This window comes from Buttiauxella sp. A111 (assembly GCF_014189855.1).
GTDB lineage: Bacteria > Pseudomonadota > Gammaproteobacteria > Enterobacterales > Enterobacteriaceae > Buttiauxella > Buttiauxella selenatireducens.
Window position 1 is genome coordinate 346,029 of the sequence record NZ_BJFN01000002.1, and the last position, 355,088, is coordinate 701,116.

A 355,088-nucleotide genomic window follows, 5' to 3' on the forward strand; every position below is an offset into this window, starting at 1 on the left:
ATTTCACGACGCTGGCGGTCAGGTTTTCGTTTCCGTTTGCGGTGATAAGAATATCGTCTTCAATACGAATCCCAATACCACGGTACTCGACAGGAACATCCGCATCAGGCGCGATGTACAAACCGGGTTCAACGGTAATCACCATGCCTGGCTCAAGTACGCGCGAACGATCCGGGCCGTAACCGCCGACGTCATGTACATCTAACCCCAACCAGTGGCTCAGACCGTGCATAAAGAACGGACGGTGAGCATTTTCCGCAATCAGCTTATCGACTTCGCCATGGAGAATGCCGAGCTTCACCAGGCCTGTAACCATAATGCGTACTACTTGCGCGGTGACTTCCTGCATCGACGTGCCAGGGCGATAAAGGTGCAACGCAGTTTCCAGGGATTCGAGCACAATGTTGTAAATCGCCCGCTGTGGCGCGCTAAATTTGCCGCTCACCGGGAAGGTGCGGGTGATATCACCGGCATAGCCTTTGTATTCGCAACCGGCGTCGATCAACACCAAATCACCGGCGCGCATTTGGCTCTCGTTTTCGGTGTAATGCAAAATACAGCCGTTTTCGCCGCTGCCTACGATGGTGTTGTAAGAGGGAAATCTCGCACCATGGCGGTTAAATTCATGAAGGATTTCACCTTCAATCTGATATTCAAACATCCCAGGACGGCATTTTTCCATCGCACGGGTATGTGCCAGTGCGCTGATCTCGCCTGCACGACGCAGCGCGATGATCTCTTCTTCCGATTTAAACAGGCGCTGTTCGTGAACCGTTGGTCGCCAGTCAGTCAGTGTTGCTGGCGCGCTAAGATTCTGGCGCGAACCACGGCGGAGTTTATCAAGAGCGGCAAAAACGAGGGTGTCGGCATAAGCGTATTCACCCTGCGCGTGATACACCACATCCAACCCGTTCAGTAATTGAGGCAGTTGTTCACCGATTTCAGAGAACGCCAGCGCGCGATCTACGCTCAGTTTTTCAGGTGCCGCTTCCTGACCAAGACGGCGGCCGAACCAGATTTCAGCGGTTTTATCGCGCAGACGGTTAAACAAAACGCTGTGATTGTGCGTTTCATCGCTTTTAATCAACACCAGTACCGCTTCTGGCTCGTTAAAACCCGTGAAGTACCAGAAATCGCTGCTCTGGCGATACGGGTATTCGCTGTCTGCACTGCGTGTTACCTCGGGAGCAGCGAAGATGAGCGCGGCGCTTGCCGGAGCCATTTTGGCCAACAACGCCTGGCGGCGCCGGAGAAATTCGTGCTGAGTCATCACACCTCCTGAAGTTTATGATTATTAGTGCAGTGTTGGTTTCTGCACTTCTGGCGCCGTCGGGACAGGGCGAGTAAAGGTGTCATGGCACAGCAGTGCTGCAACACGCACGTACTCGACGATCTCTTCGAGCGACATTTCCAGCTCTTCTTGATCTTCGTCTTCGTCGTAGCCCAACTGCGCGATGTTACGCAAATCGTCGATCGCTTCGCCGGTTTCGCCAGTGACTTTATCAAGCTTAGGTTGGGTCACGCCCAGGCCAAGCAAGAAGTGGTTAACCCAGCCCGCCAGCGCATCTGCACGGTCAAACACCGATACGTCGTCACCATCTGGCAGATAAAGCTGGAACAGAAAACCGTCATCTTCCAGCGCATCGCCAGTTGCGCCGTGCATCTGGCGCAGGGTATCCGCAAGGTTTTGACCAAAGGCCAAGCCTTCGTTTGTCAGGTCATGAAGCAGCGGTTGCCAGCTGGTGTCTTTGTTGCCACCGCACAGCATTCCACTGATTAAGCCGTGCATTTCTGAGGCCGTCAGACCTACACCTTGTTGGAGCAATAATTGGCCGACTAAGTCGTAGTCAGGCATTGTGTTCTGTATAGACATGCGTATTCGCCATCGTTGGCAGGGATAGTTCATGTTATGCTACCACCAGGGACCTCGAGGCACCAGAAAAGGGCTTGTATCTTCATTACGGGGTAGCTATAGTGACGCCCCTTTCGTTACCAGGCACGGTTAACGAAGGCAGGCGAGTTAACAGCAGGAAGGTGGCATGTCTGCACAACCAGTCGATATCCAAATTTTCGGTCGTTCATTGCGCGTGAATTGTCCGCCTGAACAACAGGATGCACTGAATCTTGCGGCCCAGGAGCTTGATCAGCGGTTGCAAGATTTAAAAGTTCGCACTAGAGTCACAAATACTGAGCAGCTAGTTTTCATCGCAGCACTGAACATTTGCTATGAGCTGGCTCAGGAAAAATCGAAAACCCGTGACTACGCAGCCAATATGGAAGAGCGTATTCGGATGTTACAGCAGACCATCGAACAAGCGTTGCTTGAGCAAGGTCGCATAACTGAAAGACAGGGTCCAAATTTTGAATAACACTTCACAGTTACCTATGGTAGAGTGACTTTGAAGACCAAATTTCTCTGAGATGTTTGCATGCGGGCCAGTCCCCTGAGCCGATATTTCATACCACAAGAATGTGGTGCTCCAGATTCTGTGAGCATGCTCGGTCCGTCCGAGAAGCCTGATGATTCTGACGCTGCATTCACCTTGAACCAAGGGTTCAAGGGTTACAGCCTGCGGCGGCATCTCGGAGATTCCCTCTTTCTACCAATCAGTCATCCTTATGACAAAAATTCAGTTAATTCCATCACTTCGCCAAGAAATTCGACACCATATTCGGCAACGTCGCCGGGCGCTCACCCCAACTGAACAACAACACTTTGCTCATCTTGCAGCCGAACGAATGCTGACTTATCAGCCCGTATCCGACGCAAGTACGGTCGCTCTGTTTTTGTCTTTTGATGGCGAACTGGACACCACTCCACTCATTCGTGCGTTGTGGCGAGCCGACAAAACCGTGTATCTACCCGTGCTTCACCCGTTCAGTAAAGGCAATTTGCTGTTTCTACGGTATGCGGAAAACAGCCATTTAGTGATGAATCGTCTAAAAATTCTTGAGCCGAAGCTTGATGTCCGTGACGTGTTGCCACTGGATCAACTGGATGTGCTTATCACGCCGTTAGTGGCGTTCGATGAGCAAGGGCAAAGGTTAGGAATGGGTGGCGGTTTCTACGACAGGACCTTGCAGAATTGGCAGAAGCATGGGATCTGGCCGGTTGGACTTGCACATGATTGCCAGCACGTTCCTGCATTACCCGCTGAAGAGTGGGATATCCCCTTGCCCGCGGTAGTCACACCGTCGCGGCTTTGGGAGTGGTAATCCCCTTCTCCCAAGCCAGGGAGAAGGTTCACATGTCGCACAATGAGTAAAATGTCAGCTCCGACGTAACTGATTTAACTGCTTCGTATGCCAGTATCCTAATAATAAAACGCTCGTCAAAGCCCCCAGCAGTGCGCAGAACATATCTGATTGCGTATCCCACGGGTCACCTTGAGTCCCCAGGAAATCATCCGCACCCTGCCCTAATCCCAGCGCCGTCCACCATTCAATCAGCTCATACATCGCGCTAATCGCCAGCGCGACGCAGCAGACCAGGAAAGCGACCATTTTGCGCCCCTGAACATAGCCCCCACGAATCAGTATTTCCCGCGCGGCGAGTGCCGGAACCAGCCCCTGGAAGTAATGCCCTAGCTTATCGTAAGGGTTGCGGCTCAGGCCAAAAAACTCCTGCACGTCAAAACCAATAGGCACTTTTGCATAGGTATACAAACCGCCAATCATCAAAATAATTGCGTGGAAGAAAATCAACGTATAAAGAAGCGGGGTCAGCGGGTAACGCGAATGGGTAGCTAAAAGCAGTGGGATAATAATGACCACCGGCAGCACTTCCATCAACCAGGTTACCCTGTCGTGGGTATGGCTTCCCGTATAGGCAAGAATCAACAAAAGAATACCTGCGCCGAGCAGAATTAATCGATTGGAAAATTGTATGGTCATGTCATTGGCCGTGTAGCTAAAAACGCTACTATCGGATGGATATGGAGGAAATTCAATGCAGGAAACACACTATCAGAGGACCCCGAATGGGGTCCTCATGCTACAAATTAGTAAAGCAGTCGAGCGCGGATAGTGCCAGGAATCGCCTTCATCGATTTCAGCGCAGCCTCAGCAACATCTTCTTCAGCATCTACATCAATGACCACATAACCCATTTTCGGCGTCGTTTGCAGATACTGTGCGGCGATGTTGATGCCTTGATCGGCAAAAATCTGGTTCAGCGCGGTCAAAATACCTGGGCGGTTTTCGTGAATATGCAATAAACGGCTGGTGCTTCCGCCGTGTAACGGCAGAGAAACCTCAGGGAAGTTCACCGCAGACAAGGTAGAACCGTTGTCGGAATATTTCGCCAGCTTGCCAGCCACTTCCAGGCCGATGTTTTCCTGCGCTTCCTGAGTTGAACCGCCAATGTGCGGAGTCAGGATCACGTTGTCGAACTCGCACAGTGGCGAAGTGAATGGATCGCTGTTGGTTGCAGGCTCGGTTGGGAAGACGTCGATAGCTGCACCTGCCAGATGTTTACGCGCCAGCGAATCACACAGAGCAGGAATATCTACAACCGTACCGCGTGCACAGTTAATCAGTAACGCACCCGGTTTCATCAATGCCAGTTCATTTGCACCAATCATGTTCTTGGTCGATGCGTTTTCAGGCACATGCAAACTCACCACATCGCTCATATTGAGCAAGTCAGAGAGGTGTTGAACCTGGGTTGCGTTGCCCAAAGTCAGTTTGTTCTCGATATCGTAGAAATATACGTGCATCCCCAGCGCTTCAGCCAGAATACCCAACTGAGTTCCGATATGGCCGTAGCCAATAATGCCGAGTTTTTTACCGCGCGCTTCGTAAGAGCCAACCGCCAGCTTATTCCAGACACCACGGTGTGCTTTGGCGTTTGCTTCTGGAACGCCACGCAGCAGTAACAGCAGTTGGCCGATAACCAATTCCGCTACAGAACGCGTGTTCGAGAACGGGGCATTAAACACCGGTACGCCTCGTGTCGCGGCAGCATCCAGATCGACCTGGTTAGTACCAATACAGAAACAGCCCACGGCCACCAGCTTTTCAGCCACTGCCAGAACATCTTCAGTTAAGTTAGTACGGGAACGCAGACCGATGAAATGCGCATCACGGATCGACTCTTTCAGGGCATCGCTGTCCAGCGCGCCTTTATGGTATTCGATGTTGGTATAGCCTGCCGCACGTAGGTTATCCACGGCTTTCTGGTGTACGCCTTCCACCAGCAGGAATTTAATCTTGTCTTTATCCAGTGATACTTTTGCCATTTCCCGACCCTATTTTTAGTACTGATGTTGTGCTGTGTGATAAGACACCCTTCTGCCAAAATATCAAAAATTACGGGCGGGGCAATATAAACGATTGCGCAGTCTGCTAAGCAAAAAGGGAATAAGTGTCGGTGGGCAGCACAAAATACTGAACAGGAGAGAGAACCAGGAACGAATAACAGGCAGTTGGTAATAATGTGACATATGTCACCAAATTTGCCGTTAGATTATTTTGTCTTTTTTTATGTGGTTATGGGGCGCATGAAACGCCCCACTCGATCATTTCACAATGGTTTTCACGCCATCGGCAGTACCAATCAACGCAACATCAGCGCCGCGGTTAGCAAACAGCCCAACGGTCACTACGCCCGGCAAGCCGTTAATCGCATTTTCCAGCGCGATTGGCTCAACGATGCTGAGGCCGTAAACATCGAGAATGATGTTACCGTTATCCGTTACCACACCCTGACGGTATTCAGGGCGACCGCCCAGTTTAACCAGTTCACGGGCGACGCAACTGCGTGCCATTGGGATCACTTCAACGGGTAATGGGAAATTGCCCAGGATACCCACCTGCTTGGACGCATCGGCGATACAAATAAACTTTTCCGCGACAGACGCAATGATCTTTTCGCGGGTGAGTGCTGCACCGCCGCCTTTGATCATTTGCATCTGGCCGTTGATCTCATCGGCACCATCGACATAGATCCCGAGAGTATCGACTTCGTTGAGGTCGAAAACCGTGATACCAAGGCTTTTCAGTTTGGCGGTGGAAGCGTCGGAGCTAGAAACGGCACCTTCAATCTGGTGTTTGATAGTTCCAAGAGCATCAATAAAGTGTGCGGCGGTTGAGCCAGTACCCACACCAACGATAGTGCCTGGTTGCACGTATTGTAATGCTGCCCAGCCGACTGCTTTTTTCAGTTCATCCTGCGTCATGGTTATTTGCCTGTGCTGTGAAAACTGACGCGCATTATAGAGCAAGCAGCCAAAAAATGTCCCACGAATGGCGCAGAACTCGGACGAACTTTGCTGATTTGGTCTGGATCAGCGGCAAATTTATGTCATAGTGCAGCCATAACAAAAATAGGAGTTAGCAAACAACAATGAAACGCCCGGACTATAGAACGCTACAGGCGTTGGATGCCGTGATTCGTGAACGAGGGTTTGAGCGCGCAGCGCAAAAACTCTGTATTACTCAATCCGCAGTCTCGCAACGAATCAAGCAACTGGAAAATATGTTCGGCCAGCCATTGTTAGTGCGCACTGTTCCCCCTCGTCCAACCGAGCAGGGGCAAAAGTTACTGGCATTATTGCGTCAGGTAGAACTGCTTGAAGAAGAGTGGTTAGGCGATGAACAAACCGGTTCTACACCGCTGTTGTTATCGCTTGCAGTCAACGCAGACAGTCTGGCAACCTGGTTGCTGCCAGCATTAGCACCCGTTCTGGCCGACTCTCCTATTCGTCTGAACCTTCAGGTTGAAGATGAAACCCGAACTCAGGAACGTCTACGTCGCGGTGAAGTGGTCGGCGCGGTGTCCATTCAGCCACAGCCATTACCAAGTTGCCTGGTCGATAGACTGGGTGCGTTGGATTATCTTTTTGTCGGTTCGAAAGATTTTGCGGCACGTTATTTCCCCAATGGCGTCACGCGTTCCGCATTGCTGAAAGCACCTGCCGTGGCGTTCGACCATCTCGACGACATGCACCAGGCGTTCTTGCAGCAGAATTTCGATTTGTCGCCGGGTAGCGTTCCGTGCCACATCGTTAACTCATCGGAAGCGTTTGTACAATTAGCGCGTCAGGGCACCACATGTTGCATGATCCCGCATCTGCAAATAGAAAGAGAGCTGAAAAGCGGCGAGTTGATTGACCTGACACCAGGCCTTATGCAGCGCCGTATGTTGTATTGGCACCGCTTTGCACCAGAAAGCCGTATGATGCGTAATGTCACAGACGCGTTGCTGGATTATGGGCACAAAGTGTTGCGACAGGATGCTGAATAAAAAAAGGCCGCTCATTTATAGCGACCTTTTTGTTATGTCGGGTGGATAAACTTTTGCGTTATCCACCCCAGATATCGATGATTTACTGTGCAGCCGGAGCCGCAGCACTTCCCAGTTCAAACACCACATCAACCTGGTCATCAAACTGAATCGTCTGCTGATCGTAGGTATCCTGAGCTGAAACCGGCGGCGCTGCATCGGCTTTCATCATCCGTACCATCGGCGCGGGTTGATAGTTAGATACGTGATAACGCACGCTATACACCGGACCCAACTTGCTGTTAAAGCCTTCGGCTAACAGTTTCGCCTGACGGCTGGCATCGTCGATAGCCGCTTTGCGCGCTTTATCTTTGTATTGCTCAGGGTTTGCTACGCCAAGCGATACAGAACGAATTTCGTTAAGACCCGCTTTAAGCGCGCCATCGAGTAACTCATTCATTTTGTCGAGTTTACGGAGTGTGACATCGACCTGACGCACAGCACGATAACCTTTCAGCTGTGTTTTACCGTCTTTCAGATATTCATATTCTGGTTGGGTGCGCAGGTTGGCAGCGTTGATGTCTTTCTTCTCGACACCACTTTGCTGCAAGAAGGTCAGATACTGTGCAACGCGGTCATCAGCCTGTTTTTTAGCCGATGCTGCATCTTTAGCAGACACATTGACTTCGATAGCGAGCGTGGCAATGTCAGGAACAGCATCCACGCTTGCGGTGCCGGATGTCACGATATGCGGACCATTTGGCAGCTCTCCGGCCCACGCCGAAAAAGAACCTAATCCCACCAAAGCGGCTAATGCCAGGGTTTTCAACTTCACTGTATTTCCTCCATGCTACATTCCACTGTCATTACGCCCGCAAAATACACGGACGTCAGGCAGCAAGCTTAGCGTGTAATGGTAACTTGTCTATCAGATTAAGGCGAATTAACCCATCAGAGAGGAAATATGGCGAACACCATCGTGAGCCAGTTGTAATGCGATAAACCACATCACCAACCCGACAACCCCATTAATAATGCGCTGCGCTTTAGCTGTGCGCAGACGTGGCGCAAGCCAGGCGGCGAGCAGTGCAAGGCCATAGAACCAAAGGATCGACGCACTCACTGTCCCCAATGCAAACCAGCGTTTGGGTTCATCAGCCAATTGCCCGCCAAGACTGCCCAACACCACAAAGGTATCCAGATAAACATGCGGATTGAGCCAGGTAACGGCCAGCACTGTGGCGACAATTTTCCAGCGCCCTTGCTTCAGAACTTCCGCTGACGCCAGTTCCACGCTACTACTCAAAGCGGTACGCAGTGCGCCCCAACCGTACCAAAGCAAAAATGCCACGCCGCCCCAGGTCACAATTGCCAGCAGCCAGGGCGACTGCATCAGCAACGCACTTCCACCAAAGATCCCACCGCAAATCAGCAGTAAGTCACTGATTGCACAAAGCGAGGCAATCATCAGATGGTATTGGCGGCGAATTCCCTGGTTCATGACAAAAGCGTTTTGCGGCCCGAGTGGCAAAATTAATGCCGCACCTAATGTAAGACCTTGAAAAAAATAAGATAACACGATGATTTACTCTTCAATATTTAGCGATTTGAGAAGAGTGTAGTGGGGAAAAATTATTAGAGGAAATGGATAATTTTAATGGTTTATAAGTATTGCTAATAAAACCAGGGCCAGCCGAAACTGGCCCTAAAAAATCACTCTTGCGCAGGCTGTTGTTTAACACGTTTGAAATTCACATCCATCTGCGGATGTGGGATCCCAATATCGTTGGCATCCAGCGCTTTTTTGATACGTTCCAGCACATCCCAATAGACATCCTGCAAATCAGCGCTGTTGCTCCAGGCGCGCACCACAAAGTTAATGGATGACGGCCCCAGTTCATTGAGTCGTACCGTAATTTCGCGGTCTTTCAGTACACGCTCATCGCTGGTGATGATGTCGGTTAAAATCTGCTTAACCTTGTCGATATCCGAATCGTATGCCACGCCGATGATAAATTCATTACGGCGCATCGGTTCGCGGGAGAAGTTAATAATATTACCTGCGATAATTTTACCGTTTGGCACGACAACAATTTTGCCATCCAGGGTACGTAACGTGGTGGAGAAGATCTGCACATTAAGTACCGATCCCGCAATTCCCCCGAGATCAACATATTCCCCGGCACGGAATGGACGGAAGGTGACAAGCAGTACGCCTGCCGCCAGGTTAGAGAGCGAACCTTGCAGCGCCAGGCCGATGGCCAAGCCTGCGGCACCCAGAACGGCAATGACTGACGCCGTTTGTACGCCCACGCGTCCCAATGCGGCAATTAATGTGAAGGCGATAATGCCGTAACGCACCAGAGCAGAAAGGAAATCAGCCACAGTGGCATCAATATTACGCGCTACCATCACACGGTTGATGGCGTTGGACACGATACGAGCCACGATCATCCCGACGATAATAATCGCAATCGCCGCCACAATGTTGACCGCATAGCTCAGCAGTAACGCCTGGTTGCGCACCAACCAGCCTCCGGCATTATTAATACTGTCTACTACGTTGAGATCTTCCATTCACTCTACCTTGTGATTACCAAAATTCCGCGCCAGAAAGGCACATCAGAGACTTTAAAGCGTAAACAAAACAACAGAATATGCCAACTTTGTCACAAAAATGATCATAAGAATGCAAAAACCCGCACAAGGCGGGCTTTACAGTGGAACACAAATTTCGTTAATTTCAGGACGAGAAATTAAATCGAATGCGTGAAGGTACGCGAAATAACATCCTGCTGCTGCTCGCGCGTCAAAGCATTAAAGCGCACCGCGTAACCGGAAACACGAATGGTTAACGTCGGATAATTTTCCGGATGTTCGATGGCATCCATCAGCATTTCACGGTTCATCACGTTCACGTTCAGATGCTGCCCACCCTCGGTTTTCACATCGTGATGGAAATAACCATCCAGCAGACCCACCAGGTTTAATTGGCGCACCGCATCATCTCGCCCCAGTGCCGCTGGCACAATTGAGAAGGTGTAAGAGATGCCATCCTTCGCATAGCTAAACGGAAGTTTAGCCACGGAGGTTAATGACGCAACGGCACCTTTACGATCCCTTCCGTGCATAGGGTTCGCGCCAGGAGCAAATGGCGTTCCGCCACGGCGACCATCTGGTGTATTTCCGGTTTTCTGTCCATACACAACGTTTGAAGTGATCGTCAGGATCGATTGCGTCGGCACCGCGTTGCGATACGTTGGCAGCGCCTGGATCTTCTTCATAAAGCGCTCAACCAGATCGCAGGCAATGGCATCAACACGATCGTCATTATTACCGTATTGCGGGTATTCACCTTCAATCACGAAATCAACCGCCAGGCCGCTATGATCACGCACCGGTTTCACCGTGGCGTACTTAATGGCGGAAAGCGAATCCACTGCGACTGACAAACCGGCAATGCCACACGCCATGGTGCGATAAACATCCCTGTCGTGCAGCGCCATCAGCGACGCTTCGTAGCTATATTTGTCATGCATGTAGTGGATGAGATTAAGCGCGGTCACGTATTGCGTGGCCAGCCAGTCCATAAAGTGATCCAGACTGATCATCACCTTGTCATAGTCCAGCACATCGTCCAGAAGAATCGGCATTTTCGGCCCAACCTGGATTTTTAGCTTTTCATCCATACCGCCGTTGATGCAATACAGCAGGGTTTTTGCCAGGTTGGCACGCGCCCCAAAGAACTGCATCTGTTTACCTATAACCATTGGGCTGACGCAGCAGGCAATGGCGTAGTCATCACTGTCAAAATCACAACGCATCAGGTCGTCGTTTTCGTACTGTAATGACGAGGTTTCAATAGAAACTTTGGCCGCATAGACTTTGAATGGCTTCGGTAACGCCTCGGACCACAAGATAGTCAGATTAGGTTCTGGCGCAGGCCCCATGGTGTAGAGAGTGTTCAAATAACGGTACGCATTTTTGGTGACCAGCGTACGTCCATCAAGCCCCATACCGCCAATAACTTCAGTCGCCCAAATCGGGTCGCCTGAGAACAGTGAGTCAAATTCCGGTGTACGCAGGAAACGCACCATACGGATCTTCATGATGAAATGATCGACTAACTCTTGCGCCTCAAGCTCTGTCAGCAAGCCCGCTTTGAGATCGCGTTCGATATAAATATCGATAAAGGTGGTCGTGCGTCCCAATGACATCGCCCCGCCATTTTGCGATTTCACTGCGGCCAGGTAGGCAAAATAGAGCCACTGTAATGCTTCCTGTGCATTGCTCGCCGGCCGCGAAATATCAAAGCCGTAATTTGCCGCCATCTCCTGAATTTGCAGCAAGGCACGGCGATGTTCCGATAACTCCTCACGCAGGCGGATGACATCCTCAAGCTTTTCACCCCGCTCGAGCTGATTCTGTAGGTCAGCAAACTGCAATTCACGCTCCCGCACTAAATACGCGATGCCATACAGCGCCACGCGGCGATAGTCACCAATAATGCGGCCACGTCCATAACCATCAGGCAAGCCGGTCAATACGCCTGATTTGCGGCAACGCAAAATATCCGGTGAGTAAACATCAAAGACGCCTTGATTATGAGTCTTGCGCAGCGAAGTAAACTGGTATTCGAAATCAGGATCCATTTCACGACCATAAGCTTCAAACGAGCTTTTGATCATGTTGATGCCGCCATACGGATGTAAGGCGCGTTTCAGCGGCTTGTCGGTTTGCAATCCTACGATTTTTTCATGTTCTTTAACGATATAACCGGGGGCATGTGCAGTAATCGTCGTGGCAATATTGGTATCGAAATCGACGGGTGCGTGGGTGGCATTTTCAATGCGAATGCCATCCATCACTTTTTCCCACAGCGCGGTGGTCGCCGGCGTAGCTCCCGCTAAGAATGATTCATCACCTTCATACGGGGTATAGTTCTGCTGAATAAAATCCCGAACATTAATGGTCTTTTTCCATTCGTCACCTGAAAATTGTTGCCAGGCATGGGAATAATTATCGTTGGTAATATCAATATCCACATTCATTACTTCATTCCTTTAAAGCACATTATTAATATATACCCGAAATAATTCGAGTTGCATTGAGGCGGCAAGTGAGTGAATCCCGCTGAGCTTACTCAAGTAAGTGATGCGGGTGAATGAACGCAGCCAACAAAGATGCAACTTGAAGTATGACGGGTATATCAGGCGTATTCAGCAATATGGCACTCTCTACCTAAATGCAGGGCATCAAGCGCTATCATTTTTTCTTCGTTAGTCGGAATTACCGCACAAACGATGGGTGAGAAGTCGCTGGAAATAACTCGCTGCCCTATTCGATTAGATTGGTTATTTCTCTCAATATCCAATTCAATACCAAAAACGCGTAAACGTTCTGCCACCAGGCGACGAATAAGTATTGAGTTCTCACCGATACCACCGGTAAAAATAACGCCATCAAAACGAGTTAACGAAGCGGCATGTGCACCTATGGTTCGGGCTATTCGATGGACAAATGTTCTAATGGCTAATTGCGCACGCACATCTCCGTTATGCCAGGCTTTTTCCAGAGTACGTAAATCTGACGATATTCCTGAAAGCCCCAATAGCCCGGATTCTTTATTGACGACCTGTTCCAGGTCATCCATTGATTGCTCAGTTTGACGGGCAAGCCAGGCCATTGCGCCAAAGTCCACATCACCACAACGCGTGCCCATGATCAGCCCTTCGAGCGGCGTCATCCCCATCGAGGTATCAACGCTTTCGCCATTTTGCACCGCGCAAACCGAAGCCCCATTTCCTAAGTGAGCAATCACCAACCCCGAGTTTTCTGATTCCAGGCCGGGTAACTCGCGCGCTTGCTGAGAAACATAGCGATGCGACGTGCCATGGAACCCATAACGGCGCACACCGTATTCTTCAAAGTAGCGATACGGTAAACCGTACAGATAAGCTTCAGGCTTCAGGGTCTGATGGAAACTGGTATCGAATACCGCGACCTGTGGAATACCCGGGAAGCGAAGCCGCGCTGATTCCACTCCATGTAAATTGGCATAATTGTGTAACGGAGCCAAAGGTGAAACCTGACGAATTTGTTCTATAACCTCGTCGGTAATTAAGACTGACTCACTAAATAAAGATCCGCCGTGGGCAATACGGTGACCAACAAAAGCGACGCTATCGATTAAATTCCGAATCTCCAGTTCAGCCGCTATTGCAGATAACGCTTCTTCATAATTCTGGTGAGCCAGAATAATGGGTTCTCCATCATTGACGGTTATAAATGCCTTCTCAGTATTAATACCTTCACAAATTCCAGATAAAAGTACATCGCAAGTTTCTGCATCTAACACTGAAAATTTAACCGAAGAAGAACCAAAGTTAATCGTCAACACTACTGGGTAATCATTCATTTTTAAATTCCACTCATCCTGAGTATATCCGTCATACTTCAAGCTGCATGTGCGTTGGCTACGTCCATGCAACTCGAATTATTTTTGATATGAATTGTAAATAACTAGAGCAGCTTGTAGACAATATTAAGAATGGTCAGCAAACCAATGACGGTGACGAAAATGTTTTCTGTTTTCCCTTTATATTTTGCCAGTGCAGGTGTTTTGCGAATGGCATACATCGGCAGCAAGCAAAGCAGTGATGCGATAATCGGTGCACCCATCGCTTCAATTAAATCGAGGATGTTCGGGTTCGCGTAAGCAACAACCCAGGTTGAACCCATGATGAAAATCATGCTGATAAGGTTGAGGCGACCACCAGAAACTTTCGTTTTATCACCTTTGTAACCGAACTTGAGGATCAGACCGTTCAGCCCTTCCAGCGTACCGAGGTAGTGGCCAAAGAAGGATTTGAAGATTGCGACTAACGCAATAATCGACGCGCCATACTCGAGCGTGGTTGCGAAGGTCGATTTTGTGCCCGTCATCGATGAGAAGTGGTTCGCGAGGTATGAAAGCACCGGAATATTTTGTGCCTTCGCTTCAGCCATATTCTGTGGTGACAGCGTGAACAGGCAGCTGAAGGCAAAGAACATAACAACGGCAACCATCAGCATACTGGCGCGGGAGATGATTTTGGAGCATTTGTCTTCGGTGTATTCGCGGCCAAACTCACTCTCATACTCTTCACGTTTTGAAACCACGAACGAGGAGACAATCGGTGAGAAGTTAAAGGAGAAGACCATGATGGAAATGCCCAGCCATACGGTCACCAGAATGCCATCGCTTCCGGTAAACGAAATATCGCTGAGGCTGGCTTGATCGATAACCGCAGAGTTCCAGTAAGGGATCAGGGATACGGAAATCAAGACCAGGCAGGCGATAAATGGGAACACCAGATAGCTCATGACCTTGACCATAAGATCTTTGCCAAAGTAGATAACAAAAGCCATCAACAGCAGCAGGAACAACGCCACTACACCACGGTTAAGCGGCATAAGCTGGAGCTGATTTTCCCAGAACGTCATGAACGTATTGGTTATCGTGACGCCGTAAATCCATAACAACGGGCAGATGGCGAAAAAGTACAGGAAGGTAATCACCACACCGCCAGTTTTACCAAAATGCTCCTCTACCGTTTCAGTGATATTTCCAGAGGGATTGCTGCCGGAAAGACACAGACGAGCAAGCGCACGGTGGCAGTAGAATGCTATCGGAAAGGCAAGGAACAACATGATGAGAATTGGAATTAAACCGCCATAACCTGCACGAATAGGGAAAAATAAAACCCCAGCACCGATAGCCGTTCCAAATAAACCTAATGTCCATGTGGTATCAGATTTTCGCCATTGCGATGTAACTTTTTGACCAATAACAGTGGTATCTACATTACTCATGATTAAATTCCTTAAGTAATTTTATATTCTAAATAATTCGAGTTGCAGGACGGCGGCAAAGAAGATGATCCCCAGAAACTGACTAAAGTGAGTTCCTGGGATGAGCGAGAGCAGCCAACGCACATGAAACTTGAAGCATGCGAATATATCAAATATCTGCTGAGCCTGTAATCTGCGAAACGCGAGAAAGGTCGATATTTCCACCAGAGATAAGGCTAACTGTTTTACGCCCTTTAATATAATGGTCTAATTTACCGCTTAATAATGCTGCAGTGGCTAATGCACCCGCACCTTCTGTGACGACTTTATTACGTTGAATTAAGGCAACCATGCTATTACGAATATCATCTTCACTGACTAAAATAATATCAGTGACCAATTTCTTGACAATTTCAAAGGTGATGCGACCAGGACGGGAGACATCACAACCATCAGCTAAAGTACCTGAAGTACGATGTGACGTTAATTCGCCTTTATAGAATGACGCCGCCATGCCATGGACGTTTTCTGCCTGAACACCAATGATATTGATTGTCGGGTTAATGGATTTAATCGCCAACGCAATGCCTGCAATTAATCCGCCACCGCCAATGGGCACAATCACGTTGTCGACGTCGTATAAATCTTCAAGGATTTCCAGGCCAATTGTCCCCTGGCCTGCAATCACTTTTTCATCATCATACGGTGGAATAAAAATGCGCCCTTCCATTTCAACTATTTCGCTCACTTTAGCGATGGTATCGTTGAAGTTATCGCCGTGCATCACAACCTGTGCAGAGTAGTCAGATGTGGCGGCCACTTTAGATTTAGGTGCGCCATTCGGCATTACCACTTTGCCATTAATTCCCAGGATGGCACAGGATAATGAAACACCCTGCGCGTGGTTACCTGCAGAACACGCCACAACACCTTTGCTTTTTTCTTCTTCAGTTAACGAGCTGAGTTTATTAAAAGCACCACGTATTTTAAATGAGCCCGTACGCTGCATGTTTTCAAACTTTAAAAATATTTCGCCTTTGCAGCATTCGCTAAGATAATTAGAACGTGGCATTCCTGTTTTATAGATATAACCAGTCAGTCTTTTTTTTGCTTCAAGTACATCAATAATAGTGACAGGAAGTTCATAGTCGATATGCATGTTGACCTCAACATTTAAAAACAAAAATAGGGGTGGTGACAATATTATTAAATTATCACCTGAAATTATTTATAGAATTCGTTATCAACTACTGAATTAAATTAAGCAACTTCAGTTAATTGATTAAATTGGAATCTGCTACGTAATGAATGTTTTTTTGCAAGCTCAACTAATGTTGCTGCTGATTGATTAATACTATAGTTTTTAGACCACACGGCAGCATAGCGAGCGATGGGTAATTTATCTTCAACGGGGACTTTAATAAATAAGTTGGACCCGAACGGTGAAATCATGTCTCGTGGAATAACAGTCAGAAAATCGGCATTCAATACGAGATTATAAATGGTGACGACTGAATCTGTTTTAACAATGTTTTCGCTTTTAATATTATTTTTTTGTAGCGTGGTGAGAAGCTCACTGTAATATCCCATTTCCGTTTGCGGTAACACCCATTGCTCTTGAGCCAGCTCACTGAGTGTTTTCGTCCCTTGAATCGCCCGTGTTCGGTTTGCCACCAGAATAAATTCCGACTCAAACAGCGGTTCGATATGCAAATCCTGTAGCAGCATTTCATCGCTCAATGTGCCAATGGCAAAATCCAGACGACCATCACGGATAGCAGGTAAGAAAGAGGATAATTGGGCTTCAAACATCGAAACCTGTGCCTGCGGGAAAACCTCTTTAAACTCTTTCATCATCCCTGGCAAAAAAGTAAAACCAATCAAAGAAGGGTAACCGAACGATACGTCGACCACGCTGTTACCTACCATTCGATTCATTTCGCTACACAGGTTTGTCAGTTCACGTGTGATGGATTCTGAGTAAGTCAGTAGCACTTTTCCCGCTTCAGTTAATATTACACCGGTGTTTTTTCTGATGATCAGTTCTAAGCCAAAATAGGCTTCCATATCACTGATAATTTTGCTGACCGCAGGCTGAGTCAGACTAAGTTGTTTTGCAGCAGAACCAAATGAACCACTCCTCACCACTTCCTGAAAGACAAGCAACTGTTGTGTTTTAGGTAATGTATTATTGTCCATGAAGTTCTGCACCTAATTAATGTTCCATGCAGCAGATCATAACGAATTGCACTGTAGATGTTATGTGGCTTGACTCACAAATACTCGACTCACAGTTGCACGCAAAGCAAACAATCAAAAAATACCATTTAAAAACATATAGTTATAAAATCACTATTTGCCTTTAACATGATGAATATCAACCTTGTGTGCCCTAATAAAATTAAGTTATGGAGATAATTTAAACATATAAGCTTAAGTAAAGCGCTGTTTATGCTGTTTTTTACAATAGCAAGAGAAGATTTATCTTAGGCTAATTTCAATATATTAAAATAATCTTGTTATTTTTAAAAATTAATTAATACAAAAATCATAACTGTTTATTTAAATAGTTATGTATAAGATTTGATCGATGAAATAATAAAAATTAACCCACTGAAATATTTCAATGATAATTGTTGAGATAAAAACGATTGCCCTCTCAACATTGCAAAAAAAAGCCCGCACGAGGCGGGCTTGATTCAAGCATTTACTGCTTCAAATTACAGAACGTCGACTGCGTTCAGTTCTTTGAAAGCCTGCTCCAGACGAGTAATCATAGAAGTCTGTGCAGAACGCAGCCATACGCGTGGATCGTAGTATTTCTTGTTCGGCTGGTCTTCACCTTTAGGGTTACCCAACTGGCCTTGCAGATAAGCTTCGTTAGCTTTGTAGTAGTTCAGAATACCTTCCCATGTAGCCCACTGGGTGTCGGTATCGATGTTCATTTTGATAACACCGTAGCTCACGGAATCTTTGATTTCTTGAGCAGTTGAACCGGAACCACCGTGGAACACGAAGTTCAGGGAGTTGTGCGGCAGGTTGTGTTTCTTAGAAACATAGTCCTGAGAATCACGCAGGATAGTTGGGGTCAGAACCACGTTACCTGGTTTGTAAACACCGTGTACGTTACCGAAAGAAGCAGCGATGGTGAAACGCGGGCTGATTGCATTCAGTTTGGTGTAAGCGTAATCAACGTCTTCTGGCTGAGTGTACAAAGCAGAAGCGTCCATATGGCTGTTGTCTACGCCATCTTCTTCGCCGCCGGTGCAACCCAGTTCGATTTCCAGGGTCATGCCGATTTTAGACATACGAGCCAGATATTTAGAGCTGATCTCGATGTTTTCTTCCAGAGACTCTTCAGACAGGTCAATCATGTGAGAAGAGAACAGTGGTTTGCCGGTAGCTGCGAAGTGTTTTTCACCCGCGTCTAACAGGCCATCGATCCACGGCAGCAGTTTCTTAGCGCAGTGGTCAGTGTGCAGGATGACTGGCACGTCGTAATGTTCAGCCATCTGATGAACATGGTGTGCGCCAGAGATAGCACCCAGGATTGCAGCACCCTGAGGAACGTCAGATTTAACGCCTTTACCCGCGATGAATGCAGCGCCACCGTTAGAGAACTGAACGATAACGGGTGCTTTAACTTTTGCAGCGGTTTCCAGCACGGCGTTGATAGAGTCGGTGCCTACACAGTTAACTGCTGGCAGAGCAAAGTTGTTCTCTTTTGCAATCTGGAAAACTTTCTGTACGTCATCACCAGTGATCACACCTGGTTTTACGAAATCAAAAATCTTAGACATGTTTGTTGTCCTGTATCATCGGCCGTTAGAAAAAACGTTTGTGCCACCTAAGACTTCATGGCGGCAAAAATTCAACGGGCAGGATAACCTGCCCGTAATCATTACTTCTTAGCGCGCTCTTCGAGCATTGCTACTGCTGGCAGAACTTTGCCTTCCACGAACTCGAGGAATGCACCACCACCAGTGGAGATGTAGGAAATTTTGTCTGCAATACCGAACAGATCGATAGCTGCCAGAGTGTCACCGCCGCCTGCGATAGAGAACGCTTCGCTGTCTGCGATGGCGTTAGCAACGATTTCAGTCCCTTTACGGAAGTTCGGGAATTCAAACACGCCAACCGGGCCGTTCCACAGAATGGTTTTTGCATTCTTCAGGATTTCAGCCAGTTGCTGTGCAGATGCATCACCGATATCCAGAATCTGCTCGTCCGCTTTCACGTCGTTTACAGATTTCAGGGTTGCCGCTGCGGACTCAGAGAACTCAGTCGCTACGCGAACATCCGCTGGAACTGGGATGTCACAAGTGGTCAGCAGGCGTTTAGCTTCATCAACCAGGTCTGCTTCGTACAGGGATTTACCGACGTTGTGGCCTTGAGCGGCAACGAAGGTGTTCGCGATGCCACCACCAACAATCAGCTGGTCAGCGATTTTAGACAGGGAATCCAGAACGGTCAGTTTGGTAGAAACTTTAGAACCGCCAACGATAGCAACCATTGGACGAGCAGGTTCTTTCAGTGCTTTACCCAGTGCGTCTAACTCTTCAGCCAACAGTGGGCCTGCACAAGCGACGTCTGCAAATTTGCCAATACCGTGAGTAGAAGCCTGAGCACGGTGAGCAGTACCGAAAGCATCCATGACGAACACGTCGCACAGTGCGGCGTATTTTTTAGACAGGGTTTCGTCGTCTTTCTTTTCGCCTTTGTTGAAGCGAACGTTTTCCAGAACAACCAGTTCACCTGCAGAAACTTCTACGCCGTCAAGATAGTCTTTAACCAGACGTACTGGAGCAGACAATTTGTCTTTCAGGTAGTTAACAACTGGCAGCAGAGAGAATTCTTCGTTGTACTCGCCTTCGGTCGGACGACCCAGGTGAGAAGTTACCATCACTTTTGCACCTTGTTTCAGTGCCAGCTCGATGGTTGGCAGGGAAGCACGAATACGCGCATCGCTGGTCACTTTACCATCTTTAACTGGTACGTTCAGATCGGCACGGATGAAAACGCGTTTACCAGCCAGATCCAGATCGGTCATCTTAATTACAGACATGGTGAATCCTCTCAATTGACTCTTAAAGTTTTGCAGACACTTGATGTGCCTTACCTGAAACCACTTGCAGCCATGACTAACGTCGTGTCGAGCATTCGGTTAGCAAAGCCCCATTCGTTATCACACCAGACTAAAGTTTTAATCAGATGTTGCCCACTGACCCGAGTTTGCGTGCCATCAACAATGGCGCTATGCGGATCGTGGTTAAAATCAGTCGAGACCAACGGTAATTCCGTATAGTCAACTATACCATGAAATGAATCACGTGCTGCTTTTTGCAGCAACCTGTTGACTTCATTGGCATTAACGGCATTTTTCACTGTCACGCTTAAATCGATTGCCGTGACATTAATGGTCGGAACACGTACCGCAATCGCCTCAAATCGGTCGTTAAATTGCGGGAATATACGTGTGATACCAGCAGCAAGACGCGTATCTACAGGAATAATGGACTGGCTGGCGGCACGGGTGCGGCGCAAGTCCGGATGATAGGCGTCGATAACCTGTTGATCATGCATGGCAGAATGGATGGTGGTCACCGTACCCCACTCAATGCCGTAAGCATCATCAAGCAATTTGATAATGGGAATAATGCAGTTTGTGGTGCAGGAGGCATTAGAAACGATGCAATGTTCAGCAACCACACTTTCATGATTCACACCGAAAACAACGGTGGCGTCGAGGTCGTTACCGCCTGGATGAGAGAAGAGGACTTTTTTGGCACCGGCAGCCAGATGCGCTTCACCGTCTGCACGGGAACCAAACACACCGGTACAATCCAACACCACGTCCACGTCCAGCTCACGCCACGGTAAATGAGCAATTTCCGGTTCGTGCAAGATACGGATGGTGTCATCACCAACCCATAACTGGTTGCGTTCCTGACGAACGTCCCAGGCGAAACGGCCATGACTGGTGTCATACTTCAACAGATGCGCCATACCCTCAGCATCAGCCAGTTCATTGATTGCTACGACGGTTATTTCCGCACGGCGACCGGATTCGTACAAAGCACGTACCACGTTGCGCCCAATGCGACCGAAGCCATTAATTGCTATGCGTACGGTCATATCTCTCCTGCCAGAATCCCTGTGACTAAGTGGCTGACAGAGTAATCCAGCAATCGTCTGAGGGGAATCCTCGCACTCTCGAAACTGCAATTGTTTGCTTAATTGTCGAACATTTATTCGACTGAAACGCTTCAGCCATGTTAAGCGATACAGGGAATAAATGGAACGTTACCCCATCACAGGCGACCAATCTTCTGACGTACGTCACAAATTTGATGGAATAAATGCAACGAATTAAAAGAGAAGGACGAATAGTAAACAGCAACCGTTTAGCTTAACTCCGTTGCACAGAGCTTAAGTAAAATGTGATGCCTCCTCGATTGAGGATAAAAAAGCGCCGCCCATGGCAAGCGCTTTCCCTTATAAATCTTCACTCAAAACTCGATGCGCGCCCCAAGATTGTAACGACGCCCTTCTACCAGACCATACTCACCCCATGGGCTGATACGTTGCGGATCGGCATCGAACAGGTTGTAGATCCCCGCCAGAAGCTGCGTGTTTTTGTTCAGGCGATAACGCGCGCCGAGATCGATCATCGTCCAGGTATCGTAATCAATATGATCGCCATTATCGCGGTTGCTGCCGCGGTAATTCGCTTTACTCCACAGATCCAGCGCTTCGGTTGCAGACCAGGTTAGCGACAGATTAGCCATATGACGCGGGAAGTCATTGAGTGCATAGCCTTTGTTAACACCGGTTTTCTGCTCGCTGTGGTTATAGGTATAGTTTGCGTTGGCTCTCACCGTTTCGGTAACTTGCCAGTCAGCATTCAGTTCCACACCGTACACATCGGCTTTACCGACGTTGAAATATTGGCTGATGGAGTCGGCTTTGTAGCCGTTCATCTCACACTGATGGCTATCCGTGGTTTCACAGATAGTTTCTTCGGAAATTTTATCTTTGAATTGGGTGTAGAAGACCGTGCCGTCTAAAGCCAGTTTCTCTCCAACCCAATACAGGCCCAGTTCGGAGTTAACACTTTTCTCAGGTTTGAGATCGTCGTTACCCACAGTCAAATAGGGGTACGGCGGTAACGAACCACGCGGCGTCACAAAGTCGGCAGATGTCTCACGCAACTCTGGTTTTTTATAACCCGCAGACACGCCCCCTTTCAGCGCCCAGGCATCCGTGATCGTCCAGTTGCCGTAAAGTTTTGGCGTAATATGCGTACCAAAGTAGTTATCGCGATCTAAACGAGCGGAAGTAGTGAGTGTAAAGTCCCCCATTTGCCAACCGTCTTCAGCAAACAACGCCCAGCCATCGCGGCTGATTTTGGTCACGGGCGTAACGCCTGGCGCTTCTTTGCTTGATACAGCAAACTGATCGTTGAGTTCTTCACGCGTAAAGTTCGCGCCAACGGTTAATTTGTGGTTGTCGAGCGTGAAGGTCGTCTGGCTATTAGCGACATAGTTTTCGGTTTCGATATATTGGGGGGAATTACCCTCCAGTTCGTATTTTGAACGCCCTTTCTCGTAATTGATGTAGTTGTTAGTGGTGATGGTGTCTTCAGCGTACCAGCCGCTGTGACTGAGCGTCACGGCATCCCGATCAAACGTCCACATCCACGGTGCTTCATCACGATTCTTCTTTTGCTTTCCCGTGACAACATTCAGGTCAAATACGTTAGTTTCATTTGCCGCCAGACCCACGGTCATATCTATCGATTTACGGTCGTTTTTACTGAAGTAGTTATCTCGTTCGTCATCACGGCGATTTAGCCAGTCAGCCGCGACACTTACACCCAACACATTTGGCACGATTGGCCCCATGGCAAACAAATTCATCTGGTTGGTATTTCCAAATGAGCTGTCTTCCTGAATGAAGGTATTTGCTGCCAGCGCTCCGGTCCAGTCGTTTACGCCGTAGGGCTTTTTGGTAATAACGTTAACCACACCGCCAATTGCGTCAGAGCCATAGAGCGAAGACATGGGCCCACGGATAACTTCAATACGCTCGATGGCTTCCATAGGCGGTAAAAAATTAACTTCTGCACCAATATCCTGGCCGTACGGGCGCGACTCTCCGGTATTCTGTTTAACGCTGTTGACCATATATGCGGTATAGCTGGAGTCCATGCCGCGCATCATTATATCGCCAGACGACATATCACTTGAACCCGTACCGACATTAACGCCAGGTAAATCCTGAATGGCCTCGGCGACATTACGATTTGGCTTCTCATCAAGCTGTTTACGATCAACTACGGAAATAGTGGCTGGAGCATCTTTCTTTTGCTGAGAAAAACCCGATGCCGTAACCACCATTTGATCTTCAGATTCACTAAGAGGTGCTGTATTTTCTTCAGCCAGCACAGGAAGCATCGTGCCTCCAGCTAGCGCGACTATCCCTGCCAATGCCAAACGCTTATTACTTCTCATTTTCTAATTTCCTGAGATATTTAAAAAAGCCTACCGACCCTGTGAATTTTCATCACAGGGCTTTATTTTTCTTTTAATTAAATTTTAATTAGATTTTGTCGAGTTCTACTTTAATAATGTAATCCGGCTTTTTGCCAATTTCTTTCTCGCCCTGCTTCACGCTGGCATAGAGAATGTGGCCATCTGGTGAAAGAGCCAGACTATTCGGCAATGCTGCTGTCGCAATACTGGCTTTCACTTTGTAGGTTTCACTGTCGACAATACTGATCAATTGGGCATTTCGATGTGTAATATATATTTCATTACGTGCATCGTTATACATCACTGCCAGGGAATTTATGACGTCGATGTGGTGAATGATACTCCCGTCTTTAAGCGAAACGACCAACACATTCGGTAAATCTGGGTCGGTAATAAATGCGCGACCGTGTTTTCTATCCAGCGCGATATTTAAGAAGAAGTGTTTTTTCTGTGGTTCTACTTTTATGCGTGAAACAATTTTATTAGTGTTGGCATCAAGAACGATTAACTCTCCATTACCATTTACGCTATAAAGTCGTCCTTTTCCTTCATCAACCGCTAACCCCGTTGGATATTCACCCACATTTTCAATGTTGCCAATATGCTGTTGCTTTTGCGTATCGATAACCCAAATAATCCCTTTCTCCGTCACACCCGATACATACAATCTCTGGCGTTTTTTATCGAGCACCATTTCACGGGTGTGAACAATTTCTTTGGGATTACGGGTGTCACTCAGTTGTACAGTCTTGATCTCTTTACCGCTGCGCGTATCAATTAGCGTTACTGATCCTTCAAGAGTATTACCGATATAAAGGATATGGTTTTCTTCATCCAACACAGTGGCAAATGCCCGTCGATGGGTGTTGATATTTCCCGTCGTTTTAAGTGTTTCAGGATTTAATTTGTAGACCAGGCCATCGGTTTTATCTTTATCAAAAGAAGGGGCAGACGCTGCGAATAGAACGTTCTGCGAAGCATCATAGGCCAGTTCGTAAACCCCGTGGCCAACAGGTGCGGCGAGTAAATCTTTTTCAGGAAGCGGTGCTGCGTTGGCGCTCAGAGAATTAATTAATAGTGCAGCGGCGAAAGCAATGAAGCCCGATTTCTTATAACCATAGAAAGTATGTCGATTCATTTACTTAGATTCACATTTATTTACGAATGTGAATGATAATGATTTTCAATTGCATTATCAACAATAGATAAAAAAAGGCCAGCAATCAGTGTTTGCTGGCCTTAGTGGTATTACCTTTTACAGAACGGCTTTAGCCTGTTTCACTACGTTTTCAACGGTGAAGCCAAACTCTTCGAACAGTTGTTCAGCAGGTGCTGACTCACCGAAGGTGGTCATGCCTACAACTGCGCCGTTCAGGCCAACGTATTTGTACCAGTAGTCAGCGATGCTGGCTTCGATAGCAACACGGGCAGCAACTGCTTTCGGCAGAACCGCTTCACGGTAAGCCGCATCCTGCTTGTCGAATGCATCAGTAGACGGCATGGAAACCACACGCGCTTTGATGCCTTCAGCAGTCAGTTGATCCCACGCGGCAACAGCCAGTTCAACTTCAGAACCGGTCGCAATCAGGAGAAGCTCTGGCTGACCTGCACAATCTTTCAGGATGTATGCGCCACGAGCGATATCCGCCAGTTGCTGCTCAGTACGATCCTGCTGTGCCAGGTTCTGACGCGAGAAGATCAGAGCGGTTGGGCCGTCATGACGTTCTACTGCGTATTTCCACGCAACCGCAGATTCAACCTGGTCACATGGGCGCCATGTGCTCATGTTTGGTGTAACGCGCAGGGCAGCAAGCTGTTCAACAGGCTGGTGAGTTGGGCCATCTTCGCCCAGACCAATAGAGTCGTGGGTGTAAACCATCACCTGGCGTTGCTTCATCAATGCTGCCATACGCACCGCGTTACGGGCATATTCAACAAACATCAGGAAGGTAGAGGTGTACGGCAGGAAACCACCGTGCAGCGCGATACCGTTAGCAATCGCCGTCATACCGAATTCACGTACACCGTAATGGATGTAGTTACCGGCCAGTTCTTCATTGATGGCTTTAGAACCAGACCAGATAGTCAGGTTAGAAGGCGCAAGGTCAGCGGAGCCGCCGAGGAATTCTGGCAGCAAATGGCCGAATGCTTCGATGGTGTTCTGAGACGCTTTACGGCTGGCGATTTTTGCCGGGTTAGCTTGCAGGTTCTTGATGAACTCTTGCGCTTTCGCAGCGAACTCAGCAGGCATATCGCCTTTCATACGACGGGTAAATTCTGCCGCTTCCTGTGGGAAGGCTTTTGCGTAAGCGGCGAACTTCTCGTTCCATGCCGCTTCTTTAGCCTGGCCTGCTTCACGCGCATCCCACTGAGCATAAATGTCCTGCGGGATTTCGAATGGCGCGTGTTTCCAGCCCAGCGCTTCACGAGTCAGAGCAATCTCTGCATCACCCAGCGGTGCGCCGTGGGAATCGTGTGTACCGGCTTTGTTTGGAGAACCGAAACCGATGATGGTTTTGCACATCAGTAGTGAAGGTTTGTCGGTAACCGCTTTGGCTTCTTCAACTGCGCGTTTGATTGCATCAGCATCGTGGCCGTCAACGCCGCGTACGACATGCCAGCCGTAAGCTTCGAAACGTTTAGCCGTATCGTCTGTGAACCAGCCTTCAACGTGGCCGTCGATAGAGATACCGTTGTCATCATAGAAAGCAACCAGTTTACCCAGACCCAGCGTACCCGCCAGAGAGCAAACTTCATGGGAAATGCCTTCCATCATGCAGCCATCACCCAGGAATGCCCAGGTGAAGTGGTCAACAATATCGTGGCCAGGACGGTTGAACTGTGCCGCCATGGTGCGTTCTGCAATTGCCATACCGACTGCGTTCGCAACACCCTGACCCAGTGGGCCAGTGGTGGTTTCTACACCTGCGGTGTAGCCCACTTCCGGGTGACCCGGAGTTTTGGAATGCAGCTGACGGAAGTTTTTCAGTTCTTCAATCGGCAGGTCATAACCTGTGAGGTGCAACAGGCTGTAAATCAGCATTGAACCATGGCCGTTAGAAAGAACGAAACGGTCGCGGTCAGCCCATGCAGGGTTCTGCGGGTTATGGTTCAGGAAATCGCGCCACAGGACTTCGGCAATGTCGGCCATACCCATAGGGGCACCCGGGTGACCGGATTTGGCTTTTTGTACTGCGTCCATGCTGAGTGCACGAATAGCATTGGCAAGCTCTTTACGAGAGGACATTTTGACTCCAGATCGGATGGTTGAAGGTCAGGCCTTGACTACTATGCGTTATGGGCTACGCCCAAAAAATTGCCATCAATGTACCGCAAGCCGTGTGCCATGTACATGGAGCATCCTTTTGTCCGGTTAAGAAATCTCTGGAACCTGCTCGCAAGTTGCGCAAGTTGCTGCGCGAGTCTGGCTAACTTCTTTATACTAAAGAGACTGGCCCGTTTTCTGTGGCTAAATCATTTCTGAGCAGTTGTCATTTATTAAGGATATTGGCATGAAGATGCGCCCAATTTTACTGAGCCTGAGCGTTGCTGCCCTACTGAGCGGTTGCCAGAATATGGATTCCAATGGCCTGCTGGCTTCCGGTGCGGAAGCATTTCAGGCGTACACACTAAGTGATGCTCAAGTCAAAGCGCTGAGCGATAAATCCTGTGCCGAGCTGGACAGCAAAGCTTCTATCGCCCCAGCCAGCAGCGAGTATGCGCAACGCCTGAACAAAATAGCCTCAGCACTGGGCGACAACATCAACGGCATGCCGGTGAACTACAAGGTTTACGTCACCAAAGATGTGAATGCCTTTGCGATGGCCAACGGCTGTATTCGTGTATACAGCGGCCTGATGGACATGATGAACGATAACGAAGTCGAAGCGGTTATCGGCCACGAAATGGGTCACGTCGCACTGGGTCACGTGAAGAAAGGGATGCAAGTGGCGCTAGGCACTAATGCGGCGCGTGTTGCAGCAGCTTCAGCGGGAGGTGTGGTGGGCAGTTTGTCACAGTCTCAGCTTGGCGATTTAGGTGAAAAACTGGTGAATGCACAGTTCTCCCAGCGCCAGGAGTCTGAAGCCGATGACTACTCGTATGATTTGTTGAAAAAACGTGGGATTAACCCAATTGGTCTGGCAACCAGCTTTGAGAAATTAGCCAAAGAGGAAGGGGGCCGCCAAAGCTCAATGCTCGACGACCACCCGGCTTCTGCTGAACGTGCGCAACATATTCGCGACCGTATGGCAGCAGATGGGCTGAAATAACCATACCCTCACCCCAACCCTCTCCCTCAGGGAGAGGGTGCAAAACAAGGATGCCGTAGCTCGATTACTCGCCTTTTTTAGCAGCCTGAATGTACAGCATTTCCAGCGCTAAAGTTGCACCTGCCAACGCCGTGATTTCAGACTGGTCATAAGCTGGAGCCACTTCCACGACATCCATACCCACGATGTTGAGATCTTTCAAACCACGAACCAGCTTCAGCGCACGGTCAGTTGTCAGGCCGCCAATTACCGGAGTCCCGGTACCTGGTGCGAAAGCAGGATCAATACAGTCGATGTCAAATGTCAGGTAAACCGGCATATCCCCAACAATCTGCTTCACCTGCGCCAGCACGTCGTCAACGGTACGGTCATTCACCTGACCCGCGTCCAGCACGGTAAAACCGTTGTCTTTGTCGAACTCGGTACGAATACCAATCTGCACAGAATGGTTCGGATCGATCAGACCTTCTTTTGGCGCGGTGTAGAACATTGTGCCGTGGTCAAACTCGCAGCCGTTCGCGTAGGTGTCAGTGTGCGCATCAAAATGTACCAGTGCCATTTTGCCAAAGTGCTTAGCGTGAGCACGCAGCAGCGGCAGAGTCACGAAGTGGTCGCCACCGAAGGAGAGCATACGTTTACCGGCAGCCAGCAGTTTTTCTGCATGGGCTTGCAGACGTTCGCTCATATCACGCGCGTCACCAAAAGCGTAAACCAGGTCGCCACAGTCAACAACGTTCAGGCGCTCACGCATGTCGAAGTTCCACGGGAAGCGGTTGCCTTCCCATGCCAGGTTGGTAGAAACCTGGCGAATAGCCGCAGGGCCGTGGCGCCCACCCGCACGACCAGACGTTGCCGCGTCAAAAGGCACGCCTGTAATAACCCAATCAGCATCACTGTCATAGGGCATGAAGTTCAGCGGAAAACGTAAAAAACCGAAGGCATTGGATACCAGAGAATTGTCGTACTGATGGCCTAATGTGCTCATTACCTGACCTCATGTGATGTAGGTGAATAGTTGAATTTATGTCAAAAAAAATCCCTTCCGCGTCGTTAAACCCGACGAGGAAGGGACTGTATTCATTCAGACTGCTTGTTGGCGCGAATTATCGCCGTAATTTCGCTCGGGTTCAATAGTGCGTAATTTATACATTCATTAGCGCCCTCACCTCGACCCTCTCCCCCAGGAGAGGGAGAAAACCATGCTGTCCCCTCTCCCTCGGAAAAGCAATAACGCCGATCAATCCCCTCTCCCTCAGGGAGAGGGCTAGGGTGAGGATGGTTATTCGTCTTCTAAATAAGTATAGCCGTACAAACCCGCTTCAAACTCTTCAAGGAACTGCTGCTGCAAACCTTCATCCAGATCGGTCTGTTTCACCTGATCGCGGAAATGAGTCAGCAGCGTGTTCGGGTCGAGCTGTACATACTGGAGCATATCCGCAACGGTATCGCCTTCATCAGAAAGCTCAACTTCTACGCTACCGTCAGGGAATACAAACACATCAACCGCTTCAGTATCGCCGAACAGGTTGTGCATGTTGCCCAGAATTTCCTGGTAAGCACCCACCATAAAGAAGCCCAGCAGAGGCGGGTTTTCCGCATCGTATTCTGGCATTGGCATGGTGGTCGCAATACCGTCACCGTCGATATAGTGATCGATAGCACCGTCGGAATCACAGGTGATATCCAGCAGCACAGCGCGGCGCTCAGGGATCTGGTTCAGCCCTTCTAACGGCAGTACCGGGAACAGCTGGTCGATACCCCATGCATCCGGCATTGACTGGAATAGCGAGAAGTTGACGTAAATTTTATCCGCCATACGTTCTTGCAGCTCGTCAATAATCGGACGGTGCGCACGGTTGCTTGGATCCAGCAGGCGCTGAATTTCATGGCACATGCTCAGATAAAGTTGCTCTGCCCAGGCACGTTCCTGCAAGGAGAAGTTCCCCGCCGAATAGCCGGTGTGGATATCATGCAGATCGTTCTGGCTATCGTGCAGCCATTCGCGCAGCGAGCGACGGTTATTCGGCTCGTGCATTTCACCCCAGGTTTCCCACATGCTTTGCAGCGCGCGCGATGCATCTTCAGCAGGAGCCGTTGGCGTGGTGTATTCGTTGCGCTCGACACCGATGATGTTAGAAACCAGCACGGTGTGGTGCGCAGTCACCGCACGGCCAGACTCAGTAATCACCGTTGGGTGCGGCAAACCATGCTCTTCACATGCGTCGCCAATCGCCCAGATGATGTTGTTGGCATATTCGTTCAGACCATAGTTGACCGAACAATCGGACTGAGAACGCGTGCCTTCGTAGTCAACACCCAGACCGCCGCCCACATCGAAGCACTCAATGTTGACGCCCATCTTGTGCAGTTCAACGTAGAAGCGCGCTGATTCACGTACGCCAGTGGCGATATCGCGAATATTCGCCATTTGCGAACCGAGGTGGAAGTGCAGTAATTGCAGGCTGTCGATACGACCCGCTTCACGCAACATTTCAACCAGTTGCAGAACCTGAACCGCCGCCAGACCAAATTTGGATTTCTCGCCGCCTGAAGACTGCCATTTACCGGAACCTTGCGACGCCAGACGCGCACGCACACCAAGACGCGGCACCACATTCAGACGCTCGGCTTCTTCCAGCACGATGCGAATTTCTGACATCTTCTCGATGACCAGATAAACCTTGTGGCCCATCTTCTCGCCGATCAACGCCAGGCGGATGTATTCACGGTCTTTATAGCCGTTACACACAATAACTGAACGCGTCATGCCCGCATGCGCTAACACAGCCATCAATTCAGCTTTAGAACCGGCTTCAAGACCTAGCGGTTCGCCAGAATGAATCAACGATTCAATGACGCGGCGGTGCTGGTTCACCTTGATTGGGTAAACGAGGAAGTAGTCACCGTTATAGCCGTAAGATTCACGAGCACGTTTGAACGCGGCATTAATCGAACGCAGGCGATGCTGTAAAATCTGCGGGAAACAGAACAGTGCAGGCAAACGCTGCCCCTGCGCTTCACGGGCTTTTACGAGTTCAGCGAGATCAACACGCGCTTCCGGTACATCTGGGTCCGGGCAAACGGTAATGTGACCGAGTTCGTTGACGTCGTAATAGTTATTGCCCCACCAGGCAATATTGTAAGTACGCAGCATTTTGCTGGCTTCCTGGGAGCTCATGGCAACCTCCTGCATGGAGCGGTGTACATCCTGCTCGCCCACTGACGAACCCGAAACAGAAGAGATTTTGTCAGACATGGCGAACCTCAAATTTATACGAATGTGCAAAACAGTTGACTACTATCGCAGGGGTATCCCGCAATAACAACCCATTAACAGCGCGTAGCGGCAGCATAAGACGCTGACAGACTAACTGTGCGACCGGTTTCTTTTTCATATCATTGTAAACACGTTACCGAACTCCGTTTAACGGGTCGGTGAAACCACGAGAATACTCCTGTCAAAGACAAGAGAGCCCTTGTTCAGTTATCACGGAGATCAATGACCGGCCCGAGAGTCCTGAGAAGCGCCGAGATGGGTATAACATCGGCAGGAATAGATGCACGGAATGCAGGTTGCGAGGAGTAAATGCGCACCAGAACGGTGAGCCAGATTCTGTGAATTACAGCGGTTTTTCAATCCTGACACCTCCACGCATACCAGAAGCATGCGACAAGCCAAAGCTAAGAAATTTGCTCAACCCGGCTGGAAGTGGGCAACACGAAGAAATGTGTGCTTGTTGAATGAGCCGCGCGCGCCGCTTTATACCGACAACGGCTAAAAAATGCAAAACAAAAATCCCCACTTTGCGGCGCTGTCAGTAAAAATTTCCATGCCAGATTATCGACAGAAACTTGCGAGCACAAAAATCACTGGTAATCTGATTAATGGATAACCTAGAATAGACGTCCAGATGTTAATCCATCTATACCGATTAACTGTTAGACTGCCTGAAATTAATCCTGTGGCTAAAACTCCAGATATCAGTACATCGCACTGATACGAGCGCCAGTTAGCAGCAGTCTGCACTAACCTAATTCTCTTAGGGTGAATAAAACATGGCCAAACACCTCTTTACGTCCGAGTCTGTATCAGAAGGACATCCCGATAAAATCGCTGACCAAATTTCTGACGCGGTTCTTGATGCTATCCTCGAGCAGGATCCAAAAGCACGCGTAGCATGCGAAACTTACGTCAAAACAGGCATGGTGCTGGTCGGTGGCGAAATCACCACCAGCGCATGGGTTGATATCGAAGAAATCACCCGCCAGACCGTCCGCGAAATCGGTTATGTGCATTCTGATATGGGCTTTGATGCCAACTCTTGTGCTGTTCTGAGTGCTATCGGCAAACAGTCACCGGACATTAACCAGGGCGTTGACCGTACCGATCCACTGGAACAAGGCGCTGGCGACCAGGGTCTGATGTTTGGTTATGCGACCAACGAAACTGACGTGCTGATGCCTGCACCAATCACTTACGCACACCTTCTGGTTCAACGCCAGGCTGAAGTTCGTAAGAATGGCTCACTGCCGTGGCTGCGCCCGGACGCTAAAAGCCAGATCACTTTCCAGTACGACGACGGTAAAATCGTCGGTATTGACGCAGTGGTTCTGTCTACCCAGCATTCCGAAGACGTTCAGCTTAAAACACTGCAAGAAGCAGTGATGGAAGAGATCATCAAACCGGTTCTGCCAGCAGAATGGTTGAACGCTTCCACCAAATTCCACATCAACCCGACTGGTCGTTTCGTTATCGGCGGCCCAATGGGTGACTGCGGCCTGACCGGTCGTAAAATTATCGTTGATACCTACGGCGGCATGGCTCGTCACGGTGGCGGTGCGTTCTCCGGTAAAGATCCTTCTAAAGTTGACCGTTCTGCAGCGTACGCGGCGCGTTATGTGGCGAAAAACATCGTTGCTGCGGGCCTTGCTGACCGTTGTGAAATCCAGGTTTCCTACGCAATTGGCGTGGCAGAGCCAACGTCAATCATGGTTGAAACCTTCGGTACTGAGAAAATCTCTACCGAACAACTGACCCTGTTGGTACGCGAGTTCTTCGACCTGCGTCCATATGGCCTGATTCAGATGCTGGATCTGCTGCACCCAATCTACAAAGAAACCGCGGCATACGGTCACTTTGGTCGTGAGCATTTCCCTTGGGAAAAAACCGACAAAGCAGAATTGCTGCGTGAAGCTGCCGGTCTGAAATAACCCGCCAACAGCTAAACTATCAAGGCCAGCCTAACGCTGGCCTTTTTTCTGTCGAAAACACTCTTCTCCCTTCTGAAAACATTCTGTCTCCATAATCAAACACCTCAATGAAAGCGGTTACACACCAGTTCACCAATCGTTAATTAAGATGATTCTTTATTGCAACATTGCATTGTCGTGCTAGTTACATAGCATTTCAGAATAGTCCTGAGTATAAATTTTTGGTTTAATTTTACACACATAACCCACTGTTTTATATCAAAAAATATCACATACACTTCTTGACACTTGTGTAACCGATTACACTAACGTGAGTTTAATCACACAAATTCATGCGGCGTTACCCTACCCTAGATACAGATACGAAGAATCACTCAACTGGAGAGCTGTATGCCTAATACAAAAAAACAAGGGCGCTCGAACAAAAGCATGACCTTTTTCGTCTGTTTCCTTGCAGCCCTGGCCGGTTTGTTATTTGGCCTGGATATCGGTGTTATCGCCGGTGCACTACCGTTTATTGCTAAAGATTTCCAGATTACTGCGCACCAGCAAGAATGGGTCGTCAGTTCGATGATGTTTGGTGCGGCTGTTGGCGCTGTTGGTAGCGGCTGGCTCTCTTTCCGCATCGGGCGCAAATACAGCCTGATGATTGGCGCAGTGCTTTTCGTTGCCGGTTCGCTTTGCTCTGCATTCGCGCCGAATACTGAAATCCTGATCCTCTCCCGCGTACTGCTGGGCCTGGCGGTCGGTGTTGCGTCATATACCGCACCGCTTTATCTGTCTGAAATTGCCCCAGAAAAAATTCGCGGCAGCATGATTTCGATGTACCAGTTGATGATTACCATCGGTATTCTCGGCGCTTACCTTTCTGACACCGCCTTCAGCTACAGCGGTTCATGGCGCTGGATGTTGGGGGTTATCACCATTCCTGCTCTGATTTTACTGGTAGGCGTGTTCTTCCTGCCGGACAGCCCGCGCTGGTTCGCTGCGAAACGCCGTTTCCACGATGCCGAGCGCGTACTGATGCGTCTGCGTGATACCAGTGCAGAAGCAAAACGCGAACTGGAAGAAATCCGCGAAAGCCTGAAGGTTAAACAAAGCGGCTGGTCACTGTTTAAAGACAACAGTAACTTCCGTCGTGCGGTGTTCCTCGGCATCCTGCTTCAGGTTATGCAGCAGTTCACCGGTATGAACGTGATTATGTATTACGCACCGAAGATCTTTGAAATCGCAGGCTTTACCAACACCACTCAGCAAATGTGGGGCACCGTCATCGTTGGGCTTATCAACGTACTGGCGACCTTTATTGCTATCGGTCTGGTAGACAGATGGGGTCGTAAACCTACGCTGGTGCTGGGCTTCATGGTGATGGCGGTGGGTATGGGCGTATTGGGCACTATGCTGCACATCGGGATTCATTCTCAGGGTGCGCAATACTTCGCCATCGCGATGCTGTTGATGTTCATCGTAGGTTTTGCAATGAGTGCTGGCCCGCTGATTTGGGTACTGTGTTCTGAAATTCAGCCGCTGAAAGGCCGTGATTTTGGTATCACTTGCTCGACCGCCACCAACTGGATTGCGAACATGATTGTCGGTGCAACATTCCTGACCATGCTTAACACTCTGGGCAATGCGAATACCTTCTGGGTCTATGCGGCGCTAAACCTGTTCTTTATTGTACTGACTCTGTGGTTAATTCCAGAAACCAAACACGTTTCCCTGGAACACATTGAACGTAACTTAATGAAAGGCCGTCGCTTACGCGAGATTGGCGCTCACGAGTAAATCACTCCCGCCCCTATCCACTGCGGATAGGGGCTTGCACCCTGCCCCACCTCGCACTATTCTTGCCCGCTATGAAATCCCCAAGACTCCCCATCGCAATCCAACAGGCCGTTATGCGCTGCCTGCGGGAAAAACTCCAACAGGCCAATCAACACCTGGGACGAAATTATCCCGAACCGAAACTGGTCTATCAGCAGCGTGGCACAGCTGCGGGCACCGCGTGGATGGATAGCTACGAAATTCGTCTAAACCCCGTGCTGCTGATGGAAAATCAGCAAACCTTCATTGATGAAGTTGTCCCGCACGAACTGGCTCATTTGTTGGTCTGGAAACACTTTGGTCGCGTTGCACCACACGGCAAAGAGTGGAAATGGATGATGGAAAGCGTGCTTGGCGTTCCTGCAAGGCGCACACACAAATTTGAAGTGCAATCGGTGCGTAAGAATACCTTCCCTTATCGCTGCCGCTGCCAATTACACCAACTTACGGTCAGGCGACATAACCGTGTTGTACGTGGTGAAGCGGAATACCGCTGTGTTCAATGCGGCGACCTGTTAAAGCCAGACGCTACAACTCCCTGTAATTAAAAATATTAATCTTAAAATTTCCTGATTTAGCTGATTGAATCCCAAAAATGCATCAGGTAGGGTTCAGGCACGTTTTAGTAAGGATTCTGGAAATGTCTCGCAAATATTCTTTGGCTGTTGCAGTTATTGCAGCCCTCTCCTCTTTTTCTGCACTCAGTGCTGGTATCAATAATTTTTCTCAAGCCAAAGCCGCTGGCGCCAAAGTGAATGCCGACGCGCCGGGCGACTTCTATTGTGGATGTAAAATCAGCTGGGAAGGGAAAAAGGGTATTCCCGATCTTGAGTCCTGCGGCTACAAAGTCCGGAAGAATGAAAATCGCGCGACGCGTATCGAGTGGGAGCACGTCGTACCGGCCTGGCAGTTCGGTCATCAGCGCCAGTGTTGGCAAGATGGCGGCCGTAAAAACTGTGCCAAAGACCCGGAATATCGCAAGATGGAAAGCGATATGCACAACCTGCAACCCGCTGTAGGCGAAGTGAATGCTGATCGTAACAACTTCATGTACAGCCAGTGGAACGGTGGTGAGGGGCAATACGGACAGTGTGAAATGAAAGTCGACTTTAAAGATAAGATTGCCGAGCCACCAGCGCGGGCTCGCGGCGCTATCGCCCGCACCTACTTCTACATGCGTGACCAGTATCAGCTCAACCTTTCTCGCCAACAGACCCAGCTATTTGAGGCCTGGAATAAACAATATCCGGTCACGGCCTGGGAGTGCGAACGCGATGAGCGCATCGCTAAAGTTCAGGGCAATCATAACCCTTATGTGCTGCGGGCTTGCCAGGCACAAAACAGCTAACCTACACTAGCGGTCATATTCATTACCGCGCGATGTTTTCTCCCTCTCCCAAAAGAGAGGGCTGGAGTGAGAGTTGTGATAGCTAATTCCCCCTCACCCTAACCCTCTCCCAAAGGAGAGGGGATTAAAACAGTTCGCCTTAGCAACTGGATCCTATAAATCATGCGTATTCCCCGCATTCATCATCCTGAACACCTCACCGTCGGCCAGGACGTCGCACTTTGCGAAGATGCTGCGAACCACGTCGGTCGCGTATTGCGCATGAGCGCAGGCCACGCACTGCAATTATTTGATGGAAGTAATCAGATCTTTGACGCAGAAATCGTTCAGGCAGATAAGAAAAGTGTGCGAGTGAAGGTACTTAGTGCCACCCTCGATAACCGCGAATCTCCACTGCACCTACATCTCGGTCAGGTCATGTCTCGCGGTGAGAAAATGGAGTTCACGATTCAGAAAGCCGTCGAACTCGGCGTGAATGTGATTACCCCTTTGTTTTCTGAACGCTGTGGCGTAAAACTGGATGCCGAGCGTCTGCATAAGAAGCTCACGCAATGGCAGAAAATTGCCGTTGCTGCCTGCGAACAATGCGGCCGCAATATCGTGCCAGAAATTCGCCCGGCAATGGACCTCGAAGCGTGGTGTGCAGAACTTGATAACAGCCTGAAGCTGAACCTCCATCCTCGCGCCAACGCAAGTATCAACACGTTGCCGCAACCTGTTGAACGTGTACGTCTGCTGATTGGCCCTGAAGGCGGTTTAACGGCTGATGAAATTGCGATGACCGCACGCCATCAGTTTACTGATATTCTGTTGGGACCTCGCGTTCTGCGTACTGAGACTACCGCGCTCACCGCCATTACCGCGCTGCAAGTGCGTTTTGGCGACCTGGGCTAAAAACTGGTACAAGGCTTACGCCTTATAGCCAGCTTTAAAGGAGAAAAACAATGATCAAGCTCGGCATCGTGATGGACCCCATCGCAAACATTAACATCAAGAAAGACTCCAGTTTTGCCATGTTGCTTGAAGCACAGCGCCGTGGATACGAACTCCACTATATGGAAATGGCAGATCTGTATTTGATCAACGGTGAAGCGCACGCACGCACACGTCTGGTCAGTGTCGAGCAGAACTACGATAAATGGGTCGAATTTGGTAGTGAGCAAGATATCCAGCTTGCCGATCTCGACGTTATTTTAATGCGTAAAGATCCGCCTTTTGATACCGAATTTATCTACGCGACCTACATTCTTGAGCGCGCAGAAGAACAAGGCACGCTGATCGTTAACAAACCGCAAAGCCTGCGCGACTGTAACGAAAAGCTGTTCACCGCCTGGTTTGCTGATTTGACCCCAGAAACGCTGGTAACCCGCAACAAAGCGCAGCTTAAAGCTTTCTGGCAAAAACACGGCGACATCATTCTCAAGCCGCTGGACGGCATGGGCGGCACATCAATCTTCCGCGTTAAAGAAGGCGATCCTAACATCGGCGTCATTGCTGAAACGCTGACTGAACTCGGTAATCGTTACTGCATGGCGCAAAACTACCTGCCTGCTATTGTCGATGGCGACAAACGTGTTCTGGTCGTCGACGGCGAACCCGTTCCGTATTGCCTGGCGCGTATTCCACAAGGTGGCGAAACCCGTGGCAATCTGGCCGCCGGTGGCCGTGGCGAACCGCGTCCATTGACTGACAGCGATTGGGAAATTGCCCGCCGCGTCGGCCCAACATTGAAAGCCAAAGGGCTCATCTTTGTTGGTCTGGATATTATCGGCGATCGCCTGACCGAGATTAACGTCACCAGCCCAACATGCATTCGCGAAATCGAAGCCGAATTCCCGGTATCGATCACAGGAATGTTGTTCGACGCTATCGAGAAACGTCTGGCTAAATAATTGTGCACGCTCCCTTTAGGGAAAAGACCCATACCTTTGGTATGGGTCAAGTGTCCGGAGTAGTTTAATAGTGATAAACTGACTATTCCTCGCGCGTTTAATGCCGCTTTTTCAACCGGAACCAGAACCTCTGACAATGAATTTACAGCATCACTTTCTAATTGCCATGCCGGCGCTCCAGGATCCTCTGTTTAAGCGAGCAGTCGTTTATATTTGTGAATATAGCGACGAAGGCGCTATGGGGATAATCATCAATAAACCCCTCGAAAACCTTCAGGTTGACGGTGTTCTTGAAAAATTAAAAATCGAACCAGAACCGCGCGACCCATCCATTCGTCTTGATAAACCTGTTTTTATCGGTGGCCCATTAGCGGAAGACCGGGGCTTTATTTTGCACTCGCCACCGAATTGTTTTGCTTCAAGCATCCGTATTTCTGATGAAACGGTGATCACCACTTCCCGTGATGTGCTCGAAACTATCGGCACAGCCAACCAACCTACGGATGTGATCGTGGCACTGGGTTACTCTTCCTGGGAAAAAGGGCAACTGGAACAAGAGATTTTGGACAATGCCTGGTTAACTGCGCCAGCAGATGCGTCGATTATTTTCCACACCCCAATTTCCGAACGCTGGCGTGAAGCCGCGAAATTAATCGGCATTGATATTCATAATATGCCAAGCGAAGCGGGGCACGCATAATGAGCAGTGGGACATTGTTAGCCTTTGATTTCGGTACTAAAAGTATTGGTGTCGCCATCGGGCAGCGTATTACCGGAACGGCGCGCCCTTTAACCGCGCTGAAAGCACAAGATGGCACGCCGGACTGGAATGCTATCGAAAAAATCCTTAAAGAGTGGCAACCCGATGAAGTCATCGTTGGCTTACCCCTGAATATGGATGGCACCGAACAGCCACTTACCGTCCGCGCGCGTAAGTTTGCCAACCGTCTGCATGGGCGTTTTGGCGTAAAAGTTTCTCTGCAAGATGAGCGCCTGAGCACCGTTGAAGCCCGTGCAGGCTTGTTTGAACACGGCGGTTTCCGGGCTTTAAACAAAGGTAGCATTGACTCAGCCTCCGCAGTCATCATTCTTGAAAGCTGGTTTGACTATAACCCTTGATTGTTACCTCTACGGCGGAAGGCGCACTCGCGACTCCGCCGTTGCAAACTGACCTTTCCTAAGAAACATCGCCTCGCTTTGCGCAAAACTCTGCATGCCATACTGCTGGCCGGTTTGAATTAGCCCGGGTAATTGATGCGTTTTCCCCTCGCGGATAAGACTCGCCACAGCAGGGGTATTTACCAATAATTCAAACAACGCCCCCCTTCCACCTTGAGCGTCAGGCTGTAATTTCTGCGCGAGCACAGCTTTTAAGCTACCGGCCAGCTGGCTACGCACCATGCTTTTTTCCTCTGCAGGAAAGACATCCACCAGCCGTTCCACCGCTTGTGCGGCACCGCGAGTATGCAATGTTGCCAGTACCAGATGGCCGGTTTCCGCAGCAGTGAGCGCCAGACGGATAGTTTCGCTATCGCGTAATTCCCCCAGCAAAATCACGTCCGGGTCTTCACGTAATGCGGCACGTAAAGCGGCGGCAAAAGAGCGGCAATGCGTGCCGGGCTCACGCTGCTGAATCAGACAGTGATGAGAGGAATGAACAAACTCAATCGGATCTTCCAGCGTCAGAATATGCCCATCAAGCCGATGGTTGAGATGATCAACCATTGCCGCAAGCGTGGTGGATTTACCGCTGCCCGTCGCACCTGTGACCAGAATCAGGCCATCTGGCGACTGTAGCAATTCGGGTATCAGTGGCGGGACATTTAACGCCTCAAGTTTGGGGCAGTTTGAAGACAATAACCGCAAGGCAAGAGAGTGCCCATGCAACTGGTGAAAAGCGTTAGCCCGCAATCGCACCCCTGATTGTAGGGTCACGGCAAAATCCACCTGCCCGGTTTCTTGCAGTTGCACCTTTTGTGCTTTCGACATCCAGTCTTCCAGCAAAACATCCGGCTCAGGAGCGCCTCCAGGCAGCAGTTCTAGCCGCCCTTGCCTGCGCCAGCGAGCAGGAAGGTGCGCGCACAGGTGTAGATCAGAGACATTATGCTTTACACTAAGGGCCACAATTTCTTCGATATCCATATCACTTTCCAACCTATGAATGAAATAACGCACAATCTGGCACAGGTTCAGCACAAAATCTTAGCGGCAACTAAACGCTGCGGCCGTGCTCCAGAGGAAGTTACTTTGCTTGCAGTAAGCAAAACGAAGCCTGCGAGCGCCCTCGCAGAAGCGATTGCTGCCGGGCAACGCGCTTTCGGTGAAAACTACGTGCAAGAAGGCGTGGATAAAATTCGTTACTTTGCCGAGAACAGCGAAGCCACACTGGAATGGCACTTTATCGGTCCTTTACAGTCGAACAAAAGCCGTCTGGTCGCAGAACATTTTGACTGGTGCCACACCGTCGACAGGCTTCGTATTGCCACCCGTTTAAGCGAACAGCGCCCGGCCGAGCTTCCACCGCTTAACGTGCTGATCCAAATAAACATTAGTGATGAACAAAGCAAATCTGGTATTGCGCTAAGTGAGCTTGATGCGCTGGCGGCTGACGTCGCTGCACTACCGGGTTTGGTGTTACGAGGTTTAATGGCGATCCCTGCCCCTGAACCTGATTACGAGCATCAGTTAGCGGTTTGCCAGAAAATGGCAGCCGCTTTCACATCGCTCAAAAACCGCTATGCAACGGTTGATACGTTGTCTCTGGGCATGACCGATGACATGGACGCCGCGATTGCCGCAGGCAGCACCATGGTGCGCATTGGAACCGCTATTTTCGGCGCGCGGGATTACTCCGCCAGCTAAACCGTAGCCCAATAGATTTCAGGTTGTAGGACGCAAAACTTAGCATCTACAGCCTGAATGATGCAGGGCTTATTATTGAGGAACACCATGCTAACGTTGACTTTCCTGGTCAAAACACTGATTGAACTGTATGTGATGGTGCTGTTAATTCGCATCTGGATGCAGTGGTCGCGTTGTGATTTTTACAATCCTTTTGCCCAATTTATCGTCAAGATTACCCAACCGATTGTCGGGCCATTGCGCCGGATAATCCCTTCGATTGGGCCAATTGATACCTCTTCGTTGCTGGTGGCGTTTATTCTCACCACGCTGAAGTATCCTGTTCTGCTACTGATTCAGGTAGGCGCGCTGTCGCTTGACCCAATGAATCTGCTGGTTGGCCTGTTATCGTTGCTCAAGTCCGCCGGTACGCTGGTGTTCTGGGTCATTATTATTCGTTCGCTGATGAGCTGGATTAGCCAGGGTCGCAGTCCAATTGAATACGTGCTGATGCAATTGACCGAACCGATGATGGCACCAATTCGCCGCGTTATTCCGGCAATGGGCGGCATTGATTTCTCCGCGATGGTCGTGATTTTGATTCTGTATGCACTGAATTACCTTGGCATGGATCTGTTCCCGGGGCTGTGGTATTTGCTGTGAGTGCAGTGAGTCAAACCGCAGACGGGCTGGTTTTACGGCTGTATATTCAGCCTAAAGCCAGCCGGGATAGCATTATTGGGTTGCATGGCGACGAACTAAAAGTCGCCATCACCGCGCCGCCAATTGACGGCAAAGCCAACGCCCATCTGGTAAAATATCTGGCTAAACAGTTCCGCGTCGCCAAAAGCCAGGTTGTGGTTGAGAAAGGCGAGTTGGGCCGTCATAAGCAAGTTAAGATTATCGACCCGCAACAAATCCCGACGGAAGTCGCGGCATTGCTCGAATAATTACCGAATTTCACAGGATTATCTCACTATGCAAAAAGTTGTCCTCGCGACCGGTAACGCCGGTAAAGTGCGTGAACTTGCCGATTTACTGGGCAATTTTGGTCTGGATGTTGTGGCACAAACTGAGTTAGGCGTGGAGTCTGCCGAAGAAACTGGCCTGACGTTTATCGAAAACGCCATTCTGAAAGCCCGTCACGCGGCGCAGATTACGGGTTTGCCTGCCATCGCTGATGATTCTGGTCTGGCTGTCGATGTTTTGGGCGGCGCACCGGGTATTTACTCGGCACGTTACGCAGGCATTGACGCAACGGATCAGCAGAATCTGGAAAAGCTACTGGCTACACTGAAAGATGTGCCGGACGAACAACGCAAAGCGCGGTTCCATTGTGTGCTGGTGTATATGCGTCATGCAGAAGATCCAACACCGCTGGTGTGTCACGGCAGTTGGGAAGGTCGGATTACCCGCGAGGCCGCAGGGGCTGGCGGCTTTGGCTACGACCCGATTTTCTTTGTCCCTACCGAGGGCAAAACTGCGGCTGAACTCACTCGTGATGAAAAACGCGCGATTTCCCACCGTGGGCAAGCACTAAAACTGTTACTGGAAGCAATGAAAAATGGCTAATTTGCCACCACTGAGTCTCTATATTCACATCCCGTGGTGCGTGCAGAAGTGCCCCTACTGTGACTTCAATTCTCATGCACTAAAAGGCGACGTCCCGCACGACGAGTATGTCGCCCACCTGTTGCGCGATCTGGATAACGACGCGCCAATGGCACAAGGACGTGAAATAAAGACCATCTTTATTGGTGGCGGTACGCCTAGCTTGCTTTCAAGCGAGGCGATGCAAACGTTGCTCGATGGCGTGCGTGCGCGTCTGCCGCTGGCAGCAGATGCAGAAATTACCATGGAAGCGAACCCTGGCACCGTTGAGGCCGACCGTTTCGTTGGCTATCAACGTGCTGGCGTGAACCGCATTTCTATCGGTGTGCAGAGTTTTAGCGAGACAAAACTCAAACGCCTGGGCCGTATCCATGATGCGGGTGAAGCGAAACGTGCGGCAAATCTGGCTAGTGGATTAGGGCTGCGTAGTTTCAATCTGGATTTGATGCACGGTTTGCCAGACCAGTCGCTAGAAGAAGCGCTGGATGATTTGCGCCAGGCTATTGAGCTTAATCCCCCGCATCTTTCCTGGTATCAGTTGACGATTGAACCGAACACGCTGTTTAGCTCTCGTCCGCCAAAACTGCCGGACGACGACGCGCTGTGGGATATTTTCGAACAGGGCGACAAACTGCTAACGGCTGCGGGATATCAGCAATATGAAACCTCGGCATACGCAAAACCGGGTTATCAGTGTCAGCACAACCTGAACTACTGGCGTTTTGGCGACTACCTGGGAATTGGCTGTGGCGCACACGGTAAAGTGACGTTCGAAGACGGGCGCATTATGCGTACCGCCAAAACACGCCACCCGCGCGGCTATATGGAAGGCAAATACCTCGATCGCCAGCACGATGTTGAGCAAGCCGATAAACCGTTCGAGTTCTTTATGAACCGTTTCCGCCTGCTGGAAGCCGCACCGCGCAATGAATTTAGTCTGTATACCGGGCTGGACGAAACCGTGATTCGTGCACAGTTAGATGAAGCCATTGCCAAAGATTACCTGATTGAAACTGAGGAATATTGGCAAATTACCGAGCACGGGAAGCTATTTTTGAATTCGCTGCTGGAACTGTTTTTAGCTGAATAAAAATCAACACTATCAAAAATACCCTAAATAATTCGAGTTGCAGAAAGGCGGCAAGAGAGTGAGTCCCCAGGAGCTTACACAAGTAAGTGACTGGGGTGAGGGAGCGCAGCCAACGCATCTGCAGCTTGAAGTATGACGGGTATTAGATATTTTTGACCCTACTGGTCAAAATCAACGCCAACACCGCCAATCCCGCAATCAGCCAATACACCGAATAGTGCCCAAAACTCTCCGCCAGCGCGCCTTGTAACACCCCGGCCAGAATTACGCCTGTCGAAATACTGTTGGTAAACAGCGTGGTCGCGGACCCCGGCCTACCCGGCATTAAATCCTGGAACCATAGCATTCCAATCCCGGCGACAATGCCAATAAACACCGCGTTAAACAGCTGGAGCAACAGCAGCGCCGTGCGACTGTGGAACAGAATCAGCCCGACGTAGAACAACACACCTGCGGCAACGGCAATCACCATCATGCGTCGCTTACCAAAACGCTTCACATAATAGCCCGCAAGGATCATCGCCGGGATTTCAAGCCCCGCCGCCGTCCCCATCAGTAGCCCCGCCAGCGACTCTGGAAGACCTAAATCACTGCTGACCCACAGCGGCATATCAATGATGTACATGGTGTTGCAGGTCCACATCAGCATCGATGCGATAAACAACATACGGACGTTCTTGTCTTTCCAGCCGCTGACCTGCGTCAGCGCAACATCGGCAGGTTGCTCAATCCGCTCAACCGACGGAAGTGCGAAGAAAATTATCCCCAGCGAAATAACAAAAATCCCCGCCGCGATAAGAAACATGGTGGTAAAGCCGTAGTTTAACGCCAGCATAAACGACAATGGCGGGCCAATGACCCAGGCAAGCGACAGTTGTGCACGCATTATCGAGCTGAACATCACGACTTCACGCGCGGAGCTATCAGCATACTCGCGAGCCAGGGCGAAGATTTGCGGCATCGCCGTGTTAGCAATGGAAGCGAACATGACGCCCACGGTGATTAACGTCAGGTAGTGACGGTTAAAAGCAAATAAAATGCAGTTTGCCACGGCCATCGCGCAGCAAATCATAATCAGTTTGCGCCTGTCCCCCCGGCTATCTGAACGCTTCGCCAGCATCAGGCTGACCAGAATCCCGGCTATCGCATTGACGGTATAAAATAACCCGACCCAGAACGGCCGCACTTGCACTTCACGCGTTAAAAACAGGCTCAGCGTGGGCGCCTGAAGTGCCCCTGCAATCCCCATCATAAATGCCACAACCATAAATGCCGTGTACACCGGATTGAGGCGTCGTCCTTTTGTCAGAAACCAGGCCATGCAGAGAGATCCTTTTACTCGAGCGGGTGATAAATGTGCAAGCCGTCCACTATACCGAATAAAAAAGCCAGCGGTAAAAAACCGCTGGCTGGGTGAACATCACCAATTCTCAGTCACACATGAATCAACGAGTTAGTACTTCACGGTTGCGGAAGTAGTGACTTCCCACTGCATTAAGTCCTCGAGCATCCTCAGACGTTGCGACGCTGTCTGGCGAGCCAGCCATCCAGCAGAAACACGTTGTGTTGCGGCAAAATACTGTTGATAAAACTTAACAACCGGTGACCGTTTCATATGTACCTCCTCGCTTTCATCGTTGATGATTATTGGCGTAATATGAGGAAAGTTAAATTGATGAGTTTCTGCCGGGAGTTCCTCTTTTATGTCTACAGGTCGTCTACAGCAACAATTCATTCGCCTCTGGCAAAGCTTCGAAGGCAAGCCGCAAGAAACGACGCTGAATGATTTGGCCGAACTGCTGAATTGCTCCCGCCGCCATATGCGAACGTTGCTCAGCGCGATGCAGGAAAATGGCTGGTTAAACTGGCAAGCCGAAGCCGGGCGCGGCAAGCGATCAAAGCTTGAGTTTCTGTACACTGGCCTTGCGCTTCAGCAACAGCGCGCAGAAGATCTTCTCGAGCAGGACCGAATTGATCAACTGGTGCAAATCGTTGGCGATAAAGCAGCCGTTCGCCAAATGCTGATTTCTCACCTCGGCAGAAGCTTTCGACAAGGACGGCATATTCTGCGCGTTCTCTACTATCGCCCACTGCTAAATCTGTTGCCTGGCTCAGCTTTACGTCGTTCCGAAACCCATATTGCCCGGCAAATTTTCAGCGGGCTTATCCGTATAAATGAGGAAAATGGGGAACTGGAGGCGGATATTGCCCACCACTGGCAACAAATTTCCCCATTACATTGGCGTTTTTATCTTCGCCCCGGCATTCATTTTCACCATGGCCGTGAGTTGGATATGCTGGATGTGACGACATCCTTGCAACGTATCAGCACTTTGCCGCTTTATTCGCATATTAAGGAAATTACCTCGCCTACGGCCTGGACGCTGGATATCACCCTCTCACAACCCGACAAATGGCTACCGTGGTTACTGGGCAGCGTCAATGCGATGATCCTGCCGCGTGAATGGCAGACCTTATCCAACTTTGCTCGTCAGCCCGTCGGTACCGGCCCGTATTCGGTGGTACGCAACAATACCAACCAGCTGAAAATTCAGGCCTACGATGATTACTTCGGTTATCGGGCATTGATTGACGAGGTGAATTTTTGGGTGCTGCCGGAAATTGGTGAAGAGGTCAGTTGTGCGGTGCAATTGTCAGGAATGCCCGACAGCGAGAAAGCCATCGAAAGTCGTCTTGAAGAAGGCTGCTACTATATTTTGTTCGATAGCCGCTCAACACTGGGTAGCAATACAGAAGTGCGCCGATGGTTGAGCCATGTTCTGGCACCGATCCATCTGCTTTTCAGCGCAGGTGCACAAAATCAGCAATATTGGTTCCCAGCTTACGGGCTGCTACCGCGCTGGCACCACACTCGCCCACAGCCAGTACTGGAAAAACCTGCCGGGCTGGAGTCCGTAACGCTGACTTTTTATCGCGATCACGTTGAACATCGGGTGATCAGTAAGGTTATGGAAGAACTGCTGGCCCGCATTGGCATTGAACTTGTGGTGCAAGAAGTCAGTTATGAAGAGTGGCATCAGGGCGATGCTGAAAGTGATATCTGGCTTAATAGCGCGAACTTCACTCTGCCGTTAGAGTTTTCACTCTATTCACATCTTTATGAAGTGCCGTTGATTCAAAAATGCCTCGCCATTGACTGGGAAACAGATACCAGTAAATGGCACAACGGTGAGCTTTCTCTGCCTGAGTGGTGCCAGAGTCGCGTGGAAAATAATGATATCTTGCCGTTAATCCACCACTGGTTGCGCATTGAAGGTCAACGCAGTATGCGTGGCGTGAGAATGAACACGTTGGGATGGTTTGACTTTAAGTCGGCATGGTTTGCACCGCCAGAACCAATACCCCTTTCGTAATATTTACATAATCACTACAATGCACGCGTTCTCAACGGGGTGCTAAGGCGAAAGTCTGGCTGAGATAATACCCGTCGAACCTGATCCGGATAACGCCGGCGAAGGGATTTGAGGCTCATTTCTCAAAGTCCTTTGCCACCCCTAATCCCAAGAGGTGCAAAGTGTTCAAAAAATTATTGCCGTTGCTTGCGCTCATCGCAGCACCTGTTTTTGCCAAACCCCTGCTGACTGTTTATACCTACGACTCTTTTGCTGCCGACTGGGGCCCAGGGCCTGCGGTGAAAAAGGCCTTTGAAGCTGACTGCAATTGCGAGCTGAAATTCGTCGCACTCGAAGACGGTGTGTCGCTGCTCAACCGCATCCGGATGGAAGGTAAAAACAGTAAAGCCGACGTCGTTCTGGGCTTAGATAACAACCTTCTGGAAGCGGCCACGCAGACCAAATTATTTGCACCGAGCAAAACGGACACCAGCGCGTTGAAAATCCCAGGCGGCTGGAGCAACGATACCTTCGTGCCGTTCGATTACGGTTACTTCGCCTTTGTGTACGATAAAAACAAACTGAAAAACCCGCCAAAAAGCCTCAAAGAACTGGTCGAAAGCGACCAAAAGTGGAAAGTGATTTATCAGGACCCACGCACCAGCACGCCAGGCCTGGGCCTGCTGTTATGGATGCAAAAAGTGTATGGTGACAAGTCGCCTGAAGCGTGGCAGAAGCTGGCGAAGAAAACGGTCACCGTGACTAAAGGCTGGAGCGAAGCCTACGGCCTGTTCCTGAAAGGCGAAGGCGATTTGGTGATGAGCTACACCACCTCTCCGGCTTATCACATAATCGAAGAGAAAAAAGATAACTACGCAGCGGCGAATTTTAGCGAAGGCCATTATTTGCAGGTGGAAGTTGCCGGACGTCTGGCTTCAAGCAAACAGCCTGAACTGGCTGAAAAGTTCATGACTTTTATCACATCACCCGGCTTCCAGAATACCGTTGCGACGGGAAACTGGATGTACCCAGTGACCGATGTGAAATTGCCTGAAGGCTTTAATGGCCTGGTCAAACCGCAGAACACCCTGGAATACAGCGCAGAAGACGTCTCTAAACAACGCGCCAACTGGATTAGCGAATGGCAACGCGCCGTCAGCCGCTAATTCCCGGCTGGCTGATTCCAGGGCTTTGTGCCGCCACACTTGTGGTGGTCGTAGCCCTGGCGGCTTTTATAGCGCTGTGGTTTAACGCGCCGCAAACGGATATCCGCGCCCTGGTGCAGGATAGCTATTTGTGGCACGTACTGCGTTTCTCGTTTTGGCAGGCGTTTCTCTCCGCCGCACTTTCCGTGTTCCCGGCTATTTTTCTGGCTCGTGCGCTCTATCGTCGCCGTTTTCCGGGCCGTTTAGCCCTATTACGTCTTTGTGCCATGACGCTGGTTTTACCGGTGTTGGTGGCGGTATTCGGTATTCTGACGGTGTACGGGCGTGAAGGTTGGCTGGCCTCGCTTTGCGCAAAGTTAGGGATAGAGTGGACGTTCTCGCCGTATGGTTTAAAAGGCATTTTACTCGCCCACGTCTTCTTTAACCTGCCGATGGCGACACGTCTGCTGCTTCAGGCGTTAGAAAATATCCCCAGCGAGCAGCGTCAGGTTGCTGCGCAACTCGGTATGCAGGGGTGGAATTTCTTCCGCTTTGTCGAATGGCCGTGGTTGCGACGCCAAATTCTTCCGGCTGCCGCACTCATTTTTATGCTCTGTTTCGCAAGCTTCGCCACTGTGCTTTCGCTGGGAGGTGGACCGCAAGCGACCACTATCGAACTGGCTATCTTCCAGGCGCTGAGCTACGACTACGACCCCGCTCGAGCAGCCTTGCTTGCGATGGTGCAGATGGTCTGCTGTTTGGCTCTGGTGCTATTAAGTCAGCGGCTTAGCAAAGCGATTCCGGTGGGGAATAGCCAGATGCATGGCTGGCGCGACCGCCAGGATAACATTCGACGTAAACTGTGCGACGGGGGACTTATCACCTTCGCGCTGTTGCTGTTATTACCCCCGTTATTGGCAGTGATTATTGATGGCTTTAATAGTGGCTTTAGCGCCGTGTTGTCACAGCCGGTGCTTTGGCAGGCTTTATTGACTTCGTTAAGGATCGCCGTGGGTGCCGGGCTGATTTGTGTGGTTATCACGGTAATGTTGCTGTGGAGCTCGCGAGAATTGCGCCTGCGTAACCGTGCCTTTGCCGGACAAGCGTTGGAACTTAGCGGCATGTTGATTCTGGCCATGCCAGGTATCGTGCTGGCAACCGGCTTTTTCCTGCTGCTCAATAACACCGTGGGTTTACCGCAAACGGCTGATGGCATTGTGATTTTCACCAATGCGTTGATGGCGATCCCCTACGCGCTAAAAGTGCTGGAAAACCCCATGCTGGACGTTGCTGAACGCTATACCAGGCTTTGTCAGTCGCTAAATATTAGTGGCGTAAACCGTCTGCGTTTTATCGAGTTACGCGCGCTCAAACGCCCACTGGCGCAGGCACTGGCGTTTGCTTGTGTGTTATCGATTGGCGATTTCGGTGTCGTGGCTTTGTTTGGCAATGAAGATTTCCGCACGCTGCCGTTTTATCTCTATCAACAAATTGGTTCATATCGTAGCCAGGACGGAGCCGTAACCGCGCTTATCCTGCTGATACTGTGCTTTGCTTTATTCACTTTGATTGAAAAACTTCCGGGACGCCATGCTGATTCTCAATGATATAACCTGGCTCTATCACCATTTGCCGATGCGTTTTTCGATGAAGATTAACTGTGGTGAACGCGTTGCGGTGCTGGGGCCAAGTGGTGCGGGGAAAAGTACGCTGCTCAGTTTGGTTGCGGGTTTTCTCACCCCCGCCAGTGGGCAGATTATACTACATGGCGAAGACCATACGCGTACCGCTCCGGCACAGCGTCCAGTGTCGATGCTGTTCCAGGAAAACAATCTTTTCATGCACCTGACGGTGCGCCAGAACATTGGCCTCGGGTTAAATCCAGGGCTTAAACTCAACGCGGCACAACAAAAGCGGCTCACGACGATTGCCAGCCAGATGGCGATTAGCGATTTACTCGATCGGCTTCCGTCACAACTCTCAGGCGGTCAGCGCCAGCGTGTCGCCCTCGCCCGTTGTCTGGTGCGTGAACAGCCTATTTTGTTGCTTGATGAACCGTTCTCGGCACTCGACCCGGCGCTGCGCCAGGAAATGCTCGCGTTGCTTGATGACCTGTGTCGCCAGCAACAATTGACGCTGTTGATGGTGTCACACAGTATTGAAGATGCGGCACGAATCGCCGAAAGAAGCCTGGTGGTGGTTGATGGCCGTATCGCCTGGGATGGCGACACGGCAACGTTATTGAGCGGAGAAGCCAGTGCATCCGCACTGTTGGGGATCAACCGTTAAGCGTGGCCCGTAAGCACTTTCCACAAAATATCACGATAAATCGGCATTAACGGGTGCATTTGAATGGCGACAAATCCACCTACCGCCAGCGCTGCCATGAGTGGCGCTAACCAGTGTAAACGCGCGCGTGGCAGGTATTTCGTCAGGCGATCGGATGTTGCTTTGCCACTACGCCACCAGCGCCAGCATAACCATGCCGCCAGCCAGATAAACAACGCCACCAGCAGTAAGAGCCACTTAAAGCTGCTGCTCTGCATATCCGCAGGAATATCTATCGCCGCACCCGCCAAAATCCCCGGTAAAAAATAGACCGGCGGCCAGAAAATGCAGCCAATAATGTTCGGAATAATAAATTTAGAAACGGGGAGATCCAGCATGCCCGCCACCATTGGCACCAGTGGTCGCGTCGGGCCCACAAAGCGGCCGACCAGGATAGTAAACATGCTGTGCTGATGTAGTGCATGTTCGGTTTTATCCAGCAACGCTTTGTTCTTTTTCATAAATGACCAGCGATGCAGTGGCCCTTTGAAGCGCCCACCTAGCCAGAATGAAATCCAGTCGCCAAGCAAGCAACCGACAATCCCCGCAGCCCAGGCGTGATAAAAATCGACCTGCCCTCCACCAATTAGCGCACCTAGCCCTGCCATCATCACGGTGCCGGGAAGGATAAGCCCAACCAGTGCCAGTGATTCGAGGAAGGCCACCAGCATCACCGCAAAAAGCGAATACATTACTGATTGAGTAATAAAGTGTTCCAGCAAAGCTTCCATAAAGCGTCCGTCGAGAAACGAGTTGGCGATTCTCCTGAGAGATGGGATAGCCGTCAAGCCATGATTTGTACCACCTAATTATAGTTACCCAAAGTAATTCGAGCTGTATCGCGGCGGCAAGAGAACGAGTCCCGATGAGCTTACTCAAGTAAGTGATTCGGGTGAGTAAACGCAGCCAACAAAGAGACAGCTTGAAGTACGAAGGGTAAAGCTATTCACAGCCTGCACGAAACTCGCTCGGACTGGCACCCGTGCATTTCTTAAAAACGCGCGAAAAATAGAGCTGATCTTCAAAACCGACATTGCGCCCGACGCTGGCAATCGGCATGCGGGTGGTGCTTAACAATAATTTGGCCTGCAGGATGCGCTGGTCTTCACGCCAACTCAAAACACTGACGCCAAGCTGCTGACGGAACAGATGTGACAAGCGTGACGGCGACAGACAGACGTGCTGAGCGACGCTGGCAATATCAAAACGGTGGTCGGCCAGATGGTCACTGATGAACTGACAGGCATCCCGTACACGGTTATCGAGCGGAGGATTGAGCGAAGCACTCAAGACTTCCATGCGTCGCAACAACAACTGTTCTAACAAATTGATTGCCAGTAATTCCGCATAGCGCCCTTCCGCCTGCCCGGCGTCAATAATCTGACCAAACAGCTGAGAAAAACTGTGCTGATGCGCGTCATCCGGGCGGAAAAAACCCGTTTGCGCAAAGATGGGATCCCAGTTTAACCACTCCTGCCAGTAAGCCCGCGGACGGAAGTACACCCACTGGTGATACCACTCTTTGCTGGAAGGCTCCCGACCATAGTGATGCACTTCTCCAGGCGGAAACAGCAGAATGTCACCGGGTCGGCAGACGTAGTTTTTCCCCTGGTTATTGATAACACCTTCACCCCGCACCGTTAAATTCAGGATGTAACCTTTCATTCCTAATGGCCTGTCGATGAAAAAATCCAACGGGCCTTCAGCTTCAATCGGCGTTAATCCTGCGACTAAATGGGCGTTAAAAGAGTACCCAGGCAACAACGGGTCATTTTGCATTTCAGGCATCATCAAGCTCGCTTTTCAAAGGGGATAACAGAAACAATTTGTCCATATCCCTGCAGTTTCACACCCGCACTATGCTGCCTAAACAACAAACAGCCCGATTTATATCATAAAGCCGCAATTTAACTGGTCGCATGCTTTTCATCAGTCGATGACAGGTTTTGCGAAGATAACCAAAGTGTTTATAAAAGTAGCAGAAATGTCCACATCGATTATTTGCGGGGCGTCACACTTCTCAACGGCACAGCACATTTCTCCATAACTACAGCGAATACGACCTGACGGTTTTTCTGCATAAAAACTAATGTCATTTTCATAGATAACCAGGTCAGGGAGTTTAAAAATGTCGATCGCGCTGGGCCTCGATTTTGGTAGTGATTCTGTTCGTGCGCTGGCTGTAGATTGCGAAAATGGAGCAGAACTTGCGACAAGCGTGGAGTGGTATCCCCGCTGGCAGGAAAATCGCTACTGCGACGCTGCTAATAATCAATTTCGCCACCATCCCCGAGACTACATAGAGTCCATGGAACGGGCAGTGAAAACCGTTCTTGCTGAACTGACCGCTGAGCAACGTGCCCGCGTGTGTGGTATTGGCGTTGACAGCACCGGCTCCACCCCTGCCCCCATTGATGCTGAAGGTAATGTGTTGGCTCTGAAGCCAGAATTTACCGACAACCCCAATGCCATGTTTGTACTGTGGAAAGATCATACCGCGGTTGAAGAAGCCGAAGCGATTACCCGCTTATGCCACCAGCCGGGCAACAATGATTACTCCCGCTACATTGGCGGTATTTATTCCAGCGAATGGTTCTGGGCGAAAATTCTTCACGTCACCCGCGCCGACCCAAAAGTGGCGCAAGCTGCGGTGTCGTGGGTTGAGCTGTGCGACTGGGTTCCAGCTCTGCTTTCCGGTACCACACGCCCGCAAGATATTCGCCGTGGCCGCTGTAGCGCCGGGCATAAATCACTGTGGCATGAAAGCTGGGGCGGCCTACCTCCGGCCAGCTTCTTTGATGAGTTAGATCCCGTCATTAACCAAAATCTGGCTTACCCGATGTTCACCGAAACCTGGACTGCGGATATTCCGGTAGGAACGCTTTCTGCCGAATGGTCTGAGCGCCTGGGCCTGCCGCAAAGCGTGGTGATTTCCGGTGGGGCGTTTGATTGCCACATGGGGGCGGTTGGGGCTGGCGCACAACCCAATACGCTGGTGAAAGTCATCGGCACTTCTACCTGCGACATCTTAATCGCTGATAAACCGACCGTTGGCGAGCGTGCGGTGAAAGGGATTTGCGGGCAAGTTGACGGCAGCGTGGTGCCTGATTTCATTGGCCTTGAAGCCGGGCAATCTGCTTTTGGTGATATTTACGCCTGGTTTGGACGCGTACTGGGATGGCCGCTGGAACAACTGGCGCAGCAACACCCTGAACTGCACGAACAGATTAATGCCAGTAAAAAACAACTGCTCCCGGCGCTGACAGAAGCCTGGGCAAAAAATCCAACGCTGGAACATCTGCCCGTCGTGCTCGATTGGTTTAACGGTCGCCGCACGCCGAATGCTAATCAGCGGCTGAAAGGCGTGATTACCGATTTGAATCTGGCAACCGATGCGCCTGCACTGTTCGGTGGCCTGATTGCCGCCACCGCCTTTGGTGCCCGCGCAATTATGGAGTGCTTTACCGAACAAGGTATTCCCGTCACCAACGTCATGGCACTGGGCGGAATTGCGCGTAAATCGCCAGTGATCATGCAGGTGTGCTGTGACGTGCTTAACCGCCCATTGCAAATCGTCGCCTCGGATCAGTGTTGCGCACTGGGTGCGGCCATTTTTGCCGCCGTAGCAGCCGGTGTTCACACCGATATTTCCCAGGCGCAGCTTGCGATGGCGAGCCAAATCGAAAACACCTTGCAACCGACTCCTCAACGCGCTGAGCGCTTTGAACAGCTTTATCAACGCTATCAGCAGTGGGCTGTCAGCGCGGAACAACACTATCTCCCTGTAGCGGCGAACAGCGCCCATTAAGGACATGACGATGAACATTTTTGAACAATATGAAGTGTGGTTTGTAATTGGCAGCCAGCATCTCTACGGTGCGGAAACGTTGCGTCAGGTTAATCAGCACGCCGAGCAGGTCGTCAATGCGCTGAACAAAGATGCCAAACTGCCGTGCAAACTGGTGCTGAAACCGCTGGGTACAACCCCTGACGAAATCACCGCTATTTGCCGTGATGCCAGTTACAGCGATAAATGCGCCGGTTTGGTCGTGTGGCTCCATACTTTCTCGCCTGCAAAAATGTGGATCAATGGCCTGAGCATTCTCACCAAGCCACTGCTGCAATTCCACACCCAGTTCAATGCGCAAATCCCGTGGGGTAGCATTGATATGGACTTTATGAACCTGAACCAGACCGCTCACGGCGGCCGTGAGTTCGGATTCATCGGCGCGCGTATGCGTCAGCAACACACCGTGGTGACAGGCCACTGGCAAGATCCGCAGGCGCATCAACGTATTGGGGCCTGGATGCGCCAGGCGGTATCAAAACAAGATACTCGCCAGCTTAAAGTGGTTCGGTTCGGCGACAACATGCGTGAAGTTGCAGTGACGGACGGCGATAAAGTCGCAGCGCAGATGAAGTTTGGGTTTGCCGTGAACACCTATGCTGTGGGCGACCTGGTTCAAGTGGTCAATGCCGTCAGCGACGGTGATGTGAACGCGCTGATCGACGAATATGAGAGCAGCTACCGCTTGACTGCCGCCGCACAAATTAACGGCGCGAAACGTCAGAATGTGATTGATGCCGCGCGCATTGAACTGGGGATGAAACAGTTCCTTGAACAAGGTGGGTTTAGCGCATTTACCACCACATTTGAGGACCTGCACGGCCTGAAACAACTTCCAGGTCTTGCCGTGCAACGCCTGATGCAGCAAGGCTACGGTTTTGCGGGCGAAGGCGACTGGAAAACTGCCGCACTGCTTCGCATCATGAAAGTGATGTCAACGGGCCTTGAGGGCGGCACCTCCTTTATGGAGGACTACACCTATCACTTCGAAAACGGCAACGATATGGTGCTCGGTTCCCATATGCTGGAAGTTTGCCCGTCGATCGCGACAGCTGAAAAACCAATTCTCGATGTGCAGCATTTGGGGATTGGCGGCAAAGACGATCCCGCACGCCTGATCTTCTCCACCCAAACCGGCCCTGCACTGAATGCCAGCCTTATCGATCTCGGCGATCGTTTCCGTTTGCTGGTGAACTGTGTTGATACCGTCGAAGCCCCACATCAGTTGCCAAAACTACCCGTCGCGAATGCGCTATGGAAAGCGCAGCCTGATCTGCCAACCGCGTCTGAGGCATGGATTCTGGCCGGCGGCGCACACCACACGGTGTTTAGCCAGGCTCTGACACTTGATGATATGCGCCTGTTCAGTGAGTTACACGGCGTTGAGCTGACCGTTATTGATAACGACACTCGCTTGCCTGCGTTTAAAGATTCACTGCGCTGGAACGAGGTTTATTACAGTTTTAAACGCTAGTTATATTTCCCCTCACCCCGGCCCTCTCCCAAAGGAGAGGGGGAAAGCAAAATCTCGCTCGGTCAATCCCCTCTCCCTCAGGGTAAGGAGAAAACCGAGCAATCCCCTCTCCTTCTGGGTAAGGGGAAAACCGGGCAATCCCCTCTCCCTCTGGGTAAGGGTTAGGGTGAGGGTGGACTTACAAGTTAAGGATCAAAAATGCTAGAAGATCTGAAACGTCAGGTGCTGGAAGCGAACCTCGCGCTGCCCAAACATAATCTGGTTACCCTGACCTGGGGCAACGTCAGCGCCGTTGATCGTGAACACGGCGTATTGATCATCAAACCCTCGGGAGTTGATTACAGCATTATGACTGCCGAAGATATGGTGGTTGTGAGTCTTGAAACAGGCGAAGTGGTTGAAGGGGATAAAAAACCGTCATCAGATACTCCCACTCACCGCTTGCTGTATCTTCAATTTCCGCATATTGGCGGCATTGTGCACACCCACTCACGCCATGCGACAATCTGGGCTCAGGCGGGGAAATCCATCCCGGCAACCGGAACCACTCACGCCGATTACTTCTACGGCCCCATTCCTTGCACCCGCAAAATGACCGATGAAGAGATCAATGGTGATTACGAATGGCAAACCGGTGAAGTTATCGTGAAAACCTTTGCTGAGCGTGGGATCGACGCCGCACAAATGCCTGGCGTACTGGTGCATTCACACGGCCCATTCGCCTGGGGAAAAGATCCGGTGGATGCCGTACACAATGCCATTGTGTTGGAAGAAGTCGCTTATATGGGCATATTCTGCCGCCAACTCGCACCTGAATTACCCGATATGCAACAAACGCTGCTGGATAAACATTATTTGCGAAAACATGGCTCAAAGGCTTATTACGGGCAGTGAACACTGTATATAAAAGCAGTAAAAAAGAACGAAGTGGTCTATAATCAGTCCACTTTTGTTTTATGAGAATACAGCGTGACACAAGCTCGTCAGGGGTTTCTTTTAACGCGTCACTGGCGAGATACCCCGCTCGGTACTGAAGTTGAGTTTTGGCTGGCAACGGACGATGGCCCAATGAAGGTGCGTCTGCCACGCCAGGAATCCGTCGCATTCATTCCGCAGTCGCAACAGTCCGAAGCGGCACGCTTGCTCGCGAACGAAAGCCATTATCGGCTTACCCCATTGCCTCTCAAAGATTTCCAGCGCCAACCAGTCTGCGGGCTTTACTGCCGCCAGCATCGCCAGCTTATACGTATTGAAAAGCTGCTGCGTGATGGCGGTGTCAGAGTTTACGAAGCCGATATTCGTCCGCCTGAACGTTTTTTGATGGAGCGCTTTATTACTGCTCCCGTCTGGTTTAGCGGTGAATCGCAAAACAACCTGATAGTTGAAACAAAGCTGAAACCCGCGCCGGATTACCGCCCACCGTTAAAATGGGTGTCGCTGGATATCGAAACCAATCGCCATGGCGAGCTATATTGCATCGGCCTTGAAGGCTGCGGGCAGCGCGTTGTCTACATGCTTGGCCCCGAAAATGGTGACGCCAGCGGACTGGATTTTACGCTGGAATATGTCGCCAGCCGCCCACTCCTTATCGAAAAACTCAATGAGTGGTTCACTCAACACGACCCTGATGTATTAATCGGTTGGAACGTGGTGCAGTTTGACTTACGCGTGCTGCAAAAAATGGCCGATCGTTATCAAGTCCCGCTGCGTCTGGGGCGCGAAAATAATCTGCTGGAGTGGCGTGAGCACGGCTTCAAACAAGGGGTGTTTTTCGCGCAGGCTGCGGGCCGCGTCATCATCGATGGCATCGAAGCTTTGCGATCTGCTTTCTGGAATTTCTCGTCATTTTCCCTGGAAACCGTTTCGCGGGAACTGCTCGGCGAAGGTAAAGCGATCGATAACCCGTGGCAACGGATGGACGAAATTGACCGGCGTTTCGCTGAAGATAAGCCCGCACTGGCGAAATACAATCTGAAAGATTGCGAACTGGTTACGCGGATTTTTCATAAAACTGAGCTAATGCCATTCCTGCTCGAGCGGGCAACAGTCAACGGTTTACCTCTCGACCGGCACGGCGGATCTGTTGCCGCGTTTGGCCACCTTTATATTCCACGCATGCACCGTGCCGGTTATGTAGCCCCCAATCTCGGGGAAGTGCCACCACAGGCCAGCCCCGGCGGTTACGTGATGGATTCACGTCCCGGCCTTTATGACTCGGTATTAGTGCTGGATTATAAAAGCCTTTATCCGTCGATTATCCGCACTTTTCTTATCGACCCCGTCGGCCTGGTAGAGGGTATGGCGCACCCGGAACCTGAACATTCAGTTGACGGTTTTCTTGGTGCACATTTTTCCAGAACCCTAAATTGCCTGCCGGAAATCGTCGGGCAAATCTGGTCTGGTCGTGACGAGGCCAAACGCCACGGTAATAAGCCGTTATCTCAGGCGCTGAAAATCATCATGAACGCCTTTTATGGTGTATTAGGCACCAGCGCATGCCGTTTCTTTGATCCGCGCCTGGCCTCATCAATAACCATGCGTGGGCATCAAATCATGTTGCAAACCAAAGCGCTAATTGAAGCTCAGGGTTATGACGTGATTTACGGTGATACCGATTCGACGTTTGTCTGGCTCAAAAAAGCGCATTCGGAAGAGGATGCTGCACGGATCGGGAAACAGTTAGTCGAGCACGTGAATGCGTGGTGGAAAGCGCATCTGCAAGAGACCCAAATGCTGGACAGCAAGCTTGAGCTCGAGTTTGAATCTCATTTCTGCCGCTTCCTGATGCCGACGATTCGCGGCACCGTTGAAGGCTCGAAAAAGCGCTACGCCGGAATGATTCAGGAAAATGGATCACAGCGCATGGTGTTTAAAGGGCTGGAAACCGTGCGTACGGACTGGACGCCGCTGGCGCAAGCCTTCCAACAAACACTTTATTTGCGCGTGTTTCGCAATGAGCCATACCAGGATTACATCCGTGAAACCATCGCCAGTTTGATGGCGGGTGAGCTGGATGAGCAATTGGTTTACCGTAAACGGCTGCGTCGTCCGTTAAGCGAGTATCAAAAAAATGTCCCACCGCATGTCCGCGCCGCGCGTCTTGCTGATGAGCATAATCAACGACTTGGCCGTTCACCACAGTATCAAAACCGCGGCACCATCAAATATGTGATAACCACCAATGGCCCTGAACCGGTGGATTATCAGGAATCGCCGCTGGACTACGATCATTATCTGACGCGTCAACTCCAGCCGGTGGCCGAAGGAATTTTACCTTTCCTTGAAGATGACTTTGCTACACTGATGACAGGGCAATTGGGGCTATTTTGACGGTGACGAATGCGTCGGCTTCCAGTACCATAGCGCCCTCCTGAAGTACCCTTAAATCTACTTTTTGACAACCGCCCCCCTTTTATGTGCGGTCGTTATGCTATTGCCTGCAAATCTTAGTAACTGATAATAGAGCCGAAATCTTATGCCTTTTACACTTGGTCAACGTTGGATCAGCGATACTGAAAGCGAACTGGGACTGGGAACTGTGGTCGCTTTAGACCCACGGATGGTTACCCTGCTCTACCCTGCCACCGGTGAAAATCGCCTGTATGCCAGAAATGACTCGCCTATCACCCGTGTGATGTTCAACCCAGGCGACACCATTACCAGCCATGAAGGCTGGCAGCTGAAAGTTGATGAAGTTAAAGAAGAAAACGGCTTACTTGCCTACATTGGAACGCGTCTGGACACAGAAGAAGCGGGTACGATGCTGCGCGAAGTTTTCCTCGACAGCAAACTGGTGTTCAGTAAGCCACAAGATCGTCTTTTCGCCGGGCAAATTGACAGGATGGACCGTTTCGCCTTGCGTTATCGTTCCCGCGTTTACCAAAGCGAACAGTATCGTCAGCCATGGAGCGGTCTGCGCGGCATGCGCACCAGCCTGATCCCACACCAGTTGAACATTGCCCACGATGTAGGTCGTCGCCATGCGCCACGCGTATTGTTGGCGGACGAAGTTGGTTTAGGTAAAACCATCGAAGCCGGGATGATCCTGCACCAGCAACTGCTGGCTGGCAGCGCTGAACGCGTGCTGATCGTGGTGCCGGAAACCCTGCAACACCAGTGGCTGGTTGAGATGCTTCGCCGCTTCAACCTGCGTTTTGCTCTGTTTGATGACGAACGTTACGCCGAAGCCCAACACGACAGCGATAATCCATTCGAAACAGAACAATTGGTTATCTGTTCTCTGGATTTTGTGCGCCGCAGCAAGCAACGTCTTGAGCACCTGTGCGAGGCCGAATGGGATTTGCTGGTTGTCGATGAAGCCCACCATTTAGTGTGGAGCGAAAAGGCCCCAAGCCGCGAATATCAGGCAATCGAGCAGCTCGCTGAACATATTCCAGGTATCTTGCTGTTAACCGCAACGCCGGAACAGTTGGGTATGGAAAGCCACTTCGCGCGTCTACGTTTGCTGGACCCAAGTCGCTTCCATGATTTCGAGCAATTTGTCGAAGAGCAGCAGCATTATCGCCCCGTAGCTGATGCCGTTGCATTACTGCTGGCTGGCAATCATCTGACTAACGATCAGCTCAACATGCTGAGTGAACTGATTGGCGAGCAGGATATCGAGCCGCTGCTGCAAACCGCGAACAGCAACCGTGAAGGGAGCGATGCAGCGCGTCAGGAACTGATTTCCATGCTGATGGACCGCCACGGTACCAGCCGTGTGTTGTTCCGTAATACGCGTAATGGCGTGAAAGGCTTCCCGAAACGCGAGCTGCATACCATTCGTTTGCCACTGCCGATGCAGTACCAAACTGCGATTAAAGTGTCGGGCATTATGGCGGCACGTAAATCCGTGGAAGAACGCGCACGCGATATGCTCTATCCAGAGCAGATTTATCAGGAATTTGAAGGCGATAGCGGCACGTGGTGGAACTTCGATCCGCGTGTGGAATGGCTGATGGGCTATCTGACCAGCCACCGCTCTCACAAGGTTCTGGTGATTTGTGCCAAAGCCGCCACCGCACTTCAGCTTGAGCAAGTGCTGCGTGAGCGTGAAGGTATTCGTGCCGCGGTGTTCCATGAAGGCATGTCCATTATTGAACGTGACCGTGCGGCAGCCTGGTTTGCCGAAGAAGACACCGGTGCTCAAGTACTGCTGTGCTCCGAGATTGGTTCCGAAGGCCGTAACTTCCAGTTCGCCAGTAACCTGGTGATGTTCGATCTGCCGTTTAACCCAGATTTGCTGGAACAGCGTATTGGCCGTCTTGACCGTATCGGTCAGGCGCACGATATTCAGATTCATGTGCCTTTCCTCGAGAAAACTGCACAGTCCGTGCTGGTGAAATGGTTCCACGAAGGTCTGGACGCATTCGAGCACACCTGCCCGACCGGTCGCGCGATTTACGACAACGTTTATCCGCAACTGATTGAATATCTGGCTGCACCTGAAAATACGGATGGCTTCGATGCGCTTATCAAGCAGTGCCGTGAACAACACGATGCGCTGAAGCTGCAACTGGAACAGGGTCGTGACCGCTTGCTGGAAATCCACTCCAATGGCGGTGAGAAATCTCAAGCGCTGGCTCAGGCTATTTCTGAGCAGGATAACGACACTAACCTGGTGAGCTTTGCCCTGAACTTGTTCGACATCGTCGGCATAAATCAGGACGATCGCGGTGACAATATGGTTGTGCTGACACCAGGCGATCATATGCTGGTGCCGGACTTCCCTGGTCTGCCGGAAGATGGTTGCACCATTACGTTTGAACGTGATGTGGCGCTGTCTCGCGAAGATGCACAGTTTGTGACCTGGGAACACCCGATCATCCGCAATGGTCTGGACCTGATTCTTTCAGGTGATACCGGTAGCTGTGCGTTGTCACTGTTGAAAAACAAAGCGCTGCCAGTGGGAACACTGTTGCTGGAACTGGTGTATGTCGTTGAGGCGAAAGCGCCGAAACAACTGCAACTTAACCGCTTCCTGCCACCTACGCCAGTTCGTATGTTGGTCGACAAAAACGGCACCAACCTCGCCGCACAGGTCGAGTTTGAAAGCTTCAACCGCCAGTTAAGCACGGTGAATCGCCATACTGGCAGCAAGCTAGTAAACGCGGTGCAGCAGGACGTTCACGCGATTTTGCAATTGGCAGAAGAGAAAGTGGAAGCGGCTGCGCAAGTACTGATTAAAGCGGCTCGCGAAGAAGCAGATGAAAAGTTGAGTGCAGAACTGTCTCGCCTGGAAGCGTTAAAAGCGGTCAACCCAAACATTCGTGATGATGAACTCGAAGCTATCGAGAGCAATCGTCAACAAGTGCTGGAAAGCCTCTCGCAAGCTAACTGGCGACTGGATGCATTGCGTCTGATCGTGGTGACACATCAGTAAAATCCATTCCGCTTTACTCAAATCATTCGAGTTGCAGCAAGGCGGCAAGAGAGAGAATCCCCAGGAGCTTACCAAAAGTAAGTGACTGGGGTGAACGAAAGCAGCCAACGCAGTTGCAGCTTGAAGGATGCAGAGTAAATGTTAATGGAACCCTATAATCCGCCGCTTGAACCCTGGTTGAATATTCTCTACCAGGATCAGCATATTATGGTCGTCAACAAGCCTTCGGGCTTGTTGTCGGTGCCCGGGCGTCTTGATGAGCACAAAGACAGCGTGATGACGCGTATTCAGCGCGATTTTCCGCAGGCTGAATCCGTACATCGTCTGGATATGGCGACCAGTGGCGTGATTGCTGTTGCGCTGACCAAAGCGGCAGAACGCGAGTTAAAGCGTCAATTCCGTGAACGTGAGCCGAAGAAGCAATATGTGGCGCGAGTGTGGGGTCATCCAAAACCGGAAACGGGCCTGGTGGATTTACCGCTGATTTGCGACTGGCCGAACAGGCCAAAGCAGATGGTTTGTCATGAAACCGGCAAAGCGGCACAGACGGAGTATGAAGTGCTGGAGTATGCCGCGGACAATACCGCGCGAGTGCTGCTAAAACCGATTACCGGGCGTTCGCATCAACTGCGCGTGCATATGCTGGCGTTGGGCCATCCGATTCTGGGGGACCGCTTCTATGCCACGCCTGAAGCGCTGGCAATGGCTCCGCGTTTGCAACTCCATGCGGAAATGCTGACCATTACTCACCCTGAGTATGGAACGCCGATGACGTTTCGCGCACCGGCTGACTTCTGATTTTCCCCTCACCCCGGCCCTCTCCCGGAGGGCGAGGGGGAAAATCGAGTGATTCCCTCTCCAGGGAGACGAGGGGGAAAACAGAGTAATTCCCTCTCCTGGGGGAGAGGGTTAGGGTGAGGGGCATTCGTGTTACTTAAATCCTTTGGCAGTCTTAATCAGATCGTACGCTTTCTGAATTTCCTGCGCCTTCTGTTTGGCCATCTCCATCATTTCTGGCGGTAAACCTTTGGCAACCAGTTTGTCAGGATGGTGTTCACTCATTAATTTGCGGTATGCGCGCTTAATGGTCGTTGCATCATCGCTGCTCTTAACACCCAGAACATTACACGCATCTTCAAGCGTTGGCCCACGCTGTTGCTGGAATCCACCTTGCGATTGGCTGTAACCACCGCCGAATTGCTGGCCGCCTTCCATCATGCGTAAGAACTGATCGAACTGCATACGCGAAATGCCGAGCTCTTCAGCAATAACGTACAGGACTTCTCGTTCGTTAGGATGCAGAGAACCGTCAGCAAATGCCGCCTGAATTTGAATTTCAAGAAACATCCGAATAAGGTCAAATCGCCCAAAACATACGCTGCGTAACTGACGCATTTTCTCACGCAGCGGGTAGCCATTTTCTTTACCCACCCGGAACGCATGCTGCGCGGCACTACGTGCATCACCATGTAATTGCATACGATCCATTAATAGTGATGCAATTTGGATATCCGCTTCTGTGACGCGCCCTTTTGACTTCGTCAGGTGACCCATCACTTCAAATGTGGTGCTAAAAAACAATGATTGACGCTGCTGTTGGTTAGAAAACCAGGACTGACGGCGGCTGCGCATCTTGTCGATGGCATGGCCAATCAGCAACCCTATCACTACACCCCAGAAGCCACCGCCCATAATAAGTGCTATTGCGACACCGAGTACTTTTCCCCAATACTGCATATACTCCCCAAATCGTCATGTCGTCGGCTAGAATTTGCTTTATCATACCCGTCATTGATAGCAGTGCCTAACGGCAGACTATTGAACGGGCAGGATTAACACTAGCGCTGTAGTGATGAGTAAGTTAGTCTCTGACCGTTTGCCGACGCTATACCCTATAGCATTCAATATGAAGCAAAGCGGCAAGTGACAAAATATCCCGTCATTTAGTTAACCCAATGACAGGAACCACAAATCTGTTCGGAACAGATTTGAACGCTGCTTAGAGCGGCCCCGAAAGGGTGAGGCTCACGATGAGTCAAATAACTCAGTGCCGCCAACGCCTCTACATCTCGAATGATGATGGGTATAAGCCATTGATGACGGAACAACGAATAACACGTATGAAAAAACGTATTCCCACCTTGCTGGCCACCTTGATTGGCGCAGCGCTGTATAGTCAACAAGGCATGGCGGCTGATCTCGCGTCGCAATGTATGCTTGGCGTCCCAAGTTACAACCGTCCGTTGGTTGAAGGGGACACCAACAACCTGCCTGTCACTATAAATGCCGATCACGCAAAAGGAAATTATCCTGACGATGCGGTGTTTAGTGGCAATGTGGATGTACAGCAAGGCAATAGCCGCCTGCAATCTGACGAAGTTCTGCTGCACCAGAAACAAGTTGAAGGTCAACCTGATCCTATTCGCACCGTCGATGCTGTTGGCAACGTACATTACGACGATAATCAGGTCATTCTTAAAGGGCCAAAAGCCTGGTCAAACCTGAACACCAAAGATACTAACGTCTGGGAAGGCGACTACCAGATGGTTGATCGTCAGGGCCGCGGTACTGCTGACCTGATGAAACAGCGTGGAAATAACCGCTATACCATTCTGGAAAATGGCACCTTTACTTCTTGCTTACCGGGTTCGAATACCTGGAGCGTCGTAGGTAGTGAAGTCATTCAGGACCGTGAAGAAGAAGTCGCGGAAATCTGGAACGCCCGCTTTAAGGTGGGTCCGGTTCCGGTGTTTTACAGCCCTTATTTACAGCTGCCGATCGGTGACAAACGCCGTTCCGGTTTCCTGATCCCAAATGCGAAATACAGTAGCAATAGCGGTCTTGAGTTCACGCTGCCGTATTACTGGAACATCGCACCAAACTTTGATGCCACGATTACTCCGCACTATATGGAAGAGCGTGGCATGCAGTGGCAGAACGAATTCCGTTATCTGACCAAAGCCGGTTCAGGCATCATCGAGTTCGATTACCTGCTTTCAGATAAAGAATATAAAGACGATACGGCCAAAAACCCGGAAGGGGATGAGCGCCGCTGGTTATTCTACTGGAACCACAGTGGGGTGATGGATCAGGTGTGGCGTTTCAACATTGACTACACCAAAGTCAGCGATCCTAATTACTTTAACGATTTTAGTTCGCAATACGGCTCCAGTACCGACGGCTACGCAACACAGAAATTTAGTGCCGGTTATGCTGACACAAACTTCGACGCCACGCTTTCGGCCAAACAGTTCCAGGTCTTTGATTCACAGAGAGGGAATAATTCCTACAGCGCATTGCCGCAGTTGGATATGAATTTCTATCAAAATGATGTAGGACCCTTTGATACGCGTATTTATGGCCAGGCCGTTCATTTTACTAACGTCAATGACAGCCAGCCCGAAGCGACCCGTCTTCATATTGAGCCCGTCATTAGCCTGCCATTATCAAACGGTTGGGCGAGTCTGAATACTGAAGCTAAACTGATGGCGACGCATTACCAGCAGAGCAATCTGGATGCATACAACAATGCGAATCCTAATAATCAGTTGGATGAAACGGTTAACCGTGTTCTGCCGCAGTTCAAAATGGATGGTAAGCTGATTTTTGACCGCGCGATGGACTCAGCCGCAGGTTGGGAACAAACGCTGGAACCGCGCGTACAATATCTGTATGTGCCGTATCGCGATCAGAGCAATATCAATAACTACGACTCCGCTTTGCTGCAATCAGATTACAGTGGCTTATTCCGCGACCGTTCTTATGGTGGTCTTGACCGTATCGCATCAGCCAATCAGTTGACGACTGGTGTGACAACTCGTATTTATGACGAGGCTGCCGTTGAACGTTTTAACGTTTCTGTGGGTCAAATCTACTACTTCACTGAATCGCGGACTGGCGATGACAATATTCAGTGGGAAAAAGATAAGAAAACCGGGTCAATGGTATGGGCTGGTGATACCTATTGGCGTATGACTGACCGTTGGGGTTTACGTGGTGGCGTACAGTACGATGCGCGTCTGAATAACGTTGCAACTGGCAGCGGTGCTGTCGAATATCGTCGTGATATCGACCGTTTGATGCAATTCAACTACCGTTACGCAAGCCCTGAATACATTCGCGCAACGGTACCAGGGATTGATACCAACGCTTCACAGTATAAAGACGGCATCTCGCAAGTTGGGATGACGGCAAGTTGGCCGATCGTTGACCGCTGGTCTGTCGTTGGGGCTTATTACTACGACACTAATGCGCAACAAACTGCTGATTCTATGCTGGCGGTGCAGTACAACTCTTGCTGTTATGCGATTCGTGTGGGTTACGAGCGTAAAATTAATGGCTGGGAAAACAACGAAAGCAAATACGACAACGCAATTAGCTTTAACATCGAGTTACGTGGCCTGAGCTCCAACTACGGCCTGGGCACACAGCAGATGCTGCGTTCGAACATTCTGCCGTATCAAAGCTCGATGTAATTCGCTTTGACTAGAAAACGTAATCCGCTTCGCGGCTAAGTAAAAATGGAAAAAGTATGAAGAATTGGAGAACGCTGCTTCTCGGTATCGTCCTGGTGACGAATACCTCTTTCGCGGCCCCACAAGTGGTCGACAAAGTTGCAGCCGTAGTGAATAACGGTGTAGTACTGGAAAGTGACGTTGATGGCATGATGCAATCAGTGAAGACGGGTGCCCAACAAGCCGGGCAGCAGCTTCCTGACGACAACACGCTGCGCCACCAAATTATTGAACGTCTGATCATGGATCAAATCATCCTGCAGATGGGTCAAAAAATGGGCGTCAAAGTGACCGATGAGCAGGTTGATAAAGCCATTGCTGATATCGCGGCACAAAACAAAATGAGCATGGACCAGATGCGTAGCCGTCTGGCCTATGATGGCGTCAATTACAACACTTACCGTGCCCAGATCCGCAAGGAGATGACGATTTCGGAAGTTCGTAATAACGAAGTACGTCGTCGCGTAACGATTCTGCCGCAAGAAGTCGACGCTCTCGCGCAGCAAGTGGGTAGCCAAAACGACAGCAGCACCGAGCTCAACTTAAGCCACATCCTGATTCCATTGCCAGAAAACCCAACATCGACTCAGGTAGATGATGCGGAAAAGCAAGCGCGTGATATTGCTTCACAAGCACAAAGCGGTGCTGATTTCGGCAAACTGGCTATCACCTACTCTGCTGACCAACAAGCCCTGAAAGGCGGTCAAATGGGTTGGGGACGCATTCAGGAATTACCGTCCATTTTCGCTCAGGCATTAAGCACGGCGAAAAAAGGTGATGTGATCGGGCCGATTCGTTCAGGTGTGGGTTTCCACATTCTGAAAGTGAACGACCTGCGTGGTCAAAGCCAGAGCATTTCTGTGACCGAAGTTCACGCTCGCCATATTTTGCTGAAATCCTCGCCAATTATGAGCGACGATCAAGCGCGTGCTAAGTTGAATGCGATTGCGGCTGATATTAAGAGCGGCAAAACAACCTTCGCTGAGGCGGCAAAATCGTTCTCTGAAGACCCTGGTTCTGCTAACCAGGGTGGCGATTTAGGTTGGGCATCTACCGACATTTATGATCCCGCTTTCCGTGATGCGCTGTCAAAAATGCAAAAAGGTCAGATTAGTGCACCTGTTCACTCTTCATTTGGTTGGCACCTGATTGAACTGATGGACACTCGCAAGGTTGATAAGACCGATGTCGCTCAGAAAGATCGTGCCTATCGTATGCTGTTCAACCGTAAGTTCTCTGAAGAAGCACAAACCTGGATGCAGGAACAGCGTGCATCTGCTTACGTGAAAATTTTAGGTAGCAATGGTTAATTTCCATCGTGTGGTCATCACTCCCGGCGAACCCGCCGGGATTGGCCCCGACCTGGTCATCGCACTGGCAAGCCGCGAATGGCCTGTTGAACTGGTCGTCGTGGCTTCGCCTGAACTTCTCAAGGAACGTGCTGCCCTCCTCGGCCTTCCTCTCAAGCTTCGAACTTACCAACCCGATACCCCTGCAAGCCCGCAACCTGCTGGCACACTTACGGTTGTTCCCATCGAATTACGCGCTCCAGTCGTTCCGGGGCAGTTGGATGTGAGAAACGGTGAGTATGTGGTTGAAACACTGGCTCGAGCTTGTGATGGGTGTATTAACGGTGAATTTGCCGCACTCATCACGGGGCCCGTTCACAAGGGCATAATCAACGATGCGGGTATTCCGTTTATTGGTCATACCGAGTTTTTCGAAGAACGCTCGCACAGTGAAAAAGTCGTGATGATGCTGGCAACCGAAGAGTTACGGGTTGCTTTAGCCACCACGCATCTGCCGCTAAAAGCCATTTCTGATGCGATAACGCCAGATTTATTACGCCAGATAATCACCATCCTGTATCATGACCTGCAAACCAAGTTTGGTATTGCGCAGCCGCATGTGCTGGTTTGTGGCCTCAACCCCCATGCCGGGGAAGGCGGCCACATGGGCACCGAAGAAATTGATACCATCATTCCAGTACTGAATGAAATGCGTGGTCTGGGAATGAAACTTTCTGGCCCGCTACCGGCAGATACGCTGTTTCAACCAAAGTATCTTGATAACGCCGATGCAGTACTGGCGATGTACCACGATCAAGGCTTACCGGTACTGAAATACCAGGGCTTTGGCCGGGCGGTAAATATCACGCTAGGCTTACCTTTTATCCGCACTTCAGTTGACCATGGAACCGCGCTAGAACTCGCCGGTCTGGGGAAAGCTGAGGTCGGCAGTTTTATTACGGCGCTTAATCTCGCCATCAAAATGATTACTAATACTCAATGAATACTCGTGTCCACCAGGGCCATTTAGCCCGTAAACGTTTTGGACAAAACTTCCTTAATGACCAGTTCGTTATCGACAGTATTGTCTCTGCAATTAATCCACAAAAAGGCCAGGCAATGGTTGAAATCGGCCCCGGCCTCGGCGCATTAACCGAGCCTGTGGGTGAACGCCTGGATGAAATGACCGTTATCGAGCTGGACCGCGATCTTGCAGCCCGTCTGCAAACGCATCCTTTCCTGGCACCCAAACTGACAATTTATCAGCAAGATGCCATGACCATGGATTTTGGAGAGCTGTCGCAAAAAATCGGTCAGCCGTTGCGCGTATTTGGCAATCTGCCGTATAACATCTCCACGCCATTGATGTTCCATCTCTTTAGCTATACTGATGCCATTGCTGATATGCACTTTATGCTGCAAAAAGAGGTGGTAAACCGTTTAGTTGCTGGCCCAAACAGTAAAGCGTATGGTCGTTTATCTGTCATGGCGCAGTATTATTGCAATGTCATCCCAGTGCTTGAAGTGCCACCAACGGCTTTCACACCGGCACCAAAAGTGGATTCTGCCGTTGTTCGTCTGGTTCCACATGCAACAATACCGCACCCCGTGAACGAACTGCGTGTTTTAAGCCGCATCACCACGGAAGCCTTTAATAAACGTCGCAAAACGATTCGTAATAGCCTTGGCCATCTCTTTAGCGTTGAAGTGATGACGGAGCTTGGAATCGACCCAACCCTGCGTGCTGAGAACATCTCAGTCGCACAGTATTGCCAACTGGCAAACTATTTGGCTGAGCATCCGCAGCAGCCGAAGGAGAGTTAACGATGTTAAATTCGCCCCGCGTATGCATTCAGGTACAAAGCGTCTATATCGAATCCCAGTCCTCTCCTGAGCACGAGCGTTTCGTCTTTGCTTATACCGTTACCATTCGTAACCTGGGGCGAACACCGGTGCAATTGCTTGGCCGTTATTGGCTTATCACCAATGGCAACGGCCATGAAACTGAAGTTCAGGGCGAAGGCGTGATTGGCGTCCAGCCGCATATTGAACCGGGCAACGAATACAGCTATACAAGCGGTGCTGTTCTTGAAACACCGCTTGGCACCATGCAAGGCCATTACGAAATGGTTGACTCTCAGGGCGACGCTTTCCGCGTTGCTATTCCCGTGTTCCGTCTGGCTATTCCAGCCTTCATTCACTAATACAATGTCTACATACCTGATTGGCGATGTTCACGGCTGTTACGATGAACTGGTCGCCCTACTACAACAGGTTGATTTTAAGCCTGGCGAAGATATTTTATGGCTTACGGGTGATCTCGTCGCTCGTGGGCCAGCTTCACTCGAAGTCCTGCGTTTTGTGCGCGGGCTTGGCGATAGCGTACGTCTCGTGCTCGGCAACCACGACCTGCATCTGCTCGCGGTTTATGCAGGCATCAGCCGCAATAAACCCAAAGATCGCGTATCCCAATTACTTGAAGCGCCCGATGCGGACGAACTGCTTAACTGGTTACGCCGCCAGCCTCTGCTTCAGGTTGATGAAGATAAAAAGATTGTGATGGCTCACGCCGGGGTAACCCCGCAGTGGGATCTCAATACCGCGATGGCCTGTGCGCGTGATGTCGAAGCGGTGTTATCCAGCGACAGCTACCCGTTATTCCTCGACGCGATGTACGGCGATATGCCGAATAACTGGTCGCCTGAACTTTCAGGGTTAGCACGCCTGCGGTTTATTACCAATTCATTGACCCGTATGCGTTATTGCTTCCCGAACGGGCAACTGGATATGTACTGCAAAGATTCGCCAGAAAGCGCTCCCGCTCCGTTGAAACCGTGGTTTGCGATCCCAGGGCCGGTAACCGATGAGTATTCAGTTATCTTCGGGCATTGGGCGTCACTGGAAGGCAAAGGTACACCTGAAGGGATTTACGGGTTAGATACAGGTTGCTGCTGGGGCGGAGACTTAACCTGTCTGCGCTGGGAAGATAAAATGGTTTTCGTTCAGCCATCGAATCGACAGCAAGATGTCGGCGGCGGTGAAACAGCCATTGCTTCATAAAAAAAGCCCGGTGATAAATCAAACCGGGCTTTTTGCTTTTACTTAACGACGTTCCAGCACTTCGAAACAGTAACTGTGTGAGTTACTTTCATCTGCGTCGTGGAATTCACTGAAAGTAGACTGCCACTCATCCGGTTCGTAATCCGGGAAGTGCGTGTCGCCTTCCACTTCTGCGTCGATATGCGTCAGATACAGACGCTGTGCTTTTGGCAGGAACTGTTCGTAAACACGTCCGCCACCAATCACCATAATCTCTTCTGCGTCGCCACAAGCCTTAATGGCATCCTCTACAGACGATACCCACTGAACGCGATCATCGGCACCAGGATTGCTGCTAATGACGATATTCTTGCGTCCAGGCAGCGGTCGGCCGATAGACTCCCAGGTCAAACGCCCCATAACCACAGGTTTATTCAGTGTATTACGTTTAAACCAGGCCAGATCGGCAGGCAAGTCCCAGGGCATGGCGTTTTCCATGCCAATTACACGATCTACCGCTAATGCAGCAATCAGACTGATCATTCTATTAACCCAAGGATGGTGAAAAATTTGCCGCCACTATACGGAAAGCATATTCTTTCGTCGACTGTCCGCACGCCTGTCTGTAAGAATTTTTTTGTTCTGCGACTGTAAACCCGTAACGTATTGCTTCCTGATAGAGCAGGAACAATGAGTTAGCGTAAAAGTGCCAGAAGTAACGTAAAAAATTCTTAACTACGCTTCGCCACCGACTATGAGTCAATGTAATAGCTGCGGTATAGTTCACCTTTATCCCTCTTTGCCGGACAATCCCATGCTGGAAACCACACTTTTTGTCGCCACCATTGCCACTCTGGGGATGCTTTCTCCTGGCCCCGATTTCTTTCTGGTAATTAAAAATGCAGCCCGCTACCCGCGCGCGGCGGCGATGATGACTTCCATTGGGGTCATTAGCGGAGTTGCGACCCATATGGCGTATTGTGTGGCAGGCCTGGCAGTTCTTATCACCACGACGCCCTGGTTATTCGGTTTGCTGAAATACGCCGGTGCCGCGTATCTGATCTGGATTGGCATCCACGCTTTGCTTGCTCGCGGCAGCAGTAAAATGGATGTCAGTAATGTTGAACGCCAGCAAACCACGCTCAAAAAAGCCTTCTTGCAGGGTTATTTATGCAACTTGCTGAATCCAAAGGCGACACTGTTCTTCCTTTCGGTATTCACCCAGGTGTTAAGCGTAAATTCCGGCACCATGGAAAAACTCTGGTACGCAGGAGTGATTCTGGCGTTGTCCGTCGTCTGGTGGCCGCTTTTGGTAGTGCTGATTCAGAGCGAACCGGTTCGCCGCGGCCTGACTAAAGCGCAGAAGATTGTCGATAAGTTGCTGGGTGGGATGCTGATAGCGCTAGGAATTAAAGTGGCTTTAAGCTGATTGTCACTCAATCAGGCAGAAATAAAAAAGCTCCCGATTTGGGAGCTTTTTTTGTTACTCAGGTTTCACAGGTGGCTCATCCGCCAATTTCCCTGAATGAACACCCTCTTCCGTTCCTTGCCAGCCATGGCGCTGAATCACATTGAGATGTGCACGATCTTCGTTAATCACATCAGTAAGCATGGCGCTAGTGCGCTTGAGAACATCAGCACGTGCTGACCAGTCTGGAGCTGGCACCATCTCTTCCACCATTTGCATATTGAACCGACGGAAATGGTCAGCTCGTTCTCGTGCCTCGTAGCTCCCCACGCCCAGCCCTTCGAGCGCTCTGCGCCCAACTTTCAACGCCCCTTCAAATGTCTCACGCTCAGGTTGGTCGATCCCCAACTGGCGCAGCCGAATAAAGTGGTCGAGATCGCGTGCGCGGGCAATCACTTTCAGATGTGGGAAATGCTCCTGCACCAATTCGGCTAACTGCATATTGGCATCAGGATCGTCGATGGCGTTGATCAGCACTTCGGCTTTTGCCGCACCCGCAGATTCCAGTAAATCCACGCGGGTCGCATCGCCATAAAACACCTTGGTACCAAATTTACGCAGCGTTTCGATATGGTCTGGATCGTGATCGAGAACCACCATTTTCACTCCGCTGGTCAGCAGCAAGCGCCCGGCAATTTGACCAAAACGCCCGAAGCCGGCAACAATCACGCGCGGTTGTTCTTCATCGATTTCATCGGCTTCACGCGCCTGTTCTTTGCCAGATTTTTCCAGACGATTGAGCAATACCAGCAGCAGTGGCGTTGCCGCCATAGAGAGTGCGACGGCAAGCGTAAGCGATTTTGCCCAACTGTCGTCCAACACCTCTGCCATTCTCGCTGTACCAAAAATGACGAAGGCAAACTCACTTCCCTGCCCCAGCAGAACGGCAAACCAGCGACGCTGTTTGCGCGGGACGTTAAGGGTTTTTGCCACGGTCCAAAGCGTAATAGTTTTAATCGCCAGGAAACCGAACAGCAGCACGATAATTCTCAGCGGATTATCCAGCAGCGTACCAAAATCTATCGACATCCCCACGCCGATGAAAAACAGCCCCAGCAGCAATCCTTTGAAGGGTTCGATATCGCTTTCCAGCGCATGGCGATACTCAGAACTTGCCAGTAAAACCCCCGCGAGAAACGCGCCCATCGCCATTGAAAGTCCCGCTTCCTCGAGCAATAAACCAAAGCCGAATACCATAAATAACGCCATGGCACTGAAAACTTCCCGCAGGCCAGAACGTGCCACAAACCGCAATAATGGACGCGTAACATAGCGGCCTAATAACACGACTATCGCCAGAGCCCCCACCACTTTAAGAGCAGAAATTGAAAATGCGGCAAAGGTCGTGGTTGTGCCACTGCTGGCGAGTAAGGGGATCATGGCGACCAGCGGAATGGCGGCAATATCCTGAAAGAGCAGTACTGCAAATGCACTGCGCCCCATTTGCGAAACAGTCAGATTGCGTTCGTTCATCGCCTGCATCGCGATGGCGGTGGAGGAAAGTGCCAGCGTCAGGCCGATTAAGACCGCCACTTGCCAGCGTAATCCTAAGAACATGCAGAACAAGCCGAGCAGTAATCCACACGCCACCATTTGCAGCATACCGCCGCCAAATACCGACACACGCAGGGTCCATAAACGTTGCGGGTCCAGCTCCAGACCGATGACGAATAGCATCAACACCACGCCTATCTCCGCAAAGTGCAGAATAGTTTCGGCGTCAGTCACCAGCCGCAAACCCCACGGCCCGATAATACAGCCTGCGATAAGGTAGCCGAGTACCGATCCCAACCCAAGACGCACCGCAATCGGCACAATGATTGCTGCGGAGCCGAGATAAATCAGCGCCTGAATCATGCTGTGGCTATCCATGATTCGCCTCCTTCCAGTCGAGCAAGCGTTGCTTATACATTTCGGCTTGAACCTCGAGGGTGTTTTCGTCGCAAACAAAGGTGTAATGGATGGTGAAATGCGGCAGCCAGTTCATACCGCAATACAACGCGGTGGCTTGTAATGGCTGGCCGAGTACATCAAAGCCAGGATGGTCGCCGAGTTCGAAGTGGTTATCACCGCCACCGGTCGTGACAGCCCACATCACGTTTTTACCGTGTAATGCCGTACCACCGTGACCATACGCCCAGCCGTGAGAAAGCACTTTATCGATCCACAGTTTCATCAATGGCGGCGTGCTGTACCACTGCATCGGATGTTGCCAGATAACCAGATCGGCGCGGCTTAATGCTTCCTGTTCAGCAGCAATATCAATATTGAAATCGGGATATAAAGCATAAAGAGAACGCACTTCCACATCTGGCAAAAGTGAGGCCTGCTCTATCATTTTTCGGTTTGCATGGGAGTGATGCGGGTAAGGGTGTGCATAAATAATCAAAATCATAGGGTAGGTTGTCCGTATGCGTAATCATCACAGTGTAGTCGCTTAACGATATCCAGCCTACATGTGTGATCTACATAACAAAAAAAGGCCCACCGAAGTGAGCCTTATTAAACTGAACAACCCGAAGATTACTTAGTGATCTGCGCGTGCATTTCCTGAACTGAAATGACTTTTTCAGTCGCATCAGAGTTCAGCGCCATCGCGGTGGCAAAGCCGCCGTTCAGCGTGGTGTCGTAATGCACTTTATATTGCAGCGCACTGCGGCGGATGAGTTTGGAATCCTCAATCGCCTGACGACCAGCCGTGGTGTTGATGATGTAGGTATATTCGCCATTCTTGATACGGTCCTGAATGTGCGGACGGCCTTCATGCACCTTGTTCACCAGACGTGGGTTAATACCCGCTTCACCCAGCACAACCGCAGTGCCGTGAGTCGCGTCCAGCTCAAAGCCCTGTTTCAGCAGTTTGGCAGCAAGATCCACAACGCGTTTTTTGTCGCCTTCACGAACCGAGAGCAGCGCGCGGCCTGGTTTACGCATGGTGGACTGGCTACCCAGCATCGCTTTCGAGAAAGCTTCAGCAAAGGTGCGGCCCACGCCCATCACTTCACCGGTAGAGCGCATTTCTGGCCCTAACAGCGGGTCAACGCCCGGGAATTTGTTGAACGGCAGTACCACTTCTTTCACGGAGTAGTAAGGCGGGATGATTTCTTTGGTCATGCCCTGCTGAACCAGCGTTTGCCCAACCATCACGCGCGCGGCCACTTTCGCCAGCGCCATGCCGGTTGCTTTGGAAACAAACGGTACGGTACGCGCAGCACGCGGGTTCACTTCAATCAGGTAGACTTCGTTATCTTTCACCGCAAACTGCACGTTCATCAAACCGCGAACTTGCAGCTCGAAAGCCAGTTTCTGCACCTGTTGGCGCATCACGTCCTGGATTTCCTGGCTCAGTGTATAAGCTGGCAGAGAACATGCAGAGTCACCGGAGTGAACGCCAGCCTGTTCGATATGCTCCATGATGCCGCCAATCAGCACGGTTTCGCCGTCGCAGATGGCATCAACATCCACTTCTACCGCGTCGTCGAGGAAGCGGTCCAGCAACACTGGCGCGTCGTTAGACACGCTAACCGCAGTCTGGAAGTAACGACGTAAATCGACTTCGTCGTAAACGATTTCCATCGCGCGTCCACCCAGTACGTAGGATGGGCGAACCACCAGCGGATAACCAATCTGCGCGGCTTTTTCGACGGCCATTTCGATGGTAGTTACCGTGGCGTTGGCAGGCTGTTTCAGTTTCAGACGGTCAACAGCGTGCTGGAAACGTTCACGGTCTTCAGCACGGTCGATAGCGTCAGGGCTGGTGCCGATAATCGGTACGCCTGCGGCTTCCAGTTCACGCGCCAGTTTCAGCGGGGTCTGGCCGCCGTACTGCACGATAACGCCTTTAGGTTTCTCAACACGCACGATTTCCAGCACATCTTCGAAGGTCACTGGCTCGAAGTACAGACGGTCGGACGTGTCATAGTCGGTAGAAACGGTTTCTGGGTTGCAGTTAACCATGATGGTTTCATAACCATCTTCGCGCAGCGCCAGAGAGGCGTGTACGCAGCAGTAGTCAAACTCGATACCCTGGCCGATACGGTTCGGGCCACCGCCCAGTACCATGATTTTGTCACGGTCGTTGTTCGGGTTCGCTTCGCACTCATCTTCATAAGTGGAGTACATATACGCGGTGTCGGTTGAGAATTCCGCCGCACAAGTATCAACGCGCTTATAAACCGGGTGCAGCTTATATTGCTCACGCAGTTTACGGATTTCTGATTCACGAACGCCCGCCAGTTTAGCCAGACGCGCATCCGCAAAGCCTTTACGCTTGAGCATACGCAGGAAGTCATGGTCCAGGCCGGTGATACCGACTTCTTGCACTTTCTCTTCCAGACGCACCAGCTCTTCAATCTGTACCAGGAACCAGCGGTCAATATTGGTCAGGTTGAATACGCCATCGACTGACAGACCTGCACGGAATGCGTCGGCCACGTACCAGATACGCTCGGCACCGGCATCTTTCAGCTCGCGGCGGATTTTGGTCAGGGCTTCCGGGTCATCCAGATTCACTTTCGGGTCAAAACCGGTCGCGCCCACTTCAAGACCACGCAGTGCTTTTTGCAGTGATTCCTGTTGTGTGCGGCCAATCGCCATCACTTCACCGACAGATTTCATCTGCGTCGTCAGGCGGTCATTGGCACCGACGAATTTTTCGAAGTTAAAGCGTGGAATTTTAGTCACAACGTAGTCAATGGACGGTTCGAACGAAGCTGGCGTTTTGCCGCCAGTGATGTCGTTCATCAGTTCATCAAGGGTGTAACCGACAGCCAGTTTGGCCGCCACTTTAGCAATCGGGAAGCCGGTAGCTTTGGATGCCAGCGCTGAAGAGCGCGACACGCGCGGGTTCATCTCGATAACAATCAGACGGCCCGTTTTCGGGTTAACCGAGAACTGCACGTTAGAGCCACCCGTTTCCACGCCGATTTCACGCAGTACCGCCATCGAGGCGTTACGCATGATTTGGTACTCTTTGTCGGTCAGTGTTTGAGCCGGTGCCACGGTGATGGAGTCACCCGTGTGAATACCCATCGGGTCAAGGTTTTCGATAGAGCAAACGATGATGCAGTTGTCGTTTTTATCACGCACCACTTCCATCTCGTACTCTTTCCAACCGATCAGCGATTCGTCAATCAGCAGCTCTTTGGTTGGGGAAAGATCCAGACCACGCTCGCAGATTTCTTCGAACTCTTCACGGTTGTAAGCGATACCGCCGCCGGTGCCACCCATGGTGAATGAAGGACGGATGATGCACGGATAACCGACATCCGCAGCGACAGCCAGCGCTTCTTCCATGTTGTGAGCGATGCCGGAGCGCGCAGTATCAAGGCCAATTTTTTTCATTGCCACGTCGAAACGACGACGGTCTTCGGCTTTATCAATGGCGTCAGCGGTGGCACCAATCATGGTGACGCCAAACTCAGCCAGCACGCCCTGACGTTCCAGCTCCAACGCACAGTTCAGTGCAGTCTGGCCGCCCATGGTTGGCAGCACAGCATCCGGGCGTTCTTTCTCAATGATTTTGCGTACGACTTCCCAGTGAATCGGCTCGATGTAGGTCGCATCCGCCATTTCTGGGTCGGTCATGATTGTCGCCGGGTTGGAGTTCACCAGAACAACACGGTAACCCTCTTCACGCAGCGCTTTACACGCCTGAGCACCGGAATAGTCGAACTCACACGCCTGGCCGATAACAATTGGGCCTGCGCCGAGGATCAGGATGCTTTTTATATCTGTACGTTTTGGCATTTTCTTAGCTCCTGATTATTTCGCGGACTGACGGTAGTGCTTAATTAATTCGATAAAGTGGTCAAACAGCGGCGCCGCATCGTGCGGACCAGGGCTTGCTTCTGGGTGCCCCTGGAAGCTGAATGCTGCTTTATCTGTGCGATGAATACCTTGCAGAGTGCCATCGAACAATGACTTGTGGGTCACGCGCAGATTCGCTGGCAGCGTGGCTTCGTCTACCGCAAAACCGTGGTTCTGAGCGGTAATCATCACGCAATCACGGTCGAGGTCTTTAACCGGGTGGTTGCCACCGTGATGACCGAACTTCATCTTCACCGTTTTCGCGCCGCTCGCCAGAGCCAGCAACTGGTGGCCCAGACAAATACCGAACACCGGTACGTCGGTTTCGAGGAAAGATTTAATTGCGCTGATGGCGTAATCGCATGGTGCCGGGTCACCAGGACCATTAGACAGGAAGATGCCGTCTGGATTTAACTTCAGCACATCTTCAGCGGATGTTTGTGCCGGAACCACCGTCAGACGGCAGCCGCGGTCAACCAACATACGCAGAATGTTGCGTTTCACGCCGTAATCGTAAGCGACAACATGGAACGGCAAATCTTCTTCTTTAGCCGCTTCAGGCAATTCACCTTCCAGCGTCCAGCTCCCCTGCTGCCAGGCGTAAGATTCCTTCGTGGTCACTTCTTTCGCCAGATCCATACCGTTGAGGCCTGGGAATGCTTTCGCTTTTTCCAGCGCCAGTGCCGCGTCTAAGTTATCTCCGGCGATGATGCAGCCGTTCTGTGCACCTTTCTCGCGCAGAATACGGGTCAACTTACGGGTATCGATATCGGCGATGGCCACAATGTTATGGCGCTTGAGGTAGGAAGAAAGGTCTTCGGTATTGCGGTAGTTGCTGGCAATCAGTGGTAGGTCACGGATAACGAGGCCTTGCGCATGTACCTGGGAGGATTCTTCGTCAGCAGAATTGGTGCCAACATTGCCGATATGAGGATAAGTAAGAGTGACGATTTGGCGGGAATAGGAAGGATCAGTGAGGATTTCTTGATAACCGGTCATAGAAGTGTTGAAAACGACTTCCCCCACTGCCGACCCCGATGCCCCAATGGCCCGACCGTGGAATTGGGTTCCGTCTTCCAGAACCAATATTGCTGACTTAATCAAAACGCCCTCCAGGGAATAAACAGTCAATTTATTTGCATATTAATTCAAAACCATTTCCTGAATCAATGCAAAACAGCCTGTCATTTGGATTTTTGACAAACGGCGGCATTCTAGTGAGAGGCCGGGGAAAAGTCTACCATAAGCGCAACTTTTTATGTGTTTTTTGCCACTCTGAGTGGAAAAAGTGGAATTGACCGATGAAATCAACAACTAACTTATAGCGCGTAAACGGTTGCGGACCTGGATGAATAGGAAACTAACGATTTCGGGAGTGAAAAGTGGACCAAATGGTCAAAATTAATCATGAGATAGCAAAAACAGACAGGATAAACAAACTTAATGAGGGTTAGGAGATGAAAAATATGAAATACACTTATAAAATCACAAAATAAAAAGGGCAATAAAATATTGCCCCATCAATCAACACCTTATGATTGAAATAACCACATCACGATGGGTAATAAGATTTACAAACTATTCAAATCTAGCACGTCACGCATATCATAAAGACCACTTTTCACTGATTTCAGCCATGAAGCAGATCTAACTGCACCATTTGCAAAAGTCATGCGACTTGAAGCTTTATGCGTGATTTCAATGCGCTCGCCGATGTCCGCAAACATCGCCGTATGTTCACCAATAATGTCGCCCGCACGCACTGTTGCAAAACCAATAGTGCCTGGAACGCGCTCGCCTGTGTACCCTTCACGGGAGTAAACCGCACACTCTTTCAAATCTTTGTCCATCGCATGTGCAATGGCTTCACCCATCGCCAACGCGGTGCCTGACGGCGCGTCCACTTTGTGGCGATGATGGGCTTCGATGATCTCGATGTCGGTATAATCCCCCATCACTTTGGCCGCTTTTTCTAACAGCTTGAGCATCACGTTCACACCCACGCTAAAGTTTGCAGCAAAGACAATTGGAACGTCAGCTGAGGCATCCGTAATCGCCTGCTTGCCCGCATCATCAAAACCAGTAGTGCCAATAACCATCCCTTTACCGTGTTGGCGGCAAAAAGCCAGATGATTCAGTGTGCCTTCAGGACGAGTGAAATCGATAAACACATCGAAATCCTCCACGACCGCATCCAGGCTATCGCTGACAATGACACCTGTTTTGGCAACGCCTGCTAATTCACCAGCGTCACTTCCTACTAAGGATGAACCCGGACGCTCAAGCGCAGCCCCCAGTTTGACGCCATCCATCAGTATTGCGGCCTGAATCAATTGTCGCCCCATGCGACCACCCGCACCCGCGATTGCTACACGGACTTGTGACTCATCCATATTCACTCTCTTTTCTTTAATAAACATTCGTGTACCCAAATAACCCGATTGCAGCCTATGCACCAGCGTCTCGAAGTCTGTCGGGTATACTCAGGTTAACTAGCCCAAAGCAGCCCCGCCACTCGAAAACACCGATAATAAGAAATTAATGACAAACTGCTAAAGTTATCAGTAAAACCTATGGTTCACCTGATAATCAAAGGGTTTTAAGTCAGTCATTTTGCAAACCCGCACGACTCCCTTACCACCAGCGTAGGCGGGAGGATTATCCGTTTTGGCGGTTCGTCGTTGCCCTGAATTCGGCTATACAATAACTCCCCCGCTTTGCGTCCAATTTCTTTGGCCGCGACTGAAACCGTCGTCAGCGCAGGCTGTACCAGGGATGCTTCGGTGATGTCGTCGAATCCTATCAGCGCAAAATCCACACCCGGCTGGCGGCCCATTTTCCGTAGCGTCTGCATCACGCCCAGCGCCACAATATCCTGATAACAGACTGCCGCTGTGATTTCCGGATAACGGCTAAACAGCTCTTCAGCCACCCGCGCGCCGTCACTTTGGCTGGCGAGCGATGAAACAACCCATTCGCTTTTCGGTTGGATACGATGCTCCAGCAATTTACTGCTGTAGCCCCCAATACGCTGGGCGCGGCTAATGGAGTTTTCACTGCCGCCGATAAATGCGATATGACGATGGCCCAGACGCAGCAAATGCTGTGTCGCCAGTTGCGTACCCAAAAAGTTGTCAGTGCCGACGAAATCGAAATCAACGTCGTCCATGGGGCGCACCACCATAATCGCCGGGATGTTCCGCCGCTTCAGAGTTTCGAAAAACAGCGGCGGCGTCTCCCTTGCCGCGCACAACACCATTCCACAGGCGTTGTTACGCATCAGAGAATCGACAAACTTTTGCTGGCGCTCACCCGACTCCTCGCTATTAGCGAGAAACAGCAGCAAGTCGTGGCGCTCCATTTCCTGACTCAACCCGGCAGTCATTTCGCCATAAAACGGGTTGGTGATGTCGTGCAGTAATAATCCGACCTGGTTGCTGGTGCGATTACGTAGATTCGCAGCCGTCTGGTTGTAAACATAACCCAGATCGTCCAGGGCTTTGAGTACGCGACTTCGGGTGGCGTCAGATATTCGGCCTCGATTACGCAACACCATCGAAACGGTAGCGGTTGAAACTGCCGCCTGTTTTGCAACCTGGGCAAGGGTAACGGTGCTCATCGACACTCCTCACAATTAAGCATTTCCCAATAGATTAATCGAATAACCAAAAAATTACTCTCTGCCATGTGAAAGCCATCACAGATAACTCGGTTTTTCGCAATCCATTGCTAAAAGTGGTGGGTTAATCGCGTTTACCACACTGTTCAAAATGGGTTAATCGATTAATCTTAATCTATCAGAAACAGGGAGAATATTATGCATTCGGCATCATACGATAAGTATCCCGAAGTCAGGGTTTCAGGGTTTGACCACCAGGCATCGCAGGGCTGGTCAGCTATCAAACACATGCTCGATGAGCAACTCACACGCACCGAAAAAACCGTACTGGTGATTGACTGCTACCCCGGTGTTCAACTTGACGAGCTGCATTCACAGCTCATTACGCAGTTGCATCCTGATCTGGTTATCAACGCAGAATCAGCGCGGTTGAGTGAGCAACATCTGCATGACTTGCTGGCGTATAACCTGACCGATGACCGCGTCTTCGGCGTGCTTTCCTGCCACGAATTAACAGAGTTTTTTTGCCCTGAGAAACTGGCTCACGCGCAGCAGCAAGTTGCTGAAGTCAACAACGGCCTGGTCGTGATTTACGGCCCCGGGGCTGCATTGATTCACCAGGGTGACATGCTGGTCTATGCAGACCTTGCGCGCTGGGAAATCCAGCAGCGTTTTCGTCGGGGTGAATTGGGCAACTGGGGTGTAGATAATTGTGATGAAGATATTCTGCGCCGCTATAAACGTGCCTTTTTCATTGAGTGGCGCGTGTTTGACCGCCATAAAACCCCGCTGCTAAAACGGGCAGATTTCCTGCTCGATACCAACAACCCTGAACAACCCGCCATGGTCAGTGGTGAAGCGCTACGCCACGGCCTGCAACAAACCACGCAACAACCTTTCCGCGTGGTGCCATTCTTCGACCCGGGTGTCTGGGGCGGCCAATGGATGAAAGACAAATTCAATCTCGATCCCTCAAAGCCAAATTACGCATGGTGTTTTGACTGTGTGCCCGAGGAGAACAGCCTGTTACTGCGTTTTGGTGATGTGCGGATCGAGATCCCCTCTCAGGATCTGGTGTTGCTCTACCCTCGCCCGTTGCTTGGTGAGCGCGTTCATGCCCGATTTGGTGCGGAATTCCCGATCCGTTTCGATTTCCTCGATACCATCGGCGGGCAGAATTTAAGTTTCCAGGTTCATCCGATAACGGAGTACATCCAGCAGCATTTCGGGATGCACTACACGCAGGATGAAAGCTACTACCTGCTGGAAGCGGAACCGGGTGCGGAAGTTTACCTCGGAACCAAAACGGGAATCGATCCGCAAGAAATGCTCGACTCACTCGCGGCCGCACAACGCGGAGAAAAGGCGTTTGATGATGAGAAGTTTGTAAACCGTTTCCCGGCCCGTAAACACGATCATTTCCTGATCCCTGCGGGCACCGTTCACTGCTCTGGATCTGGCGCGATGGTGCTGGAAATCAGCGCCACGCCGTACATTTTCACCTTTAAATTATGGGACTGGGGCCGGTTAGGTCTTGATGGTCTGCCGCGTCCAGTACATCTGGAACATGGCGCACAAGTCATTGACTGGCAACGTGATACCCAATGGGTGACCGAGCACCTGGTGAACCATTTCGAGCCGATTGCCGAAGGCGACGGCTGGCGCGAAGAACGTACCGGTCTGCATGAACGGGAGTTTATTGAAACACGTCGCCACTGGTTTACGCAGCCCGTAACGCACCATACCAACGGCGGGGTCAACGTGCTGAACCTGGTAGAAGGTGACGAAGCGCTGGTTGAAAGCCCAAGCGGCGCATTCGAACCGTTTGTCGTGCACTACGCCGAAACCTTCATCATTCCCGCAGCCGTTGGGGAATACCGCATTTCACCGTACGGTCACGGTGCTCATCAACAACTCGCCACCATGAAAGCCTGGGTAAGGGGATAAAAATGATTAATGTGATTCTGGCAACACACGGCTCACTGGCAGAGGCGCTTCTCACCAGTTCGCGCATGGTATACGGCGAATTACCGCATGTTTTCCCCGTCATGCTCACGGAAAACAAAGGCATCAATAGTTTTGCTGATGAGTTTGCCGCTGTTTTGAAAGAGGCAAGTAAAGGAGCCGATGGCGTGTTGGTGCTATGCGATTTGCAAAGCGGTACGCCGTGGAACATCGCCTGTCATCACGCGTTTGACCCACAAACACAGCCGCCAATCGCGGTTCTCGGTGGGGTGAATTTCCCCATGTTGCTGCTGAGTGATGAAATAAAAGATCTGCAAGATGTTGAGCACGCTGCCGCGCAACTGCTGGAGCAAACGCAAGAAACGCTGGTACAGGCTCGTCTGGCTGAAGCTGCGCAATCGGATGATTTCTAAGGAGGCACGATGAGTATTTCATTTGTACGTATCGATGATCGGGTGATCCACGGCCAGTTAGTGACTCGCTGGGCAAAAGAGCTGCCGTGCCAGGGGATCATCGCGATTGACGATGCCGTCGCCGCGGATCCTCTGCTTTCTTCGGTCATGAAAGGTGCGGTTCAGGACATCAAAGTTTGGCTGTTTGATACCGCAACGGCGATTGAAAAACTGCCCAAGATCATCGCCAGCGAAAAGCACTATTTCGTGATTGGCAAATCCCCGGTCACGCTAAAACGCATCGAAGAAGCGGGGATTAGCCTGCAAAACAGCAATAAAAAAATCAACGTTGGCCCGATGAGCGCACGTGCCACCACCACAACCATTGGCCCTAATCAGTCTGTAAACCCGGAAGAGATAGCCGCGTTCGACTACCTCTCAAGCCGCGGGCACCAGATTGAATTTCGTCTGGTTCCCGATGCCAGCTGCTACAGCTGGCAGGACGCTCGCCAAAAACTCAAATAAAGGAGTGCATTATGGCTTTTGAAGCGGCTTTGATCGGCATTCTCTGTTACCTCGGTGCGTTAAGTAGCCCATGGCTGCTGGGGCTTACTGGTGGCTGGTATTTGATTACTCGCCCATTGGTTTCAGGAATGTTGGTAGGATTTATTCTCGGCGATGTTCAAACCGGGATTATCATTGGTGTGGCGGTTCAGGCTGTGTACATCGCGATGGTAACCCCCGGTGGATCTATGCCTGCCGATCTGAACTTTGTGGCTTTCCCGGCAATCGCGCTGGGTATTCTTTCCAATAAAGGCCCGGAAGTCGCCGTGGCGTTAGCCGCCACCATCGGTATTGCAGGGACTGTGTTGTTCAACGCCATGATGGTACTGAACTCGTGGTGGAACCACCGCGCAGACGTTGCACTTGAGAAAGGCGACGAACGCGGTGTGTACCTCAACAGCGCCATCTGGCCACAAGCCACCAATTTTGTGATGCGCTTTGTGCCGACGTTTATTGCCGTCTATTTTGGCGCGCAGTATATCAATGCCTTTATGGACAGCCTGCCGCATATCGTCCTTTCCACGATGAACGTGCTGGGTGGCATTCTGCCAGCGGTCGGGATCGCGATTCTTCTCAAACAAATCATCAAAAATTACAGCATGTTGATTTACTTCCTGGTGGGGTTTATCTGCATCGTTTTCCTGAAATTAAACATGGTGGCGCTGGTGATTGTCGGGGCGCTGCTGGCGTTAATTCACTACAACTACAAACCCGAGCCGCAGGCTGAACGTGTAGCCTCAAGCGCCACTGATGATGAGGATGAATTCTGATGGAAGAACGTAAACTCACTCGCCAGGATTTACGCCGCTGCTGGCGTAGCTGGATGATGTACAACCTCTCGTCCATGAGCTTTGAGCGCCTTGAGTCATTCGGTTTTTGTTTGAGCATGCTGCCGGTGGCGAAAAAACTCTATCCCGATGAGGAACAACGTAAGGAGATGCTCAAGCGCCACGCGTCGTTTTATAACACCGAGCCACAGTTGGGTGCGATCGTGAACGGCATGGTGCTGGGACTGGAAGAAAAGCGCGCCAATGGTGAACCGATTGACGGCGAAACTATCAACACCCTGAAAGTGGGATTGATGGGACCGGTGGCAGGCATTGGTGATTCGATGATCCCCGGCATGTTGATCCCGATTCTACTCAGTATCGGTATGGCGCTTGCGGCAGGCGGGAATATCCTCGGACCGCTGTTTTATTGCGTTGCCTGGCTTGCGATTATTATTCCCGGATCGTGGTTCCTGTTCCTGAAAGGTTACCGCATGGGTTCAACGTCTGTTGAAATGCTGGTGAGCAGCAAATCAACGCGCCTGCGGGAAGCGCTATCGTTACTCGGCGTGTTCGTGATGGGCGGCGTGGCGGCAAGTTATGTGAAGCTGGGGACCGGGCTTGAGTTTGTCACCAAAGATGGCGTGAATATTCATGTGCAGCAGATGCTGGATGGAATTTTCCCGAATTTGTTACCGTTGCTGGTTGTGATTGGCACCTGGTATTTGATGGCTAAACGCGGTGTTTCGCCGGTGAAAGCGATGTTGTTATTGCTGGTGCTGGCCGCGGCGGGTGTGGCAGTTGGGTTGTTTAGTTGATTGTAGTGTTAATTTCCCCCTCACCCCGACCCTCTCCCCCAGGAGAGGGGGAAAACATACTCGATCAGTCCCCTCTCCCTCAGGAGAGGGGGAAAACATACTCGATCAGTCCCCTCTCCCTCAGGAGAGGGGGAAAAACATACTCGATCAGTCCCCTCTCCCTCAGGGAGAGGGTTAGGGTGAGGGTGGTTTTTAAGGATGAAAATTCACCCACTTCTGACTCACCATCCCCGGCTTAGAAATAAACTGAAACCGCGCCGGATCGTCTATAAACTGCTGATATAACGGCTCATCTGTAATACCAAACTCGGTATAACAACGCGGCGACGTCACCTGTAAGCGCCCCGGCATGTAATGGCGATTATGCTGCCAGGCAATATGTTCATCCTGCAACAACGGATACCACGCCAACCCTTTGTAAGCGCGAACCGCCTCGTATTCAAAACCGTATTCTCTGTCGCACCAGGCACCAAACGTCAGCGGTTCATCCGGCGAAGCTGAAATCGTGGCGTGCGCCCAACCCGGCGGCACCAGCACTTTCTCACCAGGGCCTGCGAGAACGGCAAAACAGCGCCCCGGATCGTCAGCAACATATTCCTGCATATAGATGATCGCTTTACCCTGCCAGATTTCATACAGCTCAGGCGGGGACCAACCGCTATGGCTGCTGATGCGGTGAATATGCCCCTGGCTGCGTATGGGCTCATCACCCAAACGCCCGGAGGCGTACGTCACCACGCCAAACAGCAACATTCTTTTTTTGAGTTCTTCCCGATCCTGTAAACGTGCCACATCCATAACAATGGCATAAACATCTTCCGGCCCATCACAGTGCGGATCGCGTAACGAAGCGCGGATGCTTTCAAGTTTGCGGATCTCCGGCAACGGACCAATCACTTCTTCCCCGTAGCTAAAGCCCATTGGCTGGTGATGCACTTGCATATCCAGCCCGAAGTGAAGGCGCGACTCAGCCATTTTGCACCTCTTTTGCCTGGATTTTTCCATCCTGCAAAACCACGCGCGCTGCAAAACCCTGCGCCAGCGAGCCGTAATCGTGGCCCGCAATGCTCGGCCAAACAGCCAGTGCTGAGAGCACTTCGCTGCCGGTATTGATCAGCCGATGCGCGGTATCCCCTGGAATAATATGCACCGAACCCGGTGAAACGTGCTCCAGCCACGCTTTGCGATGCTCGTTTTGCAGCAGCAGCAAGCCACTTCCCCGGATCCCGAAGTACACCTCCCCCTGCTCGCGGCGCTGATGGAAATGCCCGCGAGTCATATGGAATTCGTTGCCCACGCGGCCCGGATGCAGATGCGTCATGCCAACATACAACTCACCTTCCCCTTGCAGGGAATTGAGCATTTCGACTTCATAAATCGGAGTATCGGATGGAATAGCCTGCCAGGCGGCGATATCGTGAAACACGCCGCTCAAATCACCGCTGCGGGTGACTTTTTTAATCACATTTTCAGCCGTGAATTGGCCTGTAAGGAACGCCACGCTCGGTGGTTTATTGAAGGTAATACTCATCGTTTTTCTCCGGCCCAAGGAGAACTGCTGAATCAGCATAGCAAGGTTAATCGATTAACCGAATAGTTGGACCGGAGAAAGTCGATCTGCGTCGCGTTAAATATTACGGGGCCAGCGCCAGCACCTCTGCCACCCATGCCCGGAAACCTGCAACGTCTAAATCCATTGCTACCTGTGCATTGGGCTGTCGTTCTAACCGGCCTTCGAGATCGACAACCGTGGTTCCCGCCGTAAACTCGCCGTGGGTTTCCACCGCCACAAAACATGATTCCATGCGGAAAAGTTCAGGTTTTACCAACCAGGCGATAGCGCAGAGATCATGCATTCTCAGACCCGTAGACATACTTCCGCTGCGATAGTGGCTGAACAGCGCGTGCAGCATTTTCCCGGTTTGATTCAGTTCGGGAAGTGTTGCCAGATATTCTGGGCTAAGCATCGCCTGATTGGTCACATCGAGGCCGCACATCACGATCTCCAACCCGCTTTCAAACACGCGCGCACCCGCTTCAGGGTCGATAGCCATATTGAATTCAGCGTTCGGTGTGAAATTACCGCGGCCCGCCGATCCGCCCATAATCACCAGACGTTTGATCTTCGGTTTGCACTCTGGGTACTGAGTGAGCAACAAAGCGATGTTGGTCAACGGGCCAATCGCCACCAGCGTGACGGGCTCAGCGCTTGCACATAAGCACTCGAAAATGGCCTGAAAAGCAGGTTTATCCAGCACCTTCCGCTGATGTTCAACGAACGCATAACCTTCCATACCGGACTCGCCATGAACATTAGCGGCGTCACGCAGTTTACGCACCAGCGGGGTTGCGGCACCTTGTGCAACCGGAATATTCTTCTGCCAGAAGTGCATTAATTGCAGAGCATTGCGCGTTGTTTTCTCAACGCTGACGTTGCCTGCGACTGTCGTCAGAAGTTTTAAATCCAGCTGAGGGGAAAAAATCGCGGCGGCTATCGCGACGGCATCATCAATGCCAGGGTCGGTATCGAGAATGATTGAAGTTTTGTCCATAAATCGCGCTCTTCTCTTTTAAGCATATTAGGTACATAGGTGGCGATTAGCTTACTATGTAGCTCGCTTCTATTTTTTGGTCTGGTCGAGAAAAACGATGAAAACCCCACAGGCAAGCATTTCAGAATCCGTCACTCAACATCTTGCGCGACGAATTATGCACGGCGATCTCGCGCCGGGGCTTTCACTGCCTGGTGAGAACGAACTGGCCGTCGAATATGAAGTCTCACGCACTTCCGTGCGCAATGCGCTCCAGGTTCTTGCGGCAAAAGGACTTATCTCTATTCAGGCCAAAAAACGCAGCACAGTGAACAGTCGCGAGCAGTGGAGCCTGCTGGATATCGACGTACTGGGCTGGCTGGCTGAAGGCGAACTTGACCTGAAACTGGTTGAGCAACTGATCGTGACGCGTCTGATTTTCGAGCCAAACGTGGCAACGCTTGCGGCACTCAATGCCAACGGTCACGATCTGGCAGCAATGGAAGATGCACTCTTACTGATGCGTAAAGGCCAGCTTGAAGCACAAAAATCCTTGTTTGAAGAAGGCGATATGGCGTTTCACCATGCCTTATTACGCGCCACGCATAACCCCTTTCTTTTAGCACTCGGAAATGCACTTTCCGCAGCCATGGCGCTCTCCTTCCGGCAAACGCTTGAAAAAGACGTACGCCAGACGAAAGCTGCCGTCGATGAACACTACCTGCTGTTTGATGCCATACGCCTTAAACAAATCGATAATGCTCGCCTACAAATGCGCAATATTCTGCTCAATGCCGCCAAAAAACGGATCTGGCAAGATCGGCCGGAAATGTTCGACCACATAATTTGATCCTCAACTGATGTAATTTCGATCTCCCTCACACTTCGTGGCGTTTTTTTGTTCTAGCATTCTTGTATTACAAGATTGCATGGTTTGTATTACTTGAATGAACAACAACTGGATTGCCATCGATTGGGGAACCACTAACTTCCGTGCATTTTTAATGCAGGGTTCGCAGCAGGTATCCCGTATTAGTGAAGCCTGCGGACTACTGTCCGTAGAAAAAAATCAATTTGCCCCAACGCTTCACAACCTGCTGCAAACCTGGCTTGAGCAATATGGCAATTTGCCGATTGTGATGGCGGGTATGGTGGGTTCGCAGCAAGGCTGGCATGAGGTGCCTTATGCGCCACTACCATGCAGCGCGCGTGATTTGTCTTCACGCACACTGGCTTTCACCACTCCGTGGGGAAGCCCGGCATGGGTGATTCCCGGTGCTAACAGCACCAGTCAGTTTGGTCAGCCAGATGTAATGCGTGGTGAAGAAGTACAATTGTTAGGGCTGGCAGCACGCCATCCGGCAGACCAACTGAGCGCTTTGCTGCCCGGCACGCACAGCAAACACGCGCAAATGCACAACGGTGAAATAACGTCATTCTCCACCTTTATGACCGGCGAGATTTTCTCGTTACTTTCGCAGCACTCTATTCTTGGGCGCGGGTTACCGGAACAGCAAGAAGACGAAGAAGCGTTCCTGCTGGGCGTGAAAAACGCAAAACAGGGTGCGCCATTTACCCATTTAATTTTCTCCGCGCGCACGCGCCGCCTGGCTGGAGAAATCCCTGAATCCAGCGTCCACAGTTATCTCTCCGGCTTAACGATTGGCTACGAATTACTGGCGTTGCCTGTTGGGCAGCATACCTGGATCGTGGGCAGCCCGTCGTTAAGCGCTCGCTATCAGCTGGCAGCAAGCTTGCTGGATCTCAATCTATCTCCTGCCAACGGCGATGACTGCTTCATTCATGGCCTGTGGCACCTCTTTACCCTGCTTCAAGGAAACCCGTCATGATCCCGGAAAATTTCATTGCTCAATGGCAAAAAGAGCCATTACCACTGGTCGCCATTTTGCGCGGCATCACCCCTGCCGACGCTGCCGAAGCGGCAGGAATCTTGCTGGAATTCGGCTTCCGTTATCTTGAAGTACCGCTCAATAGCCCCTCGCCGCTGGAATCCATTTCCCTGATGCGCAAAGTCGTGGGTGAACGCGGTTACGTAGGCGCAGGCACGGTGCTGACGGTTGCGCAGGTTGATGCGGTTGCCGAGTGCGGTGGGCAACTGATTATTTCGCCAAACTGCTGCCCTGATGTTATCCGCCACACCAGTAAACTCGGGCTAATCAGCATGCCTGGCATCATGACACCCAGCGAAGCGTTCAGCGCCATTGCCGCCGGTGCCAGCGCTCTGAAACTCTTTCCAGCCGAACATGTCAGCCCTGTGATAACCAAAGCTTTTCGCGCGGTGGTCCCACGCGAAGTGGCGTTGTTACCGGTTGGCGGTATTCAGCCAGATGCCGCGCAAATGCGTAGTTACATGCAGGCAGGTGCCAACGGTTTCGGCCTTGGCGGCGGGCTTTATCAGGCAGGAATGAGCCTGGATTTGCTGCGTGAACGTGCGCAGGCTTATCAACACGCCTGGCGCGCGGTTGCGGAGTAAATCATGAATCAGGCATTCGGTGGGAATATCGAGGTGATTGGCGATTATCGCGCTCAGTTGGGTGAAACGCCGGTGTGGTGCAGCCGTAGCGACTCGCTGCTATGGGTCGATATTCTGCAAAACCGCCTGCTGCGTTACTGGCCAAATCAAGCCGGACGCGTGGATATTCACCCGATGCCTATTTTCACCAGTGCGGTACTGCTGACAACTCAGCCTGAGACATTTCTGGTGGTAAGCCAAAGCGGTATCGCGCTCTATCACTATCAAAACCAGCAATTTAGCAGCCTTTGCGCGTGGCCTGATGATGCCGCCGGAACGCGCCCTAACGAAGCCGCCATAGCACCCGATGGTTCACTGTGGTTTAGCACCATGGACCCGGCGGCGCAAAGCGCGATCGGAGGCTGGTATCGCGTCAGCATTCACGCACTCACGCCCCAACGTTTGCTGGGCGATTTACTCGTCCCCAATACCCTGCAATGGATCGATGGAAACGTCTGGTTTGCCGATTCGCTGCGCCACATGTTTTACCGCGCAACGCTGCAACCAGACGGCTTGCACATCGAACAAGAATACCCGGTATCCGGCATTCCCGACGGCTCAACGCTCACCGCCAAAGGTGAACTCATCAATGCTTGTTGGGGAAGTTCGTGCCTGATGCGCTACCAAATCAACGGCCACCAAATGATTGAGGCCGGGCAGCTGGAACTTCCGGTCAGCCAGCCCAGCAGTTGCACCTTCGGTGGCCCTAATTTGTCCGATCTCTACATCACTTCTGCACGAGATGGACTTGCTCTACCCGTCGCCCAGGATGGCGCGGTTTTAAAAATAACAACAACAGTTGCGGGCAGACCCGCCTGCGAATTCAGGCTCTAAGTCAAAAAATTTTGAGGTGTTACCATGAGCACAATTTCTAACCCTACACATACGAATCGCCAGACGATCCTCGTCTGTTTCCTCGCGGCCCTGGCCGGGCTGCTGTTTGGCCTGGACATGGGCGTCATCGCAGGGGCACTGCCCTTTATTGCGAATGAATTTGGTTTAAGCAGCCACCACCAGGAAATTGTTGTCAGCATCATGATGTTGGGTGCCGCACTCGGCGCCTTATGCAGCGGCCCCATGTCTTCCAGTCTTGGGCGTAAGAAAAGCCTGCTGCTGGGTGCGGTGCTGTTTGTCATTGGCTCCATCGGTTGTGCCGTGGCGCACAGCATGGAGATCCTCGCCGTATCACGTTTTATCCTCGGACTCGCCGTAGGCGTTGCGTCCTTCACCGCCCCGCTGTATCTGTCTGAAATCGCGCCGGAACGTATTCGCGGCAGCATGATTTCGCTTTATCAGTTGATGATTACCATCGGTATTCTTGCCGCATTCCTGTCTGATACCGCACTCAGCGAAGGTGGCCACTGGCGCTGGATGCTCGGCGTTATTACCTTCCCGGCAATCATCCTCTTTATTGGCGTACTGACCCTGCCGGAAAGCCCACGCTGGCTGGCGATGAAAGACAAGCACGAACTGGCCGGAAAGGTGCTGAAACTACTGCGTAACTCCGATAAAGAAGCGCAGGACGAACTCAATCAGATCCGCGAAAGCGTGAAGATGAAGCAGCGCGGTTTGCAGCTTTTCCGCCATAACCCTAACTTCCGCCGCTCCACTTACATGGGCGTGTTGCTCCAGTTTATGCAGCAGTTTACCGGTATGACGGTGATCATGTACTACGCGCCAAAGATCTTCGAGATCGCCGGATTCTCTACCACTAAAGAACAAATGTGGGGCACGGTTATCGCGGGTTTAACCAACGTGCTGGCGACGTTTATTGCCATTGCGTTGGTCGACCGCTGGGGGCGCAAACCTATCCTGAAACTGGGCTTCTCTGGAATGGCCATCTGCATGGGCATCCTGGGATATATGTTCCACAGCGGAATTTCTAACCCAACCGAGCAATACACCGCCGTTATCGTGCTGCTGATTTTCATCACTGGTTTTGCCATGAGCGCAGGCCCGCTTATCTGGGTGCTGTGTTCTGAGATCCAACCGTTGGCAGGTCGTGATTTTGGCGTCACCTGCTCCACGATGGCGAACTGGATTGCCAACATGATCATCGGCGCAACCTTCCTGACGCTTATCGACACCATCGGCAGCCCGAACACCTTCTGGCTGTATGGCGTGCTGAATGTCGTTTGTATTGTGCTGACTATTCTTTTCGTCCCTGAAACCAAAAACATTTCCCTGGAACACATCGAACGCAACTTAATGCGCGGCAAGCCGCTGCGTGACATCGGCCAGCCACAACAAGGCAAGGCCACACAAACAACTGCAACAGAATAAAACAACAACAGGCCTGAGGCATGAACTCAGGCCCCCTCTACCCTGGAGATGAACATGAGTGAATTAATAGAAAGAAAATCAGCGGACTCCACTGCTGAATCAAAGGTCTACAACAAGATTACCCGGCGGCTGATCCCGTTTTTAATCTTGTGTTATTTCTTCGCCTATCTGGACCGCGTTAACGTCGGGTTTGCCAAGCTGCATATGCAGGATGCGCTGAATTTCAGCGATACGGTGTACGGCCTCGGCGCAGGCATTTTCTTCATCGGCTACTTTCTGTTTGAGATGCCAAGCAACTTGCTGATGCAGAAATTTGGCCCACGCTTCTGGATTGCCCGCATCATGGTCACCTGGGCGGTGCTCTCCGCCGGCATGATGTTCGTCACCACGCCCACACAGTTTTACGTGGTGCGCTTTTTGCTCGGTGTAGCAGAAGCCGGGTTCTTCCCAGGGATCGTGTTTTATCTCACGCTGTGGTTCCCGTCATGGCGCTCGGCTCGCACGCTGGGGCTGTTTATCCTGGTGACCCCGCTGTCGACCATTATTGGCAGCCCGCTTTCCGGCCTGATCCTCAAAGTATTTGAAGGTGTCGGTCATCTGCATAACTGGCAATGGCTGTTTTTGGTCGAAGCGATCCCCTCTTTCTTGCTGGCCTTCGTGGTTCTGCGCTATCTCGATAACGACGTGAAATCAGCCAAATGGTTGAGCGATGCTGAGAAGCAGGTCGTCATTAATGATCTCGCCAAAGACGCAGCCAACCGGGCGCTCGCCAATAAAGGCAAAGTGGACAGTAGCCTGAAAGGGATGCTGAAAAATGGCTATGTCTGGCTGCTGGCGCTGGTATTTTTCAGCTTCAACATTGGTTACTACGGCATCAACTTCTGGCTGCCGTCGATTATCAAAACTTCCGGTGTGAGCGACGATTTCCATATCGGCTTGCTGGCTGCCCTACCGTACGTCTTCGGGGCTGCATTTATGGTGTGGAACAGCCGTCACTCTGACCTGAAGCAAGAGCGCCGCTGGCATATCGCGATTCCGGCTCTGATTGGTTGTGTCGGGCTGACGCTGAGCGCGTATTGCAGCGGCTCCACCTTCTGGATGATGGCATGGATTTGCGTGGCGATGTCCGGCACCCTGGCGCTAATCCCAACGTATATCAGCCTCCCCGGCGCGTTGCTATCAGGCACGGCCGCCGCTGCGGGCATCGCTTTTGTTAACTCCATCGGCAACCTTGCCGGATTCTTTGGCCCAACGGTGCTCGGCTGGCTGAAAGATACCACCGGGCGTACAGACATCGGTTTATACATCCTGGCGGGCTTCCTGCTGCTGTGTGTGCCGTTAATCCTGGCGCTGCCCGCACGTCTGGCGAACCCGAAAAAAGTTATCGCTTCACCTGAACAGAACGATGCGCAGTCTGAAACTGCACATCACATTAGTCGTTAACGTGAGAAAGAGATTAAGCATATGAGTGGATGTGGCGGATGTGCCAGTTGTGGCACGCATTTCAACCCAATCCTTGAAGGTGACGACGGCGCGCTAAAACGTGCGCTGTATAAATCCATGGGGCATACCGACGAGCAATTACGCAAACCGGTGATTGCCGTGGTTAACAGTTACACCAATGCAACCGCAGGTCATGCCAACCTGAATGAACTCACGGCAAAAGTGTTGGAAGGTATTGAAGAAGCCGGTGGTGTTGGCATGGTGTTTGGCACCATCGCGCCGTGCGACGGCATTGCAGAAGGGCATCTGGGGATGCGTTATATCCTCGCCGCCCGCGAGGTGATTACCGCGTCCATCGAAGTGATGATGCGCGCCCACCGTTTTGACGGCATGGTGCTGCTCGGTTCGTGCGATAAAATCGTACCCGCAATGCTCATGGCGGCCGCGCGGCTGGATATCCCGGCGATTATGGTCAACGGCGGCCCGATGTATCCAGCTGAATACAAAGGCAAACACTGGGACGGTAACATTGTAACCGAAGCCATTGGCTGGAAAAAACGCGGTGAAATCAGCGAGGAAGAATTCGCTCATATTGAAAACATCGCAGAACCTGGGCCGGGTTCATGCACCATGTACGGCACGGCGAACACCATGTGCTGTATTGGTGAAGTGCTGGGCATGAGCCTGCCGGGCAGCAGTACCTTGCCAGCTGTCTCGCAAGAACGCCGCGATTGCGCCGTAGAAACTGGCCGTCAGGCGGTGGAACTGGTGCTAAATGGCGTGAATGCTCGCCAGATTATTACGGCGGAATCTATTCATAACGCGATGGTTTATCTGCTGGCAACCGGTGGCTCAACCAACGCGATTCTGCATCTCCAGGCGATTTATTACGAAGCCGAACTGGGCCATCTGCCGCTTTCAGCCTTTGACAAACTGAGCCACAAGGTTCCGTTGGTTGCCTCACTTTACCCAGCTTCTGAGCACGACATGATCGACTTCTGGGAAGCAGGTGGCGTGCAGGCAGTGGAGCATGAAATCAGCACACTGATGCATCTGGACGCACTGACTGTCGCGGGTAAAACCAAACGCGAATTGCATGCCGAAGGAAAACGCAGCTGCCGCCCGGAAGTCATCCATACGCTCGCGATTCCAGTGCGTAACGAAGCGGGCGTCGCCGTGCTTCACGGCAATCTTTCTCCGCTGGGTTGTGTGGTGAAACCTGCGGCGGTACCGGAAAACCTGATGGTATTCCGTGGCCCGGCGGTGGTGTTCAACAGTGAGCAAGAATCCGTTGATGCGATTATGTCCGGGGAAATCAAACCGGGCAGCGTGCTGGTGTTGCGTTATGAAGGGCCAAAAGGCGGGCCTGGCATGCCGGAAATGTACAAGCCAATGAAATCCCTGGAAGGCATGGGGCTTTCCGATACCTGCGCGCTGATCACCGATGGGCGTTTTTCTGGATCCAACCGCGGGTTATTTGTCGGCCATATTTCGCCTGAAGCGGTGGATGGCGGTGAACTGGGTCTGGTGGAAGACGGTGACGAAATCTCGATTGATATTCCAACACGTATGCTGACGTTACACGTTTCCGAAGAAATCCTGGCCACACGTCGTGAAAACTGGAAGCCAGTGAACAAAGAAGTACCGCGTGGTTTCCTGCGTTTGTATCGCCGTTGGGCGTTGCCAGCCGCTCAAGGTGCGGTGCTGGCAGACAGGGAGGATGACTAATGGCTAAGCACTTTACCGCGCAGGAAATTGTTGGCGTTAACCCGATTACCGCCATGCCATTTACCACCAGCGGAGAGATTGACGAACACAGTTTTGTGCGTCTGCTGGAACATCTCTCCACCAGTGGCGCGCAAGGCACTACGCTGTTCGGCATCGCCAGTGAGTTTCCAAAGTTGCATGACATGGAACGTGACCGCCTGGCGCAAGTGTTTGTTTCAACGCTGGCGGGCAGCCCGCTTTACCGGGCGATGTCGGTCACCGACCACAGCACCGAGCTTGCCGTGAAACGCGCACGTGACTACGCAAAATTGGGCGTGGACGTGCTAATGCTTCTCCCACCCTTTTTCCTGAGCCCGAGTCCACAGGCAATTCAGGAACATATTTTTGCGGTGTTGGAAGCGGTAGATATTCCGGTCATGGTGCAGTACGCGCCGGGTGAAACCGGTTTGCCGATAACACCCGAGCAAATGGCAGAGATCGCCGCGCGTTACCCGCATGCGGTATTTAAAATCGAGTGTAATCCACCGGTGGATTACACTCGCGAGTTCTTAAGCAAAGCGCCGCAGGCCAGCGTACTCAACGGTTACGCCGGGCTGTATATGCTGCAAATGCTGGCGGCAGGCGGCAAAGGCGTGATGCCTGGCTGTTCATTTACCGAAGCCTACGTGCGTATTTATCGCCACTGGCAAAACGGCGAACAGCAGCAGGCCGAAGCATTGCATCAGGCGCTGCTGCCGTACATCCAGCGCTGGATGACCCATTGTGAATACATCATTCAGGTTGAGAAAACGATTCTCGCGCGGCGTGGGATTATTGCGACCGACTACTGCCGCCGCCCAGGCTGGCAGTTGACCGCCGAAGATAGCCAATTAATCGACCGCTTCCTTTCCGATTTCCTACTCTAAACTTAAGCTGCGGCGAGCCCGCAGCTTTTTGAGGTTTATTATGAGCAATCAAAAATCCGCACGCGTAGTGATTGTGACCGGGACCAGCCAGGGCATCGGCCAGGCTATCGCGCAAACCTTTTTAGATAACGGCGATATTGTTATTGGCTGCGCGTTTTCACCGCTGGAGAAAGCGCCTCGAGCCCAGAAAATGCTGGCTGAAAATCCCGAGCGCTATTTCTATTTTTCCGTCGACGTCACCAAAACCGAGTCGATCAAACAGTTCGTCAGCGACGCGGAAAAACTGTTTGGCCGTATTGATGTGGTGGTGTCCAACGCCGGGAAAAACGTCTTCAAAGGGATCGATTGTGAAGTGAGTGATTGGGCGCACAACTTTGATCTTAACCTGCGCTCCCACTGGTATCTGGCGAAATGCGCCCGCCCGGCGCTTGCCAAAAGCAAAGGCACGATCCTGGTGATCACTTCCAATCACGCGTTTTCCACCATGCCAGGCTGTGCGCCGTATAACATTAGCAAACGCGCCCTGCTTTCACTGGTACAAAGCCTGACTATCGAATGGGGGCCAGAGATTCGTACCGTGGGTATTGCGCCAGGTTTTATTGATACCGACGGTAACCAGGTATGGTTTGATTCTCATGCTGATGGAAAATCGGCGCGTGAAAAAACCATCAAAAAGCACCCGGTTGGGCGTATTGGACAGCCGGAAGAAGTGGGTGATTTGTGCCTGTTTTTAGCCAGCGATAAAGCCGGTTTTATTGCGGGAACCACGATTGTGATGGACGGCGGGCGCAGTGCGATCATGCAGGATGAAGACGACGAATAGCCAAAAAAATGGGGAGCCAAAGCTCCCCATTTGATGGTGTTATATACCCAAAATAATTCGAGTTGCTTGAAGTATGACGGGAATAAGTGCGGTATTACTGGACTTCTTTGATATCCAGTCGCAATTCGCGCGGCACTTCGAAAATAATATTTTCTTCGCGTCCGACGAGCTCACGGGCTTCGCTGCCGCCGAGTTCGCGCAAACGTGCCAGAACGTTTTGCACCAGAATATCTGGCGCGGACGCGCCCGCAGTAACACCCACACAGGTAGCACCTTTAACCCACTCTTCCTGGATATCCGTCGCATCATCAATCAGATACGCCGCTTTCCCCATACGCTGCGCAAGTTCGGCAAGACGGTTGGAGTTAGAAGAGTTTTTCGAGCCAACAACCAGCACGACATCGGCTTCATCTGCCAAAGCTCGCACTGCTTCCTGACGGTTAGTGGTGGCGTAGCAAATGTCGTCTTTACGCGGGCCGATGATTTTCGGGAAGCGTTTACGCAACGCGTCAATCACGTCAGAAGTGTCATCCACAGAGAGCGTGGTCTGGGTCATAAACGAAAGTTTGGCTTCGTTTTTCACATCCAGCTTGCTGACATCTTCCGGTGATTCGACCAGGTACATTCCCCCTTTCGGGTTGCTGTACTGACCCATGGTGCCTTCCACCTCTGGGTGGCCGGCATGGCCAATCAGAATGGACTCTTCACCACGACGGCTGGCGCGAGCCACTTCCATATGCACTTTGGTGACTAATGGGCAGGTCGCATCAAACACGGTTAAATCACGGCCTTTGGCTTCGCTACGCACAGCCTGGGAAACTCCGTGAGCCGAGAAAATCAGGATTGCGCCATCTGGCACTTCACTAATTTGTTCGATGAAAATAGCCCCGCGCTCACGCAGGCTGTCTACCACGTAACGGTTATGCACCACTTCGTGGCGGACATAAATTGGCGCGCCGTAAATGGCCAGCGCGTTTTCAACAATGCTGATAGCGCGGTCTACCCCGGCACAAAAACCCCGAGGGTTAGCCAACAGGATCTGCATTCAACGCCTCCAGTACCGGGTTAACTTCCAGTACTTCGATATCAAAATGAATGGTTTGCCCGGCCAGTGGGTGGTTAAAGTCAACGGTGATGGAATCCCCGTTAACTTCACGCACTACGCCAGGCATCTCGCTGCCATCCATTGCGGTGAACAACATAATTGCACCCGGCACCGGCTCGCCCGCGTCAATAAATTCACGACGCGAGAAATACTGGATCATGTCTGGGCTTGGAATACCAAACGCCGACTCCGGTGCCAAAGAGAATGCTTTCTTATCCCCTGCTTTCAAACCGACAAGCTGGTCTTCCATGCCTGGCGACAGCGTTTCGTCGCCCAGCGTGAAGAGTGCCGGCTTGCCATTATTGCGCGTTGACTCGGCAGTGGAACCATCTTCGAGTTTCAGCGTGAAATGCACCAAAACTCTGCTATTGGCCTGGATAGACTCAGCCATGGATTACCCTTTTTGCTTTGCGGGCTTGTCGGAGGAGACAAAGAACCCCTCCAAAACAATCAGCGCCGCACCGATACAGATTGCCGTATCGGCCAAATTAAACGTTGCGAAGTGCCAATCGCCGACATAAAAATCGATCATGTCGACCACAAAACCGTGCCACAAGCGATCAAACAGGTTGCCAAGTGCACCGCCAATAATTAAAGCATAGGCGATGTTATGCAGCTTCTGCGTTGCTTTGGAACGATACATCAGCACCGCCAGAATCACGCAAATACCAATGGCGATTCCTGCAAAGAACCAGCGCTGCCATCCGCCTTTATCCGCAAGGAAACTAAACGCAGCACCATAGTTACGGGCGTAATGCAGGTTCAGCGACGGGAACAGCGATACTGTGTCCCCCAGCATGAAATGCTGGAGGATCAGGTATTTGCTGCCCAGGTCGACGATAAGAACCACGACCACCAGCCACAGCCAACGCAAACCAGTCGAACAAATCGATTTACTCATCAGGCAAACTTACGCTTTTCGCCGTCACCGGCTACGTTGGTGACACAGCGGCCACAGATTTCTGCGTGTTCCGCTACCTGACCGACGTCAGTGGTGTAATGCCAGCAGCGCGGGCACTTCTCACCATCGGCTTTACGCAGAGCCACTTTCAAACCTTTGAGGATTTCGCTTGGCTGAGCGTCTTCAGTTGCCTGCGCATAATCGGCAACTTCAGCACCAGAGGTCAACAGGACAAATCGTAATTCATCGCCGAGACTGTTGAGCTTCGCGGCCAGGTCGTTGTCGGCATACAGGGTGACTGCTGCTTCCAGAGAACCGCCCACACGCTTGTCAGCACGCGCTTGTTCGATAACTTTGTTCACTTCGCCACGCACGGTTAACAGCGTGTCCCAGTAATCATTGTTCATCGTTTCGCTATCAGCCAAACCGAACAGACCCTCGTACCATTCGCCGGTGAAGACGTATTTCTCACGGTTACCAGGCAGGTAAGCCCAGATTTCGTCAGCGGTGAAGGACATGATCGGTGCCATCCAGCGAACCAGCGCCTCTGCAATGTGGAACAGAGCAGTCTGGCAGCTACGACGTGCAACACTGTCGGACTTCGCGGTGTACTGGCGATCTTTAATGATGTCGAGATAGAACGAGCCCATTTCGATGGAGCAGAAACGCATCAGGCGTTGCACCACTTCGTGGAAATCGTAGTTTTCGTAAGCCGCAAGGATATCGGCCTGCGCTTCTTGCGCACAACCCACTGCCCAGCGATCCAGTTTCACCATCTCTTCTGGTTTCACCATATCGGTTTCTGGATTGAAGCCGTTCAGGTTCGCCAGCAGGAAGCGTGCGGTGTTACGGATACGACGATAAGCGTCAGCAGCGCGTTTCAGGATTTCGTCAGAAACGGCCATTTCGCCGGTGTAATCCGTAGATGCCACCCACAGACGCAGAATATCCGCGCCCAGTTTGTTCATCACATCTTGCGGAGAAACGGTGTTACCGATGGATTTGGACATTTTGCGGCCCTGACCATCAACGGTGAAACCGTGAGTCAGTACCTGGCGGTAAGGCGCTTTGCCTTTCATCGCAGTCGAAATCATCAGTGAAGACATGAACCAGCCGCGGTGCTGATCTGAACCTTCCAGATACATGTCTGCCGCGTGGCCATTGAATTCAGGGCGCACATCAACAACAGAGGAGTGCGTAGAACCGGAGTCGAACCACACGTCCAGGGTGTCTGGCACTTTGGTGTAGTTGTCAGCATCGTCGCCCATGATGTCGCGTGGGTCGAGATCCCACCACGCCTGGATGCCGTCTTGCTCCACGCGTTTAGCGACTTCTTCCATCAGTTCCAACGTGCGCGGGTGCAGCTCTTCAGTGTCTTTGTGAACGAACAGAGACATTGGCACGCCCCAGGTACGCTGACGAGAGATACACCAGTCCGGACGGTTAGCGACCATCGATTCGATACGCGCCTGGCCCCAGTCAGGGATCCACTGCACGCCTTTGATCTCTTTCAGAGACTGCTCGCGCAGGCCTTTCTGATCCATGCTCACAAACCACTGAGGCGTTGCACGGAAGATAATCGGCGTTTTGTGACGCCAGCAATGCGGGTAGCTGTGCAGCAGTTTTTCAACGTGCAGCAGAACGCCTTTATCACGCAGGATGTTGACCACCAGGTCGTTCGCTTTGAAGACCTGAACACCGTCCAGTCCTTCATAAGTGCCTGGCAGATAGCAGCCATCCGGGCCAACCGGGTTAGCCACTTCCAGGCCGTATTTCTGGCCAATGACGTAGTCGTCCGGGCCGTGGCCAGGTGCTGTATGAACTGCACCCGTACCGGCTTCCAGCGTAACGTGCTCACCCAGAATCGCTGGAACGTCGAAATCTAAGAACGGGTGTTTGAAACGCATCAGGTCCAGTTCTGCACCTTTCACGGTGCCCAGAACTTGCCATTCGCCGATACCTGCGCTTTTCATTACGCTTTCGAGCAAATCTTTTGCCACGATCAGCGCCTGGCCATCAACCTGTACCAGCACGTATTCGAATTCTGCATTCAAAGAAACAGCGCGGTTAGCAGGCAGAGTCCACGGAGTGGTGGTCCAGATAACCAGAGATACCGGGCCATTAACTTGCGTTGCGCCAAACTTAGCTTTTACCGCGTCGGCATCAACAGCATGGAAGTTAACAAAGATGGACGGCGAAGTTTTGTCGTAGTACTCAACTTCCGCTTCAGCCAGCGCTGAACGGCAGTCGACGCACCAGTGAACAGGTTTAGCCCCTTTATGCAGGTGGCCATTACCCACGATTTTGCCGAGCGCACGGATGATGTTCGCTTCGGTTTTGAAATCCATCGTCAGGTACGGACGTGACCAGTCGCCCAACACACCCAGACGGATGAAGTCAGCACGTTGACCATCAACTTGTTCTGCCGCGTATTTACGACAGGCTGCACGGAATTCCGCCGCAGACACTTTCTCGCCTGGCTTACCAATAAGCTGCTCAACTTTCAGCTCGATAGGCAGACCGTGGCAGTCCCAACCTGGCACATACGGGGAATCAAAACCGCTCAGTCCTTTGGACTTCACGATAATGTCTTTCAGAATCTTGTTTACTGAGTGACCAATATGAATGTTGCCGTTCGCGTATGGAGGGCCATCATGCAAAATGAAGGATTTTTTGCCTTTCTTTGCATTACGGATGATGCCGTACAGGTCATCATCATTCCAGCGAGCCAGCATGCCCGGTTCACGTTTAGCGAGATCGCCACGCATCGGGAACCCTGTTTCCGGTAAATTCAGGGTAGATTTAAAGTCACTCATTAGATTCTCAGTTCCGTAGTTAGCTTGCTCAGGTATTAGACCCGAAAAATTCGCGGGCGGTTACCACATCTTTGGCGATTTGCGCTTTCAGTTCATCAAGCGAAGCAAACCGTTGTTCATTACGTATTTTTTTACGCAGCACCACATCAATATGGCGCCCATATAAGTCCATTGCAACGTCCAGCAAATGGACTTCTAACTGTTGACGCAAGCCCGCCACCGTTGGGCGTGTACCAATGTTGGCTACACCTGGCAGCAGTGTATCGCCAAGGCCTGCGACTTCTACCGCAAACACCCCTTTTACCGGGGATACCTGACGACGAAGCGGTAAATTCGCCGTTGGGAAACCAATGGTTCTTCCTAGCTCATCGCCGTGGACAACTCGCCCGGAGATGCTAAACGGGTGACCGAGCAAACTCTCGGCCAAAGCTAAGTCGTCTTCGGCCAGAGCCTGACGCACCGCTGTACTGCTAATGCGCACACCACCCTCGCAGAAAGTTTGCGTGCTGGTGACGTCAAAGCCATATTCCAAGCCAGCCTTCTGTAATAACAAGAAATCCCCCTGGCGACCAGCGCCAAAGCGGAAATCATCCCCCACCGCGAGAAATTTTACCCCGAGGCGGTTAACCAACAGATCGCTGACGAAGTTTTGTGCAGTGAACGCCGCAAAGCGACGATCGAACCGTACGCATAGCACGTAGTCCACACCACATTCGGCCAGATAACGAAGCTTTTCGCGCAGTCGTGTCAGGCGCGCCGGAGCTTTATCGCCCGCGAACAATTCAAGCGGTTGCGGTTCAAAGATCATGACCATCACCGGCAGATTGCGCGCACGCCCTTCCGCACACAGCCCTTTTAACAGGGACTTGTGGCCTCGATGAACGCCATCGAAATTACCAATGGTGAGGACACACCCGTGGTGGTTCTGGCGTAAATTATGTATGCCGCGTATCAGCTTCATGGCTGGCTCAAAACAGTGGAAATCGGCGGATTATATCAATTACCGCGGTGAAGGTTAACCGGCGATTGCCCCCTTTGATATAAAGCCGTAAGGATTTCATTATGCTGAGGGGGTGTTTCAGTGCGAAGACGCGCTTTTGAACGAATTTTGTTAGCTAAAGGCTGTATTCGCAAGCCCGATGCTGGTAGAATCCGCGCCATCACAACGTAAGAGGTGTCGTAAGTTTAGCGGCGCTTATTTGCACAAATCCATTGACAAAAGAAGGCTAAGAGGGCATATTCCTCGGCCTTTGAATTGTCTACATAGATCATATTTGGGAGTTGGACCTTGGCTAATATCAAATCAGCTAAGAAACGTGCTGTACAGTCTGAAAAGGCTCGTAAGCACAACGCAAGCCGTCGCTCTATGATGCGTACTTTCATCAAGAAAGTATACGCAGCGATTGAAACTGGCGACAAAGCTGCTGCACAGAAAGCATTTAACGAAATGCAACCAATCGTGGATCGTCAGGCTAGCAAAGGTCTGATCCACAAAAACAAAGCTGCGCGTCATAAGGCTAACCTTGTAGCGCAAATCAACAAACTGGCTTAATCGCCTTTCTGTTGTTAGCTTGAAAAAAACCGGCTTATGCCGGTTTTTTTATATCTAAAATTCAGGCTGCTATACCCTATGCATCAAGAATGACGGGTATCTTTGAACAGCGCAGAATAATCCCGGTTACATACGCGCTGTACTGCCGGATGCTGAATCATTCGCTCCGCAAAGATCGCGTGATACTCTTCCATTACATTCTCAATGCGCCCAATCTCAACAATGTTCTCATCATTGTAGATATCCTGTCCGTACAGCGTCGGTGCGACGAAAATTGCATTGTGTGCGGCACCAAAGGCTTTCATCAGTGCGGCATCATCAAACTCCCCGAGAATTTCAACGTTTAATCCCTGAGTGTTGATCCAGTTGAGGATCTTACGCCCTAGCATCGAGCGGCGGCCAGGGATCAATAAACGTCGGGTTTCAAGGCATGCAGGGAAAGGCAAATCAGGCACCGGATTCTGGCTCCAGAAGCTAATACCACACTCGCCGATTTTCACCGAGAACAGCCCTTCTTGCTGAGTTGAATCAATCGGGCAATCAGAGATGATCATATCCAGCTTGTGCTGGCTTAATTGCTCCAGCAGCATTTCATGGGTCGACTCAAAACAGCGCAGGTGAATTTGTTCATCTTCAACGACCGCCGCATCAAGCACGCCACTGACCAGGCGTTTTGACAACGCATCCGCAATCCCGACGTCAAACAATAGACTGGACTCTTTGCGATAGTTCACGATATCCAGCATTTCCTGGCTTAACGTAAACATGCGATCCGCATAACGGAAAACGAGTTGGCCCAGCTCAGAAGGCTCGAGGCCGCGCCCTTTGCGCTTAAATAGTTTACCTTGCAGACGCTCTTCTAATGCTTTGATCTGGCCGGTGATAGTTTGTGGCGTTAAATATAGCGCTTCAGCGGCACCGACCACGGAACCTTCTTTGCAGACATGCCAGAAGTAGTAGAGGTGATTGTAATTTATGTGTGACATATTCGCTCCCTGATAAATAATCCATTCACTAACGGCCCCAAAAGGAGCCGTTAGTGCGACAATTAATGATGCTGTAACTGCGAGCTGAAACGGCTTCTCAACATGCAGTAACCCACCACCGCCGAAAGCAGTGACCCCAATAAGATACCCAGTTTTGCCCAGGTAACCAGTGCTGGGTCCGCCCCATCAAAGGCCAGTGATGCGATGAAAATCGACATAGTAAAGCCAATCCCACACAGCACGCCCACCGCCATAATTTCTTTGCAGGTGGTGCCTTCCGGCAATGTCGCCAACTTCAGCTTCAGCGCTGCCCAACAGAACAAGCTAATGCCTAGCGGCTTGCCGATGAACAGACCCGCCATAATCCCCATCGGTAACAATGAGGTTAAGCCCGCAAACGTGACACCATCCAAAGAGACGCCCGCATTGGCGAAAGCGAACAAAGGCAGAATCAAGAACGCGACCCAAGGATGAAGCACGTGCTCCAACTCTTTCGCCGGTGAATGCCCCTTCTCTTCTTTAAGCGGGATCAGGAAACCGATGATGACCCCTGCAAGCGTTGCATGGACACCGGATTTCAGCACTGCGGTCCACAACACCACACCGACCAGGATATACAAACCGGTACGGCGAACGTTGCAGATATTCAGCAATGCCAGGACAGCAATGGCACCTGCGGCAACGGCCAACGAAAGCACGGAAAGATCGTTGGTGTAGAACAGAGCAATGATAACAATCGCGCCCAAGTCATCAATAATTGCCAACGCCATCAGGAACACTTTGAGTGCAACCGGTACACGATTTCCCAGTAGTGCCAGAATACCCAGCGCAAAAGCAATATCCGTTGCCGCCGGAATCGCCCATCCCTCACGAGTAACCGGGTCCTGGAAGTTGAACAGCAGATAAATTGCCGCAGGGATCACCATGCCACCCAACGCGGCAATCACCGGGAACGACGCCTGACGCATGCTGGCAAGCGAGCCGCTAACCATTTCGCGTTTTACTTCCAGACCAACCATCAGGAAGAAGATGGCCATCAGCGCATCGTTAACCCATAACAATAGGTTTTTACTGATATCCAGCGCGCCAATGCGTACCTCAACCGGCGTTTCTAAAAACGCGTGATAAAAAGCACTGGTCGCGTCAAGGTTGGCAAATATCATGGCCATTGAGGCAGCAATGATCAGCAAGATGCCGCTTGCGGCCTCGCTATGAAAAAATCGCTGTAATGTTTTGATCATCCCTTCATCTCCCAAACAAGCAGCAAAAACAGTTAAGCCGCTAATAGGTTGTTAGAGTAATGGTTATGACACATCGATAAAAGCAGATTATATTGCATGAATAGATCGGAATAAACGAAACATACTATTCGTCACGCTAATCAAAATCGGAAGCATAAAAAAGCCTGAACCAAAGATATTCGATTCAGGCTTTTAACTGCACAAAGGAGAATGGTGTTTAGCGGGTTAAATCATCAAAGAATTTCTTCACGCCATCAAAGAAGCTCTTTGAACGCGGACTATTCTTCTCACCACTTGGCCCACCAAAACTTTCAGCCAGATCGCGCAGTAACTGCTTCTGCTTTTCGTTCAGACTGACAGGTGTTTCCACCACAACGCGGCATAGCAGGTCACCCTGAGCCCCGCCACGTACGGATTTCACCCCTTTGCCACGCATTCTGAACAATTTGCCCGTTTGCGTTTCGCCTGGAACTTTAAGGTTTACACGACCATCCAGTGTTGGCACTTCAATCTCGCCACCCAGGGCAGCCATTGCAAAGTTAATTGGCACTTCGCAATACAGGTTATTGCCTTCACGCTCAAAGATTGGGTGTTGTTTAACCTGCACCTGAACGTACAAATCACCTGATGGTGCACCGTGTTCACCCGCTTCCCCTTCACCTGCAAGACGAATGCGGTCACCGGTATCAACGCCTGCCGGGATTTTCACCGACAGTGTTTTTGTTTTTTCTACGCGACCATGTCCATGACAAGTATTGCACGGATCTTTAATAATCGAACCGCGACCCTGACAGTGTGGACAGCTTTGCTGCACCGTGAAGAAGCCCTGGCGCATTTGCACCTGACCTTGCCCATGACACGTCGGGCAAGTCTGCGGCTTGGAGCCCGCTTTCGCGCCGCTACCATGGCAAACGCCACACTCTTCAAGCGTTGGGATGCGGATCTCTTTGGTGACGCCACGAACCGCTTCTTCCAGCGTTAAGTCCATGTTGTAGCGTAAATCGGCACCACGGGAAGCACGTTGACGACGGCCACCACCGAAGATGTCGCCGAATACGTCGCCAAAAATATCGCCAAAGTCCTGGCCGCCACCACCAAATCCACCGTGACCGCCACCGCCCATACCGCCTTGCTCAAACGCAGCATGACCATACTGGTCGTAGGCTGCACGTTTTTGCTCGTCGGTAAGGATTTCGTAGGCTTCTTTAATTTCTTTAAACTTCGCCTCAGACTCTTTGTCACCCTGATTACGATCCGGGTGGAACTTCATTGCCAGGCGTTTATAGGCTTTCTTGATTTCACGCTCTTCCGCGTTTTTCGGAACGCCTAAAACCTCGTAATAGTCTCTCTTCGCCATCTTTTTTGTCTGCCCCTAACATGCGTGCACGGGCGTAGAGGAAAACCTCGACGCCCGTGCCAGTTACAAACCGCTCAAAGGGCGATTATTTTTTGTCTTTAACTTCTTCGAACTCAGCATCAACAACATCGTCGTCTTTGCTAGCAGAGTTGCCAGCATCTGTCGCGTTGCCTGCTTGCTGTTCAGCGTGCTGTGCCTGAGCCAGTTCCATCAGTTTCTGAGAAACTTGCGCCAGTGCCTGCATTTTCGCTTCGATGTCAGCTTTGTCTTCGCCTTTCAGAGAAGTTTCCAGCGCGCTCAATGCAGACTCGATTGCAGTTTTGTCATCAGCTGGCAGTTTGTCACCGGCTTCTTCAACTTGCTTACGAGTGCTATGCAGCAAGTGGTCACCCTGGTTACGGGTCTGAACCAGTTCTTCAAACTTACGGTCAGCTTCTGCGTTAGCTTCTGCATCACGCACCATTTTTTGGATTTCTTCTTCGTTCAGACCAGAAGAAGCCTTGATGGTGATTTTCTGCTCTTTACCGCTGTTTTTGTCTTTCGCGGAAACGTGCAGAATGCCGTCAGCATCGATATCGAAGGTCACTTCGATTTGCGGCATGCCGCGTGGTGCTGGGCTGATGCCATCCAGGTTGAACTGACCCAAAGATTTGTTATCAGAAGCACGTTTACGTTCACCCTGAATCACATGGATGGTCACCGCAGACTGGTTATCTTCAGCTGTGGAGAACACCTGGCTGTGTTTAGTCGGGATAGTGGTGTTTTTGTTAATCAGTGAAGTCATCACACCGCCCATGGTTTCGATACCCAGAGACAGCGGGGTAACGTCCAGCAGCAGTACGTCAGTTACATCACCAGCAAGCACACCACCCTGAACAGCAGCACCGATTGCAACAGCTTCGTCCGGGTTCACGTCTTTACGTGGTTCTTTACCGAAGAACTCGGTCACTTTTTTCTGCACCATTGGCATACGAGTCTGACCACCAACCAGGATAACGTCCTGGATATCGGAAACAGACAGGCCAGCATCTTGCAGTGCAACTTTCAGCGGCTCGATAGAACGGTTTACCAGGTCTTCGACCAGGGATTCCAGTTTCGCGCGAGTCACTTTGATGTTCATGTGTTTTGGACCGGTCGCGTCTGCTGTGATGTACGGCAGGTTCACGTCGGTCTGTTGAGCAGAAGACAGCTCAATTTTCGCTTTTTCAGCAGCTTCTTTCAGACGCTGCATAGCCAGTGGATCGTTACGCAGATCGATACCTTGATCTTTCTTGAACTCTTCCACTAAGTAGTTGATCAGACGGCTATCGAAGTCTTCACCACCCAGGTGGGTATCACCATTGGTTGCCAGAACTTCGAAGGTTTTCTCGCCATCAACTTCATCAATTTCGATAATAGAGATATCGAAAGTACCACCACCCAAGTCGTAAACCGCGATAGTACGGTTGCCAACTTCTTTATCCAGACCGTAGGCCAGAGCCGCTGCGGTTGGTTCGTTGATGATACGTTTTACTTCCAGACCTGCGATACGGCCAGCATCTTTAGTTGCCTGACGCTGTGCATCGTTGAAGTATGCAGGAACGGTGATAACAGCTTCAGTTACTGGCTCACCCAGATAATCTTCAGCGGTTTTCTTCATTTTCTTCAGCACTTCAGCAGAGATCTGCGGAGGTGCCATTTTCTGGCCTTTTACATCAATCCATGCGTCGCCGTTATCAGCGCCGATGATTTTGTACGGCATGATAGCTTCATCGCGCTGGACTTCTTCGTCCTGGAAGCGGCGGCCAATCAGGCGTTTGATCGCGAACAGAGTGTTCTGCGGGTTAGTCACTGCCTGACGTTTAGCCGGCTGACCAACCAGAATCTCACCATCCTGGGTGTATGCAATGATAGAAGGAGTGGTGCGGTCACCCTCGGCGTTTTCCAGAACGCGAGCAGTAGTACCATCCATAATCGCTACACAAGAGTTGGTAGTACCCAGGTCGATGCCAATAATTTTACCCATCTAAACGTCTCCACTTAAAATTTGTCGTCATATGGTCGTGAACCTGTTATGCGGGCAAACAAGAGTCTTTCAACTGCCCAAACGTGCTTTTTTTCAGGTCCATCAACTGCGGTTGCATACAAGATGGGGTCACTAAACTCTCCATCAAGGGGCAAGGTAAAAAAAATTTTCATCTTCACACCTGTTTAGATCATGGACTCTGGACCTTCACCTGATTATGATGCCGCGCCCCGCAGCCCTTTCGCGGCTACGAGGCGCTTACATATATCCATTTTCAGACGAATTTTAGAGGAACTATGGGCAACACTAAGTTGGCTAATCCAGCTCCCCTGGGCTTGATGGGCTTCGGTATGACGACCATCCTGCTTAACTTGCATAACACCGGCATCTTCCCTTTTGATGTCAACATTCTTGCAATGGGTATTTTTTACGGTGGTATCGCACAAATTTTTGCTGGCCTGTTGGAATTTAAGAAAGGTAATACTTTCGGCCTGACAGCATTCACTTCTTATGGCTCTTTCTGGCTGACTCTGGTCGCCATTTTGATCATGCCTAAGATGGGCCTTGCAGACGCTGCAAACGCACATTTCATGGGTGCATACCTTGGTCTATGGGGCGTTTTCACCCTGTTCATGTTCTTTGGAACACTGGTTGCTTCCCGCATGCTGCAGTTCGTGTTTGCAAGCCTGACCGTTCTGTTCGCTCTGCTTTCTATCGGACACTTTGCTGATAGCGAAAGCATCATTCACATTGCTGGTTGGGTGGGTCTGGTTTGTGGCGCATCTGCCATTTACCTGGCGATGGGCGAAGTGCTCAACGAGCAGTTTGGCCGCACTGTATTGCCAATTGGTGAAAAACACTGATTCCCGCATAGCTGTGGTGTGAAAACAAAAACGCGGAGCCAGGCTCCGCGTTTTTTTATGAGTGCTGTAGCGGCCTTTGAACCACTTTATCTTCATGCGTTAAATCATTTCGCAGCCAAATCCCCAGCGCCAGGCCAACCATCGACAGTGCCAGCACATACCAGGCGGGAGCCATTGGTGATACTGCCGATAGCATGGTGACGAAGATAGGTGTCAGTCCACCGAAAATCGCATACGACATATTATAAGAGAACGAGATCCCGCTAAATCGCACTTCTGCCGGGAATGCTCTGACCATCACAAACGGCACAGCGCCTACCACTCCGACACTTAAACCGACCAGGCCATATAAAAAGAACAGATACTCAGGATGGCTGGCAGTCAGGTGATAGAACATCCAGCTGCATACCGCCAGTAACAAACTCCCGATAATAAAGGTTTTGCTGGCACCAATACGGTCGATAATCAGCCCCGCCATGATACAACCGATACACAGCATGACAATCGCAATACTGTTCGCCTGAAGCGTCAATGCTGGCGCGATACCCAATTGTTTTTGTAGCCAGGTTGGCGCCATTAATATGACGACCACAATCCCTGCGGACAGCAACCAGGTCAACAGCATCGAAACCACCACGGCTTTTTTATGGTTCACGATGACCGATTTCAACGGCAACTCTTCCGCCAGGGTTTTGCGTTGCTGCATCTCAATAAAGATTGGAGTCTCTTGCAACCAGCGGCGCAGATACATCGCCACCAGTCCAAAAATACCGCCAAGGAAGAAGGGAATACGCCAGCCGCCATCGTGAATGGCCTGCTGCGTCATCGAGGTATTAGTAATGGTCGCGACAACAGAACCCAGCAAGATCCCGGCCGTTAGCCCTGCCGTTAACGTACCGCAGGCGATCCCGATTCGTTTATAAGGGACATGCTCGGCAACAAATACCCAGGCACCCGGCACTTCACCCCCGATTGCCGCTCCCTGAAGCACACGCATCAGAAGCAGTAATACCGGCGCGGCGATACCGAGAGTTTCGTAGGTTGGCAACATCCCAATCGCCAAAGTTGGCAACGCCATCAGCAAAATGCTCAGGGTGAACATTTTTTTACGACCAACCAAATCACCAAAGTGGGCCATGATAATGCCGCCCAAAGGGCGCGCCAGATAACCGGCGGCAAAAATACCGAAGGTTTGTAGCTGGCGAAGCCATTCAGGAATATCCGCAGGGAAAAAGAGAGCCCCTACCACGGTGGCAAAGAAAACAAAGATGATGAAGTCGTAGAATTCGAGTGCGCCACCGAGGGCGGCAAGAGTCAGGGTTTTGTAATCCTGACGATTCAGAGGTCTTGTGCGTTGTGTTGAATGTAATTGTTGTGACATAAGAACCTGCGCATGAAAATGAGTGTGGTTTTTAGTTTCCATTTTGCTGTAAAGCAAAACTTACTATAACGATCCCCACTCGACATGCCAGAGCCACTACATCTTATGTCACAAACAACCTATTTTTAGAGCTTTATTTCACGGATTGCGCTTTTAGGACGAAAAGCTGCTACTACCTTGCTCTCAGTCTCGATATAAGGACCATCCAGAAGCTGTATACAATACGGTACACTTGCGAATATTCCCGGCACGACAACGTTGCCATCAGCATCTTTGACGCCCTCGAGCGTTTCTTGAATCGATTTCGGCTGGCCTGGTAAATTCAGGATCAACGCCTGCTTACGGATAACGCCAACTTGCCGCGAAAGAATCGCTGTCGGCACAAACTGCAGGCTGATCTGGCGCATCTGCTCGCCGAAACCAGGCATCACACGGTCAGCGATGGCAAGTGTCGCATCAGGTGTCACATCACGACGAGCGGGGCCAGTGCCACCCGTGGTTAACACCAAATGACACGCCATCTCATCCACCAACTCACACAGCGCTTGTTCAATAAGCGGCTGTTCATCAGGGATTAAGCGGGTTTCGATTTGAAAAGGAGTCGTTAAGGTTTTTTCCAGCCAGTCAACAAGGGCCGGAATGCCTTTATCTTGATAGACACCGCTTGAAGCGCGGTCAGAGATGGAAACTAAGCCAATGCGTAAGGTATTCATATCATTCCCGGAGAGTCAAAACTTTAACGGAATGATACACGGCGAAGTGCGTTGCAGACAGGGTGAAACACTAAAAAGCGTGGCCGGAATGCTCCGGCCACTCGAATGATTACAGCAGGTCGCCGATCATTTTTTCCAGTTTTTCCTGGTCGATAGCAAACTTACGGATGCCGTCAGCCAGTTTATCAACAGCCATCGGATCCTGGTTGTGGCTCCACAGGAACTCGGATTCTGTCATACGCTCTGGACGTGCTTTAACTTCGCCGGTGTAAGCCAGTTTACGCTCAACCGCACCTTCGCTTTCAGCCAGCTCTTTGAGCAGAGCAGGAGCGATGGTCAGGCGGTCACAACCAGCCAGTTCGATAATCTCACCCAGGTTACGGAAGCTTGCGCCCATAACAACGGTTTCGTAACCGTGTTCTTTGTAGTACTGGTAGATTTCAGAAACAGAAACTACACCTGGATCTTCTGCCGGTGCGTACTCTTTCTTATCAGTATTCGCTTTGTACCAGTCCAGAATACGGCCTACGAATGGAGAAATCAGGAACACGCCTGCTTCTGCACATGCACGAGCCTGAGCGAAGGAGAACAGCAGAGTCAGGTTGCAGTTAATACCTTCTTTTTCCAGCTGCTCAGCAGCACGGATGCCCTGCCAGGTAGAAGCCAGTTTGATCAGGATACGGTCATTGCTGATACCCGCATCGTTGTACATTTTGATCAGGCGTTTTGCTTTAGCGATGCTGGCATCGGTGTCATAGGACAGACGCGCATCAACTTCAGTAGAAATGCGACCCGGGATCAGTTTCAGGATTTCCAGACCAATATTCACCGCCAGCTTGTCAGTTGCATCCACAACTTGCTGTGCATGAGAGCTGCTCTGCTCACGCGCCCAGGCAACCGCATCATCAATCAGTTTGCGGTATTCAGGAATTTGCGCAGCATTCAGAATCAGAGATGGGTTGGTGGTAGCATCTTGCGGTTGATACAGCTTCATTGCCGCAATATCCCCGGTGTCCGCAACAACTGTGGTTAGCTGACGCAGGGAGGTCAATTTATCCGTCATGATAGTGTTTCTCGTTAGGTGGAACTTGTTAGGGGGATGTAACCGGTCTGGCTTGATGATATCACGACGTAATTCAGGTGCAACCGCAGCAACACATTGGCAGGAACAGAACGCTAAACGAGTAAATCCAGTGTATTATTCCCCAGCAATGTAAAGGACTATACGCGGCCACAATGCCTGTAACTCAAGCAAACGAGAGATGTTAATGGCAGATTTTTTTCTTTTTATCAATGAAATACTCTGGGGTTCAATCCTCATCTATTTGTTAGTCGGGACGGGCCTTTGGTTCACCTGGCGATGTGGTTTTGTACAATTTCGCTATCTGACGAAATTACGTAGCCTCATCATGTCGAAAAATGAAGCCGATCCTTCCGGAATTTCCTCATTTCAGGCGCTTTGCACAAGCCTTGCTGCTCGCGTGGGTAGTGGCAACCTTTCGGGTGTCGCGCTGGCCTTAACGCTTGGCGGCCCCGGCGCTATTTTCTGGATGTGGGTGGTTGCCATGCTCGGCATGGCGACATCCTTCGTGGAATGCTCCCTTGCCCAGCTTTATAAAACCCGCGACGATGAAGGCAATTACCGCGGTGGCCCTGCGTGGTATATGGAACGCGGACTGGGAATGCGCTGGATGGGCGTAATGTTTTCCATCTTCCTGATGATTGCCTTTGGGCTCATATTCAATGCGGTGCAAGCTAACTCAATCGCCAACGCGGTGAACGTTGCTTTTGGCATTCCAAAAACCTGGGTTGGCATCGGGCTCGTTGTCTTAACAGCAGGCGTTATTTGGGGAGGAATGCGTGGTACTGCGCGCATCTCACAATGGCTGGTTCCGTTTATGGCGCTTATCTGGGTACTAATGAGCCTGGTCGTCATGGCGATAAACATCGAGCGCTTGCCTGATGTCGTTTCTCTGGTGTTCAAAAGCGCGTTCGGCTGGAAAGAGGCAGCATCAGGCGCTCTGGGGTTCACCATCAGCCAGGCTATCACCACTGGTTTCCAGCGCGGAATGTTCTCTAACGAAGCTGGAATGGGCTCCTCACCTAACGCGGCAGCAGCCGCTTCGGCATGGCCTCCGCACCCCGCCTCACAAGGGTTGGTGCAGATGTTTGGCGTGTTTATCGATACGATAATCATCTGTTCTGCTACCGCGGGAATCATCCTTTTTTCAGGGATTCTGGATACGCCCAACCCGAACATGAATGGCATCGCACTGGTTCAACAAGCACTGAGCAGTGTGGTTGGCTCGTGGGGAGCCGGGTTCATTGCGTTTATCGTTATGCTGTTTGCGTTCACATCAATAATCGCTAACTATGCCTATGCAGAAAACAACTTGATGTTTCTGCAACAAAAAAGCCCATTCGCCACCGTGTTATTCCGCTGCCTTGCGCTGGTGATGGTCATGTTTGGCACCCTTTCGCCATTACCGTTAGTCTGGCAAATGGCTGACGTGGCAATGGCGTTTATGGCGGTCACCAATCTCACGGCGATTTTGCTGCTTTCTCCTGTCGCACGCGAGCTAAGTAATGATTACTTGCGTCAACTGCGGCTCGGCGTGACGCCAGTTTTTGACCCGAACCGTTTTCCGGAAATTAAAAGCCAGCTTGCGCCGGGAATTTGGGATACACCAAAGCCCCCTGAAACGAAGCGTTAATCGCAACCATTGGCGGATACTATCCGTAAATTTGCTACCATGTAGCCAAAATATGTCGAGTGACATCGCGGCGACAAGGAACAGATATGCTCATTCTAATTTCACCTGCAAAAACGTTGGATTATCAAAGCGATCTCCCTACAGATCGTTATACGCAACCCGAACTGCTGGATTATTCGCAGCAGTTGATTGCCGTGGCGCGCAAACTTAGCGCGCCGCAAATTTCGTCACTGATGCACATTAGTGACAAGCTGGCGTCACTGAACGAAACCCGTTTTCACGAATGGCACCCTGATTTCACGCCACAAAATGCGCGTCAGGCCATTCTGGCCTTCAAAGGCGATGTGTATACGGGATTACAAGCTGAAGATTTTAGCGATGCCGATTTCGAATTCGCCCAGCAGCATTTACGCATGCTCTCCGGTTTATATGGCGTATTGCGCCCACTGGATTTGATGCAGCCTTATCGTCTGGAAATGGGCATTAAGCTTGAAAACCCGAAGGGTAAAGATCTGTATCACTTCTGGGGTGACACCATCACCGAAAAACTGAATCAGGCGCTGGCAGCTCAGGGCGATAATATCGTGGTTAACCTGGCATCAGATGAATATTACAAATCGGTAAAACCGAAAAAGCTCAACGCAGAAATTATCAAGCCCGTATTCCTTGATGAGAAGAACGGCAAATTCAAAGTGATTAGCTTCTACGCCAAGAAAGCTCGCGGTTTGATGAGTCGCTATATCATCGAAAATCGACTCACGAAACCTGAACAACTGACCGGCTTTAACACGGACGGATACTTCTTTGATGAAGCCGCGTCGGGTAAAAATGAGTTCGTGTTTAAGCGTCACGAACAATAAAACAAAACGCCAGCGTTATGCTGGCGTTTGATTTAGTGATGTTTGTAGTGGCCATTGTGATTGCCGTTGTCATGATGATCTTTATCATGATGGCCCTTGTCATGGTGATCATTGTCATAGTGATGATCATGCGGGTGCCATCTGTTATCACGCCACTCATAGTGATCATCCCACCAGCCACGGTCTCGCCAGTGGCCACCGTCCCAGTAGTTTCCTCCACGGTCCTGATCGCCAATTTGCAGTTTCACTGCCGGGACAAGGGTAATTTCTGAAGCCTGCACAGCCAGCGGAGCCACCACCAGAATCGATAACGCCAACATCATTGATTTCAACATAAGTCACTCCTTACAACATTCACACCCGCTATGGGTTATTAAGGAGAGCATATGCCGAATAAGTCAGTGTTGTTATTCTCCGCAATCCTAATCTGTAAGCGCCCGCATTTAATGGGAATTCCTCCTTTTTCCCTCCTTTTTTATTGCACAATTTCTCCATGATTCAGGCCCACAGTGAAAAACCTGGCTGCCCTTTTCCCACATTGACTTATTTTGTCAAAAGCGTACTTTTTAGGACATGAAAACATTTTTAATTATTGTCCCGGACGGCGGAATGCTGTTCGAATCCGCTGGGATTGCCGATATCCTGATGCAGGCCAACCGCTTACAGACGGAAGGTCTGTCTGAACCTCGCTATCAGATAAGCCTGGCGACCACTCAGGTTCACCAGGTTATCCACGGTCAGTCCGGGCTAAATTTGTTGGCCGACCATCGCCTGCACGAACTGGATCCTTATGAACCCCGAGACACCATTATGATCACGGGACGAGGATTAAATGAGCAGGAAGGTACGGCGGTAGTCGACTGGCTAAAGCTAGCAGCACCTCACGCCCAGCGTATCGTTTCCATCTGCGGCGGAGCGTTGCTACTGGCGCAGGCAGCACTCCTTAACGGTCGCCGTGCAACAACCCACTGGCGATTGCTCGAAACCATGCAATCCACCTGGCCACTAGTCAAAGTTGAAAGTGGCCCGCTCTATCTTCAGGATGGGCCCATCTGGACTTCCGGCGGCGTAAGCTCAGGCTTTGATCTGACCCTTGCGCTTATCGAAGAAGATTATGGCTTTACGCTTGCTCGCGACGTAGCACAGGATCTGGTGATGTTCCTTCGTCGTCCAGGCGGACAATTGCAATTCAGTCGTTATCATCTCCAGCAAAGCGACGCCTCCACTCCGATAGGCCAATTGCAAAACTGGCTACTTGAGAATCTCTCCGCCGATTTGTCAGTTGAGAAACTGGCTGAGCGGGTAGCGATGAGCCCCCGAAACTTCACTCGTGTTTTCACCAAAGAAACGGGTGTTACCCCAGCGCGCTACGTTGAAGAAGCTCGCCTTGCCGCCGCCCGGCATCGCCTTGAGCAAACTAAAGAAACGCTCGATCAAATTGCGAGCAAAGCCGGATTTGGCAACACCATCACCCTGCGCCGCGCCTTTGAGCGCCAGCTCCATCTCACTCCGGGCGAATACCGCGAACGCTTTCACTGCCGCAAAATGGCGTGAATTGATCCTTTTTTGTCGTTTACGCCATTTTGCCAGAAGCCTACAGTGACTTCAGACATTTCACAGAAGGAGTCAATCATGGTTAAGCTCGGTATTAATGGTTTCGGCAGGATTGGTCGTAGCGTATTACGCGCCGCGCTCGGCAACGCTGACGTTCAGATTGTGGCAATCAACGATCTAACAGACAGTAAAACCCTCGCTCACCTGCTGAAATACGATTCATTGATGGGCACCTTGCCGGTTCCGGTTGAGGTGGCCGACGGGCAATTGCAGGTAGACAGCAAACTTATTCGGGTATTCAGCGAAAGAGATCCGGCAAAGATCCCGTGGCGTGATGCAGGTGTCGATATTGTTATCGAGGCGACTGGTTTCTTTACCAGCCGCGAACAGGCTGCCGTACACATCAATAACGGTGGAGCCAAACGCGTCATCATTTCCGCACCGGGTAAAGATGACGACCTGACGATAGTGATGGGCGTTAACCATCAGCAGTACGATCCCGAACGCCATTTCGTCGTGAGCAACGGGAGCTGTACCACCAACGGCCTTGCTCCTGCCGCACAGGTTTTGCATCAGCAGTTTGGTATTGAACACGGCCTAATGAATACCACTCACGCTTACACCAACAGCCAGGCGCTGCACGATCAGCCGGAAAAGGACCTGCGTGGTGCGCGAGCCGCCGCTCTTTCGATTGTTCCTTATTCTAGCGGCGCGGCGAAAGCGTTAGGTAAAGTCATCCCTGAACTGGACGGACGCCTGACGGGTTACTCATTACGCGTACCCGTACCGGTCGTTTCTATCGTGGATTTAACCGTGACCTTAAAACGTCCGGTCACCGTCGAAGAAGTGAACGCCGCATTCCTGGAAGCTGCAACAAGCGGCCCGCTAAAAGGAATTTTGGGCTACAGCGATGAACCGCTGGTATCGAGTGATTATCAGGGCGATCCGCGATCTTCTATCATCGACGGGCTTTCAACGCTGGTGATTGGGGGCAATCTGGTCAAGATTTTGGCCTGGTACGATAACGAATGGGGCTTCTCTAATCGCCTGGTCGACCTGGCGGAAATGATGGCGAAACGTGGGCTTTAACGCCCTCTTCAGGACCTAATCCCCATTCTTTAAAATCCACGCACCCGCGTGGATTTTTCTTTTGCACACTAAACAGCAACAACGAGACGAATTCGACGTTACCCCTTTGCTTCTGGAGTATATTTGGCGGACTCAAGATCCCGCTTTAGCACTCCAAAAATAAAGAGGCTGCAAATGACAATCTCTGCTCTTGAACGCCAAAAACTCATGCTACGTCGTGGAATACTCGTCGCGCTTAGCGCCACATTTTCATTAGGTTCAACGGCGTATGCCAACGAAACTCCCGCTTCAGGGTATCAGGTTGAAAAAGTGGTGATACTCAGCCGCCACGGCGTACGAGCGCCCACTAAAATGACGCAAACCATCCGTGACGTAACGCCTGATGCCTGGCCGGAATGGCCGGTAAAACTGGGTGACATCACGCCCCGCGGCGAACATCTGATTAGCCTGATGGGTGAATTTTATCGCGAGAAATTTCAACAGCAGGGGATTTTATCGCAGGACAATTGCCCTGCCCCAAACTCGGTTTATGTCTGGGCAGATGTCGATCAGCGCACGCTTAAAACGGGTGAAGCTTTCCTCGCAGGGCTTGCCCCGCAATGTGGTTTAACTATTCACCACCAGCAGGATCTCGACAAGGCCGATCCTTTGTTCCACCCGGTGAAAGCGGGTACTTGTTCAATGGAGAAAGCAAAAATCCAACAGGCCGTTGAAAAACAAGCCAAAACACCTATTGATAACCTGAACCAGCACTATCTTCCTTCCCTGGCCTTGATGAATACGGCTCTCAACTTTTCGAAATCGCCCTGGTGCCAGAAACATAGCGCGGATAAAAACTGCGATTTAGGGCAATCCATGCCGAGTAAACTGTCGATAAACGATAATGGCAACAAAGTTGCCCTCGACGGTGCCGTTGGCCTTTCATCTACGCTGGCTGAAATTTTCCTGCTGGAGTATGCACAAGGGATGCCGCAAGCGGCGTGGGGAAATATTCATTCTGAACAAGAGTGGACTTCGTTACTAAAACTGCATAACGCCCAGTTTAATTTAATGGCGCGCACGCCTTATATCGCCAGACATAACGGAACGCCTTTATTGCAGGCCATCAGCAATGCGCTGGAGCCGAACGCCACCGCAAGCAAACTGCCTGGCAGCTCACCGGATAATAAGATCCTGTTTATTGCCGGGCACGATACCAATATCGCCAATATTTCAGGCATGCTAAACATAAGCTGGACATTGCCAGGGCAGCCAGATAACACCCCACCAGGCGGTGCTCTGGTCTTTGAGCGTTTGGCTGATGAATCAGGGAAACAATATGTTAGCGTGAGTATGGTGTATCAGACGCTCGAGCAGTTGCGCGCTCAAACTCCACTTAGCCTCAAGGAACCTGCGGGAAGTGTGCAGCTAAAAATACCAGGCTGTAGCGACCAGACGGCTGAAGGATATTGCCCATTAACGACCTTCACGCGCGTGGTTAACCAAAGTGTGGAACCAGGGTGTCAGCTGTAATTTGCACAATAAAAATGCCGCCAGCTGTTAAGCAAGCGGCATGACTCTGCGGAATGATTTTATAAAACGTAGAAACCGTTACGCTTTGCTCATCATCAATTTGCGCAGCGCGGCAAAATCCGCTGGCAGATTATGGGAAAGCAGCGGTAAATCAGCACGCTCGGCGAGCTCAGCTGGCAGCGGCAGTGTTTCACCGAGGATCTCTTCCACGCTTTCTTTGAACTTCGCCGGATGCGCAGTCCCGAGGAACAAGCCGTATTCACCCGGTTGGAGCTGATCACGCAGCGCACGATAAGCAATCGCCGCGTGCGGTTCTGAAACGTAGCCCACGGCTTTCAGCTCTTTCATGGTGGCTTTAGTGGTTTCGTCGGTCACGGTCGCATAACCCAGATCGGACAAACGCCAAATCTTACGGCGGAACAGCTCTTCCACACGCGGCCAGTTATTTGGCTGGCTGACATCCATCGCGTTAGAGAGCGTCGCCACCGTGGTTTTAGGTGCCCATTCGCCGTTGGTTAAGAAACGTGGAACGGTATCGTTCGCGTTAGTCGCCGCGATAAAACGTTTGATTGGCAAACCGAGCGATTTCGCCAGCAGGCCAGCCGTTAAATCACCAAAGTTGCCGCTTGGTACGGAAACCACCAGTTGATTGCGCGCTTCTTGAGGGAGTTGTGAAACCGCTTCAAAGTAATAGCAAATTTGTGCCAGCAAACGGCTGATGTTAATGGAGTTAGCCGAGTTTAAACCCAACGCCACCTTCAGTTCTTCATCATCAAATGCTTGTTTCACCAGCGCCTGGCAGGCATCGAAATCACCATCGATAGCCACGGTTTCGATGTTTCCACCCAGCGTACAGAACAGTTTTTCCTGCAATGGACTGATTTTGCCACGCGGGTACAAAATCACCACGCGCACATTTTTCAGACCATAAAACGCATGAGCCACCGCCGCACCGGTGTCGCCAGAGGTCGCCGTCAGAATGGTGACCGGCTTGTCGCCGCTGATGTGCGTCAGCATTTGCGCCATAAAGCGCCCGCCAAAATCTTTGAATGCCAGAGTTGGGCCGTGGAACAGTTCAAGGCAGCCAACATCAGGTTCAACGCTTTTCACCGGAGCCGGGAAAGCAAAAGCAGCACGAACACGTTCTTCAAGAATGTCTTGCGGAATTTCATCACCAATAAAAGCAGACAGAATTTTACTGCTGCGGGTGACAAAATCCATTTTCAACATTTCGTCGATTGCGGTCAGTTCAAATTCCGGTAAATCGTGTGGAAAAAACAGCCCTTGCTGTTTACCCAATCCCTGCACGATTGCCTGGGAAAAATTGACCTGCTCGTTATGATCTTTAAGGTTATACAGTTTCATGCGTTATCCCAGAACTCGTGCGCCCGCCGTGTCCAGACGGCAAATATGTACAAAACCTTCCTGGTTCTGCAAATAATGTTGGCTGAGCCAGTCAGCCACACGTTGTGCGGTATCCGTGTTATCGCACAACGCAAACAGAGTTGGGCCGGAGCCCGAAATACCACTCGCCAGAGCACCAATATCCGCAGCGGCCTGTCGCGCTTCGTTAAAGCGCGGCAGCAGTTTTGCTCGGTACGGCTCGGCAATAACATCACGCATTAGTTTTGCCGCAAGCTGCGGCTGGCGGGTATGACAGGCGTGAATAAAGCCTGCCAGATGGCGGCCGTGGCTAATGCAATCCTGGCGGCGATACTGCGCAGGAAGAATGGCGCGCGCTTCAGCGGTAGAGACCTTAATCCCCGGATACGCCAGCACCCACAGCCATTCATCAAAACCCGGAACAGACTGGCTGATGATGCCATTTTCTTCAATCATCAATTGCATGCCGCCCAGGAAACATGGGGCAACGTTATCATAATGAACGCTGCCCGAAATGCGCCCTTCCAACTCGCCCATCAGGCTGAGCAATCGGGTGTCACTTAGCGGCTTGCCGCAGTATTCATTCATCGCCATTAAACCCGCGACCACAGAACATGCGCTCGACCCCAGACCTGAGCCAATCGGCATACTTTTTTCCAGCGTCATCTTTACCGGAATATTTTTGCCAATTTCCTGACAGAAACGCTCCCAGCACTGATACACAATGTTCTCGCGCGGTTCATCGGGTAATTTGCTGGCAAAGCGCCCTATGTTGTTCAAACTAAATGTGTCTGCCGCTTCAACAGTCACATAATCCCCAAGCAGCGAGCCATCAATAGGCGAAACTGCCGCACCCAGCACATCAAACCCGACACTCATATTGGCACTGGAAGCCGGGGCGTATACTTTAACCATCTTAAACTCCTAACTTCCATGACAAAGTGCGCAATAAGTCGGCGAAAACACCGGCTGCGGTCACATCATTTCCGGCTCCGTAGCCACGAAGAACTAGCGGTAACGGTTGATAGTAGTGGCTGTAGAATGCCAGGGCATTTTCACCGTTTTTAACTTTATACAGTGGGTCATTACCATCTACCGCATCAATTTTAACTTTGCAGCTCCCATCAGCTTCAATCACGCCAACATAGCGCAGCACTTTTCCTTCGTCGCGGGCTTGTGCCACACGAGCGGAGAACTCGTCATCCAGTTGCGGTATGCGTGCCATGAATGATTCAACATCGCCGCTGGAATCAAATGTCTGAGGTAAAACGGGCTCAATGACAATATCAGACAGCTCAAGATTGCTGCCTGTTTCACGAGCCAGAATCAGCAGCTTACGCGCCACATCCATACCGGACAGGTCATCACGCGGATCGGGTTCGGTATAACCCATTTCGCGAGCTACTTTGGTGGCTTCTGACAGGCTCATGCCTTCATCAAGTTTGCCGAAGATGAACGACAGCGAACCAGAAAGAATGCCGGAGAAACGTTGTAATTCATCACCCGCATTCAGCAAGTTCTGTAGGTTTTCGATAACCGGTAAACCTGCGCCAACGTTGGTGTCATAGAGGAATTTACGGCGCGATTTTTCCGCCGCGTTACGCATCTGATGGTAGTAATTCATGCTGGAAGTGTTCGCCTTCTTGTTCGGCGTCACGACGTGGAAACCTTCTCCCAGGAAATCAGCATATTGATCAGCAACCGCCTGGCTTGAGGTGCAGTCGACAATCACAGGGTTCAGCAGGTGATACTCTTTCACTAAACGGATCAGACGCCCAAGATTGAAAGGCTCTTTCGCCGCCGCAAGCTCTTCTTCCCAGTTCTCTAAATTCAGGCCGTGAATGTTTGTCAGCAGCGCTTTGGAGTTCGCCACACCGCACACACGCAAATCGATGTGCTTTTTCTTCAGCCATGCCTGCTGGCGTTTGACCTGCTCCAGCAATGCCGCACCCACGCCGCCTACCCCAATAAGGAACACTTCGATGACCTGGTCGGTATTAAACAGCATCTGGTGCGTAACACGAACGCCAGTCACAGCATCGTCGTTACTGACCACGACAGAGATAGAGCGCTCTGAAGAACCCTGAGCGATCGCCACGATATTAATGTTTGCGCGAGCCAGTGCGGCAAAGAACTTGGCGGAGATGCCACGCAAGGTACGCATGCCGTCACCCACCACGGAGATGATCGCCAGGTGCTCCATGATGGACATCGGCTCCAGAAGACCTTCTTTGAGTTCGAGATAGAACTCATCTTCCATCGCGCGACGAGCACGTGCGCAATCTGCTTGCGGCACGCAGAAGCTGATACTGTATTCAGAAGATGACTGAGTAATCAGCACGACGGAAATCCCAGCACGGGACATCGCGGCGAATACACGTGCCGCCATACCGACCATGCCTTTCATGCCTGGGCCTGAGACGTTAAACATCGCCATGTTATTCAGGTTGGTGATGCCTTTAACCGGCAGGCCATCCTCGTCGCTTTCTCCACCAATTAAGGTGCCTGGCGCTTGAGGGTTTCCGGTGTTTTTAATCAGGCATGGGATTTGGAACTGAGCGATGGGGGTAATAGTGCGTGGGTGAAGGACTTTAGCGCCGAAGTAAGAAAGCTCCATGGCTTCCTGATACGACATCGATTTCAGCAGCCTGGCGTCTGGAACCTGGCGTGGGTCACAGGTATATACGCCGTCAACATCAGTCCAGATCTCACAACAGTCTGCCCGTAAACAGGCGGCTAACACGGCAGCAGAATAATCAGAACCGTTACGTCCTAACACTACCAACTCGCCTTTATCATTTCCGGCAGTGAAACCTGCCATCAGAATCATATGGTCCGCTGGGATACGGCTGGCAGCGATGCGGCGAGTGGACTCAGTAATATCGACAGTAGACTCAAGGTAATGCCCAACGGCGAGAAGCTTCTCTACCGGATCAATCACCGTCACGTTGTGCCCGCGAGCTTTGAGCAATTCAGCCATGATGGCGATGGAGAGCTTTTCACCACGGCAAATGATCGCGGCGTTGATGCTGTCCGGACATTGGCCCAGTAAGCTGATGCCATGCAGAACATGCTTCAGCTGAGCAAACTCCTGGTCAACAGCAGCTTTGAGTTGTTCGAGTGGGAAACCAGACTGTGCATCAGCAAGCCCCTTCAGGAGTTCACCAAAAATACGTTCTGCGTCGCTGATATTCGGTACTGCATCCTGGCCGCCGATGGTTTTTTCAATCATGGCAACGAGGTGGTTGGTAATTTTCGCCGGGGCAGACAGCACGGTTGCGACCTGCCCCTGTTTGGCATTGCTTTCCAGGATATCGGCAACACGAAGAAAACGCTCCGCATTTGCCACTGAAGTACCACCGAATTTCAACACTCGCATTTATTATTACCTTTGAGTTTTTGGTCCAAAAAAAAGCCCGCACTGTTTAGGTGCGGGCTTTTTTCGTTTTTCCTGTATGCGTCAGCCCGCACCGTTACCTGTGGTAATAGTGGTTGTAATAATTGTTGTCATTGGGCTGATGCGAATCATGGATGTTGTGTGCTCGTAATCTGATTTACCTATATTGACTAAAGTATCCGGCAGGTTAAGTCAATTTATTTTTAATTTTAGCGATATGAACAAGGCTACCGCTGAACGCTGATAAAACATCAAAAAACGGGATCATTGCGCTGAAAAAAGCGGGGCAACACACCGCGATTTCACTAGTATCAACTCAGTTTCCAGCATTTTTCTCTGGTAGTTTTTTTTCAATATCATGAAGCAAACGATGCAACATTGCCGTATCGCGCTGTGCCAAAAGCCCAAGACGTTGCTGCAACCAGTCGACCATTTTTTGGTCGTCACTAGCTTCCACACGTTCGAGTAGTGAAGTGATTCTGGCACGCAGTGCACTCAGTTGTTGAGCGTCCACCACATCATGCTCTGGCGCAGCTTGCTGCATCAAAGCTGACAGTTGATAGCAGTAAACCATCACGGCCTGGCCGAGATTGAGCGACGGATAATCGGCCACCATCGGCACACCGGTTAACACATCGGCCAATTCAAGCTCTTCATTGGTTAATCCCGAATCTTCACGACCAAAGACCAATGCGGCCGTTCCCACCCAATTACGTTTTTCTTCGAGTAGCGGAACCAGTTGCTGCGGCGTGGCGTAGTAATGGAATTTGGCGCGGCTACGTGCCGTTGTCGCAATGGTAAAGTCAACGTCATGCAACGCTTGCGCCAGCGTATTGAAATGCTGCGCATTATCCAGCACATCGCCGGAGCCATGCGCGACCCAACGGGCTTCCGGTTGACGGTCAGCTTCACTGTCAACAACGCGCAATTCAGCAAACCCCATGGTCTTCATGGCGCGGGCTGCTGCTCCCACATTTTCAGCTCGGGCTGGAGCGACCAAAATAATTAAAAAACGCATTACAGCTCTCTTTAAAAAAGTATCCAAAAACGGACAATCACAAAATTCAAATGATAATACGCGGCAAAAATTTACATTAAAGTAACATTCATTTATAAAATATGTTCAATGCAAATCATAAACACATTGAATGCATCTTCGTGATTAGACCAGCATCGCGAGGTGATTTAAATCGCATTATCGCATTGTTTTATTTGATTAAAAATAGACAAAATAGCGCTGAACTTTCAGATTTGCGTTGTTTAATAATCAATTCACGTAACTATATTGATTATTAGAAAAATGTGACGCAAGCTCGCAAAACGCTACGATGATTTCATCAAACTGTTAACGTGCTACAATTGAATTTGATATATGTCAACGAAGCGTAGTTTTATCAGATGTCTAAAGCGGTCCTGCCTGTTATGTTGCTGTTAAAATGGTTAGGATAACAACCGTTTTTGACACCGTCGGGTCCAGAGGGAAAAGTACCCACGACCAAGCTAATGATGTTGTTGACGTTGATGGAAAGTGCATCAAGAACGCAATTACGTACTTTAGTCATGTTACGCCAGACATGTTAATTTATGGCATGTATTAGGCAGGTCAGGGACTTTTGTACTTCCTGTTTTGATTTAGTTGGCAATTTTAGGTAGCAAACATGCAGACCCCGCACATTCTTATCGTCGAAGACGAATTAGTAACACGCAATACGTTAAAGAGCATTTTTGAAGCTGAAGGTTACGATGTATTTGAAGCGACAGATGGCGCTGAAATGCATCAGATTCTTTCCGATAATGACATCAATCTGGTCATTATGGATATCAACTTGCCAGGTAAAAATGGCCTGCTGCTGGCACGCGAATTGCGTGAGCAAGCTAATGTGGCGTTGATGTTCTTGACTGGTCGTGACAACGAAGTGGATAAAATCCTTGGTCTTGAAATCGGCGCAGATGACTACATCACTAAGCCATTCAATCCACGGGAATTAACCATCCGTGCGCGTAACCTGTTGTCTCGTACTATGAACCTGGGTGCAATCAGCGAAGAACGTCGTTCCGTTGAAAGCTATAAGTTCAATGGTTGGGAACTGGATATCAACAGCCGTTCTTTGGTTAGCCCAAATGGTGAGCAGTACAAGTTGCCGCGTAGCGAATTCCGCGCCATGCTGCACTTCTGTGAAAACCCAGGGAAGATTCAGTCGCGTGCTGAGTTGCTGAAAAAGATGACAGGCCGTGAGTTGAAACCGCACGACCGTACCGTTGACGTCACGATTCGTCGTATTCGTAAGCACTTCGAGTCGACACCAGATACACCTGAAATCATCGCCACGATCCACGGCGAAGGTTATCGCTTCTGTGGCGATTTACAGGAATAAACCTGTAATCAAACATGATTTGAAAGGGCGGATAACATCCGCCCTTTTCTTTTTATATCTATAAAGCTGTCACTTCCACAACCTGAAACGCTCGGGATCTTCCTGCCTGTCATCGACGGCCTGAGTCTGCACTTTGCTCCCCATGCGATACCAATCAATATTCCGGGTTAGCAGCATAATGGCTGACAACGAAGCGAAAAGGACTCCCGTGCCAAGCAGTAAAGCGCTGTCTTCAGACTGGAGGAGTTGCCAGAGCACCGCATCAAGTATCAGCAGCCCCAGAGTAAACATCACGCTCGCTTTCCAGCTATTCAGAACCGCTTTAAGATAAAAACCGTTAATCCCCGCGCAGACCAAACTCGCCAGTAACCATGCACCGTTAAATCCTGTATGTTCCGAAACCGCGAGCAGTACCAGATAAAACATCACCAGCGACAGCCCGACCAGTAAATACTGCATTGGGTGAACGCGTAAACCGGTCAGAGTTTCCATCAGGAAGAAGCTCATAAACGTCAAACCAATCAGCAGAATAGCGTATTTCACCGCACGGTCCGTCAATTGGTACTGGTCAACGGGATTTGCCACGGTGACGCTGAAAGTCGGCAGTCGGCTAACATCAATCAAACGGGCATCATCAAAACTGGTATTGAGGTTATTGGCAAACCATGTGCTCTGCCAGTTTGCAGTAAAGCCGTTTTCAGAAACGGTACGCTGCTGTGGCAGGAAATCGCCAATAAAATTAGGGTGCGGCCAGTTACTGGTCAGGCTGAACTGGCTGTTGCGCCCAAGCGGCACCAGGGCAAGCTGTTTTGTCCCCATTAAATCCAGCGTGAAACGTAACGTGAGTTTGTCGCTCTGAAGCAGTTCCAGAGGGATTTTCGCATGCAGCCCCTGCTCAACGCCGGGTAAGTGACTTCCAGGTTCGATAGGGTAAGACTGGCCGTTAATATTCAGTTCACCCACCTTGCCAATACCACGTGAGTCTCCAATGGCCAGCACCACATAAGGAGTCCCTAAACGAGTCTCTACACCATCATCACCTTTCAGTTGTTGACGATTGAAACTGGCATTCAGCGTTAAATCTGTACGCCAAATCTGCCCTTCATAAATACCAATATGGCGCGGTTCAACGGCCTGCTTTCCCACAACGCTGAGGTTCTCCGGCAGATAGTAACGAATGAAGCTGCTCTCTTTTTTGATCTCTTTATTATCTTCTATGACCGTCGTCAGCTCCGTTACAGGAATTGCAATCAGTGGGCCAGTCACGGTTTGCGACCCGCTGGTACTCTGGGCCAGCGACTGCTCAACATCATCCCGATAATTGCTGCGTTCATTAATAAGCGAACTCAGCATGCTTAACGGAATCAACAACACAACCATACATCCCAACAGGGTCATCACTTTCCAGAACAACGCAGATTTCAACATAATCCCCTCCATTTTTGATGTGGCGAGGATAGCGAGCGAATGTGGGGGCTAAATGAAGTTGTGTGAAGGGACGGTGAAGAGGTGAAATTATTTTCCTGGTAAGACCAACCTGGCTTGCGCGCCTCCCTCGGGGCGATTTTCCAGAATGATGGTCCCGCGATGCAAACGTGCAACCTCCTGAACAAACGCTAACCCTAAACCACTACTTTTCTGCCCATTACTGCGCGGTAATGAGTAAAAGCGCTCGAATAAACGGCCTTGCGCGTAGTCCGGGATCCCACTTCCAGTATCTGAAACAAGAATAGTGGTCTGCCCAATGCGTTGCTCAACACTCAACACAATCTCACCGCCTGGAGGAGTAAAATCGAGTGCGTTATCCAGCAAATTCCCAATCGATTGTTCAAGTAAGGCCGCATCGCCTTCAACGGATACGCCGGTTGGGATATTTTCATCAATGCTTAACGCAATCTGTTTACCGCGAGCGACCACTTCACGGCTATCGCATAACGTGGAAAAGAGTGCGGGCAGATTGATTGTTTGAGTCGTGATTTCGATTCGGCTTTCTAACTTAGCCTGGCGTAATAAATTATCGACCAATTGCTGCATACGTAGATTTTGCTGAAGAATGTTTGCCGAAAACTTCTCTACCACTGCAGGCGGGGGACCTTCACGTAAAATCTCTGCTGCCCCCCGAATAGCGGCCATAGGGCTTTTCAGTTCGTGGGTCAAAGCATGAACGTACTGCTCGATGCCGTTCTTCCCTTCAAGTTTCACTCGCATACTTTCCAGGGCCATTGCCAGCCTACGTAATTCGCTACTGGCAGGTTTAGGCAGAGGTAAAGGGTGCTCCGTTGTTACAGAGTCGGCATAGCGAACCAGTTTGCCGATAGATCGGTTAATCCACAGCACAAACCCAAAACCAATCAACAAAGCGATACCAAGCAGCGCGACGCCTGCCCACAAAATACGCCGTTCGCTACGGCGTATTACCGGTTCCATTGCACTGTTGGGTTTACCCACGCTCAGCACACCGATAATGTTTTGCTCTTCGCGGACGGGTGCTGCCACATACATCACTGTGCTTTCAGGATTGTTGGCGTTAATTGGCGTACTGCGTGCGCCGTATTTCCCGTGAAGCGTGAGCCACACATCGTTCCAGCGTGAATAATCCTGACCTGTCGCGTTGCCGCTGGAATCAAACAAGACGATGCCTTTAGCATCCGTCAGATAGACATGGTATTCATTTTTAGACTTGGTAATGCCACTGATGTTGGCCCGGAAATTATGCTGATTGAGTCGTGAAAACGCCTGTGCGAGTTGGCCATTATGAGCATTTCCCGCCAACATGTCGGCTTTTGCAAATTCGGCGAGTAACGTAGCGGTATCAATTAACGTGCCTTCCGTTGCGCGCCGGACGCCGGGTTTCACCTCTTGCAAAAAGATCGATAGAACAAACCAGGCTGCAATGGCCACTATCAAAAAATAACCCAGCAACAGACGCATTCCAATGCGCATTAATTCGCTCCAAGGCTGTAACCTAAGCCACGGTGCGTATTGATCGGTGACAGATCGGGGTTGATCGCACGCAGTTTGGCACGCAACGTTTTGATGTGCGTATCAACCGTTCGATCAAAACTTTCCTCGGCTGAACTCCACACCAAATCCATCAGCTGTTGACGGGAAAACACGCGTCCAGGCCACTGCAAAAAAGTCTTCATTAACAAATACTCGTAACGCGTGAGCAGCAGTGGCTGTTGGCACCAGGATATTTGCGCCGCCATTTCATTGAATTCAAACAGCCCAATCCGTTGAACACTTCCCGCCAGGCCTTGCCGTTGTTTTTGCAAACGACGCAGCACGGTTCGTACCCTGGCACAGACTTCACGAGGTGAAAACGGCTTAGCAATGTAATCATCTGCGCCGATCTCCAGGCCAATCAATCTATCGACCTCTTCACTGCGCGCAGTGAGAAACAGCAACGGTAATTCTGGATAATCAGCGAGTAAACGGCGACAAAGCTCGAAGCCATTAATATCTGGCAAGCCAACATCCAGAATAGCCAGATCTGGACGTTCTTCACGTACGGCATCCAACACAGGCAAGCCGCGATCGAAAGCACGTACAGAGAATCCTTCCTGCTGCAACATATAGATCAACGTATCAGCAATACTGGTTTCATCTTCAACTAACCAGATAGTGGCCTGGCTCATCGCGCACTCCCTGCTATTTCCACGGCATAATCGGCACGGCGCTTACCGCATTTTTTGGCGAACCTTCGACTACTTTGTCAGAATAAGCCAGATAGGCCAGCGTGTTACGCTTCGCATCATAAAAGCGCACCACTTGTAGTTTCTTGAAAACCAGAGAAGTACGTTTCTGGAACACGACATCTCCCTGCGCTTTCCCTGATTTGATCTTCTCACTTAATTCCACCGGACCAACTTGCTGGCAGGAAATAGCAGCATCAGAAGTGTCCTCCGCAAGACCCAACCCGCCTTTAATGCCACCGGTTTTAGCACGACTGACATAGCACGTTACGTTCTGTACATCGGGATCATCAAACGCTTCGACAATAATTTTATGGTCTGGGCCAATCATCTTAAAAACGGTATCCACTGAACCGATTTGTTCGGCTCTCGCACCCAACGAGATAATCAGCAATGAACCCAGAACGGCTAAAACTTTATATTTCATATTGTTACCATTGGTTAAGATTACCTTTAGAGACTATTAACTCTTCGTATTAAAAAATCGTTTAATATCACGTTATTAATAAAATTACCGGAATGAGTTACTGATTTTGGCACGTCTTGTTAAAAAAAACTCTGAATGTCAAAACAACAAAAAGTGCTATCATCGCCGGCATTAACGGCACTCACCGTGTCAGGATGAGGATATTATATGGATCAGGCAGGGATCATTCGCGATCTATTAACCTGGCTAGAAGGTCATTTGGATCAGCCTCTGTCACTGGATAATGTGGCGGCGAAAGCAGGTTATTCCAAGTGGCATCTACAACGGATGTTTAAAGAGGTAACCGGTCACGCCATTGGCGCATACATCCGTGCTCGCCGGCTTTCAAAATCTGCTGTGGCGCTGCGCCTGACTGCACGACCTATTCTTGATATAGCTTTGCAGTATCGTTTTGACTCACAGCAAACCTTTACTCGAGCCTTCAAAAAGCAGTTTGCTCAAACGCCTGCATTGTATCGCCGCTCCCCGGACTGGAGCTCGTTTGGTATGCGTCCGCCGCTACGTTTAGACGCATATACGCTACCGCGAGCGCAATTTGTCACGCTGCCAGAAACTCATTTGGTGGGTGTCACACAAAGTTACAGCTGTACGCTTGAGCAAATCTCTGATTTCCGTAATGAAATGCGTATCCAATTCTGGACACAATTCCTCGGCAATGCGCCGACGTTGCCACGGGTGCTGTACGGTTTGCATGAACCACGCCCAAGCATTGAGAAAGATGACGAACAAGAAGTCTTCTATACCACTGCACTGACACCAGAAATGGCGAATGGATTCTTACCAGACTCTCATCCGGTCAGGTTGGAAGGCGGGGATTACGTTCAGTTCGACTACGAAGGGCCAGGCACGGGCTTGCAGGAGTTCATCCTGACAATTTACGGCACCTGCATGCCATCGCTTAATCTGACCCGTCGTAAAGGCCAGGATATTGAACGCTTCTTCCCGCAAGAAGAAGCGCGTGTTCAAGACCGACCAATGCAGATCCGTTGCGAGTATCTGATTCCAGTACGCCGTTAACGCTGTAATTCATCCATTGCAGGGGCGTCGAGATGCGAGATGTCCCCTGCCGTTTCAACCACCCAGCCAGAAGCTAACCACAGGCTTTGCTGGTGATCCACGCGGGAAATCGAACAGTTTCTTAAACGTAAACGACGTTCAGCCCAGGCCGGTAATCCCAGAATCGTACTCATCAGGCAGCCTAGCGCCATACCATGGCTAACCAGTAATGGGCGGCTTCCAAATGGTAAATCCAGGCAAGCATTCAGAGCCGCGTGCATACGCTCACTCATTTCAAGCATGCTTTCGCCTTCAGGGATACGCCCATCGGCAGTACCGTTCACCAGTTGACGACGCCAGCCCTCTTCTTCTTCGCTTAGTGTGTCGATATTGCGACGTTCTAACACGCCCATATCCAGCTCACGTAAACGTGCATCCAGCGTAACGTCTACGCCACATGCCTGAGCGATGATCTCAGCGGTGTGACGGGTGCGCCCCAAGTCACTGGAAATCACGTGCGTAATACCTAACGTTTTGGCTCGCTCGGCCACCTGCTCGGCCTGACGTTCCCCTTTTTCAGTCAGCGCACTGTCTGACTGGCCCTGAATGCGACGTTGCGCATTCCACTGCGTTTCGCCGTGGCGAACAAGGTATACCTGTAACATGCGTTTTTTCCGTTATACTGCGGCAACAATTTCTTGAGAGTTTCACTGATTATGTACTATGTCGTCTGCTCGACAACCAATCCAGCTAAAATTCAGGCAATTCGCCAGGCATTCGACGACATCTATGGTGAGGGATGCTGCCATATTGAACCTGTAGACGTCGATAGTGGTGTGCCAGAACAGCCCTTTGGAAACCATGAAACGCGAACTGGCGCACGATGCCGGGTGATGAATGCCCGTCAGGTTCGTCCTGAAGCTGATTTTTGGGTCGCAGTGGAAGCCGGAATTGATGATGACAGTACATTTAGCTGGGTAGTCATTGAAAACCAGAGCCAGCGCGGTGAAGCGCGATCAGCCACTCTCCCGCTCCCCGCTGTCATTCTTGAAAAAGTACGTGCTGGAGAAGCTTTAGGGCCAGTGATGTCGGCCTACACCGGTATTGATGAAATTGGTCGTAAAGAAGGTGCGATTGGGGTATTTACCGCCGGGAAGTTAACTCGCAGCAGCGTTTACCACCAGGCCGTAATTTTAGCCTTGAGCCCGTTCCATAACGACGTATACGCAAAATAATTCGAGTTGCTTAAAGGCGGCAAACCCGTAAGTTCCCTGGAGCTTACTCAAGTAAGTGACTGGGGTGCGCGGGTGCAGCCAACGCATAAGCAGCTTGAAGTATGACGGGTATTTATCGTTAGATTTTACCGCTCAACAACTCTTGCTCCAGCCATGCGCGTAACGCTGGCGGAGCCGATTTCAGGCTATTTGACCCACGCGTGATCGTCGCAATCCCCGCACCCAACTCATTTTTAAGTTCACGCTGGCTCATCTCTCCACGTAATAACTCTTCAATGATTCGGACCCGAGTCCCGAGGGCAGTACGTTCGTCTGGTGTCAGCAACAACATTAAAAGCGGCATATGCAGCTGTTTATCGAACGATTGCTGTAGCAACTCCACAAAGCGGAGCCACTCCTGATTGCTTTGCTCGGCATGCTCTGCCGAGTATTGAGAGTGCTGAGTCATGTCATGCCACCATACTATTTAACTAGTACAGCAGCATAACATAGACATTCCAAAATCAATACTTACGTTGCCACTCAGCATCCGTCAGCAATGGCGCTGGTTTACCCATGAAGTATTTATAATACGCATCATAAGCCAGTACATTTTTCACATATCCTCGTGTTTCCGAGAACGGAATACTCTCAACAAACGCAACCGCGTCTATGCGTCCAGCGCTATTACCAAGCCAGGTTCTGACTCGCCCAGGCCCTGCGTTATAGGCAGCGGATGAGAAAATTCGATTATTTTCAAATTGCTGAGAAACGTACTGCAAGTAGCTGGTGCCAATGTTGATATTGGTTTCCGGATCTAACAGTTGGTTGGTGCTGGTATAACCCGGAATATTAAACATCTTCACGGTATGCGTGGCGGTTCCCGGCATGATTTGCATTAACCCGCTGGCACCTACTGGCGATTTCACTTTCGGGTTCCAGGCGCTTTCCTGACGAGCAATCGCCATGGCATAACTTTGGGAGATATCTTTGCCGCTCACGTATCGGGAGAAAATATCTTTGTAAGCCAGCGGGAAGCGTTCTTCCAGATGATCCCAAAGTTTTCCGGCGATCGTCGCCTGCACGCTGAGATCCCACCAGTTTTGATCGAATGCGTAACGCGCTAACCCTTCCTGCTCTGGTTTGCTGCGACTCGTGATCAAATTCGCCCATTCGCTACGTGCCGTGTTATCAAGATTCCAGTACATCAGCTCGCGTACCCGTGCCATTTCTGGCCCCTGCACCAGTGCCGGATTTACAGCAACCGCTTTGTCGACACGCAACGGATACTCTTCCCCTAAACGCTGAGCGGCCACCATCGGATAGAATCCGCGTTGCTGCATCAGTGCCTGGAGGATCTCTTTTGCTTCGGTATCACGGCCGCGCTCAAGCAACAAATCCGCCTGCCAGTAACACCATTCGTCCTTTTCTTTGGCCTCCATGGGTAAACGTGCAAGCCAGGTATTCAGGCCGGTACGATCACCATTTCCCAATGCCATACGCACACGCCGTTCCACTAAACTTGTCGACTCCGAACGCATGATAGCGTCGTCGCGCCAGATAGCTTGGTCTGTCGTGACATCATTACCCATTAAACGCCAGGCAACGGTGTCTCTAAGCTCCTGCGCCTGAGCATCATTGAGTTGCTGCGCCTGAACGAGAGACGGGATCATCATGCGCGCATTTTCTACATCATCCCGTGCGACACGCGTAAACGCCACCGCCGCGGCCTGGCGCGTAAAGTCAGTTGCTTCAACGGTACGGGCAAACGAGAGCACGGTATTCGGGTCATTTTGCAGACTGATCAGCGCAGTAGAAATAGTCTGATAGCTCGCCGGCATTTGGCTTGCGAGATTCGTCACCAGTGAAGTGTTGCCTTCTTTCATCGCCAGACGAATACGTTCGAGATAAGCCAACGGATCTTGTGTTCCTGACGAGCGCCAGGCTGAGAACAGACGATCGCAGCTCGAAGGTTGGTTTTTCCCGGTTAACCACAGATCTTTGGCTCCAACCCATGCGGCATCCGCCTGGCCGGTATTCCATTTAGCGTAGTAATAGTTGCACTTGGCTTCGGTGGTACCCGGTTGTTCCGGGCTAAATGCCAGTAGCCCACGCCAGTCTTCACGGCGCGCCAGTTCATTCACAAAACGTGATTTCAGCGTGCGGGCTGGCGGCAGCGTTGGATTCGCTTCAATAAAGCGACTGACGACGAGCGTTGGCTCATTCATTAAGTCATCAGTGATTTGGCGATATTCGAGATAGGGATACAGCGGATAATCTTGCAAGGTGGGCATTATTCGCGCCACCACATCCATTTGCTTGTTATCCCACGCTTGTTTGATTTGTGCATATCGGCTGCGTTGCTCATCGAGCGAGTCCGCGCGAACTGCATGAGTTAATGCCGCAAGGCCTACAACTGCTACCAGCAATTGTCCCACGACTTGTTTGGCTTTCCCCACAAGTTCTCCTCACATGTTCACCGGCAGCATCATGCCGCCATTAATTACTTCATGCTAACCCTGGTATTGCACTTTCGCCACGCCAGAGGGCGTTATTTTGTCTATAAAAGCGTTAAGGCCGTTTCGGGTAACACATCCCACTTCCCCTGCTGGGATTACCTGCTGAAAACGGCTACACTTCGCCACTGATATGTACCATCCTACATCACGAAAAAGAGGCGAAGTCGCACTGTGGCTCAATTCGTTTATACCATGCATCGTGTCGGCAAAGTTGTTCCGCCGAAACGTCATATTCTGAAAAATATCTCGCTCAGTTTCTTCCCTGGCGCCAAGATTGGCGTACTGGGTCTGAACGGTGCCGGTAAATCCACGCTGCTGCGCATTATGGCCGGCATTGATACCGACATCGAAGGCGAAGCCCGCCCACAACCAGGCCTGAAAATCGGCTATCTGGAGCAGGAACCTAAGCTTAATCTTGAGCACACGGTTCGCGAATCGGTTGAAGAAGCGGTATCCGAAGTGGTCAACGCGCTTAAAGGTCTGGATGAAGTGTACGCGAAGTACGCTGAACCAGACGCTGACTTCGATAAGCTAGCCGCACAACAAGGCAAGTTTGAAGAAATCATTCAGGCGCATGACGGCCATAACCTTAACGTTCAGCTCGAACGTGCCGCTGACGCACTGCGTCTGCCAGATTGGGATGCGAAAATCGCTAACCTATCCGGTGGTGAGCGCCGCCGCGTGGCACTGTGCCGCCTGCTGCTCGAAAAACCAGACATGCTGCTGCTCGACGAACCAACGAACCACCTGGATGCGGAATCCGTGGCGTGGCTTGAGCGCTTCCTGCACGACTTCGAAGGGACCGTTGTGGCGATTACCCACGACCGTTACTTCCTTGATAACGTTGCAGGCTGGATTCTGGAACTTGACCGCGGCGAAGGTATTCCGTGGGAAGGTAACTACTCCTCCTGGCTTGAGCAAAAAGACGCACGTCTGGCTCAGGAAGCTTCAACGGAAGCGGCTCGCCGTAAATCCATTGAGAAAGAACTGGAGTGGGTACGTCAAGGTGCTAAAGGGCGTCAGTCTAAAGGCAAGGCGCGTCTGGCTCGATTTGAAGAACTGAACAACACCGAGTACCAGAAACGTAACGAAACCAACGAACTGTTTATTCCACCTGGCGCACGCTTGGGCGATAAAGTCGTTGAAGTGACCAATCTGCGTAAATCCTACGGCGATCGCCTGCTGATTGACGATTTGTCCTTCTCTGTACCGAAAGGCGCGATTGTTGGCATCATCGGTCCGAACGGCGCGGGTAAATCAACGCTGTTCCGTATGATGTCTGGTCAGGAACAGCCTGACAGCGGCAGCATTGAGCTGGGTGAAACCGTTAAACTGGCTTCCGTCGATCAGTTCCGTGATGCGATGGATGGCAGCAAAACCGTGTGGGAAGAAGTTTCCGGCGGCCAGGACATCATGCGTATCGGTAACACCGAAATGCCAAGCCGCGCTTACGTTGGTCGCTTTAACTTTAAAGGTGTTGACCAGGGTAAACGTGTAGGTGAGCTGTCTGGTGGTGAACGTGGCCGTCTGCATCTGGCGAAACTGCTGCAAGTTGGCGGCAACGTGCTGTTGCTCGATGAACCAACCAACGACCTGGATATCGAAACCCTGCGCGCGTTAGAAAACGCCCTGTTGGAATTCCCTGGCTGTGCAATGGTTATCTCGCACGACCGTTGGTTCCTTGACCGCATAGCGACGCACATTCTGGATTACCAGGATGAAGGTAAAATTGAATTCTTTGAAGGCAACTTTACCGAGTACGAAGAGTACAAGAAACGCACCCTGGGTGCGGATGCGCTGGAGCCTAAGCGTATTAAGTACAAACGCGTGACCAAGTAATTGTTGTAACGCCCTCACCCTAACCCTCTCCCCCAGGAGAGGGGACTAGCCGGTTTTTTCCCACTCCCCCGGAGAGGGAATTGCTCGGTTTTCTCCCTCTCCCTCAGGGAGAGGGCCGGGGTGAGGGTGATTTCACGCTCCCCGCTCGCCGATCATGTTCTTCACCAGCTCAACACAGCGTAAGAAACGAGAATCGTAATCAGACTCTTCCACATGCACATAGCTGATATTGTTTTCATTTAGCATCGACACCAACAGATTCTGGAAGGATTTTCGGTCAGTATCGCTGCCAAGACTGCGTAAACCATCAGCCACCCACGGCGTATTATTTTCCAGCAGAATCACCAAATCAAAACGGTATTCGTCAATCAGCGCCTGCACAAACGGGTGTTCACGCCCCTCATACTTTTTGCAAAACGCCTGTGTGGTAACAAAGTCAGTATCGATAAACGCGACTTTATTGGCGTATTTAACTGCAAAATCAACGTACTGAGCATGGCCAATGGCAATCTTGTCGTAGTCGGAATATTGCAGCGCCATCTCGTCACCGCCAAGGTGCGAGAAGACGTAATCACGACCATATTCCCAGGCACTGGTGGTATTAAAAATATTGGCGAGTTTATTCACCATCCACGACTTACCGCTCGATTCCCCTCCCAGAATAGCGACGGTTCTGACAAAGAACGGTTTTACTTCCGTGGGAATATATTCCCAGTAGCGGAAAGGGTTTTCACGAATCTGCCCACCGCTGATATTCATGAACGTCCGTTTCGGATCAATCAGCACCGTTTCAATGCCGAGCTGTTCGATAAATCGCGGTGCATCACTTTCTTCGGAGGTGTAGATACAGTCGGGGTTGATACCTTTGCTTTCCATGAAAGCTTTGATCCCGCGGCTCCAGACATCCCAGCCATGCGGATAAGGCTCCATCCCTTCTTCATTAAACGAATGAATGCGGATATTTTTTTGATACTTGAAGGTCTGTAGCAGCCAGCGCAAGCGGTCACCGGTTGTCGGTTGCTGGGACATCGCGCTGTCTTCAAACAACAAACGATCACGGGTTTCGTCGTAGCCCATGATGATATGGAGTTCGTCTACCTGGCTTGCTGCCCGCTGAATCAAATAGATATGGCCGGTATGCAGCGGATAAAACTTGCCGAACACGACGCCGACTTTTTTCTCACGCCGTGGAAATTCCAGCCCGAGGAAACGATGTAATGCTTCCAGTTTCTGCGCGCTTGGACTTTTAATTTTGGCGTTCAGTAACTGGCTAAGATAGCCCTTGGTCATGCCGCAGGATTCTGCCACCTGTTGCAGCGTAACGCTTTGCTGACGAATTGCGGTCTTCAGGTACTCGAAAGACGACATGCTGCCTCCTGCAAAAATACGGCGTTATGCCGGAAATCATTCAATTATAAGTCGTCAAACACTGATAACGCATCCGCGAGTTTTTTCACACCGAATACCTGCATCCCTTCCGGTAATTTTTTCGGCACATTTGCCTGTGGCACGATGGCACGTTTAAAGCCGTGTTTTGCCGCTTCAGAGATGCGTTCCTGGCCGCTTGGTACCGGGCGAATTTCCCCAGCCAACCCGACTTCACCAAACACCACTAAATCTTGTGGCAATGCACGGTTACGTAGACTGGAAACCATCGCCAGTAACAGGGCAAGGTCAGCACTGGTTTCGGTGACTTTCACACCGCCCACCACATTCACAAACACATCCTGGTCGGCCATTTGCAGACCACCGTGGCGGTGCAACACCGCCAGCAAAATAGCCAGGCGGTTTTGTTCAAGACCCACGGCGACACGACGCGGATTGGACATCATGGATTGATCCACCAGCGCCTGAATCTCTACCAACAATGGGCGCGTACCTTCCCACACGACCATCACTGAGCTACCGGGAGTCACTTCATCACCGCGGCTCAGGAAGATGGCGGAAGGATTGCTGACTTCGCGTAACCCTTGCTCCGTCATGGCAAACACACCCAACTCATTCACTGCACCGAAGCGGTTTTTATGGCTGCGAAGGGTGCGAAAACGGGAGTCGGCGTCACCATCGAGCATCACCGAACAGTCAATACAGTGTTCGAGTACTTTCGGTCCGGCAAGCGAACCATCTTTGGTCACGTGACCGACCATGATAATCGCCACACCACGTGTTTTGGCAAAGCGCGTCAGGTAGGCGGCAGACTCACGCACCTGTGCCACGCTGCCCGGCGACGACTGGACATCGGCCATGTGCATGACCTGGATGGAGTCGATAACCATCAGTTTTGGCGCTTCTTCTTCGGCAATCATGCAGATTTGCTCGATCCCGGTTTCCGAAAGCATATTCAGGTTATTGGTTGGCAGCCCCAGACGATGAGCACGCATCGCCACTTGTTGCAGCGACTCTTCACCAGTGACATACAATGTTTTCATCTGTTCGCTGAGTTTGCACAAGGTTTGCAGCAGTAGCGTAGATTTACCAGCACCAGGGTTACCACCAATCAAAATGGCGCTCCCTGGCACCACACCACCACCCAACACGCGGTCAAACTCTTTAAAACCGGTAGAAAAACGCGGCAATTCTTCGAGGCTTATCTCAGAAAGTTTTTGTACTTTACTGACGCCCGCACTGCCGGCATATCCTGACAAACGCTCGTTACGCGCAACCGTCGGAGAGGCAGCAATTCGCACCTCTGTGATGGTGTTCCATGCATGACAGGCACTGCATTGCCCCTGCCAGCGAGGATAATCTGCACCGCACTCATTGCAGACAAATGCACGTTTTGGGGCTTTCGCCATTAGCGTTCTTCCTGGATAAGGCTACCTGAGAGAATGCAGAATACGCCCATCAAATCAGCATGACGAATGGTGACTTCGGTTTTCTCATTCACTTTAGGTTTAGCGTGGAAAGCAATTCCCAGGCCAGCCGATTTGATCATCGGTAAGTCATTCGCCCCATCGCCAATAGCGACGGTTTGCGCGACAGGAATTTCATATTTATCCGCCAGACGCATGAGCGTTTCAGCTTTGAATTGCGCATCAACAATTTGCCCCGTGACTTCACCCGTCAGCTTGCCATCGCAAATTTCCAGTTCATTGGCGACGACCGCATCCAGATGCAGCTTGTCACGCAAATATTCGGCGAAGAAGGTAAAACCACCGGAAGCAATCGCGACTTTCCAGCCTAATGATTCGAGTTTCAACACCAGCGACGTCAGCCCAGGCATCAACGGCAACGCATCACGAACTTCGCGCAGAATAGTCGCATCCGCGCCTTTTAGCTTTCCTACGCGTTGTTTCAAACTCGCAGCAAAGTCCAACTCGCCACGCATCGCACGCTCAGTGACTTCAGCCACCATTTCGCCGGTGCCCGCAAGTTTTGCGATCTCATCAATACATTCGATTTGGATGGCGGTGGAATCCATGTCCATGACCAGCAGGCCAGGCGTGCGCAAATGTGGAATTTTGCCCAACGGGGCGACATCCAATCCGGCGTCATGCGCAAGTTTAGTTGCGCGCGGCGTTAATGAACCCGCCAGGCGAATAACCTGATAGTCTTCAACGCACCACGCAGTAACGATAACCATCGCAGCGCCCAGCTTACGTTGGTAGCGATTCAGGCACTCTTTATCCAGATTCCGACCATACAGCAGCCAGCCACTGCGGCCAGCACGGTAATCGAGCGGCATAACTTCATCGCCACTTAACGATAGCGGCAAACCAGGCCAGAGAGATACGTCGGTCGGTAAGTCGCACCAGGTCAGACTATTTGGCATCACAACTCCTGAAAAATTTTAATATACCATTCAGGATTCGCATTTCCGGCAGCCGGCAAGAGAGCATAGCCGCGACCCAGGTAATTCGAATGCTGAAGGGTATTGAGAACAAAACAACGCATGAGGCTACCTTGTCTGTGCGGCTTCTGGCAACATTAAACTGCGCAGTAAAACCGGCAATTTTTCTAAGGTGCATTATGGCTCGGGCAAAAATGAAATTTAGACTGCATCGTGCAGTGATTGTGCTTATCTGCCTCGCACTTTTAGTCGCGCTGATGCAGGGCGCATCGTGGTTTAGCCAGGGGCATCAGCAAGCCCGAAACGTACAGCTTGAAGAGCTGGCAAGAACACTGGCGCGCCAGGTGAGCTATAACCTTATTCCGCTGATGAAATCTGAAAACCCCGATGAGAAGAAGATCTCGACGGTGCTGAATTTGTTGACTCAGGACAGCCGCATTCTGGATGCAGGAGTTTACGACAATGGCGGCAGCCTAATTCTACGCGCAGGTGAAGGGATCGGCGTACGCGACCGACTCGCCCTGGACGGTAAAAAAGCGGGCAGTTATTTTAATCATCAAATTGTTCAGCCGATTGAAGATAAAGATGGGCCAGTGGGTTATCTGCGTATCACGCTCGACACCCACACGCTGCCGACTGAAGCTAAGCAAGTGGATAACACCACGAATATTCTGCGCCTGATGATGTTACTGGCGCTGGCAATTGGCATTGTGCTGGCGCGTACTCTTTTGCAGGGCAAACGCACGCGCTGGCAACAATCTCCCTTCCTTCTGACGGCGAATACCGAAGTTAAAGAAGATGAGGAAGAACAGAGCGCCAATAAACCCTAAGTAAGAGCCTAATGGGATAGGCTCTAAGAAAGGACTTCTACTATGTCGACTTTACGTCTGCTTATTTCGGACTCTTACGATCCCTGGTTCAACCTGGCTGTAGAAGAGTGCATTTTCCGCCAGATGCCCGCGACTCAACGCGTACTGTTTTTATGGCGCAATGCGGATACGGTGGTTATTGGCCGGGCGCAAAACCCGTGGAAAGAGTGTAATACCCGACGCATGGAAGAGGATAACGTGCGGCTGGCGCGACGCAGCAGCGGCGGTGGCGCGGTATTCCATGATTTGGGCAATACCTGTTTCACCTTTATGGCGGGAAAACCGGAATACGACAAAAGTGTATCGACCGAAATTGTGGTCAATGCGCTCAATCATCTCGGCATTCGCGCTACGGCTTCCGGGCGCAACGATCTGGAAGTCGCTACCGCTGAAGGGGTGCGCAAGGTCTCTGGCTCGGCCTATAAAGAAACGCTGGATCGGGGTTTCCATCATGGCACTTTGTTGCTTAACGCTGATTTAAGCCGCCTGGCAAACTACCTCAATCCAGATGAGAAAAAGCTTCAGGCCAAAGGCATAACATCGGTGCGTGGTCGAGTGGCAAACCTCAGCGATCTGCTGCCAGGCCTGACCCACGAACAAATTTGTGATGCCGTGCGCGATGCTTTCTTCGCTTATTACGGTGAGCGTGTAGAGGCAGAACACATCTCCCCTGATGCCCTGCCCGATCTCCCCGGCTTTGCTGAAACCTTTGCTCGCCAAAGCAGTTGGGAATGGAACTTCGGTCAGGCTCCGGCATTTAGTCATTTGCTTGATCAACGTTTTACCTGGGGAGGTGTTGAATTGCACTTCGACGTTGAGAAAGGGCATATCACGCGCACGCAAATATTCACAGACAGTCTGAATCCCGCCCCTCTTGAAGCGCTGGCGGTGCGTTTGCAGGGCTGCTTGTATCGCGCGGATAAGCTACAACAGGAGTGCGACGCGCTGTTGGTGGATTTCCCGGTGCAGGAAACGGAGTTGCGGGAATTGTCAGAGTGGATTGCGAAAGCAGTACGGTAATATCAGTGCGATCTGATGCCCTCACCCCTGCCCTCTCCCACTGGGAGAGGGGGAAAACTGCACCGTTTGTCCCCTTTCTCTTGAGAGAGAGGGAAAACCGCACCGTTCTGTCCCCTTTCTCTTGAGAGAGAGGGAAAACCGCACCGTTTTGTCCCCTCTCCCTTGAGGGAGAGGGTTAGGGTGAGGGGGTAAATTACTCTTTGTCGCCCAGTAACACAGATTCAAGAGCAATCTTGATCATGTCGTTAAAGGTTGTCTGGCGCTCTTCTGCAGTCGTCTGCTCGTGAGTACGAATATGGTCAGACACGGTGCAGATGGTCAGTGCTTTAGCACCAAATTCCGCTGCCACGCCGTAGATACCCGCCGCTTCCATTTCCACGCCCAGGATGCCGTACTTTTCCATCACGTCAAACATAGTCGGGTCTGGCGTATAGAACAGGTCAGCAGAGAAGATGTTACCTACGCGAGCGTCAACGCCCAGCGCTTTAGCAGCATCAACCGCGTTACGCACCATGTCGAAGTCAGCAATCGCTGCGAAGTCATGGTCTTTGAAACGCAGACGGTTCACTTTGGAATCGGTGCAAGCACCCATGCCGATAACCACGTCACGCAGTTTCACGTCGGTGCGTACCGCGCCGCAAGAACCCACACGGATGATTTTCTTCACGCCAAAATCAGTGATCAGCTCTTTGGTGTAGATGGAACAGGATGGGATACCCATACCGTGGCCCATTACAGAGATTTTACGGCCTTTGTAAGTCCCGGTGAAACCCAACATGCCACGCACGTTGTTAACTTCACGAACATCTTCGAGGAAAGTTTCTGCGATATGTTTAGCGCGCAGCGGGTCCCCTGGCATCAGTACGACGTCAGCGAAATCACCCATTTCTGCGTTAATATGTGGCGTTGCCATCTTTAATATCCTTGTTTTAAGAGGTTAACGTCTGGGCGGAATGACACGTGCCCAAATGAATAATCTATTGATACCCTAAATAATTCGAGTCGCAGGTAGGCGGCAAGAAAGTGAATCCCCAGGAGCTTACTAAAGTAAGTGACTGGGGTGAGCTTTTGCAGCCAACACCCCTGCGGCTCGAAGTATGACGGGTATCAGAGCATGTTCTTACCGTAATCCATGTCGGAAACACCAAAGTGTTTTGCAACTGTCTGGCCAATATCCGCGAAAGTTTCACGGTGGCCCAGGGAGCCGGCTTTCACTTTCGGGCCATAAACCAATACCGGAATGTGTTCGCGAGTATGGTCAGTCCCTTGCCAGGTTGGGTCACAACCGTGGTCAGCGGTGAGGATCAGAATATCGTCCTCTTTCAACAATTCCATCAGCTCAGGCAAACGGCGGTCAAACAGTTCCAGCGCTGCGGCATAACCTGCAACATCACGACGGTGGCCGTAAGAAGAGTCGAAATCAACGAAGTTGGTGAATACGATAGTGTCGTCGCCCGCTTCTTTCATTTCTGTGATGGTGGCATCGAACAACGCATCCAGACCCGTCGCTTTCACTTTTTTGGTGATACCGACTTCAGCGTAGATATCCGCAATTTTACCAACCGAAACAACATGGCCATTCTTCTCATCAACCAGTTTTTTCAACACGGTTGGTGCTGGTGGTTCAACGGCCAGATCATGACGGTTACCGGTACGCTGGAAGTTACCCGCTTTGTCGCCGATAAACGGACGAGCAATAACACGACCAATGTTGTAGCCGCCTTCGGTCAACTCTTCACGCGCGATTTCGCACAGCTCGTAGAGTTTATCCAGGCCGTAGGTTTCTTCGTGGCAAGCAATCTGGAACACGGAGTCAGCGGAGGTATAGAAAATCGGTTTCCCGGTTTTCATATGCTCTTCACCCAGTTCATCCAGAATCACAGTACCGGAAGAGTGGCAGTTACCGAGGTAGCCCGGCAGGTTTGCGCGCTCAACCAGTTTATTCAGCAGTTCTTGTGGGAAGCTGTTTTGTGTATCAGAGAAGTAACCCCAGTCGAACAGCACAGGAACACCCGCGATTTCCCAGTGCCCTGACGGGGTGTCTTTACCAGATGAAAGCTCATGCGCCCAGCCGTATGCACCGATAACGTCTGCGTTACCGTCCATACCTGCCGGAATTTTACCGGTAGAACCTTCAGCGGCTTTCACCAGCCCAAGGCGAGTCAGGTTTGGCAGATGTAATGGCCCTTTACGGCCCTTGTCTGCTTCGCCTTTTGCGCAAGCTTCTGCGATATGGCCGAAGGTATCAGAGCCTACGTCGCCAAAGCGGTCAGCATCTTCAGTTGCGCCGATACCGAAAGAATCCAGCACCATAATAAATGCACGTTTCATAATTTCTCCTGCGTATTCGGGCCTGAAACGCCCAAGGGCGTTTCAAAAAGTGATCAGATCAGTATGCCAGCATTTAGCTAATACGGCGATACACGACTGGCGTTTCGACGGGCTCTGTACCGTTAACTTTGATTGCCGCTTTTACAGCGCGAGCCGCTTCTTGCCACTGGGCTTCACTTGCTGCGTGAATAACGGCCAGCGGACGGGAAATTTCAACGCTATCGCCCAGGCGCACCATGTCAGTAAAACCGACGCTGTAGTCAAGAGAGTCGGAAGCCTGACGGCGGCCACCGCCCATCGCCACGACTGCCATCCCTAATGCACGGGTGTCCATTTCAGAGATGAAGCCGGGTTTATCAGCATAAACCGCTTTGCTCAGCACCGCGGTTGGCAGGTACTTCGCATAGTTTTCGACGAAATCTGTCGGGCCTTTTTGCGCCGCGACCATACGTCCGAATACTTCTGCCGCTTTACCGTTATCCAGTACCGCTTGCAGTTTGGCGCGCGCTTCGGCGTCATCTTTCGCCAGATTGCCGGAAAGTAACATTTCCACGCACAGCGCCATGGTGACTTCATGCAGACGAGGGTTACGGTATTCGCCGGTCAGGAACTGTACCGCTTCACGAACTTCAACCGCGTTACCTGCGCTGGATGCCAGCACCTGGTTCATGTCAGTCAGCAAGGCGGTGGTTTTCACACCCGCACCGTTCGCCACGCCAACAATGGCCTCGGCGAGTAATTCAGAAAGCTCATAAGTCGGCATAAAGGCGCCACTACCGACTTTCACGTCCATCACCAGCGCATCCAGGCCTTCCGCCAGTTTCTTCGCCAGAATAGAAGCGGTAATCAGCGGGATGGAGTCTACGGTCGCGGTAATGTCACGCGTGGCGTAGAAACGTTTATCCGCTGGTGCGAGCGAGTTTGTCTGGCCGATAATCGCCACGCCGACATTTTTGATGATGTCGCGAAAACGGTTATCGTCCGGGAAAATATCAAATCCAGGGATCGCTTCGAGTTTATCGAGCGTACCGCCAGTATGGCCTAAACCACGGCCAGAAATCATTGGCACATAACCGCCACATGCCGCCACCATTGGGCCAAGCATTAATGAGGTCACATCACCCACGCCGCCCGTTGAGTGTTTATCAACGATTGGGCCATTGAGATTGAGGCTCTTCCAGTCCAGTACGGTTCCAGAATCTCGCATCGCCATGGTCAGAGATACGCGTTCCGGCATAGTCATGTCGTGGAAGAAAATGGTCATTGCCAGCGCGGCAATCTGCCCTTCCGAGATTGTGTTATCCCGAATGCCATTGATAAAGAAACGAATTTCTTCATCACTTAGAGCATGACCATCACGTTTTTTACGAATAATTTCTTGAGCGAGAAACACGGTAACCCCCTGAGTACATCAGGTGAAATGCGGCGGGGGAACCGCCGCAAAGGAAGAGATTAATAGCTGCTGGCGCTTTTACCGTCGCCATGACCCAACGCTTTTAACAGGCTCGCAAGCAGGCTGGATGCACCAAAACGGTAGTGACGGGAATCAGCCCAGTCAGCGCCAAACAGTTCATCAGCAATAGACAGGAACAGCGCAGCATCTTCAGCAGAACGTACGCCACCCGCTGGTTTGAAACCAACAGATTTCTCAACGCCCATATCACGAATCACTTCCATCATGATGCGTGCGCTTTCAGGCGTTGCGTTTACAGGTACTTTACCGGTAGAAGTTTTGATGAAATCAGCACCCGCTTTGATAGAGATTTCAGACGCTTTACGAATAAGCGCTTCTTCTTTCAGCTCGCCAGTTTCAATGATCACTTTCAGCAAAACGTTCGCCGCAGCACACGCTTCTTTACAGGCTTTCACCAGTTCAAAACCAACCTGCTCGTTACCTGCGATCAGCGCGCGGTACGGGAATACCACGTCAACTTCGTCTGCACCGTAAGCGATAGCCGCACGGGTTTCTGCCAATGCAATTTCGATATCATCATTGCCGTGTGGGAAGTTAGTCACGGTAGCAATGCGGATATCAGGTGTGCCTTGGGCGTTCAGAGTTTTACGAGCAATAGGGATGAAACGAGGATAGATACAAATCGCCGCAGTATTACCCACCGCTGTTTTAGCTTGATGGCAAAGTGCTACCACTTTTTCATTCGTGTCATCGTCGTTCAGGGTAGTCAGGTCCATCAATTTCAGGGCACGCAGACTGCTTGCAGTTAAATCGGTCATAACACTCTCCAACAAAAGATATAGAAGTCTCTGGCTTCGAAACTCAACACGTTGGAGCGGACTTGGTTCCTTGAAGAGCAGAGGCAACACTGGTCACCATCACGTTGAGATCCGTCTCACCGCACATCACAGGTGGTAATGTTATAATTATAACATTCACCGCGTTGATAATTTTGTGTCTCGCTTCACAAAAGCCAAAGGAGAAATTACATGCTTTGTACAGTATATGTGATTTAACAACGTTAGATAGAGTAAAAATGCGATTCGGAAATAAAAAATGGCCGGCGAAAGTGCCGGCCATTGATTTCACAGGGATGTTAAAATTTTAACATCGCCTTTTTATAATGACAGGAACACCCCGGCAATAGTTGCACTCATCAGGTTAGATAACGTACCTGCTGCTACCGCCTTCAGACCCAGTTGGGCAATATCATGACGGCGGTTTGGTGCCATGCTTCCAAGGCCACCAATCAGGATAGCGATAGAAGAAAGGTTAGCAAACCCACACAGTGCGAAGGAAATAATTGCTTTGGTGTGATCTGACAGAACTTGCAGGCCCGCTGCTGCAACGGTGGCGTCGTCTTTCAGGTATTCCCCGAAGTTCAGGTAGGCCACAAATTCGTTGATGATCAGTTTCTGACCAATGAAGGAGCCCGCAATGTTAGCTTCATTCCACGGCACACCGATAACCCATGCCAGCGGTGAGAACACCCAGCCCAGAATCAGTTCCATCGAGAGTTGCGGATAGTTGAACCAGCCACCGATGCCAGAAAGCATGCCGTTAAGCAGTGCAATCAATGCCACAAATGCCAGCAACATTGCGCCAACGTTCAGGGCCAATTGCATACCAGAAGCCGCACCTGATGCCGCAGCATCCAGCACGTTCGCCGGGCGATCGGGATCGTTTTTCAGGGATTCCAATTCAGGGGCATCGTTCGGTGTTTCTGTTTCAGGCAGGATAATTTTAGCGAACAGTAAACCGCCGGGTGCTGCCATGAAGGATGCGGCAATCAGGTACTCAAGCGGCACGCCCATTTGTGCGTAACCCGCTAACACGGAGCCGGCAACAGAGGCTAAACCACCACACATGACGGCGAACAACTCTGAGCGGGTCATGGTCGCGATATAAGGACGAACAACCAGCGGAGCCTCAGTCTGGCCAACGAAGATATTTGCTGTAGCAGACAGGGATTCGGTGCGAGAGGTTTTCAGAATCTTACGCAGGCCGCCGCCAAGGATACGAATAACTAACTGCATGATGCCCAGGTAGTAAAGCACAGCAATCAGTGAGGAGAAGAAGACGATAATTGGCAGAACGCGCAGGGCGAAAACGAAGCCGCCGCCGCCAAAGACTTCGAACATTTTGTCCGAAACCAATCCACCGAACAGGAAGGAAATACCCGCATTACCGTAAGCGATAACGTTAGCAACCCCTTCAGACATGGCCAAAAGAACTTTACGACCGACTGGAACATACAGGATGAGAGCCCCGATACCGACCTGGATAAGCCAGGCACCCAGTACGGTGCGCAGATTAATCGCTTTGCGATGACTGGAAAGTAAAACCGCGATCAGCAGCAAAACGATCATGCCGATCAATCCCATGAGTAGTTGCATACAGAGTCCCTGTGTATTGTTTGAAAAATGATGACGAGCAAAAAACTTACAGCGGGCGGGATTATAGCGGTAGAGATGCCTGCACGTGCCATGGCAATCACATATTTCTACAAATTCAGGAAAGCGTTTATCTCAGATAGTGAGGCACGTCACATTCAGCTGCTAACTATTCCAAATTAAACAATTCATTGCAGTTATGAATGAAAGTGTTGGCGATAACATCCGCAGGTTCCGGGCGTAGCGAGCAAAGAGTCTGAAAAACCTCAACGATACGTTCCGGGCGATTTGCTTGCCCTTGCCAGCCATTGAGAGGCATGTCGGGGGCATCAGTTTCCAGCACCAGGGCGTCCAGCGGTAATTGCGCCATCACATCGCGCGTTTTGCTCGCTCGCGGATAGGTTATTGTTCCTCCAACGCCAATCTTGTAACCCAATGCCACAAAACGTTCAGCCTGTTGCAGGCTGCCCGAAAAACCATGCACCACGCCGGTTCGCGGTAAGTCGTAACGTTTTAAATGGGCGGCGAGTTTGTCATGCGTTCGGCGAGAATGGAGAATAACCGGCAGATCATAACGTTTAGCCAGTCTTAGCTGGGCAACCAGCATCGCTTCTTGCTTCTCAAAAAGCGGATTATCCATATAGAGATCAAGACCGATCTCGCCAATAGCCACGAGCTTTTGAGGGCGTTGTTGCAGGTGATGTTCCAGCAGCGCCAGCGACGCCTCCTGGTGTTTGTGAATCGCTATCGGATGCAAACCCAGCGCGGCGTACAGCGGCGGATAATTTTCAGCCAGCGTCAAAACCAAGCCAAAGCGGTCAGCTTCAACCGCTGGAACAATTATTTTTTCGACTCCAGACTGCGCGGCAAGCGACAGACTAATGGTTTCATTCCCGCTAAACGGCGGGAAGTCGAAGTGACAATGAGTATCATAAAAAATCGTTGTCACGCCGTACCTTCGTTATTAAAGGTGGAATCGTTCGCCTCTGGGGTTTCGATCACCGCCTGGGATAACGGCTCATGAGCAACCACTTCAGGCGCAACCACAACTGAACCTGGCACCAGAATGCGGGGAGGATGGCGTTTTATCGGCGGTTGCGTCGTCAGCAGTTTGCCCACGGTCGCGAGGAAATAGCGTCCGCATAAACGGCCTGTTTTATAGTCCGTATTCAGCGCAGGTATTCGGCTTCCTAACGCCATGCTCATCAGCGGTTTCGGTGGATAAATCTCGAAAATGCGCAGTTTGCCCGGCGGCTTTTCAATGAAATTCTGTATCTCTCGATAACTGGTTTCGTGATGATTGACCAGATTGAGCATAGGTTGCAGGCTGCTGTCACCAAGCCAGCGTTCCATACGTTTAAACCATTCAGGTGTGTAATACATTTGCGAGGGCACGGTGCGGATCACCACCAGCGTTTCAGCCCCCAGGCGCACAGCTTCTCGCACCGGAATTGCATCGCTTATTCCCCCGTCCTGGTAACCGATGCCGTCAATCTCTACTCCGCTGCGGTAAAAACCAGGGATGGCGCTTGAGGCTTTGAGGATGTTCAGCCAACTTGTGCTGTTTGGCGAAAAATATCCTGGCGTGTAATCATCGCTACGACAGGCGCACATATAAAACGCTTTGTCGGACTCAAACAATTTTTCAGCCGTCGACATTGAGAGCGGAATTTTTGACGATGTGGTTTCAACGAGCCAGTCGAGATCGATGAGATGTCCGCCGCGCACAAAGCGCAGTGGATCAAAAAATTCACGGGTAGTGGTAAAACGGGTGATCACTCTTCTGGCATAACCCGGCTGGTGACAAACGTAAGCGGAAAGGTTTTGCGCACCCGCAGAGGTGCCTAAGAAAAGGTCAAACGGATTAAAATTAGCGCGCATAAACTCGTCCAGCACACCGGCTGTAAAAATCCCACGCTGCCCGCCACCTTCACAAACAATGGCAAGTTTTCCGGGACGAAACGCTTTTAACGCAAGCGGCGCTATGTTGCCGAGCGTAACGGGTATTCGTTGCCCCACCCTGCTTTCCTTGGTTCTAAATTTTTTCTTTAGTTTAAATATGCGAGAGCCAGTCTAAATGAAAATAGACTGGCTCTCTGGTCTGTTCTCTAAAAGAGTATATACCCTAAATAATTCGAGTTGTGGGTAGGCGGCAAATGAGCTTATCCCCAGGAGCTTACTTGAGTAAGTGACTGGGGTAAGTGAGTGCAGCCAACACCCCCACAACTTGAAGTATGAAGGGTAGAGCTATGGGCGTTTACGACCCATAAACAGACTCACCAGGAACAGAATAATACCTACCACGAAGACAATTTTTGCTGCACCTGCCGCAGTACCCGCGAGAGTACCAAAACCCAGTGCTGCTGCAATCAACGCAATGACCAGAAAAATAATGCCCCAACGAAACATAAGCCTCTCCTTAACCATAGTGAACCCGAATCGCTTCTGGATGGGTGCGAAATACGCACTCATTGGCGATATTTGAGTAACGATGTTGCTGACCTACTCCACAGGCAGAGCCTGTGGAGAAAGTTTCTGTATGCTCGGTTACTTCACTTTCAGGTCGTTTTTGACGCTTTTAACGCCATCAACTGCTTTTGCGACGCTTTCAGCTCGCGCGGACTGTGCGTTAGATTCAACGGTACCCGACAGCTGGACGACACCCTCGGTGGTTTCAACTTTCACATGACGTGAAGGCACGATGTCGTCTGCTAAAAGCTTAGCTTTAATTTCGCTGGTGGTTGCGGTATCGCCTGCATAACCGCTGACGGATTTATCAGCCCCGTCACGTACATGCAGTTTGTCGCTGACGGAAGAAACCCCTTCCACGCCTTTAGCCACTTTTACGGCTTGCTCGGCCTGCGCCTGGCTTTCAACGAATCCACTTAACGTCACGATTTTTTTGTCAGTTTTCACTGAGATATCGGTACTTTTAATATCTTTGTGATCGACAAGGGCCGCTTTCACTTTTGCCGTGATAGCGCTGTCATCCATGAAATTACCGACGTCTTTTACAGAACTATCAATTTTTTCGCCTGCTGTATTGGCTGTAGATTCAGTTTTGTTCAGCATGGTGTCTTCTGCCAGCGCACTACCGCTTGCCAGCACAGAACCCAGAACAACAGCTAACAGAGTTTTAGAAATCTTAGTTGTAGTCATCGTCATCGATTAATTCCTATTGTTTTGCTCACAATTTGAGCGCAAGCCGTAACGTAACGGCTTTCCATTTAAATTAAGCGAATGCTGCCGCCTAAAAATTTTCCGTTCAGTTTTTAATAACGCCATTCGAAATCGGTGCGAACGAACTCGCCAAAAAACTTCACTTACCTGACAGATTCGTCCAACCAATTTGTCACTGGTTTGTTAAATATAGACAACAATCACAGAATTGCATGGTGAGGGTGGCGGAAAAACGGGCAATAGGGGGTGAAATACGGGAAATTAAGAACATTCCGTAAGGGATTAATAAGACGGGAAAAGTAGCAGGACGCGACGGCTGTCGCGCCCTGAGAGACGATTAGTGCTCGCGAGTTTTACGGAAGGTCACTTCCGGGTAACGATCTTGCGTCAGGTTCAGGTTGACCATGGTTGGGGCGATATAAGCGAGGTTGTCGCCGCCATCGAGAGCCAACTGCATTTCGTTTTTCCGTTTGAATTCTTCAAACTTCTTAACGTCGGTACTTTCAACCCAACGCGCCGTCGAAACGTTGACCGATTCGTAAATCGCTTCAACGTTATATTCGCTCTTCAGTCGCGCCACAACCACATCAAACTGCAGCACACCGACCGCACCTACAATCAAATCATTGTTGGCGATTGGACGGAACACCTGCACCGCGCCTTCTTCAGAAAGCTGGACCAAACCTTTGAGCAACTGCTTCTGCTTCAATGGGTCACGCAGACGAATACGACGGAACAGTTCTGGTGCGAAGTTCGGAATACCGGTGAACTTCATCATCTCGCCCTGGGTGAAGGTGTCACCAATCTGGATGGTCCCGTGGTTGTGCAAGCCGATGATGTCGCCTGGATAGGCTTCTTCAACGTGTGAACGGTCACCAGCCATAAAGGTCAGCGCATCAGAAATCACCACGTCTTTACCGGTACGAACCTGGCGCAGCTTCATGCCTTTTTCGTATTTGCCGGAAACTACACGCATAAATGCCACGCGGTCGCGGTGTTTCGGGTCCATGTTGGCCTGAATCTTAAACACAAAACCGGTGAACTTATCTTCCGCCGCTTCCACGACACGCGTATCGGTTTTACGCGGCATTGGTGCTGGTGCCCACTCAACCAGACCATCGAGCATATGGTCAACGCCGAAGTTACCCAATGCAGTACCGAAGAAGACCGGTGTCAGTTCGCCTTCCAGGAACAACTCACGATCAAACTCGTGGGAAGCACCCTGTACTAGTTCCAACTCATCACGCAATTGCGCAGCAAGATCTTCACCCACAGCCGCGTCAAGATCAGGGTTATTTAACCCTTTAACGATGCGTACTTCCTGAATGGTGTGACCTTTACCGGTCTGGTACAGATAAGTTTCGTCTTTATAAAGGTGATAAACACCTTTAAACAACTTGCCGCAGCCGATAGGCCAGGTGATAGGTGAACAAGCAATTTTCAGCTCACGTTCAACTTCATCCATCACTTCCATCGGGTCGCGAATGTCGCGGTCGAGTTTGTTCATAAAGGTGAGGATTGGCGTATCGCGCAGACGGGTAACTTCCATCAGCTTACGAGTACGATCTTCTACACCTTTCGCGGCGTCGATAACCATCAAACAGCAGTCGACAGCGGTCAGAGTACGGTAAGTATCTTCGGAGAAGTCTTCGTGCCCAGGAGTATCAAGCAGGTTTACCAGGCTGTCGCGATACGGGAATTGCATAACGGACGTAGTAATCGAGATACCACGCTGCTTTTCCATTTCCATCCAGTCAGATTTAGCATGCTGGCTGGAGCCACGGCCTTTTACCGTACCTGCGGTTTGAATCGCCTGTCCGAACAACAGCACTTTTTCAGTGATGGTCGTTTTACCGGCATCCGGGTGAGAAATGATCGCAAAAGTGCGGCGTTTCCCCACTTCTTGCAAAAAAGGAGACAAAGTCATAATGAAATCTTCTGTGGATTCCGCACAGGCGTAGCTGAGCGGCAAATGAACGTTACCTGGTGGCTATTTTACTCATCAGGTCAGGTTTAACAATCGGCGTCATCAATTACACAACAATCGCTCCAGTTCACTGAGTGAGGTCACTTCCCAGGTCGGCGTAATGCCTTCCGGCAAGTTTCTTCCGTGGGCGTTCAGCCAGCAGGTGGGAATTCCCGCGTTTATGCCGCCCAGAATATCTGATTCTGCGGTGTCACCCACCATCAAAACGCGCTCACGCGGCGGGTTGCCCATTTCCTCAAACGTAAAATCAAAGATTTTGCGATCGGGTTTTGCGACGCCAACTTGCTCTGAAATCACCAGCAGGTCGAAATAGTCACGCAGGCCGGTACGCTCAAGACGAATTTGCTGCAATGCAGTAAAGCCATTGGTAATAATACCGATTTTTACTTTATCTTTTAGGGCATTAAGCAAAGACACCGCACCCGGTAATGGCACACAAATTTCAGCCATCGCATTCAGAAATGCGGCGTTAAGATCGCCCGCAGGTACTGATAATCTTTCCGACCAACCCTGGAAGCGTTGGTGCTGTAACTGTAATGCGCTTATAACACCATTCTGGTAATCGACCCACAAAGGTTTGTTAATCGCCTGGTAATCCTGGAAATCTTCAGCGGTAAACGTCACGCTATAATCGAGAAACATCCGCTGTAAGCCGCCAAAAGCGTCAAAAGTAAATAACGTTTCGTCAGCATCAAATAAAATCCAGTCCCAGTTCATCAACACACCTTCTATAAAATTTTAAAGCGATAATGCCATGACGATAGCGTCTTCCCTGCCCTCTTTTGTGGGGTAGTAGTTGCGGCGAATGGTCGCTTCGTTAAAGCCCAGGCTCTCATAGAGTGCAATCGCCGCATGGTTCGAAGCGCGGACTTCTAGCCACAGCGTAAACACATCGCGTGCTTCCAGTTCGCTGATTAAATGCTCCAGCAACTGGCGGCCCAAACCTTGCCGTTGGTAGGCTGGGTCAACCGCGATATTAAATAACGTCGCCTCATCCAGCACGACTTGAGTAACCGCAAATGCCGCCATTTTGCCATCGACGTCGAGGCGCAAATTAAGATAGCGATCGCCCTCATTGCTGGCGAAAGTTTTTTCACTCCATGGGAAAGCATGGCTGCGAAGTTCGATGGCGTAAGCCGCCGCTAAGTCATTTGTGGTGAGGGAAGAAATCGTGTTCATATTCGCAAATTTGCTGCCACAGTGCCCTTCTTGCGGCACCATTATGATAAAGCTCGTTTAATTCGGGAGTCGCTAATTGCGCCCCTGGAATGGAGAGCGGTTCACTCACTCCTAGTCGCCAGCTATTACAGCGGATTTCACCAGGCAGCATCGCGGCGCGTTCAGGCGTTAGCTGCATGACCTGCTGTGCATCCAGATTCAGGCTGCGCAAAACATCGTTAACCAACGGATCGCTTAAATCTGGAAGGTCTTCAGCAATCATCAGCAGCTTAACGTTTTCATGCAGTGAGACGGCAATTTCGCCCTTTAATGCGGCCGGACGTCGCAGCTCCCACTGGGTAATGCCCAGCTGTTGTAACAACCAGTCGCGTCGCAAAGGTATTTGGGGCATAGCGAAACCAGGTAGAGAGTGCCAATTGGGGCGCAAATATAGCAAATTCATCGAATGTGCGCCATTAAAGCTCTATAATCCCGGTTCTGATTTCCCTGGAGTAATTTGATGACTGCGTTAACCCCGGCAAGTGAAGTGCTACTGCGCCATAGCGATGATTTTACCGAAAGCCGCGTGCTGTTTGCCGGTGACTTACAAGACGACCTGCCAGCCCGTTTCGAAACGGCTGTAAGTCGCGTCCATACCCAACAATTTCACCACTGGCAGGTATTAAGCGCTCAGATGGGCGAAGATGCACAATACGGCCTGGTGGCTGATGCCAGCACTGTTGGCGACTGCAACACGCTGATTTACTACTGGCCGAAAAACAAGCCAGAAGCTCAGTTCCAGTTGATGAATATTCTTTCGCTGATGCCAGTCGGTAGCGACATTTTTGTGGTGGGTGAAAACCGCAGTGGTGTGCGCAGCGCGGAGCAAATGCTCGCCGAATTCAGCCCGCTAAATAAAATTGATAGCGCACGTCGTTGCGGTTTCTATCATGGCCGCCTGGAAAAACAGCCACAGTTTGATGAACATTCCTGGTGGGATGAGTATCAACACGAAGGTCTGACCGTGAAAACACTGCCAGGCGTCTTTAGCCGTGACGGCCTGGATACCGGTAGTAAATTGCTGCTTTCTACGCTCACGCCGCATACCAAAGGCAAAGTGTTAGATGTCGGTTGCGGTGCTGGCGTGTTGGCGGTTTCACTGGCGAAACACTCTCCAAAAGTCCGCCTGACGTTGTGTGATGTTTCGGCACCCGCCGTCGAAGCCAGCCGTGCAACACTTGCGGCCAATGAGATTGAAGGCGACGTTATCGCCAGCAACGTCTATTCAGAAGTGAATGGTCGTTTTGACATGATTATTTCAAACCCTCCATTCCATGATGGCCTGCAAACCAGCCTTGATGCCGCTCACCAGTTGATTCGTGGTGCTGTTCGTCATCTCAATATGGGGGGTGAATTGCGTATCGTCGCGAACGCCTTCCTGGCCTATCCGGACGTGCTGGACGAAACCTTTGGCAACCACGAAGTGATTGCTCAAACTGGCCGATTCAAAGTTTATCGCTCAGTAGTTATGCGTGGCGCAAAGAAGCGCTAACACACGACTGTGCCGCTTTTTGCAGCGATTAGAAAAGCGGCACCAAATTAACTGTTGACGACGCGCAGAAAACATCTAGAATGCGCCTCCGTGGTTACAATACTTTGGTATTGTGGGTATGCGAAGGTGGCGGAATTGGTAGACGCGCTAGCTTCAGGTGTTAGTGTTCTTACGGACGTGAGGGTTCAAGTCCCTCTCTTCGCACCATTAACCACGCAAGATATCGTTCGCACTGCGCGAAGGTGGCGGAATTGGTAGACGCGCTAGCTTCAGGTGTTAGTGTTCTTACGGACGTGAGGGTTCAAGTCCCTCTCTTCGCACCAATGCGAAGGCGATATCAAAAATCTTTAAGTGCAAGCTTTAAAAACTGTGCGAAGGTGGCGGAATTGGTAGACGCGCTAGCTTCAGGTGTTAGTGTCCTTACGGACGTGAGGGTTCAAGTCCCTCTCTTCGCACCAATTTTTTAGGTACAAATTGCATCCCGGTTGTTTTCAGTTTCCCTCAGCTTTACCCCTTTATTTCATCATTCCCAGATTCATCATCACCAGCGCAAGCCCACTGGCAAACGCAACGCATGATGGCAACAACACAAAATGACGTAACCGTTTATGGTAGAGCATCGCTGTCGTCGCCAATAACCCCAGCACGATAAGCACCCGCCACTGGGTAAAAGAAAGATCCAGGTACAACAATGCGGCGACGATCCCCCCTGGTATCAGCACACCCCACGCGCTTTCTAACTGCCGTTGTAACATCATCGCCATCTCGCACATTGTAAATGATAACCAATATCATATGATATAATTTCTCGTTTGTCAGCGACAGCGTGCTCTTTGTATACATTAGAAATGTTAAGCATTCTTCATCATCGGATGACATAATTTCATTTAGGTGATAGATTGAGCGACGAAATAAAATCTCTGATTAACAACGACATAATTACTTTAAGTAATCACTTTCCCTGTCTTATTTTTATAACATTATTCAACAACATAACGTTGTGTTCGGGTCGAAAGAACTATTTGATATGACAGCAACAAATTGGCGCACATTACTCAAAGGGAAACACCAACTCTCTTTGCGTTTATTTTTATTACTGAACGCGGTTTCTGCGGGATTTAGTATTGTGGTGCCTTCTGCCAACACTCAGCATCTTACGGTGCCGATAATCATGGTGCTGGTGATAAGCCTCTCATGCCTGCTGTGGCAGTTTGTAAACAAAAAAAAGCTGATCAACATTAACGCTGTCTCGTTAATAATTGGGTTACTTTGGGCGTGGCATATCTATATAAAAGTAAGCGCTATGCCGATTAGAGATCTCAATTTTCTAATTATTGCTTTATTGGCGATATTATTTATTGGTTCAATCTCTTTTATTAATAATATACAAGCATTTATTGCTTCATGCCTGCCCGTGACAGCGATGATATTATGGCTCGATCAAGGGGATAACTGGCCACGTGTTTTGTATTCAATTGTTCTCCCAGGTATAGGCATCACCATTCAGAATATCATTCAGCAACGAAATGATAATTTTACACTTCGCTTAATGGACAAGCTGCTCGAAGAGAAAGAAACCCTTAACGATTTGAGTATGTTAGATCCTCTTACCGGTCTGTATAACCGCCGTGGGTTTCAAAACCGTCTTGAAACAGTGCTGGCACTTGGAAGTGGCACACATTTCGTATTATTGCTCGATATCGATCACTTTAAAGCTTACAACGACAATTATGGCCATAGCATGGGCGATCAGGCTTTGACGCATGTTTCCGCAGCCATTCGCGATGCCGTACGCTCGCGTGATATTGTCACCCGCTACGGTGGTGAAGAATTTATGGTATTGCTGACCGATGTGGATACTGAGCAGGCTTTGCAAACCGCCGAACGGATCCGCCAGCGGGTTTATGATTTAAAGATCCCACATTTGTTTAATGAAGATGTTGCCACTCACGTAACGATAAGTATCGGCCTTGCAGTGCTTGAGCAGCAGAACATTGAAGAAGCGTTACGTCAGGCTGATAGTGCTCTTTATCGGGCAAAGCGTCAGGGCCGTAATAGCATTTTTGTCAGCGAGTCGCTGCTCCCCTCCTGAGTCAAAAACGCGCTCCAGTAACACGCGCACAAAATAGCCTTGCTAATGGCTACACCTATAGATAGGATTGGCAATCATTATCATTTGTATTAGTGGTCTTGTTTGTCGATGTCTTTACAGTCTTCACTGTTTTTGAATGAATTTGCATGGCAGTCACCATTTACCAGCTCGCAGCCGACGCTGGCAGAAGAGTTGCGCGCGCATTTCATCACTCATCGACCTTACTTTAACGACTTCATCAAACTCGATGAACCCGCTCCAGCAGCAAGCCAGACGCTGTTTCAATGGGCGCAGCCCGCTGCCTTAACCTCGCTTCTCGCCTGTTACAGTGACCATATTTATCGCAACCAGCCGCAACTTGCCCGCGAGGGAAAACCGCTGAAGTCACTGTGGGCGCAATGGTATCTTGGTCTGTTGGTTCCTCCGCTGGTCATGGCGCTGATAACTCAACCCAGAGCGCTGGATATCGACCCACAACATATTCATGTCGAGTTTCACGAAACAGGTAGAGCCGCCACATTCTGGATAGACGTTCATGAAGATAGAGTGGCAACGACCCTGCCGTTACAACAACGCCTTGATAAACTACTGGTAGAAGGGCTCATGCCTGTCGTTGAGGCGTTGGAAAGCACCGGCGAGATCAATGGCAAGCTCATCTGGAGCAATACGGGATATTTGTTAAATTGGTTTTTTGGCGAGCTTAGAGAATTGCTTGATGAAGCGACAATCGCGCAGTTACGCCACGCCTGCTTCTTTGAAAAACAACTGCAAGATGGGCAGGATAATCCTCTTTACCGCACGGTGATCCCAAACGAAGGTTTATTGGTTCGCCGTACCTGCTGCCAGCGCTATAAGTTGCCAGATGTACAACGTTGCGGAGACTGTACCTGTAAGTAAAACGGCGGGTTTCCCCACCGTTTCATCTCACTCTTTCATCCATTCTCAGGCAGGCTGTTGGCTCTCTTCGCCAGAGGCTTTCTGAGCTTCTTCAGCTTCCTGCTCCAGCAACTGCTTCTCGTACACTTTGAAGAACGGGAAGTAGATAATGGCGGAAACCACTGCCAGCAGAATAACCAGAATTGCCGCACGGAAATCCCAGCCCAGTGCCCATGCCGCACCGATAGGCGCTGGCGCAGTCCACGGTACCACTGAAATCACACGACCAATCAAGTCCATCTTCATCGCGCCCCATGCCAGCACGGCGTTAACCATTGGTGCCAACAAGAAAGGAATGAAGAACACTGGGTTCATAACGATTGGTGTACCGAAAATGACCGGCTCGTTTATGTTAAAACAAGTTGGAACGATACTTAGACGACCAATAGAACGCAGGTGGGCCGATTTACTACGCAGATAGCAAATCACCAGGCCCATGGTTGCCCCCGAACCACCGACAACGATGAAGAAGGTCCAGAACGCTTCCATAAAGATGTGTGGCAGGGGCGCACCTTGTGCCAATGCGCTCTGGTTCATCCCCAGATTGGTCAGCCAGAACATTTGCAGCATACCGGAAACGATCGCCGCCCCGTGGATCCCTGCAAACCACAGCAAGTGGCCAATCAGCACTGCCAGCAGAATGGCAGGCAATGAGTCAGCAGCTGATACCAGAGGTTTAAACACCGACATAATCGCTTGCGGGATCAGCATGTCAAACTGCGACTGAATCAGCAGACTGAGTGGGTAAAGTGTCAGTACCACAACCAGCACCGGAATCAGAAGATCAAAGGAGTTTTTGATCATCGGTGGAACCTGGTCTGGCAGTTTGATCCCGATATTGTGCGCTTTCAGGAACCGCATCATTTCGACGCAGTAAACCGCCACCAGGATCGCAGTAAAGATCCCCGTACCGCCAAGGCTATCAACCGGCAAAGTCCCTTTCGTTTTAGGTGCAGCTACCAGCAAGAAAGCCATCAGCGAAAGCATCGCACACATGAACGGATCAAGACCATGTGACTTCACATAATGTTTGCCGAGGTTATAGGCAATAGCCGCACAAATGTAGATAGACATAATGCCCATCGTCATATCAAACGGCGTCAGAATTTGCCCTTCAAACTGTTTTGCCATATCCAGCCACGCACGAGCAAAACCCCAGGTGGTGGTTGGCGAGAAAGGCGGGTAAGCGAAGACCAGCAGGAACGAGCCGACAATCATGAATGGCATCGCAGAAATAAATCCATCACGAATCGCCATGACGTGGCGTTGTGAAGAAATCCTCCCAGCGACGGGACTCACGTAGTTTTCTACAAAGCGGAAAATCAAATTAAAGGCTGCATGATTCGATGACATAGCGGTGCTCCTGTCAGGCTTTCAATGCGAATGTTGCGGCGGGGAGTTTATTGCCGCGCAACAGTCCGTAATGCATAGAATTGAACCCCGTAGCCGGGACCTTATTAGATATAGCTTTAATGTCTAAAACACTGGCAGGGGCATCAGTGGCACAGCATAAAAAAATATGTTTCATAGGCTGCTCTTATTATTGGGTACAGGTGTGTGACCGTTTCAGTATTCATCGCCTTTTCTTACTCTGCAACCGGTTACTGAAACCGGTTGCAGTGATTGTGAAGAAGATCCAGAAATCACTGAAACTTTGAGTTGTTTAGGTAATTCACATCACAGCATTGTTATTGGCTTAACGTCATCAAGGCACATATAAATCAATGTTCTCTGGTTTACATATAGCACAGCCTTATGCCAAATTATTGCGGCCAAGAATGGGAGAAAAGCATGAGCCTGCAGTCAGTCCGGCAATTCTTTGCCGAAAACGCCCCGGATATCGACATCATCGAATTAAATCAAAGCACAGCAACCGTTGCTCTGGCAGCCGTAGCCCATAATGTTGAACCGGGTCAAATTGCTAAAACATTGTCGTTAAAAGTTAAAGATCAAGTCGTGCTGGTTGTCGCGAAAGGCGATGCTCGTCTGGATAATAAAAAACTCAAAGCCGCTTTGGGGGCAAAAGCCCGCATGCTAAGCAGCGATGAAGTGGTTATCTGGACGGGTCATCCGGTCGGTGGTGTTTGTCCGTTTGGCCTGGAAAATCCGTTAACGGTTTATTGTGATATTTCGCTTAAACAGTACGAAGAAGTGTTGCCCGCTGCGGGAGCCATTCATAGTGCAGTGCGTATTTCCCCTGATCGTCTGGCTGAACTGACCGCCGCACAGTGGGTTGATGTTTGCCAATAATCAGATGACTGAGGGCGAATGCATGGTCCTCAGTCATACCTTATTTTTTCTTCGTTTCCCCTGGTGTTTCTACGGTAAATTCAGCTCCTGCATTCCATGTTCATTGAGCATCCACGCATACATTTCGGCATCCGTTTTCAGCTCCAGTCGATGCAGAGCACTGCTTTTTTGCGCACTGATTGTTTTGTAACTTTTCTCGAGCAGCGTCGCAATTTGGGCCAGTTGCCACCCTTTGCTGAGGAGCCGTAAAACACGGCGTTCTGAAAAAGTTAAGCGTGTATTGGCCACCCTGGTACTGGACGCGTTAACCGCTTTTTCCTGCAAAAGATGCCTGCTGATTCTTTCGATTTGACCACCGCAGTTAAAGACATGCTCGATAATACTGTTCATGGGTTCATGTAAAGAGAGCAATGCGGTGTTAGATGTCAGCAATCGTTCAATGGCAATATTTACCAAATTCGCAGGGAGGGTGAAAACCCACTCCACTTGCCGATACTGATTTTGCAATTGATTGAAAAAATCGCAGGCCCCGAAGATTTCCTGCAAAGTGCTATCCAGCTCAATGACCGCCACGTCGACATGCAGCAAAATTTCTGGCCTGAGATCTAAATAGTTATCCAAAAGAATGAGTGACGATTTCTCGGCACGCTCCTTCATCAGAAACTGAAGGCCTTCTCTCATCAGTGGCCGTTTACTAATGACTAACGCACGGCAAAATGGGTTGCGCAAAAAAATCTTGGCTTTGCTTTCCTGCATATACCTATCCCTTTAAAACGATTACTTACCTAGCAACGTACAACCCAGTACGTGGAGATCTTTTTCGCACTGAAGTCCGAGCTTTTCCATCGCATGTCTTTTATGCGCACTCACGGTTCTGATATTGCGCCCTAATTTCTGCGCCACCTGGCTGACGTTGTAGCCCTGAAATAATTCCCCAATGACCTGAGCTTCACATACTGTCAGTTCGCATGAGATTCTCGCATCCAGAATGTTCTTGATCATCGGGCTGGAAAGCATCGACTTAGTGGAGAATGACTTTATTATTAAGTCAGAGAATGTTGCAGCTGGCTCATATTGAGAAATAATCGCCCGCACCCCCAAAGCAGAAATATAATTCAGTACGCTCAGTTTGTGGTTGCGCGTGTAAGCGACAATTGTCGTACCCGGTTTTACCATCAGGCACCAGTTGATAAATTTTACCTCTTCGGCGAGTAGATTTGAGGATTCGCTGATATTCAATATGACAAACGAGCCTGGCACCTTTAATACATCACCATAGGCCTCATCAATCTTTTTGATATTATTGACTAATTTGTTAATTTTAGGCATGGATTTTAATCGATGGACTATCCCTGCCGCCGTTAACACGCAGGGTACAACGACCATTATCTTGCCGGGTAAATTACTGGCAGTGATTATATTTTCCATATCATCCCTTTGATTAAAATATACCTATTATTGAAAATATGACTGCGCATTCATTCATTAATTAATTATATGAATGTTGCAATACTAAAATAATAGTTAAGTCAGATGAAAACTTAAATTACAAGGAGGGGTTAGTGATGCGCGAGTATTTCAAATAATGATGGTTATTACAAGACACCCACAAGTCAGGAAATAATAATTAGCATTGATAAATAATATTTTAAATATAATTAAACAATTACTCGCCTTCGATTAAGGCACTTTCAATTCACGCATCGGATGAAGACGAAAATCCTTCGGCGTCGTCCCCGTATAACGGCGGAAAAAGCGTGAAAAATAGGTTGCGTCACTAAAGCCAAGAAAATCCGAGATCTGGCTAATTGTCATGCTGGTATACAGCAAACTTCTTTTAGCTTCGAGCAACACGCGTTGATGCAGCACATTCAGGGCGCTACAGCCATAGAACTCATGGCATAGAGAGTTCAGATACACCGTTGACAAGCCCACTTCGCTGGCATAATACGTGACAAGGAGTTGTTGACGATAATGGCTTTCAACCAATTGATTGAATTGATGAATTACCGCACGTTTACGTTCAACACGTGAACTGCCGCCTGGAGTGGGAGTACTCTGACGATTAAGCCAGACTAACAATGCGCTAATCAAAGAATGCAGCATCATATCACGCGCCTCTCCTGCCCCCTCGTACTCACTCTGCAAGGTACTGAACAATGTATTGATTTGCCTGTTCGAGCCTTTTACCGGTACGCATGCCGCTTGTGTGAGCACCTGCAATGGGCGGCCAAACTGTTGTTCAAACTGGGCGATAAGCGGCGCAGAAAACGACAGAGAATACCCCTGAGCTCCCGGGGAGAATTTAAAGCCGTGCACGCACAATGCAGGCACCACCTGAATACAGGCATGTCCCACATGGTGCTTTACGCCTTCAATATCGATCTCCACCTGGCCTTTATGCAAATAGAGTAATTGCACCAAATCCGCATGCTGATGAACTCGAATATGCCATTCATAAAGGCTGCTGCGGCTGTGAATCGATTCACAATGCAGCAAATCTGCCGCAGGCCAATTCCGGTTTTCACCATATAGCTTAAATACCGGAATACTGGGGTTCAGATTCATCACATCCTCTTTCAGAGTACGAAATCCACAGGCTATTGCCAAATAAGTGTAGTTTATTCAACGGACTCGAACGGCAAGCCGACATAGTTTTCAGCAATAGTCGTTAATCCTGCGCGCGAAGTCAGATAGTACTCACGATCCGCTTGCTGCATTTTGCGGTCAAATGCATTCATACCTGCAAAATCATGCAGAAGATTGGTCATAAACCAGCTAAAACGCTCGCCTTTCCACACCCGACGCAATGCCATTGGCGAATAGGTTTCCAGCAAATCGGTTCGCCCTTCCTGGTACACCTTACATAAAATCCGATACAGATAATTCACATCAGAGGCGGCCAGATTTAGCCCCTTTGCACCCGTCGGTGGCACGATGTGCGCAGCATCGCCTACCAGGAAAAGGTTGCCGTACTGCATCGGTTCAACCACAAAACTGCGTAACGGTGCGATACTTTTCTCAAGTGAGTGACCAGTCACTAACTTATCGGCTAACTCTTTTGGTAGCCGCTGTTTAAGCTCGTCCCAGAATCGTTCATCCGACCAGGCTTCAACGCTGTCGCTCAGTGGAACCTGCAAATAGTAGCGGCTTCTGGTTAGTGAGCGCTGACTACACAAAACGAATCCGCGTGAGTGATGGGCATAGATCAATTCATGATTTACCGGTGGTGTGTCGGATAACAAGCCCAGCCAGCCGAACGGATAAACCCGTTCATACTCGCGTGTAATTTCCGACGGAATCGCCTTGCGAGAAACCCCATGGAAACCATCACATCCCGCAATATAGTCACAATCGATGCGGTAAGTTTCGCCCTGTTTTTCAAAGGTGACATACGGTGAATCACTCTTCACATCAAACAATTGCACATTGCTGACCCCGTACATCGTCTGCGCAGAGCTTTTACAGCGCGCGTCCATCAAATCACGCGTCACTTCAGTCTGGCCGTACACCATCACCGTTTTGCCCCCCGTTAACTCTTTGAGCGGAACGGGAATACGGATTCCGTCGACCAAAAACTCGACGCCTTCATGGACTAGCCCTTCGGCATCCATCCTTTCACTTACCTCTGCTTCGCGCAGTAAATCTACCGTACCATTTTCCAGGATCCCCGCACGAATCCGCCCCTGTACGTGCTCAGGCGTTTGTCTTTCTAGCACCACATTGCTAATACCCGCATTGTGCAGTAATTGCCCCAGCAACAAACCCGATGGGCCGGCCCCAATTATCACGACTTGAGTTTTCATAAGGTACGCTCTCTGATAAGACGTTATATAAATGTTATTTTTATGTTTATTAAATGCTCGACAATGCATTTTTATCGTCTGCACAGAGGAAAAGAAGGCCAATATCCGTCTAAAACGTGCACTTTTCGAAAGTCTCACCCAAAGTGTGGACGAGCTCATAATTCCCTGAAAAAGTGTGCGAAATGAGTTATTACGCTAAATGTTGATCTGGCGCGCCTGAGTACAGGGGGCGGCATATGTTAAAAATGGAGGATGTTAAAATTTGAGCGACAGACGTCGCTTTTCATCTTTCATAGGCCAGGCATGTCGACAGAGGTAAACCCGCAACGCGAAGTCACCCGCCTTTGCATTCAGTGTGGGCTTTTTTTGCTACAGCACGGTGCAGAAAGCGCCCTGGTAGAAGAGCTTTCCAGCCGTTTGGGAGTGGCATTGGGGATGGATAGCGTTGAAAGTTCAATTTCAGCGAATGCTATCGTACTGAGCACCATTAAAGATAATCAGTGCCTCACCACAACTCGCAAGAACATCGATCGGGGCATCAATATGCACGTCGTGACGGAGGTGCAACATATCGTGATCCTGGCAGAGCATAAGCTACTGGATCATAAGGGCGTTTTGAAACGCTTTGCGCACATAACTCCCCTGCGCTATCCACGTTGGTTAGTGGTGCTGATGGTGGGTCTTTCCTGCGGCTGTTTCTGTAAGCTCAACCATGGCGGCTGGGATGGCGCAATCGTCGCATTCCTTGCCAGTTCCGTTGCAATGTATGTGCGGCTGCTGCTCACGTCACGCCATTTACATCCACAAATTAACTTCTGCATTGCGGCATTTGTCGCGACCACGATTTCGGGACTGCTCATTGCCAAAGGCCCGTTCGCTTCGACTTCCAATATTGCAATGGCGGCAAGCGTTCTGCTGCTGGTCCCTGGTTTTCCGCTGATAAACGCCGTCGCCGATATGTTTAAAGGACACGTCAACACGGGCCTTGCCAGATGGGCAATGGCGAGTCTGCTGACGCTTGCCACCTGCATTGGCGTAGTGATGGCGATGTCATTGTGGGGATTAACAGGATGGGAATAATCAACTTTTTACTGGCGCTGCTACAAGATATGGCGCTTGCCGCTATTCCCGCCGCAGGTTTTGCCATGGTGTTTAATGTCCCGCAGCGTGCTTTGCCGTATTGTGCGCTGCTGGGTGCGATTGGCCATGGTTCCAGAATGGCGATGATGACTGCGGGTTTAAACATTGAATGGAGCACGTTTATCGCTTCACTCCTGGTGGGCAGCATCGGTATCCAGTGGTCGCGCTGGTATCTTGCGCATCCGAAAGTCTTTACCGTGGCCGCCGTGATTCCGATGTTCCCAGGGATATCTGCCTACACCGCAATGATTTCAGCCGTGAAACTGAGCCACTTCGGTTACACCGAAGATCTTATGATTCAGCTCCTCACCAATTTCCTGAAAGCGTCGTTTATCGTTGGGGCGCTGTCGATTGGCTTATCCATCCCCGGCCTGTGGCTGTACCGTAAACGCCCACGAGTGTGATGTGTTTCAGGGCTTCTGTAACTCGGCAGTGCTTTGCCTGCGCAAACTTGTTTTAATGTCATCAGGCCTGGGCGGTACCAGCGGCCTGATGACTTTAAGGAGCCTTGCGTGGAAACCCACGAAATTTATCTTCCTGAGCGTTTTGATGACGCCAGTTTGAAAGAAAAGATTTTCTTCAGTGCCATTAGTTTGTTCGCTGAATTTGGCCTTAATGGCGCACGCATGGAGCAAATTGCAGAGAAAGCCAACACCACCAAACGCATGGTGGTTTATCACTTTAAAAGCAAAGAGCTGCTTTACGTTCAGGTGCTGGAATATGTCTACACCCAGATTCGCAGCTGTGAGCGCCAACTTAATCTCTCTGATCAGCCGCCAGTCGAAGCGATGGTGGAATTGGTAGAATGGACATTTGATTTCCACGCCACGCATCCAGATTTCATTCGTATTATCTGCATGGAAAACATGCAGCGCGGGCGTTTTGTCAAAGAGTCCACTTACCTGCGCGAGATAAACCGCAGCGCGCTAGAATTACTGGAAGATGTGCTGACCCGCGGGCAGGAAAAACAGCTGTTCAACAAACTCGTCACGGCCAAAGATGTACACCGCCTGATCAGTAGCTTCAGCTTCTACCATGTGGCGAACAGCTACACCTTCTCAAACCTCTTTGAAGAGGGAACAGAGCCGGTTGATAGCACCTCCCATTACCGTGAAATGGCAGTAAAAGTGGTGCTGCGCTACATCGGCCCCTGATAAATCCTCTTTTCGGGAGGTTTTAAGAACTCTCCAGGCTCCGAAGAACCCAGATAAGGCGGTATACTCGACGAAATTCTCCTGCGATGCAGGTTATGTTTACCCAAAATAATTCGAGTTGCTTAAAGGCGGCAAAGCCGTAAATCCCCAGGAGCTTACTTGAGTAAATGACTGGGGTGACAAATCTGTTGGGAACAGATTTGAACGCTGTTTACAGCGGCCCCGGAGGGGTGAGGCCCACGATGGGCCGAATAACGGTGCAGCCAACGCATAAGCAGCTTGAAGTATGACGGGTATAAAAGAGTATAAACAGATGAAAGCAAACAATAAGGTTACATGTGCTCTGGCACTGGCAGCATCCGTTTTTGCCGCTCAGGCGATGGCGGCAAGCTGGCAGGATCAGCTCACCAGTGCAGCGAATGAACTGAGCAAAACCACCACCAGCACTTCTGGAACCACAGGTAACTCCGCGGCATCACTAACCAGCCTGCTCGCCAGTGGGACGAGCGCACTGAGCGCCAACACCATGACCAACGCCGCGGGCATTTTGCAGTACTGCATGAAGAACAAATTGGTATCAGCCACCAATCCAGAAAACGTCAAAAATCAGCTTCTGGATAAACTGGGCCTGGGAAGTGAGACGAAAGAAACTCAGCCACAAGATTACACTCAGGGTTTGATGGGTCTGCTGAATACCGGTAAAGGCCAGCAATTGAATCTGGAAACCATCGGCAACTCGCCGCTGGCAGAAAAAGTGAAAACTCAGGCGTGTGATTTTGTCCTGAAACAGGGCATGAATTACCTGGCTTAATAAATAATCCTGCTCCTGGTTTCAGGAGCAGGATTATAAAACGGGTTATTCGCTCACATTAATTTCCATCACCGCATAAACGCCATCACTGGGAAGTGTCACGGTAACATTTTGCAGATTTATCCCCGCCGCCAAAATAATTTCTCTTAACTCGAAAAGCGTTCGCGGGTAAATCGTCGTCCAGCCAACACAACGCAATGCGAATTCAATTTGTGGGCTGCTTTTCAACATATTCGAAATAATCAACACGCCACCAGGTTTTACCAAACGTAACGCGTGGCGAATAAAATGTACCGCCTCAGACTCTGAGAAGTATTCGAAAATCCCTAATCCATCGACTAATTCAGCGGACTGTTCACCCAGTTCCTGAACGAGCTTGTCACTGACAATCATCCGGTCGAATAAATTCCGCATCAGCAGCTGAAAATGCTGCCCTTCAACCAGCCCATATTGCGTCGCCAACCCACGAGCAAACATCAGCGATTGCCGATCATGATCAATCAGCAATAAGGTAAATTTCTGAGACTTCAATTTTGCACTGTGCAACGTATTGAGTACCGGCACGGCCGCGCCGCAAGCGAGGCTAATCCAGTTTACAGAAACGCGATCGTTGAGATGAAAATCAGCAATGGCGGCCATCACCTTTGCGCGGGAGCGAATGCCCCGTGCATCATTGGCGTGAATGAACCACGATCGACTATTGATATCCATTTCACCGCCGCTTATCAACCTCACCGCCAGTGGATGCTGCACAGCCCACAGTGCAAGCGCGGTGGGAACTAACTGGCTTCGCCATTCTTCCAGTGCGGGCCGGGAACGAAAAGCTTGTTCGGAGAGCCTGTTACGACAACGGATCCGCCGCTTCCCTTGATGATCTAAAAAGATTTCCGGGGCTTCTAAAGAGAGATCATTAGCAAGCTGTTGGTTGATATCATCGATCTGTTCTACTACCTCGTTCTTCAGCGGCCAGTGATCACTTATATCACTGCAAGTGATGTGCTTAATGGCAAGATCCGCAGGCACTGATCCCGGGATCACTGAGAGAAAAGGTTGCCAGGGCATGTAGAACCTCAACAGACATTTTCTTTCAGTGTAGAAAATCCACTGAAATTGACCGTCAGAAGAAAGTTGTAATTTGTCGGCTGAATTACCGCTTGAGAAGCGCCCGCACCGCCATTGCGCAGATAACGCAAACCCGTTTAAGGCTGGATATTATGATGTTGGAAGGGGGTTGCGTGAATTGAGTCCCGTGGAAAACAAAGAGGTTGCCGACGCAACCTCTGAAGAAAACAGACGACTTGATGCGAGTTAGGCGCGCACAACTCGATTAAAAATAGTCAGCATCTTTGAAGCTTTTAGCCTGACGATCTTTATCGGACAACAGGCGTGGCGCATCAATTTCTGGCCATGCGATGCCAATATCCTGGTCTTCCCAAAGAATGCTGCGATCGCTCTGTGGCGCGTAAAAGTTTGTCGTTTTATACAAAAACTCAGCTTCATCGCTGACAGTCATAAAGCCGTGGGCAAAACCTTCTGGGATCCATAACTGGCGTTTGTTCTCAGCACTTAATAGCACGCCCACCCACTGGCCAAACGTTGCAGAATGCTGGCGGATGTCCACGGCAACATCAAATACTTCTCCAACTGCACAGCGAACCAGTTTTGCCTGGGCATTCGGTGCCAATTGATAGTGCAAACCGCGAAGCACGCCCTTGCAAGATTTTGAATGATTATCCTGAACAAAATTAACCGAACGTCCTACGGCTTCTTCAAAAACTTTCTGATTAAAGCTTTCAAAGAAAAAACCGCGGTCATCACCGAAAACTTTTGGTTCAAAAATAAGGACTTCGGGAATTTTAGTTTGAATAATATTCATGACGATCTTTTTGTGAAAGGAGATTGGACACTCATATTAACGCATCTGAGCCGGGCAATCAGCCCCCAGAACGGCGACTCGGCGAGTAAACCGAGTCGCCACGCAGACAAACTAGTCTAAATCAGCACCATTGCTGGCGATCACTTTCTTATACCAGTAGAACGATTTTTTACGCGTACGTGCCAGCGTGCCGTTGCCCTGGTCGTCGCGATCAACGTAGATGAAACCGTAGCGCTTACTCATTTCGCCTGTTGATGCGGAAACCAAATCAATACAGCCCCATGAGGTGTAGCCGATTACCGGAATACCATCTTCGATGGCATCAGCCATGGCTTTGATGTGCTCACGCAGGTAGCTGATGCGATAGTCATCGTTGATTTCACCCTGCGCGTTAACTTCATCCTTCGCACCAAGGCCGTTTTCTACCAGGAAAAGTGGCTTCTGGTAACGGTCGTACATCATGTTCATGGTAATGCGCAGGCCGAGTGGGTCAATGCCCCATCCCCATTCACTCGCTTGAATATAGGGATTTTTCAGCGATTTAACGATGTTTGCCGCATTGCTATTGAGCTCGTTCATATCCCCTGAGGCACAGCGTGAGGCGTAATAGCTGAACGAGACAAAATCGACCGTGTTCTTGAGGATTTCTTCATCGCCTGGCAGCACTTCAAGCTCAAATCCCTTCTCGCGGAACAGACGTTTCGCGTACGACGGGTACGCACCACGCGCCTGCACATCGATAAAGAACAGGTTCTCACGATCTTTTTCTAGCGCAGCCCAAACATCTTCAGGTTTGCAGGAGTACGGATAGAAATTCCCTCCCGCCAGCATGCACCCGACCTGATTGTTTGGGTTCACTTCATGAGCAATTTTGGTCACTAAAGCACTGGCGATCAGCTCATGGTGTGCCGCCTGGTATTTCACTTGTTCTTTGTTATCACCTTCTTCGAATACCAGACCTGCACCAGAGAATGGTGCGTGAAGCAAAATATTGATTTCATTGAAGGTGAGCCAGTATTTCACCAGGCCATCAAAAGCTTCAAAACAGGTACGGGCATAGTGGGTGAAAAACTCCACCATTTTGCGGCTGCGCCACGAACCATATTCCTGCACCAAATGCATCGGGACATCAAAGTGGCACAGCGTCACCAGCGGTTCGATATTATGCTTTTTGCACTCGGCAAAGAGATCACGGTAAAAAGCGATACCTGCCGCGTTTGGCTCTTTCTCATCCCCTTTCGGGAAAATGCGGCTCCAGGCAATTGAAGTACGAAAAACGGTAAAACCCATCTCTGCCATCAGGGCAATATCATCTTTATAGCGATGGTAAAAATCGATGGCCTCGTGGCTTGGGTAAAATTCATCATCACGTAATGAAAAACGTTTTTCTAAACCTAATTTCACAGCGAGGCGATGCTCGCCGTGCGGGATGGTATCTACCGTTGAAAGCCCTTTCCCACCCTCGAGGTATGCGCCTTCAGCCTGGTTTGCAGCGATTGCACCGCCCCATAAAAAGTCATCAGGAAAAATTGATGCTGACATAAAGTCCCTCTTCTTAGTTAGTTAGCGTTTACAGCATGTTGCGGTGCAACAACGGAGTTTGGTTGAATTTGCTCTTTCTCGTCACTCTGCTCAACGGGAATGTCTTCAAAGCCCAGGATTAACGTCAGGAAGAAAGAGAGCACCACGGCCAGAATCATCACACCAAACACCCATGCGATGCTCATTGGATTAGCTGGATCAAAGAATTGCACACTGGTGAACAGGCCCGGAGATGCCATGGAATGGCTCGCCAACCCACCAATTCCTGCGACAGCGCCGCAGACAAAACCACTGATTAATGCCGCAATCAGTGGGCGTTTGAGACGCACAGCAACACCGTAAAGTGCAGGTTCGGAAATGCCCGCCACAATCGCAGATGCCGCTGCAGCGAGTGCCGTCTGGCGCAGTTCAGGATTTTTGGTTTTCCACGCCACGGCCAATGATGAACCACCCAAAGAGAGGTTGGCACCAATTTCAGATGGCATAACCATGCCTTCTTTGCCCGTTTCAGCAATGGTCTGAATAATAGACGGTGTAAATACGCGGTGCATACCGGTCATGACCAGCAGCGGCCACAGAGCGCCCATAATCGCTACTGACAACCAACCCAGATAGCTGTGAATGGTGTAAACCAGTGAAGAAATACCGCTACCAATCCAGATCCCCAGTGGGCCAATCAGCATGATGGCGATAGGGGCAGAGATAAGTACGATAAGCATCGGCTTCAGGAAGTTTTTTGTCACCGCAGGCGTGATGCGGTCAACCCATCTTTCGATGTAAGAGAGCAACCAGGTCATGCACAACGCCGGTATCACGGTATAGGTGTATTTCACCGCCGTGACCGATAATCCCATAAATTCAACCGGTTGGCCTTGTGCCGCTTTTGCCATCAGGTCTACAAAGTTTGGATGCACCAACACACCGGCGATAGCTATCGCCAGCGACATATTGGTTTTGAATTTTACCGCCGCCGACGCGGCAACCATTATCGGCAGGAAGAAGAATGCGCCATCGCCAATCACATTAAGAATGATGAGCGTGGATGAGCCCTTTCCAAATACGCCGGTCATATCAAGGATCATGGCCAGCAATTTCACCATTGAACCGCCGATAATCGCGGGAATCAGCGGCGACATGGTGCCAATCAGCGCATCCAGAATCCCTGCCCCGATTCGTTTCAGAGTGATTTTGTTTTTGCCGTTGGCAGGCGTCGCTGGTTGCATGCCTTCAGGCAGTCGTTTCAGCACTTCAGCATACGCCTGGGAAACCGTGTTACCGATGATCACCTGGCACTGATTTTCGCTACGAACTACGCCCATTACGCCGTTGATAGCTTTGAGCTTCGCGGCATCCACGCGGCTACCGTCATTTAACACAAACCGCAAACGCGTCATGCAATGTGTCACCGCACCCACGTTATCCGCGCCACCAATTGCATCGACTATCGACTGAGATACTGCCGCGTAATTCTTAGCCATGAGTTACCACTCTTCCGTACGTCACTCTATTTTTATGTTTAAATTCATTTAGTTATGAATATTCTTTCCGGTTTCACCGCATCGACGAGTAGGGTCATGAGAAGTAGGTAACCGGTTCCACATTAGATTGACTACGACAAACAAACAGATCAAATACTAATTCCACATATTGTTTGTTTTGTGATGAAGATCGACATAAATGGCTATTGCAGACCCCCTGCAATCCCTTTAAGGCAGTATTTTGTCGTCCGGGAATGTGTAAAATAGGGCCTTCAAAAAAGCCAGGAAGCTCCCATGTCGACAATGCTAGAAGTGGCACAGAAAGCCGGCGTCTCAAAAGCGACCGTTTCACGCGTTTTATCCGGCAAGGGATACGTCAGCGAAGCCACAAAAGACCAGGTCTATAAAGCGATTGAAGAGGCCGGATATCGGCCAAATTTGCTGGCGCGAAATCTGGCGACGAATAAGTCAGAATGCATTGGTTTAGTCGTAACCAACACCCTTTATAACGGCAGTTATTTCAGTGAAATACTTTCGCAGGCCGCGAAGAAATTAGAAGATAATGGCCGCCAGCTTATTCTGGTGGATGGTAAACACAGCGCACAAGAAGAACGCGAAGCTATTCAATTCTTGCTCGATTTGCGCTGCGATGCGGTGATTATTTACCCGCGTTTTTTGACCATTGATGAAATGGACGAAATTATTGACCAGCATAAACAACCGATTATGGTGGTGAACCGAAAATTAAGAAAACACCAAAGCCATTGTATCTGTTGTGACCATAAAGGCTCCAGTTTCCTCGCGACGAAATATCTCATTGAGCGTGGGCATAATGATATTGCATTTATTACCGGCGCACTGGATTCGCCTACGGCTATCGAGCGCCTGGCGGGTTATAAAGATGCATTAAATCAATATCGTATCGGCGTAAACGAAGCATTGATTGTGCAGGGTAAATGGACGCCAGACAGCGGCGTGTCGGCCGTAGAAGCATTGCTTGCTCGTCAACAGAAGGTCAGCGCGATTCTTGCCAGTAATGATGAAATGGCCGTGGGCGCGATGAAAAAATTGAGTGATATGGGGATTTCAGTTCCACATGAAATATCCCTGCTCGGCTTTGATAATATTCCGACAGCACCTTATTTAACCCCCGCGCTATCGAGCATCAAAGATCCGGTCAGCGATATGATTAGCGAAGTGATCAGCCGTTTAATATCTATGTTAGATGGCGGGTATTTATCGCGGGATAATATTTTCACATCAGAATTACTGGAGCGAAATTCGGTTAGCGATGGGCCTTTTAAAGGCTAAATAGAGCGGCGTAATTGCGCCGCTCTATAACAATCACTCCGCGACTTTCACAATCAACTTACCGAAGTTCTTACCGACCAACAAACCACGAAACGCTTCCACGCTGTTTTCCAGGCCATCGACAATGTCTTCGCGGAACTGAATTTTCCCTTCCGCCAGCCACTGACTCATCTGTTTAAAGAACTCAGGATAACGATCGGCGTAATCCTGCGAAATAATAAATCCTTGTACGCGCAGACGTTTTTTCAGGATTGTCCCCATTAATAGCGGCAAACGATCCTGCTCAAAAGCGCTATTCATGCCGTTGTACTGGCTGATAACACCGCATACTGGAATACGCGCTTTAGTATTCAAAAGGGGTAGAACCGCATCAAACACCGCGCCACCGACGTTTTCAAAATAGACATCAATGCCTTTGCTACAGGCCTTTTTCAACTGCTCGGCAAAATCCGGTGCTTTGTGATCAATGCAGGCATCAAATTTTAAAGTCTCGGTTACGTAACGGCACTTCTCCTCGCCACCCGCGATCCCCACGACTTTTGCACCGCGCAATTTTGCCACTTGCCCTACTACCGATCCCACCGCCCCACTGGCTGCTGCAACGACCACCGTTTCGCCCGCTTTCGGCTCACCAATATCGGTCAAACCCATATAACCCGTAAAACCAGGCATCCCGAGTAAACCGAGCGCGTACGAAGGGTGCTGCATATTTGCATCGAGCTTCTGCAAGCCTTCGCCGTTAGAAAGTGCGTAATCCTGCCAGCCGGTATATGCCAGAACCAAATCACCGCTTTTGTAATCTGCGTGTTCAGATTTCTCGACGCGACAAACGGTGCCTGCACCAATGACTTCACCAATAGCCAGTCCTGGCGTATAGGATTCGGCATCATCCATACGCCCGCGCATATAAGGGTCGAGAGATAAATAGAGGGTTCGTAGCAGCAACTGACCTGCGGCAGGCTGCGGGACAGGAGTTTCTTCCAGACGAATGTCTTGATCGGTCGGCATGCCTTGCGGGCGCTTCGCCAGCACAAAGCGGCGGTTAGTTTGGGACGATTGCGTCATAACGCTCTCCATAGATTAGGGTCGGGTAGAAACATTCAATCTGTCCCAGACTAGCTAAAAAAATCCGGCGTGGTTGTAAAAACGTGCGCTTCTGGTTTTTAAATTAGTGCAGCACCGTAACGGCATCTTCCAGTCGCGTCGCTCGGTACTTCACCATCGCAGAGACTTCCGCGCTTTCTTCCACTAACGCCGCATTTTTTTGCGTGATTGCGTCCAGTTCGGCAACCGCACGGGTTAAATCAGACAACCCTTCCGCCTGTTCAGAAGTGGCATGGCTAATTTGCCCGAGCAACTGCGTCACATTGCGCACCTGCTCGACAATATCGTTCATGGTGCGACCGGCCTCGTGAACCTGAATAGTCCCAGATTGCACTTTACTGGCGCTGGCATCGATAAGTTTGCGGATATCATTCGCCGCCGTCGCACTGCGCTGTGCCAGGTTGCGTACTTCACCCGCAACCACCGCAAACCCTTTCCCCTGCTCTCCAGCACGCGCGGCTTCAACTGCGGCATTAAGGGCCAGAATATTGGTCTGGAAGGCAATGTCGTTGATTAGGCTGGTGATGGAACCAATCCGTTGCGTACTGTCGGCAATGTCAGCCATTGTCGTCACCACAGTTTCCATCGCTTTGCCGCCATGGGTTGCGGCCTGGCTCGCAGAGCTGGAAAGCTTATCTGCCGCGGCAGCCGTTTCCGAGTTGTTCTGCACCGATACCGCCATCTGGCTCATGGTGGAGACCGTTTGCTGCACGTTGACGACGGACTGGCGCGTGCGCTCGTTGAGTTCGTCGTTGCCCTGCGCCAGCGTCTCACTGCCACTGCGCACATTTTCAACCTGATGGCTGACATCATGAATCAGCCAGCGGCACATCAGGCCAAGTTGCCCGATAGCGCGCAGCGTCATGCCGATTTCGTCCGTTCGGGCGAGATGCTGCACACGCTGCTGATTTCCTGTCGCCACTTCCAGTGCCTGACGTGCAATATTCTCCATCGGACGCGCAATTTGCCACTCCAGCAATACACAGCCCAATACGCTCGCCAGCGCCCCGATCATCACAGACAGCCCGCTTTGCCCCAGCGCAATAGATGCAGCCAACATGAGTATGAAAACGGTGCTGATTATCATGCGAATACGCCAACGTAGCGGTAACGTCGGCAATTTCCCTAACCCGCTCTTGCCCAATACCAGACCTTTATACAGACGATATTTGCAACGCCCCTCTTTGAGCGATTTGTAGAGCGGCTCTACGGCAGCAATTTCTTCCGGCTGCGCTTTGGTACGGATCGACATATATCCGGTGGTTTTGCCGTTGCGTACCACCGGCACGACATTGGCGCGAACCCAGTAATGATCGCCATTCTTACGCTGATTTTTGACAATACCCGTCCAGGGTTCTCCCTGCTTCAGGGTGTACCACATGTCAGCGAAAGCCGCTTTTGGCATATCGCCATGACGCACCAGATTGTGCGGGCAACCGGTGAGTTCCTGAAGCGAGTAACCGCTCACCTTCACAAACGCGTCGTTCGCATGGGTGATTGTGCTTTTCAAATCAGTCGTGGACATCAATGTCATGTCATCACTGAGCAGGTATTCATGCTGTGTAGCGGCCGTCCGCGCAGTCATAGCAACTTCCTTTTTAAGTTATCCGGTTGTTAATTTTTTTGATTTATTGTTATTTCGGCGCTGCAAAGATTTACTTTAGCGGGTAAACTTGATGACGATCACACTTTTATAATTAAGCCATATTTTTTATAATGGTTTTAAAATTGAAACACATTTTTCAATAATTTCATGAGGTTATTAATGGGATTGTCATAGTGGCGCTGAGTGCTGGAGTTTTAACCTTCAATTTGTCACTCGCTCACTACACTTAGTAAGGGAGACGGTTTCGCTCCCAAAAGGAAAAAGAGGATAATAATGTTAAAAAGGAAAAAGAAAGTCAGACCTATCAAGGTCAGTGACGTTACCATCATCGACGATAGCCGCCTTAAAAAGGCGATTACTGCAGCATCGCTTGGCAATGCGATGGAATGGTTTGATTTCGGTGTGTACGGCTTTGTTGCCTTTGCGCTCGGTAAGGTCTTCTTCCCGGATGCCAGCCCGAGTGTGCAGATGATTGCCGCATTGGGTACTTTCTCTGTCCCCTTCCTGATTCGCCCATTAGGCGGCCTGTTCTTTGGCATGCTGGGTGATAAGTATGGTCGCCAGAAAATCTTATCCATCACAATCATCATTATGTCATTGAGTACCTTCTGTATTGGCCTTATTCCATCGTACGCAAGTATCGGTATTTGGGCGCCAATCCTGTTGTTACTTGCGAAAATGGCGCAAGGATTCTCTGTGGGTGGTGAATACACCGGTGCATCCATCTTCGTGGCGGAATATTCCCCGGACCGCAAACGCGGCTTTATGGGAAGTTGGCTGGACTTCGGCTCCATCGCCGGTTTTGTATGTGGGGCTGGCGTGGTGGTGCTGATAACGGCTATCGTCGGCGAAGATAACTTCCTCGAATGGGGCTGGCGACTGCCCTTCTTCCTCGCTCTGCCATTAGGGATTATCGGTCTGTATCTGCGTCACGCGCTTGAAGAAACCCCCGCGTTTCAACAGCACATTGAACAGCTTGAGCAAGGCGATAAAGAAGGTCTGGCAGAGGGTCCGAAAATCTCCTTTAAAGAGATTGCCACCAAACACTGGCGCAGCCTGCTGACCTGTATCGGTATCGTTATTTCAACCAACGTGACCTACTACATGTTGTTGACGTACATGCCGAGTTATTTGTCGCATAACCTGCATTATTCCGAAGAACATGGCGTACTGATTATCATCGCCATCATGATTGGGATGCTGTTTGTTCAGCCGATGATTGGCTTATTGAGCGACCGTTTTGGCCGTCGTCCGTTTATCGTCTTCGGTAGTTTGGCGCTACTGGTTCTGGCCATCCCTGCTTTTATCCTGATCAACAGTAATGTTCTGGGGCTCATATTTGCCGGGCTGCTCATTCTGGCCGTGATTCTTAACTCTTTCACGGGCGTAATGGCATCGACGCTCCCCGCCATGTTCCCAACGCATATTCGATACAGTGCGCTGGCAAGCGCCTTTAATATCTCAGTGCTGATTGCGGGTGTTACGCCAACAGTCGCGGCCTGGTTAGTCGAAACAACCGATAACCTGATGATGCCAGCCTATTATCTGATGGTGGTTGCGGTGATTGGCCTGGTAACCGGTCTGACAATGAAAGAAACCGCGAATAAACCTCTAAAAGGGGCAACACCTGCGGCATCTGATATTGCTGAAGCGCGTGAAATTGTTCAGGAGCATCACGACAATATCGAGCAGAAAATAGAAGATCTTGATCGTGAGATTGAAGAATTACAGGCGAAACGTACCAACCTGGTACAACAACACCCACGTATTAATGAGTAGCTTCTTTAATCAATAAAAGCGCCGGGCAATGCCCGGCGTTTTCATTTTTAACGTTCTCACCGATGCAAAAATAATATCCAAATGCCAAATGTTTATAAGGAAAGTATTTTTTTGGCTTTATGATTCGGCCTAACTGGCCTAACGTATGCGGGTTCGAGAATAACAACAGAAAAATTATTCATTTTAAGCAGGGTGCCACATGCAAAGAAAAGTACTGCCATTACTGCTGCTGGCGGCTATCTCCGCAAGCAGCTTTGCCGCTACACCACCAAATACATTAATCGTTGCACAGGGCCTGGATGACATCGTCAGCCTTGATCCCGCCGAAGCGAACGAGCTTTCCAGTATTCAAACCGTGCCAAGTCTGTATCAGCGCCTGGTTCAGGCCGACCGTAACGATCCGGCAAAAGTGATTCCGGTGCTGGCTGAAAGCTGGCAGGGCGACGCGGCCAATAAAAAACTGACCATCAAATTGCGCCCGGATGCGAAATTCGCCTCCGGCAACCCGCTGCGCCCGGAAGATGTCATCTTCTCTTATACCCGCGCAGTCACGCTGAATAAGTCACCGGCGTTTATTCTTAACGTACTTGGCTGGCAGCCAGAAAACATCGCCAGCCAGTTGAAGAAAATCGATGACCACACGCTGGAATTACACTGGACTGCGGACGTCAGCCCGGCGGTTGCGCTGAATATTATCTCCACGCCAATCGCTTCTATCGTCGATGAAAAAGCGGTGACCCCGAATGCCAAAGCGGGTGATTTCGGCAATGAATGGCTGAAAATGCACTCTGCGGGCAGCGGTCCGTTCAAAATGCGTGTTTACCAGCCGCACCAGGCGATTGTGCTGGACGCCAACCCAACATCACCGGGTGACGCACCAAAAATTAAAAATATCATTATTAAAAACGTGCCGGATCCAGCAGCACGTCGTTTGCTGATTCAGCAAGGTGACGCAGATATTGCCCGTGGTCTGGGCGCGGATCAAACCAGTGCGCTGGAAGGCAAACCTAGCGTAAAAGTGTTGAGCATTCCTTCTGCCGAACAGAACTACATGGTGTTCAACGTCGGTAACAGCAGCAATCCACTGCTGAAAAACCCAGCCCTTTGGGAAGCGTCCCGTTACCTGGTCGATTACGAAGGCATCACCAAAGACCTGTTGAAAGGCCAGTATTTTATCCACCAGAGCTTCCTGCCTGTCGGTTTCGCTGGCGCGCTGACCAACAACCCATTCAAATTTGATCCGGCTAAAGCAAAAGAAATCCTCGCTAAAGCAGGCATTAAAGACGCGCAATTCACGCTGGACGTCGAGAACAAAGCGCCGTTTATCACCATCGCGCAGTCGATGCAGGCGAGTTTCGCTCAGGGCGGCGTGAAGATTGATCTGCTGCCAGCAGCCGGAAGCCAGGTTTACGCCCGCGTACGTGCGAAACAGCATCAGGCCGCGATCCGTATGTGGCTGCCGGACTATTTCGATGCCCACTCCAACGCCAGCTCTTTTGCGTTTAACGACGGCAAAGGCAGCACGGTTGCCGGTTTAAATAGCTGGGAAATCCCTGAGCTGAACAAACAAACTCTGGCGGCGGTTGCAGAAGCTGACCCGGCTAAACGCCTGGTTCTGTATAAGAAAATACAGGAAGAAGTGCAGCATAACTCGCCGTATGTGTTTGTTGATCAGGGTAAAACCCAAATCGTTGTACGTGAAAACGTGAAGGGTTATCAGCAAGGTTTGAATGCGGATATGGTGTATTACGACGCCGTGACTAAGTAAGGGACGCCCTCGCCCTCACCCTAGCCCTCTCCCCCAGGGAGAGGGGATAATTCGGTTTCCCCCTGGCCATCAGGGGCGGGTTTTCCCCCTTTCCCACGGGGAGCGGGGATCTTCTTTTCCCCCTCTCCCTCAGGGAGAGGGTCGGGGTGAGGGTTGCTTTCTCCAACACAACGCAAAGAGTCCACATGTCAGACATTTCCACCCTTTCAGCCTCGAATCGCCTGCGCCGCCCGTTGCTGACATTCGCGCAAGGGCTATTTACCCTGGCACTGACGCTGCTCGGCTTGTTGCTCATCACATTCGCCCTTTCGGCACTTTCGCCAGTCGACCGCGTGCTGCAAATCGTCGGCGATCACGCAAGCCAGGCCACCTACGATCAAGTTCGCCACCAGTTGGGTTTGGATAGACCCCTTCCCGTACAGTTCTGGCACTATCTGACGAATCTCGCGCAGGGTGATTTAGGCACAGCCAGCGCGACCGGTCAGCCAGTTTTACAGGATTTGCTTTCCGCTTTTCCGGCCACATTAGAACTCGCCACTCTCGCGCTGATTATTGGCAGCGTTCTTGGGGTCATCTTTGGTGTGCTTTGTGCCAGATTCGCAGGCTCGCCGTGGGACCTGGCGGTGCGCACGTTTACCCTGCTCGGCAACTCGGTTCCTATTTTCTGGCTGGGTTTGCTGATGCTGGCGCTGTTTTATGCCCGCCTGCAATGGAGCGCCGGGCCTGGGCGTCTGGACGATATTTATCAGTACAGCGTGGAAGCCAAAACCGGCTTTGTGCTGGTCGATACCTGGCTTTCTGGCGACCGCGATGCATTCCTGAACGCCATCAACCACCTCGCTTTACCCGTGTTGCTGCTGGCCTATTACTCGCTGGCAAGCATTACCCGCTTAACACGCACCGCGTGTTTGAGCGAAATGAACAAAGAATACATTACGCTTGCGCGCGCCAAAGGTGCCGGAGAGATGGCGATTCTGGTGCGCCATGTGCTGCCGAATATTCGCGGCACGTTATTCACCGTCATTGCATTGGCATACACCGGCATGCTGGAAGGTGCGGTGCTGACTGAAACGGTTTTCTCCTGGCCGGGCATCGGGCGCTATCTCACTACCGCGCTGTTCGCCGGAGATACCACCGCGATTATGGGCGGCACACTGCTGATTGGCGTGTCGTTTGTCATTATCAATAATCTGACTGACGTTCTGGTGCGTGTCACCGATCCGAGGGTGCGCTAATGCCGTCTTATCTGTTTTTGCGCCGTACTTTACGATCGCCTGCGGCACTCTGCGGCCTGGTGATTATTACGTTATTGGTGCTGGTTGCCATTTTTGCGCCATTGCTGGCCCCCTTCGACCCGAACTGGCAAGACGCCGCAGCACGTCTGCAAGCGCCGAATGCTCAACACTGGTTGGGCACGGATAGCTATGGCCGCGATATGCTTTCACGCCTGATTTACGGCTCACGCCCGGCTCTCGGCCTGGTGCTGCTGGTTACGCTCATTACGCTGCCTGTTGGGCTGCTTATCGGCATTCTTTCTGGTTATTACGGGGGCTGGCTGGAGCGCGTGCTTATGCGTTTTACCGATGTCGTGATGTCGATGCCACGCCTGATTCTGGCCTTTGCCTTTGTGGCGATGCTTGGCCCAGGCCTGGTTAACGGCGCGCTGGCGCTGGCACTAACCACGTGGCCTGCGTATGCACGCCAGGCACGCAGCGAAATTCAACGCCTGCGCCACAGCGACTATCTCGCTGCCGCCGAAATGATGGGGATTCGTGGGCTGCGCCTGTTGGCAGGCCACATTCTGCCGCTCTGTTTACCTTCAGCCATTGTGCGGTTGGCGCTTGATTTGGCAGGTATTATTCTTGCCGCCGCCGGGCTGGGTTTCCTGGGCCTTGGCGCAAGGCCACCCATGGCGGAATGGGGTTCAATGATCGCCGACGGCATGCAGGTTATTTTCGATCAATGGTGGATCGCCGCAATTCCTGGCACCGCTATTTTGATTAGCAGCCTGGCCTTTAACCTTTTGGGCGATGGATTACGCGACGTGCTGGAGCCGGGTCATGACTGAGAATCGTATTCACGTTCAGGGGTTAAACATTGATTACCCCGGCGCACGCGTAGTAGAAAACCTCTCGTTTACGCTTGGCGTTGAAAGGCTGGCACTGGTGGGCGAATCCGGTTCAGGCAAATCCATGACGGCTCGCTCGCTAATGGGTCTGGTGCGCAAACCAGGCAAGGTCAGTGCCACTCAGCTCAACGTGCTGAATCACGACTTGCTGACGATGCACGACCGCGACTGGCAGCGCCTGCGCGGCAATGACATTTCGATGGTTTTACAAGATCCGCGCTACGCGCTCAACCCGGTGAAAAACGTCGCCCAGCAGATTGATGAAGCGTTGCGGCTGCACCAAAAACTGTCCACGGCACAGCGCCGCGAGCGAATCCGCGAAGTGATTAATGCGGTGGGATTGCAGGAAAACGTGCTGCTGCGTTACCCGGCGGAACTTTCCGGCGGTATGGGGCAGCGCGTGATGATTGCCATCGCCCTGGTCAACAATCCCAAGGTATTGATAGCCGACGAACCCACTTCGGCACTGGATGCCCGTCTGCGCAACCAGATTCTGGAATTGCTGGTCGAACAATGCGAACAACGCCAGATGGCGATGTTACTGATTAGCCACGATCTGCCGCTGGTCGCTCAACACTGCCAGCGTGTGCTGGTGATGTATCAGGGGCAAAAAGTCGATGAAATGGAAGCCAGTCAACTGGCAACAGCCACACATCCTTATACCCGAACACTCTGGACATGCCGGCCAAATGCCGCGACTTACGGCACAATGCTACCGACACTTGACCGTAGCCAGAATCTGCAAGGAGAACACCATGGCGATCGTTGAAGTCAGTAATTTACGCGTGCAATTTACGGCTAAGGGCCAGGTCAAAACTGCGGTTAGTGATGCCAGTTTCTCCGTAAACTCAGGTGAAACATTCAGTTTGATTGGCGCATCAGGATGCGGAAAATCCACCATTCTGCGGGTGCTGGCAGGGTTGCAGCGCGAATGGCAAGGCGACGTCAAACTGCTGGATGATGCAATCAAACCCGGTTCACGTTTTCAGGGCTTCCTGCGACGTAATGTGCAGATGGTGTTTCAGGACCCCTACGCGTCTTTGCATCCCAACCATACCATTTACCGCACGCTGGCCGAGCCGCTGACGATTCACGGGGAAGCGCAAATTGCCGCCCGCGTGGAGGAGGCGCTGCTTCAGGTGGGACTGGCAGCTGACGCCATGAAGCGTTATCCCCACCAGCTTTCCGGCGGGCAGCGCCAGCGTGTCGCCATTGCCCGGGCACTGTTGCTGCGGCCTAAAATCCTGCTGCTTGATGAACCGACTTCGGCGTTGGATATGTCGGTGCAGGCAGAAATTCTCAATCTGTTGAACCGCCTTAAACAGCAGTTTGGCATGACCTATCTGCTGGTCAGCCACGACGCCGATGTGATTGCTCATATGTCAGACCGGGCGGCTTACATGGCCGGCGGGATCATCGAACATGAGTTCGACCGTGCCGCTCTGGTTCGCGGAGAACACCGCATGGATGCCGCATAATCACTCACCGAGCGTAATCAGATCTTCTGCAATCGTGGACATAATGCAGCGGTTACGCCCGGTGTTTTTACCGTAATACATCGCTTTATCGGCACGACCAATCGCCTCGTGCAGCGAATCCTGAGCTCTGACTTTCGTCAAACCCCCTGTCACAGTCACACTGATTTCAACGCCCGCAACCTTAATGGAGTGGGATTCCAGATGCTTGCGCATTCGCTCGGCAGCAAAACCGGCATCCTCATCGTTTTTCGCGATGAGTAACGTAATAAATTCTTCGCCCCCAAAACGATATATGCGTTCGTTATCCCGCGTTGCTGCTCTTAATGCCAGAGCGACCGATCGCAATACATCATCACCCGCATTGTGCCCCCAGGTATCGTTAATCGACTTAAACCTGTCGATATCCATAATCAGCACATACACGCGGCTGTCGCTCAAATTATATTTTGAGCGAATAAGGGGGAATTCACGATATAACAAATGGCGCAACGGCAGGCCGGTTAATGCATCATGTAAATTTCGGTAGGAGAAGAGATATTCTTTATAACGGTCAAGGCTTTCAATCAATATCTGTTGCGTGGAGTGGTAGTGCTGTACTAATTCTTCGGTCACCTTTTTGGACATAATAGACTGCATTAATTCCCGTGCAACATCATGCATTTCCGTATGCTGGCAGTCGATGAGCGCAATCATTTCCCTGTCCAGCGCCTCTCCTTCGAGACGCAGCTTCAGCCATTTGCTAAAACGGCAATGGCAATGGGAATCGGGGTGAACAATCTCTTCATCCGCCTCTCCCCCTAGCAGGTTCAGAGACAGTATTTTTGCGGCCCAATCGTAATGGTCTTTAATGGCGATGTTGAGCTCAGATAAAGAGTAATCAAGATCGTTGATATTTAATGGCACAAGCGCACTCTCAATATTTAAAATTAATTTCTACGACCCATTTTGTAAGCAGCAATAACTACAGACAGAAGTCTACCTTATAGGATAAATAAAACTGAACGGATTAATTTAGTCTTCTTTACATAAAAGCATTAATAGTTCGTTATTAATTTGTTGCGATTATGGTTTCAGCAAAGTCATAAGTGGCATTGATATATCAGCGTATATACCCAAAATAATTCATGTTTCAGGCAGGCGGCAAGTTTGTGAATCCTCAGGAGCTTACTCAAGTAAGTGACTGGGGTGAGCAAACGCAGCCAACGCACATGCAACTTGAAGTATGACGGGTATAAGATGATGTAATGCCCTGGTGCAACATGCACATTTATAGTGCAAACAGGGTGCAGAAAGAGTGCAAATCGCCCTGTTCAGAGCAGCCTGTCCTCAGCATATAAATCCACAAAATATGTTCAATTGTGAGTAAACATTGCTCAACTCGCGTTCCGCCTAAGCGTTTATCCTGATTTTGTTTAGGGGAAGCGAAGTGGCGTATTCCCTGCAATACTTATTTCGTGTATCGCGTGATACGTCATCCCCAGGAGCACATTTTGAACAGGTTACCTACCAGCGCTTCGGCTCTTGCCTGCACAGCGCACGCTCTCAACATCATCGAAAAGAAGTCACTGAGCCATGAGGAGATGAAAGCGTTAAACCGAGAGGTTATCGATAACTTCCAACAGCATGTTAATCCGGGTTTTCTTGAGTATCGCAAATCAGTGACCGCCGGCGGGGATTACGGAGCCGTAGAGTGGCAAGCGAGCAGTTTAAATACGCTTGTCGACACCCAGGGTAAGGAATATTTAGATTGTCTGGGTGGGTTCGGCATTTTTAACGTGGGGCACCGTAATCCAACAGTGGTATCCGCCGTACAGCATCAGCTCGAAAAACAACCCCTGCACAGTCAGGAGCTGCTCGACCCCTTACGATCGATGCTAGCCAAAACCCTTGCGACCCTCACTCCGGGTAAACTCAAGTACAGCTTCTTTAGCAACAGCGGTACAGAATCAGTTGAAGCGGCGATTAAACTCGCCAAAGCCTATCAATCTCCACGCGGGAAATTTACCTTTATCGCCACCAGTGGCGCGTTTCATGGCAAATCTCTCGGGGCATTGTCTGCAACCGCAAAATCGGCTTTCCGTAAACCGTTTATGCCGTTACTTCCGGGCTTTAGACATGTACCGTTTGGCAATATCGACGCGTTACGCACAATGCTAAGTGAGTGCCGTAAAACGGGTGATGATGTCGCAGCCGTGATCCTTGAACCTATCCAGGGCGAAGGCGGCGTAATTATCCCACCGGTCGGGTATTTAACGGCGGTTCGTCAGCTTTGCGATGAATTTGGCGCACTGCTTATTCTCGATGAAGTGCAAACCGGTATGGGACGTACGGGTAAAATGTTCGCCTGCGAACACGAAAACGTACAGCCTGATATTTTATGCCTCGCCAAAGCACTCGGTGGCGGCGTTATGCCGATTGGCGCAACCGTTGCGACAGAAGAAGTTTTCTCTGTGCTGTTTGATAATCCTTTCCTGCACACCACAACTTTTGGTGGCAACCCGTTAGCCTGTGCGGCAGCACTTGCCACAATCCATGTTCTGCTTGAGCAAAACCTTCCTGCTCAAGCGCAACAGAAAGGACAACTGTTGATGGATGGCTTCCAGGCCCTGAAACGTGAGTTCCCGGATCTGGTGGTTGATGCGCGTGGGCAAGGTTTGTTGATTGCCATCGAGTTCAGCGACAACGAAATTGGCTATAACTTTGCCAGTGAAATGTTCCGCCAGCAGGTGCTGGTCGCCGGGACGCTCAACAATGCGAAAACCATTCGTGTCGAGCCACCGCTGACTATCACGATTGAGCAGTGTGAACATGTGTTGGGCTGTGCGAGGAAGGCGCTTAAATCACTTCAGGTCAGCACAGCGAAAACTGAGCTAGCACTATGATCCAATAACTCCTCGGAATCATAATTCCGGGGAGTATTTAGCCCGCTAATGTTTTTACCCTTCTGAACGTTCTATACTTGCCGTCCTTTTCTATCCTTAAAATCTGGTTGCGCCTTCATGATCTACGACTGCTTCCTCTATTACGATGAAGATATGTTGCTCGACATACGCCTCAACGTACTTAATGACTATGTTGATAAATTTGTCATTGTCGAATCGACGCACTCCTTTACTGGCCAGCCAGTGGAGCTGCATTTCGATATCAACAAATTCGCAAAATTTAAGGACAAAATTATCTACGTCGTCTTTGACGAAAAGCCGGTTGCAGACAGTTGGACCAATGAAGCCAGAACGCGAAATGCCATTATGAACGGCCTGACGGCGGCAAAAGACGATGACATCATTATTGTCTCCGACGTCGATGAAATTATTCGCCCGGAAGCCATCGCCGGTTATAAACCTAATTACCTGTGCACCACGCTTTACCAGAATTTCTACAACTACCAGTTTAATTTGCAGGTCTTTAATACTGATGGTTCGCCGCGTCGTTGCACGCTGCCTAAAATGACCAGTTATAAAAATCTGCGCACTTTCTTTATGGGTGAACCAGAAACCTTACGCAACGTGAAACGTTCGGCCATTCGCAAAAGTTGGTTGAAATGGCGTTGGCTGAAATTAAGAACCCATGTTGTTCAGGATGCTGGTTGGCACTTTTCCTGGATAATGACAGCCGAGCGTATCTCAGAAAAAATGTCTACCATTTCGCATACTGAGTACGATACCCCAGAGCTTAATAATCAAGAGCATATTAAGAATGCGATTGAGAACGGGCTGGATATTTGGGCGCGTGAAAGAAACCTTCAGGTTATCGATCTCCAGAGCGGAGATTTCCCGGAGTATCTGAAACGCAACGCCGATAAATTTGCTGAGTTTATTCGCTAGAAAATATGGCGGGTTCACACCCGCCCTATAAATCACCCCGGCAGCAGCCCCACAAAACTTCTCTTCTTACGCGGCTCAGACATCATCCCATCCAGCCTTTCCACACAGGCCAGATAGTGGGGCGTTTGCTTATGCGCTAACACCGCCTCATCATTCTGATAAGCCTCGTAGATGAAAAATCGCGTGGCAACCTCAGGGTCCTGCAACACATCAAAACGCAGATTACCCGGCTCCTTAATTGAGCCTTCGTGATTGGCGCGGAACACATCCATAAATTCATCGACCCGTTCCGGCTTAATGTTAATTTCCACCAGCGTCACGTTCATGATTTACCTCCATGATGTTTCTCATCCAGCCAGAACTGATACGCCTCGCGGACGGAGACATTCTCATGCACGACCTTTTTCACCGCTTTGAGCATGGCGAGCGGCGCGTCAGACTGGAAGATATTGCGCCCCATATCCACGCCAGATGCCCCCTGGTCGATGGCTCTGAAACACATATCCAACGCCTCTTGCTCCGGTAATTTTTTACCGCCGGCGATAACAATCGGCACCGGACAACTGGCGGTAACTTTCTCGAAACCCTCTTCAACAAAGTAGGTCTTCACAAATTGCGCACCAATTTCGGCAGCGATACGGCTCGCCAGTGAGAAATATCGCGCATCACGCGCCATCTCTTTGCCCACACCCGTGACGGCAAGGGTTGGAATGCCATAGCGCGTGCCTTCGTCCACCAGCTTAATGATGTTATTGATCGACTGATGCTCATATTCGCTACCGATATAAATCTGCGCCGCGACCGCACAGGCATTCAGCCGTAGAGCATCTTCCATCGTCACCGCCACACTCTCACGCGACAGCTCGCTGAGGATGGAATTGCCGCCGGATGCGCGCAACACCACCGGTTTATTGGTGGCTGGCGGCACGACGCTGCGCAAAATTCCACGCGTACACATCAACACATCGGTTTCAGGAAATAGCGGCGCGATGGACAAATCAATGCGCTCAAGGCCGGTTGTCGGCCCCTGGAAATAGCCGTGATCAAACGCCAGCATCACGGTACGCCCGGTATCGGGATTAAAAATCCGCGCCAGCCGCGACTGCATGCCCCAATCCAGCGCCCCGCTCCCCTTCAGGTAAAACGCCTTATTCTCCTGCGGGCGGCCAATGCCGTAATCTTTACCGTCTCTGATATCGTCAAGATCTGCCATTTTTCCTCCCTCAGAAATCGTATTTACCGATGTTGTCTTTGGTGAACACTACGCGTTCCGGCAGCAGCACAATGCCATTGCCTTTCGCTTCATACTGATAGCCCTGCACGCTGTTGGGTTCGACTTTCAGGTTGCCGATTTTCGCCACATCGACGTTATCGCCCACGTTAAGATCGCCCTTTTTCAGCAAGGTATTTGCGACGTTGACCGCAATTTCACCCTGCTGCACGACGTCCCACAGACCAAAGGCTTTCACCGTGCCGCGTTCCACATACGGGCGCATTACGTTTGGCGTACTGAAGCCCACAATGGCGACATCAGTCCGTTTCAGGTTTTCAGCAGCTTGTGCTGCGGCAGGTAACGCATTGGCATCAGGGGCGATGATCGCATCCAGATCCGGATACGCTTTTAAGATCCCCTCAGCGGTTTGCAGTGATTTAGTGGCGTCGTTATAGCCGAACTGCGTCGTGACAATTTCCCACTCAGGATGATCCTTCGCAATTTTCGCCTTCGCCTCTTTTACCCACTGATTTTGATCCGTCACGGTTGGGCTTGAGTAGAAGAACGCGACCTTAGCGGCAGGTTTGGTCACCTGTTTCGCGGCCATATCCACCAGCATGCCGCCTAGCTGCTGTGGCGTTCCCTGGTTGATGTAAATACTGCGGCATTCGGGTTTGGTATCGGAATCCCAGGTCAGCACTTTCACCCCACGCTGCATCGCGCGTTTAAGTGCCGGGCACAGGCCGTCAGGGGAAACCGCCGAGACAATAATCGCGTTGTAACCCTGGTTCACGAAGTTGTTGATAAGCTGCACCTGACCGGAAACGCTCGGCTCGGTTGGCCCGTCGTAGGTCACCGGAATACCAAGGTCTTTGCCCGCCTGCATCGCGCCATTACCGCCACTGGTAAAGAAGCCCACGCCAACCAATTTTGGGATAAAGGCAATTCTGTCAGCGGCTTGCGCACTCACCACACCAAAGGCTAAAGCCAACGCACTGAGCTGTAATACGCGTTTTGTTGTCTGCTTCATAATCAATCAAACTCCCGATAGTTTTTTGTGTCCGCGCAAACGACGCCACGCCGTTTGTAGATATTCGCGGTGCAAACTCACCGAACGACCAATGACCACCACAATCAACAGCGCACCGGACAACGCACTCGATACCTGATTAGGCACGCCAGCCATCTGTAAACCTTGTTGCAAATACCCCACTAATAACGCCGCCAATGCGGTACCCAGAATCGAACCGGAACCGCCATAAATATTCGCCCCGCCCAATACTGCCGCCGTTAATGCAGGCATGAGTAAATCGCGCCCGAGATCTGAACGCGCCGAACCGAAATAAGAAACCAGCACGATTGCCGCAATCGCCGAAGCCAGCCCCACCATGCCATACACGCCATACAACGAACCGTTGACCGGCAATGCCGCATAACGCGCGGCGCGTGGGTTTTGTCCAATCAGAAAAATATGGCGACCAAAGCGTGCGCGATGAGCGAGCAGCCAGAACAGAAACGTGATAACGGCAAACATCAGCAGCGGAATCGGCAGGCCGAAAAGCGTCAGATTGGCAAAATTAGTAAACGCGTCAGGGAAGCCGCCGATGCCTTCATAACCTGTCGCACCCGCCATGCCAGAAAGCAGAAGCGCTGCGCCGCCGAACAGATAAAGTGTGCCGAGCGTGATAACCAGCGGGCTAATGCCGGTGTAGTGAATCAGTGCGGCGTTAAACAAACCGCACAACAGGCCAACGGCAAGCGTGAGGATCACGGCGACAGAAATCGGTATTCCCGCCTGCAACATCACACCCAGCGCAATCGCGCACAGGCCAATCGTGGAACCGAGAGAAATATCAATGCCACCGCTGATAATCACCAGCGTCAACGGCAGTGCCACAATCCCAATACAGATGAAATCACTGGTGCTAAACAGCAGCATGTTGATATCCAGCATGCGTGGATTGATTGCCCCAAACAGCAAAATCTCCACGACCAAAATCAGCAGCAATGCCACTTCCCAGTTAAGTTTCAGCTTCATTTACGCCACATCCTTCTTCTTACGGGGAAATTGCCGCACGTTTTTGGCGCCGGGTAAGGGCGGCACAAAACGGCTGTATTTCTGCGCCCGTTGGTGGCGAGTCAGCGCCTGTCGCAAGCGCCCGTCCAACACCAGCACGCCAAGCAAAACCAAGCCGGCGATAAAGTCATTCCACCAGGCGGGGAGTTTGAACAGCACTAATACGGTGTCGATTTGGGTGAGGAAGAATGCGCCGAGGAATGCGCCAATCACGGTTCCTGTCCCGCCAAGCAATGAAATGCCTCCCAGAACGCAGGCGGCGATGGCTTTCATCTCAAGCCCGCTGCCGGTTTGGTTCGGCACGAAGCCAATTTGAGAAGCGAAGATAATCCCGGCGATGGCCGCCAGCATGCCATTGAAGGTGAAGGCCAAAAGCCGGGTGCGGTTTACCGCAACACCAAGTTGGCGGGCGGCGGCAAGGTTATCGCCCGCTGCGTAGAAATCACGCCCGAAAGCGGTTCGCGCCAGCATCCATGCGGCGATCGCCACTAAAACCAGCACCATAAAACCGAGTGGTGAAATACCCAACGCGATGGGTTCAGACAGTGATTTCAGGCTGGCAGGCAGTCCTTCAATCCATTTACCCCCCGTCCACAACAACATCGCGCCGCGATAAAGCCCAAGCGTGCCAAGCGTGGCGACAATCGCCGGAATGCGTAACCACACCACCAACACACCGTTAAAGAAGCCCGCCACTGCGCCAATCAGCAATGCAAACAGCATCGCCACAGGCAAGCCGTAACCACTGTTCAGCGCAACACCCACCGCGATTGCGCACAAGCCGACCGTTGACCCCACAGAAACGTCGATGTTGCGTGTCAGCATCACCATGGTTGCGCCCACAGCCAGCAGGATTAGGATCTGCGCGCTGGTGAAGATCATGCTCAGGGTTTGCAGGCTGAAGTAGCTATGGTTGAGCGCCACCAGCACGGCAAACAGGGCGACGATCGCCAGTAGCGCGCTCAGTTCACGGTTGCGGAGCAATTTCTTCATGCTTTACCTCCGCCAAATGCCATGCTCATCATGCTTTCGACCGTTATCGAGGGTTTGCGTAATTCACCGTTCATTGCGCCCTGATGCATCACCAGCACACGATCCGCAAGCCCACTGAACTCGTCGAGATCAGATGAGATCATCAGCACCGCGACGTTTTGCGCCGCCACACTTTTGATCAGCTGATAAATATCCGCCCGCGCCGCGACATCAACGCCCCGCGTTGGCTCATCGATGATTAGCAGCAACGGATTGGCTTCCAGGCAACGAGCCAACAAGACTTTTTGCTGATTGCCGCCAGAAAGGGTGCGCACGGTTTGCTCGGCATTATTGAGTTTTATCCCCAGCGCACGGTGATAGCGCTCCACCACCGCAGCTTCCCGTTTGCTTTGCTGCCAGACACTCGGTTCGTTAAGCGCGACGGTATTCCAGCGGATCGGCGCATCAAGAAAAAGACCTGAAACTTGCCGGTCTTCCGGTAAATAGATAAGCCCGCGATCAAGACGTGATTTCGTGCGATCGCCGCTAATTTCCCGGTTTTCCAGATAGATGCGACCGCCACGTACAGGCCGCAGGCCATACAGTGTTTCAGCTAACTCCGTGCGCCCGGATCCGACCAGCCCCGCAAGGCCGACGATCTCTCCTGCGTACAGCTCAAAACTGAGATCGATAAAACCTTCTCCGGTGAGCTCTTCCACGCGCAATACCGGAAAATCTTGCGGCTCGGTGCGCCGATTACCCGGTAGTGCCAGCCACAATTTTTGTGTATCACTCAGCGCATGCTTCCGGTCGACGGGCGTCATCGCATTGATCAACTGTTCATTCAACAGCTGAGAGGTTTCGCCTTGTAGTACCACCGCTCCGTCGCGCATCACCGAGATATGGCTGGCGATCTGGCGGATCTCTGGCAGTTTGTGCGAGATAAAAACAATGCCGACGCCCAGATTTTGCAACGCGCGGATCTGGCGGAACAGACGCTCGGTTTCCCCTGGAGTGAGTGAGGCGGTGGGTTCATCAAGGATCAAGATCTTCGCCTCGCGCATTAGACCGCGCAGGATCTCAACCATTTGCTGATCGGCCACTTCTAACGTGCTGGCGGTTGCGCTGAGCGGTATCTGGCACTCAAGTTGGCGCATTTTCTCTTGCAGCCGTTTCTCAATGTCACGTTGGCGTGGCAGACGGAAAAGTATGTTTTCACGCACCGTGAGATTGGGGAATAACATCGGTTCCTGCGGTACCAGATAAATCCCCAGTTCATGCGCCTGCCCCGGTTTGAGCCGCCCAAATGCTTTACCGTGGACCTTCAGTTCACCGCTATCCGCCGTTTCGACACCGGCGAAAATCTTCATCAGTGTCGACTTCCCAGCACCATTTCCCCCCAGCAATGCGTGGACTTGCCCTGCATACAGAGCAAAATCAATACCTTTCAGAACGCTTACGCCTGAGAATTGTTTGCTGATGTGGTGAGCTTCCAGCATTGCGGTGGTGTTGGGCATCTTCACTCCACAATTGAACAAAAGAGAATTTGAATTAATAATGTTCAAAAGCGTAGACGCCGGATGATTTTTACAACAGGGCAGAGATCACAATATTTTTAAATACCCTTCACACTTCAAGCTGCATGTGCGTTGGCTGCGTTCGTTCACCCCAGTCACTTACTTGAGTAAGCTCCAGGGGATTCACAAACTTGCCGCCTTCCTGCAACTTGAATTATTTTGGGTATAGATCAGATAAACCATTTGCATCTGAAAATGATCCTTTTGCCATGTGCCTCACACTTTCCGACCTACATTCCCGAACATATGATCTAAATTTCAATAAGAGTTCATCTATGAGCGATAAACGAGCAGCAGAAGAAGGCAAGTTAGCCGCCTTGCCGATGGCAGAAGAAGAGTTGTTGGCGCGTGTGGCCTGGTCTTATTACCACGACGGGTTAACCCAGAATGACATTGGTGAGCGACTCGGTTTACCGCGTTTAAAGATTTCGCGCCTGCTGGAAAAGGGCCGTCAGTCGGGGGTCATTCGCGTACAGATTAACTCCCGGTTTGAAGGATGCCTGGCGCTGGAAACTCAGTTGCAACAACGGTTTGGCCTGAAAATCGCCCGTGTGCTTCCAGCACACAACACGCCGACGATGAACACCCGTTTAGGCATTGGCGCGGCTCAGTCGTTGATGGGCATTCTGGAACCGGGGCAATTACTGGCCGTGGGTTTTGGTGAAGCGACCATGAACTGCCTGCAACATTTGAGTGGGTTTATCAGCTCACAGCAGATCCGTCTGGTGACGCTTTCTGGCGGTGTCGGGCCCTATATGACAGGCATCGGCCAATTAGATGCCGCGTGTAGTGTCAGCATGATCCCCGCCCCTTTACGGGTTTCATCACCGCAGGTGGCAGAGATTTTGCGCATGGAATCTAGCGTGCGTGATGTGATTCTTGCTGCAACCGCCGCTGATGTCGCGGTGGTGGGTATTGGTGCAATTAATCAAAAGCGCGATGCCACCATTTTGCGTTCCGGTTATATCAGCGAAGGCGAACAACTGATGTACGCCCGCAAAGGTGCGGTGGGCGATATTCTGGGCTATTTCCTGCAAGCGGATGGCGAACTGGTGGAGGGATTGGAAATTCACCGCGAATTACTTGGCGTGACGCTCGATGACCTGGCGCACCTCCCCACTATTCTGAGTGTTGCGGGTGGGACAGATAAAGCGGACGCAATTTATGCCGCACTGCAAGGTCAGCGAATCAATGGCCTGGTGACGGAAGAAGAGACTGCGCGGGCGGTGTTAGCACTGGCTGATTAACCCCGCGCCATAAGCTGCGGGGATCGTTTTCATGAGTTATTTACTTGCACTGGACGCCGGAACGGGCAGCATCCGCGCCGTGATCTTCGATACGTCAGGCCACCAGATTGCCGTCGGTCAGGCCGAATGGAAACACTTGAGTGTGGCCGACGTCCCCGGCTCCATGGAGTTTGATCTCATCACCAACTGGCAGCTTGCCTGCCAGTGCATCCGCGAAGCACTGCAAAAAGCGCATCTTCCCCCTGGCGCTATCAGCGCAGTTTCCTGCTGTTCGATGCGTGAAGGGATCGTGCTTTACGACCGGAATGGCACACCAATCTGGGCGTGTGCCAACGTTGACGCCCGTGCCAGCCGTGAAGTAGCCGAACTCAAAGAGATCCACGATAACCAGTTTGAATCTGAGGTTTACCATGTTTCCGGCCAGACACTTGCATTAAGCGCTATGCCGCGTCTGCTGTGGCTTGCGCATCATCGTCCCGATATTTATCGCCAGGCGGCTACCGTCACGATGATTAGCGACTGGCTGGCGGCCAAACTCAGTGGTGAACTGGCGGTCGATCCTTCCAATGCCGGAACCACTGGCATGCTTGATCTATCGACCCGCGACTGGCAGCCCGCGCTATTAGATATGGCGGGCTTGCGGGCGGATATTCTCTCTCCGGTAAAAGAAACGGGCACCGTGCTCGGCCTCGTCACCCAGGAAGCCTCGCAACAAAGCGGTTTGCTTGCTGGAACACCGGTAGTAATGGGAGGTGGCGATGTGCAGCTCGGCTGCGTCGGGTTGGGTGTGGTTCGGGCAGGGCAAGCGGCGGTATTGGGCGGCACCTTCTGGCAACAGGTCGTGAATCTACCCGCAATCAAAACCGATCCAGACATGAACATCCGCGTGAATCCACACGTTATCGGCAATATGGTGCAGGCAGAATCCATCAGTTTTTTCACCGGTCTGACGATGCGCTGGTTCCGTGATGCATTTTGCGCTGAAGAAAAGCTGATGGCCGAAAGGCTTGGTGTGGATACTTACGCGTTACTCGAGGATATGGCTGCGCGGGTTCCGGCGGGCTCTCACGGCGTGATGCCAATCTTCTCGGACGCCATGCATTTCAAGCAGTGGTATCACGCGGCACCGTCGTTTATTAACCTCTCCATCGACCCAGAAATTTGCAACAAAGCGACGCTGTTTCGAGCGCTTGAAGAAAACGCGGCGATTGTGTCGGCCTGCAATCTTGAACAAATCTCCGGATTTTCAGGTATTCAATTTGAGTCGTTGGTATTTGCCGGTGGCGGCTCAAAAGGCGCGTTGTGGAGCCAGATTTTAAGTGACGTGACAGGCTTACCGGTGCGAGTCCCCGTCGTCAAAGAAGCGACAGCGCTCGGTTGCGCGATTGCTGCGGGCGTCGGGGCGGGGTTGTTTAATAATCTGGCGGATGCGGGCGAGCGACTGGTGCAATGGCAGCGAGAATTTACGCCAAACCTGGCGCATCGCGAGCTGTACGACGAGATGAAGCGCAAGTGGATGAAGGTCTATGCCGATCAACTGACGCTGGTTGATAGTGGTTTGACGACGTCAATGTGGCAGGCACCTGGGTTGGTAGTGCGCCCTCACCCTTAAGGTTTGGCGAGGGCGTTTAAGGCTTAAATCAGAAGTAGTATTTAAATCTTACGCGCCCGCCGTAACGGGTGTTGTCGCTGCCTTCGCTGGAATCGTTATCCGCGTTGACCCACGACACGTAAGTACCGAGATAGATATTAAAGTTCTTCATGCCCATGACGTTCGGGAACAGATAGGAAGAGTGGATAGTGTGGATATCGTAAGTACCCGCATTGGTTATCCAGCAGTCGCTATCACAGTTTTGTACGGCACTCGTCACATCAAACTTATCAATGTCGTTGTGGGCGTAGATATAACCGAGTTCGAAATTCTTCCACAGGGCGTTTACGCCTGCGGTAAAGTCGGTTTCATCGGCAGCATCCAGATACGCGGTATTAAGGTTGGCGACGATGCCATTATCCGGATCGCTTTTCTGACCATTCCACGTCATGGTCAAGCCGTAGCCAGTACGGCTTGATTGATCTACCGTTTGGCCATTTGCATCTACATAACCGTAAGCGTTGTCTACGACCTGCGCTTCCATTGCAGCGGCGACTGAGAAACGTTCTTTTGACCACGCGATAACGGGACGCAGGTAAGCGACGTTTTTGTCGTTAACCAATTCATTGCCGTGATATGACTTGTCCTGATACAACGAAGTACCGTTTTCCAGCAGGGTGTTGAGCTCAAAGTACCAGTTGTCGATATTTTTGCTCAGCATGAAATTGCCGCCCGTATCGCTTCGCCCGCGCCCTTCTTTCATCATGTAGATGTAGCCGTAACCATCGCCGTAGAGATCGTTGGCGGTGTTACCGGAATACTCAACAAAAGTATCCTGATTAAGGGGGAACATATCGTAGGCTTCGAAGCGGCCCACTTTCACCTTCCAGTCGTTCTCATGACCAAAGAAGAAAGCCGCATCATCAAGATTCATATGGCCGGTTAAATCGGCTAGTGGTTGTACGGTGAATCCGGCGAAATTGCCATTTTGCATCCGGCGATATCCATCAAAACCTAACAGAATACGACCATTAATATCCCAACGCTCATTATTCCCATCAGCCCAATTTGTATTGGCACTGCGACGCATAGACGTCAGGCCATTACTGCGACTGGCGGCATCCATGTTAAATTCCACATCACCATATATTTTTAAATCGCCATAGCCGGTTAATGTTAATTTTGGCGACTTATTATCGGTTGCACTATTAACGGATTGCTCACTGACGACCGCAACCGGTGCGGTGGCCTGTGGTGGTATCGGTTTAGATTTAAGCTGTTGAATTTCCGCTTCTGCATTAGAAGCCCGCTGTTCTGCGGCTTGTAAGCGCTGTTCTAATTGATTCAGACGTTGTTCAAGTGCGCTTTGCTGGCTTGATGCTATTGCTCCTGTTGATAACATTGCGCCCACAAAAAGTGCCAGTGTTTTTATTTTTACATACATACTATGTCCTTATAATATTCATTATTAAATAGCCCATACCAATGTATTAAGCAAACACATCAGCAATGGCGTTCAAGCCAGAGTTATTTATAAGAGGTACTCAATAAGAACATAACAATTTTAACTTACTGACACGCAGGCAAATAGCAAATGTATTATCCGCATCACATTCATATTTGTAAAAATAGAAAATACGAACCATATATATTTATATAAAATATATATCCGTGCCGACATATAATATCACCAAGCATTTTTCGGAAATTTATGAATTAAAAAACGTAAATTCATAATTCATCACAACCACCGTTAATGTTGGAGGTGTGACCAAGAAAACGGAAGAACTTTGAATCCCGTCACAATCATTTGATCCCTTTTTTCCCTTAAGCGCCGTAGCCCGCTAAATTACTAACTCATCCGACCACATAATAATAATGAACCTGTAGGAAGAATGTATGAGCTATCCATCGCTGTTTGCCCCGCTAGATCTCGGTTTCACCACACTTAAAAACCGTGTGCTGATGGGTTCGATGCATACCGGACTTGAGGAACACCCGAAGGGTGCCGATCGTTTAGCGGCGTTTTATGCTGAGCGCGCACGCCACGGCGTTGCGCTGATTGTCACTGGCGGTGTAGCGCCTTCGCCTTCAGGTGTTGGCGTGGAAAGCGGCGCGGTACTCAACGATGCAAGGCAGCTTGCCCATCATCAGATTGTCACCGATGCTGTGCACCGCGAAGGTGGGAAAATTGCCCTGCAAATCCTGCATACCGGGCGTTATAGCTACCAGCCAAACCCTGTTGCTCCCTCAGCAATCCAGGCACCGATCAACCGTTTTAAACCCCATGCCCTGAGCCATGAAGAAATCCTGACCTTGATTGAAGATTTCGCCCAATGCGCAAACCTTGCACAGCTTGCCGGGTACGATGGCGTCGAAATTATGGGTTCCGAAGGCTATTTGATTAACCAGTTTTTGGCAGCAAGAACGAACCAGCGCGATGACGAATGGGGCGGCGATTACGCAAGACGCATGCGTTTTGCGATAGAAGTCGTGCGGGCGGTACGTGAAAAAGTGGGGACGAATTTTATTATCATCTATCGCCTGTCGATGCTGGATTTAGTCGATGGTGGTGGCACGCTTGATGAAGCTATACAGCTTGCTAAAGCGATAGAAAAAGCAGGTGCCACATTAATTAACACCGGCATTGGCTGGCATGAGGCGAGAATTCCAACCATCGCCACGCCGGTTCCACGTGGGGCGTTTAGCTGGGTTACACGCAAACTCAAAGGCTCGGTGACTATCCCACTGGTGACCACCAACCGAATTAACGATCCGCAAACCGCTGAGAACATTGTCGCGAATGGCGATGCCGATATGGTGTCAATGGCGCGGCCCTTCCTCGCCGACGCGGAGTTTGTATCCAAAGCCCAACAAGGACGCGAAGATGAAATCAACACCTGCATCGGCTGCAATCAAGCGTGTCTGGATCAGATTTTCCTCGGCAAAGTGACCTCGTGCCTGGTCAATCCACGTGCCTGTCATGAGACTAAAATGCCGATTGTCCCGGCGATGGTGCATAAAAATCTGGCGGTTATCGGGGCGGGTCCTGCGGGCCTGGCCTTTGCCATTAATGCCGCAGCGCGTGGCCACAACGTGACATTATTTGATGCAGCCTCAGAAATCGGCGGCCAATTCAATATTGCCAAGCAGATCCCTGGCAAAGAGGAGTTTTACGAAACGCTGCGCTATTACCGCCGCATGCTGGATTTGACCGGGGTGGACGTTCGTTTGAATCAATACGTCACCGCCTCCATGCTCGAAGCGTTTGACGAGATTATTCTCGCCTGCGGCATCGAACCACGCTTGCCGCTTATTGAGGGCATCGCACACCCTAACGTCTTGAGTTATATCGATGTGTTGCGTGAGAAAGCGCCAGTAGGCAACCGTGTAGCGATTATTGGGGCTGGCGGTATTGGCTTTGATACCGCGATGTATTTAAGCCAGGAAGGGGAATCCACCAGCCAGAATATCGCTGAGTTTTGTGTGGAATGGGGTATCGACACCAGCCTGCAACACGCGGGTGGCCTGCGCCCTGAAGGTGCTCAGTTGCATAAAAGCCCGCGCCAGATTGTGATGCTGCAGCGCAAAACCAGTAAACCTGGTGAAGGGCTTGGCAAAACGACGGGGTGGATACATCGCACGACGCTTTTGGCGCGTGGTGTAAAAATGCTGGCAGGGGTAACTTACGAACGCATTGACGATGAAGGGCTACACATCACGGTAGGTGGAGAGCCGCAAACGCTAAACGTGGATAACGTGATTATTTGTGCCGGACAAGATTCGCGCCGTGAACTGGTTGAGCCATTACAAGAACTGGGGAAAACCGTGCATTTGATTGGCGGTGCGGATGTGGCAATGGAACTGGATGCCCGACGTGCAATCGCACAGGGCACCCAGTTAGCACTGGAAATTTAGCGGTGACGACCGAGTTTTACCGCTTTTAAAACGACGAACTTTTTGTTGGTCGCAACGGTATCGCAGTTACCGAAGATCTTCTTCAGTTTGTGATAGTAGTCCAGATGGCGGTTAGCAACGATGTAAAGCTCACCGCCATTTTGCAGGCAACGACGCGCATGGTGGAACATTTCCCACGCCACCTGGTCAGTCAGCGAATGCTGCTGATGGAACGGCGGGTTGCACAGGATAGTGTTAAAGCGATATGGCTCAACGCCCGACAGCGCGTTGTTAATCATAAACTCACAGCGCTCCAGATTTTCCGGCATGTTGAATTCAACGTTCTTGTGGCTCGACGCCACCGCCATCGGTGATTCATCAACAAAAACAACCTTCGCTTCTGGGTTTTGCTCAAGCAAATGCAGGCCAATCACACCGTTACCACAACCTAAATCGACGATCTCGCCTTCCAGGTTTGTCGGTAAATGCTCAATGAAGAAGCGTGCGCCGATATCCAGACCGGTACGAGAAAAGACGTTCGCGTGGTTGTGAATCGTCCACGGCGTGCCTTCCAGTTTCCAGCTCAGGGTTTCTGCGGACTCTTTCAGTACTGGTGCATTGAAAGTACAGTTGATCAGACGAGCCTTTTTCCAGGCCAGAGTGGTCGTGGTCGGTCCAAGGATCTTTTCAAACAACTCGATGGTTGAGTTGTGAATATCACGCGTTTTCGCACCCGCTATAATGCGAGTTTCCGGTGTGACCACGGCGTGCAGTGCGCGCAACTGTTGTTCCAGCAAGGCCAGCGTTTTAGGGATCTTAATCAGAACGACTGCGGGTGCTTCCGGATATGTTGCGGTGCTATCAAGGAACGTGACGCTGGACTCAGCGATGTTGTTCTCACGTAAATTCTCACGGATAGCCAGTTCGCTCAGATACGAGTCGCTGATGCTATACGGCTTGTGTTCAGCCAGCACGCAAGAAAGCGCCCCGAAGTTATCGTTGAAAATCAGGACCGGGCCACTGATTTCGATTTCGTCCAGTTGCTGCAGTAAGTAGTCATCCGCAGCTTCCCACGCCTGTAGTGGGTTAACGTCATCCGTTTCTGGAAAACGTTTTAGTGTCAGTGAACGGAAACCGTTGTCTAATTGGCTCATCGGCCCTCCTGGATGGTAAAATTTCGGCGTAATCCCCGAATGGGGGCGTGAGTATACCCTTTTTTTTCCTCAAACTGCTCTATAGCTTTCGAAAGACAGCAAGATGCAAGAGAGTGAATCCCCAGGAGCTTACTCTAGTAAGTGACTGGGGTGAGTGAGCGCAGCTACCGCCGCTGCCTTTTGAAAGATGACGAGCAAGAGAGACGAATGAGCAAATTAACTTATCTACAGGGCTACCCGGAGCATTTGCTATCCCAGGTTCGGACTCTGATTGCTGAACAACGTCTGGGGGAAGTGCTGCAAAAACGGTATCCAGATACGCATAGCATCACCACGGATAAAGCGCTGTATGCCTGGACGCAGGACCTTAAAAACCAGTACCTACGCAATGCGCCACCGATCAACAAAGTGGCTTACGACAGCAAAATTCATGTGCTGAATAATGCGTTGGGTTTACACACGGCGGTGTCCCGCGTTCAGGGAAACAAGTTAAAAGCCAAAGCTGAGATTCGTGTGGCAACCGTATTTAAAAATGCGCCAGAAGCCTTTTTGCGCATGATCGTGGTTCACGAACTTGCGCACCTGAAAGAAAAAGATCACAACAAAGCGTTTTACTCGTTGTGCTGCCATATGGAACCGCAATATCACCAACTGGAGTTTGATACGCGGCTGTGGTTGACGCAGATGGCCTTGAACGGGCAAGCATAGTAAACCGGGGAATCCCCCGGAGACGTTATTTTTCCAGCCCTGCAAAGACCGCAGCGATTGCCACAGCGCCTGGGTCTTTCACGCCTTTCAGGTTCTCGCTATTCACATATGACGAGCGCCCGGCATTGGCTTTTTGCATTTGCGCGGTGGCATCTGCTCCCTGTTGCGCGGCTTTCACCGCAGCGCTCAGGTCGATATTTTTTAATGCTTCTAGCGCAGGCTGCAATGCGTCAATTAGCGTGCGATCGCCAGGAGCGGCCCCACCGTAGCGTTTCATTTGTTCCAGACCAAATAACAGCGCATTCGCAAGCGGCTGCTTTTTAGCCACTTTTTGCCCGCTGGCGGTAAAGAAAATAGACATCAGCACGCCGCTTGAACCGCCCATCACCGTCGCCAGGCGTTCCCCGATTAACTCTAACAACGCGGCACTATCATTGAGTGGCAGTTTGCCATCCTCATTGAGCTGCGCGATATCCCTGGCGCCTTGAGCAAACGTGGAGCCGGTATCACCATCCCCCACTTTCGCATCCAGCGAATTCAAAGCTTTTTCTTTCTCGATAAGCGTATGCGTGATGTTTGCAACCAGCGCTTTGACGTCCGGGTTTTCCGACGGTTTCGCCGATGATTCTGTACGTACCACACTGTGTTTTTGCAACGGCATCGCGTGGAGTTTCACCATCGGACACCAGCCTGCCGTTTCCACATCTGCATGCAACGCTTTGATAAAAGTCTCATTGAGCACAATGGCTGAAAGTGAAAACCCTTTCATATCCAGCGCGGTAACCAGCGGTGCCGGGCCAATCAAATAGTCGATTTGATCCTTTAATTCTGAATGCACGAGCTCTTTGGTGAGCAGAGCCATTTCCAGAGGCGAAACGCCACCAAGATTGTTAATCAGCACCGCGAGCCTTGCGTCAGTGCCGGTCTTTTTACGCAAATGTTTCACAAGCGTAGCAATCGTCTTCTGGCTGTTTTGGCTATCCAGCGTGCTGGCTCCGGGTTCGCCGTGAATCCCCAGCCCTAACTCGATATGTCCGCCTTTAATACGCCCTTCTTCCTCATCTTGATCCGGCAGATTGCAGGTTTGCATGGCGACCCCCATGCTGGCAATGCTGTCACAGGCACTTTGCGCGATGTCTCGAACATCACTCAAAGACTTCCCCTGCTCTGCGGCAAAGCCCGCAATTTTGTGTACCAGTACTGTTCCGGCAATCCCGCGGGGCTGTTTGTTATCGGGCAGAGAAATATCGTCACCCACAATAACCATCTCGACTTTCAGGCCATGTTTTTTGGCCTTCTCCGCTGCCAGTCCGAAATTCAGACGATCGCCCGTGTAGTTCTTGACGATAAGCAAGCAGCCTCTGTCACCCGTGACCGCCACAATCGCGTTTAATACTGCGTCCACGCTTGGCGAAGCAAACAGGTCGCCGCAGACAGCTGCGGTTAACATCCCTTTGCCGACAAAGCCTGCGTGAGCCGGTTCATGACCCGAACCACCGCCTGAAATAATCGCAACTTTGCTTTTGTTCCAGTCCTTGCGAACCACCACGCGAATAGCGGGATCGGTATCTAAACGGGTCAAATTGCGAAAACGAGAGCTGATGATGACGCCTTCGATGGCGTCGTTGACCATTTGATTACGGTCATTAAAGAAGAATCTGGACATAGTTTCCCAACAATAAGTAATACATATGCAAAGCATAGCCTTTGCTGCGAGGACTGCCGCAAACCAGGATTTTGGCTGATGACGTTCTGTAGGCAATTGCTATGCTTATGGAAATGTCGCCACAGGGAAATCATCATGACTGCACCGCTCCTGGTTGCCAGAACCACTGAACAAGAACTGCATTTGCTGCCCAGTATGGCAAACCGCCATGGGCTGATAACCGGTGCGACCGGCACAGGCAAAACGGTGACGCTGCAAAAACTGGCTGAGTCGTTTTCAGAGATTGGCGTACCGGTGTTTATGGCGGATGTAAAAGGTGACCTCACCGGCATTGCGCAAGAAGGTGTTGAGTCTGAAAAGCTGCTCTCACGACTGGCAAAAATTGGCGTGACGGACTGGTCACCGCACAATAATCCGGTGGTGTTGTGGGACATTTTTGGTGAAAAAGGTCACCCGGTTCGCGCAACGGTATCTGACCTTGGCCCATTGCTGCTTTCTCGGCTGCTAAACCTTAATGAAGTGCAAGCCGGTGTGCTGCAAATCATTTTCCGCATTGCAGATGACCAGGGGTTATTGCTGCTCGATTTTAAAGATTTGCGCGCCGCGACGCAGTACATCGGTGATAACGCCAAATCGTTCCAGAACCAGTACGGCAATATCAGCAGCGCTTCGATTGGCGCGATTCAACGCGGGCTGTTGCAGCTTGAGCAACAAGGTGCCGAATATTTCTTTGGCGAACCGATGCTGGATATCAAAGACTGGATGCGTACCGACGCTAACGGTAAAGGCGTTATCAATATTCTGTCAGCCGAAAAGCTTTATCAGATGCCGAAGCTGTATGCCGCCAGTTTGCTGTGGATGCTTTCAGAAATCTATGAACAGTTGCCAGAAGCCGGCGATCTGGAAAAGCCCAAATTAGTGTTCTTTTTTGATGAAGCGCATCTGCTGTTTAACGATGCACCGCAAGTTCTGCTGGATAAAATCGAGCAGGTTATTCGCCTGATTCGCTCCAAAGGGGTTGGGGTGTATTTCGTTTCCCAAAACCCGTCGGACATTCCTGACACTATTCTCGGGCAGTTAGGTAATCGTATCCAACATGCGTTACGTGCCTTTACGCCAAAAGACCAGAAAGCGGTGAAAACCGCAGCGCAAACCATGCGGGCAAACCCTAAATTCGACACCGAGAAAGCGATTCAGGAGTTGGGAACCGGCGAAGCGCTCATCTCATTACTGGATGAAAAAGGCAGCCCGACAGTAGTTGAGCGCGCCATGGTGATAGCACCCTGTTCACGTATGGGGCCCGTCACTGACGACGAGCGTAACGGGTTGCTCAATCACTCTGCGCTGTACGGTAAATACGATGAAACGGTCGATCGTGAATCCGCCTATGAGCGCTTACAGCAAGGTGTTCAGGCAGCGGGCGAACAGCAAAATGCACCGCCTGCGAAAGGCGATTCGGTTGCGGTTGATGGCGGTATTCTTGGCGGGCTGAAAGACATTCTGTTTGGTACGACTGGGCCGCGAGGCGGTAAGAAAGATGGTGTAGTACAAACAATGGCGAAGAGTGCTGCACGCCAAGTGACGAATCAAATTATTAGAGGGGTTTTGGGGAGTATTATGGGTGGGCGTAAGCGCTAACTTTTACTCCGCGCCCTCTTTTTAGAGAGGGCCGGGTAAGTAATTCTGACAATACCCAAAATAATTCGAGTTGTGGCAAGGCGGCAAGAGAGCAACAAATCTGTCGGGAACAGATTTGAACAGCGCTTGCGCTGGCCCGAAGGGTGAGCCTCATGGACGAGGCTCATCAATCCCCAGGAGCTTACACAAGTAAGCGACTGGGGTTTGTGAGTGCAGCCAACACAGCCACAGCTCGAAGTATGAAGGGTATTAGCCGGAACGCTTCATCATCAGCCACAGACTAATCAAGAAGAAAGTCGCGCTTGGCAGCAATGCTCCCAAAATCGGCGGGATGCTGTACACCAGACTCAGCGGGCCAAAGATCTGGTCAAGTACATAGAACACAAAACCAAAGCTAATACCGGTGACGACCCTCACCCCCATCGGCACACTACGCAGCGGACCGAAGATGAACGACAGCGCCATCAACATCATGACCGCGACAGAGAGTGGCGCAAAGATTTTGCTCCACATATTGAGCTGGTAACGCCCGGCATCTTGTCCGCTGGCTTTAAGATACTTCACGTAATTATGCAGGCCGCTAATCGACAGCGCATCAGGGTCGAGAGCTACCACGCCCAGTTTGTCTGGGGTTAAGTTAGTTTTCCACTCGCCACTGACAGTCTGTGAACCGGTAATTTGTTTCTGGTCACTGAGATTAGACTCATCAACCTGAGACAATCGCCATACCTTATGCTCCACATCGTATTGCGCTGAGGCAGCATACCGTACGGATTCCAGACGTCGCTCTTTGTTAAAGCTGTAGATGCTAACGCCTGCGAGATCGTTATTACCTTTCACACGTTCGATATAGACAAAGCTGTGGCCATCTTTCGCCCATAAACCTTGCTGGGTCGTCAGCAAAGAACCACCGTACATCTGTTGCGCACGGTAATTACGCGCCATTTGTTCACCTTGCGGTGCAACCCATTCGCCAATCGCCATCGTCAGCAACACCAGCGGAATCGCCGTTTTCATGACTGACAATGCGATTTGCATACGGGTAAAACCGGAGGCTTGCATGACCACCAGCTCACTACGCTGTGCCAACATTCCCAGCCCCAACAGCGCCCCAAGAAGTGCAGCCATAGGGAAGAATATCTGGATGTCTTTTGGGATACTCAGGACGGTATAAACCCCTGCGCCCATCGCCGAATAGCTGCCCTGACCGGCCTTTTTCAACTGGTCGACAAACTTAATAATGCCCGACAACGACACCAGCATGAACAGCGTCATCATGATGGTGGTGAAGATGGTTTTACCGATATAACGGTCGAGAACACCAAACATTTATGCTGCTCCTCGTGTTTTGCTAAAGCGTGCACGTAGCTGACGCATCGGCACCGTATCCCACACATTGAGCACAACTGCGATGGCAAAATAGACCAGGTTAACCAACCACATCCAAATCATTGGGTCGATTTTCCCCTTCGCCGCATTGGATTTCAGGGATGTCTGAAGCAGGAAGAACACTAAATACAACAGCATGGCTGGCAGCATCGAAAGCACACGACCCTGACGCGGGTTCACCACACTCAACGGAACAACCATCAACGCCATGATAAATACGGTCAACACCAGCGTGAGGCGCCAGTGTAATTCTGCGCGGGCGTTCGGTGCATCGCTTGCCCACAAGGTGCGCATGTACATCTGACTGGAATCATCGGGATCAAGCGCTACTGTCTGGTGCCCAACAATCGCCTGATAATCCTGGAAGTCAGTGATACGGAAGTCACGCAGCATCGCAGTACCTTCAAAACGGGTACCGGTATTGAGCGTCACAATCTGAGAGCCATCTGGTCGCTGTGATAAATGGCCGGAATCAGCCACCACAACAGAGGGGCGTGCATTACCTTTCGGGCGCAATTGCGCAAGGAACACATCCTTGAAGCTTGAACCGTTGACGCTCTCGATAAACAGTACTGAGCTGCCATCGGTCGCTTGCTGGAATTGCCCTTGTGCCAGAGCAGCCATACCAGGGTTAGCTTTGGCTTCCGCCAACACTTCATCCTGATGACGTGAAGACCACGGGCCGAGCCACATCACGTTGATAGTAGCAACCGCGCCAGTAAAGAGTGCGAGGATCATTGCAGCTTTGATCAGCACCGCTTTACTCAAGCCACAGGCATGCATTACCGTGATTTCGCTTTCGGTATACAGACGCCCAAACGTCATGAGTAGCCCAAGGAAAAGGCTAAGAGGCAGGATAAGTTGCGCCATTTCAGGCACGCCCAGCCCTAAAAGAGAGAAAACGAGATTTGTCGGAATGTCGCCGTCAACCGCCGCCCCAAGAATCCTGACAAGCTTCTGACAAAAGAAGATCAGCAGCAGGATGAAGAGGATCGCAAGTTGGCTTTTGAACGTCTCCCGAACCAGATATCTTATGATAATCACATTAAATACGCCTGTGAAAACGAGTCTTTTTGCAGGAAAATCGCTTGTTTCATCGCTTATACGTCATTTATTCTCTTGAGTCGTCGAAAACATCGCTAAGATTAATAAGCTCAGCAAGTTTCTGGCACAGGGTGATTTAATTGACGTCGCCGAAACAGTAAAAACATACTCGTAAGATTAACACGAAGTCATCGCAACCGCGGACATGAGTTACGAAAGCTTGCAATTCTAGCTGTAGCCACCGTTGTTGTCTTTAAGATTCAGGAGCGTAGTGCATGGAGTTCAGTGTAAAAAGCGGTAGCCCCGAGAAACAGCGTAGTGCCTGCATCGTTGTGGGAGTCTTTGAACCGCGTCGCCTGTCCCCGGTCGCCGAACAACTCGATAAAATCAGCGATGGCTACATCAGCGCCTTATTGCGCCGTGGTGAGCTTGAGGGAAAACCCGGTCAAACTTTATTGCTTCACCATGTTCCGAACGTGCTTTCAGAGCGCATTCTGCTGATTGGGTGTGGCAAAGAGCGTGAACTGGATGAGCGTCAGTATAAGCAAGTTATCCAGAAAACGATCAATACTCTAAATGATACTGGCTCGATGGAAGCCGTTTGCTTCCTGACCGAACTGCACGTTAAAGGTCGTAACACTTACTGGAAAGTACGCCAGGCAGTGGAAACGGCAAAAGAGTCTTTGTATAGCTTCGATCAGTTAAAGACCAACAAAAGCGAGCCACGTCGTCCGCTGCGTAAAATGGTCTTTAACGTGCCAACCCGTCGCGAACTGACGAGCGGCGAGCGTGCCATTCAGCATGGTCTGGCCATTGCTGCCGGTATTAAAGCGGCAAAAGATCTTGGCAATATGCCACCTAATATCTGTAACGCAGCATACCTGGCCTCTCAGGCGCGTCAGCTTGCAGATTCTTTCAGCAAAAACGTTGTCACTCGCGTTATCGGTGAGCAGCAGATGAAAGAGCTGGGCATGCACTCCTACCTCGCAGTAGGTGATGGTTCCCAGAACGAATCACTGATGTCTGTCATCGAATACAAAGGTAATAACTCACCAGATGTACGTCCAATCGTGCTGGTCGGTAAAGGCCTGACGTTCGACTCCGGCGGTATTTCCATCAAACCTGCCGAAGGCATGGATGAGATGAAATACGACATGTGCGGTGCCGCTTCTGTGTACGGCGTTATGCGCATGGTTGCAGAACTTAACTTGCCGATTAACGTGATTGGCGTGCTGGCGGGCTGTGAGAACATGCCTGGCGGACGTGCTTATCGCCCGGGTGACGTGCTGACCACGATGTCTGGTCAAACTGTAGAAGTGCTCAACACTGACGCAGAAGGCCGTTTGGTATTGTGTGACGTGCTGACCTATGTTGAGCGCTTCGAGCCAGATGTGGTTATCGATGTGGCAACACTGACCGGCGCATGTGTGATTGCTTTGGGTCACCACATCACCGGTTTGATGTCTAACCACAACCCGCTGGCACACGAACTGATCGGCGCATCTGAACAAGCCGGTGACCGTGCGTGGCGTCTGCCAATCGCCGATGAATACCAGGATCAGCTGGACTCCAATTTTGCTGATATGGCAAACATTGGTGGCCGTCCTGGTGGCGCAATTACTGCGGCTTGCTTCCTGTCACGCTTTACCCGCAAGTACAACTGGGCTCACCTGGATATCGCAGGTACGGCCTGGCGTTCAGGTAAAGCCAAAGGTGCGACCGGCCGTCCAGTGGCGTTACTGTCACAATTCCTGTTAAATCGTTCAGGGTTTAACGGCGAAGATTAACGACGAAATCCCCCTCACCCCGGCCCTCTCCCTCAAGGGAGAGGGAGTAAAGAAAGTCCCCTCCCCCTCAAAGGTGAGGGAGCAAAGAAAGTCCCCTCTCCTGGGGGAGAGGGTTAGGGTGAGGGCGTCATTCGGTTTTCTCCTTTGGGAGAAGGCCGGGATGAGGGGAAACTCATGATTCTAAAGATGCGAAACAAATGAAAAACGCGACGTTCTACCTGCTCGACAACGACACACCCTCCGGGGAGTTGAATGCCGTTGAAGCGTTGGTGTGTGAACTGGCGGCAGAAAGCTTTCGCGCAGGGAAACGCCTGCTGATTGCTTGTGTTGATGAACAACAAGCTATCCGTCTGGATGAAGCACTTTGGCAGCGCGACGCACACGCGTTTGTACCGCATAATCTTGCCGGTGAAGGCCCACGTTATGGTGCTCCGGTAGAATTGGCCTGGCCGCAGCGACGTGGTAGTTCACCACGCGATTTACTGATTAGCCTTTTGCCGCAGTTTGCAGATTTTGCCACCGCTTTCCATGAAGTGATAGACTTCGTACCTTACGAAGAATCCCAGAAACAACTGGCCCGTGATCGCTACAAGGCGTATCGCGTTGCTGGTTTCCACTTGACTACGGCGACTCATACCCCGCCGGGAACGACATAGCAGACAATGGAAAAGACATATAACCCGCAAGATATCGAACAGCCGCTTTACGAGCACTGGGAACAGCAGGGCTACTTTAAGCCAAATGGCGACACCAGCCAGGAAAGCTTCTGCATCATGATCCCGCCGCCGAACGTTACCGGCAGCTTGCATATGGGTCACGCCTTCCAGCAGACGATCATGGACACCATGATTCGTTACCAGCGCATGCAGGGTAAAAACACCCTGTGGCAGGCGGGGACTGACCACGCCGGCATCGCGACCCAGATGGTCGTAGAGCGCAAAATTGCCGCCGAAGAAGGTAAAACACGCCACGACTACGGTCGCGATGCGTTTATCGAGAAAATCTGGCAGTGGAAGGCAGAGTCTGGTGGCACCATCACCCGTCAGATGCGTCGTCTTGGCAACTCCGTAGATTGGGAGCGCGAACGCTTCACCATGGACGAAGGTCTGTCCAACGCGGTGAAAGAAGTGTTCGTTCGCCTGTACAAAGAAGACCTGATTTATCGCGGCAAGCGCCTGGTAAACTGGGACCCGAAACTGCGTACCGCTATCTCCGATCTGGAAGTAGAAAACCGCGAGTCCAAAGGTTCTATGTGGCACCTGCGTTATCCGCTGGCTGACGGCGCGAAAACCGCTGACGGCAAAGATTACCTGGTTGTTGCTACCACTCGTCCAGAAACCGTGCTCGGTGACACTGGCGTGGCTGTGAACCCGGAAGATCCACGTTATAAAGATTTGATCGGTAAATTCGTGGTGCTGCCGCTGGTTAACCGTCTCATTCCTATTGTTGGCGACGAACACGCTGACATGGAAAAAGGCACCGGCTGTGTGAAAATCACGCCTGCGCACGACTTTAACGACTACGAAGTGGGTCGTCGTCACCAGCTTCCAATGATCAACATCCTGACCTTCGACGGTGATATCCGTGAAGCTGCAGAAGTGTTTGATACCAACGGTGAAGAATCTACCGTTTACGAAAACGGGATCCCCGCTCAGTTCCAGAAACTGGAACGTTTTGCCGCACGTAAAGCAGTCGTTGCTGCGTTCGAAGAAATGGGTCTTTTGGAAGAGATCAAACCACACGATCTGACAGTTCCTTACGGCGACCGTGGCGGCGTGGTTATCGAACCGATGCTGACTGACCAATGGTACGTGCGCACAGCTCCACTGGCGAAAGTTGCAGTTGAAGCTGTTGAGCAGGGCGACATTCAGTTCGTGCCGAAGCAATACGAAAACATGTACTTCTCCTGGATGCGCGATATTCAGGACTGGTGTATTTCACGTCAGCTTTGGTGGGGTCACCGCATCCCGGCCTGGTACGATGCCAATGGCAACGTCTACGTTGGCCGTAACGAAGCGGAAGTCCGTGCAGAAAATAACCTGGGCGACGACGTTGCGCTGAACCAGGATGAAGACGTTCTGGATACCTGGTTCTCTTCCGGTCTGTGGACGTTCTCCACGTTAGGCTGGCCTGAGAATACCGAAGCGCTGCGCACCTTCCACCCGACCAGCGTGATGGTCAGCGGCTTCGACATCATCTTCTTCTGGATTGCGCGCATGATCATGCTGACCATGCACTTCATCAAAGATGAAGACGGCAAGCCACAGGTTCCGTTTAAAACCGTTTACATGACCGGTCTTATCCGTGATGACGAAGGGCAGAAAATGTCTAAGTCCAAGGGTAACGTTATCGATCCACTGGATATGGTTGACGGTATTTCCCTGGAAGACCTGCTTGAGAAGCGTACCGGTAACATGATGCAGCCGCAGTTGGCTGAGAAAATCCGCAAACGCACCGAGAAGCAATTCCCGAACGGTATCGAGCCGCACGGCACCGATGCATTGCGCTTTACGCTGGCAGCGTTGGCCTCTACGGGTCGCGACATCAACTGGGACATGAAGCGCCTGGAAGGTTATCGCAACTTCTGTAACAAGCTGTGGAACGCCAGCCGTTTCGTGATGATGAATACCGAAGACCAGGATTGCGGCTTTAACGGCGGCGAAATGGTTCTGTCGCTGGCAGACCGCTGGATTCTGGCGGAATTCAACCGCACAGTGAAGGCATACCGTGAAGCGCTGGACACCTATCGCTTTGATATCGCGGCCAATATTCTGTATGAATTCACCTGGAACCAGTTCTGTGACTGGTATCTGGAGCTGACCAAACCGGTCATGAACAGCGGTAGTGAGGCGGAACTGCGCGGCACGCGTAATACGCTGATCAACGTGCTGGAAGGTTTGCTGCGTCTTGCGCATCCAATCATTCCATTCATCACGGAAACCATCTGGCAGCGTGTGAAAACCTTCAAAGGCATCACCGACGATACCATCATGCTGCAACCGTTCCCGGCGTATAACAGCGCTCAGGACGACGAAGCTGCGTTCTCTGATACCGAGTGGCTGAAGCAGGCCATCACCGCAGTGCGTAACATTCGTGCTGAGATGAACATTGCTCCGGGCAAACCGCTGGAAGTGCTGCTGCGTAACGTGAGTGCAGAAGCGGAACGTCGCGTAAACGCGAACCGTACCTTCCTGCAAAACCTGGCACGTCTGGAAAGCATCACCCTGCTGCCGGCTGATGATAAAGGTCCGGTTTCCGTGACCAAAATTATCGACGGCGCAGAACTGCTGATCCCAATGGCAGGCCTGGTCGACAAAGCCGCTGAAATTGAGCGTCTGGCTAAAGAAGTTGCGAAGATCGAAATCGAGATTGGCAAAATCGAAGGCAAGTTGTCCAACGAAGGTTTTGTCGCACGTGCACCCGCTGACGTGGTGGCTAAAGAGCGTGAGCGCATGGTGGCTTTCGCCGATGCAAAAGCGAAACTGATTGAGCAGCAGGCTGTGATTGCCGCGCTGTAATTGGATTTGCTGAAAGTTAAAAGGCCGGGAATTTTCCCGGCTTTTTTTATGGCTACAAGCTAATATTTGGTACCAGGCCACGAGAAAGACGGCTCACAATATCTGTGGCAATTTTATCCTCATGATCCTCCAGATTCAGAGAATCTAAATCACCGTCAACCCAAGTGTTATTGGCCAGATAATGACAATAGCGGATTCGTGCCCAAGGGTAGCCAATGCCGAAAGTACAAACCGTAATCAAAATATTGACAATTAATTGGCCAATGAATCCACTAAGGGTTAGCGTTGAGCGAAAAGCAATTTTTTCACCCAGCACTACAGTATTGACATAATAATTTCTAAGGGTGACAACAAGGTAACTAAAGCAAATCAGTGCACCAACCAGATAAATGACATAACATAAAATAATAGTATTTTGTAAGTTTTTCATTGCCTCGCTAGTCATTACTTTTTCTATATCACCCATCATCGCGACAGAAATTATATTGATGCAATCGGGTAAAAACAGAGCCATTGCTAAAATTAAAAAAGGAATCAAGATAAGCATACTGGCAAAGCAAATCAGAATGCATTTTTTTACGCTCACTTGAGCCGCGAAATTTTGCGTCCCAAAGCTCAAACCATTAAAAAATAAGTTAAGCCACAACCCAACCGTTACACCCTGAACAACACCGACCCCCATAACACCGATGATGAAAGACACTGCCATTGTCATCATTACTTTCGACATATCAAAAGACATCGCCGAAAAACTGATGGAAGAAATAATGCCACAAATAAAAACAAGAGCCGCGAGCATTAATAATGGGCACCCAATCATCACCCACCATGCTTTTAAGCCATTAAATTGAAAATTAAAACGCACGCCATTAAGCGTGGTAGATTGCATTTGGTAGCGAATACTTTGAATAATCAAATATGGTAAAAACAGCAGCAGTAGAGAGATAAGACACAATGCCAGAGAAGAACTCCCGCGAAGTAGCGCTGCTTCTGTTGCGAATATATAAACAAACAGGCACAACCAGCTTACCAATATCGATCTTCCGGTCGCAGTATAAGAAAACCTGGAACCTGACAATTCAGTATTGCTATATAAATAGCGTTTCGATCGAACAAATGCCCATGGCGTAAAGATGCCAAGCGTTACCATCATTAACAATAGATTTACAAACAATATTAAAAAATACCCCTTACCTGTTCCACGAAATATTATTCTTCGTGAATAATTGTTTTCTATACAACCCTGCTGATCAGACATAGATTTCCTTAAGAAATGAATCCATTTACTTTTTGATTATTGATATAACGGTACTTGCCAATGAGTATAGAATCATAATTTACACGCTCTAAATACTCCGAAACGGGAACTACAAAACATTTTAGAAACTTGCTTGTTAAGTTTCGCAGTGGTATTAGAATGAGCTGTCTTTACCCCTTCATCAATGAGTCACGCTATGAATCTTGCTGCTCCGGTTGAAATCGCTCTGCGCCGGATAACCGCCCACGACAATCCGGCTATCGCCCGTGTTATTCGTGAAGTTTCCGCTGAATACGGCTTAACTGCCGACAAAGGCTATACCGTAGCTGATCCTAATTTGGATGAATTGTTCCAGGTTTATAGCCAGCCCGGGCATGCTTTCTGGATTGTAGAACTGGACGGCAAAGTGGTTGGTGGTGGTGGCGTCGCGCCGTTAACTTGCAGCGAGCCGGATATTTGTGAATTGCAGAAAATGTATTTCCTGCCGGTCGTGCGCGGTAAAGGGCTAGCAAAACGCCTGGCAATACAGGCGATGGATTATGCCCGCGAAGAAGGTTTTAAGCGTTGCTATCTGGAAACTACGGCGTTTCTGACAGAAGCTATCGCGCTCTATGAACGTTTAGGCTTTGAACACATCTCTGAGCCGTTGGGTTGCACAGGGCATGTGGATTGTGAAGTGCGGATGATTAAGTCTCTGTAACCTTCTTAAAACGGGTTTGCTGGATCCCAGATCCAGCAAACCCTTCAACTTTTTAGCGAGTCGCTAAACGCTGAATGCGTTTATCACGGCGAATTTTGCGTTCTTCCATCACTGCGACCATCGCCATCAGCACGATGCAGCCAATTGCCGCTGCATCCAGCGCGGCGAAAGTCCCTGCCCAGCCGGTCAGGCCAAAGATTGGCGTACCGTCGGCGATCATTCCCAACCCCAACTTAGCGAAGCTGTCGCCGATCAGATAAGCGAAAGTTCCTTTGATACCATCAGCCGCACCGATGGCTTTTTTCGGAACGAATCCGACCGCCGCCACACCAATCAGCAACTGCGGGCCAAACACCAGGAAGCCCAGCGCGAACAACGATGCCAGGTAAACATACTGATTACTGGCGTGCTGATAAACGCCGAGTGTCGCGATGATTAATGCCAGCGCAACACAGGCGACCAGCGCACGGCGACCGTTCGCCAGATCCGATAACCAGCCCCACAGCAACGTGCCGACCAACGCGCCCACTTCAAACAGGGTAAAGCCCTGAATCGCCACTTCCTTGGAAAGCTTCAGCTCCTGGAAGGCGTATACCGTAGACCACTGATCGATACCGATACGCACCACGTAGAGGAAGATGTTGGAGAAGCACAGCAGCCAGATGACTTTGTTCTTCAGCACGTACTCCACGAAGATTTGCCATTTGGTCATCGACTCGTCTTCAGTCTCTTTATCTTCTTCACTGAGCTCTTCGCTGAACAGCTCTTCCGCTTTGCCCAGGCCGTAGGATTCAGGGGAGTCGCTGCCATATCGCAGACCAATAAAACCAACAATCAGCGCGATAATGGACGGGAAGATAAACATGCCAATGACGTGGCCGTCGAACAGGACGTTCGCACCAAACAGTGCCACACCTGCAGCACCGGCACCGCCCAGGTTATGGGAGATATTCCACAGCCCCAGGTAGGTTCCGCGCTTGCGGCGAGGCGTCCATTTGGTGATGGTGGAGTAACTGCATGAGCCACCCGCGCTCTGGAAAAAGCCGCTCAGGGCGTAGAAAGCGATCATCATAAACAGGCTGACCGAACCCGTCCCCATGCTGGCGCTAAAGCCCAACATACAGATCGCGGAGAGGATCAGCATAAACGGCAGGAACTGCTTAGTGTTTTTGCCATCCGCATAGTAGGAAACCAGGGTTTTACCCACGCCGTAGGTGATGGAGAAGCCCAGGCCGATCATCCCCAGCTGCGTCATGCTCAGCCCGTAGGTAGAGATCATATCGTTCTGCGCGATGTTGAAGTTCTTACGGATCAGATACATGGTCAGGTAGCCGATAAAGACCACCAGGTAAGACTGCATGAACGGTTTGAACCACATCTTGCGCCGCACATCGAGCGGCAGATCCAGGGTCGGCTTGCGCACCTGGTTTAATAAGGCCAGCATGGATTACTCCTGATTTAAAAACCTGCGTGATAGCAGGCATTGTAAAAATCAGCAGCGACTTTGGCCTGAGATGGCTTCCAGGAGAAACCTGGAAAATTTCTTAGTTTTGCGTTATTCCGGGTAAAAAGGTGAGATGTATCACGCTTCGCGACGGGCCTGTGGGGACTGGGCATTAAGGAACGGGAGTAACAGCAGCGCAGAGATCCCCGCTGCGATAGCGATTACCGCGAAGAAACCATTCCAGTGCCAGATGTCGATAACCTGCGCCAACGGCCAGCCGGAGAGAGACGCGCCGAGGTAAGCGAACAGGCCAACAAAGCCGGTAGCGGCCCCCGCCGCCTCTTTGTGTGAGCACTCCGCCGCTGCCATGCCAATCAACATCTGCGGGCCAAACACAAAGAAACCGGTGGTGAAAAAGCAGGTAGCCTGCATCACATAGCTGGCAAAGGGCATCAGCCACAGCGAGCCGACAGAGAGCAATATTCCGGCGGCAAATATCAGGTTCATCGGCCCACGGTTACCGTTGAATAGTTTATCCGAGCCCCAGCCAGCCACCAGTGCGCCGATAAACCCACCCAGCTCAAACATCGTTACCGCCGAGTTGGCCGTGACCAGATCCACACCCAGGGTCTCTGACATGTAGAGGTTCCCCCAGTCGTTGATCGCCGCCCGCACCACGTAGACCAGTACATAGCACAGTGACAGCAGCCAGATATAGGGATTCCCCAGCACGTATTTGTAGAGGATTTCCCGGCGCGTCAGCCCTGCTCCTTCCTGCTGCTGGGCGATTTCCAGCTCGTCGTGCCGCCAGTCGCCTATCGGCGGCAAGCCAACAGTTTGCGGGCGATCGCGCAGACGCCAACAGAGAAATAGCCCAGCTAAAATAGCCAGCGAACCGGCGATCATCATTCCCGCACGCCAACCGTAATGCAGCGCCGCAGCACCAACCACCATCGGGATCAGCGCCCCGCCTACGTTATGCGCGGTATTCCATACCGCCCACCAGCCGCCGCGTTCAGTCCGGGAGTACCATGCCGTCAGCAAACGGGCACACACCGGCGAGCCCCAGCCCTGGAAGAAGGCATTCAACACCCACAGCAAAGCAAATGCCCAAAGGGAAGTGGAGAAACCGAAAAGGATGTTAACAACGCCGGTAGCGATCAACCCTAATCCCATGAAATAACGGGCGTTTGAGCGGTCACTGACGATGCCGGAGAAAAATTTCGACAACCCATAAGTGATGTAAAACAGCGTCGCCAACAGGCCGATATCGGTACGCGCCATTACGCCGCTGGCGAGGATTTCCGGGGCGGCGGCGTTAAAACTTTTACGGGTGAAATAAAACAGCGCATAACCCAGCCAGATGGTGACCAGAATGTGCCGACGCCAGTAGCTATAGCGCGCGTCAATTTCAGCTTTATCGCTGATTGGGCTCGCCGCCGGGGGGACTTTCAGGAAAGTGAACATCGTCAGCCCTTATGCGTATCGCTTTGGCAAACTGACGCTGACGCGCGTGCCATGAGTACAGGAAATAGCGAGGGTTCCGCCGAGCGCCGTCACGCGTTCGCGCATGCCTGCCAGGCCAAAACCTTGCTGCCCCGAATCGGGCGGCAGGCCACTGCCATCATCTTCAATCACCAACATCAGCCGTTCGTCCTGCTGCCAGCCCTGAATCGTTACCGCGCTGGCGCTGGCATGTTTCACAATGTTGTTCAGCCCTTCCTGGCACACGCGAAATAGCGTAACGCGCTGGCTTTCGCTCAGCTGCGGCTCATCGATTTGCCAGTCGAGGTGGCTCACCATCCCACGGCCTTCCAGCTCCATTTCACGCATCAGCGAACGAATCGCCTGCTCCAGAGATAAATCATCCAACTGACGTGGACGCAGCCTTCCCAGCAGGCGGCGTACCGAATCATAAATCCCAAGGGATAACTGTTCGATGTGCGTCCCACCCATTCTCACCCCTTCATTACCCGGAGCCAGGCGTTGCACAATACCCGCCTGGGTACGAATCGCGGTAATGGTCTGGCCGATGTCATCATGTAGTTCGCGCGCCACTTCTCGCCGCACGCTCTCTTCAGTTTCCAGCAGCCGTTCAGCAAGGCGGCGGTTGCGCGCAAGCTCAGTTTGCAGGGATTGGTTAAGCTCGCGCAGGCGCTGGATCCCCGCCCCCAGCAGCAACCCGGTCAGGCTTTGCGCCAGCAGCGAGAGCAGCAGATCCACCGGATGATCGTGCCAGGTTTGGCTGGCGATCAGCGCAATCGCATTCATCAGCGTCGCGATCAACGCGCCCTGCCAGCCGTAGTGCCAGGCCAGGGCAATAATCGGCAACGCCAGGCAGAACGGCGTAAAGCGAGACAACTCGTCAGGTAACCCAAGCTGCAACCACAGGCTGACCACAAACAGCAACAGGTACCAGATAAGGTGGCGGGCGCGCCAGTTTACCGGCTGTGAAACCAGTCCCGGCCCCAGCGGCTGCCAGACGGTGCTGGTGAGATAGTGCCAGATGACGAGGCAGGTTGGAGCCAGGGTTAGCCCGCCGGTCAGCGTTATCAGCAACGCGCTCAGCGTCTCCTGCCCTTGCCCGATCCACGGCAGCGACTGTAACAACGCAGCGGCAATCAACGCCCCGCCCTGACGGAGTAAGGTGCGCCAGTCACGTTGATGGCGGTAGCGGGAAATCAGCGCGACCGGCAGGAGGGTTAGTACGCCGCCAATCATTAACAACGGAAGATGTGCCAGCGCCACTTCCTGCGCCAGCCAGCCAAGCATCAGCCACTCCGCCCCGAGTAATACGGGCCAGTAGCCGCGCGGGCATTGCAGCATCAGCCCTAAGCGCAGGCCGAAGGGAAAGAGCAGAACTGCCAGCTCGGGCCGTTCCACCAGGTGCAGGCTGATGCTCCACAGGCAAAACCACGCAGCAGAGAAGATAAAAAAGCTGGCGACCACGGAGATAAGCCGGGATAAAAAGGGTTGCATCACCATCCGTCAAACAGACGGTGAGCCAGCCCGACGTCGTTACTGACGCCGAGTTTTTCCATCAGATTGGCGCGATGGACGTGAACCGTCTTTGGCGACAGCCCAAGCTCAGTGGCGATTTCTTTGACTGCCATGCCCTGGGCGAGTTTTTCCGCCACCTGACGTTCGCGTTTGGTTAACGGGTCCTGCCGTCCGGCCGCCAGTTTGATGGCGATATCAGACGTCAGATAGCAGCCGCCCGTCGCCACCGTATGAACGGCGGCAATCAGCTCATCCGGGCTACAGCGTTTTGACAGGAATCCGCGCGCACCGGCGTTTAAAGCCTGCTCCACCAGCGCCGGGCTGTCGTGCACCGACAGCATAATGGTCGCCATGCCTTTTGGCAGTTGGGCGAGCAGTTCCAGCCCGGAAATATCTGGCATCGAGATGTCGCAAATACACACCTGTACACCACGCCCAGGCAGTCCGGCCAAGGCTTCGCGCCCGGAACCAAACTCAACCACAATCTGAAAATCCGGCTCCAACCCCAACAGCTGAGCAAAGCCGGAGCGGACGATAAGGTGGTCGTCAATAAGGGCGATGGTTACCATGATATTTTCCAGGAAGGTAAAAAACGCGCTTACCTTAGCGATAAGCGTGTTGCTGTTCAAGCCTTAAGCGATTGTCAGGGGAGACTCGTTGATCTCCGACAGGCGGATGTGCCGCAAAAGCTTTAGCTCTTGCGCTTTAAGCGGCTGGTACGCCGCTGTGAAAACGAAAATCGCTGTCCGGGCTGCTAATTAACGCCGCTTCAACCTCGCCGAAGAAACGCACTCGGGAGCTGATATCCCCACCGGCGATCTTTTCCGCTAAAGCTAAATAGTCCTGATAATGACGGGCTTCTGAACGCAGCAGCGACAAATAGAATTTCTGTAGCTCATCATCCAGATGCGGCGCGAGTGCGGCAAACCGCTCACATGAACGCGCCTCGATATACGCACCACAAATCAATTTATCCACCAACATCACCGGCTCGTGGGTCCGCGTTTCGCTCAGCAGCGCTTTGGCATAGCGGCTGGCGGTGATTTTCACATAGGGAATGTTGCGGGCGAGCATAATCTCGCGCACCTGCCAGAAGTGGTGCAGCTCCTCTTTAATCAACAACACCATGCTATCGATAAGTTGCTGGCCCCAGGCGTTCGCCGTTTTGGGCATCACACTTTTGCTCAGGCTTTTATGCAGTGCGACAAAATCCGGTTCTCTGCCTTCACGGAAGGCGAAATCTTCGTAGGGCTTTAGCCAGTCGAGTAGCGCCTGGGCACTATTTTTATCCGCGACATATTTACGAATCAAAAACATAGCCGTTTGCGCCGCTTTGAGTTCGCACACCAGATGGTCTGTCAGCAACAGTGGCAAATGCTCTGGCTGTCGGGCTTTTTCAATCCAGGCGTCAGGCGTTGGGCAATGCAGGAAATTGAGTACCGGAGAGAGGATTTGTGGGTAATTCATAATTGGTCGTTATTGATCCTTGATATGCAGCGGCATTGCGCCGCTGCATAGAAGAGATTAGTGGCGTACGCCGTCGTCGTCTTCATCGACTAAATCGTCGTCACCTTCATCGTCACCCTCTTCACCGTTCGGGTCTTCGAAGTAAGTGCCCCAACCGTCATAGTCCACACCGAATTTCTCGGCGAGGTTCAGCAGTTGTTCAACCTGCTCGTCCAGCAGTTCGGCTTTCAGCGCACATTCGCTCAGCACGTCACAGCAGATAACCGTGTCGCCTTCTTCCACTTCCAGCTCTTCTGGGTCAGTGACTTCGTAACCCATTTTGAATGCTTCAACAGCGGCTTTTTCAAGAGTTTCGAAATCGTCTGCGGAAAGGTGATGCTCGATAGTGTACAGCGCGTCAGGGTCGCTGCCGTCTTCCAATAATTCTTCAATAATCAAACGCGTCTCTTCGCGCTGCTCTTCCAGCAGTTCTGGATTTGCCATGGCCCTTTCCTCAATTTTGTAGACAGATACTTCTATTTTCACACACGGCTGAGTTTGCCTCCACCTTTCCCGATAAAGATTTTACTTTCGGGGTTGCAAATGAATATATATACATATAAATTGAATTTGTATTCAATTGTCGGCTTATGCCATGAGAGGAAAATATGAGTCATTTCTATCAAAAGCATTTTCTAAAATTATTGGATTTCACCCCTGCACAACTTAAAGAATTGCTCGCCCTGTCTGCAAAACTGAAAAACGACAAGAAAAAAGGCACTGAGATTCAGCATCTTACTGGTAAGAATATTGCGCTCATCTTCGAAAAAGACTCGACTCGTACGAGGTGCTCTTTCGAAGTTGCCGCATTTGACCAGGGTGCGCGAGTGACTTATCTCGGCCCAAGCGGAAGCCAAATTGGGCATAAAGAATCAATTAAGGATACTGCTCGCGTATTAGGCCGGATGTACGATGGCATTCAGTATCGCGGGTTTGGCCAGGAAATCGTTGAAACCCTGGCGCAGTATGCCAGCGTTCCTGTCTGGAACGGGCTGACCAATGAGTTTCACCCGACGCAATTACTGGCGGATTTGCTGACCATGCAAGAACACATGCCAGGCAAAACCTTCCAGCAGATGACGCTGGTTTATGCTGGCGATGCGCGTAATAACATGGGCAATTCGATGTTGGAAGCTGCCGCGTTGACTGGGTTGAATTTGCGCCTTGTAGCGCCGAAGGCCTGTTGGCCGGATGAAAAACTGGTCACAGAATGCCAGGCTCAAGCTGAGCACAACGGTGGGAGCATCACCCTGACAGAAGATATTGCTGCGGGCGTAAAAGGTGCCGATTTCATTTATACCGATGTGTGGGTGTCGATGGGCGAGCCTAAAGAGATTTGGGCGGAGCGTATCAATCTGTTACGGGATTATCAGGTCAATCGTGCAATGTTGGCACTAACCGGCAATCCTGACGTGAAATTCCTCCACTGTCTGCCAGCATTCCACGACGACCAAACGACGCTTGGCAAAAAAATGGCGGAACAATATGGCCTGCACGGTGGCATGGAAGTCACGGACGAGGTGTTTGAATCACCAAACAGCGTGGTTTTTGATCAGGCTGAAAACCGTATGCATACCATTAAAGCGGTGATGGTTGCGACGTTGGTTCAGAGTTGAGATGTTAATTGTCGGGTGACGCTGCGCCACCCGACACCTGAAGGACTACCCCATCAACATCTTCACGACAACCTTACGTACTGGTGCGGGTTTGCCCACCGCGCACAGTGGCTTGTGAACTTCGCCCGGATAGAACACCACGAAATCCCCTTCATTTAAGATGACCGTCTTTTCCTGCACGCCTTCTGGCAGGAAGGCGATGTCTTTCTCCGCCAACCAGTCAGTCTCAGGCGTCCCTGCAGGCAGACAGCTAAACGTCATCCCTTCCTGGCCCCCCATCACAATCTGAATGTCCAGATAGCGCTGGTGGAATTCCGCAGGGCGATCTTCGATAGGCTGTGTTGAATCTTCAGAAACCAGCATAAACAGGCGGTTGCCGTCGATATCATGCTTCCCAAGTGGCGTTTCTGGGGTGATGTGTTGTTTAACGTGCTCAATTGCCAGACGCAGCTCTTCCGGCAGCCAGGATTGCAAAGAGTGGATGTTGCCAATAATCATGATCGATACCTTTTTGAAACGATGTTTTATTATTGTATTTATACGAGCATTCAGCTTCTGCCGCTACGAATTTTTTATGAAAACCTGCGCTGCATCCTAAAAATGGCAGTGGCGTCGAGGCTGCCCGAATCGGATGCCCACAGCTTCAGGGATGAGAAACATCGGCTGTTCTTTTTTATGTGGAATTTATCATTTTTTACTGTTTGCACAGCGAATCGTTAAGAGCCATAACCAGGAAAAACAGCAGATAAAAACCAGATAGAGATCAACAAGCAGAGATATGCTTCATAAAATGAAGTCTGTACAGCATTAATTGCTAACATAATTTCAATGAATAAAAATGCAGGAACGCATAATTTAAATGAATAATTATGAATACATAAAAACCCGCACCAATGAGACAAACTGTTAACAATAACCTCCCATCTTATTATCAACATCGAGGGGTTACGGGTATCATTTTCAAGAATTGGCGCGGGTATTCCTGATGGATTGTGACTATTTCGTTCATACTCTTCCTTCCTGCGATAATTACTTTACATTTCAACAACCCAGGTAAACGATATTTTATTCATTTGACTTAAATAAAAACGATGTTTTGTTTTTCGCATAAAAACCAATAGTGACCAATGTCACGGTTTTATATATTTCCCTGATTACAATAACCTCGATTTCCCACCATATAAGGAAATAGAAAATGGAAAACAATAATAAGTCCATGCCCCACATTCGACGGGTTACACATATTATGATGCTCATCCACCGTAGCTGTTTTGATTTTCATCTTTTCAACTCTAAGTAAACTCCCCCCACGGCATCTGCTTATGCGGATACTCGTGCCTGCTAGTCACTAAACATCTGAAATCTCAGTAGTGTGCTGAAAAGCATGCTGTTATCTGTCATTTCATGTGCAGCGCCTGACTATCCAAATTAGCATTTAAGCCAATCCGGTGAATCAATCACCTGGCATTTATTGGTTCATTTCAGTAATTCAATAATAAGAATTATTGCGGGGAACTATTGCCTTAAAAAAATAATAAGCATCGGGTTCCCTTGAGGGAATATCTGACGGCCATGCTTTACCCAAATTTTACTTACTCAGAATACAAGAGACAAAAATCAAAATGGAAAAATTAAAAATAGCAGTTAGTACCAACACGACAGAATGCTTTAACACCGAGCGCGAAACTGTCGATATAACGAATACTAATTTTACTGATGTGTCAGCTGCCGTTATTTCCGTTAAAGATGCGACATCGGGTATGTTGAATACCATTGAACAAACTGGTTTCGGTATTCCAATCTTTGTCGCGGTTTGCTGCGAAGAAGAGCTGCCAGCAGAAGTGCTGCCTCGCGTAACTGGCGTGTTTGAACTGTGCGATGGAAATGTTGATTTCTACGGCAAACAACTGGAAGCCGCTGCGGTTAAGTATGAGAAAGAAGTTCTGCCACCGTTCTTCGGCAGCCTGGTGGACTATGTGCAGCAGGGTAATGCCGCCTTCGACTGCCCAGGACACCAGGGTGGACAATTCTTCCGCCGTCACCCAGCCGGACGCCAATTCTTTGACTACTTTGGTGAAACGTTATTCCGCTCTGACCTGTGTAACGCTGACGTCTCCATGGGTGATTTGCTGATCCACGAAGGCGCTCCGTGTACAGCTCAGATGCATGCGGCGAAAGTGTTTAACGCGGATAAAACCTACTTCGTATTAAACGGGACTTCATCTTCTAACAAAGTGGTATTGAACGCATTGTTAGCGCCGGGCGACCTGGTGCTATTTGACCGTAATAACCATAAATCCAACCACCACGGTGCATTGATTCAGGCAGGCGCGACTCCTGTCTATCTGGAAACAGCACGTAACCCGTTCGGTTTTATCGGCGGTATCGATGCTCACTGCTTTGAAGAAAAATATCTCCGTGATTTAGTCCGTGAAGTTGCGCCAAATCGTAGCGCTGAAAAGCGTCCGTTCCGTCTGGCAGTTATTCAACTGGGCACCTACGACGGTACAATTTATAACGCGCGTCAGGTTGTCGATAAGATTGGTCATCTGTGCGACTACATCCTGTTTGATTCTGCATGGGTGGGTTACGAGCAATTCATTCCGATGATGAATGACTGTTCACCTCTGTTGCTTGAACTGAATGAAAATGATCCTGGTATTCTGGTGACGCAGTCAGTGCATAAACAGCAGGCGGGCTTCTCTCAGACTTCGCAAATCCATAAAAAAGACAAACACATTAAAGGTCAATCTCGCTATGTAAATCATAAACGTATGAACAACGCGTTTATGATGCATGCCTCCACCAGCCCGTTCTATCCGCTGTTTGCAGCCCTTGACGTTAACGCCAAAATGCATGAAGGCGAAAGCGGTAAGCGCATGTGGATGGACTGCGTAAAAGTGGGGATTGAGACTCGTAAGCTGCTGTTAAAACTCTGCAAACATATCCGTCCGTTCGTGCCGGAAACCATTGATGGTCGTAAGTGGGAAGATTTTGATACTGAAACCATGGCAAACGACCTGCGTTTCTTCAACTTCATTCCAGGTGAACGCTGGCACTCATTTGATAATTACGCAGAGCATCAATACTTCGTTGACCCATGCAAACTGATGCTGACCACTCCGGGTATTAATGTTCAGACCGGTGAATACGACAGCTTCGGCGTGCCTGCGACTATCCTTGCCAACTTCCTGCGTGAGAACGGCATCGTACCGGAGAAATGCGACCTCAACTCCATTCTGTTCCTGATGACACCTGCCGAAGACATGGCGAAGATGCAGCATCTTGTTGCCCAAATTGCTCGTTTTGAACGCCTGATCGAAGAAGATGCTCCGTTATCTGAAGTGCTGCCATCTATCTACAAAACCTACGAAGAACGTTACGAAGGCTACACCATCCGTCAGCTGTGTCAGGAAATGCATGACTTGTACGTCAGCCATAACGTGAAGCAGTTGCAAAAAGAGATGTTCCGTAAAGATCACTTCCCGAAAGTGGTGATGAATCCTCAAGAGGCAAACATTGAGTTTGTACGCGGTAACGTTGAATTAGTGGCGTTATCTCAGGTTGAAGGCCGTATCGCTGCTGAAGGTGCCCTGCCATATCCTCCGGGTGTTTTATGTGTTGTTCCGGGCGAAATCTGGGGCGGTTCTGTGCAGCGTTATTTCCTGGCACTGGAAGAAGGGATCAATCTGTTACCAGGCTTTGCGCCTGAATTACAGGGTGTCTATATCAAGCAGGATGACGATCGTAAAAAACGCGCTTATGGCTATGTTATTAAACAATAAATCTGAAGTCAGCAAACGTCAGGGTTACTGGCAAAAACTGATTTTCCCATAAAAAGAAACAGTGAAGAACCGTGATGTTTTCGGTTCTTCACATCTCAAGTTTTGAAGGAAAAGATTATGAGTAAGTCTAAGGGCAACAACAAAATGGGTGTGGTTCAGCTCACCATTTTGACCGCGGTAAACATGATGGGATCAGGGATCATCATGCTGCCGACCAAATTAGCGGAAGTGGGTACACTTTCCATCGTTTCGTGGTTAGTCACAGCATTGGGCTCTATGGCCCTGGCTTACGCATTTGCTAAATGTGGGATGTTCAGCCGCAAATCAGGCGGTATGGGCGGTTATGCAGAATATGCCTTCGGCAAATCTGGCAACTTTATGGCGAACTACACCTATGGGGTTTCTCTGCTCATAGCGAACGTTGCGATTGCCATTTCCGCAGTGGGTTACGGTACAGAATTGTTGAATGCCACGTTATCGCCAATCGGGATTTGTCTCGCAACAATCGCGGTGTTGTGGATTGCGACAGTCGCAAACTTCGGCGGTGCACGCATTACCGGCCGCATCAGTGGTGTGACGGTATGGGGTGTGATTATTCCTGTTGTGGGCATTTCAATCATTGGTTGGTTCTGGTTCAGCCCAACGATGTATGTTGAGTCATGGAACCCGCATCATCTTCCTGTTTTTGAAGCCATCGGTTCTTCTATCGCCATGACACTGTGGGCATTCTTAGGTTTAGAATCTGCCTGTGCAAACACCGATGTTGTTGAAAACCCAGAGCGTAACGTTCCTATCGCCGTATTAGGCGGGACACTGGGCGCTGCGGTTATCTATATTGTTTCCACTAACGTTATCGCCGGTATCGTTCCAAATATGGATTTGGCGAATTCAACCGCGCCGTTTGGTTTAGCCTTTGCACAGATGTTTACCCCTACAGTGGGTAAAATCATCATGGCATTGATGATCATGTCCTGCGTAGGTTCGCTGTTGGGCTGGCAGTTCACGATTGCTCAGGTATTTAAATCTTCTGCAGATGAAGGTTATTTCCCGAAAGTTTTCTCTAAACTGACCAAAGCCGAAGCGCCAGTAAAAGGGATGATCGTTATCGTTATCATCCAGTCTGTATTGTCTTTGATGACCATCAGCCCATCACTGAACAAGCAGTTCAACGTGTTGGTTAACCTGGCCGTTGTGACCAATATTATCCCTTACATCCTGTCGATGGCGGCGTTGGTCATTATCCAGAAAGTGGCGAAAGTGGATCCAAGCAAAGCCCGTCTGGCCAACATCTTTGCGTTCATTGGCGCAATGTATAGTTTCTACGCACTGTATTCATCCGGTGAAGAAGCGATGATGTATGGTGCCATCGTGACTTTCCTGGGCTGGACGCTGTATGGCCTTATCTCTCCACGTTTCGAACTGCGTGAAAAGAAAGTCTGATTAAGCCAATTCGGGGCATTCGAAATATGAATGCCCCACTGCAACCGATTGCTAATGGCTAAAATAGGTGAATTATTCGCTTGAAGTGTCCTCTTACACGCGTATAATGCGCCACAATTTGCCGGGAGGAAGCATGGTCCAGTGTGTTCAAAAAATTGCCACACCACGTCGTCTAAAAGACGGCGCTAACCTGTTTTTCTTTCCGTTGCTTCAATCAATTCCAAAGGCCCCTCATTGAGGGGCCTTTTTTTTTGCCCGACGCCCGAGAACAGGAGATAACCATGGCTAACCCCCTATATCAAAAACATATCATTTCCATAAACGATCTCAGTCGTGAAGAGCTTGAACTGGTGCTCTCAACTGCGGCAAAACTGAAAGCCCACCCGCAGCCGGAGCTGTTAAAGCACATCGTTGTTGCCAGCTGTTTCTTTGAAGCATCAACGCGCACGCGTCTGTCTTTTGAAACCGCTGTTCATCGCCTGGGTGCGTCAGTGGTCGGGTTCTCAGACAGCAGCAATACCTCACTAGGTAAAAAAGGCGAAACGCTGGCCGATACCATTTCGGTCATCAGCACTTACGTTGACGCCATCGTCATGCGCCACCCGCAAGAAGGGGCGGCACGCCTGGCAACTGAATTCTCGGGCAATGTACCGGTACTGAATGCGGGTGACGGTGCCAACCAGCATCCGACTCAAACGCTGTTGGATATGTTTACCATCCAGGAAACGCAGGGGCGTCTGGAAAACCTGAATATCGCGATGGTTGGTGACCTGAAATATGGCCGCACCGTGCACTCCCTGGCGCAGGCGCTGGCGAAATTTGAAGGCAACCGCTTCTACTTCATCGCACCTAATGCGCTGGCGATGCCGAAGTACATTCTCGATATGCTGGATGAAAAAGGTATTGCCTGGAGCTGCCATGAAGCTATCGACGATGTCGTTGCCGACCTGGATATTCTGTACATGACGCGCGTACAGAAAGAGCGTCTTGACCCGTCGGAATACGCCAACGTGAAGGCGCAGTTTGTTCTGCGTGCTGCCGATCTCGTCGATGCCCGCAAAAATATGAAAGTCCTGCACCCGCTGCCACGCGTTGATGAAATTACCACCGATGTCGACAAAACGTCTCACGCCTGGTATTTCCAGCAAGCAGGCAACGGTATCTATGCTCGCCAGGCACTGCTGGCGTTAGTTTTGAATCCTGAACTGGTTTGAGTAAGAGGAAGATTAAGATGACACACGACAACAAATTACAAGTTGAAGCCATTAAACGCGGCACGGTTATCGATCATATTCCTGCTCAGGTGGGCTTTAAGCTGCTGACCCTGTTCCAGTTAACGGAAACCGAACAGCGCATCACTATCGGCCTGAACTTGCCGTCACGCGAACAAGGTCGTAAAGATCTTATCAAAATCGAAAATACCTTCCTGACCGACGAGCAAGTTAACCAGTTGGCGCTGTATGCACCGCACGCAACCGTAAACCGTATTGATGAATACGAAGTGGTCGGCAAAAGCAAACCAAGCCTGCCTTCACGCATTGATAAAGTGCTGGTCTGCCCAAATACCAACTGCATCAGCCGCAGCGAACCTGTTCATTCTTCATTCGCAGTGAAAAAACGCGACGAAAGTATCAGCCTCAAATGCAAATATTGTGAGAAGGAGTTCGCACATTACGTTGTGCTGGCCGATTAATCATTGCCGGGATAGTTCTCGTCCTTATAATGAACGGGAGCTTTTGTTTGCCTACTCATCACGATTAATAACCTTTAGATTTCGAGTTGCAGGTAGGCGGCAAGGGATCTCATCCCCAGGAGCTTATATTAATAAGTGACTGGGGTGGGAGCACGCAGCCAACACCCCTGCGACTTGAAAGATAATGGTTATTCTAAGGAGAAAGAATGTCTCGTATTATCAGCACTGAAAACGCACCAGCAGCTATCGGCCCATATGTTCAGGGTGTAGATCTCGGCAGCATGATTATCACGTCTGGTCAGATCCCTGTTAACCCGAAGACAGGTAGCGTGCCAGAAGATGTGGCGGCGCAAGCACGTCAGTCTCTGGAAAACGTGCAAGCCATCGTTGAAGCGGCTGGCCTGAAAGTGGGCGATATCGTTAAAACGACGGTTTTCGTTAAAGACCTGAACGACTTCGCAACCGTGAATGCGACTTACGAAGCCTTCTTTACTGAGCACAAAGCGACTTTCCCAGCGCGTTCTTGCGTAGAAGTTGCTCGTCTGCCAAAAGATGTGAAAATTGAAATCGAAGCGATTGCTATCCGCCGCTAACGATTAAGATGTAGTGGCGGGTGAATTAAACCAACCCGCCCTACAAATACCGATTTACTTCACACACGCCCGCAAGAGTTTCTGCAACGGATAAACCGCCGCAATCACGACTTCATCCTGTGTTTGTGCTGCGTCATCGAGCTGTTTTTGAATCGCATGAGATTCGTCCGCACTCAACGTCCCCTGTTTCGCCACCAGATCCGTTAACCGCAGCCCCATGCCCGCGAGTTTATCGACATTCTCAGCCACCGGTTTTAATGCCTTGAGCTGGTAATTCCCGTCGATAAGTTCCAGCACATCTGAGGTGTTACTCTGCCAGCGCGCAAAGGTATGGCGCAGAGAATCCGCGCTGTTACCGTCTTCCGGATCGGCGATGAGCTTATCGACCCAGCGATCCAGCGCCCGCACCTGCATACTTTCTGCACCTAACGCATCCGCAAAACGGTTTAGCGGTTCGAAGTGATGGTAATTTCCCGCCTGGAATTTCAGATGCTGGCGCGTGTAGTACTGCGCCGGTTCAACGGCCTGAGCCAAAATTTGTAGCGGCATAATGTCCGGCGTGCCCGCAAGGCGCGTCAGCTGTTGAGCGGCCGCTGTGTGCTGCTGCAAACCAACAGATACGCTCGACCAGGCGTCTATCGCCTGCAAACGCTGGTACATGTTATCGATGTCTTTCACGTCTTCTGTCGACCATAAGCGTTCTGCCACCGCAAACGTGCGCGGCCACAGTTTGATATCCAGCAATGGCGATATCACGTTTTCAGCCCAAAGAGCCGCTTCGCCGCCGAGAATATTGCTCATCTGTTCAGGCGTTGGCACCACCGGTTGGATGCCATCCGGGATATTATCCAGTTTCTGGCCGGTGGCCGGATAACGCACGTTGCCCACCAGCAAATAACCGCTCAATTTATCGTTATCAAGGGTGAGTACCGGACGCGTTTCCCCCATCCAGGTATCAACGGTAAAGGTCACTTGAGTCGGACTTAACCACTCAATATCACGCACCGCACGACGGGATTTTCCTTTGAAGTCGATGAATCCACGCCACGCAGATTTGCTGCTCACGAGTGTAAAACTGCCTTCTACTGCTTTGCCTTTCAGACGCGGCATACTGAAGAACCAACTCTGCGCGCTATCTGCATCGGTAATATTATCGATGCCATTGAGCCCTTGCGGCAGGATCTCATTGCGGTAGTGGTATGCGGTCGATTGCGGCTGATCAACGTAAAATCCGGTAGAGAGGATGCCTTTATAACCGTTCGCCGCAACCGCCCCTAAAGCGTCCTGCCCTTGCCAGGATTGGATCAGGATATTTTTCGGTAATTCAGGGTGATAGATCTCATCCCACCCCATCATCTGACGATGATGTTTTTCGAGAATTTTTTCCAGCCGCTGGTTGAAGTAAGTCTGCAAGGCGTGGGTGTCAGCCAGATTATGCTGCTTCATAAACGCCTGAATTTGTGGCGATGCAGCCCACTGCGAATCATCAACTTCGTCACCGCCAATGTGCAAATAGCTGTCCGGGAAAATAGCGGTCAGCTCACCAATCAGCGTATCAACAAATTTATAGGCGGCTTCGTTGGTTGGGTTAAGCAGCGGTTTTAACACGCCCCAATGGCGTTCCATTTGATACGGCCCCGGCGCACTCATCAATTCTGGATAAGCCACCGCAATAGCGGAAGCGTGGCCCGGCAAGTCCATTTCTGGCACCACGCGAATCCCCAGTGAAGTGGCATAGCGCACCACTTCTTTCATCTGCGCCTGGGTGTAAAAATCCCCGTCACTGGCCAGTTGCTGCAATTTTGGATACGCGGTGGACGCAAAGCGCCAGCCCTGGTCGTCCGTCAAATGCCAGTGAAAGACGTTCATTTTGGCGGCTGCCATGCCGTCTAACTGACGCAGAATATCTTTGATGGGCATGAAATGACGCGCGGAATCGACTAACAAGCCACGCCACGGGAAACGCGGTTTATCTTTGATGACGACAAACGGAATCGCGGTATTTTCCGGGCCATTCTGAATCAGCTGTAACAGGGTTTCCATGCCGCGCATGGCACCAAAACGCGTGTTTGCCGTGAGCTTCACGCCTTCTGCGGTAACGCTTAATTCGTAGCTTTCATCGCTGTCGAGTTTCGGTAAAGGGGCAACGGCTGTTTTGATTTGGATATCAATGGTGGGTTTGTCTGGATTGGCCTGTGCCGGTTGCAGTTGCCAGCCGGTCTGTTGGGAAATTCGCTGACGCCAGCGCTCTGTGGCATTGGTAAGTTTATCGCCGCTAATTTTGATGGAGATGGCGTTATCAAGAACCAGCGATCCTTCCGCTGCCGGGCGGTCAACTTGCTGCGGCCAGGGCATTAACGGCAGATCGCCTGCCGGTGCCGCCCAAGCCTGGCAAGTTGCCGCAATGCAACCAGCCAGCAAGCTCAAACGTATTGATTTAAACATGAATATTCCTTTAACAGTGACGGGCCAGAAATCAGCAAAACACTCTGGTAACACGTATAGCCAATAGATTTCGAGGTGCAGGAAGGCGGCAAGCGAACGAGTCCCGATGAACTTAGTAAACTAAGTGATTCGGGTGAGTGAGCGCAGCCAACGCATCTGCAACTTGAAAGATGACGGCTATAGAAATATTCATCAAGACTATGGAAGGAAATGGCGAGATGCCGATCACATCTCGCTGATATTAACTATACCCATTAGCATTCGAGTTGCATGGGGATTGGGTAGATTACTGCCAGCCGTAGCGGCGGCTAAAGAAGCCCTTCATACACTGGGTGAGCGTCATATATCCCGCAAGGATTGCAATCAGCCATGGGAAGTAGCTCAGCGGCAGCGCCTGAAGTTGCAGGTAGCTTGCCAGCGGAGTGAACGGCAGGCTAACCCCGACTACCATCACCACCAGCGTCATGATCATTAATGGCCACGCTGCACGACTCTGAATGAACGGAATCCGACGGGTACGAATCATATGCACAATCAATGTTTGCGACAGCAGGCCCACCACAAACCAACCGGTCTGGAACAGGGTTTGCATTTCCGGCACGTTAGCCTTGAACACCCACCACATGACGCAAAATGTCAGAATGTCGAAGATAGAACTGATTGGCCCGAAGAACACCATAAAGCGTCCTAAGTCTGCCGGGTTCCAGCGCTGTGGTTTCTTGATTTGCTCGTCATCGACGTTATCGAACGGAATCGCCACCTGGGAGACATCGTACAGCAGGTTCTGAATCAGTAAGTGCAGAGGCAACATCGGCAGGAACGGCAGGAAGGCGCTGGCCACCAGCACGCTGAACACGTTACCGAAGTTAGAACTGGCGGTCATTTTGATGTATTTCAGCATGTTGGCGAAGGTTCTGCGCCCTTCAATCACGCCCTCTTCCAGCACCATCAGGCTTTTTTCCAGCAGTATGATATCGGCTGCTTCACGAGCAATATCCACCGCGCCATCCACTGAAATGCCAATGTCGGCCGCACGTAATGCCGGTGCGTCGTTGATACCATCACCCATAAAGCCCACCACATGCCCTTCTCCACGCAGCAGGCGCACAATGCGCTCTTTGTGCATAGGTGTCAGGCGGGCAAACAGTGTGGTGCGTAATGCCAGAGCGGCAAGGTCAACATCTGCCATATTCTCGATTTCGCTGCCGATGACAACTTCACCCACATCCAGCCCGACTTCGCGGCACACTTTCGCGGCGACCAGTTCGCTGTCACCGGTCAGGATCTTCACGGTGATACCGCTTTCTTTTAGCGCTTTCAAGGCTGGTGCGGTGGTTTCTTTCGGTGGATCCAGGAACGCGATGTAGCCTTCGAGGATCAGGTCAGATTCATCAACGCGGCCGTAATCCTCACAACGCGCAGGCAGGAATTTGGTGGCAACGGCCACCACACGCAAACCCTGGCGGTTCAGATCGTCGGTCACACGGCGAATGCGCGCCAGCAGGGAATCGCTAAGCGGCACGATTTCATCACCGTAGCGAACTTGCGTACACACATTGAGGATCTCCTGTAACGCGCCTTTGCAGATCAACTGATGCACTTCCGGCTGCTCAGAGACCACCACTGACATGCGGCGGCGTTCAAAGTCGAATGGGATCTCATCCACTTTTTGCCAGCGTGCTGCGGCGTCGCGCGCACTCTCTTCTTCAACGCCTTCCAGTACCGCCACATCCAGCAGGTTTTTCAGCCCGGTCTGGTAATGGCTGTTAAGCCAGGCGGTATGCAAAACATGGTTGCTCACCGCACCGAGAATATCGGTGTGAGATTCCAGAACAATGCGGTCTTGCGTCAGCGTGCCGGTTTTATCGGTGCACAGAATATCCATTGCACCAAAGTTCTGAATCGCGTCAAGGTGCTTGACGATCACTTTCTGTTTAGAGAGTTTTACCGCACCGCGAGCCAGCGTCGAGGTGACGATCATCGGCAGCATTTCCGGCGTCAAACCCACTGCGACAGAGAGCGAGAACAGCGCCGCCTCCCACCAGTCACCTTTAGTGAAGCCGTTAATCAGCAATACGATAGGCGTCATCACCAGCATGAAGCGGATAAGCACCCAGCTCACACGACTGATCCCTTTCTGGAACGCATTCGGCTCGCTTTCTTGTTGAGTGACACGCCCGGCCAGTTGGCCAAACCAGGTGTTGCCACCGGTGGCAATAATCATCGCCAGCGCCGTTCCGCTCACGACGTTGGTGCCCATAAAGCACAACGTGTCGCATTCCAGCGGGTTGTTGTGTGACATATCACGGGCGACCGCGACCTTTTCAACCGGTAACGATTCGCCAGTGAGTGACGCCTGGCTGACGAAAAGATCGCGCGCCTGTAACACACGTAGATCCGCCGGGATCATGTCTCCTGCGGCAAGTTTCACGATATCGCCCGGCACCAGCTTATCGAGCGAGATTTCTACAAACGCATTTTCGCCGTTTTCATTAACCACACGCAGCACGGTCGCGGTGTTGCTGACCATCGCTTTTAAGGTATCCGCCGCTTTGGTGGAGCGCGCTTCCTGAACGAAGTTCAGCAAGGTCGCAATCACTACCATCAGTGCTATCACGCCTGCGGCAAAAAGATCCTCAGTCGAGTAGGAGAAAATGCCAAGAATAGTCAGTAAGAGATTGAAAGGATTCCGGTAGCACAGCCACAGATGAACCCACCAAGGCGACGCTTTCTGCGCCGGGATTTGGTTTGGGCCATGACGTTCGATAGCACTTTCAACTTCCCGCGCATTCAACCCTTCAGGATGGCTCTGGAAATCGCGATACAGTTGTTCGTCAGAAGCTGCGGCATATTTCAGGCAGGATTCGCTCAGAGAAGCGGGTATCTCTTGTGCCTGTGCAACGGTGTTGTCGTCCAGCATCAGGTCGCGTTGGATCAAGCGACGAGGCAGGTGACGGCTAAGTTGTGCAAACAACTGCCGGGTCAGATTTTTTAACAGCATAATAGTCCCTCGGCACCACGATTTGCGGTACCTGGTGACATGCAGGCGCGGCTATTCCTTGCCTTGCAGGCCAATTTTTTCATCAGCAGGGACATCATCGAACAGGATGATAGACCAAAATAATTCGGCTACAGGGTGGGCGAACGCCAGCGATTCCCGATGAACTTACAAGGGTAAGTTTTTCGGGTTAACGCGCACAACCAATACATCTGTAACTTGAAGTATGATGGGTAGAGTCACTGCCTTACGTGTTCCGGTAAGGCAGCCACTTCAAAGAAGAGTGTCTTACCGGATGGTTCCTGTCATTACAGGTTTTGGACTGGGATCAGGTTCCATGTCGCCTCCGGTTAAAGAATATGGGATGCTTTCATTACGCAACTGGGCACAATGAAAGTGCGTATATCTTACTCCTGCCTATCTAAACGTTACGTAAACCAGATTTTGTCCTTTTGTCGTTTGTTGGATGCCGCGAGTTTAATGTATAAATCTCCAGTTGTTGAAAACCGGGAAAACCAGAACAATGCAAAACCGTCTCACCATCAAAGACATCGCGCGTTTAAGCGGTGTGGGTAAATCCACTGTCTCACGAGTTCTGAATAATGAAAGCGGGGTCAGTGCCCGTACACGTGAGCGCGTGGAAGCGGTGATGCAGCAAGAAGGTTTCTCCCCTTCTCGTTCGGCACGCGCCATGCGTGGGCAGAGCGATAAAGTGGTCGCCATTATTGTGACGCGTCTGGACTCGCTATCGGAAAACCTCGCGGTGCAAACCATGCTGCCGTCGCTCTATGAGCAAGGGTACGATCCGATCATGATGGAAAGTCAGTTTTCCCCAAAACTGGTTGAAGAGCATTTGGGTATATTGCAGCGTCGTAACATCGACGGCGTGATTTTGTTTGGTTTCACCGGTATCAACGAGAAAATTTTGCAGACGTGGCAGTCGACGCTTGTTCTGATGGCCAGAGACGCCAAAGGGTTTGCCTCAGTGTGTTATGACGATGAGGGGGCCATCAATATTTTGATGTCACATCTGTATGAACAAGGTCATCGTCAGATAAGCTTCCTCGGTGTTCCCCATAGTGATGTCACTACCGGTTTCCGTCGCCATCAGGCCTATCTTGCATTCTGCGAAACCCACCAGCTGAATCCTAACTTTGTGCTGCCAGGCCTGGCCATGAAGCAGGGCTATGATCATGTTGAGGAAGTGCTGACGCCCGATACCACCGCCCTGGTGTGTGCCACCGATACTCTCGCTTTGGGTGCCAGTAAATACCTGCAAGAACATCAACATACCAGCCTGCAACTGGCGAGCGTCGGCAGCACACCGCTGATGAAATTCCTCCATCCAGAGATTGTCACCGTTGATCCTGGCTACGCTGAAGCGGGCCGTCAGGCCGCAAGGCAATTGATCGGCCAAATCACACAAACGTGCAATCTACGGCAGATCGTTATCCCTGGATCATTGCAGTAATCTCCCCTCGTTTACGGTTTATTGTGATCGTCGCCTTGTTTCGGGAACGTTCCCATTTTCGAAAAAAAGATTAAAAGATAACCTTGCCGGCAGATAACAACACCTCGGGACATCATCATGACCAAAGTGAAACAACAGGATATAGACAAGCTGATTGACCTGGTCGGCGGGCGCGAGAATATCGCAACCGTCAGTCATTGCATTACGCGACTGCGCTTTGTGCTCAACGATCCCGCCATTGCCAGGCCAAAAGAGATCGAAGAGCTGCCGATGGTCAAAGGCTGCTTTACGAATGCCGGGCAGTTCCAGGTGGTGATTGGCCCAGAGGTGGGTGATTACTATCAGGCGTTGATCGCCACCAGTGGTCACAGTCATTCAGACAAAGAACAAGCCAAACTCGCGGCACGCCAGAACATGAAATGGCATGAGCAGTTGATCTCCCATTTCGCGGAGATCTTCTTCCCTCTGTTACCGGCCTTGATAAGCGGCGGCTTGATCTTAGGTTTCCGCAATGTGATCGGCGATTTGCCGATGAGCAACGGGCAGACGCTTGCGCAAATGTACCCGTCGCTGCAATCGATTTATAACTTTTTATGGCTGATTGGCGAGGCGATATTCTTCTATTTGCCGGTCGGTATTTGCTGGTCTGCTGTGCGAAAAGTGGGTGGGACACCTATCCTTGGGATAGTACTTGGCGTCACGCTGGTATCACCGCAGCTGATGAATGCCTATGAATTAGGTAGCAAAATTCCTGAAGTGTGGAACTTTGGCCTGTTTACCATCGAGAAAGTGGGCTACCAGGCGCAGGTGATCCCCGCGTTGCTGGCGGGCCTGGCTTTGGGCTTTATTGAGACGCGTCTGAAACGCATCGTGCCAGATTACCTCTATCTTGTAGTAGTGCCTGTGTGTTCACTGATTCTGGCGGTATTCCTGGCACATGCATTTATCGGCCCGTTTGGCCGCTGGATTGGTGACGGTGTGGCATTTGCGGTTCGCCACTTGATGACCGGCAGTTTTGCCCCGATTGGTGCCGCGCTGTTTGGCTTCCTGTACGCACCGCTTGTGATTACCGGTGTACATCAGACAACGCTCGCCATTGATATGCAGATGATTCAGAGCATGGGCGGAACGCCTGTTTGGCCACTGATCGCGCTGTCGAACATTGCTCAGGCATCCGCAGTCGTCGGCATCATTATTTGTAGCCGTAAACATAACGAGCGTGAGATTTCCGTTCCGGCGGCGATTTCGGCCTACCTCGGCGTGACCGAACCGGCGATGTACGGCATCAACCTGAAATACCGATTCCCAATGCTGTGCGCAATGATCGGCTCAGGTATGGCTGGCTTGCTGTGTGGTTTGAGCGGCGTGATGGCGAATGGGATTGGCGTTGGCGGCTTGCCGGGCATTTTGTCCATTCAGCCGCGTTACTGGGAAGTGTATTCCCTCGCAATTCTGATCGCCGTGATCGTGCCGATTGTATTGACCAGCGTGATGTATAAACGCAGACAACGTCAGGGCACGCTGTTAGTGGTTTAGTTTTTATCGGGGCCGTAAGCGGCCCCTTCGCTTTAGGAAGGCTTTATGAATACAACCTGGTGGCAACATGGCGTCATCTACCAAATCTACCCGAAGAGTTTTCAGGATACGACTGGCAATGGAACCGGTGACTTAATCGGTGTTATTAAGCGCCTTGATTATCTCAAACTGCTGGGCGTTGATGCTATTTGGCTGACGCCGTTTTATGTCTCGCCGCAGATCGATAATGGCTATGACGTGGCAAACTACTGTGCAATCGATCATACCTACGGCACGTTGGATGACTTTGATTTGCTGGTAGCAGGTGCTCATGAACGCGGCATTCGCATCATTCTGGATATGGTGTTTAACCATACTTCCACACAGCATGCCTGGTTCCATGAGTCGCTGAACAAAGAAAGTCCGTACCGCGAATTTTATATCTGGCGTGACGGTACGCCGGACATTTTGCCCAACAACTGGCGCTCTAAATTCGGCGGTAATGCCTGGCGCTGGCACGCAGAGAGCGGCCAGTATTATCTGCACCTGTTTGCGCCGGAGCAGGCGGATCTCAACTGGGAAAACCCGCAGGTGCGCGCCGAGCTGAAAAAGGTCTGCGAATTCTGGGCCGATCGTGGCGTGGATGGTTTACGTCTTGATGTGATCAACCTGATATCGAAAGACCAGGATTTCCCGAACGATATTGAAAGTGGCGACGGGCGGCGTTTTTACACCGACGGGCCACGGGTCCATGAATATCTACAAGAAATGAGCCGCGATGTGTTTGTCCCACGTGGGCTGATGACCGTAGGCGAAATGTCCTCCACCACGCTCGATAACTGCCAGCAATATGCCGCGCTTAATAGCAATGAACTGTCGATGACGTTCAACTTCCATCATCTGAAAGTGGATTATCCTGGCGGGCAAAAATGGACCCTGGCAGCGCCTGATTACGTCGCGCTGAAAGCCATTTTCAGCCACTGGCAGCAGGGCATGCACAACGTCGCATGGAATGCGTTGTTCTGGTGTAACCACGATCAGCCGCGCATTGTGTCGCGCTTTGGTGACGAAGGTGAACTGCGTGTTCCGGCGGCGAAAATGTTGGCGATGGTGCTGCACGGCATGCAAGGTACGCCGTATATCTATCAGGGCGAAGAGCTGGGGATGACCAATCCGCATTTCAAACGCATCATTGATTACCGCGATGTCGAAAGTCATAACATGTACGCCGAGCTACGCGCGCAGGGCCGGGACAGCGATAATCTGTTGGCGATCCTCGCCAGTAAATCGCGCGATAACAGCCGTACGCCGATGCAGTGGGACGAGGGTGAAAACGCAGGATTTACCACCGGCACGCCATGGATCAACCTGAGTGATAACTATCAAACCATCAATGCCAAAGCAGCAGTGAATGACCCTGACTCCGTGTTTTATGCCTATCAGCAACTGATTAAATTGCGTAAGGCTAACCCTATCTTCACCTGGGGTAACTATCAGGACTTACTGCCAGAACATCCGTATTTGTGGTGTTATCGTCGCGAATGGCAAGGGCAAACGCTGATTGTTGCCGCAAACCTTAGCCGTGAGAATCAGTGGTGGATGCCAGAAGCCTTCGAAGGCAACTGGGAAGTGCTGATGAAGAACTACGCTGATGCGGCACCTAACCCTGGCGAGATGAGCTTAAGGCCATTTGAAGCGGTTTATTGGTTGCAGTAATAATCTGCTCCTGGTGAGGTCTGTTCGTTCAGACATACCTCACCAAAATCTTTCATTGATGAGTTATGCCTCGCAAGCTGGCGAGTATTTCTCCGAAAAAACTCCTCCGCATTTTTGCTCATCCCCTTCCTTCCTGCACCGCTCAAATTACTTTGTCCTGAATCAATAAAATCACAAACATCTTTGATGCAAATCACTACATATAGACCTTAAAATGCACTCCGGCCCAATATGTTGTATTTATCGACTACTATAATGATGCAGCCCACAGCATAACTCTGGGGATTAACTGTGGATAAAGTGGGCCGAAATCCGGAAGTCTTTGGCAATACTCACCTATATCTGCTTCCGGGCTGTTACATCCTTTTGTGGATAACCTATTTTAAAAACGGAGAGATCATGACACCGCATGTGATGAAAAGAGACGGGTGCAAAGTGCCTTTCACATCAGAGCGCATTAAAGAAGCTATTCTTCGTGCAGCTAAAGCAGCGGGAGTCGATGACGCAGACTATTGCGCCACCGTCGCAGATATTGTGCGTGCTCAGATGGAAGGCCGCAGTCAGGTTGATATTCGCGAAATCCAGACTGCCGTTGAAAACCAACTGATGGCGGGCGACTACAAGCAACTGGCACGCGCTTACATCGAATATCGCCATGATCGTGATATTGAACGCGAGAAACGTGGCCGCTTAAACCAGGAAATCCGTGGCCTGGTAGAACAAACGAACTCCGCCTTGCTCAACGAAAATGCGAACAAAGACAGCAAGGTTATCCCGACTCAGCGTGACCTGTTAGCTGGGATTGTGGCAAAACACTATGCTTCACAGCATTTGTTGCCACGTGATGTGGTGCTGGCGCACGAGCGTGGCGATATCCACTATCACGATCTGGATTACTCACCGTTCTTCCCAATGTTTAACTGCATGCTTATCGATCTCAAAGGTATGCTGACGCATGGCTTTAAGATGGGTAATGCTGAAATTGAGCCACCCAAGTCCATCTCTACCGCTACGGCGGTAACGGCACAAATCATTGCCCAGGTTGCCAGCCACATTTACGGTGGCACCACCATCAACCGTATTGATGAAGTGCTCGCACCGTTTGTCACCGCAAGCTTCGAAAAACATCGTCAGACGGCTGAAGAATGGCAGATCCCGGATGCCGAAGGTTATGCGCTTTCCCGTACTGAGAAAGAGTGTTACGACGCCTTCCAGTCACTGGAATATGAAGTGAATACGCTGCACACCGCTAATGGCCAAACGCCATTTGTGACCTTCGGTTTTGGTCTGGGAACCAGTTGGGAATCGCGCCTGATTCAGACCTCTATTCTGCGTAATCGCATTGCAGGTCTGGGTAAAAACCGCAAAACGGCCGTGTTCCCGAAACTGGTCTTCGCGATTAAAGATGGCCTGAACCACAAAGCTGGCGATGCGAACTACGACATCAAGCAGCTGGCTCTGGAATGCGCCAGCAAGCGCATGTACCCAGATATCCTGAACTATGACCAGGTTGTGAAAGTGACCGGTTCGTTCAAAACGCCGATGGGCTGCCGTAGTTTCCTCGGCGTGTATGAAGAAAACGGCGAGCAAATTCACGATGGCCGTAACAACATCGGCGTTATCAGCCTTAACTTGCCGCGTATCGCGCTGGAAGCCAAAGGCGACGAAGCGACTTTCTGGACGCTTCTTGATGACCGCCTGGAGCTGGCCTATAAAGCCCTGATGACGCGTATTGCCCGTCTGGAAGGTGTGAAAGCTCGCGTTGCGCCAATCCTGTATATGGAAGGGGCTTGCGGCGTGCGCCTGAAAGCGGACGACGACGTTTCTGAGATCTTCAAAAATGGCCGTGCGTCTATTTCCCTCGGTTATATCGGCATCCACGAAACAGTGAATGCGTTGTTTGGCAATCAGCACGTTTACGACAGCGAAGAGCTGCGCGCGAAAGCGGTGGCGATTGTTGAGCGTCTGCGTCAGGCAACTGACAGCTGGAAAGAAGAAACCGGCTACGGCTTCAGCCTTTACAGCACACCAAGTGAAAACCTGTGCGATCGCTTCTGCCGCCTTGATACCGCTGAATTTGGTGTGGTACCTGGCGTGACCGATAAAGGTTACTACACCAACAGCTTCCACTTAGACGTTGAGAAGAAAGTTAACCCTTACGACAAAATCGACTTTGAAGCCGCGTATCCGCCTGTCGCTAACGGTGGCTTCATCTGCTACGGCGAATATCCTAATATTCAGCACAACCTGAAAGCGTTGGAAGATGTCTGGGATTATAGCTACCAGCACGTTCCGTATTACGGCACCAACACGCCAATTGATGAGTGCTACGAGTGCGGCTTTACCGGTGAGTTTGAATGCACCAGCAAAGGCTTCACCTGCCCGAAATGCGGCAACCACGATGCGGCTCGCGTCTCCGTCACCCGTAGGGTTTGTGGCTACCTCGGCAGCCCGGATGCCCGTCCGTTTAACGCCGGTAAGCAAGAAGAAGTGAAGCGCCGCGTGAAGCATTTGGGTAACGGGCAGATCGGCTAATCCTTCACACGATTTTTCCCCTCACCCTAACCCTCTCCCTCAAGGGAGAGGGGATTGCCCGACACTGTTTTCACCCTCGCTCTCTGGAAGAGGGATTGCCCGGCACTGTTTTCACCTCGCTCTCTGGGAGAGGGATTGCCCGGCACTGTTTTCCCCTCTCCTTCTGGGCGGTACTTTTTCCCCCTTTCCCCGTGGGAGAGGGCCGGGGTGAGGGCACCAGCGTACTCATTAGAGAACCAGAAATGAATTATCATCAATACTACCCCGTCGACATCGTCAACGGACCAGGAACCCGCTGCACCCTGTTCGTTTCAGGCTGCGTGCATGAATGCCCTGGGTGCTACAACAAAAGCACCTGGCGGGTGAATTCAGGTATGGCTTTCACGCAGGAAATGGAAGACAGGATTATTGCCGATCTTAACGACACCCGCATTCGCCGCCAGGGATTATCACTTTCGGGTGGCGATCCGCTTCATCCACAAAATATTGCGGACGTCCTGAAACTCGTGAAGCGGGTACGTGAAGAATGCCCCGGTAAAGATATCTGGATGTGGACCGGTTATAAGCTTGATGAGTTAACTGCAGATCAGCGCGATGTGGTGGATTTGATTAACGTGCTTATCGACGGCAAATTCGTGCAGGATTTGAAAGACCCGTCACTCATCTGGCGCGGCAGCAGTAACCAGGTTGTTCATCATTTGCGATAAAGCCCGAAAGGGCTTTTTTTATCACCCACATTTAAGCCCGTGCGGCAATTTCCCGCAGCTCGCGCGAGTCGAGGATACTCACGGCTTCGTGTGAAGGGGAAATCGCTTCATGTAGCATGGCTTTCGCCACATCCCTTGCCTCAATAGACTTCCATTTTCCCGGCATGAGTTTAAACAGCGGTGCAAACAGCGATTCATTAAAACGCTGTGATTCACGATGCCCAAGCAGCATAGACGGGCGGGCAATGGTCAGGTGCGGCCACTCTTGTGCGATAAGCGCCTCTTCCATTTCCCCTTTCACCCGGTTGTAGAAAAACGGCGATTTACTGTTCGCACCGATAGCGCTGACCACCAGCATATGTTTTGCGCCCAGACGCAAGCCAGTTATCGCGGTATCCACCACCAGCGTGTAATCCGCTAATACAAAAGCCTCTTTGCTGCCGGCTTCTTTCATGGTGGTGCCGAGGCAGCAGAAAACCGTATCAAGCGGCTCGGTTAATTGGGTGAGCACATCGCTCAACTGGGGATCGTATAGATTGGTGACTTTGTTCATCGCAGGCAAGGGACGACGTGTTGCCGCGACGATGTGGTTGACTTGCGGCTCCCCGATCAACATGCGTAACAGATGTCCACCGATGAGGCCCGTAGCCCCTGTGAGTAAAACCTGGCTCATAAGATCTCCTGTCGCTTATTCACCAAGCTTAGTTTCATCTCGCAGCCAATGGAGTTTTTTCCCAAAACCGAGCGTGTTATCGGTCATTTTTATCTCATCAAGGCGAATTTCCCATACAGGAGCTTTCATCACTCTCGCCACCGGGAAGCGTTTGCAGTAACGACTACGCAGCGTTGCGGCTTCCGTTTCGTCGTCAATCAACGTGATTTCGCCACGAAACTGCACGCCACGAATTAATGCGACAGTTTTCGGCTGCCCGTTGACGGTTCCGGCGACATTGGCCTGTTTGCCAATCAGCTCGCCGTGCCGGGTGTGAGTTTCGCTCAACAGATAAAAAGCGATACGTTGTTCATCGAATAAATAAAACGCGTTGGCGCACCATAAATCGCCATTGCTGCCTACGCAGTAGGTCAGTACATGCTGTTTGTTCAGCCAACGACCGATGGCATCGAGAGTTTCCATGTGCAACCTGAAGAGTGATATTCTGCGGAAAACGTTAATTATGCGCCTGACTTATGTCTCCCTGGTATCTCTATTTAGTCCGCACCCTCGATAACCGTTTGTATACCGGCATCACTACCGATGTCGTGCGTCGTTTTGGTCAACACCAGTCTGGAAAAGGGGCGAAAGCGCTACGCGGAAAAGGTGAACTGAAATTGGCGTTTAGTCATCTGGTGGGCGATCGCTCATCAGCTTTGCGCCTGGAATACCGTATAAAACAGCTGACTAAAGCGCAGAAAGAGATGTTAGTGGCAGGGAAATTGTCTTTTGAAGATCTGTTGGCAGACCTTCAAAAGACATAGGGGATCAGAATTCGCGATTGAAATGATCGTGATATTCAACTAAACCCGAAACGCCATTAAGCGCATCATCAGCCAGCGGATGAATCAGGAAGTAAGCTTCGGTATCGGGCCAGGCGCAACGCAAACCATACTGCGCGGCGGGAACAAAACCGAAACGCTCGTACATCGCCGGTTCACCTAAAGTGACCACCGCTGCATAGCCAAATTCGTTGAGTGAATCCAGCCCTTCGTATACCAGTTTTTTTGCCAAACCCTGGCCGCGATAAGCTTCGTCTACCGCGAGTGGCGCCAGGCCAACCCACTGGAGTTCTTCACCCTCTACCGCAACGGGGCTAAAGGCAACATAACCGACCACCTGACCTTCGTCGTCGGTGGCAACAACGCCAAGCGTTAGCAGCCCGTCTTCTCGTAAAGCCTTAACCAAATCAGCTTCACCATTCCCGTTAAAGGAACGGCGAAGTAAGGCATCGATGCCAGGAGCATCAATGGGTATTTCTACACGAATTAACATGGCTCACCTACCGAGTTACTTTCTGGAGCAGGTTGATGTTTCATCCCTGCTTCGACAAAATCAGCCAGTTGCAGCAGCAGCATGCGTAATGGTTTAGGCATTGCATCCAGCTCAATGGCATCCATTAGATTTTTAACATACAGCCCAAGTTCTGTGTCACCTTCAATGACCAGACGACGCTGGAAAAACAAGGTATCTGGATCTTGCTTACGTGCGGCGATCATCAGCAGATCGTTGGCGGTTGCACTGAAGCTGACATCTGCTGGGGCATCTTCACGCACTACCAGTTTATTATCTTGTACCGAAGTAAACCACTTCAGACCGAGGTCGCGCACTTCAATACTCAACCAGCGTCCCTCAAGAAATTCGAGTTCACCCTCTTCCATCGCCTGACGAAACTGCCAGCCAAGCACCTGCTCAAGCACCTGCCGCTTTAGAGCAAAGGGCGTCAATTTAACCGGTGTTCTTAACAGTGACGGGCCACGATGGACCAGGCGTGAGCGCAATTTATCCAGCACGAGCTTTACTCCTTGAGAAATTTAACCGCTATTTTGCCACACCAACCATTCTCTGTAGCGGTGCAAATCAACAATTGCGCGGGTTATAGATACCACTTATCAACCTTATCAATAAGTCATCAATACGCCATTAGCTGCCTTAAATCAAAATTTGTCGTGGTCGGGTTAACTAAAATCCCAGTTCGTTAACAATTTTGCTGCCCCTAACATGGGCGGCATGGGTTACCTCTGAGGTTTCCCGATGATTCAGGATAAATTATGGAGTTGCTTTGCCCAGCCGGAAACTTACCGGCGTTGAAAGCGGCCATCGATAATGGTGCCGACGCGGTTTACATTGGTCTGAAAGATGATACCAACGCCCGCCATTTTGCTGGACTGAATTTCACGGAGAAGAAGCTGCAAGAAGCGGTGAGTTACGTGCATCAACATCGCCGTAAACTGCATATCGCTATCAATACGTTCGCGCACCCTGACGGCTATGTGCGCTGGCAACGAGCAGTGGATATGGCAGCGCAACTCGGAGCCGACGCCCTCATTTTGGCTGATCTCGCTATGCTTGAGTACGCAGCTGAACGCTATCCACATATTGAGCGCCATGTCTCGGTGCAAGCTTCCGCCACCAATGAAGAAGCGATTCGTTTTTATCATCGCCATTTCGATGTGGCTCGTGTCGTTCTGCCGCGCGTGCTATCCATTCATCAGGTAAAACAGTTAGCCCGAGTGACCCCGGTTCCGCTGGAGGTTTTCGCTTTCGGCAGCCTGTGCATCATGGCTGAAGGCCGTTGTTATCTCTCTTCTTACCTGACCGGTGAATCACCGAACACCGTGGGCGCATGCTCACCCGCTCGCTTTGTTCGTTGGCAGCAAACCCCACAAGGTCTGGAGTCACGTCTTAATGATGTACTGATTGACCGCTATCAGGACGGCGAAAATGCCGGTTATCCGACGCTTTGCAAAGGGCGCTATCTTGTCGATGACCAGAAATATCACGCGCTAGAAGAGCCAACCAGTCTGAATACGCTTGAGCTGCTACCTGAATTATTAGCCGCCAATATTGCCTCGGTGAAAATTGAAGGCCGTCAGCGTAGCCCGGCGTATGTCAGCCAGGTCGCCAAAGTGTGGCGGCAGGCAATCGACCTTTGCATGGCCAGTCCGGAAAATTACCGTGCACAGCCGGCATGGATGGAAGCATTAGGGGCGATGGCCGAAGGCACGCAAACCACTCTCGGTGCCTATCACCGTAAATGGCAGTAGGAAATCCCATGAAATATTCGTTAGGGCCGGTGCTGTATTATTGGCCAAAAGAGACGCTGGAAAAATTTTACCAGTCTGCCGTTAAAAGTAGCGCTGAAACTATTTATCTTGGCGAGTCTGTTTGCAGCAAACGTCGTGCCACCAAAACCGGTGACTGGCTGGACATGGCGAAAAGCCTGGCCGACCAGGGTAAGCAAGTGGTGCTTTCCACTTTAGCTCTGGTTCAGGCACCGTCTGAGTTGAACGAACTAAAACGCTACGTCGAGAACGGTGAATTCTTAATTGAAGCCAATGATCTGGGCGCGGTGAACATGGCGGCAGAACGCAAGCTTCCGTTTGTCGCAGGGCATGCGCTTAACTGCTACAACGCGGTGACTCTGCGCTTGTTGCTCAAGCAAGGCATGGTTCGCTGGTGTATGCCGGTTGAGTTGTCGCGAGACTGGCTGGCAAACATGCTTATTCAGTGCGACGAGTTGGGTATCCGCAACAAGTTTGAAGTGGAAGTTCTCAGCTACGGTCATTTACCACTGGCCTATTCCGCTCGTTGCTTTACCGCGCGTTCAGAAGACAAGCCAAAAGATGAATGCGAAACCTGCTGCATTAAATATCCTGTCGGACGCAACATGCTTTCCCAGGAAAATCAGCAAGTGTTTGTGCTTAACGGCATTCAGACCATGAGCGGTTATGTTTACAACCTCGGGAACGAACTGACATCAATGAAAGGTTTGGTCGATATGGTGCGTTTATCCCCGATGGGTATGGAAACATTGCGCGTTCTGGAAGCATTTCGTAAAAATGAAAATGGCAGCGCACCTTTGTCACTGGCCGCGCAGAGCGATTGTAATGGCTACTGGCGTCGCGTCGCTGGTTTAGAGTTAGTCACTCAGAGCTGATAAAAGGCTCACTTTGTTACTTAATTGTTGATGATTTTCGGCAATACTGAGCCTAATTATCAGCAAACGAAGTTACCCACTTCGTCTAACAAAGTGAGCCGTTATGTCTGAATCTGCCCAAGTTCCGTTCTCTTTACTCGATTTAGCCCCTATCCCACAAGGCTCTCAGCCTCGCGACGCGTTTCATCGCTCGCTGGATTTAGCTCGTCTTGCTGAAAAGCGTGGATATCACCGCTACTGGCTGGCTGAACACCACAACATGACCGGGATTGCCAGCGCAGCTACGTCAGTGCTGATTGGCTATCTGGCGGCAAATACCGAAACTTTACGTCTGGGGTCTGGCGGCGTGATGCTGCCGAACCATTCACCTTTAGTCATTGCTGAACAGTTTGGCACCCTGGAAACGCTTTATCCTGGGCGTATTGATTTGGGATTAGGCCGCGCACCGGGAAGTGACCAACGCACGATGATGGCGCTACGACGCCATATGAGCGGAGATATCGACAACTTCCCGCGCGATGTGAATGAACTGGTGTCCTGGTTTGATGCCACCGATCCGAATCCAGCCGTTCGTCCGGTTCCAGGTTACAACACCAGAATCCCTGTCTGGTTGTTAGGCTCAAGCCTTTACAGCGCACAGTTGGCGGCACAACTTGGGCTTCCGTTTGCCTTTGCTTCTCACTTTGCGCCAGATATGTTGTTCCAGGCACTTCAACTTTACCGCGCCCAATTTAAACCCTCTGCGCGCCTTGAAAAGCCGTATGCGATGGTTTGCATTAATATTATCGCGGCCGACAGCAACCGCGACGCCGAGTTTTTGTTTACCTCGATGCAGCAAGCCTTCGTGAAATTACGCCGTGGGGAAACGGGCCAGTTGCCTCCGCCGATTGAAAATATGGATAGCTTCTGGAGCCCGGCGGAACAGTATGGCGTGCAGCAGGCGCTCAGCATGTCGCTGGTCGGTGACAAAGCGAAAGTTCGTCACGGGTTGATTTCATTGCTGCGAGAAACTAAGGCCGATGAAATTATGGTTAACGGCCAGATCTTTGATACAGAAGCCCGACTGCATTCGTTTGATTTAGCAATGGATGTTTATGAGAGTTTAATGGGTTGATGATTTCGCCCCTCGATTGAGGGGCGAAAAATTTAATGATAGACCGGTAACAGATCGAAGCTCGAAAAGATATGAATCACAGCATTCGTCACACCAAAGATCAGTATCAGTACAATCATTTTATTCCCACCCCACACACGATAAATCGGGCTGCCGAACTTCTTACGTGAGGCTTTTGCCAGAAGTGCAGGAACGATTGCCGCCCAGATAGTTGCGGCCAAACCCGCGAAACCTATCGCATAAATAAAACCGTCAGGCCAGATAACGCCCCCCAACATTGGCGGAATAAATGTCACTAATGCCGTTTTCAGGCGCCCAAGCGGTGAATCGTCGAACTTAAATAAGTCAGCGAGATAATCGAATAAACCTAGCGTCACGCCAAGGAATGAGCTGGCAACGGCAAAGTTGGAGAAAACGATCAGCAGCAAATCCAACGCGCGACTGTTTAACACGCCACTCAAGGCACCGACCAGCACATCAATATTTCCGCCTTTATCCGCAATGGCGATAAAGTCGCTGCGTGGAATATTCCCCATGCTGCCAATCAACCAAATGACGTACAGCCCCAGCGCCATCAGCGTTCCCCAGATAAGGCAGCGTTTGATGGTCTGAGGATCTTTGCCGTAATACTTCATCAGACTCGGTACGTTGCCATGATAACCAAACGAGGCAAGGCAAAATGGTAGCGTCATAAATAGGTACGGTAGATAGCTTGGATTTATCGCTTTGCTATCCAGCAACGTTGCGGGTTCGACATGCCACATCAACCCTCCGAACGTCATAAAAAAAGTCAGGATTTTTGCACCGAGCACTATCGTCGTCATACGACTAACTGCGCGCGTGCTGAGCCAAACGATAAAGGCCACCACGAGAGCAAAAATCAGACCGGCAAATCGCGCGGGAAAATCGACAGACATTTTGCCCAAAGTGTGATGAATCACTGAGCCGCTTGCCGAGATGTAGGCGTAAGTCAGGATATACAGGACAAAGGCGATGGAAAGGCCGTTAATCAGATTCCAGCCTTTACCCAGCAGATCTTTGGTCACGGTGTCAAAGCTTGAGCCCACGCGGTAATTTAGGTTGGCTTCCAGAATCATCAAACCCGAGTGCAGCATGCAAAACCAGGTCACAAGCAATGCTGCTAAAGACCAGAAAAACCACGCACCGGACATCACCACCGGCAGGGAAAACATCCCTGCACCAATAATTGTGCCGCCAATAATCATGACCCCGTCGAATATAGAGGGCGATGCCTGAGTGGTCGATAAGGTTGCCATACGAATTCCTGAAACAATGAACAGCTGTCGAAGCGACAGGTTTACTGCGCAACATTGTACCAGTACATGAGTACAATTTGGATAAAAAAAATCCCGGTTGCATTAACCAGGATTTTTATCACTGCCTGCTGATTAACAGCAGGCATAAACTTCTGTCAATTATGCTTCAGTCGTACGACGACGAGCCGGAGCTGAGCCATCTTCACGACGTGGGCCACGGCCGCCTTCACGACGTTCGCCGCTGAAGCTACGTGGTGCGCCAGTACCAGCACCTGGACCATCACGACGTGGACCGCGACCGCCTTCACGACGCTCACCACCGCCGAAACCACGACCAGCACCACCGCCACGACGTTCGCCACCACGGTCAGTACGTGGTTGTGCATCACCCATCAGCTGCATATTCATTGGTTTGTTCAGAATACGAGTACGGGTAAAGTGCTGCAGAACTTCACCTGGCATGCCTTTTGGCAGTTCGATGGTGGAGTGGGTACCAAACAGCTTGATGTTACCGATGTAACGGCTGCTGATGTCGCCTTCGTTAGCGATAGCGCCAACAATGTGACGAACTTCAACACCATCATCACGGCCAACTTCAATGCGGTACAGTTCCATATCGCCAACATCACGACGTTCGCGACGTGGTGCATCGCCATCACGCTGTGGACGATCTGAACGCTCTGGACGATCACCGCGTGGTGCACGGTCGCCACGTGGAGCACGATCTGAACGTTCGAAACGCTCATCACGTTCACGGAATTCACGACGTGGACGCATCGGCGCATCTGGTGGCAGGATCAGAGGACGTTCGCCCTGAGCCATTTTCAGCAGTGCTGCTGCCAGCGTTTCCATATCCAGCTCTTCTTCAGCGGTAGGCTGAATTTTTGCCAGCAGGCCACGGTACAGATCCAGATCGCTGCTTTCCAGTTGCTGCTGAACCTTAGCTGCGAACTTAGCCAGACGACGCTCGCTCAGCAGTTCACGGTTTGGCAGCTCTACTTCAGGAATAGTCAGCTTCATGGTGCGTTCGATGTTACGCAGCAGACGACGCTCACGGTTCTCAACGAACAGCAGCGCACGGCCAGCACGACCCGCACGACCGGTACGACCGATACGGTGAACGTAAGATTCGGAGTCCATTGGGATGTCGTAGTTCACAACCAGACTGATACGCTCAACATCAAGGCCACGGGCCGCAACGTCGGTTGCAATCAGGATGTCCAGACGACCATCTTTCAGACGCTCCAGAGTCTGCTCACGCAGTGCCTGGTTCATGTCACCGTTCAATGCTGCGCTGTTATAGCCGCTTTGTTCCAGTGCTTCAGCCACTTCCAGAGTTGCGTTTTTGGTACGTACGAAAATGATCGCCGCATCAAAATCTTCAGATTCCAGGAAACGAACCAGGGCTTCGTTCTTACGCATACCGTGCACAGTCCAGTAGCTCTGGCTGATGTCCGGACGAGTCGTTACGCTAGATTGAATGCGAACTTCCTGTGGATCTTTCATGAAACGACGAGTAATACGACGAATCGCTTCTGGCATAGTTGCAGAGAACAGAGCGGTCTGATGACCTTCTGGGATCTGAGCCATGATGGTTTCAACGTCTTCGATGAAGCCCATACGCAGCATTTCATCCGCTTCGTCCAGTACCAGACCTTTCAGGTTGGACAGGTTCAGCGTACCGCGTTTTAAGTGGTCAAGCAGGCGGCCTGGGGTACCAACAACAATTTGTGGTCCCTGACGCAGGGCGCGCAGTTGCACGTCATAACGCTGGCCACCGTAAAGGGCCACAACGTTTACGCCGTGCATATGTTTAGAGAAATCCGTCATGGCTTCAGCAACCTGAACCGCCAGTTCGCGGGTCGGTGCCAGCACCAGGATTTGTGGTGCTTTCAGCTCTGGATCAAGGTTATGCAGCAACGGTAAAGAGAACGCTGCAGTTTTGCCGCTACCCGTCTGGGCCATACCCAGCACATCGCGGCCAGCCAGCAGTTGTGGAATACATTCTGCCTGGATTGGAGATGGTTTTTCATAACCCAGATCGTTCAGGGCTTTAAGGATGGAGGCGTTCAGCCCCAGATCGGTAAAAGTAGTTTCGATAGTAGTAGTTTCGATGATATCAGTCATGTAGTACATGTGCCTCGTTGATGGCGGCCAGTCTACGTAACTCATCGTGAAATTGACCTGCAATTTTCATTGAAAAGTGTGAACCGGCTCAAATTTGGTTGATTAACGAACAAAAACGCCCTCACCCGTTAAGGTGATGACTTTAATAAAAAAGTTTATGGGCTGATCGATGTTCGTCAGCTATTGCTGGTCCGATTCTGCCAGGTCATCTTGCTCCTGGCCCAAGAGCGCTAATTCCAACAATGCATAACGATGCTCAACGTAGTTGTGTACGTTGTTAGCGACCGCTAACTTGAACAGTGCCGTGGCGCTGTCCTTTTCCCCCAGACTTAGGTAGTACTTACCTAAATAGAAGTTGGTTTCACTGAGATGCTCAGCGAGCGAGGTGTTATCCGTTGCGTCCGCCTTGAGGCGTTCCATTAACGTAGCTTCGTTAATGTTCCCCAGGTAGAACTCGACAATGTTCCATCCCCATTGCTCTTTATCCGATTTATCGAGGCGCTGTTGTAACGCCACTTTAGCCTGCTTTGCATCTAAATTGCTTTCGGCAAGATAGAGCCACAGACTACGGAAAGGATCGTTGGGATCGTCTTGATAAAACGCCAGCAGATCATCTTGCGCTAAACGATAACGACCACCGTAGTAGAGGGCGATACCGCGATTTAAATGCGCGTAGTTGTAAGTTGGATCAAGCTCAAGTACAGAATCAAACGCTTCATAGGCAGCATCAAAATTGCCTGCCTGCGTTAAATATATGCCTAAGTAATTGAATACTTCAGGCATATCGGGGCGGATTGCCAACGCTTGTGAAAAATCATTTCGCGCCAGAGCCCGCAAGCCGAGGCTATCATACAACACTCCGCGCTCATATAAAAGCTGCGCGCGTTCATCATCGGTTAAAGCCCGGCTGGCAAGTATCTGTTCCATGCGTGCAAGAATGACTTCTTGCTGCAAAGTCGGCTGCAATGGTACCGCCAGGACTTCGCTTTTACGCCAGGCAGAGTTGCTGCATCCTGCAAGCGTGAGAGCTGTCGCAACGAAACACCAGCGCAAAAAAGGCTTCATTTCCCACTCCCGAAGACAACTAATGGATGACGTCCTGTCCACCGGCTCTAAAACGAGACTCCCTGCCCCGTAATAAATAACTCTCCATGTCGCCATGGAGAGTTTAATCGGTATCGCTTACTCAGCTTCTGGTGCAGCTGGTGCTGCGCTTTCGGCTGTTGACTGCTCTGTTGCTTCTTTGATGCTCAGACGTACACGGCCCTGGCGATCAACTTCCAGTACTTTAACTGGAACTTCTTGACCCATTTGCAGGTAGTCAGTCACTTTCTCTACGCGCTTGTCAGCGATTTGAGAAATGTGTACCAGACCTTCTTTGCCGCCGCCAATCGCAACGAATGCACCGAAATCAACGATACGAGTTACTTTACCGTTGTAGATACGGCCAACTTCGATTTCAGCAGTGATCTCTTCGATACGACGAATTGCGAATTTCGCTTTGTCGCCATCGGTCGCAGCGATTTTCACTGTGCCGTCATCTTCGATTTCGATAGTCGTACCGGTTTCTTCGGTCAGCGCACGAATCACAGAACCACCCTTACCGATCACGTCTTTGATCTTGTCTGGGTTGATTTTGATAGTGTGAATACGTGGAGCGAACTCAGAGATGTCGCCACGCGGAGCATTGATAGCTTGTTCCATCACGCCAAGGATATGCAGACGCGCACCTTTAGCCTGGTTCAGAGCCACCTGCATGATTTCGCGGGTGATACCTTCAATTTTGATATCCATCTGCAGTGCAGAGATACCTTCACGGCTACCAGCAACTTTAAAGTCCATGTCACCCAGGTGGTCTTCATCACCCAGAATGTCAGACAGAACGACAAAGTTTTCGCCTTCTTTAACCAGGCCCATCGCAATACCGGCTACAGCGGCTTTGATTGGCACGCCAGCATCCATCAGTGCCAGAGAAGCACCACATACGGAAGCCATGGAAGAAGAACCGTTAGATTCAGTGATTTCAGACACTACACGTACGGTGTATGGGAAGCGGTCTGCATCTGGCATAACAGCCAGTACGCCACGCTTAGCCAGACGACCGTGACCAATCTCACGACGCTTAGGTGAACCAACCATACCGGTTTCGCCTACAGAGTACGGAGGGAAGTTGTAGTGGAACAGGAAGCTGTCGGTACGTTCGCCCATCAACTCATCCAGATTCTGTGCATCACGAGCGGTACCCAGAGTAGCTGTAACCAGCGCCTGAGTTTCACCACGGGTGAACAGTGCAGAACCGTGAGTACGTGGCAGAACGCCAGTACGCACATCCAGACCACGGATCATGTCTTTTTCGCGACCATCGATACGCAGTTCACCCGCCAGGATACGGCTACGAACAACGTTTTTCTCGATAGCGTGCAGAATGTCGCTGACTTCGCCAGCATCAATGGTTTCGTCTTCAGCTGACAAAGCAGCGATAACGTCAGACTTGATGATGTCGACTTGTGCGTAACGCTCTTGCTTGTCAGTGATACGGTAAGCATCACTCAAGCGAGATTCAGCAAGTGCTGCAACACGCGCATTCAGCGCTTCGTTAGCAGCTTCTGGCTGCCAATCCCAACGTGGTTTGCCAGCTTCAGCAACCAGGGAATTGATGTTCTGGATAACAACCTGCTGTTGTTCGTGGCCGAATACTACAGCACCCAGCATCTGGTCTTCGCTCAGCAGTTCAGCTTCGGATTCAACCATCAGCACAGCACCTTCGGTACCGGCAACAACCAGGTCCAGTTTGCTGGTTTTCAGTTCGTCAGCAGTCGGGTTCAGAACATACTGGTCATTGATATAACCAACACGTGCTGCACCAATTGGGCCATTGAATGGAATACCAGACAGGCTCAGAGCTGCAGAAGCACCGATCATTGCAACGATGTCTGGATGAACTTGCGGGTTCACAGAAACGACAGTTGCGATAACCTGTACTTCGTTAACGAAACCTTCCGGGAACAGCGGACGCACTGGACGGTCAATCAGACGCGCGATCAGTGTTTCGCCTTCACTTGGACGGCCTTCACGACGGAAGAAGCTGCCTGGGATACGACCAGCAGCGTAAGTACGCTCCTGATAGTTAACAGTCAGCGGGAAGAAGTCTTGACCTGCTTTCGCTTTTTTCTGACCAACAACGGTCACGAATACAGCAGTGTCATCCATGCTTACCATTACTGCTGCGGTAGCCTGGCGAGCCATCATACCGGTCTCAATAGTGACCGTATGCTGACCGTACTGGAATTTACGGACAATCGGATTTAGCAAAATAATATCCTTAATAATCTTTGGTAGCAGGTGATTGCACGCGCTACGTTTAACCCGATCTAAATCGCATCCTCGCGACTAATGACAACCCTGACCCGCCCCTGCGGATAAAGCCTCTCATTAGCCGCGCGAACCTCTGCAATAAAGATCACACCCTGCAACAATACATTAGTTTCCATAGAATTGCTGCCATATGGTTGAAAAAAGGGGCCTTAAAAGGCCCCTTTTTCTGAAACTCGCAAGACTTAGCGACGCAGACCCAGACGCTCGATCAGGCTGGTGTAACGTGCTACATCTTTACGCTTCAGGTAGTCGAGCAGTTTACGACGCTGAGAAACCATACGCAGCAGACCACGACGGCTGTGGTGATCTTTTTTGTGCTCTGCAAAGTGACCTTGCAGGTGGTTAATCTGTGCAGTCAGCAGTGCAACCTGAACTTCGGTAGAACCGCTGTCGTTAGTACCACGACCAAACTCAGAAACGATTTTAGCTTTAGCTTCAACGCTTAGAGACATTTTCAACTCCAAAATTATAGATAGAAAGTGAGAGTGCCGATCTCTAATTCAGCAACTCCAGTGCACATTCCCACCGCTGTAAAACAATGGTGAGAATGTTAAGCCGCGCCATTTTACCTGTAGCAACCTGTTATCGCAAGGCAACTACAAATGTCAGACGGGATACTCTACGACCAGACGACGAGGCGCTACACGCCCATCATCATCAATTTCAGCCATACCGATAAATTTGCCTTCATCACCTTCGGTGACTCGGACAAGCCCTTCTGCTGGGCTACCAGATACTTGCACCGGTTGCCCATTCTTGAAGTAACCCGCAACAGCAGGTTGCAAATTCACGATTGGGAAATCCGAAGCAGGGCTATCCATTGGCATCAGCAGGGGATCTAACAGCACAGATGGCTCAATACCTTGCTCTTGTGCTTGCTCAAACAACGCATTCAGTTGCTCAAGCGTCACCATGCGTTCGACAGGATACTTACTCACCGCCAGACGGCGCAGGAAAGTCACGTGGGCCCCACATCCGAGCTTCTCACCTAAATCATCGGTGATAGTGCGAATATATGTCCCTTTAGAGCAGTGAATTTCCAGTTCCAGTTCATTCCCTTCATGGCGAATAAACAACAATTCGTAGACAGTGATAGATCGTGCTTCACGCGGCACTTCGATACCCTGGCGCGCATATTCATAAAGCGGTTTGCCTTGATATTTCAGTGCGGAGTACATCGATGGGACTTGCTGAGTTTCGCCACGAAAACTTTCTAACGCAGTTGCCAGTTCTTGCTCGGTAAAGGTGACCGGACGTTCCTGAACCACGGTGCCATCGGCATCAGAGGTATCAGTACGTTGCCCCAGGCGGGCAATAACGCGGTAACGCTTATCGGAGTCCAACAAGTAGCGTGAGAATTTCGTCGCTTCACCGAGGCAAATCGGCAACATTCCCGTTGCAAGCGGGTCAAGCGCTCCGGTATGGCCGGCACGGTTAGCGTTATAAATACGCTTAACCTTCTGCAACGCATCGTTAGAAGATAACCCCTGAGGTTTATCCAACAACAATACTCCGTGGATATCACGACCACGACGACGAGGACGACTCATTAATCCTCCTTGCTGTCATCCGTATCGTTTACACGGCGCTCATCATCGTTTCTGATGACGTTTGAAACCAGATTCGACATGCGCATGCCTTCAACTAACGAGTTATCGTAGAAGAAAGTCAATTCAGGCACGATGCGCAAGCGCATTGCTTTGCCCAGCAAAGAACGAATGTAGCCAGACGCATCTTGCAGAACTTTGATGCCTTCTTTAACAGCCTGTTCGTCTTTATCGTTCAGGAAGGTTACAAATACTTTGGCATAAGCCAGATCGCGTGACACTTCGACACCAGAAACGGTGGTCATCATGCCCAGACGCGGGTCTTTAATTTCGCGCTGCAGGATGATTGCGATTTCTTTCTGCAATTCCTGAGAAACACGCTGTGGGCGACCAAATTCTTTCGCCATAATAAATTCTCCATAAAATCAGGGGGCGCTCGGCCCCCTAAAGATATTAGCTATGTACTCGGCTGATATCAGGCGATAGTACGCTGGATTTCGATGATTTCGAAGACTTCGATAACATCACCAACACGTACATCGTTGTAGTTCTTCACGCCGATACCACATTCCATACCGTTACGAACTTCGTTAGCGTCATCTTTGAAGCGGCGCAGGGATTCCAGCTCGCCTTCATAGATAACCACGTTGTCGCGCAGTACACGGATTGGGTTGTGACGTTTGACCACACCTTCGGTAACCATACAACCTGCGATGGCGCCAAATTTCGGCGATTTGAACACATCGCGAACTTCGGCCAGGCCGAGGATCTGTTGTTTCAGTTCCGGAGACAGCATGCCGCTCATTGCTGCTTTCACTTCGTCGATCAGATGGTAGATGACGGAGTAGTAACGCAGATCCAGGCTTTCTGACTCAATGACGCGACGTGCAGATGCATCAGCACGGACGTTGAAGCCAACAAGGATAGCGTTAGATGCTGCAGCCAGTGTTGCGTCAGTCTCAGTGATACCGCCTACGCCAGAACCGATGATTTTAACTTTAACTTCATCAGTAGACAGTTTCAGCAAGGAATCGCTGATCGCTTCAACAGAACCCTGAACGTCGGCTTTCAGCACGATGTTCACTTCGGACACTTCGCCTTCGGTCATGTTGGCGAACATGTTTTCCAGTTTAGATTTCTGCTGACGAGCCAGTTTAACTTCGCGGAATTTACCCTGACGATACAGAGCAACTTCACGAGCTTTCTTCTCATCACGAACAACTGTTACTTCATCACCCGCTGCCGGAACACCGGACAGACCCAGGATTTCAACAGGAATAGACGGACCTGCTTCTGCAACTTCACGACCCATTTCGTCACGCATTGCACGAACACGGCCATACTCGAAGCCACAAAGAACGATGTCGCCTTTGTTCAGAGAACCTTCACGAACCAGAACAGTTGCTACCGGACCACGACCTTTATCCAGGAAGGATTCGATAACCACACCGCTTGCCATGCCTTTACGCATTGCTTTCAGTTCAAGAACTTCAGCTTGCAGCAGGATTGCGTCCAGCAGTTCGTCAATACCCGTACCCGCTTTAGCAGATACGTGTACGAACTGGCTTTCGCCGCCCCACTCTTCTGGCATGATGCCGTACTGAGACAGTTCTTGCTTAACGCGGTCTGGATCAGCTTCTGGCTTATCAATTTTGTTCACTGCTACAACTACTGGCACCTGCGCCGCTTTTGCGTGCTGGATTGCTTCGATAGTTTGTGGCATCACGCCATCGTCAGCAGCAACAACCAGAACAACGATATCCGTTGCCTGAGCACCACGAGCACGCATAGAAGTAAACGCTGCGTGGCCTGGGGTATCCAGGAAGGTGATCATACCGTTGTCAGTTTCTACGTGGTATGCACCGATGTGCTGGGTAATACCACCCGCTTCGCCGGACGCAACTTTAGTAGAACGAATATAGTCAAGCAGAGAGGTTTTACCGTGGTCAACGTGACCCATGATGGTAACAACCGGCGCACGTGATTCTGCAACTGCATCAGTATCACGATCGCTCATCAGCGCTTCTTCCAGCTCGTTTTCACGACGCAGGATAACTTTGTGGCCCATCTCTTCGGCAACCAGCTGTGCGGTTTCCTGGTCGATGACCTGGTTAATGGTCGCCATAGCACCCAGTTTCATCATCGCTTTGATGACCTGAGAGCCTTTAACAGCCATTTTGTTTGCCAGTTCTGCAACAGTAACGGTTTCGCCGATGACGACGTCACGGTTAACTGCCTGAGCAGGCTTGTTGAAGCCTTGTTGCAGTGAACTTGGTTTACGCTTGCCTTTACCACCACGAACCGCAGCACGAGCTTCTTCACGGTCAGCTTTAGACTCGCCGTGTTTTCCGCCTTTCTTCTGGCGCGGTGCTTTAGTTGTAGCAGTACGAGCACGAGTACGGCCAGCTTCTACTTCGCGGTCGTTTTCGTCTTCAGCCTGGCGCGCATGCTGAGAGGTGGTGACATGGTAATCTGATTTATCGTCTTCCACTTTCTCTTCTTCCGTCCACACACCTGCGTTAGCTTCAGCCATTTTACGGGCCTCTTCAGCTACACGACGGGCGTCTTCTTCTAATTTGCGACGGGCTTCTTCTTCCGCTTTACGCTTCAGCTCTGCAGCTTCAGCTTCGCGACGGGCTTTGTCGGCCTGGGCGCTTTTCGTCATATCGTCTTGATTGCTCACTTTGTCTTTTTCCGCAGCTTCACGTTTCGCTTTATCAGCGGCTTCACGCTTAGCTTTCTCTTCAGCTTCACGTTTAGCTTTTTCTTGCGCCTGACGATTGGCAGCTTCCTGCGCCTCACGTTGGGCTTGCTCTTCCGCTTCACGCTGCGCCTGTTCTTCCGCGGCAAGACGTTCAGTCTCTTGCGGATCACGTTTCACAAAGGTGCGCTTCTTGCGGACTTCGATTTGTACCGATTTACTTTTCCCACCGGTACCTGGAATGTTTAAAGTACTGCGCGTTTTGCGCTGTAATGTCAACTTATCCGGCGCAGAACCATGTTCACGGTTCAGGTGCGCCAGTAAGGTTTGTTTTTCCTGGGCCGAGACAGAATCATCAGCAGCCTTAGGGATCCCTGCATCAGCAAATTGCTGTACCAGGCGGTCCACGGAGGTCTGAATCTCTGCGGCCAGCGCTTTTACGGTTACATCTGTCATGCTGTTCCTTCCTGCTACAGTTTATTACGCTTCGCCGCCAAACCAGCAGATATTGCGAGCAGCCATGATCAATTCACCGGCCTTCTCGTTGGTTAAACCTTCAATATCTGACAGATCGTCGACACCTTGCTCAGCCAGGTCTTCAAGCGAGCTCACACCGCGCGAAGCGAGTTTAAAGGCCAGATTGCGATCCATACCTTCGAGGTTCAGCAGATCCTCTTGAGGTTTGTTATCGCCCAGGCTTTCTTCCTGCGCCAATGCCAGTGTGGTGAGGGCGTTTTTGGCGCGATCACGTAATGCTTCCACTGTATCTTCATCAAGGCCATCTATTTCCAGCAGCTCTTTCATCGGCACGTATGCCAATTCTTCGAGAGTGGAGAAACCTTCTTCTACCAATACAGTGGCGAAATCCTCGTCGATCTCGAGGTATTTGGTAAAGGTATCAATGGCCGCATGTGCTTCAGCCTGATGCTTAGCTTGCAGGTCATCAACAGTCATTACGTTGAGTTCCCAGCCGCTCAGTTGGGCTGCCAGGCGCACGTTCTGACCGTTACGACCGATTGCTTGTGCCAGATTACCTGCCTCTACCGCGATGTCCATTGTATGTTTGTCTTCATCGACAACAATGGAAGCCACGTCAGCCGGTGCCATAGCGTTGATAACGAATTGTGCCGGGTTATCGTCCCACAGCACGATATCAATACGCTCACCACCCAATTCTGTAGATACTGCCTGAACACGCGCACCACGCATGCCAACACAAGCACCTACTGGGTCGATACGCTTATCGTTGGTTTTCACAGCGATTTTCGCGCGAGAACCTGGATCACGAGCAGCGGCTTTGATTTCAATAACTTCTTCGCCAATTTCCGGCACTTCAATGCGGAACAGTTCGATCAGCATTTCAGGCTTGGAACGGCTAACAAACAGTTGAGCACCGCGAGCTTCCGGACGCACAGCATAAAGCACACCGCGGATACGGTCACCCGGGCGGAAGTTTTCACGCGGAAGCATATCTTCACGCAAAATAACCGCTTCGGCGTTGCTTCCGAGATCCAAAGAGATGTTCTCGCGGTTAACTTTCTTCACAACACCGGTGATGATCTCACCTTCGTGTTCGCGGAACTGATCAACAACCATTGCACGTTCAGCTTCACGTACTTTTTGTACGATAACCTGTTTTGCAGTCTGGGTGGTGATACGGTCGAAAGTCACAGATTCGATTTGGTCTTCAACGTATTCGCCAACATTCAGCGCAGGGTCTTCGAATTGTGCTGCATCAAGGGTGATTTCACGCGTTGGTTGGGTAACTTCTTCTACAATGACCCAGCGGCGGAAAGTATCAAAGTCACCACTTTTACGATCGATGCTAACGCGAACATCAATCTCTTGTTCGTATTTTTTCTTAGTCGCTGTTGCCAGTGCACTTTCCAGCGCTTCGAAAATCTTCTCACGCGGCAATGATTTTTCGTTGGAAACTGCTTCAACAACAGCCAAAATTTCTTTGTTCATCCTGGGTTTTCACCTCAATCCAAACTATTAAAAGTGGGGTACCAGGTTCGCTTTCTGGATGTTGCTCAGCGCGAACACTTCATCTTTGCCTTCCACCGTAACCGTGATCATCTCACCTTCTACGGCTTTAATAATACCCTGCCATTTACGACGGTTTTGCACGGCCATGCGCAACACAATGCTCACTTCTTCGCCAGTAAAGCGAACGTAATGCTCTGCTGAGAACATTGGGCGATCAAGGCCTGGTGAGGAAACTTCCAGGTTGTAAGCCACAGTGATAGGGTCTTCGACGTCCAGTACTGCACTTACCTGGTGACTGACATCAGCACAATCATCAACATTGATGCCTGCTTCACTATCAATATAGATGCGCAGCGTGGATTGGCGACCTCGAACAAATTCGACCCCTACCAATTCATAGCCCAGCGCCTCGACCGGTGCTGAAATCATCTCTGTTAATTTTTGCTCTAATGTGGACAAGCCCACCCCCAAGAAATGAAAAAAGGGCATATAGCCCAGTTATTCTGAAGTCAGATAACAAAAAACCCCGATAAATCGAGGCTTTATATAACTGAACCCTGTATACCGCAACAGCGGCCCGGACACCATCCAGGAGAATTTTTTTCTAAATTCTTCGCGAGGCACCAACTGGTGTTCACAGTATATTTGAAAAAGAACTCTCAGGGAAAGTGGTTGCGGGGGCCGGATTTGAACCGACGACCTTCGGGTTATGAGCCCGACGAGCTACCAGGCTGCTCCACCCCGCGTCCGAAAACGTGGCAAATATTACGCCGATATTGCATAAAATGCAAGAAATGCAGATATTTTGGTACCGAGGACGGGACTTGAACCCGTAAGCCCAATCGGGCACTACCACCTCAAGGTAGCGTGTCTACCAATTCCACCACCTCGGCACTCTGGATACGGTAATCAATTCTTACCGCATCAATGCTGACAACTTACTGCGGGATATCGCTGCTCGGCTTGGTAGGTGCCGCTGGCTGTGACTCAGTTTTTGTTGGCTGAGTTAAATTATCCCACACACTTCCTTTATCGGTTTTGTTGGTATTGAGGTTACCCAGTACCAGGCTGATGATAAAGAACAGCGTTGCTAACACAGCGGTCATGCGGGTCATGAAATTACCTGAACCACTTGAACCAAACAGTGTCGCGGAAGCGCCTGCTCCAAAGGAGGCTCCCATATCAGCGCCTTTACCTTGCTGCAGCATGATAAGACCTACAAGGCCTAACGCTACAATAAGGAAAAAAACTAAAAGAGCTTCGTACATAATCAACCTGTTCCTTGCGGTATTACCGCATACCAAAGCTTCAAACCAGTCAAGCGGATACGTTTAAGTTTACCCACTGAAGCGGGTGAGAATACTAACCAAAGCCTTCGATCTGCGCAAGGGCAATTTATTCACATTTCGCTGACTGCGGAAAAAAACAGCAACACACGCACTTTTGCTTAGAAAAAAGGCGACAAACGCCGCCTTTTCACACAATTCACACGCGAATGCTTTATACCGCTTTTACTGCATCAGCAATACGATTTGCATACTCGATAACCAGTGCTTCGTCTTCCCCTTCAACCATTACGCGGATTAAAGGTTCAGTCCCGGATTTACGCAGCAACACGCGACCACGGCTGCCCAGTGCTTCTTCCACTTCTGCAGTGGTTTTCTTCACTGTGTCATGCTCAAGTGGATCGCCGCTACCCGCAGTAAAGCGTACGTTTACCAGAATCTGAGGGAACAATTTCATTCCACTGCACAAATCGTGCAGGCTCATGTGGTTGCGCACCATCGCGGTAAGTACTTGCAAACCTGCAACGATGCCGTCACCAGTAGTCGTTTTATCCAGCAGGATCACGTGCCCTGAATTTTCAGCACCAATTCTCCAGCCTTTTTCCTGCAGTTTTTCCAGAACATAACGGTCACCCACTTTTGCACGCGCAAACGGGATACCTAACTGTTTAAGAGCCAACTCGAGGCCCATATTGCTCATCAGCGTGCCTACTGCACCACCGCGCAATTGACCCTGACGTAATCCTTCACGAGCGATGATGTAGAGGATTTGGTCGCCATCAACTTTATGGCCCAGGTTATCCACCATGATTACACGGTCACCATCACCATCCAGTGCGATACCAATATCCGCTTTTTCAGCCAACACGCGCTCCTGAAGCATACGCACGTCAGTAGCACCGCATTTTTCGTTGATGTTAACGCCGTTTGGCTCACAGCCAACAGGGATAACAGTGGCGCCTAACTCGCGCAGTACATTTGGTGCAATGTGGTAAGTCGCGCCGTTAGCACAATCAACGACAATTTTAAGACCATTAAGGCTTAACTCGTTCGGGAAAGTGCCTTTGCAAAATTCGATATAACGGCCCGCTGCGTCAACGATACGGCTGGCTTTACCCAACTCGGCAGAATCCACGCACGTGATTTCTTTTTCCATTTCAGCTTCAATGGCTTCTTCAACGTCATCAGGCAATTTAGTACCGTCGATAGAGAAGAATTTAATCCCGTTATCATAGAATGGGTTATGCGAAGCGGAGATAACAATCCCTGCTTCTGCACGGAATGCGCGGGTCAGATAAGCAACAGCAGGCGTTGGCATCGGGCCGGTGAATGAGGCGGATAAACCCGCCGCCGCCAGGCCCGCTTCTAACGCAGACTCCAACATATAGCCTGAAATACGGGTGTCTTTACCGATAATAATTTTACGTGAGCCGTGACGAGCTAACACTTTACCAGCAGCCCAGCCAAGTTTAAGGACGAAATCAGGGGTAATTGGGGAATCGCCTACACGACCGCGAATGCCATCTGTGCCAAAATATTTACGGTTACTCATAGCGTTTTTTTTCCTTCGCTGAAAGTGTGGCTTCCACCACGCGCATCGCTTCGACTGACTCTTTCACATCGTGAACTCGAATGATATTAGCCCCCTGCATTGCGGCTATCACTGCACAAGCAAGGCTGCCACTCAGACGCTGATCTGGCCCGACGTTAAGCAGTTGGCCAACCATTGATTTACGCGACATTCCCACCAACAACGGTAAACCAAAGTGATGGAGTTCGGATAGTCGGGCCAAAAGTTGGTAATTGTGTGTAAGATTTTTACCGAAACCGAAGCCCGGGTCGAGCAACAATTTTTCTTTTGCGATACCAGCCGCTTCACAGCGGGCAATTTGGTCGATAAAGAATCGATTCACATCGGCAAAGACATCTTCGTAATGTGGCGCCTGCTGCATATTCTTAGGCTCGCCCTGCATATGCATCAGACAAACCGGCAAACCGGTTTCTGCGGCCGCTTCAAGTGCACCGGGCTCCTGCAACGAACGTATATCATTGATGATATGCGCGCCGACTCGCGCCGATTCACGAATAACGTCCGGTTTGGAGGTATCCACTGAGATCCAGACTTCAAAACGTTGCGCGATAGCCTCAACGACAGGAATGACCCGGGATAACTCCTCATCGACGCTCACTTCAGCCGCTCCAGGACGCGTCGACTCACCACCAATATCAATAATCGTCGCGCCTGCGTTGATCATTAAGTTAGCGTGTTTAACGGCCTCCACTAACGAATTGTGCTGTCCACCGTCGGAAAAGGAGTCTGGCGTGACGTTCAAAATCCCCATGATATGTGGATGTGAAAGATCAAGCGTGCTGCCCTGAGCTGTGAGTTTCATCGAGATTCCCTTGTATTAACTAAGGCTATTTCCAAAATAAAAAACCCTGGGACAAGCCCAGGGTTTAAATAGATTACTGCATTAACATCCGGCAGTTACGACTTATTTGTCGCCCAACTGCTCTGACATTGTATTACCAGGATTCGGCGTACGCGGTTCATCGACCGGACGCGGTGCACGTGGTGTACCATTGTTGTCAGAATTGTTGTTGCCGTTGTTTGAATCTTCCCAACCTGCTGGCGGACGCACATCGCGGCGATTCATCAGATCATCAATCTGTGGCGCATCGATAGTTTCATACTTCATCAATGCGTCTTTCATGGTGTGGAGAATATCCATATTTTCATTCAGTAGCTGGCGAGCACGAGCGTAGTTACGCTCAATCAACAGCTTAACTTCCTGATCGATGATACGCGCAGTTTCATCGGACATATGTTTCGCTTTCGCCACTGAACGACCCAGGAACACTTCACCTTCCTCTTCCGCGTACAGCAACGGACCGAGTTTCTCAGAGAAGCCCCATTGGGTAACCATGTTACGAGCGATGGATGTTGCTACTTTGATGTCGTTAGACGCGCCAGTAGAAACATGTTCAGCACCGTAAATAATCTCTTCAGCAAGACGACCACCGTACAACGTAGAAATCTGACTTTCCAGTTTCTGACGGCTGGCACTGATCGCATCACCTTCCGGCAGGAAGAAAGTCACACCCAACGCACGACCGCGTGGAATGATTGTCACTTTGTGTACCGGATCGTGCTCTGGAACCAGGCGACCAATAATCGCGTGACCTGCTTCATGGTATGCGGTGGATTCTTTTTGCGCTTCTGTCATCACCATGGAGCGGCGTTCCGCACCCATCATGATTTTGTCTTTCGCTTTTTCGAATTCAACCATCGAGACCACACGTTTGTTGCCACGGGCAGCAAACAGAGCAGCTTCGTTAACCAGGTTTGCGAGGTCAGCACCAGAGAAGCCTGGAGTACCACGTGCAATAATTGCGGCATCGATGTCTGGAGACAACGGTACGCGACGCATATGGACTTTCAGAATTTGTTCGCGGCCACGCACATCTGGCAGGCCAACCACAACTTGACGGTCAAAACGGCCCGGACGCAGCAATGCTGGGTCAAGTACGTCAGGACGGTTTGTTGCGGCGATAACGATAATACCTTCGTTACCTTCGAAACCATCCATTTCAACCAGCATCTGGTTCAGCGTTTGTTCACGTTCATCGTGACCACCACCCAGACCTGCACCACGCTGACGGCCAACGGCGTCGATTTCATCAATGAAGATGATGCAAGGTGCCGCTTTCTTAGCTTGTTCAAACATGTCACGAACACGAGATGCACCCACGCCCACGAACATTTCAACGAAGTCAGAACCGGAAATTGTAAAGAATGGTACTTTCGCTTCACCTGCGATGGCTTTCGCCAGCAAGGTTTTACCGGTACCCGGAGGGCCAACCATCAGCACGCCTTTCGGGATTTTACCGCCCAGTTTCTGGAAACGGCTTGGCTCACGAAGGTACTCAACCAGTTCTGCGACCTCTTCTTTTGCTTCATCACAACCTGCGACGTCAGCAAAAGTGGTCTTAATTTGGTCTTCGGTGAGCATACGCGCCTTACTCTTACCGAACGACATGGCACCTTTGCCACCGCCGCCCTGCATTTGACGCATAAAGAAGATCCAGACCCCAATTAGCAATAGCATTGGGAACCAGGAGATGAAAATAGAAGCCAGCAAGCTTGGCTCTTCAGGCGGCTCGCCTACTACTTTCACATTTTTGGTCAGCAGGTTATCAAGCAGTTTAGGATCGTTAACGGGGATGTAAGTCGTGTATCGGTTACTATCTTTCTTGGTAACGTTGATTTCACGTCCGTTAATACGCGCTTCGCGTACCTGGTCCTGATTTACTTCAGACAGGAAAGTGGAGTAATCCACCCTACGGCCATTTGACTCGCTGGGCCCAAAGCTCTGGAACACAGACATCAGCACAACCGCGATGACCAGCCAGAGTATTAGGTTTTTCGCCATGTCACTCAAGGGATTAACCTCATATTACAACTGTGTTAACAAACAGCGTCAGGGTACTATAGTTTTCGCCCTGTCGCTACAATGTACACTTCACGTGAGCGGGCACGAGAAGAGTCCGGTTTACGAACTTTAACTGTCGTAAACAGGGAGCGAATTTCTCGCAGGTATTCATCGAAACCTTCGCCCTGAAACACTTTCACTAAAAAACTACCGCCTGGGGCCAGAACGTCACGGCACATTTCCAGTGCCAGTTCTACTAAATACATAGCCCGAGGAATATCTACTGCCGGTGTCCCGCTCATATTTGGAGCCATATCTGACATGACAACCTGAACTTTACTGTCACCAACACGATCCAACAGAGCTTTCACGACTAGTTCATCACGAAAATCACCCTGAAGGAAATCAACACCAACGATAGGATCCATTGGTAAAAGATCGCAAGCAATGATTCGCCCCTGATTCCCGATTTGAGTCACCACATATTGTGACCAGCCTCCGGGAGCAGCACCAAGATCAACAATCGTCATTCCTGGCTTAAAAAGTTTGTCACTTTGCTGTATTTCATCAAGTTTAAACCAGGCACGGGAACGTAACCCCTTTTTCTGTGCCTGAATTACATATTTATCGCTAAAGTGTTCCTGCAGCCAGCGACTGGAGCTGGCAGAACGCTTTTTACCTGTCATCTCAAATTCCAACTTTGTTCATCGTGAATAGCAGGCTGTAGAGTTCTCAGCACAACCGATTTGGCGATACAGTAGAGATGGCGGTAGAATGAACCGTTTTCAATCCCAAAGTAAGCAAAAAATACGATGAATCTGAGTACTAAACAAAAACAGCACCTGAAAGGTCTTGCTCATCCGCTCAAGCCTGTAGTTATGCTTGGCAATAACGGTTTGACCGAAGGGGTACTGGCCGAGATTGAACAAGCGCTTGAACATCATGAGTTAATCAAGGTGAAAATCGCAACGGAAGACCGCGAAACTAAAACCTTGATTGTAGATGCCATCGTGCGTGAAACCGGCGCCTGTAATGTACAGGTTATCGGTAAAACGCTGGTGCTCTATCGCCCGTCTAAAGAGCGCAAGATTTCTCTGCCAAAATAAGCAGAGAGTGTGCAAAATGCCACGCTCTGTTAGTTGATAAAAGGCCGCGATGCGGCCTTTTTCCTTTCTTTACAATACGCCACGCTATAAAAAAGCGTAGCAGAAATTATAAATATTCCACTTTTACAATTTCGAACTCTACATCGCCACCCGGCGTGCGGATAACCACAACATCATCTTCCTCTTTACCCACAAGACCACGAGCGATTGGTGAGTTCACAGAAATTAGATTCTGTTTAAAATCAGCTTCATCATCGCCAACAATGCGATAAGTCTGCTCTTCGTCGTTATCCAGATTCAAAACCGTCACGCTCGCGCCAAAAATGACACGACCGTTATTTGGCATTTTTGTGATATCGATAACCTGAGCATTGGACAGCTTAGCTTCGATATCCTGGATTCGACCTTCACAAAAACCCTGTTGCTCACGCGCAGCATGATATTCAGCGTTTTCTTTTAAATCGCCATGTTCGCGGGCATCAGCGATCGCGGCAATAATTTGTGGGCGGCGCACAGACTTCAGGAAATCCAGCTCTTCACGTAATCTTTCTGCGCCACGTAGGGTCATCGGAATAGGTTGCATTGTTATACCTCTTCAAAACTTTCCTGTTCAGAACTGCCCTGCGGCACTTCTGAATCCAGAGCCTGGTTTGCATAAATAAGGCAAACCCCTGGCACTAAGCAAAATAAAACTGACCCGGTGCAAAGCACCAGGCCAGGAACGGTTTCCAAATTGACCTGTATTTTACCCTGGAGTTCACTGAGGGTCATCGTTTACTTTGCACCGCGATGCACCGTAGTATGACGGCACGTTTCCAGGTTGTTACCGCGAGATTATGCGATTTTTTAGATTTGTCATTGGATTGACCAGTGCTGTGGTGTTCAGCGTCCAGGCTGCCAACGTAGAAGACTATACCTCCCAATTGCCTGCTGGTGCGAATCTGGCTTTGATGGTGCAAAAAGTAGGTGCGCCCGCTCCCTCGATTGACTATCACAGTCAACAGATGGCGCTGCCTGCTAGTACTCAAAAGGTCATCACGGCTCTGGCGGCACTTCTACAGTTAGGGCCAGATTTCAGGTTTACGACCACCCTTGAAAGCCATGCTCAAGTCAGTAATGGCGTCTTGCAAGGGGACCTTATTGCGCGATTTGGTGGCGATCCAACGTTAAAACGTCAGGATATTCGCAATATGGTGGCTGTTCTGAAAAAATCAGGTGTGCAACAAATTCAGGGCAATGTGCTGGTTGATACGTCGGTTTTCGCCAGCCATGACAAAGCGCCAGGTTGGCCATGGAATGATATGACGCAGTGTTTTAGCGCACCGCCAGCCGCCGCTATTGTCGACCGAAACTGTTTTTCTATTTCACTCTACAGCGCACCAAAAGCGGATGATTTAGCGTTTATTCGTATCGCTTCTTACTATCCGGTAGTGATGTTCAGCCAGGTTCGTACGCTCGCAAAAGGTTCCCCTGATGCACAATATTGCGAACTGGATGTCGTTCCCGGTGATTTAAATCGCTTTACGCTAACCGGCTGTATGACCCAGCGAGCAGACCCTCTCCCACTGGCATTCGCGATACAAGATGGCGCAAGTTACGCGGGTGCGATTTTGAAAGCTGAGCTTAAAGAAGCGGGTATTAGTTATAGCGGAACCCTGTTACGTCAAACACAATCGAATACCCCCGGTACGGTTATCGCCAGTAAGCAATCCGCGCCACTGCACGATTTGTTAAAGATTATGCTCAAGAAATCGGACAACATGATTGCCGATACTGTTTTTCGAACTATCGGCCATAACCGTTTTGGTGTACCGGGAACCTGGCGCTCCGGAGCAGATGCCGTTCGGCAAATCCTTCGGCAGAAAGCAGGCGTTGATTTAGGAAATAGTATCGTGGTCGATGGTTCTGGGTTGTCGCGTCACAATCTCATCTCCCCCGCCACCATGATGCAGGTACTTCAGTACATCGCCCAAAATGACACCGAGCTAAACTTTATCTCAATGTTACCGTTAGCGGGTTATGACGGCTCCTTACAATATCGTGCTGGCCTTCATCAGGCCGGGGTTGATGGTAAAGTTTCTGCGAAAACGGGTTCACTGCAAGGTGTTTATAACCTTGCTGGATTTATTACCACTGCCAGCGGTCAAAGAATGGCCTTTGTGCAATATTTGTCAGGCTATGCTGTCGAGCCTGCCGATCAACGTAACCGTCGTATCCCGTTAGTGCGCTTTGAAAGCCGCCTCTATAAGGATATCTACCAGAATAATTGAGTTATGAAACTACTGATTGTTGAAGACGATTTACTGTTGCGGGAAGGCCTGGTACTGGCAATGAACGCCGAGGGTTACGCGCTTGATTGTGCCACGACCGCTGCCGAAGCAGATGCGCTGATCGAAAGTGGCGAGTACGGCATGATTATTCTCGATCTTGGTCTGCCAGATAAAGATGGCGCCGCACTATTAAGGCAATGGCGGCGTCGCAGTATCAGCACGCCTGTGCTGATACTGACAGCTCGCGATGCACTGGAAGATCGCGTCAATGGTCTGGATTCTGGTGCCGATGACTATTTAGTCAAACCCTTTGCTCTCGCGGAATTGCAAGCCCGTACGCGGGCTCTAATCCGTCGTTATCAAGGACATAGCGATAACCTTATTCAACATGATGATCTGACGCTCAACCTGCAAACTCAGCAGGTACTATTGCAAGATCAACCCGTCGAAATCACCCCAAAAGAGTTCGCCTTACTGACACGTTTGATGATGCGTATCGGGCAGACTGTGCACCGCGAAACGTTGCAACAGGATATCTACAGCTGGCAGGACGATCCTGGTTCAAATACGCTTGAGGTGCACATCCACAACCTGAGACGTAAATTAGGCAAAGACAGGATCAAAACCATTCGTGGCGTGGGTTATCGACTGGATAGCCGTGTATGAACAGTATGCGCCAGCGCCTGATGGTGCTCCTTGCACTTATTCTTTTGTTTTTTCAATTAATTAGCGTTATCTGGTTGTGGCATGAAAGTCGTGAGCAAATCAGTTTCCTGGTCAGCGAAACGCTTTCAGCTAAATCCCGAAATCAACATGTAGAGAAGGAAATCCGCGAAGCGATTGCGTCGTTACTGGTACCTTCTCTGGTGATGATTGGCTTCACGTTGTTCTTCTCATTTTGGGCGATTACCTGGATAACCCGTCCCTTGAACCGCCTGCGCACAAGCCTTGCAAATCGGTCTGCTGACAACCTGTCACCGCTCTCCATGTATTCAGATATGGACGAAATGGTAGCCGTGACCAACTCACTGAACCAACTCCTGGCGCGACTCAACCATACCATTCAGCAAGAACGCTTATTTACCGCAGATGCCGCACATGAACTACGAACGCCCCTTGCTGGCATTCGGCTACACCTCGAGTTGATGGCAAACTCAGGCGTTCAGCAAGCTCCTATGCTGTTAGAACGTATAGACCAGTTGATGCATACCATTGAGCAATTGCTGATGCTCTCGCGTGCCGGACAAGCGCTGGCGAGTGGTCATTACGACACGCTTGACTGGTATCGTGACATCATTTCGCCGCTCAAGATTGAAATGGAAGAAATGGTACTCTTGCGCGAGCAAACCATTATCTGGCCACATGAAGGCCAAAATACCGTTCAGGGTGATGCCGTGCTACTTCGCCTGATGTTGCGTAACCTGATGGAAAACGCATCTCGATATAGTCCGCCTAAAAGTACCATTTCGATATCATTAACCGCCCAGGATAACGGGGCGAAGCTAACGGTTTCAGACCAGGGACCGGGCATCGACGAAAAACATCGCCAGACAATTACCGATCCATTCCGTCGAATGGATGAACGTTATGGTGGAAGTGGACTTGGGCTGAATATTGTCCAACGAATCGTCCAGCTTCATCATGGAAAACTGGCGTTGGATAACGGTATCGATGGTGTTGGTCTGCAAGCAAGCTGCTGGATCCCATCACAGAACCAATAAAAAAAGGCCGGAAATCTCCGGCCTTTTTTATGATAACGTTTTATTTCTGATAAATGATTTCGACACCTTCGTCGTCATCTTCATCCCAGTCGTCATCCCAATCTTCGTCTTCTTCTGCTTCCACCGCGTCGAGTTGTTGTTGATGGTAGTCATCCCACATAAACTCAACTTTCTCAGGTGCCACAGGCTGAAGCTCAGCAACTTTCGGGTTAGCAATGATAAAGTCCATTACATCCCAGCACAGTGCGTTGACGCCTTCGCGATTAACAGCAGAGATCAGATAGTATTTATCTTCCCAGCCCATCGCCGTCGCAATTTCTTTGGCGCGCGCTTCGGCATCTTCTTTGCTCATCAGATCGGCTTTGTTGAATACTAACCAACGTGGCTTGTCAGCAAGTTTCTCGCTGTATTTTTCCAGCTCACCAATGATGATACGGGCATTTTCAACCGGATCTGATTCATCGATTGGCGCGATATCGATGAGGTGCAATAGCACACGGCAACGCTCAAGGTGCTTCAGGAAGCGGATACCGAGGCCAGCGCCTTCAGCAGCGCCTTCAATCAGCCCTGGGATATCAGCAACCACAAAGCTCTTCTCGTTATCCATACGGACTACGCCAAGGCTTGGAATCAAGGTAGTAAACGGATAATCCGCTACTTTTGGTTTTGCCGCTGAAACAGAGCGAATGAACGTAGATTTACCAGCATTAGGTAAACCCAGCATACCCACGTCAGCCAACAGCAACAGCTCAAGCTGGATATCACGCTTCTCACCCGGCGTACCCATGGTCTTTTGACGCGGAGTACGGTTTACAGATGATTTAAAACGGGTGTTACCCAGACCGTGCCAACCGCCCTTAGCCACCATCAGCTTCTGACCATGCTGGGTCATGTCACCCATGGTTTCGCCAGTGCCCTGATCGATAACACGCGTCCCCACAGGAACTTTAACCGTGATGTCTTTACCACGTTTACCGGTACAGTCACGGCTCTGACCATTTTGACCACGTTCAGCGCGGAAAGATTTCTCGAAGCGATAATCGATCAATGTGTTGAGGTTTTCATCCGCCTCAAGCCAGACATCACCGCCATCACCGCCATCACCACCGTCCGGGCCACCTCTGGGAATATATTTTTCACGACGGAAGCTAACGCAGCCGTTACCGCCATCACCTGCTACGACCAGGATCGTTGCTTCATCAACAAACTTCATTTCACTTCTCCGTAAATCATTCGCCCGAACGTTGTACTGGAAGGACAGCTTCGGTTTTGCGCCAACGTCCCCAAAGACGGTGACCAATGGCTGAATACATTGCACCTGCAACCACGACGAACGCGCCGGTATAACCTACGAGGTTAAGTAACGGCATGGCGAAGAAATCGGGCCAGGCTAACGCTAATAAATCTGAAAATAGCAAAGTAAACAGCGGGGTCAGCGTGATAATGGCGCTAACCTGTGCCGCCTGCCACCGTGCCATTGCTTCTGCCAATGCCCCATACCCAACCAGTGTATTCAGGCCGCAGAAAACTAAACATGCCAGTTGCCAATGACTGAGTTGGAAAACTTTATCCAACTGAGCCAGCGGCAAAAGCGCAAGAGTACATAAAGTGTACAGCAAAAAGAGGATCTGTTGCGAGGCCAGGCGGCGTAATAATACCTTCTGCGCCACGCCATAGGTGACCCACACTGTCGCCGCCAGAACACCGAATATCACCCCAAGAGTGTAATCCGTCAGGCGGGTAAAAATTTCTATCAGGCTGGTGTTAAAGAACATCACCAACCCGCAAAGTAACATTATGGCGCCGATGACTTGCGTGCCGCGCATCTTCTCTTTGAGCACAACCACACTTGCCACCATCATTCCCACCGGGGAAAGCTGGCCAATCACCTGAGAAGCCGTTGGACTCAGGTATTGCAACGAAGAACTAAACAGCAAAAAGTTTCCGAACAACCCACCTGTAGCAATGGCGAGCAAAGCCAACCAGCGTGGTTTTCGAAACAGGCGTAAAGGTGGCAATTTTCCGCGTATCGCGAGAATGCTACCGAGCCCCAGGCTTGCCATCAGAAATCGATAAAAGACCACCGTAGGGGGTTCCATTACCGTCAGCACTTGTTTCATTGCTATTGGCAGTGCTCCCCAGCAAATTGCTGTAGTAAGCGCCAACAGAATGCCAATGCCTGCCTGCTGTTTCATTGCGTGATCCCTGCGACTGCATGATTTACCGGTCGCAGAATGTAAAAAGCCCCGCAACGTGTTGCGGGGCTTCTATCCGTTACCGGGACGCGAAAAACTTATTCAGCAACGATGCTGATGAACTTACGGTTTTTCGGACCTTTAACTTCGAACTTAACTTTACCGTCAGTCAAAGCGAACAGAGTATGATCTTTGCCGCAACCTACGTTTGTGCCAGCGTGGAATTTAGTACCACGTTGACGAACGATAATGCTGCCTGCCAGAACTGCTTCACCGCCGAAACGTTTTACGCCCAGACGTTTAGCTTCGGAATCGCGACCGTTACGAGTAGAGCCGCCAGCCTTTTTATGTGCCATTTAATATGCTCCCCTGTATTAAGCGCTGATGCCGGTGATTTTCACATCAGTGAACCACTGACGATGACCCTGCTGCTTACGGTAGTGTTTACGACGACGAAACTTAACAATCTTAATTTTCTCGCCACGACCATGAGCAACAACTTCAGCTTTGATTACGCCGCCATCGACGAAAGGAACGCCGATTTTGATTTCTTCACCATTAGCGATCATCAGAACTTCTGCGAACTCAACTGCTTCGCCAGTTGCGATGTCCAGCTTTTCCAGGCGAATGGTTTGACCTTCGCTGACTCGGTGTTGTTTACCACCACTTTGGAAAACCGCGTACATATAAAACTCCGCTTTCCGCACGCACCCTACGTATGTTTCAGGTGGCGCTATAAATATTCACAATAGGGCGCGAATATTACGCAAAACGAGAGCCTTTGACAAGCCCTGTCATGAAACAGAGTAGAAAAAAAACGCAACATCACACCAGCCGTTTATCTGCCTCGTTTTTTCAGTACAATCTGTACTACATTATTACTCCTCTACCCTCACGTGATTTCGTATAGACATGTGGTAAACAGGACTTTATGCCAGAATTTTGCGATGAATTTAGAAAAAATTAATGAGTTAACCGCGCAAGATATGGCGGGTGTCAATGCGGTCATCCTTGAACAGTTGAATTCAGATGTCCAATTGATCAATCAGTTAGGGTATTACATCGTCAGTGGCGGTGGTAAGCGTATCCGCCCAATGATTGCTGTACTTGCTGCTCGTGCGCTCGGTTATCAGGGCAATGCGCATGTCAATATTGCAGCACTCATCGAGTTTATTCACACGGCGACGTTATTACACGATGACGTGGTAGATGAATCGGATATGCGCCGTGGTAAGGCCACGGCCAACGCAGCGTTCGGCAATGCTGCCAGTGTTCTGGTCGGCGATTTTATTTACACCCGTGCCTTCCAGATGATGACTCAACTCGGTTCACTCAAGGTGCTTGAGGTCATGTCAGAAGCGGTGAACGTCATTGCGGAAGGCGAAGTTCTGCAATTGATGAACTGTAATGACCCGGATATCACCGAAGAAAGCTATATGCGGGTGATCTACAGCAAAACAGCACGTTTGTTTGAAGCTGCCGCTCAATGCTCGGGTATTTTAGCTGATGCCACTGCTGAGCAAGAGAAAGCGCTTCAGGATTATGGCCGCTATCTGGGTACCGCATTCCAGCTCATTGATGACCTGCTGGACTATAGCGCTGACGGGCAAACGCTGGGTAAGAATGTCGGTGATGACCTTAACGAAGGCAAGCCTACTCTCCCGCTCCTGCACGCAATGCGTAACGGCACAGCAGAGCAAGAAAAGATGATTCGTGAAGCCATTGAACATGGTAACGGGCGTCATTTGCTGCAACCGGTTCTGGACGCGATGGCGGCCTGTGGCTCCCTGGAATGGACTCAATTACGAGCAGAGCAGGAAGCTGACAAAGCGATTGCTGCCCTGAATATCCTGCCAGAAAGCGAGCATAAACACGCGTTGATTGCTTTGGCTCATATGGCCGTTCAGCGCGACCGCTAAACTTTTTAGCGCGCCGTTAAAAGGCGCGCTAAGTTTCCAATAAATCACCCCACTCTTTCTCCTACCACATCCCCACCACACTGTTTTCATTGATTTTCATTCACTTTGTGTGGAAATACACAGATTTGATTTTTCACGCAATTATTGGAATCTTTTGAATTATCACTATGCTATAACTTCCTTTGATTAAACCGGTAAATTAAGCGGTTACAGGGAGAGACATGGAAAGTAAAAATTCTGACTGGCACCCAGCAGACATCATCGCAGGGCTACGTAAACGGGGAACATCTCTGGCGGCTGAATCACGAAAAGCGGGGCTAAGCTCATCGACCCTCGCTAACGCGTTGACGCGTCCGTGGCCAAAGGGAGAATTGATTATCGCACAGGCACTGGATATTTCTCCGTGGATGATTTGGCCTTCACGCTATTATGATCCACAAACTAATCAGTTAATTAATCGTGCAAAATTAATGCGTAAGCGATAAAAAAACCGGGCATGCCCGGTTTTCTCTTTTAACAACGAAAATTATTCGCCGCCACTACCTTTCACACGCTCAATCTGCGCACCCAGCGCTTGAAGTTTATCTTCAATACGCTCGTAGCCACGATCAATATGGTAAATACGATCAACTACAGTGGTCCCTTCAGCGATACAGCCAGCCAGCACCAGGCTTGCTGAAGCACGCAGGTCGGTTGCCATCACTTGTGCACCAGACAGTTTTTCAACGCCGTGGCAAATCACTGTGTTACTTTCAATCTCTGCATGTGCACCCATACGAATCAGTTCTGGGACGTGCATGAAGCGGTTTTCAAAAATGGTTTCGGTGATAACACCTGTACCTTCTGCAACCAGGTTCAACAGAGTGAACTGTGCTTGCATATCAGTCGGGAAACCTGGGTGCGGAGCAGTACGCACGGTGACACCTTTAGGGCGCTTGCCGTGCATATCCAGGCTAACCCAATCCTCGCCCACTTCGATATCGCCACCCGCTTCGCGCAGCTTCGCCAGCACAGCATCAAGCGTGTCTGGTTTAGCATTACGGCAAATAATTTTGCCGCCAGAAATCGCCGCAGCAACCAGGAAAGTACCGGTTTCAATGCGGTCAGGCACTACACGGTAAACGCCGCCACCCAGACGCTTAACGCCTTCAATGGTAATGCGATCGCTGCCTGCGCCCGTGATTTTTGCACCCAACGTATTCAGGAAGTTCGCTGTATCAACGATTTCCGGCTCACGGGCTGCGTTTTCAATGACAGTGGTGCCTTCAGCAAGAGTTGCAGCACTCATGATGGTGACAGTGGCGCCTACGCTCACTTTGTCCATCACGATGTGCGCACCTTTCAGGCGCCCCTGAACAGAAGCTTTAACGTAGCCTTCTTCCAGTTTAATTTCGGCGCCCAGCTGCTCAAGACCTGTAATATGCAGGTCCACTGGACGTGCACCAATTGCACAACCGCCCGGCAAAGAAACCTGACCCTGGCCAAAACGCGCAACCAACGGTCCCAGTGCCCAAATAGAAGCACGCATGGTTTTCACCAACTCATACGGCGCACAGAAAATATTAACGTCGCTGGCATCGATCCACACAGAACCATTACGTTCGACCTTGGTACCCAGTTGGCTTAGCAGCTTCATGGTGGTATCAATGTCTTTCAGTTTTGGAACGTTTTGAATCTCAACTGGCTCTTCGGCCAACAGAGCAGCGAAGAGGATCGGCAGGGCAGCATTCTTAGCCCCGGAGATCGTTACTTCACCACTCAGTCGGGTTGGCCCCTGAACACGAAATTTATCCATTACAGCTGCTCTCTTTTAAATTCAAGTCGTTACAACCCGCCGTGGCGAATTGCTCAAAAACCATTAAGTTTACGATCGCGATCCCACTCTTGCGGAGTATAGGTCTTGATGGAAACCGCATGAATGCGGTTATCAGCAATCAGCTCCATCAATGGCGCATAAACTGTCTGTTGCTTCTTCACGCGACTTAACTCGGCGAATAACTCACCCACCGCAATCACCTGAAAATGGCTGCCATCGCCTGAGACGTGGACTTCCTGGAGGGGCAGTGCGTTCATCAGCACTGTCTGAATTTCATGATTTTCCATGGGATATAATTCGTCGGTTAATGAAACAAGCCACACATCTTAGAGGAAAGTGGCGCGAGCTTAAATAAGCAAAAAGCCCCTGATCTTAATAGATCAGGGGCAACGATAGTAACGCTATGAAAACACTAGCCTGCAAATGCAGGGAGGATGTCTTCTGGTAGGTTATAAAGTTTAGTCAGTGTCTGTAAGTTATCACTGGCTCCCTGAAGCTCCACTTCAACGTTTTGACGTCTGGAGAAAGCCACAAGATGAATCAACAACGCTAAGCCGGAGGTATCTACACGAGATAAGCCAGAAAGGTTAAGAGTCTTGATACCTGCCATGATTTGCTGACGTTGGCGCCATAAAGGCCCTACGGTATCGCTGTCCAGCTCACCCGTCAGGTGCAAGGTTGCGGCTTCACGCTGCCAGTTAAGCCCACCCGCCATTACTTTTTCGCTTCCAGTGTAATTGGCATGCGGGAGATAGTTTGCAGTTGCGCCGTCAAACCATCGATACCTTTGGTACGCAGGATATCACTCCACTCATTTTGCTTGGTGGTGATCATACTGACACCTTCAGCAATCATGTCGTACGCTTGCCAATGACCGGTCTGGGTGTTTTTACGCCACTGGAAATCAAGACGTACCGGCGGACGACCGTTTGGATCGATGATGGTTACACGAATTGCAACGATAGTGGCATCACCCAGCGGCTGCTCAGGGGCAATTTGGTAGGACTGCCCGTTATACATGGCAAGAGCCTGGCCATAAGCTTGTTTCAGGTATTCTTCGAATGCTTTGAAATAGGCATCACGTTGTGCAGGTGTCGCATCTTTATAGTAACGCCCCAGAACCAGAGCCCCTGCGTATTTAACCTGTACATAAGGTAACAGCTCCTGGCCAACGACCTCGCGCAGGTAGTCAGGGTTTTGGCGAATTTTAGGTTGCTCATTTTTAAGACGGTCAAAAGTTTTTTGCGCCGCTTCACCCATCAATTTGTAAGGGTTACTTTGATCCGCAGCATTTGCCAGCGGCGCGATGACCAGCATAGCAATCATGATAAGTCGTTTAAACATAACACTTTTCCTCTTAGATTAGTGCGTGGTGCCAGGCTGTGGCGCTGCACTATTATTCTCTGAATCCTGCGATGGGGTATCCCCTGAATTCTGATTATCACCATTTCCGCTCTTATACAGGAATTGGCCAATCAGGTCCTCCAGCACCAGAGCTGATTTCGTATCCTGAATCGTCCCGCCTTCTTTCAGGATAGATGAGCCGAGTTCTGGGTCATCAAAACCGAGGTTTAATGCCAGATACTGCTCACCCAGCAAACCCGAAGTGCGGATAGCCAGTGAACTGGTGTCAGGAATATGGTCATAGCGTTTTTCAATATCCAGGGTAACACGAGGTAAGTACGTTTTCGGATCCAGAGTAATATCGTCAACTCTCCCTATCACCACACCGCCAAGGCGCAACGGAGAACCCGTTTTCAGGCTACCAATGTTATCAAAGGTCGCATAAATCCGGTAAGTTGGCTCGTTGCGCAGCGAGGTAACGTTCGCCACTTTCAGACACAAGAATACGATGGCTGCCAGCGCAATAATTAAAAATGCTCCAACCCCAGTTTCAAATTTCTTAGTTTGCATGAACTTAATTCCCAAACATCAGTGCTGTGAGCACAAAATCCAGACCTAAAACGGCCAATGAAGCGTGCACAACGGTTCGTGTTGTTGCCCGGCTAATCCCTGCGGACGTTGGAATAGCATCGTAGCCATTGAATAACGCAATCCAGGTTACTGTTATCGCAAACACGACACTTTTGATGACACAGTTAACCAAATCAGTACGCCAGTTGACGGCATTTTGCATTGCAGACCAGAAGAAGCCTGAGTCGATGCCCTTCCAGTTCACCCCCACCAGCGCGCCACCCCAAATACCCACTGCGACAAAAATAAGCGTCAGCAATGGCAATGAAATTACACCCGCCCAAAAACGAGGCGAAACGACTCGACGTAAAGGATCAACCGCCATCATTTCCATACTGGAGAGTTGTTCTGTTGCCTTCATCAGGCCGATTTCTGCGGTCAGCGCTGAGCCAGCGCGCCCGGCGAACAGAAGTGCTGCGACGACAGGACCAAGCTCTCGCAGTAAAGACAAGGCGACCAGCATGCCGAGGCTTGATTCCGCACTGTAGGTCGTCAAAACCAGGTAGCCTTGCAGACCAAGCACCATGCCGATAAACAAGCCAGAAACAATAATGATAATCAGCGAGAGCACGCCGACGTTATACAGTTGGCGAATAAGCAACGGTGTGTGTTTGCGGAATTCAGGTTTCCCCACCACCGCATTGAAAAGCATTATCCCAGCCCGGCCAAATGACGCGCAGGTTTTCAATCCCCGCCGTCCGAATGCTGCCAGTGCATTAAAGAACATGAGCAACTTAACTCCCTGTTTCTGATAATAAGTCATTCCGATAATCCATCGCCGGATAGCGGAACGGTACTGGCCCATCGGCAATACCATCGAGGAACTGGCGCACCCGCGGGTCGCAATTTTCACGCAGAGCCGCAGGGGTTCCTTCAGCCACAATGTGCTGATCCGCTGCAATATAGGCGTAATCGGCAATACTCAGCACTTCAGGCACGTCGTGAGAAACCACGATACAAGTCACACCCAGGGCGCTATTCAATTCTGAAATCAGTTTGACCAACACCCCCATTGTAATAGGATCCTGGCCAACAAATGGCTCATCAAACATGATCAAATCGGGTTCGAGAGCGATGGCGCGAGCGAGGGCTGCACGTCGGGCCATGCCGCCAGAGAGTTCGTTCGGCATCAGTTTAGCGGCACCACGTAATCCCACCGCCTCAAGCTTCATCATCACGGTGCTGCGCAGCAACTCTTCCGGCAAGCGGCGATGTTCACGCAGTGGGTAGGCCACATTTTCAAAGACATTCAGGTCAGTAAACAGCGCGCCAGACTGGAACAGCATACTCATGCGTTTACGAACAGTGTATAAACGCGAGCGCGACATGGCCGGTACGTTTTCACCGTCAAACAGGATTTCACCGCTGTCAGGTTGAATTTGACCGCCTATCAACCGCAATAAAGTTGTTTTGCCAATACCTGACGGCCCCATTATGGCGGTAATTTTACCCCGTGGCACGTTCAGGGAAATATTGTCAAAGATGCGCCGACTACCGCGAGTAAAACTCACACCGCGAATTTCGACCAGATTCGTCTGCGTCTGGCTCATCGTATTTCCTTTTATCAAGTTCACGGACGAAGCATTAATTGGAAACTCAGTTCCAACCTAATATCCTTACAGAATATTACCTGTCCATATTAGCGAAAACTGGCATTTGTTTTACTTTTCTGCCACATAAAGTCAGAATTAAGAATCTTGCCCGGCCCTACAGATCTGTATGCTCTGCCGGTACTTTCACAGCACAAGACCGGCGATTATACCTGAATTAAGGATTTTGCATGCTGTTAGCTACAGCTCTGTTAATTATTGGTTTGCTTTTGGTCGTCTATGGTGCCGACCGACTCGTGTTTGCCGCATCAATACTTTGCCGCAGTTTTGGGGTTCCCCCGCTGCTGATCGGCTTGACGGTCGTCAGTATCGGCACTTCGTTACCTGAACTCATCGTTGCCAGTTCTGCGGCCTTTCATGGCCAGTTAGATTTAGCGGTAGGAACGGCATTAGGCTCAAATATCACCAATATTTTGCTCATTCTTGGCTTAGCCGCCCTTTTGCATCCATTTACCGTGAATTCCGATATTCTTAGGCGCGAATTACCCCTAATGTTAGTCGTCAGCGCCATTATTGGCTGGCTACTTTTTGACAACCAGTTAAGCGTTGTTGATGGTGTTATTTTAATTACTGTAGCGGTGGCGTATCTGCTGTTTACGATTAAAATAGCGCGCCTTGCCGGAAATGAAGGTACCGACAAACTGACGCGTGAGCAGTTGTCAGAGCTTCCTCGTGAAGGGAGCCGTCCCGTCGCATTTTTGTGGCTCGCCGTTGCCCTCATTATTATGCCAATGGCCACGCGCATGGTTATCGATAACGCCAGCGTGTTGGCACATTACTTTGGTGTAAGTGAGTTAGTGATTGGCCTGACGATTATTTCGGTTGGCACTAGCCTGCCTGAGCTTGCAACAACCATAGCGGGTGCACGTAAAGGCGAAGATGATATTGCGATTGGCAATATCATTGGCTCGAACATTTTCAATATTGTTCTGGTACTGGGTATTCCTGCGTTAATCGCACCGGGCGAAATCAACCCTCTTGCTTTTGCACGAGACTATTGGGTGATGTTGGTAGTCAGTGCCATTTTCGCCGTACTTTGCTGGCGTAAGTCTCGCTCTATCGGCAAGACGGTCGGTGCTCTGTTAACATGTAGCTTCTTCGTATGGATTGTGGTGCTGTGGTTTGTTGCATCACCGGTCGTTGGGTAAAACGGAACGGAAATTATGTCACAGATAGATTTACAACCGGGTTTTGACTTTCAAGAAGCAGGCAAAGAAGTCCTGAAGATCGAACGTGAAGGCCTGGATCAACTTGAGCAATACATCAACACAGACTTCTCTGCGGCCTGTGAAAAAATGTTTTATTGCAAAGGTAAAGTCGTCGTTATGGGCATGGGCAAGTCCGGCCACATCGGTAAGAAGATGGCAGCGACCTTTGCCAGCACCGGCACACCGTCATTCTTCGTCCATCCAGGTGAAGCAAGCCACGGCGATCTCGGAATGGTAAGCGCACAAGATATTGTTATCGCGATTTCAAACTCCGGTGAGTCAAACGAAATTCTGGCACTGATTCCGGTTCTCAAGCGCTTACAGGTTCCACTCATCTGCATCACCAGCCGCCCGGAAAGCTCCATGGGCAAAGCGGCTGATGTCCATTTGTGTGTCAAAGTACCGCAAGAGGCCTGCCCACTTGGCCTGGCCCCAACCTCAAGCACCACAGCAACTCTGGTGATGGGTGATGCTCTTGCCGTTGCGTTGCTTAAAGCTCGTGGCTTTACCGCAGAAGATTTTGCACTTTCTCACCCAGGCGGCGCATTGGGTCGTAAACTGTTACTACGCGTTAGCGATATCATGCACAGCGGTAATGAGATCCCACATGTCAGTAAAGATGCGTCATTGCGCGATGCATTACTGGAAATTACGCGTAAAAATATGGGGATGACCGTGATTTGTGACTCTTTGATGAAAATCGAAGGGATCTTCACGGATGGCGATTTACGCCGTGTCTTTGATATGGGCGTGGACCTCCACTCCGTGAATATCGCAGATGTCATGACTCCAGGCGGAATTCGAGTTCGTCCGTCACTACTGGCGGTAGATGCTCTCAATCTGATGCAGTCTCGCCACATTACCTCGGTATTGGTTGCAGATGGCGACCAATTACTCGGTGTGGTACATATGCATGACATGCTACGCGCTGGCGTGGTTTAACAAAGGATTAGCCTTAATGAGTAACCATGAAGCGTCACTTGCCACCTGTTATGGCCCGGTAAGCACGCGCGTGATGGAGCGGGCCGCAAACGTGCGCCTGCTTATTTTAGATGTTGACGGTGTGATGTCTGATGGCCTGATTTACATGGGTAATAGCGGCGAAGAGCTGAAAGCATTCAACGTGCGTGACGGCTACGGGATTCGCTGCGCGCTGACTTCTGATATCGAAGTTGCGATTATTACTGGCCGCAAAGCAAAGCTTCTTGAAGACCGGTGTGAAACGCTGGGTATTACCCATCTCTATCAAGGGCAATCTGACAAGCTTGTGGCTTTTGATGACCTATTAGAGAAACTCGCTATCCCAGCGGAGCACGTCGCTTATGTTGGTGATGACTTAATCGACTGGCCAGTTATGGCTAAAGTGGGTTTGAGCGTTGCGGTTTCCGATGCTCATCCTTTGCTTATTCCTCGTGCCGACTATGTGACACGCATTGCTGGCGGGCGTGGGGCGGTTCGCGAAGTGTGTGATCTCCTGTTACTGGCACAAGGAAAGCTTGATGAGGCCAAAGGGCTATCTATATGAGTAATACCAGACGTTGGGTTATCATCCTGCTTTCATTGCTGGTATTGATATTGATTGGCGTAAATCTGGCCGATAAAGATACCGTTGTTCAACCGACGGTAAGCAGCAACGAGCCAACCTATCAAAGTGAACATTCCACGACCCTCGCCTACAGTCCGGAAGGGGCTCTGAATTATCGGTTGGTTGCGGAACACGTTGAATATTTTTCCGACACCGCCATTTCGTGGTTCACCAACCCAGTGATGACGCAGTACGACGAAAACAAAGTTGCAACCTGGTCATTACGAGCAGATCGCGCCAAACTTACTAACGATCGGATGCTGTATTTGTATGGGAATGTGGTGCTGACCGCTCTTACACCAGACTCTCAGCTACGCAAAATTACCACGGACAATGCGCAGGTTAATTTAGTCACTCAGGATGTTGCCTCTGATGACCAGGTAACCTTGTATGGAACCAGCTTTAACTCCACCGGCCTCAAAATGCGTGGAAACTTACGCAGCAAAAATGCCGAGCTGATTGAAAAGGTTAGAACATCCTATGAAATCCCAAATAAACAAACTCAGCCGTAATTTAGTACTAACCAGTACGCTTTTAGCCGCCAGTTTTTCGGCATTTGCGCTGACCGGTGATACCGACCAGCCGATTCACATTGAATCTGACCAACAGTCGCTGGATATGCAAGGTAACGTCGTCACCTTTACTGGCAATGTGATCGTGACACAAGGCAGTATCAAAATTAACGCCGATAAAGTAGTTGTGACTCGTCCTGGCGGTGAAGAAGGCAAGGAAGTCATTGATGGCTATGGTAATCCTGCCACTTTCTATCAGATGCAGGATAGCGGTAAGCCAGTTAAAGGCCACGCGTCTACCATGCACTATGAGCTACAAAATGATTTCGTCGTGCTGACCGGAAATGCATATCTGGAACAATTGGATAGCAATATCAAAGGCGACAAAATTACTTACCTGGTAAAAGAACAGAAGATGCAGGCCTTTAGCGAAAAAGGTAAACGTGTCACGACCGTTCTGGTCCCATCTCAGTTGCAGAAAAAAGACGGCCAGGCTCCGGCACCAGCCCCTGCGCAGAAAAAGAGTAACTAATTCGTTATGGCTACTTTAATTGCAAAAAATCTCGCCAAAGCCTACAAAGGCCGCCGCGTCGTTGAAGATGTCAGCCTGACTGTTAAGTCTGGTGAAATTGTGGGATTACTTGGCCCGAACGGTGCAGGGAAAACCACAACCTTTTACATGGTGGTTGGCATTGTGCCGCGTGATGCAGGCAACATCATTATTGATGATGAAGATATTAGCCTGCTGCCATTACATGCTCGTGCTCGTCGAGGAATCGGCTACTTACCGCAAGAAGCATCGATTTTCCGTCGTTTAAGTGTGTTCGATAACTTGATGGCAGTGCTGCAAATCCGCGACGACTTGTCTGTTGAGCAGCGTGAAGACCGCGCCAATGAGCTGATGGAAGAGTTCCACATCGAACATTTGCGCAATAACCTCGGGCAGTCATTGTCTGGTGGTGAGCGTCGTCGTGTCGAAATTGCCCGCGCACTTGCGGCTAATCCAAAATTTATTCTTCTGGATGAACCTTTTGCTGGTGTTGACCCAATTTCTGTCATCGACATCAAACGAATCATTGAGCACCTGCGCGACAGCGGGCTCGGAGTGCTGATTACTGACCATAACGTACGTGAAACGTTGGCTGTTTGCGAACGTGCCTACATCGTAAGCCAGGGCCATTTAATCGCCCATGGCACTCCAGCTGAGATCCTGGAAGACGAGCACGTTAAGCGCGTGTATCTGGGCGAAGAGTTCAGACTCTGATAGGGTAGGACGCATAACTATTAATACTCCGCATCATTCGGGTTACCCACGCACTGGCAACTCGAAATATGTAGGGTATACACCTGAGGAAGCTCGCTCTGAATATGAAGCAAGGTTTGCAATTAAGGCTTAGCCAACAACTTGCTATGACCCCCCAGTTACAGCAGGCAATTCGTCTGTTGCAACTGTCGACGTTAGAGCTACAGCAAGAACTTCAGCAAGCACTGGAAAGTAACCCACTGCTTGAGCAAACCGATCTGCATGAAGAAATTGATACTCAGGAAGTTCGTGAAGATGAAGCGTTAGACACTCGTGAGGCACTTGAACAAAAAGAGATGCCCGACGAGTTACCACTGGATGCCAGCTGGGATGAAATCTACACCGCGGGCACGCCATCAGGAACCGGAACAGATTACATTGACGATGAACTGCCGGTTTATCAGGGTGAAACGACACAAACGCTGCAAGATTATTTAATGTGGCAGGTCGATCTCACCCCGTTTTCAGACACCGACACAGCGATAGCTACGTCTATTGTCGATGCCGTTGACGAAATGGGTTACCTCACAGTCTCTCTGGAAGAAATTCTGGAAAGCATGGGTGATGACGAAATCACCCTCGACGAAGTGGAAGCGGTACTCAAACGCGTACAACGTTTCGATCCTGTTGGTGTCGCCGCACGCGATCTGCGCGATTGCCTGCTTATACAGCTTTCGCAATTTGCCCGCGAAACACCGTGGCTAACGGAAGCCCGCTTGATTGTCAGCGATCACCTGGATCTGCTCGCTAACCATGACTTCCGCAGCCTGATGCGCGTCACGCGTCTGAAAGAGGAAGTATTGAAAGAGGCAATGTGCCTGATTCAATCTCTTGACCCACGCCCAGGACAATCTATTCAGACCAGCGAACCGGAATATGTCATTCCGGATGTCCTGGTGAAAAAAATACAGGGTCGCTGGACGGTAGAACTGAACGCTGACAGCATTCCACGTTTGAAAATAAATCAGCAGTATGCTGCGATGGGCACCAACGCCCGCAATGACAGCGACTCGCAGTTTATTCGCAGTAACTTACAAGAAGCAAAATGGCTGATTAAAAGTCTGGAAAGCAGGAACGACACGCTGCTGCGCGTCAGCCGCTGCATTGTAGAGCAACAGCAGGGCTTTTTTGAACTTGGCGAAGAACACATGAAACCGATGGTTCTCGCTGATATCGCCCAGGTGGTCGAAATGCATGAATCGACCATTTCCCGTGTGACCACGCAGAAATATCTGCATAGCCCACGCGGCATATTTGAATTGAAGTATTTCTTCTCAAGCCACGTAAATACCGAAGGTGGAGGTGAAGCCTCCTCGACGGCAATTCGTGCATTGGTGAAGAAATTAATTGCTGCGGAAAACCCTGCGAAACCCCTGAGTGATAGCAAGTTAACGACTATGCTATCGGATCAGGGGATCATGGTGGCACGCCGCACCGTTGCGAAGTACCGAGAGTCTTTATCCATACCACCGTCAAATCAGCGTAAGCAATTGGTTTGACTTAACCGATAAGGAAGACACTATGCAGCTCAACATTACAGGACATAACGTCGAAATCACTGACGCACTACGCGATTTTGTGAGTACGAAGTTTGCCAAACTGGAGCAGTACTTCGAAAGAATTAACCAAGTCTATATTGTGTTAAAAGTGGAAAAAGTCACGCATATTGCCGATGCAACGCTACATGTAAATGGTGGTGAAATTCATGCCAGCGCGGAAGGCCAGGATATGTATGCGGCGATTGATGGTTTGATTGATAAACTGGCACGCCAGTTAACCAAACATAAAGATAAACTAAAACAACACTGATAATCCGGGCAACTGTACAAGCATATATCCATTAGCATTCGAGTTGCAGGGGTGTTGGCTGCAGCTTGAAGGATGATGGATATAGACGGCTCGTTGCATAGCGTAACGGGCCGTTAGCATAACAGGGTGCTTAGGTGAACTTATGATGAACAACGATTCTGCTCTACAACTTAGTAATGTCCTGAACAAGGAATGTACCCGTACCAATGTACATTGCCAGAGTAAAAAACGTGCGCTGGAAATCATCAGTGAACTGGCAGCAAAACAACTCGGCCTGCCACCACAAGTGGTGTTTGAGGCAGTGTTGACGCGCGAACGTATGGGGAGTACCGGTATCGGTAATGGTATCGCCATTCCTCATGGAAAACTGGAAGAAGATACCACTCGTGCTGTCGGGGTCTTTATTAAACTGGAAACCCCTATCGCCTTTGATGCTATTGATAATCAGCCGGTTGACCTGATGTTTGCGCTGCTTGTTCCTGCGGATCAAACAAAAACGCATTTGCATACTTTGTCTTTGGTAGCGAAACGTCTGGCTGACAAAACGATTTGCCGACGCCTGCGATCCGCACAGAGTGATGAAGAGCTTTATCAGATCATTACCGAAACAGAACAAGGTAGTGAAAGTGAATAATCTGGCTGCGGTCATGCGAAAGCCACAGCAAGAGAAGTTGGGGGAGTGATGACATGGTGCTGATGATTGTCAGCGGCCGCTCTGGTTCAGGGAAGTCTGTAGCCTTGCGTGCATTAGAAGATATGGGATTCTACTGTGTAGATAACCTGCCAGTGGTACTGTTGCCTGATCTTGCCAAAACTCTCGCAGAGCGCCAAATTTCTGCGGCAGTCAGCATTGATGTGCGTAACATGCCGGAAAACCCAGAAATTTTTGAACAGGCAATGACTAACCTGCCTGATACCTTTTCGCCGCAATTGTTGTTCCTTGATGCCGATCGCAACACGCTGATTCGTCGTTATAGTGACACTCGCCGTCTGCATCCGCTTTCAAGTAAAAATCTGTCGCTAGAAAGTGCGATAGATGAAGAAAGTGATTTGCTGGAGCCATTGAAATCAAGAGCCGACCTGATCATTGATACTTCTGAGATGTCAGTGCATGAGCTCGCGGAAATGTTGCGTACCCGCCTGCTTGGTAAGCGTGAACGCGAACTGACCATGGTCTTCGAATCCTTTGGCTTTAAACACGGCATTCCGATTGATGCGGATTATGTGTTTGACGTGCGCTTTTTGCCGAACCCACACTGGGACCCGAAACTGCGTCCGATGACGGGTTTGGACAGACCTGTGGCTGCGTTCCTCGACCGTCATACCGAAGTGCACAATTTTATCTACCAAACACGTAGCTATCTTGAGCTATGGTTACCCATGCTGGAAACCAACAATCGTAGCTACCTGACGGTGGCGATTGGATGTACCGGCGGTAAACACCGTTCAGTTTATATTGCTGAACAGTTGGCAGATTATTTTCGCTCGCGTGGCAAGAATGTGCAGTCCCGCCACCGTACGCTGGAAAAACGCAAAACATGACCGTAAAACAGACCGTTGAAATAACCAACAAACTGGGCATGCATGCACGCCCAGCAATGAAGCTGTTCGAATTGGTACAAAGCTTTGATGCTGAGGTGATGTTGCGTAACGAAGCCGGTACTGAGGCAGAAGCCAATAGCGTCATTGCACTACTGATGCTGGATTCTGCCAAAGGTGGCCACATTGAAATTGAAGTCACCGGCCCAGAAGAAGAACAAGCATTGAACGCGGTTATCGCTTTGTTTAATGCCGGTTTTGACGAAGACTAAGAACCTATCCCATCAGGCTATTTTATTTGCCATTTTCCCCCTGGGCAGTGCTCAGAATCCTCACGTACTTTATGTACGCTCCGGTTCTTGCGCGCTGTCCGAAGCCAAACTGGCTGCATCAATAACGCCTGATGGAATAGGTTCTAATTCAATTCATTCTGCGCCAGGAATGACTCGCCACCCAGTTGGCGCATCTGGCGCAAAATCCATTGCTGACGTTGGCGTACATACCCGGAAGGCGCATTCGCTTTAAAACGAATGGGATTCGGTAATACTGCCGCTAGTAAGGCAGCCTCAGATGCAGTCAGGCGGCTTGCTGGTTTATGGAAATAACGCTGCGAAGCTTCTTCAACACCAAAAATCCCGTCACCAAATTCAGCAATATTCAGATAAACCGTCAGGATGCGACGTTTCGTCCAAACCACTTCCATACCGAGAGTTAATCCTGCCTCAAGACCTTTGCGCACATAGCTACGTCCGTCCCAAAGAAACAGGTTTTTTGCGGTTTGCTGTGAAAGCGTTGACGCGCCGCGAACACGATTTTCATTACGTTCGTTATGAGCAACGGCTTTCTCAATAGCGGCAATATCAAAACCCCAGTGGTCAGGGAATTTCTGATCTTCCGCAGCGATAACCGCAAGCCCCATCCACGGCGAGATCTCATCCATGCTCACCCAATCCGAATGCGCAACATAACTGAAGTCACCGCTGAACCAGGCACTAAACTGACGCTCGACCATGACCGCTGAAAACGGCACTGGCATAAAGCTAAACAGAATTATTCCCGCCAGCCAAATTCCGACCAGCGCCAGCAAGCAACGTAGCAGCCAGCGCTTGAAGTAACTCAAGAGCGCGATACGCCCTTTCTTCATTCAGTCATATCCACAACACGAGCCACCAGCTTTTCGATACCCAAAGCAGCCTCGTCAATGCGTGTCGCTAACATGTACGCAGGTGTCGTCACCACTTTATGTTCTTCATCGACCACAATATCGTCGACCGGACATGGAACATGTTCGGCACCCATCTCTTCAACTATCTCGGCGGTGTCAATATCAGTACCAATGGTCAAACGCACCGGTACATCAAGAATCTTTGGCAACATCACCGGGGCAATGCAGATGAAACCGAGTGGTTTACCCTGAGCATGGCAATCCCGGGCAAGGCGTCGCAAATCGCCATCAATCTGGCACTCGCTACCAAGACTTGCAAAATTGCACAGGTTTTTAGCCGCTCCGAAACCACCGGGGACTATCAATGCATCGAGTTCGTTAGCATCAGCCTGAGCCAATGGCATTACCGCACCGCGAGTGATTCGTGCCGCTTCGGCCAGTACATTACGATACTCAGTAGACTCATTATTAGTAAGGTGATTGATTACATCTGCTTGAGTTTTATCGGGTGCGAAGCATACAGCTTCAGCACCTGAGCGAGCGATAGCAAGCAAGGTAATGACAGCTTCCTGAATCTCGCTTCCGTCGTAGACCCCGCATCCACTGAGCACAACACCAATCTTCTTCATTTGGCCATTCCTTTTCATCATGCAATTTTTATCATCAGTTATGACAATTTGATCGCTATGCTTCACACATTTTACTGAATCATGTAACAAACTATTTAAGATTTGCTATCTTAATGCCTGAGCAGCACACGAGATTATCGGCTGCGCCATTTGGATAATGACTTATAACTCAACGGCGCAACCTACTTTTTCCCTGGTGTTGGCGCAGAATTCGCGCACCCCGGTTTATCCGGGGTCATTTTTTGGGAGCGTTCGCCACCCAAGCCTTCAGAACATCAACATCGTGTTGCCATTCTTGTTTCAACTCTTCAATCCACTCACCCACATTTTCTGACCACGCAGGTAAATCCGGCGATTGAATTTGCTGAGCGACTTGCTGCAAATGACGTAGCCCGACAGAACCCGCGGCCCCTTTAATTTTATGCCCTTCTTCCACAACCCCTTTTTGGTCGCGGGCGGTCATATTAGAGTCCAGTACACTCAGGTAACCCGGCATCATTTTTTCAAACATCGCCAGTCCATCGGTAATCAGTTTTGGCCCGACGAGGTCCATATACTGCTCAAGCATCGGAATATCGAGCAATGCTTGCTGCTTCTCACTATTAACTTGAGGCACTTGAGACTCCTTCTTAGACTCTGACTGTTGGTTGTCCCAGAATTTTTGGATCATCGCCATTAACGCCGGAACAGAGAGGGGTTTGCTCAGCACATCATCCATGCCAGCATCCAGATACTCTTTTTTATCTTTCAATACGTTAGCAGTCAACGCCACCAGCGGTGGTAAATCTTCACGCGCATAACGCGTGGTCAATTGCCGGGAAATATCCAGGCCGGTCATATCAGGCAACTGGATATCCAGCAGCACCAGGTCATATTCCCCTGGAGTGAATTTTTCCAGCGCTTCTTTACCCGTCATGGCGACATCTACGCTATTGCCGAGTTTCTCAAGTACCGAGCGCGCAACAATGACATTGAGCTCAATATCTTCCACCAGCAAAACGTGCAACGCAGGCAGAGGCATTTCGTCATCGTTAAGAGTGTCTTCGACTTCATCCGCAACGCGAGGAGCCTGAATCGTCAGGGTAAACAGTGAGCCTTCACCTGGCGTACTGCTAACGGTTATATCGCCGCCCATACTCTTAGCCAGACGACGTGAAACCGCCAACCCAATCCCTGTCCCAGTAGCCGGTTTACCACCATGACTGTCTTTCACCTGGTAATACATGGCGAAGATCTTGTCTTGTTCGTCCTGAGGAATACCAATGCCGGAATCCTGAACTTCAAAGCGCAGTATGTTTTCTTCTTCATAACACACGCGCACAGCAACCACGCCGCCTTTAGGGGTGAACTTCACGGCATTACTGATGAGGTTCCACAGGATCTGACGCAAGCGCGTTCCATCTGTCACCACTTTATGCGGCAGTGGCAACGTAGGGTTCATTTCCAGCTTCAGCCCTTTTTGTTGAGCCTGTAAACCCGAGAGATTTTCTAAATCGGCGAGGAAACTGGTGAAATCAATTGGCTGGTTATCAAGCTGAACCTTACGGCGCTCGAGTTTATCCATATCGATGATATCGTTAAAAATATTACCGAGTGTAATAGCCGAGACATGGATAGTTTTGAGGTAGTTGGTTTGTTCAGAATTCAGCTCTGTATCCAGCAGGATACGACTCAATCCGACGATACCATTAAGCGGCGTGCGCAACTCATGGCTGATGGTTGAAATGAAGGTGGTTTTATCCCGGCTGGCGCGCTCAAGCGCATCTTGATACCGCTTACGCTCGGTAATATCACGACCAAATCCCATTAAACCGTGGCGTTTACCTACGCGGTCATAGTACGGAACTTTACGAATTTCAAAGCAGGCTTTGCGGCCATCAGGATAATCCAACCATTGTTCATAGGTCAGAGACACGTTATGACGAAATACTTTTTCGTCGGTTTCAATCACCTTCAGGGCCGCTTCTGGCGAATACACATCTGCTGGCTTCAGGCTGATTAATTGCTTCTCACTTTTTCCCGTCAGCAATTCCATGGCTCTGTTACAGCCTGAAAACTCTTTGTCTTCATTGCGATAAAAAACGAGATCCGGCGAGGCATCAAGGAAAGAGCGGAGAAATGAGGATTGCTGCTCCAGCTGGATTTGCGTCTCCTCACGCTCTTGCATCTCAACCTTAAGCTGCTCAAGCATGGCCTGACGCTCATCCTCAGCTTTAACGCGAACGGCAATTTCCTGATTCAATTGTGCAATGTTGTCTTTGAGCTGCACATTGAGTTTCAGATCCCTTTCGCGCATCTCTTCGAGTTTCTCCACAAGCTTTGACAGCCGTTGGCGCGACTCTTCGAGTTGTTCAACCACCACAGAAAGGAAATAGACGGCCCAGGGAGTAATTAACAGACCAAAAAAGATCGAGCGAACGACATCAATACTTTCGACCTGGCCGCGTAACAGCATTGTCACGGCCATTTGCACGACAATAGCCAGCACCACCAATGCGGAAGCCAGCAACAAAGAGAAGCGCACTAATCCGAGCTTCACCATCAAATCAACGTAATACTGCGCAAGTAACCGGATTTGCTTCATGGAACGTTTCCTTCGCCTTCAATCTGCTAAATATACCGCAAAAAGATCACACGCTCAGGAATTACAACAGAAATGTCGGGTCCCACGGCGTTCCGAGCGCCGAACCCTGAGTACCATGGCTTGTCAGATACTTATCGATCTCCCCCATTCCGGTCCATCGATTTTCGCACCATAATGGTGCCAGCAAGGTGGGACGGCGGGCGTTTGCAGAAATGCGATGGTAGACAATATCGAGTGGCGTATGGCGAATCATCTCGCCGGCGGTCGTCGCGTACTCCTCCAGTTCGATACCCTGCAAGCGTCCAGCCTGCCAACTTTTAGCCATCGTACTACCGCTAACAATATGGAGAGGGTGGAGTTTGATGCCGTCTACACCAGTCTCAACAACTTTTTCCAGCGTTTGCAGGCAATGTTCCTGGCCTTCACCTGGCAGACCAACAATCAGGTGGCTGCATACTTTCAAACCGCGCGCACGGGCACGACGCGTGGTTTCCTGATAACAGGCAAAATCATGCCCACGATTAATCCGATGCAGTGTTTTGTCATGTGCCGTCTGCAAGCCCAGTTCTAACCAAACTTCATAACCTTTGTCATGATATTCACTTAACAAATCGAGCACGCTATCTGGCACGCAATCTGGACGTGTGCCGACACATAAGCCGACAATACTGGCCTGGCTGACGGCTTGCTGATACATCGAACGCAACACCTGCACTTCTGCCCATGTACTGGTGTACGCCTGGAAATAGGCGAGATAGTGCTTAGCTCGGTTAACCAACTGCGCCTGGCGCTCGAGTTGTTCGGCGATGGAATGATGTTGTTGGGTTTCATCAGCAAAAGACGCCACGTTGCAGAAAGTACACCCCCCTCGTCCAATGGTTCCGTCACGGTTTGGGCAGCTAAAACCACCGTGCAGCGTGAGTTTATGGACTTTATGACCATAACGGCGCTGAAGATCACCACCAAACATATTGACTAATTTCTGTAACTGCATAATCTGATGGGCCGCCCTGTAAAAGGGATGTAGCCTGCCATTTTCTGCCCATTTTAGCGATGACCTGGATCAATCGCTCTGGCGCAGCTTTATCTATTGCATATAAATGCAAAATTAATGCAATTTTACGCACCCACCAGATGATTACTTTTCCTTATATTGAGCCTCTATTTTTAAAGAATCTGTGACCCTGTGAAAAACAGTGGCATACAACACGCCGAACCCCATTGATAGCATAAGATCCTGCCAATACCAGCATTGCCAGTATGGTCTGGAATTTTGCAGCCCCTCAGATAGTGAGAGAGATCACATTAACCTGGTGATTATCTTGCCGCTTAAATACGATAAAAATGATAATAAAGTGATTATTTTCATTGTGTTATATGACGTTTAGCACATATTCGTATAAATAAGAATGCCATTTGACCTGTGTGCGCTTTCCCGATAACTTGGAAATCCGCTGGAAGCTTTCTGGATGGGTTCTGTGCCCATCATATTTATGCAGTAATTAAGATTCCCTCAAAAGCAAGTCCTCAACACTTGTGAAATCGGATGCGTTAGACATCAAGAGGGCGACACGCGAGGAATGCGTAGATGCGCAAACCCCGTCGCCATGCCCTTGTTGCGTCTGGACGCAAACGGTTGGTAGGGAGTCACGTAGAGCCTGGGGAGGTTCACTGATATGTTGTACGATAAATCCCTTGAGAAGGATAACTGTGGTTTCGGCCTGATCGCCCACATAGAAGGCGAACCTAGCCACAAGGTAGTGCGTACTGCTATTCACGCACTGGCCCGAATGCAACACCGTGGAGCAATCCTCGCCGATGGTAAAACCGGTGATGGTTGTGGCCTGCTGTTGCAAAAGCCTGACCGTTTCTTCCGAATCGTTGCGGAAGAGCGTGGCTGGCGTTTGGCAAAAAATTATGCCGTCGGCATGATTTTCTTAAATAAAGATGATGCGTTGGCGAATGCAAGCCGCCGCATTGTTGAAGAAGAGTTGCAAAACGAGACCCTGTCGATTGTTGGCTGGCGCGAAGTGCCTACTAATGAAGACGTACTCGGTGAAATCGCCCTCTCCTCAAAACCTCGCATCGAACAAATTTTTGTTAATGCTCCGGCCGGCTGGCGCCCACGTGATATGGAACGTCGCCTGTTTATCGCCCGTCGCCGCATTGAGAAACGCATCCAGGATAAAGACTTCTACGTTTGTAGTCTCTCCAACCTGGTAAACATCTATAAAGGTCTGTGTATGCCGGCAGATTTGCCGCGTTTCTACCTGGACCTGGCGGACTTACGCCTGGAATCTGCAATTTGCCTGTTCCACCAGCGTTTCTCCACCAACACCGTACCACGCTGGCCGCTGGCTCAGCCGTTCCGCTACCTGGCACACAATGGTGAAATCAATACCATCACCGGTAACCGTCAGTGGGCACGCGCACGTACTTATAAATTCCAGACCCCGCTGATCCCGGATCTTCATGATGCAGCGCCGTTCGTCAACGAAACCGGCTCTGACTCCAGTTCAATGGATAACATGCTGGAATTGCTGCTGGCAGGGGGTATGGACATCGTTCGTGCCATGCGTTTGCTGGTACCACCAGCCTGGCAGAACAACCCGAACATGGACCCAGAACTGCGGGCCTTCTTCGACTTTAACTCCATGCACATGGAGCCGTGGGATGGCCCGGCCGGTATCGTAATGTCCGACGGGCGATATGCTGCCTGTAACCTGGACCGTAATGGCCTGCGTCCGGCACGCTACGTCATCACCAAAGATAAGCTGATCACTTGTGCTTCCGAAGTCGGGATCTGGGATTACCAGCCTGATGAAGTGATAGAAAAAGGGCGCGTCGGTCCAGGCGAGTTGATGGTTATCGACACGCGTATTGGCCGTATTCTGCATTCAGCTGAAACCGATGCCGATCTGAAAAGCCGCCACCCGTATAAAGAGTGGATGGAAAATAACGTTCGTCGCCTGGTACCGTTTGAAGATTTGCCAGACGAAGAAGTCGGCACTCGTGAATTGGACGACGATACGCTTTCAAGCTTCCAGAAACAGTTCAACTACAGCGTCGAAGAACTGGATTCTGTGATTCGCGTGTTAGGTGAAAATGGCCAGGAAGCCGTCGGTTCAATGGGGGATGATACCCCGTTTGCCGTACTTTCCAGCCAACCACGCATTATTTACGATTACTTCCGCCAGCAGTTTGCGCAGGTAACAAACCCGCCAATCGATCCGCTGCGCGAAGCGCACGTGATGTCGCTGGCAACCAGCATCGGCCGTGAAATGAACGTCTTCTGTGAAGCAGAAGGCCAGGCGCACCGCCTGAGCTTCAAATCACCGATTCTGCTGTGGTCTGATTTCCAACAGCTTACCTCGCTTGAAGAGCAGCACTACCGTGCCGACACACTGGACATCACATACGATGTTTCCACGCAGTCGTTGCACGAAACAGTGACTGCGCTGTGCGATGAAGCGGAACGCATGGTTCGCAACGGTACTGTTTTATTGGTGCTTTCTGACCGTAACATCGCTAAAAATCGTTTGCCGGTTCCAGCTCCAATGGCGGTTGGCGCGATCCAGACCCGTCTGGTTGAAAAGAACCTGCGTTGCGATGCGAACATTATTGTTGAAACGGCAAGTGCGCGCGACCCGCACCACTTCGCTGTACTGCTCGGTTTTGGCGCCACCGCCATCTACCCATACCTCGCTTACGAATCCCTGGCGAAGTTGGTCGACAACGGTGCGATTGAAAAATCTTACCGTGCAGTGATGCAAAACTACCGCAATGGCATCAACAAAGGGCTCTACAAGATTATGTCCAAAATGGGCATCTCGACTATCGCCTCTTATCGTTGCTCGAAGCTGTTTGAAGCGGTTGGCCTGCATAAAGAAGTGTCTGAACTGTGCTTCCAGGGCGTTGTCAGCCGTATTGGTGGTGCAGGTTTCAACGACTTCCAACAAGACTTGTTGAATCTGTCCAAGCGCGCGTGGTTAGCACGCAAGCCGCTGGATCAAGGCGGGCAGCTGAAATACGTCCACGGTGGCGAATATCACGCTTACAACCCGGATGTGGTGCAGACGCTGCAAAAAGCGGTAAACAGCGGCGAGTACAAAGATTATCAGGAGTACGCGAAGCTGGTTAACGAGCGTCCGGTGGCAACACTGCGCGATATGCTTGCTCTGGATCCGCAAGGTGAAACGGTCAAAATTGAAGATGTAGAGCCTGCTTCTGAGCTTTACAAACGCTTCGATACTGCCGCGATGTCTATCGGTGCATTAAGCCCGGAAGCGCATGAATCACTGGCTGAAGCGATGAACAGCATCGGCGGGAATTCCAACTCTGGTGAAGGTGGCGAAGATCCTGCGCGTTACGGCACCAATAAAGTGTCCCGTATCAAACAGGTGGCTTCTGGTCGCTTTGGTGTGACCCCTGCTTACCTGGTAAACGCTGATGTTATCCAGATTAAAGTCGCTCAGGGTGCTAAGCCTGGCGAAGGCGGTCAGCTACCGGGCGATAAGGTCACGCCATATATCGCGAAACTGCGTTATTCAGTGCCGGGCGTGACCCTGATCTCCCCTCCGCCGCATCACGATATTTACTCTATCGAAGATTTGGCGCAGCTAATTTTCGACCTCAAGCAGGTCAATCCGAAAGCGATGATTTCAGTTAAGCTGGTTTCTGAACCCGGTGTTGGCACCATCGCAACCGGTGTGGCTAAAGCTTATGCCGACCTGATTACTATCGCCGGTTACGACGGTGGTACAGGCGCAAGCCCGCTGTCTTCTGTGAAGTATGCTGGCTGTCCGTGGGAACTGGGTCTGGTGGAAACACAGCAGGCACTGGTGGCTAACGGTCTGCGTCACAAAATCCGTCTGCAAGTTGATGGCGGCCTGAAAACGGGTCTCGACATCATCAAAGCCGCAATTCTTGGCGCGGAAAGCTTTGGTTTCGGTACCGGCCCAATGGTCGCGCTGGGTTGTAAATACCTGCGTATTTGCCACCTGAACAACTGCGCAACCGGTGTTGCAACCCAGGATGAAAAACTGCGCAAGAACCACTATCACGGCCTGCCATTTAAAGTGACTAATTACTTTGAATTCATCGCCCGTGAAACACGTGAGTTGATGGCGCAGCTTGGCGTCAAGCGCCTGGTTGACTTGATTGGCCGGACTGAACTGCTCAAAGAGCTGGACGGTTTCACGGCTAAACAACAAAACCTGGATTTGTCTAATCTGCTGAAAACAGCGGAACCGATGCCGGGCAAAGCGGTGTACTGCACTGAAACTAACCCGCCGTTTGATAAAGGCGACCTGAACGCCCAACTGCTGAACCAGGCGAAGCAGTATGTGGATGACAAACAGAGCAAAACGTTCTGGTTTGATATCCGCAATACCGATCGCTCAGTGGGTGCAACGTTGTCAGGCTACATCGCGCAACATAACGGCGATCAGGGTCTTGCAGCCGATCCGATTAAAGCGCATTTCAGCGGTACTGCTGGACAGAGCTTCGGTGTGTGGAACGCCGGTGGCGTTGAACTGCACCTGACTGGCGATGCGAACGACTATGTTGGTAAAGGTATGGCCGGCGGTTTGATCTCTTTGCGTCCTCCGGTAGGTTCAGCCTTCCGCAGCCACGAAGCGACCATTATTGGTAATACCTGTTTGTACGGTGCAACGGGCGGTAAACTTTACGCTGCTGGCCGTGCGGGCGAGCGTTTCGCAGTGCGTAACTCCGGTGCGATTACCGTTGTTGAAGGCATTGGCGATAACGGTTGTGAATACATGACGGGCGGTATTGTCTGTGTCATCGGTAAAACTGGCGTCAACTTCGGTGCAGGTATGACCGGCGGTTTCGCATACGTACTGGATGAAGACGGTGATTTCCGTAAACGCGTTAACCCTGAGCTGGTAGAACTGCTCAACGTTGATGAGCTGGCCATTCACGAAGAACACCTGCGCGGTATGATTACCGAGCACGTGCAACTGACGGGCTCCCAGCGCGGTGAAGAAATTCTGGCTCACTGGCCAGAGTTTGCGTCGAAATTCACGTTGGTTAAACCGAAGTCCAGTGATGTCAAAGCATTGTTGGGTCACCGTAGTCGTTCCGCAGCTGAGCTGCGGGTGCAGGCGCAGTAAGGGGTCACGATGAGTCAAAACGTATACCAATTTATCGACTTACAGCGCGTTGATCCGCCAAAGAAACCGCTCAAGATCCGTAAAATTGAATTTGTAGAAATTTACGAGCCATTCTCAGAAGGACAGGCCAAAGCACAGGCAGACCGCTGCCTGTCCTGCGGTAACCCATACTGTGAATGGAAATGCCCGGTTCATAACTACATTCCTAACTGGCTGAAGCTTGCCAACGAAGGGCGCATTATCGAAGCGGCTGAATTGTCACACCAGACAAACAGCCTGCCGGAAGTGTGTGGCCGTGTGTGCCCACAAGACCGTTTGTGCGAAGGTTCTTGTACGCTGAATGATGAGTTTGGTGCCGTCACCATCGGTAACATCGAGCGCTATATCAACGATAAAGCGATTGAGATGGGTTGGAAACCAGATTTGACCGGCGTGAAGCAAACCGGAAAACGTGTTGCCATTATCGGCGCAGGCCCGGCGGGGCTTGCGTGTGCCGATGTGCTGGCGCGTAACGGCGTAAAAGCGGTTGTTTATGACCGCCACCCAGAAATCGGTGGCCTTCTGACCTTCGGTATTCCGGCCTTCAAGCTGGAAAAAGAGGTGATGACGAAGCGCCGTGAGATCTTCAGTGGCATGGGTATTGAGTTCAAACTGAACACCGAAGTGGGTCGTGATGTTCAGATTGACGACCTGCTGAAAGAGTTTGATTCCGTATTCCTGGGCGTCGGCACTTATCAGTCGATGCGTGGTGGATTAGAGAATGAAGATGCGACGGGCGTTTATGATGCCCTGCCGTTCCTCATTGCCAACACCAAACAGATTATGGGCTTCACTGACTCACCAGAAGAGCCATATGTGAATCTGGAAGGCAAACGCGTTGTGGTGCTTGGCGGTGGTGATACTGCGATGGACTGCGTACGTACTTCTGTTCGTCAGGGCGCAACGCACGTGATCTGCGCTTACCGTCGTGATGAAGAGAACATGCCAGGCTCTAAGCGCGAAGTGAAAAATGCGCGTGAAGAAGGTGTGGAATTCCAGTTCAACGTTCAGCCGTTAGGCGTAGAAGTTAATGCCAATGGTCGCGTATCGGGCGTGAAAGTTGCTCGTACCGAACTGGGTGCACCAGATGCACATGGCCGTCGTCGTCCAGAAATCGTTGCGGGATCAGAGCACGTGGTGCCTGCCGATGCAGTGATTATGGCGTTTGGTTTCCGCCCACATGCTATGCAATGGCTGGAAAAACACAGCGTTGAACTCGACAGCCAGGGTCGTATTCTGGCACCGGAAGGTAGTGACAATCCGTTCCAGACCAGCAACCCGAAAATCTTTGCTGGCGGTGATGCTGTTCGTGGTTCTGACCTGGTGGTTACGGCAATCGCAGAAGGCCGTAAAGCCGCTGACGGGATCCTGAACTTCCTCGAAGTGTAATGTATGCCGGGCAGCATTCGCATGCCCGGACGACACATGCCCGACCTGCAGTTATACAAAAAGCCCGGTGATGTTCCTATCTCCGGGCTTTTTTATGCTTACTACAGCAATGTTATTTGACCGTCTTTTGCATGATTCGGCTCTTCGTTACACCGGTCTGAATTGCACCGCTAAACGGTTTGCCGTCGATAGCATCATGAGTGCGTAGCGCCTCAGGGTGAATCCAACGCTGTATGCGAGATGGCATATCCAGACCAATCAGCAGGATGACCACAAAGGTCAGGCTGAACGAAAGCGAGGCCAATGCCGTACCTAAATCAAGACGCTGAGCGATGGTTGCTCCAATCACTGGAGCCAATGCACCACCCAGTGCGCCAACGTTATAGGTGAAGCCCAATCCTGCCGCTCGTTGCTCAGTATCGAAATAACCACCAATCAGTTTTGGCAAAATCCCGGAAATTCCCTGCCCCAACATTTGTTGTAAGAAAAGCAGCAGGCCCAGCACCCAAATGTTACCGCCGCCGATAGCGAAGACAGGAATGATCAACAGTTGTGATGCCAGTAAACTACAGACGTAGGCTTTACGCGTGCCTAACCAATCGCCAAGAAAACCACCCACACAACACCCTACTGCCGCACCAAATCCGCTAAAGAACAAGACATGCGCCACTGTTGCAGGGTTGTAGGCCAGTTCAGTTTTCAGGTAAGTTGGTAACAATGCCTGAATTGGCCAGGAATAGAGGAAAGCAAAGAAAACGACGACCATCAACGTTACGCCTGTCGGCCAGCGTTTACCGCTACTTTGAACCATGAAGCTAATGAAAATCGCCGCGCATATTAAACCGAGGACAGCGACAAGCGCCGCATTGCCGAGATTGCCAGCAAAACAGAAGTAAAGAGCTGCCGCGGCTACGATCGTCAAACCTACGTTGATGAGGCGATGTTCGCCACGGTACAAAATGTCCACCATGGTTTTGGTTGGTTTTTTATCAGCAAACTTCTCTTTCCAGTCTTCTGCCTCTGGAATATTTTTACGCAACCACAGTGCGAATATGATCGGTAAAATGCCGATGAAAAACAGCGCTCGCCAGCCCCAGGCAGGGACGACAACGCTATATACCTGTGCCGCAATCACCGCGCCCACAGAGAAGCCAGAAATCAGAAAACCGCTCGCTTTATTACGCAGATGCCTTGGCCAGCTTTCGATGACATAAGTCGCACTCGAGCCGTACTCGCCTGCCATTCCCATACCAATTAACAGCCGTGCAAGAAACATGGTGGTAAAACCAGGTGCGAAACCACACGCCAGCGTACCGAAAGAAAACAGGACGATGCTGGTTATCATGGCGAGTTTACGGCCATAACGGTCGCCCATTGCACCTAAAACCAGACCACCAAACCAACGTGAGATAAATGCTGCGGAAATTAAACTCGCAGCCTGGATCGTCGTCAGCCCAAATTCACTTTGAATTTCAGTCAGTACTAACGCTATCAGGACAAAATCAAAACCATCCAACAAGTAGCCAATCCATGCAGCTGAAAATGCTTTCCATTGCGGCTTAGTCAAATGGCGATACCACGGGATCTGTTGGGCAGTGTTATTCATAAAGCACTCCCGGTACGGGTTCAGCGGAACCCGCCCTTTGGTTAGGTCAGATTAGGTATTCTCAATGCTGGTTTTCAGCATCATGATTCATGTACATCATTCAGAACGCTGTGCGTTCATTCTGAAGTTGCGCGGCAAGCGCTTTAAGCTCAGGCAGATACTGCTCATCAACCGCTGCAAACGGCTTGCGGCATAGGGGTACAGCAACGACATCCATGTAATGCAGTAAGGTTTTGAGACCCCGGAAAACACCGACTTTTATGAGCAAATCAATGACCTTGTTGCACTCACTCTGTAGCTGGCTAGCGCGCTGGAAATTGCCTTCCTGCACAGCCTGTTTAATTGCCAGATACCGCCAACCCATTACGTTGTAAGTGCTGCCAATGCCACCATCAGCACCAGCAAGCAAACCAGATGCGAAGATTTCATCGTAACCGTTGTAGAGCACCAGATCCGGATGAGCACGACGGATCTGCTCCATCTGGTAAAGATCGCCAGAGGTTTGTTTCAATGCACCAACACCAGGCAAATTGATCAATGTATCAATCTGCTCAAGTGAGAGCTTAACGCCGCTCAGTGCCGGAATGTTGTATACCACCATCGGTAAACCGCCTGACGAATCAATCACCGCGCGATAATGATCGCAATGTTCGTCAAAGCTGAATGGGTAGTAAAAAGGGGTCACTGCGGAGACTGCATCAAATCCGTAGCGGTGTGCGGCATTCGCCAGTGTCTGGCTTTCATGTGTGCTGATGCCACCCACGTGAGCAATTAAAGTCACTTTTCCTTTGGCTTCTTCCGCAACGATTTCCAACACCTGCTCACGTTCCTGAGTGCTCTGCAAGAAGGCTTCCCCGGTAGAACCTCCAACATAAAGGCCATCAACACCCTGTTCAATATTAAAACGAACCAGGCGGCGTAAGCTGTTGGTATCCACCTGCTGTTGCTGATTGAAAGGTGTAAGCAGTGCTGGCATCACACCCCGAAGTTTCTGTGTCATAAACGCCTCTTTGTTGTCTGGTTTCTAAAAATAACGATATACCTTTATACCTGTTATACCAGATCAAAAAGTAAACATTACATCTCAAAGGCGTAAGGATGCGATCTTGTTCATATGAAATTATGATGGTTGTTCAGGCGTTACTTAGAAAGTCGGCGTTAGATCTCAGATTAACGCAGGTTACTTTTTAGATGAGCGTTTGCGCGGTGTCGGGTAATAGGATGCAAACACACTCTTCAGGTGAGCCTTTAGTGCCGCGTCAGCAGCATCGGGATCGCGTGCTTTTATCGCGTTGAAAATTTCAATATGTTGCTGATAGCTAACGGTATTATGTGCGTGAAGTGTATCTTGAGAAACCGCAGGGCGTGCGGCAATGAGCCAGTCCAACAATGCAACATGTACTGCCATGAAAATCGGGTTATCAGGTATTTCCGCCAGTTCCCGATGGAATTCGATATCGGATCGAATGAACAGATCATTATCATCAAGAGCCTGGTTATTCATCTCCAGCGCCTGCCCTAAACGCGCGATTTGCTCGTCTGTAGCAAACTCTGCGGCATAACGAACCAGACTGGATTCAAAGAACATGCGCAGTTGTTCAAAGTGAGCAATGCCGCCAGGACGGGATAGGAAATCCTTCGCCACACCAGAAAGCTCGCCAATAATCGTGTCTGCGGAAGGGCGTGAAACACGGGCACGTTCGCCGTTGCTGATTTGCACCAGCCCTTTACGTTTAAGCGCTGCAAGCGCTTCGCGCACCGAAGGACGACCGACATTGAAAAAAGCCATCAGCTCGCGTTCCGAAGGCAATTGCTCACCTTCAGCAAACTCGCGCCGACGAATCATCTGCTCAAGCTCTTCTTCCACCATTTCCGAGAGTTTTTTACGCGCAAGCGGGCGACGGCGCATCGTATGCCCGATAGTGTCAGTTATCTCAGGAGGCTGCTCGTCAAATGTGCTCATCGCGTCAGAATCTGGCCATTAAATGGAAGGAAGATCGCAAATAGTATTGTCGAATCATAACACAGCAAATCTTGGCATACGTAAAGATGCCACCCATGCGTTTATTTAAGCAAGAAAAAGCCAGTCATTAGACTGGCTTCGATTTGCATTTTAATTGCATGAATTCGCGAGCTACTTCACTACACGCAGGGCTGGGCGGCCACCACGTGGAGGAGGATCATCATCCGGGTTGTTATCGTCTTCGTCGTGATCAGGGCGATCACCATCGATCACCTGCATCACCATTTCTGAATCAGATGGCAACTGCTCAATATCGTTATGACTTTCGCCTTCTTCGTCATAACTGGCTTCAGGCTCGAACATGGTGCCTGCACCATTTTCACGGGCGTAGATAGCCAGAACCGCGGCCATAGGAACAAATACCTGACGCGGCACACCACCGAAACGTGCATTAAAGCGCACTTCGTTGTTAGCCAGTTCCAGGTTTCCTACTGCACGCGGTGCAATATTCAGGACAATTTGCCCATCACGTGCATATTCCATCGGGACATGTACGCCAGGCAATGTCACATCCACCACCAGATGCGGAGTCAGCTGGTTATCCAGTAGCCATTCGTAGAAAGCACGAAGAAGATACGGACGACGTGGTGACAATTGTGACATATCCATTAATTAGCCCCGAGTCTGCAGACGCATTTCGCGCTCAGGTTCGGTTAGAGAAGCGAGGAATGAATCACGTTCAAATACGCGAGTCATGTAGCCTTTCATCTCTTTAGAACCTGCGCCTGCCAGTTCAATGCCCATTTGCGGCAAACGCCACAGCAACGGTGCCAGGTAGCAATCTACCAGACTGAACTCATCACTCAGGAAGAAAGGTTTCTGAGTAAATACAGGTGCGATAGCCAGCAATTCTTCACGTAATTGCTTGCGAGCAGCATCAGCTTCTTGAGCAGAACCATTCATCACGATGTGCATCAGTGAGTACCAGTCTTTCTGGATACGATGCATGTACAGGCGACTTTCACCACGAGCAACCGGGTAAACCGGCATTAATGGTGGATGCGGGAAACGCTCATCAAGATATTCCATGATGATGCGGGATTCCCACAGGGTAAGTTCGCGGTCAACCAGGGTCGGTACGCTGTGATTTGGGTTGAGGTCAATCAGATCCTGAGGCAGGTTATCCGTTTCCACATGCTCAATTTCAACGCTAACACCTTTTTCAGCCAGTACGATACGTACCTGATGGCTATAGATGTCAGTAGGACCGGAAAACAGCGTCATCACCGAACGTTTGTTGGCAGCGACAGCCATGAAAACCTCCAAGTTTATTCAGAATAATTACTGCTAATAGCCGCAAGCGGCAACTAACCTGACCGTTTGATACCCAATACGCCGGAAAACCATCAGTCGCCAGAAAACGAGGCGAAAACAAACTGATGCCGACCTTAGGGCAGAAAATTGGTTGATAGTTTACCAGATTTTACGGGTTTTGTGGGGGGCGGATCTAGAATTTGACTGAAAAGTGATTGCTATCATTATGTTAGCAACACTAAATATAATTTTCAGGCATAAAAAAACCCGGTACAAGACCGGGCTTTTCGCAAATTGTATTCTGCATAATGCAGATGACAATTAACGCTTGGAGAACTGAGGACGACGACGTGCTTTACGCAGACCGACTTTCTTACGTTCAACTTCACGAGCATCACGAGTAACGAAGCCAGCTTTACGCAGTTCGCCACGCAGGGACTCGTCGTACTCCATCAGAGCGCGGGTGATACCGTGACGGATCGCACCAGCCTGACCAGAAGTACCACCACCTTTAACAGTGATGTACAGATCGAATTTCTCAACCATATCAACCAGTTCCAGCGGCTGACGAACTACCATGCGGGCAGTTTCACGACCGAAGTACTGTTCCAGAGAACGTTGGTTGATAACGATTTTGCCGCTGCCCGGTTTGATAAACACGCGAGCTGCGGAACTTTTGCGGCGACCAGTGCCGTAGTATTGATTTTCAGCCATTGCCATAATCCCGATTAAATGTCCAGAACTTGCGGTTGCTGTGCCGCGTGGTTGTGCTCGGTGCCCGCGTAAACTTTCAGTTTACGGAACATAGCACGGCCCAGCGGGCCCTTTGGCAGCATGCCTTTAACCGCGATTTCAATCACACGCTCAGGACGGCGGGCAATCATCTCTTCAAAGGTCGCTTGTTTGATACCACCGATGTGGCCGGTGTGATGGTAATAGATCTTGTCAGAACGCTTGTTGCCGGTTACAGCAACTTTTTCTGCGTTCAGAACGATGATGTAATCACCAGTATCAACGTGCGGAGTGTATTCCGCTTTGTGCTTACCGCGCAGACGGCGAGCCAATTCAGTAGCCAGGCGACCTAAGGTCTTACCGTCAGCGTCAACAACGAACCAGTCGCGCTGTACGGTTTCTGGTTTAGCTGTAAAAGTTTTCATTAAAAGCTTACCCAATATATAGTTACACGTAGGTGTTCACCCAAACGTTTAAAATCAGTTCAAGGTTCACACGACAAAGTCCGGCAAACCTACCCCTTCGAATAGCCAATGCCAGCACGACCAAGTTTTGGGAAAAAAACTATGGTTGTAACGTGGGGTCGCAAGATTATAGGGAAGTCGCCCCTAAAGGTCGAACCTTTTTGTAGTTTTTGTCACACTTTGTGGTCACTCTGCATTCAAACTGTGGTTCACGGCATATGCGGCAATCGCAAATACTCTTCACTTTGCATTTCCTGCAGACGAGACAAGCAGCGCTGAAACTCAAAGCGTAATCTTTCACCCTGATAAATCTCAAACAGGGGAACATGCGCTGAAACGACTAGCTTGACGTGACGTTCGTAAAACTCATCCACCAATGCAATGAATCGCCGCGCTTCATTTTCGTTACGGATGTTCATTACCGGTACGTTAAATAGCATCACCGTATGAAATAGGCGCGACAACGCAATGTAGTCGTGTTGGCTACGGGCATCGACACATAAGGTGGTAAAATCTACCGCCAGCGTTTGATTGGCCAGACCAAGAGTCGCTAAAGGACGATGGTTGATTTCCAGTACCGGTTCCCCTTTGCGTACCGTGCCAGCCAGTGCGGTATAGAGTTTATCCATTTGCTGTGCGGTTTGGTCATTAAGCGGAGAAAGCCACAGGTGAGCCTGAGTCAGCGTTCTCAGGCGGTAATCAATGCCTGCGTCGACGTTCATGACTTCACAATGGCGTTTTATCGCATCAATTGCAGGCAAAAAACGTGCACGCTGTAAGCCATTACGATATAGCTCATCAGGTGGAATATTCGAGGTGGCGACAAGAGTAATTCCCCGCGCGAACAGGGCTTGCATCAGCGATCCAAGCAACATCGCATCGGTGATATCTGAAACAAAAAACTCATCAAAACAGAGAATATCAGTCTCCGCTTTAAACTTATCGGCAATCAATTCCAGAGGATCGGTTTGCCCTTGAAGTTGACCCAACTCTTCATGGACTCGCAGCATGAAGCGGTGAAAGTGCAGTCGCAACTTACGCTCGCCAGGCAGACTCTGAAAAAACATGTCCATTAACCAAGTCTTTCCGCGCCCCACTCCGCCCCACATATATAGCCCGCGAACCGGGTCCTGAGCCATCGAGGCGCTACGTTTACCAAACAATTTGCCAAAGAAACCACTGCTTACGGCCACTGCCGGTGTTTGGCTGTTTAACGCCAGCCAGATCGCATCCAGCCTGGCTACGGCCTCACGCTGAACATCATCAGGTTGATAGCTGCCCTCATCCAGGGCGTGTTGGTAGAGCGATGCAGGAGAGAGATTTTGCATGGTATTATGGTATTCCCTTAAAAATCGGATTGCCGTTTACTTAGTACTCAAAAAAGGACGGTTGTCGAAAAAAAGGCCGTTCTACCCTAAGCGATGCTGCGTCAGGATTCCACTTCTCTTAGGTTAACGGTTATAGTGGCTACATTACCCTACGGAAACACAAGACAACGGGAGAAGTTCATGACCTGGGAATATGCGCTAATTGGGTTAGTTGTTGGCATCATCGTTGGTGCAGTTGCTATGCGTTTTGGCAACCGCAAGCTGCGTCAGCAGCAGGCCATGCAGTACGAAATTGAGAAAAACAAAGCAGAACTTGAAGAGTATCGTGAAGAGTTAGTCAGTCATTTTGCCCGTAGCGCAGAGTTGCTGGATAATATGGCTCATGATTATCGCCAGCTTTATCAACATATGGCGAAAAGCTCTAGCAGCCTGTTGCCGGAAATGTCAGCCGAAGCGAACCCGTTCCGCAACCGCCTCGCTGAATCAGAAGCCAGCAACGATCAGGCTCCAGTTCAAATGCCGCGTGACTACTCTGAGGGTGCATCCGGTTTGCTGCGTACCGAGCGCGCAAAACGCGATTAATCACAAATGTAGAATTTTTTTCAGGGGTACAGCTTCCGTGCCCCTAATCTCTCTCCAGCACAGCTATCATTTACTAGTAACTCTTCACTCTATAACAACATTGTTACCCGGCTGATATTTCAATAACATCGGAATGTCATCCGCTTTAGATTTCAGGTTGCAACCAACGCCTATGCGGCTTGAAAGATGACGGGTAAGTCGGGTTTTCCTTTTCCAGGTCACGAGAGCAAGCCATCAATGAAGAAACAAACACTGTTGTTGAGTGCCTTAGCGCTAAGTGTCGGACTAACGTTCGGTGTTGCATCGCAGGTGAATGCGTCGTTACCAGCGCAAATCCCGGGTCAGCCGGCGTTGCCAAGTCTTGCGCCAATGCTGGAAAAAGTATTACCCGCCGTGGTCAGTGTTCAGGTTGAAGGAACGGCCGCAGCCCCAACCCAGAAAGTCCCTGAAGAATTTAAAAAGTTTTTTGGCGATGACATGCCTCCTTCAGAAGCTCAACCGTTTGAAGGCTTGGGTTCCGGGGTCATCATTAACGCTGAGAAAGGCTACGTGCTGACCAATAATCACGTCATCAATCACGCCGAAAAAATCAGCGTGCAGCTAAATGATGGGCGCGAGTTTGATGCCAAATTGATTGGTGGCGATGATCAAAGTGATATTGCGCTGATTCAAATCCAGAATGCGACCGGGCTGACACAAATCGCGGTGGCGGATTCAGACAAACTACGAGTAGGTGATTTTGCAGTTGCCGTAGGTAATCCATTCGGTCTGGGACAAACGGCGACATCCGGTATTGTTTCAGCTCTGGGCCGCAGCGGTCTAAACCTCGAAGGGCTGGAAAACTTTATCCAGACAGACGCCTCCATTAACCGTGGTAACTCCGGCGGCGCATTGCTGAATCTTAATGGCGAGCTCATCGGCATTAACACCGCAATCCTCGCGCCGAGCGGCGGCAGCGTCGGTATCGGTTTTGCTATCCCGAGTAATATGGCGCAAACGCTGGCGAAACAATTGATGGAGTTTGGCGAGATTAAGCGCGGTTTGCTTGGCATTAAAGGCACTGAAATGAGTGCTGATATTGCCAAAGCATTTAATCTGACCACTCAGCGCGGTGCGTTCGTCAGTGAAGTATTGCCTCAATCGGGTTCGGCTAAAGCAGGTGTCAAAGCCGGTGATGTGATTACCAGTCTGAACGGTAAAACCATCGGAAGTTTTGCGGAACTTCGCGCAAAAATCGCCACAACGGAACCTGGAACAGTGGTGAAACTTGGCTTACTGCGTGATGGGAAGCCGTTAGAAGTCAGCGTGACACTTGATAAAAGTACCGCGTCCTCGGCCAATGCGGAACTGATCATGCCAGCGTTGCAAGGTGCAACATTGAGCGACGGTCAGTTAAAAGATGGCACCAAAGGCATCAAGCTGGAAAGCGTTGATAAAGGCACTCCAGCCGCACAAGCCGGATTGCACAAAGATGATTTCATCGTTGGTGTAAACCGCGAGCAAGTCACAAGCATTGCCGAGATGCGTAAGGTGCTGGAAAGCAAACCAGACGTTATTGCACTGCATGTCGTGCGTGGTGAAGAGAGTATCTATCTGTTAGTACGCTAATCTGTTCAGTAATCGGACATCGCGGTACGATGTCCGATTAACTCATGCTATCCTGCACCCGGTTTATTATTGACTAACTCAAATACATGTTTCTGAAGATATTACGCTCGGTGGTGCTTGGCCTGATTGTGGCAGGATTGTTGTTGGCAGTAATGCCTACGCTTCGCCAGAAAATCATCCCCTTAGCTCCCTCGACCTTTGACAGTGCCGATGAAACTCCGCTGAGCTATAACTCGGCGGTGCGCCGTGCTGCACCTGCTGTGGTGAATGTTTATAACCGTAGTGTCGGCAGTAATACCCATAACCAGCTAGAAATTCGAACTCTCGGTTCCGGCGTCATCATGGATGAACGCGGCTACATTATTACCAATAAGCACGTCATTAATGATGCTGAGCAAATTATCGTTGCGCTGCAGGATGGTCGTGTTTTTGAAGCGTTGCTCGTGGGGTCTGATAGCCTGACCGATTTGGCCGTGCTGAAAATTAATGCCACCAGCCTACCGGTTATTCCTATCAATAATAAACGTGTGCCGCATATTGGCGATGTCGTGATGGCGATAGGTAACCCGTATAACCTGGGTCAGACGATTACTCAGGGGATCATCAGTGCCACGGGTCGTATCGGCTTGAGCCCGTCTGGCCGTCAGTCTTTCCTGCAAACGGATGCCTCAATCAACCACGGGAACTCCGGTGGCGCATTGGTCAACTCCTTGGGCGAGCTCATGGGTATCAACACCCTTTCGTTTGATAAAAGTAACGATGGTGAAACACCTGAAGGCATCGGCTTCGCTATTCCCACCCAGCTCTCTACCAAAATCATGGATAAGCTTATCCGTGATGGTCGCGTGATTCGTGGCTACATTGGGATTGGCGGGCGTGAGATAACGCCATTACATGGCCCGGCGACCGGAATTGACCAAATTCAGGGAATCATCGTCAACGAAGTGACGCCTGACGGCCCAGCGGCAAAAGCAGGCCTGGTGGTTAATGACGTGATTATCTCGGTGAACCACAAGCCTGCAATATCTGCTCTGGGCACCATGGATCAGGTCGCGGAGATTCGTCCAGGCTCTGTCATTCCAGTAGAAGTCATGCGTGATGATAAGAAGCTCACGCTGCAAGTGACAATTCAGGAATATCCCGCCACAAACTAATAAACATCAGGCGAAAAAAAACCGGAATATCAATTCCGGTTTTTTTATCTCTTAAACTCAGGGTTTACTTGTTAACAAACTCTTCGCCAAGGGTAATATCTTTCTTCAGGGTATCCAGCATTCCTTCCAACGCCTGGTGCTCAAAAGCACTCAGTTTGCCGTAGGATTTATGCTCTGCGATACCGTTTTTGCCCAGCAGCAATGGCTGAGAGAAGAAACGAGCGTGCTCGCCGTTGCCTTCAACGTACGCGCATTCAACAACATTGCTTTCGCCTTGCAGTGCGCGAACCAATGACAGTCCAAAGCGTGCAGCAGCCTGGCCCATTGACAGGGTTGCAGACCCGCCACCAGCTTTAGCTTCTACAACTTCAGTACCCGCATTCTGGATACGCTTAGTCAGGTCAGCAACTTCTTGCTCAGTAAAGCTTACGCCCGGGATTTGAGACAACAGTGGCAGAATGGTCACACCAGAGTGGCCACCAATCACAGGAACGTCGATCTCAGTCGGCTGTTTACCTTTCAGTTCCGCAACAAAAGTGTTGGAGCGGATGATGTCCAGCGTAGTCACGCCAAACAGTTTGTTTTTGTCGTATACACCTGCTTTTTTCAGCACTTCCGCAGCGATAGCAACGGTGGTATTCACTGGGTTAGTGATAATACCAATACAGGCTTTCGGGCAAGTTTGAGCAATCTGTTGAACCAGATTTTTCACGATTCCCGCGTTGACGTTAAACAGGTCTGAACGATCCATGCCTGGTTTACGTGCCACACCAGCAGAGATCAGCACCACATCCGCACCAACCAGTGCTGGTGTTGCGTCTTCACCGCAGAAACCTTTGATTTTCACATCAGTAGGGATATGACTCAGATCGACTGCAACACCAGGTGTTACCGGTGCAATATCATACAGGGAGAGTTCTGAACCTGAAGGCAGTTGGGTCTTGAGTAGAAGGGCAAGCGCCTGGCCAATACCACCTGCTGCGCCGAGGACTGCAACTTTCATCCTAAACTCCTTATTATGTTAGCAAATAGGTGCCGTAACTCCATGCGGTGGCGACCATAATCCAGAGAAGGGGTAATTACAATCTTCCCGCTTTAGGTTTGCGACGTTGAGCATCCCTGAAACGTTACTGCTGCATTTACTCACTGGGTGGAAACGACGCCTTCGCGCCCGGTCACAACCTGATGTTGTCACATCAACGGCGGTTACATTACCCCTCCCTTAGCAGCAAAACAACATCATTTTGATAACATTTAGTTTACTTACCAACTTATTTTCGAGTCGTGACGAAGGCATGTTTCTCGATAACAAAATTTGATAATATTCGCCCCTTTCATAACATTATTTCAGGCTTTCACCCAGCCAACCATTTGCATAAAAATTCATTTAAATGCATAATAATGTTATCTTCGTTGACCTGAATATGGGTGACATATGCGTATTTCCTCAAAACAAGAAGAATTAGTCAAAGCGTTCAAAGCATTATTGAAAGAAGAGAAATTCAGTTCTCAAGGCGAGATTGTGCATGCCTTGCAAAACGACGGCTTCGAAAACATCAACCAATCTAAAGTCTCTCGTATGCTGACCAAGTTTGGCGCGGTGCGTACACGCAATGCCAAAATGGAGATGGTGTACTGCTTGCCAGCTGAGCTTGGCGTGCCAACGACTTCCAGCCCACTGAAGAATCTGGTTCTGGATATTGATTACAATGATGCTGTGGTTGTTATCCACACAAGCCCTGGTGCGGCACAGTTAATTGCCCGCCTGCTGGATTCTTTAGGTAAAGCTGAAGGTATTTTGGGCACTATTGCTGGGGATGACACCATCTTTACCACCCCTGCTAAAGACTTCACTGTAAAAGAGTTGTATGAAGCAATTCTGGTGCTGTTCGAGCAAGAGCTGTAAGCGTTACGTTACTACCGCGTTCCCGTTGTTATTTAGCGGCGGGAACAATATCTCAAACCAATCACTCCCTCTGCCCTCTCGCTTCCGTAAATCCCATTCAAAATGCACTGCATGCCTATAAAACTCCATTTCATCAGCCGGTTACGCTAAGTAGCGCACAAAAAGTCAAAGTTCAATATCTTGTTGTTTTTACTTATATTTAACAAAAAAACAGCAATAAAAGATTCATTTTAATAACTTTACGAAATATCAGAAGCCTCTATTATTGTAAAGTTTCATAGATAATAATTAGCGTGGTATTAATTTTGTTGGTTATTAGTGTATACTTGATTTTGTGATGAGGGTCACGAAATGAAGACCCCAATAAAAGAATACGACGAGGTAAAAATTATGAACATGAAATCAACTTTAGTTACCGCAAGCCTACTCTCGATGCTGTCATTTGGCGCTTTTGCTGCAACATCAATTAATGCCGACCAGGCGCAAAACCGTCAGGCGATGGGTACCATTTCTGTAAGTCAGGTAGGCAGTGCGCCAATGGATATGCGCCAAATGTTGAATGAAAAAGCTGAACAGAAAGGTGCTTCTTCTTACCGCATCATTGAAGCCCGCACTGGCGACCAATGGCATGCAACAGCTGAGCTGTACAAGTAACAGCCTGGCTGCAAGAAGCAATTATCTAAAACGATGACCCCAAGAACAATAAATGCAGTTAAGCCCTTCCGGTCGTTGATATAAACAATTCAGGAGTAAAGATTATGAAAACCAAATTCACACTCGCAGCACTGAGCCTTTTTTCCGTTATCTCTTTCGGCGCTAACGCAGCCGCACATCAGATAGACAGTGAACAAGCGCAGAATCTGCAATCTATGGGCACCATTTCCGTAAGTCAGGTAGGTAGTGCACCAATGGATATGCGTCAGGAATTATCACAGAAAGCGACTAAAGAAGGTGCCTCAGCTTATCGTATTATCGAGGCGCGTTCTGGCGATACATGGCATGCCACCGCTGAACTGTATAAATAAACCCTCGTCGTCAAACAGGACGACTTTGCCCCCGTTCGCGGGGGCTTTTTTATGCCTTTAAATCGGGGATTATCCACGCACGTTAAAACGCAATTGCCCTTCCAGCTCCTCTTCTGCTTCATCAAAAAGCAAAATCAAAGCCCCATAACGCCGTCTTTGCATTTCTGGCAAATGAACAAATTCAATCTCCGCCGGGAGCGGTAAAATCCCCCCGACAACCACATCCCATAAACTATCGAGATCGTGAACCTGTTTTTTCTCAAGCCTAAATTCCTGGATAAAGTGACGATAGAACTCCGGTTGATCTTCTATCTGACTAAAATCAAAGGTGTATTTTTTCATAGCTTGCCACCTTAACCAGAACGGTCTTATCTTCTGAGCTTCTACAGCCCGCCAATGTGCAGGGTTTTAACTTCCAGAAACTCATCCATGCCCAGAACTGAACCTTCTCGTCCCAGCCCAGACTCTTTCACACCGCCAAACGGCCCAAAGGTTTCGTTCAACTCTCACTATTAACCAGATAACCGGTGTTAAATAACTCACTATCCTGGAGTGCCTGGTTTGCCATAACTCTCTCTCGCTAAAATTTGCGCATCTCATAAGTATAGATACAAAAAAGCCGACGCAAGGCGTCGGCTCGGGTTAGGCATCTATCAGTGCATGCTGGTATTTATGCAACACATGCGCCAGTCGTTTCACCGGTTCGGTGACTTGTAACGGCGCCTCCCAGACCTCCAACTTCTCCTGGTAAATATCTAGCTCATCCAATAACTGCTTAAAGTAGCGCCGTTTTTTATCATCGCTTGATGCCGACGTAAGCTTATCTGCTGTGTTTCTCAACTGGCGATGGAATGCGGAAAGATCATCATTCACTGGTATCGGTGCATCACGCAATCGCTGGTGAGCAATAATCAAAGTCAGTGCCAGGCGGTAGCGATCAATATCTCCCGGAAACGTATTCAGCAGTAAGAAAAGCTGCTGATAAAGAGCGGGTAGATGATTCTCTTTGCGTCGCGCTTTATTGGTTGTCAGTGCAGAAACTGCTGCGGAAACAAACTGGTTCAGCAGTGTGCGGCCCGTGCGTTCTTTGGAGTTATCCCGGATAAGTAGGATAACCATCATCGCCAGGAAACAGCCTACTATTTGTCCCAACGCACTGTCCAAAAACGTGCTGAAATGAAACGTCATCGGGTTATCCAACACAATGACGTTGATGGTTCCGGCAAGGGCCCCCATCGAACCAAGACGTCGCTTCTGTACTTCAATTCCCATAAAGAAGCCCAACAATGCAAGACTAATGCACAGTAACAACATGCTTTGTTGAGTCGAAGGTAGGATCACTAAAAAGTAGAAAGCCCCTAATGGGAGCGCGACTAACATACCGTATAAAAAGTCGAGGGAGACCATGCGAGGATTGGGTAAACGCATCGCCAGCGAAGTTACAACGGCAATCATGACCATCGCGCCACTGCCAGATGTCCATCCTGTCCATAACCAAAACAAGCAACCGAGCATGCAGGAAACCGTCGTCCGCCAGAAGTTAATCATCGCGTGATGCCCTTCCGCTGACTGCACTTTGATAACGACTTCCTGAGTTAAAACATCTTCTTCCACCGAGCTAATACGGGTGTTGCTGATGACTCCGCGTTTGAGCAACAGGTAGCGGCTAATCGCGCCAACCCAGCTGCTTATCGTGGCTGGCGTATTTTTATCGCCTGTATAAGAAATAGCTCTGCGGATCATTTTCACTTGCTTGTGAACGTCAGCCGCGGTTTCTACAGGCATCTCAAACAACATGCGGAACTCTGCAGTCATGTATTCCGGACGTGTGTTTTGAATCAGGAATGTTTCACAAGCCTGGGTGATGAGCGTCAGCGACAGTGTGTTGATCGCTTTCAGGCGGCGGTTAGCACGATCCCAGCGTGAAGACTCAATTTTGAGATTCCCGCGCATCCCTTCCAGAGCGGTAGTACGGCGCACCAGGCCACTCCAGGCTTTATCGACTTCCTCTTTATCGCCATGCGCAATACACAGCTGCATCAGCCGATAATGATCCACCAGCAGGTTATCCAGTTCGCGGTCAATTTCTTGCTTAATGGAGCGAGGGGAAAAAATTAAGTCGGCAAGAATCGCGCACACAATACCAATCACAATCTCACTACAGCGTTCAACAGAAAATTGAGGAGTGACAAGCGGATTGGCCTGAATGGTGATAACAATGATTAACGCGGTGTAGCCAGAAAGCCCCCAGGCATAGGAGTTTTCAACCTTGACCAGTGAAGAAATCCAGGTACAAAAACCAGCCCAAATACAGCACACCAGTAACATCACGACAGGTGCACGAATCATCGTAGTGATTATGAACAGCGCGGCAATACAACCGATAAAAGTCCCGATGATACGCAGCATCCCGCGATAACGAATAGCGCCGGAATAGGGCTCTCCGCCCGCTGCAAACGCTGGGCCGGCAGCTACCAGTGCCGCAGTCAGTACGGCCCAGCGCGGAGTTTCCAGTTGAAAATGGAAGCCCACAAACACCGCCAACACAATGGCGAAAGCCAGTTTGAAGGCAAAGCGCAAATGTAATCGCGAGATAAAATACATATCGACCTACGCTTAGCCGAACTCACGCAAGCGATGCATGAATTTGATGAATACCGAGTCATGGTTAATATCCCGGTCTTTATCGCCGGTGACGACGACCGTAGCCGTAGTCCCTGCGGGGAAGATATTTGCCTGTTGCTCGTCAAGACGGATACGAACCGGCACACGCTGCGCCAGACGTACCCACTCCAGATTGGAATCAACCGTCGCCATACCTTTGGTATCTCTGGTACTGCTGGCATTGGTTACGCCGGCAGAAATACTGTCTACCGTCCCACGCAGTACGCGATTACTGCCAAGCGGTGTGATTTGTACCCGGTAGCCTGGACGAATACCGTCAAGCTTGGTTTCTTCCATGTAGGCCAGAATGTAAAAAGTACCGCGTTTTACCAGCGCAACGGCTGTGGAACCACGGGTAATAAATTCCCCCGTATAAACATTCAGGTTGGTGATCCAACCTTCTGCTGGCGCACGAATAATCGTACGTTGCAGATCCAACTGAGCTAAATCTCGTGTCGCTTCAGCCCTGGATAACTGATGCATGACGGTCTGCAACACATTGTTGGACTGTTCAATTTCTTCACGAGACATGGCCTGCGTGCCTAACGAATTGCGGCGCCCTGCTTCACGACGTTTCTCTCCGGCTAACGCCTGGTAATAAGCAACGTCTGCTTCAGCCTGCTCCAGCGCTTTCTGATAACGGGGCTGATCGATGGTGAATAAAACCTGATCTTTCTTCACCAGTTGATTGTCATGGACCTTCACATCGGTAATTAAACCGGACACATCTGGCGCAATCGCGACAACATCAGCGGTAAAACGAGCATCACGCGTCCAGGGGGATTGGGTATAAAATACCCAGGCACGGAAGATAGCGATGAAAGCCAGCAGCACCAGAATCAGCGTGATGGCAGTGCGGGTCATTTTTGTTGTAAGTGCTTTCACATCAACCTCAAACAAACAGGCGCGAGATCAGATAAAACAGGCAGCAATAAAGCGCTGTATTAAATAATGCCGGGTGCCAGACAAAATCATAAATCCCCGTCGGAATCAGCAGACGGCGAACTACCCAGAACAGCGCCAGCGAAAGAATTAGCTCGAAGAAAATCGGCGGAAAAGAAAGACCGAATATCACGATAACGGGAAATAGACTCATGTTAACCTTGCAGAAAATACAGAAGGCACAAGCCGTGACACAACAAAGAACGCTGTGCTAACAAGTTTTACGGATTGTGTTAGTAATAATATATTAACGTAATTGTTAGCGAGTTATCTATAATCTGTGATCTAAATCACTTTTAAGTCAGAGTTAACAATGGAAAGACTTAAGCGCATGTGGGTTTTTGCCAAAGTTGTCGAACTTGGCTCATTTACCGCCACGGCCAAGCAGCTGGAAATGAGCGTATCGTCCATTAGCCAAACCGTTTCCAAGCTCGAAGACGAGTTGCAAGTTAAGCTTTTAAACCGCAGCACGCGCAGCATTGGGCTAACTGAAGCCGGTAAAATCTACTACCTTGGTTGCCGCAAGATGTTACATGAAGCGCAAGAGGTGCATGAGCAACTCTATGCATTCAACAACACCCCAATCGGGACGCTGCGTATTGGCAGTTCTTCAACTATGGCACAAAATGTCCTCGCGTCCATGACCGCCGATATGCTCAAAGAATATCCTGAGTTAACGGTTAACCTGGTGACCGGTATTCCCGCGCCTGATTTGATTGCGGACGGTCTTGATGTCGTGATTCGTGTGGGCGCTTTGCAGGATTCAAGCCTGTTCTCGACACGGCTAGGATCGATGCCAATGGTCATTTGCGCCGCTAAAAGTTATCTGCAACAAAATGGCACACCAGAAAAACCCGCCGATCTTGCCAGCCACTCATGGCTTGAATACAGCATTCGTCCACATAATGAATTCGAGTTGATCGCACCAGAAGGCCTTACTACGCGAATGATCCCGCAGGGTCGGTTTGTCACCAATGATCCCATGACGTTAAGCCGCTGGCTAAAAGTGGGGGCTGGGATCGCTTATGTGCCATTGATGTGGGTGATCGATGAGATCAACGACGGAACGCTTGAGATCTTACTGCCGAGTTATCAGTCCGACCCGCGTCCGGTATACGCGCTGTATACAGAAAAAGATAAGCTGCCGCTGAAAGTACAAGTTTGTATTAACTATCTGACTGAATATTTCGTGAAGGTTTCGCACCTGTATCAAGGGGTGCGAGATAAGAAAGGACGTACGAGTGAAGACAGCCGGGATTAACCCGGCTGTTATTGTTTTATGCTGTGCCGCCAACCGTCAGGTTGTCGACTTTGAGCGTTGGCTGGCCGACACCAACAGGCAAGCTCTGTCCTTCTTTACCACAGACACCGACACCGTTATCCAACGCCAGGTCGTTACCCACCATCGAAATCTGCTGCATGGTTTCAATACCGGAGCCAATCAGCGTTGCGCCTTTCACCGGTGTGGTCACTTTGCCGTTCTCGATGAGATAAGCTTCGGAAGTTGAGAACACAAACTTGCCGGAGGTGATATCCACCTGCCCACCGCCAAAGTTAGGCGCGTAGATCCCGTACTCAACCGATTCGATAATCTCTTGCGGGGTTGATTTACCCGCCAGCATATAGGTATTGGTCATGCGCGGCATTGGCAGGTGCGCGTAAGATTCACGACGGCCATTACCGGTTGGGGCAACCCCCATCAAGCGAGCATTCAGTTTGTCCTGCATGTAGCCTTTCAACACGCCGTTTTCGATTAACACGTTGTATTGGCCCGGAACACCTTCGTCGTCAATCGCAACAGAGCCACGGCGGTTCGCCATGGTGCCATCATCAACGACAGTACAAAGTTCAGAAGCAACTAACTGACCCATTTGACCACTGAATACGGATGTGCCACGACGGTTAAAATCACCTTCCAGACCGTGTCCCACTGCTTCATGCAGCAGCACGCCAGGCCAACCTGCGCCCAGAACCACCGGGAACATACCGGCAGGTGCCGCGACCGCAGAAAGCGTGACAAGCGCCATACGCACAGCCTCTTTCGCCCATGCATCAGCGCGTACTTCACCCTCAACGGTTTCAAGGAAGTAGTCATAACCGAAACGACCACCGCCGCCACTTGAGCCGCGTTCACGTTTGCCGTTCTCTTCTACCTGAACACTGACAGACAGGCGCACCAGCGGGCGAACATCAGCCGCCAGCGTACCGTCAGTTGCAGCGACCAGAATCAATTCATAAACGCCAGTAAGGCTAGCAGTCACTTCCTGTACGCGAGCATCTGCTGCGCGGGCAACGCTATCGACACGTTTCAGGATGTCGAGTTTCTCTTCACGCGTCATGCTTTGCAGCGGATCGGCACTGGTATAGAGCGCGCTATGCTGCACGGCACCTAATGTTTGTACGCGGCCATTCCCTTTTTCTTGCACAATGCTTCGTGCGGCATGAGCACTTTGTTCCAGTGCCAACAAGCTGACCTGGTCGGCATAAGCAAAACCGGTTTTCTCGCCACTAATCGCGCGCACACCGACACCCTGATCGATGTTGTAAGAACCATCTTTAATGATGCGATCTTCCAGCACCCAGGATTCGTGATAACTGGACTGGAAATAGAGATCCCCGTAGTCGAGTCGGCGCTCGGACAATTGTCCCAAAATGGAAAACAGATCTTGATGGGTTAAGCCATTCGCAGACAGCAACTGCTCACTTACCAGGTTCAGACTCATCGTTTCGTTACTCTTATTTGTCTATCAATTGGAGATATCTATTATATTGAGCTTGCGGCAATTAGCTCCCCGCGTCAAATCACTTAGCGTCCTTGAGCCTTGGCTGGCGAAGCACTTCATTGATTTGCGGTTTATCGACCGATCCGGTGATGTGGTAGCGCAGTAACGAAATTTTGCTCCACAACGGTCCTAATACTTTACTGGCGGCAAACACCGCAGCACCGATTATTGGGTTAACCACGAATGCTGTTGCCACGCCGACGGTAGCAGAAATTTCTGGTGCTATGACTGCTTCTACGTCGAGTTGACGTCGAACCAAATCGACTGAACCTTTCATGCCAATATCAGCTTCAAGCCCGTCCACCAGCGTATCCTCGCTGTGCAGTACACCGTCTTTAATCCAGGCAGTGCTACGGATGGAATCAAAGTAGAAACCTTCACCAAAGGTATCGCTGAAATCAAAACGCAGTTTACGCATCAACGCATCGACACTAACCAATCGTAGCAACTGTCCGGCGTGACCGGTGCCCAGATCGGCAATTTGTCCTTTGCCCAATTTGGTATGAAGGATCCCGTTTAATGAGGCAATATGCGGCTGCCACGGTTTGTCGCGCCAGTGTAAATCATAGTCCGCATCAAACGATGAACCTTGAATTGGCGTCTTGATACCAAAGAAGTTGGTCGCCGCATCAAGTTTGGAGCCGTGCAATTTGCCTTTTAAAGACGTGCGCTCTTCTGCCGGACTGTTCACCCACTGGCCACTGGCAGTCAACCTTGCAAACCCGGAATCGATTAAACCGTTTTCCAGTTCAAGCGTGTTCCCTTTAATGGCGAAATCACCGTCAATACGGCCATATTTTTGCCCCCAAAGCCAACATTCGGAACAGCGCAGCTGCAAATCAGGCCAGTCTCGGAAATCAATCGAATTATCGTCTCCCAACGGCGAAGCACCGGTCGATTTCGCGGTGCTATTTCCCCAGTCAGGGTTGAAATAGAGATATTTGATGGCTGCACGCCACGGCGCATTGTTCTGTATCGTCAACGAGCCATTCACTTCGCGCCCCTGGGCTTCAACGCGCGTGCCATTCGGAATAGCATGGGAAACCAGACTCAGGTTGTTCCATTGCTGACCAGCGAACGTCAGAGAAGGCGTGCGTAATGTTACGTTAGTGGGGAATGAAGCCGAGTTACCTACACTTTCCACAGCTCCATGGCTGAACAAGGCCAACCATTGCGCACCATCCATCGCCGGAAGATCCAGTTCTAAGCCTGAGGTGTCAGGTAATGGTGGAACGGTGTGACTATTGGTCGCCCAAATCGCCCGATCAAGGGTGAGTTTTTTATTCAGCAACCAACGACTGGAAAAATGATTTTTCGCCCCAGCGTTACCCGTCAGATCGAAACTATTAAGATTACCCTTCACCGCGACATTCAACGGCAGCGATTGCCCCGCTGATTTATCGACTGGAGCAGGTAAGTGACTGCTTACATTTTTCAAATCGGCAGCGACTTTGATCTGATAATTAGCCTCTCCGTGATATGGGAGAGATATCGCCACATCACCTTTCCAGGGAACACTACCACTCAACTCTTTGCTGATTGGCTCAGGCACAATTCCCATTTTTGTCGGCTGCCAGTCACCCAATAAGTTGACCCCAATCTGATAGTCTTTCTCACCCATTTTAGTATTGAAATCAATGCCTATGGGTTGATTGAACCAGGTAGCTTTTAGCGGATCGCTTTTCAGTTCGCCATTCACAAAGCTGAATTTACCGCTCAGGTTAGACAACTGGCTCGAGAGTGGCTTTATCAGCAATGTATTGTTGTTGAGCTGAACGTCACCCGAGGCTATCGTCATTTTGCCATTCAGCGGGATATCCAAATGTAAGCGAGCATTCACATCGCCTCCAATCTGGAGTTCATCAAGTGCTGCTGACAGAGAATCTTTGAGTGGTGTGTCTTTGAAGTAGGGGCCAACCGCACTACCAGGACCAGTGATATCAGAATCAACCAACAGTTTTTGTTTCGCGTAATCCGGGATATTCGCCGTCAGTTTACGTCCGGTCACGCCGCCTAGTTTCACTGCATCCGATTTCATCCACAAACCGTTATTGATGAAATCCAGAGTGATATTCAGATTTTCAAGCGCAGGCCAGTCCGGCTGGAAAGCAAATTTAGCCTTGTACAACGGGACGTAAACCTGGAACTGCCCTTCGTTATGCACATAAGGGAATTGATGAGGATTCCCCCCGTAAACCAGGGTTGCGTTATCCGACTCGCCACCTTGAATCGCACCGCTGAGGTAATCAACCAGCTCTTTGCCCATCAGGTTTTCAGGGAAATAACGCCAGGCATCAGCCCCATTATGGGTACTGATTCCGGCCAGTATCCCCAGCCAGGGCTCATCGCCTGTCGGCTGGTAGTAGCGGAAATCACCCGCAGCCCACACAGAACGTGCTTTTACATCCAGGTGTTTGCCATCAAGCTGGAAACCTGCGGCATTTTTCTGCCATTCAAGCGTTGCGACTGCGCGTTCAACTTCCAGCGGGGCACGGAATACGCCCACGTAAGGCATTTTGGCATTAAGAACTTGCGCATTAAGCTGCCCGTGCTCGACGCCGCCCGTAACCGATCCAGAGAAGTGTTCAACGCCGGGTAACATTCTCCATTGTTTCCAGCTCACATCTTTCCAGCGCCCTTGCATACGGGTGTTTTCGGTCTGCTGAAGAGGAATGTCCACTGCCAGAACATCAATGTGCCCTCGCGGTTGTAGCGTGTTCCAAATCTCACCAAAATCAGGCGAAATCTTTTCTGCAATCGGCGACAAACCCGTGAAGCTTTCCAGTTCCATATTGGTTGCACGCACGCGGAGCTCGTCGCTGCGCATGCTCTCTTTGCCCCCCACACTTTGAGGAGCAATCCACGCGAGCGATAACGAGCCTTTAGGCCAGGTTTTACCATCAAGAGTGATATTGGTAGAAGGAATGGCAAGATCCCAACCCGCACTGGAACGATTAACTCGTGCCATTAAATTATCAACCGACAGCTTATGGTCGGTATTTTTCCCAGCCCAGCTTGCACCGCCTTGCTTCAACCAGACGTTGCCACCCGAAATATCGCCAGCTTTGACATCCATCCAGGCTTCGAGGGTGAACTCAGCTGTCTGTAAATCGATATTGTCTTTCATCCAGCGGCCAAGCCAGGGTTTCACGTCAACGTTTTCAGCCTGCAACCAGACTTTGCCAATGTTCAATAAACCATTTTCGTCGCGCAAATCCATTCTGACTTTCGCCAATCCATGCTGGCCAGTAAAGCTCGACAAGCTGACCAGCCCTTCGGCGCGGTGACGGTTTTTGGTATTAAGCCAGGTCAATTGCGGAATGGTGAGTTCGGCGCGCTGGCCGGAGATCGTCAGGAAACTAAGGGAGCTATCGCGCAGATCGAAGTGATCGAACTGACGTAAAAAGAGATCGCTGATTTTACCCGGCTCGAGCTTTCTATCCCCTTTATTTCGACTTAACGGGGTGTTGGTTCGCACCTGTAATTGGTAAAAAGTGAGGTCGCGGAACTGCCAGCGGGCGTGCAAAATGCTCTGCCAGAGATCGAGCGCCAGCGTGACACGCTTGACCCTCAATTCGCCGCCATCTTTCAAGCCAGCTTTGATATCACGGACATCAAGCGTTGGGCCAAAATTTTCCCAGTTTGCCTGGATCTGGCTGGCATCGACAGGCGCGCCCGTCATGGCTTCAATTTTTTCGAGCAGCGCTGGACGCCAGGCATCGAGATGCGGCAAAACCAGCCGCAAACCACTCACCAGCAGTGCGACGATAACGATCAACGTTGCGCCAGTGAGTAGCAGAATGCCGGGCAGTCGCCTCACGAAAATCTCCTTGTTTGCCGCCGGAGCGGAACTCAAATCGGCACTATCTGTGCAGTGAGTTACATCATAACGACGTCGAATTGCTCTTGATTATAGAGCGGCTCGATCTGAACTTTGACTTGTTTACCGACGAAAATTTCCACTTCAGCCAATGAATGGGACTCTTCGCTTTTCAGCGCCTCCCCCACGGCCGGTGAAGCGTAAACCAGGAAGCGATCGGAATCGTAGGCATGATGCACGCGCACAATTTCACGCATAATTTCATAGCACACGGTTTCCACCGTTTTCACGGTACCGCGACCGTGGCATGTTGGACAATCGTTGCAAAGCACATGTTCAACGCTTTCACGCGTACGTTTGCGCGTCATCTCAACCAGTCCGAGCTGTGAAAAACCATTGATGCTGGTTTTCACGCGATCTTTACTCAATGCCTGTTCAAGGGAATGCAGTACACGTCGGCGATGGTCTTCATTACTCATGTCGATGAAATCGATAATGATAATGCCGCCCAGATTACGCAAACGTAACTGGCGAGCGATCGCCTGCGTCGCTTCAATGTTCGTATTGAAAATAGTGTCATCAAGATTGCGGTGGCCAACGAAAGCCCCGGTGTTGATATCCACTGTTGTCATCGCTTCAGTTTGGTCGATAACCAGGTAACCACCTGATTTCAGCTCAACTTTTCGCTCCAGCGCGCGTTGAATTTCATTCTCAACGTCAAACAGATCAAAAATAGGCTGGCGGCCGCTGTAATGCTCGATTTTGCTGTGCATTTCCGGCATGTATTCTGCGGTAAACTCCAGCAGCATGTCGTAAGTAAGACGAGAGTCGACACGAATACGATCAAGAGCGGCATCTGCAAAATCACGCAGCACGCGTTGCGCCAGTGCCAGTTCACCGTAAAGTTGGCAGCGGGTTTTATTACGTTTTTTTCGCTCGCTAACTTTGGTCCAGACACGTTTGAGGTAAGCGGCATCTGAAGCTAAATCGTCCTCGCATACGCCTTCAGCTGCGGTGCGAATAATAAATCCACCTTGCTCATCGCAATAGGCATTAACCACACGTTTCAGGCGTTCACGCTCGGCTTCACTTTCAATGCGCTGGGAAACGCCTACGTGAGAAGCACCAGGCATAAAGACCAAATAACGCGATGGCAGCGTGATATCGGTAGTCAAACGGGCGCCTTTGGTACCCAGCGGATCTTTTACCACCTGAACCATTAAGTCCTGGCCCTGGCGTACCAGCTCGGAAATATCTCGTACGGTGAAGTTTTTCTGCTCTTCGCCCGCCACACATTCGGTATGTGGCATGATGTCAGAAGCGTGAAGAAACGCTGCCTTATCAAGGCCAATATCTACAAATGCCGCCTGCATCCCCGGAAGCACCCGGCTTACACGACCTTTGTAGATATTCCCTACGATCCCGCGACGTGCTTCGCGTTCAATATGAATCTCTTGCAGTATTCCACCGTCAATGTAAGCCACCCGAGTTTCCGATGGGGTCACGTTGACTAACAATTCAGCCGTCATGTTTTCCTCGTCCATCACGCAATGCGTGAAAATTACTCAGCAATTCATAGGTTTCAACTAGCGGTAGACCGACTACAGCATGGTAGCTGCCATTAATCTTCCTGACAAAACAACCACCAAGCCCTTGAATACCGTATGCACCTGCTTTATCCATGGGTTCACCGCTGGCAACGTAACCAGCGATATCCTGTTCTGATAATGCACGAAAAGTCACTTCAGTCGTCACAAGGCAATCCAGCAATGATTCACGATCCGCCAGCGCAACGGCCGTCATGACCTGGTGCTGGTTACCGGATAGCATCCGTAGCATCGCTGCAGCATGCTGTTCGTCTTTAGGTTTTTCCAACACATTGCCATTGTAGATAACAATAGTATCTGCACCCAATACCGGTAAGTCCTGCGCAGCCAAAGCAACGCCGGCCCGCGCTTTATCACGCGCCAAACGCACCACGTACTGTTGAGCACTTTCGTGGCTAAGACGCTGTTCTTCTACATCAGTAATGATGCGTTCAAACGACACACCCAACTGAGTCAGCAATTCCTGACGACGTGGAGAACCCGATGCCAGATACAAAGATGTCATGTTCAATCCTATTGCACAGCAAATTGTTGGCGAATTTTACGCATCAACAAGAATATCCATGGCCACAGTACACCATTGACCACACTGCTCCAGAAAATTTCTGGGCGGAAAGAGACATTGATAACTAAAAATTCAGACCAGAAAACAATGACATCTGTCATCAATGACAAAAGCATGACCACTAAAGCCTGTTGCCAAAGCGCAAGATTACGGAATAACTGGTACTTCAGCGCCACCAGATAAGCAACGATGCTCAAAGATAACGCCCGTACGCCAAGGGTTGAACCGCTGATCAAATCCAGTATGGCACCCACGATAAAACCTGTGCCGACATTTACGCGGTGTGGCAGAGCCAGTATCCAGTAAAGCAGGATCAGTAATACCCAGTCAGGACGATAGACTTTTAAATCGTCAGGCCAGGGCATTACTTGTAACAGCAAGGCGACGAGGAAAGAAAGCCAGATGACCCAACGGCCCTGGCTGCGGTAACTTCCCACTACTGCCCTCCCAGGCTTGCAGGTGCAGGAGAAGCGGTGTTCCCTGCTGGAGCCGGAGTCGTAATACCCGTCGCCGGAGGTGGAACGGGAGCCGGCGGCCCAATAGCATCAGCAGCCGGTAAAACCTGCGGCATCATTTGCATCAGGCGTTCATTCGCAACGCGATGAACTTCCTCAGGCGGCATTGGGGTTTTCCCTTCACGATCCGCACCCCACAACAGCAGCAAATAACGCAGACGTTGTAAGCCAGCAGTCGGACGAGCCTGAATAACGGTGTATGCGCGCTGAGTATCAAGTTTCACGGAAGAAACGACACCCACTGGATAACCTTCCGGGAAACGCCCACCTAAACCAGATGTCACCAACACATCACCGACACGAATGTCAGTATTTGCCGGTAAATGTTCCAGTTGCAGATCGTCGGTACAACCGTTGCCCGCTGCAATAATACGAATATCATTGCGCAGTACCTGAATCGGCAGCGCATGCGTCGCATCACAGATAAGCAATACGCGGCTAGTGAGTTTCGCTACCGCGACAACTTGACCTACGACACCTTTATCACTGATGACCGGTTGGCCTTCATAGACCCCGTTCACACTCCCCTTATCAATAACCACCTGGTCACTGTAAGGATCGTTAACGGTTGAGATAACCTGAGTCACCATTTTTTGCTCGTCTTGACGCAACGGTGAACCGAGTAATTCGCGCAGACGTGCGTTTTCCTGACGATATTGACCCATCATCAGTAGTTCGCTGTTTTTCAGGATCAGTTCCTGACGCAGTGCACGATTTTCGAGTTCTAGCTGGTCGCGTGATGCCAGTGTTTGCGAGACGCTGTCGAGCAATTCACGGGGACCATTTGAGACAAAATAGAAAGGACTGACGGCAGTATCCATATACGTTCGAATCTGACTGAACGTACCCAGACGGCTATCGGCAATAATGACACCAATCGCCACCAGCACCGCCAGAATAAGGCGAAACTGCAACGAGGGGCCACGGCTAAAAATTGGCTTCATAGGCTATGCGTATTCCAGGGCCATCAAGAAAAGGCAGTGATAGTCACTGCCTTTTACGTGTGGCTGATTACTCTTCGCTGAACAAGTCGCCGCCGTGCATGTCGATCATTTCCAGTGCCTTGCCACCACCACGGGCTACGCAAGTCAATGGATCTTCTGCAACTACTACCGGAATGCCTGTTTCTTCCATCAGCAGACGGTCAAGGTTACGCAGCAATGCGCCACCGCCGGTCAGAACCATACCGCGTTCTGAAATATCGGAAGCCAATTCTGGCGGGCACTGTTCCAGCGCAACCATTACCGCACTGACAATACCCGTTAATGGTTCTTGCAGAGCTTCAAGGATTTCATTGGAGTTCAGCGTAAAGCCACGCGGTACACCTTCAGCCAGGTTACGACCACGGACTTCGATTTCACGCACTTCATCGCCTGGGTATGCAGAACCGATTTCGTGCTTGATACGTTCGGCAGTTGCTTCACCAATCAGTGAACCGTAGTTACGACGCACATAATTAATGATGGCTTCATCGAAGCGGTCCCCGCCAATACGGACGGAAGAAGAGTAAACAACGCCGTTCAAAGAGATAACAGCAACTTCGGTAGTACCACCACCGATATCCACAACCATAGAACCGGTTGCTTCAGAAACTGGCAGACCAGCGCCGATAGCCGCAGCCATTGGCTCTTCAATCAGGAACACTTCGCGAGCACCTGCACCTTGCGCAGACTCACGAATCGCACGACGTTCAACCTGAGTTGCGCCAACCGGCACACAAACCAGTACGCGCGGACTTGGACGCATAAAGCTGTTGCTATGAACTTGTTTGATGAAGTGTTGCAGCATTTTTTCGGTCACGAAGAAATCGGCGATAACGCCATCTTTCATTGGACGGATAGCTGCGATGTTGCCGGGGGTACGACCCAGCATCTGTTTAGCATCGTGGCCTACGGCCGCAACGCTTTTAGGTGAACCGGCACGATCCTGGCGAATAGCCACGACAGATGGCTCATTCAGTACGATGCCTTGTCCTTTCACATAAATCAGGGTATTCGCGGTACCCAGGTCAATGGACAGGTCATTGGAAAACATGCCACGAAATTTTTTCAACATACTAAGGGATAATCCTGAAAGCTGGGGCGGAAACAAAATCCGCTTACTTTACCAACCACTCATTGCAGCGACAAGGCGCAAAAATGTTCTGCAATGGTGAAAAATTGTGCAGTTTACTACGACTATGACACTTTCGACACGTTTATCCTCGAACTGCCGAGGAAACAAACAAACGCTGTAGGTTAAACGAACAGTGCAAGGAAGCAAACCGGGTTCATTTCATGCTTCAACAATCTGGTCAGCAGGCGTATTAGCCCCCTTGAGATGCAGCGCGCGTTATTCTACGTGAAATATTTATAAACGGCAGGTTAAACCGAGTATCTTTGCGAATATTTTTTCACGTTGCTGTCTAGTGGTTGAGAGGCCGCAAAAAAATCCCCTTGAGCACCCGCCACGCCTTTCTCCACCAGTGTCTGCCATTCACTTCGAGTTCTGACTCCGACCGCAAAAACTTGCGTCTGAGTCCCGTTACACGCCTCAACCAGACTCTGAACAAATAGCTGATTTTCAGTTCGTTTCTCGATGTTATGCACAAGCCCTGGATGCAACTTTATCAGCTCTACATCCAACTCTTTAATATAAGAGGCGCTGACTACGGTCAAACCCGCCTGGGAGACAGCAACACGAGCCCCCAAAGCTTTAATCAAGCGAATCACAGGCTGCAAACGGCTGATGTGTTGACAAACATCTGCCTCTGCAAGTTCAAAAAGAATGCGTCGTCGAAGCGATTTTTCTGACTGCATCAACGCATCACGCAACCAACGTTGGAACGGAGCACGAATCAGTGACTCTACTGACACCTGAATAGCCAGCGTTTCTTCGGGCCAGAAACTGGCTAACGGTAACAATCGGGCGATGGTCTGTCGGTCATATTGCTCTGATAAACCAAACTGTTTCACCATCGGCAAATATTCCGCCGCCAGCACTTCTTGTTCGCCGTCGAAAATTCGACACATTATTTCACGATGATGCACGTAGCCATCACGCATCACCGCCGGTTTTTGGTAAAAACGCGGGCCACCACGCTGTAGCACTTGCTCAATAAGCGTACGCCATTTCACATTGCCACGCCCTTTTTCCGGCAAACTATCGTCATAAACCGACCAACTGTTCGCCCCTTGCAAAGACGCATTCCGCGTTGCGACCTCCGCATTCTCCATGACCTGCTCTTTGGTTTGCCCACTGCGCCATGCACAAATACCGATATGCATCATGTCATTACGATCGAGCATCCGCGTTGGAGGCAAAGTATCGACGGCTTTCAGTAGCTGGCTGGCAATACTGTCGGCTTCTTTTAATGTGCGATGCGGTAACAAAACCGCGAAATCACTGCGGAAATAACGTGCCAGTAAAGCGCCGGGATATCGCATCACAAATGTCGATAACATATTAATAATGGTAAACAAATATTCTTCTACCGCATTCCTGCCCCATGTTTCATGCAAGGTATCAAAATCCGGTAGGCGGATAATCATCACTACGCCATGGGCACCAACTTGCTCTTGTTCATCAAGCAAAGTCGCCAGTTGGTTATCGAAGAACAGGCGATTATTCAGGCCTGTTTTTGCATCTTGCGCCGCAAAAGCACGAATCAAGGTATCCATTCTGCTGCGTTGATCGCTTGCGTTTTGCAGATCAGAAAGCAATAAATCCAAAGCGCTGCTGGCTTGTGGGGGCCATTCCAGCACCGAACCACGCACTTCAACACCTCTTTCACCATTCAGAATACGTCGTGCCCTGCTTTCCAGTAACTCCTGTCCAACGAGTTGCTTTTTCATCCAGCGGATAGCAAAAAACAGCACGATAAGCATGAAGCCAACCGTGAACGAAAGTGGAACTGTCGTGAAAAGTGAGTTGTAGTAATTTGCCACCGGATCGCGATAGGTGAGCGTGAGGAACATTCCCGGATGCTTCATTAACTCAACGGTCACGGTGCGAAAACTGTAGCTATTTCCAAGTAAACGATAAGTTTGACTCAGTTGCTGCTGGTAAACCGTATTTCCGCCCACTTTGAATGTCACTTCGGTGATATCAATGGGGACCATGACTTCGTTGAGGCGTTTGATCAGAGCTTCTGGGGAATTTGAAACCAAATCGTTATCAATGATGGTGGCAACCGCAACCACACGCTGATGAACTTTAAAATGCATTGCATTAAAGAAGCTTAATGAACAACCGACCAGCGTCACAAAAATAGCGAGGCCAGTCAGCAGCGTCATAAAAGCAGAAAGTTTCGTCGTTAATCGCATCCTTGAGTTAACTCCGTTTGGTGAAGATAGACCAGCCTGACTTGATGCGGCATTACATAGCAAAAGAGCTATTCAGGCAAACACGCTGAACAGATTCTTATCCTTTGTTGCAAAGGATGCGTATATCCATCCGCCGAGATTCAAGTATAGCCTTCATCAACTTTTATCCCATTAACCCAGCCGCAGCAAAATATGCTCTTTGTTTAAGTTTCAATTTTTTGTGACATATTCGCAGGGTTCAGCGTTCTCCGTCATGCTTAGCCTATAAAGTCACGCAGGAGAAAAAGATGAAGAAGATCACTCGCTTTACAGAAGCCGATGTCACGCCAGAATCAGTCTTTATGCTGAAACGCCGCCAGGTACTGAAAGCACTGGGCATCAGTGCGGCTGCTCTCTCGCTTCCTCAAACTGCGTATGCCGATATTCTTTCCTGGTTTAAAGGGAACGACAGGCCGCGTGCGCCATCGGGAAAACCCCTGCAATTTAGCCAACCTGAACAATGGCAGGCGAAACTCGCCATGACGCCAGAAGATAAAGTGACTGGCTACAATAACTTTTACGAATTTGGTCTGGATAAAGCCGACCCTGCGGCCAATGCCGGGAGCTTAAAAACCGATCCGTGGAAAGTCACCATTAGCGGCGAAGTAGCAAAGCCACAAACACTCGACCTCGACGACCTCTATAAGAAATTCCCGCTGGAACAACGTATCTATCGAATGCGTTGTGTAGAAGCCTGGTCAATGGTGGTGCCGTGGATAGGTTTCCCACTCAGTAAACTGCTGGCGCTGGTCGAACCCACCAGCAAGGCGAAATATGTCGCCTTCGAAACGCTTTACGATCCGGAGCAAATGCCTGGCCAGAAAGACCGTTTTATCGGCGGCGGATTGCAGTATCCCTACGTAGAAGGGCTGCGTCTTGATGAAGCGATGCATCCTCTGACGCTCCTTACCGTCGGCGTTTACGGAAAAGCGTTGCCACCTCAAAATGGCGCACCGATACGACTCACAGTGCCATGGAAGTACGGGTTTAAAGGGATAAAGTCGATTGTCAGTATCAAACTGGTTAGCGAGTTGCCGCCCACAACCTGGAATATGGCCGCGCCAAATGAATACGGGTTTTATGCCAACGTAAACCCAAATGTTGACCACCCGCGCTGGTCACAGGCCAGTGAAAGATTCATTGGTTCAGGCGGCGTATTGGATGTAAAACGCCAGCCAACGCTGCTGTTTAATGGTTATGCCGACCAGGTTGGTTCGCTCTATCGCGGCCTGAATCTAAAGGAGAATTTCTAACGTGAGATTAACAGCAAAGCAGGTCACACTGTTGAAAGTGGTGCTGCATCTCGCAGCCTTCTTGCCTTTTGTCTGGTTATTTTATGCAGCAAATCAGGGGCTTTTAAGTGCTGATCCGGCAAAAGATATCCAGCATTTTACCGGCAGGATGGCGCTTAAACTCCTGCTGGCGACACTGTTAGTCACGCCTTTAGCGCGGTACGGGAAGCAGCCGCTGTTAATTCGAACCCGTCGGTTGTTGGGATTATGGTGCTTTGCGTGGGCAACACTCCATTTAGTCAGCTACGCCATGTTGGAGTTGGGAATCAACAATCTGGCAATGCTTGGTCGGGAGTTGGTCACACGTCCATATTTAACTTTAGGAATTATCAGTTGGTTGGTGCTGTTATCATTGGCGGCTACATCGACGCAATCATTACAACGAAAATTGGGTCCACGCTGGCAAAAACTGCATAACTTCGTCTATCTTGTCGCCATCCTTGCCCCGATTCATTATCTATGGTCAGTGAAGGTTATTTCACCGCAACCCTTACTGTATGCTCTGGGTGCATTCATCCTGTTAGCCTTGCGCTACAAGAAATTTCGCCAATGGCGACGTTAACGAAAGATATGTGTTGTTCCCCGCAGAAAAGTGATCAACCTTACCCCGTTAAGGGATATCAGTTGATCATCTTCCCTGATAAGACCAGTATTTAGCTGCCAATTGCTACGAAATCGTTATAATGTGCGACTTTGGTTTTTCTGACAGGCCATTTTCTGGCTCTGAAGGTGACAACCGAGCAACTTAGGTATATTTTGTAAAATACCTACAAATTGCAGGAGATGGCAGCACGATGTCGGCTAATTTTCACATTTTGCTTTTGAACGGCCCGAATCTTAACATGCTGGGTACACGCGAGCCTGAGAAGTACGGCACGCTGACTTTAGCCCAAATTGTTAACTCGCTCGAAGAAGAAGCAAAAACGCTAAATGTCTCGTTCAGCCACCTGCAATCAAATGCGGAATATGAATTGATCGACCGTATTCATCAGGCTAAAGACACTGTTGATTTTATTCTGATTAATCCGGCCGCGTTTACTCATACGAGCGTTGCACTGCGTGATGCCTTATTAGCGGTAGATATTCCGTTTATCGAGATACATCTGAGCAATGTGCATGCGCGTGAACCGTTCCGCCATCATTCATATCTTTCTGATAAAGCTGTTGGTGTCATCTGCGGATTAGGCGCTGACGGCTATTCATATGCACTACAGACTGCGGTAAAACGCTTGTCAAAATCCATCTAAACAAGAGTACGGAACCCACTCATGGATATTCGTAAGATAAAAAAACTGATCGAGCTGGTTGAAGAATCAGGCATTTCTGAACTGGAAATTTCTGAGGGCGAAGAATCTGTACGCATCAGCCGCGCACCGGCAAACACCGGTTTCCCAATGATGCAACAGGCTTATGCCGCTCCAATGTACCAGCCACAGCCGCAGCCCGGTCTGTCTAACGTTGTTGCACCTGCCGCTCCGGCAGAAGCACCAGCGGCTGCTGAAATCAGTGGTCACATCGTGCGTTCCCCAATGGTCGGTACTTTCTACCGCACCCCAAGCCCGGATGCTAAAGCATTTATTGAAGTTGGCCAGAAAGTTAACGTTGGCGACACTCTGTGCATCGTTGAAGCGATGAAAATGATGAACCAGATCGAAGCTGACAAAGCCGGTGTGGTAAAAGCCATCCTGGTTGAAAATGGCCAACCGGTTGAATTTGACGAGCCGCTGGTCGTCATCGAGTAACGAGGCGATTATGCTGGATAAAATTGTCATCGCTAACCGTGGCGAGATTGCTCTGCGTATTCTTCGTGCCTGTAAAGAATTGGGCATCAAGACTGTCGCTGTGCACTCCACTGCGGATCGCGATTTAAAACACGTATTGCTGGCGGATGAAACCGTTTGTATCGGTCCAGCTCCGTCTGTAAAAAGCTATCTGAATATCCCGGCAATCATTTCTGCGGCAGAAATTACTGGTGCAGTTGCGATTCACCCGGGTTATGGCTTCTTGTCTGAAAACGCTAACTTTGCTGAGCAAGTTGAGCGTTCAGGCTTCATCTTCATTGGCCCACGTGCTGAAACTATCCGTCTGATGGGCGATAAAGTCTCTGCTATCAACGCGATGAAGAAAGCTGGCGTACCTTGCGTACCAGGTTCTGACGGCCCGTTAGATGCCGATATGGATAAAAACCGTGCCCATGCTAAACGCATCGGCTACCCGGTAATTATCAAAGCATCTGGTGGCGGCGGCGGTCGCGGTATGCGTGTAGTACGTAGCGATGCCGATCTGGAACAGTCCATTAATATGACCCGTGCGGAAGCAAAAGCTGCTTTCAACAACGACATGGTCTATATGGAAAAGTACCTGGAAAACCCACGCCATATCGAAATCCAGGTATTGGCCGACGGCCAGGGCAAAGCGATTTATCTGGCAGAACGCGACTGCTCCATGCAGCGCCGTCACCAGAAAGTTGTTGAAGAAGCGCCAGCACCGGGCATCACGCCAGAGCTGCGTAAATTCATCGGCGAGCGCTGTGCCAAAGCCTGTGTTGATATCAACTATCGCGGTGCGGGTACTTTCGAGTTCCTGTTCGAAAACGGCGAGTTCTACTTCATCGAGATGAACACCCGTATTCAGGTTGAGCACCCGGTAACAGAAATGATCACCGGCGTTGACCTGATTAAAGAACAGCTGCGTATTGCTGCTGGTCAGCCACTGTCTATCAAGCAAGAAGACGTTCATGTTAACGGCCACGCGGTAGAATGCCGTATCAACGCCGAAGACCCGAACACCTTCCTGCCAAGCCCAGGCAAAATCACGCGCTTCCATGCGCCTGGTGGTTTTGGTGTGCGTTGGGAATCACACATTTACGCCGGCTACACTGTACCGCCGTATTATGATTCCATGATCGGTAAACTGATCTGCTACGGCGAAACCCGCGAAGTCGCGATTTCTCGTATGAAAAATGCGCTGGCTGAGCTGATCATCGATGGCATCAAAACCAACGTTGATTTGCAGACTCGCATCATGAACGATGAAAACTTCCAGCACGGTGGAACTAACATCCACTATCTGGAGAAAAAACTGGGTCTTCAGGACTAAGTTTTCTCACGTTACATCGCTAAAAGGCCGGTTATCCGGCCTTTTTCTTTTTTGATCCTCATCACGCCGCTATGCGTTACAATCGCCGCTTTCCGCTAACTCAAGGGACAATAATGGACGCGCGTTTTGTTCAGGCCAATAAAGAAGCCCGCTGGGCGCTTTGGCTAACCCTTCTTTATCTTGCAGCATGGTTAGTGGCTGCTTACTTACCGGGTAATGATATTGGCCTGACAGGCCTGCCACACTGGTTTGAAATGGCGTGCCTGCTGGTACCTTTGCTGTTCATTTTACTGTGCTGGGCCATGGTGAAATTTATCTTCCGTGATATTCCTCTGGAGGATGATCATGCAGCTTGAAGTGATACTGCCACTGGTCGCTTATCTGGTGGTGGTTTTTGGCATTTCGATGTATGCCATGAAACGTCGTACTACAGGTAATTTCCTCAACGAGTATTTCCTGGGCAGCCGTTCAATGGGTGGATTCGTATTGGCGATGACACTCACTGCGACCTATATCAGCGCAAGTTCGTTTATTGGCGGGCCCGGTGCTGCCTATAAATATGGGCTCGGTTGGGTTCTGCTGGCGATGATTCAGCTACCTGCTGTGTGGCTGTCTTTGGGGATTCTGGGAAAAAAGTTCGCCATACTTGCGCGCCGATATAATGCGGTGACGCTTAATGACATGTTGTACGCCCGTTATCAAAGCCGTCTGCTGGTGTGGATGGCAAGTATTAGCTTGTTAGTCGCTTTTGTTGGTGCAATGACCGTGCAGTTCATCGGTGGAGCGCGCTTGCTGGAGACTGCGGCAGGTATTCCTTACGAAACAGGCTTGTTGATTTTTGGCATCAGTATCGCTCTTTACACCGCTTTTGGTGGCTTCCGCGCCAGCGTGCTTAATGACGCGATGCAAGGAATGGTGATGCTGATTGGTACGATTTTGTTGTTAATTGGCATCGTTCATGCGGCGGGTGGATTGCACAGCGCGGTAGATAAGCTTCAGCACATCGACCCTAAGCTTGTCTCTCCACAGGGTGCGGATAACATCCTTTCGCCGACGTTTATGACCTCGTTCTGGGTGCTGGTCTGTTTCGGGGTGATTGGTTTGCCTCACACCGCAGTGCGCTGCATCTCTTACAAAGACAGCAAAGCCGTGCACCGTGGCATTATCCTCGGCACAATTGTGGTTGCCATTCTGATGTTTGGAATGCATCTCGCCGGGGCGTTAGGCCGCGCAGTGATACCTGATTTGAAAGTACCAGACCTGGTTATCCCAACGTTGATGGTCACGGTGTTACCCCCATTCGCTGCGGGGATCTTCCTTGCTGCACCGATGGCGGCAATTATGTCGACAATTAATGCCCAATTGCTGCAATCCTCCGCTACGATCGTCAAAGATCTTTATCTGAACATGCGCCCGGAACAGATCCACAACGAACGACGCCTGAAAAGAATGTCATCGGTGATCACGCTGATTCTGGGAGCGTTACTGCTGCTCGCCGCCTGGCGTCCACCAGAGATGATCATCTGGCTGAACTTGCTGGCATTTGGCGGACTTGAAGCCGTATTCCTGTGGCCGCTGGTGCTGGGTCTGTATTGGGAACGCGCTAATGCTGCAGGTGCGCTGAGCGCGATGATTGTTGGTGGCGGGTTGTATGCCGTGCTGGCGAGCTTCAATGTCCAGGTACTTGGCTTCCACCCAATTGTGCCATCCTTATTACTAAGTTTGCTGGCGTTCCTTGTGGGCAACCGTTTCGGTCAGCCACTGCCTGTTCCAGCACTCGTTTCAACTACTGATAAATAAAGAGTTTCGCTATGCCATGGATTCAACTGAAAATTAATACCTCTGGCGGCAACGCTGAAGAACTCGGCGATGCGCTGATTGAAAGCGGTGCGGTTTCCGTTACCTTTCAGGACACCCATGACACACCAGTATTCGAGCCATTACCTGGCGAAACCCGTTTATGGGGCGATACCGATGTGATTGGCCTGTATGACGCAGAAACAGACATGAAGGAAGTCGTGGCAATCCTCGAAAATTGCCCACTTCTGAGCGTGGGTTTCCCGCACAAAATCGAACAGTTGGAAGACAAAGACTGGGAACGCGAGTGGATGGATAACTTCCACCCAATGCGTTTTGGTCAACGCCTGTGGATCTGTCCAAGCTGGCGTGATGTTCCCGATGCAACTGCGGTGAACGTGATGCTGGATCCGGGCCTTGCGTTTGGTACCGGAACTCACCCAACCACATCTTTGTGCCTGGAATGGCTTGATGGTCTGGATCTGGAGGGTAAAACGGTAATCGATTTCGGATGTGGCTCAGGTATTCTTGCCATTGCCGCTCTGAAACTGGGTGCGGCCAAAGCGATTGGTATTGATATCGATCCCCAGGCTATTCAGGCCAGCCGTGATAACGCAGAACGCAACGGTGTCTCTGAACGTCTGGAACTGTATTTACCTAAAGACCAGCCAGAAGCCATGAGCGCCGATGTCGTGGTCGCAAACATACTGGCAGGCCCTTTACGTGAGTTAGCACCGTTAATCAGCGTGCTGCCGGTCCAGGGCGGTTTTCTGGGGCTTTCTGGCGTTTTGGCAAGCCAGGCAGAAGGTGTTTGTGAAGCGTATCAGGACAAATTCACCCTCGATCCTGTTGCCGAAAAAGAAGAGTGGTGCCGCATTACCGGTTTCAAACGCTAAAAAGCGCACACCAGTAACGTGGTCCTTTGACCACGTTACTGAATCAGTTTCTTACCCATCTTCATGCCCTTCAGAACAATTCATCGCAGTGATATAACGCAACAAAATGAGATACCGATCGCAGAAAAACACTGATTTTGGTGATTTAACCAGCACTTTATCGCGTGTCTATCGAGTTAATAATCATGAATTACTACTGATTATGGCGAAATTATAAAAGCGCACAAATCAACCAAATTCATGCAATGCATTGAAATTAATGCTTAATTTATTTTTTCCACTGTGCGGGATGAGGATTCATTGATCTACGACAGCTGATTGTTCAAAGTTTGGCCTTTCATCTCAGGCCAAAAATGCGTAATATACGCCGCCTTGCAGGCAAGTATGGTCATTTCTTAACTCATGCGCATTGGACACCACCAGCTCAGAAATCGACTGATTGCAGCACCTATGGCTGGCATCACTGACAGACCATTCAGGACGCTGTGTTACGAGATGGGAGCCGGACTAACTGTTTCCGAGATGATGTCCTCTAACCCTGAAGTTTGGGCGAGTGATAAATCACGTTTACGTATGGTGCACGTGAATGAACCAGGTATTCGCACCGTGCAAATTGCCGGTAGTGATCCTGATGAGATGGCAGAGGCCGCACGCATTAACGTGGCTAATGGCGCCCAGATTATTGATATCAATATGGGATGCCCGGCGAAGAAAGTGAATCGTAAACTCGCAGGTTCCGCTCTGCTGCAATACCCAAGTCTGGTGAAGTCCATCCTGACAACGGTTATTAACGCAGTTGACGTACCTGTTACATTGAAAATTCGCACTGGCTGGGATACGGCGCACCGTAACTGTGAAGAGATTGCCCAACTGGCTGAAGACTGTGGCATTCAGGCTCTGACAATTCATGGACGCACACGCGCCTGTTTATTTCAGGGAGATGCTGAATACGACAGCATTCGGGCAGTTAAGCAGAAAGTTTCCATTCCGGTAATCGCGAATGGTGACATTACTGACCCGCTTAAAGCCAGAGCCGTACTCGACTATACAGGGGCAGATGCTCTGATGATAGGACGTGCAGCTCAGGGAAGACCCTGGATCTTTCGGGAAATCCAGTATTATCTGGACACTGGAGAGCTGCTTCCGCCACTGCCTCTGGCAGAGGTGAAGCGCTTACTTTGCGGACACATTCGCGAACTTCATGACTTTTATGGTCATGCAAAGGGATACCGAATTGCCCGTAAACACGTTTCCTGGTACTTACAGGAACACGCTCCAAATGACCAGTTTCGGCGCACATTCAACGCCATTGAGGATGCAAGCGAACAGCTTGAGGCGTTGGAGGCATACTTCGAAAATCTTGCGTAATTAGAAATAAAGAGCTGACAGAACTATGTTCGAACAACGCGTAAATTCTGACGTACTAACCGTTTCAACCGTTAACTCACAGGATCAGGTTACCCAAAAACCTCTGCGTGACTCCGTGAAACAAGCACTGAAGAACTATTTTGCTCAACTGAATGGTCAAGATGTTAATGATCTGTATGAGCTGGTATTGGCTGAAGTAGAGCAGCCATTGTTGGACATGGTGATGCAATACACCCGTGGCAACCAAACCCGCGCTGCCCTGATGATGGGCATCAACCGTGGCACGCTGCGTAAGAAATTGAAAAAATACGGCATGAACTGATACTAATCAGTTAACTTGTTGTTTAAAAAGGCGCTACTCGGCATGGGGAAGCGCCTTTTTTAACGAATGGACTCCACCATTGACTACACATACTCTTGAACAATAGTGAGCATTAGCAAACCAATTCCATTGATTAGCATCATTGGATTCTGGTTGTAGAGTTGGTGTGCGGACTGCGGGGAAGTGTAAAGTGAGGAGAGTGGAAATGGACGCTCCCACATTGATAGTGAAAGCGCCTGGAGTAGTTAGCAGTTAGCTATCGGTCAACTCACACGAGAGCCCGGAGTTCTTCTTGCATGTATGAAGAAAAGTACTCAGGATTTTTAATAACAACACGGTCACCAGACTGAATTTTATCAGCCCATCCGGCCACTTTTTTCGTGAATCCGGTATCCCATCCATCCTGAATACCGCGTGCAGTAACATCGGCTGCGCTAGCCGGCACACCTAATTCTTTTAAATACTTCAGCATCCCCTTAGCGGTGCTTTCATCCATGGGATGCGGCGTGGATGCAGATGTGTTCATACCGCCAATGAAATCCAATGCTTTATCAATTACTGCTGGCATATTCTTATCCTTAAAATTAACCATGTAATAATCAAGACTATAATATGCCCCGAGATTAATCGTAATATCAAAGAGATCATTATCTTTTTTTCTACCCGTTCAACTTTCGGGGTAGAGTCTTTCTGCTCCATCGGTATAGCGCAGAAGTGGATTTAAAAGAACGACTGAATCTATGTCATAGCCGCTATGCATTGCGGGGTGGGAAAGCGCCTTTTCGAATGTCTGAAAAATAGTTAACTTCATTTTCTCTCCACATTTTTTTGCCCATCAGCACTTTTCTCCACTTTGTTTACACAGCACATGAATTGCAATTATTCCCGACTCCTCGCCAGGCTTATCACGGTGATAAAATCATCACATTCACACCGGACCAGGTTTTTAGATAACTTTGTGGCCATAGCGCACAAGTCATCCCTGGGCGGGGTTTGCGTTAACGAGGTTCCATATGAAAAAGCTCATTGCCGCTGCGTTGCTTTCTACGCTTCTGGCGGGTTGTGCGACCAACTCACCTTGTGTGCCGGTCTATGACGACCAGGGACGTTTGGTGCACACCAATACCTGTATGAAAGGGACAACGCAAGATAACTGGGAAACGGCGGGGGCTATCGCCGGTGGTGCCGCAGCGATTGCCGGATTAACGCTGGGTATTGTGGCCTTAACTAAATAAGCCAAAGCATATTTTTGAAAAGCGCGCCCTGATGATGGCGCGCTTTTTTTTGGATATCTCGAACAGAACCTTTGCATTGTTAAAGTGCAAATCGTCACAACCTCCCTGTTTTTTAGTTTTAATCCCTCAGCCGCCAAATCTTTTTAGCGTGAAACAAATCACTCAGTTCTTTTAGGTTTTGTTTTATTGCAGCACAAGTCGTGATTTCTCTCACACTCCACTCTTCATACTACTCACGCTAATGTTAACCCCTGAAATTACTTCTTTTCACATGATCAAAAACTGAAACTTTTTTGCGCTGAAATGTGGCGTAGGTTTCAGTTTTGCACCGTTACAGGGCGCTGAGAGCCATTTTTACTGTCTACACTCTGCTTACTGCGTCGAGCGGTACACGCAAACCCTCGTTCGCAATCCTGGCACTCCCTTTGCTTTATCCAGACTGGCAGATGCCACAGACAGGACAATTGGTGCCACCCGGACGCCAACACTTATAACGATAATTTCGCCACACAGGATGCATTATGAAAAAGACATTGATCTCCACTCTGGTCGCAGCCGGTGCATTATTCGCGGTTGTTAATCAGGCCCATGCTGGTTCCACGTTTGAAGCGGTAAAAAAGAAAGGCTTTGTGCAGTGCGGAATCAGTGACGGCTTGCCTGGTTTTTCTTATGCCGATGCAAACGGTAAATTTACCGGTATTGATGTGGACGTTTGCCGTGGTGTTGCAGCTGCGGTATTTGGCGATGCGTCGAAAGTGAAATACACCCCACTGACAGCGAAAGAGCGTTTCACTGCTCTGCAATCCGGTGAAGTAGACATTTTATCGCGTAATACCACCTGGACTTCCTCCCGTGATGCGGGCATGGGTATGTCGTTTACTGGTGTCACTTATTACGACGGTATCGGCTTCCTGACCCACAACAAAGCGGATTTGAAAAGCGCGAAGGAACTGGATGGCGCAACGGTTTGTATTCAGGCAGGCACGGACACTGAACTCAACGTTGCTGACTATTTCAAAGCCAATAACATGAAATACACTCCAGTGACTTTCGACCGTTCTGATGAATCAGCTAAAGCATTGGAATCCGGTCGCTGCGATACCCTGGCTTCCGATCAGTCGCAACTCTACGCTCTGCGCATAAAACTGAGCAATCCTGGTGAGTGGATTGTTCTCCCAGAAGTTATTTCAAAAGAACCTTTAGGCCCTGTTGTCCGTCGTGGAGATGAAGACTGGTTCTCCATCGTGCGCTGGACTTTGTTCGCTATGCTGAATGCTGAAGAGATGGGTGTTGATTCTAAAAACGTTGACCAGATGGCCGCTAACCCAACAACGCCAGATATGGCGCACCTGTTAGGTAAAGAAGGTGATTTTGGTAAGGACCTGAAACTCGACAACAAATGGGCATACAACATCGTCAAACAAGTGGGCAACTACGCTGAAATTTTCGAGCACAACGTTGGCTCTGAAAGCCCGCTGAAAATCAAACGTGGACAAAACAACTTGTGGAATAAAGGTGGCATTCAATACGCACCACCGGTTCGCTAAGCGATACGTCAGAAATGGGCACTACAACAGTAGTGCCCAAAAGTTTGAGTTCATGTCACTGAGGTTCGCTTATGTCCCATCGCCGCCCAATCGTAAAAGGTGATATTTCCTTTTCTAACCCAGCGGTTCGTGCCTGGCTGTTTCAGATTATTGCTGTCGTCGCCGTTGTCGGCATCGCTATTTACCTGATACTCAACACCGTCACTAACCTTAACAATCGTGGCATTACCTCAGGTTTTGCATTCCTTGACCGTAGCGCCGGCTTCGGTATCGTTCAGCATCTTATTGATTATGAACAGGGTGATACCTATGGACGTGTGTTCATTGTTGGTCTGCTGAATACCTTATTGGTTTCAGCACTGTGCATACTGTTTGCGTCATTTATTGGCTTTTTCCTCGGGCTGGCTCGGCTTTCCGATAACTGGCTACTGCGCAAGCTGTCTACTTTTTACATTGAGACGTTCCGCAATATTCCACCTTTATTGCAAATCTTCTTTTGGTATTTTGCCGTACTGCGTAACCTTCCAGGCCCTCGCCAGGCGGTCAGTGCATTCGATCTTCTTTTTCTGAGTAATCGCGGGCTTTACATCCCATCGCCACAGATTGGTGAAGGTGCGCTGGCCTTTTTGGCCGCAATTATCCTGGCACTTATCGCATCAGCAGGTCTGTATCGTTACAACAAAATGCATCAGATCAAAACTGGGCAGTTACGTCGTACCTGGCCGTACGCGCTGGGCCTATTGATATTATTGCCGATGCTTGCCCAGTGGATTTTCGGTTCTGCACTGCACTGGGATATTCCAGCGTTGCGCGGCTTTAACTTCCGCGGAGGGATGGTTCTGATTCCTGAGCTGGCGGCATTAACCCTGGCGTTATCGGTTTATACCTCGGCTTTCATTGCTGAAATCATCCGTGCAGGCATTCAGTCCGTGCCTTATGGCCAACACGAAGCGGCACGTTCGTTAGGGATACCGAACCCGGTCACATTGCGTCAGGTCATCATTCCGCAGGCAATGCGCGTGATCATTCCACCGCTCACTAGTCAGTATCTCAATATCGTTAAGAACTCATCGCTGGCAGCCGCTATTGGCTACCCGGATATGGTTTCACTATTTGCAGGTACAGTCCTCAATCAGACAGGACAAGCGATTGAAACTATTGCCATAACGATGTCGGTGTATTTGGTTATAAGCCTGACTATTTCGCTATTGATGAATATCTATAATCGGCGAATTGCCCTGATAGAGCGCTAAGGAATTACGATGGCAAAAGCATTGATGTCACATCACACGCGCCCAGCAGTGGTTCGTTTAGGGACCGTACAGTGGGCTCGTAAAAATCTCTTTTCCAGCTGGTCTAACAGCTTACTGACTATTTTCTGTTTGTGGATGATGTGGGAGCTTATCCCCCCATTGCTAAATTGGACGATATTCCAGGCAAACTGGTTTGGTGAGACCCGTGCAGACTGTACTAAGGAAGGTGCTTGCTGGGTGTTTATCCACGCACGGTTCGGGCAGTTTATGTATGGGTTGTATCCGCATGACCAGCGTTGGCGCATTAATCTCGCACTGCTTGTTGGGCTCGTATCGATAATCCCAATGTTCTGGAATGCCATGCCGCACCGCGGACGATACATTGCTGTGTGGGCTGTCATCTATCCATTGGTTGTTTGGGGCCTATTGTACGGTGGCTTTTTGGGGATGGATCGTGTCGAAACTCGCCAGTGGGGCGGGCTCACATTAACGTTGATCATTGCTTCGGTAGGGATCGCTGGTGCCTTACCTTTGGGGATCTTACTGGCATTAGGTCGACGCTCAACCATGCCAGTCGTCAGAATATTATCCGTGGTATTTATCGAGTTCTGGCGCGGTGTACCGTTAATCACGGTGTTGTTCATGTCATCAGTCATGTTGCCATTGTTTCTTTCGGAAGGAACAAGCATCGATAAACTAATCCGCGCACTCGTCGGGGTGATCCTATTCCAGTCAGCTTATGTCGCTGAAGTGGTCCGCGGGGGCTTACAGGCCTTACCAAAAGGGCAATATGAAGCCGCAGAGTCTCTGGCGCTTGGTTACTGGAAAACACAAGGGCTGGTTATCTTACCCCAGGCACTGAAAATGGTGATCCCAGGCCTGGTCAATACCATCATTGCGCTGTTTAAAGATACCAGCCTGGTGATCATTATCGGCCTGTTTGATCTGTTCAGCAGTGTACAACAAGCCACTGTTGATCCTGCCTGGCTTGGCATGTCGACTGAAGGCTACGTCTTTGCCGCTCTCATCTACTGGATTTTCTGTTTCAGTATGTCGCGCTATAGCCAGCATCTTGAAAAACGTTTTAACACCGGACGAACACCGCATTGAGGATGAATAAATGAGTCAAATTACTATGCGCCCCGCTGATGCGATGATCATGCTGGAGAATGTCAATAAATGGTACGGGCAGTTTCATGTGCTAAAAGATATCAATCTGAAGGTGCAGAAAGGTGAGCGCATTGTATTGTGCGGCCCTTCCGGCTCAGGTAAATCCACAACCATACGTTGTATTAATCATCTGGAAGAACATCAGCAAGGGCGTATTGTCGTTGATGGTACTGAGCTAAACGATGATTTGCGAAATATTGAGAAGGTTCGAACCGAAGTAGGGATGGTATTCCAGCATTTTAATCTTTTCCCGCATCTCACCGTGTTGCAGAACTGTACGCTAGCTCCAATTTGGGTGCGAAAAATGCCCAAGAAAGAGGCTGAAGTGCTGGCAATGCATTATCTGGAAAAAGTACGAATTGCCGAGCATGCGCATAAATTTCCGGGGCAAATATCCGGAGGGCAACAGCAACGCGTGGCGATTGCTCGCTCGTTGTGTATGAAGCCAAAGATCATGCTTTTTGATGAACCCACCTCTGCACTTGATCCAGAGATGGTAAAGGAAGTGCTCGATACGATGATTGGCCTTGCTGAATCAGGGATGACCATGCTGTGTGTGACACATGAAATGGGCTTTGCACGAACGGTAGCAGATAGAGTGATCTTCATGGATCGAGGGGAAATTGTTGAGCAGGCGCCTCCAAATGAGTTTTTTGCTCATCCAAAATCAGAACGTACACGCGCTTTCCTGTCTCAGGTTATTCATTGATATTTAAAGATAAAAGCCACAGAGGTGGCTTTATCTCTTACAATGATACAAAACAAAAAGGCCATCCTTTCGGATGGCCTTTTTGTTTATTTGGAGCCTGGCAGTTCCCTACTCTCGCATGGGGAGACCCCACACTACCATCGGCGCTACGGCGTTTCACTTCTGAGTTCGGCATGGGGTCAGGTGGGACCACCGCGCTACTGCCGCCAGGCAAATTCTTTATCCAGCGCCGAACATTAACCTAAAAACTGGTGCTGATACCCAGAGTCGAACTGGGGACCTCACCCTTACCAAGGGTGCGCTCTACCAACTGAGCCATATCAGCACGCTTTAATTTGGAGCCTGGCAGTTCCCTACTCTCGCATGGGGAGACCCCACACTACCATCGGCGCTACGGCGTTTCACTTCTGAGTTCGGCATGGGGTCAGGTGGGACCACCGCGCTACTGCCGCCAGGCATATTCTGTTTCATTAACCGTCGCAGTGTTATCTGCAACCATTAACGTAAAATCTTGGAATTAAGCTGAAAATTAAAGTGTCTTTCTCATTATCTTAAAACACCTTCGGTGTTGTAAGGTTAAGCCTCACGGATCATTAGTACTGGTTAGCTCAACGTATCGCTACGCTTACACACCCAGCCTATCAACGTCGTAGTCTTCAACGTTCCTTCAGGAGACTCAAGGTCTCAGGGAGAATTCATCTCGGGGCAAGTTTCGCGCTTAGATGCTTTCAGCGCTTATCTTTTCCGCATTTAGCTACCGGGCAATGCCATTGGCATGACAACCCGAACACCAGTGATGCGTCCACTCCGGTCCTCTCGTACTAGGAGCAGCCCCCCTCAATTCTCCAGCGCCCACGGCAGATAGGGACCGAACTGTCTCACGACGTTCTAAACCCAGCTCGCGTACCACTTTAAATGGCGAACAGCCATACCCTTGGGACCTACTTCAGCCCCAGGATGTGATGAGCCGACATCGAGGTGCCAAACACCGCCGTCGATATGAACTCTTGGGCGGTATCAGCCTGTTATCCCCGGAGTACCTTTTATCCGTTGAGCGATGGCCCTTCCATTCAGAACCACCGGATCACTAAGACCTGCTTTCGCACCTGCTCGAGCCGTCACTCTCGCAGTCAAGCTAGCTTATGCCTTTGCACTAACCTCACGATGTCCGACCGTGATTAGCTAACCTTCGTGCTCCTCCGTTACGCTTTAGGAGGAGACCGCCCCAGTCAAACTACCCACCAGACACTGTCCGCAACCCGGATCACGGGTCTACGTTAGAACATCAAACATTAAAGGGTGGTATTTCAAGGTTGGCTCCACGCAGACTGGCGTCCACGCTTCAAAGCCTCCCACCTATCCTACACATCAAGGCTCAATGTTCAGTGTCAAGCTATAGTAAAGGTTCACGGGGTCTTTCCGTCTTGCCGCGGGTACACTGCATCTTCACAGCGATTTCAATTTCACTGAGTCTCGGGTGGAGACAGCCTGGCCATCATTACGCCATTCGTGCAGGTCGGAACTTACCCGACAAGGAATTTCGCTACCTTAGGACCGTTATAGTTACGGCCGCCGTTTACCGGGGCTTCGATCAAGAGCTTCTCCTTACGGATAACCCCATCAATTAACCTTCCGGCACCGGGCAGGCGTCACACCGTATACGTCCACTTTCGTGTTTGCACAGTGCTGTGTTTTTAATAAACAGTTGCAGCCAGCTGGTATCTTCGACTGCCTTCAGCTCCACGAGTAAATCGCTTCACCTACCGACAGCGTGCCTTCTCCCGAAGTTACGGCACCATTTTGCCTAGTTCCTTCACCCGAGTTCTCTCAAGCGCCTTGGTATTCTCTACCTGACCACCTGTGTCGGTTTGGGGTACGATTTGATGTTACCTGATGCTTAGAGGCTTTTCCTGGAAGCAGGGCATTTGTTACTTCAGCACCGTAGTGCCTCGTCATCACACCTCAGCGTTAGATAAGAGTCCGGATTTACCTAAACTCTCCGCCTACATGCTTAAACCGGGACAACCGTCGCCCGGCTAACATAGCCTTCTCCGTCCCCCCTTCGCAGTAACACCGAGTACAGGAATATTAACCTGTTTCCCATCGACTACGCCTTTCGGCCTCGCCTTAGGGGTCGACTCACCCTGCCCCGATTAACGTTGGACAGGAACCCTTGGTCTTCCGGCGAGCGGGCTTTTCACCCGCTTTATCGTTACTTATGTCAGCATTCGCACTTCTGATACCTCCACCAGACCTCACAGTCCAGCTTCAACGGCTTACAGAACGCTCCCCTACCCAACAACGCCTAAGCGTCGCTGCCGCAGCTTCGGTGCATGGTTTAGCCCCGTTACATCTTCCGCGCAGGCCGACTCGACCAGTGAGCTATTACGCTTTCTTTAAATGATGGCTGCTTCTAAGCCAACATCCTGGCTGTCTGTGCCTTCCCACATCGTTTCCCACTTAACCATGACTTTGGGACCTTAGCTGGCGGTCTGGGTTGTTTCCCTCTTCACGACGGACGTTAGCACCCGCCGTGTGTCTCCCGTGATAACATTCTTCGGTATTCGTAGTTTGCATCGGGTTGGTAAGCCGGGATGGCCCCCTAGCCGAAACAGTGCTCTACCCCCGAAGATGAGTTCACGAGGCGCTACCTAAATAGCTTTCGGGGAGAACCAGCTATCTCCCGGTTTGATTGGCCTTTCACCCCCAGCCACAAGTCATCCGCTAATTTTTCAACATTAGTCGGTTCGGTCCTCCAGTTAGTGTTACCCAACCTTCAACCTGCCCATGGCTAGATCACCGGGTTTCGGGTCTATACCCTGCAACTTAACGCCCAGTTAAGACTCGGTTTCCCTGCGGCTCCCCTATACGGTTAACCTTGCTACAGAATATAAGTCGCTGACCCATTATACAAAAGGTACGCAGTCACCCCATAAAAGAGGCTCCCACTGCTTGTACGTACACGGTTTCAGGTTCTGTTTCACTCCCCTCGCCGGGGTTCTTTTCGCCTTTCCCTCACGGTACTGGTTCACTATCGGTCAGTCAGGAGTATTTAGCCTTGGAGGATGGTCCCCCCATATTCAGACAGGATACCACGTGTCCCGCCCTACTCTTCGAGTTCACAGCAAGTGCATTTTTGTGTACGGGAGTATCACCCTGTACCCTGCGACTTTCCAGACGCTTCCACTAATGCACAAACTGATTCAGACTCTGGGCTGCTCCCCGTTCGCTCGCCGCTACTGGGGGAATCTCGGTTGATTTCTTTTCCTCGGGGTACTTAGATGTTTCAGTTCCCCCGGTTCGCTTCGTTAAGCTATGTATTCACTTAACGATAGTGTGACGAATCACACTGGGTTTCCCCATTCGGAAATCGTCGGTTATAACGGTTCATATCACCTTACCGACGCTTATCGCAGATTAGCACGTCCTTCATCGCCTCTGACTGCCAGGGCATCCACCGTGTACGCTTAGTCGCTTAACCTCACAACCCGAAGATGTCTCGT

General features: G+C 50.4%; 315 protein-coding genes, 6 tRNA genes, 3 rRNA genes, 1 other RNA gene, 2 pseudogenes, 1 riboswitch and 1 other annotated feature (1 of these 329 only partly in view). Of the genes and pseudogenes, 148 read left to right on the forward strand and 179 right to left on the reverse strand.

Translation table 11 applies throughout. The annotated features are described in order from the left end of the window. Together pepP and BSPA111_RS07660 are read right to left on the reverse strand one after the other, a co-directional pair. Positions 1–1,270 carry the 5' portion of a Xaa-Pro aminopeptidase gene (gene pepP / locus BSPA111_RS07655; RefSeq protein WP_183270575.1) on the reverse strand. 47 nt of this gene lie to the left of the window's left edge, so 1,270 of the gene's 1,317 nt are visible here — the first part of the coding sequence; its start codon is at positions 1,268–1,270; the stop codon falls past the left edge of the window. 24 nt (positions 1,271–1,294) lie between these two features. Continuing rightward, complete coding sequence (locus BSPA111_RS07660; RefSeq protein WP_183270576.1) at positions 1,295–1,873, reverse strand: YecA family protein; 579 nt, start codon at positions 1,871–1,873, stop codon at positions 1,295–1,297. 166 nt (positions 1,874–2,039) lie between these two features. Between BSPA111_RS07660 and zapA the strand changes: the two genes are divergently transcribed. From zapA to BSPA111_RS07675, 3 genes are all read left to right on the forward strand, one after another. Further along, positions 2,040–2,369 carry a cell division protein ZapA gene (zapA, locus tag BSPA111_RS07665; protein WP_183270577.1) on the forward strand — a complete coding sequence of 110 codons (330 nt, stop codon included), beginning with the start codon at positions 2,040–2,042 and terminating at the stop codon, positions 2,367–2,369. A gap of 41 nt (positions 2,370–2,410) precedes the next feature. Next, a non-coding RNA gene (gene ssrS, locus BSPA111_RS07670) (6S RNA) lies at positions 2,411–2,594 on the forward strand. Between the two features lie 25 nt (positions 2,595–2,619). Next, positions 2,620–3,216 (forward strand): 5-formyltetrahydrofolate cyclo-ligase, encoded by a 597-nt coding sequence (locus BSPA111_RS07675; protein ID WP_183270578.1) that lies wholly within the window; start codon positions 2,620–2,622, stop codon positions 3,214–3,216. Positions 3,217–3,270: 54 nt separating this feature from the next. Here BSPA111_RS07675 and BSPA111_RS07680 read toward each other — a convergent pair whose 3' ends face one another. From BSPA111_RS07680 to rpiA, 3 genes are all read right to left on the reverse strand, one after another. Further along, positions 3,271–3,894, reverse strand: coding sequence for a DUF2238 domain-containing protein (locus tag BSPA111_RS07680; RefSeq protein ID WP_183270579.1), 624 nt, complete (start codon positions 3,892–3,894; stop codon positions 3,271–3,273). A 107-nt stretch (positions 3,895–4,001) separates the two neighbouring features. Continuing rightward, entirely contained in the window at positions 4,002–5,240 is a 1,239-nt protein-coding gene (gene serA, locus BSPA111_RS07685) for a phosphoglycerate dehydrogenase (protein ID WP_183270580.1), read from the reverse strand. Between the two features lie 279 nt (positions 5,241–5,519). Then, positions 5,520–6,179, reverse strand: coding sequence for a ribose-5-phosphate isomerase RpiA (gene rpiA / locus BSPA111_RS07690; RefSeq protein WP_183270581.1), 660 nt, complete (start codon positions 6,177–6,179; stop codon positions 5,520–5,522). Positions 6,180–6,346: 167 nt separating this feature from the next. Between rpiA and argP the strand changes: the two genes are divergently transcribed. Continuing rightward, positions 6,347–7,246: a DNA-binding transcriptional regulator ArgP gene (gene argP / locus BSPA111_RS07695; protein ID WP_183270582.1), complete on the forward strand. Its 900-nt coding sequence runs from the start codon at positions 6,347–6,349 to the stop codon at positions 7,244–7,246. Between the two features lie 82 nt (positions 7,247–7,328). On the opposite strand, the gene BSPA111_RS07700 is transcribed toward argP, so the two are convergent. From BSPA111_RS07700 to tkt, 14 genes are all read right to left on the reverse strand, one after another. Then, complete coding sequence (locus BSPA111_RS07700; RefSeq protein WP_183270583.1) at positions 7,329–8,060, reverse strand: oxidative stress defense protein; 732 nt, start codon at positions 8,058–8,060, stop codon at positions 7,329–7,331. Between the two features lie 108 nt (positions 8,061–8,168). Next, a complete protein-coding gene (gene argO, locus BSPA111_RS07705; protein WP_183270584.1) occupies positions 8,169–8,804 on the reverse strand; it encodes an arginine exporter ArgO in 636 nt (211 codons plus the stop codon). A gap of 134 nt (positions 8,805–8,938) precedes the next feature. Then, entirely contained in the window at positions 8,939–9,802 is an 864-nt protein-coding gene (gene mscS, locus BSPA111_RS07710; RefSeq protein WP_183270585.1) for a small-conductance mechanosensitive channel MscS, read from the reverse strand. A 179-nt stretch (positions 9,803–9,981) separates the two neighbouring features. Continuing rightward, on the reverse strand, positions 9,982–12,276 hold the full coding sequence (gene pflB, locus BSPA111_RS07715; protein ID WP_183270586.1) for a formate C-acetyltransferase: 2,295 nt from the start codon (positions 12,274–12,276) through the stop codon (positions 9,982–9,984). A 158-nt stretch (positions 12,277–12,434) separates the two neighbouring features. Continuing rightward, entirely contained in the window at positions 12,435–13,643 is a 1,209-nt protein-coding gene (gene tdcD, locus BSPA111_RS07720; protein WP_183270587.1) for a propionate kinase, read from the reverse strand. Between the two features lie 104 nt (positions 13,644–13,747). Next, a complete protein-coding gene (gene tdcC / locus BSPA111_RS07725; RefSeq protein ID WP_183270588.1) occupies positions 13,748–15,079 on the reverse strand; it encodes a threonine/serine transporter TdcC in 1,332 nt (443 codons plus the stop codon). A 148-nt stretch (positions 15,080–15,227) separates the two neighbouring features. Beyond that, positions 15,228–16,217 (reverse strand): bifunctional threonine ammonia-lyase/L-serine ammonia-lyase TdcB, encoded by a 990-nt coding sequence (tdcB, locus tag BSPA111_RS07730; protein WP_183270872.1) that lies wholly within the window; start codon positions 16,215–16,217, stop codon positions 15,228–15,230. 101 nt (positions 16,218–16,318) lie between these two features. Beyond that, positions 16,319–17,257: a transcriptional regulator TdcA gene (gene tdcA / locus BSPA111_RS07735; protein WP_183270589.1), complete on the reverse strand. Its 939-nt coding sequence runs from the start codon at positions 17,255–17,257 to the stop codon at positions 16,319–16,321. Positions 17,258–17,778: 521 nt separating this feature from the next. Continuing rightward, positions 17,779–18,858, reverse strand: a complete 1,080-nt coding sequence (fbaA, locus tag BSPA111_RS07740) for a class II fructose-bisphosphate aldolase (protein WP_183270590.1) — start codon at positions 18,856–18,858, stop codon at positions 17,779–17,781. 101 nt (positions 18,859–18,959) lie between these two features. After that, positions 18,960–20,123, reverse strand: coding sequence for a phosphoglycerate kinase (pgk, locus tag BSPA111_RS07745; RefSeq protein WP_183270591.1), 1,164 nt, complete (start codon positions 20,121–20,123; stop codon positions 18,960–18,962). Positions 20,124–20,173: 50 nt separating this feature from the next. Then, a complete protein-coding gene (gene epd / locus BSPA111_RS07750) occupies positions 20,174–21,193 on the reverse strand; it encodes an erythrose-4-phosphate dehydrogenase (RefSeq protein ID WP_183270592.1) in 1,020 nt (339 codons plus the stop codon). 374 nt (positions 21,194–21,567) lie between these two features. Beyond that, on the reverse strand, positions 21,568–23,571 hold the full coding sequence (locus tag BSPA111_RS07755; RefSeq protein WP_183270593.1) for a TonB-dependent receptor domain-containing protein: 2,004 nt from the start codon (positions 23,569–23,571) through the stop codon (positions 21,568–21,570). Between the two features lie 88 nt (positions 23,572–23,659). Then, on the reverse strand, positions 23,660–24,730 hold the full coding sequence (locus BSPA111_RS07760) for a YncE family protein (RefSeq protein WP_183270594.1): 1,071 nt from the start codon (positions 24,728–24,730) through the stop codon (positions 23,660–23,662). Positions 24,731–24,847: 117 nt separating this feature from the next. Continuing rightward, positions 24,848–26,839 carry a transketolase gene (gene tkt, locus BSPA111_RS07765; protein ID WP_183270595.1) on the reverse strand — a complete coding sequence of 664 codons (1,992 nt, stop codon included), beginning with the start codon at positions 26,837–26,839 and terminating at the stop codon, positions 24,848–24,850. Positions 26,840–27,104: 265 nt separating this feature from the next. Between tkt and BSPA111_RS07770 the strand changes: the two genes are divergently transcribed. Then, the gene (locus BSPA111_RS07770; protein WP_183270596.1) at positions 27,105–27,863 is read left to right on the forward strand and encodes a M48 family metallopeptidase; all 759 of its coding nucleotides are present in this window, start codon (positions 27,105–27,107) and stop codon (positions 27,861–27,863) included. Between the two features lie 64 nt (positions 27,864–27,927). Here BSPA111_RS07770 and speB read toward each other — a convergent pair whose 3' ends face one another. The 3 genes from speB to yqgB all read right to left on the reverse strand — a co-directional run bounded on the left by speB (position 27,928) and on the right by yqgB (position 31,258). After that, entirely contained in the window at positions 27,928–28,848 is a 921-nt protein-coding gene (gene speB, locus BSPA111_RS07775; protein WP_064543574.1) for an agmatinase, read from the reverse strand. A 294-nt stretch (positions 28,849–29,142) separates the two neighbouring features. Then, positions 29,143–31,119, reverse strand: a complete 1,977-nt coding sequence (gene speA / locus BSPA111_RS07780; protein WP_183270597.1) for a biosynthetic arginine decarboxylase — start codon at positions 31,117–31,119, stop codon at positions 29,143–29,145. Continuing rightward, a complete protein-coding gene (yqgB, locus tag BSPA111_RS07785; RefSeq protein WP_183270598.1) occupies positions 31,112–31,258 on the reverse strand; it encodes an acid stress response protein YqgB in 147 nt (48 codons plus the stop codon). The genes speA and yqgB overlap by 8 nt, the downstream gene beginning before the upstream one ends. A gap of 661 nt (positions 31,259–31,919) precedes the next feature. On the opposite strand from yqgB, the gene metK reads away from it, so the two are divergent. From metK to ruvX, 8 genes are all read left to right on the forward strand, one after another. Then, a complete protein-coding gene (gene metK / locus BSPA111_RS07790) occupies positions 31,920–33,074 on the forward strand; it encodes a methionine adenosyltransferase (RefSeq protein ID WP_183270599.1) in 1,155 nt (384 codons plus the stop codon). A 390-nt stretch (positions 33,075–33,464) separates the two neighbouring features. After that, entirely contained in the window at positions 33,465–34,859 is a 1,395-nt protein-coding gene (locus BSPA111_RS07795; protein WP_183270600.1) for a sugar porter family MFS transporter, read from the forward strand. Between the two features lie 71 nt (positions 34,860–34,930). Then, entirely contained in the window at positions 34,931–35,446 is a 516-nt protein-coding gene (locus BSPA111_RS07800) for a SprT family zinc-dependent metalloprotease (protein WP_183270601.1), read from the forward strand. A 92-nt stretch (positions 35,447–35,538) separates the two neighbouring features. Next, positions 35,539–36,246 (forward strand): deoxyribonuclease I, encoded by a 708-nt coding sequence (gene endA / locus BSPA111_RS07805; RefSeq protein ID WP_183270602.1) that lies wholly within the window; start codon positions 35,539–35,541, stop codon positions 36,244–36,246. Between the two features lie 162 nt (positions 36,247–36,408). Continuing rightward, the gene (gene rsmE / locus BSPA111_RS07810) at positions 36,409–37,140 is read left to right on the forward strand and encodes a 16S rRNA (uracil(1498)-N(3))-methyltransferase (RefSeq protein WP_183270603.1); all 732 of its coding nucleotides are present in this window, start codon (positions 36,409–36,411) and stop codon (positions 37,138–37,140) included. Positions 37,141–37,190: 50 nt separating this feature from the next. Next, positions 37,191–38,138, forward strand: a complete 948-nt coding sequence (gene gshB, locus BSPA111_RS07815) for a glutathione synthase (protein WP_183270604.1) — start codon at positions 37,191–37,193, stop codon at positions 38,136–38,138. A 136-nt stretch (positions 38,139–38,274) separates the two neighbouring features. After that, positions 38,275–38,838: a YqgE/AlgH family protein gene (locus tag BSPA111_RS07820; protein ID WP_183270605.1), complete on the forward strand. Its 564-nt coding sequence runs from the start codon at positions 38,275–38,277 to the stop codon at positions 38,836–38,838. Next, positions 38,838–39,257 (forward strand): Holliday junction resolvase RuvX, encoded by a 420-nt coding sequence (ruvX, locus tag BSPA111_RS07825; protein WP_183270606.1) that lies wholly within the window; start codon positions 38,838–38,840, stop codon positions 39,255–39,257. Before BSPA111_RS07820 ends, ruvX begins: the two co-directional genes overlap by 1 nt. A gap of 9 nt (positions 39,258–39,266) precedes the next feature. Here ruvX and BSPA111_RS07830 read toward each other — a convergent pair whose 3' ends face one another. Further along, positions 39,267–40,280: a type IV pilus twitching motility protein PilT gene (locus BSPA111_RS07830; RefSeq protein ID WP_183270607.1), complete on the reverse strand. Its 1,014-nt coding sequence runs from the start codon at positions 40,278–40,280 to the stop codon at positions 39,267–39,269. Between the two features lie 15 nt (positions 40,281–40,295). On the opposite strand from BSPA111_RS07830, the gene BSPA111_RS07835 reads away from it, so the two are divergent. The 5 genes from BSPA111_RS07835 to hemW all read left to right on the forward strand — a co-directional run bounded on the left by BSPA111_RS07835 (position 40,296) and on the right by hemW (position 43,680). After that, on the forward strand, positions 40,296–41,000 hold the full coding sequence (locus BSPA111_RS07835; protein WP_183270873.1) for a YggS family pyridoxal phosphate-dependent enzyme: 705 nt from the start codon (positions 40,296–40,298) through the stop codon (positions 40,998–41,000). An 87-nt stretch (positions 41,001–41,087) separates the two neighbouring features. After that, positions 41,088–41,642 carry a YggT family protein gene (locus BSPA111_RS07840; RefSeq protein WP_183270608.1) on the forward strand — a complete coding sequence of 185 codons (555 nt, stop codon included), beginning with the start codon at positions 41,088–41,090 and terminating at the stop codon, positions 41,640–41,642. After that, on the forward strand, positions 41,639–41,929 hold the full coding sequence (yggU, locus tag BSPA111_RS07845; RefSeq protein ID WP_183270609.1) for a DUF167 family protein YggU: 291 nt from the start codon (positions 41,639–41,641) through the stop codon (positions 41,927–41,929). The genes BSPA111_RS07840 and yggU overlap by 4 nt, the downstream gene beginning before the upstream one ends. A gap of 28 nt (positions 41,930–41,957) precedes the next feature. Then, the gene (locus tag BSPA111_RS07850; protein ID WP_183270610.1) at positions 41,958–42,551 is read left to right on the forward strand and encodes an XTP/dITP diphosphatase; all 594 of its coding nucleotides are present in this window, start codon (positions 41,958–41,960) and stop codon (positions 42,549–42,551) included. Next, positions 42,544–43,680 carry a radical SAM family heme chaperone HemW gene (gene hemW, locus BSPA111_RS07855; RefSeq protein ID WP_183270611.1) on the forward strand — a complete coding sequence of 379 codons (1,137 nt, stop codon included), beginning with the start codon at positions 42,544–42,546 and terminating at the stop codon, positions 43,678–43,680. Before BSPA111_RS07850 ends, hemW begins: the two co-directional genes overlap by 8 nt. Before the next feature lie 142 nt (positions 43,681–43,822). Here hemW and BSPA111_RS07860 read toward each other — a convergent pair whose 3' ends face one another. Both BSPA111_RS07860 and sgrT read right to left on the reverse strand, forming a co-directional pair. Then, a complete protein-coding gene (locus tag BSPA111_RS07860; protein ID WP_183270612.1) occupies positions 43,823–45,001 on the reverse strand; it encodes a sugar efflux transporter in 1,179 nt (392 codons plus the stop codon). A 132-nt stretch (positions 45,002–45,133) separates the two neighbouring features. After that, positions 45,134–45,295, reverse strand: coding sequence for a glucose uptake inhibitor SgrT (sgrT, locus tag BSPA111_RS07865; protein ID WP_183270613.1), 162 nt, complete (start codon positions 45,293–45,295; stop codon positions 45,134–45,136). Positions 45,296–45,383: 88 nt separating this feature from the next. Here sgrT and sgrR point away from each other — a divergent pair, with 88 nt between their 5' ends. From sgrR to thiQ, 4 genes are all read left to right on the forward strand, one after another. Continuing rightward, the gene (gene sgrR, locus BSPA111_RS07870; RefSeq protein ID WP_183270614.1) at positions 45,384–47,054 is read left to right on the forward strand and encodes an HTH-type transcriptional regulator SgrR; all 1,671 of its coding nucleotides are present in this window, start codon (positions 45,384–45,386) and stop codon (positions 47,052–47,054) included. Between the two features lie 25 nt (positions 47,055–47,079). Then, positions 47,080–47,179, forward strand: a riboswitch (TPP riboswitch). 36 nt (positions 47,180–47,215) lie between these two features. Beyond that, a complete protein-coding gene (gene thiB, locus BSPA111_RS07875) occupies positions 47,216–48,199 on the forward strand; it encodes a thiamine ABC transporter substrate binding subunit (protein WP_183270615.1) in 984 nt (327 codons plus the stop codon). Continuing rightward, on the forward strand, positions 48,175–49,785 hold the full coding sequence (gene thiP, locus BSPA111_RS07880; protein WP_183270616.1) for a thiamine/thiamine pyrophosphate ABC transporter permease ThiP: 1,611 nt from the start codon (positions 48,175–48,177) through the stop codon (positions 49,783–49,785). Before thiB ends, thiP begins: the two co-directional genes overlap by 25 nt. Continuing rightward, on the forward strand, positions 49,769–50,467 hold the full coding sequence (gene thiQ, locus BSPA111_RS07885) for a thiamine ABC transporter ATP-binding protein ThiQ (RefSeq protein WP_183270617.1): 699 nt from the start codon (positions 49,769–49,771) through the stop codon (positions 50,465–50,467). Before thiP ends, thiQ begins: the two co-directional genes overlap by 17 nt. Here the strand turns inward: thiQ and BSPA111_RS07890 are convergent. Together BSPA111_RS07890 and araC are read right to left on the reverse strand one after the other, a co-directional pair. Beyond that, positions 50,464–51,237, reverse strand: a complete 774-nt coding sequence (locus tag BSPA111_RS07890) for a DedA family protein (protein ID WP_183270618.1) — start codon at positions 51,235–51,237, stop codon at positions 50,464–50,466. The two genes, thiQ and BSPA111_RS07890, sit on opposite strands and share 4 nt — an antisense overlap. A 211-nt stretch (positions 51,238–51,448) precedes the next feature. Further along, positions 51,449–52,294, reverse strand: a complete 846-nt coding sequence (gene araC / locus BSPA111_RS07895; RefSeq protein ID WP_183270874.1) for an arabinose operon transcriptional regulator AraC — start codon at positions 52,292–52,294, stop codon at positions 51,449–51,451. A 340-nt stretch (positions 52,295–52,634) separates the two neighbouring features. Here araC and araB point away from each other — a divergent pair, with 340 nt between their 5' ends. The 6 genes from araB (at position 52,635) to rluA (ending at position 63,007) form a co-directional block, all read left to right on the forward strand. After that, entirely contained in the window at positions 52,635–54,314 is a 1,680-nt protein-coding gene (gene araB / locus BSPA111_RS07900) for a ribulokinase (RefSeq protein WP_183270619.1), read from the forward strand. 10 nt (positions 54,315–54,324) lie between these two features. Further along, positions 54,325–55,827: an L-arabinose isomerase gene (gene araA, locus BSPA111_RS07905; protein WP_183270620.1), complete on the forward strand. Its 1,503-nt coding sequence runs from the start codon at positions 54,325–54,327 to the stop codon at positions 55,825–55,827. Positions 55,828–56,025: 198 nt separating this feature from the next. After that, positions 56,026–56,721 carry an L-ribulose-5-phosphate 4-epimerase gene (araD, locus tag BSPA111_RS07910; protein WP_183270621.1) on the forward strand — a complete coding sequence of 232 codons (696 nt, stop codon included), beginning with the start codon at positions 56,026–56,028 and terminating at the stop codon, positions 56,719–56,721. Positions 56,722–56,796: 75 nt separating this feature from the next. Continuing rightward, on the forward strand, positions 56,797–59,157 hold the full coding sequence (gene polB, locus BSPA111_RS07915) for a DNA polymerase II (protein ID WP_183270622.1): 2,361 nt from the start codon (positions 56,797–56,799) through the stop codon (positions 59,155–59,157). A gap of 145 nt (positions 59,158–59,302) precedes the next feature. Then, positions 59,303–62,209, forward strand: a complete 2,907-nt coding sequence (rapA, locus tag BSPA111_RS07920; RefSeq protein ID WP_183270623.1) for an RNA polymerase-associated protein RapA — start codon at positions 59,303–59,305, stop codon at positions 62,207–62,209. Between the two features lie 138 nt (positions 62,210–62,347). Then, on the forward strand, positions 62,348–63,007 hold the full coding sequence (rluA, locus tag BSPA111_RS07925) for a bifunctional tRNA pseudouridine(32) synthase/23S rRNA pseudouridine(746) synthase RluA (RefSeq protein ID WP_183270624.1): 660 nt from the start codon (positions 62,348–62,350) through the stop codon (positions 63,005–63,007). A 132-nt stretch (positions 63,008–63,139) separates the two neighbouring features. Here rluA and djlA read toward each other — a convergent pair whose 3' ends face one another. Next, positions 63,140–63,946, reverse strand: a complete 807-nt coding sequence (djlA, locus tag BSPA111_RS07930; RefSeq protein WP_183270625.1) for a co-chaperone DjlA — start codon at positions 63,944–63,946, stop codon at positions 63,140–63,142. A gap of 383 nt (positions 63,947–64,329) precedes the next feature. Between djlA and lptD the strand changes: the two genes are divergently transcribed. Genes lptD through apaH form a run of 6 tightly spaced genes read left to right on the forward strand, consistent with a single transcriptional unit; the run spans position 64,330 to position 71,072 of the window. Then, a complete protein-coding gene (gene lptD / locus BSPA111_RS07935) occupies positions 64,330–66,684 on the forward strand; it encodes an LPS assembly protein LptD (protein WP_183270875.1) in 2,355 nt (784 codons plus the stop codon). A gap of 56 nt (positions 66,685–66,740) precedes the next feature. Next, the gene (gene surA, locus BSPA111_RS07940; RefSeq protein WP_183270626.1) at positions 66,741–68,033 is read left to right on the forward strand and encodes a peptidylprolyl isomerase SurA; all 1,293 of its coding nucleotides are present in this window, start codon (positions 66,741–66,743) and stop codon (positions 68,031–68,033) included. After that, the gene (gene pdxA / locus BSPA111_RS07945; RefSeq protein WP_183270627.1) at positions 68,026–69,015 is read left to right on the forward strand and encodes a 4-hydroxythreonine-4-phosphate dehydrogenase PdxA; all 990 of its coding nucleotides are present in this window, start codon (positions 68,026–68,028) and stop codon (positions 69,013–69,015) included. Before surA ends, pdxA begins: the two co-directional genes overlap by 8 nt. Beyond that, positions 69,012–69,836 (forward strand): 16S rRNA (adenine(1518)-N(6)/adenine(1519)-N(6))-dimethyltransferase RsmA, encoded by an 825-nt coding sequence (rsmA, locus tag BSPA111_RS07950; protein WP_183270628.1) that lies wholly within the window; start codon positions 69,012–69,014, stop codon positions 69,834–69,836. The genes pdxA and rsmA overlap by 4 nt, the downstream gene beginning before the upstream one ends. A 2-nt stretch (positions 69,837–69,838) precedes the next feature. Then, positions 69,839–70,216 carry a Co2+/Mg2+ efflux protein ApaG gene (apaG, locus tag BSPA111_RS07955; protein WP_183270629.1) on the forward strand — a complete coding sequence of 126 codons (378 nt, stop codon included), beginning with the start codon at positions 69,839–69,841 and terminating at the stop codon, positions 70,214–70,216. Between the two features lie 4 nt (positions 70,217–70,220). After that, positions 70,221–71,072, forward strand: a complete 852-nt coding sequence (gene apaH, locus BSPA111_RS07960) for a bis(5'-nucleosyl)-tetraphosphatase (symmetrical) ApaH (RefSeq protein WP_183270630.1) — start codon at positions 70,221–70,223, stop codon at positions 71,070–71,072. A 42-nt stretch (positions 71,073–71,114) separates the two neighbouring features. Here the strand turns inward: apaH and folA are convergent, their stop codons facing one another. Next, positions 71,115–71,594 carry a type 3 dihydrofolate reductase gene (gene folA, locus BSPA111_RS07965; protein ID WP_183270631.1) on the reverse strand — a complete coding sequence of 160 codons (480 nt, stop codon included), beginning with the start codon at positions 71,592–71,594 and terminating at the stop codon, positions 71,115–71,117. A gap of 271 nt (positions 71,595–71,865) precedes the next feature. Between folA and BSPA111_RS07970 the strand changes: the two genes are divergently transcribed. Beyond that, positions 71,866–72,480: a LysE family transporter gene (locus tag BSPA111_RS07970; RefSeq protein ID WP_183270632.1), complete on the forward strand. Its 615-nt coding sequence runs from the start codon at positions 71,866–71,868 to the stop codon at positions 72,478–72,480. 54 nt (positions 72,481–72,534) lie between these two features. Here BSPA111_RS07970 and kefC read toward each other — a convergent pair whose 3' ends face one another. From kefC to BSPA111_RS08000, 6 genes are all read right to left on the reverse strand, one after another. Next, complete coding sequence (gene kefC, locus BSPA111_RS07975) at positions 72,535–74,391, reverse strand: glutathione-regulated potassium-efflux system protein KefC (RefSeq protein ID WP_183270633.1); 1,857 nt, start codon at positions 74,389–74,391, stop codon at positions 72,535–72,537. Then, entirely contained in the window at positions 74,384–74,914 is a 531-nt protein-coding gene (gene kefF, locus BSPA111_RS07980; RefSeq protein WP_183270634.1) for a glutathione-regulated potassium-efflux system oxidoreductase KefF, read from the reverse strand. Before kefF ends, kefC begins: the two co-directional genes overlap by 8 nt. 128 nt (positions 74,915–75,042) lie before the next feature. Then, on the reverse strand, positions 75,043–78,267 hold the full coding sequence (gene carB / locus BSPA111_RS07985; RefSeq protein WP_183270635.1) for a carbamoyl-phosphate synthase large subunit: 3,225 nt from the start codon (positions 78,265–78,267) through the stop codon (positions 75,043–75,045). Between the two features lie 15 nt (positions 78,268–78,282). Further along, positions 78,283–79,431, reverse strand: a complete 1,149-nt coding sequence (carA, locus tag BSPA111_RS07990; protein ID WP_183270636.1) for a glutamine-hydrolyzing carbamoyl-phosphate synthase small subunit — start codon at positions 79,429–79,431, stop codon at positions 78,283–78,285. 467 nt (positions 79,432–79,898) lie between these two features. Next, positions 79,899–80,720: a 4-hydroxy-tetrahydrodipicolinate reductase gene (dapB, locus tag BSPA111_RS07995; RefSeq protein WP_183270637.1), complete on the reverse strand. Its 822-nt coding sequence runs from the start codon at positions 80,718–80,720 to the stop codon at positions 79,899–79,901. A gap of 215 nt (positions 80,721–80,935) precedes the next feature. Beyond that, entirely contained in the window at positions 80,936–81,946 is a 1,011-nt protein-coding gene (locus BSPA111_RS08000) for a LacI family DNA-binding transcriptional regulator (protein ID WP_183270638.1), read from the reverse strand. 198 nt (positions 81,947–82,144) lie between these two features. Between BSPA111_RS08000 and BSPA111_RS08005 the strand changes: the two genes are divergently transcribed. Genes BSPA111_RS08005 through BSPA111_RS08025 form a run of 5 tightly spaced genes read left to right on the forward strand, consistent with a single transcriptional unit; the run spans position 82,145 to position 86,452 of the window. Further along, complete coding sequence (locus BSPA111_RS08005) at positions 82,145–83,893, forward strand: class I mannose-6-phosphate isomerase (protein WP_183270639.1); 1,749 nt, start codon at positions 82,145–82,147, stop codon at positions 83,891–83,893. Positions 83,894–83,895: 2 nt separating this feature from the next. Next, entirely contained in the window at positions 83,896–84,324 is a 429-nt protein-coding gene (locus BSPA111_RS08010) for a PTS sugar transporter subunit IIA (RefSeq protein ID WP_183270640.1), read from the forward strand. A 9-nt stretch (positions 84,325–84,333) separates the two neighbouring features. Then, positions 84,334–84,828, forward strand: coding sequence for a PTS sugar transporter subunit IIB (locus tag BSPA111_RS08015; RefSeq protein WP_183270641.1), 495 nt, complete (start codon positions 84,334–84,336; stop codon positions 84,826–84,828). 11 nt (positions 84,829–84,839) lie between these two features. Then, positions 84,840–85,637 carry a PTS sugar transporter subunit IIC gene (locus BSPA111_RS08020; protein WP_183270642.1) on the forward strand — a complete coding sequence of 266 codons (798 nt, stop codon included), beginning with the start codon at positions 84,840–84,842 and terminating at the stop codon, positions 85,635–85,637. Beyond that, complete coding sequence (locus BSPA111_RS08025) at positions 85,637–86,452, forward strand: PTS system mannose/fructose/sorbose family transporter subunit IID (RefSeq protein ID WP_183270643.1); 816 nt, start codon at positions 85,637–85,639, stop codon at positions 86,450–86,452. Before BSPA111_RS08020 ends, BSPA111_RS08025 begins: the two co-directional genes overlap by 1 nt. Positions 86,453–86,644: 192 nt before the next feature. Here BSPA111_RS08025 and BSPA111_RS08030 read toward each other — a convergent pair whose 3' ends face one another. The 3 genes from BSPA111_RS08030 to rihC form a co-directional block, all read right to left on the reverse strand. Beyond that, on the reverse strand, positions 86,645–87,427 hold the full coding sequence (locus BSPA111_RS08030) for a glucose-6-phosphate isomerase family protein (protein WP_183270644.1): 783 nt from the start codon (positions 87,425–87,427) through the stop codon (positions 86,645–86,647). Further along, on the reverse strand, positions 87,420–87,983 hold the full coding sequence (locus BSPA111_RS08035) for a glucose-6-phosphate isomerase family protein (RefSeq protein WP_183270645.1): 564 nt from the start codon (positions 87,981–87,983) through the stop codon (positions 87,420–87,422). Before BSPA111_RS08035 ends, BSPA111_RS08030 begins: the two co-directional genes overlap by 8 nt. Positions 87,984–88,086: 103 nt before the next feature. Beyond that, a complete protein-coding gene (gene rihC, locus BSPA111_RS08040) occupies positions 88,087–89,004 on the reverse strand; it encodes a ribonucleoside hydrolase RihC (RefSeq protein ID WP_183270646.1) in 918 nt (305 codons plus the stop codon). A 97-nt stretch (positions 89,005–89,101) separates the two neighbouring features. On the opposite strand from rihC, the gene BSPA111_RS08045 reads away from it, so the two are divergent. The 9 genes from BSPA111_RS08045 (at position 89,102) to BSPA111_RS08085 (ending at position 98,698) form a co-directional block, all read left to right on the forward strand. Further along, positions 89,102–89,833, forward strand: a complete 732-nt coding sequence (locus tag BSPA111_RS08045; RefSeq protein WP_183270647.1) for a FadR/GntR family transcriptional regulator — start codon at positions 89,102–89,104, stop codon at positions 89,831–89,833. A gap of 97 nt (positions 89,834–89,930) precedes the next feature. Next, positions 89,931–90,833 (forward strand): 2-dehydro-3-deoxygalactonokinase, encoded by a 903-nt coding sequence (locus BSPA111_RS08050; protein WP_183270648.1) that lies wholly within the window; start codon positions 89,931–89,933, stop codon positions 90,831–90,833. Beyond that, complete coding sequence (locus tag BSPA111_RS08055) at positions 90,830–91,477, forward strand: 2-dehydro-3-deoxy-6-phosphogalactonate aldolase (RefSeq protein WP_183270649.1); 648 nt, start codon at positions 90,830–90,832, stop codon at positions 91,475–91,477. Before BSPA111_RS08050 ends, BSPA111_RS08055 begins: the two co-directional genes overlap by 4 nt. Before the next feature lie 3 nt (positions 91,478–91,480). Further along, positions 91,481–92,350 (forward strand): SMP-30/gluconolactonase/LRE family protein, encoded by an 870-nt coding sequence (locus BSPA111_RS08060; RefSeq protein WP_183270650.1) that lies wholly within the window; start codon positions 91,481–91,483, stop codon positions 92,348–92,350. 24 nt (positions 92,351–92,374) lie between these two features. After that, on the forward strand, positions 92,375–93,799 hold the full coding sequence (locus BSPA111_RS08065) for a sugar porter family MFS transporter (RefSeq protein WP_183270651.1): 1,425 nt from the start codon (positions 92,375–92,377) through the stop codon (positions 93,797–93,799). Positions 93,800–93,853: 54 nt separating this feature from the next. Then, entirely contained in the window at positions 93,854–95,242 is a 1,389-nt protein-coding gene (locus tag BSPA111_RS08070; protein WP_183270652.1) for an MFS transporter, read from the forward strand. Positions 95,243–95,263: 21 nt separating this feature from the next. Then, entirely contained in the window at positions 95,264–96,970 is a 1,707-nt protein-coding gene (ilvD, locus tag BSPA111_RS08075; protein WP_183270653.1) for a dihydroxy-acid dehydratase, read from the forward strand. Further along, entirely contained in the window at positions 96,970–97,875 is a 906-nt protein-coding gene (locus BSPA111_RS08080; RefSeq protein WP_183270654.1) for a dihydrodipicolinate synthase family protein, read from the forward strand. Before ilvD ends, BSPA111_RS08080 begins: the two co-directional genes overlap by 1 nt. 40 nt (positions 97,876–97,915) lie before the next feature. After that, positions 97,916–98,698 (forward strand): SDR family NAD(P)-dependent oxidoreductase, encoded by a 783-nt coding sequence (locus BSPA111_RS08085; RefSeq protein WP_183270655.1) that lies wholly within the window; start codon positions 97,916–97,918, stop codon positions 98,696–98,698. A gap of 94 nt (positions 98,699–98,792) precedes the next feature. Here the strand turns inward: BSPA111_RS08085 and ispH are convergent, their stop codons facing one another. From ispH to ribF, 5 genes are read right to left on the reverse strand one after another with little or no spacing between them, the layout of a single operon-like run. Then, complete coding sequence (ispH, locus tag BSPA111_RS08090) at positions 98,793–99,743, reverse strand: 4-hydroxy-3-methylbut-2-enyl diphosphate reductase (protein ID WP_183270656.1); 951 nt, start codon at positions 99,741–99,743, stop codon at positions 98,793–98,795. Next, entirely contained in the window at positions 99,724–100,194 is a 471-nt protein-coding gene (gene fkpB, locus BSPA111_RS08095) for an FKBP-type peptidyl-prolyl cis-trans isomerase (RefSeq protein WP_183270657.1), read from the reverse strand. The genes ispH and fkpB overlap by 20 nt, the downstream gene beginning before the upstream one ends. 3 nt (positions 100,195–100,197) lie before the next feature. Then, complete coding sequence (gene lspA, locus BSPA111_RS08100) at positions 100,198–100,704, reverse strand: signal peptidase II (RefSeq protein WP_183270658.1); 507 nt, start codon at positions 100,702–100,704, stop codon at positions 100,198–100,200. Beyond that, on the reverse strand, positions 100,704–103,520 hold the full coding sequence (gene ileS / locus BSPA111_RS08105) for an isoleucine--tRNA ligase (RefSeq protein ID WP_183270659.1): 2,817 nt from the start codon (positions 103,518–103,520) through the stop codon (positions 100,704–100,706). Before ileS ends, lspA begins: the two co-directional genes overlap by 1 nt. Before the next feature lie 28 nt (positions 103,521–103,548). Further along, positions 103,549–104,481: a bifunctional riboflavin kinase/FAD synthetase gene (gene ribF / locus BSPA111_RS08110; RefSeq protein ID WP_183270660.1), complete on the reverse strand. Its 933-nt coding sequence runs from the start codon at positions 104,479–104,481 to the stop codon at positions 103,549–103,551. 327 nt (positions 104,482–104,808) lie between these two features. On the opposite strand from ribF, the gene rpsT reads away from it, so the two are divergent. Then, complete coding sequence (gene rpsT, locus BSPA111_RS08115; protein ID WP_034459390.1) at positions 104,809–105,072, forward strand: 30S ribosomal protein S20; 264 nt, start codon at positions 104,809–104,811, stop codon at positions 105,070–105,072. A gap of 83 nt (positions 105,073–105,155) precedes the next feature. On the opposite strand, the gene nhaR is transcribed toward rpsT, so the two are convergent. From nhaR to dnaK, 4 genes are all read right to left on the reverse strand, one after another. Then, positions 105,156–106,058, reverse strand: coding sequence for a transcriptional activator NhaR (gene nhaR / locus BSPA111_RS08120; RefSeq protein ID WP_183270661.1), 903 nt, complete (start codon positions 106,056–106,058; stop codon positions 105,156–105,158). A 62-nt stretch (positions 106,059–106,120) separates the two neighbouring features. After that, positions 106,121–107,296, reverse strand: coding sequence for a Na+/H+ antiporter NhaA (gene nhaA, locus BSPA111_RS08125; RefSeq protein ID WP_183270876.1), 1,176 nt, complete (start codon positions 107,294–107,296; stop codon positions 106,121–106,123). 220 nt (positions 107,297–107,516) lie between these two features. After that, positions 107,517–108,656, reverse strand: coding sequence for a molecular chaperone DnaJ (dnaJ, locus tag BSPA111_RS08130; RefSeq protein WP_183270662.1), 1,140 nt, complete (start codon positions 108,654–108,656; stop codon positions 107,517–107,519). An 85-nt stretch (positions 108,657–108,741) separates the two neighbouring features. Next, complete coding sequence (gene dnaK / locus BSPA111_RS08135; RefSeq protein WP_183270663.1) at positions 108,742–110,661, reverse strand: molecular chaperone DnaK; 1,920 nt, start codon at positions 110,659–110,661, stop codon at positions 108,742–108,744. A gap of 296 nt (positions 110,662–110,957) precedes the next feature. On the opposite strand from dnaK, the gene satP reads away from it, so the two are divergent. Beyond that, on the forward strand, positions 110,958–111,524 hold the full coding sequence (gene satP / locus BSPA111_RS08140; protein ID WP_183270664.1) for an acetate uptake transporter: 567 nt from the start codon (positions 110,958–110,960) through the stop codon (positions 111,522–111,524). A gap of 55 nt (positions 111,525–111,579) precedes the next feature. Here the strand turns inward: satP and BSPA111_RS08145 are convergent, their stop codons facing one another. From BSPA111_RS08145 to tal, 3 genes are all read right to left on the reverse strand, one after another. Further along, the gene (locus tag BSPA111_RS08145) at positions 111,580–112,905 is read right to left on the reverse strand and encodes an MFS transporter (protein ID WP_255459250.1); all 1,326 of its coding nucleotides are present in this window, start codon (positions 112,903–112,905) and stop codon (positions 111,580–111,582) included. A gap of 125 nt (positions 112,906–113,030) precedes the next feature. After that, positions 113,031–113,618 carry a molybdopterin adenylyltransferase gene (mog, locus tag BSPA111_RS08150; protein ID WP_183270666.1) on the reverse strand — a complete coding sequence of 196 codons (588 nt, stop codon included), beginning with the start codon at positions 113,616–113,618 and terminating at the stop codon, positions 113,031–113,033. Between the two features lie 109 nt (positions 113,619–113,727). Beyond that, on the reverse strand, positions 113,728–114,681 hold the full coding sequence (gene tal / locus BSPA111_RS08155; protein WP_183270667.1) for a transaldolase: 954 nt from the start codon (positions 114,679–114,681) through the stop codon (positions 113,728–113,730). A gap of 205 nt (positions 114,682–114,886) precedes the next feature. On the opposite strand from tal, the gene BSPA111_RS08160 reads away from it, so the two are divergent. Both BSPA111_RS08160 and yaaA read left to right on the forward strand, forming a co-directional pair. Then, positions 114,887–116,332: a sodium:alanine symporter family protein gene (locus BSPA111_RS08160; RefSeq protein WP_183270668.1), complete on the forward strand. Its 1,446-nt coding sequence runs from the start codon at positions 114,887–114,889 to the stop codon at positions 116,330–116,332. 86 nt (positions 116,333–116,418) lie between these two features. Then, positions 116,419–117,192 (forward strand): peroxide stress protein YaaA, encoded by a 774-nt coding sequence (gene yaaA / locus BSPA111_RS08165; protein ID WP_183270669.1) that lies wholly within the window; start codon positions 116,419–116,421, stop codon positions 117,190–117,192. Positions 117,193–117,224: 32 nt separating this feature from the next. Here yaaA and BSPA111_RS08170 read toward each other — a convergent pair whose 3' ends face one another. Beyond that, entirely contained in the window at positions 117,225–117,527 is a 303-nt protein-coding gene (locus BSPA111_RS08170; RefSeq protein ID WP_183270670.1) for a DUF2502 domain-containing protein, read from the reverse strand. A gap of 238 nt (positions 117,528–117,765) precedes the next feature. Between BSPA111_RS08170 and BSPA111_RS08175 the strand changes: the two genes are divergently transcribed. The 3 genes from BSPA111_RS08175 to BSPA111_RS08185 all read left to right on the forward strand — a co-directional run bounded on the left by BSPA111_RS08175 (position 117,766) and on the right by BSPA111_RS08185 (position 121,347). Further along, on the forward strand, positions 117,766–118,746 hold the full coding sequence (locus BSPA111_RS08175) for a GlxA family transcriptional regulator (protein ID WP_183270671.1): 981 nt from the start codon (positions 117,766–117,768) through the stop codon (positions 118,744–118,746). 78 nt (positions 118,747–118,824) lie between these two features. After that, a complete protein-coding gene (gap, locus tag BSPA111_RS08180) occupies positions 118,825–119,835 on the forward strand; it encodes a type I glyceraldehyde-3-phosphate dehydrogenase (protein WP_183270672.1) in 1,011 nt (336 codons plus the stop codon). A 180-nt stretch (positions 119,836–120,015) separates the two neighbouring features. Continuing rightward, complete coding sequence (locus BSPA111_RS08185; protein WP_373925632.1) at positions 120,016–121,347, forward strand: AppA family phytase/histidine-type acid phosphatase; 1,332 nt, start codon at positions 120,016–120,018, stop codon at positions 121,345–121,347. Between the two features lie 78 nt (positions 121,348–121,425). Here the strand turns inward: BSPA111_RS08185 and thrC are convergent, their stop codons facing one another. The 6 genes and pseudogenes from thrC to yjjY form a co-directional block, all read right to left on the reverse strand. Continuing rightward, a complete protein-coding gene (gene thrC, locus BSPA111_RS08190) occupies positions 121,426–122,712 on the reverse strand; it encodes a threonine synthase (protein ID WP_183270674.1) in 1,287 nt (428 codons plus the stop codon). A 3-nt stretch (positions 122,713–122,715) separates the two neighbouring features. After that, complete coding sequence (gene thrB / locus BSPA111_RS08195) at positions 122,716–123,645, reverse strand: homoserine kinase (protein ID WP_183270675.1); 930 nt, start codon at positions 123,643–123,645, stop codon at positions 122,716–122,718. 1 nt (position 123,646) lies between these two features. Continuing rightward, on the reverse strand, positions 123,647–126,109 hold the full coding sequence (thrA, locus tag BSPA111_RS08200) for a bifunctional aspartate kinase/homoserine dehydrogenase I (protein WP_183270676.1): 2,463 nt from the start codon (positions 126,107–126,109) through the stop codon (positions 123,647–123,649). Between the two features lie 26 nt (positions 126,110–126,135). After that, positions 126,136–126,252 (reverse strand) — a sequence feature (Thr leader region). Then, positions 126,191–126,259 carry a thr operon leader peptide gene (gene thrL, locus BSPA111_RS08205; protein ID WP_072009468.1) on the reverse strand — a complete coding sequence of 23 codons (69 nt, stop codon included), beginning with the start codon at positions 126,257–126,259 and terminating at the stop codon, positions 126,191–126,193. It overlaps the preceding feature by 62 nt. A 184-nt stretch (positions 126,260–126,443) precedes the next feature. Beyond that, complete coding sequence (locus tag BSPA111_RS08210) at positions 126,444–127,145, reverse strand: tRNA/rRNA methyltransferase (RefSeq protein ID WP_183270677.1); 702 nt, start codon at positions 127,143–127,145, stop codon at positions 126,444–126,446. 402 nt (positions 127,146–127,547) lie between these two features. Further along, positions 127,548–127,689: pseudogene (gene yjjY, locus BSPA111_RS08215) on the reverse strand (protein YjjY). Between the two features lie 96 nt (positions 127,690–127,785). Between yjjY and arcA the strand changes: the two are divergent. After that, positions 127,786–128,502 (forward strand): two-component system response regulator ArcA, encoded by a 717-nt coding sequence (gene arcA / locus BSPA111_RS08220; RefSeq protein ID WP_034459438.1) that lies wholly within the window; start codon positions 127,786–127,788, stop codon positions 128,500–128,502. 69 nt (positions 128,503–128,571) lie between these two features. Here the strand turns inward: arcA and creD are convergent, their stop codons facing one another. The 4 genes from creD to creA form a co-directional block, all read right to left on the reverse strand. After that, entirely contained in the window at positions 128,572–129,930 is a 1,359-nt protein-coding gene (creD, locus tag BSPA111_RS08225) for a cell envelope integrity protein CreD (RefSeq protein WP_183270678.1), read from the reverse strand. A gap of 87 nt (positions 129,931–130,017) precedes the next feature. Next, positions 130,018–131,445, reverse strand: a complete 1,428-nt coding sequence (gene creC / locus BSPA111_RS08230) for a two-component system sensor histidine kinase CreC (RefSeq protein ID WP_183270679.1) — start codon at positions 131,443–131,445, stop codon at positions 130,018–130,020. Next, on the reverse strand, positions 131,445–132,140 hold the full coding sequence (gene creB / locus BSPA111_RS08235) for a two-component system response regulator CreB (protein ID WP_183270680.1): 696 nt from the start codon (positions 132,138–132,140) through the stop codon (positions 131,445–131,447). The genes creC and creB overlap by 1 nt, the downstream gene beginning before the upstream one ends. Positions 132,141–132,153: 13 nt before the next feature. After that, positions 132,154–132,624, reverse strand: coding sequence for a protein CreA (gene creA, locus BSPA111_RS08240; RefSeq protein ID WP_183270681.1), 471 nt, complete (start codon positions 132,622–132,624; stop codon positions 132,154–132,156). A 207-nt stretch (positions 132,625–132,831) separates the two neighbouring features. Between creA and robA the strand changes: the two genes are divergently transcribed. Then, on the forward strand, positions 132,832–133,701 hold the full coding sequence (gene robA, locus BSPA111_RS08245) for an MDR efflux pump AcrAB transcriptional activator RobA (RefSeq protein WP_183270682.1): 870 nt from the start codon (positions 132,832–132,834) through the stop codon (positions 133,699–133,701). On the opposite strand, the gene gpmB is transcribed toward robA, so the two are convergent. Continuing rightward, entirely contained in the window at positions 133,698–134,345 is a 648-nt protein-coding gene (gpmB, locus tag BSPA111_RS08250) for a 2,3-diphosphoglycerate-dependent phosphoglycerate mutase GpmB (RefSeq protein WP_183270683.1), read from the reverse strand. The two genes, robA and gpmB, sit on opposite strands and share 4 nt — an antisense overlap. 51 nt (positions 134,346–134,396) lie before the next feature. Here gpmB and yjjX point away from each other — a divergent pair, with 51 nt between their 5' ends. Beyond that, positions 134,397–134,915, forward strand: a complete 519-nt coding sequence (gene yjjX, locus BSPA111_RS08255) for an inosine/xanthosine triphosphatase (protein WP_183270684.1) — start codon at positions 134,397–134,399, stop codon at positions 134,913–134,915. Positions 134,916–135,033: 118 nt separating this feature from the next. Here the strand turns inward: yjjX and trpR are convergent, their stop codons facing one another. After that, entirely contained in the window at positions 135,034–135,363 is a 330-nt protein-coding gene (gene trpR / locus BSPA111_RS08260) for a trp operon repressor (protein WP_183270685.1), read from the reverse strand. Between the two features lie 55 nt (positions 135,364–135,418). Continuing rightward, on the reverse strand, positions 135,419–137,353 hold the full coding sequence (gene sltY / locus BSPA111_RS08265; RefSeq protein ID WP_183270686.1) for a murein transglycosylase: 1,935 nt from the start codon (positions 137,351–137,353) through the stop codon (positions 135,419–135,421). 231 nt (positions 137,354–137,584) lie between these two features. On the opposite strand from sltY, the gene ettA reads away from it, so the two are divergent. After that, a complete protein-coding gene (gene ettA, locus BSPA111_RS08270; RefSeq protein ID WP_183270687.1) occupies positions 137,585–139,252 on the forward strand; it encodes an energy-dependent translational throttle protein EttA in 1,668 nt (555 codons plus the stop codon). 132 nt (positions 139,253–139,384) lie between these two features. On the opposite strand, the gene nadR is transcribed toward ettA, so the two are convergent. The 3 genes from nadR to serB are packed head-to-tail and all read right to left on the reverse strand — an operon-like array spanning position 139,385 to position 143,024. Further along, complete coding sequence (nadR, locus tag BSPA111_RS08275) at positions 139,385–140,620, reverse strand: multifunctional transcriptional regulator/nicotinamide-nucleotide adenylyltransferase/ribosylnicotinamide kinase NadR (RefSeq protein ID WP_183270688.1); 1,236 nt, start codon at positions 140,618–140,620, stop codon at positions 139,385–139,387. A 44-nt stretch (positions 140,621–140,664) separates the two neighbouring features. Further along, positions 140,665–142,047 (reverse strand): DNA repair protein RadA, encoded by a 1,383-nt coding sequence (gene radA, locus BSPA111_RS08280; protein ID WP_064543359.1) that lies wholly within the window; start codon positions 142,045–142,047, stop codon positions 140,665–140,667. Then, entirely contained in the window at positions 142,047–143,024 is a 978-nt protein-coding gene (gene serB / locus BSPA111_RS08285) for a phosphoserine phosphatase (RefSeq protein WP_183270689.1), read from the reverse strand. Before serB ends, radA begins: the two co-directional genes overlap by 1 nt. 197 nt (positions 143,025–143,221) lie before the next feature. Between serB and BSPA111_RS08290 the strand changes: the two genes are divergently transcribed. Together BSPA111_RS08290 and lplA are read left to right on the forward strand one after the other, a co-directional pair. After that, positions 143,222–143,872, forward strand: coding sequence for a YtjB family periplasmic protein (locus BSPA111_RS08290; protein ID WP_183270690.1), 651 nt, complete (start codon positions 143,222–143,224; stop codon positions 143,870–143,872). A 42-nt stretch (positions 143,873–143,914) separates the two neighbouring features. Then, complete coding sequence (gene lplA, locus BSPA111_RS08295) at positions 143,915–144,931, forward strand: lipoate--protein ligase LplA (protein ID WP_183270691.1); 1,017 nt, start codon at positions 143,915–143,917, stop codon at positions 144,929–144,931. A gap of 193 nt (positions 144,932–145,124) precedes the next feature. Here the strand turns inward: lplA and deoD are convergent, their stop codons facing one another. The 13 genes from deoD to BSPA111_RS08360 all read right to left on the reverse strand — a co-directional run bounded on the left by deoD (position 145,125) and on the right by BSPA111_RS08360 (position 157,836). Next, entirely contained in the window at positions 145,125–145,844 is a 720-nt protein-coding gene (gene deoD / locus BSPA111_RS08300) for a purine-nucleoside phosphorylase (protein ID WP_183270692.1), read from the reverse strand. A 194-nt stretch (positions 145,845–146,038) separates the two neighbouring features. Continuing rightward, positions 146,039–147,262 (reverse strand): phosphopentomutase, encoded by a 1,224-nt coding sequence (deoB, locus tag BSPA111_RS08305; RefSeq protein WP_183270693.1) that lies wholly within the window; start codon positions 147,260–147,262, stop codon positions 146,039–146,041. 73 nt (positions 147,263–147,335) lie between these two features. Beyond that, a complete protein-coding gene (gene deoA, locus BSPA111_RS08310; protein WP_183270694.1) occupies positions 147,336–148,655 on the reverse strand; it encodes a thymidine phosphorylase in 1,320 nt (439 codons plus the stop codon). 59 nt (positions 148,656–148,714) lie between these two features. Beyond that, positions 148,715–149,494, reverse strand: a complete 780-nt coding sequence (gene deoC, locus BSPA111_RS08315) for a deoxyribose-phosphate aldolase (RefSeq protein WP_183270695.1) — start codon at positions 149,492–149,494, stop codon at positions 148,715–148,717. A gap of 339 nt (positions 149,495–149,833) precedes the next feature. Further along, entirely contained in the window at positions 149,834–151,111 is a 1,278-nt protein-coding gene (locus BSPA111_RS08320) for a NupC/NupG family nucleoside CNT transporter (protein WP_183270696.1), read from the reverse strand. Positions 151,112–151,277: 166 nt separating this feature from the next. After that, positions 151,278–152,057 (reverse strand): TatD family hydrolase, encoded by a 780-nt coding sequence (locus tag BSPA111_RS08325; protein ID WP_183270697.1) that lies wholly within the window; start codon positions 152,055–152,057, stop codon positions 151,278–151,280. Then, entirely contained in the window at positions 152,054–153,127 is a 1,074-nt protein-coding gene (locus tag BSPA111_RS08330; RefSeq protein ID WP_183270698.1) for a patatin family protein, read from the reverse strand. The genes BSPA111_RS08325 and BSPA111_RS08330 overlap by 4 nt, the downstream gene beginning before the upstream one ends. 228 nt (positions 153,128–153,355) lie before the next feature. After that, on the reverse strand, positions 153,356–153,517 hold the full coding sequence (locus tag BSPA111_RS08335) for a DUF1328 domain-containing protein (RefSeq protein ID WP_064513877.1): 162 nt from the start codon (positions 153,515–153,517) through the stop codon (positions 153,356–153,358). Between the two features lie 138 nt (positions 153,518–153,655). Beyond that, entirely contained in the window at positions 153,656–154,273 is a 618-nt protein-coding gene (gene osmY / locus BSPA111_RS08340) for a molecular chaperone OsmY (RefSeq protein ID WP_183270699.1), read from the reverse strand. Between the two features lie 352 nt (positions 154,274–154,625). Next, on the reverse strand, positions 154,626–156,215 hold the full coding sequence (gene prfC / locus BSPA111_RS08345) for a peptide chain release factor 3 (protein WP_183270700.1): 1,590 nt from the start codon (positions 156,213–156,215) through the stop codon (positions 154,626–154,628). Positions 156,216–156,317: 102 nt separating this feature from the next. Continuing rightward, the gene (yjjG, locus tag BSPA111_RS08350) at positions 156,318–156,992 is read right to left on the reverse strand and encodes a pyrimidine 5'-nucleotidase (protein ID WP_183270701.1); all 675 of its coding nucleotides are present in this window, start codon (positions 156,990–156,992) and stop codon (positions 156,318–156,320) included. Positions 156,993–157,013: 21 nt separating this feature from the next. Continuing rightward, complete coding sequence (rimI, locus tag BSPA111_RS08355) at positions 157,014–157,454, reverse strand: ribosomal protein S18-alanine N-acetyltransferase (protein ID WP_183270702.1); 441 nt, start codon at positions 157,452–157,454, stop codon at positions 157,014–157,016. Then, complete coding sequence (locus tag BSPA111_RS08360) at positions 157,423–157,836, reverse strand: DNA polymerase III subunit psi (protein WP_183270877.1); 414 nt, start codon at positions 157,834–157,836, stop codon at positions 157,423–157,425. Before BSPA111_RS08360 ends, rimI begins: the two co-directional genes overlap by 32 nt. A 117-nt stretch (positions 157,837–157,953) precedes the next feature. On the opposite strand from BSPA111_RS08360, the gene rsmC reads away from it, so the two are divergent. The 4 genes from rsmC to BSPA111_RS08380 all read left to right on the forward strand — a co-directional run bounded on the left by rsmC (position 157,954) and on the right by BSPA111_RS08380 (position 159,443). Beyond that, complete coding sequence (gene rsmC, locus BSPA111_RS08365) at positions 157,954–158,985, forward strand: 16S rRNA (guanine(1207)-N(2))-methyltransferase RsmC (RefSeq protein ID WP_183270703.1); 1,032 nt, start codon at positions 157,954–157,956, stop codon at positions 158,983–158,985. 120 nt (positions 158,986–159,105) lie between these two features. Next, positions 159,106–159,192: transfer RNA gene (locus tag BSPA111_RS08370), tRNA-Leu, on the forward strand. A 29-nt stretch (positions 159,193–159,221) separates the two neighbouring features. Further along, positions 159,222–159,308: transfer RNA gene (locus tag BSPA111_RS08375), tRNA-Leu, on the forward strand. 48 nt (positions 159,309–159,356) lie between these two features. Continuing rightward, positions 159,357–159,443: transfer RNA gene (locus tag BSPA111_RS08380), tRNA-Leu, on the forward strand. Positions 159,444–159,500: 57 nt separating this feature from the next. On the opposite strand, the gene BSPA111_RS08385 is transcribed toward BSPA111_RS08380, so the two are convergent. Continuing rightward, complete coding sequence (locus tag BSPA111_RS08385; protein ID WP_183270878.1) at positions 159,501–159,740, reverse strand: DUF1435 domain-containing protein; 240 nt, start codon at positions 159,738–159,740, stop codon at positions 159,501–159,503. Positions 159,741–160,012: 272 nt separating this feature from the next. Between BSPA111_RS08385 and BSPA111_RS08390 the strand changes: the two genes are divergently transcribed. Further along, complete coding sequence (locus BSPA111_RS08390; protein WP_183270704.1) at positions 160,013–161,077, forward strand: diguanylate cyclase; 1,065 nt, start codon at positions 160,013–160,015, stop codon at positions 161,075–161,077. Positions 161,078–161,185: 108 nt separating this feature from the next. Then, the gene (gene fhuF, locus BSPA111_RS08395; protein ID WP_183270705.1) at positions 161,186–161,974 is read left to right on the forward strand and encodes a siderophore-iron reductase FhuF; all 789 of its coding nucleotides are present in this window, start codon (positions 161,186–161,188) and stop codon (positions 161,972–161,974) included. 45 nt (positions 161,975–162,019) lie between these two features. Here fhuF and BSPA111_RS08400 read toward each other — a convergent pair whose 3' ends face one another. Next, complete coding sequence (locus BSPA111_RS08400; RefSeq protein ID WP_183270706.1) at positions 162,020–163,366, reverse strand: PTS sugar transporter subunit IIC; 1,347 nt, start codon at positions 163,364–163,366, stop codon at positions 162,020–162,022. Between the two features lie 438 nt (positions 163,367–163,804). On the opposite strand from BSPA111_RS08400, the gene BSPA111_RS08405 reads away from it, so the two are divergent. Then, complete coding sequence (locus tag BSPA111_RS08405) at positions 163,805–164,263, forward strand: YbaK/EbsC family protein (protein ID WP_183270707.1); 459 nt, start codon at positions 163,805–163,807, stop codon at positions 164,261–164,263. Between the two features lie 69 nt (positions 164,264–164,332). On the opposite strand, the gene BSPA111_RS08410 is transcribed toward BSPA111_RS08405, so the two are convergent. The 4 genes from BSPA111_RS08410 to pobA form a co-directional block, all read right to left on the reverse strand. Then, complete coding sequence (locus tag BSPA111_RS08410) at positions 164,333–165,019, reverse strand: LuxR C-terminal-related transcriptional regulator (protein WP_183270708.1); 687 nt, start codon at positions 165,017–165,019, stop codon at positions 164,333–164,335. Positions 165,020–165,040: 21 nt separating this feature from the next. Continuing rightward, positions 165,041–165,691: a LuxR C-terminal-related transcriptional regulator gene (locus BSPA111_RS08415; RefSeq protein WP_183270709.1), complete on the reverse strand. Its 651-nt coding sequence runs from the start codon at positions 165,689–165,691 to the stop codon at positions 165,041–165,043. A gap of 252 nt (positions 165,692–165,943) precedes the next feature. Then, positions 165,944–166,831, reverse strand: a complete 888-nt coding sequence (locus BSPA111_RS08420) for a helix-turn-helix domain-containing protein (RefSeq protein WP_183270710.1) — start codon at positions 166,829–166,831, stop codon at positions 165,944–165,946. Between the two features lie 53 nt (positions 166,832–166,884). Further along, the gene (pobA, locus tag BSPA111_RS08425) at positions 166,885–168,069 is read right to left on the reverse strand and encodes a 4-hydroxybenzoate 3-monooxygenase (protein ID WP_183270711.1); all 1,185 of its coding nucleotides are present in this window, start codon (positions 168,067–168,069) and stop codon (positions 166,885–166,887) included. A gap of 303 nt (positions 168,070–168,372) precedes the next feature. On the opposite strand from pobA, the gene BSPA111_RS08430 reads away from it, so the two are divergent. From BSPA111_RS08430 to BSPA111_RS08445, 4 genes are all read left to right on the forward strand, one after another. Next, the gene (locus tag BSPA111_RS08430; protein WP_183270712.1) at positions 168,373–169,149 is read left to right on the forward strand and encodes a threonine/serine exporter ThrE family protein; all 777 of its coding nucleotides are present in this window, start codon (positions 168,373–168,375) and stop codon (positions 169,147–169,149) included. Continuing rightward, complete coding sequence (locus tag BSPA111_RS08435; RefSeq protein WP_183270713.1) at positions 169,140–169,613, forward strand: threonine/serine exporter; 474 nt, start codon at positions 169,140–169,142, stop codon at positions 169,611–169,613. Before BSPA111_RS08430 ends, BSPA111_RS08435 begins: the two co-directional genes overlap by 10 nt. Before the next feature lie 108 nt (positions 169,614–169,721). Then, positions 169,722–170,363 carry a TetR family transcriptional regulator gene (locus tag BSPA111_RS08440; protein WP_183270714.1) on the forward strand — a complete coding sequence of 214 codons (642 nt, stop codon included), beginning with the start codon at positions 169,722–169,724 and terminating at the stop codon, positions 170,361–170,363. A gap of 313 nt (positions 170,364–170,676) precedes the next feature. Then, positions 170,677–171,174 carry a DUF2501 domain-containing protein gene (locus BSPA111_RS08445; RefSeq protein WP_183270715.1) on the forward strand — a complete coding sequence of 166 codons (498 nt, stop codon included), beginning with the start codon at positions 170,677–170,679 and terminating at the stop codon, positions 171,172–171,174. A 45-nt stretch (positions 171,175–171,219) separates the two neighbouring features. Here BSPA111_RS08445 and BSPA111_RS08450 read toward each other — a convergent pair whose 3' ends face one another. From BSPA111_RS08450 to ascF, 4 genes are all read right to left on the reverse strand, one after another. Continuing rightward, complete coding sequence (locus tag BSPA111_RS08450) at positions 171,220–172,236, reverse strand: class I SAM-dependent methyltransferase (protein WP_183270716.1); 1,017 nt, start codon at positions 172,234–172,236, stop codon at positions 171,220–171,222. 265 nt (positions 172,237–172,501) lie between these two features. Continuing rightward, positions 172,502–173,050: a dTDP-4-dehydrorhamnose 3,5-epimerase gene (gene rfbC, locus BSPA111_RS08455; protein ID WP_183270717.1), complete on the reverse strand. Its 549-nt coding sequence runs from the start codon at positions 173,048–173,050 to the stop codon at positions 172,502–172,504. A gap of 111 nt (positions 173,051–173,161) precedes the next feature. After that, positions 173,162–174,592: a 6-phospho-beta-glucosidase gene (locus tag BSPA111_RS08460; protein ID WP_183270718.1), complete on the reverse strand. Its 1,431-nt coding sequence runs from the start codon at positions 174,590–174,592 to the stop codon at positions 173,162–173,164. Between the two features lie 17 nt (positions 174,593–174,609). After that, the gene (gene ascF / locus BSPA111_RS08465; RefSeq protein ID WP_183270719.1) at positions 174,610–176,070 is read right to left on the reverse strand and encodes a PTS cellobiose/arbutin/salicin transporter subunit IIBC; all 1,461 of its coding nucleotides are present in this window, start codon (positions 176,068–176,070) and stop codon (positions 174,610–174,612) included. Positions 176,071–176,364: 294 nt separating this feature from the next. Between ascF and BSPA111_RS08470 the strand changes: the two genes are divergently transcribed. Beyond that, positions 176,365–177,381, forward strand: coding sequence for a LacI family DNA-binding transcriptional regulator (locus BSPA111_RS08470; RefSeq protein WP_183270720.1), 1,017 nt, complete (start codon positions 176,365–176,367; stop codon positions 177,379–177,381). Between the two features lie 33 nt (positions 177,382–177,414). On the opposite strand, the gene BSPA111_RS08475 is transcribed toward BSPA111_RS08470, so the two are convergent. Beyond that, entirely contained in the window at positions 177,415–178,446 is a 1,032-nt protein-coding gene (locus BSPA111_RS08475) for an NADP-dependent oxidoreductase (RefSeq protein ID WP_183270721.1), read from the reverse strand. 103 nt (positions 178,447–178,549) lie between these two features. Next, the gene (locus BSPA111_RS08480) at positions 178,550–180,070 is read right to left on the reverse strand and encodes a PAS domain-containing methyl-accepting chemotaxis protein (RefSeq protein WP_183270722.1); all 1,521 of its coding nucleotides are present in this window, start codon (positions 180,068–180,070) and stop codon (positions 178,550–178,552) included. Positions 180,071–180,364: 294 nt separating this feature from the next. On the opposite strand from BSPA111_RS08480, the gene proP reads away from it, so the two are divergent. The 6 genes from proP (at position 180,365) to BSPA111_RS08510 (ending at position 187,244) form a co-directional block, all read left to right on the forward strand. Further along, on the forward strand, positions 180,365–181,870 hold the full coding sequence (gene proP / locus BSPA111_RS08485; protein WP_183270723.1) for a glycine betaine/L-proline transporter ProP: 1,506 nt from the start codon (positions 180,365–180,367) through the stop codon (positions 181,868–181,870). A gap of 199 nt (positions 181,871–182,069) precedes the next feature. After that, entirely contained in the window at positions 182,070–183,638 is a 1,569-nt protein-coding gene (locus BSPA111_RS08490; RefSeq protein ID WP_183270724.1) for an ABC transporter substrate-binding protein, read from the forward strand. Between the two features lie 185 nt (positions 183,639–183,823). After that, entirely contained in the window at positions 183,824–184,873 is a 1,050-nt protein-coding gene (locus tag BSPA111_RS08495; RefSeq protein ID WP_255459251.1) for an ABC transporter permease, read from the forward strand. Then, positions 184,873–185,706 carry an ABC transporter permease gene (locus BSPA111_RS08500; RefSeq protein ID WP_183270725.1) on the forward strand — a complete coding sequence of 278 codons (834 nt, stop codon included), beginning with the start codon at positions 184,873–184,875 and terminating at the stop codon, positions 185,704–185,706. The genes BSPA111_RS08495 and BSPA111_RS08500 overlap by 1 nt, the downstream gene beginning before the upstream one ends. Then, entirely contained in the window at positions 185,699–186,535 is an 837-nt protein-coding gene (locus BSPA111_RS08505) for an ABC transporter ATP-binding protein (RefSeq protein ID WP_183270726.1), read from the forward strand. The genes BSPA111_RS08500 and BSPA111_RS08505 overlap by 8 nt, the downstream gene beginning before the upstream one ends. Next, entirely contained in the window at positions 186,522–187,244 is a 723-nt protein-coding gene (locus tag BSPA111_RS08510) for an ABC transporter ATP-binding protein (protein WP_183270727.1), read from the forward strand. The genes BSPA111_RS08505 and BSPA111_RS08510 overlap by 14 nt, the downstream gene beginning before the upstream one ends. Here the strand turns inward: BSPA111_RS08510 and BSPA111_RS08515 are convergent, their stop codons facing one another. After that, positions 187,245–188,147 carry a diguanylate cyclase gene (locus BSPA111_RS08515; protein WP_183270728.1) on the reverse strand — a complete coding sequence of 301 codons (903 nt, stop codon included), beginning with the start codon at positions 188,145–188,147 and terminating at the stop codon, positions 187,245–187,247. Positions 188,148–188,734: 587 nt separating this feature from the next. Here BSPA111_RS08515 and ygjG point away from each other — a divergent pair. Together ygjG and BSPA111_RS08525 are read left to right on the forward strand one after the other, a co-directional pair. Continuing rightward, positions 188,735–190,126, forward strand: a complete 1,392-nt coding sequence (ygjG, locus tag BSPA111_RS08520; protein WP_183270729.1) for a putrescine aminotransferase — start codon at positions 188,735–188,737, stop codon at positions 190,124–190,126. 117 nt (positions 190,127–190,243) lie between these two features. Then, positions 190,244–191,068, forward strand: coding sequence for a benzoate transporter (locus BSPA111_RS08525; protein WP_183270730.1), 825 nt, complete (start codon positions 190,244–190,246; stop codon positions 191,066–191,068). 32 nt (positions 191,069–191,100) lie between these two features. On the opposite strand, the gene lsrG is transcribed toward BSPA111_RS08525, so the two are convergent. The 6 genes from lsrG to lsrA are packed head-to-tail and all read right to left on the reverse strand — an operon-like array spanning position 191,101 to position 196,829. Then, positions 191,101–191,394 (reverse strand): (4S)-4-hydroxy-5-phosphonooxypentane-2,3-dione isomerase, encoded by a 294-nt coding sequence (gene lsrG / locus BSPA111_RS08530; protein WP_183270731.1) that lies wholly within the window; start codon positions 191,392–191,394, stop codon positions 191,101–191,103. Next, on the reverse strand, positions 191,391–192,281 hold the full coding sequence (gene lsrF, locus BSPA111_RS08535; RefSeq protein WP_183270732.1) for a 3-hydroxy-5-phosphonooxypentane-2,4-dione thiolase: 891 nt from the start codon (positions 192,279–192,281) through the stop codon (positions 191,391–191,393). The genes lsrG and lsrF overlap by 4 nt, the downstream gene beginning before the upstream one ends. A 10-nt stretch (positions 192,282–192,291) precedes the next feature. Next, positions 192,292–193,311 (reverse strand): autoinducer 2 ABC transporter substrate-binding protein LsrB, encoded by a 1,020-nt coding sequence (lsrB, locus tag BSPA111_RS08540; protein WP_183270733.1) that lies wholly within the window; start codon positions 193,309–193,311, stop codon positions 192,292–192,294. Positions 193,312–193,317: 6 nt separating this feature from the next. After that, positions 193,318–194,319 carry an autoinducer 2 ABC transporter permease LsrD gene (gene lsrD, locus BSPA111_RS08545; RefSeq protein ID WP_183270734.1) on the reverse strand — a complete coding sequence of 334 codons (1,002 nt, stop codon included), beginning with the start codon at positions 194,317–194,319 and terminating at the stop codon, positions 193,318–193,320. Further along, on the reverse strand, positions 194,320–195,351 hold the full coding sequence (gene lsrC / locus BSPA111_RS08550) for an autoinducer 2 ABC transporter permease LsrC (RefSeq protein ID WP_183270735.1): 1,032 nt from the start codon (positions 195,349–195,351) through the stop codon (positions 194,320–194,322). After that, positions 195,348–196,829 carry an autoinducer 2 ABC transporter ATP-binding protein LsrA gene (gene lsrA, locus BSPA111_RS08555; RefSeq protein ID WP_183270880.1) on the reverse strand — a complete coding sequence of 494 codons (1,482 nt, stop codon included), beginning with the start codon at positions 196,827–196,829 and terminating at the stop codon, positions 195,348–195,350. The genes lsrC and lsrA overlap by 4 nt, the downstream gene beginning before the upstream one ends. A 353-nt stretch (positions 196,830–197,182) precedes the next feature. Between lsrA and lsrR the strand changes: the two genes are divergently transcribed. Then, positions 197,183–198,154, forward strand: a complete 972-nt coding sequence (gene lsrR / locus BSPA111_RS08560; RefSeq protein WP_183270736.1) for a transcriptional regulator LsrR — start codon at positions 197,183–197,185, stop codon at positions 198,152–198,154. A 31-nt stretch (positions 198,155–198,185) separates the two neighbouring features. Next, positions 198,186–199,766, forward strand: a complete 1,581-nt coding sequence (gene lsrK / locus BSPA111_RS08565; RefSeq protein ID WP_183270737.1) for an autoinducer-2 kinase — start codon at positions 198,186–198,188, stop codon at positions 199,764–199,766. A gap of 28 nt (positions 199,767–199,794) precedes the next feature. On the opposite strand, the gene BSPA111_RS08570 is transcribed toward lsrK, so the two are convergent. Beyond that, entirely contained in the window at positions 199,795–201,189 is a 1,395-nt protein-coding gene (locus BSPA111_RS08570; protein ID WP_183270738.1) for a carbohydrate porin, read from the reverse strand. Between the two features lie 455 nt (positions 201,190–201,644). Here BSPA111_RS08570 and BSPA111_RS08575 point away from each other — a divergent pair, with 455 nt between their 5' ends. After that, positions 201,645–203,663, forward strand: coding sequence for an NADPH-dependent 2,4-dienoyl-CoA reductase (locus tag BSPA111_RS08575; protein WP_183270739.1), 2,019 nt, complete (start codon positions 201,645–201,647; stop codon positions 203,661–203,663). Here BSPA111_RS08575 and rlmG read toward each other — a convergent pair. After that, complete coding sequence (gene rlmG, locus BSPA111_RS08580) at positions 203,660–204,796, reverse strand: 23S rRNA (guanine(1835)-N(2))-methyltransferase RlmG (RefSeq protein ID WP_183270740.1); 1,137 nt, start codon at positions 204,794–204,796, stop codon at positions 203,660–203,662. The genes BSPA111_RS08575 and rlmG overlap by 4 nt on opposite strands. A gap of 207 nt (positions 204,797–205,003) precedes the next feature. Here rlmG and BSPA111_RS08585 point away from each other — a divergent pair, with 207 nt between their 5' ends. Beyond that, the gene (locus BSPA111_RS08585) at positions 205,004–205,504 is read left to right on the forward strand and encodes a M48 family metallopeptidase (RefSeq protein ID WP_183270741.1); all 501 of its coding nucleotides are present in this window, start codon (positions 205,004–205,006) and stop codon (positions 205,502–205,504) included. A gap of 25 nt (positions 205,505–205,529) precedes the next feature. On the opposite strand, the gene BSPA111_RS08590 is transcribed toward BSPA111_RS08585, so the two are convergent. Beyond that, on the reverse strand, positions 205,530–207,170 hold the full coding sequence (locus BSPA111_RS08590; RefSeq protein ID WP_183270742.1) for a glycerone kinase: 1,641 nt from the start codon (positions 207,168–207,170) through the stop codon (positions 205,530–205,532). Positions 207,171–207,305: 135 nt separating this feature from the next. Between BSPA111_RS08590 and BSPA111_RS08595 the strand changes: the two genes are divergently transcribed. Then, positions 207,306–208,808, forward strand: a complete 1,503-nt coding sequence (locus BSPA111_RS08595; RefSeq protein ID WP_183270743.1) for a helicase HerA-like C-terminal domain-containing protein — start codon at positions 207,306–207,308, stop codon at positions 208,806–208,808. Between the two features lie 249 nt (positions 208,809–209,057). Here the strand turns inward: BSPA111_RS08595 and lptG are convergent, their stop codons facing one another. Beyond that, positions 209,058–210,137: an LPS export ABC transporter permease LptG gene (lptG, locus tag BSPA111_RS08600; RefSeq protein ID WP_183270744.1), complete on the reverse strand. Its 1,080-nt coding sequence runs from the start codon at positions 210,135–210,137 to the stop codon at positions 209,058–209,060. Beyond that, positions 210,138–211,241, reverse strand: a complete 1,104-nt coding sequence (gene lptF / locus BSPA111_RS08605; protein ID WP_183270745.1) for an LPS export ABC transporter permease LptF — start codon at positions 211,239–211,241, stop codon at positions 210,138–210,140. A gap of 275 nt (positions 211,242–211,516) precedes the next feature. On the opposite strand from lptF, the gene pepA reads away from it, so the two are divergent. The 3 genes from pepA to BSPA111_RS08620 all read left to right on the forward strand — a co-directional run bounded on the left by pepA (position 211,517) and on the right by BSPA111_RS08620 (position 216,546). After that, on the forward strand, positions 211,517–213,028 hold the full coding sequence (gene pepA / locus BSPA111_RS08610) for a leucyl aminopeptidase (RefSeq protein ID WP_183270746.1): 1,512 nt from the start codon (positions 211,517–211,519) through the stop codon (positions 213,026–213,028). Positions 213,029–213,225: 197 nt separating this feature from the next. Continuing rightward, entirely contained in the window at positions 213,226–213,684 is a 459-nt protein-coding gene (locus tag BSPA111_RS08615) for a DNA polymerase III subunit chi (RefSeq protein WP_183270747.1), read from the forward strand. A gap of 6 nt (positions 213,685–213,690) precedes the next feature. Next, positions 213,691–216,546 carry a valine--tRNA ligase gene (locus BSPA111_RS08620; RefSeq protein WP_183270748.1) on the forward strand — a complete coding sequence of 952 codons (2,856 nt, stop codon included), beginning with the start codon at positions 213,691–213,693 and terminating at the stop codon, positions 216,544–216,546. 52 nt (positions 216,547–216,598) lie between these two features. Here the strand turns inward: BSPA111_RS08620 and BSPA111_RS08625 are convergent, their stop codons facing one another. Next, positions 216,599–217,804 carry a YjgN family protein gene (locus BSPA111_RS08625; protein WP_183270749.1) on the reverse strand — a complete coding sequence of 402 codons (1,206 nt, stop codon included), beginning with the start codon at positions 217,802–217,804 and terminating at the stop codon, positions 216,599–216,601. Between the two features lie 196 nt (positions 217,805–218,000). Here BSPA111_RS08625 and BSPA111_RS08630 point away from each other — a divergent pair, with 196 nt between their 5' ends. Further along, positions 218,001–218,504 carry a GNAT family N-acetyltransferase gene (locus BSPA111_RS08630; protein WP_183270750.1) on the forward strand — a complete coding sequence of 168 codons (504 nt, stop codon included), beginning with the start codon at positions 218,001–218,003 and terminating at the stop codon, positions 218,502–218,504. 52 nt (positions 218,505–218,556) lie between these two features. Here BSPA111_RS08630 and uhpT read toward each other — a convergent pair whose 3' ends face one another. The 6 genes from uhpT to rraB all read right to left on the reverse strand — a co-directional run bounded on the left by uhpT (position 218,557) and on the right by rraB (position 224,898). Next, positions 218,557–219,948, reverse strand: coding sequence for a hexose-6-phosphate:phosphate antiporter (gene uhpT / locus BSPA111_RS08635; RefSeq protein ID WP_183270751.1), 1,392 nt, complete (start codon positions 219,946–219,948; stop codon positions 218,557–218,559). 138 nt (positions 219,949–220,086) lie between these two features. After that, entirely contained in the window at positions 220,087–221,415 is a 1,329-nt protein-coding gene (locus tag BSPA111_RS08640; RefSeq protein ID WP_183270752.1) for an MFS transporter, read from the reverse strand. Positions 221,416–221,424: 9 nt separating this feature from the next. Next, positions 221,425–222,927: a signal transduction histidine-protein kinase/phosphatase UhpB gene (gene uhpB / locus BSPA111_RS08645; protein ID WP_183270753.1), complete on the reverse strand. Its 1,503-nt coding sequence runs from the start codon at positions 222,925–222,927 to the stop codon at positions 221,425–221,427. Beyond that, entirely contained in the window at positions 222,927–223,517 is a 591-nt protein-coding gene (uhpA, locus tag BSPA111_RS08650; protein WP_183270754.1) for a transcriptional regulator UhpA, read from the reverse strand. The genes uhpB and uhpA overlap by 1 nt, the downstream gene beginning before the upstream one ends. 136 nt (positions 223,518–223,653) lie before the next feature. Then, entirely contained in the window at positions 223,654–224,415 is a 762-nt protein-coding gene (locus tag BSPA111_RS08655) for a tRNA isopentenyl-2-thiomethyl-A-37 hydroxylase MiaE (RefSeq protein WP_183270755.1), read from the reverse strand. Positions 224,416–224,472: 57 nt separating this feature from the next. Next, positions 224,473–224,898 carry a ribonuclease E inhibitor RraB gene (gene rraB / locus BSPA111_RS08660; RefSeq protein WP_183270756.1) on the reverse strand — a complete coding sequence of 142 codons (426 nt, stop codon included), beginning with the start codon at positions 224,896–224,898 and terminating at the stop codon, positions 224,473–224,475. A gap of 164 nt (positions 224,899–225,062) precedes the next feature. Between rraB and argF the strand changes: the two genes are divergently transcribed. After that, positions 225,063–226,070, forward strand: coding sequence for an ornithine carbamoyltransferase (argF, locus tag BSPA111_RS08665; protein WP_183270757.1), 1,008 nt, complete (start codon positions 225,063–225,065; stop codon positions 226,068–226,070). Positions 226,071–226,115: 45 nt separating this feature from the next. Here argF and BSPA111_RS08670 read toward each other — a convergent pair whose 3' ends face one another. Then, entirely contained in the window at positions 226,116–226,568 is a 453-nt protein-coding gene (locus tag BSPA111_RS08670; RefSeq protein ID WP_183270758.1) for a YhcH/YjgK/YiaL family protein, read from the reverse strand. A 697-nt stretch (positions 226,569–227,265) separates the two neighbouring features. Here BSPA111_RS08670 and speFL point away from each other — a divergent pair. The 6 genes from speFL (at position 227,266) to ridA (ending at position 233,581) form a co-directional block, all read left to right on the forward strand. Continuing rightward, positions 227,266–227,370 carry a leader peptide SpeFL gene (gene speFL, locus BSPA111_RS08675; protein WP_121814831.1) on the forward strand — a complete coding sequence of 35 codons (105 nt, stop codon included), beginning with the start codon at positions 227,266–227,268 and terminating at the stop codon, positions 227,368–227,370. Between the two features lie 322 nt (positions 227,371–227,692). Beyond that, a complete protein-coding gene (gene speF / locus BSPA111_RS08680) occupies positions 227,693–229,855 on the forward strand; it encodes an ornithine decarboxylase SpeF (RefSeq protein ID WP_183270759.1) in 2,163 nt (720 codons plus the stop codon). A gap of 117 nt (positions 229,856–229,972) precedes the next feature. Then, the gene (gene potE / locus BSPA111_RS08685; RefSeq protein ID WP_183270760.1) at positions 229,973–231,295 is read left to right on the forward strand and encodes a putrescine-ornithine antiporter; all 1,323 of its coding nucleotides are present in this window, start codon (positions 229,973–229,975) and stop codon (positions 231,293–231,295) included. Between the two features lie 281 nt (positions 231,296–231,576). Continuing rightward, positions 231,577–232,509: an aspartate carbamoyltransferase gene (gene pyrB / locus BSPA111_RS08690; RefSeq protein WP_183270761.1), complete on the forward strand. Its 933-nt coding sequence runs from the start codon at positions 231,577–231,579 to the stop codon at positions 232,507–232,509. A gap of 17 nt (positions 232,510–232,526) precedes the next feature. Beyond that, complete coding sequence (gene pyrI, locus BSPA111_RS08695) at positions 232,527–232,988, forward strand: aspartate carbamoyltransferase regulatory subunit (RefSeq protein ID WP_183270762.1); 462 nt, start codon at positions 232,527–232,529, stop codon at positions 232,986–232,988. 206 nt (positions 232,989–233,194) lie between these two features. Next, entirely contained in the window at positions 233,195–233,581 is a 387-nt protein-coding gene (gene ridA, locus BSPA111_RS08700) for a 2-iminobutanoate/2-iminopropanoate deaminase (protein WP_183270763.1), read from the forward strand. 54 nt (positions 233,582–233,635) lie between these two features. Here ridA and BSPA111_RS08705 read toward each other — a convergent pair whose 3' ends face one another. Together BSPA111_RS08705 and mgtA are read right to left on the reverse strand one after the other, a co-directional pair. Beyond that, positions 233,636–236,026: a beta-N-acetylhexosaminidase gene (locus tag BSPA111_RS08705; RefSeq protein ID WP_183270764.1), complete on the reverse strand. Its 2,391-nt coding sequence runs from the start codon at positions 236,024–236,026 to the stop codon at positions 233,636–233,638. A gap of 286 nt (positions 236,027–236,312) precedes the next feature. Then, the gene (gene mgtA, locus BSPA111_RS08710; protein WP_183270881.1) at positions 236,313–239,024 is read right to left on the reverse strand and encodes a magnesium-translocating P-type ATPase; all 2,712 of its coding nucleotides are present in this window, start codon (positions 239,022–239,024) and stop codon (positions 236,313–236,315) included. A gap of 523 nt (positions 239,025–239,547) precedes the next feature. Here mgtA and treR point away from each other — a divergent pair. The 5 genes from treR to nrdG all read left to right on the forward strand — a co-directional run bounded on the left by treR (position 239,548) and on the right by nrdG (position 246,968). Next, positions 239,548–240,495, forward strand: a complete 948-nt coding sequence (gene treR, locus BSPA111_RS08715) for a trehalose operon repressor TreR (protein WP_183270765.1) — start codon at positions 239,548–239,550, stop codon at positions 240,493–240,495. A gap of 117 nt (positions 240,496–240,612) precedes the next feature. Continuing rightward, complete coding sequence (gene treB, locus BSPA111_RS08720) at positions 240,613–242,031, forward strand: PTS trehalose transporter subunit IIBC (RefSeq protein WP_183270766.1); 1,419 nt, start codon at positions 240,613–240,615, stop codon at positions 242,029–242,031. A 45-nt stretch (positions 242,032–242,076) separates the two neighbouring features. Next, complete coding sequence (treC, locus tag BSPA111_RS08725) at positions 242,077–243,726, forward strand: alpha,alpha-phosphotrehalase (protein WP_183270767.1); 1,650 nt, start codon at positions 242,077–242,079, stop codon at positions 243,724–243,726. 399 nt (positions 243,727–244,125) lie between these two features. Next, positions 244,126–246,261: an anaerobic ribonucleoside-triphosphate reductase gene (nrdD, locus tag BSPA111_RS08730; RefSeq protein ID WP_183270768.1), complete on the forward strand. Its 2,136-nt coding sequence runs from the start codon at positions 244,126–244,128 to the stop codon at positions 246,259–246,261. A gap of 242 nt (positions 246,262–246,503) precedes the next feature. Next, positions 246,504–246,968 (forward strand): anaerobic ribonucleoside-triphosphate reductase-activating protein, encoded by a 465-nt coding sequence (nrdG, locus tag BSPA111_RS08735; RefSeq protein ID WP_183270769.1) that lies wholly within the window; start codon positions 246,504–246,506, stop codon positions 246,966–246,968. A gap of 31 nt (positions 246,969–246,999) precedes the next feature. On the opposite strand, the gene BSPA111_RS08740 is transcribed toward nrdG, so the two are convergent. Together BSPA111_RS08740 and BSPA111_RS08745 are read right to left on the reverse strand one after the other, a co-directional pair. Beyond that, the gene (locus BSPA111_RS08740; protein ID WP_183270770.1) at positions 247,000–247,641 is read right to left on the reverse strand and encodes an NAD(P)H-binding protein; all 642 of its coding nucleotides are present in this window, start codon (positions 247,639–247,641) and stop codon (positions 247,000–247,002) included. Between the two features lie 15 nt (positions 247,642–247,656). Next, on the reverse strand, positions 247,657–248,103 hold the full coding sequence (locus tag BSPA111_RS08745; RefSeq protein ID WP_183270771.1) for a YhbP family protein: 447 nt from the start codon (positions 248,101–248,103) through the stop codon (positions 247,657–247,659). A gap of 53 nt (positions 248,104–248,156) precedes the next feature. Here BSPA111_RS08745 and BSPA111_RS08750 point away from each other — a divergent pair, with 53 nt between their 5' ends. Continuing rightward, on the forward strand, positions 248,157–248,444 hold the full coding sequence (locus BSPA111_RS08750; RefSeq protein WP_183270772.1) for a GIY-YIG nuclease family protein: 288 nt from the start codon (positions 248,157–248,159) through the stop codon (positions 248,442–248,444). A gap of 4 nt (positions 248,445–248,448) precedes the next feature. Here the strand turns inward: BSPA111_RS08750 and BSPA111_RS08755 are convergent, their stop codons facing one another. Both BSPA111_RS08755 and BSPA111_RS08760 read right to left on the reverse strand, forming a co-directional pair. Next, the gene (locus BSPA111_RS08755; RefSeq protein WP_183270773.1) at positions 248,449–248,955 is read right to left on the reverse strand and encodes a GNAT family N-acetyltransferase; all 507 of its coding nucleotides are present in this window, start codon (positions 248,953–248,955) and stop codon (positions 248,449–248,451) included. Next, positions 248,949–249,473, reverse strand: a complete 525-nt coding sequence (locus BSPA111_RS08760) for an SCP2 domain-containing protein (protein WP_183270774.1) — start codon at positions 249,471–249,473, stop codon at positions 248,949–248,951. The genes BSPA111_RS08755 and BSPA111_RS08760 overlap by 7 nt, the downstream gene beginning before the upstream one ends. A gap of 258 nt (positions 249,474–249,731) precedes the next feature. On the opposite strand from BSPA111_RS08760, the gene BSPA111_RS08765 reads away from it, so the two are divergent. The 3 genes from BSPA111_RS08765 to BSPA111_RS08775 all read left to right on the forward strand — a co-directional run bounded on the left by BSPA111_RS08765 (position 249,732) and on the right by BSPA111_RS08775 (position 252,734). Beyond that, on the forward strand, positions 249,732–250,727 hold the full coding sequence (locus BSPA111_RS08765) for a peptidase U32 family protein (RefSeq protein WP_183270775.1): 996 nt from the start codon (positions 249,732–249,734) through the stop codon (positions 250,725–250,727). Then, a complete protein-coding gene (locus BSPA111_RS08770; RefSeq protein ID WP_183270776.1) occupies positions 250,718–251,620 on the forward strand; it encodes a U32 family peptidase in 903 nt (300 codons plus the stop codon). The genes BSPA111_RS08765 and BSPA111_RS08770 overlap by 10 nt, the downstream gene beginning before the upstream one ends. 103 nt (positions 251,621–251,723) lie before the next feature. After that, the gene (locus tag BSPA111_RS08775) at positions 251,724–252,734 is read left to right on the forward strand and encodes a luciferase-like monooxygenase (protein WP_183270777.1); all 1,011 of its coding nucleotides are present in this window, start codon (positions 251,724–251,726) and stop codon (positions 252,732–252,734) included. 32 nt (positions 252,735–252,766) lie between these two features. Here BSPA111_RS08775 and mtr read toward each other — a convergent pair whose 3' ends face one another. The 18 genes from mtr to rlmE all read right to left on the reverse strand — a co-directional run bounded on the left by mtr (position 252,767) and on the right by rlmE (position 272,155). Then, positions 252,767–254,011 (reverse strand): tryptophan permease, encoded by a 1,245-nt coding sequence (gene mtr / locus BSPA111_RS08780; protein WP_183270778.1) that lies wholly within the window; start codon positions 254,009–254,011, stop codon positions 252,767–252,769. 159 nt (positions 254,012–254,170) lie between these two features. Continuing rightward, on the reverse strand, positions 254,171–256,138 hold the full coding sequence (locus tag BSPA111_RS08785) for a DEAD/DEAH family ATP-dependent RNA helicase (RefSeq protein ID WP_183270779.1): 1,968 nt from the start codon (positions 256,136–256,138) through the stop codon (positions 254,171–254,173). After that, positions 256,131–256,208, reverse strand: coding sequence for a protein YrbN (gene yrbN / locus BSPA111_RS08790; protein WP_183270882.1), 78 nt, complete (start codon positions 256,206–256,208; stop codon positions 256,131–256,133). The genes BSPA111_RS08785 and yrbN overlap by 8 nt, the downstream gene beginning before the upstream one ends. 110 nt (positions 256,209–256,318) lie before the next feature. Continuing rightward, entirely contained in the window at positions 256,319–257,203 is an 885-nt protein-coding gene (gene nlpI, locus BSPA111_RS08795; RefSeq protein WP_183270780.1) for a lipoprotein NlpI, read from the reverse strand. A gap of 117 nt (positions 257,204–257,320) precedes the next feature. Continuing rightward, positions 257,321–259,450 (reverse strand): polyribonucleotide nucleotidyltransferase, encoded by a 2,130-nt coding sequence (gene pnp, locus BSPA111_RS08800; RefSeq protein WP_183270781.1) that lies wholly within the window; start codon positions 259,448–259,450, stop codon positions 257,321–257,323. A 245-nt stretch (positions 259,451–259,695) separates the two neighbouring features. After that, positions 259,696–259,965, reverse strand: coding sequence for a 30S ribosomal protein S15 (rpsO, locus tag BSPA111_RS08805; RefSeq protein ID WP_002434239.1), 270 nt, complete (start codon positions 259,963–259,965; stop codon positions 259,696–259,698). Positions 259,966–260,118: 153 nt separating this feature from the next. Beyond that, the gene (gene truB, locus BSPA111_RS08810) at positions 260,119–261,063 is read right to left on the reverse strand and encodes a tRNA pseudouridine(55) synthase TruB (protein WP_183270782.1); all 945 of its coding nucleotides are present in this window, start codon (positions 261,061–261,063) and stop codon (positions 260,119–260,121) included. Continuing rightward, a complete protein-coding gene (gene rbfA / locus BSPA111_RS08815) occupies positions 261,063–261,467 on the reverse strand; it encodes a 30S ribosome-binding factor RbfA (RefSeq protein ID WP_034459684.1) in 405 nt (134 codons plus the stop codon). The genes truB and rbfA overlap by 1 nt, the downstream gene beginning before the upstream one ends. A 68-nt stretch (positions 261,468–261,535) precedes the next feature. Then, a complete protein-coding gene (gene infB, locus BSPA111_RS08820; RefSeq protein ID WP_183270783.1) occupies positions 261,536–264,217 on the reverse strand; it encodes a translation initiation factor IF-2 in 2,682 nt (893 codons plus the stop codon). 24 nt (positions 264,218–264,241) lie between these two features. After that, a complete protein-coding gene (gene nusA, locus BSPA111_RS08825; protein WP_183270784.1) occupies positions 264,242–265,729 on the reverse strand; it encodes a transcription termination factor NusA in 1,488 nt (495 codons plus the stop codon). Positions 265,730–265,756: 27 nt separating this feature from the next. Next, on the reverse strand, positions 265,757–266,209 hold the full coding sequence (rimP, locus tag BSPA111_RS08830) for a ribosome maturation factor RimP (protein ID WP_183270785.1): 453 nt from the start codon (positions 266,207–266,209) through the stop codon (positions 265,757–265,759). A gap of 210 nt (positions 266,210–266,419) precedes the next feature. Next, a tRNA-Met gene (locus BSPA111_RS08835) sits at positions 266,420–266,496 on the reverse strand. Positions 266,497–266,556: 60 nt separating this feature from the next. Further along, positions 266,557–266,643 (reverse strand) — tRNA-Leu (locus BSPA111_RS08840). 45 nt (positions 266,644–266,688) lie between these two features. Then, positions 266,689–267,018: a preprotein translocase subunit SecG gene (gene secG, locus BSPA111_RS08845; RefSeq protein WP_183270786.1), complete on the reverse strand. Its 330-nt coding sequence runs from the start codon at positions 267,016–267,018 to the stop codon at positions 266,689–266,691. 232 nt (positions 267,019–267,250) lie between these two features. Then, complete coding sequence (gene glmM / locus BSPA111_RS08850; RefSeq protein WP_183270787.1) at positions 267,251–268,588, reverse strand: phosphoglucosamine mutase; 1,338 nt, start codon at positions 268,586–268,588, stop codon at positions 267,251–267,253. Next, on the reverse strand, positions 268,581–269,429 hold the full coding sequence (gene folP / locus BSPA111_RS08855) for a dihydropteroate synthase (protein ID WP_183270788.1): 849 nt from the start codon (positions 269,427–269,429) through the stop codon (positions 268,581–268,583). Before folP ends, glmM begins: the two co-directional genes overlap by 8 nt. Positions 269,430–269,531: 102 nt before the next feature. Then, a complete protein-coding gene (gene ftsH, locus BSPA111_RS08860) occupies positions 269,532–271,469 on the reverse strand; it encodes an ATP-dependent zinc metalloprotease FtsH (RefSeq protein WP_183270789.1) in 1,938 nt (645 codons plus the stop codon). A 56-nt stretch (positions 271,470–271,525) separates the two neighbouring features. Beyond that, a complete protein-coding gene (rlmE, locus tag BSPA111_RS08865) occupies positions 271,526–272,155 on the reverse strand; it encodes a 23S rRNA (uridine(2552)-2'-O)-methyltransferase RlmE (protein WP_034459701.1) in 630 nt (209 codons plus the stop codon). A 126-nt stretch (positions 272,156–272,281) separates the two neighbouring features. Between rlmE and yhbY the strand changes: the two genes are divergently transcribed. Continuing rightward, positions 272,282–272,575, forward strand: coding sequence for a ribosome assembly RNA-binding protein YhbY (gene yhbY, locus BSPA111_RS08870; RefSeq protein ID WP_008454796.1), 294 nt, complete (start codon positions 272,282–272,284; stop codon positions 272,573–272,575). A 106-nt stretch (positions 272,576–272,681) separates the two neighbouring features. On the opposite strand, the gene greA is transcribed toward yhbY, so the two are convergent. Further along, positions 272,682–273,158 (reverse strand): transcription elongation factor GreA, encoded by a 477-nt coding sequence (greA, locus tag BSPA111_RS08875; RefSeq protein ID WP_183270790.1) that lies wholly within the window; start codon positions 273,156–273,158, stop codon positions 272,682–272,684. Between the two features lie 253 nt (positions 273,159–273,411). Between greA and dacB the strand changes: the two genes are divergently transcribed. From dacB to pmrB, 3 genes are read left to right on the forward strand one after another with little or no spacing between them, the layout of a single operon-like run. Then, entirely contained in the window at positions 273,412–274,845 is a 1,434-nt protein-coding gene (gene dacB / locus BSPA111_RS08880; RefSeq protein ID WP_183270791.1) for a serine-type D-Ala-D-Ala carboxypeptidase, read from the forward strand. Between the two features lie 3 nt (positions 274,846–274,848). After that, on the forward strand, positions 274,849–275,511 hold the full coding sequence (gene pmrA / locus BSPA111_RS08885) for a two-component system response regulator PmrA (RefSeq protein ID WP_183270792.1): 663 nt from the start codon (positions 274,849–274,851) through the stop codon (positions 275,509–275,511). Next, complete coding sequence (gene pmrB / locus BSPA111_RS08890) at positions 275,508–276,566, forward strand: two-component system sensor histidine kinase PmrB (protein WP_183270793.1); 1,059 nt, start codon at positions 275,508–275,510, stop codon at positions 276,564–276,566. Before pmrA ends, pmrB begins: the two co-directional genes overlap by 4 nt. A gap of 40 nt (positions 276,567–276,606) precedes the next feature. On the opposite strand, the gene cgtA is transcribed toward pmrB, so the two are convergent. From cgtA to rplU, 4 genes are all read right to left on the reverse strand, one after another. Continuing rightward, a complete protein-coding gene (cgtA, locus tag BSPA111_RS08895) occupies positions 276,607–277,779 on the reverse strand; it encodes an Obg family GTPase CgtA (protein ID WP_183270794.1) in 1,173 nt (390 codons plus the stop codon). A 16-nt stretch (positions 277,780–277,795) separates the two neighbouring features. After that, on the reverse strand, positions 277,796–278,761 hold the full coding sequence (locus BSPA111_RS08900) for a DMT family transporter (RefSeq protein ID WP_183270795.1): 966 nt from the start codon (positions 278,759–278,761) through the stop codon (positions 277,796–277,798). Between the two features lie 98 nt (positions 278,762–278,859). Continuing rightward, positions 278,860–279,117, reverse strand: a complete 258-nt coding sequence (rpmA, locus tag BSPA111_RS08905; protein ID WP_024549632.1) for a 50S ribosomal protein L27 — start codon at positions 279,115–279,117, stop codon at positions 278,860–278,862. An 18-nt stretch (positions 279,118–279,135) separates the two neighbouring features. Beyond that, a complete protein-coding gene (rplU, locus tag BSPA111_RS08910) occupies positions 279,136–279,447 on the reverse strand; it encodes a 50S ribosomal protein L21 (protein ID WP_034459723.1) in 312 nt (103 codons plus the stop codon). A 261-nt stretch (positions 279,448–279,708) separates the two neighbouring features. Between rplU and ispB the strand changes: the two genes are divergently transcribed. Together ispB and sfsB are read left to right on the forward strand one after the other, a co-directional pair. Further along, positions 279,709–280,680 (forward strand): octaprenyl diphosphate synthase, encoded by a 972-nt coding sequence (gene ispB / locus BSPA111_RS08915; protein WP_183270796.1) that lies wholly within the window; start codon positions 279,709–279,711, stop codon positions 280,678–280,680. A gap of 221 nt (positions 280,681–280,901) precedes the next feature. Then, positions 280,902–281,165: a DNA-binding transcriptional regulator SfsB gene (gene sfsB / locus BSPA111_RS08920; RefSeq protein ID WP_183270797.1), complete on the forward strand. Its 264-nt coding sequence runs from the start codon at positions 280,902–280,904 to the stop codon at positions 281,163–281,165. 41 nt (positions 281,166–281,206) lie between these two features. Here sfsB and murA read toward each other — a convergent pair whose 3' ends face one another. The 7 genes from murA to mlaF form a co-directional block, all read right to left on the reverse strand. After that, entirely contained in the window at positions 281,207–282,475 is a 1,269-nt protein-coding gene (murA, locus tag BSPA111_RS08925; protein ID WP_183270798.1) for a UDP-N-acetylglucosamine 1-carboxyvinyltransferase, read from the reverse strand. 53 nt (positions 282,476–282,528) lie between these two features. Then, positions 282,529–282,783: a BolA family iron metabolism protein IbaG gene (gene ibaG, locus BSPA111_RS08930; protein ID WP_034459734.1), complete on the reverse strand. Its 255-nt coding sequence runs from the start codon at positions 282,781–282,783 to the stop codon at positions 282,529–282,531. Positions 282,784–282,908: 125 nt separating this feature from the next. Beyond that, a complete protein-coding gene (mlaB, locus tag BSPA111_RS08935) occupies positions 282,909–283,211 on the reverse strand; it encodes a lipid asymmetry maintenance protein MlaB (protein WP_183270799.1) in 303 nt (100 codons plus the stop codon). Then, complete coding sequence (gene mlaC / locus BSPA111_RS08940) at positions 283,211–283,840, reverse strand: phospholipid-binding protein MlaC (RefSeq protein ID WP_183270800.1); 630 nt, start codon at positions 283,838–283,840, stop codon at positions 283,211–283,213. Before mlaC ends, mlaB begins: the two co-directional genes overlap by 1 nt. Before the next feature lie 18 nt (positions 283,841–283,858). Beyond that, positions 283,859–284,410: an outer membrane lipid asymmetry maintenance protein MlaD gene (gene mlaD / locus BSPA111_RS08945; protein WP_183270801.1), complete on the reverse strand. Its 552-nt coding sequence runs from the start codon at positions 284,408–284,410 to the stop codon at positions 283,859–283,861. A 4-nt stretch (positions 284,411–284,414) separates the two neighbouring features. After that, positions 284,415–285,197, reverse strand: coding sequence for a lipid asymmetry maintenance ABC transporter permease subunit MlaE (gene mlaE / locus BSPA111_RS08950; RefSeq protein ID WP_183270883.1), 783 nt, complete (start codon positions 285,195–285,197; stop codon positions 284,415–284,417). Positions 285,198–285,204: 7 nt separating this feature from the next. Next, positions 285,205–286,020: a phospholipid ABC transporter ATP-binding protein MlaF gene (mlaF, locus tag BSPA111_RS08955; RefSeq protein WP_183270802.1), complete on the reverse strand. Its 816-nt coding sequence runs from the start codon at positions 286,018–286,020 to the stop codon at positions 285,205–285,207. A 230-nt stretch (positions 286,021–286,250) separates the two neighbouring features. Between mlaF and BSPA111_RS08960 the strand changes: the two genes are divergently transcribed. From BSPA111_RS08960 to npr, 11 genes are all read left to right on the forward strand, one after another. Further along, entirely contained in the window at positions 286,251–287,228 is a 978-nt protein-coding gene (locus BSPA111_RS08960) for a calcium/sodium antiporter (protein WP_183270803.1), read from the forward strand. Positions 287,229–287,243: 15 nt separating this feature from the next. After that, on the forward strand, positions 287,244–288,230 hold the full coding sequence (kdsD, locus tag BSPA111_RS08965; RefSeq protein ID WP_183270805.1) for an arabinose-5-phosphate isomerase KdsD: 987 nt from the start codon (positions 287,244–287,246) through the stop codon (positions 288,228–288,230). Between the two features lie 16 nt (positions 288,231–288,246). Further along, positions 288,247–288,813: a 3-deoxy-manno-octulosonate-8-phosphatase KdsC gene (gene kdsC, locus BSPA111_RS08970; protein WP_183270806.1), complete on the forward strand. Its 567-nt coding sequence runs from the start codon at positions 288,247–288,249 to the stop codon at positions 288,811–288,813. Then, complete coding sequence (gene lptC / locus BSPA111_RS08975) at positions 288,810–289,385, forward strand: LPS export ABC transporter periplasmic protein LptC (RefSeq protein ID WP_183270808.1); 576 nt, start codon at positions 288,810–288,812, stop codon at positions 289,383–289,385. The genes kdsC and lptC overlap by 4 nt, the downstream gene beginning before the upstream one ends. Then, on the forward strand, positions 289,354–289,917 hold the full coding sequence (gene lptA / locus BSPA111_RS08980) for a lipopolysaccharide ABC transporter substrate-binding protein LptA (protein ID WP_183270810.1): 564 nt from the start codon (positions 289,354–289,356) through the stop codon (positions 289,915–289,917). The genes lptC and lptA overlap by 32 nt, the downstream gene beginning before the upstream one ends. A gap of 6 nt (positions 289,918–289,923) precedes the next feature. Further along, the gene (gene lptB, locus BSPA111_RS08985) at positions 289,924–290,649 is read left to right on the forward strand and encodes an LPS export ABC transporter ATP-binding protein (protein ID WP_183270811.1); all 726 of its coding nucleotides are present in this window, start codon (positions 289,924–289,926) and stop codon (positions 290,647–290,649) included. Between the two features lie 104 nt (positions 290,650–290,753). Further along, positions 290,754–292,187, forward strand: a complete 1,434-nt coding sequence (rpoN, locus tag BSPA111_RS08990; protein WP_183270812.1) for an RNA polymerase factor sigma-54 — start codon at positions 290,754–290,756, stop codon at positions 292,185–292,187. Positions 292,188–292,209: 22 nt separating this feature from the next. Then, positions 292,210–292,497 (forward strand): ribosome hibernation promoting factor, encoded by a 288-nt coding sequence (gene hpf / locus BSPA111_RS08995; RefSeq protein ID WP_183270813.1) that lies wholly within the window; start codon positions 292,210–292,212, stop codon positions 292,495–292,497. Positions 292,498–292,639: 142 nt separating this feature from the next. Next, the gene (gene ptsN / locus BSPA111_RS09000; protein WP_183270814.1) at positions 292,640–293,131 is read left to right on the forward strand and encodes a PTS IIA-like nitrogen regulatory protein PtsN; all 492 of its coding nucleotides are present in this window, start codon (positions 292,640–292,642) and stop codon (positions 293,129–293,131) included. Between the two features lie 53 nt (positions 293,132–293,184). Next, entirely contained in the window at positions 293,185–294,039 is an 855-nt protein-coding gene (gene rapZ / locus BSPA111_RS09005; protein WP_183270815.1) for an RNase adapter RapZ, read from the forward strand. Then, positions 294,036–294,308, forward strand: coding sequence for a PTS phosphocarrier protein NPr (gene npr / locus BSPA111_RS09010; RefSeq protein ID WP_064543100.1), 273 nt, complete (start codon positions 294,036–294,038; stop codon positions 294,306–294,308). Before rapZ ends, npr begins: the two co-directional genes overlap by 4 nt. 143 nt (positions 294,309–294,451) lie before the next feature. Here the strand turns inward: npr and mtgA are convergent, their stop codons facing one another. From mtgA to BSPA111_RS09030, 4 genes are all read right to left on the reverse strand, one after another. After that, a complete protein-coding gene (mtgA, locus tag BSPA111_RS09015; RefSeq protein WP_183270816.1) occupies positions 294,452–295,180 on the reverse strand; it encodes a monofunctional biosynthetic peptidoglycan transglycosylase in 729 nt (242 codons plus the stop codon). Further along, positions 295,177–295,830: an isoprenoid biosynthesis glyoxalase ElbB gene (gene elbB / locus BSPA111_RS09020; RefSeq protein WP_183270817.1), complete on the reverse strand. Its 654-nt coding sequence runs from the start codon at positions 295,828–295,830 to the stop codon at positions 295,177–295,179. The genes mtgA and elbB overlap by 4 nt, the downstream gene beginning before the upstream one ends. Before the next feature lie 235 nt (positions 295,831–296,065). Continuing rightward, positions 296,066–298,414, reverse strand: coding sequence for an aerobic respiration two-component sensor histidine kinase ArcB (gene arcB, locus BSPA111_RS09025; RefSeq protein WP_183270818.1), 2,349 nt, complete (start codon positions 298,412–298,414; stop codon positions 296,066–296,068). A 61-nt stretch (positions 298,415–298,475) separates the two neighbouring features. Further along, on the reverse strand, positions 298,476–299,408 hold the full coding sequence (locus BSPA111_RS09030; protein ID WP_183270819.1) for a TIGR01212 family radical SAM protein: 933 nt from the start codon (positions 299,406–299,408) through the stop codon (positions 298,476–298,478). 682 nt (positions 299,409–300,090) lie between these two features. On the opposite strand from BSPA111_RS09030, the gene gltB reads away from it, so the two are divergent. After that, a complete protein-coding gene (gene gltB, locus BSPA111_RS09035) occupies positions 300,091–304,548 on the forward strand; it encodes a glutamate synthase large subunit (RefSeq protein ID WP_183270820.1) in 4,458 nt (1,485 codons plus the stop codon). A 9-nt stretch (positions 304,549–304,557) separates the two neighbouring features. Continuing rightward, positions 304,558–305,976 carry a glutamate synthase small subunit gene (locus BSPA111_RS09040; protein WP_183270821.1) on the forward strand — a complete coding sequence of 473 codons (1,419 nt, stop codon included), beginning with the start codon at positions 304,558–304,560 and terminating at the stop codon, positions 305,974–305,976. 112 nt (positions 305,977–306,088) lie between these two features. Here BSPA111_RS09040 and BSPA111_RS09045 read toward each other — a convergent pair whose 3' ends face one another. From BSPA111_RS09045 to zapE, 8 genes are all read right to left on the reverse strand, one after another. Further along, positions 306,089–307,582, reverse strand: a complete 1,494-nt coding sequence (locus tag BSPA111_RS09045; protein WP_183270822.1) for an MFS transporter — start codon at positions 307,580–307,582, stop codon at positions 306,089–306,091. A 100-nt stretch (positions 307,583–307,682) separates the two neighbouring features. Next, entirely contained in the window at positions 307,683–308,582 is a 900-nt protein-coding gene (nanA, locus tag BSPA111_RS09050; RefSeq protein WP_183270823.1) for an N-acetylneuraminate lyase, read from the reverse strand. 180 nt (positions 308,583–308,762) lie between these two features. Next, positions 308,763–309,545, reverse strand: coding sequence for a transcriptional regulator NanR (locus BSPA111_RS09055; RefSeq protein ID WP_183270824.1), 783 nt, complete (start codon positions 309,543–309,545; stop codon positions 308,763–308,765). Positions 309,546–309,716: 171 nt separating this feature from the next. Beyond that, on the reverse strand, positions 309,717–310,214 hold the full coding sequence (gene sspB / locus BSPA111_RS09060) for a ClpXP protease specificity-enhancing factor (RefSeq protein WP_183270825.1): 498 nt from the start codon (positions 310,212–310,214) through the stop codon (positions 309,717–309,719). A 3-nt stretch (positions 310,215–310,217) separates the two neighbouring features. Beyond that, the gene (gene sspA / locus BSPA111_RS09065; RefSeq protein WP_139879730.1) at positions 310,218–310,859 is read right to left on the reverse strand and encodes a stringent starvation protein SspA; all 642 of its coding nucleotides are present in this window, start codon (positions 310,857–310,859) and stop codon (positions 310,218–310,220) included. Between the two features lie 321 nt (positions 310,860–311,180). Further along, positions 311,181–311,573: a 30S ribosomal protein S9 gene (rpsI, locus tag BSPA111_RS09070; protein WP_064543072.1), complete on the reverse strand. Its 393-nt coding sequence runs from the start codon at positions 311,571–311,573 to the stop codon at positions 311,181–311,183. A gap of 14 nt (positions 311,574–311,587) precedes the next feature. Then, positions 311,588–312,016: a 50S ribosomal protein L13 gene (rplM, locus tag BSPA111_RS09075; protein WP_183270826.1), complete on the reverse strand. Its 429-nt coding sequence runs from the start codon at positions 312,014–312,016 to the stop codon at positions 311,588–311,590. Positions 312,017–312,264: 248 nt separating this feature from the next. Further along, positions 312,265–313,383, reverse strand: coding sequence for a cell division protein ZapE (zapE, locus tag BSPA111_RS09080; protein ID WP_183270827.1), 1,119 nt, complete (start codon positions 313,381–313,383; stop codon positions 312,265–312,267). A gap of 180 nt (positions 313,384–313,563) precedes the next feature. Here zapE and zapG point away from each other — a divergent pair, with 180 nt between their 5' ends. The 3 genes from zapG (at position 313,564) to degS (ending at position 316,727) form a co-directional block, all read left to right on the forward strand. Further along, the gene (gene zapG, locus BSPA111_RS09085) at positions 313,564–313,965 is read left to right on the forward strand and encodes a Z-ring associated protein ZapG (protein ID WP_064543068.1); all 402 of its coding nucleotides are present in this window, start codon (positions 313,564–313,566) and stop codon (positions 313,963–313,965) included. Between the two features lie 237 nt (positions 313,966–314,202). Then, on the forward strand, positions 314,203–315,573 hold the full coding sequence (gene degQ, locus BSPA111_RS09090) for a serine endoprotease DegQ (protein ID WP_183270828.1): 1,371 nt from the start codon (positions 314,203–314,205) through the stop codon (positions 315,571–315,573). Positions 315,574–315,659: 86 nt separating this feature from the next. Then, positions 315,660–316,727 (forward strand): outer membrane-stress sensor serine endopeptidase DegS, encoded by a 1,068-nt coding sequence (gene degS / locus BSPA111_RS09095; RefSeq protein ID WP_183270829.1) that lies wholly within the window; start codon positions 315,660–315,662, stop codon positions 316,725–316,727. Positions 316,728–316,791: 64 nt separating this feature from the next. Here the strand turns inward: degS and mdh are convergent, their stop codons facing one another. Beyond that, a complete protein-coding gene (gene mdh / locus BSPA111_RS09100; RefSeq protein WP_183270830.1) occupies positions 316,792–317,730 on the reverse strand; it encodes a malate dehydrogenase in 939 nt (312 codons plus the stop codon). Between the two features lie 432 nt (positions 317,731–318,162). Between mdh and argR the strand changes: the two genes are divergently transcribed. From argR to yhcN (BSPA111_RS09115), 3 genes are all read left to right on the forward strand, one after another. Then, complete coding sequence (argR, locus tag BSPA111_RS09105) at positions 318,163–318,633, forward strand: transcriptional regulator ArgR (protein WP_183270831.1); 471 nt, start codon at positions 318,163–318,165, stop codon at positions 318,631–318,633. 390 nt (positions 318,634–319,023) lie between these two features. Beyond that, positions 319,024–319,287 (forward strand): peroxide/acid stress response protein YhcN, encoded by a 264-nt coding sequence (gene yhcN / locus BSPA111_RS09110; protein ID WP_183270832.1) that lies wholly within the window; start codon positions 319,024–319,026, stop codon positions 319,285–319,287. Positions 319,288–319,391: 104 nt separating this feature from the next. Continuing rightward, positions 319,392–319,658: a peroxide/acid stress response protein YhcN gene (gene yhcN, locus BSPA111_RS09115; protein WP_183270833.1), complete on the forward strand. Its 267-nt coding sequence runs from the start codon at positions 319,392–319,394 to the stop codon at positions 319,656–319,658. A 69-nt stretch (positions 319,659–319,727) separates the two neighbouring features. Here yhcN (BSPA111_RS09115) and BSPA111_RS09120 read toward each other — a convergent pair whose 3' ends face one another. The 5 genes and pseudogenes from BSPA111_RS09120 to aaeX all read right to left on the reverse strand — a co-directional run bounded on the left by BSPA111_RS09120 (position 319,728) and on the right by aaeX (position 323,418). Further along, complete coding sequence (locus tag BSPA111_RS09120) at positions 319,728–320,000, reverse strand: barstar family protein (protein ID WP_183270834.1); 273 nt, start codon at positions 319,998–320,000, stop codon at positions 319,728–319,730. 41 nt (positions 320,001–320,041) lie between these two features. Continuing rightward, positions 320,042–320,146, reverse strand: a pseudogene (locus tag BSPA111_RS09125) (aldehyde dehydrogenase family protein); the annotation flags it as partial. Positions 320,147–320,300: 154 nt separating this feature from the next. Further along, entirely contained in the window at positions 320,301–322,262 is a 1,962-nt protein-coding gene (gene aaeB, locus BSPA111_RS09130; RefSeq protein ID WP_183270835.1) for a p-hydroxybenzoic acid efflux pump subunit AaeB, read from the reverse strand. A gap of 12 nt (positions 322,263–322,274) precedes the next feature. Then, positions 322,275–323,207 (reverse strand): p-hydroxybenzoic acid efflux pump subunit AaeA, encoded by a 933-nt coding sequence (gene aaeA / locus BSPA111_RS09135; protein ID WP_183270836.1) that lies wholly within the window; start codon positions 323,205–323,207, stop codon positions 322,275–322,277. A 7-nt stretch (positions 323,208–323,214) separates the two neighbouring features. Further along, complete coding sequence (gene aaeX / locus BSPA111_RS09140; protein WP_183270837.1) at positions 323,215–323,418, reverse strand: p-hydroxybenzoic acid efflux pump operon protein AaeX; 204 nt, start codon at positions 323,416–323,418, stop codon at positions 323,215–323,217. A gap of 159 nt (positions 323,419–323,577) precedes the next feature. On the opposite strand from aaeX, the gene aaeR reads away from it, so the two are divergent. Further along, positions 323,578–324,525 (forward strand): HTH-type transcriptional activator AaeR, encoded by a 948-nt coding sequence (aaeR, locus tag BSPA111_RS09145; RefSeq protein WP_183270838.1) that lies wholly within the window; start codon positions 323,578–323,580, stop codon positions 324,523–324,525. A 16-nt stretch (positions 324,526–324,541) separates the two neighbouring features. On the opposite strand, the gene tldD is transcribed toward aaeR, so the two are convergent. The 8 genes from tldD to csrD all read right to left on the reverse strand — a co-directional run bounded on the left by tldD (position 324,542) and on the right by csrD (position 336,858). Then, positions 324,542–325,987 carry a metalloprotease TldD gene (gene tldD, locus BSPA111_RS09150; RefSeq protein ID WP_183270839.1) on the reverse strand — a complete coding sequence of 482 codons (1,446 nt, stop codon included), beginning with the start codon at positions 325,985–325,987 and terminating at the stop codon, positions 324,542–324,544. Positions 325,988–326,066: 79 nt separating this feature from the next. Further along, positions 326,067–329,867, reverse strand: coding sequence for an AsmA2 domain-containing protein YhdP (gene yhdP, locus BSPA111_RS09155; protein ID WP_183270840.1), 3,801 nt, complete (start codon positions 329,865–329,867; stop codon positions 326,067–326,069). Between the two features lie 59 nt (positions 329,868–329,926). Next, the gene (gene rng, locus BSPA111_RS09160; protein ID WP_183270841.1) at positions 329,927–331,396 is read right to left on the reverse strand and encodes a ribonuclease G; all 1,470 of its coding nucleotides are present in this window, start codon (positions 331,394–331,396) and stop codon (positions 329,927–329,929) included. Beyond that, the gene (locus tag BSPA111_RS09165; RefSeq protein WP_183270842.1) at positions 331,386–331,979 is read right to left on the reverse strand and encodes a nucleoside triphosphate pyrophosphatase; all 594 of its coding nucleotides are present in this window, start codon (positions 331,977–331,979) and stop codon (positions 331,386–331,388) included. Before BSPA111_RS09165 ends, rng begins: the two co-directional genes overlap by 11 nt. 8 nt (positions 331,980–331,987) lie before the next feature. Continuing rightward, positions 331,988–332,476, reverse strand: a complete 489-nt coding sequence (gene mreD, locus BSPA111_RS09170) for a rod shape-determining protein MreD (RefSeq protein WP_183270843.1) — start codon at positions 332,474–332,476, stop codon at positions 331,988–331,990. Beyond that, the gene (mreC, locus tag BSPA111_RS09175; protein WP_183270844.1) at positions 332,476–333,498 is read right to left on the reverse strand and encodes a rod shape-determining protein MreC; all 1,023 of its coding nucleotides are present in this window, start codon (positions 333,496–333,498) and stop codon (positions 332,476–332,478) included. Before mreC ends, mreD begins: the two co-directional genes overlap by 1 nt. 67 nt (positions 333,499–333,565) lie before the next feature. Further along, positions 333,566–334,609, reverse strand: a complete 1,044-nt coding sequence (gene mreB / locus BSPA111_RS09180; RefSeq protein ID WP_000913396.1) for a rod shape-determining protein MreB — start codon at positions 334,607–334,609, stop codon at positions 333,566–333,568. Between the two features lie 308 nt (positions 334,610–334,917). Then, entirely contained in the window at positions 334,918–336,858 is a 1,941-nt protein-coding gene (csrD, locus tag BSPA111_RS09185; protein WP_183270845.1) for an RNase E specificity factor CsrD, read from the reverse strand. A gap of 287 nt (positions 336,859–337,145) precedes the next feature. On the opposite strand from csrD, the gene msrP reads away from it, so the two are divergent. From msrP to fis, 10 genes are all read left to right on the forward strand, one after another. Continuing rightward, positions 337,146–338,150 (forward strand): protein-methionine-sulfoxide reductase catalytic subunit MsrP, encoded by a 1,005-nt coding sequence (gene msrP, locus BSPA111_RS09190; RefSeq protein WP_183270846.1) that lies wholly within the window; start codon positions 337,146–337,148, stop codon positions 338,148–338,150. A 1-nt stretch (position 338,151) separates the two neighbouring features. Further along, positions 338,152–338,751: a protein-methionine-sulfoxide reductase heme-binding subunit MsrQ gene (gene msrQ, locus BSPA111_RS09195; RefSeq protein ID WP_183270847.1), complete on the forward strand. Its 600-nt coding sequence runs from the start codon at positions 338,152–338,154 to the stop codon at positions 338,749–338,751. A gap of 232 nt (positions 338,752–338,983) precedes the next feature. After that, entirely contained in the window at positions 338,984–339,436 is a 453-nt protein-coding gene (gene aroQ, locus BSPA111_RS09200; RefSeq protein WP_034459855.1) for a type II 3-dehydroquinate dehydratase, read from the forward strand. Positions 339,437–339,457: 21 nt separating this feature from the next. Further along, a complete protein-coding gene (gene accB / locus BSPA111_RS09205) occupies positions 339,458–339,931 on the forward strand; it encodes an acetyl-CoA carboxylase biotin carboxyl carrier protein (protein ID WP_183270848.1) in 474 nt (157 codons plus the stop codon). 10 nt (positions 339,932–339,941) lie between these two features. Continuing rightward, a complete protein-coding gene (gene accC / locus BSPA111_RS09210; RefSeq protein WP_183270849.1) occupies positions 339,942–341,288 on the forward strand; it encodes an acetyl-CoA carboxylase biotin carboxylase subunit in 1,347 nt (448 codons plus the stop codon). 113 nt (positions 341,289–341,401) lie between these two features. Then, positions 341,402–341,644, forward strand: a complete 243-nt coding sequence (locus BSPA111_RS09215) for a YhdT family protein (protein ID WP_183270850.1) — start codon at positions 341,402–341,404, stop codon at positions 341,642–341,644. Further along, positions 341,634–343,088, forward strand: coding sequence for a sodium/pantothenate symporter (panF, locus tag BSPA111_RS09220; protein ID WP_183270851.1), 1,455 nt, complete (start codon positions 341,634–341,636; stop codon positions 343,086–343,088). The genes BSPA111_RS09215 and panF overlap by 11 nt, the downstream gene beginning before the upstream one ends. Positions 343,089–343,099: 11 nt before the next feature. Then, positions 343,100–343,981 carry a 50S ribosomal protein L11 methyltransferase gene (prmA, locus tag BSPA111_RS09225; protein ID WP_183270852.1) on the forward strand — a complete coding sequence of 294 codons (882 nt, stop codon included), beginning with the start codon at positions 343,100–343,102 and terminating at the stop codon, positions 343,979–343,981. 402 nt (positions 343,982–344,383) lie between these two features. Continuing rightward, positions 344,384–345,349, forward strand: a complete 966-nt coding sequence (gene dusB / locus BSPA111_RS09230; protein ID WP_034498926.1) for a tRNA dihydrouridine synthase DusB — start codon at positions 344,384–344,386, stop codon at positions 345,347–345,349. A gap of 25 nt (positions 345,350–345,374) precedes the next feature. Next, positions 345,375–345,671, forward strand: a complete 297-nt coding sequence (fis, locus tag BSPA111_RS09235; RefSeq protein ID WP_000462905.1) for a DNA-binding transcriptional regulator Fis — start codon at positions 345,375–345,377, stop codon at positions 345,669–345,671. A gap of 268 nt (positions 345,672–345,939) precedes the next feature. On the opposite strand, the gene BSPA111_RS09240 is transcribed toward fis, so the two are convergent. Next, entirely contained in the window at positions 345,940–346,263 is a 324-nt protein-coding gene (locus BSPA111_RS09240) for a DUF1889 family protein (protein WP_183270853.1), read from the reverse strand. Positions 346,264–346,684: 421 nt separating this feature from the next. Between BSPA111_RS09240 and BSPA111_RS09245 the strand changes: the two genes are divergently transcribed. The 5 genes from BSPA111_RS09245 (at position 346,685) to BSPA111_RS09265 (ending at position 351,585) form a co-directional block, all read left to right on the forward strand. Beyond that, complete coding sequence (locus tag BSPA111_RS09245) at positions 346,685–346,906, forward strand: hypothetical protein (RefSeq protein ID WP_034459881.1); 222 nt, start codon at positions 346,685–346,687, stop codon at positions 346,904–346,906. Between the two features lie 521 nt (positions 346,907–347,427). Next, positions 347,428–348,453 (forward strand): amino acid ABC transporter substrate-binding protein, encoded by a 1,026-nt coding sequence (locus BSPA111_RS09250; RefSeq protein WP_183270854.1) that lies wholly within the window; start codon positions 347,428–347,430, stop codon positions 348,451–348,453. Between the two features lie 71 nt (positions 348,454–348,524). Further along, a complete protein-coding gene (locus BSPA111_RS09255; protein WP_183270855.1) occupies positions 348,525–349,706 on the forward strand; it encodes an amino acid ABC transporter permease in 1,182 nt (393 codons plus the stop codon). Positions 349,707–349,715: 9 nt separating this feature from the next. Beyond that, positions 349,716–350,816, forward strand: a complete 1,101-nt coding sequence (locus BSPA111_RS09260; protein WP_183270856.1) for an amino acid ABC transporter permease — start codon at positions 349,716–349,718, stop codon at positions 350,814–350,816. A gap of 10 nt (positions 350,817–350,826) precedes the next feature. Further along, positions 350,827–351,585, forward strand: a complete 759-nt coding sequence (locus BSPA111_RS09265) for an amino acid ABC transporter ATP-binding protein (RefSeq protein WP_183270857.1) — start codon at positions 350,827–350,829, stop codon at positions 351,583–351,585. 95 nt (positions 351,586–351,680) lie between these two features. Here the strand turns inward: BSPA111_RS09265 and rrf (BSPA111_RS09270) are convergent. The 4 genes from rrf (BSPA111_RS09270) to BSPA111_RS09285 form a co-directional block, all read right to left on the reverse strand. Then, positions 351,681–351,796 (reverse strand): 5S ribosomal RNA (rrf, locus tag BSPA111_RS09270). Between the two features lie 38 nt (positions 351,797–351,834). Beyond that, a tRNA-Thr gene (locus BSPA111_RS09275) sits at positions 351,835–351,910 on the reverse strand. Positions 351,911–351,925: 15 nt separating this feature from the next. Next, positions 351,926–352,041 (reverse strand): 5S ribosomal RNA (gene rrf, locus BSPA111_RS09280). Between the two features lie 116 nt (positions 352,042–352,157). Next, positions 352,158–355,066 (reverse strand): 23S ribosomal RNA (locus BSPA111_RS09285). Between the last annotated feature and the right edge of the window lie 22 nt (positions 355,067–355,088).

Excerpts from the sequence above, each read along its gene's own strand:
- BSPA111_RS07660 (WP_183270576.1), bottom strand. The coding sequence starts at position 1,873 with ATGTCTATACAGAACACAATGCCTGACTACGACTTAGTCGGCCAATTA.
- folP (WP_183270788.1), bottom strand. The coding sequence starts at position 269,429 with ATGAAACTCACAGCTCAGGGCAGCACGCTTGATCTTTCACATCCACAT.
- lsrD (WP_183270734.1), bottom strand. The coding sequence starts at position 194,319 with ATGAAGCTGAAACTTAACTGGGAAGTGGCATTGCTGCTGATTTTGGTC.
- BSPA111_RS08410 (WP_183270708.1), bottom strand. The coding sequence starts at position 165,019 with ATGCAGGAAAGCAAAGCCAAGATTTTTTTGCGCAACCCATTTTGCCGT.
- potE (WP_183270760.1), top strand. The coding sequence starts at position 229,973 with ATGAGTAAGTCTAAGGGCAACAACAAAATGGGTGTGGTTCAGCTCACC.
- rpsI (WP_064543072.1), bottom strand. The coding sequence starts at position 311,573 with ATGGCTGAAAATCAATACTACGGCACTGGTCGCCGCAAAAGTTCCGCA.
- sgrT (WP_183270613.1), bottom strand. The coding sequence starts at position 45,295 with ATGAAACGGTCACCGGTTGTTAAGTTTTATCAACAGTATTTTGCCGCA.
- BSPA111_RS08070 (WP_183270652.1), top strand. The coding sequence starts at position 93,854 with ATGAGTGAATTAATAGAAAGAAAATCAGCGGACTCCACTGCTGAATCA.
- BSPA111_RS08000 (WP_183270638.1), bottom strand. The coding sequence starts at position 81,946 with ATGAGCACCGTTACCCTTGCCCAGGTTGCAAAACAGGCGGCAGTTTCA.
- lptC (WP_183270808.1), top strand. The coding sequence starts at position 288,810 with ATGAGTAATACCAGACGTTGGGTTATCATCCTGCTTTCATTGCTGGTA.
- hemW (WP_183270611.1), top strand. The coding sequence starts at position 42,544 with ATGGCTAATTTGCCACCACTGAGTCTCTATATTCACATCCCGTGGTGC.
- greA (WP_183270790.1), bottom strand. The coding sequence starts at position 273,158 with ATGCAACCTATTCCGATGACCCTACGTGGCGCAGAAAGATTACGTGAA.
- rpoN (WP_183270812.1), top strand. The coding sequence starts at position 290,754 with ATGAAGCAAGGTTTGCAATTAAGGCTTAGCCAACAACTTGCTATGACC.
- lptG (WP_183270744.1), bottom strand. The coding sequence starts at position 210,137 with ATGTTTGGTGTTCTCGACCGTTATATCGGTAAAACCATCTTCACCACC.
- BSPA111_RS08745 (WP_183270771.1), bottom strand. The coding sequence starts at position 248,103 with ATGGAAACTCTCGATGCCATCGGTCGTTGGCTGAACAAACAGCATGTA.
- BSPA111_RS08170 (WP_183270670.1), bottom strand. The coding sequence starts at position 117,527 with ATGTTGAAATCAATGATGTTGGCGTTATCGATTCTGGTGGTGGCTCCG.
- BSPA111_RS08035 (WP_183270645.1), bottom strand. The coding sequence starts at position 87,983 with ATGAGTATTACCTTCAATAAACCACCGAGCGTGGCGTTCCTTACAGGC.
- mtr (WP_183270778.1), bottom strand. The coding sequence starts at position 254,011 with ATGGCAACCTTATCGACCACTCAGGCATCGCCCTCTATATTCGACGGG.
- kdsD (WP_183270805.1), top strand. The coding sequence starts at position 287,244 with ATGTCACAGATAGATTTACAACCGGGTTTTGACTTTCAAGAAGCAGGC.
- uhpB (WP_183270753.1), bottom strand. The coding sequence starts at position 222,927 with ATGCAACCCTTTTTATCCCGGCTTATCTCCGTGGTCGCCAGCTTTTTT.
- rapA (WP_183270623.1), top strand. The coding sequence starts at position 59,303 with ATGCCTTTTACACTTGGTCAACGTTGGATCAGCGATACTGAAAGCGAA.
- mlaE (WP_183270883.1), bottom strand. The coding sequence starts at position 285,197 with ATGTTCTTTAATGCACTGGCAGCATTCGGACGGCGGGGATTGAAAACC.
- serA (WP_183270580.1), bottom strand. The coding sequence starts at position 5,240 with ATGGCAAAAGTATCACTGGATAAAGACAAGATTAAATTCCTGCTGGTG.
- degS (WP_183270829.1), top strand. The coding sequence starts at position 315,660 with ATGTTTCTGAAGATATTACGCTCGGTGGTGCTTGGCCTGATTGTGGCA.
- rplU (WP_034459723.1), bottom strand. The coding sequence starts at position 279,447 with ATGTACGCGGTTTTCCAAAGTGGTGGTAAACAACACCGAGTCAGCGAA.
- creB (WP_183270680.1), bottom strand. The coding sequence starts at position 132,140 with ATGAGCCAGGCCACTATCTGGTTAGTTGAAGATGAAACCAGTATTGCT.
- BSPA111_RS08750 (WP_183270772.1), top strand. The coding sequence starts at position 248,157 with ATGTCTCCCTGGTATCTCTATTTAGTCCGCACCCTCGATAACCGTTTG.
- BSPA111_RS08625 (WP_183270749.1), bottom strand. The coding sequence starts at position 217,804 with ATGTCTGATCAGCAGGGTTGTATAGAAAACAATTATTCACGAAGAATA.
- gltB (WP_183270820.1), top strand. The coding sequence starts at position 300,091 with ATGTTGTACGATAAATCCCTTGAGAAGGATAACTGTGGTTTCGGCCTG.
- treB (WP_183270766.1), top strand. The coding sequence starts at position 240,613 with ATGACCAAAGTGAAACAACAGGATATAGACAAGCTGATTGACCTGGTC.
- BSPA111_RS08585 (WP_183270741.1), top strand. The coding sequence starts at position 205,004 with ATGAGCAAATTAACTTATCTACAGGGCTACCCGGAGCATTTGCTATCC.
- deoD (WP_183270692.1), bottom strand. The coding sequence starts at position 145,844 with ATGGCAACGCCACATATTAACGCAGAAATGGGTGATTTCGCTGACGTC.
- ileS (WP_183270659.1), bottom strand. The coding sequence starts at position 103,520 with ATGAGTGACTTTAAATCTACCCTGAATTTACCGGAAACAGGGTTCCCG.
- npr (WP_064543100.1), top strand. The coding sequence starts at position 294,036 with ATGACCGTAAAACAGACCGTTGAAATAACCAACAAACTGGGCATGCAT.
- BSPA111_RS08595 (WP_183270743.1), top strand. The coding sequence starts at position 207,306 with ATGACTGCACCGCTCCTGGTTGCCAGAACCACTGAACAAGAACTGCAT.
- BSPA111_RS08480 (WP_183270722.1), bottom strand. The coding sequence starts at position 180,070 with ATGACTGCGCGGACGGCCGCTACACAGCATGAATACCTGCTCAGTGAT.
- speA (WP_183270597.1), bottom strand. The coding sequence starts at position 31,119 with ATGTCTGACAAAATCTCTTCTGTTTCGGGTTCGTCAGTGGGCGAGCAG.
- pyrI (WP_183270762.1), top strand. The coding sequence starts at position 232,527 with ATGACACACGACAACAAATTACAAGTTGAAGCCATTAAACGCGGCACG.
- BSPA111_RS09045 (WP_183270822.1), bottom strand. The coding sequence starts at position 307,582 with ATGAATAACACTGCCCAACAGATCCCGTGGTATCGCCATTTGACTAAG.
- cgtA (WP_183270794.1), bottom strand. The coding sequence starts at position 277,779 with ATGAAGTTTGTTGATGAAGCAACGATCCTGGTCGTAGCAGGTGATGGC.
- BSPA111_RS08785 (WP_183270779.1), bottom strand. The coding sequence starts at position 256,138 with ATGACTGATATCATCGAAACTACTACTATCGAAACTACTTTTACCGAT.
- BSPA111_RS08030 (WP_183270644.1), bottom strand. The coding sequence starts at position 87,427 with ATGGCTGAGTCGCGCCTTCACTTCGGGCTGGATATGCAAGTGCATCAC.
- BSPA111_RS08765 (WP_183270775.1), top strand. The coding sequence starts at position 249,732 with ATGGAGTTGCTTTGCCCAGCCGGAAACTTACCGGCGTTGAAAGCGGCC.
- nanA (WP_183270823.1), bottom strand. The coding sequence starts at position 308,582 with ATGACACAGAAACTTCGGGGTGTGATGCCAGCACTGCTTACACCTTTC.
- yhbY (WP_008454796.1), top strand. The coding sequence starts at position 272,282 with ATGAATCTGAGTACTAAACAAAAACAGCACCTGAAAGGTCTTGCTCAT.
- BSPA111_RS08495 (WP_255459251.1), top strand. The coding sequence starts at position 183,824 with ATGTCAGACATTTCCACCCTTTCAGCCTCGAATCGCCTGCGCCGCCCG.
- BSPA111_RS07970 (WP_183270632.1), top strand. The coding sequence starts at position 71,866 with ATGCTGGAAACCACACTTTTTGTCGCCACCATTGCCACTCTGGGGATG.
- rfbC (WP_183270717.1), bottom strand. The coding sequence starts at position 173,050 with ATGAATATTATTCAAACTAAAATTCCCGAAGTCCTTATTTTTGAACCA.
- panF (WP_183270851.1), top strand. The coding sequence starts at position 341,634 with ATGCAGCTTGAAGTGATACTGCCACTGGTCGCTTATCTGGTGGTGGTT.
- rsmC (WP_183270703.1), top strand. The coding sequence starts at position 157,954 with ATGACTGCGTTAACCCCGGCAAGTGAAGTGCTACTGCGCCATAGCGAT.
- BSPA111_RS08570 (WP_183270738.1), bottom strand. The coding sequence starts at position 201,189 with ATGTATGTAAAAATAAAAACACTGGCACTTTTTGTGGGCGCAATGTTA.
- thiP (WP_183270616.1), top strand. The coding sequence starts at position 48,175 with ATGGCAACGCGCCGTCAGCCGCTAATTCCCGGCTGGCTGATTCCAGGG.
- BSPA111_RS09255 (WP_183270855.1), top strand. The coding sequence starts at position 348,525 with ATGTCCCATCGCCGCCCAATCGTAAAAGGTGATATTTCCTTTTCTAAC.
- BSPA111_RS08015 (WP_183270641.1), top strand. The coding sequence starts at position 84,334 with ATGAGTATTTCATTTGTACGTATCGATGATCGGGTGATCCACGGCCAG.
- rpsO (WP_002434239.1), bottom strand. The coding sequence starts at position 259,965 with ATGTCTCTAAGCGTTGAAGCTAAAGCTAAAATCGTTTCTGAGTTTGGT.
- thrA (WP_183270676.1), bottom strand. The coding sequence starts at position 126,109 with ATGCGAGTGTTGAAATTCGGTGGTACTTCAGTGGCAAATGCGGAGCGT.
- prfC (WP_183270700.1), bottom strand. The coding sequence starts at position 156,215 with ATGACTTTGTCTCCTTTTTTGCAAGAAGTGGGGAAACGCCGCACTTTT.
- mlaB (WP_183270799.1), bottom strand. The coding sequence starts at position 283,211 with ATGGCGGGTGGGCTTAACTGGCAGCGTGAAGCCGCAACCTTGCACCTG.
- creD (WP_183270678.1), bottom strand. The coding sequence starts at position 129,930 with ATGTTGAAATCTGCGTTGTTCTGGAAAGTGATGACCCTGTTGGGATGT.
- araC (WP_183270874.1), bottom strand. The coding sequence starts at position 52,294 with ATGCCTGAAATGCAAAATGACCCGTTGTTGCCTGGGTACTCTTTTAAC.
- gshB (WP_183270604.1), top strand. The coding sequence starts at position 37,191 with ATGATCAAGCTCGGCATCGTGATGGACCCCATCGCAAACATTAACATC.
- lptD (WP_183270875.1), top strand. The coding sequence starts at position 64,330 with ATGAAAAAACGTATTCCCACCTTGCTGGCCACCTTGATTGGCGCAGCG.
- glmM (WP_183270787.1), bottom strand. The coding sequence starts at position 268,588 with ATGAGTAACCGTAAATATTTTGGCACAGATGGCATTCGCGGTCGTGTA.
- rluA (WP_183270624.1), top strand. The coding sequence starts at position 62,348 with ATGTTAATGGAACCCTATAATCCGCCGCTTGAACCCTGGTTGAATATT.
- creC (WP_183270679.1), bottom strand. The coding sequence starts at position 131,445 with ATGCGCATTGGAATGCGTCTGTTGCTGGGTTATTTTTTGATAGTGGCC.
- dnaK (WP_183270663.1), bottom strand. The coding sequence starts at position 110,661 with ATGGGTAAAATTATTGGCATCGACCTGGGTACTACCAACTCTTGTGTA.
- yrbN (WP_183270882.1), bottom strand. The coding sequence starts at position 256,208 with ATGAAAATTGCAGGTCAATTTCACGATGAGTTACGTAGACTGGCCGCC.
- BSPA111_RS08740 (WP_183270770.1), bottom strand. The coding sequence starts at position 247,641 with ATGAGCCAGGTTTTACTCACAGGGGCTACGGGCCTCATCGGTGGACAT.
- BSPA111_RS08475 (WP_183270721.1), bottom strand. The coding sequence starts at position 178,446 with ATGACGCAATCGTCCCAAACTAACCGCCGCTTTGTGCTGGCGAAGCGC.
- elbB (WP_183270817.1), bottom strand. The coding sequence starts at position 295,830 with ATGAAGAAGATTGGTGTTGTGCTCAGTGGATGCGGGGTCTACGACGGA.
- proP (WP_183270723.1), top strand. The coding sequence starts at position 180,365 with ATGTTAAAAAGGAAAAAGAAAGTCAGACCTATCAAGGTCAGTGACGTT.
- araB (WP_183270619.1), top strand. The coding sequence starts at position 52,635 with ATGTCGATCGCGCTGGGCCTCGATTTTGGTAGTGATTCTGTTCGTGCG.
- BSPA111_RS08145 (WP_255459250.1), bottom strand. The coding sequence starts at position 112,905 with ATGTCACAACAATTACATTCAACACAACGCACAAGACCTCTGAATCGT.
- lsrG (WP_183270731.1), bottom strand. The coding sequence starts at position 191,394 with ATGAACGTGACGCTGGTGGAAATTAACATTAAGCCGGAACGGGTCGAT.
- BSPA111_RS07890 (WP_183270618.1), bottom strand. The coding sequence starts at position 51,237 with ATGGAAGCTTTGCTGGAACACTTTATTACTCAATCAGTAATGTATTCG.
- argR (WP_183270831.1), top strand. The coding sequence starts at position 318,163 with ATGCGTATTTCCTCAAAACAAGAAGAATTAGTCAAAGCGTTCAAAGCA.
- pmrA (WP_183270792.1), top strand. The coding sequence starts at position 274,849 with ATGAAACTACTGATTGTTGAAGACGATTTACTGTTGCGGGAAGGCCTG.
- BSPA111_RS09240 (WP_183270853.1), bottom strand. The coding sequence starts at position 346,263 with ATGGTTAATTTTAAGGATAAGAATATGCCAGCAGTAATTGATAAAGCA.
- BSPA111_RS08470 (WP_183270720.1), top strand. The coding sequence starts at position 176,365 with ATGTCGACAATGCTAGAAGTGGCACAGAAAGCCGGCGTCTCAAAAGCG.
- BSPA111_RS07830 (WP_183270607.1), bottom strand. The coding sequence starts at position 40,280 with ATGGATATCGAAGAAATTGTGGCCCTTAGTGTAAAGCATAATGTCTCT.
- BSPA111_RS08900 (WP_183270795.1), bottom strand. The coding sequence starts at position 278,761 with ATGAAACAGCAGGCAGGCATTGGCATTCTGTTGGCGCTTACTACAGCA.
- aaeR (WP_183270838.1), top strand. The coding sequence starts at position 323,578 with ATGGAAAGACTTAAGCGCATGTGGGTTTTTGCCAAAGTTGTCGAACTT.
- BSPA111_RS07850 (WP_183270610.1), top strand. The coding sequence starts at position 41,958 with ATGCAAAAAGTTGTCCTCGCGACCGGTAACGCCGGTAAAGTGCGTGAA.
- radA (WP_064543359.1), bottom strand. The coding sequence starts at position 142,047 with ATGGCGAAAGCCCCAAAACGTGCATTTGTCTGCAATGAGTGCGGTGCA.
- BSPA111_RS09030 (WP_183270819.1), bottom strand. The coding sequence starts at position 299,408 with ATGCAGTTACAGAAATTAGTCAATATGTTTGGTGGTGATCTTCAGCGC.
- BSPA111_RS08770 (WP_183270776.1), top strand. The coding sequence starts at position 250,718 with ATGGCAGTAGGAAATCCCATGAAATATTCGTTAGGGCCGGTGCTGTAT.
- rpiA (WP_183270581.1), bottom strand. The coding sequence starts at position 6,179 with ATGACGCAGGATGAACTGAAAAAAGCAGTCGGCTGGGCAGCATTACAA.
- deoC (WP_183270695.1), bottom strand. The coding sequence starts at position 149,494 with ATGACCGATTTAACTGCAAGCAGTCTGCGTGCCCTGAAATTGATGGAC.
- BSPA111_RS09040 (WP_183270821.1), top strand. The coding sequence starts at position 304,558 with ATGAGTCAAAACGTATACCAATTTATCGACTTACAGCGCGTTGATCCG.
- BSPA111_RS08055 (WP_183270649.1), top strand. The coding sequence starts at position 90,830 with ATGATCCCGGAAAATTTCATTGCTCAATGGCAAAAAGAGCCATTACCA.
- BSPA111_RS08430 (WP_183270712.1), top strand. The coding sequence starts at position 168,373 with ATGTCGACAGAGGTAAACCCGCAACGCGAAGTCACCCGCCTTTGCATT.
- epd (WP_183270592.1), bottom strand. The coding sequence starts at position 21,193 with ATGACCGTACGCATAGCAATTAATGGCTTCGGTCGCATTGGGCGCAAC.
- BSPA111_RS09260 (WP_183270856.1), top strand. The coding sequence starts at position 349,716 with ATGGCAAAAGCATTGATGTCACATCACACGCGCCCAGCAGTGGTTCGT.
- BSPA111_RS07840 (WP_183270608.1), top strand. The coding sequence starts at position 41,088 with ATGCTAACGTTGACTTTCCTGGTCAAAACACTGATTGAACTGTATGTG.
- rbfA (WP_034459684.1), bottom strand. The coding sequence starts at position 261,467 with ATGGCGAAAGAATTTGGTCGCCCACAGCGTGTTTCTCAGGAATTGCAG.
- BSPA111_RS08775 (WP_183270777.1), top strand. The coding sequence starts at position 251,724 with ATGTCTGAATCTGCCCAAGTTCCGTTCTCTTTACTCGATTTAGCCCCT.
- ibaG (WP_034459734.1), bottom strand. The coding sequence starts at position 282,783 with ATGGAAAATCATGAAATTCAGACAGTGCTGATGAACGCACTGCCCCTC.
- metK (WP_183270599.1), top strand. The coding sequence starts at position 31,920 with ATGGCCAAACACCTCTTTACGTCCGAGTCTGTATCAGAAGGACATCCC.
- BSPA111_RS08050 (WP_183270648.1), top strand. The coding sequence starts at position 89,931 with ATGAACAACAACTGGATTGCCATCGATTGGGGAACCACTAACTTCCGT.
- BSPA111_RS09250 (WP_183270854.1), top strand. The coding sequence starts at position 347,428 with ATGAAAAAGACATTGATCTCCACTCTGGTCGCAGCCGGTGCATTATTC.
- BSPA111_RS08510 (WP_183270727.1), top strand. The coding sequence starts at position 186,522 with ATGGCGATCGTTGAAGTCAGTAATTTACGCGTGCAATTTACGGCTAAG.
- hpf (WP_183270813.1), top strand. The coding sequence starts at position 292,210 with ATGCAGCTCAACATTACAGGACATAACGTCGAAATCACTGACGCACTA.
- nrdG (WP_183270769.1), top strand. The coding sequence starts at position 246,504 with ATGAATTATCATCAATACTACCCCGTCGACATCGTCAACGGACCAGGA.
- BSPA111_RS07800 (WP_183270601.1), top strand. The coding sequence starts at position 34,931 with ATGAAATCCCCAAGACTCCCCATCGCAATCCAACAGGCCGTTATGCGC.
- BSPA111_RS08045 (WP_183270647.1), top strand. The coding sequence starts at position 89,102 with ATGAAAACCCCACAGGCAAGCATTTCAGAATCCGTCACTCAACATCTT.
- BSPA111_RS08320 (WP_183270696.1), bottom strand. The coding sequence starts at position 151,111 with ATGCAACTACTCATGGGATTGATCGGCATGATCGTTTTGCTGCTGATC.
- ribF (WP_183270660.1), bottom strand. The coding sequence starts at position 104,481 with ATGAAGCTGATACGCGGCATACATAATTTACGCCAGAACCACCACGGG.
- BSPA111_RS08010 (WP_183270640.1), top strand. The coding sequence starts at position 83,896 with ATGATTAATGTGATTCTGGCAACACACGGCTCACTGGCAGAGGCGCTT.
- mtgA (WP_183270816.1), bottom strand. The coding sequence starts at position 295,180 with ATGAAGAAAGGGCGTATCGCGCTCTTGAGTTACTTCAAGCGCTGGCTG.
- rraB (WP_183270756.1), bottom strand. The coding sequence starts at position 224,898 with ATGGCAAATCCAGAACTGCTGGAAGAGCAGCGCGAAGAGACGCGTTTG.
- BSPA111_RS07860 (WP_183270612.1), bottom strand. The coding sequence starts at position 45,001 with ATGGCCTGGTTTCTGACAAAAGGACGACGCCTCAATCCGGTGTACACG.
- prmA (WP_183270852.1), top strand. The coding sequence starts at position 343,100 with ATGCCATGGATTCAACTGAAAATTAATACCTCTGGCGGCAACGCTGAA.
- BSPA111_RS08080 (WP_183270654.1), top strand. The coding sequence starts at position 96,970 with ATGGCTAAGCACTTTACCGCGCAGGAAATTGTTGGCGTTAACCCGATT.
- creA (WP_183270681.1), bottom strand. The coding sequence starts at position 132,624 with ATGAAATATAAAGTTTTAGCCGTTCTGGGTTCATTGCTGATTATCTCG.
- csrD (WP_183270845.1), bottom strand. The coding sequence starts at position 336,858 with ATGCGATTAACGACGAAACTTTCTGCTTTTATGACGCTGCTGACTGGC.
- BSPA111_RS08640 (WP_183270752.1), bottom strand. The coding sequence starts at position 221,415 with ATGTTCACTTTCCTGAAAGTCCCCCCGGCGGCGAGCCCAATCAGCGAT.
- lsrF (WP_183270732.1), bottom strand. The coding sequence starts at position 192,281 with ATGGCAGATCTTGACGATATCAGAGACGGTAAAGATTACGGCATTGGC.
- BSPA111_RS08210 (WP_183270677.1), bottom strand. The coding sequence starts at position 127,145 with ATGCGTTTTTTAATTATTTTGGTCGCTCCAGCCCGAGCTGAAAATGTG.
- mlaF (WP_183270802.1), bottom strand. The coding sequence starts at position 286,020 with ATGAGCCAGACGCAGACGAATCTGGTCGAAATTCGCGGTGTGAGTTTT.
- ridA (WP_183270763.1), top strand. The coding sequence starts at position 233,195 with ATGTCTCGTATTATCAGCACTGAAAACGCACCAGCAGCTATCGGCCCA.
- BSPA111_RS09120 (WP_183270834.1), bottom strand. The coding sequence starts at position 320,000 with ATGAAAAAATACACCTTTGATTTTAGTCAGATAGAAGATCAACCGGAG.
- fkpB (WP_183270657.1), bottom strand. The coding sequence starts at position 100,194 with ATGGCTGAGTCTATCCAGGCCAATAGCAGAGTTTTGGTGCATTTCACG.
- BSPA111_RS07835 (WP_183270873.1), top strand. The coding sequence starts at position 40,296 with ATGAATGAAATAACGCACAATCTGGCACAGGTTCAGCACAAAATCTTA.
- araA (WP_183270620.1), top strand. The coding sequence starts at position 54,325 with ATGAACATTTTTGAACAATATGAAGTGTGGTTTGTAATTGGCAGCCAG.
- BSPA111_RS08160 (WP_183270668.1), top strand. The coding sequence starts at position 114,887 with ATGGCAGATTTTTTTCTTTTTATCAATGAAATACTCTGGGGTTCAATC.
- lsrC (WP_183270735.1), bottom strand. The coding sequence starts at position 195,351 with ATGAAGAAATTGCTCCGCAACCGTGAACTGAGCGCGCTACTGGCGATC.
- pobA (WP_183270711.1), bottom strand. The coding sequence starts at position 168,069 with ATGAAAACTCAAGTCGTGATAATTGGGGCCGGCCCATCGGGTTTGTTG.
- ptsN (WP_183270814.1), top strand. The coding sequence starts at position 292,640 with ATGATGAACAACGATTCTGCTCTACAACTTAGTAATGTCCTGAACAAG.
- BSPA111_RS08420 (WP_183270710.1), bottom strand. The coding sequence starts at position 166,831 with ATGAATCTGAACCCCAGTATTCCGGTATTTAAGCTATATGGTGAAAAC.
- BSPA111_RS08445 (WP_183270715.1), top strand. The coding sequence starts at position 170,677 with ATGAAAGCAAACAATAAGGTTACATGTGCTCTGGCACTGGCAGCATCC.
- BSPA111_RS08025 (WP_183270643.1), top strand. The coding sequence starts at position 85,637 with ATGGAAGAACGTAAACTCACTCGCCAGGATTTACGCCGCTGCTGGCGT.
- BSPA111_RS07675 (WP_183270578.1), top strand. The coding sequence starts at position 2,620 with ATGACAAAAATTCAGTTAATTCCATCACTTCGCCAAGAAATTCGACAC.
- carB (WP_183270635.1), bottom strand. The coding sequence starts at position 78,267 with ATGCCAAAACGTACAGATATAAAAAGCATCCTGATCCTCGGCGCAGGC.
- kefF (WP_183270634.1), bottom strand. The coding sequence starts at position 74,914 with ATGATTTTGATTATTTATGCACACCCTTACCCGCATCACTCCCATGCA.
- sfsB (WP_183270797.1), top strand. The coding sequence starts at position 280,902 with ATGGAAAGTAAAAATTCTGACTGGCACCCAGCAGACATCATCGCAGGG.
- surA (WP_183270626.1), top strand. The coding sequence starts at position 66,741 with ATGAAGAATTGGAGAACGCTGCTTCTCGGTATCGTCCTGGTGACGAAT.
- tldD (WP_183270839.1), bottom strand. The coding sequence starts at position 325,987 with ATGAGTCTGAACCTGGTAAGTGAGCAGTTGCTGTCTGCGAATGGCTTA.
- lsrA (WP_183270880.1), bottom strand. The coding sequence starts at position 196,829 with ATGCTGGAAGCTCACCACATCAGCAAACAATTCTCAGGCGTAAGCGTT.
- serB (WP_183270689.1), bottom strand. The coding sequence starts at position 143,024 with ATGCCAAATAGTCTGACCTGGTGCGACTTACCGACCGACGTATCTCTC.
- dacB (WP_183270791.1), top strand. The coding sequence starts at position 273,412 with ATGCGATTTTTTAGATTTGTCATTGGATTGACCAGTGCTGTGGTGTTC.
- ruvX (WP_183270606.1), top strand. The coding sequence starts at position 38,838 with ATGAGCAGTGGGACATTGTTAGCCTTTGATTTCGGTACTAAAAGTATT.
- tdcB (WP_183270872.1), bottom strand. The coding sequence starts at position 16,217 with ATGCATATCGACTATGAACTTCCTGTCACTATTATTGATGTACTTGAA.
- BSPA111_RS08175 (WP_183270671.1), top strand. The coding sequence starts at position 117,766 with ATGAAAACATTTTTAATTATTGTCCCGGACGGCGGAATGCTGTTCGAA.
- BSPA111_RS08705 (WP_183270764.1), bottom strand. The coding sequence starts at position 236,026 with ATGTTTAAATCAATACGTTTGAGCTTGCTGGCTGGTTGCATTGCGGCA.
- sspA (WP_139879730.1), bottom strand. The coding sequence starts at position 310,859 with ATGGCTGTCGCTGCCAACAAACGTTCGGTGATGACGCTGTTTTCCGGT.
- mlaD (WP_183270801.1), bottom strand. The coding sequence starts at position 284,410 with ATGCAAACTAAGAAATTTGAAACTGGGGTTGGAGCATTTTTAATTATT.
- endA (WP_183270602.1), top strand. The coding sequence starts at position 35,539 with ATGTCTCGCAAATATTCTTTGGCTGTTGCAGTTATTGCAGCCCTCTCC.
- mdh (WP_183270830.1), bottom strand. The coding sequence starts at position 317,730 with ATGAAAGTTGCAGTCCTCGGCGCAGCAGGTGGTATTGGCCAGGCGCTT.
- kefC (WP_183270633.1), bottom strand. The coding sequence starts at position 74,391 with ATGGATAGCCACAGCATGATTCAGGCGCTGATTTATCTCGGCTCCGCA.
- aaeB (WP_183270835.1), bottom strand. The coding sequence starts at position 322,262 with ATGTATTTTATCTCGCGATTACATTTGCGCTTTGCCTTCAAACTGGCT.
- BSPA111_RS08405 (WP_183270707.1), top strand. The coding sequence starts at position 163,805 with ATGAGCCTGCAGTCAGTCCGGCAATTCTTTGCCGAAAACGCCCCGGAT.
- gap (WP_183270672.1), top strand. The coding sequence starts at position 118,825 with ATGGTTAAGCTCGGTATTAATGGTTTCGGCAGGATTGGTCGTAGCGTA.
- dusB (WP_034498926.1), top strand. The coding sequence starts at position 344,384 with ATGCGCATTGGACACCACCAGCTCAGAAATCGACTGATTGCAGCACCT.
- zapE (WP_183270827.1), bottom strand. The coding sequence starts at position 313,383 with ATGCAAAATCTCTCTCCTGCATCGCTCTACCAACACGCCCTGGATGAG.
- rsmA (WP_183270628.1), top strand. The coding sequence starts at position 69,012 with ATGAATACTCGTGTCCACCAGGGCCATTTAGCCCGTAAACGTTTTGGA.
- yqgB (WP_183270598.1), bottom strand. The coding sequence starts at position 31,258 with ATGAAAAAGAAACCGGTCGCACAGTTAGTCTGTCAGCGTCTTATGCTG.
- deoB (WP_183270693.1), bottom strand. The coding sequence starts at position 147,262 with ATGAAACGTGCATTTATTATGGTGCTGGATTCTTTCGGTATCGGCGCA.
- nrdD (WP_183270768.1), top strand. The coding sequence starts at position 244,126 with ATGACACCGCATGTGATGAAAAGAGACGGGTGCAAAGTGCCTTTCACA.
- zapG (WP_064543068.1), top strand. The coding sequence starts at position 313,564 with ATGACCTGGGAATATGCGCTAATTGGGTTAGTTGTTGGCATCATCGTT.
- BSPA111_RS09245 (WP_034459881.1), top strand. The coding sequence starts at position 346,685 with ATGAAAAAGCTCATTGCCGCTGCGTTGCTTTCTACGCTTCTGGCGGGT.
- satP (WP_183270664.1), top strand. The coding sequence starts at position 110,958 with ATGGGCAACACTAAGTTGGCTAATCCAGCTCCCCTGGGCTTGATGGGC.
- BSPA111_RS08500 (WP_183270725.1), top strand. The coding sequence starts at position 184,873 with ATGCCGTCTTATCTGTTTTTGCGCCGTACTTTACGATCGCCTGCGGCA.
- BSPA111_RS09165 (WP_183270842.1), bottom strand. The coding sequence starts at position 331,979 with ATGACATCTTTGTATCTGGCATCGGGTTCTCCACGTCGTCAGGAATTG.
- BSPA111_RS08435 (WP_183270713.1), top strand. The coding sequence starts at position 169,140 with ATGGGAATAATCAACTTTTTACTGGCGCTGCTACAAGATATGGCGCTT.
- BSPA111_RS08400 (WP_183270706.1), bottom strand. The coding sequence starts at position 163,366 with ATGTCATCGAATCATGCAGCCTTTAATTTGATTTTCCGCTTTGTAGAA.
- yhcN (WP_183270833.1), top strand. The coding sequence starts at position 319,392 with ATGAAAACCAAATTCACACTCGCAGCACTGAGCCTTTTTTCCGTTATC.
- rplM (WP_183270826.1), bottom strand. The coding sequence starts at position 312,016 with ATGAAAACTTTTACAGCTAAACCAGAAACCGTACAGCGCGACTGGTTC.
- pflB (WP_183270586.1), bottom strand. The coding sequence starts at position 12,276 with ATGAATGTGGATATTGATATTACCAACGATAATTATTCCCATGCCTGG.
- nhaR (WP_183270661.1), bottom strand. The coding sequence starts at position 106,058 with ATGTCACACATAAATTACAATCACCTCTACTACTTCTGGCATGTCTGC.
- robA (WP_183270682.1), top strand. The coding sequence starts at position 132,832 with ATGGATCAGGCAGGGATCATTCGCGATCTATTAACCTGGCTAGAAGGT.
- BSPA111_RS07760 (WP_183270594.1), bottom strand. The coding sequence starts at position 24,730 with ATGAATCGACATACTTTCTATGGTTATAAGAAATCGGGCTTCATTGCT.
- tkt (WP_183270595.1), bottom strand. The coding sequence starts at position 26,839 with ATGTCCTCTCGTAAAGAGCTTGCCAATGCTATTCGTGCACTCAGCATG.
- BSPA111_RS08670 (WP_183270758.1), bottom strand. The coding sequence starts at position 226,568 with ATGATTATTGGCAACATCCACTCTTTGCAATCCTGGCTGCCGGAAGAG.
- ilvD (WP_183270653.1), top strand. The coding sequence starts at position 95,264 with ATGAGTGGATGTGGCGGATGTGCCAGTTGTGGCACGCATTTCAACCCA.
- BSPA111_RS08415 (WP_183270709.1), bottom strand. The coding sequence starts at position 165,691 with ATGGAAAATATAATCACTGCCAGTAATTTACCCGGCAAGATAATGGTC.
- BSPA111_RS09055 (WP_183270824.1), bottom strand. The coding sequence starts at position 309,545 with ATGAGCACATTTGACGAGCAGCCTCCTGAGATAACTGACACTATCGGG.
- nlpI (WP_183270780.1), bottom strand. The coding sequence starts at position 257,203 with ATGAAGCCTTTTTTGCGCTGGTGTTTCGTTGCGACAGCTCTCACGCTT.
- araD (WP_183270621.1), top strand. The coding sequence starts at position 56,026 with ATGCTAGAAGATCTGAAACGTCAGGTGCTGGAAGCGAACCTCGCGCTG.
- mscS (WP_183270585.1), bottom strand. The coding sequence starts at position 9,802 with ATGGAAGATCTCAACGTAGTAGACAGTATTAATAATGCCGGAGGCTGG.
- BSPA111_RS08505 (WP_183270726.1), top strand. The coding sequence starts at position 185,699 with ATGACTGAGAATCGTATTCACGTTCAGGGGTTAAACATTGATTACCCC.
- argP (WP_183270582.1), top strand. The coding sequence starts at position 6,347 with ATGAAACGCCCGGACTATAGAACGCTACAGGCGTTGGATGCCGTGATT.
- pgk (WP_183270591.1), bottom strand. The coding sequence starts at position 20,123 with ATGTCTGTAATTAAGATGACCGATCTGGATCTGGCTGGTAAACGCGTT.
- thrB (WP_183270675.1), bottom strand. The coding sequence starts at position 123,645 with ATGGTTAAAGTATACGCCCCGGCTTCCAGTGCCAATATGAGTGTCGGG.
- zapA (WP_183270577.1), top strand. The coding sequence starts at position 2,040 with ATGTCTGCACAACCAGTCGATATCCAAATTTTCGGTCGTTCATTGCGC.
- BSPA111_RS08385 (WP_183270878.1), bottom strand. The coding sequence starts at position 159,740 with ATGTTACAACGGCAGTTAGAAAGCGCGTGGGGTGTGCTGATACCAGGG.
- murA (WP_183270798.1), bottom strand. The coding sequence starts at position 282,475 with ATGGATAAATTTCGTGTTCAGGGGCCAACCCGACTGAGTGGTGAAGTA.
- rapZ (WP_183270815.1), top strand. The coding sequence starts at position 293,185 with ATGGTGCTGATGATTGTCAGCGGCCGCTCTGGTTCAGGGAAGTCTGTA.
- BSPA111_RS08630 (WP_183270750.1), top strand. The coding sequence starts at position 218,001 with ATGAATCTTGCTGCTCCGGTTGAAATCGCTCTGCGCCGGATAACCGCC.
- BSPA111_RS08655 (WP_183270755.1), bottom strand. The coding sequence starts at position 224,415 with ATGAATTACCCACAAATCCTCTCTCCGGTACTCAATTTCCTGCATTGC.
- lptB (WP_183270811.1), top strand. The coding sequence starts at position 289,924 with ATGGCTACTTTAATTGCAAAAAATCTCGCCAAAGCCTACAAAGGCCGC.
- arcA (WP_034459438.1), top strand. The coding sequence starts at position 127,786 with ATGCAGACCCCGCACATTCTTATCGTCGAAGACGAATTAGTAACACGC.
- mog (WP_183270666.1), bottom strand. The coding sequence starts at position 113,618 with ATGAATACCTTACGCATTGGCTTAGTTTCCATCTCTGACCGCGCTTCA.
- fbaA (WP_183270590.1), bottom strand. The coding sequence starts at position 18,858 with ATGTCTAAGATTTTTGATTTCGTAAAACCAGGTGTGATCACTGGTGAT.
- BSPA111_RS08490 (WP_183270724.1), top strand. The coding sequence starts at position 182,070 with ATGCAAAGAAAAGTACTGCCATTACTGCTGCTGGCGGCTATCTCCGCA.
- rpmA (WP_024549632.1), bottom strand. The coding sequence starts at position 279,117 with ATGGCACATAAAAAGGCTGGCGGCTCTACTCGTAACGGTCGCGATTCC.
- BSPA111_RS08615 (WP_183270747.1), top strand. The coding sequence starts at position 213,226 with ATGAAAAACGCGACGTTCTACCTGCTCGACAACGACACACCCTCCGGG.
- BSPA111_RS07680 (WP_183270579.1), bottom strand. The coding sequence starts at position 3,894 with ATGACCATACAATTTTCCAATCGATTAATTCTGCTCGGCGCAGGTATT.
- BSPA111_RS08755 (WP_183270773.1), bottom strand. The coding sequence starts at position 248,955 with ATGTTAATTCGTGTAGAAATACCCATTGATGCTCCTGGCATCGATGCC.
- kdsC (WP_183270806.1), top strand. The coding sequence starts at position 288,247 with ATGAGTAACCATGAAGCGTCACTTGCCACCTGTTATGGCCCGGTAAGC.
- dapB (WP_183270637.1), bottom strand. The coding sequence starts at position 80,720 with ATGGATGAGTCACAAGTCCGTGTAGCAATCGCGGGTGCGGGTGGTCGC.
- BSPA111_RS07755 (WP_183270593.1), bottom strand. The coding sequence starts at position 23,571 with ATGAGAAGTAATAAGCGTTTGGCATTGGCAGGGATAGTCGCGCTAGCT.
- nadR (WP_183270688.1), bottom strand. The coding sequence starts at position 140,620 with ATGTCGTCTTTCGAGTACCTGAAGACCGCAATTCGTCAGCAAAGCGTT.
- lsrK (WP_183270737.1), top strand. The coding sequence starts at position 198,186 with ATGAGTTATTTACTTGCACTGGACGCCGGAACGGGCAGCATCCGCGCC.
- treC (WP_183270767.1), top strand. The coding sequence starts at position 242,077 with ATGAATACAACCTGGTGGCAACATGGCGTCATCTACCAAATCTACCCG.
- mlaC (WP_183270800.1), bottom strand. The coding sequence starts at position 283,840 with ATGTTTAAACGACTTATCATGATTGCTATGCTGGTCATCGCGCCGCTG.
- pmrB (WP_183270793.1), top strand. The coding sequence starts at position 275,508 with ATGAACAGTATGCGCCAGCGCCTGATGGTGCTCCTTGCACTTATTCTT.
- ftsH (WP_183270789.1), bottom strand. The coding sequence starts at position 271,469 with ATGGCGAAAAACCTAATACTCTGGCTGGTCATCGCGGTTGTGCTGATG.
- yaaA (WP_183270669.1), top strand. The coding sequence starts at position 116,419 with ATGCTCATTCTAATTTCACCTGCAAAAACGTTGGATTATCAAAGCGAT.
- osmY (WP_183270699.1), bottom strand. The coding sequence starts at position 154,273 with ATGACGATGACTACAACTAAGATTTCTAAAACTCTGTTAGCTGTTGTT.
- BSPA111_RS07770 (WP_183270596.1), top strand. The coding sequence starts at position 27,105 with ATGAAGATGCGCCCAATTTTACTGAGCCTGAGCGTTGCTGCCCTACTG.
- BSPA111_RS07820 (WP_183270605.1), top strand. The coding sequence starts at position 38,275 with ATGAATTTACAGCATCACTTTCTAATTGCCATGCCGGCGCTCCAGGAT.
- BSPA111_RS08575 (WP_183270739.1), top strand. The coding sequence starts at position 201,645 with ATGAGCTATCCATCGCTGTTTGCCCCGCTAGATCTCGGTTTCACCACA.
- yhcN (WP_183270832.1), top strand. The coding sequence starts at position 319,024 with ATGAACATGAAATCAACTTTAGTTACCGCAAGCCTACTCTCGATGCTG.
- gpmB (WP_183270683.1), bottom strand. The coding sequence starts at position 134,345 with ATGTTACAGGTATACCTTGTTCGCCACGGCGAAACGCAGTGGAATGCG.
- lplA (WP_183270691.1), top strand. The coding sequence starts at position 143,915 with ATGTCGACTTTACGTCTGCTTATTTCGGACTCTTACGATCCCTGGTTC.
- apaH (WP_183270630.1), top strand. The coding sequence starts at position 70,221 with ATGTCTACATACCTGATTGGCGATGTTCACGGCTGTTACGATGAACTG.
- accB (WP_183270848.1), top strand. The coding sequence starts at position 339,458 with ATGGATATTCGTAAGATAAAAAAACTGATCGAGCTGGTTGAAGAATCA.
- tdcD (WP_183270587.1), bottom strand. The coding sequence starts at position 13,643 with ATGAATGATTACCCAGTAGTGTTGACGATTAACTTTGGTTCTTCTTCG.
- BSPA111_RS08335 (WP_064513877.1), bottom strand. The coding sequence starts at position 153,517 with ATGTTTCGTTGGGGCATTATTTTTCTGGTCATTGCGTTGATTGCAGCA.
- rsmE (WP_183270603.1), top strand. The coding sequence starts at position 36,409 with ATGCGTATTCCCCGCATTCATCATCCTGAACACCTCACCGTCGGCCAG.
- mreC (WP_183270844.1), bottom strand. The coding sequence starts at position 333,498 with ATGAAGCCAATTTTTAGCCGTGGCCCCTCGTTGCAGTTTCGCCTTATT.
- BSPA111_RS08390 (WP_183270704.1), top strand. The coding sequence starts at position 160,013 with ATGACAGCAACAAATTGGCGCACATTACTCAAAGGGAAACACCAACTC.
- rihC (WP_183270646.1), bottom strand. The coding sequence starts at position 89,004 with ATGGACAAAACTTCAATCATTCTCGATACCGACCCTGGCATTGATGAT.
- dnaJ (WP_183270662.1), bottom strand. The coding sequence starts at position 108,656 with ATGGCGAAGAGAGACTATTACGAGGTTTTAGGCGTTCCGAAAAACGCG.
- BSPA111_RS08525 (WP_183270730.1), top strand. The coding sequence starts at position 190,244 with ATGATCTACGACTGCTTCCTCTATTACGATGAAGATATGTTGCTCGAC.
- trpR (WP_183270685.1), bottom strand. The coding sequence starts at position 135,363 with ATGACTCAGCACTCTCAATACTCGGCAGAGCATGCCGAGCAAAGCAAT.
- BSPA111_RS08960 (WP_183270803.1), top strand. The coding sequence starts at position 286,251 with ATGCTGTTAGCTACAGCTCTGTTAATTATTGGTTTGCTTTTGGTCGTC.
- ispB (WP_183270796.1), top strand. The coding sequence starts at position 279,709 with ATGAATTTAGAAAAAATTAATGAGTTAACCGCGCAAGATATGGCGGGT.
- tdcC (WP_183270588.1), bottom strand. The coding sequence starts at position 15,079 with ATGAGTAATGTAGATACCACTGTTATTGGTCAAAAAGTTACATCGCAA.
- BSPA111_RS09215 (WP_183270850.1), top strand. The coding sequence starts at position 341,402 with ATGGACGCGCGTTTTGTTCAGGCCAATAAAGAAGCCCGCTGGGCGCTT.
- uhpA (WP_183270754.1), bottom strand. The coding sequence starts at position 223,517 with ATGGTAACCATCGCCCTTATTGACGACCACCTTATCGTCCGCTCCGGC.
- rng (WP_183270841.1), bottom strand. The coding sequence starts at position 331,396 with ATGACGGCTGAATTGTTAGTCAACGTGACCCCATCGGAAACTCGGGTG.
- BSPA111_RS08590 (WP_183270742.1), bottom strand. The coding sequence starts at position 207,170 with ATGTCCAGATTCTTCTTTAATGACCGTAATCAAATGGTCAACGACGCC.
- lsrB (WP_183270733.1), bottom strand. The coding sequence starts at position 193,311 with ATGAAGCAGACAACAAAACGCGTATTACAGCTCAGTGCGTTGGCTTTA.
- BSPA111_RS08085 (WP_183270655.1), top strand. The coding sequence starts at position 97,916 with ATGAGCAATCAAAAATCCGCACGCGTAGTGATTGTGACCGGGACCAGC.
- speFL (WP_121814831.1), top strand. The coding sequence starts at position 227,266 with ATGGAAAACAATAATAAGTCCATGCCCCACATTCGACGGGTTACACAT.
- thrC (WP_183270674.1), bottom strand. The coding sequence starts at position 122,712 with ATGAAACTGTATAACCTTAAAGATCATAACGAGCAGGTCAATTTTTCC.
- nusA (WP_183270784.1), bottom strand. The coding sequence starts at position 265,729 with ATGAACAAAGAAATTTTGGCTGTTGTTGAAGCAGTTTCCAACGAAAAA.
- accC (WP_183270849.1), top strand. The coding sequence starts at position 339,942 with ATGCTGGATAAAATTGTCATCGCTAACCGTGGCGAGATTGCTCTGCGT.
- BSPA111_RS08460 (WP_183270718.1), bottom strand. The coding sequence starts at position 174,592 with ATGTCAGCATCAATTTTTCCTGATGACTTTTTATGGGGCGGTGCAATC.
- BSPA111_RS08060 (WP_183270650.1), top strand. The coding sequence starts at position 91,481 with ATGAATCAGGCATTCGGTGGGAATATCGAGGTGATTGGCGATTATCGC.
- djlA (WP_183270625.1), bottom strand. The coding sequence starts at position 63,946 with ATGCAGTATTGGGGAAAAGTACTCGGTGTCGCAATAGCACTTATTATG.
- sspB (WP_183270825.1), bottom strand. The coding sequence starts at position 310,214 with ATGGATATGTCACAATTGTCACCACGTCGTCCGTATCTTCTTCGTGCT.
- pyrB (WP_183270761.1), top strand. The coding sequence starts at position 231,577 with ATGGCTAACCCCCTATATCAAAAACATATCATTTCCATAAACGATCTC.
- BSPA111_RS08290 (WP_183270690.1), top strand. The coding sequence starts at position 143,222 with ATGGCTCGGGCAAAAATGAAATTTAGACTGCATCGTGCAGTGATTGTG.
- degQ (WP_183270828.1), top strand. The coding sequence starts at position 314,203 with ATGAAGAAACAAACACTGTTGTTGAGTGCCTTAGCGCTAAGTGTCGGA.
- aroQ (WP_034459855.1), top strand. The coding sequence starts at position 338,984 with ATGTCGGCTAATTTTCACATTTTGCTTTTGAACGGCCCGAATCTTAAC.
- BSPA111_RS07795 (WP_183270600.1), top strand. The coding sequence starts at position 33,465 with ATGCCTAATACAAAAAAACAAGGGCGCTCGAACAAAAGCATGACCTTT.
- truB (WP_183270782.1), bottom strand. The coding sequence starts at position 261,063 with ATGAGTCGTCCTCGTCGTCGTGGTCGTGATATCCACGGAGTATTGTTG.
- rimI (WP_183270702.1), bottom strand. The coding sequence starts at position 157,454 with ATGAACACGATTTCTTCCCTCACCACAAATGACTTAGCGGCGGCTTAC.
- rlmE (WP_034459701.1), bottom strand. The coding sequence starts at position 272,155 with ATGACAGGTAAAAAGCGTTCTGCCAGCTCCAGTCGCTGGCTGCAGGAA.
- BSPA111_RS08450 (WP_183270716.1), bottom strand. The coding sequence starts at position 172,236 with ATGCCCTGGCAACCTTTTCTCTCAGTGATCCCGGGATCAGTGCCTGCG.
- BSPA111_RS08020 (WP_183270642.1), top strand. The coding sequence starts at position 84,840 with ATGGCTTTTGAAGCGGCTTTGATCGGCATTCTCTGTTACCTCGGTGCG.
- pdxA (WP_183270627.1), top strand. The coding sequence starts at position 68,026 with ATGGTTAATTTCCATCGTGTGGTCATCACTCCCGGCGAACCCGCCGGG.
- BSPA111_RS08065 (WP_183270651.1), top strand. The coding sequence starts at position 92,375 with ATGAGCACAATTTCTAACCCTACACATACGAATCGCCAGACGATCCTC.
- BSPA111_RS08005 (WP_183270639.1), top strand. The coding sequence starts at position 82,145 with ATGCATTCGGCATCATACGATAAGTATCCCGAAGTCAGGGTTTCAGGG.
- sgrR (WP_183270614.1), top strand. The coding sequence starts at position 45,384 with ATGTCTACAGGTCGTCTACAGCAACAATTCATTCGCCTCTGGCAAAGC.
- aaeX (WP_183270837.1), bottom strand. The coding sequence starts at position 323,418 with ATGAGTCTATTTCCCGTTATCGTGATATTCGGTCTTTCTTTTCCGCCG.
- BSPA111_RS08620 (WP_183270748.1), top strand. The coding sequence starts at position 213,691 with ATGGAAAAGACATATAACCCGCAAGATATCGAACAGCCGCTTTACGAG.
- yjjG (WP_183270701.1), bottom strand. The coding sequence starts at position 156,992 with ATGAACTGGGACTGGATTTTATTTGATGCTGACGAAACGTTATTTACT.
- treR (WP_183270765.1), top strand. The coding sequence starts at position 239,548 with ATGCAAAACCGTCTCACCATCAAAGACATCGCGCGTTTAAGCGGTGTG.
- speB (WP_064543574.1), bottom strand. The coding sequence starts at position 28,848 with ATGAGCACATTAGGCCATCAGTACGACAATTCTCTGGTATCCAATGCC.
- folA (WP_183270631.1), bottom strand. The coding sequence starts at position 71,594 with ATGATCAGTCTGATTGCTGCATTAGCGGTAGATCGTGTAATTGGCATG.
- msrP (WP_183270846.1), top strand. The coding sequence starts at position 337,146 with ATGAAGAAGATCACTCGCTTTACAGAAGCCGATGTCACGCCAGAATCA.
- mreB (WP_000913396.1), bottom strand. The coding sequence starts at position 334,609 with ATGTTGAAAAAATTTCGTGGCATGTTTTCCAATGACCTGTCCATTGAC.
- BSPA111_RS09265 (WP_183270857.1), top strand. The coding sequence starts at position 350,827 with ATGAGTCAAATTACTATGCGCCCCGCTGATGCGATGATCATGCTGGAG.
- thiQ (WP_183270617.1), top strand. The coding sequence starts at position 49,769 with ATGCTGATTCTCAATGATATAACCTGGCTCTATCACCATTTGCCGATG.
- lptA (WP_183270810.1), top strand. The coding sequence starts at position 289,354 with ATGAAATCCCAAATAAACAAACTCAGCCGTAATTTAGTACTAACCAGT.
- yjjX (WP_183270684.1), top strand. The coding sequence starts at position 134,397 with ATGTACTATGTCGTCTGCTCGACAACCAATCCAGCTAAAATTCAGGCA.
- fhuF (WP_183270705.1), top strand. The coding sequence starts at position 161,186 with ATGTCTTTACAGTCTTCACTGTTTTTGAATGAATTTGCATGGCAGTCA.
- tal (WP_183270667.1), bottom strand. The coding sequence starts at position 114,681 with ATGACGGATAAATTGACCTCCCTGCGTCAGCTAACCACAGTTGTTGCG.
- pepA (WP_183270746.1), top strand. The coding sequence starts at position 211,517 with ATGGAGTTCAGTGTAAAAAGCGGTAGCCCCGAGAAACAGCGTAGTGCC.
- argF (WP_183270757.1), top strand. The coding sequence starts at position 225,063 with ATGAGTCATTTCTATCAAAAGCATTTTCTAAAATTATTGGATTTCACC.
- lspA (WP_183270658.1), bottom strand. The coding sequence starts at position 100,704 with ATGAGTAAATCGATTTGTTCGACTGGTTTGCGTTGGCTGTGGCTGGTG.
- arcB (WP_183270818.1), bottom strand. The coding sequence starts at position 298,414 with ATGAAGCAAATCCGGTTACTTGCGCAGTATTACGTTGATTTGATGGTG.
- ispH (WP_183270656.1), bottom strand. The coding sequence starts at position 99,743 with ATGCAGATCCTGTTGGCTAACCCTCGGGGTTTTTGTGCCGGGGTAGAC.
- ascF (WP_183270719.1), bottom strand. The coding sequence starts at position 176,070 with ATGGCTAAGAATTACGCGGCAGTATCTCAGTCGATAGTCGATGCAATT.
- speF (WP_183270759.1), top strand. The coding sequence starts at position 227,693 with ATGGAAAAATTAAAAATAGCAGTTAGTACCAACACGACAGAATGCTTT.
- uhpT (WP_183270751.1), bottom strand. The coding sequence starts at position 219,948 with ATGCTGGCCTTATTAAACCAGGTGCGCAAGCCGACCCTGGATCTGCCG.
- rlmG (WP_183270740.1), bottom strand. The coding sequence starts at position 204,796 with ATGAGCCAATTAGACAACGGTTTCCGTTCACTGACACTAAAACGTTTT.
- lsrR (WP_183270736.1), top strand. The coding sequence starts at position 197,183 with ATGAGCGATAAACGAGCAGCAGAAGAAGGCAAGTTAGCCGCCTTGCCG.
- secG (WP_183270786.1), bottom strand. The coding sequence starts at position 267,018 with ATGTACGAAGCTCTTTTAGTTTTTTTCCTTATTGTAGCGTTAGGCCTT.
- infB (WP_183270783.1), bottom strand. The coding sequence starts at position 264,217 with ATGACAGATGTAACCGTAAAAGCGCTGGCCGCAGAGATTCAGACCTCC.
- apaG (WP_183270629.1), top strand. The coding sequence starts at position 69,839 with ATGTTAAATTCGCCCCGCGTATGCATTCAGGTACAAAGCGTCTATATC.
- fis (WP_000462905.1), top strand. The coding sequence starts at position 345,375 with ATGTTCGAACAACGCGTAAATTCTGACGTACTAACCGTTTCAACCGTT.
- tdcA (WP_183270589.1), bottom strand. The coding sequence starts at position 17,257 with ATGGACAATAATACATTACCTAAAACACAACAGTTGCTTGTCTTTCAG.